Genomic DNA, 332,256 nt, shown 5'->3' with positions numbered 1-332,256 from the left:
GACTTGTTCACGGCGAAGGCGACGGGTGTTCCGGGTTAATCATTGACCTTTATAATGGCGTCGCGGTCATCCAGGCTCACTCCATCGGCATGCACCGCGAACGGGCGTTCATTACGGAGGCCCTGAAAAACGTGTACGGCAGTACGCTGAAGGCCGTTTACGACAAGAGCGCCGAAACCCTTCCCGAAAACTACGCCGCCGAAGTCCAGAACGGCTACCGGTATGGGAATACGCCCACGCCGCATCCGGTACAAGAAAACGGGCGCACGTTTCTGGTGGACTGGATTACCGGACAGAAAACCGGGTTCTTTCTGGACCAGCGCGATAACCGAAAACTGCTGGCCGACTATGCCGCCGGCAAAAAAGTGCTCAATGCCTTTTGCTATTCGGGCGGGTTTTCGGTCTATGCCCTCCAGGCCGGAGCGGCGGAGGTGCACTCGGTAGACGTGTCCCAGAAGGCCATTGACCTCACTAACCGGAATGTAGCGGCCAATTTTCCGGAATCTGTCCCGCACGAAGCCTTTGCCGAGGACGTCATGAAGTACCTGAAGGCACACGACCACCAGTACGATGTGGTCATTCTGGACCCTCCGGCTTACGCCAAAAATATGTCGGCGCGGCACCGGGCCGTACAGGGCTACAAACGGTTGAATGCCGAAGGGCTCCGGCGGGTCGCGAAGGGAGGAATTCTGTTTACCTTCTCGTGCTCCCAGGTGGTGGACCGCGAGTTGTTCTACAATACAGTTGTCGCGGCGGCCATCGAAGCGGGTCGTCAGGTGCGCGTCCTCCATCACCTGAGCCAGCCTGCCGACCATCCGGTTAGCCTCTTTCACCCGGAAGGCGGCTACCTGAAGGGGCTGGTTTTGTGGGTAGAATAAGGCGGAACGACCAAAAACAGGGTACTTAACGGCTCAAATCGTTAAGGCCCTGTTTTTGATTGCTCAGCGAAGTTGCCAGGTGGCCCGGAGTATGGCCTCTGCCGGTTTGCCCTGCGGGCTGAACTGGTCTCGTTCGCGGTTTCCGTGGCCGTCCAGCAAAAACCATTTCCAGACAAACCCGCCCGCAAACCACGGCTGGGGCCAGACCGCTTCCAGCAAGGCTTTGTAGGCATTGGCCTGCACCTGGGGGCCGCTTTCGCAGGCCGACTCGGACTCCCAGGGCTGAAAGGCCGCCCGCCGACAGGCTCTATATCCAAATTCGGTGAAAAGAATCGGTTTCTGATGCCGCCCCGACACCTCGGCCAGCGCCCGCAGGTGCCGATTCCAGCCCTTAACCAGCTCTCCCACTGACGGCTCGGGCGTTTCGGAAAGCGGGAAATAGGCATCCACTCCCACAAAGTCCAATTCGTTCCAGAACGGTATGTCGGAGAAGCGGTCCCAGTTGGCCGCGTAGGTCAGCGGGCCTTTGTAGACCGCCCGGACCTGTTTGATAAGCGATTGCCAGTATTGCGGGCGGGCCACGGCAAAGCGGTCCAGTTCTGTCGTGATGCAGTAAAGGTCCACGTTCAGCGAATCGGCCAGCCGGGCGTGATCAAGCACGTAGCGGGTGTAATCGGCTTCGAATGTCTGCCAGTCGGCTTCTGTCTCAAAAGCGAGGTCCAGATGCGAGCCGCCCTGCATCCAGACATGGGGTTTGAGCATCACTTTCAGACCGTTGCGGCGCGCCATCCGGATTGTTTCCGCAACGCCTTCCGGGGTTTCTCCCCACCATTGCCCGCCGCGCTGCTCCCGCCGGTTTCCAAAATAATAAAAGTGGGGATCGCCTTTCCGGCAAAAACCGTACGGGACAACGGCGGCCCAGTCGCCGCCGACGGCGCGGAGTTGCTCCAGACCTTCCGGTCCGGCCCGTCGAGGCGGGGCTACCAGATTGGCGCCACGTAGTTTTTGTCCGGTAAAATGAGGTGGTTCCGCCCGGCATCCCGCCAGAATCACTTGAGCCAACAGAATAATCATCAGGAGAAACGCACCCGAGCCCGCAGTAGTCATTAGATTAGTAACGGATTTTTCTTACAAGATGAAAAAACCGACTCATACTACCTATTCATGCGACAACTAGTTTGCTGGGCGACTGTCCTCACCAGCTTTATAGCAGCAGGGCTGGCGCCCCAAACGCGTTTCAGCCGGTACTTCGTGGCCGCCGAAAGCTACGAAACCGTCGGAACGGCGGACCTGAACAAAGACGGGCTGACCGATCTGATCTCCGGCGATTTCTGGTACGAGAACGACGGCAATTCGCAGGCCCGCTTCCGTCGCCGGCACCTCATCGGCAACCAGAAACGCTTCGACCAGTACTATGACGATTTTTCCACGATTCCGCTGGACGTCAATCACGACGGCCATACCGACATCGTGACCGGCGGGTGGTTCGGGCAAACGCTCCGCTGGCTCGAAAATCCCGGTCCGGGCAAGGAGCAGCTCTGGAAAATCCACGACATTGCCAAAGTCGGCAATGTCGAAACGACCCGTGCCTGGGATATCGACGGGGACGGAACGGTCGAAATCGTGCCGAACAATCCGGGGCATCCGCTGAAATACTTCAAGCTTCAGTCAGACGGCACCTTCCAGCAGTTCGATGTGGCTCCCACTCAGGGACATGGCCTGGGATTCGGCGATGTGAACGGCGACGGCAAAGGTGACTTTATCGTCAGCGACGGCTGGCTGGAACAGGAAGACAAGCAACGGTGGATACTTCACAAAGAATTCGGGTTCGGAACCGCCAGCATCCCGATTCTGGTGGCCAACGTCAACAACGACCGCCTGCCGGACCTGATCGTGGGACAGGGTCACGGATACGGCCTCCATTGGTACGAACAGCAGTTTCAGAACGGGCAGAGGAGCTGGAAAAAGCACGTTATCGACGAAAAAGCGTCCCAGTACCACGTCATGGAATGGGCGGACATCGACGGCGATAACCAACCGGATCTGATTACCGGAAAACGCTTTCGGGCGCATAACGACAAAGACGACGGTGCCTATGACCCCGTTGGCCTCTATTACTTTACCAACCAGAACGGCCGCTTTACCCGCCACGTCATCGCTTACGGCCCGCCGGGCGAAGGCAAAGGGACGGGCATTTATTTCGCGCTGGCCGACCTGCGCAAAACCGGCCGCCCCGACATTGTCGTAGCGGGAAAAGACGGTCTAGAGGTCTTTTTCAACGAAAAATAATCCTCAGCGGATTTCGCCGGGCGTCACAAACACCTCCCGCCGGAAATTTTGCCGCAGCACCGTGACGGACTGCTTTTGCCCGATCGTTTCCTCCGTCAGCAGCCGGTGCAGATCATCGACGGAGCCAACCGGCTGACCGGCAAACTCCACGATGATGTCGTCCGGACGAAGCGACTCGTTTCCGGCCAGGCCGTCGGGCTCCACACTCGTGATGAGCACGCCGGTTCGGTACGACAGCTGGTTATACTGCCGGATGCGCTCGGTGAGGTTGACAATCTGGCCGGCAATGCCCAGATACCCGCGCCGCACCCGTCCGTGCAGAATCAGTTTGCCGGCTACCCGTTCGGCCAGATTGGAGGAAACGGCAAAGCAGATTCCCTGCGCGGGCAGAATGACCGCCGTATTGACCCCGATCACCGCCCCGTTGGAGTCCACCAGCGGACCGCCTGAATTGCCGGGGTTGAGCGAGGCATCGGTCTGGATGACCTCGTCGATAAGCCGACCGGACTCCGAACGCAGGGTCCGGCCGAGGGCACTCACCACGCCCGCCGTTACGGAATACTGAAACCCGTAGGGATTTCCCACCGCAATGGCAATCTGCCCGACCTGCACCTGCCGGGAGTCCGCAAAACGGATGGCCTTCAGGCTGTCGGCGTAGATTTTGACAACGGCCAGATCGGTCGCCGGGTCCTGCCCGACCAGCGTTCCGTCGAAAGACCGGCCATCGGGCAGGGCCACTTCCAGGGATTCGGCGCCGGCCACAACGTGGTGATTGGTGATGAGGTAACCATCCGTGGAAATCAGGAAACCGGACCCGCTTCCGCCTTCGCTTCCCCGCGGGCGGGGGCTGGTCGCCGGAGCCGTTGGTTTCCTGCGGACCTTGATCTGCACGACCGACCCGCTGACTTTTTTCGCTACCTTTACTACCGTGTTGGAATAGGCATCCAGCAAAGGAGCATCCCTGGGCTCGTTATCAGACGGCATATCGTCCGGCCCGGAATCCGTTACAAATTGTAGTTTCATCGCTGTTGAGATTGCATGTACAAGAGTTAGGACAAATTAAGTGCCTGATTTTATCGGCCTTATCTTCCGGCCAAATTGGCAGACCAACCCATGAGTATGACCTTTGAACAGTACCTGATCAGTAAAAAAATTGACGCAGAAGCATTTAACCGACAGGAAGCGGACCGTTTCAATGCCTGGAAAGCGCTTTTTGAGCAAATGCATCCCGAAAGCTTCACGACCGAAAAGAAGTTTTTGATCAACGAGGTCCGCCGCCGGTACCGGATTTCGGACGTCGCTCCCCCGCATTCTGTCTAAGCAGGCGGCACTTAACAATCAGGCTGGTACTCAAGCCGTACGGGCTTAATCATGCTTCAATCCGTTATTTTACCCAAATTCCCTTTGGGCCGTTAAATAACTATACTTTCAGGAGGCTTAACAAACTCCAAATACGGGGAGTTATTGGACTAGCGAAGCACGCAGAAAGCATTCCAACGCAACACCGGATTCTTCCCGGGTTCTTTAGTTTCTTATTCCGGAATTACCAGACAAAACCGTCGACTATTGGGTTAATCGGCGCGGGATAGCGGCTTCTTTGTCGTAAATGATTATCTAATTATCATCTTTTATTGAAAGCGAGTATGGACGAACATCGGCTAAATGAAACAGGCCCACTTGCGACAGGAGCCAAAGCAGCAACAGAAACCTATCGTTCGCAGGCATCAGGATTGAACACCCAGCGTGGACGTTTAACGACCACAGTTACAGGTTCTACCCGACAGAATGCGCCCGACCTGCTTTGTTTTTCGCACCTCCGCTGGGACTTTGTTTTTCAACGCCCCCAGCATCTGCTGACCCGGGCGATGCGCCACTGGCGCGTGTTTTTTCTGGAAGAGCCAATCTGGGATGCTAACTTCCGTCTGGAAGTAACCAAAGTAGGTGATAAACTCTGGCGCGCTATTCCGTTTATTCCGGGTCACTGGACCGAGGCCGAAAAGCAGGCAGGACTTCGGAAACTGGTCGATTCGCTGGTGGCCGACCACGGTCTGCGCCGGTTTGTGTCGTGGTACTATACCCCGATGGCGCTGCCCTTCTCGGAGCATCTGACGCCCGAGGTGGTGGTGTACGACTGTATGGATGAGCTGTCGGCATTCCGGGGCGCCCCGCCGCAGCTCGTTATCCAGGAGAAGCGGCTCATGCAGATGGCTGACGTGGTGCTTACCGGCGGACAAAGCCTTTACGAAGCCAAAAAAGACAAACATCCCAACGCTCACCCGTTCCCGAGCAGCATCGACCGGTGCCATTTTGAACAGGCCCGCAAACCGCTGCCCGATCCGGCCGACCAGCGGAACATCAAAGGCCCCCGCATGGGCTTCTTCGGGGTTCTGGATGAGCGCTTCGATATCGAATTACTGGGCGAACTGGCTACCCGCCGGCCCGACTGGCAATTTGTCATGCTTGGACCGATCGTTAAGATTGACCCGGCTTCGTTACCACAACTGCCCAATATTCATTATCTTGGCATGAAATCGTACAATGAGCTTCCGTCTTACGTGGCCCATTGGGACGTTGCTCTCCTACCCTTTGCCAATAATGAATCGACACGGTTCATCAGTCCGACCAAAACACCTGAGTATCTGGCAGCCGGTCGACCGGTGGTTTCAACGCCCATCCGGGACGTTATCCGGCCCTACGGCGACAAAGGGCTGGTCTATATTGCCGAAACGGCGGCCGATTTTGAAAGAGCCATCGAAGCGTCGCTGAACATGACCCCGGCGGCCCGGCAACAGTGGCTTTCTGAAGTAGATGCATACCTGTCGACGATTTCGTGGGACCAGACCTGGTCCAAAATCTACCAGCTGGTGCACGACCAGCTATTGGTAAAAGCCTCCTGATGGCGTATAATTGAATAAAAAATATATATCTACGACGTATGCATTATGACTTTTTAATTGTGGGGGCCGGTTATGCCGGAAGTGTTCTGGCCGAACGGCTGGCGACACAGTCAGACAAGAAAGTTTTGGTGATTGACCGTCGCCCGCACATTGCCGGCAACGCCTACGATTACTACAACGAAGATGGTATTCTGATTCACCTGTACGGTCCCCACATTTTCCACACCAACTCGCCGGAAGTATTTGCTTATCTGTCACAATTCACGGAGTGGCGGCCTTATGAACACCGCGTGCTGGCCGAAGTTGATGGTCAGCTGCTGCCGATTCCCATTAACCTGGATACGGTAAACAAACTGTACAACAAGAACTTTACGGAAGAAGAACTGGCCGAATACTTCAAGACGGTCGGGGAGCCGGTGGACGTGATCAGGACTTCCGAAGACGTGGTCATCAGCCAGGTGGGCCGCGATCTGTACCAGAAGTTTTTCCAGGGTTATACCCGCAAACAGTGGGGCCTCGACCCGTCCGAACTGGATAAGTCCGTAACGTCCCGGATTCCTACCCGGACCAACCGGGACGACCGGTATTTCGGCGACGAGTTCCAGTTTATGCCCCTGCACGGGTTTACGAAGATGTTCGAAAAGATGGTCAGCCATCCGAACATTGAACTGATGCTGGGAACGGATTACAAGCAGGTGAAGGAAACGGTTTCGTACGACCAGCTGATTTTTACGGGTCCGGTGGACGAGTATTTCGACCATTGCTACGGCAAACTGCCTTACCGCTCGCTGCATTTCGAGCACAAAACGGTCGATACGGAACAGTATCAGCCGGTGGCCGTTGTCAACTATCCGCTCACCAACGAATACACCCGGATTACGGAATACAAGCACCTGACGGGCCAGGAACACCCGAAAACGAGCATTACGTTCGAATATCCGCAGTCGGAAGGTGACCCGTATTACCCGATCCCGAAGCCCGAGAACGCCGAGTTGTACCGCAAGTATAAGCAACTGGCCGACAGCACGCCGAACGTCCATTTCGTAGGCCGTCTGGGAACCTACCGGTATTACAACATGGACCAGGTGGTGGCTCAGGCGCTGACGCTGTACAAAAAACTGGTTGGAGCCGAATCGCTGGAAGAAGTGGTGAACGGCTCGGGTACCGCCGCGAAATAACGAACTGAAGCTTATTTCCATAAAAAAACCGTCGGATAGCATCCGACGGTTTTTTTATGCCTGTTCTCGTCAGGCGCCGATCAGCATCCGCAGGTCAACCTGGTCGATATACGGTTCGAGCGGATGGGGGCGGCGTATCCGCGACAGATCCTGCTTTCGAAACGTCAAGACATCCTGGAATTCGTAACCGCCCGGGTGGAGAGGTGAGGCTGTAAAGTATGCTTCCACAAAAAAATCCCCCAGAGCGTAAAGGCGCACTTCAAAAGGAGACGCCTGCCGGGTAAGCAGATACGTTCCCTCCTGCCATAACAGTTCCGCTTTCTTCGTGATTGGCAGCAAGTTGTACTCGTACTGAGTCATCATAACGTGAATAAATTTCAGGAAAGACTATCATCTCAAGGGGATAATACAGCCGGTGGTTTACGAAGAGCAATATTACAAGGAACTAATGACTGTATGATTGGTAACTATCCAACGGCCCGAAAGGTTGGCCGCAAAGCAGAAGCATCGGAGAATGAATTTCCGGTAACAAATCCGAAAAGTCAAATTAAATCTGACATTTCTTTCGTAAAATATAACTAAAACACAACTCTAGTTAAGAAATAGGCGATTACACGGTTTCCCGCTGTTTGGCGGAGCTGGGCTCGTACAGGTAGCGGGTCAGTTGCTCTTCCAGTTGGGCGAGCGTCAGGTTGGGGTACAGCTCGCCGTCGATCGCCAGGGCTATACGTCCGGTCTGCTCAGAAATGGCGATGGCCGCCGCATCCGTCAGCTCGCTGATGCCCAGCGCCGCCCGGTGACGGAAGCCGGTGGTGGTGGGCAGTTCGTCATTTTCGGAAGCGGGCAGAATGCAACGGGCAGCGCACAGGCGGCCGTCCGCCACAATCACCGCCCCGTCGCGCAGCGGGCTGTACTGGCTGAAAATGGAAACCAGCAGGCGCTTGGACAGCACCGCATCCAGCTTTTCGCCCGACTGAATGAACTTGGAAAGACTGTCATTTTTAGCCACCACGATCAGCCCGCCCGCAAATTCAGCGGCCAGGACCTTACAGGCTTCCATCACGGGTTTCATCGGCAGCGCCGTGTCGGCTGCCGTTCTGGGCCGAAGCAGTTTTCTGAACAACCGGCTGTTGGCTACGTGCGTGGATTTGCCGATGATGAGCAGAAACCGCCTTATCTCCTGTTGAAAAATAATGATCAGAGCCAGGGCGCCTACGCTGATGAAGTATTCCAGAATGGTGGTCAGCAAAGACAGCCCGGCGAGTTTTACGGTCAGGTAAAAAAGGTAAACCAGCAGATAGCCCAGAAAGACCCGGCTCGCGATACTCCCCCGCACAATGCTGTAGATCTGATACAAAAGGAAAGCAACGAGGAGAATATCAAGCACATCCGCCCAGCGAAAATCCATGGAAAGTACACGGAAGGTCAGCATCGTTTTACGTTTCGTTTTTCTGCGAACCCGGCGTATATAGGCACAGGTTACCGCAGTACTTTATAAAGCCTAAAATAGCCATTAATAGTACTAATCAGAAGTTATTTGCTAAATCTTCCCCGCGGCAATGAAGAAACAAGCGAACGGCTTCAACGGCTTCGCGCACGTCGTGAACCCGCAGAATATCGGCCCCTCCGGCCAGCGCCAGCGTGTTCATCACCGTGGTCCCGTTCAGCGCTTCCTTCGCCGTGATCCCCAGCGTTCGCCAGATGGTCGATTTCCGGGAAAGGCCCGCCAGTAGCGGCGCTTCCAGGGTTTGAAAGGCAGACAACTGGTTTAATAAGCTGAAATTCTGCCCAGATGTTTTGGCGAATCCAAAGCCGGGGTCGATGATGATGTCCGTCTGGCCCAGCGAACGCAGCACCGCCAGCCGCTGCTGCAACTCCTGAATCACGTCCGGGACCAGACTCGTATACGTCGTGAGCCCGGTCATGGTCTGCGGCGTTCCGCGCATGTGCATCAAGACATACGGCACGCCGAGCCGGGCCACCGTCGGAAACATGTCGGGGTCCAAGGTGCCGCCCGCAACGTCGTTGATGAGGCGGACACCGGCCTCCACCGCCTGCCGGGCGACCGCGGCCCGAAAGGTATCGACCGAAATAAGGGCTTCCGGAAACGCTTTCAGAATCGCTTCGATAACGGGCAGAATCCGGTCGACTTCCTCCGGGGCGGCAATGTCGGCCGCGCCGGGCCGGGTCGAATAGCCGCCGATGTCGAGGAAGGTAGCCCCGTCTGCCAGCATGTCCCCCGCCCGGTCGACGGCCTCGTTAACGGACGCCATCCGGCTGCCGGAGAAGAACGAATCGGGAGTGATATTGAGAATGCCCATTACTTTCGGCTGGCGCAGGTCCAGAACTTTTCCGCCGAGGTTGAGCGTTTTTTTTGTACTTTTAGCCATTAAAAAAGTCGTCAGTCGGACCGTCGCCAGCCTTTAAGCCGTTCTTTATCAGCTTATGACTGACGACTGCCCGACTGGCGACTGGCTACTAAACACCGTTTATGTCCCAAACAGAATCCCAATATCGGCAGGTTGTCGAACTCTGCAAAGATGTTTTTTTGAAAAAGAACAAGGATTACGGCACTGCCTGGCGGATTCTTCGCCTGCCTTCCATCACCGATCAGATTTTCATCAAAGCCCAGCGCATCCGGACGATTCAGGAGAAAGGCGAGCAACGGGTGCAGGAAGGCGTCGTGCCCGAGTTTATGGGTATCATCAATTACTGCGTCATGGCCCTGATCCAGATCGAACTGGTGAACGATGCGCGCACGGACCTGCCGCCCGACGAACTGGAAAACCTGTACGACGGCCAGATCCGGCAGGTAATGGATTTGCTGTTTGCCAAAAATCACGATTACGGCGAGGCCTGGCGGGACATGCGGGTCAGTTCGATGACCGATATTATCCTGATGAAGCTTCTGAGGACCAAGCAGATTGAAGACAATCAGGGAAAAACCTTAATTTCCGAGGGCGTAGAGGCGAATTATATGGATATGATCAATTACGCCGTTTTCTGTCTGATTAAACTTACCGATCACCAATCATGAACACGGGAACCGTTCAGACCAAAACCAGCCGACAGACTCCGTCCTGGCCCCGAATCGCTGCCCAGATTGCGCGTTATGTTGTGGGCGTGATTTTTATTTTTTCCGGATTAATCAAGATCAACGACCCGGTCGGGACGCAGATCAAACTGACGGAATATTTTGAAGTATTTGCCCAGGACGTGCCCGCAATGGCCGGCTTTTTTCATGGCCTGATTCCGTTCACGCTCCTGCTTTCGGTTGTTTTCTGCGCCTCCGAGATTGTGCTTGGGGTGGCGCTGCTGTTCTCCTACCGCATCCGGACCACCTCCTGGATTCTGCTGGCGCTGATTACCTTTTTTACGTTCCTGACCTTTTATTCGGCCTATTTCAACAAGGTGACGGACTGCGGCTGTTTTGGCGATGCCATCAAGCTAAAGCCCTGGACATCGTTCGGCAAGGACATTTTTCTGCTGGTTCTGATCGTGCTCATCCTGTGGCAGCGCAAAACGTTCCGGAGTGCCCGGACCGGGGCGCTGGTCTGGCTTTCGGCCTTTGCCTCGGTCGGCCTCGGCTGGTACGCGATTGAACACCTGCCGCCGCTGGATTTGCTGCCGTACGCGGTCGGCAAAAACATTCCGGCCCAGATGAAGCCCTCCGCGCCGCTCGAATATACCTACATCATGACCAAGGACGGACAGGACGTTACGCTGGATAAGTACCCATCGGACACGACCTACAAGTTCAAGGAAATGGTGCTGAAGAACCCGTCCGCGCTTCCGAAGATCACCGATTACCGGGTCTGGAACGAACAGGGCGACGCCACGCAGGAAACCTTCACCGGCAATAAGCTGATTCTGATTGTCAAGGATTTGGGGTCCATCAATGCGGCCAACATGCCCGCCATTCGCCGGGTAATCAACGAGGCTTCGGCCAACAACCTCACGCCCATGCTCCTTACCTCCGTGGGCGACGAAGAGATCAACAATTTCCGGCATGAGTACCAGCTGTCGGTGCCGGCCTACAAAGCCGACGCTACGGTTCTGAAGACCATTGTGCGGTCGAACCCCGGACTCTGGCTGCTGAAAGACGGCACCGTGATGGGCAAATGGCACCATAACGATACCCCGCAGGTAGCCGATGTGGTCGAAAAGCTGAAATAAACAACGAGAAAGACGGCTGTCGCAAGAACCGGCAGTCGTCTTTTTGTTTTGAGTCTATTCCATGAAAAACATCTTTCTGGTCGGGATGCCCTCCTCCGGAAAAACGACACTCGGCAAACGGCTATCCCGCGAACTGGGTTATCGTTTCGTCGATACGGACCGATTAATCGTCCGCGAGGAAGGCAAAACCATCAATGAAATCTTTCACGAACAGGGTGAGCCTTATTTCCGGCAGGCCGAAAGCCGCGTCTTGAGAACCATCAGGCCGGAAGCGGGTCTGGTCGTCGCAACCGGGGGCGGAATGCCGTGTTTCCACAACAACATGGAGTATATCCGGCAAACGGGGATCAGCGTTTTTCTGGATGTGGCGCCGGAAGTGCTGCTGGAACGGATGCAACGGCACCAGGAAGACGATCGGCCTCTTTTTCGGCAAAATGACCCTACCCTGCTCGAAGGACTGCACAAAAAAGACGCCGACCGGCGCCCGGTCTACAGCCAGGCCGATATCCACCTCCAGGGCACGACAACCGTTGAGGAACTGCTTCAGCAACTTTCCACATACTTATAAAAAGAGCCCGTGGGAATTCCAAACTTGCGGAATTCCCACGGGCTCTTTTTCATTTACCCTGAACGGCTTTTAGAAGAAAGCCCCTACCGTCAACGTGACGTTAACCAGACGGTTATCAATCTCGGCGGAGGCGTAATCGCTCGGATTAGGCAGCGAATAGGGCGTATAACCCGACTTGAATGTGTTATACGTGGCGCTGGCGTCCGCAAAGAAGCGGTCGTTGCGCACTCCCAGACCGCCGGATATCAGCAGTTTGGTCCGGTCCAGATCCTGGAAAGCCTGCTTGTACGGGTCGGGCAGGTAGGAAACACCACCCCGCAGCCGCAGCAGTCCGGTACGTACCTCGGCTCCCGCCCGGAAGTTGACCACGTTCTGATACGTGGACTGAATCTCGCTCCGAATGTCATCCCGGAAACCCGCATCCGCCTGTGAGCTGGAAACGCGCATGCCGGAGTACCCGACGTATTCCGCCGTAGCCGTTATAAAACCAACCTTTTTGGCACCCAGGAAGTACGTCGCCCCGGCCATGGCCCGAAGGGGGCTGGTCAGGTTGTACTCGAAGTTGTTGGGCGTCACGGTAATATTCTGGTTATCGGGGATAAAAAACGTGGGACGTCCGTTCTGGTCGAGCGTCGGGATGCCGATGGCGTCGGTGTTGAGCGATTCAGAGAACGTTTCCCGAACGGTGGAGAACGTAGGCGTGGTCACCGAAGCACCCAGCTGGATAAAATCGGTTGCCTTCCAGATGGTCCCGACGGCCAGGTTAATGCCGTTGCCGGTCACGGTCAGACCTTCCTCCCGGCCTACTCTCCGGAATACCGAGCCGCCAATGATGTTTTCCGAATAATCCACGTCATAATCGAACCGCAGGCGGGTGATGCCGAGCGTTACGCCCAGATACAGTTTGTCATCGTAATTGCCGCCGTAGGTAAACGACCACTGGTTCTGCCCTCCCGACGAATTGTACCGAAGCCGCTGGGTGGTCGGCCGGTCGCTGTCGTACCGGGTATACGGTGCTCCGCTGTTGTTTGGATCATTGGGCAAATCGCTGCCGTTGATCAGGTACAGCTGGTAAGCCGCCGCCGTCGGGTCCTGCGCCTCCCTGAGGTCAGGATTATACAGTCGATCCAGCTGCGCCCCTGTGATTCTGCGGTCATTGGCATCCAGAATATACTGGTCCACAAACGAACTCCGGTTGTTGCGCCCCTCGAAGGAAAGCGAATTGTTGAGATTCACCAGTCGGGCGTACGTGATGCCGAAGGAAGCCCGGCGCCAGCGGCGGGCCTCGTTCTGGGCGTTCCCGGCGATCACCAGCCCAAAGTGGCCTATGTTCGGATTGGTCTTGGTTGCACTCGTACGCTGACCGATAAAGGTAGATTCGGTCTGAAACAGTGAAAGCGTTGGACTGACGCTGATTTCGGAACGGTTGAAGAAGCCGATGCCGGCGGGGTTGCCAAACGTCGTGCTGGCGTCGCCGCCCAGCGCAGCATGATTACCGCCTACGCCCCGAAACCGGGCCGTCCCCGTCTGCTGGATTTCATTGTACCGAAACGCATCACCGGCATACTGGCCGAAGGCTGTTCCCATGCCCATCATGAGCAGCCCCAGAAGACTTATCTCTTTTTTCATAAACTTGTGCGGGTTGTTGGTAGGAAGTGCCGATTAGACAAATCCGGACCGGTTCGAGTTTAACCAGCCGGTCAATTATACAACGAAAAACCCCGCCAATTGTAACATTGAGCGGGGCTTTTTTATAACGTATCGAACGATGAAAACGGTTATGCATTAACGCGGACCGCGGGAACCGCCACCACCGCCTGAACTGCTGCCACCGGAGTAACCGCCGCTTGAGCTACCGCCGCGGCTGCCGCTGTTGTAAGACGGGGCCGGACTTGGTGAGCTATAGCTGCTGTTGGTATTCGGCTGCGAGTAGGTGCTGCGGGACGGAGATTCGTAGCTGCTGCGGCTCGGGGCCGTGAAGCCACCGCTGTTGCCCGAGTTGTAGCTCGGTGACGAACTGCGGGAATTCAACCCGCCATCCGAAGGCTGCACGTACGTTCCGCGGCTGTTCTGACGGGGCCGTGAGTAGTACGCATCGGCGGCCGAAGAACCCCGGCTGCTGTTGCCATAGCTCGGGCTGCTTGTACTCGGCGCGCTGTAGGACTCATTGCTGCGAACGCGACCCGAATTGTCGGAGTCACTGTAGTAATACGTCCCCCGGTTGTTGGCCCGGTCGCGGCTGTAACTGTCGCGCGACGGAGCATCCGGATTCCGGCTGTTCGAATAGGTCGGCGTGTTGGTTGACGGCGACAGCGTACCGCTGCGGCGACCACCGTTATCGGTCGGATTGCCGGTCCGCGGCGTATTGTTGAAGTTGCCGTTGTACCGGTCCGTGCGGCCCGTGTTGCGGGCGCCTACCGTGTAATTGTTGCGGGCCGCTCCTACTACGTTGTTGTAGTTGTTGTTGACCACAACGACCGGGCGGTTGTACCAGCCGCCGCCCCAGTACGGGTCGGCCCAGCTGTTGTAACCCCAGCGGTTAAACGAGTTGTAGCCCCAGAACGGGTCGTAGAAGCTGTTCCAGCCCCAGGGGCTGTACGCATAGCCTCCGCCCCAGAACGGATCATAGCCGCCCCAGCGGTTCCAGCCCCAGGGAGACGCTCCCAGGCCGAGGCTCAAGCCGGTCCAGAAACCGGTGTTGTTCCAGCCCCAGCGGTTCCAGCGGTTGCCGCCTGCGGCGTTAAACCCGTCGACAAAACCGTCGTTGTAGTTTTCGGTTGCCCAGCCGGGATCGGGCGAGATACCGCGCTGCACCCGACGGGCGGACAGGTCGCTGTAGTACTCGTCACTCTGGAACAGCTCCTGCTGCTCGGTTTCCGAAAGAAAATCAGGATTGGTGTTGCGGCCCCGGCGTTCGGCCTGAGCGCGGCGCGTAGGCTGCTCATCGATCAGCTGCCGCTCCTCGCGCTGCGGAGCGGCATAAACGACCGCATCGGCTGAATTGCCGTACAGGTCGTCCACCTCCCCGCCGTTCTGGGCGAGCTGGCGGCTGCTGCTACAACCCGCCAGACTGAGGGCGGCAAGGATGGCAGCATATGGTAAAGTACGAATGGCTTTCATGGAACGCTTTTTAAGTAAGGTTCGGAGAAAAGGGATTGCTATGTTAATAACACAGTTTCACCCCGTTTGATTACAAAAATAACAGAAAAACCTATCTTTGCAAGCCCATTTACAACCCTCCGACGAAATAGCCCAAAGCGGTCGGTTTGTCTGACAATGGGATGCCTTTCTGCCCTATTAGACCCATTTTCTTCCGCAAGGGTTTAAGGGCCGGAAAAATATTTTTTTACACCTGATTTTAAGTCAATTACTACAAACAGTCGATGGCAAAAGCAATTCCTTCCCGCAGCGAGAACTACTCGGAGTGGTATAATGAACTGGTGAAAAGAGCGGATCTGGCCGAAAATTCCGCCGTGCGCGGCTGTATGGTTATTAAGCCGTACGGATTTTCCATCTGGGAGAAAATGCAGCGGGCGCTGGACGATATGTTCAAGGAAACCGGACACTCTAACGCGTATTTCCCGCTCTTCATCCCCAAATCCTACCTGAGCAAAGAAGCCTCCCACGTTGAAGGGTTTGCCAAAGAATGCGCCGTCGTGACGCACTACCGCCTCAAAAACGCCGAAGACGGTTCGGGGGTGGTCGTCGATCCGGACGCCAAACTGGAGGAAGAACTGATCGTGCGCCCCACCTCCGAGACGGTCATCTGGAGCACGTATAAAAACTGGATTCAGTCGTACCGCGACCTGCCCCTGCTCATTAACCAGTGGGCCAACGTCGTGCGGTGGGAAATGCGCACCCGCCTTTTTCTGCGGACGGCCGAATTCCTCTGGCAGGAAGGACATACCGCCCATGCGACCGCTCAGGAAGCCATGGACGAAACCCGGCAGATGCTCGACGTGTACGCCCGTTTTGCCGAAGAATGGATGGCCGTGCCGGTGATCCGGGGTATCAAGACGCCGAACGAGCGCTTCGCCGGTGCCGACGAAACGTTCTGTATCGAAGCCATGATGCAGGATGGCAAAGCGCTCCAGGCGGGCACGTCACACTTCCTCGGCCAGAACTTCGCCAAAGCGTTCGACGTGACGTTCCTGAACAAACAGAACCAGTTGGAACACGTCTGGGGAACGTCCTGGGGCGTATCGACCCGTCTGATGGGCGCGCTCATCATGGCGCACTCCGACGACGACGGCCTGGTGCTGCCTCCGAAACTGGCCCCGATTCAGGTGGTGATCGTGCCGATTTTCAAGAACGACGAAGGGCTGGCGCAGATTTCTGAAAAGGTAAAGCCCATCATTCAGGAACTGCGGAAAGCGGGTGTTTCGGTGAAGTTCGACGACAGTGATGCCAACAAGCCGGGCTGGAAATTTGCCGAGTACGAACTGCGCGGCGTTCCGGTCCGTCTGGCTATGGGCATGCGCGATCTGGAAAACAACACGGTGGAAGTTGCCCGCCGCGACCTGAAAACAAAGGAAACCGTATCGCTCGACGGCATCGTGGCGCATATCCAGAATCTGCTGGCCGATATTCAGCAAACGATTTACCAGAAAGCGCTTCAGTTTCGGCAGTCGAACACGTTCCGGGTGGATACGTTCGATGCGTTTAAGGAACAGATCGAAAAAGGCGGCTTTATTTCGGCGCACTGGGACGGCACTTCGGAAACCGAGGAAGCCATCAAGGAAGCCACCAAAGCCACCATTCGCTGCATCCCGCTCGAAGCGGAGGAAGAGGACGGCGTCTGCGTCTACAGCGGCAAACCGTCGAAGCAGCGGGTGATTTTTGCCCGGGCTTATTAACACAAATCCTCCACCCGATAGCACCGGATGGAGGATTCACAGACCCGTCGGCAGCGACGGGTCTTTTTTATTTCTCAATCAGCACGTTGGTCTGGGCGTTGCTTTCAAACGTGTTGGCCGTCGTCAGGTCGGCATTGGCCGAAGCTCCGTAGCTGACAAACACGCCGTAGCCGCCGCTGCCCGAAATCCGGGTGTTTTTGATGGACATGGTGGCCCGGGTGCCATAGACAGCGATGGCGGCTTTCTTACCCGAAACGATGGCGATGCTGCCCGCGTTGTTCACCTCGGCGTTTTCCACCGCATTTTTGCTGTCCGATGAGTAGCAGATGATGCCGCGCCAGTAGGCTGCCGTGCGGTCGGCGCCGGTAAAGGTAATTTTCTCGGTGTTCGTCCCCTTAGCGATCAGGTAGCCATCCGAATTCACCCGGATAACGGCGTCGCGGTTGAGTTCGATGGTGACACCGGGGGCAATTTTCCAGCCCGTCGTGACGGCAAATTCTCCGTTGATGCGGTACGGCGTTTTATCGGCAAAGCCGGCCCACACAATTTCGCTGGTTCCTTTCAGAATGCCGGAGTTGGTGATTTCCACGACGTTCCGACCGTTTCCGCCCGTGAAGGTAGAGGCAGCATCGAGCGTGGCGACGTTGGCGGCGTCCAGCAGAATACCCGCTTCCGTGTGGTTGGTAAAGGCGTTTTTCGAAAACTCGCGCAGGATACCTCCTTCGTAGACAAACAGGCCGTAGCCGTCATTCTGGGAGAAAAGGCAATTCTTGAAAGTAACCTGAGAGCGGGCCGACATGAAGAAGGCGGATTTGGTGGTGCTGTAGATCGGGCGGCTACCGGTGTGCATAAACTCCGTGTGCTCGAACACGTTGGCGTTGCTTCCGGAATAGTTGGCAATACCCACCCAGTAGCCTTTGGTTTTCTGCACCCCGACGAATTTAATCTTATTATCGGCCTCGCCTTTGGCAATGACCAGTCCGCCGTTGTCGTTGATGTTCAGTCGTACATCCCGTTCGAAGGCAATGACCACACCCGGATTGATCGTCAATTCATGGTTTACATCAATGGACTTAGTGACAATGTAATCAGGCAGTTCGGGGTTGAGGACCCGGTCAACCAGCGTCGTTTTGACGGTAATGCTGGCATTGATCGCCAGCGGTTCGGCAACGGAAGCCGTTACGATGACTTTGTCGCTGCTTTTGCCGGTAGCACTCGAAACGGCCAGTTCAAGCTCATATTCACCGACTTCGTCCGGTCTGAAAGTTGCCTTGACGGCATTGGCGGCCGCAAGCGTAAGAGTGCTCTTTGCCGGTTTCCGGATCAGGGTCCACTGGTACGTCAGGGGCTTGCCTTTGCTGTCGGCCGAGGCACTCCCGTCCACGGTAACCGTCTGGCCCACCTGGACGTTCTGGTCGGGACCGGCATTGGCGGTTACGGCCCCGGCCGGTTCTACAGGTTCGGTTTCTTTTTTACAGCCGGTCAGCAGCGCCGCCGCGGCCGCCACAAAAAAGAGGAGTTTAATCGCCGGGGCGGTAAACGAGGACGGTAGGATCGAGAAAGCGTATGGGTTCGTTTTCATGAAGAGATGATTTGTTGTTTACGCATCAAAGCTACTTTCCGGGCGGGTCGATCTTCAATCGGAAAGCCCGCGAAACGGAAAAACGACGTCGTGAAGCAGCAAAGAGCGGGCGGTCAAACCGGACAAATTCCGGCTTCGCCATTATTTTCCCGGCGAAACGGAAAAAATAGGGCGGTCGCCAAACAATCGCCTCCATTTTCGGTAGTTTTGCCATAAACAATAAGCAGTTAGTTTATGGCGCAAGCAAAAGCCGGGGACTCGGTGCAGGTGCACTATACCGGAAGATTGACCGACGGAACGGTTTTCGATTCGTCAGAGGGCCGCGACCCGCTTCAGTTCGTGGTGGGCAGCGGGATGGTCATCAAGGGATTTGACGATGCCGTGGAAGGAATGGAAATTGGCGAGAGCAAAACGGTGCATGTTCCGGTGGAGGACGCTTACGGCTCGGCCAGCCCGGATCTGATCTTTGAATTTGACCGGCAGGTGATTCCGGACGATATTCCGCTGGAAGTGGGAACGCCCCTGAACATGCACCAGGAAGGAGAAGCGCAGGTGATTCCGGTCATTGTCCGGTCGGTTTCCGAAACGCACGTGGTTCTGGACGCCAACTCGCCACTGGCCGGACACGATCTGGTGTTTGATATCAAACTGGTCGGCGTGAATTAACCCCGGTCGTCAGTCGTCCGTACGTTCCCGTACGCTGACGACTGACGACCGATTGTTCTAGTCCACTTTTTCAGACACAACTTCTCTGGGCTGCCCGCGCACCACGATGTCGGACCCGCCGCGCGCATATTTGGAGACTTTTCGCCGGGCGTTGACTGTCGCATCGCTTGAGCCCTGCGCCCGGACCACCACCTCATCCGCTACCAGATTCCCCGCCGACAGGTCCGAGGAACCGGACATTTCCGCCTCCAGGTAATCCGCGCTTCCCGAAAGCGACACATCCGAAGCGCCCTGCGCTTTCAGGCGAATACGCCGGGCCGCTACATCCTTCATTATTAGGTCCGAAGCCCCCGAAAGCTGAATGTTTACTTCGTCCAGATTCCGGAAGCCGCTGATGTTACCGTCCGAAGCGCCCGACAGCGTAACAGCCTTCAGCGTCGGCATCGTCACGGTCAAATGCGGACTCTTCCGGGTCACCGACGACATCCATTCGCCCGCCGGGCGTTTGAAACGGGCCACCAGAACGCCGTTTTCGGTCTTTAAATCGAGGTATTTGGTTTCGCCGGAGGGCAGGTCCACCTCCACGTTAAAATTTCCCTGCCGAACCGTCACGTCGATAGAACTGCCGACGTCGATCCGGTCAAACTTGTTCACATCGAATTGTTTGGTTACGGTCTGCGCCTGGACAGAAAGACAGCTGATTGCCATCGCCAGCGAGGTCAAAAAAGGTACAGATTTCATATTTCCGGTTTCTGGGTGAAAGCGTTTGTTGCTATAGGATGCGTGGCCGAAAGGGAAGGTTGCATCAGTCCGAATTTTTCTGCCAGGGCACCGCTCCTCCCCGGCGAATGTGCTCCATCAGCAGCTTCACCAGTTCATCGCGTTTACTCTTTTCTTCGTTGACCAGATTGGTCGTTTCTTTCGGGTCATTCCGGAGGTTGTAGAGTTCATAGGGCGAAAAGGGCGTGGGCTGCAGCAGCTTCCAGTCGCCCAGTCGTACCGCCTGCACCGCCAGTCCTTTGTAGGTATCCTGCCCTTCGCGGCGTACAAAAAAGAGCGGTCGGCTTTCCAGCCCGGCAGATTCGCTTCTGGCGCTTTCCTGGCCGGTTAACACTGTTAGAAACGAACGGGCGTCCACCGGCGGCGCGGCTCTGGTCCCGGAAAGCTCCAAAAAGGTAGGCATCCAGTCCATCAGCTGAAGCCGGGTGTCCGACAGCTGATTCGGCGCAATTTTCCCCGGCCAGCAGACGCCCGCCGGAATGCGGATGCCGCCTTCGTAAAGCTGTCCCTTCACGCCACGGAACGGGCCGTTGCTGGCCTTGCCCGGCCCCCATCCCCCGTTGTCGCTCGTAAAGACGATCAGCGTATTCTGTAGCTGTCCGTTTGCCTTCAGCGTCGCCAGCACCCGCCCGATGCAGACGTCCATGTGCTCAATCAGGGCGATCAGTTTCGCCCGCTGCGGGTCTCCGTTCGGGTTGCGCTGACGAACACGTTCCAGAAAAGCCGCGGGCGGCTGAAGCGGATCGTGCGGGGCCGTGTAGGCGAGGTACAGGAAATAGGGCTTACGCGCCGATTTCCGGCCGTTGAGATACCGAATCGCTTCGTCGGTAAACACGTCCGTGGCGTGGCCGGGCGGGTCGATTGTCTGTCGGTTGTGCCGGAGGAAGTTCTGGTTATGCCGCCGCTTGGCCGTGTAATCATCCATCATCCCTTCCAGCAGGCCGTAAAATTCATCGAAGCCGCGTTCGTTGGGCAGGTTGGGGCTTTCCAGACCGAGGTGCCATTTGCCGACCAGAGCGGTATGGTAACCGGCCTTCCGGAGGTAATCCGGCAGCAGCAGGCCCGGTGCCAGATAGCCCCAGCTATCCCATACTTCGTCGCGGATGACGCCCGGCACGCCCACCCGTTCGGGCCAGCGGCCGGAAAGCAGGGCCGCCCGGCTGGGGGAGCAGACCGGACTATTCGCGTAAAAATTGGTAAACCGGATGCCCGCGTTCAGGATGCTGTCGATATGAGGCGTCTGCACATCCGCTGCGCCCCCGGAAGCCCGGTAGGCCGACACGTCGCCGTATCCCAGATCGTCCGCCATGATGAACAGGATGTTGGGGCTGGAAACGGCGGAACTCCGAAAGAGGAATGCAGACAGAAAGACGGAAACTATTAAGGCCCCGGGAACGGTTAGCCATAGACATTTTCTCATAAAACGGGCAGCGGAAAGGGTGCCCGTAAATTCCGTATCTTTGCGCAATGAACCAAGTGCTGAATCAACAAACCGAAACTGGGACCGTCACGCTGCCCGTCATGGAATCGTTCTATACGCTGCAGGGCGAAGGAGCGCATACCGGCCGGGCGGCCTACTTCATCCGCCTCGGCGGCTGCGACGTGGGCTGTCACTGGTGCGACGTAAAGGAATCCTGGGACGTCAATGCGCACCCGCATTACCCGATTGACGAAATTGTGCGGGGGGCTCTGCACTACCCCGGTCGCATGGCCGTCATTACCGGCGGCGAACCGCTCATGCACGACCTGACGAATCTGACCGCGGCCCTCCGGACGGCCGGATTCAGGACCAATATCGAAACCTCGGGCGTTTATCCGGTTACCGGGTCCTGGGACTGGATCTGTTTTTCGCCCAAGAAGTTCAAGCAGCCCAATCCGGACATTTACGCGAAAGCCGACGAGTTAAAGGTAATCATCTATAACAAATCCGACTTTGCCTTTGCCGAGTCGTTTGCCGCCCTGATGCGCCCCGACTGCCGACTCTTTTTGCAGCCGGAATGGAGCCGTTCAAACGAAATGCTGCCGCTCATCGTTGACTATGTAAAAGCACATCCGCAATGGCAGGTTTCGTTGCAAACGCACAAATACATGGATATTCCCTAACCCGCGCCCACTGGTTCTGGTCGCTGGTTATGATAGTGGGGCTGGCCGTGCCAGGCTTTGGACAGGAAGCGCTTTCCACCAGCAATAAAAAAGCCCTCGATTTCTATAACCGGGCGATGGAGAACTTTGCTCAGCGCCGGACCGAGGAGACCATCCAGCTGCTGAACAAAGCCATCGAGCAGGACACCGCCTTTACCGAGGCGCATCTGAAACTGGGTCAGGTTTACGAGTACGCCCGTCGGCCCGAGTTGGCCCTGCAAACCTACCAGCGGGCCATCCGCCAGCAGCCCGGCAAACCGGCTACGGGATTGGCCTATCAGTTCGTCGGGACGTACCTGCTGAAAAAAGGTCAGTACGGCCAGGCCCTGACGTATCTGGATAAATTCGGAACCTTCTTCACGCCCCAGTCTTCGCAGGGAAAACGCGTCGAACGGCTTCGGCAGACGGCCCTTTTCGGTCAGCAGGCCATTCAGAATCCGCTTCCGGTCAAGCCCCGGCCGCTGCCCGCCGCAGTGCAGGCGTTTCCCTCCCAGTATTTCCCGGTGCTGACGGCCGATGAGCAGACGCTGGTCTTTACGGTTCTGAAACCGGAAGGCGATGAAGACCTCATGGTGGCTACCCAGCAGGCCGAAACTTGGAGCGCCCCGAGTCCGCTTTCGGAACGGATCAACACGCCCCGGAACGAAGGAACCCCTTCCCTCTCGGCCGACGGTCGAACGCTGGTTTTCACCGCCTGCAACGAACGGAACGGCCTCGGCAGCTGCGACCTGTACATTTCCCGGAAAACCGGCACCGAATGGTCGGCCCCGCAAAACCTCGGCCCATCGGTTAATACCCGCTTTTGGGATTCCCAGCCCGCCCTGTCGGCCGACGGTCGGCGGCTCTTTTTTGTTTCCGACCGGCCGGGCGGAGTTGGCCGGCGGGATATCTGGTGCAGCCAGCTGGGCAACGACGGCCAGTGGCAAACGCCCTTTAATCTCAAAAACATCAACACCGCCTTCGACGAAGCCTCCCCGTTTATCCACGCCAACGGGCAAACGCTCTTCTTCGCTTCGGACGGGCATATCGGCATGGGCGGTTACGATCTGTTCATCGCCGACAGCACGGCCACGGGCTGGTCGAATCCGCAGAATCTGGGATATCCCATCAATACCGCCGACGACCAGGCGGCCCTATTTGTAGCCGCCAACGGGACCCGGGCGTACTACTCGCACGAAGAGTCGGGCGATGTCCAGCGCTCGAAACTGTACGTTTTTGATCTGCCCGCCTCGATTCGGGAAAAGATCAGACCGGTCAGTTACCTGAAAGGCGTCATCGCCGATGCGGGCACCAAAAAGCCGCTTGGGGCCACAATTGAACTGATCGATCTGGAGACCAACAAGGTCATCAGCCGCGTCCAGTCGGATGCCGAGACCGGGCAGTACACCGCCGTTCTGCCCTCGGGCGGAGAATATGCCCTGTACGTCAACGTTCCGGGGTATCTGTTCAAAAGCCTTTCCTTCGATTTCAAGCAGAAACGGGAAGGCGAAGGGCTGAACCTGAGCGTACCGCTGGAGCCGATCCGGTCGGCGGGTCGGGAAACGTTGAACAACATCTTTTTCGAGAGCGGCCGTTTTGGACTGGCCGAAAAGTCCCGCGTGGAACTTGACCGATTGGCACAGTTTATGGAACAGAACCCTACGGTAAAGGTCGAGATTTCGGGCCATACCGATGACCGGGGCGATGCCGCTGCCAATCTGGAATTATCCCGGAAACGGGCCCAGTCCGTGGTCTCCTTCCTGGTCAAAGCGGGCATCGGCCCCGAGCGCATCCGGTCGGCCGGTTACGGCGAAACCAAACCGCTTGTCCCGAACAGTTCGGAGGAAAACCGGCAGCAAAATCGCCGGATTGAATGGCGGATTCTCTGAATGAATACTGAATAATGCACAATGAATAACACGGCCCGAAGCATTACCTGTTGATAATGAACACCTTGAGTTTCATTATTCATTGTTCATTATTCAGTATTCATTGCGTAAGCGGGAATTTTTCCGACCTTTGTATTTGTTTTTTCTGTATACTTTTTAGTTACACAAACGATTCGTACAGGAAACAGATTTTGACACAATGACCACCGAAAACGTCAATTGCCTAATCATAGGGTCCGGCCCGGCCGGTTATACTGCCGCTATTTATGCATCCCGCGCGGGCATGAAACCCGTTCTTTATCAGGGAGCCCAGCCGGGCGGCCAGCTTACCATCACGACGGAAGTCGATAATTTCCCCGGTTATCCCGAGGGTGTTCAGGGTCCACAGATGATGATGGATTTTGAGGCTCAGGCCCGGCGTTTCGGCACGGACATCCGCTACGGCGTGGTCACGGCGGTCGACTTCTCGGGGTATCCTCACAAAGCGATCGTGGACGATCAGCACGAAATCACGGCCAACGTCGTCATCATTTCGACCGGCGCTTCGGCCAAATGGCTGGGTCTGCCGTCGGAAATGCGGTTGAACGGGCACGGCGTTTCGGCCTGCGCCGTTTGTGACGGCTTTTTCTTCCGGGGTCAGGATGTAGCCATCGTCGGAGCCGGAGATACGGCTGCCGAAGAAGCCAGCTACCTCGCCAACCTCTGCCGCAAGGTTTACATGATCGTCCGCCGCGACGAGATGCGCGCCTCCAAATTCATGCAGAACCGGGTCAAATCGCTGCCCAACGTCGAAATTCTGTGGAACACGGAAACGCAGGAGGTGCTGGGTGACAATGAAGTCGTGGGCGCCCGCGTTAAAAATGCGGTGACCGGCGAGGAGCGCATTCTCGACGTCAAAGGCTTTTTCGTGGCGATTGGACACAAGCCGAATACCGACCTGTTCAAGTCATATCTGGACATGGACGAGAGCGGCTACCTCCTTACGGAAAAAGGAAGCACCCGCACCAACATCCCCGGCGTCTTCGCCTGCGGCGACGTGCAGGACACCATCTACCGCCAGGCCGTGACGGCCGCTGGTACGGGCTGTATGGCGGCCCTCGACGCCGAACGTTTTCTGGCCATGAAAGAAATGGAACTGCACGAAGTGCAGACAGCATAAGCAGTACTTAATCGAGTAACCACCACCTGGTGTGAATTTTGAATGTTGATTTTTGAATGTTGAATGGTTCCGCCACTCTCCGTACTTGAATTGAGGCAGCGCTATATTCAACATTCATAATTCAACATTCAAAATTCATCAGGTCAAACCTAAAAAGGATGAGAAAACTGGCAGTCTGGTGGCTGTTGGCCAGCTTTGTATGTTGTGGAACCGTAACCACTGTACAGGCACAGGAACGCGGAAAGTTTAAAAACAACGTTCGCATCAAGCCCAAATCGAATCCAAATTCACCGTCGGCTGAACCGGCCCCAAAACCGGAAGAGGAGTTTGAACAGGAAACGTCCAGTCTCCGCTTCAACAGCCAGTTCGAACCGAAGAAGGAAGTGAATCCGGTGGTGGCTGAAGATACGACCGAGATCGACGAAGGCGAAGTGAGCGTAGTGGAGATCGTCGATTCGGTGCAGGTCGGCGACGACTGGGTCAAAATTGCCGATTACTACGCGGTCTGGGACTCCCGCTCGGTAGACCCCTACGGCATCGACCCGCTTGATTTTGACGAGGTTATCGATATTAAACTTTACGACGAGACCCAGAACCATTTCTGGTCCATGCCGCTGACAAAAAACGAAATCACCTCCATATTCGGGCCGCGCTGGGGCCGTTGGCACAAAGGCGTGGATTTGGATCTGGAAACCGGCGACCCGGTATACGCTACCTTTGACGGCATTGTTCGCGTGGTGGGCTGGGACGGCAACGGCTTCGGCCGGTTTGTGCTCGTACGCCACTACAACGGCCTCGAAACCGTGTACGGGCACCTGTCAAAAGCGCTCGTCGAAACCGGCCAACTGATCAAATCAGGCGACCAGATTGGGTTGGGCGGTAACACAGGACGCAGTACCGGCTCGCACCTCCACTATGAAACCCGGTACGAAGGCAACCCCTTCAGTCCCATGCATCTCTACGATTTCCCGCAGAACAGGCTTATTTCCGACCACTTCATCCTGACTTCAAATGTTTGGGATTACCTTCGTGGCCGCGGAGGCGACCTGACGGGTTTCAAGCCGAAAGTGAAGCGGACGGTTCTCCATAAAGTCCGTTCCGGCGAAACGCTGACCAGCATTGCCCGTCGCTACGGCATGACCGCCTCGACCCTGGCGAGGAAAAATCACCTCAGCACCCGCAGCCGCATCCGGCCGGGCCAGAAGCTGAGGGTACACTAAAACGACTGATTGGTAAGTCGAGCGATTGACGGGCAGGTGAGGCAGAACCCGCCGCGGCGGCAGACCGCCAATCCCGCCCGCCATCCATCGACTTATTCTTTTGCACTATGAAACTGGATATACTTGTCATTGCTGTCCACCCTGATGACGCCGAACTGGGCTGCGCCGGAACCATTCTTTCGCATGTCGCCCGGGGAAAAAAAGTAGGAATTATCGATTTAACGCGCGGCGAACTGGGTACTCGGGGAACACCGGAAATCCGCCTGCAGGAGGCCGAAGCCGCCGCCCGGGTGCTGGGTCTGTCGGCCCGGGAGAACCTGGGATTCCGGGATGCCTTTTTCCGGAATGACGAAGAGCACCAGATGGCCCTGATTGCGGCCATCCGCCGGTATCAGCCCGACATGGTGCTGGCCAACGCTCTCTTCGACCGCCACCCCGACCACGGCCGGGCGTCCGACCTGATTCGGGAGGCCTGTTTCTATTCCGGACTGCGGCAGATCAAAACCCAGGATACAGACGGCAGCGAGCAGGAAGCCTGGCGTCCGAAGCAGGTTTTCCACTTCATCCAGGACCGCTACATCAAACCCGATTTTGTGGTGGACGTGACGGACTTCTGGGAGCAGAAGCAGGAAAGCATCCGGGCGTACCGCAGCCAATTCTTCGACCCCAGCAGCCACGAGCCGCAGAGCTACATCTCCAGCGAGGATTTCTGGAAATTTCTGGAAGCCCGCTCCCGCGAATTCGGCCACATGATCGGCGTCACCCACGGCGAAGGCTACACCAGCGACCGAACGCTGGGCGTGCAGACGCTGGAAGCGTTCCTGTAGGGAATGATTAAATGTTGAATGATTGATAGGTTGATTAGGCTTCGCCTTAAATAAGAGTTGCGGAGCTAATCAACCTATCAATCATTCAATATTCAATCATTCCACCTACGGCGAAAGCCGCTCTATCCGCCAGTCGTCCCCTCCCGCCAGGCGGTACACGATGCGGTCGTGCAGGCGGCTGGGGCGACCCTGCCAGAATTCTACATAGTCCGGGTTGACCAGATAACCGCCCCAGTGCGGCGGGCGCGGCACCGTCTGGCCGTCGAACTGATTCTCCAGTTCCTGCTGGCGCCGGGCGAGCACCTCCCGGTTTTCGATGGTGCTGCTTTGCTGCGAAATCCAGGCGCCCAGCTGGCTTCCGCGCGGACGGCTCTGGAAATAGGCGTCCGATTCGTCCGGGCTTACCCTGGTAATTTTTCCTTCAATCCGCACCTGCCGTTCCAGTTCCGGCCAGAAGAACGTCAGGGCTGCCACCGGGTGGGCCGCCAGCTCAGTCCCTTTGCGGCTCAGGTAATTGGTATAGAAGCTGAACCCCCGCTGGTCGACGCCTTTGACCAGCACAATCCGGCCCGACGGGCGGCCATCCTCCCCGACCGTACTCAAATGCATGGCGTTGGGTTCGGCAACTCCGGCCTGCAAAGCTTCGTCAAACCAGCGCTGAAATTGGCGGAACGGATCGGCTAAAACATCTTTTACATCTAACCCGTTAAGGGTATACTCTTTTCGTATATCGGCTAATGAAAGGGACATGGGCCGTAAAATCGGTTGGTAAACGAATCTCCTGACGGAAATCCGCGATATTTATATAGTTTTGCAAAGGTAAACGATTACAACCATCGTATGGCGAGCGAAGAACAAGAAATCACCGAGCGTGATGACCTGACACAGGAACCTGCAGCACCCGTTGAACTGGAAATGGAAGAAGTGGTGGAGGCTTCTGAACCCACGGATTACTCCCAGTACACGAAGCAGGATTTTGTGGAACTGCTGGACAAACAATTGGCGTCTCTGAAATCAGAATCGGCCACCGCCCCGGATTACCGGCGGGCTGACGAGGTTCTCAAAGAAGTGCGTCCGCTGTTCGATCAGATCAAATCCTCGGAGCGGAACGCTGCCCTTCAGAAGTACATTGAAGACACCGGCGAAGAAGAAGGATTTGAATACAAGGCGAGTGAAGACATTCTGCGTTTCGACAGTCTTTACAAGCAGATCAAAGATACCAAAAATCAGTATTTCCAGCAGTTGGAAAAGGCCAAGGATAACAACTTTGCCGCCAAGACCGAACTGCTCCGCCGCCTGCGTGAACTGGTTGAAGCTGACGAGAATAACGCCGGTGACCCCAAGACAAGCTGGACGGAATTCAAGGCCATTCAGGACGAATGGAAGGCCGCCGGTAACGTGCCGTCCCCGCATAACGCGACGCTCTGGGCTACCTACCACGCCCTGGTGGACCGTTATTACAGCAACCGGAACATCTATTTCGAACTGAAGGAACTGGATCGTAAAAAGAACCAGACCCTGAAGACCGAACTGTGCGAGCGCGTGGAAACCCTCGTGGCCTCGACGGAAGGCAAGCCGGTAACCAAAGGTCTTATCGATGAAGCCAACGCGCTTTTCGAAGAATACAAGCACGTCGGACCGGCACCCAAAGCCGAGCAGGAAGTCCTGTGGCAGCGTTTCAAGAAGTCGCTGGACACCCTTTACGATCGCCGCCGGGAGCAGAACGAGGAGATGAAGAAAGAAGGCGCCCAGTTGTACGAACAGAAATCAAAACTGTACGAAGAACTGGTGCCGTTTACGTCGTTCAGCTCCAGCAGCATCAACGACTGGAACGACAAAACCCGCGAGGTAATGGCCCTGCAGGAGCGCTGGAATGCCCTGAAAGGACCGATGCCCCGCGAGGAAGGCAAAGAGCTCAGCAAAAAGTTCTGGGCGGCCCTGAAAACGTTCTTCCACCACAAAGGCGAATTCTTCAAGCAACTGGAGGCCAAGCGCGAACAGAACCTTCGCCTGAAAACCGAACTCTGCGAGCAGGTGGAAGCCATCCTGGAAAGCGGCGAGGAAGGCCAGGACGTTACGCAGCGGGTTATTGAGCTGCAACGGCAATGGAAAACCGTCGGTCAGGTTCCGGAGAAATTCAAGGATTCCATTTTTGAACGCTTCAAAGCCGCCTGTGACGCTTTCTTCAACAAGAAGCGGGCGAAGAATCAGGAAGTAGAGAAAGAGTTTGAGGAAAATCTGGCGCGCAAAACGGCCCTGATCGAACGCATCGAAGCGGCCGCCACGGGCGACAATCCGGACCTTTCGCAACTGAACGTCTTCAAGCAGGAATGGTCGTCGATTGGCTTTGTGCCGAAGAAGGACATGCAGTCGATTCAGAAGCGCTATATCAACGCCATTAACGCCCTCGTCGGGGCCAGCGGCAAGCTGTCGCCGAAGGAGAAAGAGCGTCTGACGATGGAGAACGAAGCCGAAATGATTCGGGAGTCGGGCCCGCCGCGGGACGCCCAGAAGAAAGAAGGCGATATCCGCCGGAAGATGACGGCGCTGGAAAACGACATTGCCGTTTACCGCAACAACATCGAGTTCTTCGCCCGGTCGAAAGGAGCCGACAAGCTGCGCGCCGAAATCGACCGTAAGATTGAAGCCGCCGAGAAGCAGCTTGGCGATCTGAAGCGCCAGTTGAAAGCCCTGCGCGAAGCGAGATAACAGTTCGGCGGGTTAGGGGAAAATGCCTTCTCTAACCCACTGAAAAGCAGCAAAAACGCGGTTTTTTGCATATTTTTCTAACAAAACGCTTGGTGCGAAAGACAAAAAAGCCTACTTTTGCATCACGTTTTCACGGAAACGCCTCCATAGCTCAGCTGGTAGAGCAACTGACTTGTAATCAGTAGGTCGTTGGTTCGATCCCGACTGGGGGCTCCAGGAAATCAATAAGTTAGCCTCGCCCGAAACGGCGAGGCTTCTTTTTTGCTCAAAAAACAGCTGAAAACCACCTGCCGCGTTCTATAAAATCGAGCGGACCAGCCCTCCTTCTGCACGGATGGCCGCCCCGTTGGTCGCCGAAGCCAGCGGACTTACCAGATAGGCAACCGTATGGGCAATTTCCTCCGGGCTGGCAAACCGCTGAATCAGGGAACTCGGCCGGAAATTCTGGAAGAAAATCTTCTCCATTTCCTCAACCTCTACCTGCTCCTGTCGGGCCAGACTTTCGATGAAATCCCCCACGCCCCGGCTTTTGGTCGGGCCGGGCAGCACGGCGTTGACCGTCACGGCGGTGCCTTTCGTCAGCTCAGCCAGTCCCCGGCTGATGGCCAGTTGCGCCGTTTTGGTCATTCCGTAATGGATCATCTCATCGGGAATAAAAATGGCTGACTCGCTGGAGATAAAAATGATCCGACCCCAGTTCCGGGAAAGCATTTTCGGCAGCAGGTGCCTCGACAAACGCACGCCGCTCATGACATTGACTTCAAAGAAACGGAACCAGTCCTCGTCCGGGATTTCCGAAAACGGTTTGGGCTCGAAAATGCCCACGTTGTTGACCAGAATATCCACCTCCGGCAGCGCTTCCATCAGGCGGGCTACGTCTTCTGCCCGGCCAAAGTCCGCGGCAATACCAGAAACCCAGGCCGCCGGATTGGCCGCTCTGAGACCTTCCACCGCCTGCTCGACGGCTTCCGGCGTACGGCCATTGAGGATTACGGTCGCGCCTTCCCGCAGCAGCACTTCGACGATGGCCAGCCCAATTCCGGCCGTCGAGCCACTGACAAAGGCGGTCTTGTCCTTTAATTGTAAATCCATAATGAGAATGATGGTTACGTTTCAATGGTCCCGGCGCCCTCTTGCGTTGTCCAAAGCAAAGGAGTTGCTGGGGAGGAAATGCAGGAGGACCGCGAAAAAGGCCACATGAATCATCTGGGATGGAAGCGCGTCCCACTGCTCGATCAGGCAACTGCCCAGAACAAGCGTCAGCATGATGGCCCCGCCCAGATACAGCCCCAGCCGCGTAAAAAGTCCCAACAGGAGCAACACCCCGCAAAGCAGTTCGGCAAATGGCAACGCGTAGCTAAAGGGCGTTACCAGCACCTCCGGCAGCATCGACTTCTCGAAGTTCTTCACCATCCCGGCGCTGAACTTGTCCAGCTTGGGCAGCCGGACCAAACCGTGACCAAACATGCTGAGGGCCACCGTAAGGCGCAGCAACAAATAACTCGCTCTGTTCATGGGTTGGTTTCTTTTGTCCCCAGACCTTTAACCACCCCCAGAGCGGTTTTGCCGCAGGTATTTACTGCCCGGTCCACCAGGGCCGAAAAATAGAAACCGGAAAGGGGCTTCCGGCGGGGGACACGGGACCATGAGCCGCTCCGCAAACCGGCATCAGGCGACCGTTTCGACCGGCGCCGGTTTCGGACGACGGAGACGGGTCAGCAAAACACCGATCAGAAAAATTGTCAGCGTGCCCACGACCATAATCATGTTCTGGTGCAGCGGGTTGCGCAGAAAGGCGTACTCCTCGGGCAATTGCGCCGAAAAAGTCATCCAGACGATGACCAGAATGCCGATCAGGGTGGCCGTCAGGGCTTCGGCATTCCGGGTGGTTCGGGAAATGATGCCGAGTAAAAACAGCCCCAGCATGCCTCCGGCAAAAATGCCCGACAGCAGCCACCAGACATCCAGCACGCTTTTGACCCCGATCATGGCAATGCCGGTCAGCATCCCCAGCAGGCCGAAAAAGGTGGTGGCGAGGTACAGAAGCCGCAAGGCCTTTTTCTCCGAAAGCGCCGGATTGATGTACCGCTGGTAAATATCCAGCGAAAACACTGTCGCCGAGGCGTTCATGCCCGAACTGATGGTGCTCATCGCCGCCGACAGAATGGCCGCCACAATCAGCCCGACCAGACCCGCCGGAACCCGCGTCACCATGAAATGCGGCATGACCTTGTCGCCGACGTCGGCCGGTTGCAGGGTAGCGGCCAGTTGCCGGATGGCGGCCGGCGACCCGTTCGGCAGTCGCTCCGTGGCGACCTGCATCCGTACCGCGTCCATTAGGTCGGGATTGGTCTGGTAATAGGCGTACAGACAGGAGCCGATCACGAAAAACACCAGCGAAACAGGCACGTACAGGTACACGCAAAGCCAGACCGAACGGGCTGCCTCCCGCTTGGAGGTCGTGGTATGGTAGCGCTGCACGTAATTCTGGTCCATGCCGAAGTTGTTCAGATTCATGAAAAACCCGTACAGCAGAATGACCCAGAACGTGGCCTGGGTGAAGTCGGGCGCAAAACTGCCCAGACTGAATTTGTTGTCGGTCCGGCCGATGGCGACAATCCGGTCCACCCCGCCCGACATTCCGTCGACCACGAGCCAGAGAATGATGAACGCGCCGGCGGTCTTGATGACTCCCTGAACCACTTCGGTCCAGATGACGGCCTCCATGCCGCCCATGACGGTATACAGAATGATGCAGGTCCCCACGATCACCATGATGGTCGCCATCGGGTAGCCCGTCAGGGCCTGAAGGCTCAGCGCAATGCCAAAGAAGATCGACCCCATCCGGGCCAGTTGCGTCAGCAGAAAACAAACCACGGCGTAGGTTCGCGCCCACGGACCAAAGCGGTGTTCGAGGTGGGTGTAGGCCGACACTTCGCCCGTCTGGCGGTAGAACGGAATAAAAAACCGGGTAGCAACCCAGGCCGCCAGAGGCATCGACAGGCTGAAGACAAACGAGTTCCAGTTGCTGCCGAACGCCTTGCCCGGTACGCCCAGAAAGGTGTTGCTGCTCAGAAACGTGGCGTAGATCGACAGGCCGATGGCCCAGCCCGGAATCCGGCCCGAGGCCGTCGTAAACTGGTCTGCATTTTTGTTTTTCCGGGAAAACCAGGCGCCCACGGCGACCATGGCCACCAGGTACAGGATAATGACGAAGAGATCAAGAATAGGCAGCGTTCTCATACAAACAGGTTTGACGGCTCGGCAGGGCGGGCAACGTCGCTACAGAATCAGGGGAATGGAATACAGATCGGCCACCGCCCGGAACGACTCCATCAGGGCGGACAGCCGGAGCTGGTCGGCATTGGGCAGGGCCTCGGCCGGAATACGGGTGTTGGTTTCGATTTTCAGCCCTCGCCGCTGCAGAAAAACCTTGGCCGCATAGGGGTAAAAATTGTGCGTCACCCGGTCCATCATCGTCAGCAGGGCGTGCAGGCGATTGAGAGACTCGGTACGGCCGTGGGTCCGGTATTCCCGGAGCAGAAAACTGTACGGCTCGGGATAAAAGTTGGCCGAAATCGGCGAAATACCCCGAAAGCCCGCCTCCAGCGAATCCAGCGCCGTGGTGGTATCGGCGTTGTAAAGCCCAAAGCGGCTGCCTTTGACGGCTTCCGCCTTCCGGACCATCGCGGGCGAGTTGCAGCTGGTGTCTTTGTGGTAAACGAACCGGCCCGTGGCGGCCATCCACTTCATCAGCGCCGGGCTGAGCAGGCGTTTGTAAGGCATCGGGCATTCGTAAACACCCAGCGGAATACCGTCCGTCTGTTCCAGAATCTGCTCCAGCCGTTCTTTCAGTATCTCCTCGCTTTCGTCCGGCTCGACCAGCATGCCGGTAATCAGAATGACGGCCTGCACTCCCGTATCGTACAGACGCTTGATGAACGCCACGTTGGCCGAGGTATCCCGGCTGAACGTGCCCGTCGCGACGACCGGGGCCGCCTCGCCGCAGACGTTGACCACGGTCCGGGTGATCAGCAGTCGTTCCGCCTCCGTCAGTTGGTACATTTCGCTGGACAGGCAGTTGGCAAAAAGGCCGCTGGACCCGGCTTCCAGATACATCGCCGTCAGCCTTTCCAGCCCCGGCAGGTCAACCTCATTGGTCGCGGTAAACGGCGTGAGCATGACGGGCCATAGTCCTTCCGGTAAAGTTTTCACAGGTGTCGTATTCGGTTAAATCGTGAACGGTTGCCTTTTATTACTCCTACTGCCTTTATTCAGGCTACTTAATTCTACAAATTATTCACTTTTGAAAGTAGCCTGAACGGCAAAAACTACCGTATTATGGGTAACTTCAGACGGAGTCTCTGCCGAATGATCCCCTTCGCTGAACGTCTGCATGATCACCGCCGGAACCCAGCCTTCCCAGACAGCCCTCCGTCAACCGTCGCCCGCCTGGCGAAAAAGTACCCTTCTGCTAGTGGGTCTGTCGCTTTCCATCGGCTGGGGCATTCGCGGCAATTTTGGCCATGAGTACGGGGCGGCGTTTGCCGGATGCCTGGCTGCCTTTACCGTCTGCCTCCTCTCGGGCCGACCCGACTGGCGGGAGCGCGTGTTCTATGTCGCCTTTCTGGGCGCCATCGGCTGGGGATTCGGCGGCTCCATTTCCTACATGCAGGTCATCTCCTTCACCGAAAGCGGCCATCTGCCCTCACAGTGGTTCGGCTATACGGGCCTGTTCCTCATCGGATTTCTGTGGGCCGCGCTGGGCGGCGCGGGTACGGCCCTGGCCGCCGTTGCCGACCGCCCGCAACTGGAGGCTCTTTTCCGGCCCCTCGTGTTCGTCTTTGCCGCCTGGGTGATTCAGGATTTCGTGGAAGACCGCATCGCCGGCGCCCTGCAGCACGGCCTTGGGTTCGACGCGACCTGGTCGCGGCACAAAAGCCCCCTGTACTGGTTCGATGCCGACTATCTGGCCGCTTTGTTTGCGCTGGCCGGAGTTTGTCTTTACGACCTGATGCAGCGAAAAGAAGCCAACACCCTCTGGCTGCCGGTTTTCGGGCTGGCCGGGGCTGTCGGCGGCTGGCTCCTGCAGCGGGGTCTGGACGCGGCGGGGCTGCTGAAACCCCTGACCACCGCCCTGACCTACCCGCTGGGCGACCCCTCCTACCTCGACCCGGCGACGGGCAAACCGGCCTTTGCGCCGGACAATTTCCTGAACAACTGGCCGCAGTGGTTCGGCGACTATCCCGAAGCGGTTGGGATCGTCCTCGGGCTGCTGGCGGGCTGTACGCTGTACTTCCTCCGGTTCGGAAAATTCCGCCACGGGGCCTCGCTGGTGGTGCATCTGGCGGTTGGCTGGTTTCTTTGTTTTCTGGCGTTTCCGGTGCTGGGCAGCCTTTTCTTTACCGAAATCGGCGGTCTGCGGATGACTCCTCCCCGCGGCGACGACTGGGCGGGCATACTGGGCGTATTCCTCGGTCTCCTGCGCTGGCTGCACAAAAACAACTACCGGGCGGTCATGCTGGCGGCGGTCGTGAGCGGCACCATTGGCGGGCTGGGCTTTTCGGGCATGCAGTGGGTCAAACAACTGGCGATGGCCCCCGGCAATCCGCGCATTCTCGTCGCCGATGGCCGAACGTCCGCGTTGGATCAGGAAATCATTAGCCGCTGGGCCAACTGGCAGCACCAGAACTGGCACAGCTTTCTGGAACAGACCTACGGCTTTGTCAACGGACTGGCGATTGCCGTGGCGCTGGGCCTGCTGGCTACCCGTCTGCCGCTGCACCCGACTTCCCCGTCCGCGAGCGAAGCCCCTCCGAAAGGGCGCTGGACGACCGCCTTTGCCGTTTTCTCTGTCCTGCTTGCCCTGCCGTACGTTAATCTGGTCAAAAATGTGAAGGAATGGAGCAGCCAGCTCGACCCCGCCGTCTGGAAGCGGATCGTTTCGGGAGCGACCGAACCTCTTCCGGCCCTGTGGGACATGCCTTTGGTGGGTCGTCTGCCGGGCGTCACCGGCCTCCACCTGACGCCGGAGGGCTGGTATACCCTGTCGTGGCTGCTGCTGGCCGGGGCGTTCGTCGCCGTGGTGCGCAGGCATTGGCGAGAGCCGCTGGCGTTTGTGCCCAAAACCGCGCTGGGCAAAGGGCAGCTGGCCCTGCTGATGCTGCTCTGGGTGATGGTGATCGGCAATTTTGAACGGGCGCTCGTAGGCTGGACGCCGGGCCGCCTGCTGACCGAATGGGTTATTTTTGCCAATGCCGTCCTGCTGACGGTTCTTCTCCTGGTTTATGCTTCAGAAAAAGATCCCACCCTTCCCATCAGTACAGAAACCGACTTTTCCGCTTTATACCGAAAAGCGTGGCTGAGGGCAGCGGGAGCGGTATTGCTGTCGGCCGTCCTGTTCCTGTTCACAAACCGCCTGATTTATCGCTATCCGGATTATGCGAAGCTGGATAAAAAAACGTATCATACGCGCTTTGGTCCGGAAGCAAGCTGGCGGGCCAAACCCAACCTAAAAAACGCCCCGCATAAATGAGTCCGCGGAGGCGTAAACAGACGAATACACCTACACACATGCCTTTTTCTGTTCGCTGGATTGCGTTGCTGTTCTGTTCGTTGCCGACCCTGGCGCAAACCCACAAACCGTACCCTCCTTCTCCGTACCCCGACCGCCTCACTCTGGGCTGGCAGGATAACCCGGCCACCTCGCAGTCCGTCAACTGGCGGACCGACTCCACCGTCACCAGGGCCGTTGGCGCCATCGCCGAAGCCGACCCCTCGCCCGAATTTGTGGGCAAAGCCACCGAAGTCCCGGCCAGCTCGGAAGCCGTCGTGATCGAGGGCAAACGGGTGCAGTATCATTCGGTGCATTTCAAAAATCTGAAACCGGCCACCCAGTACAGTTACCGGGTCGGCGACGGCACGCACTGGAGCGAATGGTTTCATTTCCGGACGGCGGAGGCTAAGCCCGCTCCGTTTTCGTTTTATTATTTCGGCGATGCCCAGAACGACATCCGTTCCCTGTGGTCGAGGGCCATCCGCGGGGCTTATTCGACACTGCCCAAAGCCCAGTTGATGATTCATGCCGGGGATTTGATTACGACCGCAAACGCCGACTGGCAATGGGGCGAATGGTTCGAGGCCGGGGGCTGGATCAACGGCATGGTGCCTACGCTGGCCTCGCCCGGTAACCATGAGTACTTTCAGGAACCGGGCGGCAAACGGCGGGTTTCGTACCACTGGCGGCCCTCGTTTGTGCTCCCGGAAAATGGCCCCGAACGGCTGAAGGAAACGGCCTACTACCTCGATTACCAGGGCGTTCGGTTCATCTCGCTCAATTCGCAGGCCGCCCTGCTCGATTCGACCATTCTGGACGAACAGGCGCGCTGGCTGACGGAGGTCCTGACCCAAAACCAGAACCGCTGGACCATCGTGGTGCACCATCACCCCATTTATTCGACCAAAAGCGGCCGGGACAACAACGAATGGCGCGCCCGGATGGAGCCGATTTACCGCAAACACGGCGTCGATCTGGTGCTGCAGGGCCACGACCATACCTACGGTCGGGGTCTGAACATGCCGCTGGGTAACAGCCGCAAACACCCCGACGGCCCGATTTACGTCGTGTCGGTGAGCGGCCCCAAAATGTACGACATCGGCCTGCAGGACTGGATGGACCGGGCGGGCTCGAACACGCAGCTTTACCAGATCATTTCGGTGGACGCCGGGACGCTGAGCTACCGCTCGTATATGGTCACCGGGCAGTTGTACGATTCGTTTGATTTACAGAAAAACGGCAAAGGCCGCAACACGCTCCTCGACCAGGCCCCGACCCTCTCGGCCGAACGCCTCGACCTGCCCACGGAGTACCGAAACCGGTACAAACCGGAGCAGATTGAAGAATATAACCGTCGATTCAAAGAATACAAAGCCCGCAAAAGGGCGGAGAAAAAGTAAAATTTCCAATCGTGAAAAAGTATTTCCTGCTTATTGCCGCGTCCCTCGTTAGCTGGACCGCGTTTTCCCAGTCGTCTCCGAAAAAAGCGGCCGCACCGGCGGCGCTGCCCCGCCCGAAGCTGGTGGTGGGCATCGTCGTCGACCAGATGCGCTACGATTATTTTTACCGGTATTACGACAAATACAGTCCCGGCGGCTTCAAACGGATGCTGAACGAGGGCTTCAACTGCCGCAACAACCATTATCCCTACGCCCTGACGGTCACGGCGGCGGGGCACGCGGCGGTGTATACCGGCTCCATCCCGTCCATCAACGGCATCGTCGGCAACGAGTGGTACGACCCCATTGTCCGGAAAAGCGTTTACTGCGTGGAAGACAGCACCGTGAAGACCGTCGGTAGTACCAACAACGCCGTGGGCAAAATGTCGCCCCGGAACCTACTGACGAGCACCGTGACGGACCAGCTTCAGATTGCGACCAATTTCCGCTCCAAAACGGTGGGCGTAGCCATCAAAGACCGGGGTTCCATCCTGCCGGCGGGCCATGCCGCGACGGGTGCCTACTGGTTCGATTCCAAAACCGGCAACTGGGTAACGAGCACGTTTTACATGCCCGACCTGCCGCAGTGGGCCAAAGACCAGAACGCCAAGCGGCTGCCTTCGGAATACGCCAAACGCGGCTGGCAGACGATGCTGCCGCCGGACCAGTACACCGAAAGCACCGCCGACGACCAGCCCTACGAAGCCAAGCTCCCCGGTGCCTCCAAACCCGTGCTGCCCTACGACGTAGCCGGACTCGCCGGTGATGCTTTCGGGGCCGTACTTTCGACGCCCTGGGGCAATACGCTCACCAAAGACATGGCCATTGCCGCCATCAAAGGGGAAAATATGGGCAAAGGGCCCGCCACGGATTTTCTGGCGGTCAGCTTCTCCACGCCCGACCGCATCGGCCACGCCTTCGGCCCCAACTCCGTCGAACAGGAAGACATCTACCTCCGCCTCGACCTTGAATTTGCCGACCTGCTCAACTTCCTCGACGGCTGGGTAGGCAAAGGCAATTACACGGTCTTCCTGACGGCCGACCACGGCGTGATGGACATTCCCGGTTTCTGGAAACAGCATAACCTGCCCGCCGGGCTCATCAACGAACGTCAGGTAGGCGCGGCCGTCAAAAAGGCGCTGAACGATGCGTTTGGGGCCGGGGATTATTTGCAGGCGAGCGAAAACTTCCAGATTTATCTGAATCACAAAGCCCTCCGGGAAAAGAAGGTAACCGTGGAAGCCGCCGCAGAGGCTATCCGGGAAGCGCTGCTGCCGATGGAAGGCATCGCCGACGTGATCAACCTCAGGACGCTCGGCAGTTCCAACCTGAATGATTACCTGCTTGGCCTGTTTAAAAACAACTACAACGCCAAACGGAGCGGCGATCTGCAAATTGTCACGCAGCCGGGCTGGTTCCCCGGCGGGGCTACCGGAACGACCCACGGGACGCCTTACAACTACGATACCCACGTGCCGTTCCTGCTTTACGGCTGGGGCGTCAACAAGGGCGAAACGCTCCGTCGGACGACCATTTCGGACATCGCCCCGACTCTTTCCGCGCTGCTGCACATTCTGCCGCCCAGCGGAAATGTCGGGAACGCGGTCGAGGAAGCGTTGAAAAAATGAGTTGTTTCTCGCAGATTTCCGCTGATTTTTCTCGCAGATTTTCGCAGAAACACGATCCATCTGCGAGAATCTGCGAAGTAAATCAGCGGAAATCTGCGAGAAAATTATTTCCGGCTAATCGCACTTTCCGTCACCGGGCCGCTGATGACGCCCAGATAGCGTCCCATCCAGTACGGCAGCAGCCAGATGTCCCCGGCGCTGTGTTCCGAAACGCCGTTGCCGCGCGTCCGGTCGAGGCTGAACATGTTGGCGTTGTGCCGCTGCACGGGCCGCTCGTCCGGAGGCAGCACTTCCTTCGTTGTCTGGTTCCGGAAGTTGGATGCCAGCATTTCGATGTCCTTGCGGTGGCTGTTCTGGATGTTCCAGTCGATGAGGTCCAGCGGGTGCTCCTGCAGATACCAGACGGCCTCGGGCAGGTCAAATTCCTTCGTACCGACCATGGCCGTAAAGATGTTCCAGGCACCCTCCTTTTCCGGCCGTTCGGCCTGCCAGTGGTCCAGAATCGCCTTTTTGTACTGCGCCTTGAGGGTTTCGTTGAAGGCGTAGCGGTAAAGACCCCAGTAGCCGACAAAGTACATTTCGTCGTCGGAGTGGTTCCAGCTTTCCGACAGGTTTTTGGCGTGGGGGTCGGCGCTGTCCGGTGCCCGGCCGATGACGCTCATGGGCCGCATCAGGTTTTCCAGGTAGCCGTGCTTGTCCATCAGTTCGAACGCCTTCTGCCTGTATTTTTCCTTTTTCGTGAAAAAATAAGCCGTCTGGAGCATGCCGATGATGTTCGACGAGTTCAGCTTGCGGTCGCCCACCGACACATCGAACCCGTTGACGTACTTCGGATTCCACTTGCCCCAGAGCGTCGGTTTGCCGTCGTAGTCGATCAGGTACAGATCGTTTCTGACGATATGGCTCATCAGCGTGTCGATGAGCGTAACGGCCTTTTTCTTCATCACCGGGTCCGGGATGAGTTCGGCGATGGCTCCGAAGGCGAAAATGTGTCCGATGGCTTCGTCGCTGCTCGTGGTCGCTTTCCAGTCCCATTCGGGGTCTTTGGCGTGCTGCCAGCGTTCGGGATCGGCCAGGGATTTGCCGAAACCGCTCCTTTCGAACGAACGCGCCGGAAAGCCGGGCACCGGGTTGATGGTGTACAGCCGCTCCATCGCGTCCAGCGACTCGCGGCAGTTTTGCAGGGCGTCGGGGTCTTTGGTCGCGGCGTAGCGGAACACTTCGCCTGCCAGGTACATGGAAGTCCAGAGGCCGTCGTTGTCCGAATCACTCATATAGCCGGTGGCAATATTTCCTTTTTCGAGGCCATCCAGCGACGCATTGAACCCGTTGCGAATGTGGCGGCTGCGCACCTGTTCCTCAAAAACCATCGCTTTGTCGTGCAGCGTCATGGATTTAAAGCAAATCTGGCCCAGCCCGCCTTTAGTCAGCACCAGCACCGACTGTTTCGGCCCTTTCTCGATCTGCACCACCTCGTTGCCGGGCAGCCAGCGTTCGCCGTTGTAATAATCGAATTTGCCGTCGGGCCGAAGCGCGAACGCCCCCGTCGGGGAGCCAAACCACAGTTTTCCGGCCACCTCCCGAACGGCCGTAATCCGGGGGTCGGGGAGCTTACGCCGGATGTCGCCGCTTTGTTTCCGAGTTGCCACGTCCACTTCCAGATAGCCGTCGCTTGTGCCAATGACCACTTTCCGGCCCTGATCCGTCAGGTCGAAGGCCGTAAAATTAGCCCCTTCGAATACCGTTGACAGCGTGTTGCCCGCCGGTTTGAACGAGTACAGCGCTTTTTTCCCCAGAATCCAGAACAGCTTACCCGCTTCGTGGTAACGCAGTTCGATCACCTCGTCGTCGGTCACCCTGCCTTTGAAAAGCGTCTGGGAATCCCGGACCAGATGCAGGCCGGAACCGTCGGAAATGAGGAACGCAAAACCGGGGCTTCCGGCCAGCATCCGGGCGCCGGGCAGTTCGTGTTTGCAGTAGAGGCTGCCCGCCCAGGCATTACTCAGAACGGCCTTGTCGTCCAAGTACACGATTTGCTGGTCGTGCAGCGCGATGGCGGCGATTTTTTTGTTTTTAAGCGTCCGGTACGAGTTATCTGTCAGCAGTTTACCGGGAAAGAGAAACTGCCCGTCGTACGGATGCATCAGCCCGTCCGAAGCCATGACTTTGACGGCGCCGTTCCGGTCGCAATAGACTTCCTGCAGGGTTGGTTTCTCGGCATAAAACTTCACGCTAAAGTCCTGCCAGAACGGTTTGTCCTGATACACGGGCTGTTGCGCCAGAAGACCGGAGCCGAACGTCAGGCACAGCAAAATCAGAAAGGGTATTGACTTGAGTGTACGCATACTTAAATCGGGTTGGAGAAGGATAGGTCATTGAATCAGGCGCTTGGGGTCTACCACCACGTATTTGATGGCTTTCCCGGTCGGGCCTTCGTGGGAAGAATAGGTCATGTGCAGCAGGCCGTCGGAGGTCTGGATCAGCGCGGGGTAGGAATAACTGCCCTTGCCCGGCGGCCCGTCTTCGAGGCGGGTTTTCCACTTCCAGGTACGGCCCTCGTCGTCCGACAGGTACAGACTCAGCCGGTAGCGTCCGTCCGAAACGTCGTTGCCCAGAAACGCCCATTTCCCGTCCTGCAGCACCAGCAGTTCGACGCTGGCCGTGTTGGGAATGTCGGTTTTCCGCGTGGCTTTCCAGCTTTCGCCCCGGTCGGCCGACTCGCTGACGTGCACCCGCGTCGGTTCGTCGCCGCTGTCGCGCATGAGGGCCAGCAGCGAGCCGTCTTTACGCTGCGCCAGCGCCGGCTGGATCGGTCCCCGGCCCACCACGGGCAGGCCCGGCCGCCACGTAGTCCCGTCGTCGTCCGAAAGGGCCATCATCGAAAAATTGAAGCCGTCGGAATACAGCGGCAGCACAATCCGGCCATTGCCGAGCAGCAACGGTTTGATGCGGGTCATCCAGCCGATGCTCCGTTTGGCCGCGTCCCGGCTGGCGCTCACGATCATCTCGTCGTATTTCGGCGCGTAACCGGCCCAGCCTATCGGATGGTCGGGCAGTTCCTTGAAGCGTTTTTCGACCTCCTCTGTGAAGCGGCTGTCGGGTTTGAGCAACATGTTGTCCTGCCAGTTCCAGACCGGGGGGCCGCTTTTCAGATAATCCGTTGCCGTCCGGACCCGGAGGATGGACTGCTCCCACAGATTGGCCTGAACGGCGATCCAGACGAGGAATAATTTGCCCTGGTGGTTCAGAAACAGCACGGGATTGCAGTCGGGCAGGCCGGGCGTGTCGGCCATCAGGAACGGTTCGCTCCAGGCCCTATCGCCCTTTTTCAGCCGGGCTCCCATGATGCGGACATCGTCGGCGGTGCGTTCGCCGCTGCCGTAAAACCAGGCCGCCAGCATATCGCCGTTGGGCAGACTCACCAGCGTGCTGCCGTGGACGTGTTTGTCCTGCTTCGGAAAAATCAGCGTTTGCCGCACGACGGGCTGCGCCCTGCCCGTTCCGGCCAGCATCGACAGCAGGCATATGGTACAAATGATCTGTCGCATTTTCTGTAAAGAATCACTCATAAGCGGAACACTCCGATATTTCCTGTAAAAGTCACTGAATCAGCTTCAGATACCGTCCCATCCAGTACGGCAGCAGCCAGAAAACGGGTTCCCGCTCCTTATGCGGGTCACCGCCCGCGGCCGTCCACGGATTTTTGTCCCACCGGATGGTCAGTCGGATGCTGGGCGGCGGCAGTTCGCTGACCTGCAGTTCGTCCAGAACCGGCTTGCGGACCAGCCGGATATCTTCCCGTTTGGTATGGTCGATGGGCCAGTCGATCAGGTCTAGCGGCGTATCCCGGAAGAACTCGGCGGAGTGGTTCAACTCCTCCGCTTTTCCCCGCGAATAAGCATACAGGAAATTGATCAGCGGATTGTGGTCGCCGCGGCGGCGTTCGAACCATTCGTCCATGTGCTTCTGGTAGAACGCAAGCCGCCGGGGGTCTTTCTCGCAGCCGAGCAGAATGGGGTAACAGTAAGCCGACAGCATGACGTCGAAATAGATGAACCAGGCTGGATTCTGCTCCGAAATTCGGGCCATGTTGTCGAGATACCCTTCTTTTTCAATGAGCCGGAGGTAATGCTGCTCGTAAGTAGCTTCGCCGGTGACGTGGTGGGCCAGTTTCATAAAAGCCAGTATTTCCATGGAATTCTGGTGCCGGTCGGGAGCCCATTCCGGATGGCGGTTGAGCTGCTCCGGCGACCAGACGGCCCAGCGTGTCGGCTTCCCGTCCACGTCCACCAGGTTGAAATCGTGCGCGATGAGGTGGTCCGCAATGCGTTTCACCTGCTGGCGAACCAGCCTTTTTTCGGCCTCGTCGGCCACAAGTTCGTAGTAAAAATAGTAGCCCATCATGTGGCCGCACAGTTCGTCGCTGCTGGTATCGCCTTTCCAGAGCCACTTTCCGTCCGCCAATTGGTGCCACCGGACCGTGACAGGTTTGAAGCGCGGCTCCTTCACCAGTTCGTCGGCCAGCTGGCGGTCGGTGTAGTGGCGGTTGCCGTCGTGTACGGTTGTCCAGCGGGCGGGAACGATGGTCCGGGCGAAGAACCCGTCGGTGCCGGTCACCTCCTGAAGAAGCTTCAGAAACCGGAACGCTCTGGCCGCTTTCTCGCGCGCATCCGGACGTTGGGTGACGGCGTAGCGGAAAGCTTCCATCGCCAGATAGTTGCCCGTATATTCCCCGTCGTTATCGTCGTCTTCGGGTTCCCACCGGGTCAGGTCGCCCGCCACGGGCAGTCGGCACTGGCCGGCGATCCACGGCTCCCGGATGTGGCGTTTCATCAGAACGTCGTAGAAAAAATCGGCCTTCTGCGCCAGCGTCATGGCCTGCCGCCGGATGGCGCTCACGCCTTTGTCGGTGGCAATCCAGGCGTTGCCGGCTTTGTCGAAGGCAATGTCCCGAACGTGGTCGTCGAGAAGCCAGCGGCGCGAAAACAGCAGGGACCGCCGACCGTCCGGGCGGTAACGCACCACCCCGGCTTCGGTGCCGACCCACATGGTGCTGTCGGGCGCGCGCTGGACGCAGGTGCCGAAAACGGTAGGCAGGCCCTGCTCGGGCGTGAGCGCCTGTTCGCGGGAAAGCCCGCCCAGGATGGAAACGCCGCCGAGTCCGCTGACCCAGAGTTTCTGGTGGCTGTCGAGCGCAAGCCCCCGGGCATAGGCGCTGAGCAGGTCCTTTTTCTCCTGTAGCTGCCGGACGCCCGCCGCTGTGCAGTGGTAAACGCCGACATCGCTGGCTACCCAGAGGCCGCCCTGCCCGTCCGAAACCGCATCCCGGACGGAGCGGGCAATGGCGTAATCTTTCTTCTGACACCCTTGATCGGTGACCAGCCAGACCCCGTTCGGCCCCAGGGCGTATACGCCTTCGGCGGCGGCGCAGAGAACCGAGATGGGCGCGGCCGGTCCGGGCACTTTCTCCAGCCGGGCGGCCCGGTAGCGGTAAAGCCCGTTCCAGGTTCCCAGCCAGACCGTCGATTGGGCGTCCGTTTCGACGGCGTAGGCCGGGCCTTTGTCCGCCGTCGGAACCTCGCTCCAGGAGGTCTGCCCGACCGGTTTCCGGAAAACGCCCCCGGCCGTTGCAATCCAGACGGCCGCCTGCCCATCGACGGCAATGCTGCGCACCTGGTTGTCGTCCGGGTTTTTTCCGACCGGCAGGGCCTCGTGCGTTTCCTGCCAGAACGCCCGGTCGGCGTAGGGAACCACCGGCGGCGCGGGCCGCTCCCCTCCCGCCGGGTCTGCCCGGAGGAACAGGAAAAAAGAAAGGCCGTAACTAAAGAGGAGTTGGCAGGTCATCGCGGAAACCGGTCTGGATGGTCACCTATGTATACGTCGTGTCGGCCCCGGAAGGCTATTCCCGGAGACTTTTCCGGGGCAACATTTTTGCCGCGGGCCCGTGTAGGCTTCCCGGTTCGTTAACAGAAAAATCATTCGCCGATAACATCCGGCGGCCGGATGTGAGTAAATTATTAAGGAACGACCGCGCTGCGCAAATTGAGGGTATAATTACGCAATTTGCGGCCTTCCGGTTCGGCAAATAATTGTACGTTAGCCATATAAGTCAACAAAAAGGCCTAGGGCATCTCCGGGAAAGTGGGGTTGACGACGCTCTTAGCTGTATTTCTTCCAACGCGTAACCACAACCATTCCAGTCGGGCGATCAGGAGCCATCGAAGAACTCTTTCGAATGAGCCTTCCGAACTGCTCTATTTAAAATGGTACAACGCTGATATTTTTTATCACTAAATACACCTATCCCACAATTCAAACCATGGCCTTTTTACTTGAACAAACTTTACAGGGAGTGATCCATGGCGATCAGGTGGCCTTTGCAGAACTGTACAACCACTACCGGACTCCGGCCCTGCGCTTCTGCACGTCGATCCTGAAGGACGAGGAAGAGGCCGAGAACATTCTTCACGAGGTTTTCATCAAAATCTGGGAACGAAGGGCGCAGATCAACCCGGAGCTTAATTTCAATTCGTACCTGTTTACCTGCCTGCGCAATCTGGCCTTCGACTACCTCCGAAAGATGGAAAAAAGCGAGTGGCTGAAGCAGCAGTACCTGGAACGGATGGAAGCGACCCGCGAGGAAGACTACGATGTGGCCGAAGCGCGGCTGGAGCACCTTCAGGCCGCCATCGGCTCCCTGTCCGAAAAACGGCGCCAGATTCTGCGGCTGACGGTGGAAAAGGAAATGTCCTACCAGGAAATCAGTGACCTGCTGCGTATCTCCAAAAACACCGTCAAGAACCAGCTGGTGAAAGCCCGGCAGTTTCTGCGGGAAAAGATGGAAGTGGCGACCCTGGCAGGGCTGGTCGTTGTCGGACTTTGGTAAGCTTTTAACCCCGCAACTGGTGTATGACTGAAAAACAAGCCGCCCCCGGACCCAACAGCCGCCGGGAGTTTCTGAAAGTATCTTCGCTGGCCGCCACCTCCTTTTTCATCGTGCCGCGCCACGTGATCGGGAAAGGATTTGTGCCGCCGAGCGACAAGCTGAACATTGCCGGGATCGGCGTCGGCGGCAAGGGCCGGAGTGATCTGGCGGCCTTCGCCAAAAGCCCTAACGTCAACATCGTGGCCCTCTGCGACGTGGACGACCGCCAGGCGGTGCAGTCCCGGACCAACTTCCCCCAGGCGACCTACTACCGCGATTTCCGGGAAATGCTGGCCAAAGAGCGCAAAAACATCGACGCCTGCTCCATCTCTACGCCCGACAACACCCACGCCGTCGCCACGCTAGCCGCCATGCAGCTGGGCAAGCACGTGTACACCCAGAAACCACTGACCCACGACATCTACGAAGCCCGGGTGCTGGCCCAGGCCGCCAAAAAATACAAGGTCGTCACGCAGATGGGCAATCAGGGCGGCTCGGGCAACGGAGTGCGCCGGATGAAGGAGATTTACGATACGGGCCTTATCGGCGACGTGCATAAGGTGCTGGCCTGGACCAACCGCCCCGTATGGCCCCAGGCCAACCCGACCGACCAGACGTTTGAACCTCCCAAAGAGCTGGATTTCAACCTCTGGCTGGGTCCGGCCAAAAAAGTGCCGTACAACCCCGCCTACCTGCCCTGGAACTGGCGCGGCTGGTGGCCCTACGGCACCGGAGCGCTGGGCGATATGGCCTGCCACATCCTCGACCCCGTTTTCCGGATTCTGCCCGTCGATTATCCGAACTCCGTCGAATGCAGCGTGGCCGGCAACTGGACGTTTACCCTTCGCCCGCAGGACGACAGCCCGGACTGGACCCCTTTCTCAACCTCCATTCACCTCAATTATCCCCGTAAAGACGGAAAAGGCGACCTTAAACTGAGCTGGTACGACGGCGGTATCCTGCCCGAACTTCCCGAGGAACTGCAACCCGGCGAAAGCTTCGGCAACTCGGACGGAGGGGTGCTGTTCATCGGGTCAAAAGGGAAACTGATGGCGGACTGCTACGGGGCCAACCCGCGTCTGCTCCCGCTGAAAGACAACCAGCTACTCAACATTCCGGAAACCATCGAGCGGGTGCCCAACGAAGACCACTACCTGCAATGGGTCAACGCCTGCATGGCGGGATATGGAAACGGCAAAACCAGTTCGCCCTTCGACTATGCGGCCCCGTTCACCGAAAGCATTCTGATCGGAAACCTGGCGATCCGGAGCTGGATGCTGCGCGATAACCCGACGGCCAAACGGGAGGCAGACCGGTACCACGGCCGCAAGAAACTGCTCTGGGATGCCGCCAACATGAAAGTCACGAACTACGACCTGGCCAACCAGTTTGTCAAACGCGACTACCGGGACGGCTGGAATCTGGCTTTGTAATGCCTTTCGAAACGGCAGGGGGCGCCCTCTGCCGTTTTATAATTTGATGAAAATCTTCTTCCGATACAGCCAGTAGGCCGGCACAAAATTGACCCCGACAAACAGCAGGCCGTACAGCATACTCACACACTTCGGGTCGAGGCCGGTGCCGGTCAGGGTTCGTTGAAAATGCCCGTTCAGCGATGCTCCGCCCACGTTCAGGCCGTAAAACAGCAGGGCCAGCAGATCCGCCAGGACGTAGACGGCAATGGCGTTGGCCCCGAAAATGATGCCGGGTCGGGTGCCCGTGGTGTGCCGCCGGGTATCGACGAGAAAGTACATCGCCCCCAGCAGCAGCGCCGCCATGCCCGAGGTGACCAGCACGAAAGAGCTGGTCCAGAGGTTTTCGTTCACCGGAAAAACCAGCCCCCAGAAATACCCCAGCGCGGCCGAAAAAAGTCCGGCGGTCATGAGGTAATTGACTTTTTCGTTGGGAGAAAAATGGCTTTGAAGCAGCCGTCCCGCCAGCAGGCCGGTGATGCCGGAAACGGCCGCCGGGAAGGTGCTCAGGATGCTCTCGGGGTCCCAGGTGCCCTGCCACATCCGCCCCGGCAGAAACTGCCGGTCGAACCAGGCGACGAGGTTAACTCCCGGTTCCAGCACCACCCTCCCCGCGCCCGGCGTCGGGATGAGCGCCAGGGCCAGCCAGTAGGCCACCAGCACCCCCGCGCCCAGCCACGCCTGCTGTTTCCAGTTCGTGTTCAGGAAGAGGATGGCGCAGAGCAGAAACACAATCGCGATGCGGTGCAGCGTCCCCGTCCAGCGGATGCTGCTGAAGTCAAAATCGGGCTGGAGGTTCAGAAACATCCCCACGGCAAAAATCTTCAGCGCCCGCACGACGATCTTTCGGTACATCCCGCGCCGGGGTTCGCCCGCCGCCAGCCGCCGCGAATAGGCAAAAACGATGGAAACCCCGATGATAAACAGGAAGAACGGGGCGACCAGATCGGTGAACGAAAGGCCGTTCCAGACCGTATGACGCAGGGTGTGGTAAACGTGGTCGCCGTCGCCCGGAAAATTGACCAGAATCATGGCGGCAATGGTGAAGCCCCGAAAGGCATCCAGCGAGATGAGCCTGGGGCCGACGGCGGCGGGGTCGGCGGGCGGCGCGCCGACGGGGTTGGCTTGCGTGATCATGGTCGGGGGGCCGGGCGGAGAATTTTTACCAAAACTCTTTAGTAAGTCAGTGGTAACTTTAGTACGTTTCGCCGTAGTATTAAGGCTATCAACGAACCCACCCCATGCTGATTTTTTTTCGGGCGGCGGCCCTTTTTCTCCTGTCTGCCCTCCTGCTCACCTGCCAGCAAACGCCGGGCAGTACGACCGGAAATTCGACGGTGGCAGTTTCCTGGGAACTGCTCACCAATTTTACGTCCGTCGAAAACGGCTTTGAAGCCCGGTTCACCCTGACCAACAAGGGCAGCGAAACCCTCAGCGACACCGGCTGGGCCCTGTTTTTCAACATGGCTCCCCGCCCGATTCTGGCCCACCCGCAATCCCAGCCGGGCAAGCTGCAGCACCTCAACGGGGATTGGTACAAACTGACGCCCAACAAAGGATTTGTGCTCAAACCCAATACGTCCGTCGAAATCCGGTACATGGGCACCGAAGGAGTCATCAAGGAAACCGACGCGCCGCTGGGCCTCTACTTTGTTTTCTACGACAAAAATGGCCAGGAAGAACGCATTGCGCAGGTGGCCGACTACCAGATTCAGCCGTTTACCCGAAAAGAGCAGCAGCTGCTCGGAAAAGAAGATCTGGAGCCCATCCAGACGCCCGAACTGCGGTACCAGCAGAACCTCAGGGCCAGCCTGATTGCCCCGGAGCAGTTGCCGCGCCTCGTTCCGTCACCGGTTCGGCTGACGGCTTCCGCGGGTTCGTTTGCGCTGACGAATACCGTTCCGATCTATTACGGCCCCGGTCTGGAAAGCGAAGCCCGGTTTCTGGCCGGGAAGCTGCAGGCCCTGACCGGAACAACCTTCAACCTCAGCAGCGGAACCCCAGCCGAAAAAGGCATCGTGCTGACTACCAGCCCGGTGCAGGTGAACGAAGTAACGAAGGAAGCGTACCGGCTGGGCATCGACAGCAACGGCATTGCCATCAACGGCACCGACGCCGCGGGAGTTTTTTACGGCATCCAGAGCCTCCTGGCCCTGATTCCGACTGAAACGTACCTGAAACCGGCGGCCACGGTCTCGCTTCCCTTCGTGCAGGTGGAAGACGCGCCCCGGTTCCCGTTCCGGGGGCTGCACATGGACGTCAGCCGGAATTTTCAGACCAAGGAAACCGTCCTCCGTTTTCTGGACCTGCTCGCTTTTTACAAAATCAATCATTTTCTGTTCTACACGACCGAGGACGAAGGCTGGCGGCTGGAAATCGACGGCCTTCCGGAGCTGACGGAGGTAGGCGCCCAGCGTCAGCACACGACCGGCCGGGATACGCCGGTGCTGCATCCGGCCTACGGCTCCGGCCCGACGCCCTACGAAAAAGGCAAACACGGCAGCGGTTTTTACACCCGGGCCGATTTTATCGAGATTCTGAAATACGCCCGGGAGCGCCACATCAAGGTCATTCCGGAAGTGAACTTTCCCGGCCACGCCCGGGCGGCCATCAAGGCGATGGAGGCCCGGTACCAGCGGCTGATGAAGGCAGGAAAAAAAGCCGAAGCGGAAGAATACCGGCTCATCGACCCCGACGACCGGTCGGTGTACCTCTCGGCGCAGGGCTACCGGGACAACGTCGTGTGCGTGGCCCGCGAATCGGCGTACCATTTCTACGAAAAAGTAGTGGACGAAATCGCGGAGATGTACCGGGAAGCCGGGGTGCCGATGGATGTCATGCACGCGGGCGGCGACGAAGTGCCCGAAGGCGCCTGGACCCGCTCCCCGATGGCCGCCCGGCTGCTGCGTGAACACCCCGAGATCGGCGATCCCAAAAACCTGCAAACCTATTTCTTCCGCCAGCTGGTGCCGCGCCTGCGGAAGCGCAATCTGACCATTCACGGCTGGGAGGAAGTGGCGCTGCTCAAAAATCCGGACGGGTCGTACCGGGCCAATCCGGAGTTTGCGGGCGGCCCGGTGGTGCCCTACATCTGGAACAACCTTTTCGACTACGACCTCGGCAATCGCCTCGCCAATGCCGGATACCCGGTCGTGCTCTGCAACGTGTCGAATTTTTACTTTGACCTGGCTTACAACAACGACCCGCAGGAGCCGGGCCTCTACTGGGCCGGGTTTGTCGATACCCGCCAAAACTGGACGTTTGCGCCCTACAACATGTTCTGGACGACCTACAAAACGGCGATGGGCAAACCGCTGGGACCGGAGTTTGCGGGCAAGGAACGGCTGAAACCCGAAGCGCGCAAAAACATCCTCGGCATTGAGGCGCAGCTCTGGAGCGAAACCATCAAAGGGCGCGACATGATCGAATATTACGCCCTGCCCAAACTCATCGCTTTTGCCGAAAGTGGCTGGGCGCCCGAGCGGCCGTGGGAATCCCTCGAAGACCGCGCCACCCGTGAACAGGCCATTGCCCAGGGCTGGAACGTCTTTGCCAACACCCTCGCCCAAAGGGAGTTGCCCCGGCTTGCCCGGCTGAACGGCGGCTACAATTACCGCCTGCCGCCGCCCGGTGCCTTCGTGGAGAACGGCAGCCTGAAGGCTAACGTGGAATACCCCGGTCTGGCCATTCGCTACACCATCGACGGCTCCGAACCCACCGGACAGTCGGCACGGTACACGAGTCCGTTACCCGCCCGGGGAACCGTAAAGCTCAAAAGTTTCGACGCCGCCGGTCGTTCCAGCCGCACCACTACCGTTGCCGTCACCACGCAGTAAACCCGACTCCATCCACGCGTTCACTCAATCCCTCAATCGCTCTTTCACTCAATCCTGATGAAGTCCAGTACCCTGATTGTCCTGCTGATCCTGCTGATATTTTTCGTTATCTCTTTTCTGACCAACATTTTAGGCCCCATCATCCCGGACCTGATCCAGAGTTTTGACCTCAGCATCGGACTGGCGGGCTTTCTGCCGTTTGCGTTTTTTGTCGCCTACGGCGTGATGTCGGTTCCGTCGGGGGTGCTGGTCGAAAAATACCGCGAGAAACGGGTGCTGCTGTGGGCCTTTCTGCTGGCCTTTGCGGGGGCGCTGCTGTTTGCGGTGATGCCCGGGTTTTCGGTGGCGCTGCTGTCGCTTTTCCTGATCGGAATCGGCATGGCGATGTTGCAGGTCGTCATCAATCCGCTGCTTCGGGTGGCGGGGGGCGAAGCGCATTTTGCGTTCAATTCAGTGCTGGCGCAGTTGTTTTTCGGCGGCGCATCGTTTCTGAGTCCGCTGCTGTACAGCTATCTGGTGCAGCACGTGCATTCGGGCGACTCCTCGCCCCTGCTTAACCTGCTGAACCGGCTCGTTCCGGCAAGCCTGAAATGGATTTCCCTGTACTGGGTCTTTGCGGTGATTGCCCTCGGGATGGTGCTGGTGATCGGGCTGGTCCGCTTTCCGGAAGTGGAGTTGAAAGAAGACGAACGAATCGATACCGGCTCGGCCTTCGGCGACCTGCTCCGGAACCGGACGGTCTGGCTTTTTTTCTTCGGCATCTTCGCGTACGTGGGCACCGAGCAGGGCATTGCCAACTGGATTTCCAAGTTTCTGCAAATCTACCACGGCGTCGATCCGGCCACGACCGGCGCGTCGGTCATTTCGTATTTCTGGGGGCTGCTCACGGTCGGGTGCCTGCTGGGACTGGGCCTGCTGAAGTTTTTCGACAGCCGGGTGGTGCTGCGGCTGTTTACGGCGGGAGCCATCGTTTCGCTGCTCGCCGCCCTGTTTGGCCCGCGGGAAGTAGCGCTGTATGCCTTCCCGGCGACGGGCTTTTTCGCTTCGGTCATGTGGTCGATTGTCGTGTCGCTGGCCCTGAACTCGGTGCCGCATCATCACGGGACGTTCTCGGGCATTCTGTGTACGGGCATTGCGGGCGGGGCGCTGGTGCCGCTCGTGATCGGGGGACTGGCCGAGCTGGTGGGGCTGCGGCTGGCGATGCTTTTTCTGCTGCTGACGCTGGGGTACATTTTCAGCATTACGGTCTGGGCCAAACCGCTGGTCACCAACGCCACGGTGAAAAGTCTGAAAGAAGTTTTTAGTTAACTTAAGGCAGCAAGCACGTCTTTACCCGTACCGAATCCGGCCCATGCACAAAATCATTCTGCTCATCGACTTTGCGGAGGAATACAGCAAGCGGCTGTTACAGGGCATCGTGAAGTACTCGCGGGAGGTCGGTCCCTGGGTTTTCTGCCGCATGCCGTTGTATTACCGCGAAACCATCGGCCTCAACGGCATTCTGGAATGGGCGCAGGAATGGGGCGCCAACGGCATCATCGGGCAGTTGTACAACGAAAAAGACGTGGCCCGGCTCGTGGAAGCGGGCATTCCGGTCATTGCGCAGGATTTTAAGGAACGGTTCAGCGAAATTCCGAACATCACCGGCGCTTACCAGGCGACCGGCGAAATGGCGGCGGAGTATTTTCTCAAAAAAGGATTCAAGCATTTTGCCTTTTACGGCTTCCGGAACATCGTCTGGTCGCGGGAACGGGGCGAAGGCTTCGAACGACGCATCCAGCAGGCGGGTTACCCGGTACACACCTTCGAGCAGCACTCCAACAAAGACGGCGATTTGTGGTTCTACATGCCCAGTTCGCTGAGCGAATGGCTGACCTCACTGCCCAAGCCCATCGCCATCATGGCCTGCGACGACCGGCTGGGCCAGCACATCACCGAAGCCTGCCGCAATTCGGGTATCCGCATCCCGGAGGACGTGGCCGTGCTGGGCGTCGATAACGACGAAATGGTGTGCACGATTTCGGACCCTCCCCTGTCCAGCATTGCGCTCGACGCCGAAAAAGGCGGCTACGATTCGGCCCGCCTGCTCGATAAGCTCATCCGGAACGGCATGGCAAACCGGTACGATGTGGTAGTGAAACCGATGCAGATCGTCACCCGCCAGTCGACGGATATTTACGCCACGCACGACCAGTACATTGCTTCCTCGCTGAAGTTCATTCACCAGAACATCGACAAAAACCTCCAGGTCGAGGACGTGGTCCAGCAGGTTCCGCTCTCGCGGCGCGCGCTCGAAAAGCGTTTTCTGGACATTACGGGCTACCCCATTTACAAGTACATCGCCAACCTGCGCATCGAAAAATTCTCGCAAAAGTTGCTGGAAACGGACCTGGCGGTCTACGAAATTGCCCTCGACATGGGCTTTACCGACCCCAAAAACATCGCCCGGCAGTTCCGGCAGGTGAAAGGCTACACGCCGCAGGAGTTCCGCAAGCAGTACCTCGCGGGCAAATAACGGTCAGCGCCGCACGGCCCGCTGAATTTTGCGAATGGCCTCCGCAAAAGCTTCCATATCGGTGCGGGTGCCCAGCATGGCGTGCTGCAAAATCCAGACAGCTTCGTCGCGGCACGCTTTTTCGGCGACGGGACAATAAACTTCCGTGTAATCGACCATTTCGGGAATGGCGTAGCACATCCAGTTCCGGTTCTGAAAAAGCGGCTGCCGGTACAGCGGATGCGGATAGCCCCGGAAACAGGGCACGCCCTCGGCCGCCAGCAGCTCCACAAACCGGGTTTTGGACAGGCCGCCGAACGCCGACGCGTCGTACCGGAAAATGTACAGGTGATAACAATGCACCGTTTCGCCATGCCCGCGGGTCAGGGGCGTAATGCCTTCGATTCCGGCCAAGAGTTCGTTCAGGTACAGGCCGTTTTCGTTCCGCCGGTGCGTCTGTTCGTCCAGCCGTTTCAGCTGTTCGGAAAGCAGAACGGCCTGCATGGGCGTCAGCCGGTAGTTGCAGCCGGGATTGAAATGGTCGTACCACTGCCCGCCTTCGAGGCGGCCCACGTTGCGGAGGGAATGCATCAGCCGATAAAGGTCGGGGTCGTTGGTGACCACCATGCCGCCTTCCCCGCCGGTAAGGTTTTTGGACGACTGAAAACTAAAGCTGCCCGCATCACCAATGGCGCCCAGTTTCCGGCCCCGGTATTCGGCTCCGTGCCCGTGGGCGGCGTCCTCGATAACCCGGAGATTATACCGGCGGGCGAGGTCCAGAATCGCGTCCATCCGGCAGGCCTGCCCGGCAAAATGAACGGGAATGATGGCCCGGGTCCGCGGCGTAATGGCCCTTTCGACGGCTTCCGGGTCCAGATTGTAGGTATCCGGTTCAATATCGGCGAAGACCGGCACACAGTTGGCCTCGATAACCGTGGAGGCGGTCGCAATGAAGGTGTAAGGCGGCACAATGACCTCGTCGCCCGGACGGACGCCGCAGGCGATCAGCGCCAGCCGGAGCGAAACCGAGCCGTTGACGCAGCTCACGGCGTAACGGGTGCCGCAATAAGCCGCAAACGCCTGTTCAAAAGCTTCCACTTCGCCGAGGCAGTCCGGATTGCCCCATTTGCCGTTCCGGATAATGTCGGCCACGGCCTCCACCTCCCGCTCGTCGTAGATGGGCCAGGGAAACTGTTTCGTTACGGCCTTATCGCCCCCCTCAATGGCCAGCCGGTCGGTGATGCGCTCCTGTATCATAAGGATAGTACGAAAACGAGCGACTTTCAGGCTACTGGCTGGCGGGAGATTTTGATGAAGGGGGTGAGAGAAAAGAGGTTAGAGAAAAGAGAAAAGAGGCATTAGAAAAGAGACGCTAGACAAAAGACGAAAGACAAGAGACAAGAAACGCTGGACGTTTGCTTTTCAAAAATGAGGCGCGGCAGCACCATGTTCCGGCCGCCTTTTGCACCCAGCGTCAAATGTGTCTTGTTCTTTTCTCATTTCTCTTGTCTCTTGTCCCTTGTCTAATGTCTCCTCTCTTTTCTCTTGTCTCTTGTCTCTTGTCTCTCAATCCATCGCCCGATAGAGCCGCTCGACGTGATCGGTCTGGATGACGTCGAGGCCGAGGCGGGCCATTTTTCGGTATTCTTCGGGCTGCTCGTATGGGCCGAGCGCGTCGGAAAAAACGCGGATTCCCCGTTCGTGAAGCTGGTCGATGAGCCGCTTGCTGAGCAACTGCCAGGGCACGTCAAAGGCATACGGAGCCAGTTTCTCCACTTTTTCGGCTATCTCCGCTTCGTTCCGGAGGGCGGGCATTCGTCTGGCGGCGGGCGCCACGTTTCGGAGCGAGAGCAGAAAGGCATCCGAACCGTAAAAAACGGCTCCGTTCAGCAAGCCGTATTGGGCCAGCATCGCTACCAGCGGCCCGGCGGCCACGTCCTTGCAATCGACGTACAAATGGGTTTGGTAGGCGTGCCGGGCGTTCCAGTCGGCCAGCAGGCGGCAGACTTCCTCCAGCGTTGGAATGCGTTCGTCGGCGAAGCGGTTGCCGAATCCTTTGCCCGCCGAAAGCTGCTTCAGCTCGTCCAGCGTCCGGTCCCGGGCCGGACCGGTTCCGGTGGTCGTTCGCTCCAGCGTGCCATCGTGCAGGATGAACAGCTGTCCGTCGCGGGAGGTCCGCACGTCGATTTCCAGGTAGTCCACCTGCCAGGGCAGGACGGTCCGGAAAGCGGCCAGCGTATTTTCGGGAGCCAGTGGGGATGTGCCCCGGTGCACAGACACTCCCAGCGCATAGCGGCTTCGCATGGCCTGCCGCAGCCCGGCCAGATCCCGACCGGCCGAATCCGCGGCAGACTGGGCTGCAACGGATTGCGGAGTCAGGAAAAAAAAGAGCAGGGCCACGGTATGCAGCCCTGCCGTCCACTTCCGAGCAATCATTGGTTATTTGAGGAACACTTCGTCATTGTCCGTCAGAAACATCCGGGTGCTTTCGGTATAAGTGCCGCCGTTGGGCGCGTTGTACTTCAGATCGACGTAAAACGCCTTGTAGCCCGCTTTCGGGAACGCTTCGACCAGTTCCACCTTCGGCTGGTTCCGGATGCCCAGGCTGCGGCTTTCCCATTTTTCATCCTGAAAGATCTTGTCCTCCGAATCGGCCGACCAGACAATGGCATCCACCAGCGCGTCGGGCGTAGTTTTGATGGACAGCTTTACGCCGTCTTTGGTTTTGACCGCGTTCCATTCGCAGACCGGGTATTTCTGTTTCAGCATCGTGGCCCCGAAGAACGCGCTCAGCCCCTCCAGCGCCTGCCGTTTGTCGCCGAGTCCGTGTCCGGCGTTCGGGACGTAATGGATCAGGTTCTGGCCCGGAATGTCGTCGTAATAGTGCTTGATGGCGTCCACGGTCCAGTATTCATCGTTGGTGCCCATAAAAATCATCTTCGGCTGGGTCAGCTTTTTCCGGTACGAATACGGGTCGATCATCTGGTTGATGGCCTTGCCGGTCGGCGAGGTCATGGCGTCGGTCAGTCCGAGTGCCACATAATCCTGAATCTGTTCGCTGTATTTGTTCCAGGACTCAATCTGGTACTTCAGGTTTTTGGGCATGTTCAGAATGTCGATGACCATCGGGGCAATGGCGACGGCCCGCGGGTCCATTGCGCCCGTCAGCCAGGTGGTCCAGCCCCGCTTGGACGCGCCGGAAACCACGAAGCGGGCCACCTTATGGCCCAGGTTCCGGTCGGCAAACTCCTGCACGGCATCCATCGCTTTCACGGCGCTTTTGGTCATCGGAAACAGCAGCGGCCACGAGTAATCGTTGTCTTTCTGAAACTGGTGCAGCGTGTACGAAATGAGGGCGTCTTCGGTCAGGTTGTCGAAAAACGGCTGGTTGGGGGTCTGCCGCAGCACGGCCACGATGGCCTTGTTTTTGGCCGCCAGCATCCCGAAAGCGAGGGCGTCGTCTTTCTTTTTGCTCCAGTTGGGCTGCTCGTCCTTGTTGGAGCCGCCCGTGATGAAGAGCAGCGCGCCGTCGTGCTGGTTTTCTTTGGGAACCAGAACCGTCAGCTGGTGCCGCCACGTAAACTGCCGCCATTTCTGCGAAGTCAGCAGCAGGTTGTAGGCCGTAATGTTGCCCAGATTCATCGTATCCTTCACCTCCCACCGGTACGACTTGTCGCCGTTATTGAGGTAGCTTTGCAGGGCATTCTCGGGCGTGATGGTGTCTTTTTTTATCTTGATAAATGCCGTCAGACAGATCGAAAAAATAAGGACCGTCAGGATCAGGAAGCGGGTGCGCATAGAGAAATCGGGTTTATGGTAAAAAAGAGGTAAGTCACTTTAAACTAATCGGTTTCGGGCTTTCGGCCAGCCATTTCAGCACCTCGGCCATGTAAATTTCTCCGGTCTGCTCTCCCAGACTCGTCCGGCTGATGTAGTCGTACCGCCGGAAGCTGTTGAAATCGACTTTGGTCAGCATGTAGCCGAAAGCCTCGTTGGTGAGGCCAAAAAGAAACGGGTAGCGGGTCTTCATGTGCCGCTTCAGATAAAACCCGATGTTGGGTAGGGCTTCGCCGGGAATGGTCACTACCTGGGCGGGACCAATGTTGAGCAGATTCACCTGGGCCTTCACCGTTCCGGCGGGCGAAAGTTCGTACTTCAGGGGCGAGTTTTTGATGATGTACCGCATCACCTCGGACTCCACCGGAAACTCCACCGACCGGGCGGCGCAGTAAAGCGCCGGGTTCTCGTCCACTTCCGCGGCACTGACAAGGCGGAGGGCTTCGTCGGCCAGCAATTCCCCGATCCGGATGCATTCGTTCCAGTCGTTGGCTTCTTTGCCGCCTTCGCGCCGGTTGTCGGCCGTGACCATTCCGCCCTGAGCCCCGTTCATGAACAGCGCCACCCCGCCGGTCTGCGCCTCGATGCGGGCGTACAGCGGGCCGCAGAGGTCCGGACTCAGGATTCCCCGGCCGGCGCCGATGACTTCGGGGTGAATGGCGTAATTGACCAGCGTCGCCAGGGGACGGCCTTTCTGCGGCCCGGTCCGGGCGATGGCCTGAATGACGCCGCAGCGGGGGTCGTACAACTGCTCGGCGTAGTAGTTATAGGCGATTTTGCCTTTCGCCTCGCCCACGGCCACTTTCAGGGAAGCCGGTTGCAGGTTTTCCACCGCTTCGTTGACGGCTTCTGCCATCTGCTTCACGCAGCGGTCCAGGTACATCAGGTCGGCATGGTGCTGTCCGCTGGCGTCCGGAAAGCCGTAGGCGTCAGGGCCGCTATGCGTGTGGGTCGCCCCGATCAGCACGTTCTCGGGCGGAATGCCGCGGATGAGCGCCCGCGTCTGGTTCCCCAGCGCCGAGGGCCAGCCCAGATTATCGACGCTCACGATGGCGACGCGGGTGGGGCCTTTTTCCAGAACCAGCGCCCGGATGTACAGCTCGCCCTTTTTTTCCTGGGCCGGTCTGGGCGTCCCGATGCCGCCCGAAACCGGGAGCAGCGGGTCCGGCGTAATGATCCGGACCGCCGCCCCGGCGCGGAAATCCTGCGCGTAGGAAGCCATGCCGAGCAGGAGACACAAACAGAATGCGATCGTCTTCATAAAAAGAGGCTTGTAAATCCTTTCGCGACGGTGCGAAAACGCCGTTTCACCACGGTTTGCCGGTTCCCTGCAACACCCACGGCTTCGACCAGGGGCTGTTTTTGCCGTCGGCTTCCGAATAAGGGGTCTGCTCCAGTTTGCTGATGGCCGCTTCGGCGTTGCTTTTGTTCAGATTCCGCTCGTCGAGCATGTAGAAAAAGCGAACGGGCAGCACCTTGCGCTTGGCCTGCGGGCCGACTTTCAGTTCCGGAAAACCCGTCCGGCGGTAGTCGAACCAGGCTTCGGTAGCGGCGGTCCAACTGGCGATCCACTTCTGTTCGATGATCTGTTTCTGCGTTCCGTTGTAGGCCGCGCTTTTCTGGGCGATGTAAGCCGGATAGGCGCTGCTCAGGCCCCAGGCATCGAAAGACGCTTTCACGCCCGCTTCGTAATGCGTTTTGGCATCTCCGGCCGCCCAGCCCCTCTGGGCGGCTTCCGCCAGCATAAACCGGACCTCTGCAGCCGATACGAGCCGGGATTTCAGCAGCGGACCTTTGGCCTGTTTGTAGATGTCGTTCAGCCAGGACACGTGCGGGTTGTTGGCCGCCTGCTCGGCCGTAGGACTCAGGTTGTAGGATGAGCCGCCCACAATGGCAACGGGCAGTCCGACGTAGTTGGGGTCCGTATTGACTTCCTTCCCGGCGACTTTATCGGGCGAAAGATACCGCTTGCCGTTCTCGATTTTGTCGGTGTTTCGGGGCAGGCTGGCGTCCACCACCAGCGGAATCTGCACTTTGTTGGCCCAGACGCCAAGGCGCGGGTCGTTGAGGGCCAGCAGGGCTTTGACGAAGGTGTCGCACATTTTGAGCCGCCGGTAATTGCTCCCGTTGGCGTCATAAACGGCATTGGCGGGCCAGGAATCCCCGGCGCTGTTGCCCGCAAACGGCATGGCGGCGTCGTCCGCCGCGGCCAGAATCAGCGGGTACTGGGCCGGACTGGCCAGCATTTTTTCGATGCCCGCTTTGGCCACCTCCGGCTTTTTGCCCGAAATACGCATTAGGTATCGCAGCGCCAGCGAGTTTGCCAGCTTCCGCCATTTGGCCGGGTCGCCGTTGTAGTACACATCGGCGGCGTCCACCGTACTGGTGTATTCCGCTTTGGGCTTCGAAAGCAGGGTGTTGGCTTTTTCCAGATCCGCCAGAATGCCCGCGTAGATGGTTTCCTGGCTGTCGAAGGCCGGGAAGGTGTTGGCCGCTCCGCCCTGTTCGCCTTTGAGGGCGCTCGTGTACGGCGCATCGCCCCAGAGGTCGGTAATGAGGCCAAACAGCATGGATTTCATGACCAGCGCCATGCCCTGCTGCAGCTCGAAGCCGAGCTGCACCGAACGGTCGTATACGTACTGGTTGTTGCGCAGAATGTCGTAATAGCCGCTCCAGCTCTGGCTTCCGCCCCAGTCGTACTCGTTATGCGTCCCGACCCAGCCGTCCTTCTGCGTGTGCTGCATGACCCCGGCCAGGTCCTGGTAGCCCAGATCGACAAAGGCTTTGCCCGTTTCGGTCAGGACCGTCGAAAGCACCAGATTGGGGTTCGCTTTCTGCGGGTCAACGCCGTTGGGATTTTGATTCAGATCGTTCAGATCCTTGCAGGAAAAGGTGAGCACCGACGCCAGCAGGACCGTCAACCAAAGGGTATGTTTCTTACTTTTCATGGCTAGAAAGATGGAAGCTTAGAAAGTTAGGTTCAGCTTGAAACCGACCGGAATGACCCAGGGCATGACGTTGTACCGTTCGATGCCCTGTTTGAACTGCGTTCCCGCCCCCTGCACCCCGGCTTCGGGCTGGAAAGCCATTTCGGGATCGACGTTGATCTTGGCCGCCGTCCACAGAATGATGTTGCGGCTGTACACCGACACACTCGCGTTCTGCAAACCCGCTTTTTTGATGAACGCCTGCGGCAGGTCGTAGGACAGCGAAACCTCCCGGAGTTTGAGGTAGGACGCGTCGTAGAGGAACGCCCGGGTAAACGACCAGGCCGTGGCGCCCGCAAAGGGCAGATACATCGTGCCGGTGCCGCCCAGGTTCTCTTTGTATCCGGTCGGATTTCCGTTCGCATCGTAGCCGGTGGCAATCACGCCGGGGATGAAGACCCCGCCGTACGGCAGCGTGTAAGGCCCGTATTTGAACGGATAACCGCCGTAATCCGGCGTCGGGCCGCCGACCAGCGGAAAGTAATTGCCATGAATCCGGATCAGTTCGTCCTGGTTGGCCACCAGGTAATTGCGCAGTGCATCGCCCGTCAGGCCGTTGGGATTGATGAGCTTGTCCAGAAAAAGCTGCGACTGTCCGTTCTCTTCGCCGTAGCGGTAGGTCTGCGACACAAAGTCGCCGCCGTTCCGCCAGTCGAAGGTCATGTTGAGGCTGAAGCCCTTGTAGGACAGGGAGGTTTGCGCCCCCATAATAAACTTCGGGTTGAAGTTGCCGATTTTGTTTTTCGTGTTGATGGCGTCGATCGACTGCCATTTGCCCGTGGCGTCCAGAATCGGGTATCCGTAGTAAGGCGAAGTTTTGTCTTTGACCGTCACGATCTGGGCGTCGTAAATATCGCCGATGTCCTCGCCCACGTACGTCCACGCGCCCCCTTTGGCGTCGGTCCAGAGGGTGTAATACGGCAGGTCATCCGACAGTTTTTCGATGCGGGTCCGGTTGCGGGTCAGGTTGGCGTTGACATCGAGCCGCCAGCCGTTGCGTTGCAGCGGGGTGCCGCCCAGCGTCAGTTCGATGCCCCGGCTCGAAAGCAGACCGGCGTTGATGTTCTTGGTGGTGTAGCCCGAAGACGGCGGCAGTTTGGTGCTCAGAATCTGGTTCCGGTTCTCGACGTGGTAGTACGTCCCGGTGAACCGCAGCCGGTCCCGGAACAGATTCAGGTCCACGCCTGCCTCAAGCGACGTCGCGATTTCCGGTTTCAGGTCGGAGATGAGCAGATTACCCGGCACCGAAAGCCGGGGCACGCCCGCCCAGGTTCCGGCGTTGTTGAGCGTACTGAGCAGCAGGTACGGGTTCGCGTCGTTGCCGACCTGCGCGTACCCGCCCCGCAGTTTGAGCAGGCTGATGGCGTTCGACGACGGGAAGGCCATTTCGTTGACCAGCACGCTGAGCGAGGCCGAGGGGTAGAAATACGAGCGGTTGGCCGCCGGAAGCGTGCTCGACCAGTCGTTGCGGGCCGTCAGGTCCAGGTAGATCATGTCCCGGAAGCCGATGTTGGCCAGTCCGTAAACGCTGTAGATGCCCCGCTGGAAACGGTAACTGCTGTAATCGAGGTTTTCGGGAAGAATGTTCTGGAGCGTGTACACGCCCGGCACAATCAGGCCCGTGCCGCTTTTGGTGGCGTTGGTGACGTTGCTGCCGTTCTGGTAACGGGCATTTCCCCCGGCCGAAAGCGACAGGCTGAAAGCGTTAATTTCCTTTTTGTACGTACCCAGAAAGTCGGCGTTGCTTTCAAAATTCGTCAGGCCGATGAGACCGTACGCGCCCCGGAGGTCGTTGGTATAGCTGTTGGCAATCCGCATTTCGCGCTGCTCCCGGTAGGTGTCGAGGGCGTAGCGGGCCATGAAGCTGAATGCGGGAGAAATCTGCCAGTCGGCTTTCAGGTTGCCAAAGACCCGGTCGCGCACAAAGCCGTTGTTGACTTCGTAGGCCAGAAAATACGGATTGTTGAATACGCCTTTGAACTGTGAACGCTGCTGCAAGCCCTCCTGACCGGGCAGCCAGTAGTTTTCCAGCGCGCGGATGTCGGTATGGGGCGACACCGCGTAGGCCCACTGCAGGGGGTTGGTGCCCCGGTTTCCGGCGGGCCGGTTGTTGGCGTTGTTGCGGCTGATGTCGAGGTTGGTGCTCAGCCGCCACTGGCTGCCGGCCTTGAAGCTGGCGTTGACGTTGAAAGTGTTGCGAAACAGGTCCGAGTTGGGAATGATGCCCTTATGGGTCATGTTGGAATACGACAGCCGGTAGGTGAAGGCGTCCGTGTTGTTGGCGACGGAAACGCCGTTAGTCGTCGTCACGCCGGTCTGGACGAAATTTCTGACGTTGTCGGGATGCGAAACCAGCGGCATCGGAATGGGTTTGCCGTTGGCGTCGAGCGGGCTGTTCCACTGCACTTCGGAGTAGCCCTTGTCGAGCGCCGCCCCGTAGGTCGCTCCCACTTCCTCCTGAACCAGTTTGCCGAACGGGTTGGACAGCGGGTTGTTGCTGACCGAAACGGGCGTGGCCGAAAACTGTCCGGAGCCGAACTGCGTCTGCCATTTCAGGAAGCGGTAGGGTTTATCGAAAACGGTGCTGGAAGTGATCGTCACGGTCGGCTTCCGGGCTTTGGCCCCGCTCTTGGTCGTGATGAGCACCACGCCGTTCCCCGCCCGCGAGCCGTAAAGGGCGGCGGCGCTGGGGCCTTTCAGAATAGAGACGTTCTCTACATCATCCGGGTTCAGATTGGAAATGGCGTTCCCGAAATCGGCCCGGTTGTCGTTGCCTACCTGACTTACGTTGTTCAGCGTATTGGCAACCGGCACCCCGTCGATGACAAACAGCGGCTGGTTGTCGCTGCTGAGCGAAGTGGCGCCCCGGATGATCATGCTCACCGACGAGCCGGTACCACCCGTCTGGCTGATCGTCACGCCCGCCACTTTGCCCGCTACGGCGTTCAGGACGTTTTCCTGCACCACGCGGGTGAACTCTTTCCCGTCCACCTTGCCGACCGCGTAGCCGAGCGAACGTTCTTCCCGTTTGATGCCCAGAGCCGTCACGACGGCTTCCTGAAGGGTTTCGGCGCTTTCGGTCAGCGCCACGTCCACCACGCTCCGGTTGCCGACGGCCACTTCCTGCGTTCCGAAACCGATGTAGGAAAAAACGATCACCGGGTTGCTGCCCGATACGTCGAGGGTGTAGCGGCCCGAGCCGTCGGTGGTGGTACCCATCTGGGTTCCTTTGATGACCACGTTCACGCCCGGCATGCCGGAACCGTCGACTCCGGAGGTTACCTTTCCGGCGATCCTGCGTGTTTGCTGGGCATAGGTAGCGACGGTACACACGCTCCAGCAGAGCAAAAATACCAGCCAACGCCAGGTCGTTTGCCGGTTCGTAAATGTCCTGTTCATCGTAGTTAGTTTGTGGTTTAGAAAAAGAAGTGTCACTCCGGCGACGGGCCAGAAGCCAGAAAGGGAGAGAGCAACCACCCTCTCCCTTCCGTCCGGCCCCTTGGGTTACCAGGGTTTATTCGTACCCCGGATGATCCACGGCTTCGACCACTGGCTGTTTTTGCCCCGGGCTCCCGAATAGGTGGTCACTTCCAGGTTACCCAACCCGGCGTCGGTATTGGCGGTATTGAAATTCAGCTCGTTGTCGCCGTACGGAAACCGGACGGGCAGCACCACGGCGGCCGAGGCCGGACCGGCTTTGAAGGCGGGAAGCCCAGTGCGGCGGTAATCGAACCAGGCTTCGGTGGCGGCGGTCCAGCCCGCGATCCACTTCTGTTCCATGATGCGTTCGAGCGTTTTGTTGTAGGCCACCAGTGGATTGGCGATGTAAGTCGCGTACCGGCTGCCGACGCCCCAGGTGTCGAGCGAGTTCTTAACCCCGCTGTTGTAGTGCATTTCGGCATCGCCCACGGCCCAGCCCTTCTGCGCGGCTTCCGCGAGGATAAACGAGACTTCCGCCGCCGACATCAGCCGTGCCCGGAGCAGACCGCCGCTGCTGCCGCGGTAGGTTTCCGAAAGCTGCGAAACGTGCTGGTTCTCCACCACCTGCCCCGGCGTGGGGTTGAAGTTGTACGAGCTGGGATCGACCAGTCCCGGCGGCACGCCGACGTATTCGCCCGTATCGAGTTTGCGGCCCAGCAAAGCGGGGTTATAGTGCCGCGTGAACTTGTTCCCGGCCTTAACTTCCGCCAGATATTTGGCATCCGTCAGCGAAACGGTCCCGGTCTGGATCACGCCGTTTTTGCGGATGAACGGGTCTACGGCCGTCGTCAGGGTCGCGTCTTCCACCCAGCGGCAGTAGACCGGCGCAAACCAGACGGTCATGCGGGGGTCGCCCGTCGCCAGCTGTTTTTCCAGCAGGGTCTGGCAGGGCTTCCGGCGGCGGTACTCCGACGGGTCGGCCTGAAAGGCCACGGCGGCGGGCCAGGAGTTTCCGGCCGTCGTTCCGATGTAATTCATGGTGGCGTCTTCGGCGGCCGTTTTCAGGTAAACGCCCGACGTGTAAATGCTTTCGATGCCCGCCTTGGCCACGTCCGGCATTTTGGCCGAAATCCGCATGTAATACCGCAGCAGCAGCGAATTGGCGAACTTCTGCCACCGCTCCGCATTGCCGTCGAAGTAGATGTCGTACCCCGTCCGGTAGCCGGTCACATCCTTCGTGGCAAACAGGGCCGAGGCCGTTTTCAGGTCTTCGATGATGCCTTTGTAAATGACCTCCTGGCTGTCGTAGGCGGGGCGCAGAAAATCGTTGGACTGCCCGCCCTTGAGGGCATTGGTGTACGGCGCGTCGCCCCACAAATCCGTCACCACGCCGAACATGAACGATTTCATGGTCAGGGCAACGCCCTGGTGGAACTTGTAGCCGAGCTGCGTCGCGCGCTGGTACAGGAAGTCGTTGTTCCGCAGCAGGTTGTACCAGCGGCTCCAGTCCTGCGGGGTCCAGTCGTAGTGGTTATGGCCGCTGTACCAGCCGTCTTTCTGGGTGTGCTGCACCACCCCGGCGATGTCGTTGTAGCCCAGGTCCACGTAACCCATCCCGGCATCGGACATGATGGTCGGCATGAGCATGTTGGGGTTGGCCGTCGCCTGGTCCACCACGTTCGGGTTTTCGTTCAATTCGGTGAGCCGGTCGTCACAGGCAGACAGCAGAAGGATGCCCGAAACGAGCGCGGCTTTGGTCAGTATCTTGAATGAGTTCATAGCGAGTGGTGGTTTAGAAGCTGAAACCTAACTTAAACCCGACCGGAATCGTCCAGGGTGTCACGTTCTGCAGCTCGATGCCCTGGCGGAAGCGGCCGTTGTCGGACTGGAAGGCCCGCTCGGGGTCGATGCCGATCTTGGAGGCGGTCCAGAGCATCAGGTTCCGGCTGAAGACCGAAATGTTGGCGTTTTGCAGCCCGAACAGCCGCGGGAAGGTGTACCCCAGCGAGATTTCGCGGAGCTTCACAAACGAGGCGTCGAAGGTGATCTGCTGGTTGTAGCTCCACGGATAGGTGTCGGTAATCGGGTATACGTTGGTGCCGCGACCGCCCAGGTGCTCGGTGTACGAACCGTCGGCGTTCTGGATCACCCCCGGAATGAAGGCCCCGTCGTATTCCAGCACGCCGTCCCCGTTGGAGTCAAACGGCATGCCGCCGGTTTCCTTCGTGTAGCCGCCCACGCGGGGGAAGTTGCCGTTCTGCGGAATGATGTACTGTTCGGGGTCCGACTTCAGCATGGCGGCCAGGTCGGCGGGCGACATCAGCCCACCCGCGATCAGGTTGTCGATCTGCCGCTGCGAACGCCAGTCCGACTCACCGTAGCGGTAGGTGTACGACTGGAAGTTGCCGCCCTGCCGCCAGTCGAAACTGGCATTCAGCGTCAGGCGCTTGTAGGACAGCGTGGCCTGTCCGCCGACCATGAATTTCGGATTGAAGTTTCCGACTTTCACCCGGGCTTTCCGGTCGTTGACGGCAATCCATTCCCCGTTTTTATCGAGAATGGGCCAGCGGTAGTACGGCGAGTTCGGGTCGGTCACCGTGGCGTACCCCCGGCTGTAGATATTGCCGATTTCTTCGCCCACGTAGGTAAAGGCCCCGCCGTTGTTGTCGTCCCACAACTGGTAGTAGTCGATGCCCGGGGCCAGTTCCTTGATGACGGTCCGGTTCCGGGTGAAGTTCAGGCTTACGTCCAGGGTCCAGCCGTTGAGGTCTTTGATCGGCGTGCCGCCCAGGGCCAGTTCCCAGCCCCGGCTCGCCAGCAGACCGGCGTTGATGAGCTTGCTCGAAAAGCCGGACGACGTGGGCGTGGTCACGCTCAGAATCTGGTTCTTGTTCTCGACATAATAGTACGTTCCTTCAAACCGCAGCCGGTTGTTGAACAGGCCCAGATCGATCCCGACTTCGGTCGAGGTGGCAATCTCCGGTTTCAGCTGCGGGTTCAAAAGCGTTCCCGACACGTTGGTCGTGATGAGGCTGCCCCAGCTTCCGGTGTTCAGCGCCTGCGCCAGCTGGTAGGGAGCGGCGTCGTTACCGACCTGCGCCCAGCCCGCCCGGACTTTGGCCATCGAAATGCTCTGCGGCAGTTTGAAGGTGTAGTTGGCGAGCCAGCTCAGGGAAGCCGAGGGGTAGAAGTACGAGCGGTTGGCCGCCGGAAGCGTGCTCGACCAGTCGTTGCGGGCCGTCAAATCCAGATACACCTGGTCTTTGAAGCCCAGCGACGCCATGCCGTAGAGGCTGTAAATGGATTTTTTGTTGGAAAAATTACTGACGCTGAGCGCCCCGATGGGCACGTTGCTGATGCGGTACAGGCCCGGAATGGTGAGCTGCGTTCCGCCCATGAACGCCTCCGCGTAGGACTGGTTCATGATGTTGCCACCGCCCGACACGCTGACGTCAAACAGGTTTACTTTCTTACGATACGTCACCAGAAAGTCGGCGTTCATTTCCTGCCGGCTGATGTCCTGCAGGTGGTAGCCGCCGTTTCGGGCCCGCGAGTAACTCCAGGGAATTTTGGTTTCCCGGTTTTCGGTGTACATGTCGGTCGATACACGGGCGAAGGCCGTCACTTCCGGCGTGATGGTGGCGTCCAGTTTCAGATTGCCGTACACCCGGTCGCGGACAAAGCCGTTGTTGATGCCGTAGGCCAGAAAATACGGGTTATCGCCGGAGGTGGACGGCGACCGCTGCTGAATCTGCTCACTGCCCGGCACCCAGTAGTTTTTCAGGGTCGTCACGTCGATGTGCGGCCAGAGATAAACGGCCTCCAGCGGGTTGGCACCCCGGTTGCTGGTCGTGGGCCGGTTGTTGGACTTGGACCGGACAAAGTTCAGGTCGGTGCTGAGCTTCAGCGCCTTGTTGAGGTCGAACGTGATCGAGGAAGACAGGCCGTTGCGGAACAGGTCCGAGTTGGGAATCATGCCCTTGTGGGTCATGTTGTTGAACGACACCCGGTAGGTCGTCCGCTCGCCCGAACCCGCCAGCGCGATGTTGTTGGTCGAGGTGATGCCCGTTTCGAGGAAGTTCTTCATGTTGTCCCTGTACGACACCAGCGGCGAGGCGATTTTTTTGCCGTCCGGCCCCACCGGGCTGCTGAACTGAACGGCCGTATTGCCCGCGTCCAGCGCCGGACCGCCCCAGTAGGCCGAGTTCTCGTCCAGCCGGTTGTTGCGGTCGCCGTTGGCGTACTTGTAGTGAAAATCCAGGTAGCGGTACGGGCGCTCAAACACGTTGCTGGTCGAGAACGTCACGCCGAGGCCCTTGCCTTTCTTGCCTTTTTTGGTCGTAATCAGAATCACCCCGTTGCCCGCCCGGGAGCCGTAGAGCGCCGCGGCGCTGGGGCCTTTCAGGATGGTCATCGTTTCGACGTCCTCGGGGTTGAGGTCGGTGATGGCGTTGCCGTAATCGACGTTGTTGCGGTCGCCCATCTGCCGGAGGTTGTTGAGGCTGTTGGCGATGGGCACCCCGTCGATGACGAACAGGGGCTGGTTATCCGTCGTCAGGGATTTGGCCCCGCGGATGATCACGCTGACCGACGACCCGACACCGCTGGTCTGGTTGATGGACACCCCGGCAACCCGACCCGAAAGCGAATTGAGCAGGTTTTCCTGCGCCACGTTGGTCAGGGCATCGCCTTTCAGCTCGGGGGCCGAATAGCCCAGCGAACGCTTTTCGCGCTTGATACCGAGGGCCGTCACGACGGCTTCCTGCAGGGTCACTTCGTTTTCGACCAGCGTCACGTCGATGACGGTGCGGCCCCCGACGGCGACTTCCTGCGAGACGTAGCCGATGTACGAGAACACCAGCACGGCCTTTCCGTCCGGCACTTCGATCGAGTAGTTGCCCCGCGTATCGGAAGTGGCCCCCGACTGCGAGCCTTTGATCACCACGTTGACGCCGGGCAGGCCCTGTCCATCGGTTTGGGAACTTACTTTACCCGTTACCCGAATGGCCTTCGGGTCTTTTGCCGAAAGCTCCGGGGAAGCAGTCGGACTGTCTTTCCCCAGAGCGCGGGGGCCGGGGTCGGCCAGCGACGGAGAGAAGCCTCCACCGGCCAGCAGCAGCAGGGCAATCAGCCGGTTGAGCTTGTGGGAGAAAGTAGACATAACAGTCATAGAATTGTGTTTAAGAATACATGGATTTTGTCCGCCGCCCTGATGCCCGTCAACGCCCGAAAGCGTGGGTCAGGTACCGGGTACGGCGTTCATACAGGTTGAATTGTATCGGTAGAGGATAAAGTCCGGAGGGTGGCATTCGGGCGGCCTGCGCCGTTTCGAGAACCGGGCCGAGCGCCTGAAAAAGAGAAAAGGAGGAGGCCAGACGCCGGCAGTTGATGTCCAGTTTTTTCAGAATGGAGAGCGGGGAGCTTTCGCCGCCGGCCGGTTTATAGTCCCGCTCGGGCTGAACCGGCCGGTCCTGCCCGTCGTGGAACCCGGCGTCATTGACCAGTTGATCGAAGTACCGCTCCAGAACCGCGGAATATTCTTCCAGCGTATCGCTCCGGCTAATACCTGCCAGAAACTCGTCCAGCTCCGCCCGGGAAAGCTGGTTGCTGATCAGACGATCGATCAAATAATCGGCTCTTGACCGTTTCATGCCGTCGCTCTTTGGTAATATGCCTATGATACGGCGCGGGCAGAGCGAAAGGCTATTGGTCGGTGTTAATTTTTTGTGAGCCCGCCGGAAAGAGTCCCGGCGGGCCCGAAAAAGAGAAGAAAAAGCTGGCAGGCAGCGAGTTAAGCCCGCGACAGCCGGGCAATCGGAGCGGGCGGAGAAGAAGGCCGTTCACCCGTTTTCTCCGAAAGACGCCCGTTCAGGGGCAGCGGGCAGGGTCAGATGCGCGCCCGGGTCGTTCCGCCTTTATCCATCGAAATATCGACCGGCCGGTTTTTCTGCCACGAACCGCGGGTGAAGTCCGGAACGTCAATCGAATTGGAGCGGTTGGCAATCGACCACGCGCTCAGCGGACCCACCGAACTCCACAGGGCGGCATCGTACACGTCCTGGTCGAGGGGCAGGCCGTTGCGCAGGCAGTCGATGGTCCGCCAGTCCATCAGGAAGTCCATCCCGCCGTGGCCGCCCACTTTTTTCGCCACTTCGCCCATTTTTTTGACGATGGGCGGCATGTATTTTTCCTCCAGCGCCTGGTATTCCTTCTCCGACATCCACTCGTGGCCGGTCGAGTAGCGGGCCGGTTCGGGGTATTTGAGGGCGATGCCTTTGGTGCCGCTGACGAGCTGGATGCGCGAATACGGCCGCGGAGACGACACATCGTACTGCACCAGAATGGTCTTGCCCTTTTTCGTCCGGATGGTCGAGTTGTTCATGTTGCCGTTGAACGACTTGCCTGCGTACGGCTTGTAAAAGTCATCTTTGGCGGCCAGGTCTTTCGCCATGCTGCCCAGCACAAAATCGTTGGTGGACATGGACGTCAGGTAGTCCATCTGGTCGCCGCGGTTGATGTTGAGCACCTGGCAGATGGGTCCCAGGCCGTGGGTCGGATACAGGTTTCCTTTCCGTTTCCACATTTCGTCCAGTTCCCACATCTGGTAAAAGTGATTTTTGGAAAAGACCAGTTCCTGAAGATTGTGGATGTAGGCCCCTTCGCAGTGGACGATTTCTCCGAAAAAACCCTGCCGCGCCATGTTGAGCGTCAGCAGTTCGGTGAAGTCGTAGCAGCAGTTTTCGACCATCATGCAGTGTTTGCGGGTCCGCTCCGAGGTTTCGACCAGTTGCCAGCATTCCTCGATGGTTTTGGCGGCGGGCACCTCCACGCAGACGTGTTTGCCGTGGTTCATCGAAAAAACGGCCATCGGCGTGTGGTAGGCCCAGGGCGTCAGGATGTAGACCAGGTCGAGGTCGGAGCGCTCGGCCAGCTTTTTCCAGATCTCCGGACTTCCCGAGTAGGTTTCGGGACGGTGGCCGGAAGCCGAAATCCGCTTTTTGGCCTCTTCCACTTTCTCGGCCCGCAGGTCGCAGAGGGCTTTGATCTCTACGCCTTCCAGTTTGTTGAGCCGCTCAACGGCCCCCATGCCCCGGTTGCCGATGCCGATCACGCCCACCCGGACGACCTCCAGCCGGGGAGCCGCGTAGCCGCTCATGTTGAAGGTCTGGGGAGGCGTCCGGCGGGCCTGTTCGGCGATTTGTTCCACCTCTTCCGGCGTCCCGGCGTACACCGCGAGCGGGCTAGCGGCCAGCATGCCCAGCCCGGTTGTTTTCAGAAAATTTCTACGACTCGTTTCCATCATTCTATTCAGATTTCAGAAGAAAGCGAATTGACAAACGAACAGGCCGCTTTCCATCAGGGCCTTCCTCTTGTTTCTTTTCTCTTTTTTCTTGCTGTCTATTCTATTATTTGAGAGTGTTCTGCCCCGCAAAAAGGGCATCGCCCAGAAAAGCAGGGGTGTAGCCTTTGTCCGTCGCCCACGCCACAGCCTTCAGAATGCGGTCGCGGTAGTCGGACTGGTACGCTTCGTAAAACGGGTAGAAGTATTGCTCGTGCACCAGCAGATCCACGTAGGGCGGCAGGCCGGAGGGCTGGCTGGCGTAGCTGTTCAGAAAGGGCACGATGTCGGGCAGTTCTTTCTTGTCCAGCACGATGCTGCTGCGAATAAAGACGATGCCCTCCCCATTGTCGCGCCAGACGAACCGCTTTTTCAGATGCCGCCGCTTTTCCACGTCGAGGTAGTACGACACGGCGGGCAGGTCGTCGTCGACGTTGAAATAGCCCAGTTGTCCGATAAAACCGGCATCCCGCAGCGCCCGCGAGCCTTCCACGGTCGCCTCGCCCCAATGCACCGTCGTGATCGGACCGATGAGTTCTTCGCCCGCAAACCGCCGGATTTCGGCCATCACAAGGTCGCAGTCCCCTTTTACCTGCGCGTATCCGGCTGTCCGGTACGGCATGTCCGGGAACTCGCCCAGCGCGTGGAAGCTGAGCCGCAGCCAGTGGGCATTCTGCCGCCATTCGGAGCGGTATTTGTCCGGAAACTGCGACAGGTTGAAGCCTTCGGTCTGGTAAAAAAGGTTGAGGTGCACCTTCGTCCCGTAGCGGTCGTGGACCTGTTTCAGAAAGCCCAGAAACGGGTTGTCGAACAGGGAAGCGTAACGGTCCTGCTGCTGAAAAATGTCGCGCAGAAACCAGATGTTATCGTCGATCGACAGGCGGTAATGGCCCGCGAAGTGCCTCAGCCAGAAGACCGTGATCTGTTTCCGCTCGCCCGTTTGGGTATCTTCCGCCTCCAGGACATTTTCAAAATCGGTCAGCCGGACGGTGGCCGTAAAAAGGCCATGCTGCCCGCGGGCCTCCACCCCGTTGATCGTCACGGCATGGTCGGCCGGGGCGGCGACCCGCACGGTGATGCGCAGGGAACGGTCGGTCAGTTCGCCATCCCGGATATGAAGCATGTCCCCGTCGATGGGACTCACAAATTGTAACCGTTCAGTATGCATGGTTTCAGGGCAACAGATTAAAAGTCAGGGCTGAACAGAACCTCAAACGCGGGCGTCGGTTCGGTTTTTTTCTGCTGAATTTTGTAATCCAGCACTTTCAGATGCAGCTTCCGCCAGAGGCCGAAATCGAGGTCGAAGCGCCCGAGGATGGTGTTGAGCCGGTACGGCAGGCATTCCGACAGCCAGGCTTCGGCGTAGGCGGCTTTCAGTTCGCCCGTTTCGTCCATGGCGTCCACCAGCAGGCTGTGACAGGGATAGGTCAGGTCGTAGTAGACGTAATCTTCCCTTTTTTTCTCGACCATCGCCTCGTTCCAGCGGTCGGCAATGGCTTTGGCCCACAGAAAGCGCATGGCCGAATAATTGACCAGCCGGGCCGTCACCAGCAGCGACTGCACAAACCCGCTGTCCGCCCCGGAGACTTTCGCCAGCGCCGTAATCAACTGCCCCTGCGCCTCTTCGGTATGCGCACGGACGGCCTCCAGATCGGCCAGGTGGTCGGCGGTGTTTTTGAGGTAATACGGCGAAAACGGATTCGACCAGCTTTCGACCAGCGTTCCGCGGGGCAGGCTCTGGGTGTTTTTTCCGCCGAGGCACTTTTCCAGATGCTGCCCCGCCACGGCGAGGTGGTCCAGCGCCCCGCGCATCTCGTCGGCGATGGCCGGGTACAGCAGGGCCGCATAAGCCCCGGTGAAGGTCGTTTTGTCGGGCACGGTCCCCTGCCACGCGCCGATGCAGCCGTAGGCCATGAACAGCCACGACGCCCGCACAAACGGCTCGACGGAATCCGTCCAGACGGACGTGATGTACCCGCGCGTCTGGTGCTTCAGACCTACTTTCAGGCAGAGGTCCATGTTGGTGTAGGTGTAGTCGGCGGAGGGATAGAGGTGGCCCCAGCCCGACACGGCGGGCTGAATGAAAAACGGTTTCCGCTCTTTCAGGACTGGATTGAGGTAATGGTAAATGGCCGTCGTATCGGGCGTATATTCCCAGATGACCGGCACCACCTCGGGCGGAAAACGGGCGATGATGTCGGGGTAAAACGAACTCATGTCCGTCCAGGCCATGAGCGTTTTGCCGTACTTTTTCAGTTCCTGACTGACGAAGGAAAGCTGTTCGAGGTATAGGTTTTCGGGGTTCAGCCCGGCCGATGGGTCCGCGGCGAGGCGTTTGGTTTCCCAGGTCTCGTCGAACCCGACGTGAATGAACGGACTGCTGAACAGGTCTGTGTACTGCCGGATCCAGTCGGTCAGCAGGGTCCGCACGGCGGGTTGGCGCGGGTCCAGTTCGTGCCCGTAGGTGCCGATGGCCAGCGAAGCGTACTTTTCGTTGCGGATCAGTTCGTGCAGGTGGCCGTAGAAATTGACAAACGGAATCACGTCCATATGCCGCTGCCGGGCGTAGGCAATGATGCTCCTCACCTCGGCTTTGGAATAACTCGCCCGGTAGTTCAGCGTCGGGTAGCCGTCCAGCTGAATGCTGACTTCATTATAGAAATAATACTGGTTCGTTTTCCAGCGGGCCAGAAAGTCAATCTGTCGTTTGATCTCCGCGACGGTCAGCAGGCCGCCGTGGGCAAAGTCCATCATGACGCCCCGGTAGGCGAGCCGGGGTCGGTCTTCAATCGTTACGGTGGGTACAAAAGCGGCGTTTCCCGTGCCCTGCATCAGTTGCCGGATGGTCTGCACGGCATAATACAGCCCCGCCGAGGTCTGGGCCGTGATGTCGATGCCTTTGGGCGTGACGGCGAGCCGGTACTGTTCGCGGAGGTTGCCGTTGGTGGCGTCGTCGGGGCCGGGCAATTCCTGCCCCGCTGTTTTCACGACCCACCGGACCGTCGCCGCGCCCGCCGACGGAGCCGCTTTGACGGGCTGGCCGCTCCGCTCGCGCATCCAGCCTTTCAGCTCCTGCAGGGCGAAAACGACGTCTTTCGGCGCGTTGGGAGCGATAAAGAGGGACACGTCCCGCAGCGGCAGCCCGCCCGTCCCGTACTGAGCGGACAGCGGCTGGGGAAGCAGTTCCGGCCGCTCGGCGGCAACGGCGGCGCTTCCCAGCCAGCTAAGCAGCCAAAGGCAGACAACCTTTTTCATGGTGTTCAGTACGTCGCCCGGCCGCCCGACAGGTCGAAGGTGAAGCCGGTAGTGAAACTGTTTTTAGGTGAGACGATATAGGCCGCCAGGTTGGCCGCTTCGTCGAGTGTGCCGCAGCGTTTCATCGGTATCTTGTCGGTCATGTACGTCACCTGCGCCTCCGGCATGGCGTCTACCAGCGGGGTGCGGATCACGGCCGGGGCCAGCGCATTGACGGTAATGCCCGTTTCGGCGTATTCCTTGCCCTGCACCTTGGTCATGCCGATGACGGCGGCCTTGGAAGCCGAATACGCCAGCATCCCCGCGTTGCCTTCCTTGCCGGCGATGGAGGCGATGTGCAGAATCCGGCCGTACCGCTGCGCCAGCATGGCGGGCAGCACGGCTTTGGAGGTGTAGAAGCTGCTCATGAAATTCACTTCGAACACCTTGTGCAGGTTCTCGCTGCTGACCTCGTGGCTGCGGATGTTGGTGAGGCCGGTGATGCCGACGCAGTTGACCAGAATGTCGATCCGGCCGTAACGGTCCAGCACCTGCGCCACGGCCTCCTGCACGCGGCTTTCGTCCGTCACGTCGACGCCCAGCAGCAGCACGCTCTCGTCGTCGGGTCCAAATTCTTTCTCCAGTCCTTCCCGGTTAAAATCCAGGAGGGCCGTCCGGGCTTCTTCGGCCAGCAGTTTGTGGGCGATGGCTAACCCGATTCCGGAAGCCGCTCCGGTGATCACGGCCACCTGTCCGCTGAATTCGCGCATGTGTTTTGTTGTCGTTAGAATGAATTACTACGAAGGACACGGAGGTCCGAAGCCGTCCGCCGGGTCCGGTTTTACGCCAGCACTTTTTCGGCGGGCCGGATGGCGTAGGTTTCGTCGCTGAGCAGTTCGAGCACCCGCTGGTTCAGTTCCCGGATGTACCGCACGCTCGACGGGTCCGGAAGGTAGGCCGCCTGGCGGGCAATGCTGTTGTTGAGGACGCCGCGGGCCATCAGCAGCTCTTTTTCGGCATAATGAAAAAGCTCCATGTTTTGCAGGGAAAAGAAGATTTGCGGCATAATCTTCTCAAACAATTCGAACGCTTTGGCATCTTCGCCGTTTTTGCGCAGCGTAAAGACCCGCTGGAGAATGTCGGCCACGGCCAGCCCCGGCATCACACCCCGGATGCCGACCGGCACCAGTTCGAGCATGTACAGCCCGCCCCAGCCTTCGAAAAGCCCGATTCGGCCTTCGGTCGCCTGGATGATGCTTTCAAATTTCGGGGCACAAAGCGGCTCTTCCAGTTTCAGGTATTTGAAGTTCGGATGGTTGTCCATCAGTTCCTGAATAAACGGAACGCTGATGGAAGACCCGCCGGGGTTGAAATCCTGAATCAGCACGGGCGTGTCGGGAATGGCTTTCAGAAACTCCGACAGGTAGACTTTCAGGGACGCTTCGGGCAGGCTGAAAATGCGCGGAACGGCCAGCGAAATCACGTCGGCCCCCGCCTCCACATTGGCCTGCGCCAGCCGGATGGCGACTTTCAGGGACGGGTGGTTCGACTGGGCGACGATCTTCATCCGCCCGGCCGCCTGCCCGACCGCCACCCGGACCACCTGAAGCTTCTCGTCGTCCGTCAGTTTGTAAAATTCACTGGCGTAGGCCGGCAGACAGGCGGCCCCGATTCCCCCGGCGATGGCAAATTCAACCAGGTGGCGCAGGGCCTCTTCGTCAATCTCCTCCTGTTCCGTAAAAGGCGTCGGAATAATGGGCACCACCCCGTACAGTTCGTTGTCTTTCGTAGTCATAACTTGGCTGGTTCTTGGTTGATATTCACCACTTTCTTTTGTTGCGCTTTCGTATCGACGATGGATAAAATCAGGGTTGAGGCCAGCACGAGCAGCCCGCCGATGATGGCCTGGGTGTTCAGGGTTTCGCCCAGCCAGAGGGCCGCGATCGGCAGCCCCATAAACGTGATGAGGTAATTCGACAGGGCGACCTGCGTGGCGTCCAGATTTTTCAACGCCCTGAAAAACAGGAGCATCGACAGGAAATTGTGGAACAGCGTCAGCGAAATCATGCCGATCCAGGTGTTGGTCGTGTAGTCCGGTATCCGGCCGAACGCCTCGGGTTCGTAATACAGCACCAGCGGCGTGAGCAGAATCGACATGACGAGGTAGGTGTAAAATACCATCTCCATTTCGGTGTACTGCGCCGCCACTTTCTTGCAGCCGACGTTGTAATAGGCGTTGCCGAGAATGGCCACAAAAATCATGAGGTTACCCACGGCGTAGCGCGAACTCAGATCGGCGTTTTTGATGTCGTCGGTCGAGCAGAGCACCACACCCACAATGGCAATGACGAAGCTGATCCACCGCGCCCGGTTCATGGTTTCTTTCAGCAGCACAAAGGCAAACACGGCCGTGATGACCGGCAGCGCCAGCACCAGAATCGCCGCGTTGCTCGCCAGCGAATACTGCGTGCCCCAGGTCATGAGCACCTGCGAGGGAAAAGCCCCCAGCGCCGCCAGCTGCACAAAAATCAGCGCATCCTTCAGCTTCTTGTTTCCTTTCCGAAAATCCCGGATCACGAAAGGCCCCAGAAACAGGGTGGCCAGCAGCATCGGCGCCCAGACCGTGAAATACGGCCCGACCTGGTCCTGCGTCAGCTTGATGCTGGTAAAATGAAAGGCCCAAATCAGGTTGCAGAAGAACAGGATGGCCCACGACATCAGGGATTTATTCATACGTGCTGGTTAAAATCTGGTTTGTTGAGTAGCGGTCGAGGGCGTCCCGGTCGAGCTCGATGCCGAGGCCTGGCCCCTGGGGCACCCGCGCCGCGCCGTCCTCAAAGTGAATGGGGTCCACCAGCAGGTCATCCGTGCGGACGAGTTCGCCGAAGAGGTCCGACGGCAGGGTGCAGCTGACGCTGGCGGCCGCAATGTGCAGGCCCATCGTTTCCGAAATGCCGAGGTCCACCTCCGACCCGCGCCAGCAGGCTTTGCCCTCCAGGTGCGCGATTTCGGCCAGCAGCACGCAGTTGTACGCCGAGCCGTTGAAGTTGTAGCCATCGACGGCATCGGCCCGGACAAAGGCGATCATGTCGCGGATATCCTGGGTGTAGGGCAGCGAAATATGGCGGTACATCGGCATCCCCAGCGTTTCGCGGAGGTATTTGTACCCCGCCACGTCGCCGTGCAGAATCGGGTCTTCCAGCCCGAGCATGATGCTTTTGTCCACGCCTTCCATCAGCCGCAGGGTCGTTTCGACATCGGTCCAGCGCTGGTTGGGGTCGAGCAGAATCCGGATGCCGTCCCCGCATTTTTCGCGGATCGCCTCGGTCCAGAGCCGCACGGGATCTTCGTCCGAACACTTGAATTTGAACGCCTTATGGCCTTTCTGCATCGCTTCCCAGGCTTTTCGGGCGGCGTCTTCGGGCGTCCGGCGGCCGGTCCAGCCGAAGCAGTCGATGCGGTCGCGGTACGCCCCGCCGAGCAGCTGGCTCACGGGCACGCCCAGCAGCTTGCCGACCACATCCAGCACGGCCGACTCAAACGCTTCGTAAATCCGCTGGTCGGTAATCGGCAGGCGACGCCAGTTCAGTTTCAGCACGTCCTGCCCGACCAGCGTGTTCATGGCTTCCCCGATCGGGGCGGCTTCGGCACTGCGGTAGGTTTCGCCGAGGCCCGTCAGGCCGTTCTGGAGCGTCAGTTCGATGATCCATTTGGGCTGGTTGGCAAACTCCGTCCAGCGTTCCCCGGTCAGAAATTTCTGGGCGAAGGCGGCGTCTTTGTCGATCACCTCCTCCGAATTGAGGCTGCCCGGCCGGGCCGGGACGATTACTTCGGTCGCTTTTATGGATGCAATGCGCGTCATTGGGGGCTTTCAGCGGGTGTCGGGGTGTATTTCTGGGCCAGTTTCCGGATGTCGTAGCTGAACTCGATGAAGCGGGTCTCCCACTCTTCGGCCGTTTCGGGCGTGTAGGGATAAAAGCCGTGGGCGTTGCCGACGCCCTTCGCGCCCGCCGCGACGAGGTCTTCCATCATCGGGGGTGTTTCGGTCGTGTTGCTGAGTTCGGGAAAGAGGTCTTTCATCACGGTGAGGTAAGCCGGGATACCCGTCAGGTCCATGAAGCGGAACGGCCCGGCGAAGGTGATCCAGTAGCCGAGGTCGTTGCGGAGCGAGCGGTCCACGTCTTCCACCGTGGCGTACCCGTTTTCGACCAGATAAAACGCTTCCCGCAGCATGGCGTACATGATGCGGTTGGTGATGAATCCGCGAATGTCTTTCCGGAGCAGGGAGGGTTCCTTGCCCCAGCTTTCGGCCAGCGCCACCATCCGCTGCGCGCAGACCGGATCGGTATCTTTTCCGCAAATGATTTCCATGAACCGGGTGATGTGCGCCGGTTCGGCCCAGTGGATGCCGAGCACGCGTTCGGGATGGTTCAGCCCGCTCTGGAGCAGGGAAACCGGAATGGCGGAAGTGTTGCTGCCGATGATGGCCGTGGGCGAAAGCACCGTTTCCAGCTGCGCATACAGCCGTTTTTTCTCGCCCACATTTTCGATGATGGATTCGATCACGACCTCCAGGCCCCGCAGGTCGGCCACCTCGTCGGTGATGCGCAGGCGGTGCAGCACCGCATCCGGCTCCTCCTCCAGCAGTTCCTCGCGCTGAAGCTGGTGCAGGTACTCCCGAATGCGGCCGCGGGCTTCGTCGGCCCCGCCGAGGTCTTTCACCAGCGCGGTTACGGGGTGCCCGGCCGCCAGCAGACAGGTCGCAATGCTGCTGCCCATCAGTCCCAGCCCGACCGTGCCGAGGCGTATTTTTTGCGTTTCGTAGGTCATGCGTTAAGGCTGTTTAGGGCGTATCCGGGCGATGGCGTCGATTTCAATTTTGATTCCGTCCGAGAGGACCGACTGCACCGTCGTCCGGGCGGGTTTGATGCCGGTAAAAAACGTGCGGTAGGCCGCGTTGTACCGGTCAAAATCCCCGATATTTTCCAGATGCACCGTGCATTTGACGATGTCGTCCACGGTTCCCCCGGCCGCTTCCACGATGGTCCGGATGTGCCGGAGCGTCAGCAGGGTTTCTTCTTCGATGGTGCCGTGAATGACCTCGCCGGTCGTCAGGTCCAGCGGTCCCTGACCGCTGACGAACAGCCAGCCGTCGACCAGCACCCCGGCTGAATACGCGCCCGTATCGACTTTTTTATCCGGATGTTTAATTTCCAACTTGCTCATGTTCAGCTACCAGCGATTGCGAAAGCGGCCATTCCCGGAATGCTTCCAAAAAGCGCACGAGCGCGGAAAGGGCCTTGTCGAACAGGTGTTTTCCTTTGTCGGCCGTACCCAGCTGCGGTTCGCCGCTGCTGCCGTTGCCGGAGATAAATTCGGTTTGTTTAAAGACCGTGACGCCCCGGTACGGCTCGTCGTCCTCCCAGCCGATGTAGCCGTTGGAAGCCGGGCGGCGGGCGCGTTCCACCCGCTCCATCCGGACTTTTTCGGGAAACAGGTGCAGCATCAGGCTCGTCTCGTATTCGCAGGCGTGGCTGAGGGCCGGACTTTCCATTGGCGCCTCTCCGGCAAACGCCTTTCCGGCCAGTTCCCAGTACGTCGCCAGCGCAATGGTCGGCTGGTGGCTCCGGTCGAACCGGTTGCCGAGCACCGCCAGCGCCTGCCGGACGGGCGTGATGTTGCCCCCGTGCCCGTTCAGCAGCACGATGCGCTGAAAGCCCGACTCCACCAGCGAAGCCACCAGATCGGTGATGACCGCCGTGTACAGTTCCGGGCCGAGGCTGATGGTTCCGCCGAAGGCCAGGTGGTGGTGGCTGGAGCCGAAGGGCAGCGTCGGGCAGAGCAGCACCGTGTCGCGCAGGGCCGCTTCGGCCGCCCGGGCCAGTTGGGTGACAATGTCGGTGTCGGTCGAAACGGAGAGGTGCGGGCCGTGCTGTTCGATGGCTCCCAGCGGCAGCACTACCACCGTATCGGTTCGCGCCCGGTTCAGTTCGGAATACGTGGAGGCGTGAAAAAGCATACTGTGTAAAAGTTGGGTTTGAAGCCGGAATAAACTCATTTTTTGCTTACACCCGTCCGGCGATTCCCGGTGAGGTCCCGGTCGCCGCCGGACGGGTGGGCATCGGCGGCTCAATACCCGGGATTCTGTTTCAGCGTCGGCGTGCCGTTGACCACGCTCAGGTCGATCTGCGCCTGCGGAATGGGATACAGTTCGGTCTTGCCTTTCTTGAAGGTCGCCCCTTTCATGTACGTAAAATCATAGCCCGGAATGGTCGTTTCGTGCTTCACGTAATCGTTCAGGACGGTGGCCATGTAGCCGGTGCCGTTGTCCCAGCGGCGGAGGTCGAAGAAGCGGTGGCCTTCCATCGCCAGTTCGAGTTTGCGCTCAAACCGGACGGCCTCGCGGGCGAAGTCCTTGCCTTTGGTCGTAAACTCGTTGGTATACAGCCCGACCTTGTAGTTGGCCGCCGGTTCGCTGGTGAAACCCCGCAGCGGGTTAGCCGGGTCGATGTATTTCTTCACCCAGCCCGCCGGGTCGGCCGCCCGGGCCCGGACGCGGTTGACGTATTCCTGCGCTTTGGCCAGACTCCCGATTTCCACTTCCGCCTCGGCGGCCCACAGGAGCACGTCGGCAAAGCGAATCATGGTGTAGTTGTTGGACGTCCAGCGGGCGCTGGAAGAGGTGGTGGCCCGGTCGGCCTGGTAATACACCGTTTTGATGGGGCTGTACGGCCCAGCCACCGCCTGCACGCGAATCCAGGCTTTGCCGGGATGCAGACCCCAGTCGAGGTACGGAATGCCGCGGCGGCCCACGGTCCAGTCGAGGCGGGAATCCAGCGTGCCTTCGTAGGGCGTAAAGGGTGTGCTGCTCTCAATGCCCTGGTCGTTTTTCACGTCCTCGTTGTTGAATGAGTCGAGCAGCGGCAGGCCCGTCCGGGGGTCGGTTTTGTACGAATTCACGAGGCTGAACGACGGCTGGTACGCCCCGCAGCAGGTCGCCGGGCCGCCCATCGGGAAGTTGAGCGCATCGCCGTAATTGCCGTTCTGGAAGCTTTCGGCTATGGACATCTGCACCGCGAAAATGGACTCAGCACTGTTTTTCTTCACCGGGTTAAAATTGTCGGCATAGTTCACCAGCGCGTATTTCCGGCCCGAAGCCGTCACGCCGTTGGCAATGATGTCTTCCAGCAACGGCTTGGCTTCCGTGTATTTGTCCTGAAACATGTACACCTTCGCCAGAAACGCCTTCGCGGCCCAGCTGTTGGCCCGCCCGACCTCCGTTTTGGTCGGCGTCAGGTTGTCGGCGGCGAATTTGAAATCGGCTTCCAGCTTCGGCCAGACCGGACTGGTATTGGCGACGTTGTAGTTGCCGCCGGCGTAGCTGACCGACTCGTCGACGTACGGCACATTCTCCCACATCTTGGCCGCTTCGAAATGATACAGGGCGCGCAGGAACGTAGCCTCGGCCTTGATCTGTTTGGCTTCTTCGGCCGAAAGCGAGGGGTCGGTCACCTTCGCCAGCACCCGCAGCACGTCGTTGGCCCGCTGCACCCCGGCATACAGCACCATCCATTTGTGGTTGAACGGAATCAGCGTCGGGTCGTAATTGTAGCTTTCGACGGCCTCCATCGGCGGCAGCGCCGACGCCTGCGTGCCCGTGTGAGCGTCGTCGGAGGTCACCCCGCCAAAAACCCAGTTGCTCACGCCGACAAAATAGTAGGTCGTGTTCGGCACGCCCCAGCCGTCGAGCAGCGAGTAGGCTCCGACGAGCAGGCCGTTGACGCCCGCCTTGTTGGCCAGCGTCGCTTCGCCCGTGGTGCCCAGCGGCCCGATTTCCAGATAATCCTTGCGGCAGGCGTTGGTCGACAGCAGCACCAGCACCAGGCTCGCCATCGAGAAAAAAGATTTTATCGTTTTCATGATCAGAAGGTCAGGCTGGTTAGAAAGACAGGTTCAGGCCGAAAATGAAGTTTTTCTGGTTGTTCGGATAGTTGGCATAATCCACCCCGAAAGCCGAACTGTTACCGCTGAGCTCGGGATCGAGGCCGCTGTATTTCGTGATAGTGAACAGGTTGGCGCCCTGGGCGTACAGCCGCAGCCTGCTCATGCCGACGCGGCGAAGCAGCGCCGGACTGACGGTGTAGCCGACGATCAGCGAGCGCAGTTTCAGGAACGAGCCGTTTTCGACGTAAAACGAGTTGGAAACCCCCGACGTACTGAACGAGCCGGTCGATTCGATCTTGGGAATGGAACTGTTCGGGTTTTCCGGTGTCCAGGCGTTGAGCAGGTCGTTGCTCTTGCCGCCGACGTAGGTGCTGAAAAAGTGCGTGAAGGACTTGATGGTGTTGTAAATCTCGGCCCCCTGCGAGCCGTACAGCACGCTCGAAAAATCGAAGTTCCGGTACGTCAGGCCCAAGTTCAGCCCGTAGGTGAAGGCCGGGTTCGGACTACCGAGGAAGGTGCGGTCGCTGGCGTCGATTTTCTTATCCCCGTTGATGTCGGCGTACTGGAACCGGCCGGGCGCCGCGCCGCTCTGGGTCGGGGCCGCCGTCACGTCGGATTCGCTCCGGAAGAGGCCGATGACTTTGTAGCCGAAAAACGAACTCACCGGCTGGCCTACCTGATTGCGGATCACCAGCCCGAGGTTCTGCGTGTTGGCCGCGTCAAAATAACCCGGCCCCGGAATGCTGACGACTTCGTTCTGGTAGGTTGTGATGTTGGCCCCGAGGCTGTAACGCAGGTCGTTGGTCACGGTGCCCCGGTACGTCAGGCTCAGATCGACGCCCTTGTTCTGAATATCGCCGATGTTGACCGTCGGGGCCGTCGCCCCGCCGACGAGCGCGGGCAGCGGCTCGGTGAACAGCAGACCGTCGATGGATTTTTTGTAGTATTCTACCGACACGTCGAGGCGGTTGTTGAGGAAAACGGCATCCAGCCCGACGTTGGTGACGATGTTCTGCTCCCAGCCCGTATTGGGGTTGCCGATGCTGGTCTGCGCAAAGCCCTGGGTCAGGCGGTTGGCCCCGCTGATGTCGTAGTATGCGTTGGCAAAAGTGCCGCCGAAGAGCGTGAAGGCGTTCTGCGGACTCACGTTGTTCTGCGACCCCAGCACGCCGTAGCTGGCCCTGATCTTCAGATCGTTGAGCCACGACACGTTTTCCATGAACTTCTCACCCGTGATGCGCCAGCCCAGCGATACCGACGGAAAAACGCCGTAGCGCTTATTGGCTCCGAAGCGCGACGAACCATCCCGGCGGACCGTCACGCCGAGCAGGTAGCGGTCGGCAAAGGAGTAGTCCAGGCGGCTGAACAGCGAGAACAGCGTATTGTGGTAGGCGCTGCTGCCGTTGGTGATGTTGATGGTGCCGTTGTTGAGGCTCAGGTAATCAAAATTGGTCGAAAACAGGGCGCTCGACGAGCCGGTCAGGAAGCGGCCGTAGTTGCGGATGGCCTCCGACCCGACGATCACCTTCAGGTTGTGCGCCCCAAACTCCTGCCCGTAGGTCACCGTGTTGGTCCACATGGTGTTGCTGTTGTAGAGCGCGCTCTCCGAAAAGGAATTCGGGTTGGTATTCCCTTCCGAATTGTTGTAGGGCGTGAAGTTGAACACCGTGTTGTACTGGTTGTCGATAAAGCCGCCGAAGCTGGTGCGGGCGGTGAAATGGTTCAGGAAATCGACCTCCGCGAACACGTTGCCCACCACATTCCAGGCGTTGTTCTTGTTGTTGACGGTGTTCATCTGCACGGCCACCGGGTTGGACGAACTGCCGAGTTCCGGCCCGGCGAAGGTGCCGCCGTAGTTGCCCCGGATGTCGTAGACGGGAATGATCGGCATGGCCCGGTACGTCCAGGCAATCGGGTTGCCGGTGCTGAGGTTGTCGAAGGCCGGATTCCGTTTGTAAAAGAAATAGGCGTTCTCCCCGATCCGGATGTTTTTCCGCACCTTGAACTGGGTGTTGATGCGGGCCGAATACCGTTGCAGGTACGTTTTGAGGAGCGTGCCCTGCTGGTCGAAATACCCCAGCGAAACGAGGTAGTTCGACTTGTCGGTGCCGCCGCTGGCTGTCAGGTTGTGGTTCATGATCGGCGCGGACTGGAACGCCTCGTGGAACCAGTCGGTGCCGGTTTTGTTGACGGCCTGAATGAGGTAGTTGTTGGCCGGGTTGTTGGCGTCGAAGTTATACCGGGCCGGGTCCACCGCCGGGTCGCCCGCATTGCCGACCCCGGTCGCGCTCCGGCCCCGGTACGTGAAGTCGGGCAGGCCGTTCTGAAACAGGCCGGTGGTCGGGTAGGCAATCTTGGTGAGGCGGGCAAAATCCTGCGAATTCAGCAGATTAAACACATTGCCCGAAGGCGGCACCTGCACGCCGTAGTAGGCATCGTAGGAAAGCGTCGGCTGGCCGGATTTCCCTTTTTTGGTCGTCACGACCAGCACCCCGTTGGAGCCGCGCACGCCGTAGATGGCCGCCGCGCCCGCGTCCTTGAGCACCTGAATCGACTCGATATCGTCGGCGCTCACGTCGTTGAGTTCGGCCTGAATCCCGTCGATGAGCACCAGCGGCTGGGTGTTGCCAAACGAACTGATGCCCCGGATGAAGATGTTGGCCGGACTACCCGGCGCGCCGGAACTGATGACGTTGACCCCGGCCGCCTGCCCCTGCAGCGCCTGCACGGCCGAGCCCGCCGGAATGGCCTTGATGGCTTTCATGTCGACGATGGACACCGAGCCGGTGATGTCCTTTTTCCGCTCCGAGGTGTAGCCCGTCACGACCACTTCACTGAGCGAGGTCGAGGCGGGCAGAAGAACGACCGAAAGGCTGGTTTGACCCCCCACGGCCACTTCCTGCGGCTGGTAGCCGATGTAGGAAACGACCAGACTGGCGCTTTGCGGAACCGAGAGCGTGAATTTCCCGTCAGCATCCGTGACGGTCCCGTTGGTGGTGCTTCCTTTTTGCAGGATGGTGGCTCCCGCGATGGGCTTCTGATCGTCGCCCCCCGTCACAACGCCCGTAACCGGACTCTGGGCGAAGGCCGCGACGGCGAATAGGGAAAGAAAAAGCAGCAGAACCTTTTCTTTTCGTGGAAGGAAAGAGTAGACCATAATTCATTGTTTATAGTTAGGGTGACAATTCTTACGCGAACTCTGTCAAACACCACCTCCAGCCACTCGTTCCGGGGAAGCCTGCCCGGTGGAGCCCTGCCCCTTTCGTTACACCGGCACCCGGTTTCATTGCCGAGTGCCTTTCCTTGAAGCACTTTAATGTTGACAAATGAAGGCAATTTTTGTAAACAAAAAAATTTTTGCCAAAAATTTTTTCAAGCTCTCGCCGGGACACTTTCGGCCCATACTTTTGCGACGGACCTAATTGTGAGGTCAACAAAAAAGGCATCCGGTTTGGGGATGCCTTGTCAGGAAGGGGGAGTCTTGGGGGAGGCGGACTTTAATCCAGTTCGAGCGCGGCGACTTCGCCCCGGATCAGGTGGCGGCTCAGGGCTTCTTCCGCTTTGGCCAGATCGTGTTCTTTCAGGGCCTGGAGGATGGTCCGGTGTTCCTGGTCGGTCTGCTCATAATCGTTCATGTGGATCTGCGTCTTGCCGAGCTTCTGGTGGAAGAGGGGAATGTTGCTGAACTCGTAAATATTCTTCAGCTTCTCATTATCAGCAATTTCGATCAGCGTTTCGTGGAATTTAACATCCGCCTCGCAGGCCCCGCCGAAGTACCCCCGCTCGACCATCGACGTAAAATCGTTGCAGATTTCCTCCAGCCGCCGCAGTTGCCCGTCGTCGATTTTCTGAATGGCCAGCCGGAGCGCCCCCAGCTCCAGAATCTCGCGCAGCTCCCGGATTTCGCGCAGGTCCTGGGCCGTCAGCGTTTTGACGAAATACCCTCCTTTCTCCCCAATGTCGATCAGGCGCTCTCCCAATAGGCGGGTCAGGGCTTCGCGCACGGCCATCCGGTTTACCTCAAGCTTTTTGGCCCAGATATCTTCCTTCAGTCGGGTACCGGACACCAGCTGGTTGGAAAGGATTTTTCGTCTCAGTTCATTATATACCTTATTGGCCAGGGAATCTATTTTCATAATTTTATCAACAAAATGTGCGGCTTTTTGTAAACATATTTTACCTTCGCATAAAGGTAGTACATTCTGGAAAACTTCAAAGGTTCGATGGGTTTTCCCTTATTCAAGCAAAGAAAAGATAGTATATTTTCCGGAATCTTCATAAGTACGTCTTTATTTTCAACCAGACAACGGCATGAACCCTACCCTCCCTGACCGACGAGTTTTTCTGCAGCGCGCCGCTCTGGCCGGAGCCGCTCTGAGCTTTCCGGCCCCCGACTGGTTTCCGTTCAGCACCGGAAAGGACGGCAAACGCGTCGGCATCATCGGCCTGGACACCTCCCACAGTACGGCCTTCGTCAAAGCCCTGAATGCGCCCGGCGCCGACCCGGCGTTTGCCGGTTACAAAGTCGTGGCAGCCTATCCGCACGGCAGCCGCGACATCGAAAGCAGCACCAAACGGATACCCGGCTACACGGAAGAAGTGAAAAAAGCGGGCGTGGCGATTTTCGATTCCATCGGCGATTTACTGAACGGGGTCGACGTCGTGCTGCTGGAAACCAACGACGGCCGCCTCCACCGCGAACAGGCCCTTCAGGTGTTGCAGGCGGGCAAGCGGATGTTCATCGACAAGCCGATGGCCGCTTCCCTAGCCGATGTCGTCGCCATTTTTGACGCGTCCCGGAAGTACAAAATCCCGGTGTTCTCGGCCTCCTCCCTGCGGCACATCAAAGGCATCGAAAGCATCCAGAAAAGCCAGGTGCTCGGGGCCGATACGTTCAGTCCGGCGGTGCTCGAAAAAACGCATCCCGACCTGTTCTGGTACGGCATTCACGGCGTCGAAACGCTCTTTACGGTCATGGGCACGGGCTGCAAACAGGTGACGCGCCTCCACACGGAGGGAACGGACATCGTCGTCGGGACCTGGGCCGACGGCCGCATCGGGACCTTCCGCGGCACCCGCACCGGCAAGCACGAGTACGGCGGCACGGTATACACCCAGAACGGGAACGTGGTCCTCGGCCCCTACGGCGGCTACGACCCGCTGCTGAAAGACATCATCCGCTATTTCGACACCGGCGAAGTGCCGGTGACGCCCGAGGAAACCATCGAAATTTTCGCCTTCATGGAAGCCGCCGACGAAAGCAAACGCCGGGGCGGCGCGCCCGTTACGCTGGAGAGTGTGCTGGCCCGGGTGAAACAGTAATTTTTGGCGAAAAGAGCCTTCCTGACGTAGCAGGCTCCGTCTCCAAGCCCTATCCTCAAGACCTTATTTCCCATGAAAAACGGACCTTTTTCCCGCCGGGAATTCATCAAACGCAACTCATTGACCGGTCTGGGCGCTGTCCTGGCCCCTTCAGTGCTGGCCAGCGTGCCGGCCCCTTCCCTCCCGACAAAGCCTTTTTCTTCTTCCCTCAATGAGCCGCTGGCGCTGCTGGGCGGCAAACCCATCCGGGCGAAGCAGTGGCCCGTCTGGCCGATCTGGAAACCGGAAACCGACGAAAAACAACTGCTGGAAGTGATTCGCTCCGGCATCTGGTCGCGGGCCGGGGTCGTAACCGAGTTCGAAGCGCAGTGGGCCGCGACCGTCGGAGCCAAACGGTGCCTTTCGGTCGTCAACGGCACCAATGCGCTGATTGCCGCCCTGGCCCAGTTCGATGTGCGCGGCGGCGACGAGGTGCTCGTTCCGGCCTATACGTTTATCGGCACCGTCGCGCCCGTACTGGCAACCGGGGCCATGCCGGTATTTGTCGACATCGACCCCGAAACGTTCCAGATGGACCCGGCCAAACTGGAAGCCCGGATCACGCCGCGCACGCGGGCCATTATTCCGGTGCACATTCTGGGCCTGCCGGTCGATATGAAAAGCATTCTGGCGATTGCCAAAAAACACAATCTGGTCGTGATCGAAGACGCCTGCCAGGCCCATCTGGCGGAAATTAACCACCAGAAAGTCGGCACGTTCGGCGACGCGGGCTGTTTCAGTTTTCAGAACTCCAAAAATCTGGCCATCGGGGAAGGCGGGGCCATCGTCAGCAACAACGACGCGTTCATGGACCGCTGCTTTTCGTACCATAATTACGGCAATCCCTATGGTACCGTATCGGGCGTGATCGGCATCGGCACGCTCATGCAGGGCACCAAGCTCCGCCTGACCGAGTACCAGGCCGCCATCGGACTGGCCTTGCTCAAGCGCCTGGACGCCGAAACGACCACCCGCAACGAAAACGCGGCGTATCTGAAAGCCAAGATCAGCCACCTACCGGGCATCGTGCCGTACAAACTCTACGACGACGTGACGCGGGCGGCCTTCCACCTGTTTCCGTTCCGTTTTCATCAGGAAAAGTTTAAAGGACTTTCGCGGGAAACGTTCGTCAAAGCCCTCACGGCCGAAGGCATTCCCTGTTCCAAAGGATACGCGCCGCTCAACAAAATGCCGTATCTCGACGACGCCTTCAAGTCGAAAAACTACCGGAAAATGTATCCGAAAGAGGCGCTGGATTTCAAGAAGTACGTCGAACGAAACGCCTGCCCGCAGAACGACCGCATCTGCAACGAAGAGGCCGTCTGGCTGACGCAGAACATGCTCCTCGGCACCCGGCAGGACATGGACGACATCGCCAATGCCATCGAAAAGATTTACGGTCAGGCGGATAAACTACTGGCTCAGAAATGAGAAAAACGGCGATTCTGACAAGTCTGCTTGTCTGCTGCCTCCTTAGCCTGTCGGCCGGGGCGCAGGGCTGGAAGGCGGGCGTGGCCCGGGTGGTCATCACGCCCACCCAACCCGTCTGGCTGGCGGGCTACGCCGTCCGGACGCGCCCCTCGGAGGGCAAACTGCACGACCTCTGGGCCAAGGCGCTGGCGCTGGAAGACGAAAAAGGCAACCGGGCGGTGCTGGTCACGACGGACCTGCTGGGCTTTCCCAAACCGCTGTCCGACCGCATCCGCCAGCGGCTTCAGCAAACGCTGGGCCTGTCGCGGGCGCAGATTCTGCTCAACAGTTCGCATACGCATTCGGGGCCGGTGCTGGGCAGGGCCCTGCCGGACATTTACCCGATTGGTCCGCCCGAGCAGGCCGCTATCGACGCCTACACGCAGGTGCTGGAAAAGCAGATTAGTCAACTGGTTGGGGATGCGTTCCATAAACTTCAGCCGGTGAGTCTGTTCAGCCAGAACGGGGTTACGCGCTTTCAGGTGAACCGCCGGAGCAACCAGGAGGCCAGTCTGCGCCAGCAAACCGAGTTGAAAGGCCCGAACGACTATGCCGTGCCGGTGCTGAAGGTGGTCGACGGGAAAGGGGGCCTGCTGGCCGTGGCCTTTGGCTATGCCTGCCACCCGACCGTGCTGGATTTACACCAGTTTTCCGGCGATTATGCGGGTTTTGCCCAGTTGGAAATCGAAAAGCAGCATCCGGGCACGACGGCCCTGTTTTTTCAGGGTGCCGCCGGAGACCAGAATCCGCTGCCCCGCCGGACCATTCCGCTGGCCCGGCAATACGGCCGCGAACTGGCTGCGGCGGTCGAGCGCGTTCTGGAAGAAGACATGCGCCCGCTGCCCGCCCGCCTCGCCACGGCCTATTCCGAAATCGATCTGAAACTCGCCCCCGCCCCGTCGGAAAGCGCCCTGAATGCGATGGTCGCCCAGAACGACGGCTACCTGAAACGCTGGGCGTCGCGGATGCTGGCCGAAACCCGGGCCGGTCAGGCGTTTATCCGGTCGTATCCGTACCCCGTACAGGTCTGGATGCTGGGAAATCAGCCGGTCTTCAGCTTCGGCGGCGAACTGGTGACGGAATACGCGCTGGCGGTGAAAAAACGGTTCGGGCTGGACGCCTTCGTGCTCGGGTACTCCAACGACGTGATGGGCTACATTCCCTCCGAAACCATCCTTCAGGAAGGCGGCTACGAAGGCAATACCTCCCAGATGGTCTACGGACTGCCGAGCCAATGGACGCCGGGTCTGCAACAACAGATTCTGGCGGAGGTGGAAAAGCTGGCCGCGCAGGCCGGAGTACCTAAAATTCAGGAAGTTAAGTAAAATAAATAGTTTCTCGGAGGACCGCGGAGTTTAGCAGAGTTTTTAAGAAGTTCTCTGCTAAACTCCGCGGTCCTCCGCTCCCCTCCGTGAAACAATCCTTTAACCCGCCATGCCTCTACTCGCTACCCCTTATTATTCCGGTTTTGAACGGGCCCACGATACCTACAACGCCATTACCGCCGCCAGTGACGGCAATATTTACTACGTCCTCAGCTCCGAATCCCCGGCGGAGGGCGGCAGGATGTACGTTTACCGACCCGAAAGCGACCGGACCGAACTGCTGGCCGATCTGACCGAGATCTGCGGAGAAAAAGACGCCGGGGCCATTGTGCAGGGCAAAAGCCACGTGCGGTTTTACGAACGGGCCGGAAAGCTGTACTTCGCCACCCATATCGGCTTTTACGAAACCATTGACGGCATGGAACGCCTGCCGGTCACGCCGCCGGACGGACGGGCCCTGTACCCCGGCGGGCATTTCCTGTCGTACGACCTCCGGACCGGCGCGTTCGAAAAGCTGGCCACGGCCCCGGAAGGCGAAGGCATCCTGACGATGACCCTCGACCGGGACCGCGGCGACCTCTACGGCATCACCTGGCCGGTCGGCTATTTCCTGCATTATCAGCCCGAAAGCGGCACGCTGAAAAACCTGGGACCCGTCTCGGCCCGGGGCGAGGCCGGAACACCGGGCCAGGATTACCGGGTTCTCTGCCGCAGCATGGTCGTTAATCCTCGCGACGGGGCTGTTTACTTTTCGACCTCCGAGGGAACGATTTTTCGGTACAACCCGGCGAACGAACAACTGCAGGCGGTCGAAGGCGTGGACCTGCGGCTGGATTATTTTGGTCAGTACGACCCGCTTTACCCCGGCAGCATGGGTTACAACTGGCGGAAAATCTTCTGGTACGCGCCCGAACAGGTGGCTTACGGCATCCACGGCAATTCGGGGTATCTATTCCGCTTCGACCCCGCCGTTCCATCCGTCGAACTGGTCGAGCGGCTGACGTCGGAGCCGTCGCGCAAAAGCGGGATGTACGACCAGTTCAGTTACGGCTACCTCGGGTTTGGGCTAGGGCCGGATAACGAAACGATTTACTACCTGACCGGCGGGCCAATTTACGAGAACGGCCAACGGGTAAAAGGCGTCGACCGGATTGCCAAAGGGGCGGCCAAAGGGCTGGAAAACCTGCATCTGGTCACGTTTCACCTTCCTTCCGGCACCTATAAAGACCACGGCCCGATCTTTTACGCCGATGGGTCGCGGCCGACGTACGTCAATTCCATCGCCATCGGCTCCGACGGGACCGTCTACACGCTGGCCCGGTTCCGGCACGAGGGGCGGGAAATTCAGGATCTGGTCCGCATTCCGATGACTCCGTGACAAAAGGCATTTTTGGCATTAAATCCTATACCTGACCGCCGGACACGGACTGAGTAGTTGTCGGTCCGGGACGGCTTCTCGACACGTAAAACCTGTACCTCCACCATGAACGATTCAACCAGCGACTCCCGCCGGAATTTCCTCAAAAAAGCGATTGTGGGCACAACGGCTCTTTCCGTTGGCGGCATCCTGCCCGGCTTTTCCCCCAAAAGTTACGGCCGCATTGCCGGGGCCAACGAAAAAGTACGCGTCGGGGTGATGGGCGTCAACAGCCGGGGCTTCGCCTTGTCAGGGAATTTTGCCCTCCAGCCCAACTGCGAAGTCGCCGCCATTTCGGATGTCGACAGCCGCGCGGCCGAAAAGTGCATTGCTGCCATCGCGGAAATTCAGAAAGCAAAACCCAAAGACTACCCGGATTTCCGGAAGGCGCTCGAAGACCGGGACGTGGATGCGCTGGTGATTGCCGCCCCCGACCACTGGCACGCGCCGGCGGCCATTCTGGCCTCGAAGGCGGGCAAGCACGTCTACCTCGAAAAACCGTGCAGCCACAACCCGCACGAAGGTGAACTGCTGGTAGAGGTGGCGAAGAAATACAAAAACGTGATTCAGATGGGTAACCAGCGCCGGTCGTGGCCCAACGTGGTTCAGGCCATGCAGGACATCAAAAACGGAGCCATCGGGCGGCCTTATTTTGCCAAAGGCTGGTACACCAACAACCGGCCCTCGATTGGCGTGGGGACGACCGAAGCCGTGCCGTCGTGGCTGGATTACGACCTCTGGCAGGGACCGGCTCCCCGGCGACCGTACCGCAGCAACGTCATCCACTACAACTGGCACTGGTTCTGGCACTGGGGCACGGGCGAGGCGCTCAACAACGGAACCCACATGCTCGACCTCATGCGCTGGGGACTCGACGTGACGTATCCGACCAAAGTAACCTCCTCGGGTGGCCGGTACCGGTACAAGGACGACTGGGAAACGCCGGATACGCAGGTCATCAATCTCGAATTTCCAAACAACACCTTCATCACCTGGGAAGGTCGAAGCTGCAACGGACGGCATGTCGAGGGCTCCGACGTGGGCGTTACGTTCTACGGCGAAAAAGGCTCCCTGCAATACGGCGGCGGCAATGCCTACAAGATTTTCGACCTCGACAACAAGCTGGTGAAGGAGGTCAAAAACGACATTGCCATTGACCCGCGCAACCGCATGAACCCTTCGCAGGCGCTGGATGCCACGCACCTCCAGAACTTCGCGCAGGCCATCCGGCAGGGTGCTCCCCTGGCCTCGGATATTGTGAGCGGTCACCAGAGCACCCTGCTTTGTCAGTTGGGAAACATCGCGCTGCGGACGGGCGGGTCGCTCGACATCGACCCCAACAACGGGCATATCAAAAACAACAAAGAGGCCCGCAAACTCTGGGGCCGGGACTACGAAAAAGGCTGGGAGCCGACAATCTGAGCCGGCAAAAAACGCATTTCACTTTCACATCCACAAGGCAGCACGCATGGAAACCAGCACGTTAACCCACGACGCACGAGGTCTGACCAGACGCGAAACCACCGTTTCCATTCTGCTCATCGGGCTGATGTTCTTTATCTTCGGCTTTATTTCCTGGGTAAACTCCATCCTCATTCCGTATTTCAAAATCGCCTGCGAGCTGACCAGTTTTCAGGCGTATCTGGTCGCGTTTGCTTTCTACATCGCCTATTTCATCATGTCGGTTCCGGCTTCGTACCTGCTGCGGGCGGTGGGTTTCAAGAAAGGCATGATGTTCGGTTTCTGGGCGATGGCGACGGGAGCGTTCATTTTTATTCCCGCCGCTCTGACGCGGACCTACGGCATCTTTCTGCTGGGGCTGTTCACCATCGGCATCGGCCTGTCGATTCTGCAAACGGCTTCCAATCCCTACATCACCATCCTGGGACCGAAAGAACGGGCGGCCCAGCGCATCAGTATGATGGGCATCTGCAACAAAGCCGCGGGCATTCTGTCACCGCTCATCTTTGCCGCCGTTATCCTCCGCCCCACCGACACCGATCTGTTCGCCCAACTGGGCAGCATGACCGACTCCCAACGCGGGGCGGCCCTCGACGAACTGGTGCGGCGGGTAATTCCGCCTTATGCCGTGCTCGGCAGTTTTCTGCTCGTGCTGGGGTACCTGGTCTACCGCTCGCCCCTGCCCGAAATCGATACCGAGCACGAAACCGGCGAGGTAGCGGCGGCCAACGCGGGCAAAACCAGCATTCTGCAGTTCCCGCACCTGATTCTGGGCGCCCTGGCGATTTTCCTGCACGTCGGCTCGCAGGTGGTGGCGATTGATTCCGTGATCGGCTACGCCAATTCGATGGGCCTCGACCTGCTGGAAGCGAAAACCTTTCCGTCGTACACCCTTTTCTGCACCATCTGCGGGTATTTTGTCGGCATCGCCGCCATTCCCCGGTTCATCAGCCAGGTCAATGCGCTGCGGGTCTGTACGGTGCTGGGCACGGTCTTTTCGCTCTGCATCCTGTTCACGTCCGGAACGGTCACGTTTCTGGGGCACACGACCGACCTGTCCATCTGGTTTGTGGTGCTACTGGGGCTGGCCAATTCGCTGATCTGGGCGGGCATCTGGCCGCTGGCGCTCGATGGACTGGGCCGGTTCACCAAAGTCGGGGCGTCGGTGCTCATCATGGGGCTTTGCGGAAACGCCATTCTGCCGCTTTTTTACGGGCATTTTGCCGACCGGTACGACGTCCGGACCGCGTATTGGGTCCTGCTGCCCTGCTACCTGTACCTGATTTTTTACGCGGCCTACGGACATACTGTCAAACGCTGGACGCTCTGATTTTTCCGCATGAAACTGGCCATCCTCAACGGCGTTCTCCTGACTCCCTTCCAGCGTCTCCGCGGTGGCATGATCGTGATTGAAAACGGCCGGATTCTGGGCATTCACGACCGGCACGAAGAGCTTCCCGAAGGCACCGTCCGCTACGACGCCGGACAGGCTTACGTCGCGCCCGGTTTCATCGACCTGCACGTTCACGGCGGCGACGGGCACGATTTCATGGATGCCACCCCGGAAGCGTTTCTAAAAATCGCCGGACTGCACGCCCGCCACGGCACCACCGCGCTGGTTCCGACCACGCTGACGGCCGAGAAAGACGACCTCTTCCGGACGCTGGATGCCTACGAAAAGGCCCGGACGGCCAATACCGGGGGCGCGCAGTTTCTGGGCATGCACCTCGAAGGCCCGTATTTTGCGCTGAACCAGCGGGGCGCGCAGGACCCACGCTACATCCGCAACCCCGACCCGGCCGAGTACGAAGAAATTCTGGCCTACTCCCCGTCCATCGCCCGCTGGAGTGCCGCGCCGGAGCTGGACGGAGCCATCCCGTTCGGGCGGCGGCTGCGCGAAAAAGGCATTCTGGCCGCCATCGCGCATACCGATGCCCTGTACGACGACGTGCGGCGGGCATACGAGGCCGGCTACTCGCTCGTCACGCACCTGTACTCATGCATGACCGGCGTGACGCGGCGCAACGGCTTCCGCCACGCGGGCGTGATCGAAAGCGCCTATCTTTTCGACGAAATGGACGTGGAACTGATCGCCGACGGGGTGCATCTGCCGCCGCCCCTGCTGCAGCTGGCCTACAAAATCAAAGGACCGGAACACGCGGCCCTCATTACCGACGCCATGCGGGCGGCGGGCCTGCCGCCCGGTCCGAGCATCCTGGGAAGCCTCAAAAACGGCACGCCGGTGATTGTGGAAGACGGGGTGGCCAAACTCCCCGACCGGCAGGCGTTTGCGGGCAGCGTCGCCACGGCCGACCGACTGCTGGAAACCGTTCTGACGACCACCGACATTCCCCTGCTCGATGCCGTGCGGATGCTGACCAGCACCCCCGCCCGCATCATGGGCGTAGCCGACCGCAAAGGAAGCCTCGCGCCCGGCATGGATGCCGACCTGGTCGTTTTCGACCGGCGGTGCCGCATGCTGCTGACGGTGATCGGCGGAAACGTCGTTTTCCGGCAGGACATTCACGAGGGTGTTCCCGAAACCTTTTTTGACTTCCCCGAATCCTCAGATTTCTCTTAACCGCTTTGCCATGACCCTTCAACCCCATCCCGACCTGCTCCTCGTTCGTCGGTTCGAAAACCGGAAACTGCTGGGCCAACAGGCCGCCGAGCTGGCCGCCGCCCGGATGCGCGCCCTGTTGGCCGGACAGGAAAGCATTTCGATGATTTTTGCCGCTGCGCCCTCGCAGGACGAATTTCTGGCGGCTCTCTGTGAACAACCCGGCATCGACTGGAGCCGGGTCATTGCCTTTCACATGGACGAGTACGTGGGTCTGCCGGAAGAGGCCCCGCAGCGGTTCGGCAATTTCCTGAAAACCCGCCTCTTCGACCGGGTGCCTTTCCGGGCGGTCCATTATCTGAACGGCAACGCCCCGGATGCCGCCGCCGAATGCCAGCGGTACAGCGGGTTGCTGCGCCGCCATCCCGCCGATATGGTCTGCATGGGCATTGGCGAAAACTGCCATATCGCCTTCAACGACCCCCACGTGGCGGACTTCCACGACCCGCACCTCGTCAAAGTGGTCGATCTGGACACCGCCTGTCGGCAGCAGCAGGTCAACGACGGCTGTTTTGCCACGTTTGAAGCCGTTCCGACCCACGCGCTGACCCTGACGATTCCAGCGCTGGTGCAGGCTCCGGCCATTTTCTGCATGGTTCCGGGTATTCACAAGGCCCCGGCAGTCTACCACACCCTGCACGACGAGATCACCGAGCGTTACCCGTCCACCATCCTGCGCCGCCATCCGAACGCCGTTTTATTCATTGATAACGACAGCGCCTCCCGGCTGACGTAGAGTCCGGTTCTACGCCACCCGCACCGCCAGCACGTTGATCAGGGCGTTGACGACCAGCGCCAGCGCAAAGGCCAGCGCCACGGAGAAAACGGGCAGCAGAAACGCCTGTAGGGCCAGAAACGTGGTGAAGCCCAGCAGCCCGAGCACCAGCCCCCGCAGCGTGGTGATGGTGCCGTTGCTGCCCTGTAAAGTATGGGAGAAAATGGCCAGAATGGAGGTCAGAATGGGGAAAGGCGTCAGGATGCCGCTCCAGGTTGGCCCCAGCACGCCCGCCAGCCCCGTAATCAGGAGGGTGAACAGCGTTGCCACCAGCATCCGGATGGGAATGTCGAACGGCAGTCGGCGGGCTTTGATGGGTTCGGGGCCCGGTTTGGGAAAATAGCGCAGCGTCAGCAGCACGCTGCCCATCACGACGCCATAGCTGACGCCCAGCGAGAGCGTCAGCGAATTGAAGAAAAGGGCCGTGAGCGTGTAGATGCCGTACGAAATCAGCAGCGTCGGCAGCCAACTCCATTTTCGGGAGAAGGTTGAATAGGAAAAACAGAAACTCAGCAGGGCCAGAATCCCCGTCATAATGCCCGGAATGGCCCGGATGCCGAACGCTTTTCCCTGCTCCAGAATAAAAAAGATCAGGATCGGTCCGGCAATCCAGGGCATGCTGCCGATTAGGCCCCCGATCTGGTTGCCCCAGCGGCGAATCGCCAGCGTCACCAGCGCAATCACCGAAGGCATGAGGGTAATCTTGAGCAGAAAAATAGTCATAATTGCATCCGGGCGGCATTTCGGCGGAAAAACCGCCTTATTTGACGGCCGCTTTTGTTCCAAATTTAGTTCCGAAAAAGTCCCCGACATTCCAGACCGGGCGCTCGTCGGCCTGGGCCGTCAGGTAGCCGATCAGAAACTGGAGCTGCACGTGCCGGGCCGCGGCGTTCCAGTCGAACGGCTGGTTCATGTCGTCCTGCGGCGTGTGGTAGGTCGTCGCCCGCCAGTCGAGGTTGAGCTTGGTCCCGTCGCGGCTGTCGCCGGTCGTCGAGCCGCTTTTGATGTAAATCGCCGGAATGCCCTGCCGGACAAAGCTGAAGTGGTCCGAGCGCATGAACACGGCCTGCTCCGGAATGGGGTCTTTGGCAATGGCCACCCCGACGAATTTGGCGGCCGCTTCCACGGCTCCTTTCATGCTGGAATGTTCCGAACCGTAGGGCACAATATCCAGCAGCGGATGGAAGAAGAACGGCATGTCGAGGCAAAGGTTAGCCACGATCTTCTCTTTGGGTACGGTCGGGTTGCTGGCGAAATAATCCGAACCGAGCAGCCCCAGTTCCTCCGCCGTCACGGCCACCAGCACGATCGACCGCCGGGGTTTCTTCGGCAGGGACGCGTACAGCCGGGCCGTTTCGAGGTTGATAGCCACCCCGGAGGCGTTGTCGTGCGCGCCGTTGTTGATAGAATCGCCTTTGACCGGACGGGTAATGCCGAGGTGGTCGAGGTGCGACACGTAAACGACGTACTCGCTTTTGAGTTTCGGGTCGGTTCCGGGCAGCATCCCGACGACGTTCTGGCCCACCAGCCCATCGGTCAGTTCGGTCTGGGTGCGGGCGCGCACCGACACGTTGAGCGGAAATGCCTGCGGTTTGCTCTGGTTGGCGGCCACGCGGGCCTCCTCGAAGGTGGTGGGCGCTTTGTCGAACAGGGCGCGGGCCGTGGAGTCGCCCAGCGAAGCCAGTACTTTCAGCTGCGGGAACGTGCGTTGCACCCCGCCTTTCGGGTCGGTCCAGCGGTAGATGGCCTGGCGGTTGCGCGGCGCGTTGGACTCGATGCGCGCCCGGACATCGGTGGGCAGGCTGAAGGTGATGAGGCCGACGGCGCCGTGGGCTGCGGCCACTTCCTGCTTGGCCGAACCCGAGTACGCCCGCTGGTTGGACGGAAACGTTGCCGGAGCGCCGTTGAAACAGGCCACAATCTTGCCTTTTACGTCGATGCCGGCATAATCGTCGTACCCCAGTTCCGGGGCCGAGACACCGAAGCCGACAAACACCACCGGCGCGGACGCTTCGCTGACGGCTTCGTTGAACTGCGGACTCAGGAAGAAATTTTTCCCGTAAACGAGCGGATACTCCCGGCCATCGCGGACCAGCGTCATCGTACTGGCGGCCTCCCGCACCTGCGCTTTTCGCAGCGGAACGGCCTGACGGTAGGTGCCGCGCTCGCCCATCGGCTGGTAGCCGAGGTTTTTCAGTTGGTCTTCGACGTAGCGGGCCGCCAGGTCGAAGCCCGGAGTGCCCGGTTTCCGGCCCGCCAGTTTATCATCGGAAAGGTACCGCATGTGCGCTTCCACGGCGGCGGGGCGAACGCTGCGGGCGGCTTTCTGGGCTTCGGACGGAATGGAAACCGGCGTTTGGGCACAGGCGCTGGCATAGGCGGACACCGCCAGCAGGAAAATTCCGGCTCTGGTTGGTAAGACTGACATGCTAAAGGGAGTTGTTGATAAAATGCCCTTTCGGGGCATCCGGCGGGAAATATACCGCTAATTCTCCTGGTTTGCACACGTCCGGGAAAGCCGCGCAGAACTGCCGGAAAGCGCTTTGTAAGTAATAAGACCTATCTGACAAGTCGGCTACGACCGTCTGAACCGAGCCGAAATTTTACCGATTGCGCCGGTAAATAAAAAGATAAGGCATTTTTTTAAAACCTGCCGAATCGCCAATAGGAGTAAATTGATAGTTTTACGGCTTAAAGTAAACTGAGTGCTTCTACTTAAGCCGCCTGTCTCTCCGGGATGGGTCTGACGTAAAGCGCTCCGTTTGCGACCCTTACCCGATCTCTTTTCCGGACATGATTACCGACTCATTACCTGCTCTCCATGAGATAGTCCACTTATCATTCGACGGGGTGGCGACTCTGCGCTGTATCCGGAATGAGCAGGGTGAGGTTACGGCTTTTCGTCTGGTCCAGCTCAACACCATCGCGACCCGGGACTGTGACCCGGCGTTTGACGACCTGCCGGGCAAAACGCTGGCGGAAATTCTTGGTTCCGGCGAAATACCGGAGCCCCCGCTCCTGCAGGAATGCTGCCTGCATGTGGTGGAAAAAAGGGTGAGCATCCGGCTGGTGAAAAGTTTCCGGTTTGCCGGCCGGGCCGAGGCCATGCACTACGACCTCGTGATTACGCCCGATGGCGACGGCGTTATTTTAACCTACAATGACATCACCGAAAGGCGCAAAGCCGAGCAGCAGCGCATCCGGTTTATCCAGAGCCTCTTCAACACGGTTTCCTGCGGACTGATCTACAGCCAGCCCATCCGCGACCGGCAGGGACAGATCATCGATTTTCAGGTCAGGGAGTGCAACGATTCGGTTTGCCAGATGGTGCGCATTCCCCGGCGGCGGATGCTGGAGGAAACGATGCTCACCAGCGACCCCCGGGGCAAGGAAAGCGGCATTTTTTATCGCTGGGTAACCGCCCTGGAAACGGGAGAGCCCCAGAACTTTCAGTTTTACTTCGAAGCGGCGGATGTCTGGTTCGAGCAGACCCTGACGCCGCTGGAAGAAGGGGTGGTCGCCTCGTACACCGACATTACGCACCTCAAAAAAGTCGAAAAAGAGCAGGCCGAAGAACAAACCCGGCTGCGGCTGATCCTGGACAACAGCTTCACGGCTTTTGGACTCTGCCGCATCATCCGGAATGACCAGAAACAGCCCGTTGACCTCCTGATCGACACCGTCAACCGGGTAGCCGAAGAACTCGTGGGCCTGCCCGCCGCCGACCTCATCGGCCGGCTGCTCAGCGAACGGTTCCCCGGCCTGATGGGGATGATTCTGTGGCCGTCGCTGCTGGAACTGGCCGCCAACGGAGAGCCGTTTCTGTGGGAAGACATCTACCTGCCTACGGTTGACCGCTGGATCAACATCGGCGGCAAACGGGAAGGCGATTTTGTCGTTCTGAACGCCGGCGAAACCACCGCGATCCGAACGGCCGAAAACCAGCGCACCCGCGAAACCAAACGACTGGAGGCCGTGGTCAACCACTCCCTGACGGCCATGTGTCATCTGGCCCCCATCCGGGACGAGAGCGGGCAGATCACCGATTTCCGGTTTACCTTTCTGAACGATCTGCATTCCAGCACGCTGGGGCGCCCGGCCGCGGAACTCATCGGGCAACCACTGCTCCGGAGTTACCCGGGTATCGTGGACAACGGCGTCTTCGACCGGCTCGTCCAAACGGTGGAGTCCGGAAAGAAACAGCGTTTTCTGATTCATTATCAGGGCGAAAACCTGAACATGTGGGCCGACACCCAGTTGATGCCGATGGACGAGGGCGTCCTGATGAGTTACATCAACGTATCTGACCTGAAAGAAGCGGAGGAAGTTTCCCAGCAGCAGGCCGTGCTCCTGAAAGGCATTCTGGAAGCCACTCCCAACGCCATCGTCGTCGCCCGGGCGACGACGGACGAAAACGGCACTATCCAGGACCTGCAATACGTCACCACCAACGGCGTCGCCCGAGACTGGATGGAGGTCGGCGACCAGCTCCTGACGGGACAAAAGACTTCGCAGGTTTTTCCTCTTGCCGATTTCCAGCAGCAGTTCGAGGCCATGACCCGGGTGCTGCAATCCGGCGAACTGCTCACGGAAGAACAGCAGTGGGGCCCCCGGACGGTTCAGGTGATGATCGGGCCGTGGAACGGCGACGGGCTGATCATGACGGCCACGGACATCACCCAGTCGTTCCAATACCGGCAGCAGCTCGAAACGGCCAACCGCGAACTGCACCTGACCAACGAAAATCTCCAGTCGTTTGCCTACATCGCCTCCCATGACCTGCAGGAGCCGCTGCGCAAAATTCAGTCGTTCGGCGATTTGCTGTCCCGAGACTACAGCCCGGCGCTGGGCGATACAGGCTCGGACCTGATCCGACGGATGCAGTCGGCCGCGGGCCGGATGTCGCTGCTGATCAGAGACATTCTTTCCTATTCCCGCCTTTCGACCCACCGGCAGACCTTCCGCGAGGTGTCGCTGCAAACCGTTATGACGCAGGTTCTCAAAGAGCTTGAGCCGGTCATCAAAACGACGCAGCCGCAGTTGACCATTGAGGAGCCGCTTCCCGTGCTGAAGGGCGACATGAGCCAGCTTCAACTGCTGTTCCTGAATCTGCTGGGCAATGCGTTGAAGTTCACCCTTCCGGACACGCCGGTTCGGGTCCACGTCGCCGCCCGGCAGGTGACGGCCGCGGAGGTACCTGATTTTACCGGCCTGAATCCCGCCGCCAGTTACTACGAAATCGCCGTTTCCGACACGGGCATCGGGTTCGATGAGAAGCACATTGTCCGCATTTTTGGACTTTTCCAGCGCCTTCACGGCAAAACCCAGTATCCGGGCACCGGCATCGGGCTGGCGCTCTGCAAGCGCATCGTGGACTTTCACGGCGGGACGATTACCGCCCGGAGCCAGCCGGGCCAGGGGGCTACTTTCCTGGTTTACCTGCCCGCCTGAACGGGAAAGAACCCGCTTTGGTCCGAAGCCGCAAAATGCCCCGGCATCCTCCAAGTAACCTTTCGGTCCCGGCGGCTTTGTGGGGATAGAACCAACCCGTTCGCTCCCCGTATGAACGTTTTCCCGCGTCCGCTTGCCGTAATCGGCCTTTTTCTGGGACTGCTTGCCCTGACCCTCCCCCCGACCGAAACCCCGCCTGTCCGGGTGACGGGAGGGCTGATTTCGGGAACGGTCAACCGGGAAGGCGACGTGCGGATTTACCGCGGCATTCCGTTTGCCGCCCCGCCGGTCGGCGAACTGCGCTGGAAAGCACCGCAGCCCGTCCGGCCCTGGACGGGCGTTCGCCGTTGTGAAGCGTTCGGGCCCAGCCCGGTGCAGGGCGTTCCGAATCCGTTTGGCCCGTGGAGCGCCGAATACCTCATTCCCAAAGAACCCATCAGCGAAGATTGTCTGTATCTGAACGTCTGGACCGCCGCGCGCCCCGTTTCCGCAAAGTCCCTGCGGCCGGTGCTGGTCTGGATTTATGGCGGCGGCTTCAGCAGCGGCGGCAGCGCCGTGCCCATCTACGACGGAGAGGCGATGGCCCGCAAAGGCGTGGTGTTCGTCAGCCTCAATTACCGGGTCGGGCCGTTCGGGTTTCTGGCCCATCCGGCGTTGTCGGCCGAATCGGGCCGGAACGTATCGGGGAATTACGGGCTGCTGGACCAGATTGCGGCGCTGCAATGGGTGAAGCAGAACATCGCCCAGCTGGGCGGCGACCCCGGTCAGGTGACCATCGCCGGGCAGTCGGCGGGTTCAACCAGCGTCAATTGCCTGGTGGCTTCACCGCTGGCGCGAAACCTCTTCAACAAGGCCATTGCCCAGAGCGGAGCCATTTTTACCCGCACACTGCCCACTCTCCGGCAGGCTGAAGAAGCCGGGATGCAGTTTATGAAAACCGTGGGCGCCTCGTCCATCGCCGAACTCAGAGCCAAACCGGCGGCGGAAATTCAGCAAAAGTCGGAGGGCGGGAACGCCCCCATTGTCGATGGGTACCTGCTGCCGGCGTCCATCGCCCGGATTTTTGCCGACCGCAAACAGAATCCGGTCGCGCTGATGACCGGCTGGAATGAAGACGAAGGACTGAACGGAACGCCCAAAAGCGCCGCCGACTTCCGGGCGCAGCTGGAAAAGCAATACGGACCGGAATCCCAAAATCTGTTGAAGCATTACCCGGCCGGAGACGACACGGAAGCCGCCCGTTCGCAGCGGAATTACGGCCGAGATTACGCCTTTGGTGTGAAGAATTACGCCTGGGCCACGCTGCAAAGCCAGCAGGGCCAGCCCGTTTACGTGTACCGCTTCACCCGAAAGCTGCCCGCCACGGGCCAGTACGCCCATTACGGCGCGTTTCATACCGGCGAAGTGGCGTATGCCTACGACAACCTCCGGTACATCGACCGGCAGCTCCGCCCGCTGAACGAAACCGATGCCGAACTGGCCCGGCAGATGTCCGCTTACTGGGCCAATTTTATCAAAACCGGCAATCCCAACGGAAAAGGGCTGCCCCCCTGGCCCGCTTACTCCGTTCAGAAAAAACAGATCGCCGAACTCGGTGACCGCACCGGCCCCCGAACCCTCCCCGACGGCGAAGCCCTCGATTTTCTGTACTCCCTGCTGAAAAGGAATGATTGAATGTTGAATGATAGAATGATTGATTGGCTCCGCAGCGCCTGAATTGGCGGAGCTAATCAATCATTCAACATTCAATCAATCAACCCTTTAGCCCAACCTGACGGACGTCATCGTCAGCGAGCCGGCTACGGCTTTGTCGTTGAAGAATACCGGCTCGTCTTCTTTTTGCTGGAGGCCGAGGGCGTACAGCAGCGGGTAATAGTGGTCCGGGGTGGGAATGGCCAGTTGGGAGGCGGGGTGCAGCCGTTCGTAGTCGATCAGGGCGGCGTGGTCGCCCGACAGGATTTTCTCTTTGAAAAGCTCGTTCATTTCCAGCGCCCAGTCGAACCCGAACTCCCGGTTGATGTCGGCCATGCTCCGGATGCTCATCATGCGGAGGTTGTGCACCATATTGCCGCTCGCCAGAATCAGGACGCCTTTCTGCCGCAGGGCCGACAGTTCCCGGACCAGTTCGTAGTGATACCGGGGCGGTTTGTAATAATCGATGCTGAGTTGGAGGGTCGGAATGCTGGCGTCAGGGTACATCTGCCGGACAATCGACCAGGCCCCGTGGTCGAGGCCCCAGTCGTGGTTCAGACCCACGTTTGTGGATTGAATCAGGGCGGCCGCCTCCCGCGCCAGCGCCGGACTACCGGGGGCCGGGTATTGCACTTCGAAAAGCTCCCGCGAAAATCCGCCGAAATCGTGAATCGTCGGTGGCTGTTCCATCGCCGTGATGTGCGTGCCTTTGGTCAGCCAGTGCGCCGAAACGATCAGCACCGCCTTGGGAACCGGAATCTCCCGGGCCATCTGCCGCCAGCGCCGGCTGAATTCGTTATCCTCGATGGCATTGGTCGGCGAACCGTGACCGACGAACAGAACCGGCATCCGCTGGTCCTGGCGGCTTAGGTCGTCCGTAAAGCGTCTGAAATCGGATAAAGTAGTCATAAAGGCATCCGTCCAAATTTAATGTACCTACATCTATTTGCCAAACGTCCGAAACCGGAAAGTCGTTCCACCGGGCTTGTATCCGAAATTATACTCAATTCATTTTGACGGCTTTAAGCGGCGCTCAAAATACATGAAATCCCTGTCCTATTTTTAATTATTCCGGGATTTGGTGTTTTGACATCGACTCAAAGCAACGTTTCGGCGACACTTTGGACCGTTTCATCGATATATGGTGCATTCTTCTCAACATTTTGGCAAATAGCAGCGTATCCCTTCATAAACGTAGCTATTCTATCCGCCATGTCTTCTACAAAGCTTCCGCTCTCGGTAGTGATAATTACCCGTAATGCCGAACGAACCCTGCTGCAAACCCTGATGTCGGTCATGGACTGGGCCGACGAGATTGTACTGGTGGATTCGGGCAGCACCGACGAGACCGTTTCCATCGCGCAGATGTTCGGCTGCCGGGTCCTGCACCGCAAATTTGACGGCTACGGCACCCAGAAAGGCTATGCCGTAGACCAGGCCACGCACGACTGGGTTCTGCTGCTGGATGCCGATGAAGTGCCCGACATGGACATGCAGAGCGCAATCCGCCGGGTGATGCAGTCGTCGCCGGACCCGCGGCAGGCCTACAGTCTTCCGCGCAGCCTTGTGTTCATGGGGCGGACCTTCCGGCACAGCGGCGAACATCGTCGGCCCGTGCTGCGGCTCTTCAACCGGTGCTACGGCCACGTCAGCGCCGATCTGGTCCACGAACAGGTGAAAATCTCCGGGACCGTCACCCCGCTCGACGGGACGCTCCTGCACTACAGTTACGCCTCCCTGCACGATTATATTGAGAAAATGAACCGCTACACGTCCCTGAGCGCCGAATCCGCGCTGGCGAAGGCCGTTCATGCGGGTTCGCCGCGGCGGGCCGTTTTCCGGGCCGACAGCCTGGTGATGGCCATGCGTTTTCTGACCCGGTTCACCAAAATCTACGTGCTCAAAAGCGGGTTTCTGGACGGCCTGCCGGGCATGGTGTGGGCGCTGCTGTCGGCCATTTATCCGGTGGTCAAGCACACTAAAGAGTACGAAAAAACGCACCACCTCGACAAGCCGCTCCGGCCCTCGGCGATTCTGGGCCTCAGGTAGAAACCGGCCTCAGGCCAGCGGAATCTTTGCCTCACCCGCCCGGCGCATGACGTAGGCGCGGGCTTCGTCGTATTCTTCGGGCGTTCGCAGATGCTCAAGCATCAGAGGCACCTCCCGGCCCAGCGAGGTCACGTTCCGGATGTAGGCGAGGTAATCCAGACTGCCCCGCCCCGGTGCGGTTTCGGCAAAATGAACGTCCTTCCCGTGTACATCCTTGGCGTGGGCCGACACGATCCAGCGGCCCAGTTTCCGGAACGTCTCGTTGATGAGCGCTGTATTGTCGTAAAAACGCTGGGGCGTGTTGATGATGTTGGCAATATCAACATGCACGCCAAAACCCGGCCGGTCGATGGCCCTGACGAACCGGAGGTACGCGTCGGGCCCGTCGGGAAGGCTCCAGCCCATCATTTCCAGCGCAAATTTTGTCCGTTTGGGCTTCACCGCGTCGATTACCTTGCGGCAGTTTTCGACGGTGGCGTCGAAGAAGTCCGTACTCAGGTTCCGCGGGTCGGGGCCGTCCCAGCGGGTGGGGTTGTAGGAGCCGGCAATGTCAACGCAGACCAGCGCGCCGAGTTCTTCGGCCAGAGCCAGCCGTCGGGTCACGTAGTCGAGGTTCTGCCGCCGTTTCGCCGCATCGGCGTCCAGCATATTCACCCAGGCACCCACTTCGGCCAGCAGCACATCCGCGGCGGCGTAGGCTTTCCGGATGGCCGTCAGCCGGGCGGCATCGTTCAGGTCGGCCTCGGGCGCGTAGGCGGCGCTGTACCCCAGTCGGCGGTGTTCGCGGGCCAGCGCCTCGGGGTCGTCGGTTTTCAGAAAAACAGGGCCGCCGAGCCGCAGCTTCGTGGCTTTCGGCTCGGCAAGGACCGGTCGGGTCAGCAGGGCGGCTCCGGCCAGAGCGGTACCGGACAGGAACGAACGGCGGGACAGGAAAGCCATTGGACGATGCGGTTGAGGATTCTTCACCTTGTCTTTTCTCCGAAAAAAGACGCTTCTGATTCCGGTTTACTGTCGGCCGGATTTGTTGCCGGACAAGGGCCAATCCGACTTTTCTTTTCAAACAATGTATTACCTTGCAATTTTCCCCAATAAAATTGATTGAATCCCTTTTATTACAGGCATGAGAACCTCTTTATTCCTTTTTTCCTGCATGACGCTCGGGCTGTCGGCGCTGGTTTACGGACAAAATGAGAAGTCGGCTCCCCGCGTCCGGACGGCCAACGGTACGGTGGAGGGCGTGGTGGAAGCCAGCGGCGTCCGTTCGTTCAAAGGCATTCCGTTTGCCGCCCCGCCCGTGGGCGAACTCCGCTGGCGGGAGCCTCAGCCCGTCCAGAACTGGACCGGCGTGCGCAAGGCCGATAAGTTCGGGCCGCGGGCCATGCAGCGGCCGGTCTTCGGCGACATGAATTTCCGCTCCAACGGCATGAGCGAGGACTGCCTTTACCTGAACGTCTGGACGCCCGCCCAAACCGGGAAAGAAAAGCTGCCCGTACTGGTGTACTTCTACGGCGGCGGTTTCATTGCCGGTGACGGCTCCGAACCGCGCTACGACGGCGAGAGCATGGCCCGCCGGGGCATCGTGGCCCTGACGGTCAATTACCGCCTGAATGTCTTTGGTTTCATGTCTCATCCTGAACTGACGAAGGAATCGCCCCACAAGGCGTCGGGCAATTACGGCCTGCTCGACCAGGCGGCGGCCCTGCGCTGGGTGCAGCAGAACATTGCGGCTTTTGGCGGCGACCCCAAACGCGTCACGATTGCGGGCGAATCGGCCGGATCGGTGTCGGTGAGTGCGCAGATGGTTTCCCCGCTGTCGAAGAACCTGATTGCCGGGGCCATCGGCGAAAGCGGCTCGCTGCTGGGAACGCTCTCCCCGACCCCGCTGAACAAGGCCGAAGAGGCCGGAACCCAGTTTGCCACGATGCTCGGCGCGAAAAGCCTCGCGGATTTGCGGGCCATCCCGGCCGACAAGCTGCTGGAAGCGACCGCCCAGCCCGCCACGCCGCGGTTCAGCACCGTTCTGGACGGCTATTTTCTGCCTAAACCGGCCCTCGCCGTGTTTGAAGCCGGTGAGCAGTCGCGCGTACCGCTGCTGGTGGGCTGGAACTCGGAAGAGTCCGGTTTCAGAAGTATTCTGGGAAAAGATGAGCCGACGCCGGAAAATTACGCCAAAGCTGTTCAGCGCGTGTATGGAGAAAACGCCGCTGAGGTCCTGAAGCTGTATCCGGCTACGACGAACGAGGAAGTGATGGACGCCGCTATGGCGCTGGCTGGTGACCGCTTCATCGGTTTCAGCACCTGGAAATGGGCCGATATGCACCGGAAGACGTCCGGAAAGCCGGTCTTCCGTTATTTCTACACCCGTCCCCGTCCGGATATGGTTCCGGAGATGGGCAACGCGTCGGCGGGGCTGGCGGGCGGCGTTGTCCGCAACAACGACCCGAACGCGCCCAAGGCTCCAAGAAGCCGGGGAGCCGTTCACTCAGCCGAAATCGAATACGCGATGGGCAATCTGGCGACCAACAAGGTCTACGCCTGGACGCCGGAAGATTACAAGGTTTCGGAACTGATGCAGAGTTATTTCGCCAACTTCGTCAAGAACGGCGCCCCCAACGGTCCGGGGCTTCCCTCCTGGCCTGCCGCCAGCGCCGGGAATGCGGTGCCGTTCATGCGCATCGACGTTCAGCCCAAACTGGAAACCGAAACAGAAAACCTCCGCGGCCGGTACCAGTTTCTGGGTAGTCAGATACTGAAATGAATGTTGAAGGTTGAATGTTGATGGGTTGAATGACTGATAGGTTGAATAATTGATAGATTGAATAGAAACTCGCCTGCGAATGCTTGATACAGTTTAAATTCTGCATCAAACGATGGCCAGACACTCCTAATCAGTCATTCAATCATTCAACCTATCAATCACCCAACCCATCAACATTCAAAATTCAACCTTCAATTTTTAGTATCCCTTGTTCTGCTCCAGGTTCGGGTTGAGGTCGATTTCGCGTTGCGGAATCGGGAACAGGTTGTGTTTTTCCTCCACGTTCGTTTTGCCTTTGGCTTTCAGTACGCTCACCAGCCGGCCCGTGCGCACCAGATCAAACCAGCGCTGGCCTTCGGCGTTGAACTCCCAGCGACGCTCGTCGTAGAGCCGCTGCCGGAAACCTTCCTTGCCCAGAGCCGCCGTGAAATCGACCGATGAGGGCGCATTCAGCGCGAAGCCGAACGCCCGCCGACGAATCGGATTCGCCGCGTTGAGGGCCTCCGCCGTGGGGCCGTTCAGTTCGTTGTCCGCTTCGGCAAACATCAGCAGCACATCGGCGTACCGGATGATCGGGAAGTTGTTGTTGGCATCGCCAAACGCCCGTGCCGACGGGTCCTGGTACTTGTTGAAGTGCTGGAAGGTGTTGACCGTTTTTCCGGCTCCGTCCACGTACGAATTGATGAACAGTTCGCGGCGCTTGTCGGTCGGGGCGAAGCTTTCGTACAGTTCGGTCGTCGGGTAGAACGAGCCGAATCCGCGGCCCGTCACGGGCGAGTTTTCCGGGGCAAAATACGTCACCATGCCGCTGCCCTGGCCGGTGCCCTGGCCGACAAACTGAATCTCGAACACCGACTCCCGACCGTTTTTGTTGGCAATGGCGAAGACATCCGCGTACCGGTCGAACAGGCCGTAGCCGTATTTGGCGGCATTGTCGATCACCTCCTTCGCCTTGGTCCGGGTGTTGGCAAAATCCCGGCGCTGGAGGTACACTTTGGCCAGCATCGCTTTCGCCGCTCCGGCGGTTGCCCGGCCCAGATCAGCGCCCGTATACCGGTCCGGCAGCGACGTCTCGGCATCGGTCAGATCCTTGATAATCTGCGCGTACACTTCATCCGCCGTCGCGCGCTTCACGTCGCGGCCGTCGTTGAGCGACTTGGTTTCGGACAGCATCAGGGGCACACCGCCGTACCAGCGAACGAGGTAGAAATAGTAGAACGCCCGCATGAATTTCGACTCACCGATGAGCCGTTTTTTCAGCGTTTCATCCATCTGTACGCCCGGAATCCGCTCGATGGCCGTGTTGGCCCGGTTGACGCCCTGGTACAGAATCTGCCACGACTGGGAGATGAGTCCGTTGGTCGGCGTCGTCTGGAAACTCCAGATCTGAATCCGGTCGGCGTTGTTGAGCAGCAGGTTCATGTCGTCGGACGGAATGTCGCCCATGATGATGAAGTTGCGGCTCTGGTCACCGACCTGGTTGGCCACGTCGTACACCGAGTTAACGGCCGCCACGGCATCGCCCGCGCTGGTATAGAAGTTCACCGGAGCAAGGGCGGAAGGCGGCGTTTCTTCCAGCGAACAGGCCGTCAGACTCAGCGCCAGCAGGGAAGAATATAAAATATGGGATGTTTTCATGAGTTGATTTTCAATTTATGGTTTAGAGTTCAGGGTTTATGGTTCGCTGCGCAGTCCGTGTCCGTTTTTCGATAGCCTCCACAAACCCTAAACGTTAAACGTTTTTACAGACCCAGCACCAGACCACCGAGGAAAATCCGGCTACCGGGGTAGCTGCCGTAGTCGGTACCCTGGCTGAGGGTGTTCTGACCGTAGCGGTTCACCTCGGGGTCGAAGCCCGTGTAGTTGGTGAACGTGAGCAGGTTCTGCGCGCTGACGTACACTTTCACGTTGTTGAGTTTCGCCCGCTTGGTCAAGGCCTGGGGCAGCGTGTACGACAGGTTTACGTTCTTCACCCGCAGGTACGAGCCGTCTTCAATCTGCCGGTCCGAAATCACGTAGGCGTTCCCCACGGCGTTGGCGCGCGGCATGGTCGTGCTCGGGTTGGTCGGCGTCCAGCGGTCCAGTACCCGGCGCGACTGGTTGCTCACGCCCGTCAGCGACTCCAGTTCAAAGCGGTTGATGTTGAAGATGCTGTTGCCGGAAGTACCCTGCATGAACACCATCAGTTCGAAGCCTTTATACGAGAACGTGTTGGTCAGACCACCGAAAAACTTCGGCTGGGCGTACCCCAGAATGACGCGGTCGCTCTGGTTGATGGCCCCGTTGCCGTCCTGGTCGATGTACCGAATGTCGCCCGGTTTGGCCGTTTTCTGGGCCGAAGCGTCCACTTCCGCCTGGTTCTGGAAAATACCGTTCGACTTCAGACCGTAGAACAGACCGATCTGCTCGCCCACGCGCACCAGTCCGGAGTTCGGCAGCTGGAGGTGACCGCTCGATTCGCCCGCCGGGAATTCGCGCTGGTTGCCCAGGTCCAGGACCTTGTTCCGGTTGCCCGCGATGTTGAACGAAGTCGTCCAGCGGAAAGCGCCCGTCGTGTTGGTCGAGTTGATGCCCAGTTCGACGCCCCGGTTGCGGATGCTGCCCAGGTTTTGCAGGGCCGAGGCATAACCCGACACGAACGGCAGCGGCACCGACAGCAGCAGGTCGGTCGTCTTCTTCTCGTACACGTCCGCTGTTACCGAAATGCGGTTGTTCCACAGGCCGACGTCAATTCCGATGTTGGCCTGGGCGGTCGTTTCCCAGCGCAGGTCCGGGTTGGCTACCCGCGTGGGTCCAATTCCGATGGCTACCGTGTTGTTGAAGTTGGCGTTCTGCGTGCCCAGCGTCGCCAGCGACTGGTACTGACCAATCTCCTGGTTACCGCTCAGACCGTAGCTCAGGCGGAGTTTCAGGTCGTTGATGACCGGGTTAGCCTTCAGGAAGCTTTCTTCCGAAATACGCCACGCGAACGAACCCGAGGGGAAGACGGCCCACTTGTTGCCCGCTCCAAACCGCGACGAGCCGTCAGCCCGGACGGTGGCCGTCACGAGGTACTTCCCGTTATAGTCGTAGTTGGCCCGGCCGATGTACGAATTCAGCTGCCAGTCCGAAGCCGACGAGGTCGGAATCAGCGGCGTCGAAGCGCCACCCAGGTTGTTGAACGTCAGGATATCGTTGGCATACCCCTGCGCCGAAGCCCGCACACTCTCGAAGCGGTTGCCCTGCATCGTGTAACCGGCCAGCAGCGTCAGGTTATGCACCGTGTTGAAGCTTTTGACGTAAGTCAGGGTGTTCTCGTTCAGCCAGTTCGACGACTGGTTGTTCTGAATGGCGCCCTGTCCGCCCAGCTGCGCACCGGAGGCCGTCAGCCGGGAGATGTAAAAGCTGTTTTTGCTGTAGTTCAGATCCGTACCGAAGCTCGTGCGGAACGACAGGCCGGGCAGGATTTTGTAATCCACAAACACGTTCCCCAGTAAACGCGTCCCCACGGTCTGGTTCGAGGTGCCCAGCGCCTGTGCCACCGGCGAACCAATCTGGATGCGGCCCGGCGTGTTGAAGACCACCAGCGAACCGTCCGGGTTGTAGACCGGCTGGGTCGGCGAGAAGTTCAGGGCGGCGTAGACCACCGAAGCCCCGTTTCCGCCGTCGGCGTCGGTCGGTACGGCGAAGGTCCGGGTGCGGACGATGTTCAGGTTCGTCCCGAGACTGACTTTGTCATTCAGTTTGTGGTCGAAATTGAACCGCAGCGAACCCCGGTCAAATTTGGAATTGATGATGATCCCCTGCTGGTCGAAGTAGTTGCCCGAAATGGCGTAGCGCGTCTTGTCGTTGCCGCCCGAGGCCGTCAGCTGGTAGTTCTGCATGGGCGCCTGGCGGAAGATCTCGTTCTGCCAGTTGGTGCCTTCGCCGAACGTCGCCAGCTGCGCATCGGTGAAGACCACCGGCCGCCCGGCATTGACCTGCGCTTCGTTCACCAGCTGGGCGTACTCCCGGGCGTTCAGCATCGGAATCTGCTTCCGGACGTTCTGGATGCCGTAATACGTTTCCAGTTCGATACGGTTCTGGCCTGATTTTCCGCGTTTGGTCGTGATAAGGACTACCCCGTTAGCACCCCGCGAACCGTAAATGGCCGTGGCGGAGGCGTCTTTCAGGATTTCCATCGACTCAATATCGTTGGGGTTCAGGTTCGGGCCGTTTTCGTTATAGACCGGAAAGCCGTCGATGACGTACAGCGGCTCGTTGCCGGCGTTGATGGAGTTACCCCCCCGCACGCGGATCGATACGCCGCCGCCCGGCGCGTTGGAAGCCTGGGTCACAAACACCCCGGCCGCCCGGCCCTGCAGCGCCTGTCCGACGCCCGTGATCGGCGTGGCCCGGATTTCCTTGGCCGATACCGACGACAGCGAGCCGGTAATATCACTCTTGCGCTGGGTGCCGTAACCGACCACCACCACTTCGTTCAGGTTCTGCTCGTCCGACACCAGTTTAACATCGAACGACTGGCGGTTGCCCACCGTGATTTCCTGATTGGCATAGCCGATATAGCTGAAAACCAGGACGGCTTCGGGTCCCGGCACCACTAGTTGGAAACGCCCGGTATTGTCGGTGGACGTTCCCCGGGTCGTGCCTTTCAGCGACACACTCACTCCCGGCAGGGCCTCCCCTTTTTCGTCGGTCACCCGGCCGCTCACCGTTTGTTCGGCCGTAGCGATCAGCACTGATTTTTCCGGGCGTGCCAGCGACAGTCCGGGCATCATCAGGGCTACCAGCAGCGCCGAGCCGCACACGAACCGGCCCAGCCCCGGTTTGGAAACACCGGAGTATTCGTTTGTACTCATGGAAGGTAAAGGTAATTGATTGAAAATAAAGTCATTAGTTCGTTCCTTGTCCGAAGGATGCCGGGCGCTGGAGGGTTGGCGCTGGAGACAGATCAGTGTCTAGTGTCTACTGTCCAGTGTCAAACGTCCCCTATCCAGCATCACCCGGGCACCTTACGATTTCAGCGCCGTTTTTTTACGCAGTCCATCGTACCGCAGCAGGGCTTCCAGGTAATAATAATCCGCGTAAATCAGCGGCGTATCGACTTCGCTTTTGGCCGGTTTGTGGCCGACGCTGTGCTTCAGGATAAAGTTGTTGTTTTCGCCCGGAGCCGCTTTGTAGGTCGGTGACGACAGGCTTTGCAGCATCTGTTCGGCCGCTTTGAAGTAAGTCTTCGACGCGCCGCCGTACGTGCTCAGTTCGAGCAGGGCCGACGCCATGATGGCTCCCGCCGAGGCATCCCGCTCTTCGCCCGGCCGGTCGAAATCCCAGTACGGAATCTTGTCGGCGGGCAGGTTTTTGTGCTTCAGGATGAAGTCCGCAATGCGGCGGGCAAAGTTCAGGTACTTTTTATCCTTCGTTTCGCGGTACATGACCACATAACCGTACAGACCCCAGGCCTGTCCGCGTGCCCAGGCCGACTCGTCGGCGGCGCCCTGGTGCGTGCGCTGGGCCAGCACCTTGCCGCCATCGCCGTAACAAACGACGTGGTAGCTGCTCATGTCGGGGCGGTAGTGGTACTTCATCGTGCTGTCGGCATGCGACAGGCAAAGGTTATAGAGCGTCTTGTCGCCGGATTCGCGGGCGGCCCAGAACAGGAACTCCAGGTTCATCATGTTGTCGATGATGACCGGGTATTCGTAGCGCTTGCCCGCCCCGTCCTTGTACCCGTCCCACGACTTAATGACGCCGTAGTCCGGGCGGAAACGGGTAGCCAGCGACTTGGCACCGGTCAGCATTATCGGACGGTAAGCCGGATTCTTGGTGAGCCGGTAGCCGTTGCCCAGCGGGCAGTAGAGCATAAAGCCGAGGTCATGCGTACGGGTGTTGGCCTGCTCTTTCTGAACAGCCATTGACCAGCGGTGGGCCGCCTCCCGGAAGCGGGCATCGCCCGTCCGTTCGAAGATATACCAGAGAGAACCGCCGAAAAATCCGCTGCACCACCAGGACGACGGCATCAGCCGGAGTTTGCCGTCGGGCAGCGTCGACTGCGGGAAGCGGGTTGTATCCGGCAGGGACCGCAGCATGGCCTCGTACTGCTTTGCCGCAGAAGCAAATTCAGCATCGACATTGATGGCCTTCTGCGCCGAAACAGCCTGGGCGACAAACAGCAGAACAAACAGGAAACCGTGTTTCATTGGGTAAGGACTTGATTAGAAAAATACAATTTGATTCAGGGGTTGCATCCTTATGTAATTTACTCCCTACAGGTACCGGACAGGACCCCGGTTGCCAATAGTTCTTTGAAGCTACAGGGCATATGCCCCCTGAGCAAGCTTTTTTTGTGCTAATTCAAGAAATAGTTCGAAAATTTTTCCGCAATCGCTACCGCAAGCGTTTGCATGAAGGTTTGTAGATTCAATAAATATTACTTTTTTTCCTATAATTGTGACAACTTCCAAAACAGGCCAGAACAACACTGACCCAGGCACAGAACTTTCACAAACGGTTCCTTTCCGGAAAAAATGAAAACAGGCTCTTACCCCTACTCATGAAAAATACTCCCGTCCGCATCAAGGATATTGCTCAGTCTCTGAACATCTCTATTTCGACCGTCTCCCGGGCGCTGCGTGGCATGCCGGAAATTCATCCGGACACGCGCAGGGCCGTCATGCAGCTGGCCGAAGAAATGGATTACCAGCCCAACCAGCTGGCTACCAGCCTGGCCAAGAGCCGGACGCGCACGATCGGGGTGATTGTTCCGAATCTGAGTTACTATTACTTCTCGGCGATGCTTAACAGCATCGAGGATGCGGCCCTTCAGGCGGGCTATAGCGTGCTGGTTTGTCAGACAAACGAATCGTCGCTGCGGGAGGTGACGCAGATTCAGAACCTGCTGCGCAGCCAGGTGGAAGGCATCATTATTTCGCTCTCGCGGGATACCGACAACTACCAGCATGTCGAGCGCCTGACCCGACGGAATTTCCCGCTGGTGCTGTTTGACCGGTATGCGGACGACATTCCGGCCTCAAAGGTGATCGTCGATAACCACGAAGCGGCCTTTAAGGCGACCGAGCACCTGATTGAACAGGGCTGCCGCCGCATTGGCTTTCTGGCCGGACCGCCGCAGCTGCTGCTCAGCAACCGCCGCATTGCCGGGTATCAGGATGCGCTGCGAAAACACGGCCTCCCGGTCGAGAATCACCATATTTTCCATTGCGATTACACGCAGGAAAACACGATCATGCAGACGCTGGCGCTGATGAGCCTCCCCCAGCCGCTGGACGGCCTGCTGACCATCAGCGACCGGATCGCCTATCCGGCTTTGTACGTAATGAAACAGAGGGGGTTACGGATTCCGGAAGATCTGGCGGTGGTGAGTTTCAACAACGAACCCGTTTCGGCCTACCTCTCCCCTTCGCTGTCCAGTGTGAGTCAGCCGATTCAGGAAATGGGGCTCGAAACCGTCCGGCTGCTGCTGGCCCACCTGGAATCCGGCGACGAAGCGGTGCCGGTGGAGACGAAAGTGATGCCGACGAAGCTGATCGTCCGCGAGTCGTCGCTGCGACGGTAAACGGTCAAAAAAAAGGGCTGTGCCGTGCACAGCCCTCCCCGATGGCCTCAGGGCAACCGGGCGCACCTTTTTCGAAGCCCGTCCAGCACCGGCACGAAGAACTTTTTGTCGGCCCCGCTGGTGCCCCGGCCTTCGTTATGCGTTTGCAGAATGAACGGCTGTTCGTCGGCGTTGATGACCCGGATGATCGTGGCGACGCTCACCACAATTCGCCCTTCATCGTAAGTGGCATCGAAAAGATACGGCCCATTGTACTGCATGTTTTCGCCCATGTTGGTCTGGTTCTGCCCTTTCGTAGCCCGGACCCGCGCCATAGCGGCATTCTCCTCGATAATCTTATACCCGTTCTGCCGCAGCAGCCGGGTACACTCCTCTACAAACTGCTCCTTGCTCAGGTTGCAGGTGAGCGTCATGGGCCGGGGACGGGTATTGATGCATCCCGAACCCAGCAGAACCAAAAACAGGGCGGTGATCAGACGAAGTTGCATGGCTCGTTTTCAGAAAAAGATAAAAAACTGGGTGATCACTTCCGACTTGCGGTCCGCCACGCGCATGCCGCCGAGCCCTTCCTGTCCGGGCACTTCGTTGGTAGCGGCCGAATAAATGGGGCGGGGCCGGTAATGAACGGTGATTTTGGCGTTGTGCCCCGCCAGCAGCCAGTTGATCCCGCCTTCCAGGAGGTTGTGAGGCTGATTCAGGCGTTCGAAATTGGCCCGGCTGTAGGACACGTACGGCTGAAACTGCCCGAACGTCTGCGTCCAGGCCCGGGGAAACATATAGCCTGCCTGGATGTGAAAGACGCGGCCGGTGCCCCAGGTCGGATAGGCATTGCCCGCCCCGTTGAACGCCTGCGGCTGTGAGCCCGGCTGGGTGGCGGCACTGGCTAGGTTCATCGTACCGGCGTTCCGGACGTAATTGGGCCCGTAGTCGAACCAGTAATGCGCGGCATACGCCGTCAGGGCCGAGCGCTGGGCGCCTTCCGGACCGAAGGGCAGGTCCAGAAAACTGTCGATGGCAAAATGGCGCATGGCCGTGCGGGCGGTATCCACGTTGGCCAGTTGCAGGGCGATCCGCTGGTTTTCGGGCAAACCGGCAAAACCCGTGATGGCCGCCGGATAACGCCCCGCCTGGAGCTCGGCCGTTTGCTGGGCATTGAGCGAAACGCTGGCAGGAATCGTCGGCGCGGCGGTCCGGGGCGTCCGGTGCCACATGGCCTCCGGCTGGATCATGAACCCGGCCCCGACGTTAAACACCTTTTTTGTGCCCAGGTACGACCCGACCATAAACGGCAGCGTCTGGCTTTCCTGTTCGAAGAAATCGTAGGTGGCGTACAACTGGTACAGCGGTTTGTTGAGCGTCCGCGAGTTGTACTGCGAAATGTTGTAGGCATTCGGCAGGGCCGTCAGTCCGGCTGCCCAGCCCGCGCCCCGCCCGGCGAGGGTGGTCATCGGCGACGCTCCGGTGCGTTGGGCCAGGGTGTAGGGCGTTGTCCAGCCCGTGGCCGCTTCCGGAATGGTAAAGGGCTTGGAGAGAATGGCCCGGTAGCTCAGCTTACCGATTTCCCCTTTGGCGTACACCCCAAACGTCCGGGCAAACTGGTCGTTGGCATCCAGCAGCGCCCAGCCATACAGCGGCGAATCAAAGGTCATGAAATTCAGCGTGGCGGCGCTGGAAAGCCGGGAAAGTCCCGACCAGGTCAGCAGTCCCGCCCCGAACGAAAAGGCCCGGCTGGCCTTGAACTCCGTCCAGGCGTCGTGGACAAACACGGCCTGCCTTTTGCCGTCCGTGACGCCGTCGGGCCCGGTGAGCAGCCCGCCCCCGCCCGTGTTGAAGGTCTGGTTGTTGGCCCCGATAATCCAGAAGACCAGGATTCGGGGAGTCAGCTGGCCGTGCATCAGGATGCGGCTCCGGCGAATTCCCACGTCCCAGGTTTCGGCCACGTTGTTGTTGCCGGCGATGCTGGTGCCGGGGTTCTGCTGCTGCCAGCGCAGCCAGATCTGCGACCACATCAGGAGGCGAATAAAGCTGGTACTGTCCTTGTTCAGGTAAAGACGTAAGCCGTTTTTGTAATTGGAACCCGCCCAATATCCCTGGGCAAAAGCCAGTTGACTACTTAAGGCGGTGGTCAGCAGGACGGTGAGTCCCAGCATACGTAGTTTGTGCTGCATAGGTACAAGACTTGGCAAGGGTTAGGTATGTATTCCACAAAAGCTGGCACAAACCTTATAAACCTACGGCATCTTGTCAAATAGATACTATCAATAATGCAAGTATTACTACCTAATTTTAACGACTTCTATAGTATTTTAGCAATTTTTATCTGTCTTAATCCGCTATTCTTCCCCAAACCTGAGTTAATTTGATCCATTCTTTCGACCTTATCGTCTCATGCTGTTGCGTCAATTGGAGTACATTGTGGCCGTGGACAACGAACGGAGCTTTACGAAAGCCGCAGACAACTGCTGCGTGACTCAGCCGACCCTAAGCCAGCAGATCCGGGTGCTGGAAGAACATCTCAGGGTAGAAATTTTCGACCGGAGCCGCACCCCCATTGAGCCGACGCAGCGGGGCCGTCTGATCATCGAAAAGGCCCGGCTGGTGGTGAGCGAAGCGCGGCAGCTGGAGCGGTTTGCCCGCGAACTGGCGGACTGCGCGTAAACAAAAAAGCGGACGGGCGATCCCGGCGTCTGAAACGCCGCGCTCACCCATCCGCCCCGGTTTGGTCTTTCCGGCAGAACGGCCTTACGCCTCGGCCATTTCGCCGGACTTGATAACGCCCAGTTCGCGGCCCACTTTGGTGAACGCCGCCACGGCGCGCTCCAGATGCTCCGGCTCGTGACCGGCCGAAATCTGCACCCGGATGCGGGCTTTGCCCTGGGGCACCACGGGATAGAAGAAGCCGATAACGTAAATGCCCTCCTGCAGCAGCCGCGCGGCAAACTCCTGCGCCAGCGGGGCGTCGTAGAGCATGATCGGCACAATCGGGTGTTCGCCCGGCAGGATGTCGAAGCCGACGGCGGTCATGGCCTCGCGGAAGTAACGGGTGTTGGCTTCCAGCTTGTCGCGCAGGGCCGTCGAGCCTTCCAGCAGGTCCAGCACTTTCAGCGACGCGCCGACGATGGCCGGAGCGAGCGTATTGGAGAACAGATACGGCCGCGAACGCTGGCGCAGCAGTTCCACAATCTCTTTCCGGGCCGCCGTGAAGCCGCCGGAGGCTCCGCCCAGCGCCTTGCCGTAGGTGCCCGTGATGATGTCGATGCGGCCGAAAACGCCCTTGTGTTCGGGCGTCCCGCGGCCTGTTTTTCCCATGAACCCGCTGGCGTGACATTCGTCCACCATCACCATCGCTTCGTAGCGGTCGGCGAGGTCACAGATTTTGTCGAGCTGGGCGATGGTGCCGTCCATCGAGAACACGCCGTCCGTCACGATCAGGATGCGGCGGCTCCCTTTGGCCGCTTCCAGCTGGGCTTCCAGATCGGCCATGTCGTTATGCTTGTAGCGGAAACGTTTGGCTTTGCAGAGCCGGATTCCGTCGATAATCGAGGCGTGGTTGAGTTCGTCGGAAATGATGGCGTCCTGCTCGTTCAGCAACGGCTCGAACACGCCCCCGTTGGCGTCGAACGCCGCGGCGTACAGAATGCAGTCTTCCGCCCCGACGAACTCCGCCGTCCGGCGTTCCAGTTCCTTATGAATGTCCTGCGTCCCGCAGATAAAGCGGACCGACGACATACCGAATCCGTGGGTGTCGAGCGTCCGGCGGGCGGCTTCCACCACCTCGGGATGCGACGACAGGCCCAGGTAATTGTTGGCGCAGAAGTTCAGCACCTCCCGGCCGTCGACAATGCCGATCACGGAGGACTGGGGAGTGACAATAATGCGCTCGGCCTTATACAGCCCGGCGTCCCTGATAGCGTCCAGTTCCTGCTGGAGTTGGTTTTTTATAGCGTACATATATCTAGGTTATAAGGTTTAAAGTTTAAGGTTTAACGTGGCTCCGCCCCATCAGATGGTTGTAGCAGGGCGAAGACACCGCAGCGGCGGAGCCACGTTAAACGTTAAACCTTAAACGTTTCAACGACTTTATCAGTGCGGCCGTACACCGCCGTCAGGTTGGCGATCATTTCGTAGGTCATCCGGTTGAGGTCGTAGGCGGGTTTCCAGCCCCAGTCCTGCCGGGCAACCGAATCATCGATTGAGCGCGGCCACGACTCCGCAATGGCCTGCCGGAAGTCGGGTTTGTAGGTGACGCTGAAATCCGGGAAATGGTGCCGGATGGCGGTCGTCAGTTCGGCAGGCGTAAAACTGAATCCGGCCAGGTTGTACGACGTCCGGACGGTCAGCTGCCCGGCCGGCGCCTCCATCAGTTCGAGGGTGGCGCGCAGGGCGTCGTCCATGTACATCATCGGCAGGCGGGTATTTTCGGCCAGAAAGCACTCGTAGTTCCGGCCCTGCACCGCTTCGTGGAAGATAGCCACGGCGTAGTCGGTGGTGCCGCCGCCGGGCAGGGCTTCGTAGCTGATGATGCCCGGATAGCGCAGCGAGCGCACATCCAGACCGTAGCGTTTGACATAATACTGTCCCCAGTTTTCGCCGGCGGCCTTGCTGATTCCGTAGACCGTGGCCGGGTCGAGGTAGGCGTTCTGCGGCGTGTCGGTCTGCGGGGCGTGTTCGCCGAAAGCGGCGATGGAACTCGGGATGAAGACCTTTTTTACGCCTTCCGTGCGGCTTACTTCCAGCACGTTCAACAGCGTCTGCATGTTCAGGTTCCAGGCCCAGAGCGGGTCGGCTTCGCCTTTGGCGGAAAGAACGGCGGCGAGGTGATAAATCTGGGTGATTCCGTGCCGGCGAACCAGCTCGGCCAGCCCCTTAGCGTCGGTGGCGTCGAGGATTTCGAAGCGACCGGTCTGCCGGGCAGGAAGCCGAAGGTCCGTCGCGATGACCGCCCCTTCGCCGTACAGGGTTTGAAGCCGGGGCAGCAGGGCCGTACCAATCTGCCCATTTGCTCCAATAACCAAAATGGTGTCTGCTTTCATAGTGGTTTTGTTGACAAAGCTTTAACCACAGGAAACGCCAGAGTTGAATACTTACTGATAGCCTCTGGTCAACTCCGTACCAACCTCAGCGCAACTCTGTGGTTAAACTGAATAACGGTACAAAGTTATATTTTAAGATAAAAAATGGAAGATGTCGGGCTAAGTCAGCAAATTTTCCGGAATTGTCGCTTACTTGCCAAAAGAATTGCGGTATCGCCTGTTTTCTAAAATCCGGTTTCAGAAAAATTTTTGGTATGGAATCTCTCGACGAAATAGACAAGAAACTGCTCCGGCTTTTGCAGCAGGACGCCAAGCTGACGACGAAAGAACTGGCGGCGGAACTGGGCCTGAGCCTTTCCCCGGTTTACGAGCGTATTCGGCGGCTGGAGAACCTCGGCGTCATCCGGCAGTACGTGGCCGTGCTGGACCGCAGCCGCCTGGGGCACCCCATCACCACTTTCTGCCAGGTGTCCATGCGGTACCACGACAAGGCGTTCATCGACAATTTTGAACAGGAAATCAAAAAGCTGGAAGAAGTGCAGGAGTGCTACCATATGGCCGGGCAGGTCGATTTTCTGCTCAAAATCCACGTCGGCAGTCTGGAAGAGTACCACGATTTTGTGAAGAACAAACTCTCGCGGATCGAGAACATCGGAACACTCAACAGCACGTTTGTGCTCAAGGAAATCAAGCACGAACTGGGGTACCGCATCCGGTAACCGGAAAATCCGGTTTCGCCATCAATAAGGGCGCCCGGCCCGTCAATCCTCCGACCGAACGCCGAACAGCCGCCGCAGCCAGCCCCGCTGTTCGGCCTCCTCCGCTTTGGCGTCTTCCTCCGACCACCGGAAGTCCGCCAGTTTCCGCAGGTCCGGCTGCCCGGCATCGACCCAGCAGGTGTACCAGAAATCGCCGACCATTTTCACCGACGCCCGCATCTGGCGTTCGACCTGCCCCCGCAGCCGTTCGTGGTAGGCGTGCGAAAACTCGGCGGAATACACTTTGACGGTCATGCCGTTGCGCTCTTCGAAGCCGTATTTCCGACGTTCTCCAAAGTCGGCGGTCAGTTCCCGTTCGAGGCGCAAAACCGAATCCAGCGCGGCATTCGCGCCAAAAACAGCCCGCCAGGCCCGCTTCTGCGGCGAATATTCGTATTCCGCCGGACCCGTCAGAAAATCGTAGTCTTCCAGAAACAGCTCGGGCAACCGCGATTCCCAGAAGCCGTGTATGCCCTGCTGCCCGGTTTTCTGGCCATTGTAGTTGCTGGTGGTGTGGAGGGGCACGTTGGCATCGGCAATGTAGTGGCCCAGATCGGCCGAAATCTTCAGAATCCGCCGGGGATCTCTCGCCCGGAGCGCCTCCGTCAGCTGGTACTTTGCCAGCTGGATATGCCAGGGAACGATGCCGTGCAGCGCCAGCGTGTCTTCGGTGTACTTCTCCGTGGCCGCTTTCCAGGACCGGGGCAATACGGCGGTCGAGGTATCCGGGTAGGCATCCAGATCAATGAAATGACGGGGCGCTTCACCCGGGACGGCATACCGCCGCCTGTCGGGGTTGACGGCATTCTCCGTCAGGTAGTCGATATGCCTTTTGTAAAAACCCAGCATCTCGGGCGGCAGCGTAAACACCGCCTGCCGGTTGATCCGCTGGTGGGCCGTAAATCCCCAGTTTGGATGGTCATATTTAAAATTTACGAAAAAAATTATAGCGAAAACTTGCAGGCAAAAAAAGCTTTGGTACTTTTGTTCTAACATTGTACTAAACGAAGTAAAGTTTATACTTTATTTATAAACGGTATGATGTAACCAAATTTTATTCTGAGAATTTCTTTAAGTCATACAGACATGCAACGCAAATCACTTGGTTACACTTTAATTATTCTGATGTTCGGCATTTTCGGCCTTATCATCTACGGCGCTTACTCACCCGCCAGAAAATCGCAAAAACAGCAAATTGTGTGTGTAAAATTCAAAAATGACGTTAAAACTGAAGTAGTTAATCAGTATATGCGCGATTTTGCGGGGCTTCGGCACGAAATTCCGCAGATTGTCTCTTATTCGGCGGGTACAACGCTGAAAGACAACGGCCAGCGCCCTGAATATGACGTCATGAACTACCTCACGTTCCAGAGCGAAGCTGATATTGAGATGTACAAACAGACCCAGGAGTATCGCCTGTTTGCAAAAAAATATGCATCAGACATCGAAAAGATGTTCGTAATCAACGCAGACATCCGCTGATTTTTGTTTTTTGGCAGCATTTAAGGTTTTTTTGAACCAGAAATCCCCGCAGAGCTCCAGCGGGGATTTTTTGTTGAATCGGATTACGTCTACTAGTACAGAAGGATTAAATCTGCGTAATCTGTGACCAGGAGTTGCTTTTTTTAGGACAATACCCTATTTTTGCAAACCTTTTGTGAGACAACTGAATTCAGTTCAATAAAAAATGGCAAACCATAAATCAGCTCTGAAGCGGATTCGCGCCAACGAAAAGAAGCGCCTGCTGAACCGCTACCAGCACAAAACGACGCGCACGATGATCAAGCGGCTGCGTCTGACGACCGACAAAGAAGCGGCTCAATCGCTTTACATCACCGTTTCTTCCCTGCTCGACAAGCTGGCGAAACGCAACATCATCCACAAGAACAAAGCTTCCAATAACAAATCGAAGCTGGCGAAATACGTGAACGGCCTTTCTGTAGCCGCCGCTTAATCGACGTTCTTACCGACATTCTGGAACCTTACCCGGCAACGGCGTAAGGTTTTTTCATGTCCGGGGTCCGTTACTTTGCCCGGCGTTTCGAGTCCAACAGAAAACAACGCCGGAGCCGTGACGTACGAAACCAAACGCAACATCCTGAGCTGGGCCGAAGAGGACCGTCCCCGCGAGAAATTAATGCTGAAAGGCCGCAGCGCCCTCACCGATGCGGAACTCATTGCGATCCTGATCGGCTCCGGAACCCGCGACCTGTCGGCGGTCGATCTGGCAAAAATCATCCTTCAGGGCAGCGGCCACAACCTGAACGAACTCGCCCGGCTCAGCGTCAAAGACTTATCGAAGTTCAAAGGAATCGGGGAAGCCAAGGCCATCAGCATCGTGGCGGCGCTGGAACTGGGGCGGCGTCGACGGGAACAGGACCGTCCGCAGCGGGCGCGCATTACGGGTTCGCGGGATGCGTACGAAGAAATCAAGCCGCATCTGCTCGACAAACCGCACGAAGAATTCTGGATTCTGCTGCTCAACCGGGCCAACGAAGTTATCCGGCCGGTGCAGATCAGCGCGGGGGGCGTTTCCGGCACGGTGGCCGATCCGAAACTGATTTTCAAATATGCCCTGGAATACCTGGCCAGCGCCCTTATTCTGGTTCACAATCACCCTTCGGGAAATCTCCAGCCCTCCCAGGCGGACAAAGACCTCACCCGCAAACTCAAAGAGGCCGGCCGCCTCCTCGACATTCCCATCCTGGACCACCTCATCTTCACCGACCGAACCTTTTTCAGTTTTGCCGACGAAGGCCTACTTTAAGAATTAAGAATTATGAGTTAAGAGTTAAGAGTTATGAGTTATGAGTTGGCTTCGCTTGAGCAGATAACCGCAATAAGCGAAGCCAACTCATAACTCTTAACTCATAACTCTTAATTCCCTTTACCTTGTGGTGATTTTTACGACGGCTTCGGGTTCGACGGGCGTCGGGGAGGTGCCGGGGAATGGGCGGACTTCGGTCAGCAGGATTTCAAACTGGGTGCCTCCGACCTCCAGCGCGGCCGTGTCCTGGCTTTTCAGGGTTGATCCGCACTGGCCCAGACACAGTTCTCCGGTCTTGGAGGCGCCGTTGTTGGTCAGCGTAAAAAAGACTTTAGCGCTTCCGTACTGGATGCAGACGACATTGGCCGGACAGCGGCTGTCTTCAATTTTGGTTACTTTCAATTCACCGGACTGCTTGACGCGCGCGGATTTGCTCATCGACACCACCACCGGATCGGACGTTTCGGCCTGGGCTTTCACAGAATCACGCTGACAGGCGCCCAGCGTCAGGGCCAGCAGCATCGCTGACAGGAATAGGGTACGTTTCATCATCGGTACTTACTATTGTTTGTTGTTCTCCTGCATGACCCGAAGCACCCGGCAAGGGTTGGCATCCCAGCAAAAAAAGCATAAAAAAAGGCTCCCGGGAGCCTAAAAGAGTTCATAGTGTAGAGTTTAGGTTATATAGTTGCTCTGCAGCGCCTAACTATCAACCCTAAACTATAAACTCTAAACTTATCAATATTTACGCTCTTTGTTTTCGAGCCAGCGGCCGGTGATGAACGAAGCGACCAGCAGTACTACAAAGAAAGCAATAGCAATGATTGTCATTAACATGGCGATACAGGCTTTATGAGAATGTTGGCACAAAAATAAGCAATTAGCGTCTGCGTCGACACGAATCGCCGGAATAACCGGATTTTTTTTCCGGTCTCCCCAGAATCAGGCGCTTACAGCACTCCTTTCGTGCTCGGCAGCGTATCCAGTTCCCGAATGTCGCGGCGGACAGCCATCCGGATCGCCTTGGCAAACGCCTTGAAAATCGCTTCGATTTTATGGTGTTCGTTCTGCCCCTCGACTTTGATGTTCAGGTTGCAGAGCGCCGTATCGGAGAAGGACTTGAAGAAATGGTAGAACATTTCGGTCGGCATCTCCCCGATTTTCTCGCGGCGAAACTCCGCCTCCCAGACCAGCCACGGGCGACCCGAAAAATCAATTCCTACCTGGGCCAGCGCTTCGTCCATGGGCAGCAGAAAACCGTAGCGGCTGATTCCCCGCTTGTCGCCCAGGGCCCGCCGGTACGCTTCGCCCAGGGCCAGCGCGGTGTCCTCGATCGTGTGGTGCTCGTCGATGTGCAGATCACCCTGCACCCGGATGGTCAGGTCGGCCCCGGAATGCTTGGCCAGCTGGTCGAGCATGTGGTCGAAAAAGCCCAGCCCGGTCCGGATGTCCGAGCGGCCGCGACCGTCGAGGTTGAGGTCGATGACGATCTGCGTTTCTTTCGTATTGCGCTCGATGGTGGCCGTGCGGGCGGGCAGCTTCAGGAATTCGTAGATTTCGTCCCAGTTGCCGGATTCGAGCGCGATGGCGGCCTGCATGGCCTCGGTCCGACCCGATACGTCGGCCAGCTGGGCGGTTTCCGTCAGGTTGGGCGGCAGGAACAGGATGGCTTTGGCGCCGAGGTTTACGGCTAATTGCACGTCCGTCAGGCGGTCACCAATCACGAAACTATTGGCCAGGTCATAGTCGCCGGTGAGGTACTGCGTCAGCAGGCCGGTGCCGGGTTTGCGGGTGGGTGCGCCTTCCCGGGCAAAAGTCCGGTCGATGTGCACGCCGCTGAAGTGAATATTTTCGCCGGCGAAAGTTTCCAACATGCGATTCTGGGCGGGCCAGAAAGTTTCTTCCGGGAACGAATCCGTACCGAGCCCGTCCTGGTTGGTGACCATCACCAGTTCATAATCCGTCTCTTCCGCAATCCGCCGCAGGGCCGATAACACTTTGGGAATGAACACCAGTTTTTCCAGCGAATCCACCTGCTGACTGGGTTGCGGCTCCAGAATCAGGGTACCGTCACGGTCAATAAATAAGACTTTTTTCATACGATAAATACCAGACTGCAAAACTAACGATTCCCATTCGCTTGACCGTCGTTTTCTACAATTCTTTCATTTGTGCGTCAAAGCGTTATTTTTGCGGTCCCGTTCTCATAAACTATTCCCTAAAGCGCATCGTTATTAGAAAACAAAGGCAGATCAACAGCATACTATCCTTTACATAAGTACTGCCGCTTCTTTTAAAAATGAAAAAATAACCATCCGATTAGTTTTTATATAAAATGCACACTGAAAAAAACAGCAAGCTTACACGTATTGCGGTATTCTATGATGGGAATTATTTTCTGCATGTAAGTAACTACTACAATTATTCTCACGAAAGACGCAGCCGGATCAGCATTTCCGGCCTCCACGAGTTTATTCGTCAGCAGGTAGCTGAAGCCGAAGATAACGACCCCCGCCTTTGCCAGATTGTGGATGCCCACTATTTCCGGGGTCGCCTCAACGCCCATGAAGCCAGCCAGCGCGGAAACCAGCTGTTCTACGACCGGCTGTTCGATGATATTCTGATGTCGGAAGGCGTGGTAACGCACTACCTTCCAGTAAAAACCTACCACGATAAGCGCCAGGAAAAAGGAATTGACGTCTGGCTCGCCCTGGAAGCGTACGAACTGGCGTTTTACAAGAACTTCGACGTGCTGGTTCTCATCACGGCCGACGGCGATTATGTTCCCCTGATCCGCAAACTGAACACCCTCGGCACCCGGGTTATGGTGCTGAGCTGGGATTTTGAATATTACAACGACGAAGGCGACCGCCAGGTAACGCGCACATCGCAGGACCTGCTGCGCGAAGTTTCGTACCCCGTAGCCATGCACGAACGCATCGAAAACGGCCTGCGTACGGGCGATTCGCTGGTGAACAACCTGTTTGTCAAACAGTCGGCCACGCGCGTACAGAACGGGGTCACCAACGGCGCGGCGGTAAGCATCACCGACGGTCTGAACTTCAGCTTTGATGGGGATGATGATGGGGCGTATGACGACGATCCGAACGAAATCAAAATCAGCACCATCCGGACGCTGAAAAACGGGTACGGCTTCATCAATTACCCGCCCAACAACCTGTTTTTCCACTACACCAGCCTAATGGGTTCGGACTTCAACGAACTGAACATCGACGACGAGGTGTCGTTCCATATCGGTAAAAACGCCGAGGGCAAGGACATTGCCGTCGAGGTGCGGCTGGTCAACAACCACTGATGAATCCATTCGGCGTGCGCGACGGCAGCAGGGAAGTGATGGACGGGCATGACCCCGAATGGCGCTGGAAAGCGCTGCGCTGGGCCTGTCACGAAGCTGTCCGCCGCCAGCAGCCTTTTACGTTTCTGAATAACAACGGCCTGTCGTATCCCGGCGGGCCGTTTCCCAATCGGCTGATGGTCGGCACCCGGCGGGACCTGCGCCCCGGTCCGGGCGACTTCCTGAACGAGGTGCAGGCGGCCTTTCGGGAGCGCCCCTCCTGCCTGGCCGGTTTTCTGACCTACGATTTCAAGAACCGGCTCGAAGCCCTCGAAAGCCGCCACTCCGACCACCTTGCGCTTCCTGACGGCTATTTCTACGAACCGGCCTACCGCTTTGATTTTGGGGCCGACCGGGTTGTCGTTGCCGGTCCCGAGCCGGAAGCCGTTCTCGACCAGATCGACCGCACGGCCGTTCCCGCTTCGGCTTCCCTTTCCCCGACGGTCTCCGTCCGCTGCCGGGTCAGCCGGGAGGAGTATCTGGCGAATGTCCGGCGCATCCGGGAGCACATTCTGGCCGGTGATGTGTATGAGTTAAACTATTGCATGGAGTTTTACGCGGAGAACGTCCGGCTGGACCCGTTCGCCCTCTATTGCCGCCTCAACGAACGGTCGCCGATGCCGTTTTCTGTTTTTCAGAAAGTGGGTGACGTGTACCTGATGGGGGCCTCGCCGGAGCGTTTTCTGAAAAAAGAAGGCACCCGTCTGGTTTCCCAGCCCATCAAAGGCACCATCCGGCGCGGACAGACGCCCGGGGAGGACGAGCAGTTGAAGGAGGCTCTCCGCAACAACGAAAAAGAACAGGCTGAGAACCTGATGATTGTGGATCTGGTGCGCAACGACCTCGCCCGCAGCGCCGAAACCGGCTCCGTGCGGGTCGAGGAACTGTTCGGCATTTACACCTTCCGGCAGGTGCATCAGATGATTTCGACCGTCTCGGCCACGCTGCGGCCCGACGTGCCGTTCACAGACGCCATCCGCCACGCCTTCCCGATGGGCAGCATGACGGGCGCGCCGAAGGTCCGGGCGATGGAACTCATCGAGCAGTACGAAGCCAGCCGGCGGGGCCTGTATTCCGGCACCGTTGGCTATATCACGCCGGAAGGCGATTTCGATTTCAACGTGGTGATCCGGAGTATGCTGTACAATGCCCGGACGGGGTATCTGTCCTTTTCGGTAGGCAGCGCCATCACCTTCGATGCCGACCCGGCGGCGGAGTACGACGAGTGTCTGCTGAAAGCGTCGGCGATGCTGGCGGTGCTGGTCTAGCGCGCCCCGACAGGACCGCGAAAGGAGGCTCGTATTGTTATCCTTATAAACCAGCCGCCCTTTTTTCACTCCTTTTTAATGTCCTTCTTAAATAATTACAGTTTTTTAGCACCAACCCCTTGCTTTCTTCAGCAAACGTTCTTACCTTTGCACCAGCAAAATTTCAAGCGGGCATCCGTCCCATCCTCTGTAGCGGGTCTTTTCCCATCGGGTATTTCTTCCAGTCACACAGGGCCAAACACGGATGTCAATCGGCAAAAGGGGTTGCACATTCGTTGTGGGGGCTTTAGCGGGCATTTCTGACTTTCAATCGCAACCGTAACGGTTTCTAGACAGTTACCTTCTCAGCAAAGGCGATACGCCGCTGTGCTCAGGTATCAAGGGTTCTGACGCGCCACTCCACCTGCCGCCGCTTGTTCAGCAAAGTTGGTTTTTAGTTTAGGGTTTAACGTTCAGTGTTGATCACTGCGCTATGCGGATCGCCGAACCCAAACCATAAACTTCAGACCGTAATCTCATTCAAACTTTTGTTTATGAACCAGGACATTCAGGAAACGCAGGAGCAGGAAGCGATCGAGCAGGCTCCCGTCCAAAATGAAAATGGCTTTGCAAAGCTGGAGCTTTCAGAGCAAATCATGCAGGCCGTCACCGAGATGGGCTTTACCAATCCCTCTCCGATTCAGGCCGAAGCTATTCCGCCGATTCTGGCGGGCCGTGACGTCATTGGTCAGGCCCAGACCGGCACCGGTAAAACCGCCGCCTTCGGGATTCCGGCCATCGAGCTTATCGATGTAGCCGAACGTCACCCGCAGGTGCTCGTCCTCTGCCCCACCCGCGAACTCGCGCTGCAGGTAGCCGACGAGGTGAAGAAACTTTCCAAATTTAAAAGAGGCATTCGCGTCGAAGCCATCTACGGCGGCGACTCCATCGAACGCCAGATTCGCTCCCTCAAGACGGGCGTGCATATCGTAATCGGTACGCCGGGCCGCGTGATGGACCACATGGAGCGCAACACGCTCAAGCTCGACAACGTCCGGATGATGATCCTCGACGAAGCCGACGAAATGCTGGACATGGGCTTCCGCGAAGACATCGAAAGCATTCTGGAAGAGATGCCCGCCGAACGGCAGACCATCCTCTTCTCGGCTACCATGTCGAAGCCCATCATGGCGATCACCAAGAAATTCCAGAACGATCCCGTGCTGGTGAAGGTGGTGAAGACGGAGCTGACGAACACGAACATCGAACAGGTGTACTTCGAAGTAAAGCCGAAAGCAAAAATCGAAGTGATGTGCCGTCTGATCGACATGCACAACCTGAAGCTGATGCTGGTGTTCTGTAACCAGAAGAAGCGGGTGGACGAACTCGTTGAATCCCTGCAGGTTCGCGGTTATTCGGCAGAAGGTCTGCACGGTGACCTGCGCCAGGCGCAGCGGAACAACGTGATGTCGAAGTTCCGTTCGGGCGTGACCAACATCCTGGTTGCGACGGACGTAGCTGCCCGCGGTATCGACGTGGACGACGTAGACGCGGTAATCAACTTCGATATTCCGCTCGACGAAGAATATTACGTACACCGGATTGGCCGGACGGGCCGCGCCGGGAAGTCAGGAAAAGCGTTCTCGCTGGTTGGCAAGGACGAAAAGTACCGCTTCCGGGAAATCCAGAACTATACGAAGGTCAAGGTTGAAAAAGGCGTGATTCCGTCGTTCGAAGACATCGTCGGCTTGCGGAAGGCCCGCTTCATCGATCAGGTGAAAGAAACCATCGAGCAGAGCCAGGACCTGAACCTGTACGAAGACCTGCTGACGGCGCTGCACCACTCCGGTTTCACGACCGAGCAGATTGTTGCCGCACTGGTAAAACGCAGCATGGGCATCGAAAAGAACGAATTCAGCGACCAGAACCTCGGTCTGGAAGACGACCGTCGGGGCGACCGTTTCGGCCGTAACGACGGACCGGACCGCGGCAGCCGTTTCGGCGACCGCGAGCGGGGAGGCCGTTTTGGCGACCGGGACAGCCGTCGGGGCGAAGGTCGTTTCGGCGACCGTACCGATAGCCGCCGGGGCGAAGGCCGCTTTGCCCGTAACGACGGACCGGACCGCGACCGGGGTGGTCGGGAAGAAGGTGGCCGCAAGGGCTTCTTCGACCGTGACAACAACCGGGCTCCGCGTGAGCGGGAAGCCAACATGGTGCGTCTGTTTGTGAGCATCGGTCGCCGCGATTACGTCCGTCCGGGCGACATCGTGGGTGCCATTGCCGGCGAAGCCAACATTCCGGGCAGCACCATCGGCCATATCGACATCTTCGACAAGCACACGCTGGTCGACGTGCCGCGCGAACACGTGAACAAAGTGCTGGACGCGATGGAAGACAATACCATCAAAGGCCGCCGCGTGAACATCGAGGTAGCGCGCTAAGGTTTGCCTGACAAGGTGAGATAACAAAAGCCCACGGTTTAAACCGTGGGCTTTTTGTGCATTTCATGCCGCCGTCCGGTCAATCGCGTTTCCCGCATTTTTCCACCCCTGAGACTCCGGATGTCAATGTTTTTTACAGTTTTTCACGCATGTTCCGCTTCCATCTCCCCTCCTTTCTCCTGGCCATTGCGCTTTTCATCACCGAAGTCCTGATTGCCGCTTACGTCCACGACCGCTTCGTCCGGCCTTATTTCGGGGATTTTCTGGTGGTCTTTCTGGTCTATTACGCGGTTAAATCAATTCTTGAAACGTCGGTTAACAAACTGGCTTTCGGGGTATTGCTGTTTGCGTTTTTCGTGGAAGCCCTGCAGTATGTCAACTTTATTGCCTGGGCGGGGCTGGAGCACAACCGCCTGGCTAAAATTGTCCTCGGCACCAACTTCGAGTGGATTGATATTCTGGCGTATAGCTTAGGCGTCGCCGCGATTCTATTGATTGAAAAGTCTTATTCCAGAAGCCGAAAAAAGACTTACGACCAAAAAATCGGTTAAAGTCCTCCGCTTTTTACCTTTACACCGTTGACAAACCATTCCCTTCCATGAACTCCACTACCCGTCGTTCCTTCCTCCGCACGGCCGCCCTGACGGGAGCCGCGCTGCCGTTTGCCTCTTCGCTCCTACAGGCCGCCCCGCCGCCGGTCCTGTCCAAAGTCCGGCTGGCGTTTATCGGCGTGGGCCTGCGCGGCCGCAATCACCTGCAACAGGCCCTCTACCGCGACGACGTGGAGGTGACGGCCATCTGCGACGTTGACCCGGACGCCATCGCCAAATCCAACGCCATGATTCAGAAAGCGGGCCGTAAAGAACCGGCAGTCTACGCCAAAGGCGATCAGGATTTCCTGAACCTCCTCAAGCGCGACGATATCGACGGGGTTGTCATCGCGACGCCCTGGGAATGGCATACGCCCATGGCCGTCGCCACCATGAAAGCGGGCAAGTACGCGGGCCTGGAAGTGTCGGCAACGGTCACGCTGAAAGAGTCGTGGGACCTGGTCAATACGTTCGAGAAAACCGGCTCGCACTGCATGCTGCTCGAAAACGTCTGCTATCGCCGCGACGTAATGGCCGTGCTCAACATGATCCGGCAGGGGATGTTCGGCGAAATGCTGTACGCCCACTGCGGCTACCAGCACGACCTGCGGGAAGTGAAGTTCAACGACGGGAAACGGGCGCATGGCGGCGGGGTGGAATTTGGCGAAAAAGCCATTTCGGAAGCCCGCTGGCGCACCCAGCACTCCGTGGACCGCAACGGCGACCTGTACCCCACGCACGGCCTCGGTCCCGTGGCGCACTGGATGAACATCAACCGGGGCAACCGCTTTACGCACCTGACCAGCACCGCCACCAAAGCCCGCAGTCTGCACAAATACGTGGTCGATAAAGGCGGCCCCGACCATCCCAACGCCAAGGTGAATTTTAAACTGGGCGACGTCGTTACGACCGTAATCCAGTGCGCCAACGGGGAAAATATTGTCATCATGCACGACACCAACTCGCCCCGCCCCTATTCGCTGGGCTTCCGGGCGCAGGGCACGCAGGGCATCTGGATGGACGATGGCGACACGATTTACCTCGAAGGCGTCAGCCAGAAAGCGCACCAGTGGGAGCCGTTTGCGGCGTATCAGGAAAAATACGATCACCCGCTCTGGAAGCAGCACGCCCAGTCGGCCGAGAACGCCGGGCATGGCGGCATTGACTTCTTTGTGCTGCGGGCGTTCATCGAATCCATCAAGGCGCAGACCGCGCCGCCCATCGACGTGTACGATGCCGCCGCCTGGAGCGTGATCAGTCCGCTGTCCGAACAAAGCATCGCCCAGGGCAGCAAACCGGTCGAAATCCCGGATTTCACCCGGGGCAAATGGAAAACCAACAAACCGATCTTCGGGTTGAATGCGATTTATTAAAAGAGTGTAAAGTTTAGGGTTTAACGTTGAAAGTGAAAAGCCTCTCGCGGTTGCTCTTGCGTTCAACCTTAAACTTTACACCTTAAACGAACTTATATGCGTACAATCCTCATCGCGGCGAGTTGCCTGGTCTTTGCCTGCCAGTCGGAGCCGGAAAGCCGGGCGTATTCTTCCGGGGTGACCCTCTTTGCCGAGAAGCCTTCTCCGGCTTCTGTGGCCCTGCCGGTAGCCGGCCGGACTCCGCCGCCGGGGATGGTTCTGGTTCCGGGCGGGCAGACCCAGATTGGGGATGAGGCCGGTATGGAGTGGGAAAAACCGCTGTTCTGGGTGCAGATCAGGCCGTTTTTTATGGACGAACACCCCGTTACGGTGGCGGACTTCCGGAAGTTTGTGGAAACGACCCATTACCGCACGCAGGCCGAAACGTTTGGCGACGGCGGCACGCTCAACGAAGAAACCGGGCAATGGGCCCTGAAAGCGGGAGCCTCCTGGCACCATCCGCAGGGCCCCGGCGAGCCCGCCGCGCCGGACAACCACCCCGTTACGCAGGTGTCCTGGAACGACGCCGTCGCCTACGCCCGCTGGGCCGGGAAACGCCTGCCCTCGGAATTTGAATGGGAACACGCCGCCCGCAACGGGGTCAACAGCCGCACCAAATACCCGTTTGGAAACGACTTGCAGGATGCCTCCGGCAACTTTCTGGCCAACACCTGGAACGGCAGGTTTCCGCAGCACGATGCCGTGGCGGACGGCTTTCACCACACCTCGCCGGTCGGGCAGTTTGGAAAAACCCCGCTGGGACTGACGGATATGTCGGGCAACGTCTGGGAATGGTGCGACGACTGGAAACAGAACTACGCGGACCTGGTGGCCGGAACACCGCCGCAGAACCCGACCGAAAAGGTACAGCGCGGCGGTTCGTTTCTCTGTGAACCGGGCTGGTGCCACGGCTACCGGGTTTCCGGACGGTCGTTTACCTCTCCGGAAACCAGCCTGATGCACGTTGGCTTTCGGTGCGTGAAGGACCTGTAACGCGGAGTGATACTCCGCGAAAAACCGCAGGATTTGGCTTTTAATTTTGGCTCTTACGGGTCTGCGCGGAGTGATACTCCGCGTTACAGGTTTTTTCGGAGTATCACTCCGCGTTACGGTTAGAACCCAACCGAGTTCCCTCCATCGACCGGCAGGGAAGCGCCTGTTACGTACTTCGCGGCGTCGGAAGCGAGGTAGACCGCCGCCCAGCCGATGTCCTCGGGTTTGCCGAATTTCCCCATCGGGGTGCGGCGCATGGCCCGGTCGCGGCGTTCGGGATCGTTGTTCATGGCCGTACGACTCATTTCGGTTTCGATAAAGCCCGGGGCAATGGCGTTGATGCGCACGTTTTTCCCGGACCATTCCGAAGCCAGCACTTTCACCATACCGGCCACGGCTGATTTGGAAGCCGCATAAGCCGCCACCCGGTCGATGCCGTAATAGGCCGCCATGGAAGTGATCATGATGATGCTGCCGCTCTGCCGTTCCACCATGCGCCGGGCGCAGGTCCGCGTAAGGGCAAAAACGGCGTTCAGGTTGGTATTGATGATCCGCCCGAAATCTTCGTCCGAAACGTCCAGAGCCGGTTTTTTCATGTTGATTCCGGCGTTGTTCACCAGAATATCAACCGGGCCGAGTTTGGCTTCGATGGCCTCCACCAGCGGCTCCAGACCCGCCAGGTCGGTGACGTCGTTGGTGAAATAATGCGCCCGTTCGCCCAGTTGGGCCACGGCGTCCTGCAGCGGCTGTTCCCGACGACCGGTGATGACCACGGTGGCCCCGGCTTCAATCATGCATTTGGCAATATCGAATCCGATACCGGTTCCTCCACCGGTGATGAGGGCGACTTTGCCTTCGAGAGAGAAAATAGTCAAAGTATGTAAAAGTTGAAAATGACAAATTAGTGGGGCGGTTCTCGCCGATTTACGCGGATTTGCGCTGATTACTACAAATCGGCGTCTGAAATCGGCGTAAATCGGCGAGAAACAACCCCTATCGCATCTGATAAATATCCACCAGTTCTTTTACCTCGGCCAGCGTCCGCTCCGGCTTAGGCAGCGGGGCCGGAATCGGCTGCTTTGAAAACTGCTGGAAATACAGCACACAGGCGTCGCGCCACCAGAGCGCTTCCTTGCGCTGAACGGCCAGTCGCCCGGCTACGTCATCAAAAATTTCGGGGTCCACCGCAGGCCGAACGGCATCCCATTCTTTCTGCATGCCCGCCACGGCCTCGGCTCCGGAATAGTACCGGGTGCAAAGTTCGTCCCAGAGCGTACGGCCCGTGCTGAGCTTTTGGGTCCAGGGCACGTGGTGAAACCAGAGCAGGTACGGCAGCGGACAGGTTTCGGGTTTGTTCCACTGTTTCTGCACCTCGGGAGCGTACAGCGCCAGGGCGTTGCTGCCCGAAGCCGTGCGGTCGAAGCCGACGCCGATCGAATCGGCGCGGTGGTAGTAGGTGTGCCGCCAGTCGGGGCGCGGGGCGCGGTCGAGCCAGGGCTCCGGTCCGTAGTGAATGCCGTAGCCCATGATGTGGTGCAGACCCAGCGGATTGGTGTAATCGACGTAGGTTTCGCGCGACCTCATCAGCAGGTTCGTGATCCGTTTTACCGCATTGGGTTCCTGGGTCAGCGTCATCCGCACCCATTCGCCGGCGATCTGTTCGGAAGGCAGCGTGTGGTCCCAGGCCAGCCGTCCATAGGCGTACCAGTTGGCCTGGCCCATGGTGTGGCCCGTCCAGTTGCGGTCGGAGCCGGTGTTGGCCACGCCCGCCATTGCCGTCAGCGGATAACCGTGCACACTGCCGTCGATGACCTTCGCCACCGTCGAGCCTTTGCCTTTCGCGTAAGTGTCCGAATCCAGCGTTTCCTTGAACAGCGGCGCTTCGAAGACCAGATGCGTGGCGAACCCAAGGTATTCCTGCGTCAGCTGAAATTCCATCGCCAGCGGCGTCTGCGGCATCGCTCCGAACAGCGGGCTGAACGGCTCCCGGACCTGAAAGTCGATCGGGCCGTTCTTCACCTGCACGATCACTTTGGGGTGAAACTTGCCGTCGAAGGGCTTAAACTCTTCGTAGGCGGCTTTGAACCGGTCGCCTTTCGGGTCGGCTTTGTAGACGAACGCCCGCCAGAGCACCACGCCCTCGTACGGTTCCAGCGCCTTGCCCAGCATATTGGCCCCGTCGGCGTGGCTGCGGCCGTAATCCTGCGGACCCGGTTCGCCTTCCGAATTGGCCTTGACCAGAAAGCCGCCGAAGTCGGGAATGAGGCCGTAGATTTCCTTCACCTTGGCGTTCCACCACTGCTGCGTCTGCGGGTCGAGCGGGTCGGCGCCCGGCAGTCTGCCGATTGTTTTCGGCGCCGGGAAATACACCGACAGGTACACCTTGATGCCGTAGGGCCGGAAAACGCCGGCCAGGGCCGCTACCTTTCTGAGGTACTCGGTCGTCATGAAGCGCGGGCTGGCATTCACGTTGTTGAGCACCGTGCCGTTGATGCCCAGCGAAGCGTTGGCGCGGGCATAATCGCGGTAGCGCGGGTCCAGCCGCTCGGGCAGTTCGTACCATTTCCAGAGACTCGAACCGGCGTACCCCCGTTCAATGGAGCCGTTGACATTGTCCCAGTGATTCAGCATCCGGATTTTCACCTTCGGACTGCTGCTCAGGGCCAGATTTGCCAGCGACTGCCCGGTCTGCAGGTGACGCAGCAGCGCAAACGTGCCGTACAGGACGCCCGCCGGTGTTTTGGCCGACACCACAATGTTGTTCTGCCGGCGGGTGATCTGGTAACCTTCCGCATTGGCCGTATTGGTATTGGCATCGACCGTCAGCAGAATGCCGCCGGTCTTCCCGCCTGCGCCCGGCGCCATCGCCACCGGCTTGCCCAGAAGACCCTGCAAACCGGCCTGAAGCTCCTGGGCCGCCGTTTGCACGACGGGGCTTTTGTCCGCCGCGGCAATGAACTGAGCTGCCCCGGCGTACTCGGCGCGGCGGGCGGCGTCTTTAATCAAATCGTATTTGAGCCAAAGCCGGTAGCCATCGTCGGCGCGGCAAAGGGTGGAAAGCAGGACAAACAGGAACAGTAGGTTTTTCATAAATTAAGGCTATTCTCAGCGTTTAACAGAGTTAAAACGAGGAAGCGGCGTTTGTGCTACACCTGACTTTCCTCCGCCATCTTCCGCGACACAACTCCGTTTTCTTCCAGCCCCCGCACGATGCCCAGTTCCAGTCCGCGGAGTTCGGCCAGCCCGCGCAGCCGCCCGATGGCCGAATAGCCGGGGTACGTTGTTTTCTTCAGATCATCGAGCATCTGGTGTCCGTGGTCCGGCCGCATCGGGATGGACGTTAGGCCCAGCCCGGCTTCTGCCCGGCGGCGCTGTTCGAGCACAAGCTCCTTCACCACAGCGTACATGTCCACATCGCCCGCCAGGTGGTCGGCTTCGAAGAAGTTGCCCTGCTCGTCGCGTTTGGTGGTCCGGAGGTGGATGAAGTGAATCCGGTCGCCGAAGCGGCGGACCATGCCCGGCAGGTCGTTGTCGGGGCGGACGCCCAGCGAGCCGGTGCAGAAGGTAATGCCGTTGGCCCTGAGGTCGCAGGCCGCCATAAGCTGTGCCAGATCGGCCTCCGTACCGACGACGCGCGGCAGACCCAACAACGGGAACGGGGGATCGTCCGGGTGAATGCACAGATTGACGCCCACCTCCTGCGCGACGGGCGCTACCTGCTGAACGAAATAATAGAGGTTCTGGCGAAGCTGCTGGTCGCCGATGGCCGCGTATTCGTCCAGCAGGCCCTGAAACGTTTCGAGCGTAAAGCTTTCTTCCGACCCCGGCAGCCCGAGCAACACCGTCGCCGAGAGGTTCTCGATCTGGGCGGGCGTCATCCGGTCAAACCGGGCTTTTGCGGAGGCCACCTGTTCGGCCGGGTAATCGGCTTCGGCACCGGGGCGTTTCAGGATGCAGACATCAAACGCGACGAAGGCTTCCTTCTCGAACCGCAGCGCCAGCGAGCCGTCGGGCATTTCGTACCGGAGATTCGTCCGCGACCAGTCCAGCACCGGCATGAAGTTGTAGCAGACCGTCCGGATACCGCAGGCGGCCAGATTCCGGAGGGATTGTTTGTAATTTTCGATGTACCGTTCCCGTTCGGGGCGGGCTTTCTTGATGTCTTCGTGGACCGGCAGGCTTTCGACCACCGCCCAGTGCAGCGGGGAATAACGATCATTGGCCGCCTCGACCAGTTTCTTCCGGGCTTCGATCTCCTCAATCGACCAGACCTCACCGACCGGAATCTGGTGCAGGGCTGTTACCACGCCGGAGCAGCCCGCCTGCCGGATATCCATCAGGGAAACCGGATCGTTGGGACCAAACCAGCGCATGGTTTGTTGCATTCTCATTCGATACTTGGTTATGGGTTGTATTCAATCTGCAAATATTGAAGACAAGCGATAAAAGACAATGAAAAAGAGAAAAGAGAAGGGAGAAAAGAGAAAGGACAAGAGAGGAGAGAAAAGAGATTAGAGAAAAGAGATTATGGACAAGAGAGGAGAGACAAGCGACACAGGACAAAGACAGGCAACCAGGCAGGGAGTGCTTGCTGAACTGTGTCAGCCTAGGGTTCTAGTCGAAGCGATGTTGTTTGATGCGTTCTTCAAAGATAATACTAAACTGGTTGACGACTTCCTTCCAGTTGTAGGTGGTCGTTTCCCATTTGATTTGCAGGTTTTGAACCGTCAAATAGACTAATTTTTGCAGGGCAACATCCGAGCTGAAAGCTCCTTTTGTTTTGGTAACCTTGCGTAACTGACGATGGTAGCCCTCTACCGTATTGGTCGTATACATTACCTTGCGAATAGCAGGCGGATAGTCGAAAAAGGGCGAGAGTAATTCCCATTTGTCGAGCCACGGTTGAACGGCTTTGGGGTACATACCGCCCCATCGCTCCTGTACCAGTAGTAAGTTTTCCATGGCCTGCTCCCGGTCTGGAGCCTGATAGACCGTCTTAAGATCTTTAGCGAAGTCTTTGAGCAACTTATCGGGTACGAAGCGGAAAGAATTGCGTAGCTGATGGACAATACAAAGCTGGACGGTGGCGGCTGGGTAAACGTTGTTGATGGCCACATCGAAGCCCTTTAGGCCGTCCACACATGTGATCAACAGGTCCTCTACACCCCGCTGTTTGAGGTCGGTGAGCACCGAAAGCCAGAACTTGGCTGACTCGGTTTCTGCTGTATAAATGCCCAACACCTGCTTTTTGCCTGACAGATTCAGGCCGATCACGCTGTAGAGCACCCGACTTACCACACGCCCCTCGTGGCGCACTTTGTAATAAATACCATCGAGCCAGACCAGGGTATATAGGCTCTCCAAAGGCCGGTTCTGCCACTCCCGCATAGCAGGAATGACTTTGTCAGTAATGGCCGTTAACTCGCTGTCGGAGAGTGCGTAGCCATACATCTCCTGCAAGTGCTGGCTGATGTCGGCATAGCTGTTACCCACGCTGTAGAGTGATAATACCTTCTGCTCAAGTTGGGGTGTGAGTACTACCTGGCGCTTGGGCACAAGCTGAGGCTGGTAGCTACCCGTACGGTCGCGGGGCGTCTGTAAGTCTAGCAAACCGGCACTGCTTTTGACGCGCTTGGTTGTCTTGCCGTTACGTCGGTTCTGTTCTACCTGCCGAGTCTGGGCGAGGTGACTATCCATTTCCCCTTCCAAAGCGGACTCTAAAAAGTGCTTCAGCAGAGGCGCAAACAAACCGTTCTCTCCCGTCAGGGGTTTACCTTCGTAAAGGCCCTTGATGGCGGCCTGTTTGAAGGCCTCAAAATCGAATTGGTCGGTCATAGTTGTGAATGTAGGCTTTTCTTTCCTTCTATTCACCCTGTGGCCTGACACAGTTCAGCGAGCAGTCTCACCAGGCAGCTTCCTCGCCATTCCCAAAAACACATCTTAGTTCTTCTGTCACTGACCACTGACCACTAGTCTCTTGTCTAATGTCTATTGTCTATTTGTCAAATCTCCCTCGTCCAATGTCCCTCATCACTTCCCTCCCTTCTCTTTCTTCTTTTCTCTAATCTCTTGTCTCTCTTACACAAAGAACGGCACGTCCTTGGTGGCGTATTTCTTCATGCCTTCCTCGTTGATTTCGACGCCGATACCGGGCTTTTCGGACAGCGGAATGAAGCCGTCTTTTACCATCGGTCCGTCGAAGGTCACAATATCCTTGAACATCGGATCGTCGTGGAAATAAATCTGCCATTCCAGAATCAGGAAGTTGGGCACCGAAGCGCACACGTGCGAAGAAGCCATTGCGCCGAGGTAGGAAGCCACCATGTGCGGCGCAAACGGAACGTAGTAGAGGTTCGACAGGTTGGCAATGCGCTGCGCCTCGCCCAGTCCGCCCGCTTTCTGCAAATCCGGCATGATGATGTCCACGGCCCCAATTTCGAGCAGCTTCCGGAAGCCGTGCGCCAGATAATGGTTTTCCCCGGCGCAGATGGGCGTGTTGGACGCTTCGCGTACCTGTCGGTAGGCCTCGGCGTTTTCGGCCGGAATGGGCTCTTCCAGAAACAGCAGATTGAGCGGCTCCATCATCTTCGCCACCCTGCGACCCGTCGTGACGTCGTAGCGGCCGTGCATGTCCACGCAGATGTCGATTTTGGGACCAACCGCCTGCCGGACGGCCGCGATCTGGTTGTACATCCGCTGCAGTTCGCCCTGGCTGGCGGTCCAGTTGTAGGCATCGTACTTGCTGGGATCGTTGCGCTCGTCGATGTCGAATTTGACGGCGTTGAAGCCCATATCCACGGCCCGCTTGGCCGACCGGGCGAAGGATTCGGGGCTGGTGTCCTTTTCCCGATAGGCTCCCGTATCGCAGTAAACCCGGATTTTATCGCGGAATTTTCCGCCCAGCAGCTGATAGACCGGCATGCCAAGGGCTTTGCCGACCAGATCCCACAGCGCCGTTTCGACCGCCGACAGGACGGAGATGTACATCCCTGCCTGCGCCCCTTCAAAAAATCCGGCGCGGCGGACATCCTCAAAAATCCGGTGGACGTTCAGCGGGCTTTTTCCCCGGATGCGGTCGCCCATCATCTTGACGAGGTGGTAGGTCCCCGGCGTAGCGTCGACGGCTTCGCCGCAGCCCCAGATGCCCTGGTTGGTATGGACTTTGACGAACAGACTGTGGCCGTTGCGGATGTAACCGCATTTGATATCGGTGATTTTCAGGTCCGACGGGGCGGAGGATTTGGGGGTCCGGTCTACGGCCGTTTCGAGACCTTCTCCGAAGGTATTGGATAAAGAACCGGCGGCCAGTGCCGTGGCAATGGCGCTTTTGGTGAGAAAGGAACGACGGGAAGTTTTCATGCTGTAGGCGGGCTTCAGCCCGGAGGTTTTGGCTTAAAATGGAGTATCCACAGGCTTCAGCCTGTGAGGGGGACGGTTCGATTTCTCTTAGCCATTCACGGGCTGAAGCCCGTGGATACACTTTGGAAGGCCGTTACCAGGTACGGGTTTTGAGGTATTCCTGAATCTGCTCTTTGGGAACGGGCAGTTTGTCGATGTAGGCGTTGAGCCACTGCGAAAAGTCCTTCTCGATGTCCGCCGACCAGCGGCTGTCGATCTGGCCCGGGGTGTATTTCTGCTCCCGGAGGCGCTGGTGCCCGAACATATCCCGCAGCCGCACGATTTCGGAGGTTTTTACCACTTTCTCGGCCAGATGCGGCGGAATGAACATGACGGCTCCATTGCGACCCAGCACCACATCGCCGGGCATGACCATCGCTCCGCCGATGCGCGTCGGGCGGTTGATTCCGACGAGCGTGGTGTTCAGGTCGCCGTCCGGGTTGTTGAGGTGGTGCGAGGGGTGGTACGACCGGAAGAAGGAGGTAAAACCGCCGATTTCCTTCAGCCCGGCCACGTCGCGGACGGCTCCTTCGTAGACGATGCCGTTGCCGGTTTTGGCGTAAATCGAGTTGCCGAGGTTGTCGCCGATGGTCGGGCCGTCCTCGTGCGCGCCAAACTGGTCGACTACGTACACATCGCCTTTCACAAGCATGTCGATCGGCCAGGAGTTCTGGGACTTCACCCGGCCGTCTTTTTCGTGGCCTTTTTTATCGATGACCCGGTGCACGTCCGGGCGACCGGGCATGAAAGTGGCCGTTACGGCGCGGCCCACCAGCACGCTGTCGGGATTGATGCACTGCCAGCCTTCGGCGTACTGGTGTTTAAAATTGTCGCCTTTCAGCACGGCCCAGGCTTCTTCGAGCGTAACGAGCTTCATGCGCTTCAGAATGGCATCCGGCACCTTGGGACGACCGTCGGGGAACCGTTCGCCTTTCCATTCGGGCGTTAAAAAAATCAGTTCTTCGCGGGAAATCTGCTGGGCCTTCGCGGTTGGCGTAAGCCCATGAAGCAACAGCGCAGCTATTGCGACCATGAAACGTTTCATACAAAATTATCGGGTTTAGGTACAATTATTTAAGTAAAAAAGGCAACTTCCGGCTCAGTTCTACCGACCGGACCCTGAAAATTCCGGAGAAGCACCGCCAGTCCCTGAGTCGCTTCGCTGACGGATAAGGCCGGTGCCGGGCAAGGCTGGAAACCTACGGGAGCTGCGGGGTTGATTTAGGGAACCCTGTCAAGGTTTGCGACCGCTGGCAGGGCGGACTAAACCCGGGCAAGTTTTGCGCCGAGAGTTTCCTTTACGCCATTGAACCACTCGTTTCGGAGGATGCTCAGAACGATGCTGTCCCGCCGCGAACCATCCGGACGGCGGCCGTGGCTCCGCAGCAGGCCCTCTTCCACGCAGCCGATGCTTTTCATGGCCCGGATGCTGCGCTGGTTGGCATTGTCGGCCCGGAACTCGACCCGCTCCATGCCCATCGTTTCGAACGCAAATTGCAGCAGCAGGTATTTGCAGTGCTTGTTCAGACCCGTTCCCTGGTGATTTTTACCGTACCAGGTGTAGCCCAGCAGCAGGGTCCGGTTCTCCAACTGGATGTCGTAAAAACGGGTACTTCCGGCAAAGACATTCTGCGATTTGTCGAAGACGATAAACGGATATTCCCGCCCGGCTTCCCGCGCTTCTACGGCCTGTCGGATGTAGTGGCGCAGGGCCTCTTCGCCGCCCGCCTGTACGAGCGAATACTGCCACAGTTCAGGTTCGTGCAGGGAGAAGTGGAGCAGGTTGGAAACGTCGTCGAGGGTCAGGGGGCGGAGGCGGACTCCGTCGTTTTCGAGGATGTAATCGGTGGAAAAATGGAATGAGTGCATGGACGGAAAGGTGTTTGTTTCTCGCAGATTATCACAAATTTCTGACGCAGATTAGCGCAGCTATTTTTGAATCTGCGCATAAAATCTGTGATAATCTGCGAGAAACAAACAACTGCTCTCTTTTTCTTCTTCCGAAAACCCGTCCGGATTTATTTCTGCTGACTGCCAAATCCTTATCCCAATCCCCCGACTTTTTTCTTTCCCCTCCGCCAAATTCTCCGTACCTTTACATCCCGTAACGACGCAAACACGGTTTCGACATGGCTATACCCGGTCAGAAAACCGCCAAGTACATTTTTGTTACGGGCGGTGTGACATCTTCTCTCGGCAAGGGCATTATTGCTTCTTCACTTGCCAAATTGCTTCAATCTCGTGGCCTTTCGGTCACGATTCAAAAATTCGACCCCTACATCAACATTGACCCCGGTACGCTGAATCCCTACGAACACGGGGAATGCTACGTGACGGACGATGGGGCCGAAACGGACCTTGATCTGGGCCACTACGAACGCTTCCTGAACATCCGGACATCGCAGGCCAACAACATCACCACGGGACGTATTTACAACAACGTTATCACCCGCGAACGGCGCGGCGATTTCCTCGGCAAAACGGTGCAGGTCGTACCGCACATCACCGACGAGATCAAACGCAACATCCGGCTGCTGGGCGAAACGGGTGAATACGACATCATCATCACCGAAATCGGTGGCTGTGTGGGCGATATCGAGTCGCTGCCGTTCATCGAAGCGGTGCGCCAGCTGAAGTTCGAGCTGGGCGAAAACGACACGCTGGTGATTCACCTGACCCTGATTCCGTACCTGGCCTCGGCGGGTGAGCTCAAAACGAAGCCCACCCAGCACTCGGTCCGGATGCTGCTCGAAACGGGCGTTCAGCCGGACATCATCGTCTGCCGCACCGAACACCCGCTACCGCCGGATATCCGCCGCAAAATCGCGCTGTTCTGCAACGTGCAGGTCAGCTCGGTCATCGAAGCCATCGACGCCGAGACGATCTACGACGTGCCTCTGCTGATGAAGAAAGAAAAACTCGACCAGCGGGCGCTGTACATGCTCGACATCTACAACGACCAGGACGCCGATCTCGACGCCTGGAAGGACTTCCTCGGCCGCCTCAAGAATCCATCGGACTCCGTGACGATTGGTCTGGTCGGGAAGTACGTGGAACTGCACGATGCGTACAAGTCCATCGCCGAGGCGTTCATCCATGCCGGAGCGGCCAACGAGTGCAAGGTCAATATCGAGTGGATTCAGTCGGAAACGCTGGCCAACCCCGAAAACCTGCACGACAAGCTGCGCGATCTGGACGGTATTCTGGTCGCCCCCGGTTTTGGCGAACGCGGCATTGAAGGCAAGATCAACACGATTCAGTACGCCCGGGAGGCCGGAATTCCGTTCTTCGGCATCTGCCTCGGGATGCAGTGCGCCGTGATCGAATTTGCCCGCAACGTACTGGGAATGAGCGACGCGCATTCGTCGGAAATGAACCCGACCACGCCGCATCCCGTTATCGACATGATGGAAAGCCAGAAGCAGGTGAAAAACCTCGGCGGCACCATGCGTCTGGGGGCGTATCCGTGTAAGATCAAGAAAGAATCGCACGCCCATGCCGTCTACGGCAAAACCCAGATCAGCGAACGGCACCGGCACCGGTACGAGTTCAACAACGAGTACCTGACCCAGTTTGAAAAGGCAGGTATGATTGCTACGGGGATTAATCCGGAGACGGGTCTGGTCGAGATCGTCGAATTAAAAAATCACCCGTGGTTCGTCGGCGTGCAGTTTCACCCGGAGCTGAAAAGCACGGTCATGAGCCCGCAGCCGCTGTTTGTGCATTTCATAAAGGCCGCACTGGCCTTCTCCCAGCAGAAACGCCTGGTGGACACCCCGGCGAATGTTGGTTAAGGCGCGGGAATGCCGTAGTTTTGCAAAAAAACGAAAACAGGTATGAGGTATGCGGTATGAAGCATGAGGTGATCGCCAACCGGTCCGTTGCCTCTTCTTTCATACCTCATACCTCATACCTAAAATAAAGAATGGATCGTAATCAAGTAGTAGGAATTGTCCTCATCCTGGCGATGCTGCTTGGGTATCAGTTGCTGATGCCAAAGCCGCAGCCGGAAAAAGAACCCCAGAAAAAATCGGCTCAGTCGCAGCCCTCCCCCAACGCGCTTCAGAAAGCCCGGCCTGACCAGCCTATCGACTCTGCCGCCGCCCGGGCCCAGTACGGCGATTTTGCCGCCGCCGCTATCGGCCAGACGCAGGATGTGGTCGTTGAAAACGCCGACGTTCGCTTCACGTTCAGCACCCAGGGCGGTCGCGTGAAAGAAGTTGTTCTTAAAAAATACCAGCCCTTCGGCCAGCCGAACCAGCCCCTCGTTCTGTTTGACGAACAGAGCAGCGAAATGGTGATGGAACTGCCCACCAACCGCGGCCGGATCAACCTCGAAAAGCTTTACTTCACGACCGACGCCCCGGCCCGTTCGACCGTTTCGGGCAGCGGCCAGAAAGTCACCTTCCGGCTGGCGCTGGCGGGCGGACAGACCGTCGAACAGACCTACACGATCCCGGCCGAAGGCTACACGGTCGAGTATGACCTCAAACTGACGGGCATGGACCGCCTCGTCACCAACGACAACGTCCGGTTCGTATGGCAGGACAAGATGCGGCAGTTTGAAAATGACCTCAACGAAAACCGCAAGGAAGCGACCATTCACTACCTGACGGGCGACGAGAACTTCGAGGAACTGCCCAAAGATGCGACCGGCAACCGCGAGCAGATCGTCGAAGAGCCGGTGCAGTGGTATTCTATCAAGCACAAGTATTTCCTGGCGAGCTTTGTTGCCAAAAATTCACCCCTGCAAAAGGCGACGTTCCGGACGCTGGTGAACCCGGCTGACAGTTCGTATGTGAAGCTCGCCGTGGCCGACGTGCAGTTGCCGATGGGCGACCTGAAAACCGGCAAGGGCAACTTCCGCTTCTTTTTCGGCCCCAACGACTACCAGATTCTGGACGAAGTGGCCCCGGAATTCGACCGCAACGTTTACCTCGGTTACGCCGTCCTGAAGCCGCTGAACAAGTTCTTCTTCGTGCCGATGTTCAACCTGCTGGAGAAGGTGTTCAGCAACTACGGTATCCTGATCGTGGTGCTGGTGCTCATCGTTAAGGCGCTGCTGACGCCGCTGACCTACAAATCGTACGTGAGCATGGCCAAGATGCGGGTCCTGACGCCGGAAATCAACGAAATCAAGGAGCGCGTCGGCGACGACATGGCCAAGATGCAGTCCGAGCAGATGAAGCTTTACCAGCAGGTCGGCGTCAGTCCGCTGAGCGGCTGTATTCCGGTGCTGGCGACGATGCCGATCCTGATGTCGCTGTTCTTCCTGTTTCCGAACCTGATCGAACTCCGGCAGAAGCCGTTCCTGTGGGCGAGTGACCTCTCGACCTACGACTCGTTTATCAACCTGCCGTTTGGTCTGCCGTTTGCCGGCGACCACATCAGCCTGTTCACCATCCTGATGACGGCCTCCAGCCTGGCGTACGCCTGGTACAACAACCAGATGACGCCCGCCCAGCCCAACAGCCCGATCAACATGAAGGCGATGGCGTACATTTTCCCGCTGATGTTCATGTTCATTCTGAACTCGTTCCCGGCGGGTCTGACCTGGTACTACTTCGTGTCCAACGTGGTGACGATTGCGCAGCAGCAGCTGATCCGCCGCTTTGTCAACGAAGACAAAATCCGGGTGGTGCTCGACGAGAACAAGAAGAAGTTCGAGCGCGGCGAAGGCAAGAAGTCCAAGTTCCAGGACATGCTGCAACGGTCGCTGCAACAGGCGGAAGAAGCCAAGAAGAAAGCCGAAGAAGCCCAGAAACGGGCCGACCAGCGGACCAAGAAAAAATAGGCGCAGACGCGGACCGATTGGGGGGCTGGCTATGATCCGAAAAATCATGGACAGCCCCTTAATCTTTGTCCCCCCCTTCGGTACGGTTGATGGATTCCGGTCGTACCTTTGCAGGAACATAACCCTACCCGCCCCAAAGCTGTTAGTACTGACATGACGCTTCGTTACCTACAGAATATTCTTTTCGCCGTTCTCTGCCTCACGGTGGGAATCGCCCGGGCCCAGGACGCGGCCGAGCGCCGCTACCGCCAGGGGGTTCAGCTCGTGCAGCAGGGACAGTACGAAAAAGCCAAAGCCGAACTGACGCCCCTGCTTCAGCGGCGGGACGGCCTCGGCCCGTATGCCCACTATTACCACGCCCTGGCCGATTTTCGCCTTAAAAATCAAACCGGCGCCCGGCTGATGCTCCGGCAGCTGCTCGACCGTTTTCCGGACTGGAACAAGGCCGACGACGCCTATTACCTGATGGCCGCGGCCAGTTTTGAAGGCGGGCTGTACGAGGAAGGGCTGACCTTTCTGTCGCGCCTTTCCGGAACTTCCCTGAAAGCCGATGTGCAGAAGCTGGAGTCCGCCCATTTTGCCCGCATCACGGAGCTGAACCGGTTGAAATCGCTGCAACGGGAATATCCCGACAACCGAAACCTGGCCCTGGCGCTCATCGACCTCATTCAGCGGACGTCCACGGACCGCTCGGACCTGGAGCTTTCCGACCGGCTGACCAACCGCTTCGGCGTTCCGACGGCTTCGGCTTCCAACCGGCCTGCGGTCACCGAGCCGGTGGCCTCCACGACGGCATCGGGCGTGAATCCGGCCCGTCCGGAGCGGAACCGCAACAAAGGTTACTTCAATGTCGGCGTGCTGTTTCCTTTCCGCCTGAACCAGTTGAACCCGGGCGGAACGGCCCGTTCGAACCAGTATGCGCTGGATTTGTACAACGGGATGAAGCTGGCCCAGGAAAAGCTGCAGCAGGAAGGCGTTACGGTCAATCTGTTTGCCTATGACGTGGAAAACGACGCGGCGAAGATGACCGAACTGCTCAACAACCCGTCGTTCATTCAGAACGACCTGCTGTTCGGGCCGCTTTACGCCGAACCCAACCGGATTGCCACTGAATTTGCCAGCCGCAACGGCCTGCCGCTGGTCAATCCCATTTCGACCAGCAGCGAACTGGTGGCCAGTCAGCCGCTGGCGTTTCTGGCCCAGCCGTCGCTCACCCAGCAAGCCCTGCAAACCCTGACTTTTGCCCGTACGCTGGGCATGGGCAAACGGGTCGCCATTTATTTTGGCAGCACGCGCAAAGACTCAACGCTGGCCGCCATCTATCAGCAGGAGGCCCGGAAAGTCGGGTTCCAGATCCTTGAATTCAAGAAACTGGCCGGCGACACCGAACAGATCACCCTGACCGAAGCCAGCCGGGCGGCCCATATTCTGCTGGTGAGCAGCGACGAAAAAACCGGACCCAAACTACTAAAAACGCTTTCGGCGCGAAAGGTAACGGCTCCCGTGATCGCTACGTCCGGGGCTTTTGATTTTACCAAAAATTCGCTTTCGGTCTTCGAGCGCAGCGAGTTATACCTGCTCTATCCAGATTTCGTGGACAACAAACGGCCGGAGGTGGAGAGCTTCAATCAGGCGTATCTGGAAACCCGCAACATCATTCCGTCCGTTTTTGCCTACCAGGGCTACGACATGCTGCTGTTCTTCGGCCGCATGCTTGCCCGCAACCGGGGCGTGCTTCCCCAGGGACCGCCGCTGAAAAGCGAGCGCGAAGACTACCTCATTGCCGGCTTCGACTACAGCCAGTCGAACGAAAACCGCCGGGTTCCAATTGTTAAATTTGAAGAAGGACAGTTTATCATTGCGAATGAGTGAATGAGCGGTCCGCCGCCGCGGTGAATAGCTCCGCTGACAAGCATTGATGTTGGACAGCGAAGCTATCCACCGCGGCGGCGGACCGCTCATTCACTCATTCACTCATTAAATTATGACAACCAGCCAGCAACTTTTCGAACAGGCCAAGACGCTCATTCCGGGGGGGGTAAACTCGCCGGTACGGGCGTTTCGGGCGGTGGGCGGCACACCGCTGTTTATTAAATCTGCCAAAGGACCGTACATCTACGACGAAGACGGCAACCGCTATATCGAACTCATCAATTCCTGGGGGCCGATGATTCTCGGTCACGCCTTCGAGCCGGTGGAGGAAGCCGTGCGCGAGGCCATCCAGCACTCGTTTTCGTTCGGCGCCCCGACCCGCAAGGAGGTGGAAATGGCCGAACTGATTACGGAGATCGTTCCGTCGGTCGAGAAAGTCCGGATGGTAAATTCCGGCACCGAAGCGACGATGGCGGCTATCCGGGTAGCCCGGGGCTTTACCGGCCGCGATAAAATCATCAAGTTCGAGGGCTGTTACCACGGTCACGGCGACTCCTTCCTGATTGCCGCCGGCAGCGGAGCGGTCACGATGGGCGTGCCCGACAGTCCCGGCGTGACGAAGGCCACGGCCCACGACACGCTCACGGCGCCCTACAACGACCTCCGGGCCGTTGAAATGCTCATCGACAACAACCACAACCAGATTGCGGCGATCATTCTGGAGCCGGTTGTTGGCAACATGGGCTGCGTCCTGCCCGAGCCGGGCTTTCTGGAAGGCATCCGCGAGCTTTGCGACAAGAACGACATTCTGCTGATTTTTGACGAGGTCATGACCGGCTTCCGGCTGGCGAAAGGCGGGGCGCAGGAGCGCTTCGGCATCCGCCCGGACCTGACGACGATGGGCAAGATCATCGGCGGCGGCATGCCCGTGGGGGCCTACGGCGGTCGCGCGGACATCATGAACGTCGTTTCGCCGGCGGGTCCGGTGTACCAGGCGGGCACGCTTTCGGGCAACCCGATCGCCATGTCGGCGGGTCTGGCCATGCTGCGGCACCTGCACGGGCATCCGGAGGTGTACACGCGTCTGGAGGAAATCGGCAGCAAAATGGTGACGGGCTTCCAGAACAGCCTCCAAAAGCTGGGGCTTCCCTTCACCATCAACCACCTGGGCTCGATGTTCACGCTGTTTATGACCGACAAGCCGGTGACGAATTTTGAGGAAGCCAAAACCTGCGACCTTCCGCTGTTCGGCCGTTATTTCCACGCCATGCTCCGGCGCGGCGTGTACCTGGCCCCCTCCCAGTTCGAAAGCCTCTTCCTGTCCACAGCCCTGACCGACGAGCTGGTGGAGGAGGTCATTGCGGCGAACGAGGAGAGCCTGAAAGAGGTTATTTAGTGCTGAAGGATGAATGTTGAATGGCTGCGCCGCTTTGTATCGAGCGAGGCCGCCTTCAGCATTCATCCTTCAAAATTCAACGATCATGCGTTTCACCGTTCTCATCCCCGTCTACAATCGCCCCGACGAACTGCGCGAGCTGCTGGATTCGCTGGCGAAACAAACCCGTATTCCCGACGAGATTCTGGTCATCGAAGACGGCTCGGTGGACAAGGCGGAGCAGGTGGCCGACTCATTCCGCGACCGGCTCCCTATCCGGTATTTCTTCAAGCCCAACAGCGGGCAGGGCTTCACGCGCAACTACGGTTTTCAGCGGGCGACGGGCGACTATTTCGTCATTTTCGACTCCGACGCCCTGGTGCCGCCGCATTATTTCGAAGCCGTTGAAAAGCGGCTTCAAACGTCCTGGCTCGACGCTTACGGCGGTCCGGACGCGGCTCACCCGGATTTCACGCCTGTTCAGAAAGCCATCAGCTATTCCATGACCTCGCCCTTCACAACGGGCGGTATCCGGGGCAGCAGCAAAAATCTGGGCGGAACGTACCACCCCCGCAGCTTCAACATGGGCCTTTCGCGGCAGGTCTACGAGAAAATCGGCGGGTACAAAATCAGCCGGATGGGCGAAGACATCGAGTTTGCTATCCGGATTATCGAAAACGGCTTCAAAACGGGTCTCATTCCGGAGGCGTTCATCTACCACAAGCGGCGCACGGACTTCCGGCAGTTTTACCGGCAACTGCGGTTCTTCGGACGGGCGCGGATCAACATTTCCCGGTTTTTTCCGGCTGAGTTAAAGCTCGTCCATACCTTTCCGGCGGTCTTTACGCTAGGGCTGGCCTCGGTGCCTTTGCTGGCGCTGATCAGTCCGGTTCTGTTCGGCCTGGCGCTCGGCTTTCTTTTGTTGTTTTCATTAGCTATCTTGATCGACGGCACCCGCAGGGAGAAAAGTCTGAAAGTGGGTCTGCTGAGCGTCATCGCCGCTTTTGTCCAGCTGACCGGCTACGGTGTCGGTTTTCTGAGCGAAGGCTGGAAAAAGCTGCGCGAGCCGAAAGGCCACCGCGAAACCGGTGAATTTATGGAGTACCCTTCCTGACTTTTTAACCGTTATCTTCCATGCAGGCGCAACGCGAGTTAAAAAACCCGTACCATCCGGATGTGCCTTTGTTTTTGATTTTAATTCCGTTTATCAGCGGTTTTAATTATTACCTGACCTACCCGAATATTCAGTTCAATGGTTTTTTATTATTGACCTTTACAATTGATACGGTGCAGGGCTATCTGGCCTGGTACGCGGTGCGTCAGTTTATCATTTACCTCGACAAAAAATGGCCCTATTACAGAGGGCCATTAAAGCGCATTCTTTTTCAGGCGCTCAGCACCACGCTGCTTGGTCTGGCCGTCATTAGTTTATTGACCGAACTGGTCAGCTGGATTGCGCTGGGAAAACCAGCTCCGCTGATTTTTTATACCCGCGACCTGTTCATCATCAGCATCTGGTTTTTTGTCATCAACGGCATTTACATCGGGCTTCATTATTACTACGAATTGCAGGATGCCGAAAACAAACGACAGGAAGAAAACCGCATTAAACAGGAAGGTTTTCCCGTCCGATTCGGCAAAAAGGAATTGTGGTTAAAATTTGACGAAATTCCCGGTTTTTACGTCGAAGGCGACTATGCCGTGGCCTGTCATCTGGCGGGCAATAAATATTACCTCGACCAGTCGCTCGACAAAGTTGAGCAGCAAATCCCGCCCGCTTTTTTCTTCCGGCTGAACCGGCAGTACATTCTGCACCGGCAGTTTATTACGGGCTTCAAACGGGCGGAAAACGGAAAGCTGCTGGTCCTGCTGCAAAAAACCGAACTGTTCCCCTCCGAAATCCCCGTCAGCCGCATCAAAGCCGCCGCATTCAAGGCCTGGTTTCGGCCCGAGTAAGTTCATTTCGTCGGGAAATCGGCTACACTTCACCGGAAAATCGGCCCGGACAGCCTCTGTACGCACTTTTTGAGCTTTACCTTGCGCAAAAAAATTGCGCATGAAAACAACAAAGCTAATCGGAACCGTACTGGGCTGTCTTCTGGCCCTCATCTCCCGCGGCCAGACGGAGGCGCCGCGGGCCTATCGAAATTTCCCGCTGGTGGTCACGCTCCAATTCCACTCCCTCTCGCTCCCCTTCCGGGATCTGAAGACCAACTTCACGAACGTCGGCCTCGGCCTGGGCACCGAAGTAAGCCTGAACGGACGGCACAACTGGGCCCAGCAATTCAATGTGGTCTGGTACCGGAACAAAGTGGTCGGCAACGGTGTGCTGGCCTACACCCAAACGGCCTGGCGACCGGCTCTTTTTTCCAATATTTATACGGAAGTCAAAGCCGGAGCCGGTTATCTGATGTCTTTTCGTCCAGTAGAATCCTACAAATCCGTTGAGGGCGAATGGGTCTCCGTCGGGCATAAAGGAAAAGGCATGCTGGCCGTTCCGGTTGGAATTTCTATTGGGTATAACAATCCCAATTCGCGCACGCCTTTTTCACCCTTTGCCAGTTACCAGATGGTGCTGGTTAACGGCTATAACCAGAGCATTCCGCTTGTGCCGCAAACGCTGATTCAGGTAGGTTCGCGTATCCATTTTCATTAATTCAAACAACAAATACTTCTGAAACGTAAAGTCATGAAATCGATTTTTTCTCTTTTTCTTTTGCTATTTTTTCTGACGAATTGCTCCGTCTACCGCGCGGATCTTCCGTCAGCCAAGTGCAATTCATCCGAAATTATAAACGCCGAATATTCCCGGGCGGCCGCCGCCGGTGCGGCGATCAAAGAGCTCGCCAAATCGGGGGTTCCGGGTGCCGTACTGGCCGTTTATTCCAAAGAAGGCTGGTGGACGACATCGGCGGGTTACGCCAAAATTGAAGACAAAACGGCGATGGAACCCTGCCACCTCCAGTATCTGCAAAGCGTGGCGAAAACTTACATGGCCGTGGCGGTCCTGAAGTTATATGAGCAGGGCAAAGTGGATCTGGATGCGCCCATGACGCGGTACCTGCCCGATCGCTACAGCCGCTACATTGCCGATGCCCAAAAAATCACGGTGCGCATGCTGCTGAACCACACCTCCGGCGTTCCGGAGTACAACAGCGAGCCGGCTTACGTCACGACGCTCCTCCAGAAGCCGGACTATCCGTTTACGCCGGAAGATTACCTGAAATACATTAATGGCAAGCCGCTGACCTTCGAGCCCGGCAGCCGGCATTCGTACCGCAACACCAACTTTGTGCTGCTGGCCCTGCTGACCGACGCCCTTACCGGCGACCACGCCCGGTTTATCACCCAGACCATTTTTGAGCCGCTGGGCCTGACGCAGACCTTCTACCGCAGCCAGCCGGGCTACCTGAACTACCCGAATCTGGTCAACGCCTACTGGGATCGCCACAGCGACGGCATTGTCGAGAATGCCTCCCGGCTCCAGCGCAACAACGTGGCTGCCCTCATCGGCGACGATGGCATCGTGGCGACGCCCGTTGATGCGGTCAAATTTCTGAAAGGGCTGATGGAGGGAAAACTGCTTTCTGCCGCAACCATGGCGCAGATGAAAACCTGGGTGAACGACCCGCAGGGCAAACCGGCCTACGGCCTGGGCCTCATTCCAACGACCATCAACGGCCACGAAGGCTGGGGCCATTCGGGCGGCGGCATCGGCGCGGGCTGCGAACTATATTATTTTCCGAAAGAGGGCGTCTACGTGTTCATCGGAGTCAATCTGGGAACCGTCACCGACAGCCCCCTGCACGTGGGACTGGAGAAAGCTCGGGATAAGGTGTACGAGGCAGTGCTGTAACGTCTTGACCGGGATTACACAGATTAAAGGATTAACTATGATTGCTTCGCCTCAATAAAAAATCAAGTGAATCCTTAAATCTGTGTAATCCCGGTTCCAGACCTCCGGTGAATCCCGGTTCAGATTTTCTTGCAGAAGTAGATAATCTCTCCCCCCGGCAGCGCGAACCGCTGCACTTCCTCTTTGGGCATCTCCATCACAAACCGGTCTTCTTTGACGGAAAAACCGCCTTTGGCGAGGCGTTCTGCGTAATCCTGTCCGTAGAGCCGGACGTGGTCGCTTTGCCAGAACAGGCGTTCCCGTTCTTTGGGGTCGGTGATGGTGGGGTCTTCAAACGTAGTCGCCCGGCTGTAGTCGATGGGTGACTGGATGATGGCCCAGCCGCCGGGTTTCAGCACGCGGTACAGTTCACTGCTCGCCCGGACATCGTCGTCCACGTGTTCCATGACGTGGTTGCAGAACGCCACGTCGAAGGTATTGTCAGCAAAAGGAATGTGGTGGATGTCCATTTTCACCTTAGCCAGCGGCGATTCGATGTCCGCGGTAATGTAATCGAGGTTTTTCTGCTTTTCGAAGCGTTTGATGAAGCAGTGCTCCGGGGCCACGTGCAGTACTTTCAGGTTGCTCTGGAAAAAGTTGGTTTTCCGTTGCAGATACAGGTACATCAGGCGGTGCCGTTCGAGCGACAGGCAATCCGGGCAAAGGGCGTTGGGGCGGGCGGGCATGCGGCCGTAAGGCACAAATTCCCGGAAATGGCTGCCGCAGACCGGACATTCCACCTTGTTTCCCCGGTAAAAAACAGCCATTCCTTTCAGGGCATAATGGCTCACGCGCTGCAACATCGGGCGCGGCACATACCGGAGAACAAAACTTATCAGCTTTTTCATGAATTATCAGACCTAAAACCACGGCAGGTTTGAGCAAAAAACGCCATTTTATAACTACTTTGGAACAAAAGTCTACAAAATGTTGCTTTGCTCATACATTTGTCAACCAATACTTTTCACCCCATGACGACACCGCCGAAACCCCACAAGCCGCCCGGCAGACGCCTGCTGAAGAACATGAGCACCCGGACCAAATGGCTCCTGCTCTCGCCCATCAGTCTGATGATGATCGGTTACGGTCTTTGTGTGTTTCATAGCGCCGCGATGCTCAAGGAACACGGAGAGCCCTTCAGCCGCTGGTTTCTGCTGGGAACGTACAGTTTGGTTGTCATCAACGCCGGTATCTCGTTATTCGGCCAGGCTATTGTGTACCGGGCCCAGATGACGATTCGCCGCGAATACCGCCGCCGCCTCAAAAAAGAGATTCGACTCCTGTTGAAAAAAGAAAACCCCGTCCGTAAGCCGTAACGAGGTTTTGTATCAATAACAGAGTTTCAGAGTGGCTACGGGATAAAGGCCGGGCGGGTCGCCTCAGAGGCTACCGGGCCGCTTCGCCCCGACGCCATCCAACTTTACTCCGCCGCCTGCTGCTTCTTCTCGGCGAAAGAGGCCTTGATGGCTTCTACGTCTACGTTTTTGATGTCCGGACGGCGCAGCAGCTGCTTAATCTTCTGCTGTTTGTTGTTGGCACGAGCCTTATTTTTGCGGTCTTTGCGCTTCAGTTCTGAAACTCCCATTGTTGTATGAATTTTATATCTGGTTCAAAATAGTTCGCAAAAGTACGAAAGAGTAGGCAAGTAAGCAAAGTCGTAAGTCATAAAGTCGCAAGTCGTAGGTGGTTTGCCGTTTTCTAGCCTGGCAGAGCTACCTGCGACTTTATGACTTACGACTTTGTTTGTACTTTTGCGCCATGCAAAAACCAAGCTTAGCTCGCGGCACCCGCGATTTTGGGCCGGAACAGATGCGCAAACGGATGTTTCTGCTGAATACCATCCGCGAAACCTTCCGGCGCTACGGGTTTCAGCCGCTCGAAACGCCCGCCCTCGAAAACCTGTCGGTCCTGATGGGAAAATACGGCGAGGAAGGCGACCAACTTCTGTTTAAAGTTCTGAATTCCGGCGAATTCGCCGATAAACTAACCGCCACCGACCTGGCTGAAGGCTCCCGGAAACTGGCCCTGAAAATCTCGGAAAAAGGTCTGCGTTATGACCTGACCGTTCCCTTTGCCCGTTACGTGGTCATGAACCGGCACGCCCTGCCGATGCCGTTCAAACGCTACCAGATTCAGCCCGTCTGGCGCGCCGACCGGCCGCAGAAAGGCCGCTACCGCGAATTTGTGCAATGCGACGCCGATGTCGTCGGGACGGATTCGCTCCTGTGCGAAGCGGAGATTGTGCTCATGCTCCACGAGGCCCTGCGCAACCTCGGCGTTCGGGATTTTACGGTGAAAATCAACAACCGCAAGATTCTGACCGGCATCTCGGAAGTCATCGGGGCACCGGGACAGGAAAGTACGCTGGCCGTAGCCATCGATAAGCTGGATAAAATCGGCAAGGAAAAAGTAATCGAGGAACTGCAGCAGCGCGGCCTGACCGACGAAGCCATCGCCCGCCTGGAGCCGATGTTTGCCTTTCCGGACGAAACTGGGGCCGCCTTTGCCCAGCTCAAAACCTGGCTGGCCGGTTCGGAAGTGGGCCTCAAAGGGCTGGCCGAACTGGAAGAAGTCTGGCAGCTGGTCCGTCAGTACGGTCTGGAAAATACGCAGATGCAGTTCGACATCACGCTGGCGCGGGGGCTCTCCTACTATACCGGGGCTATTTTTGAGGTCAAAGCGGGCAGGGTGCAGATCGGCTCGATCAGCGGCGGCGGCCGGTACGACAACCTGACGGGTACGTTCGGCATGCCGGGCCTATCGGGCGTGGGCATTTCGCTGGGCGTCGACCGGATCTACGACGTCATGGAAGAGCTGAACCTCTGGCCGGATACGCAACTGCAAACGACCCGGGTGCTGGTGGTACACATGGACCCCGAAGCCCGCGCGGTGGGCCTGCCCCTGCTGACGCGCCTCCGGGCCGCCGACATCCCGGCGGAAGCCTACCCGGATTCGGCCAAGCTAAAAAAACAGCTGGATTACGCTAACCAGAAGGAAATTCCGTACGTCGTGCTGATTGGTTCGGAGGAGATGCGGACGGGCCTTCTGGCGCTGAAAAATATGGTTACGGGGGAGCAGCAGAAGCTTTCGGCCGAAGCGATCGTTGCCGCTGTCGCCTAACTTCTTTTTTCAAAAAATAAATGCCATATCTCGCAGATATGGCATTTATTTTTTGAAAAAAGCGCGGCACAAACTGGCCGCGCTTTTCTGATTCATTTTATTCCTAAACCCTTAACTTTATTAAGTATCGTATTAAGCCTGTAATTCGGCCGTCTCTTCCTGTAGAACGTCGGCGATGCCGGTCAGCGGCAGGCCGAAAGCATCCGCTACGCCTTGGTACACCACTTTGCCGTTCACCACGTTGAGGCCTTTGCAAAGCTCTTCGTTCTGCTGGCAGGCTTTCACCCATCCTTTGTTCGCCAGTTGCAACGCGTACGGCAGGGTGGCGTTCGTCAGCGCCAGCGTTGAGGTGTAAGGCACAGCGCCCGGCATGTTGGCTACGCAGTAGTGAACCACGTCGTCGATGATGTACGTCGGGTTTTCGTGCGTCGTCGGGGTGCAGGTTTCGATGCAGCCCCCCTGGTCAACCGCCACGTCCACCAGAACGGTACCCGGACGCATGGTTTTCAGCATGTCGCGGGTAATCAGGTGCGGCGCTTTGGCACCCGGAATCAGCACCGCGCCAACGATCAGGTCGGCGCCTTTGACCTGCTCCCGAATGCTGTAGTCATTGGACATCATCGTCACCACGTTCGGCGGCATGATATCCGAGAGGTAACGCAGCCGCGGCAGGCTGACGTCCATGATCGTCACGTGAGCGCCCAGACCGGCCGCCATTTTGGCCGCCTGCGTGCCGACGATTCCGCCGCCCAGCACCAGGACATTGGCCGGCTTTACGCCCGGCACGCCGCCCAGCAGGATACCCCGCCCTTTTAGCGGTTTCTCCAGATACTTGGCTCCTTCCTGAATTGCCATCCGGCCGGCTACTTCCGACATCGGAACCAGCAGCGGCAGCGAACGGTCTGTTTTTTCTACCGTTTCGTAAGCCAGACAGACCGCTTTCCGCTCAATCATCGCCCGCGTCAGTTCTTCCGACGAGGCAAAGTGGAAATAAGTGAAAAGCAGTTGATTTTCTTTAATCAGGTTATACTCAGAAGCAATCGGCTCCTTTACCTTGATGATCATGTCGGCAATGCCGTACACTTCCTCAATCGTCGGCAAAATGGTGGCTCCGGCTTCCTTGTATTCGGCATCCACAAACCCGCTTCCCTGACCGGCGTTGGTCTGCACATAAACCGTGTGTCCGTACTTTTTCAGTTCTGCAACACCGGCGGGCGTGAGGGCAACGCGGTTCTCGTTGTTCTTAATTTCTTTGGGAACACCAATAATCATAGGGCAAGAAAAATATGAAGTGTAATCTTGACTCGCGTGAAGTGTAATCTTGACTTCACAAAAGTACAATTTCAGTGCATTAGTTCTAAGTATGAAGGAATTATTGGGAAAATGGGATTATAATCCGTATTTATGTAGGAATATATTCCAAGAAATTAATTTATCCGGGCTTTTTCAGGAAAATGTTCTACCATGACCGAACTCGATGCGATTGACCAGAAGATTCTGAAGCTTCTCCAGGAAGATGCCCGGCTGACCATCCAGGAAATCGGCCAGCAGATCAACCTGTCAAAAACGCCTGTCCATGAACGCATTAAGCGCCTCGAACGAGAGGGCGTTATCGACCGCTACGTGATGCTCGTCAACAAGAAAAAACTCGGGAATACGCTCATGGTCTACTGTCAGGTGACGCTCGACAAACAGACTCGCGACACCTTCGCCGACTTCGACCAGGCCGCCGCCAGCCTACCCGAGATCTTGGAATGCAACCGGGTTTCGGGTTCCTTCGACTACCTGCTGAAGATCATCGTCCGCGACATGGAAAGCTATAACCAGTTCTACCAGAACCGCCTTTCGGTCATCCCCGGCATCCTCCACATCAGCAGCTTTTTCGTGATGGCAGAAGTGAAAAACACGACCGTAGTGCCGGTGGGGTGAGAAAGGGGGAATTTTGAATGATTGAATTTTGAATGTTCAATGACTGAGTGACTGAATGACTGATAGATGATGGGGCCGGCGGGTTGATGGGGCCGCCGAGGCGGTTGAGTTACTCCACTTCCTTAACCCCTGCGGAGCCAACATTCAACATTCAAAATTCAACCATTCATCATTCAACCGCCCCGACAGCCCTATCAGTCATTCTGTCATTCAATCATTCAAAATTCCCCTTTCTTCACCCCACCAGCACCTTCCCGTGCGTTTGGCGCATGACTCCGTGGAGAAGGGGTTTGAAGCCGAAGACGGAGATGGCGAGTTCGGAGAGGCGGGGGGCACCGAAAAGCTTCTGCACGGTGCGGCCTACCCACAGACGACGGGCAAACTGCCGCTGCCACTCCTGCTCGTACCGGGCTTCCAGTTGCGAACGGCTGATGCGGTTTTGCAGAAATTCGGCGGATACGTCGCTGACGAGTTTGGCCCCATGAATGGCCATAGCCATGCCGTTGCCGCAGAGCGGCGTAATCAGCCCGGCGGAGTCGCCGGCCATCAGGATATGGTCTTCGACGGCCCGTTTGGGCGCAAAAGAGATTTCGTTGATGACTTCGGGCTTGTCAAAAACAAACTCGAACGTTTCGAAAACAGCCTTCAGATGCGGATTTTGGTACATCAGGGCATGTTCCATCGCCGGAATGCTGCCGTACTGCCGGACATTTTCGCGGGTAGTGAGGTAGCAGAAACAGTATTTGCCCTCCTCAATGGCCGACATTCCGCAGTAGCCGTCCTGAAAATTATGCAGGGCAATAATATCCGTAGGAAAGCCCCGGTGCGTTGGTCCCTGTCGGATGTGGTACTTGACGCCCACGTAGGGCGACGGCTTTTCCATGAACGCCCGCCCCAGTTGTTTGTCCAGCCTCGAACGCTTGCCGAAAGCACCGATCACCAGCCGGGCCGCCAGCCGCTGCCCGTCGGCAAGTTCCGCTGTGAACTGATTGCCGTCGAAGTCCACCCGGTCCACCTGCTTGCCGAGCACAAACTGCACCCCGGCGTCTTCGGCCAGTTGGTAGAGCGCGTAGTCGAGCGTGTAGCGACTGACACCGAATCCGCCCAGGTCCAGCCGCGTTTCGAGCATACGGCCCGAGGGCGAGGTAAACCGGAAGCGTTCGATGACCAACGCGCCCAGCGCCCGCAGGTCAACGCCCAGCGACTCCAGGTACGGCCGCACTTCGTTGGATACGTACTCCCCGCAGACTTTGTGAAAAGGGTACGTTTTCTTCTCAATTAACGTAATCCGAAAGCCTTTGCGGGCCAGTTCCAGCGCGCTTACAAGTCCGGCCAGTCCGCCGCCGATGATGAGTACATCCATGAAAACGGAGAATCGTTTTTGATAAAGCGATTTGTAGACCCGAAAGGTTTGTCGGACCCGCCACTTCTCTTGCCGAAAAGCAGAAAGGGTAATGCCCGAGCGCCAGAAATCCTTTGCGCCCCTGCATTACCCTTCCCTTTGTTGGACTATTGCTTATTCCGCTTCTCCGCCGTCGTAGGAGATTTTCGGAATTGCCTTGTCGATCATGTACCGGCCAACGCCTTCTTCACCGATCACGTCGAACAGTTCGACGGCGCGACGGGCTACGTACTCTTCTTCGCGCTGTTCCTTCACGAACCACATCATGAATTCTTCCGTGTTGAAGTCGTACACCCGGCGGGCGGCGTCCACAATCCGGTTGATGGAGTGCGTGACGGCAATCTCCTGCTCCAGTGCCAGTTCGAAAATGTCGCGGAAACCGGCAAAATCCTGGGGCACATTGGTCACTTCCGGCGAAACAGCCGTTCCGCCCATATCGGCCACATACTTGAAGATCTTCAGCATGTGGTTCCGTTCTTCGTTGGACTGTTTATAGAAGTAGTTGGCGCTGTAATCAAAGCCGTTGCGGTCGCACCACGAAGCCATCGACAGGTAAATCGCCGACGAGTGAGCTTCCATTTTTATCTGTTCGTTGAGAATCCGCTCAATTTCTTCCTTGAGCGAGGTCCGCATTCTGACTAAATCTTTCATCTGGTTATCAATTTTATAAAAGAGGGCTGTGCCTGTTTCTTATTTCTGGTAGTAATACTAATCAGTTTTTTGAAAAAAAGTTTGCTCAGAGGCCAGAAGAGGAGCAATTTGAAATGAGTCTAAGTACAGCGGTGCCAGGCTGACGAGGTGCAGCAAAGCAATCCGGCCCTTTCGGCGAACCGAAAAAGGCAAAGAAAAACGGTGCCACGACCGTAAGGGGCGACACCGTTCTCCGAAGTAATAATTTATCTAGTAAACCAGCGAAGTGTACAGCCGCTCGCACAGCAGCGAGTTCAGATCAAGGACAAAGCGCGTACCGTCGAGGAGGTCGCGGAGGGCAATGAGGTCACAGAGCGTCAGGACAAACAGATGGTCGGTGCGGGGCGCGCTGATGATTTCGACGTCGTAGGCATCGTCCAGATTGAAAAGCATCGTGTGAATGTCCACGGAATCCACCCGCCGCTTGAAGGTCACGAAGTCCGCCACGCGCAGGGCAATCCGGGCGTCGCCAAACTGCACAATGAGCCGGTTGGTGCGGTCACACTGGAAAGTGGCGCCTTTAGCGTTGCTGTATAACTCGGTCAGCGAAGTATGTGCAAAAAGATCAGTCGGCACTTTACGTACAAATTCAGAAAACACACCGGCCGTTCCTGGCCGCTTTCACACTGTAAAAGTACAAGGGATCTGCATAGCTGTCAAGATTCTTTGTAATAATTCTAAATTAAAACAGCCAATAGGTCTGAATCAGCCGGGCAGCCGGTGGTTTCTGCCAACTCCTTTTCCAAAAAATAGTTATTAGAGAAAACAACCAATCAACGACGTTATGAAACGACATACCTTTTTGCCCGAACGTACGGGCCTGTGGCTGGCCGCCTTTCTGGCGGTGATCGGCTGCACCAGCGGACTGGCCCAGTCTACCCCGACCGGCTCGGCGGCCCAGGGACGGGAAAGCCGCCCGACCAACGCCAACAGCGCCCTGGTTCAGCCGATGACGCAGATGGCCAGCCAGATGAAATCGGCCCGCAAGACCGGCGATCCGGACATGGATTACGCCACGCTGACGAAAATTCACCACCAGTCGGAGATCGACCTCATCCAGCAGGGCCTCAAAAGCGGCAAGAATCCGGAACTGATGACGTTCATGCGCAATCTGGTTCCGGAGAAAGAAAAAGACCTGGCCGAGCTCAATCAGCTTTCCCGCGAACTGACGGCGGCCTCGGCCAACCCCTCTTTCTCGCAGGAAATCAACCAAAAGCTGAACGCCATGGATATGGACACCCAGAAAGGCATGAACGGACGCATGACGGGCGATGCCGACAAGGACCTGATTGCCACGATGATCCAGCATCATCAGGACGGCATCGACCTGTCGCAGACGTATCTCAAATATGCCAAAAACCCGACGCTTCGCGCGCATGCCGAACGGATGGTGGCCAACAGCCAGCGCGAGATTGAGGCGATGAAACAGATCATTAAATAGCACTTGTTCCCGAAGTTCCCGCATCTTGCCGGTTCACCGCCGCGACGCAGATTTGACACGCCGATGTACGCAGCACAGCGCTGTAAAAATCCGGCCCCAAATCGGCACAGCGGCGAACCGGCCATCTGCGGGAACTTTATTTATCGTATTTTTGGCAGAAACTCACGTACGCTTATGAACCGCAACCTGTCCGACGGCCTCAATTTTTTTTCCAAAGTAACCCCCCGCCGGGCCTGGAACGCGCTGAAAGTCCTCTCCAGCTTTTACGAATCGAAATGGACGGGCAAGCCGGTTCATCGCGGGCTGCCCATCGCGCTCTCGTTTGAACCGACGACCTCCTGCAACCTCCGCTGCCCCGAGTGCCCCAGCGGCCTGCGGTCGTTTACCCGCCCGACGGGCATGCTGCCGGAAGACCTCTTCAAACGCACCATCGACGAACTGGCCGACACGCTGCTGTACCTTATTTTTTACTTTCAGGGCGAACCCTACCTGCACCCGCAGTTTCTGGACCTGGTCGGCTACGCCCACCAGAAAGGCATTTATACCGCCACTTCCACCAACGCCCACTACCTGACCGACGCGGCCGCCCGCAAAACGGTGGAATCGGGTCTCGACCGGCTCATCATCAGCATCGACGGCACCACCCAGGAAGTGTACCAGCAGTACCGCGTCGGCGGCAAGCTGCACAAGGTGATTGAGGGGACGAAGAACATTCTGAAATGGAAAAAGGAGCTTAAATCCCGGACCCCGCACGTCATTTTCCAGTTTCTGGTCGTCCGGCCCAACGAACACCAGATTGAGGACGTCCGGAAACTGGCCGAAGAACTCGGCGTGGATGAGGTCGGCCTCAAAACGGCGCAGATCTACGACTACGAAAACGGCTCGGACCTCATTCCTACGATTGACAAATACGCCCGCTACGCCCGGCAGCCCGACGGGACGTATACCACCAAAAACGGCTTCGGCGACAACTGCTGGAAAATGTGGCATTCCTGCGTCGTGACTTGGGACGGCCTCGTAGTGCCCTGCTGCTTCGACAAGGACGCGCACCACCGGATGGGCGACCTGAAAGAACAGTCCTTCCGGCAACTCTGGCAGAGCGAACCCTACCAGGCGTTCCGGCAGTCGCTGATTCGCTCGCGGTCGGAGATTGAAATGTGTCGAAACTGCACGGAAGGAATCAACGTATGGGCCTAGACCGGCACGCCTCTCACGGCGGTTCTTCGGATGCCCCTCCGGCCCGGTCGCGCTGATCGGAACGGTCCGGAAAAAAGGCCCTGCGGGGTTCTGTGGGTGACAAACAGGCCATTAGGACCGCTCGTGAAACACCCCGTGAAACAGTATAAGCTTAAAAAATACGCTTATTTTTGACAATTAAGCATATAAAAGCCATTAACTTACTGTTGTGAAACGTTTTATAATTTCCGTGAAACATTCCTTGTATTTCTAAACCCGACTCTAGATATTTGGGACTGTAACGAACAGACCCATGGGTAAAGTCATTGCAATTGCCAACCAGAAGGGCGGCGTTGGTAAAACCACCACCACGATTAACCTGGCGGCCAGTCTGGCGGCCCTTGAATTTCGGACGTTGATCGTTGACGCGGATCCGCAGGCCAACTCTACGTCGGGCCTTGGTTACAACCCGAAGGAAATCGAAAACAGCATTTACGAATGCATGGTGGAGGGCGTTCGCACCCGCGATACCATCATCCAGACCGATTTTCCTAATCTCGACCTGCTGCCTTCGCACATCGACCTGGTCGGGGCCGAAATCGAGATGATTAACCTCAAGAGCCGGGAAGAAAAAATGAAGGAAGCACTCGCCGATGTGATCGGCGACTACGACTTCATCATCATCGACTGCTCGCCTTCGCTCGGTCTGATTACGATCAACAGCCTCACCGCCGCCGATTCGGTCATTATTCCGGTGCAGTGTGAATATTTCGCCCTGGAAGGCCTCGGCAAACTGCTCAATACCATCAAAATTATCCAGTCGCGGCTCAACACCCGGCTGACCATCGAAGGCATCCTGCTGACGATGTACGACCTCCGCGTGCGCCTGTCCAATCAGGTAGTGGGCGAAGTGACGGCGCATTTTCAGCACATGGTATTCAACACCATCATCCCGCGCAACATCCGCCTGAGCGAATCGCCGAGCTTCGGCCTGCCCGTGATTGCCCAGGATGCCGACAGCAAGGGAGCCATTAGTTACCTGAATCTCGCCCGCGAAATCCTGACCAAAAACGGGATGCTGCCGCAGGACCAGGTTGCGTAGGGAGTCATAAGGCGGTTAGCCGCAAGTCGTAAGTCGGAGGGCATCAGGCAAAAGCCGCTTACAATCAACTAACCGCAGCGGCGGACCGCTTACGACTGATAAAATATCCACACGGTACTGTCTCGACGAAGTGCCTCAACGATTGGAAAGACATGGATAACAGCAACGCAAAAACCAGCGCCAATAAAAAAATGATAGGTTTGGGTCGCGGACTGGGAGCCTTACTTCAGGACAGCGATTCGGTCAACCGGCCGAGTAAGCCGTCGCCTTATGAGTCGATCTCGACCATGACCGAGATTAACCTCAATCACATTGATACCAACCCGTTCCAGCCCCGGACGCGCTTCGACCAGGAGGCGCTGCACGAACTGGCCGAGTCGATCAAGGTTCAGGGCATCATCCAGCCGATCACGGTGCGGCAGATGGGCAAGGACCATTACCAGCTGATTTCCGGCGAACGCCGTCTGCAGGCGTCCAAGATCGCGGGGCTGACGCACATTCCGGCGTATGTCCGGCAGGCCAACGACCAGCAGATGTTAGAAATGGCCCTGATCGAGAACATCCAGCGCGAAAACCTCAACTCCATCGAAATTGCCCTCAGCTACCAGCGGCTCATTACCGAATGTAGCCTGAAGCAGGAAGAACTGGGCGAGCGCGTGGGCAAGAACCGCACGACGGTGAACAACTACATTCGCCTGCTGAAACTGCCCCCCGTGATTCAGGCGGCCCTGCGCGACAACAAGATTTCGATGGGCCACGCCCGGGCGATTATCAACATCGACAACCCGGACATCCAGATCAAGCTTTTCAACAAGACGATTGAAGAAGACTGGTCGGTGCGCAAGGTGGAAGAGGCCGTCCGCAACGTGTCGAATCCCGCCGAAGTGCTGCCCGAACGCCGTTCGACACCTTACAAACAGGAAATCCGCAGCCTGCAATTCAAGCTCTCGTCCATGTTCGGCACCAAGGTTTCCATCAAAGCCGACGAAAAGCATAAGGGCGAAATCAAGATTCCGTTCACGACGCAGGAAGAACTGGACCGGATTCTGGAAGTGCTGAACTACAAGGCATAAAATTTCGGATGTCAACTCGAAAAGGCTGGTTTGGATACCGGCCTTTTTGCTTTTTTGGCAAACAATCCGTCAAAGTTCCCTTCTGCAACAGCATGGAAGAAGCCATTCAGCGCTATATCGAAGCCTACAACGCCAAAGACGTACCGGCAATGCTGGCCTTACTGGACGACGAAATCATCTTTGAAAATGTCTCCAATTCGGCCGGTATTACCCGCACCACGACCCGACAGGCGTTTGAGCAGCTTGCCCGCCAGTCCCTGCCCTATTTTTCGGAACGCAGGCAGGCGGTTCGTTTCGCCGTGTTGAGCGACAGCGCCGCGGCCGTCGAAATCGACTACCGGGCCACGGTTGCCCAGGATCTGCCCAACGGGCTTACCTCGGGCCAGTCGCTGCAACTGAGGGGCGTCAGTATTTTTGAAATGCGTAACGGCAAATTCACGCGGATCAGCGATTACAGCTGATTCAGGCCTCCAAAAGTCGTGAGGTGCGGTGTTTCCTCCTGCGTCTGCCTGTCCGACTAAGCGGTGGATTACGCGCCTGCTCCGGCCCGCCATCCTTCCCGATGTATCCGTACCGCCTTGATGCACGCACATGATACCGCTTTTTCCTTACTGGAGATTCATCATCCACACGTCATTGAGCCGTGAGGAAGCCCTGGCGCGGCTTTCGGACGCGGTGGCACCCCTGAAATTTCGTCTTTTTCGGGTCTGGGACACCAGACCGCAGCCTTTTACGGGTACCGTTTCGGAAGATGGCTTTCAAATCCGGCGGATTATTCATTACCGAAATTCCTTTTTACCCCAAATCTACGGTCGCTTCCTTCCCTCCGAAGAAGGCGTGCAGATTCGGATCGTGATGCGGCTGCATCCATTTGCGCTGGCCATAGGAGTTTTCCTCCTTTTGGGAATCGTTCCCGTGTTGACCTCCGTTTTGTATCAGGTCGTTGTTACCGGGCATTTTGAGGGTTCGTTTAAGAAACCCCTGCTTCTGATCGCTTTTCTCTATTTTATGTTCGCGGGCGGCTTTTGCTATGAAGCCGTGATTGCTCGTCGGCTGCTGAACCGCCTTTTTACTTCTCCGGCGGAAAAACCCGTTTGGTAACCCGCCCATTCCCCTGCCTGTCGGGAACAGCTTTCGGTAGCGGTTCGGCGGCGGACTGGCCGAAGGCTGTCAGGCCCGGTTTGCGCTTCCCCCTCATCTCCGGTTTCGCCGGGCAAAGTAAATCCACGACGTTCCGGACTTTCCTGCCAGAACGCCCGCGGCAGTTTCCGGGCAGAATCCCGTTTCGCAACTTTCATCCATGAAAATTGTCACCTGCTTTCTGGTAGCCGGTCTGGCGGTCGGCACCGCTGTGGCGCAGTCCCGGCAAGACGACCGCATCCGCATTGCCGTCGAGATGGAAAACTCCATCCGGAAGGAAATGCTCAATAAATGGTACCCCCAGGCCGTGGACCGGGAGTTTGGCGGCTACCTCAGCACGTTCACGTACGATTTCAAACCGACCGGTCCGCAGGACAAAATGATCGTCACGCAGGCCCGCCACACCTGGACCACCGCCAAAGCCGCCGAACGGTACCCGACCGTGGCGCATTACCGCGAAAACGCCCGGCACGGCTTCCAGTTCCTGCGCGATGTGATGTGGGATAAAGAATTCGGCGGGTTCTACACGCTCGTAGATCGGCAGGGCCGGGTGAAAGGCGAACCGAACAAGGACGCCTATGGCAACGCCTTCGGGCTCTACGCGCTGAGCGCCTATTATCACATGTCGAAAGATACGGCGGCGCTCAATCTGGCCAAAAAGTCGTTCTACTGGCTCGAACAACACAGCCACGACCCCGTTCACAAAGGCTATTTCCAGCACCTGCGCCGCGACGGCACGCCCATCCGCCGCGACGCCTCCATCGCCTCGACGGCCAACACCGGCTACAAGGACCAGAATAGTTCCATCCACCTGCTCGAAGCCCTGACCGAGCTTTATACCGTCTGGCCCGACCCGCTGGTCCGCGAACGGCTTCAGGAAATGCTCGTGCTCGTCCGCGACGTCATCACCTCGCCCAAAGGCAACCTCGTCCTGTTTTTCCAGCCCGACTGGACGCCGGTCTCCTACCGCGACTCGTCGGAAGCGGTCATTCTGAAGCACCGTTACATCGACCACGTCTCGTTCGGGCACGACGTCGAGACGGCTTACCTGATGCTGGAAGCGTCGCACGTGCTGGGACTGAAGGGCGATGCCCGAACGCTGGAAGTCGGCAAGCGGATGGTCGATCACGCCCTCCGCAACGGCTGGGACAAAAAACTCGGCGGCTTCTACGACCAGGGCTATTATTTCCGGGACAAACCCGGCATGACCATTATCCGCGAGAGCAAGAACTGGTGGTCGCAGGCCGAGGGACTGAATACGCTGCTGCTGATGGCCGACCGGTTCCCTAACGACCCGATGCGCTATTTCGACCAGTACAAAAAGCTGTGGAAATACGTGCAGACCTATATGATCGACCACCAGCACGGCGACTGGTACGAAGAAGGGCTTGACCACGACCCGCAGCGCCGCACGGCCAACAAAGGCCATATCTGGAAAGCCGCCTACCACACCTACCGTGCCCTGACGGGCTGCGTGGACCGTTCACGGCCGGGGCAGACAGCGCATAAATAAGCCCCTTTTGTCTCGCAGATTTACGCGAATTTCCGTCGCAGATTTCCGCAGGTGTTTTTTCTGCGCTGATCTGCGACCGGAAATCCGCGTAAATCTGCGAGAAACACCCCGCGCCATTCTACCTAAAAGGACTATCTTTACGCACCCGTTTGGCGGCGGGAAAACCGAAAACGCTAAAAAATGTTAACGCCATAGCCATTGGCCCTCCCGCGACGTTGGGAAGAAGCAGACCTTTTACAACCGCACACTGGCTTTGGAATTGCGAATGACTACCTTGATACGAAGTATATTGACGGGACTGATGACCGTGGCGCTGAGCATCCCGGCCGTGCAGGCACAGGTAACACCGAACGCGGCCCGACCGGACGCGGCCCGACCGGACGCGGCCCGACCGGACGCGGCCCGACCCGATACCGTGCGGGTCGGCGGGTCGGCGCTCATCTCGGGCGGCGACACGGTGCGGACGCTGCCGGCGGCAGATACCGTACGGCTCAGCGACCGGCAGACCGCCCAAATCCGAAAGATTATCCCCAAAAAAGCGACCGTTCGCTCGGCCATCCTGCCCGGTCTGGGTCAGGCGTACAACCGGCAATACTGGAAGATTCCCATCATTTACGCCGGCTTCGGGACGATCGGTTATTTCATCAATTACATGAGCGGCCGCATGAAGTTTTACCGGACGAACTGGGAAAAGGCGTACGCCAGCACCAGCAAAACGGTTCAACTCGAACTCGACGGCCGTCTGCGGACAGTGACCGAAAGCCAGCTCGAACGGGGCTACAACTCCTTCCGCCGCTACCGCGACCTTAACGTCCTGCTCGGCGTGGCGCTCTGGGGTCTCAACATCATGGATGCCAACGTCTCGGCTCACCTCAAAACCTTTGACCTCTCAGACGACCTCACCCTCCGGGTCCAGCCCTCCTTTGGCGTGGGTGGCGACATCGCTCCCCCCGTAATCGCACCGGGCATCCGGGTGGCGTTGCAGTTTAAATAGTTTTCTGTTTTGTGTTTTCTGTTTTCCGTTTGCGGTTTTCAATTGGTTGCCTTGAGTTGGTTTAGCCTCATTACGTAAACGGAAAACACAAAACACAAAACACAAAACACAAAACAGTTTGAAATGAATATCCTCCTCCTTGGCTACGGCAAAATGGGCCGTACGATTGAACAGCTTGCCCTCCAGCGGGGGCACACCATTGCCGGACGCATCGACCTGAGCAACCGCGCCGACATGGACGCCCTGGGCCGCGACGACGTGGACGCCGTCATTGAATTCAGCTCGCCGGAAGCCGCCGTTGACAATCTGAAATATTGCCTGCAGAAAGGCTGGCCGGTGGTGTGCGGCACAACGGGCTGGCTGAGCCACCAGGCCGAAATCGAAGAGCTCACGCGGCAGACAGGCGGTGCCTTTTTTTACGCCTCCAACTACAGCATCGGCGTGAATCTGTTTTTCCGGCTTAATAAGGTTTTGGCGCAGTTCATGCGCAATTACCCGTCCTACCACGTGTCGATGACGGAAGTTCATCATACCGAGAAGAAGGACGCGCCGAGCGGCACGGCTATCACCCTGGCCGAGGGAATTCTGGAAAATCTGCCGCACAAAAACCGCTGGGCGCACCAGGCCGCCGACTCGCACGGCAATGCCGCGGACGAGCTACCCATCGAATCGCTGCGGGAGGGCACCGTGCCGGGAACGCACGTTATCCGCTACGTTTCGGACGTGGACACGCTGGAAATCAGACACGAAGCCCACAGTCGGCAGGGCTTTGCGCTCGGGGCCGTGGTGGCGGCGGAATGGCTCGCCGGACGCAGCGGAATTTTCGGCATGGATGATTTGCTGGCCTGAACCGGGGAAGTGCCTGCGGTCTCAGCAAATTTTAGTAAACTTGTAGAAACTTAATGTAAAGAGCCTTTTTCCAGACTCTATTGTATGGCAATTATCAAACAGGAAAACAAAACTAAACCCGCCGTAAAAAATAAATCGGTCGTCCGCGAGTGGCTGGATTCCATCGTGTTTGCGGTCGTGGCGGCAACCCTGATCCGCTGGCTGTTCATGGAGGCGTTTACCATCCCGACGCCCTCGATGGAAAAGAGCCTCCTGGTGGGCGATTTTTTGTTTGTCAGTAAACTGCATTACGGAACCCGGACGCCCAAAACGCCCCTTCAGGTCCCGCTGACCCACCAGAAAATCTGGGGCACCGACATTCCCTCCTATTCTACGGCCATTCAGCTGCCGCAGTACCGGCTACCGGGCTTTTCGAGCGTGAAGCACGGCGACGTGGTGGTGTTCAACTACCCGCCCGAAAGCGAATACCCGACCGACCTGCGGACCAACTACATCAAACGCTGCATCGGTCTGCCGGGCGACGTGGTCGAAGTGCGCCACCGGCAAGTCTTCGTCAACGGAAAAGCCGCCGAAAACCCGACAGAAATGCAGTTCTCGTATTTCATCCGGACAAACGGCTACGAACTGGACGAGAATTTTTTCCGGAAATACAACATCGTCAACGACTTCCGCGACCCCAGCAGCCCGACGCTCAACTGGCAGCCCGTTACCGAGCAGGCCGATTCGGCGAACGCCGGTAAGCTGATCGGCTACCGCGTCGTGACGACCGACCAGACGGCCCAGCAGTTCAAACAGTTCGACTGGTGCAAGGAAGTGGTGGCCTACGAGGAAACGCCGCAGCCGGGTCAGCCGTCGATGTCGGGTCTGTACGACGGCGGCAAATACAACTGGACGGTTGACAATTTTGGTCCGCTGACGGTGCCCAAAAAAGGCGTTACCGTTCAACTCGACGCCAAAAACATCCTGTTCTACGGCCCGGTCATCCAGCGTTTTGAAGGGCACGAAAAGGTAGACCTGACCGCCAACTCGGTTTCCATCGACGGCAAGGCCATCACGTCGTACACCTTCCAGCAGGATTACTTTTTCATGATGGGGGACAACCGCCACAACTCCTACGACTCCCGTTTCTGGGGCTTCGTCCCCGAAGACCATATCGTCGGCAAAGCCGTCTTCATCTGGATGTCCGTCGATCCCAACCCGGACGGATTCCTGAACAAGATCCGGTGGAACCGGCTGTTCAATATTATTGATTGAATGACTGAATGACTGATTAGCTTCGCAAGGCTAGAATTAGCGAAGCTAATCAGTCATTCAGTCATTCAATCATTCAGTTATTACCTACCAATCAATCTCCCCCAGCCCCTTGCTCCGCAGATACTCGTTGGTTTGGCTGAAGTGCTTGTTGCCGAACCAGCCGCCCCATTGCGCGGCCATTGGAGAAGGGTGTTTGGAGGTCAGGACCAGGTGTTTGGAGCTGTCGATGATGGCTCCTTTTTTTTGCGCGTAAGCGCCCCAGAGCAGGAAAACCACATTTTCTTTTTCGTCGGAAACGTGTTTGATGGCGGCGTCCGTAAACGCTTCCCAGCCCTTGCCCTGGTGCGACCCGGCCTGGCCCGCCCGGACGGTTAGCGTGGCGTTGAGCAACAGCACGCCTTGTACGGCCCAGCGTTCTAGATTACCCGATTTGGGAACGGGCTTCCCGAGATCGTCCTGAATTTCTTTGAAGATATTCACCAGCGAAGGCGGCTTGGTGATGCCGTCGCTGACCGAAAAGGCCAGTCCGTTGGCCTGCCCCTCGCCGTGGTACGGGTCCTGGCCCAGAATCACCACCCTGACCGCGTCGAAAGGACACTGGTCGAAGGCATTGAAAATCAGCTTACCCGGTGGATAACAACGCTGGGTGGAATATTCCTGCCGGACAAACTCGGCTAATTTGGGGAAATAGGGCTTTTCGAACTCGTCGTGCAGGCGCTGCTGCCAGGAAGGCTCAATGACAACTTTCATCAATTGGTATGTTAAGAACGGAGATGCGGTCAGGCGAAACCGGACGTTCAGGGACAAAATTGCCCGGATGCTGTTTATAAGTCCAGAAAATAAAAGCGAACTTTTGGAATTATAAACTGACAAAACTAATTTTCGTTCTAACCAGAAGCGTTAACTGTTCAAAAACATGGTTTCTGCCGTTACAGAAGGTGTCAAAGTCAGTGTGGTGACCGAGTACCAGCCGGCTCACTCCAGCCCGATGCACGCGCACTACGTGTTTACCTACCGGATCACCATTGAGAACGGCAGCGAAAACACCGTGCAGTTGCTGCACCGGCACTGGACCATTTACGATTCCAACGGCGTCGTCCGGGAGGTTTCGGGCGAGGGCGTCGTAGGGCAGCAGCCGGTGCTGGAGCCGGGCGAGTCGCATACCTACGTGTCGGGCTGCAACCTGAAGACCGGCATGGGCAAAATGCAGGGTATTTACATCATGGAACGCCTCTTCGACGGCCGTCGCATCACGGTCAACATTCCCGAATTCATGCTCATCACGCCCTATCACCTCAATTGACAGCAATTATCAAATCATTTTGAACCAAAAGGTCAACGCCGCGTCGGCCGCCTTCAACGTTCACCATTCAACTTTAACCGTTTTCTTTTGATTGCCGCGTACCTCCGTTACCTGCTGAATGCCCGCGACGAGCATTCCCTTCATTCGCCGTTTCTTTACGATTTATACACCAAAACCATTCGGGTCGACGAACCGGACGAGCCGGCCTTTGCCCCCATCGAAGACCTGCGCCGCGAACTGCTGAAAAGCCGCGAAACCATCGCCATCACGGACTACGGGGCCGGTTCCAAAGTCAACGCCTCCCGCGAACGCACCATCCGCGACATTGCCCGCCACTCCCAGAAACCGACCCGGTTTGCCCGACTGCTGTACCGCCTGCTCCGCCGATTCGAGTGCCAAACGGTGTTCGACCTCGGCACCTCGCTCGGCCTGACGACCCTCTATGAAGCGGCGGCCGTTCCGCAGGGAAAACTCATCACATTTGAAGGCTGTCCTCAGACGGCAGACCGCGCCCGGAGCCATTTCGCCCGGCTCGGGTATTCCAATATCCAGACGGTGGTCGGCAATCTGGACGAAACGCTGGCCGCGCAGATCGCCGCCATCGACCGGCTCGATTTTGCCTTTTTCGACGCCAATCACCGCTACGAGCCGACGGTCCGGTACTTTGAAACCTGCCTGCCGAAGATTCACAACGACACCTGTTTTGTCTTCGACGACATTCACTGGTCGGCGGAGATGGAACAGGCCTGGGAAGCTATCAAAGCCCACCCACAGGTCGTCGTGACGGTGGACCTGTTTTACGTCGGCCTGGTCTTTTTCCGGCAGCAGCAGCCGAAGCAGCATTTTACGCTGAAGTTTTAAAAGTTTAGAGTTTAGGGTTTAGGGTTTATAGTTGCTCCGCCTCAATCAGGTGATTGTAAAGAGGCAGGGCAACTATAAACCCTAAACCCTAAACCCCAAACCTTCCCCTGCCTCAACCACTGATTAATAACAATTTAACCCCTCCGCTGGCGGGTGGCAGCCGAAATGGCGGGGTTTTTCGTTATCTTCGTAAGTCTTGCCGATTGATCCTGATTGTATGCGAAGAATATCTTCTCTATTTACGTACGGAGCCGGGTTGAGCGCGGCTTTGCTGCTGGGCACTTTGTCCTGTACCAAACCCGCCGAGGATACTCCGGACCCCACCGAAAAAGCCAGCTTTGATCTGCTTCAGGAGAAAATCCTGACGACGAACTGCGCCATGACCGGCTGTCATGCCTCCGAGTCGGACGGCTCGTTCGGACAGCATAAGCTGGTGCTGGCGTCCGGGAAGTCCTACGAAAATCTGGTCAACGTCGCCCCGGCCAATGCTTCCGCCAAAACCGATGGGCTGCTGCGCGTAAAGCCGTTCAATTCGCTGAGCAGCCTGTTCTATCACAAACTGAACACCGACGCGGCTCACCACGGCGGCAAACAGTACGGCAACCCCATGCCGCTGGGCCGACCGCCCCTCTCGGCCGGACAGATTGAGTTTGTACGGCGCTGGATTGAGGCGGGCGCTCCCAAAACGGGCAGTGTGGCGGACGCGGCCCTGCTGGACGACCAGACCGGCAGCAACGCCACCTTTACGCCGCTGGCGCCGCCGGTTACCGGACAGGGACTCCAGCTTAAAATTGACCCCTTCGACGTCAAATCGAATTTCGAACGGGAATTATTCGTCCGGCGACTGCTCAATAATTCGACGGACATTTACGTCAAACGGGTGCAGATCAAGATGCGGCCGGGCAGCCACCACTTCATCGCCTACGGCTTCGACCGGACGACCAACCTGCCCGCCGCGAACCAAGTGCGGGACCTGCGCAATCCGGACAACTCGGTCAACCTCGCCACGTTTCTGTCGATGGCCAACCACGTGTTCATGGCCGGAAGCCAGTCGCCCAACCACGATTACACCTTCCCGGAAGGCACCGCCCTGCTGCTGCCCGCCAACAGCTCGCTCGACCTGAATGTGCACTACGTCAACAAGTCCGACAAGGTGTTTCAGGGCGAAGCGTTTCTGAACCTGTTTACGGTCGATAAAGCCGAAGTCAAATACGCGGTCAAGCCGATCAACTGGAGCAACGAGAGCATTACCACCCCGCCGGGTCAGCGCCGGACGCATATCAAGAGTTTTACGTTTTCGAAGAATGTCAAGGTGCTGGCGTTAACCTCGCACATGCACAAACTGGGCGAGAAGTTTGTCATCCGGATCAAGGGTGGCTCCCGCGACGGCGAAGTGGTCTACACGACCACGGACTGGGAACACCCCGACATCATCAACTTCCCCACGCCGATTTCGCTCAAAGCGGGCGAAGGGCTGACTTCGGAAATCACCTACAACAACACGACCTCCAAAACCGTCAGCTTCGGCCTCACCAGTGAGGAGGAAATGGGAATTATTTTTGGGTACTATTATGAAGAATGATTGATTGATTGAATGACTGAATGACTGATTGAGCGGTCCGCCAACGCAGTGAGCAAGCTCCTCAAAGTTCAGTCATTCAGTCATTCAATCACTCATTCAATTAATAGCTCACAAACGGCATTTGTCCGACGAACCGGCTGTCTTCGACCTGATTCAGGATAAAATCCGCGAGGTCCGCCCGGCTGATCTGGGTGCTGGCATCGACACCTACCCAGCCGACCCGGTACTGGTTCCGCTTTTCGCCGTCGGTCAGGCGCGGGCCGCGCACGATAATCCATTCCAACCCACTCGCTTTCAGCACCTCCGCATGCCGGACCGCATCGTTCAGCACTTTGGGAACGGCAATTTTCATGATCGTCCGAATCATTTTATCGGCAAATTTGGGCTGATCCTTCTCAAACGGCAGGCCGCCGCCCGACAGGCTGATGATCCGCTTCAGACCATTGGTCTTCATGCTGGAAATGATGTTTTCCGTTCCGCGGGTCTGCAGCCACTCGGGCGACCCTTTCACGTGTCCAAACAGGCTGACCACCAGATCGGTATCCTCTACCGTCCGTTCCACATCCTGCGGGTTCAGCACATCGCCGCGGATAAGCTGGAGATTCGGCGACTGCTGGGAGATAGCCTGAGGATTGCGGACCAGCGCCTTGATCTGGTAGCCTTTTGCCAGAGCCTGATTCAGAAACTGCTGCCCGGTTTTGCCCGAAGCTCCGAATAGCGCAATTTTTTTCATGGTCGGATCGGAATAAGTTGAAGGATACGGCAAATCTATGTACTCTTGCAGGCGCTAACCAAAGTAAGGGTACACACATTTTTGTAAGTATGAAGCAGGAACCCATCTCCATTACCCCCCGCTGCCCCATCCGGACGACGCTGGAACTGATCGGCGGCAAATGGAAGCTGCTCATCATCCGGCAACTGGCCGACGGGCGGCTGCGCTTCAGTGAACTCCGCCGCCTGCTGCCCGACATCAGCGAGCGGATTCTGGTCTATGAGTTAAAGCAACTGACCGACAGCGAGTTGATTACCCGCATCAATTACGGAGAAGTACCACCCCGGGTAGAGTACGCCCTGACGGAAAAAGGAAAACGGGCGCTTCCGCTCATCGACGAAATCGCCCGTTTCGGGATTGCCTATATGGAGTCGTAAACCGGTTAGCTGAGCCGGTCTTTGAAACTTTCGTAACCGTACGTTTTGACCAGTTCAAAGCGGCCGTCTTCCTTCCAGATGCCGATGGCGGGCAGCCCCACCCCGTTGAACGTGGTCGTTTTCACCATCGTGTAATGAATCATATCGTCGAAAACGAGCTTATCGCCCACTTCCAGCGGCTGGTCAAACGAGTAATCGCCCATAAAATCACCCGCCAGACACGTCATGCCGCCGAGGCGGTAGGTTGGTTTTCCGGCCACGGGTTCGTGGTACGAATCCAGAATGCGGGGTTTGTAGGGCATTTCGAGCGTGTCGGGCATGTGCGCCGCAAACGAGGTGTCCAGCACGGCCACGTCGATGCCCTGGCTGTCCACCACGTCCAGCACCGTGGACACCAGCACGCCGGTCTGCCAGGCGATGGCCGAGCCCGGTTCGAGCGTCACGGCCACGTTGTATTTTTCCCGGAACGCCTTCAGCAACCCAATCAGGTGGTCGGTGTTATAGCCTTCGCGCGTCATCAGGTGGCCGCCGCCCATGTTCACCCACTTAGCCTGGTGCAATAGGTTGCCAAACCGGCTTTCGAGCGCTTCGAGCGTCCGTTCGAGCGTGTACGAATCGTTTTCGCAGAGCGTATGGAAGTGAATGCCTTCGAGTCCTTCGGGCAGTTCGTCGGGCAGTTTGTCGCGGGTAACGCCCAGCCGGGAGCCGGGCACGCAGGGGTTGTACATCTCCGTTGCCACTTCCGAATACTGCGGATTGACGCGGATGCCACAGCTGACCGTTGGCCCGTTTTCGGTTTTCTGTTTTTCGTTGTAGGCCGCCACCCGGCCCTTGAACCGCTCCCACTGGCTCCAGGAATTGAAGGTCAGGTGGCTGCTGCGCCGGAGCACTTCGTCAAACTCATCGTCGCGGTAAGCCGGGATATAGGTATGGGCCGGGACGCCCATGTATTCGTTGACCAGTTTGATTTCGTTCAGCGACGAGGCCGTGGCCCCGCCGAGGTACTGCCGCACCAGCGGAAAGGCGCTGTACATCGAAAACCCTTTGAGTGCCAGAATGATCTGCACGCCGGCCGACTGCTGAACGTGGTTGATCAGTTCAAGATTGCGGCGAAGTTTGGCCTCTTCCAGCACAAAGCAGGGCGAGGGAATCGAATTCAGGTTGTTTTGTAACGTATTTTCCATGAACAAAAGTAACAAAAACTCCGGGCCGGGGGTTCGGGCGGACTGGCGTGGATTTTGCGGCCTGTCGGTTGATTCGCCGTAACTGCTCATGAAAATAACGCTACCCCTCTTTTTTCTTTTCGCCGCCAGTCAGGCCACGCTGGCCCAGCAGCCGGACAGTCTTTCTGTCCCCGCTTCGTCTTTTCGGCCGGGTTCGGTCGTCACGCTGCCCGACAGCATGCTGGTTTTGTAACGTATTTTCCATGAACAAAAGTAACAAAAACTCCGGGCCGGGGGTTCGGGCGGACTGGCGTGGATTTTGCGGCCTGTCGGTTGATTCGCCGTAACTGCTCATGAAAATAACGCTACCCCTCTTTTTTCTTTTCGCCGCCAGTCAGGCCACGCTGGCCCAGCAGCCGGACAGTCTTTCTGTCCCCGCTTCGTCTTTTCGGCCGGGTTCGGTCGTCACGCTGCCCGACAGCATGCTGGTTCGGCAGCCCGTCAGCAATCCGGCCACGCTGCTGCAGGGCACCGTCGCCGGCGTTTATGTCATCGGCAACCACCAGCCGGGCGGCCTGCCGATGGTTCGGATTCGGGGATTTCGCTCAGTTACCCGCGACAACGGGCCAATCTTTACGCTGAACGGTATGCCGCTGCTTGGCAGCGACCCGGCCATCGTGCCGGTGGATGCCCTGCAGTCGGTGTCGGTTCTGAAAGACCCCGCCGCTTCGTGGCGCTTCTCGGCTTATGGCAACAACGGGGTCGTGGAGTTGTCTACCCGCCAGACCGCCCGGCCGGGGCTGCACGTTTCGGCGCATTCCTACGCCGGGATAAGTATCTTCAGTGGACGTCGGCCGGAGTTGCTCAACGCCACTGAGTGGGCTACTCTGGCTTTTTCAATGATGCGGGAAAGCCCTTACTACAACAACGGCGACTATGAGGTGCGCTACCGGGAATTGCTGGGCAACGGGCCTTCGCTGGTCATTCCGGACTATGTTGTGCCGATGGGGGCCATGCAGGGCGACCCACGAACCGGTCTCGACCGCTATTCCAACAACCCTGACGATCCGGCCTTTAACAAAACCGCTTTCAAAATTACTGCCGCCAACAAGGCAGGCACCGACTGGTTCGGGGCGATTCTCCGCAATGGCCGGGTTCAGCAGCATTACGTCAATGTCGGCTATGGTTCAAAGCACTGGAAGACCTACGCCGCCGCTCATTCTTTTGAACAGCAGGGCATTCTGCGTTTTACGGGCTACGAGCGAAACGGGCTGCTGTTCAACAACGATTTTTCCTTCTGGCATAACCGGCTGCGCCTTAGCCAGCAGGGTTTGCTGACCAAATCCATTCGTTCGGGCCTCACGGAAAATAACGGATCGGAAAACTCTAGTGTTGTTTTTCAGGCCCTGCGTGCGCTACCGCTTTTCCCGGTTTACGATGTTGCCGGCAACTACTCCCAGGCCGGACCTTACCTGATGCCCTTCAGTAATCCGGTGTATATGCTGGCCCGTCAGCAGGATCGCCGCCTTAACCAGACCGATTTTGCCGGAAGCCTTTCGCTGGAACTGGATTTGCTTTCTTCGCTGACGTTCCGGGCGTCTTACGGGCAGCAGCGGCAGAAAACCCGCCTCAACTGGCAGGCACCGCATGGGTGGGAGGTGAGCGACCCCGCTAAGCCCTATTATGCCGAAGACACAAAAGCCGAAGCCTCGCCCCGTCGGCTGGCCGCGGAACTGAATTATTCTTTGAAGCGGAAAACGCTGACCGGTGAGGTGACGCTCGGGGCCGAGCTGTTTCGCCTTCAAACCGCAGAAAGTAGCCAAACCCAGCGGCTCGACCTAGGGGACCCGATTTCTTTTGCAGGCTCTTATTCGACAGACGCCTTGTTTTCGTCGTACCTGCACCTGCGGCTTAGCGACCGCCGATGGGCGGCCGAAGCCTCGCTCCGGCGGCTGAGCCTTTCGCAGTTTCCTATCGACAACCGTTCGGGCCTGTTGCCGACTTTGTCCACCGTGTTTGCGCTACGGCCGGACCTTCGGATTCGTGCAAGCTGGGGTCAGCAAACGGCCGCTTATACGCTCGGAACCCTGACGAACCCGATGCTGGCACCGTATAGTTCGGGCGCTCAGGAAATTACGTTCGGCGACAAGCCGGAGCGCGTGCGGACCCTCTCGGCTGGAGTTGATTACCAGCCCGGTTCGCGATTGACACTATCCGCCGAGGCCTTCCAGGCGGTAACCCGCAATCTGACCGAACGTACCACTGTTTTTTGGCCCGGTAACCCTCAGACTATCGCACTCAGCGACGGGCGCATGCGCAATGTAGGGCTGGAACTGTCGGCCGGTTACCAGCTTCCGGTATTGGGGAACGGGGTGTTAACCCTCAACGGCCAGGTATCAGGCTACCGCAACCGCCGCACGCATTCGGAGTATTTCAGCCGGACCATTGGGCAGTTCGATAACAAGCCGATGGGAGCCCTGTTCGGTAACCAGACCGACGGCCTGATCCAGAACGCTCAGGAAGCTCAACAGGCCACCGCCCTGAGCCGCATGCCGGTGGCGCCCGGTCAGCTCCGGCTGGTCGATGTCAACAACGATGGTCAACTGAACCTTGATGACAGAATCTACATCGGCAATCCCCACCCCGATTTCTTTTTCGGCCTCCAAAGTAACCTTCGTTACCGGGCGTTCGAGGTGACGATCCAGTTTCAGGGTGTCGTCGGAAACAATCTCTATGACCAGTCAAGGGTTTATACCGATCTGATGATTGGCTATAGCAACGGCAGTCGCCGCGTACTTTCGGCCTGGAGTCCGACGAATTCCGGCTCCACGGTGCCGAGGCCGTCAGCAGGTTACAATTATTACTATGCCCCACCGATGTCCTACTTCGTGGAGTCCGGCAGTTACCTGCAGCTTCGGGACGTACGGGTGGCCTACCGCCTCCCGAAACTTTCGTTCGTGCAGTTCTACGTGCAGGGCCAGAACCTCTTTTACCTGACCCGCTACCTGGGCCTTACGCCGGAAGTCCGCCCGGCACAGGATGAGCAACTGGGAAGAGACGGAGGCGTCTACCCCACCGCCCGAACCATCGTCGCGGGGCTTCGTTTCGACTGGTAACTTTCGCGAAAGCTCCGGTAGTCTTACACTCCGGAGCTTTCATTTTGCTTCTTTATTTAAAATTATTCTAATTAAATTTGAAAGTAATACTTTCGCCATTAGTTTTGCGGCTTCATTGAAGGAATCTACTGGTGACAATGGTTCGACTAACTACCTTTCTGATTTTATTTTTATCGGCCTTAACGGCGACTTTTGCCAACGATACGGAAGCGGGCGGTACCCTCCGCGGCCAGGTGACCGACCCGTCGGGGGCTCCGGTAAGCGGGGCAACTATCCGGATTAAAGGAACCATCCGGGGAACGGTTACGGACGAAAAAGGACACTTTACGCTGACCAACCTGCCGAAGGGAGGCTATACCGTCCAACTGTCGGGCGTGGCCCTGACCCCCGTGGAACGCACCGTCGAAATCAAAGCCAACGAAACGCTGGCGCTCGACATAGCCGTGCGGGAAACCGTCCAACAATTGGCCGAGGTGAAAATCGTGGCCGCCCGCGGTCTGCGCGAACTGGAGCGCTTGCCGGAAGTGGACGGAACGGCCCTTTTTGCGGGGAAGAAAACGGAAGTGATCAACCTCAGCCAGCTGGATGCCAACCTGGTCACCAACAATACGCGCCAGATTTTCAGCAAAACGCCGGGCGTGATGGTCTGGGAAAACGATGGCTCGGGCATGCAGGTAGGCGTGGCGGTCCGGGGACTGAGCCCGAACCGGTCGTGGGAATTCAACGTCCGGCAGAACGGCTACGACGTCAGTCCCGACCCATTTGGCTACCCCGAAGCGTACTACAACCCGCCGATGGAAGCCGTGGAGCAGATTCAGCTGGTGCGCGGGGCGGCTTCGCTGCAATACGGCCCTCAGTTTGGCGGCCTGCTGAACTACGTCCTCAAGAAGCCCGATGCTACCCGCAAATTTGGTTTTGAAACGCAGCAGTCGGCCGGGAGCTTTGGGCTTTTTTCAACCTACAACGCCATCAGCGGCACCGTCGGCAAACTGAGCTATACCGCCTACGCCCACTACCGCCGCGCCGACGGCTGGCGGGAAAACAGCCGCTACGGCATTTTTAACGGCTACGCTTCCGTACAGTACGCGGTTTCGAACAAACTAAAACTTGGCTTCGAACTGTCGCGCCTATACAACGAAAGCCAGCAGCCGGGCGGCCTGACGGACGTACAGTTCGCCCAGAATGCCCGGCAGAGCGTTCGCGGACGGAACTGGTTCAGTACGCCCTGGACGGTGCCGGTGCTTTCGGCCGAATACGCCTTTTCCGACAAAACCCGCCTCACCTGGAAAGTCCACGGACTCGTCGGCGAACGGAACAGCATCGGCTTTGTCCGGCCTATCAACACACTGGATGTCCCGACGAACGGCGTGCTGGCCGCCCGCCAGATCGACCGCGACCACTACCGCAACTGGGGCAGCGAACTCCGCCTGCTGACGACTTATTCCCTGCTGGGCCGCGACCATACGCTGGCGACGGGGGTCAAGTATTTCAACGGCTACACCCGGCGCCGGCAGCTTGGCCGCGGCGACACGGGCAGCGATTTCAACCTGAACCTTGCCGAAGCCGCCTTTCCCCGGGACCTTGACCTGCGGGTTCAGAATGTCGCTTATTTTGCCGAGAACGTCTTCCGTCTGACGCCGCGCTGGACCGTCACGCCCGGCTTCCGCCTCGAACACCTCGCCAACGACATCAGCGGCCGTTTCAGCCTGAACGCCAACGGTACGGAAAACCGCGTTTCCCAGAACAGCGTCCGCAATTTCCTGCTGCTGGGCATCGGGACGGAATACAAACTCCTGCCCACGACCACGCTGTACGCCAATCTTTCGCAGGCCTACCGTCCGCTGCTGTTCTCGGACCTGACGCCGGGGGCGGTGACCGATTTTGTGATCGACCCGAACCTGCAGGATTCGCGCGGCGGCAACCTGGACCTCGGCCTGCGGGGCAATCTGCGCAACTTCCTGAATTTTGACGTCAGCTATTTTCGGATGCAGTACAACAACCGGGTCGGCACGCTGACGCTGCTCAACGAAGCCAGCCGCCCGTACCAGTTCCGGACCAACGTCGGCAACAGCCTGAGCCAGGGCGTCGAAGCGTACGTGGAATTTGACCCGATTGTCGCGTTTGTGGGTCGTTCGAAAGCGGGCTACCTGAGTCTGTTCACGTCGGCCAGCTATACCGATGCCCGCTATACGACGCTCCGTACGGTGGGCGTCAGCAACGGCCAGCAAACCGAAACGAGTCTGCGCGACCGCCGGGTCGAAAACGCGCCGGAGTTTATCGGCCGTTTCGGAGCCAATTACTCTCTGAAAGGCTTTACGCTCACCGCCCTGCTCAACCGCGTGGGCAAGGCTTACAGCGATGCCAACAATACCGAAACACCCGCCGCCAACGGGCAGACGGGCGTCATTCCTGCCTATCAGGTGCTCGACGTGTCGGCCACCTACCGTTTTGCCAGACGCTACAACGTCCGGGCGGGCGTCAACAACCTGACCGACGAACGCTACTTCACCCGCCGCGCCGGCGGCTACCCCGGCCCCGGCCTGCTCCCCGGCGACGGCCGAAACTGGTTTGTGTCGGTGGGATATAAGTTGTAAGTCGGCAAGTGCTTAAGGGGCCACTTACCTCCTTAAGCACTTGCCCCCTTAAGCACCCTATTCTAACGCAAACACAATCGGCAGGTTGAACCGCACCCGTACGGGCTGGCCGGACTGTTTGCCGGGTTTCCATTTGGGCATCATCCGGATCACCCGCAGGGCTTCCTCGTCGCAGCCGAAGCCGATGCCTTTGGTCACCTGGGCGTCCACGATGCTGCCGTCGGCGTTCACCACGAAGGCTACGTAGACCCGGCCGGAGATGTTGGCCCGGGCGGCTTCGGCCGGGTAGCGCAGGTTCTTCTGGAGGAAAGCCGCGAGTCCGGCCGTTCCGCCCCGGAACTCGGGCTGCTGCTCGACGACGGTAAACGGCTCGTCGGACTTGCGCTCTACCTCAATGCTTTTTTCCTCTTTCGTTGGAGCAGCAGCGGTTTCTTCGGGTGCTTCGATCACTTCGGCGTCGGTCGTGCCTTCCACCGTTTTGTCGCTGGGCGTGGCGTCCTTCAGTTCTTCCGTCGTCGGCACTTTTACCTCTTCGGGCGCTTCTTCCAGCACTTCGGGCGTCAGGTATCGCTTCTGCGCCACCTCCTGTTTGATCGGCTCCTGCTTGGGCGGCGTAATGATCGGCTCTTCTTTGGGCGGCAGCGGCTGCACCTTCGTCAGCACAACCTCCTTCATGTACGCCTCCGGCTGATCGGGTTTGATGCGGTCGAGCAGGTCGGGCAGGGCCAGTCCGGCCCCGAAGAGAGCGATGCCAATCAGCAGGGCGCGCCGGGCGTTTCGGGAATAATTCAGGCGTAGGTCGTAGGCACCATAGGATTTGTTGCGATGCTCGAAGACAATGTCTGCGAGGGTCGCGGCAGGAAGTTGGTTCATCGGAATCAGTTGTTGTTGTTCGGAAAAGGAAATAAAAGGCAATAGCGGGGCCGTTCGACCCTTTCGGATCGACTGGGGTAGTCCGGAAATTCAGGGAATTAGTGCGGTGCCGGAACGGATTCCGCCCGACACCGCTTCATCGGGTACTTACTGTAGAGCAAGAGATTGATTCGAACGGGTAATGAGTCTTTCGATGGTTTTCAGGTTGTTTGCGTCGTAGCCGGTTACTTTTTTCAACGTCCTACCCTGCCGGTCGAGCAGGAGCATGGTTGGAATCGAGCCGTCGAACTGGAATAAATCCCTGGTGTAAGGCCGCTCGGATTCGGTCATCAGCCGCTGCGGCCACGGCATCTGTTCCTTTTGCAGGGCTTTATGCCAGGCGGCGCGGTTCTCGTCCAGCGAAACAGACACCAGCCTCAGCTTTTCGTCGTTGCCCAGCCGGGCGTACAGCTTCTTCAGTTCGGGAATCTCCCGTCGGCAGGGACCGCACCACGAGGCCCAGAGCACCACCAGCTGATAGTCCGCCGACGGGTCCAGAACGGGCTGGAGCGCTCCCTGCTCGTCCGCCAGCCGGGTTGCAAACGACAGCCGGTGGCTCTTTCGGCTGGCGATGTAGTCCCGCAGCTTTCGGCCCGTCGGACTTTCCCGCACGTCCTCCTCGAAGCTGTCCAGCAGAGAGCGGAAACTTTCGTCCGAAAATCCGCCCATCCGTCGCTCCAGTTCGTAGAGGTAATAGAAGGAATACGGATGTTTCCGGATTTCGTCCCGCAGGCGGGCCACGCTCCGCAGCCGACCAAACCCGACCGAATCGCTGTAGGCCACCGCCGTTTGCCGACCCTCCACGAGCGGCCGGTCCAGTTTCACCAGTTTTACGTGGGAGTAAGGCCTGAAACCACGAAAAGACATTTCCGAGATTTTCCCGTTGAGCTGGATGCCGTCTTCCAGGTAAAAATGATCGACGCCCAGCGGATGCCCGCCGTGCAGGATGTGGGTATCAAAGCTCAACACCCGCAGCGTATCGGTGTTCTGCTCTTTGTGATTCACAAAAATACGGACGGCTTCCGGGTATTTCTCCCGCGAAAAAAGCATCCGGAACTTCCCGTTGGTCAAGGCACAGGAGTCCAGTTTGACCATTTTCCCGGTCAGATTCTCCCGGGTGAAGAAGACCATTTCGCCGTCCGGAATATTTTCCAGTTGCCCGGAAACTTCCATCGGCCGGGGCGAACGGCACGTCAGGCAGAGAAACAGGACCGCACCGCCGAGCGTCAGGCGGTCGATTGCAGCTTTCATGGGGCAAACAGAGTTAGGTGATTACTTCCGGACGACCAGACGATAGTGGCCGAGTCCCTGTTTCAGCGCGGGGTCGCTCAGGGTCGGCTTTCCGGCTTCCTTCAGCCAGGCCGGCTCCACGAACCGGATTTTGGAGGCGGCTTTCTGGCGTTCCCGCTGCACGTTCGCGTTGACGACCCAGCTCATGGCGAAGACCGCCGCCGAAAAAAGCAGGAACCCGTAGAGCAGCGCCCGTTCGGTGGCAACCGGGTAGTTCTGCCGCAGGTCGTAGGCTCCGTACAGCTTGTTCCGGTTCATGAACACGATGTCGGTCAGCGTGGCGGGTTCCGGCTCCAGCCCCAGAATATCGCAGTACTCCTCCTGGAGCTGCGAAAGGGTCTCCAGAGAAGCCTCCCGGGTCACCATTTGCAGGGCTTTCTCAAAGGGGCAGCCCTCCCAGAGCGCCTCCTCCAGATCGCAGGCGAGGTGGTCGGTCAGCTCGGGCAGCAAATCGGCCGGAACGCCGCTGCGGCGCAGGTGCCCGCGCAGGGTATCCAGTTGTTCGTTGGTCAGCAGATACATAAGACGGGCCTTTTGAGTTACTGTTTCTGAACAGAAAGTTGGGGTTGGGGCTGCATCAGCGACTGCATGGCCTCCATAAACCGCTCGAATTCCGACACCTTGACCTGGGCCGTTTCGGTGCCGGCGGCCGTCAGCGAATAGTATTTCCGCAAACGGCCGTCCACCTCCACGCTCTCGGTAATCAGGTACCCTTCGTCTTCCAGTTTGTGCAGCACCGGATACAGCGCTCCGTAGGTCAGGGTGATTTCGCCGCCGGTGCGTTCCTTCACCTGCTGGGTGATTTCGTAGCCGTACATCCGGCGGTTTTCGGCTAAAAGTTTGAGGACAATGGTGCGGAGCGTACCCCGCAGCAATTCCCGCGAATCAGACTGGTTCATTAGCGTATCAGTTATTCCTTGAGCAAATATATATAAGAAACCTATATATACAAGAGAAGGTTTGAAAAATTTAAGCCAAAAGCGCACCTTTCTTTTTCGGGCAGATTATCGCAGATTTAAGCCGCTGATCCCTTTCTGCGAAAATCTGCTTTTAATCTCCGAAAATCTGCGTGAAATCGACACTCCGTTTACTCATAATCATAGTTGTCCTGCTGCATCTGCCCCGGCTCCTGTCCGCCCAGGCCGTCTATTCCAAAAGCTTTCTGGACTCGCTGCAGCGCGACACGTTTCTTTATTTCTGGGAACTGGGCGATAATCCGCACGGCCTCATCCCGGACCGCCACCCGACGCCGTCTTTTTCCAGCATTGCCGCCACCGGTTTCGGGCTGACGGCCTATTTGGTCGGGGTCGAACGGGGTTACATCCGGCGGGACGAAGCGGCCGAACGCACGCGCCGGACACTTCGTTTTTTCGCCAATGCCCCGCAGTCGGCCGAGGCGGCGGGCGTGGCGGGCTACCGGGGCTTTTTCTACCATTTTCTGGACATGAAAACCGGCCACCGTTTCAAACAGGTGGAGCTTTCGACCATCGACACGGCGCTGCTGCTGGCGGGCGTGCTGAGCTGTCAGACTTATTTTTCGGGAAAAAGCGAAACCGAACGGGAAATCCGGACGCTGGCCGACCGCATCTACCGGCGCGTCGACTGGCGGTTCATGCAGGCCGTGCGACGGTCCGACCGCAAGCCGCTGGTGAGCATGGGCTGGCATCCCGAAAAAGGGTTTATCGAGGCCGACTGGCAAGGCTACAACGAAGCGATGATTCTGTACATTCTGGCGCTCGGCTCGCCGACTTTCCCCCTCGAACCGGAGGCGTGGACCGAGTGGACGCGCACCTACGACTGGAAGACGTTTTACGAACAGGAACATATCAATTTTGACCCGCTCTTCGGACACCAGTATTCGCACATCTGGGTCGATTTCCGCGATATCCGGGACGCCTACAACCGCCAGAAAGGCATTACTTATTTCGAAAACAGCCGCCGGGCCACCTACGCCAACCGGACGTACTGCATCGCCAACCCGATGCAATGGCGGGGCTACGGACCCGACATCTGGGGCCTGACCGCCTGCGACGGGCCCAAGGACACGACCATCAACGGCCGTTCCTTTTTCTCTTACCGCGCCCGCGGGGCCGCCGCCACGCAGATCGTAGACGACGGCACGATTGCGCCCACGGCCGCGGGCGGCTCGGTTCCGTTCGCCCCGGAAATCTGCATTCCAGCCCTCCAGCACATGAAGCGGTCGTTTGGAACCAGAATTTACGGCAAATACGGTTTTAAGGACGCCTTCAATCTTTCGTACCCGACGCGCGACGGGCAGGGCTGGTTTGACGGGGATTACCTCGGCATCGACAGCGGCCCGATCCTGCTCATGACCGAAAATTACCGCACCGGTTTCATCTGGAACCTGATGATGCAGAACCCCCACATCCGCCGGGGCCTCAACCGGGCCGGATTCCGGGGAGGCTGGCTGGGCAGATAGCAAAAAATTTCCAGCTTTCTCCCCCAATCTGATTAAGCACTTTTCCCCCATTCCATGGCATTCCGGCCCCTTGCCACCCCGCTCCCGTAAGCATTTCTCCCCCATCCTGACTAAGCAATATCCCTCATTTAAGGTGAAAGCAGAGTACCTCAATGAATTTAAATTGAGCCTGTTACAAAAAATCATCTTCTATGAGAAAGCTTTTACCCTTATTGCTGCTTTTCGGGCTACTGACGGGCGCGGGAACAGCCCGGGCGCAGGACCGAACTGTAACCGGTAAAGTGACCGGTTCGGAGGACGGGGCTCCCATCCCGGGCGTCAACGTCTCGCTCAAAGGATCGACCCGGGGCACATCAACAGACACGGAAGGAAATTACCGGCTTGCCGTTCCCGACGGCCAGTCTTTGGTGTTCAGCTTCGTGGGCATGCTGCCGCAGGAAGTGGCGGTGGGCAACCGCACGGTGGTGAACGTCGCCCTGGTGCCGGACCTGAAAATGCTGAGCGAGGTCGTGGTGACGGCCGTCGGGATTGAGCGCCAGAACCGGTCGCTGGGTTACTCGGTCGAACGGCTGTCGGCCGACCGGCTGGTGCAGAAATCGGAGCCGGACGTGCTGCGGGCCATGCAGGGCAAGATTCCGGGCGTCAACATCAACGGCTCGGGCGGTACGGCGGGCAGTTCGGCGCGCATCACCATCCGGGGAGCCAACTCGTTTCTGGGAACCAACCAGCCGCTTTTTGTGGTGGACGGCATTCCGTACGACAACAGCCTGAACGAAAACGCCAGTTTCCGGGACAACGGGGCCGCCGTGTCGAGCCGCATTGCCGACCTCGACCCCAACAACATCGCCTCCATGACGGTCCTGAAAGGAGCCGCCGCCGCCGCCCTTTATGGAACGCGCGCGGCCAACGGCGTCATCGTCATTACGACCAAATCCGGCACCAACCGGCCGTCCAAGAAAGGACTGGAAGTGACGTTCAACACCTCGTTTTCGGCCGAAAACATCGCCAGCTATCCCGACTTTCAAAACACCTACGGCTCGGGTTCGCAGGGCGTCTACGCCAACGCCAACGGCACCTGGGGACCGGCCTTCGGGCTGGGCCGGACTTATGCCGCCAACGGCAACTGGGTGGCGAATACCTCCGGCGTGGACTCTATTCCCGTCTGGGTCGGCTACAATACCTTTGCGGCCAACTACCCGGCTCTGGCGGCCCAGTACGGACTGCGCGCGAACGGGAATGTCCCCTACCGGGCCTATCCCGATAACGTCCGCAACTTCTTCCGGCAGGGAAGTCTGTTCGAAAACTCCATTTCGGTGTCGGGCGGCGGGCCGAAAGCCAGCGTGACGGCCGTCGTGTCGCGGACGGATCAGAAAAGCTACTTCCCCGGCTCCGGTTTTGAACGGACGAACGTCAGCGTCGGGGGCAACACGAACCTCGACAACGGGCTGACGGTCGGTGCCAATCTGGCTTACACCAACACGATTCAGAACAGCCCCCTGTTCGGCGCGGACGGCACCTCTCCGCTGGCCCGGATGTTCCAGCAGCCGCGCAACTGGCCGCTCGACCAGCTGCCGTACCAGGACCCGTTCGGCAACGGCGTGTTCTTCTTCCCCTTCGGGCAGGCCGATAACCCGTACTGGTCGGTCAACAACAGCATTTACACCAGCAAGGTCAACCGCATCGTGGTCAACGGAACCCTGTCGTACGACCTCACCAAGTGGTTGAACGTGACCTACAAAGGCGGCTACAATGCCTACAACGACAACAGCTTCCAGCGGATTTCGGCCGGATCGCTGTCCGGGGCGCAGGGCATCGGCAACATGCAGTTCGATGCCGTTTCGTTTGGCGAACAGGACCATAACCTGCTGCTGAACTTCGACCGGAACCTCACGCCGGACATTTCGTTCCGGGCCATTCTGGGCGGGAACTACAACCAGCGGCTCAACGACCAGACGAGTGTCAACGGCCTGGGTATCGTGGTGCGCGGCATTGACCTCATTACGAACGTGAACACCGTCACGCCCAATACCGGCAATACCTACACCCAGCAGCGGCGACTCTATGCGGGCTTTACGGATATGACCTTCGGCTACAAGGACTTTTTCTTCCTCAACCTGACGGGCCGCAACGACTGGTCGTCGACCCTGCCGCGCAACAACCGGTCGTATTTCTACTACTCGGCCAGTGGTTCGCTGGTGTTTACGGATGCCTTCAAGCTGACGTCCAACATCCTCAGCAGCGGGAAACTGCGGCTGGGCTACGCGAAGGTCGGCCGGGATGCAGCCCCGTACCAGACCGTCAACACCTACCGCGTCAATCTGGGTGAAAGTTCGAACCAGCAGGGGTCCACCCGGTACAACGACTATCCGTTCAACGGACAGGCCGGGGCCTCGGTGGCGGCCGTTGCGTTCGACCCCAACCTGAAACCGGAGTTTACGACCGAAATCGAAACGGGGGTCAATCTGGAATTTTTCCGGGGCCGCGCCAGCCTGGACTTTACGTATTACAACCGCCTCAGCACGGACATCATCGCCCGCCGGGCCCTGCCGCAGTCGACCGGGTACAGCTTTCTGCTGACCAACTTCGGTGCCATCCGCAACTCGGGGGTCGAAATTGGCCTCAGCGTGACGCCGGTGCAGCTCAGCAGCGGGTTCAAATGGGATATTTTTGCGGCCTACACCCAGAACCGCAACATCGTGGAATCGCTGGCCGACGGGGTGCAGGAGGTCATTCTGCGCAATATTTTCACCAACCAGCCGGTGCCGGTGGTGCGGCCGGGCGAATGGTTCGGCGTGTTGCGGGGCACCAAAGTGGCACGGGATGAAAACGGCAACGTGCTCATTAACCCGCTGACGGGCCTGACCATTCCGGACGTCAACCAAGGCATCATCGCCAACCCCAACCCGAAATTCACGCTGGGCCTGACCAACACCTTCAGCTACAAGGGCCTGTCTCTGAGCGCGGTGATCGACTACCGGCACGGCGGCGACCTGTATTCGTGGACAAACCAGTTTCTGTTGGGTCGGGGGGTGACGAAAGACACCGAGAACCGCGAAATTCCGCGCGTGCTGGCCGGGGTCCTCGGCGATGCCAATACGCTGAAGCCCCTGCTGGACGGCGAAGGCAAGCCCATTCCGAACACCATTCAGGTGCTGGAAAACAACGTGTATTTCCAGGCGGCGGGCGGTTCGCTGGCCATCAACGCCCCGAACGAATTTTCGGTTTGGGACGCCACGGTGATTCGCCTGCGGGAAATTTCGCTTGGCTACACCCTGCCGAAGGCCTGGCTGACCAAACTGCCGTTCGGATCGGTGAACCTGAGCCTGACGGGCCGCAACCTGTGGTTCAACGCGCCCAATTTCCCGAAAGCGGCCAACTTTGACCCGGAAGTCAACACCTTCGGCAACACCAACACCCAGGGCATCGACTTTTTCACGGCCCCTTCGGTCCGGCGTCTGGGCGTCAACCTGCGGATGACTTTCTGACCAACGCCGAAAATCCAACCAGTCACGCTGGCTTCGCCGGACAGAACCCTGCGGAATTCCAGCCCATCGAAAATCCGAACTCGTATGCGCTCCATAAAACGATTTTCCTTTCCAGCCCTGACCCTGCTCCTGCTGCTGGTCAATGCCTGTACGCTGGATGTCAACACCGACCCCAACAACCCGTCGTCGGTCACTACGGCCCAGTTGCTGACCAATGCACAGCTGGACATTGTCAACTCACTGGGCTCGGGGCCTCCGGGCCTGTCCAACGCGGCGAACGTCTTTGCCCATCAGGTAACCCAGCGGAGCACCAACGACCAGTACGCCATCACCGGGCAGGACTTCGGCCTGACGCAGGCCTGGCAGAACCTGTACCGGGCCATTCAGAACCTGAGCGTGCTCGAACAGCAGGGAACCGCCGCCAACCAGTTTGGGTACGTGGGCATCGCCCAAATTATGAAAGCGATGGCCTTCAGCTACATGGTGGACGTCTGGGGCGACATTCCGTTCACGGAAGCCAACCAGCCCGACCAGAACCCGGCCCCCAAATTTGACAAGGGCGCGGACATCTACCCCCAGCTGTTCACGCTGATCGACCAGGGCATCGCCAATCTGGCCAAACAGTCGGCCCTCAATCCGGCGGCCGATGACCTGATCTACGGCGGCAACCTGGTCCGCTGGCGGAAGTTTGCCAAGACGCTCAAGCTGAAGCTGTACAACCAGGTGCGGCTCGTGCAGGACGTCCGCACGCCGGTCACGGCCCTGATTGCCGAAAACGACTTCATCGGTCCCGGCGACGGGTTCGCGCTGCGTTACGGCACAGCCAGCGCCCCAGACAACCGCAACCCGGCTTTCCGGGAGGAATACAACATCACGACCACGGGCCGGGATAATTACATCAGTCCGTACTTCCACGACCTGCTGCTCGGCACCGGCACCTGGAACCCGCTGCTGCAGGGCATTCAGGACCCGCGGATTCCGTACTACTACTTCAACCAGTTGTCGAACGCCCGGCCCACGGCCCAGAATGCAGTGGAATACCGGAACGGAAACTTCGTGTCCATCTTCTTTTCTTCGCAGGGTCCTAACCAGGGCTTCGACCAGTCATCGTCCCAGACCATCGTGGGCCTGTATTTCGCCGGGGGGCGGTACGATGACGGCAACGGCGTGACGGCGGCGGGGGTCAGCGGGGCCTCGGCCCGGGGCGACGGGCCGCAGCGGATTCTGCCATACCATTCCTACCTGTTCATCCGGGCGGAGCTGGCGCAGGCGGGCGTGACGACCGGCAACGCCCGCGACTTTCTGGAACAGGGCATGAACGCGGCGTTTGCGGAGGTGAACGCGGCGGCCACGACCGCCAGTGCGCCGGCGCTTTCGGCGGCCGCCATCAAGTCGTACGTCGATGCCGTGCTGGCCCGATTCGATGCCGCCGGGGCCGAGGGCAAACTTGAACACATCATGACCCAGAAGTGGATTTCCAATTTCGGTTTCGGACTCGAATCGTACAACGACATCCGGCGGACGGGCTATCCGCGCGTGTTTGATCCCAACAACGACGGCCTTGCCTTTACGGCCGTCAACCGGGGCTTTCCGCAGTCGTTCCCGCTCGCGCAGACCGAGCTGAATCTCAATCCGAAAGCCCCGGCGCAACGGGTCATTGCGAATGACAAAGTTTTCTGGCAGAAATAAACACGAACCAACATGCAAAAGATACTTCATTACAGCCTGCTGCTGCTGGCGCTGACGGTCCTTTTTTCCTGCGAAGACAAAGCGAAGAATCCGTTTCCGGAGATTAAGAACGGGGTGCATTTCGTGGCCCGGCCCGATCCGCTGCCCGCCACGGTGACCGCCGCCAACGTCAACACCATTCCGGTCTCGCTGACGGGCGCGGCCACGGCCACAGCGAGCTTCACAACCCAGAGTCTGAACGCCAACGAGATCGAGCGGGTCGATGCCTACGTCAGCCACGTGCGGGGAACCACGGTAACGCCCACCGCGGCCGCCGCCCCCAATGGCGTGCTCCTGAAACCGGTAGCGGCCCTGAACGGGAAAGACCAGATCCCGCTGGTAGAAATGCTTAGTAAAGTCGGGCTGGGAGCCAGCGATCTGCGGGCCAACGACCGGCTGCGGGTGCGCTTTGTGGCCGTCATGAAAGATGGTCGCACGTTCTCGGCGACCAACTCCGGTCCGGGCATTACGCAAAACCCTATGGGAACGCCCTTTACGCCGCTGCTGGACGTTCTGATCCAGTAATTTTTGAACAGAGAAGAGCTGTGAAAACCAGTCTGTGCCCGTGGCTGGTTTTCATTTTTTGGCAGTATCCTTCCCGAAATTAAGTAGTAAATAAATTATTTTTTGTAGTAATACTTTTATTCTTGTAACTCCTTATTATATTTGCCCATCAAAGTTTTACTAAGTTAGTTTTGGTTAAGATAGCCGAAAAGCCGTAGGATGTATTCTTACGGCTTTTTTGTTTTCAAAACGAAAGATGAAGCTTGCATAAAAAATAGCATTACTTTCATCACAAGTAAGTACTAGTTTCATATATTTGGCCGTATAAATACTTAGTTCCTTTCCAAAACCTATCTATCAACAAATTACAACGCCATGAAGCAGTATTTTTTACTACTCATCTCCGTCTGCCTGTTGATGACCGGGCTGACCGCCCGGGCGCAGGAACGCGTGGTCACGGGGCGCGTTACCGGGCAGAATGACGGCAGTGCTATCCCGGGAGTGAACGTAGCCGTCAAAGGATCAACGCGGGGCTCGACCACGGACGTTTCGGGTTCTTACCGCATCAGTGTTCCGGACAATGCCGTGCTGGTCTTCAGCTTTGTCGGCATGCTGTCACGCGAAGTGCCGGTCGGAAACCAGACGGTCGTAAATGTAGAGCTGGTCAACGATACCCGCCAGCTGGAGGAAGTGGTGGTGACGGCCCTCGGGATCGAGCGTTCCAGCAAAGGACTGGGCTTTTCGCAGACCTCGCTCAAAAATACCGAGCTTACCGTTGCCCGAACGACCAACCTCGTCAACGCCCTGAACGGCAAAATTCCGGGCGTCCGGATCTCCGGTTCCAACGGGATGACGGGTTCCTCGTCGAGTATTTTCATCCGGGGCTTCACGACGTTCACGCAGAGCAACCAGCCGCTTTTCGTCGTGGACGGTATCCCCATCGACAACGGCGGCGGCACGGCGGGAACGGGCGACGCCAACCGCTTCGGCACCGGTCCGCTGTCGGTTTCCAACTCGCAGACGGGCGTTTCCAACTCCAACCGGGCCCTGGACCTTAACCAGGACGACATCGAGACCATTACGGTGCTGAAAGGACCGGCCGCGGCGGCGCTGTACGGCTCGCGGGCTGCCGGTGGGGTCATCATGGTGACAACCAAAAAAGGAAAATACAACGCCAACAAGAAAAATACGGTCAGCTATACCGGCTCGTACAACATTGTGGAGCCGAACCGCTTTCCGGATTACCAGAATGAATACGCCCGCGGCACTTCGCTGAACGCCGCCGGCAACCCGGTTCCCGGCATTTTCCAGCCCAACGCCGACCAGTCGAACTGGGGGCCGGTCATCCGGGGTCAGAACGTAGCCAGCGCCTACTCGGCTGCCGACCGGGCCCTGTTCGGTCTGCCCGATTCGGTCCGGCTGACGGCTTATCCCAACAACGTGCGCGACATGTTCCGCCAAGGCTACAACATGCAGCACAACCTGAGTTTTTCGGGAGCCAGCGAGCGCACCAACTATTACTTCTCCTACGGCATGCTGAAGGAAAAAGGGTTTATGGAGGCCAACAACCTCGACCGGCACACCTTCACGGCCAACGCCAGTTCGCAGCTCACCAACCGCCTGACGCTGGGAACCAACATCCAGTACATCTACAACACGTCCAATCGTTCGCAGATCGGCAACCAGCTGTCCAACCCGCTGTTCCGGGGCTGGTTTCTGCCGCGCGACTATGACCTGGCCAACGAACCCTGGGTACGCCCGGACGGCTCGCAGGTTTATTTCAACAACAATACCGACCATCCGTACTGGACGCTGCGCAACAACAAGTACGGCGACGAACGCAGCCGCCTGATCGGAAACGTCAACGCAACGTTCAAATTCACGGACTGGCTGAGCTACAACGGCCGGATCGGGACGGACATGTTTACCGAACGCCGGAAAACGGTCGATGCCATCGGCGCGCGCGGCCAGGCCAACCATGCCGTTCAGGGCGTGGGGGCCGTGGGCGACCGGAACATCTACCGCCAGGAAACGAGCTTCTACAACAACTTCACCGTCAACCGCCAGTTGATGGAGGGCCTGAACCTGACGGCCCTGTTTGGGAATGAAATCAACCTGCTGAGTTCCAACGACCAGATTGTGGTGGGCAACACCATGCTGACCCGCGACTTCGAGCACATTACCAACACCATCAACTACGTACCGTTTACGTGGCGCGAACAGAAACGGCTCTTTGGACTTTACGGCAGTGTTTCGCTGAATTACAAGGGCTGGGCCAACTTCGAGGCGACGGGCCGCAACGACTGGTCATCGACCTTCCGGCGCAACAACCGTTCGTATTTCTACCCCTCGTTTTCGGGCAGCCTCATTGCCACCGACGCGCTGGAGGTGCTCAGGCAGCAGAATTTCCTTACGTTTGCCAAGTTCAAAGCCGCCTGGGCCAAGGTGGGCCGCGAGGCGTCGGTGTACTCCACGGACGTTTACTTCGAACAGTCGAACCCGCAGGATGGCTGGGGCACGCAGCTGCAGTATCCGTTCCAGGGACAGCTGGGCCGCCGCCTGCAGGATGACACGGGCAACCCGCAGCTCGGCCCCGAATTCACCCGGAGCTGGGAAGTGGGCGGCGAACTGCGTTTCTGGCAGAACCGGATCGGGCTGGACCTGACGTATTTTGACCAGCGTTCGACGGACATCATTCTGCAGGTGCCGGTGGCCGGAGCGTCGGGCTTTACGTCCATTGCCAAAAACGCCGGGGAACTGAAGTCGAACGGCTGGGAATGGAGCCTCTCGTTTACGCCCATCAAGCGCAACGACCTGAAAGTGGATTTTGCCTTCAACGGCTCACGGGTGCGTAACAATGTAATTTCGCTGGCCCCGGGTGTGCAGAACGTATCGCTCGGGCCCTTCACCACGGCCCAGGGCCGCATTGAAGCCGGTCAGCCGTTCGGGGTGATTTACGCCAATACGCTGCTCCGGGATGCGCAGGGCCGCCTGGTGATCAACCCCACCACCGGCCTGCCCATCATCAACACCGCCGGGGTGCAGCGGGTCGGCGACCCCAACCCGCGCTGGACGGGCGGCGTAGTGTCCAACGTTGCCTACAAAGGACTGGCGCTGAATTTCCTGATCGAGTTCAAGCGGGGCGGCGATATCCTGAGCCGCGTCATCAACGACGTACGCCGGACGGGCAGCGCCATCGAAACGGCAGAACGTCCCCGCTTCGACGCCAGCGGCCAGCCCACCCGCGACTACGTGATTCCGGGCGTCTTGCAGGGCTCCGAAAGTCCGAACAACGTCGCCATTTCCAGCCAGCAGTACTGGAGTAACCTGTACAGCTTCAACGTGCCGGGCATGGGCGTTTTCGACGGTTCGTGGACCCGCCTGCGCGAAGCCAGCCTGACGTACACGCTGCCGAAGTCCATCCTGCAGCGGACGCCGTTCGGGACGCTCGATATCGGCATCAACGGCCGGAACCTGCTGCTGTGGACCAAAGTGCCGCACATCGACCCCGAGGTCAACGTCGGCAGCAACCAGAACGTCCAGGGTATCGAATTCAACACGCTGCCGCAGGCCCGCACCTACGGCGTCGTTTTCCGGGCTTCGTTTTAATCCATCCCCATCCAAAGACTTCATCCCATGAAACCATACAAGAAACTCATTCAGGCCCTGCCCCTCGCCGCTTTGCTGTGGAGCGCCACCGGCTGTTCGGATTTTCTGGAAACGAACGTCAATCCCAACCTCGCCACGTCGAGCACGCCGAACCTGCTGCTGACCAGCGCGGGCGGCAACATCGGCTACACGATGGGCAGCGACATTCACCGCTATACGATGCTGTTCTCGCAGCAGTTTGCCGCCCAGAACGGCCGGCAGACCGAGGCGTACGATGCCTATACCATCCAGCCGACGGAAGTCAACCAGACGTTCCGGGCCAATTTCTACGCCGGTCCGCTGGCCGACCTGGAGCAGATTCTTCGCCGCGACGCAACGGCCACGCACCCGTTCTATTTCGGTATTGCCAAAGTGCTCAAAGCATTTTCGTTTGGCGTCATTACCGACCTCTGGGGCGACGTACCCTATACCGAGGCGTTTAAGGGCACCGACAATCTGCAGCCGAAACCCGATGCGTCGAAGGATATTTACGACAACCTCATCAAACTCATCGACGAAGGCATTGCCGACCTGCGCAAGACCTCCTCGCTGACCGCCCCGGCCGGAGACGACTATTTCTACGGCGGGAACGCCCAGCGCTGGATCCGGCTCGCCAACACGCTGAAACTGCGGCTGTATCTGCACATGCTGAATGCCAACACCGTGACGCCCCAGGCGGTAGCCGCCTTTGTCCAGGCCAACGAAGCCAACTTCATGGCCTCGACCGCCGACGATTTTCAGCTTCGTTTTGAAACGGTGGCCAACAAGCAGAATCCGATTCACCAGTTCATCCTTTCCCGGACCGACGATATTGCCGTCAGCGCCACCATCGTCAACCTGATGAACGGCAAGGCCGACCCGCGGCGGGCATCGTACTTTACGCCCATGCCGTTCAGCCCGGCGAACCTCACCACGCCGCCGAGCGGCACGACGGGCTATGTCGGACTGGCGAACGGCACCGGCAACAACACGGTCCGTAACAACCTGTCCCGGCTGCACACCTACGTGCGCGGGGCCGTCACCACGACGGCCATCCCGGCCGGACCGAACCTGACCGTTTCGGGCGCAACGGGCCTGAACTACGACGGGTCGGCTCCCATCCGGATGCTGCTTTTCTCCGAATACAACTTCATCCGGGCCGAACTGGCGCTGCGGTATGGCGTCGGGACCGCGGCGGATGCCGAACGCTTCTATCAGGCGGGCATCCGGGCGTCGTTTGCCAATGCCGGGGTAGCTGCTCAGGCGGATGCCTACATCGCCCGGCAGGGCACGCTGACCGGCACCCCGGACGCCCGGCTGCGGCAGATCATTGAGGAGAAATACGTGGCTAACTACATGGTCGCGGTCGAACCCTGGAACGACTGGCGGCGGACGGGCTTCCCCGATCTGTCGAAGATTCCGACCAGCAATCCGAACCTGGGCAACAGCGGCCGGGTGCCCCGCGCCCTGCCCTACCCGCAGCAGGAAGTTGACGCCAATCCGAACCTGAAGCAGCGGGCCAACGGCAACCTGAGCGAACGCCCGGTCTTCTGGGACACGCGAACGACGGGTCCGCAGTAATCGAATCCATTAACTGTACCTATAGACGAAAGAAAATAAAGCCGTCCTGGAAATCCGGGGCGGCTTTATGGTTATGAAAGATCCTCAATCTTTCCTTTCTCAGACTCCGGACCAGCGCCTGCCCGGTCAGACCGGCGCAGGAACGTCAAGAAGGCGGCTTACCTGCATTTGCGGCGGCACATCGGTGAAGTTCGGAATGTCGCCGATCAGCTCGGGGCCGTGAGCGGCGAGGGCCTTCTGCAGATCCTCGATGGCGGGAAAATACAGCCGCCCGATCACGGCGAAACCTGCCTTTGTGTCCGGCGCGCCGCCTGCCACGCCCTCTTCCAGTTCTATCTGCACCAGCCCCAGCGGCGAGAGGCGTTTCTGCACCAGCGGAACGTGCTTCTGGAGGTAATAGGCCATATCGAAATGGCTTTCGGCGGTCTTTGGATAAAGGACAGTTAGTGAAATCATGGTTTTCGGGCTTTAAAAAAGCCTTACCCATACCCCGCTTGTCGACTTTGGCCGAAAGATATAGGTAAGGCTGCTGTGGAAAGCAGAAAAAGTGTGGATAGCGAGTCGGAAAGCGGAAGCTGGACAAAGTTTAGCCGAAACCGCCGCCAGCGCAATCCCCAATTATGGGGATTTGAGCAAACGTGCAGCCTTACACAAGCCCTTCCCGCAGGGCCCTGGCGACGGCCTCCGTCATGGAGGCGACGTGCAGTTTTTCGTAGATATGCTTGATGTGCGAGCGTACGGTTTCGTAACTGATGCCCATCCGGTCGGCAATCAGTTTGTAGCTCAGGCCGTCGACCAGATAGCGCAGGGTTTCGCGTTCCCGAAGCGTCAGGGGTTGTACAGGGGCAGAAGTCGGCCGGTTGCCGGCCAGTCGCTGAAACAGGTGTACGGTCCGGCGGGCAATGGCCGGAGACATGGGCGAGCCGCCCGCGCAGGCATCCCGCAGCGCCTCGACCAGCTGGGTCGGGGTTGACTGTTTCAGCAGATACCCCACCGCTCCGGCACAGAGCGCCTGGAAGATTTTGTCGTCTTCCTGAAAAACCGTCAGCATGACAATGTTGATTTCCGGAAAGGCCGCGTGAATGGCCCGGGTGGCCTCGATGCCGTTGAGTCCCGGCATTTCGATATCCATCAGAATCACATCCGGCCGCTCGTGCGGCAGGTGAAGCGACCACTGCCGGGGGCTGGCGTGCGCCCCCACCAGCTCAATCCCGGGCAGGCTGCTGAACAAAACCCGCAGGGAATCCCGCAGAGCGGCATCATCTTCAAATAACGTGACCCGCATTATCCGGTTTGTTAACAGGTTGCCGCCTCAGTTCCGCCATCGTGACCGGATCGTCGAGGCCCGCGACGGAGTGATTGTCTTTCGCCGGGTCGGGCGTGTACTGCACCCGCACCACGGTCCCGACGCCCGGTACGGACTTCAGATCGAGCGAAGCCCCGGCGGTTTCGGCCCGCTGCTGCATGTTGAACAGGCCGTTTCCGGACCCCGTCTGGTCTGGCTCAAAACCGCAGCCGTCGTCCTTTATTTCCATGACCAGCGAGGGTCCTTCGTAAAAAACCGCCAGCCGGATTTCGTGGGCCCCGGCGTATTTGACCGCATTGTGCAGCGCTTCCTTGCCAATCAGGTAGAGATTGCGCAGAACATTGGCGGGCAGGACCGCATCTGTATGCAGGGCCGAAAGCGGGGTTGAAACCGTAATCGTCTGATGGCCGGAAGTCGTCAGGTCGTGGGCGGTCTTCAGCAGGCGGGCCCGCAGCGATTCGGCGCTGGGCATCGGGTCCTGAATCGACCAGACGACATCGCTCATCTGCTCGATGGTCCGCCGGGCCTGAGCGGCGATTTTCTGGAGCAGTTCGTACAGCTCGCCGTAGCGGCCGCGCTGGTACAATTGCCCGGCCGCGTCGCTGTAAAAGGCCAGACTGCTCAGGACACTCCCGACATCATCGTGCAGGTCGCGGGCGATGCGGTCCCGCTCACCTTGCGACGCCAGCGCCAGTTGCAGGTTGCTTTGTTCCAGTTGCCGGGCGCGGTAATTCAGCCCCAGATTGAAAAAGGTAATTTCGAGCAGACACCCGATTTGAACGAACAAAAAAGGCGCTTCGTCCGTCGCAAACGGCCTGTCCAGTCGCGCCAGCACCAGGGCCGTCAGCGACCCGACGGTAAAACAGAGGGAACCGACGGCGAACAGACTCACCATCGGATTGCGCAGCCGGAAAACCCGGTACAGAATATACAGGCCGAAAACGCCGAGAATTTCCTTCACCCGTTCGCTGCCCCAGCGGCCGACGTCCGAAATGCCGAAGCCCCAGACCAGCACCCGGTCCAGCAGCAGATAGCCCACCAGTGCCCAGACGACCAGCCTGAGCATTCGGCTCGTCCGGGGATCGACGGTGCGGAAGAACAGAAACTCATTGGCAAACAGAAAGTAAAAAACCAGATTCGCCAGATTCAGCAGCGTACTCCACTGGTCCACGTAGAGCGGCCAGGCCGGAAAAATCGGTTCGATCAGGGGCAGGGAAGGCCGGTCGAAGAGGAAAAACAGGCAGCACGACAGCAGATAGGCGGCATAGTACCAGAGCGCGCGGTCGCGGCGAAAGACGTACTGTATGCCCGCCAGCAGAATGCTGAAAAGGAAAACCGCCGTAAAAGCGGCATTGAACAAACATACCCAGAGACTTACAGCCATTCGGTTATGGAAGTAAAGATTGGACCGGAAAGTGTAATTACTCCGGCCGCGTTAGCATCAACATCGCTCTGGGATAGCTCCTGCCCCTCCGGACTCCATGCTCAATAGAGCGTCCGGCGGCCGCTTACATTGATCGTACTTCGGATTGCAAGAAAAGCAGAATTAATTTACAAAAAGCTACATTAAAAAGCAAGGATTGATGGGTTGAATGATTGAATTAGAAGATGTTACGTCCGATCGACCGGTCCATCCATCCATCATTCAACCCATCAATCCTTGTTACGCTTCCACGCTCAGGGGCTGGTTCACCGCGTCCTGCACCGGCAACCCCTGTTTGTTCATTTGTTCGATGAACGGGTCTGGGTTCATTTCCTCGCAGTTCCAGACGCCGGGTTTCATCCACTCGCCTTTCAGCATCAGCATGGCGCCGATCATGGCCGGAACGCCGGTCGTGTAGCTGACGGCCTGCCCGCGTACCTCTTTGTAGGTTTCGGCGTGGTCGCAGTTGTTCCAGATGAAATACGTTTTTTCCTGACCGTCCTTGATGCCCTTGATCTGGCAGCCGATGGAGGTTTGGCCGGTGTAGTTCTCGCCCAGCGTATCCGGAGCGGGCAGCACGGCTTTCAGGAACTCAAGCGGTACGATATCGACGCCCTGGAATTTGATGGGTTTGATGCTCGTCATGCCGACGTTTTCCAGGACCTGCAGGTGCGTGATGTACGCCTGGCCGAAGGTCATCCAGAAGCGGGCGCGCTTCAGCGTGGGGAAATTTTTGACCAGCGACTCCAGTTCCTCGTGGTAGAGCACGTACGACTCGCGCTCGCCGATGGCCGGATAGGCAATCGGTTTGTGGATGGACATGGCCGGAATCTCGACCCATTCGCCATTCTCCCAGTAGCGGCCCGGCTGGGTAATCTCGCGGATGTTGATTTCGGGGTTGAAGTTGGTGGCGAACGCCTTTCCGTGGTTGCCCGCGTTGCAGTCCACAATGTCGAGGTAGTGCATCTCGTCGAAGTGGTGTTTGGCGGCGTAGGCCGTGAAGACCTGCGTCGCGCCGGGGTCGAAACCGCAGCCCAGCAGGGCCATGATGCCCGCCTGCTCGAAGCGCTCTTTGTAAGCCCACTGCCAGCTGTATTCAAACTTGGCCACGTCTTTCGGCTCGTAATTGGCCGTGTCGAGGTAGTGCGTCCGGGTTTCCAGGCAGGCATCCATGATGGGCAGGTCCTGGTACGGCAGGGCCACATTGATGACCAGCACCGGCTGAAAACGCTTGATAAGCATCACGACTTCGGCCACCACGTCGGCATCCACCTGGGCCGTCTGGATCGTGACGCCGTGCATTTCCTTGATTTCGGCCGCAATTTTTTCGCACTTGGCAACGGTCCGGCTGGCGAGCATGATCTCCGTGAAAACGTCGGCGTTCATGGCGCATTTGTGTGCCACGACGCTTCCTACGCCCCCGGCTCCGATAATGAGCACTTTAGACATATCTCTGTATCAGTCAGTTGATTGGAACAGGCCCCGACGAGGGCCCGAAAATACGCGCAAAGATAGAGACCGGCGGGTTGTGTGGCGCGTTCGCATTAAAAAAGATTTGCGTCCGAACTAAAAAAAAAGCCGTACGGTTTTATCCTAACCCTTCTACTAGTACATTTGACCTATAGGTTCTCCTCCGCCGCTAAGTTCCGCCGGGGCTTCTTGTAAGGGTGTCATTTCTTTACGTATAGGTACGTCCGTACGTCAGTATTCGCGGCTTTCCTTTCACCCTACCCCTAACCATCATGATACTTACTGGTCCCCGGAGCACTTTTGAGCTCAACATACTGGATTATGAATACCAGCATTCTGCCTCGAACCTCGACCGCAACTGGCTGCTGATGGGATTGCGTACCCGCTGGCAGGGGCACGAAGCGACGCTGACCGCCCCGCTCCTGCTTACCTGGGAGCTGGAACTGCTGGTTAAATGGCTCAATTTTATCGCCACCACTTCCCAGCCGCTGCCCCGGCTTCAGTTCACCGAGCCTTGTCTGAGTTTCGAATGCCTCTCCGTAAGCGCAACCGATTTTCTGCTCCAGATCAAACTCGACTGCGAAGCCTCGCCGTACTGGCATACCGATTTATCCTCAGCGTTCTGGCTTCCGGTAATCCCCTCGCGCCTCGAATTAGTTGAGGCCACCGAACAGCTGCGGGAAGAGCTCTGCGCCTTCCCCGAACGGGCTTAAAGTAACCCATCTGCCCTTTTTAATTCAATTTTAGTTAACAAAATATCAGTTATCGGTAACTTTGTCGTTTCTCATAATGACACTATTGTCACGAATATCTTGTAGGCATTAATTACCAGCGGTGTGCAAGGCACGCTTTTTGTCCGGTAATTACTTGACGTATTATGAAAAAAGTAATTAAACGAAATCGGCAGATGACGATGGAGCGCATCCTGAATGCGCTGGGTGAGGTGATTGCCGAACGGGGTGCCGAGAAAGCCGGCATCAACGCAGTTGCCGAAAAAGCAGGAGTCAACAAAGTTTTGATATATCGGTATTTCGGCGGGTATGAGGGGTTGATGGAGCGTTTTATCCAGCAGGGCCATTTCCTGTCCTTCTTCAACGAACAGTTTCTGGAATCCAATGCCGAAGGAATGACCACGGAGAACCGGAGCCGTATCTGGACCGATTACATGGTCAGTCTGCTTCGGGAGCTGAAAAGCCGCCGCTCTTCCCAGGAGCTCATCAAGTGGGAACTGGCCAACATCACCTCTGATCTGAGCAAAAAACTGGCAGACATCCGCAATGAATCGTTGCAGAAGGTAGTCGCCCAGTTTGCCCCGCACGGGTCAAAGGACCCGGCGGCCATCACGGCGGTCATGCTGGCGGGCATCACGCATCTGGGCATGCTCTCGGCATATAGTTATAAAATTCTGGACGTTGACCTGCAGTCTGAAGACGGCTGGCAGCGCATCGAACGGGCAATCCAAAGCATCTATCACGGCCTCGATCTAGCCCTCAAAGAGGAAGAAAGTCAGAAACAGTCGTAAGGCAAAAACGGTCGTAAGTCGTAAGTGGCTCCGCCAAGTCTAGGAAACGGCGGAGCCACTTACGACTTACGACTGTTTGTTGGTCATTAATTCTTCGATCTCGTCGGCTTCGATGGGGATGGTTGCCATCAGGTCGATGTTGCCGGATTCGGTGATGAGAATGTTGTTTTCCAGACGAATGCCCAGACCTTCCTCGCGGATGTAGATGCCGGGTTCGCAGGTGAAGACCATTCCCGGTTCGAAACGCCGGTATTTGTTCCCCACATCGTGCACGTCGAGTCCCAGGAAGTGGGAGGTGCCGTGCATGAAATACTTTTTATAGAGCGGGGCGGCCGGGTCCTGGGCCTCCACTTCGTGCTTTTTGAGCAGCCCCAGTCCAATCAGCTCCGACTCCATGACCTTGCCCACCTCGACGTGGTACTCATCCCAGAGGTTGCCGGACACCAGCATTTTCTTCGCCTCGTTCATCACCCGCAGCACGGCATTGTAAACGTCCTTCTGACGGGGCGTAAACCGTCCGCTGACGGGCAGGCAGCGCGTGAGGTCGGCGTTGTAGTTGGCGTATTCGGCCGCCACGTCGAGCAGGATGACGTCGCCGTCCTTGCAAGGCTGGTCGTTGGCGATGTAGTGCAGCACGCAGGCATTGGCCCCCGAGGCGATGATGGGCGTGTAGGCAAAGCCGCGCGAACGCTGGCGGACAAACTCGTGCAGCAGTTCGGCTTCGATTTCGTACTCCTGCACGCCGGGCTTTACAAAATTCAGCAGCCGCCGGAAACCCGCTTCCGTAATCCGGCAGGCTTCCCGCATCAGTTCCACCTCTTCCGGCTGTTTGATCGCCCGCAGGTTGTGCATCAGCGGCGCGAGCCGCTTCAGATGGTGCAGCGGGTATCGGTCCCGAAACTGGCGAATCTGGCGGCTCTCGCGCGACTCGACCTCCGAGGAATTCCGGGTGTGCTCGTTGCTGTTGAGATAGATCGTCTCCGCCTCAAAGACCATGTTGATGAAGACCGTCTCGAACTGGCTCGTCCAGTAAATCTGCCGGGCCGGGATGCCGGAGGTCTGCTCGGCTTCTTCCTTGGTGAGTTTATGGCCTTCCCAGATTTCGATGAGTTCGCTGGTTTCGCGCAGGAAAAGCACTTCCCGGAATTTCTCGTCCGGATGGTCCGGGCAAAGCACCAGCATGGTTTCTTCCTGATCGACGCCGGTCAGGTAAAACAGGTCGCTGTTCTGCCGGAAGCCCATTGTCCCGTCGGCGTTGGTGGGCATGATGTCGTTGGAATGCAGGATGACCAGCGAGTAGGGCTGAAGCATCGTCAGCAGCCGCTGGCGGTTTCGGATAAACAGTTGACTGGAAATGGGTTGGTAGCGCATGGAATCAATTTTACCGCTCCGGTAGCGGAACGTTGGTATTTTATCTTTAATTTAATGGGCATAAAGTTGACAGATTCGTCTCAATGAAAAAAATTCTCCTGTTGTTTTTGGGGCTGGTGTTCTGCCAGACAGGTGTCGTAAAAGCCCAATCGCGGTACTGGATTCAGCTCAAAGACAAACCCTCCTCCTTACCTCCCTCCCTTTCTCCGGCCGCCCTGGCCAGTCGCCACCAACGCGGTTTATCCGTCGATGAAACCGATCAGCCCGTTCATACCGCCTACGTGGAACAACTCGCCCGTCTGGGTATCCGCCCGGCTTTGAAATCCCGCTGGCTCAACGCCGTTTCGGCAGAACTGACGCCCGACCAGGCGACCCGCGTCCGGCAACTTCCGTTTGTGAAGGACCTCACGGCCATTGACCGCAATCTGATCATCACCAGTACCACCCCCGAGCCGGGAACGCGCGTCCAGATGGCACCCGTCATGTCCCAGATTCAGGCCGAAGCCTTTGCCGGTGCCGGACTGACCGCCCGGAACGTCTCCATCGGCGTCATCGACGCGGGCTTCCACGGAGCCGATTCTACCGGCGCCCTCCGGCATATTTTCGCCCGGAAAGGAATCCGGGAAATCCGGGACTACGTCAATCCGGCGCGCCCGCTCAACAGCTTTTTCCAGTCGCTGGAAACCATGTCCGATTTTCACGGCACGGAAGTCATGACGGCCATTGCGGGCCTCGACCCGGCGGATAACGTCCTGCAGGGACTGGCTACCGACGCCACGTTTTACCTCGCCCGCACCGACCACGGCGGACGCGAATTCCGGGGCGAAGAAGACAACTGGATTTCGGCGATGGAATGGATGGACAGCCTAGGCGTCCGGCTCATCAACACCTCGCTGGGCTACGCCAAAGGCTTTTCGGACCCGAAGGAAAATTACCAGCCAACCCAGATGGACGGCCATACGAGCCTCATCAGCAAAGCGGCCCAGCTGGCCGCCGACAAGAAAGGCATGCTGATTATCGTGTCGGCCGGCAACGAAGGCGACGACCGGACGTGGCGCATCATCTCGACGCCCGCCGACGCGCAGGGCGTGCTGGCCGTGGGGGCCACCAACGCCAAAGTCTGGAACCGCATCGGCTACAGCAGCATCGGTCCGGAGTTTCTGCCCTATCTGAAACCGAACGTTGCCTGCTTTTCGCTGTACGGCACTTCGCTTTCGGCTCCGGTCATCACCGGCTTTGCCGCCTGTCTGATGCAGGCCAATCCAAAGCTGACCAACAAAGAACTGATTTCGATCATCGAAAAATCGTCCCATCTGTACCCCTACGGCAACAACTTTGTGGGCTACGGCGTCCCGCAGGCATCGCGGGCGCTGGCGCTGGCGCAGGGCCAGTTTGTGCCGCCTACGGCCAAATCCATCAAAGTGACGGGCCGTACCTACGCCCTCAGACTCCCCGACTACCACGAACCGACCGTTTCACTTTTCCGGAAAAAAGACGAAATGCACGTGCTGGCCCAGGAGGCGGCCCGCATCCAGAACGGCAAACTGGTCCTGACCCGTCAGCACGGCGAGCGCCGCACGACGGTGGATCTGAAGCAGGAAGTGATCGAGGTGATCTGGGAATGAGTGTGAACCCGGATTAGGCAGATTTTAGGGATTAGCTAGGATAGGCTGTACCTCCGAACCACGGCCCGTGAGGACACGGGCCGTTTGTTTTGGCACTATTGCCTCTTTTAAATAAAAATGGCTGGTGTCTTCACCAGCCATTTTTTATGGGAAAACATATCGTCTGAGTTAATCCTAAAATCAGCGTAAATCCCGACGGTCCGCCGCGCGGTCAGAGGTACTCCCCCGTCGTCAGGTAGTTCCGCACGTAGTCTTCAATGCCTTCTTCCAGCGTGTGGAAAGGCTGCGAATAGCCAATCGAACGGAGCTTGCTCATGTTGGCCTGCGTGAAGTACTGGTATTTGTCGCGGATGTCGGCCGGGGTATCCACGAAGGTGATGTTGGAGTCTTTGTCCATGGCCTTGAAGGTATTGTTGGCCAGGTCGAGGAAGGTGCGGGCCTTACCGCTGCCGAGGTTGTAGATGCCGGAGTTGCGGCGGTGATGCATCAGAAACAGGCACACCTCCACCACGTCCTTGACGTACACAAAATCCCGCATCTGCTCGCCGTCCCTGAAGTCCGGGTGGTGCGAACGGAACAGCTTCATGCCGTCGTTCTGCCGAATCTGGTGGTAGGCGTGGAAAATCACCGACGCCATGCGCCCTTTGTGGTATTCGTTGGGACCGTAGACGTTGAAAAACTTCAGACCGGCCCAGAAAAACGGTTTGCATTCCTGCTCCAGCGCCCAGATGTCGAAGTCGTTCTTGGAATCGCCGTACGGGTTCAGCGGGCGGAGTTGCGGAATGAGCTGTTCGTTGTCGTCGTAGCCGAGTTCGCCGAGGCCGTAGGTGGCGGCGGAGGAGGCGTAGACCAGCGGAATCTGGTAATCGACGCACTTCTGCCAGATTTTCTGCGAATATTCGACGTTCAGGTGGTCGAAGATGCTGCGGTCAAATTCGGTGGTGTCGGTACGGGCGCCAATGTGGAAAATAAACTCAACCTCTTCGTTGTTGGCATCCAGCCAGTCGAAAAACGCCTCGCGGTCCACGCGCTCCTGGATTCGTTTCCCTTCCAGATTAGGCAGCTTTTCGGTTTTGGAGAAATCATCTACGGCGATGATAAAATTGAAGTTTTCCTGATTCAGCCGGGAAATCAGACAGCTCCCGATAAAGCCTGCGGCGCCAGTGACAATGACCATATTTTTCTCAATATTGAGCAATCTTTAAGGTTGGCTTTGTTATACTCCCAATAAATGCCGTTACCATTTCGTTAACAGCCCGTAAAAATAAGGCAAATTAATTCAACCGCCTATCCACCATTCCGCGAAATAGTTGAACATTTCCAAGTCAAAAGCACTTCTCCCGGGGCTAACCCGTTGACTCATCAGGGAATTGGCTTATTCCTGGAATTGACGGCCCGCAGATTTTTTTAAGAAGCCCGAAGGCCCTAATTTTGCAAAAAAGTCGATCCGGCATGCGTATTGCACTCCGTTCAGAACTTCCGAAGCCGAAACGGATGTTGGTTATTGTGAAGGCACAAGGCCGCATTTGATCAGGATTACGACTGTACAGCCATGATTTACGTTACCCGAAAAGAACATTTCAACGCGGCGCACCGGCTTTACAACCCGGTCTGGTCGGAGGAAAAAAATAAAGAGGTGTTTGGCCCCTGCGCCAACCTGAACTGGCACGGCCATAATTTCGAACTGATCGTCACGGTCAAAGGCGAACCGAACCCGGACACGGGCTTTGTCATTGATCTGAAGCAGCTTGGCGATATAATCAAACGGGAAGTTGTCGAGAAAGTAGACCACAAAAACCTGAATCTCGACGTCGATTTCATGCAGGGCAAGATGGCTTCCTGCGAAATATTCGTAATGGAAATCTGGAAAATTCTGGAACGCGCCCTCTCCCGCATCACCGAAGCCCGCCTCCACCACATCCGCCTCGTCGAAACCCCAAAGCAGTATGTGGATTACTACGGAGAATAATTAGGAGTTAAAAATTAAGAGTTAAGAGTTAAAAGTAAGCTACGCTTGTTCAATATCCTGAATCAGCGAAGCTTACTTTTAACTCTTAATTTTTAACTCACAATTCATAATTCTTTTTTAAAGTCCTCGAAGGACCTGAGGCTGATTTCGGGCAGTTGTTCTTTGCTCAGGCGTTCAGCGAACGTTTTGTAACGGGTGGCCTTGATAGTTTCGAACTTAGCCTGGGCGTCTTTCAGACGGGTTTCCAGGACATTCAGGTTCGCCATCTGGGCGTTCGACGGGCGACCGAAATAGCCCGCCACTTCGCTGTAGAGCGTCGCAATCTTTTCCCGAAGCTGCGGGTCAGCCGTCCCGACGTAGTTATCTCCCTTCGTAATCACCAGCGATTCTTTCAGCGCATCCAGGTCTTTCAGCAGCGGATCGGCGGCTTTTTTGAGCTTGTCGTTCTGTTTGACCCGTTCGGCGGCCCCGTCGCGCAGGGCGTCGAGCTGGTCCACCAGCCAGGCCAGCTGCTCCGACATGTTGTAGAGCTTCATCGTCACGTCGAACTGCTGTTTGCGGTCTTCGGCCGAATGAATGGAACTCGGGTCGGGTTTCAGCGCCAGGCGGGTTTCGTAGGTCTTATCCCCCTTGGTCAGCTTCACCAGATAATTGCCCTCCGGCAGCCGTGGGGCCGTAAACCCGCCGAAAGCCAGCGTTTTGGCCTTGGCGACTTTGGGCTGTTTCAGCCGGTAATTCCAGTCCACGATGTTGATGCCTTTGGCCTTGCCCGGCGTCAGGTCTGTGAGGCGTTTGCCGGTCTCGTCGAAGAGTTCGAGCGTCATTTTGCCAAACGTGTGCCGGTTTTTGAGGTAATAAATGATCTTAGCCGACCGGTTGGGGTTCTCGCCGACGTACTCCCCGGCATCGCCGCCTTCCACAAACCCCGCGTCGTCGCGCATGACGGTCGGCGCGGTCTCGAAGAAGTGCAGGTCTTTGGCTATCACCTCTTTGGTCACCTGCCGCAGCGGGCTGATGTCATCGATGATGATGATGCCGCGCCCGTGCGTGGCCAGCACCAGATCAGCCTCTTCCGGATGCAGGGCGATGTAGTGCACGGCCACCGGCGGCATGTTGTTCCGGAACTGCGACCAGTTCTGCCCGCCGTCAACCGTCACAAACAGGCCGAATTCCGTTCCCAGAAACAGCAGGTTCGGGTTCACCAGATCTTCTTTCAGATGCCGCGCAAACCCCTGAATGTCGGGTGTCACGATGGATTTCCAGGTCCTGCCCAGGTCGGTCGTTTTGTAGACGTACGGCTTCATGTCGTTCTGCGTATGGCCGTCGAAGACCACGTAGGCCGTAGCCTTATCAAAACGGCTCGGCTCCACGTGGTAGGCCCAGGTGTTTTTGGGCAGGCCCGGCACGTTGGCAATTACGTTGGTCCACGTCCTGCCGCCGTCGGTCGTTACCTGCACATTACCGTCATCCGTACCAACCCAGATCAGGGCCTCGTCCAGCGGCGATTCGGCGACCGAGAAGATCGTGCAGTGATTTTCGGCGCCGGAATTATCGGCGCTCAGGCCGCCGGACGCCTCCTGGTTCTGCTTGGCCTTATCGTTGGTGGTCAGGTCGGGCGAAATCTTGGTCCAGGTCTCGCCCATGTCGTCGGAGCGGTGCAGAAACTGGCTACCGACGTACAGCCGGTCGGGTTTGTGCGGGCTGATCTGCAGGGCGGCGTTCCAGTTGAAGCGCAGTTTGGGGTCATTGGCTTCGGCGTAGGGCTTGATGATCTTCGCCTGCCGCCGTTCGGTATCGTAGCGCCAGAGGTTCTCGGCCCCCTGCATTTCCGAATACACGATGTTGGCTTTGGTCGGATGCCGGTACACCCGGAAGCCGTCGCCCATGCCGACCGAGAACCAGTCCCGGTTTTCGATGCCGCCCGGACTGTCCGAGGGGCCGTACCACGAGCCGTTGTCCTGCAGACCGCCGTAGATTTTGTACGGCTTGCTGTTGTCGACGCTTACCTGATAAAACTGCGAAATGGGCAGTCCCTTGACCATGTCCATCACGTTGCCGCCGTCGTAGGACCGGTACACACCGCCGTCGGTCGCCGCGGTCAGCATGTTGGAGTTGTTGATGTCGAACCAGATGTCGTGAATGTCCGAGTGCATGGTCCCGAGCGTGCGGAACGTCTTGCCCCCGTCGCGACTGATGGACCCGCTCAGGCCCGCCTTGCAGAGCACTTCCGGATTTCTGGGATCTACCACGATGCGGGAAAAATAGAACGGCCGGACGGTGAGTTCAAAGTCGCCGTTGGTCCGTTTCCAGCTGGCCCCGGCATCGTCGGAGCGGTAAAGTCCTTTGGTTTCGGCGGTTTCGGATTCGATGACCGAATACAGAATGTTCGGGCTGGACGGCGCAATCGCCACCGCGATTCGGCCCAGTTTCCCGCCGGGAAAACCGTTGTGGATCTTGTTCCAGGTCTTGCCGCCGTCGGTCGATTTGTAAAGCGCACTTTTGGTTCCGCCCGAATTGAACGACCAGGCCGTACGGCGGGCCTCCCAGAACGAAGCATACAGAGTGTTCGGCGCCTTCGGGTCGATGGCCAAGTCGGCGCAGCCCGTGTTTTCGTCCACGAACAGAATCTTTTCCCAGGTTTTGCCGCCGTCGGTCGTTTTGTAAACGCCCCGTTCGGCGCTCGGCCCCCAGAGTGCACCCAGCACGCCGACGTAGACCGTAGCCGGATTGTTCGGGTCGATTTTAACGGCGCTGATCCGTTCGGATTTTTCGAGGCCCATGCGGGTCCAGTTCTGTCCGCCGTCGGTCGTTTTGTAAACGCCGTCGCCGATGGTCACGCTGTTGCGGGTCCAGCATTCGCCCGTCCCGACCCAGATCACCTGATCCGGAGCTTTCGGGTCAACGGCCACGGCGCCGATGGATTGCGCGTGTTTGTCAAAAATGGGCTTGTAGGTAACGCCTCCGTCGGTCGTTTTCCAGACACCGCCGCCCGCCGCGCCGACGTACAATACCCGGGCGTCGGTAGGGTGCCCTTCGAGGTCCGACACCCGGCCGCTCATCAGGGCCGGGCCGATGTGGCGCGCCCGCAGGGAGCCAAACAGTTCGTCGCCTTTCAGCGGAATGGCGTCCTGGGCAAGGGCCGGGAAAGTGCAGCATAAGCCCAGCACAAGGAGGTAAAGCCTTTTTTTCATACCCATAAAGTTTTGTGGAGAAAGAAAAAGGCCGGCACCGGGGCACCGGCCTGGTTGGGGCGGTTATTCGCCTTCCGGCATCCGGAACTCCTTGTCGTCGATGTCGGTGTTGATTTCGATTTTATCGGCGGTCATCGAAAAAGCCTGCTGCCCGTTCACTTTCTGAGCGGTAGTAAAGGGGAAGAACATGCCGTTCACTTCCTGATAATCGCTCATGTACGTCTCGACGGGCTGGCCTTTCTGCGGACCTTTTTTCCCGAACGAACGCACCATGATCGGCACATTGTCGGCCACGCTGAAGAAGTAGTAGCTGATATTCTCCTCTTCTTTGCCGTCCACCTTTACGGGTTTTTTGGTCAGTTTGACCTTGTAGCACTCGGTGCCTTCGATGGTTTCCTTGCCCTGAAGCTCGGCCTTGTAGCCTTTGTCCTTATAGTTCAGAAAAGGGTCCTGAACCTCCGTGTCGGCCTTCATCAGCTCACTGTCTTCGGTTTCCATCTTTTCGGGCTTCATGGTCATCATGTTGGTCACCCAGGCGGTCTGTCCGTCGAAGGCGGGCTGCACGATTTCCTTTCCCTGAAAATTGATGGTGAGCTTCATTTTGTTGGGCGCCTCCTGAAGCACCACGATGGGCAGGTCCATGCCCTGCGCCTTGGCTTTCCCGGACATTTTGATGCTTTTCAGCGCCATCCACTTGTCTTTTCCGCCCGTCTGGGCAAAGTATTTATCCAGGATTTCATCCACCGTTTGCGCCTGAACGGCCAGGGCGGCTATTACGAAGAGAGAGGATAGTAAAAAGCGTTTCATTTGGAAATTAGAAGGTTAGCGTGTAACAATAATTTTTTCGATGTTACAAACTTTCCCGAAAAGCCCCAATCACATGACGGTAGTTTTGGGAAGAACGGCGCAGGAGAATTATGAATTAAGAGTTAAGAATTATGAGTTGGCGCTGCTGATTCGGGATGGTGAACAGGCGGAGCCACCCACGGCGGCGAACCGCTCACAACTCTTAACTCATAATTCTTAATTCATAACTCCTCTTTACTTTTGCGGCATGAAGTACTACCTCATTGCCGGAGAGCGGTCCGGCGACCTGCACGGCGGGAATCTGATCCAGGCTATCCGGCGGCACGACCCGGCGGCAACATTCCGCGCCTGGGGCGGCGAACAGATGGAGGTGGCCGGGGCGGTTCTCGTGCGGCATTACCGGGAAATGGCCTTTATGGGCTTTTGGGAAGTGGTGCAGAACCTGGGCGCCATCCGCCGGAATTTCCGCGACTGCGAACGCGACCTGCTCGCCAATCGCCCGGATGTGCTGATTCTGATCGATTATGCCGGTTTCAACCTCCGCATGGCCCGTTTTGCCAAAAAACACGGCATCCGGGTGTTCTATTACATCTCGCCCAAAGTCTGGGCCTGGAACCAGAAACGCGCCCTGAAAATCAAGGCCACCGTTGACCGGCTGTTTGTCATTCTGACCTTCGAAGTCGATTTTTTCCGGCAATACGACTACCGCGTGGACTATGTCGGCAACCCGCTGATGGACGCCATTGCGGCTTTTCAACCCGACGCCACCTTTGCCGGGCGCTTTACAAAGCCGGTGGTGGCCCTGCTGCCGGGCAGCCGCAAACAGGAAGTGGAAGGCGTGCTGCCGACGATGCTGGCCGCGACGAAGGCGTTTCCGGACTACCAGTTCGTGGTGGCCGGGGTCAGCAACCTGCCGGAAATGCTTTACCAGAAGCATCTGGCCGCCTACCCGGGCATCACGGTGGTGAACGACGACGCCTACAACCTGCTGTCGGTGGCCGAGGCCGCGCTGGTCACGTCGGGAACGGCCACGCTGGAAACGGCGCTGCTGGACGTGCCGCAGGTAGTCTGCTACCGGACCGGCCGGATTTCCTACGAAATTGCCCGGCGACTGATTGCCGTTCCGTACATTTCGCTGGTCAATCTCATCGCCGACAAGCCCGCCGTGACCGAACTGATTCAGAACGACCTGACGCCCGAACGGCTGGCGGACGAACTGCGGCAAATCCTGCCCGGTGGTTCGCGCCGCGCCGCCATGCTGACCGACTACGCTGAACTGCGGGACCGCGTCGGCGGCCCCGGCGCGTCGGACCGGGCGGGCGAACTGATGGTCAGCTATCTCCGTAACGCGGAGTGATACTCCGCGCCTCTTTCCCAAGATCAACACCCCACCATCCCAAACCCCTTTAAACTGAGTAGAAATCCGCCCCCCTTTCATTTGATATACTAACCTTAACCACCGATTCCAACCGTCGGCGTTCCGGCCGCGCCCCCTGCCATGTCTCCTGCCCTGCTGCTGACTTTCAGCATTGTTGCCATCATTCTGCTCAGTTCGCGCTTCAAAATCCACACCTTCGCCGTGCTGGTCGGGCTGGCCATGCTGGTGGGATTGCTGGCCGGTATGCCGTCGGGCGAGGTGCTGAAACACCTGCGGGCGGGCTTCGGACATACGCTCGAAAAAATCGGTCTGCTGGTCATTCTGGGCACCATCCTCGGCAGTCTGCTCGACCACAGCCGCGCCACTCACAGCCTGGCCAACGCCATTCTGCGCCGGCTCGGGTCGGAACGGGCGCCGCTGGCCGTGCTGCTGATGGCCTTTCTGGTGGGGCTGCCCATCTTCTGCGACTCGGGATTTATCGTCCTCAGCGGACTGGTGCTGACGCTGGCGCGGCAACTGGCCGACCGCTTTCCGGGCCGGTCGATTCATCTGCAACTGGTGCTTTGTCTGGCGGGCGGGCTGTATGCCGTGCACTGTCTGGTGCCGCCGCATCCGGGCATTACGGCAGCGCTGGGCGTGGTCGGCGTGGACACGGGGCGGATGATTCTACTGGGCACGGCGCTGGCGGTGCCGGGCACGGTCGTCAGTTTTCTCTGGGCCCGGTACGCGTCCCGCCGCTATCCGCCGGAGGTGCCCGTTCATGCCTTCGACGACTTCAAACCGGACGAAACCACCGGACCGCTGCCTTCCGCCGCCGGGGCGCTGGCGGCCATTCTGGTGCCCATCGGCCTGATCGCGCTCAAATCCATCGTTTCCCTGTCGCCGGCGCTTTATCCGGACGTTCTGCTCAGCCTGCTGAATTTCATCGGTGACCCGGTAGCGGCGCTCGGTGTCGGCATTGTGCTGGCGCTTTTCCTATTTTCCTCGCTGAGCAAAACGCTTTTCAACGAATTACTGGAAGAAGCCATCGTGAAAGCCGGGCCGGTGCTGGTGATTGTCGGAGCCGGGGGTGCTTTTGGCGAGATCATCCGGAATCTGGGCCTCGAAAACAGCCTGAAGAGTGTCGTTCAGCAGGCCGGGCTGGGGCTGCTGATTCCGTTTGGGCTGACGGTGCTGTTCAAAACGGCGCAGGGTTCGTCGACGGTGGCGGTGCTGTCGGCGGCCACCATCCTCCAGCCGCTGCTGCCGACGCTGGGGCTGGAAAGCGAGTGGGAGAAACTGCTGGCGCTGGCCGCTATGGGAGCCGGTTCGATGACCCTCTCCCACGCCAACGACGCCTATTTCTGGGTGGTGGCCCGCTTCGGCCGGATCGACACCCCGACCATGTTCCGCACCTACAGCCTGTTGTCGTTGTGGATGGGATTAATTACGTTTGCCTGCATTTGGGTGATTTATCTGTTGCTTTAGGGTTTAAAGTTTAGGGTTAGCGTCGCCAGGCCAACTATAAACTCTAAACCATAAACTATAAACCTTAAAGCCCAAACCTTAACCTTCCATTGCCTTGATTAGACCTGCCACCGAAACCGATATTCCGCAACTCACGATGCTGGTCAATTCTGCCTACCGGGGCGATAGCTCGCGGAAGGGCTGGACAACCGAGGCCGACCTGCTCGGCGGCATCCGGACGACCGAAGAGGGCATGCGCGCCATGCTGCAAAAGCCGACCGCAACCATTCTCTGCTACCTCCAGGCGGACGACCTGATCGGCTGCGTTTACCTCGAAAAAAAAGAGGAGGACTTGTACCTCGGCATGCTGACCGTGGACCCCGAACGGCAGGCGGGCGGAATCGGCAAACAGCTGTTGAGCGCCGCCGAAGAACACGCCCGCGCGCAGGGTTGCCGGGCTATCCAGATGACCGTCATTTCGGTCCGGCACGAACTGATCGCCTATTACGAACGGCGCGGCTTCCGGGCCACCGGCGAAACCGAGCCCTTCCCCATGAACGACCCCCGCTTCGGCCTGCCCAAACAGAATCTGGAATTTATCGTACTGAAGAAGAACGTGTAAGGTTGAAGGTTTAAGGTTGAACGCGCTCCGCCTCATCCCGTGCCCCACCCCGTTCATCGTTAAACGTTCAACCTTATACCTTAAACCTTCAACTTTAAACCCTAAACCCTTCCCCCTTGCGCATCCTCGTCGCTCCTGACAAATTCAAAGGTACGCTGTCGGCGGCTCAGGCCGCTGAGGCCATTGCCGCGGGCCTGCTGCTCCACGACCCGACGCTGGCCGTCACGGTCCAGCCGCTGGCCGATGGCGGCGAAGGCACGGCCGAACTGCTCACGCAGGCCACCAACGGGCAGTTTTTCACCGCGACGGTGGCCGACCCGCTCTCGCGGTCCGTCGAGGCGCGGTATGGTCTTTCGGGCGACGGCAGCACGGCCTTTGTCGAAATGGCCGAAGCCTCCGGACTGCACCGGCTCAGCACCTTCGAGCGGAATCCGCTGCGGACCAGCACTTTCGGAACGGGCGAACTGCTCCGGGCAGTCCTTGACCGGAACGTCCGGACCATTGTCCTTTGCATCGGCGGAAGCGCCACCAACGACGGCGGAACCGGCCTCGCCGCGGCGCTGGGCTGGGAATTTCGGGACGAAGCCGGGAACGCCGTGGAACCCGTGGGCGGCAGTCTGGAACGCATCGCGTCGGTGTCCGATAAAAACGTGGACCCGCGCCTCCGGACCGTCCGGATTCTTGTGGCCTGCGATGTCGATAATCCGCTGTACGGTCCGAACGGGGCAGCGCCGGTCTACGGTCCGCAGAAAGGAGCCGATGCCGGGATGGTGGAACGTCTGGACCACGGCCTCAGGCAACTGGCGGACGTGGTGGCGGCCCATTCCGGGCAAGATCTGGCTCAGGAACCGGGCAGCGGCGCGGCGGGCGGTACGGGTTTCGGGGCCCGCGTTTTTCTGAAGGCGGAACTGCAAAGCGGAGTCGCCATCGTTTCGCAGTACCTGCAGCTTGAACAAAAAGTACGCGACGCGGATTTGATTTTAACGGGTGAAGGCAAAATCGATTCGCAAACCCTGTCCGGCAAACTGATCGGCGGCCTGACGGCGCTGGCCCGGCAGCAACAGGTGCCGGTTGCGGCGTTCTGCGGACGGCTGGCCTTGTCCGAAGCCGAGGTCAGCCAGCTTGGTCTGGTGGCGGCAACCGCCATCACCCCGGACGGCATGCGGTATGACGATGCCGTCCGGCGGGCACCGATGCTGCTTTCGGCGGCGGCTTATGCGTTTATCCGGAATTGGGTTAGTTCGTAACGGTGAGCAGCGCCCCGGCCCGAAAATCTGTTCCCCGTAACCTTGTTTTTACCCTTATTTTATGAAGAAAATCTTCACCAATCTCACGTTCTGGGTTCTCACCGCCATCACGGCCGGTGCCCTGCTGGGCCATCTGGCTCCGGAAACGGCCGTCAAAATGGAGTTTCTGGGCAAAGGCTTTATTTCGGTGGTCAAGCTGTTTATCGAGCCGATTATTTTCCTGACCATTTCGCTGGGCATCGTCGGCATGAGCGACCTCAAAAAAGTCGGGCGCGTGGGCGGCAAAGCCCTGCTGTACTTTGAAGTGGTCACGACGCTGGCCCTGCTGATCGGTCTGGTGGTCGCCAACCTCATCCGGCCCGGCGACGGCGTAACGAGCCAGGCGACCGGCGACGTGACCAAATACACAAAAGGAGCCTCGGAGTTTAGCTGGTGGCGGTTTCTGGCCGACAACGTGACGATTCAGGTGCTGCTGTTCGCCATTGTCTTCGGCATTGTGCTCGGGCGGTATTCGGGCAAGGACCGCATCATCGGCTGGCTTTCGTTCGCCTCGAAATGGGTCTTCAAGGGGCTGCACTTCGTGATGCTGTTTGCGCCCGTGGGGGCCTTCGGCGGTATGGCCTTTACCATCGGAAAATACGGTCTCAAAACGCTGGTGCCGCTGGCGAAACTGATGCTGACCGTGTACACGACCATGGGGATTTTCGTGTTTGTGGTGCTTTTTCTGATTCTGCGGCAATACCGCGTCAGTCTGTGGAAGTACCTCCGTTACATCCGCGAAGAACTGCTGATTGTGCTCGGCACCTCGTCTTCCGAAGCGGGTCTCCCCTCGCTGATGGAAAAACTCGAACGCATGGGCTGCTCCAAATCCGTGGTCGGGCTGGTGGTCCCGGCGGGTTATTCGTTCAATCTGGACGGTACGACGATCTACCTGTCGATGGCGACCATTTTTCTGGCGCAGGTTTTTGGGGTCGAACTGGGCTGGAGTGAACTGCTGACGATCATCGGCGTGCTGATGGTTACGTCCAAAGGCGCGGCGGGCGTGACCGGCAGCGGTTTTATCGTGCTGGCCAGCACCTTACAGGCCGTGCAGCACAACGGCGTGCCCCTGATTCCGGTGGAAGGGCTGGCGCTGCTGCTGGGCGTGGACCGGTTTATGTCCGAGGCGCGAAGCATCACCAACTTCATCGGCAACGGCGTCGCGACGATCTGGCTGGCCAACAACGAGCGGGAATTCGACCGGGCGAAGATGGAACGGGCCTTCCGCCGGGTGGAGGATACGGAAGATATCGGGAAGGACAATATCGAATTTCTGACCAAGCCCTGATACGAATAATAAGAAGTTGCGGTTACTGGAAGTCCGGCCGGGATGTGTCTGAAAATTCGGCGTACCTTTGCCCTCAGTACTTTACCGTAACATGCGCTTCCTTCTTTTTTTAACGCTTCTGAACGGGGCAATTCTCAGTTCAGCGGCCTCGTATGCCCAAAAGCGGGCTGAACAGGCCGAAACCTTCATCACGCCGGTCCCGACGGCGCCGTCGAGCACGGCCCTTTCCCCGGGCCATTTTTCACGAAACTTTCCACTGGTGAATATGGAAGACCTGCAACAAACGATGACGCGGGCCGAACGGATTCAGCAGATGCGATCGCTGGATGATCCGGAGGTGAACGGGCATCTGCGGGCGACCAAACGAAAACAGATGACGGGCCTTGCCCTGACGGCCATCGGAATCTGCATCTCGTTCATCCCGAAGGTGGAGTACACCACCACCGCGTACGGCTACACCCAGAAATCGGTTTCGTCCGGATTTCTGGCGCAGCCGATCAGCCTCCTGTTTCTGCTGCCCGGTCTGACGCTCCAGATTGGGTCACACAATTCCGAACACCGGGCGACGGAGCGGTACAATGAGCTGGTTCAGGAACGGCTCTACGGTCATTAAGCCGCCTCGTCCGGGGTCGGCGAACCCGGACCGGCCTCCAGGCTGTCGCGGGCGTCCACCAGAAATTTCCGGATTTCCTTCATCCGTTCCATGATCCGCCGCGCTTCGCTCTGGCGGGACGAACGGCCTTTCAGGTGCTGACGGGCTCCTTCCAGCGTAAACCCTTTTTCCTCAACCAGTTCGAAGATGTTTCGGACCAGCGCAATGTCTTCTTTGGTGTAAATCCGGTCGCCCGAACGGTTTTTGCGGGGACTGAGCATCGGAAATTCTTTTTCGTAAAAACGCAGCTTCGAGATGTTCACGCCGAACATATCGGCCACTTCCCGAATGCCGTAATACCGTTTGGTTAGCTCCTCCATACCGATTCAATGAGCGAATGAGCGAATTGTGAATGAATGAATAAACAAAGGACAGCGAAAATAACGTAAATTTGCGGGAAATTAAGTCGTAAGCGGTCCGCCGCCGCGGTCGGAAGTCCTGAGTCGTAAGTGGCCGGGACTTGCCATTGCCCGATTTTCCGGTGACGGAAACCTGCGACCGTTGCCGCGGACCGCTTACGACTTGTTGACTTACGACTGTTTTATGACCTCTTCCGAAATTCGCCGCCACTTTTTAGAGTTTTTCCGCAGCAAGGGCCACCTGATTGTGCCGTCCGCGCCGCTGGTTGCCAAAAACGACCCTACGCTGATGTTCAACAACTCGGGCATGGCGCAGTTCAAGGATTTTTTCCTCGGCAACGGCACCCCGCCCTCCCGGCGCGTGGCCGATACGCAGAAATGCCTGCGCGTGTCGGGCAAGCACAACGACCTGGAAGACGTCGGCTTCGACACGTACCACCACACCATGTTCGAAATGCTCGGCAACTGGTCCTTCGGCGATTATTTCAAGAAAGAAGCGCTCGAATGGTCGTGGGAACTGCTGACGGGAGTCTACAAGCTGCCGAAAGACCGGATTTATGTGTCGGTGTTTAAGGGCGACGAGCGGGACAACGTGCCCTTCGACCAGGAAGCCTGGGACATCTGGAAAGGCATCATCGGTGACGACAGCCGCATTATTCTCGGCAACAAAAAAGATAATTTCTGGGAAATGGGCGAAACGGGTCCCTGCGGTCCCTGCTCCGAAATCCACATCGACCTGCGCTCGCCGGACGAAGTGGCCCTCAAACCGGGTAAGGAACTCGTGAACGCCGACCACCCGCAGGTCGTCGAAATCTGGAACAACGTCTTTATGCAGTTTAACCGGAAAGCCGACGGCTCGCTGGAAGAACTGCCCGCCAGACACGTCGATACCGGCATGGGCTTCGAACGCCTCTGCATGGCGATTCAGGGCAAACAATCGAACTACGACACCGACGTTTTCACCGGCACCATTGGCGTCATTGAAGAATTGTCGGGCCGAAAATACACTGGCAGCATGGACAAGGGCGATATCGCCATGCGCGTCATCGCCGACCACATCCGGGCCGTGTCCTTCGCCATTGCCGACGGGCTGATGCCGTCCAACGCCAAGGCGGGCTACGTCATTCGCCGGATTCTGCGCCGGGCCGTCCGCTACGGGTATTCGTACCTGGGCTTTACGGACCCGTTCATGACCAAGCTCGTGCCGACGCTGGCGATGCAATTTGCCGACGTTTTCCCCGAACTGAACGCCCAGCGCGACTTTGTGGCGACGGTGATTCGGGAAGAAGAGGCCTCCTTCCTGCGGACGCTCGAAAACGGCCTGAAACTGCTGGACCGGCTCACGGCGGAACTGGCCGAGCGGGGCGAGAAGGTCATCGATGGCGAAACGGTTTTCGAACTCAACGACACCTTCGGCTTCCCCGTAGACCTCACGGCCCTGATTGCCCGCGAAAAAGGCTTTCAGCTTGATGAGGAAGGCTATCGGCAGGCGCTTCAGACGCAGAAAACCCGTTCGCGCAAAGACGCTTCGTCGTCCACGGGCGACTGGATGGAACTGACCGACGCCGACCGGATCGAATTTGTGGGCTACGACGAAGTGGAGGCCGACGCCCGCGTCGTGAAGTACCGCAAGGTGCAGAACAAGCAGGGCACGCAGTACCAGATTGTGCTGGACAAAACCCCGTTCTACGCGGAGTCCGGCGGTCAGGTGGGCGACACGGGAACGCTGGAATTAACAAGGAATAATGAACAATTGATTGTTATTCGGATTGCGGATACGAAGAAGGAAAACGACCTCATCATCCATATTTCGAATGACAAAGACATAGACGAAGCGCTGCAAACGGCGGATTCGGTGGTGGCCCGCATCGACACCGAACGCCGGGAGGCCACCGAAAACAACCACTCAGCCACCCACCTGCTGCACGCCGCCCTGCGCGAGGTGCTCGGCACGCACGTGGCCCAGAAAGGTTCGCTGGTCAGCCCGGATGTGCTGCGTTTCGACTTCTCGCACTTCTCGAAAGTGACGGACGAAGAACTGGCGCAGATCGAGCAGATTGTGAATGCCAAAATCCGGGAAAACATTCCGCTGGACGAAAAGCGCAACGTGCCCATCGAAGAAGCCAAAAACCTGGGTGCGATGGCCCTGTTCGGGGAAAAATACGGCGACTTTGTCCGGGTCATCACCTTCGACCCGAGCTACTCCGTCGAACTTTGCGGCGGGACGCACGTACCGTCTACGGGCCAGATCGGTCTGCTTAAACTGACGTCGGAAGGGTCGGTATCGACGGGCGTCCGCCGCGTGGAAGCCGTCACGGCCGGAAAGGCACTGGACCTGCTCAACGAGTATGAAGGCACCGTTTCGCAGTTGAAAGAACTCCTCAAGGCACCGAAAGACGTGGTGAAAGCCGTGCAGAGCCTTATGGAAGAAAAGAACCAGCTGCTGAAGAAAATCGAAGCGCTGGAGGCGGAGAAAGTTCAGCAGATCAAGGAGCAGTTGCTGTCGCGGGTGGAAACCACAAATGGGGGCGCCGAACCGGGGTATCATGTCCTCGTCGAGCGGGTAACCGTCCCCTCGGCCGACGCGCTCAAGCAACTGGCCTACGACCTGAAAGCAAAAGTCGGGAATCTGGCGCTGGTGCTGGGTGCCGAGATCGGCGGCAAACCGCAGCTGGCCGTGATGTTTGCCGACGAGCTGGTAAAAGCCAAAAACCTGCACGCGGGCAATGTCGTCAAGGAACTGGCGAAGGAAATCCGCGGCGGCGGCGGCGGACAGCCGTTCTTCGCCACGGCGGGCGGTTCGGACCCCGCCGGGCTGGACCGGGCGCTGGCCAAAGGCCGTGAACTGCTGCAATAAGCCCTTGCGCTGAAACCGTTTAAACGGTTTGGACAACAGCCGGCCGTCATTCGTAGCCCACGGTTTAAACCGTGGGCTATGGTTTTATTGGTGGGTTGTGGTTTGAATCGTGGGCGATGGTTTGAACCGTTGCCGATGAGACCGCCCTCCCATTCCGCGCTCAACCCATTGCGGTTATGCACATCCGTGCCCCACGGCTTAAACCGTGGGGCACGGGCAACGATTTTACGCAGCCCCTAACCGATTCATCGGTTTACGCAACGGCTATCCGCTACGGGCAGCTTACGACCTGAACGGTAGCCGCAAACGGCCTTTCCGACCCTTTCGCCTGTCTTGTAAAAGCCCGCATACTAAGTAAAATTCAATCGAAATAACGCCTTTCAACCAATTTTAGCCCAATTTTTGCATATAACCTTTTGTCTGGTATTTGCCTGTTTTCGGCAAAACTATTACCTTCACTTTGCCTCCACTAACTCAGTCAACGAATGCCGAGGTTGCTATTTGCTGTTATCGCGTTGCTGCTGTTTCCGGCTTTCCACCCACCGACCCGAGTCCAGTCCGCGGAATCGTCCGCTGATTCGATTCCGCGTCTGAACAACACGGCTATTCGCCTTTCCGCCAAGCACAACCATCCGGCAGCCTTTCAACTTCTGCAACGGGCCTCCGCCGCCCGGCCGGTCGATACGGTCGTTTACAACAAAGCGTTAGTGCTCGGCAAAATGCAGCGCTTTGCCGAGGCCGACCAGTTGCTCCAGTCGGTCAGCGGTTTTCACTTCGCCGAAGCCAACCGGGGTATTTACCGCTGCATGCAGGGCGATGTGCCTTCGGGCCTGACGATGCTCGAAAATTCTTCGGCCGGAAAAGCGCAGGCCGGTCAGCTGATTTACAACCGGGCCCTCGCCTATTACCAGCTCGACCGGCTTCCGGAAGCGCAGCGGGCCATTGAAGAAGCCCTCCGGCAGCGGGGCACCGAACCCGTGTACCGCCTTCTGAAAGGCGATATTTTTCTGAAACAGGGCAAACACCGCGAGGCGCTGGCCGTCTTCCGTTCGTTGCAAGGCGACCCGTCGATGAGCCGCTTTCTGCCCATCCGGATCGGCAACGTCATGCTCGGGCTGAAACAGTACGAGGAGGCGGCCGAACTGTTTGAAAACTACCTCCTTGCCCGCGACCGGGTTTACCACTTTTCGGCCTGTTACGGGCTGGGAAACGCCCGCTACGGACTGAAACAGTACGCCCGGGCCGTGCAGGCGTTCCGGCATGCGGTGCTACTGGAACCCCAGTCGTCGGCGGCGCATCTGGGACTGGGGCACGCGTTCACCAGCCAGCGGGATTACAAAAACGCCCGGGAGTCCTACGAGACGGTCCTGCGGTTACAGCCGGAAAACAAGTCGGCGCATCTGGGAATGGGCGTGGTGGCCTACCGGCAGGGCAAGTACGAGGAAAGCATGGAAGAGTTTGAGCTGGCCGGAGACCTGTTCAATCCGAAGGACCCGACGCTGGCCGACTGTTTCCTGAACCGGGGCCTGGCCCGGCTGGCGATGGGCCGGAACCAGCCCGCCATGAAAGACTTTTTCCAGGTCATTCAGCTGGATAAACGCAACGCGGCAGCCCACGCGGGGGTCAGCGAAGTGTACCGGAAAAACGATAATTTTCTGCAGGCCATCCGCTACATGGACCAGGCCGTCCATCTGGCGCCCAACAACGACCACCTGCTGACCAACAAAGGCAATCTGTACCTGAAAACGGGCAACATGGACGAGGCGTACCCCATGTTCGTCTGGGCGCTGAAGTACAACCCCCGCAACATCAACGCCCTGAACGGACTCGGCGCGGTGCTGGTGGAACGCGACCGCATCGAACGGGCACAGGCTATCTACGACAGTCTTATTACGCACGGTCACCACAAGTCGTTTCTGTACAACAACCGGGGCATTGTCCGCTCGTACCTCGCACTGAAGCTCGAACGGGCCAAGGATTTCAACAATTCGCGGCAGTATTATTACCGCTCGTTAAAGGATTTTGAGCGGGCCGCCAGCCTCGACTCGTCGCGCAAGCAGTATTACAACAACCGGGGCAACGTTTACAAAAACATCAAGGATTTCGGCAACGCCATCCAGAGCTATCAGGGTCACCTCGACCGGACGGCCATCAACAACATGGGCGTGCTGTACGCCAGCAATGCCGACGGCAAAGCGTCTCATTACTACCTGAATCTGGCCATCGATCTCGATTCGACCAACCAGATCTACCACTACAACCGCTACCGGCTTTTCAAGGATTATTTCAATGATTCGCTGAATACCCGGGAAGACAGGCGGCAGGCCGGATCGCTGGTGCTGACCAACTCCATCAGCGCCAAATACAGCAAGGACGGCTACATCAACATTTATCTGTACGATTACGACTTCGACAAGCTCGAATTTCCGGGCGAACACGTGTTTCCGATCAAACCCGAACTGCCCCCGCCGCCCGCCTACCGGCCGCTCGATGAACTGGTGCAGATGGACATTCGGGCCGAGAAAGCCAACAGCCGGGTGTCTCCTTCGCTGCATATTACTTCCAAAAAAATGCCCAAACCGCGACGGGCGCGCATTGCTTCCGAAACGGCCTGCCCCAAAATAAGCTGACTTGCTTTTTGCTTTGGACTTTTTTACCTTAAGCTTGTACTAAATCCACAAGCTTATGAATCTCGTACAACGCGTTGAACATTGGGGCGACACGCACCACCCCGTCTGGACGGATGGGCTGCGGATTATTCTCGGGATGATTCTCTTCATGAAGGGAGTCAGCTTTATCAGCGACACTTCGTACCTGACCAGTCTGGTCGGCGGCGTCAAATTCAGCCTGACGCCGGTGGTGCTGGTGCATTATGTGGCCTTCGCGCACCTGTTCGGAGGCTTTCTGATTATGCTGGGTTGTCTGACACGTCTGGCTGTGCTACTGCAGCTTCCGATTCTGGTCGGAGCGGTATTCTTCATCAATATTTCACAGGGCTTCTCATACCTCAACTCCGAACTCTGGCTCTCGCTGCTGGTTCTGGCCCTGCTGGTCGTCTTCCTCGTCATCGGCTCCGGCCCCTTCTCGCTGGACTCGTACATGCGCAAACACGAACACTGAATTCAGTTAAGAATTAAGAGTTAAAAGTTAAAAGTAAGGCTCCGCCGTATCAGAATCCTGAATCAGCGAAGCCCCTATTTTTAACTTTTAACTCTTAATTCTTAACTGTTTATATTCTCGGGGGCTGACCCGTTCGACGGACCGGAAGGCGCTGCTGAAGTGGGTGAGGCTGTTGAAGCCGGATTCGTAGCAGGCGTCGGTGATGGATTTGGCGGGATTGCTCAGAATCTGTTTGGCGAGCCGGATGCGTTCGTTCAGGATAAACTGGACGGGCGAAAGACCCAGTTCGTTTTTGAAAAGCCGGAAAAAATGGGACTTGGAAAGGCAGGCTTTGTTGCATAACTCATTGATCGACAGGTTCCGGGTGAGGTTCTGCCGGATGTACTCGATGACATACGCGAGCCGGTGTGTATTCAGATGCTGGCGGGTCTCGGTCAGCAGCACATTCCGGACGCGGGTTTGCATTAGCCTCAAAATCAGCTCTTTGAGGGATATATCGATAAAGATCGGCTTCAGCGAGTTATTCTCCCGGAACACCCGGATGATCTTCTCGATCAGCGAATTCAGTTCAAAATCGTTGTGCAGGTGGTAATCCACATCGTCCATCCGCCATCCGCCGGTTTCTTCCGCGCGGGGCTGGGTTTCGTTCAGGCTGCTGACCGTTTCCTGAATAAAATCGCTCGAAATAGTGAGCGCCATGCAGCGGGTCGGGTTGTGAAGGTCCGCTTCCGGAAAATCGATCTTCATCGACTTCTGGGCCGGAATCAGCAGGGACTCGCCGGGCAGATAATCAAACGGCTGCAGCGGGTCGAGGTGCATGACTTTCTTGCCGGTCAGCATGCTCGTCAGCACCGGCGCTTCAAAGGCAAGCTCGACCAGCGAGGCCCGCTGGAAGGTTTCGTACAGGTGCAACTCGGCATGGTCGTGAGCCAGCGTAAGCTTATTTTCCACCAATCGGTCAAGGCGACCACCGAGGACATTGGTCAGTTCGTTCGGGTTCACCAGGCTTCTTTTCTTCATCACGGCATCTTCGTTAGGATCGGCGCCATACCCCTCACAGGCGTAGGAAATAAAATGGGACTCTGACGTAAGAAAATGAGACTCTGACGCAATTCAACTTGCACAATTACGGCAAAATTTGTGACGAAACAAACCCCTTTGACAGTCTTCCATTTCTGTAAATCCTAAATACCAAACCATGGAAACCCTAGAAGTCCCCAGCAAGACCCTTCCCCGGCCGATCTTCAAGCAGCAGTACGAAAACTACATTGGCGGCAAATGGGTAGCTCCCGTCGACGGTGAGTACTTCAACAATACGTCTCCGGTCGACAATAGCCTTATCAGCCGCGTGCCCCGCTCCAAAGCCGCGGACATCGAAATGGCGCTGGACGCCGCCCACAAAGCCTTCGAAACCTGGTCGCGGACCTCGGCCACCGAGCGCAGCAACATCCTGCTCCGCATCGCCGATGCCATCGAACAGAACCTGGAATTTCTGGCCCGCGTCGAAACGGTGGAGAACGGGAAAGCCGTTCGCGAAACCCTGGCCGCCGACCTTCCCCTCTGCGTTGACCATTTCCGCTACTTCGCCGGCGTCATCCGCGCCGAGGAAGGCAGCATGTCCGAACTCGACGCCACGACGGTTTCGATGATTATCAAAGAGCCCATCGGCGTCGTAGGCCAGATCATTCCCTGGAACTTCCCGCTGCTGATGGCGACCTGGAAGCTCGCTCCGGCGCTGGCCGCGGGCTGCTGCGTGGTGATGAAACCCGCCGAGCAGACTCCGACCTCGATCCTGGTTCTGATGGAACTGCTGGAAGGCATCATCCCGCCGGGCGTCGTCAACATCGTCAACGGGTTTGGTCCCGAGGCCGGTAAGCCGCTGGCGCAGAGCAAGCGCGTCGCCAAGGTGGCCTTCACGGGGGAAACGACCACCGGCCGCCTGATTATGCAGTATGCCTCGGAAAACCTCATTCCGGTCACGATGGAACTGGGCGGCAAATCGCCGAACATCTTCATGCCGAGCATTGCGGATGCCGACGACGAGTTTTTCGACAAGTGCGTGGAGGGGGCGGTGATGTTCGCTTTGAACCAGGGCGAAGTATGTACCTGTCCGTCGCGTCTGCTGGTCCACGAAAGCGCGTACGACCGCTTTATGGAGCGCGTTGTCCAGCGCGCGGAAGCCATCAAACTCGGCCACCCGCTCGACCCGGAAACGATGATGGGCGCGCAGGCTTCCAACGACCAGTTCGAGAAAATCCTGTCGTACATCGACATCGGTAAGCAGGAAGGCGCCGAAGTCCTGACGGGCGGTGGTCCGGCCAAGCTGAACAACGGTCTGGAGCAGGGTTACTACATCCAGCCGACCATCCTGAAAGGCCACAACAAGATGCGGGTTTTCCAGGAAGAAATCTTCGGTCCGGTCGTTTCCGTTTCGACGTTCAAAACAACGGAAGAGGCCATTGAAATGGCCAATGATACGCTCTACGGGCTGGGTGCCGGTCTCTGGACCCGCGACGCCCACGAGCTGTACCAGATTCCGCGGGCCATTCAGGCCGGTCGCGTGTGGGTGAACTGCTACCACCACTACCCGGCCCACGCTCCGTTCGGCGGCTACAAAAAATCAGGCTTCGGTCGCGAAAACCACCTGATGATGCTGAACCACTACCGCCAGCAGAAAAACCTGCTGATCTCGTACAGCAAGAATAAGCTTGGGTTCTTTTGATAATTAGCGAATGAGTGATTGAGTGAATCGCGTTGCAGACCCACGAATTCGGGTAATTCGGGCGGAGTAATTCACCGCAGCGGCGGACCGCTCAATCAGTCATTCGCTCAATCGCTCATTGATAATGAACACCACAATCTTTTCCCGCGTCGCCGTCACGCCTGCTGCGGCGGAGGTGATTGATACGATTCGCGAACGGCATGGGGAACTGATGTTTCACCAGAGCGGCGGGTGCTGCGACGGTTCTTCGCCCATGTGTTTCGAGAAAGGCGATTTCCGCCTCGGCTCGACGGACGTGCTGCTTGGAAGCATCCACGGCTGCTCGTTCTGGATGTCGGAAGACCAGTATGAGTACTGGAAGCACACGCACCTGACCGTCGATGTGACCCCGGGCCGGGGAGCCAGTTTTTCCCTGGAAATTCCGATGGGCGTGCGGTTCATCATCCGCTCGCGGCTGCTGGACGAAGCCGAAATGGCGCACCTCCCTCCCGTTCATGTCGGACCAATTTGATGTCCATGTATCCACGGGCTTCAGCCCGTGAGGCGTCTGCGGACTAAAGCCCGTGAGCGGCTGGCTTCCCAAAACCGAAGGCAACAACTCACGGGCTGAAGCGCGTGGATGCGTGGTGCATTTTTAATAAACATCCGGTCGCCTGCGGACGTTAAGACGGTAATAATTTACCAATTGAGTAACCATTAACCGACTTAGCGTTATGTCTGACAAGGATTTGCAGGAATACTCGGAGATGATTGGCGGTGGCGAACACGGCGACAAGCAAAACAACGGACCCCAGCACGGCTCGACCGGCGGGCGGCGCGGAACGTCGAAAACCAACGGCCGCAAAGGCGGACATAGCGGCGGAGGCCGGTCCGGCGGTACTAAAGGCGGACACAGCAGTTGAAAATTAAGAGTTATGAGTTATGAGTTATGAGCGGTCCGCCGCGTTTGGGCTGCTCTTAATTCTTAACTCATAACTAAAAAGCTGGCTTTCACCGAAGTCAGCTTTTTTTTGTCTTATTTTTTCAGTAATAAAAGCAAAATACACAAACCTTTACTTGATCTATCTGTTTTGTATACATCTTTTCCATAGTGGATGAGAACCTAACAAAACCTATTCACATCATGGTTAAAATCGTGAGAATGCTGGACGCCGGCAAAGGAACGCAGGGCGGCAGCCGTGAGCAGCACCAGGAAGCGGGTCGTAAGGGTGGTCAGAACAGCACCGGGCCGAAGAAGAAAGCAGATGCGGACGATGCCCGTCACAACAATCCTGGCCGGCCGAAAGGCTCCTGATCCGACCCGCGGTTTTAAACAGGTTTAAACGTCCTGAAAGATGAAACCGATTCGTTTTTATTTTCCGAAAGGCAATACCGGCGCTACCGACAAGAGCGGGGGCCGGGGCCAGCAGAAAGCCAACGGCGGCGGAAACAACAGCCGGAGCGAAGGCCATCATGGCGGCAACCGGAGCGATAACCGCAAAAACGACGACAGCCATAACAACGAAGGCCGCATGAACCGCGACCAGGGTTAACTTTCCGGCTGATTACTCTAACCACAGAAGCATCCAAAGCCGGTCGTCAGGCCGGCTTTTTTCACTCAAAACCCAATCACGTTATGAAACTCATCCGGCAGTACTCCCCCCAGAGCGGCGGCGGAAACAGCGACAAGAACCAGAAAGAACAGAAAGGCAAGGACGGCGGCAAAATGAGCAAAGGCAACGCCAACGATAACGACAACAACAGCACCGGCCGCCAGAAAAAGAACCAGTAATTCTGAACCGGGATTACACAGATTTAAGGATTAACTATGATGCTATGCTTAATTAAGAATATCATAGTTAATCCTTAAATCTGTGTAATCCAAGTTTAGAAAATATACCGGATTTCACACCAGGGGATCTCCTCTCCCACCATCCGTTCGAACACGTCGATCATTTTGCTTTTCAGCTGGTGATCGTAGCGGATGTTCCAGCCGCCGTACTGACTGCGTTTGTTCTCCTGCAATTCCGGTACCCACAGCAGTTCTTCCGCCTTCGGATTGATTTGCAGATTGGCCTGGTGCTGCCACTGGTTATGCGTCAGAAATATCACTTCACATTTGAGCTGCGCCTTTACTTCCGGCCGCAGCGCCTCGTTCAGCTGCTGAAATAATTCGCGGTAATCGTTGCGCCATTCCTTGCCGCCATACACAATGACGGGCGAAAAATTGACGTGCACGTCATAACCGGCATCGTAAAAATCGTTGATGGCCGCAATACGCTTCTCGATGCTGTCCGTACGCACGTCCACCAGTTTGCTGACATGGCTCGGCATGAGGCTGAACCGAATCCGGACCTTGCGCTGCGGGTCGAAATCGAGCATGTCGCGTTCGACAAACTTGGTCGCGAAGGTGGCCTTGGCGCGCGGATGGTCCCGGAAAAACTCGAACACCTGACGGATGCCGTCGGACAGGCTATAATCCACCGAAATGTCGGAGTTGCAGCCAATGTCGTAGGTCCAGTACGTCGGGTCGGTCTGGTTCGGCTCCTTCGCCCACGGCAGGCCCATGACGTGCTTATCGACCGTCGCCATGATTTCCTCGACGTTGGTGAAGAGCGTGATGGGATTGACTTTCTTGTGCCGGTCAACGTAGCAATAGGCACAGCCGCCGAAACAGCCGTTGGCCAGACTCGGCGCGATGTAGTCGGAACTGCGGCCGCTCCACTTGCAGTCGAGGGTCTTCAGCTTACCCAGCACCAGCACATCCGACTTGACCTTGAAATGCCCCATACCCAGTTCGGGCAGCCGGTTATGCTGCTTCACTTCGAGCGTTTCGGCCTGCGGATATCGGTCGATCACGGCCTCTCCCCGCTCGTTCAGCGCGTCGGCAGTATACAGAATGACAGTCGGCTTGAAATCAGGCATGTATCTAGTCGAGTAGTATAGTAGAATAACTAATTTTCCAAACGAACAGTTCCCCGCAGCCTTTTATCAATACCCTGTTTATCAGCCATTTAATTAATATCTTAACGACAAAAACAGCGTTCTTTCCCCCGGCCGGACCGTCCTCCCATACCGCTTACACAATTGCCGGTTCGTGGTGAAAACAACTTGGCAGGCTGTCGGTTCTATACATCAACAGATAGTCATTTCTCTGAAATAAATAGCAAAACGGGATTACCATGAAGATTTTACAAGGAAAGGTGTGGGGAGGATTGCTGTTGTTAGCGCTGGCCATGACGGCCCCTTCCTGTCGGCAGGATACCGACGATCTGATTTTAGCGGCTTCGGAAGCGGGCCTCATTCCATCGGTTTACCAGAGCATCTCGGGCCGGTTCCCCAATGCCACCAGCATCCGCGGCCAGCGCATCGACGGGGACCGCTGGCTGGTGACGTTTTCGGAGGGCAGCACGGCGCGCATGTCGCTCCTGAACAACACGGGCGCGTACCTGGACGGGGAAACGGTGGTGCCGAACGGCTCCATGCCCGCCGTGATCAACAACGCCCTGATGACCGCTCTACCGGGCGGCGCCGTGCAGCAACTGACCGTCATTCAGCAGAATGGGCTGGTGACGGCCTGGCGCATCAACTGCCGGGATTCCAACGCCGCCGCCAAGACCATTCTGATCAGCCCGGCGGGAACCGTCCTTCAATAAAGCGGAGGATTTCTTACCAGTGAGTTTCAAACAGGCGGCCTCGGTCGCCTGTTCCAGTTTTAAGCGGCCGGGAAGTTGGCAATGCCGTTCAATACCCGTATTTTCGGCCTTTCAATCAGTCCTATTTTGGTATGACGGAAGCACCCAGAGAATCGGCCGAACGGTCGGAGCGATCCCTGAATTTTATTGAACAGATTGTAGAAGATGATCTTGCCTCCGGGAAACACGGCGGACGCGTCCACACGCGCTTTCCGCCCGAGCCGAACGGGTACCTGCACATTGGTCACGCCAAGTCCATCTGCCTGAATTTCGGGCTGGCGGATAAATACGGCGGTCAGACCAACCTGCGTTTTGACGACACCAACCCTGTCACGGAAGACACCGAGTACGTGGAGTCCATCAAGGCCGACGTGCGCTGGCTGGGCTTTGAGTGGGAAAACGAATTTTACGCGTCGGACTATTTCGACCAGTTATACGAATTTGCCGAAAAGCTGATCCGGGAAGGTCTGGCGTACGTGGACGATTCGACATCGGAGGAAATCGCCGCCCAGAAGGGCACGCCCACCGAACCGGGTCAGGAAAGCCCGTACCGGAGCCGGACGGTCGAAGAAAACCTCGACCTCTTCCGCCGCATGAAAGCGGGCGAGTTTCCGGACGGCGCGAAAGTGCTGCGGGCCCGCATCGACATGGCCTCGCCGAACATGCACTTCCGCGACCCGATTATCTACCGGATCAAGCACGCGCATCACCACCGGACGGGCGACAAATGGTGCATTTACCCGATGTACGATTTCGCGCACGGGCAGTCGGACGCCATCGAGGAAATCACGCATTCGCTCTGCACGCTGGAGTTCATTCCGCACCGGCCGCTGTACGACTGGTTCATCGATAAACTGGCCATTTTCCCTTCCCGCCAGTACGAGTTTGCCCGGCTGAACCTGACCTACACGGTCATGAGTAAACGTAAGCTGCTCCAGCTGGTCAACGAAGGCCACGTAAACGGCTGGGACGACCCGCGCATGCCGACCATCTCGGGACTGCGCCGCCGCGGGTACACGCCTTCGTCGGTGCGCGAGTTCTGCGACCGCATCGGGGTGGCCAAGCGCGAAAACCTCATCGACGTGGGGCTGCTGGAGTTCTGCATCCGCGAGGAACTGAACAAAACCGCCTCCCGCGTGATGGCCGTGCTGGACGACAAGCCGCTCAAAGTGGTGCTGACCAACTATCCGGAAGACAAGCGGGAAGTTCTGCGCATCGAAAACAACCCGGAAGATCAGTCGGCCGGGGAGCGTGAAGTGCCGTTCAGCCGCGAGGTCTGGATTGAGCGCGAGGACTTCATGGAAAATCCGCCGAAAAAGTACTTCCGGCTGTTCCCGGGCGGCATAGTGCGGCTCAAGGGCGCGTACATTATCAAGTGCGACGAGGTGGTGAAGAACGAGGCTGGTGAGGTGACCGAGCTGCGCTGCACCTACATTCCGGAGAGCCGTTCGGGTTCGGATACGTCGGGCATCAACGTCAAAGGGACCATTCACTGGGTATCGGTTGCCGACGCCGTGGAAGCGGAAGTCCGGCTGTACGACCGCCTGCTGACCGTCGAAGACCCGTCCGCTGAAGAGGGGGACTTTAAGGAGTTCATCAACCCGGCCTCGCTGCTGAAGGTGCGCGGGCTGGTAGAGCCGTCGCTGCGCAGTTCCGTTTCGGAGAAGCCCATCCAGTTTATGCGGAAAGGGTATTTCTGCATCGACCCCGACTCGACCGCCGAGCGGCTGGTGTTCAACCGGACCGTGACGCTGAAAGATAGCTGGGCGAAGGAGACGAAGAAGGCATAAGTCGTAACCCGGAATGATATTCCGGGTTATTTTTTTTTAAAACATTAGCCGCTTGCTACCGGACGAAGAAAGCAAAAAGCCGTAGTCGCCCACGTACTCGTGGCACGACTTCAAGTTGTGCCACGAGTCTTTTGGAATGCGGTTTTGCGTAGCCAGCCCGGAATGCCATTCCGGGTTACGACACCTTCCCTTTATAATCCCAATGGTCTTTCACGATCTTCCCTTCGGCATCTTTCAGCAGCCGCCGGTGAAAGCGGTCGCCGCGAATCTGGCCGTTTTCGGTTTTCTCGCCGATAAAAAGCAGGTCCGCATTCCCATCCTCATCCGTTTTCAGGACTACATCATAACGCCCAAACCGAAGTTCTACCGAATCGGAAGGAGGGTATTTTTTGCTGATTTGCTTCAGCAGTTTTTCGCCAATTTTCATCACCTGTCGTTGGTTTGGTTTTCAGAAAAGCAGATGGCGGGGCAATTGTTCACTTCTCCGGAAAGGATTTATCCTTGGGAACACGGAACAGCCAGCGCCGCCGTTTACTCAAAACTCCTTGCAAACCCGGTTTGCTTCCGCTAATTATAGGCCCACTGTGATTCCACTGTTATGCTGATTCTGTACCTTCTTTGGGCCCTGCTGAATATCTTCCTCTTTATCTACCTTCTTGGGCTCTACTACCGGGCCGTCCGGCTGGTCCGGCAGGAGTATGGGGTGTTTGCCGCCTGCGTACTGGTGTTTGGCTTTTTGTCGTTCGGAGGATGTTCGTCGGACCGGCAAAAGTCGAACCAGCCACCCGACCTGGTCAACTTTGTCCCGAAAGACAGCACGGAACAAACCGATTTACTCAGAGCGAACGTTGATCTGGAAAATGGTGGTCTTTTCCGAATCCGCCTGTGGGTTGACTACGGGCGCGATAAGAAAACGCAGCAGTCCGTGCCCATCAGCGGCGTTTCCAGTTTTAACGGTCTTTCCGCCGGCATCTGGTGGGAACCCCAGTTTATTTATGCCAGTCGGCCGGACGCCGTAGGGCACGTTCGTTACACGGTACACGGAACCCTGCACTGGCGTCTGCTGGGAGCGACCGTTTTTTCGGAGAACAAACTCTACAAAGGAACGGCTTTGGCAAAAGAACAGTAGGCCGCCCGCCCCTGTCTGCTTCTGGAACCGTAAACTTCCTGGAACCTTATGCCGACCTCTCGCCGAACCTTCCTGCAACAATCCTCCCAACTCGCCGCCGCCGGAGCTCTGCTGCCCCTCGACCTGGCGGCCAGCGCCCAACCCCGCCCGGCTTCGGCCGCCGACACGCTGAACGTCGCCCTGATTGGTGCCAACAGCATGGGCTGGGCCAATCTGTCGAGCATGCTCCGGCATCCCGGCGTCCGCTGCGCCGCGCTCTGCGATGTAGATGGGAACGTGCTCAGCAGACGCGCCGCCGAGGTCGAAAAACTCAACCCGGCGGGCAGTCCCAAAGCGACGCTGTACGGCGATTTTCGGAAATTACTGGAGAACAAAGACATTGACGCCGTTATTGTCGGCACCCCCGACCACTGGCATTGCCTGCCGACGGTGATGGCCTGCCAGGCCGGGAAAGATGTGTACGTGGAAAAGCCGATGGCCAATTCCATTGAGGAATGCAACCTGATGGTCGCCGCTGCCAAAAAACACGGGCGCATCGTGCAGGTCGGGCAATGGCAGCGCAGCGGTCCGCACTGGAAAGCGGCCATCGACTTTGTCAGATCCGGCAAACTGGGCACCCTCCGGACGGTCAAAACCTGGGCGTTTATGCCCTACGGCAAGAATTTTCCGGTGAAGCCGGACGAACCCGCTCCGCCCGGGGTGGACTACGAAATGTGGCTCGGCCCCGCTCCGAAACGGCCGTTCAACCGGAACCGTTTTCATGGCAGCTTCCGGTATTTCTGGGATTATGCCGGGGGGCTGATGACTGACTGGGGCGCGCACATGATCGACATGGCGCTCTGGGGACTGAACGTCACAGCCCCGCAGTCGGTAGCGGCGATGGGCGGCCGTTACGGCTTTCCGGACCATGCGGGCGAAACGCCGGACACCATGCAGGTGCTTTACCAGTACCCGAACGTGACGGTGCAGTGGGAACAGGCCATCGGCATTGGCCGGGGACCGTTCAACCGGGAGCATGGCGTCGCTTTTATCGGCAATCTGGGTACGCTGGTCGTTGACCGCGACGGCTGGGAACTGCTGCCGGAGGTCGATGGTGGGCAGTACCTCACACCTGCCCTGCCGCCCCAGCGCCGCAACGGCAACGACCTCGACCGCCACACGCTCAACTTCGTGGAGTGCATCCGCAGCCGTCAGCAGCCAAACGCCTCGGCGGAAATCGGCCGGAATGTAGCGGTTCACGCCCAGCTCGGCAACATGGCGTACCGGCTGGGACGCAAACTGGTCTGGAACGACGCGGCCAATACTGTGGTCGACGATGCGAAAGCGAACGAACTGGTCCGGGCCAAATACCGCGGGCCGTGGCAGTTGCCGGTGGTGTAAAAAACGGGTGGCACGACCCGACAGGCTTGCCCCGTCGCAGTCGTGCCACCCCTAAAGCGTCCAGGTCAGAAAATTCCCCAGCGTTTCTCTTTGTAGAGCTTCGGCAAATCCGTTTCAAAGAGCGTGTAGGGGTCCTGGTAGAAGCGCTGGAAATCCGGAACGCTGCTGTGGCCCGGATATGGGGCGTAGAAATGCGTCGGGCTGCGGGTATCATTGCGCCAGACCAGCACGTAGGCCAGTTTCAGGTCTTCGCGGCGGAGCGTCTTCAGCAGGGTTTCGGTCCACCAGCTTTCGGCCGGAATGGATTCGAGGCCGGTCTCGGTAAACGCGGCCAGTTTACCGGCTTTACGGGCGTAGTCCGACACGACTTTCAGCTTCTGCACGCCCGCTTCGACGTTGTAGTGCCCGTTGCGGCCAAAGTCCGCGTAATTGTCCATGCCCACCAGATCGACCCACTCGTCGCCGGGGTAGCGGTCCAGAAATTCGGCCTCCGTTTTGAACAGGCAGTCCGGGGAGAAGGCGTAAATGAAGTTGTGTACGCCGACCGTGTCGCGCAGGTAGCCCACCGTAAACCGCCAGAGCGTCACAAAATCTTCGCGGGTGCAGTGCGGACGGCCCCACCAGAACCAGCCGCCGTCGAACTCGTGGTAGGGCCGGAAAATCATCGGCACCACCTTACCGTCCTTCCCTTTCACCGAAAGCGCAAACTCGCCCACCGTCCGCAGGATTTCCTTGTATTTCTCGTGGTGCGACCCGCCCGGAATGAGGTTTTTTACGGCCGGAGCCGAGACGGAATCTTTCCAGTAAAAGCCCGTCTGCTCGGTAACCGGGTTGGTAAAATGCCAGGCTACCGTCGTGACCCCGCCGCGGTCGTAGGTTGCCGCAATGTTGTTCCGGAGCTGCGTTTTAGTCCGTTCAACCACGGGTGCCGGTCGCCCGGAAAGCCCGCTGAAATCGACGCCGATCACGGCCGGGTGCGACCCGACGACCGATTTCACATCCGAGCGGTCGGCCTCGCCGGTCCAGCCGTGGCCGTATTCGGTGGCGTGCTGGTGGCCGAACAGAATGCCTTTTCCGGACAGTTTGTGCAGGTTGCGGTACAGCGCCCGGGTTTCGGGGGTCGCCCGCGCATCAGTCAGTTTAGGCCGGGGTTTGGCAAAAGCGGCCCCGGTCAGCAAAAGGCCCGTCAGCAGGGCAAGGCGTGGTAAGGTTAATTGTATTCTCATAAGGCAAACATTCTCACAGTACCGGGCGGTTAAACCGTTGAAACGGTTCGCGGATTCCTCCCGATTGGTCGGTTGCCCACAGTTAAAACCGTGGGCAAGGTTTAACCGTGGGCAAGGTTTAATCGTGGGTGGGTTGGCAGCACCCGACCCATCACTCGGAGTTTATTCAAATTTGTTTTTCATCGTCACACCCGGCCAGTCGTCGGTGCGGAACGAATTGGCGGGCAGACCGTCCGCACTGAACAGGTTAGCTTCGTCGGGCGAGTCGGTCCAGGCGTAGCGCACCGATACCGGCTTGTCGCCTTTGGGATGGAAGACCACCACTTTGTTGCCCTGAATTTCGGCTTTGGCAAAGTGAAAGACCTTGTCGGGACCGGCGATTTCGAAACCGCGCAGGTAGCCGTATTTGTCTTTCGCCACCAGACCGCCCGCCGCATTTTTGAACGAAACGACCGCTTTTCCCGGCTCAAACTGCACCGACTCGAACATGGGCGAATACGCCTGCACATCCTGTCCGTAATCCTGCTTCAGGGCAATCAGGGCCAGGCGGTGGCCGACGGTCTGTTTGTTGGTCGGGTGAATGTCCTTCGGATTTCCGACGTCGGTAATGACCGCCATGCCCGTTTTGGGCAGCTGCAGCGTCAGGGTCTGGGCTTCGCGCAATTCCGCCCAACCGCTGCCCTGGTTGCTGGTGGGCGTACCGCCGTAGCTGGTCAGTTGCACGAAATAAAACGGAAACTCAGCGCCCCATTTCTGCCGCCAGTCCCGGATCATCAGCGGGAACGTCTGCCGGTACTGGTACGACCGTCCCGCGTTGGTTTCGCCCTGGTACCAGAGTGCCCCCCGGATACCGAACGGCACCAGAGGCGCAATCATGCCGTTGTAAAGCGCCGTGCCGAGGTTGTTCATGAAGCGGGTGTAGGTATGCGGTTCGGCGAAAGAGGGCATGATGTACCAGTCGCCCGCCAGCGAAAGCCGCCCGTCCGGGCTTTCCACGTACAGATCGGCCGCCGAACCGCTCAGACCGGGGCCAAACCAGGCCGGATTGACGCGATTGCCGAGTTTTATCATCAGCAGATTCCGGCCCGCTTTCCAGGTGTTGGCCGGAACGGCAATCTTCCGGACACCTTTCAATTCCCCGTCAAAAACGGGTTTGCCGTTGACGAAAATCTGGTTCCGGCTGTCGTCTTCGGCCAGGACCAGCGTCGTCGGCTGTCCGATCATCCCCGCCGGAACGTCGATATACCGGGCCAGAAAACCGTTGCCGCGAAAGCCGTTCATGCCTTTCCACTCCCACTGCCCGAACGGGTCCGTTTTGCGCCAGCGCGTAATGTCGAAATCGGCGGAGAGGTAGGCCTGCTCGTCGGCCGGGGTCGGGTAAAGGCGTTCGGCTCCCAGCAGTTGTTTACGGAGCTTGTAATCCACGAGGCTATCCACGGCCGACCAGCGGGACGGAATGCGCTGGGCGTAGGGCCGCAGTTCGTCGTTGCGCTCCATGCCCTCCCGGCTGATCCAGCCTTCCGCCTGCGAACCGCCCCAGGACGAATGCAGCAGCCCGACCGGCACGCCCAGTTTCTGCGTCAGTTCGCGGGCGAAGAAAAAGCCGACCGCCGTAAAATCGCCCACCGTTTCGGGTGAGCAGACTTTCCAGTCGCCGTTTTTGAGGTCCGCTTCGGGCGTCAGGGCCATTTCGTGGCTGACGAAAAAATGCCGGATTTGTGGGAAGTTTGCGTTTCCTTTTTCCACCGCAAAATTATCGGCCAGCTTCACCGGCCATTCCATGTTCGACTGACCCGAACAAAGCCAGACTTCGCCGATGAGTACATCCGAGGCCGCGGCTTTGCCCGATTTGGCCGTTACCGAAAGCGTGTGCGGCCCGCCCGCTTCGAGCGGAGCAAACCGGACGGTCCATTTGCCGTCGGTTCCGGCTTTGACCGATTGCGTCTGACCGGCAAGCGCCACGCTCACCTTTTCGCCGGGTTTGGCCCAGCCCCAGACCGGAATGGGCTGCTGCCGCTGCAAAACCACATGGTCGGAAAACACCCGGGCCAGCCGCACCTGGGCAAAAGCCGTTGTGGAGAGGAAGATTAGAAAAAGAATCGAAAAACGTTTCATGGATTCGGACGATGGAATACAGTTATCAGGGCTTTACAATCCTCAAAGTATCAGCGCCTTTCGGACTACTAACCCGAATGAAATACAGTCCCGGAGCCGATTCGAGGGGCAGTGCATACCGGGCCGATGCGCCGGTCGGCGTTACCATTCTTTCCAGAAGCGGCCGCCCCTGCCCGTCGGTCAGGCGGATGGAAAGAGGCAGTCCCTGCGCGTTGCGAATTTCGACTTCCGCCGTGCCGCCCGTCGCCGGATTACCGAGCAGGCACACTTCGTAGGGCCGTTCGACTCCCGTCACGACCGGGGCCGCCGGGATGCGCCAGTCCGGCAGTTCGTCGCGGGTGATGACGTCGGCATCCGTGAAAACCGCTTTGAGCAGGTCCAGCGGCTGTTTTTTGATCCAGTCAGGGCCGGTCCAGACGGCGAACCACGACCACCAGGTGCCGAGGCCGCGGATGTTTTCGGGCCGGGGCAGGTGGCCGATTTCCGAGAGCGTAATGAGTTTCTTGCCGTTGAACTGCGCCAGGGCGGCCTCCCAGGGTCCGCTGAGCGTAGCGGCCGGATCGGTGTAAATGTCCAGTCCGACGATGTCCACATAGGCGTCGCCAGGGTACCAGTCGGGGCTGACCGTGTCGGTGCCGGTGTAGACCCAGATCAGGTTGTGCAGCCGGTGGTGGATTGTCAGGCGGTCGTAGAGCAGTCGCCAGAGCTGCCTGAACAGCTCGGGGCCTTTGGCACCCCACCAGAACCAGCCGCCGGGGGCTTCGTGCAGCGGCCGCCAGAGTACGGGCACGTCGGCCGCCTCAAACTTTTTGAGCTGAACGGCAATAGCGTCGATGTCACGCAGCAAAAGCTGGTACCGTTCGCTGTTTTTATCGGCCAGGGCCGCCGACAGGTCGAAGGTGGTCGCGCGGGTGTAAAAGCCGCTCCACCAGAGTTTATCGGGTGCCTGGTTGATGAGGTCGGTCGGGGCGTTCCAGTGCCACATCAGGCTGATGATGCCGCGGCCGTCCCCTTTTTTTGCCCAGTCGATGCAGGCTTCGCTGCTGCGGACGGGTTTGGCGCCGTTCTGTACGCGGGTCGGCGAATAGTCGATCAGGTCAAAGGCTCCGATGGCGGGCTCTTTGCCGGTTTTTTCCAGAATGTACTCTACGTCGTCCTGCTGCCCGGAAATGACTTTGGTGCCGTACTGATCGACCAGATACGAAAACAGGTTGCGGGCGGAGGCCGTCGCGGCGGGGTCGGAAAGCGTTTTGGCCGGTTTGGCCGGGGTCTGGACCGTGGCCGAGGTCAGCAGGATGTAGTCAATGTCGAAGTAACCCCAGCCCCGGAAAATCGTCAGGGTCTGCGGGCCGTCTTTCAGCAGAAATTTGCCGAGACTGTGGCTTGAAAAGGTGCTGGTCTGGCGGAAGGTGCCGCTGCTCCGGACGTCGTTGAGCCTAAACTCGACGCCTTTTTCGCCAAAAGGAGAGCGGTAGCCGATGCTGATTTCGTAGAGTCCGGCGGGCGCGTTGAAAGCCAGTCGGAGCTGGTCCGTCTCGGCGTCGAAGCCCGTCACGTAACCGGTTCCGGAGAAACCCGTTGTGGAGGTGGCCACTTCAACGCCGGACAGCGTGCCGGTTTCAGCCTCCACGCGGATGGGCGTCGCGGCGAACGTGGTATTGAAAAAGAAGAAACTGAGAAAAAAGAGAAGGGTGCAGGAGAGGTGAGGCATACGGGAGGGCTTAAATGAATTAACCACAGAGTTGCACCGAGGTAAGCACCGAGTTTCACAGAGTGATTTTTTCGAAAACTCCGTGCCACTCTGTGCTTACCTCCGCGTAACTCTGTGGTTAAGCTCAATTTACTTCACCAACATGATGTCGTCGAAGTAGAACGTCTCGTCCTGCTTGTCCGGTCCTTTGATGCGGAAACCAACCTGTTTCAGCGTCTTGCCGGCCGACCAGAAGTCGATGTCCGACAGTTTGAGTTTGAAGTATGTCCAGGTGTTGGCCTTCACGTCGATGCGGTTCTTCTCGTCGTAGCCGCCGAAGCCGCCCTTGCTGGCATCCGTGGTCAGGTACAGCGAGTAGTCCGCCGACGCGCCTTTGATCCAGCCCGTGATGTAGGTGTAGTCAGGCGAGTAGCTGATGGCCGAAGAAGACCAGTTGGCAAAGCCGATCAGGTGCCAGTTGCCTTTCTGGAAAGTCTTCGCAACGGAAGCCGTGCCGGACTTGAACTCTTTCGTCGAGACAACCCCGCCGTCGCCCCACGAACCATCCTGATAGCCGGTTCCGTAGGCATCCGAGAAGATTTGGTACGCCTTATCGACGTTCACGAATTCCTGCCGTGTGCGCGTGCGGCCGGTGCTGTTGGTAATGGTCAGCGTGCCCCGGTCGAGGGTCGAAGCCGGCATTTTGATTACCAGCGTTTTCTTGGCTTTCGAAACAATCGTGGCCGGGTCCGAAATACCTTTCACCGAGTCGGCAAAAGCCACCGCCGTCACGTCGTCGAGGTTGTTGCCGGTGATGGTGATTTCGGTGCCTTTCGAGAAGTTGAAGTTCGAGGCGTCGCTCACCGTCGCAAAGGCCAGCACTTTGAAGTTCACCGTCACGGCCTGACCGGCGCTGTTAGTCAGCGTCACTTTTTGTACGCCACCCGCCGCTTCGCTCGGCACGCGGAACATCAGCGCGCCGTCGGTGTTCAGCGTCGACTGGAAACCAGCCGGAACGGCCTGCTTTTCGAAGACCACGGTGCGCATGTCGCCCAGGCCCGAGCCCGTAACGGTCACGAGCGAGCCGCTCGCCGCCGAATCCGGGAAAATTTTGGCGACCACCGGGTTACCCGGCTTGATCTGGGGGCTGCCGTCGGTATCCTCCGTGCAGGAAGTCAGGGTAAAACCAGCCGCCAGCGTCAGGGCAGACAGCGCGGCGATGCGGTTGAAGATATTGAATTTCATGAGTTTAGCTTTTAGACAAGAAAGAAAAGACAAGAGACAAAAGATGTTGGACAAAACCTGACCGAGCTAATGACAAGTAAGTCGCTTGTCTATTGTCTTGTGTCTGTTGTCTTTCTCTAATCAAACATCACTTATAGTACGGAACGGGTTCTTTGCCCAGTTCAGGGTCCTGGATGATTTCACCGGCCGGGATGGGCAGGAACATCTTGTCCTCCGTGAAGTTGGTGATGTAGCTCGCGGCCGTGGCCGTTCCCCGGTTCTGCTTCTCGATGATGGCCTTCGCCTTGGCAAAGCCCTGGCGCTGGATGTCGAACCAGTAATCTCCCTCGAAAGCAAACTCAACACGGCGTTCGTGCAGAATGTCATCAATGGTGATGGCGCTCTTCGCCGGCAGACCCGCCCGCGAACGTACCTGGTTAAGGGCCGCGAGCGCTTTGGCATCCGCCGTGGAAGCATTCGTTCCCAGCACCGCTTCGGCGTAGATCAGCAGAATGTCGGCGTAACGCAGGATTACCACGTTGTTGCCTGAGTTCTGGCCCATCACCGGCTCGCCACCGTAGGTTTTACCCGGTCCGGCGAAGTACTTCACGATGTTCGAACGGGTAGGGTTCAGGTTACCGCCCTCGTCGGCCGTGCGGGTCGTGTCGTAGACAAACCCGTTAGCCATGAAGGCGTTGTATTTCGGGGCATTGGCGCGCTGCGGTTTCCAGGCGGGGTTGCTCCAGCCGTGTTCCATCACCGACCAGCGGCGGCGCAGATCCCCGAACTCGTACTCTTTCAGCATGTCGATCGACGGGACGTACATCTCCCAGGCGTCGGCCTCCGATGTGCGGAGTTGGCTGGCGCCGCGGTCCGGGTTTTTCAGGTTGCCCGTTCCCCAGGGGTCCTGCGCAAACTGGTGCTGGATCGAGAACAGCGACTCGGCGTTGTTGTTCATGCTCGCTTTCGTGAACATGCCCATGTAATCGCTCACCAGGCTGTATTTGCCCGAGTTGATGACTTCTTCGGCCTTCAGTTTGGCGTTGGCGTAGTCCTTCTGGTACAGGTATAGTTTCGCCATCATGCCTTTGGCCGTGTACTTGGTCGCGCGGCCCGGCGCGTCCGATTCCGGCAGTCCGGCTTCGGCGGCTTTCAGGTCTTCGAGCGCAAACCGCAGTACGTCCTTCTGGAGGTAGCGCGGGATGTTAAAGTTACCCGACAGCGCCGTTTCGCCCGGATCGGTGATGATCGGAGCGGCGCCCCAGGTGCGGGCGATGAAGAAGTACAGCGTACCGCGGATGAAGCGGCACTCGGCAATGGCCGGGTCGAGGTAAGCTCCGCCGCCGGCTGCTTTCTTCTCCTCGAAGGTCTTCAGCATCACGTTGGAGTACCCGATGATTTTGTAAAAAGCCCCCCAGGCTGCGCCGATGCGCTCCGAGGCCGACGATACCGTGAAGTTCAGGTATTCGACATCGGTGTAGGTAAACATGTTACCGGCCATGACGTCGCCGATGGCGTCCTGCGCGCGGCTTTCGTAATTGCGCCAGGGCAGACCGCTGTAGAGCGTGCTCGTAGCGGCCCGCACTTCCTCGGCATTGTTGTAATAGTTACCGGTTGTGGTTCCCGAAAGCGAAGGCCGTTCGATGAAGTTTTCCTTACAGGAAGCCAGCAGAAGAGCTGGGGCCAGCAGGGCGGCGTATATGAAATTGCGTTTCATGTCTAAGTTTTTTATTGAGTGATTTAGTGATTGAGCAATTGAGTGAAAGTCGATTGCAATCGCCGCAGCGGTAAATCGCCCAATCACTAAATCACTCATTCACTCAATTAGAATTGTACATTCGCTCCAATCGTGAACGTCCGCGGGTTCGGGTAGTGGCCGGCGTCTACGTTCATCAGCTTGATGCTGTTGTTGTAGGAACCGATTTCCGGATCGTAACCTGAGTACTTCGTAAAGGTGTACAGGTTCTGGATCGTGCCGTAGATGCGCAGGTTCGACATTTTCACCTTGCTCAGCAGCGTGCGCGGCAGGCGGTAGCCCAGCGTTACGTTCTGAATCCGGGCGTATGAAGCGTCCTCCACGTAGCGGTCCGACATGGCCGTGTTGTTCTTGTTGGTCGCCGTGAAGCGGGGCAGTGAGCCGTTCGGGTTGGCGGCCGAGTAGCGGTCGTTCACCGTCGTCAACTGGTTGGTGTAGGCGTTGCTCAGCCCTTCGAGCTGCCAGCGCAGGAAGTTGAAGGCTTTGGCGCCCTGTGCTCCCTGGAAGAACAGCGAAAAGTCGATGTCGCCGTAGTTCAGCGTGTTGGTCAGACCCCAGGTAAACTTCGGCAGCGGGCTTCCGATGAAGGTGTAGTCGCTGGCGTCGATTTTCTTGTCGCCGTTGATGTCCTTGAAGCGGATGTCGCCAAGCCAGGTTTCGTTCTGGTTCACTTTGTAGCCGAACTGCGGTGCACTCGCGTTCAGTTCTTCCTGCGAACGGAACAGCCCGTCCGTAACCAGTCCCCAGAAGGAACCTACCGGGCGGCCCGGCGTCGTGTGCGTAATCAGGTAGTTGTTGTAGTACACCTTTCCGTCGAGGGCCGAAGCGGCGCTGGCGGCCCGGTCGTAGGTGTTCTTGAAGTGCGTCAGCACGGCGCTGGTCTTCCAGGTCAGTTTCCCGGCCTTGATGTTGGTGCTGGTGATGCTCAGGTCAATTCCCTTGTTGGTCATCTGGCCGGCGTTGCCCAGCGGCGCTTTCAGGTCATCCCACTGGTCGCCCACCCCAATCAGGTTCGGGCCGGTCAGGAAGATGATCATGTCGGACGTTACTTTTTTATACACGTCGATGGTAGCGTCGATGCGGCCGTTGAGGAAGCCGATGTCGATCCCGGCGTTGGTCGTTTTCACCGATTCCCATTTCAGGTTCGGGTTCGGAATACCGTTGATCATGTTCGACGAACCGAAACCAACCGGACCGGAGAAGAACTGCACGGCACCCACATAGGCCGGGTTCGGCGCGCCGCCGGGGAAGTTCTGGTTACCGACCGAACCGTAACCGGCCCGGACTTTCAGGAAGCTAACCACGTTGTTCACCGGCGAATTCTTCAGGAAGCTTTCGTTCGAAACCGTCCAGCCCAGCGATACGCCCGGGAAGTAACCCCAGCGGTTGTTCGGGCCGAAGTTCGATGAACCGTCGGCGCGGTAGCTGGCCGATACCGAGTACCGTTCGTCGTAGGTATAGTTGGCGCGGGCGAACCAGGATTCCATTGCCCACTGGCCTTTGCCCCCGTTCAGACCCCAGGTCGTCTGGTCGGCCAGACCCGTGTTCAGGTCAAAGATGTTGGCCTGCAGGTCTACTTTCGTGCCGGAGATGGCCTGCCAGTAGGAGTTCTGCGCCTGGTGACCGAGCGTTGCCTGAATTCCGTGCTTACCCATGTACTTGTTGTAGCTCAGGTAGTTGGTCAGCGACCAGTAGTAGCTGTCCGAGCGCGAGTCGATGAGCTTGCTGCGGAACGAGGTCGTTCCTACGTTACCGGCTTTCTGGAAAGCCACGTTGTTGTCCTGACCGAGCGAGTACGACACTTCGTTGCGCAGCGACAGGTCTTTCAGCAGCTGCACTTCGGCGTACAGGTTACCAAAGACGTTGTTGGTCGTCTTCTTGTTGCCCCGGAACTCGGAGTTACCGACGAGGTTGGAACCATAGTACTGCACCCCGCCGACCGTCTGGCCGCCGCCCCAGGTACCGTCCAGGTTTTTCACCGGCGTCAGCGGGCTCGTCGAGGCACCCCACCAGATCGTTCCTTCGGCCGCATCGGCCAGCGAAACGTTCTGAATGCTGCGCGACACGTTGGCGCTCATCCCGACTTTGATCCAGCTCTTCAATTGGTTGTCGAGGCTGAAACGGGTCGAGTAGCGTTTGAAGTCCGAACCGAGCAGGATACCCGTGTTGTCGTAATAGTTCAACGAAAGGTAAAACGTCGTTTTGTCGCGACCGCCCGAGAAGCTCAGCTGGTGGTTGTTCGTTTTGCCGTGGCGGAACATGGCTTCCTGCCAGTCGGTCCCTTCGCCCAGCAGGTCCGGGTTCTTGAACTCGTCGGCAACCGGGTTGCCGATCAGCGGCAGCACTTCGTTCTGGTAGCGGGCAAAATCCCGCAGGTTCATCAGGTCGAGGCGGCGGGCCACTTCTGAAACGCCCGTAAACATTTCGTAGTTAACCTTGCCTTCGCCGGCCTTGCCTTTCTTGGTTGTAATCAGGATAACGCCGTTGGCCGCCTGCGAACCGTAGATGGCCTGGGCAGAAGCGTCTTTCAGGACGTCGATGCTTTCGATGTCGTTCGGGTTCAGCATGGCCATCACGGAGTTACCGGTCTGGCCGTCGCTGCCGCCGAGACCGGCGTAGCCCTGGCTGTTGGAGGTGTTTCCGCCCACGAACGGGACGCCATCGATGACGAACAGCGGGTCGTTGCTGTTGATGGACGTTACCCCGCGTACTTTGACCGATACGCCGCCGCCCGGCTGACCGCCGTTGCTGGTAACGGTCACCCCGGCCGCCTTACCCTGCAGCATCTGGTCGATACCGGCAACGGGCATGTCTTTCAGCTCGGAAGCCTTCAGGGTGGTGATGGACGACGTTACGTCGGCCCGCTTGGCCGTACCGTACCCGATGACCACCACTTCGTCCAGCGACTGTTCGTTGGCCGCCAGGACGATGTTCAGGTTTGTGCGGCTGCCCACCACCACTTCCTGCGTTTTCATGCCGATGAACGACACCACAAGCGTGGTCGATCCGGCAGGCACGTTGATCGAGAAACGACCTTCGGCATCCGTGGTCGTACCGACCTGGGTGCCTTTTACCGACACCGTAGCGCCGGGCAGGGTATTTCCCTTGTCGTCGGAAACAACCCCTTTTACCAACGCTTTCACGTCGGCCGACCGGAGCGCACCGGCCGTATTTCTGGCGGGCTGTTCCACCCTGGCTGTGCCCGGTGTAGCGCCACCCGTAGGCCTGTCGCTCGCAAAAACGCTCATCCAGGCACTCAGGAGTATCGCTCCCGAAAGGATAGGTTTGATCATATTGGAAAAGAAAAAATAATTAGTAGTTAATTTGGTCAATCGGTATAGTCTACAATCAATGGTGTTTCCGGTTGGAAGCGTTACCCTTCGGCTTATACGCTGTCGTTTTTGTCCAGTTTATCCGTGGGCAGGGAAATCATGACGGAGGTTCCTTTTCCCGATTCGCTGTGCCACTCCACCTGTCCGCCGAGGTAAGCGACCCGGGAATGGATGTTGGCGATTCCGTTACCCCGGCGGTCATTGCCACGATGGTCGTTGCCGGTAAAATCGCCGCCCTGTCCGTCGTCGTCCACGCTGATCAGGATGGCTTCGTCGTTGGTCATGATCTGCACCGCTACATTCTGAGCCCTGGCGTGTTTCAGGGCATTATTCAGCAATTCCTGTACCACTCTGTAGATCATGACGGTTGCCTCGTCGTTCAGCGGAGGCAGGTCGCCGTAATGTTCGAGCGTCAGCCGGGTCTGGTTCACCAGATTGAGCTTCTGCACCAGGTCTTCCAGCGCGGGCACGAGTCCGAAACTCGACAGGGCGTAGGGCCGCAGGTTGTTGGAAATCAGGCGGGTTTCGGTACAGGCCTCGTCGAGAAACTGGTTCAGCGGGTCTTTGACCGACCGCGGCAGCTGCTCCTGATGCGCCTCCACAAACAGCTTGATTCGCGAGAGCTGAATGCCCAGTCCGTCGTGCAGGTCCCGGGCGATCCGGCTCCGTTCTCCCTCCTGCCCTTCGATCATCGCCCGCAGCGACTTCAGTTCGAGCTGGCGGATCTGCTGCTGGGCAATCACGGCCTGCTGGTGCGAAATGAGCTTTTGCTGGCGGCGCAGGTAAACCAGCCCTACGGCACAGATTACGCTGATAACGGAAATAATGATCAGGGTCACGTTGAGTACGTGCTGGTGGTAGCTCTGCTCTTCGGCCAGTTGCTTCTCCACCGCCAGCGTTTTTATCTGACTGTCCAGTTCCTGCAGCCGGATGCTCTTGGTCTGCTCCGAGTAGTAGAACTGGTTGGTAAAATCGACATTCTTCAGCGACGCTTCGTACGCCTTTTTATGGTCGCCCATCTGGGCGTAGCTGGTGGCCGAGTGCCGGGCCAGTTCGCGCAGCATGGCAATGTTGTTCTCCTGCCGGGCAAGCTGGTAGCTTTGTTCGTATTCGCGCAGGGCCGCTTCGGGCCGGTTGCGAAACTGCTCCACCAGCCCCAGGTAAAAATGATTCAGGGCGATCAGCCAGTTCACGTTCACTCCCCTGGCCAGCGCCAGGCTCCGGTGGGCGAAATAGTACGCCGAGTCCGGCCGTTTCATCTGCGAATAGGTACTGGCCAGCAGATTCTGGGCGTACGCCTGAAAATACGGCTGCCGGTACTGCTCACTTAGCCGCTCCGTTTCGCGCAGGTCGGTCAGCAGCGCCCGCGAAAACCCTTCGTTCTTCTGGGCGATATTGGCCAGTGCCAGCCGGCACTCGATGACCTTGGGCATATTCTGCTTCCGGCGGAAATACTGAAGTGCCTTGTGGAGGTACTTCCGGGCGTGCGGCTGCATGAAATAATCCTTCGAATAATAATCCCCGATGGCGAGGTGCTCGCCGTAATACCCCGTCGAATCACCGGCCAGGTTGTAGTACGTCAGCGCGTTGAAGTAGGCGTCAACCGTGTATTTATTGTACCCGTACCGCTGGTTGTACATATTGCCCAGTTCGTTGCTCAGTCCGGCCGCCTGGCTATATTTTTTTTCCAGAACCAGATTCCGAATCCGGTTTTTCAGACTGTCGATGGTTGAAATCTCCGCTACGGCCTGCACCGGCTGTCCGGCTCCCAGCACCAGCAGGGCCACGACCGTTCCGACCGCCTTCGAAAAGCGGCGGGCAACACCTGCAAACAAACCAGCGGTGAATTGTATCATTAATTGATGTATTGCATTTCCATGGCGGTCTTGATGAGCAGGGCCGTGTTCGGAACCCGGAACTTCATCAGGAGGCTGCTTCGGTGGAATTCGACAGCCTTGGTGCTTACAAACAGGGTGGCCGCCATCTGTTGGGTCGTCAGTCCCTGCGCGATCAGGGCCAGTACCTCCGTCTCGCGCGGCGTCAGGTTCGGCTTTCCGTCCGATCCGGCCGTCGATTTCCGGGTTTTGGGCTCGTCGCTCAGCAGAATATGCATGATCGCCTCGTTGAAATACTGCTTTTCGTTGTAGACCGTCCGGATGGCCTGCAGCAGCTCGGTCTTGGTGGTATTTTTCAGCAAATAGCCCCGGGCTCCTTTGCGGACGACCCGCTTGATGAGGCTGGCGTCGTCGTGCATGGTCAGGGCGATGACCTTGATGGCCGGATACGTGCGGGTGATGTATTCGCACATGCCGAGGCCGTCTTCAATCTGGGGGAACGAAATGTCCAGCAGCACGACATCGATCGGCGAACCGGCCAGTCGTTCGCGCACCGAACCGGCGTTGTAACACCGCTCCGTGACCTCAATTTCCGACGACCCTGAAATCAGCGACTCAATCCCTTCCACAAACACATTATGGTCATCTGCAATCAACACCCGTATCATGTACTCGGTCAAAAAAGTATGGCTTTGGAGCCGGGAATAGAATATTGTTTAGCAAAAATAGGACTAAACACCCACCAGTTAAAATAGTGAAAACCCAACACTTCCAAATTTTAGGGAAAACCCTAAATGGTTATTCTTTAGTTCAAAAAAAGAACGTGTCAGAGACGAAATAGGATTATTCCGCCGCTGACACGTTCCTTGTCAGGCTTTCCTGAAATTATATTATTTCCAGAATTACAGTTTTTCCAGAAACCGGTCGTAGCCCTGTAGCTCCCCTTCCTCCACCTGCACTTTTTCGACCGCCAGCCCATCGCCGGGGTCCGACTGGCACCATTCCGCAAACTGGTCGACCTGCTCCGGCTCGCCTTCCGCCTCGATGTACAATTCGTCCGTCGCTTCGTTGTGGGCAAAGCCCATCAGCCCCAGTTTTTCGGCGCGCTGCCGGGCTTTCTGCCGGAAAAGCGTCCCGAGCAGGGTTCCCGTTATCCGTACTTTCAGATTTTTCTTCATGACACCAGATGGTTGTTGGTATCTCAACCCCTGCGGCCCGAAAGGGTTTTGTCCCAGAGTAAGTGTTTGCGTTTTGCCGTGTTTTCCTGAAAAAATAGTGCTAACTTGACTAACCTGTTGTCTCTTTGATCATCAGTTTGTTATGAAGCACACCCTGACTCTTCTGCTGTTGATTGCCTGCCTGGCGGCGGCCCGCGCCAATTCGATCCTGATTCCGATGGACGACCGGCAGACCGACCATCTGAAAGCGTACGGAATCGCCTACTTCATTCTTAAAAATGACCTCGACCTCGACTGGCTCCTCAACTACCGGGGCGGCAGTTTTATGGTCAGTCATTCGGCCGCGATCGAAAAGGAATGCCGGGTGCGCGGGGTTTCGTTCGACATTATCTCCAATGCCGAAGCCCAGTCGATCCAGCAGCAGATTGCGGTACCGGAGGTGAACATGAATTCGGTGAAGCTGCACAAGGCGGCCCGCATCGTGGTCTATTCGCCCATCAAGATCAGCCCGTCGGAGTTTGAAAACAACGATGCCGTGCTGCTGGCACTAACCTACGCCGAAATTCCGTTTGAAGTAGTGTATGACGAGGAAATCCTGAAAGGCGATCTGGCCAAATACGACTGGCTGCACCTCCACCACGAAGACTTTACGGGACAGTACGGACGGAACACCCGCCGCATGTCCACCGAAGACATCCGGGCCCAGGAGGAGATTGCGCGGAAATACGGCTATTCCAAGGTGTCGCAGATGAAACTGGCCGTCGCGAAGAAGATCAAGGCTTTCTGCGCGGGCGGCGGTTACCTGTTTGCGATGTGTTCGGGGGCCGAAACGCTGGACATTGCGCTCGCGGCCGAAGGCGTTGACATTGTCGAAAGCACCTACGACGGCGACGGCGCCGACCCGGCGGCCCAGTCGAAGCTTGATTTCAACCGGACGGTGGCCTTCCAGAATTTCACGCTGGAGGCCGACGGCGGCTACCGGGGCATGGCCTTCTCGACCATCAACTCGTCGGCGGGCGGCTACGGCGGCTGGGACCAGGCGCAGAGCTTCTTCCGGCTGTTCGACTTTTCGGCCAAATGGGACATCATCCCGACCATGCTGGTGCAGAACCACGAGTCGGTAATCAAGGAATTTCACGGCCAGACGACCGCTTTCCGGAAAAGTACCGTCAAGCCCAACGTGCTCGTGATGGGCACCAGCCCCTCGGCCGACCGCTACCTGTACGGCGAGTTAGGCAACGGCCAGTGGACATTTTACGGCGGACACGACCCGGAGGGCACACGGGGCAATTTCCGAATGTCGACCGACCTGAAATTGCACCCCCATTCGCCGGGGTACCGTTTGATTTTAAACAATGTTTTGTTTCCTTCGGCCCGGAAAAAGAAACGCAAGACGTGAAAGAGGGGTTTAAAGTTTATGGTTTAGGGTTTATAGTTGCTTCGCCTTTTTAAGGCCTTCTAATTGAGGCGAAGCAACCATAAACCATAAACTATAAACCATAAACCTCAATCAATAAACCGCAAGACTCAATCCGTTGGATATCCGTGATTACATAGAAAGTGGCGTACTGGAAGCATACCTGCTGGGCATGGCAACAGCAGACGAGGAACAGGAAGTCCGGCAAATGGCGGCCACTTATCCGGAGATTGCGCTGGCGCTGACCGATCTGGAACTGGAAATCGAACAGGCGTGTCAGGAGGGTGCCGTACCGCCGCCGCCCGGAACCTGGGAAGGCCTGCAGGCGAAGCTCTCCGGCGAACTCCGCCGCTACGAGCCCCAGGGCCCGCCCCCACCCCGTCAGGAAGGCAGCGGTTATGTGCACGTGGAGGTGGACGACACCCATATCCGGGTGCATAAATACTGGCGGCCCGCCTTTATTGCCGTCTTTATTCTGTCGAAAGTATTTTTGGTACTGGCGCTTTATTATTATTTCAAAACGGACAGCCAGGAACAGGAAATTGAACGCCTGAAAATTGAACTCATCGAATCCCGAACCCGGTAATAAACCCTCACCCAACTATGCCCCTTTATAAGTTAACCATCAACGGCAAGAAATACGAAGCCAACGTCGACGCCGACACCCCGCTGCTGTGGGTGCTGCGCGATAATTTTGGACTGCTCGGCACCAAATACGGCTGCGGCATTGCCCAGTGCGGTGCCTGTACGGTGCATTTCAACGGCGAAGCGACCCGCTCCTGCGTCCTGCCCGTCTCGTCTGTCGGCACGGCCAAAATCACGACGATTGAAGGGCTTTCGGCCACGGGCACGCACCCGGTTCAGCAGGCCTGGAACGAAGTGGATGTGCCCCAGTGCGGCTACTGCCAGGCGGGCCAGATCATGACGGCCGCGGCCCTGCTGAAACGCAACCCCAAACCGACCCAAGCCGAAATCGACGCGACGATGACCGGCAACCTCTGCCGCTGCGGCACCTACCACCGGATTCGCGAAGCCGTCACCCTGGCCGCGACGAAAAGTAAATAAACCGACCCTATCATGACCTCTTTCCATACTTCCCGAAGAAACTTCCTGAAAGTGACCGCCGCGGCCGGTGGCGGACTGGTGCTGGGCTTTAACTGGTCGGCATCGGAGGCCGCCGTAGACACGGCCGCTTCCGCCGAGGCCATCGTTTCGGCCGCTCCGGGTGCCGTCGCCCCCGGTGTCAACTTCAACAGTTATCTGTCCATTTCCCCGCAGGGCGTCATCACCATTCTTTCGCCGAACCCGGAAATCGGGCAGGGCATCAAAACGGCCTTCCCGATCATTGTGGCGGAAGAACTCGACGCCGACTGGAAGAAGGTCGTCGTGGAGCAGGCCCCGCTCGACAACAAGCGGTTCGAACGGCAGGTGGCCGGCGGCAGCGGCTCCATCCCGCACTCGTGGGAACGGCTGCGCAAGGCCGGAGCCACCGCCCGGCAGATGCTTGTCGAAGCCGCCGCCAAACGCCTGAACGTGCCCGCCGCGGAACTGACAACCGACAAAGGCTTCGTGCTGCACAAGGCTTCCAACCGCAAACTGGGATACGGCGAACTGGCTACCGACGCGGGTCAGCTGGCGGTTCCGACCAACGTGAAGCTGAAAGACCCGAAGGATTTCAAGCTGATCGGAAGCACGGTCAAAAACGTCGATAATCCCGGCATTCTGACGGGCAAGCCCCTGTTCGGAATTGACTTTTACCGGGAAGGAATGCTCATTGCCATGTTGCAGCGCCCGGCGTTTGGATATAAATTAAAATCGTCCAATATGGACGCGGTGAAGAAAATGCCCGGCATCGTCGAGGTATTTTCGTTCGACAATAACGTCGCCGTAGTCGGTAAATCGACCTGGCAGGTCAAAAAAGCGAAGGACGCGCTGAAGATTGAATGGGAACGCGGCGAAGGAATCGAAAGTACCGACGACCACAACCGCCTGTTCAAGGAACTGCTCAACTCCGACAAGGCCAGCGTCCGGCGGAAGGACGGCGACGTGGAGGCGGCCTTCAAAAACGCGGCGAAGGTCGTGACGGCCGAGTACCAGTGCCCGTTCCTGCCGCACAGCCCGCTGGAGCCGATGAACTTCTTTGCGCATGTCCGCGAGGACGGCGTTGAACTTGTCGGCCCGACCCAGACGCCCGATCTGGCCAAGAACGACACGGCCAAGCTGCTCGGCATTTCGCCCGACAAAGTGACCGTCAACCTCACCCGCATGGGCGGTGGTTTCGGACGGCGGCTCAAATCGGACTACGTCGTGGAGGCTGTGCAGGTGTCCCGCCAGGTCAAAGCGCCGGTCAAGCTGATCTGGAGCCGTGAAGACGACATGACCGGCGGCAGCTACCGTCCGGCCGTGCGCTACCGGTTCGAGGCGGCGCTGGATGCCAGCGGCAACATGGTCGGCTACAAACTGCGGGGCGTGAGCATCAACGCGGGCAACCCGACCCGGGAAGACAACTTCCCCGCCGGAGCCGTGCCCAACCTGCTGATTGATTCCGTGGACCATAAATCCGCCATCACGACCGGCCCGTGGCGCGCGCCCATCACCAACTTCCTGGCCTTTGCCGAACAGTCGTTCCTCGACGAAGTGGCGCTGGCGGCGGGGAAAGACCCCGTTCAGTTCCGGCTCTCCCTGCTCGACCGGGCCAAAGCCACCCCGACCGGAGCCATCAAATACGACATCGACCGCATGCGGGGCGTCATCGAACTGGCCGCCGAAAAGTCCGGCTGGGGCAAGAAAAAAGCCGCGCAGGGCTTCAGCGTCTACTTCTCGCACCGCTCGTACGTGGCGCAGGTGGGCGAAGTAGTGATGAAAGCGGGCAAACCCGTCGTTTCCAAAATCTACGCCGCCGCCGACTGCGGAGTCGTCATCAACCAGAGCGGCGCCCAGCAGCAGATTCGGGGTGCCATTGTGGACGGCCTCGGACACGCGATGTTCGGCCAGATGACGTTTAAGGACGGCGTTCCGCAGCAGAAAAATTTCAACGACTACCGGCTGATCCGCCTGAACGAGATTCCGGAGATTGACGTGCATTTTGTGCAGAATACCATCGACCCGACGGGCCTCGGCGAACCGGCCCTGCCCCCGGCCGGAGCCGCGCTGGCCAATGCCCTCTTCAAGGCAACCGGCAAACGGTTCCGCAACCAGCCGTTTGTGGCCGAAGACGAGGCCAAGGGAATCCTGTAGGTGATCATCGCGTAGTCTTAGTTTTTGAAACGGGAGATGGTTTGAACTATCTCCCGTTTCGCTTATTTTTAAGGGTAACGGAGATTCCCCAACGCGGTATGGAAACCATTGAACTGCATTACAAGCGATTTAGACTCAACGACGACGAATTTTACGAATTCTGTCAGGAGAACGACGCCCTGACTCTGGAGCGGGACGCCAACGGGACCATTCTGATTATGTCGAATACGGGAGGAAAAACCGGCGCACGAAACGCCAAACTTATTGCCAGACTTATCAACTGGAGTGAACAGACTGGACTTGGTGAAATTTTCGATTCTTCCACGGCTTTCCGGCTGCCCTCGACCGCCGTTCGTTCGGCCGATGCGTCATTTGTGAGCCATGACCGCTGGCAGGCCCTCACCGACGAAGAGCAGGAAAAATTTCCGCCGCTCTGCCCTGATTTTGTCGTGGAGCTACTGTCATCCTCCGACCGGCTTCCCGACCTGAAAAAGAAAGTGCAGGACGACTGGATGGCCGCCGGCTGCCGACTCGCCTGGCTCATTGACCCCAAAGCCGAAACGGTCCATATCTTCCGCGCCGACGGTTCCATCCAGATTCTTCGCTCGTTTGAGCAGCCGTTGTCGGGTGAAGACGTATTGCCGGGCTTTACGCTGGATTTAGGAGCTATTCGGTAGGCTCGCGTAACGCCCTCGTCGAAAAGGCCCTGTTCAGTTCCACCAGTACCTCTTCGACCAGGGCATCCTGACAGCATGCGGACAGCATGCGGGTGGTTCCAGACGAGCCAGGAGAGTCTGAAACGGGTTACTGAATAAGTTTCATATGCCAAAAGAGCACAGGCAGCCGCCTGTGCTCTTTTGTTGCGAACCATCCCGCAGAGCCGGGGTTAAGTGACTAGCGGGCGGGCCGTGCGCCCCTGTCCGCTGTCCGAAATCCATGAAAAGCATCTCCATTCAACGGGCCAACGCCGTTCTTCTGTTTGGTATCTTAACCGTTTTCGTCCTTTACATCGGCCGCCCGTTCTGGGTGCCGCTGGCCTTTGCCCTGCTGCTCTGCATGCTGCTGGAGCCGGTCAGCCGCCGGATCGAAGGCTGGGGCGTCAGCCGCTTCTGGGCGACGATTCTCTGCATTCTGCTGATTCTGCTGTTTATCGGCGGCTTCTGCGGCGTGATTTATGCGCAGGCGGTCAGCTTCTCGAAAGACTGGCCCCAGATTCAGCCCAAACTCCAGCAGATGCTGACCACCGTCCAGCAGTGGGTGCAGCAGCAGTTCGACATGAACCCGCAGGAGCAGGTTGAATCCGCCAAAAAAGGCCTGAAACAGTTGTCCCAGTCGGCAAGTGGTTCGTTTACCAAATTTCTGAGCGGCTTCGGGACGCTGCTGACGTCTTTTGTGCTGATTCTGCTGTATTTCTTTTTTCTGATGTGGAAGCGGGAGAAATTCCGCGAGTTCCTCCTGCGGCTGTTTCCGGCCGACCGCAAGACGGAAACCCGGCACGCCCTCGGCCAGATTGCGAAGGTGTCGGCCCAGTACCTCGGCGGGCGGCTGATCTCCATGCTGTTTCTGGGGGTCGTCTACGCCATCGGCTTTACCATTTTCGGCCTCAAAAATGCGCTTCTGATGAGCGTCATTGCCGTTATTCCGACGCTCATTCCCTACGTAGGCGCGTTTATCGGGGCGGCCTTTCCGCTGTTCATGGCGCTGGTCAGCGGCTCCTCCGACGCCCTGCTGCCGACAGTCGCGGTGATCGTGGTGGCGCAGGTAATCGACAACAACATCATCGAACCGCTGGTGATGGGTTCCCGCCTCAACCTCAGCCCCATTTTCACCATCATTGCCATTGTCGTCGGCGAACTGATCTGGGGCATTCCGGGCATGATCCTCTTCGAGCCGCTGTTCGCCATTATCCGCATCGTCTGTTCCCACATCCCGGAACTGCACCCGTACGCCTTTCTGCTCGAAGACGAACTGGAAGAGCCGCAATGGGTGCAGAAGGTCAAAAAGGTATTTTCCGGAAAAAGTTGATAATCACGCCAACAGGCGGGTTACCGCAGCACCTTCGTAATCTCATTGAGCTTGTCCATTTTGGCCACAAAATCGCCTTTCAGTTTGTTGCGAATGGCCTGCAGGTTGTCCAGCGTATCCTGAAGGTTTTCCGGCAGGATTTCTTCCAGCACTTCCCGAAACCGCTTGGCGAAGGTCGGGGACTTGCCGTTGGTCGAAATGGCTACTTTCAGATCACCTTTTTTGACCACCGAACTAAGGTAAAAATCGCAGAGGTCCGGGGTATCGGCCACGTTGACCAGAATCTTCCGTGCCTTGCAGTCTTCCCGCACTTGGTGGTTAACGGCCTTGTCGTTGGTGCCCACAATGACCAGGTCCCGGCCCGTCAGGTGGCCTTCGTGGTAGCGTTCTTCCACCAGCGTGACGTTCGGGTGTTCGGCGGCCATCTGCCGGATTTCCTCCCGAATCTCGGGAGCGACCAGCGTGATGGGCGCGGCCGGGGCGTTGGACAGCAGGGCCGTCAGTTTTTCCATGCCGACGTACCCGCCGCCCACCACGAGCGTTTGCAGGTTTTCGATCTTGACAAATATGGGGAAGAGCGTGTTCATGGGTTCTGAACCGGGATTACGCAGATTAATGGATTAACTATGATGCTTCGATTTCTTTGCTCAGATTAGTATCAGTAACCGTTCAAACGGTGAAATTCCAATTCAGGTTATCATCGTTAATCCTCAAATCCGTGTAATCCCGGTTCTGATTTCGGTTTATCAGCGTTAATCCTCAAATCTGCGCAAGCCGGGTCCTGATTAGCGTTGCAAAATAATTCGTTGCATCAGCCGGTGCTTTTCGGTGACGAGGGTTGCAATATAAACACCGTCGGGCAGGGTTCCGGCATCGAAGTACACGGAATATTCCCCGGCGGGCTGGGTTTCCTGCACGAGTGTACCCGCCATCCGACCCAGCGCATCGTAAACGGCCAGCGTCACCGGCCCCGCTTCGGCGAGTCGGTAGGTGATGCGGGTTGACGTCCGGAATGGGTTGGGCACGACGGGCAGCAGTTCCGTCCGGGCAATTTCGGCCGCTGGAACGCCCGTTACAATTGCCGTGGCAAGGGCGTTGGACGGCGGGCTTTCGTTGTGCAGCCGGTCGAGGGCCGTTACGACGTAGGTGTACGAAACGCCCGGTTTCAGGCCCGTATCGGCAAAATCCAGCGTGTCGGTTGCCGTCAGGGCCAGAATCGTCCCTAAATCGGGCTGACCGTTTTCGGCGCGGTAAATGGCGTACTGCCGGATTTTCCCCAGTTCGCCCGTCTCCGCCTGCGGGCGGTTCCAGTGCAGTTCGGCCGTGTTGTTGCGCACCGTGGCAATCAGATTGAGCGGAGCGGGCGGCGGCGTGGCGTCCTTCCAGGGCATGGGAGGCAGCAGTGCGGGGCGGTTATAGAGTGTCGTCCGGAGTGAATCGCGGACGCCCAGCGGGTTTTTGTTCAGCGAGTTGGTATTGTAAAAAATGCTGCCCTGCACGTTGGCCGTCTGGCGCAGCAGGCGCATCTGGTTCGGAATCTGCGCCGGGTTCTTCCAGGCCGCATCAGCATCGTTGTTGACCCGGTACAGGCCGTGGCCGATGTACAGATGGCGACCGGGATTCAGTGCGCTCCACCACGGCAACAGTTTGGCAAAATCCGCGGCGGCGTTGCCGATATGCCAGTATAACTGCGGGGCGATGTAATCCACCCAGTTCTGCCCAAACCACTTGCGCGAATCCGCATAAATGGCGCTGTAGCTTTCCAGCCCCCGCGAATCGGAGCCGAGCGGCTGGCTCGCCGACTTGTTCTGCCAGATGCCGAAGGGCGAAATGCCGAACTTCACCCAGGGCTTGGCCGCCCGGATGCTGTCCGAAACCATTTTGACGAACAGGTCCACGTTATCGCGCCGCCAGTCGGCCCGGCCGGCGATGCCACGGGGGTACAGGGCGTAGGTTGAGTCGTCGTTGAAGGCTTTGCCCGTTTCGGGATAGGGATAGAAATAATCGTCGAAATGCACACCGTCGATGTCGTAGCGGCGCACCACGTCCATGACAACCCCGGTCACGTAAGCCCGCACTTCGGGCAGGCCGGGGTTCAGGATGCGCAGATTTCCCTGCGCCAGCAGCCAGTCGGGGTGTTTGACGACCACGTGGTTCGGGTCGAGCGTGGCGGTCTGGATGTTCGAAACGGCGCGGTAGGGATTGAACCAGGCGTGAAACTCCAGCCCGCGTTTCCGGCATTCGCCAATCATGAACTGCAATGGGTCGTACTGCGGCTGGGGTGCGCGGCCCTGCCGACCGGTCAGGACTTCGGCCCAGGGCTCGAAGGGGCTGGGATAGATGGCGTCGGCCACGCTGCGTACCTGCACGATGACGGCGTTCAGCCCCGCCTGCTTATGCTGGTTGAGGATGTTGACGAATTCTGCCCTTTGCTGCTCGGGCGTCAGGGTTTTGGAGGAAGGCCAGTCGATGTTCCCGACCGTAGCGACCCAGGCGGCCCGGAACTCGCGTTTGGGTGACGGCTGGGCGAAGGCCAGCGTGCTGATGAAGATAAGAGCGAGGAAGAGGTAATTCATATCACCGCCAAAGGTAGGGCGGTTTGGGTGAAATTTCGAGGCGTTACAAAAACGTATGCTCGCTATTAGCGATAAAAAACGCCGCGTTGGCCAATTTGCAGAACGTGTTTGGTCGCTACGCGACGTAACCCCAACGGAGCCGATGCGGGGCTACAACTATTTGGTCGCTACGCGACGGAATATTGATGAGCCGGGTTTCCATAGAGCCGACGTGTACCCTCGTCATGTATCGACCCAACGTTGGTAGCAATAAGAGTGGTGGTTATTTTTTCGTCGTGTAGCGACCTAACGTTGGTGGCGGTGAGAGTTGCCGGTATTTTCCCGTCGCGTAGCGACCTAACCTGCATAAGGGAGTAGTTCAGGTTGCCACAAAGCGATCACTTCGTCAGCTTCTGTTTTGACTGTCAGGTATCGCCACGGCTACTCGGCCACTTTTTTCACCTGCTCCCGTACCTGTTCCGCGACCGTCGGCAGGGCGGCAACTTCGCCGATGACAATAATCGCCGGGTTGTCGATAGCCGATTCCCGGACTACTTCTTCAATCGTCGAAACCGTCCCGAACACGCTCCGCTGCTCGGGCAATGTGCCGTTCTGGACAATCGCCACCGGCGTTTCCGACTTGCCATATTCGGCAAACAGCGCCGCAATCTGCCCCAGTTTGTGCATCCCCATCAGAATCACCACCGTAGCGGTCGATTGGGCGGCCAGGTGCAGATCCCGCGAGAAAGCGCCGTCTTTGGTGGTGCCGGTTACGACCCAGAACGATTCGCTCAGGCCGCGCGTCGTCAGCGGAACACCCGCCGCCGCCGGCACGGCGTAGCTGCTCGACAAGCCGGGCACCACGTCCACATCAATGCCGTGCTGCCGGGCGTAGTCGAGTTCTTCGTACCCGCGCCCGAACACGAACGAATCGCCGCCCTTCAGCCGCACGACATGGCCGTAGTTCTGCGCGTAGTGCACAATCAGCGGGTTAATTTCCTCCTGAACGCAGGAATACGCACCCCGCCGCTTGCCGACGTACACCTTCAGGGCGTCGGGACGGCAGTGTTCCAGCAAATCAGGATGCACCAGGGCGTCGTACATGACCACATCGGCCTGCGCGAGCGCCTTAATGCCTTTAACCGTTATTAGATCCGGGTCGCCGGGACCGGCGCCTACGAGGGTTAATTTCATGAATGATGAGTTATGAATTATGAATGATGAATTGGCTCTGCCTATTCAGGCCCCAACCGGGCGGAGCCAACTCATCATTCATAACTCTTAATTCTTAACTATCTTTGGCAATCTCCAGTTCCTGCAGTTCCGGCAGGCCGTCCGTGTCGATCTGCTGCTGACGGTACGCCTGTACGCTGGTCAGCAGGACCTCGGCCGCCGCCAGAAACTGACGGGCGAAGTCTTCCGAAGGCTCGTTTTTGTTGATGCTGAACACCAGCGTTTTGAACGCGCCTTCTTCGGTATGGAAGCCCGCTTCGCCGAGGAAGTGCTTATCGAAATCGCTGACGATGCCGTGCTGGGTGTTGGTCGCCACGTCGCGGCTCATCAGTCCGGCTTTGGCCGTGGTGATGAAGCTGCTGTAGGCGTGGTAGATGGCGTCGGCCCAGCGGCTTTCGGCCAGCGCCTCCCGCGACCACTCCAGCTTTTCGGCGGCTTCGGTCAGCGTCGTGGCTACCAGGTCGATCATCACCCCGGCGCACTCGCCCACCCCGATTTCGGTCACGAACTGTTCCGTGTGGTCCCAGTCGATGTAGTCGTCCTGCGTCAGCGTTTTCAGGTCGGCCAGCGGTTTCAGCAGCGTGAAGAAGTAGTTCTTCCCCTGCCGGGCGTAGTAATCGCTGAAATACTCACCTTCGAAGGCGTTGGCGTCGTAATCGTTGAGCAGCACCCGCAGCGACTCCGGACCACGTTTTGCCGGAATCTTGATGACTTTATCCGCAATCAGTCCTTCGCCTTTGCCGTTGAAGCCGCCGCCGAGCAGCACCTGCAGCGCCGGAAGCACGAAGGCCCCGTTTTTCAGCGACGAGCCGTGGTAGCCGATGTTGGCGACGGAATGCTGTCCGCAGCCGTTCATGCAGCCCGAAATCTTGATCTTAATATCGTTGTTGTAAATGATCTCCGGAAACTCCTGCTTCATCATCGTTTCCAGCGCTCGCGTGATGCCGTAGCTGCTGGAGATGGCGAGGTTACAGGTGTCGGTGCCGGGGCAGGTCGTGATGTCGGCAGTCGTGTCGAAACCCGGATCGGCCAGACCCAGCGCGGCCAGTTCTTCGTACAGCGCGGGCAGGTTTTCGGGACGCACAAACCGCAGCAGGTAGCCCTGGTTGATGGTCACCCGAATGTCGTCGGCGGCGTATTTCTTCACCACCTGCGCCAGCGCGCGGGCCGTGTCCGAGTGCATATCGCCCAACAGCACCCGCAGTTGCACGGCATACCAGCCGGGTTGTTTCTGTTCAAAGACGTTGGTTTTCAGCCACGCTTTGGATTCTTCCGAAGTCAGCGGCCAGTTGGCGGCCACTTCCTCGTACGAAATCCCGCCTTCTCCGAAGTTCTGGACGGCAAAAATCGGCGACTGGCGGCTGAAGTCCGAGAACACCTTATTTTTCAGGGCGGGCGTTTCTTCGGCCACCCGTTTCAGAAACTCCTCCAGCCCGATGTCGTTCAGGAGGTATTTCATGCGGGCTTTGTGGCGCTTGGTCCGCTCGCCGTAGCGGTCGAACACGCGGATCACGCCTTCGATGAACGGAATCACGTTTTCTTCTTCCAGAAAATCGAATGCTTCCTGCGCCGCAAACGGCTGGGCACCCAGGCCCCCGGCCACCAGAACCCGGAAGCCCCGCTTGCCGTCCCGGACGCGGGCGATCAGACCCACGTCGTGCATGTAGCCATAGGCCGAATCGCGCTCGCTGGAAGACAGCGAAATCTTGAATTTACGGCCCATTTCCTGACAGATCGGGTTCCGCAGAAAGTAATCAAAAACGGTGTAGGCGTACGGCGTGATGTCGAACGGCTCCTCCGGGTCGACGCCCGCGCGGGCCGAGCCCGTTACGTTCCGGACCGTGTTGCCGCAGGCTTCCCGCAGCGTAATGCCCGCATCTTCCAGTTCCGACCACAGGGCCGGCGAGTCGGCCAGCTTCACGAAGTGGAGCTGAATGTCCTGCCGGGTGGTGGCGTGGAGGTTGCCGGTCGCGTATTTGTCGGAAAGGTCGGCAATCCGGACCAGCTGGTCCGCCGTGATGCGGCCGTGGGGCAGTTTGATGCGAATCATCTGCACGCCCGCCTGCCGCTGGCCGTATACCCCCCTCGCCAGACGGAATTTGCGGAAATGCTCATCCGTCATCTCGCCCGACGCGAAAGCGTTGATTTTCTTCTGAAGGTCAAGAATGTCGCGTTGAGCCGCCGCGCTGACATTGGGTGAGAAGCTTATGGACATAGCTATAAGTAATATAGTCTATAGGATTAATCGAATTATTTATAGAAACAAAAAGCCGAAATGGGCGGCTCCTGTGGTTTTGTTGACAATACAAATGTACGCTTCGGGCGGGTCAATCCGGTCGTCGGGCGGACTACTTTTATTTATTGAGTATAACTTCTGGTTATCCAACCCCGTCAGCGGTCGCAGACCCTGGCGGGGGTTAACCCGGCCCCGCCCCTCAGCCAAACCCGTCGCCTCCAACAACCATTTTTGTAAAGAATAAAATTCCGCAAGGCGGGAATACTTTTCGCGGGCTAGCCCCATCCACCCCGGTAGGGTCTGGGGCCGCTGACGGGGTGAGGGCGCGACGCTATTCAAAAAATTTGTAATATGCTCCGTGAATTACAAAACCCTTCTTCATGAATCGTCTGGCTTTTTTGTTCCTGTTGCTCTTTGCTGAGATTTCCTACGCGCAACCGCTTCTCCCCCATCTCATTCCCCAACCCGTGTCCATCCAGAGCGGAAACGGGTCTTTTACGCTTAAAAAGGGGATTGCCGTTGGCTATAACAAACCGGAAGCCCGCCGGGTCGCCGACATGCTGGCCGGCAAGCTCACCACGCCGACCGGGTACACCCTGCCGGTCCGGACCGGCAAACCGGCACCCATCCAGTTCAACCTTACCGATTCCCCGGACGCCCGGCTGGGCCGCGAAGGCTACACGCTGACGAGCTCTCCGAAAGGCGTCGTCATCACGGCCAACCAGCCCGCCGGGTTGTTCTACGGGATGCAGACGCTGCTGCAACTGTTTCCGAAAGAAGTGGAAAGTCCGGCTGTCACCGCGGCGAACTGGACGGTTCCGGCCGTGACCATCACGGATTATCCGCGCTTCGGCTGGCGGGGTACGATGCTGGATGTCAGCCGGAATTTCTTCACGAAGGAAGAGGTCAAACGCTACATCGACCAGTTGGTTCGCTACAAATACAACGTCTTCCACTGGCACCTGACCGACGATAACGGCTGGCGCATCGAAATCAAATCGCTGCCCCGCCTGACGGAAGTCGGGGCCTGGCGCGTGGCCCGGGCGGGCCATTTCGGCAGCCGGGAGGCCCCCAAACCGGGCGAACCGACGCCGGTGGGCGGTTTCTACACCCAGGACGACATTCGGGAAATCGTTCGCTACGCCGAGGAACGCAACGTGATGATCGTGCCGGAAATCGACGTTCCCGGCCACAGCATGGCGGCCATTGCGGCTTATCCGGAACTGAGCTGTACCAAAAACCCGAACACGGCAGTGAATCCGGGCACGGCTTTCTCGGAATGGTACGGCAACGGCACGTTCAAGATGCTGGTGGAAAACACGCTCAACCCGTCGGACGAAAAAGTGTATGAGTTTCTGGACAAGGTCTTTACGGAAGTAGCGGCGCTGTTTCCGAGTCCGTACATCCACGTGGGCGGCGACGAGTGCTACAAGGGCTACTGGCAACAGGACCCCGGCTGTCAGGCGCTGATGAAGAAACTCAACATCCGGCATGTCGAAGACCTGCAGGGCTATTTCATGGGTCGGGTGGAAAAGATTCTGGATGCCAAAGGCAAGAAACTGCTCGGCTGGGACGAGATTCTGGAGGGCGGCATTTCGCCGAAAGCGACGGTCATGAGCTGGCGGGGCATCAAAGGCGGCATCGAAGCGGCCCAGATGGGCCACGACGTGGTGATGACGCCCACGACCTTCGCCTACCTCGACTACCAGCAGGGCGAAGCCAGCATCGAACCGCCGCTGTACGCCTCCCTCCGCCTGAAAAAAAGCTACAGCTTCGACCCCGTTCCGGAAGGCGTGGACGCCAAATACATCCTCGGCGGACAGGGCAACCTCTGGACCGAACAGATTCAGACGCTGCGGCATGCCGAATACATGACCTGGCCGCGCGGCTGGGCGCTGGCCGAAGTCTACTGGTCGCCGAAAGAAGCCAAAAACTGGGATGCCTTCATTCCCCGCGTGCAGACGCACTTCGGCCGGGCCGATGCGGCGGGCGTTACTTATTCCAAAGCCATCTACGATGCCGTTGTCCGTACCCGGATGGAGGGAGACAAACTGATGCTCGATATGGAAACCGAAGCGCCCGGTCTGGATATTTTTTACACCCTCGACGATTCGATGCCCGACAGCCGCTCCCCGAAATACAGCGGTGCGGTGCCGATTCCCGATGGTCCGGTGACGCTGCGGGTCGTGACGTACCGCAACGGCAGCCCCCTCGGCCACCTGATTACGCTCAAGCGGGAAGAGCTGCGCCGACGCGCGGGGCGTTGATTGCCCGGTATTCATAAACAGCAAAACAGCCGGGGCGACCTCCGGCTGTTTTGCTTTCGGATAAAAATCAGGCACCGGCCTGCATCGGCATCATCCCCTGCCATTTACCCCCTTGCGACTTTCGGGTAACTCAACCCATGACACCATGAAAGCCGCCATCCGTCCCCTCTTTTTTGTATTTCTTTTAGGCCAGATTGTTCTTTTGTCCTGCCGGGAAAAGCTGGAGCCCGGCCCCGCTCCGGTCGCGGCGGTTTCGGTGGAAGCCGATGCCGCCACGATGGTCGTCGGGCAAAATCTCCAGTTACGCGCGGTGCTGAAAGATGCGGCGGGCAACGTCCTGAACGGTCGCCCCATCGTCTGGAGCGTCGATAACGGGGCGCTCGCCACCGTCTCCGCGAGCGGGCTGCTAACGGCCCTCCTGCCCGGAACGGTTCAGGTCTGGGCCAGCAGTGAACAGCAGTCCGGCACGCTCCGGGTCGTCATTACCAAAGTTCCGGTGGCCTCCATCAGTCTGCCGCCCGATACCGTGCGGCTGCGGGAAGGCGCGACCGCCCAGCTCCGGGCCACGCTGAAAGACGCCACCGGGGCCGTGCTGACCGACCGCGAAGTGGTCTGGACGAGCGCCGACACCACCAAAGCCCGCGTCAGTCCGGCCGGTCTGGTGACGGCTCTGACCGGCTCGGCCGAGCCGGTCTTTATCCGGGCCACCTGCGAAGGCAAAACGGCCGAAATGCGCGTGCGGCTCGACGCGCCGGATGTGCGGGTGAGCATTTTGCCGGGCGTGCTCGAACTGGCGCAGCAGACTTCCACCTCGTTTGAAATCGACATTCGTTCGCTTTTCGGGTACAGTGGTCCCGTCACGCTCCAGTTCCGCGACCTGCCCACCAATGTCACCATCGAGCCCTACGCCAATCCGCTGACGGTTCCGGCCAACGGGAACGCGAAGGGAATGGCCGCCATCAAGGCCCGGGTGACGGGTGTGGTCACTTTGAAGGCGTTTTCGCTCGTTGCCCGGACGGCCTCCTTCGAAAAGACGTTTTCGCTGCCGCTGAACATCCTGCCGCAGACGCCGCCCCGGGTCCGCCTCATTTACCTTATTCCGACGGACAAAGAACCGAGCGAAACCGTCATCCGGGGCATCGAACGGGCCGCGTACCACCTGCAGATCTGGTACCACCGGGCGCTCGGCAACGGCCGGACGTTTGCCATCGGCGACCGGGTGGAGGTGGTCCGGATGGTGCATCCTTCGGACTGGTTCGTGAACAATATCGTGGGCAACTGGACGTACAGTTTCTGGAACAACGTCACGACCGAAGGCTTCCGCTACACGGGCGGCCGCTACAACGACCCGCAGAACGTCTGGGTATACTACATCGACGCCGACAACGGCAAGGACCAGATCGGCGGCGCGGCGGCCTCGGGCGTGGTAGTGCTGTCGGGGTACGATGTCCGCGGGGTGTCCGGAGGGCGCGGCTTTTTCGATTGGGAAGGCATCTGTCGGTACACGGGCGGGCTCGGCCACGAAATTGGTCACGCCTTCGGGCTGCCCCACCCGGCGGGCTGCGACCAGAACCAGAGCGGCTGCGACTGGAATGCCCTGCTCTGGACCGGCTACGCCAATTATCCGAACACCTACCTGACCGTTTTTGACAAGGACATCCTCAACCGCAGCCCGTTTTTCCAGACCCGCGCCGTAGCGCCGAACTACGTCGATTGTTCGACGATGGATTCCTACGTCCCCAGCGGTCGGCGGGCCGCCCCGGGAAGCTCGCCGGTCACGCCGCCGCTTTCGCCGCTCGACAACCGGGTGCCGATTCTTCCCTGACGGTTTTGGGTAAATTGTGGAGAAAAACCGCTTTTCCTGTAACAGGCAAAAACCGACAGTCTATGTCTTCCCGACGCACGTTCATCAAAACCCTTTCTACCGCCTCGGCCCTCATCGCGGGCCAGAGCGTAGCCAAGCCCTTTGCATACATTCCGAACCTGAAACGCATCAGTCCCAACGATAAAATCCGCTTTGCGACCATCGGCATGGGCATTCAGGGCAATTTCGACACGCGCGCGGCCCTGCGCAACCCCGACGTGGAACTGGTGGCGGTGGCCGATCTCTACAAAGGCCGCCTCGAAACGGCCAAAACGCTGTTCAACAATCCGGACCTGTTCACCACCCGCGACTACCGCGAGATTCTGGCCCGTCCGGACATCGACGCTGTGCTCATCGTGACGCCCGACCACTGGCACGACCGCATCACCATCGACGCCCTGAAAGCGGGCAAGAACGTGTACTGCGAAAAGCCGATGGTGCAGCAGATCAGCAAAGGAAAACCGGTGATCGACGCGTGGAAGAAATCCGGCAAAACGATGCAGGTCGGCAGCCAGCGCATCAGCAGCGCGGCCTTCAAGGAAGCCAAGCGGCTGGTGCAGGCGGGCGATATCGGGGCCATTAATTACATCGAATCCAACAACGACCGCTTCAACGCCATCGGTGCCTGGAACTACTCCATCCCGACCGACGCCTCGCCCGAGACCGTCGACTGGGACCGTTTCCTCGGCTCGGCCCCCAAGCGGCCGTTCGACGCCAAACGCTTCTTCCGCTGGCGCAACTACCGCGACTACGGCACCGGCGTGGCGGGCGACCTGTTTGTCCACCTCATCACCGGCGTTCACTTCGTGACGGACTCGTTCGGGCCGAACCGGATTTATTCGTCCGGCAACCTCGCTTACTGGAAAGACGGCCGCGACGTGCCCGACGTGATGACGAGCATCATGGATTACCCCAAAACCGACCAGCACGAGGCGTTCCAGATGGTGCTGCGGGTCAATTTTGCCAATGCCGGAAAGATTCAGAACGTGACGCGCATCATCGGCAACGAAGGCCAGATCGAGTTTTCGGAAGACAACCTGATTCTAACCAAGAAAAAACTGCCGCAGGCTCCGGGCTACGGCGGGTACGACAGCTTCTTCACGTTTACGCCGGAGGTGCAGGAAGAGTTCAAGAAGCAGTACGACAGCCAGTACCCGGCCGAAACCCGTACGGCCGAGCCGGTGAAAGAGGTTCGTTTTGAAGCGCCCAAGGACGACGACGCGCACGGCAAACATTTCGGCGATTTCTTCAAAAACGTCCGCGACGGTTCGCAGGGCACCATTGAAGACCCCGTGTTCGGCTTCCGCGCCGCCGCGCCGGTGCTGGCCTGCAACCAGAGCTATTTCGAGAACCGCACCATCTACTGGGACCCGGTCAACATGACGGAAAAGAGCCCGGCCGTGGCCAAAGCAGGCAAACCCGCCGCGGGCAGCAAAAAGCCCGTGGCCGCGGGGAAAGTGACCGCCCGGAAAAGTTAATGCCGAACGAACATAAGAAGCCCCGGTCGGCGGCGTATTCGTACATCCGCGGACCGGGGCTTTCGCTTTGGAACCCGGTTATTTTGTCCGGTAAAGGGTGCCGTTTTCAATCGTGAACAGATAGCCGTTGAGGGCCACCAGGTGCGTCATGCTATTGTAGGCGCCTTCTTCGCCAATCTGCTGGTAGTTGCCGGAGGCGTCGGTTTTGAAAAGGGTTCCGTTGCTTTCGAGGCTCCACAAATAGCCCTGCTCACCCACGAGCGCCACGGTTTCGTCCCACTCGCCTTCTTTGCCTACCTGCTTCCAGCGCAGGGTTTTCGGATCACTACGGTAGAGGGTCCCGTCTTCGACGGTCCACAACGCCCCGTTCATGGCCGCGAGCAGGGACGCATCTTTGAACGAACCTTCCTCCCCAATTTGCTTCCACTTACCATTTTTGTCGGTCTGGTACAGGGTTCCGTCCGTCTCGATGCTGTACAGATAGCCGTTGAGGGCGACGATTCCGGCCGTGTTTTTCCAGTCGTCGCCCAGCTTTACCCAGCGCAGGGATTCCAGGTCCGTTTTGTACAGTTCCCCGTCCCCTTCCAGCGTAAACAGGTAGCCGTCCAGCGCCACCATGAACTGCACATCCTGAAAACTTCCTTTTCCGGCCAGCTTTTCGTAGTTGCCTTCGTCGTCGGTTTTCCAAAGGGTTCCGTCTTTTTCGATGCTGTACAGCGACCCGTTCATCGACACGATATCGACGGTATTGCGCCAGTCGCCGGCTTTGCCCAGTTGGGTCCAGCGTCTTTTCTGCGCTTCTGCGGCAAAAACCATCAGGCAAAAACTCAGCAGCAGCAGCGTGCGCCGCGTTACTTGATTCATCTTGTTTCCTGCTTTTTAAGTGATCTTTTCAATAGACCCGTAAATATACTTAAATGAAAATAGCATACTATTAACACGTTATCAGGCGACTGCGAATCAGAAAGCTAAAAATAGAAGTGCACCTTTCGGTCAGGATGGGCTTTATGCGTACTTTAGGTCATCATTTTGCCAAAACCACCGTCATGCAGACCACCGTTCCGCCTCCGTCCGCCGAAGAGCCCCTGGTGCCGGGCCATCTGGACTTTTACCTGGAAGGGCCGAAGAACCGGCAGTCCGAGTTCCGCTTTGTCTGGCGGGTCGCCTTCCAGTTTCTCAAAGGCTTCCGGACGCTGCATTTTGTCGGCCCCTGCGTGACGGTCTTTGGGTCGGCGCGGTTTGGGGAGGGACATCCGTATTACGAGCTGGCGCGGCAGATGGGCGGGGCCATCGCCCGGCTGGGGCTGACCACCATGACCGGCGGCGGACCGGGCATCATGGAGGCGGCCAACCGGGGGGCGTTCGAAGTCGGCGGGCGCTCGGTCGGCTGCAACATCGTGCTGCCCCGCGAACAGCAGCCCAACCCGTACATGCACAGCAGCGTCAACATCGACTATTTTTTTGTTCGCAAAACGCTGCTGCTGAAATACTCCTACGCGTTTGTGGTCATGCCCGGCGGCTGGGGCACCATGGACGAACTGTTTGAAACCCTGACGCTGGTGCAGACGGGCGTGATTCAGAACTTCCCGGTCGTGCTGATGGGTCGCGACTACTACCAGCCCCTGCTGGATTACCTGAACGAGATGGTTCGGGTGGGCACCATCAGCCCCGAAGACCTTAAACTGGTCTGCCTGACCGACGACGTGGCCGAAGCCCGGCAGCATATCGAACAGTACATCCGGGCCAATTTCAAAATTCAGGTGCGCCACAAACCGCTCTGGTGGCTGCTGGAGCGACTCCGGCCCGTCAGCTCCGCCCCGCTCGCGGAAACCAACCGAAAGGAATAAGCGTTTTTCAGACAGGGCGCTTTACTTTTTCCGGTAATATTTCGTTACTTAAACGCCTGCCGGAAACCGGAACAACTGCGCTACCCGCGGGTTTGGCCCCGGGCAGTGCGCGTGGATAATTTTCGTTGAAAACAAGGCCAATTCATGATAAAACCCCAATTTGTTGCCCCGCTCACCGGGGTAATTCTGCTCTCTTCGCTATCCCTAGCTACCGCCCAGACCACACCGAAGCAATGGTTTCATCTCCAGGCGCAGGCCGATACGACGGTCGGCATCAGTACGGACCGGGCTTACACGGAGCTTTTGAAGAACCGCAAGCCGACACCCGTGGTGGTGGCGGTAATTGACGGCGGCGTCGATTCCACGCACGAGGACCTGCGCCGCGTGATGTGGAAAAATCCGCGCGAAATCGCCGGAAACGGTGTGGACGACGACAAGAACGGCTACGTGGACGATGTCTTCGGCTGGAACTTCATCGGCGGCAAGGACGGCCGCAACGTGCGCTACGAAACGGCGGAAGTGACACGCCAGTACATTCGGCTCAAACCGCTGTACGAAGGCAAAAACCGGGCGTCGCTGAAGCCGGCCCAGCAGAAGGAGTACGACAGTTACGTCAAGTACAAAAAGGAAGTCGAACAGAAACAGAGCGAATACCGCCAGCAGTTTCAGCAGATCAAGGAGTTTGCCGGACAGTTCAACGCCGTGACCGACGCCCTGAAATCGGCCCTGAAAGTAGCGAAGCTGGACACGACCCTGCTCAAAAACCCGATGACCGAGGACCCGCGCGTGAAACAGCAGGCCCGGGCGGTGTACATGATGCTCAGCGCACAGAAATACGCCGATACGCAGACGGTTGCCGACGAGCTGAAATCCGCCCTGGAGGACCTCGAAGCCCGCGCCGAATACGCCTACAACCCGAACTACGACGCCCGCTCCATCGTCGGGGACAACCCGGAGAACGTGAATGAGAAAGGTTACGGCAATGCCGACGTGATCGGACCCAACGCCCGGCACGGCACGCACGTGGCCGGCATCATCGCCGCCGACCGGACCAACAGCCTCGGCGTGATGGGTGTGGCCGACGCCGTTCAGATCATGGCCATCCGGGCCGTTCCGGACGGAGATGAGCGCGACAAGGACGTAGCCAACGCAATCCGCTACGCGGTCGATAACGGGGCGCAGATCATCAACATGAGCTTCGGAAAAGACTACTCGCCCCAGCGCAAGGCCGTTGACGACGCCATGCGGTATGCACTTTCGAAAGGGGTGCTGCTGATTCACGCCGCTGGCAACGACGGCAAGCTGCTCGACACCACGGCCAGTTACCCCGCGCCGACGTTCATCGACGGCAAGGAAATTCCGAACCTGATTACGGTCGGGGCCGTGACGCAGCGCAACGACGAAAGCCTGGTGGCTCCGTTCTCCAACTACGGCCGTAAGACGGTAGACGTATTTGCGCCGGGCATGGCGATTTACTCGACCACGCCCCAGAACGGCTACGAAAGCCTCAGCGGCACGAGCATGGCCGCCCCGGTGGTGGCGGGTATCGCCGCCGTGCTGAAATCGTACTTCCCGAAACTGACCTTTGCGGACCTGAAACGCATCATCCAGCAATCTGCGACGGTGTACAAAACGCCCGTCACCCGGCCGGAAAGCGACAAAGTGGTCAACTTCCAGGAGCTATCCAAAACCGGCGCCATCGTGAACCTCTACCAGGCCGTGAAACTGGCCCTGGACGAGGAAAGTGCAAAATAGTTTTCTGTTTTGAGTTGTCTGTTTTCCGTTGCTTCGCCGGAGATGGAATTTTACATCCGCGAAGCAACGGAAAACAGACAACTCAAAACAGAAAACAGCTTACCTTCCTCCCGGCCGTGTCGGGCGCACTTCGACTTTGCTCGGCAGCGTGCGCGGGTGCATTTTCAGGAGGTCGTAGACGATATGGCCGATGTCTTCCGGCTGGATTTTCCAGGCATCGGCTTCGGTCGGCTGGTGGTTGTTGAACTCCGTGGCGACCGAACCCGGCATGATGGTCGACACCTTGATGCCGAATTTGCGCAGGTCGAGCATGATGGCCTGTGAGAAGCCTACCACGCCGAACTTGCTGGCGTTATAAGCCCCGCCGTTTTCGAAGAAGTTGGTCCCCGCCAGGCTCGAAATCGTGATAAAATACCCTTCTGTTTTCTTTAGTTCCTCCACGCTCGCCTTGATGGAGTTGAACACGCCCGTCAGGTTAATGTCAATGGTTTCCTGCCACTGCTCCGGCGTCAGGTCCTGAATGGGGGCAAAATGGCCCACTCCGGCGTTGGCGATGACGTAGTCGAGGCGCTCCCACCGCTGCACGATGGCGTCCACGGCGCGCTGCTGCGAGGCCAGGTCCCGGACGTCGGCGGCCATGCCGATGGCGTGGTCGGGATTGAGTTCATTGAGGCGGGCAGCCGCTTCCTCCGCGGCCTCCTGCGACCGGCTGGTGACGGCCACTTTCACGCCTTTCTTGATCAGGACTTCGGCAATGCCGTATCCGATGCCTTTGGAGCCCCCCGTAATGAGGGCCGTTCTGATGTGATCAGCCATGATGGTGATTGGTAGATTTCGTGTTTGTCGCCTTCGTTAACCGGGCCGGGCGGGGTAAAGTTCGAGCCGTCCGGGGACCTGATTCAGCGGCCGCCCCCGACAAACGGCAGTAAGTCGCGGTAAATCACGTTGTTTTTCCAGAAAAGCTGAGTCACCATCGGGACGTGTTTTTTTCCCGGAAGCTCCTTCAACTGGTAACGGACACCGGCCTCCGTCAGTCGCTGGGCAAAGCGGCGGGTGCTGTTCCGGATGCTCGGATAGGTCCGTTCGCCGATGTACAGCAGCATGGGCGGCGTCTGCCTTTCGATAAAATAAAGGGGCGAAACCGTCCTCCACACTGCCGGGTCTTTCCCAAACGGGACGAGGTACTGCTGGTCGTTGGGATATTCCATTTTGGTCAGGTAATCGAACATATCCAGCCCGGCGGGGTCGTCGAGAATGGCCCCTTTGACGGGGTTGGCCGCCAGGCCGATTTTCGCAAAAAGCCGGTCGTCGGTAGCCAGCAGGCCCGCCAGTCCACCGCCCGCCGAATGGCCCATAACGTAAATCCGGCCGGGGTCGCCGCCGTAATCCGCCAGGTGCTGATGAACCCAGGCAACGGCCCGGGCGCAGTCGTCGGCCATAGCGGGGACGGCCACGTTCGGGGCCAGCCGGTAATTGATAATCACGGCCAACACGCCCTGTTTGGCCAGCCGCCGCCCGATGAAGGTGTAGATGTTCTTGCTGCCGCTGTTCCAACTGCCGCCGTGGATGAAGACCACGACCGGAAAACCGGTTGCTGATTTTTTGCGTGGCACGTAAACGTCCAGCCGGTGGCGGACCGCGTCAAAATCCGGACTTTCGGCCGGTACATAGGCTAAGTCTTTGATCCGGCGACTGCCGAGGGCCGCCGAGGCATACGCGGAAATAGCAAGCATGAAAAGCAGAAAAAGGAGACACAACAGACGGTTTGAAAAAGCAGGCATACGGGTGGGGTTTGCTCCCCGGCAAACAAATTTTTTTTGAAAAAGGTTAATACATGAAAGAATACCAAGTTAAACCATAGGCCGGACAGCCTGTCTATAGTTCGTTCTTAACTAAAACGAGAAATCATGAAAACGCTTCGCAATAGCCTCATAATCACCCTGCTGATCCTGATCGTCTTTGGACCGGCTCAGTCGCAGGAGCGCAAAAAGCGCAAGCTGAACTGGAATCCCAAGACCCGGGGATACGTCATTGGTGCCGGAACGGGTGCGGCCGCCGGAGCCATCATCCACAAGCGGAACCGTCTGGTCGGTGGTGCGGTGGGAGCCGCCGCGGGTGCGGCCGCCGGCTACGTAATCGGCAGCCAGGTCGAAAAGCGCAACCAGCGGATTGCCGCCGCCCGCGCCGCTTCGGAACAGCGCGAAATGGCCTCCAGCGAACGCAGCCGTTCCATCACGCGGAAAGCTCCGTCGCCGGCCGCCCCGGCGACCCGCAACGCGCTGGCCGCTTCCCGGACGCAACCGGCCGCTCCGATGGCCCTCCAGCCCGAAGCAGCGGCTTATACTCTGAATTCCATGTACCTGCTGAACCCGGACTACGGCGACCAGGACGCGCCCTACGGCATGTCGGAATACCGTCGGAAAAGCTGGTAAGCCGTCGATTTTTTAGTCTGTAAGTCAACAATAACCAGGGGGCAACCGGTATCCATGCCTGTTGCCCCTTTCACTAACCAATTAGATCAACACCATGAAAAAGATACTGAGTGCCCTCGTCCTGCCCCTGCTGATGCTTGCCTGCTCACCCAAAGAAGAAGCGAACGTGCAGCAGTTGAACCAGCAGTTTATCGGTGCCTGGAACAGCAAGGACCCCGAAAAAATCATCGGTTTTCTGGCCGAAGACGTGCATTTTGTACAGGGAAATGCGCACTACAGCGGCAAATCGGAGGTTTCCCAGAAATGGGTCCGCGAAACGCTGCCGACCCTGCGCGACCTGAAAACGAACGTGATCAGTTCGGTGAACGACAGCCAGGTTGCCTACGAAGCGGGTACGTTCTCGGTGGATGTGCTGCCCGAAGCGCCCAACGAACCGCGTGGCTACGGCGAAGGCAATTTTATGCTGGTCTGGAAAAAAGGCGAGGATAAAAGCTGGAAACTGAGCTATGCGCAGCTGGAGGACCTCCCGGTGCAGGTGAAACGCTAAACCGGATTGTTGCGCCGAATTGTAGACTTTTGGCGCTTGATGCCTGATTCTGAGGCGGTATGAACCGGCGATTTTTACCCTTCCCCGCCGGAACGCAGACCGTTGGTGAGTCCGGTTTCAGGCGTCAAAAGTCTTTTTTAGAACAGGCTCCCGAAGGCCAGCGGATTGCCGCGCAGGATGAAATTGTAAAGCAGCAGCGCCAGCACCAGATAGAGGAAGATGAGCCACTTTTTCTTCTGCTCGAATTCGGCCGGGTGGTGGTGGTAGTCGTAATACATGGACGTGGTGAGGCCCATGATCATCAGCACGAAAGAAAAGAAACCGCAGTTGTTGCGGTACCCCTGCACGTCTTCCATAAAACGGGCTCCCATCAGGATATACAGCAGCCAGCAGCCGAAACCCGCCCGGTAAAGGTACACACTCAGACGACGGTCGTTTTTAATGTCAAAGAGTTTGTCCGACATGATTGTCAGGGATTTATCTGGTGAATTTACACACTTGGCCGCATAACACCAACCAAACCGCCAAACATCTATTACTTTTGTACTTTCGAGCAAGCTAACAAATCCCATGAATAACGAGCAAACGGTTACCCACAAAAAAATGAAAACCATGACCGTGGAGCTGAACCGCGTCGACGATGCCTTCCATTTTGAAGCGGCGGGCGTCTCGGGCGTTCCGGTTCACCTCGACGGCTCGACGGATATCGGCGGTCATAACCTGGGTGCCCGGCCTATGGAACTGCTCCTGATGGGGCTGGCGGGCTGCAGCGCCATCGACGTGGTGCTCATCCTGCAAAAACAGCGGCAGCGGATTGACGAATTCCGGATCACCGTGGAAGGCGACCGTTCGGCCGATGCCACGCCTGCTCCGTTTGAGAGCATCCGGCTGCATTATTACCTGAAAGGCGAAATCAGCGAGGACAAGGCCCGCCGCGCCATCGACCTGTCGATGGACAAATACTGCTCGGCTACGGCACAGCTCCGGCCCTCGGCCCGAATTTCCTACGACCTGACGATTCTGTAATGTAACCCGGAGTGCCACTCCGGGCATCCTGTAAAATAAACCCGAAGCACCGCTCCGGGCTACCCCATGCAGCAATTCCACGATTTACTCCGCCATATTTTGAAAAATGGTACCCGCAAAACCGACCGCACCGGCACGGGTACCCTCAGCGTTTTTGGTCCGCAGATGCGCTTTGACCTGCGGGAAGGGTTTCCGCTGGTGACGACCAAAAAAGTCCACCTCAAATCGGTCATCCACGAACTGCTGTGGTTCATCCAGGGCGACACGAATATCAGGTATCTGAAAGACAATGGCGTGTCGATCTGGGACGAATGGGCCGACGCCAACGGCGATCTGGGCCCGGTCTACGGCAAGCAGTGGCGGAGCTGGGCTACCCCCGACGGCCGGACCATCGACCAGTTGCAGGACGTGCTCAATCAGCTGAAAAACAAACCGGATTCGCGCCGGATGATGGTTTCGGCCTGGAACCCGGCCGACGTGCCGAACATGGCTCTCCCGCCCTGCCATGCCCTTTTTCAATATTACGTTGCGGACGGCAGACTCTCCTGCCAGCTCTACCAGCGCAGCGCCGACGTGTTTCTGGGTGTGCCCTTCAACATCGCCTCCTATGCCCTGCTGACGATGATGGTGGCGCAGGAATGCGGCTACGAACCCCACGAGTTCATCTGGACGGGCGGCGATACGCACATCTACCTGAACCACCTCGAACAGGTCGAACTGCAGCTCTCCCGGGAGTTGCGCCCCCTCCCCCAAATGAAACTTAATCCGGACGTCAAGTCAGTTTTCGACTTCAAATTCGAAGACTTCACGCTCGAAAACTACAACCCCTGGCCCGCCATCAAAGCCCCGGTCGCTGTTTAGTTAAAAGTTAAAAATTAAGAGTTATGAGTTGGCTCCGCCGGTTAGCTTACTCCTCGGCGGAGACAACTCATAACTCTTAATTCTTAACTCTTAACTTTTCATATTCCCGTTCCACCAAAGTCTGCTCGTCGGTGGAGCGGTAGACGGAGAAGTAGTGCGAGGCGAGGCCGATGCCCCAGCCGAGGGTGGCCCAGAGAGGCCAGGGATAGCGGAAGCCGTTGAAGTTACCGCCAGACGTCACGAGGCTGATGACCACCCAGAGAGTCCAGAGAAAAAGGTTAACGAGCAGAAACGTGCGCAGATGCATTTTGAAGCCCGCGCGGGCTTTGGCCATTTTCCAGAGGTGAGGGTCGCGATTTTCCATGACTGAATTGATTTGTTTACAGTAAGTTAACGTTTTTTCGATGAAACAAACTTACCGTTTCAGCCGCCCGTTCTCTATTTTTTTCTGACTAACAACCGCTTCTACCCGACGAAATGGCCCAAAACGGGCGTAAATCTGTCTCCCGTACCGCAGCAGGAAACCGCCCGTCAGAAACGTGATGGCGGAAAGGCCCATCGTCACCCACCAGAAGTAATGCGCCGGAAACATCCGGTACGTCGATTCGACGAGTCCGGCGGCGTACAGGCCGGTCACCGACCAGCCCATGAGTGCTTCGTGCCAAAAACGCCAGTTTTTGGCCGGTTGCTTCAGAATGGCCATGCCCATGCCGCCTGTCAGCGTCAGCAGACTCATGACGGCGCCCCAGTGCACGACGCCGAAGTGCCCGAAGAGTTCGTAAATCCCGAAAGCCGTCCCGTTGACAACCAGCATGCTGGCAACGTACGCGTAACCCAGTTGCCGGTGCCGCCGGGTGCCTTTGGGCAACAGGACCACCGTTGTTCCGAAGAAAACCGCCAGCAGCGCCGCCGTTACGTGCAGTCCGCTGACTGGTGTGTGCAGAATCCGCTCCATACCCCTCTCCCTCCCTCTTGCTTTTCCGGGGCACGGAGGCCGCCGTTCTTTATCCGTTTTCTACAAGCTGTTCAGGACGATTGTTGAAAAAAGGTATTGTGTTGCCGGGGCAGGCCCGCCCCCCGCCCCGGCGAAGTCGCGCCGCCGGTAAGCCAACTTTGCTCCCTTTTCGATATTTTGCAGCCTGAAATCTGATGCGATCATGAGCAATACTGAAATTGTTGACATACTGGAACTGACTGCCAAACTGATGGAACTCCACAGCGCCGATCCCTTCAAGATTAAGGCGTTCAGTTCGGCGGCGTTCAACCTCGATAAAACCTCGGAAGACCTCACCCGGCTTTCGTTTCCGGAGCTGGTCAAGCTGCCGGGCGTGGGCAAAAGCGTCGCCGGGAAAATTCTCGAAATCGTGGAAACGGGCCGGCTGCAGGACCTCGACGACCTGCTCGCCCAGACTCCCGAGGGCGTTCTCGACATGTTCCGCATCAAAGGCATCGGCGCCAAGAAAATCCGGGTGCTCTGGCAGGACCTCGGCATCGACAACCTGCGGGACCTGCGGCTGGCCTGCGAAAGCGGTGAGGTCGCCAAGATCAAAGGCTTCGGCGAGAAATTGCAGCAGAACATTCTGGAATCGCTCGTTTTCCTCGAAAACCAGTCGGGCAAGCTGCGCATGGACAAGGCCGAGGCTCTGGCCGCCCAGCTGCTCGAAGAACTGGAAAAGGAATTCGGCCGCGTGGAAGTGACCGGGCAGGTGCGCCGCCGGGCCGAGGAGGTCGATACGGTCCAGTTTGTGGCGACCACCTCCAACCCCGTTGCCGCGCTCGACGCCCTGAACAACCTGCCTTTTCTTACCCAGAATGAAACCGCCTCCAGCCCGTTCATCTGGCGCGGCCAGGCCGACGGGTACGATGTCGGCGTTGAAATCCGGACGGTGCCCGAAAGCCAGTTTGAGCAGCAGGTTTTCATTCATTCCGCGGCCGAAGAGCACCTCGCCACCGTGACGCCGCTGGGCCTGACGCTGCTGCGCTACGCCCTCACCGAGCCTTTCGACGAAGAGGAACAGCTGTACCAGCGCGCCCGACTTCCCTACATCGTGCCCGAAATGCGGGAAGGCCGCGGCGAATGGGAATGGGCCGAACGCCACCGCAACGACGATCTGGTGAACTGGGACAGCCTGCGCGGCATCGTCCACAACCACAGCACCTGGTCGGATGGCAAGCACAGCCTGCAGCAGATGGCCGATTACTGCCGCGAACTGGGTTTTGAGTACTTCGGCATCGCCGACCATTCGCAGACGGCCTCCTACGCGAGCGGCCTGGAACCGTTCCGGGTGAAGCAGCAGCACGAAGAAATCGACCGCCTGAACGCCGGTTATGGCGACAGTTTCCGCATCCTGAAAGGCATCGAGTCCGATATTCTCGGCGACGGGTCGCTGGACTATCCGGACGAGATTCTGGCGCAGTTTGATTACGTCGTCGCTTCGGTTCACCAGACGCTCAACATGAGCCTCGAAAAAGCCACCACGCGGCTGCTGAAGGCGATCGAAAACCCGTACACGACCATTCTGGGCCACCCGACGGGTCGGCTGGTGCTGGCGCGGGCAGGCTACCCCCTCGACCACCGGGCCATCATCGACGCCTGCGCCGAGCACGGGGTGGTCATCGAAATCAACGCCAGTCCGTGGCGGCTCGACATGGACTGGCGCTGGATTCCCTACGCCATGGAACGGGGCGTGATGCTGAGCATCAACCCGGATGCGCACGAAATGGCCGGGTTTCACGACATGCACTACGGCATCTCCGTGGCCCGCAAAGGCGGCCTCACCCGGGCCATGACGTTCAATGCACTACCGCTGGCCGACATGCAAAATTACTTAGCCCAGCGCCGCCAGCGCAGACAGTAAAAAGCGGGACGGAGTCGCTTTTGCCCGTACCGGTTTCGACGTTTAGCCGCCCCCGTTTTGCGGTTCAACGTCGGGCACAAACCGCCCGCCCAGCACTCCGTCCCTTTATGCCCATACGTTTACTCGGTTTAATCTTTTTCCTGCTCATCTGTCGTCAGACCACCCGGGCCCAGGATAATCCGTCTTCCATTCCGTTTACCGGCTACGTGCGGGATGCGGCCAGCGGAGAGCCGATTCAGGGCGTAAACGTTTTTGTCATCGACAACCGGAAAGGGGTTATGACGGGCAAAGACGGCTTTTTTGTCATTCCGCTCGCGGCCGGAACGTACTCGGTCCGCTTTACGCATCTGGGCTACCGGCCCATCACGGTCTCCATTCCCATCAAAGAACGGGTTGTCCAGGACATTCGCCTCGAATCCGACGCCAGGGACCTCGAAGAACTGCTGGTCTCGACCGAAGCCGCCGACCGCAACGTCCGGAAAGTGGAGCTTGGCGTGACCCGGCTGAACATCAAAAGCATCCGGCAGATTCCGGCGTTTATGGGCGAAGTAGACGTGGTCCGGAGCCTGCTCCTGTTGCCCGGCGTCACCAGCGTCGGCGAAGGCGCTCCGGGCTTTAACGTGCGCGGCGGCAACACCGACCAGAACCTGATTCTGGTGGACGACGCCCCGGTGTTCAACCCGAGCCACCTGATGGGCTTTTTCTCGGCCTTTAACCCCGATGCCGTTCGGGACGTGATGCTGCACCGGGGCGGCATTGCTCCAGGATACGGCGGACGGGCCTCGTCGGTGCTGGACGTCCGGCTGAAAGAACCCGAAACGGAGCGGTGGACCCTGAACGGCGGCATCGGCCTCATTTCCAGCCGCCTGACCGTCGAAGGACCGGTGGTCAAAAACAAACTTTCGGCCCTGGCGGCCTTCCGGGGTTCGTTCAACGACTTTCTCTTCAAACTCGGGCCGAAAAACCTGCGGGATACCAAAGCCAATTTTTACGACGGCACCCTGAAAGCTAAATTTCAGCCGAACGAGCGCCAGACCTTTACCTACACGGGCTACCTCAGCCACGACGTTTTCAAACTCGCTTCCGACTCGCTGGCGAGCGTCGAGGTAAACGCTTCTTCGACGCAGTACACGTACAAAACCCTGAATCACACGCTGAAATGGAATTACTCCATCAGCGAAAAGCTGAACCTGAGTACGGCGGCCATCTGGAGCCAGTACCGTCCCGAAAGCTCTTCCCCGGATTCGTCGAACGCCTTCAGGCTGACATCCCGCGTGGAGCACCGGCAACTCCGGACCGACCTGACTTTTGTTCAGAACGAAAAGCACAGTTTGCAGGGCGGACTGAGTATCATCGACTACCGGCTCGAACCCAATTCGCTCGTCCCCGGCCCCTACTCCTCCGTACTGCCGAAGCTCCTGCCGACCGAACGGGCCTACGAGCTGGCGGCTTACGTGCAGGATGAGTGGAAACTGGCCGAAGCCGTGTCCGTTCTGGGCGGGCTGCGGTTTTCGGAGCTCATCAACCGGGGACCGGGCGACGTTCGGACGTTCGCCGAAAACCAGCCCTTTTCTCCCAACTCCATCGTGTCCGTCCGGACGTACGGGGCCGGGGAAGTCAGCCACCGGACGGGCGGGCTGGAACCCCGGCTGGCGCTGCGGTTTACGCTCTCGGAAGGGCAGTCCATCAAGGCCGGGTACAACCGGATGCGGCAGTACATCCACCAGATCACCAACACGACAGCCGCCCTGCCCATCTCGCGCTGGAAGCTGAGCGACCGCTATCTCAAACCCCAGATTGCCGACCAGTGGTCGCTGGGCTATTTCCGGAATACCGCCGACAACGCCTACGAACTGACGGCGGAGGTGTATTACAAAATCCTGCAGAATGCCATCGATTTCAAGGACGGAGCGGATGTTCTGCTGAGCGAGGTCGTGGAAGCGGAAGTGCTTCAGGGCCGCGGAACCGCCTACGGCCTCGAAACGCAGCTGCGTCGCAACAAGGGCCGCCTGACCGGCTGGGTCAGTTACACCTACTCCCGCACCCTGCTGACCCTGAACGGCCGTTTCCCGGAAGAGCGCATCAACGGCGGGCGGGCTTATCCGGCCAATTTCGACAAGCCCCACGCCATGAACGCTTCCCTGAATTACCGGCCGAATGTCCGCGTGGCGGTTTCGTTCAATTACACCTACAGCACGGGTCGGCCCATGACCCAGCCGTACGGCAAGGCCGTGGTCGGGGGCGTTCCGCTGCCCATTTTCCTCGACCGCAACCAGCAGCGCATTCCGGATTACCACCGGCTTGATTTCTCGGCCCAGTTTGACCGGGATCTTTCCATCAAAAAAACGAAACGCTGGCAGGGCAGCTGGATTTTCTCGGTTTATAACGTGTACGGCCACCGGAACGCCTATTCGGTCTTTTTCCGGCTCGATCCCCGCTCGTTCAAAGACGCCTACAAACTGTCCGTTTTCGGCGCGGCCTTTCCTTCGCTGACCTATAATTTCAAGTATTGATTCATGAAAAAGCTGAGCCGTTTTCTCTCTTCCTGCGCTACTCCCGCCCTGCTTTTTCTGCTCCTGGCCGTTTCCTGCGTCACGCCTTTCCAGCCGGAAGTAGCGACCATGCCCCGCGCGCTGGTCGTGGACGGCCAGATTACCGACCAGCCCGGTCCGCATTACGTGCGGCTGACCCGGACGGCCGATTATACCAATGCCGCCCTGAATCTGGTGGAAATCGGCGCCACACTGGTCATCACCGACAACCTCAACAACCGCCAGCCGCTGACCGAAACGGCCGATAAAGGCACCTATGCCACCCCCGCGGGCTTTCGGGGCGTGGCAGGCCGGACCTACACCCTCAGCATCCAGACGGCCGACGGCAAACGGTACGAATCGGCGCCGGAACTGCTGCGCGCGCCCGTGCCAATCAAAAAACTGTATTACGAATACCGGCAGAACCCGCTCTCCATCGCCGTCAACGACGTCCACGGCTGGGACGTGTATGCCGACCTCGACGACCCTAAGGAAACCGACAATTACTACCGCTGGAGCTGGGTTCACTACAACCAGATCTACGCCTGCCGGACGGTGTCGCCGCCGGGTCAGGACAATGTTTTTCTGGATTATCCGTGCTGCACGAACTGCTGGGAGATTGTCCGCTGCAACGGCTGCATCAACATCAATTCCGACGCGCTGATCAACGGCAATACCCTGAGTCGCCAGTCCATTGTGCGGGTGCCCTACACCAGCAGCAGCCGGTATTATCTCGAAGTGGAACAGCAGCACCTCAGCAAAGGAGCGTTCGAATTTCTGAATTCGGCCAAAAAGCTGACCCAGTCCACGGGCGGCCTCTTCGACCCGGCTCCGGCGGCTCTGCGGGGCAACGTCCGTTCGCTGGCCAGTCCGGAAGAGCTGGTGTTCGGCTACTTTGGTGCCGCCGGGGTCACGGTCATGCCGCTGTACGTCGACCGGCGGGACATCCGGGTCTCCCCGCCCGCCCAGCGGCAGGTGGATTTCGGCCAGCCCTCGCGGGCCTGCGTGGTCTGTGAGAACAACTCTTTCCGGACACCAAATCGTCCCCGCTGGTGGGAGTTCTGAGGGCGTTCGGGGCTCCGCATGCTGCCGCACCGACCAGCCCGTTGACCTTATAGTTTAAACTTCAACTTTTTTACAACCTTTTCGATTTTTTTCGCGTCTGTATCAAAGAACACCTTTCCGGCTCCTGAACTTTAAGCGGAAAGCCGTAATTTTGGAGTCTGATGCGTACCACGTCCCCCAAGTTTCTCATCATTCGGTTTTCGTCGATCGGCGACATCGTGCTGACGACGCCGGTAGTCCGCTGCCTGAAACAACAGGTGCCGGGGGCGGAAGTACATTTCTGTACCAAAGCGTCGTACCGGTCGCTGGTCGAAAACAATCCGTACATCGACCAGTGCCACTACCTCGACGGGTCGCTCAACGACCTCATCCGGCAGCTTCGGGCGGAGCGTTTCGACTACATCATCGACCTGCACAACAACCTGCGGTCGTCGCTCATCAAACTCCGGCTGGGCGTGCCGTCGCGCACCTTCGACAAACTGAATTTCCGGAAATGGCTGTACGTGCGGCTGAAAATCAACGTCATGCCGCCGGTGCATATCGTGGACCGCTACATGGCTACCGTCCGGCCGTTCAACGTGCTGAATGACGACCAGGGGCTGGATTATTTCATTCCTTACCGCGACCAGGTGGAGCCGGAATGGCTGCCCGAAACGCACCGCCACCGGTTTGTGGCGTTTGCCATCGGCGGACAGCACGCCACCAAGAAGCTGCCCCTGCCCCGCCTGATCGAACTGTGCCGGAAAATCGACTTTCCGATTGTGCTGCTCGGCGGCAAGGAAGACGCCGAAACGGGCGAAGCCATCCGGCAGGAACTGGGCGATTACCTGATTTACAACGCCTGCGGCAAATACAACCTCAACCAGTCGGCCTCACTGCTCCAGATGGCGAAGATCGTCTTCAGCCACGATACGGGCCTGATGCACATCGCCGCGGCGCTGAAGAAAAAGGTGTATTCCATCTGGGGCAATACGACGCCCTACCTGGGTATGTATCCGTACAAAACCAGTTTCGTCATTCTGGAAAACAACAACCTCGGCTGCCGGCCCTGCTCCCGCATCGGCTACGAAAAATGCCCGCTCGGCCATTTCAGGTGCATGAACGAGTTGTCGTTTGAGTTCGACATCCGCGAGCTGAAACGCAGCGCCCGCACGGGACGGCCGTGAGCGAACTTTTTTCTTCTTTTTGGTATTAGAAGGCTAGTTTCTCGCAGATTTACGGTGATTTCAGACGCAGATTTTACAGATTTTTTCTGCGATAATCTGCGTCTGAAATCACCGTAAACTGCGAGAAACAATCAACGTAAATTTTTCAATCCAGGGAATGTCCAAAAAAGTAAAAATCGGTCTGGTGCAGATGTCGTGTTCGGCCGATCAGGAAGCCAACACCGCGAAAGCGATTGAGGGAATCCGGAAGGCTGCGGCTCAGGGCGCGCAGATTGTGTGTTTGCAGGAACTCTTTCGTTCGCTGTACTTCTGCGACGTGGAAGACCACCATAATTTCTCTCTGGCCGAAGCCATTCCCGGTCCGACGACCGACCGGCTGGCCGAAGTAGCCCGGGAAACGGGGACGGTCATCATTGCCTCGCTCTTTGAAAAGCGGGCGCAGGGACTCTATCACAACACCACGGCCGTGCTGGACGCCGACGGGTCCTACCTCGGCAAGTACCGCAAAATGCACATTCCCGACGACCCAGGGTATTACGAGAAGTTCTACTTTACTCCGGGCGACGCCTCGCCCGGCGACACCGGCTACCGGGTTTTCGATACCCAATATGCCCGAATCGGCGTGTTGATCTGCTGGGACCAGTGGTACCCGGAGGCCGCCCGCATCACGGCCCTGATGGGCGCCGAAATCCTGTTCTACCCCACGGCCATCGGCTGGGACACCACCGAGCCGGACCCGAAGGTCAACGAAGAGCAGTACAGTGCCTGGCAAACCATCCAGCGCGGCCACGCCATCGCCAACGGCGTGCACGTGGTGGCCGTGAACCGGGTCGGGCAGGAAGCCGAACAGAAATTCTGGGGCGGCTCGTTTGTCGCCAATCCGCACGGCACGCTGCTGTATCTGGCCCCGCATGAGGAAGAGACTGTTCACGTTCAGGAAGTTGATCTTAATCTGACGGACAAGTACCGAACCACATGGCCCTACTTCCGCGACCGGCGGGTTGATTCGTATCAGGCAATTACCAGACGATACATTGACGAATAAAAAGCAAAAAAGCCGGCGATTATCAGCTGGCTTTTTTGCTTTTTAGCACGGTGTTTGCGTACAGCAAAGGGATTACCTTTGTCTGATAATTGAATGAATCTACTCACTTGTAAGCTTGTAAAACTTTCTTTACTGACCGGTACGCTGCTCGGCGCGCTCTCGGCGGCCAGCGGGCAGACCCCGGCTTCTGACCCCGGCTCGCGGCTGCAGAATGTCCTTCCCACCCTTTCGACCCTGACGCCGACCCCACGGGCCACGTTTACGCCCACAACGCGGAAAGGGTACTACAACATTGATGTGGTGGGCGACTTCACCCTGCCCGCGGCCAAAAGCCTGACATTCTGCGGGGCAGGCCGAAATCTGCACGTCAGCCAGGACTGGTCCAAGCTGTTCCGGCGCGGTTTTTCGTCCATCGACCAGACGCGGATGGTTCCCGAAGAAATCAACAATCCGTACATGCCCAAAACCGGCGCCTGGAAAAGCCGCCTCAAGCTCAGCCAGCGGGCCTACTGGATTCCCGGTCAGTACTTCGGCGACGCTCCGTACGGCCTGGGATGGGCCCGGAGCAGCGACCACGCCAGCACCACTTTTTACCGCCGCCCGCCCGGCGACCCCAATTACCAGAACAGCCTGTACGCGGCCGTAGAGCCCTTTCGGTACGGCTGCCAGACCTACAACGACTGCAACGGCTCGGCTCCGCTGGGTAGCTACGGCCTTATTCTGCTCGATGTGGAGAATGAATGGGCGAACAGCGAAAACCAGCAGGACCACGTCAACCTATACGTGTACCTGATGAAAACGCTGCGGGAAAAGGTCAGTTCGCAGACGCTGATCGGCTCGATCAACCCCGTGCCGCTGAACGGCTACGGCTATTCGCGTTCGTCGGATTTCCGGGCGGCGCCGCACTGGCTCTGGACGATGCCCGCCCGCCACACCCGCAGTTCACGCCAGCGGGGCATGCCCGACGATATTGAAGGAAAATCGTTCGGTTCGATGTGCGATTTTCAGATGCCGGGGGTTTATTACGTCTACCCGGACTTCGATTATACCATCGACCATTCGGGCGAAAGCGACCGCCACTGGCTGGCCGGGATGCTGCATGAACAGGAAGTGAACCTGCGTTTTGCGCCTCAGAAACGGATCGCCTGGCAGTGGATGTTCAACACCCAGAGCGGGCAGTTTCCCAACAGCAGCAAGGCCGAACACGCCGCCCCGCCCGCCATTGCCGAAGGCACCGCCATTTTCTACTGGTTTACCGGCGCGTACGGGGCCGTCCTCTGGGACGACTGGCGCGACCTCGTTCCCGACCAGGCCCCTACTCCCGACATGGTTGGCCTTGGCAACGATCGGGTGTACGCCTGCTACGAGCATTACCTCCACGGACTCTGGCGGCTGTTCAAACACCACGGCGATCTGTTCAACGGCCAGGAAGAGTACCTGAACGAACAGACGGAATGTTCCTTTGACGGCGGCAAGACCTGGGTTCGGTACTCGGCCAATCAGCTCAAAGTGAACCGATTGCCGTATGCCCGGGCCATCGTCAACGGCAACCAGATTCTGATCGCCGCCACTAAACCGTACGGCAAACCCGGCGAAGTGACCCGGATGAAAGTACGGTATCTTGACAAAGGGTACCGGTTCTACACGGACATCGCCCTGGTCGGCGACGAAATCTTCCTCGGCCGCGCGTCGATGGTGCAGGAGGATAATTTCAAAAACAAGGCCGTCAAGCGGGTGATTCAGAGCCGGACGGGGGGGAAATTTTGAATGATTGAATGGCTGAATGACTGAATGACTGAAGAATAGCTCCGCCAATCTTAGCACTGCGGAGCTATTCAGTCATTCAGTCATTCAATCATTCAATCATTTTCATTTTCAGCATCCCCCCGTCCACGATCGTTTTGTGGGGCAGCAGGTAGCCGGTGAAGGGTTTGCCGTTCAGTTGCATGGACTGGATGAAAGGCGTATCGGGGCTGTTGCCAGCCGCCTGGATGACGAACGGTTTTTTGCCGGGAGCCGGCTCAATCCGCACTTCCGCAAACGACGGGCTGCCCAGCACGTACTCCGGTTTGCCGGGACAGACCGGATAAAATCCCATCATCGAACACACCAGCCAGGCCGACATTTGCCCGGCGTCTTCGTTGCCGCTCAGGCCGCCCGGACCCGTGCCGTACTCTTCGCGGACGATGCGCCGCACCCACTCCTGCGTTTTGTGCGCCTGTCCGGCAAAGGGAAACAGATACGAAGCCTGATGGTCCGTTTCATTGCCGTGCCAGTAGTGCCCCTTATCGAAAAACGTGTTTAGCTTGTCGAGGTATTTTTCTGTTCCGCCCATCAGGCCAATCAGCCCCTCCACATTCTGCGGCACGTACCAGGTGTAATGGTAAGGGGTGCCTTCGCAGATGTACGACGCTTTTTCGTAAGGCTTGAACGGCTCCACCCAGCGACCATCCGCGTGACGGCCCCTGACAAATCCGGTTTGGGGATCAAACACGTTGCGGTAGTTTTGGGCGCGTTTCATTAATGCCTCATAATCGGCTGTTTTGCCAAGTGCTTTGGCCAGTTGTGCGAGTGCAAAATCGTCCAGCGCGTATTCGAGGGTGCGGGAAACCTGTTCGCGCTTGTGAAAGGCGTCCCAGACCGAATCTTCCAGCGGGATGTAGTTGTATTTGAGGTAGGAAGGCAGCGCGCGGCGGCCCCGGCCGTCCAGGTACTCTTCGCGGCTGGGGCTTTCGAAAGCGTTCTGGCGCATGTAGCGGTAGGCTTTTTCGGCGTCAAAACCGCGAATGCCCCGGCCGTAGGCGTCGGCAATCATGGTGCTGACGTGGTCGCCGATCATGGCCGCCGTGTAATTGTTCCAGGCCGGAAAAATCGGCATCCAGCCCCCCTGCTCCGCCTTCGCCACCAGCGACTTCACCATGTGCAGGCTCCGCTGGGGTTCCAGAATCGTCATCAGCGGGTGCAGGGCGCGGTAGGTGTCCCACATCGAAAAATCATCGTAATAGTCGAAGCCGACGGCCTTATGAACGGTCGTGTCCTGCGCAAAACCGGGGTAAGACCCGTCTACGTCGCTCACGATGCGGGGCAGCTGGTAGCAGTGGTACAGGGCCGTGTAAAATTTGACCCTCTCTTCCGGTGAGCCGCCTTTGACCTGAACCTTGCCGAGCGTCTGGTTCCAGACCGCCTCGCTCTGTCGCCGCAGGCCGTCAAAATCGGGTTCTTTGATCTCGGCTTCCAGATTTTCCCGGGCCGCTTTCAGGCTGGTGAACGAGGTGCCCACCCGGGCCTGCACCACTCCGCCTTTCGGGAAAGCGACCACCGTCTGCTGCCCGCCCGGTACCGATTGCCCCGGTTCGAAAGGCTGGTTGAAACGGATGACGAAGTAGCCGCTGAAGCCCGCCGGTTTGCCCCAGCCCTGGTAAATGCGGTGGACCGGATTGTAGCCGTAGACTTCGTTGCGGGCGGGGTCCCAGGCCACAAAGCCCTGCTTTTCGTCGCTGTTCGGATGGACGTAGACAAACCCCGGTTTCCCCGCCGGGAAGATGAACCGCAGCAGCCCCGAGCGCACCGACGCCGTAAGTTCGGCAACCACATCGAAATCATCCAGCCGGACGCGGTAGTAAGCGGGGGTGGCTTTTTCGGTCGCGTGGCTGAACCGCGACGTCGGGCGGGCGCGCATCTGCCGGAGCGTGTCGGGCTTATCGGTGGTGAACGGCATGAGCGTCACGCTGCCGTAATCCTGCGTACAACTGCCGCTCATCCAGTGACTTCCGCGAAAGCCGGTCAGCCGTTTGTCATCGTAGTAATAAGGCGAAATGCATTTCTGCTCCGTAGGCCGGGTTTCGGGCGTCCACTGGGTCATGCCGAACGGGCGGCCCACGGCGGGGAACGTCTGCCCCTTCAGTTCCGACCCCGCTTCGCTGTGTTTTCGGGCGCTTTCGGTGGTGGCGGGAGCCGTTCCGATGAGCGGGTCCACGTACTGAAGAGGTCCCTGCGCGAGCGCCACAGCCCCCGAAAGGAAGAGGAAAAAGCTGGTGGTAAACGTTCGTAGGCGAATCATAGGGCGGTAGGCAGGATGCCGTCGTCTTTTCGGGCATAAGCAGTTTGGCGGTCATCCCTACTTTCGTTTCGCCGCTTTGCCCACGCAATGTAAGGACGCAACCCGCATATTTTCGTACTTTTGCCCCGGCAAGTAGAAAACGCATGAACACTGAATTCCGGCACGAAGAAACCGACGAGATCATTCCTCCCGCCCGGCAGGGCTTTTATTTTCCCGCCGAATGGCATCCCCACGTAGCTACCTGGCTCAGCTGGCCCCATACGGAAGCCTCCTGGACCCGCGAACGGCAGGAGCTGATGTTCCCGGCTTATCTCGAATTTATCAAAACCATCGCCCGCTCGGAGCAGGTGTGCATCAACGCCCATAACGAAACGGTCATGCAGACGGCCCGCATGCGGCTGCTGATGGCCGGGGCCGACATGGAGCGCATTACGCTGCTGCCGCACGCGACCAACGACTCCTGGTGCCGCGACCACGGCCCGGCATTTCTGATCAATCCCGACCGGAAAAGCCGGATGATCGTCAACTGGGGCTATAACGCCTGGGGCGGCAAGTACCCGCCGTTCGACCGCGACGACCTCATTCCGGGGGCCATCGCCAATTACCGGGGGCTGCCCTACGTCACGCCGGGCATCATCATGGAAGGAGGCTCGGTGGAATTTAACGGCGCCGGAACCGTCTTGACCAGCCGCGCCTGCCTGCTGAATCAGAATCGAAACGCCCACCTGACGCAGGACAAAATCGAGCGGTACCTCCGCGATTTCTACGGCGTTCAGCAGGTGCTGTGGGTCGAGGAAGGCATCGTCGGCGACGATACCGACGGCCATATCGACGATACGGTCCGCTTTGTCAACGAAGATACCGTCGTGGCGGCTTACGAACCAAACAAATCCGACGACAACTACCCGTTCCTTCAGGAGATTCACCACGAGTTGAAAAGCATGCGGCTGCTCAACGGCAAGCCGCTGAACATCATCGAACTGCCCATGCCCGACCCCGTTTACAGCGAAGGGCAGCGGCTCCCGGCTTCGTACGCCAACTTCTACATCAGCAACGGCCACGTCCTTGTCCCGACGTTCCGCTGCGCCAAGGACCAGCTTGCTTTGGACATTTTGACGCAGTGTTTCCCCGGCCGCGAGGTGGTGGGCATTGATTCGACGGAAATTATCTGGGGGCTGGGCAGCTTCCACTGCCTGAGCCAGCAGGAACCGGCAGTCTGACCACCCCTGTCAGCGGTCTGCAAGACTCTGACAGGAATAGGCGGGAATCAAAGGCTAAAGAGTAAAGGAAACCTGTCAGGGTCTTGCAGACCGCGGACGGGGTGGGTCGTTTTTCATGAATGGATATGATTGAGTCTGTTTTTTTACTTTTCCGGAAAAGAACTCCGGCTTCGTTATGCCGGGTTATGGTCAGGCTGGCCTTCTGCGGAATTCCCGTTCTGGCAGGCTGCACCAAACCGCTGACGGCCGAGTTACGGCTCCGGTCCCTGAAAGCTAACAACCTGGAGGAAACCATCAGCCGGAAAGACGAGGTCATGATCGCCTACTCGCTGACGGCGTTCGACAGCAAAAACCAGATGGTCGGGGTGGTCAACAACGCCTGGGGCGTGCAGACGATGACCAAAGGCATGAGTACCACCCTCGCCAGCCAGGCGCCCGTTCAGCTCGAAATTCCGAAGGGCGGCAAAGTGGTGGCCTCGCTGGTGCTGATCGAAGTCGACAACTACGCCGAAGCCCAGTCGCTGGTGGGCCGGATTCAGCAGGTGAACAAATGGGTGCAGGTCCCGGCCGGATTTCTGGCCCTGGGAGTCGAAGCCCTGACGCCGCTGAAGTACGTCACGCTCGGGCTGACCGCCGCCGGGTTGGGTGTCCAGCTGGCCGACCGCCTCGACGACGACGACCTGCTGGGCCAGAGCAGCGTGGAGCTGAAAGATACCGAATTACAAAAAAGCCCTCAGAAACTCCTGCGGATTCCGGCCCGGTTTACAGGCGAAAACCTGCGGGATTCATTTGATTATCAGCTGGAATACGATGTCCAGCTAAAACGGATGCGATTCATGGCTAAGAAATAATCCATTCCGGTTTTCGTTAAAAAAGACAATAACCAATTCCAAAAACATCCCTTTCCGACAGGAAAGCCGCAACCAATTTTTTCCCGCGGCTGTTTTCTTTTTGTGAAGAGGCTCCCCGTTATGCGTTTATACTCACCGCGTTTAGTGACTACTCCTGCCTGTTCCGTCCTGCTGAAATCCGCCCTGGGCGGGCTCCTGCTCGGCGGTTTGCTGGCAGGCTGCAAGCCGTCGGCTCCGGCTAAAACGGTGACCCCACCGGAACCCGTCATCCTGAAGCTCGGCAACAAGGCTTTCACGACGGATGAATTTTTTCAGTCCTTTACCAAAAATCAGATTTCCGCCGATTCTGGTCGCCGGACCGACATCCGGGAATATTTTGATTTATACACCAACCTGAAACTGAAGGTGCTGGCCGCCGAAGCGGAAGGCCGGGACACCACCCTGGCCGTGCGGGAAGAACTGGCCACCTACCGTCAGCAGCTGGCGCAGAACTACCTGCACGACAAGGAACAGATCGAAGCGCTGACGGCCGAAGCCTACGAGCGCATGAAAGAGGAAGTATCCGCCTCGCACCTGCTGATTCCGGTGCCCGAAGATGCGGCCCCTGCCGATACGCTGGCGGCCTGGAACACCATTCAGGACCTGCGGAAACGGCTGACGGCCGGAGCGGATTTCGAAGCCCTGGCCCGGCAGTATTCCAAGGACCCTACCGTGGCCTCGAATGGCGGCAGCCTCGGCTATTTTTCGGTCTTTCAACTCATTTACCCGCTCGAAACGGCGGCTTACACCACTCCCGTCGGCAGTGTTTCCGGTCCGGTACGGTCCCGCTCGGGCTACCATCTGGTGAAGGTGAACGACCGGCGCGCAAGCCGCGGCAAGCTCCGGGTGGCGCACATCCGGGTGCAGGTGAGCCAGCAGGCCGACGAGCAAAGCCAGCAGGCGGCCGAAAAACGCATCAACGACGTTTATCAGAAACTGCAAAAAGGTGAGTCGTTCGAAGACCTTGCCCGCGAGTTTTCCGACGACCGCGAGTCCCGCGCGACGGGCGGCGTGCTGCCCGTGCGGGAGGTAGGGCGCTGGGTACCGGCCTTCGAAGAGGCGGCCTTTGCCCTGAGCGAACCGGGCAGTTATTCGAAGCCGTTCAAAACGCGCTACGGCTGGCACATCGTTAGGTTGCTGGAACGCATTCCGATGGAACCCTTCGAGGCCCTGGCGCCCGTCATCCGGCAGAAAGTAATGACCGATACGCGGGGCGACCTCATGCGCCGGACGCTCACCCAGCGGCTGCGCCAGCAGTACACCGTCGGCCCGAACGCCGAAAACTGGACGCGCGTGCTGGCCCTGGCCGACAGCAATCTGCTCCAGGGACGCTGGAAAGCAACGGTACCGGCCGATCTGAGCGGCAAACCGCTGGTCACCGTGCAGAACAAACCGTACACCGTAAACGAGTTTATTGATTATGTAGCCACCCGCCAGCAGCCCCGCCCGGTGGGTTCGTCGGCGCCGGTGGTGATGCAGCGCCTGTTCAACCGGTTTGTAGACGACCGGCTGATTGCAACGGAAGAGGCCAATCTGGAGTCTAAGTATCCGGAGTTCCGGACCGTGATGAGCGACATCCGCGACGGCGTGCTGCTTTCGCAGGTGATGGAAGCCAACGTCTGGGACAAATCCCTGACGGACACGACGGCCCAGCGGCGGCTTTGGGAGCAGAACCGGGAGAAATACCGCTACGACTCACGGGCCGTGGCGACGGTGCTGGTGGCGCAGGACGAAAACGTGCTGAAGCAGGCGGCCGAAATGCTGGCCAAAAAGCCGTTCGAACTGCGGCGCTCAGTGGCCGACCTGTCGTACGGGGTCAACCAGACGACCTTTACGGCCAAGATGCGGGAGAACATTTTCGATCTGCTGGTGATTCTGATCAAAAATCCGGATTACGTGGTCGAAGTGGTCGGCTCTGCCGACGCGCCGGAGCGGGATACGGTCTCGGCGGGCCGGATTCGCAACGTGGTCAATTACCTGACGATGAACGGCATTCCGCTGACCCGGATCATGGAGCGGGACTACAGCAAGTTCCGGCCTGGCGTCAAAGGGGAAGCGGCCCGGCGGGTGACGTTCCGGTTGTATTCCAATTCGCGCGTCGATGTGGCCCGGGCGCTGAACGGCAAAGCTCCCAACGCGCTGGCCCTGACGGAAGGCAATTTTACCCGGGGCCAGAATCCCTACGTGGACGCGGTGGAATGGAAGCCGGGGAACACCACCCTCCGCCGCGACGGCAAAGTGGTGATGGTGATGATCGAGCGCATCGAGCCGCCCCGTCAGAAAACGTTTGAAGAAGCGAAAGGCGCGGTGATCAACGAGTACCAGGCCATTCTGGAGAAACAACTGCTCGACCGGCTGCGGCAGCAGTTCCCCGTTCAGGTGAACGACGAGGAGGTCCGGAAACTGGTGAAATAATTTTGCAAAGGGCGCACCATTCAACAGAAAGCCGTTGTTCGGGAGCCACAGAAAAGGTATAATTGACAAATAAAGTCTTTCTAAAAAGAATGAACCGAATGAAGAACACAGTCTGGCTATGGGCAGCCCTTTTGACGCTGGTGGCCGGTCCCGCCTTTTCGCAGGGCAGAGGCATCAGCATCAATAAAATCGTAGCCAAGATCGACAACTACTACGTCCTGAAATCCGACATCGACCGGATTCGCCAGCAGTATGTCGAACAGAACCAGAAAGCCCCGGCCGACTGTCAGATTCTGGAAAGCCTCGTCGTCAACAAGATGCTGCTGGCCAAGGCCGAAATCGACTCGGTGACCGTGGAAGAGAAGATTGTGGACAGCCAGCTCGATGCCCGGATGTCGTACATGATCCAGCAGTTTGGCTCGGAGAAGAACATCGTGGAAGCCTACGGCAAAAGCCTCGACGCCCTCAAGAGCGACGTTCGCCAGGAAGTGAAGGAACAGATGCTGATGCAGCGGATGCAGCAGAAAATCACGGACGATATCAAGATTACCCCGAGTGAAGTCCGCCGCTTTTTCAACGCCATCCCGCGCGACAGTCTGCCCTACATCCCGGCCGAAGTGGAAGTAGGCCATATCGTCCGGGTGGCCCGGGCTACCAAAGAGCAGAAAGCCGAGCTTCGTGCCCGCCTGCAATCGCTGAAAGACCGCGTTCTGAAAGGCGAGGATTTTGCCAAACTGGCCACCGAGTTTTCGGAAGACGTGGGTTCGGCCCAGCGGGGCGGTGATCTGGGCTACGCCAAGCGGGGCGCGATGGTCGCCGAGTTTGAAGGGGCCGCCCTGAAACTCAAGCCCGGTGAAATGTCGGATATCGTTGAATCGGAATACGGTCTGCACCTGATCCAGCTCATCGAGACGCGCGGCGCAGAATACCACGCCCGCCACATCCTGCTGCGGCCGGATTACAACCGCCTCGACGTGTCGGAGCCGACGCGCTTTCTGGACAGCCTGCGGACCCTGATTGCCGCCGACACCCTCAAGTTTGAAAAAGCCGCCAAGGACTTTTCGGAAGACAAAGCCACGGCCGACGCGGGCGGCATCATGCGCGACCCCAACAGCAACGCCTCGCTGCAGCCGATGGACCAGTCCATGGATTACGCGCTGTTCATGACGCTGGACTCGATGAAGGTAGGCACCATCAGCCGCCCGCTGACCTTCCGGACGGAAGACGGCAAAAGCGCCATGCGGATTCTGTACTTCAAACGGAAGGTAGACCCGCACACGGCCAGCCTCAAAGACGACTACGAAAAGATTGCCAACATTGTCATGGCTAATAAAAAGAACAAAGCCATCGATGACTGGTTTAGAAAAGCAGTGGCCGATGTGTACATCAACATCGACCCCGAATTCGAAGCCTGCGGCGTCCTCAGGAACGTCCGGGCCGAAGGACAATAAGTGAGTTAAGAGTTAAGAATTAAAAATTAAAAGTAATTATCTCGGTTACTTTTAATTTTTAATTCTTAACTCTCAACTCTTAACTCTCACTTCCTAACTCCTTTCACACTGTGGTTCAGTACAATTCAGATGTTGCCGCTGCTGAGGCGCTGAATGAGGCGCACAAACGACTGACGGGCGAAATTTCGAAGGTAGTCATCGGACAGGACGAAACGGTCCGGCTGCTGCTGACCGCCATTTTCTGCCAGGGTCACTGCTTACTGGTGGGCGTTCCGGGTCTGGCCAAAACGCTTTTGATCCAGACCATCGCCGGGGCGCTGGACCTGAGCTTCAACCGGATTCAGTTTACGCCTGACCTGATGCCTTCCGATATTGTCGGCTCCGAAACCCTCGATCAGGAACGGCGCTTCAAGTTCATCAAAGGGCCCATTTTTGCCAACATCATCCTGGCGGACGAAATCAACCGGACCCCGCCCAAAACCCAGTCGGCCCTGCTGGAAGCCATGCAGGAATATTCGGTGACGATTGCCGGACAGAAATACCCGCTTGGCCGCCCGTTTTTTGTACTGGCGACGCAGAACCCGATCGAACAGGAAGGAACCTATCCCCTGCCCGAAGCCCAGCTGGACCGCTTTATGTTCAACATCTGGCTGGATTATCCCTCGTATCAGTCGGAGCTGGACATTGTGAAGAGCACGACCAGCGACGAGCGCTATCAGGTGCAGAAAGTTATTTCGGGAGAAGAAATTCAGGCGTTTCAGCACCTGGTACGGCGCGTGCCGGTGGTCGATAACGTGATCGAATACGCCGTCCGGCTAGTCCACAAAACCCGCCCCAATACCGAACTTGCCCATGCCGATACCAACCAGTACCTGGAATGGGGTGCCGGTCCGCGGGCGTCGCAGTCGCTGATTCTGGCGGCCAAGTGTAACGCCCTGCTGAACGGCAAATACTCGCCCGATATCGAAGACGTCCGGGCCGTGGCGCTGCCGATTCTGCGCCACCGGATCGTCCGGAACTTCAAGGCCGAGGCGGAAGGCATCACGGTAGACAACCTGATCAAACGACTCCTGTAATTCCGGCTAACGCCGGGGTTTATACGAAAAAAGCGGACCGAACGTCCGCTTTTTTCATTTTACCTATTCTCCCGGTTCCCGGAACGCCTTTACATCCTCCGGGGTGTCGAGGTCGATGCGACCGGCTTCAAACTCCACGATGGCGCAGTGGTCCCGGTTCTGTTCAATGAGCCAGCGCGCGCCCTTATCTCCTTCCAGCGAAAGCAGGGCCTCGATGTAATCCCGGCTGAACAACGCCGGAACACCCAGGTGCCCCGCATACCGGCAGGCCACAATCGGCTTCCCGCTTTCTGCAAAAACATGGGCCAGCTGCTTGACCAGACCGGCGTTGACGAACGGCTGGTCGGTCAGCAGAAACAGAACGCCGTCGATTTCGCGCAGGGTCAGGTAAAGCGCCGCCAGTCCGGTTTTGATGGACGTAGACAGGCCCTGTTGCCAGAACGGATTGTCGATGACCGTAATGGGCAGGCCGTCCAGTTCCGGCGTCATTTGTTCCTTGTGCGCCCCCAGCACCACCACGACCGGCCGCAGATCCGTTTCCAGAGCGGCGTCCACCGTCCGGCGCAGCAGGGTACGCCCTTCCACCTCAATCAGTTGTTTTAGCTGGCCGCCCATGCGGGTAGAGGCACCGGCCGCCAAAATCACGACTCCAATATTCATACTGCAAAGAAAGAATTCCTGCCGGACATACCGAAGGGCGTCGCTCGAATTTGGGGCCCGGCGGCGTTTAATCCAGCGGAAGGTACACCGTAAACGTGGTTTGCTCTCCGGGTCGGCTCTTTACGGTCAGGAGTCCTTTGTGGTTTTCCACAATCTTTTTGCACAAGGCCAGCCCGACGCCGGTTCCCGGGTATTTTTCGGCCCCGTGCAAACGCTGGAACATGCCGAAAATCCGTTCCAGATGGCGGTCGTCGATCCCGATGCCTTTGTCGATGAAGTCAATCTTTGCGTAGGCTTTTTCTTCGGAGGGAAAAGCTCCGGGCTCCACCACCGGCCGGTTGACCACTTCCCCGCGGATGTGCACGACCGGCGGTTTGCCCGGCTGGTGGAACTTCAGGGCGTTGTTCAGCAGGTTGTCCAGAAGCTGATAAAGCTGGCGCATGTCGCCCTTGACCCTGGGCAGTTTGTCTAGCTGCACCTCCGCTCCAGATTTCCGGATGGAGGCTGCTGCGTCGCTGATTACCTCCTCCGCTAATTTGTTCAGGTCGATGGAGCGCATGTTTGCCGGGCGGGTCGTCAGCCGGGAGTACGCCAGCAGATCGCTGACCAGCGCGTGCATCCGGGTTACGGCGTGCTGGAGGCGATTGACCAGCCCCACCCCCTCTTCATCCATCCGGTCGCCGTACTGGCTAAGCAGAATGTCGCTGAATGCCTTGATTTTGCGAAGCGGCTCCTGAAGGTCGTGGGAAGCCACCGAAGCAAACTGGTGGATGTTGTCGTTGGACATTTCCAGCGCCTGGTTCATGTTCACTAGCTGCTGCTGGTAGCGAATCGAGGCCGAAACGTCGGAGAAAGTGAGCAGCACGCCATCATCCTGTTTGACCATCAGGATATCCATCCAGATGCGCTCGTCGCCGTTCTGGTACGGCAGTGTGAAGCGCTGGCTTCGGCCCGTTTCGGTGGTTTCGACGGCGCGCTGAAACAGCCCGGTCGTGTGTACGTCGGGGAAAACGTCCGCCCACCGGCAGCCGATCATTTCCTGCGGGGTCCGGTTCACGTAGCGGGCGTTGGCCGGGTTGGTCATCAGCACCGTAAAATCCGTCACGAGGCCCGCATAATCCCGGACCGCCCGGAGCAGCAGCAGCGGCAGCAGCGACTCGGAAACAATCGTTTCCAGCAGTTGCGCCTGGCTCATGGACGGCGTGATGTCCTCCAGCACCAGCATCAGTTCGGCTTCCCGGAACGGAACCGCCACCACGCGAATCCAGGCCCGGGCCGGGTAATAGTAATGCGTTTCGAAGTAAGGTCGGCCCCGGTCGATAACGCGCTGCAGCACCGGGAGGTATTGTTCGCGGACCGGGTAGATCTCAAACAGTCTGAGGCCGACCTGAAGATTTTCCGAGCGGAAACCGGTGTATTCGAGCAGGCCCGGCGTGAAATAAATAATTTCGAAGTCTACTAATGCTTTTTCCTCATGAACCGGTTTGAAAATTACATAACCGTACGGGGACTTCTCCAGTATCTTCCGATAAAAATCAGGTCCAAATTCAAGCGATGAGGAGTCCATCTATATATCGGGTCACCAGCCGTTGTGTTTACTTAAGATTTTTACTTAGCGGCTCGTAATTAAGTTGCTAATTATCAATAAACTGAAAATAACCCAATCTTCCCTACAAACCATTAAAATTTTGCGAACTAATTAGTGAATGGTTAAACAAAGCGGCATACCCGATGTTATGTGAACTAATCCCTTTTATTCTATAATTTTTGTAGACAAACAGGCCCTGGGCTTGCCGGGAACCGTTTGCATTTTTCGTTCACACTATTCACACCTAAAGCAAAGCAAAATGAATGCATTACAGGAAGTGCTGGAGATGGTAGAGCGGCTTGAGGCCCCCCAGCATGTGGCGGAGGCAGAGGCGGAAATGACGGCGTTTATGCAAACGGCCAGCCCTACAGAACAGTTTCAGATTCAGGAGTCGGTCGGCGAAAAGGCCCGCTTACTGCTGGAGGAGCTGGATGAATTAAAGATAGTCATCAACAAATACCTCGGAATAAGTGGAATTGATACGATTTAAATCAGGTTGACAAAAAACCAGAAACGCGGCCAATCTTCTGGCCGCGTTTTTTATGTCAAAGGGAGGAGGTGGTCATGACACTTTCGCCGGTTTGGTGGATCGGCGCATTCTTGAATTTCAATGGTCGGCCCGACGCTTTGCGGAAGAAGGCCTGAATTTCGGCCACCACCGAGAGGGCGATTTCCTGCGGTGTTTCCGCGCCCAGATCAAGCCCGACGGGTCCGAAAATCCGGTCTGTATCCCCGGGTTTCAGTCCCGAAACCTCGCCCAGCAGGGCGTCGCCCCGCTTTTTGGGTCCCAGCAGACCGATGTACGGAATGTCGGTCTGCAGGAGTTTTTCCAGCACGGCCCGGTCGTATTTGTAATTATGCGAAATCAGTACGGCGGCCGAAAATTCGTCGATCGCCAGTTTCTGGGCCACTTCGTCCCGCGGAATGGCGACCATTTCGTCCGCGGCGGCGAAGCGTCTGGGCATCAGGTGCGCCACGCAGTCGTCGGTAATGACCACCCGCCAGCCGACCTGTTTGGCCAGCTGCACGAGCGGGGCGGCGTCGTACCCCGCGCCAAACACCAGCAGCTGAATATCGGGCTTCAGCGTTTCCGAAAAAACGGAGCCGTCGGGCAGCGGTGTATCCAGCGTGACGATCTGCCGTTCGCGGATGATGCGGGCCAGGGTTTCGACGCGGTTGCCGGGGTCCGTCGGGTCGATGGGTTCGAGCAGAACGTCGAGAATGCCGTTACAGCCCAGACCGATGCCGAAGTTTTCGCCTTCCGGGTCCGAGGTGTCGTATACGACTAACCGTGCCTGTCCGCTGCTCATCACCTCGCGGGCTTTCCGGAGGGCATCTCCTTCCAGACAGCCGCCGCTGATGGCTCCGATCCACTGCCCGTCGTCGGTGATGTACATGCGGGCTCCCGGCCTCCGGTAACCTGATCCGCGCAGGCCGACCACCGTCGCCAGCGCCGCCCGCCGCTGTCCAAAATCCGTCTGCCGGTAGGCGTTGATAATTTGCTGAAACTCATTAATCATACCTGTGCCCGCCAGTTGCCTGTGTACGCGGCAGGCTGGCGAAATCAAATTTGGTTATTTTTTTTCGTAAAAACCTCTTCCGGGTAACCTACTTCGACCAAAAACAATCCGTTGGCCGGGGCCGAGCGTCCGGCTTTCCGGCGGTCGCGCTCCCGAATGATCTGTTCGAATTCGGCTACCGTCATGCGCCCCTGCCCCACTTCGAGCAGCGTCCCGACCAGTGTCCGGACCATGCCGTAGAGGAAGCGGTTGGCTTTGATGTGAAAGGTAAGTTCGTCGTTTACGAGCAGCCATTCGGCCCGCTCAATCTTGCACCGGAAATGACTCACGCTTGTCCGCACCTTGCTGAAGCTCTGGAAATCCGTGTGTTGCAGCAACAAAGCACTCGCTTCGTTCATGCGGTCAATGTCGAGATCGGCCCGAAACACATAGACCAGATCCGTCAGGAACGGGCTTTTCCGCTGCCGGATTCGGTACTGGTAATACCGCGAAAAGGCCGTGTACCGGGCGTGGTCGTCGTCGCGCACCGGGAAGATGGCGTGAATGGCCACATCGGGCGGCAGCATGCAGTTGAGGGCGTGCAGAAAGGCGCCGGTCACGGTCAGCGGCTCCCCGACTTCAAAATGAGCAAACTGCTGTTCGGCATGGACCCCCGAATCGGTCCGGCCGCTGCCGACAATTTCGATGGGCTGCCGGAGGATGGTGCTGAGGGCCTTTTCCAGCACCTCCTGCACGCTGATGCCATTGCGCTGGTGCTGCCAGCCGTGGTAATTCGTGCCTTTGTAAGATAACTCAATGAAATAACGCATGTAACGGCAAAAATAAACAACGGCGCGGGTTTTAGGGCCGCGCCGTTGAGGGGTTTGTCTTTATTTCCGGATTATTCCGGCGGCGACATTTCCTCACTTTCCTGACTCAAATCAATTCCTTCGTAGATTTCCCCCAGCGTCATGCCGAAGCCGAGCCGTGAAAACTCGATGCGGTCATCCCAGTGCTCGTACACGGTGTTGATCCATTCGTCGGTTTCTTCGCGTCGGCTGAAGAGTTCGACCACGGCGGCGTACTGGTCTACCAGCACATAGTACCAGAGCGAGGGCAGTTTGCGGTACTGCCGCCACTTGAAACCCCTGTCTTTCTCGGCCGTGGAAGCCGAAAGTACCTCTACCAGAATGCGCGGCTGACGAACCATCAGGTTTGTCCCCCGCAGGTCGAACGGGTGGCAGGCCACGATAACGTCCGGGTACGGATAATACAGGCCGCGAATGACTTCGACCTTAATGTTTTCCGAAAAGACGTTGCAACCTTTTGGCCTGAAAAAAGCCTTTAACAAATCTTTTACCCGGTCTACCAGCAGATTATGCGTCACGGTCGTACCCGCCATCGCAAACACCTCACCGCTGTAAAACTCATACCGGATATCGCTTTCTTTTTCCAGTTCAAAGTATTCTTCGACGGTGTACCGCGGATGAGAAAGAGGAAGAGCGTTCATGGTTTTATTATTTGCCTGACGAAACTACCGAAAAAGAATGGTTCGGACAACGAACCTACTGCGCCAACTGCCGGGCTTCTGGTTTTGCTCTAGCATTCGCGCCGGGGTGGAAATTTCACAGGAGGCGTGCACAAGTATTTCTCGCAGATTAACGCGGATTTTAAGCGCAGATTTTCACAGAAAGTCTGCGAGAATCTGCGCTTAAAATCCGCGTTAATCTGCGAGAAACAACTCACCCTGATCACAGAAAAAGCCAGACCTGCACCCGGCAAGTCTGGCTTTTCTTAAACGGTTTGCAAACCGTCTTATTCCATAATCTTGCCCAGCGCGTTGTCGTAGAGTTCGCCCGCTTCGGCCACGGTCAGAACCGTTTCACCATCCACCACGAAGTCCGCTTCGGTCACTTCGCCGATTTTGCTGAAGGCCACGCCCGCGCTTTGCAGAGCCGCTTCGAACTCGGCGCTTCGTACCGGCGCTACGGATACCACCACCCGGCTCTGGCTCTCGCCGAACAGGTAGGCATCCTTGCGGAACGCGGAATCCGTCGTGATCGAGAAGCCCGTGCCGCCCGCCATGGCCGACTCGGCCACGGCGACGAACAGCCCGCCGTCCGATACGTCGTGGGCCGAAACGACCAGTTTTTGCGTAATCAGCGTCTTGACAGCGGCCTGCACGGCCAGTTCCTCCTCCATGTCGAAGGCCGGGGCCGGCGACGCCTTCACGCCGCGGAACGAGTACAGGTACTCCGACGAAGCAATATCGGCCTTCGGCTGACCGACCAGGTAAACGAGGTCGCCAACGCTCCGGAAGTTCAGCGTCATGCGGTTGCCGGGGTCTTCCATCAGGCCGAGCATCCCGATGGTCGGCGTCGGGAAGACCGGGCCGTCGTCGGAACTCTGGTTGTAGAAGCTGACGTTTCCGCCCGTCACCGGCGTTTCGAAGCGGCGGCAGGCCTCGCCCATGCCTTTCACGGCTTCCACGAAGTGCCAGTATACTTCCGGCACGTACGGGTTGCCGAAGTTCAGGTTGTTGGTCACGGCCAGCGGCTCGCCGCCGGAGCAGACGATGTTCCGGGCGGCTTCGGCCACGGCGATCTGCGCACCCGTGTTCGGGTTGGCGTTGACGTAGCGGCTGTTGCAATCGACTGTGATGACGATGGATTTGTTGCTCAGACCCGTTTCCGGCGTTTTGATGCGCACCACGGCGGCGTCCGACGGGGCGTTGGTGCTGCGGTTGGCCGTGCCGACCATCGAGTCGTACTGCTCGTAAATCCAGCGGCGGGAGCAGATATTCGGGTGCGCCAGCAGGTGTTTCGCCACGGACTTCAGTTCCTGAGTCTGCACATCCTGCACGCTATCGATCGAAAACTTTTCAAATTCTTTGATGTACGCCGGTTCGCGGTATTCGCGGTGGTACTGCGGCGCGCCGCCGCCCAGCACGAGGTCGTGGGCCGGAACGTCGGCCACCAGCTGACCGTAGCGGTAGAAATGCAGCCGCCCGGTATCCCCTTCCGGTGCGGCGGTCACCTCACCGATCTGTTCGCAGTGCAGGTCCCATTTCTCGAAAATGCCGTTGATGACGTCTTCCTTCCCTTTTTCGACCACCACGAGCATCCGCTCCTGCGATTCGGAAAGGAGGATTTCGAACGGCTCCATGTTCTGCTGGCGGGTCGGCACCTTGTCGAGGTCGATGATCATGCCGTGTTCGCCCTTGGCGCTCATTTCGGAGGTCGAGCAGATGATGCCCGCCGCGCCCATGTCCTGAATGCCGATGACGTAGCCCGTGGCGATGATTTCCAGCGTCGCTTCGAGCAGCAGTTTTTCCATGAACGGGTCGCCCACCTGCACGGCCGGGAGCTTCTCTTCCGACTTTTCGGAAATATCTTCGGAAGCAAACGTCGCCCCGTGGATGCCGTCCTTACCGGTCGCGGACCCAACGATGAACACCGGGTTGCCGACGCCGTACGAAGTGGCTTTAGCCACGGTACCGACCTTCACGATTCCGGCCGAGAACGCGTTGACCAGCGGGTTGGTGTTGTAACATTCGTCGAAATACACCTCGCCGCCGACGGTCGGAATGCCGAACGCGTTGCCGTAATCGCCGATGCCTTTCACCACGCCCCGCAGCAGGCGCCGCGTTTTGGGCAGGCTCAGGTCGCCGAAGCGCAGCGAGTTCAGCTGGGCGATGGGCCGGGCACCCATCGTAAAAATATCGCGGTTGATCCCGCCCACGCCCGTTGCCGCGCCCTGGTAGGGTTCGAGGGCCGAGGGGTGGTTATGGGATTCGATTTTGAAGCTACAGGCCAGGCCATCGCCGATGTCCACGAGTCCGGCGTTCTCTTCGCCCGCCTTCGCCAGCATCCGTTCGGAGTCGCGGGGCAGGGTTTTGAGCCAGACGATGGAGTTTTTGTACGAGCAGTGTTCCGACCACATGACCGAGAAAATGCTCAGTTCGGTGAAATTGGGTTTGCGGCCCAGAATGTCACAGATGCGGTCGTATTCGTCGGGAAGCAGGCCCAGTTTGCGGGCGGTTTCGACAGTGGGAATTGCTTGTTCAGGTGCTTCGGCAGCCATGCGTAATAAACAGAAGTGATTACTGGCCGCAAAGGTAGGGCTTTTCGGTGGGAAATGGCAGAAAAAAACGTCCCGGCTCGCGGGCCGGGACGTTTTCCTTACTCGTCAAACTGAATCGAACTAAGGTTAATCAGGTCGTTGAACGGTTTCTGTCGCCGCACGACCACGAAGTAAAGGTCGTGCTTTCCGCTCAGGGGCTTGTCGAATCCGGCGGTCAGTTTCTCCCGTTTGTTCCACCCGCCCGTCGGCCTGAACGGTGTCCGGCTCACCACCGGCCCGGCGTACGAATCGAGCCGGACCTCGATTTCGCCGTCCTTGTCCTGGGCCGAGTATTCGTAGGTTAGCGTTCGGATGCCCGTTAGGTCGATGTTTCTGAGCATGATGTGCGCCTTGTGACTGCCCTGGCTCAGGCTGTTGCCCCAGCGCGGAAAGCCCTTCACCTCGTCGGCATACACGGTGCTTACTTTGGCCGGGCGCAGCGTGATCAGGTCGATCCCTGTCAGCGGCTCCGCCCCTTTCGCGCCTGCATCCGTGTACGACGCCAGTAGCGTGTACTGCCCGCGCGGCTCGTTGGCCTTGTGCTCCCGGAAGGTCAGCACGCCTTCGGTCGCCAGCGTTTTCTGCGCCTGCTGTTTGTCCGTCAGCGAGAAAATGTACCGGACCATTTCCTGGGCGTCGGGCAGCGGCACCTGCGGGTGGGCGCTCATGACGTACTGTTTGCTCCAGTTGCCGCCCCCGCCGGTGATGATTTTGCGGGCAAGCATGTCCAGCGAGCCGTTTTCGGTTTTGTATCGCCGGGCAATATCGACAAACGTCGGCCCAACCGATTTTTTGTCCACCTGATGACAGGCTTTGCAGTCGCTGTTGGCCATCAGACTTTTGCCCAGCGGTTCCGGTGTCAGCACCTGGTGCCCGGCTGAGGCTTCGCGGGACGCGGCGGGCTGCGGGTTATACGCCAGGTAGACGCTGACCTTGCCGGGGTCGATGCGCGGAGTTTCCTGATCGGTCACCTTCACGGCGTACGCCAGCGGCTTGCCTTCCCAGAAAAACGAGCGGTTGCCGGGGGTCGTGATGGTCACTTCCGGACGGGCGTTGCCGACCTTGACCAGAATGGTATCCGTGCCGACCTTCCCGGCCGCGTCCGTCACCCGGAATACCGCCGGATAGGTGCCCGGCCGGGTGTAGGTAAACCGGGCCTCGGGACGGGTTGCGCCGACCGTCCGGCCATCGAAAAGCCATTCGTAAGTCAGCCGGTCGTCTTCGTCGAGGTCCGTACCCCGGCCGCTGAAACGAACCTGCAGCGGGGCCGGTCCGGCGGCTTCCCGGACCAGCGGGACGTTCTGCCGGGATTCGGAGGTGAGGTAGGCTTTGGCACTGGCCTGCGCCACGGCCGTAGAATCGAAGACGCGGGCGGAGGCCAGCGGGGCGCGGTTGCCGGTATTGTACTCGATCCGGACCAGCCGGGCGTCGTCGTTGTCAGCGCCGTAGACAGAGCCGTATTCGAGCATATACATGACGCCGTCGCGGGTAAAGGCCAGATCGATGGGGCGGCGGAAGTCGCCGTTGCCCGCCATGAACGGTTCGGAGCGGACGTAGTTTTCGTTCTGGTCGAACCGGAGCACCATCACCCAGTTGCGCATCCAGTCGAAGACGAATAGCCCGCCGTCGTAGTATTCGGGAAATTTGCCGGGCGAGGCCGAGGCCCGGTCGTAGCTATAAAACATCCCCGCCATTGCCGAACGGCCGCCCAGACCCAGTTCCGGAAATTCGGCCGAAGCGGCGTACGGATACCAGATCATGGCGGGCGTAGCGGGCGGCAGGCTGGTCAGGCCCGTGTTGTTGGGCGACTGGTTGACCGGCGCTTTCGGATCGAACGGGGGGCCGGCCGTGTTGTCGGCAAAATCCCATTTGGCGTAGGCGTAGTTGTTGCCGACGAAGTACGGCCAGCCGAAAAAGCCCGGTTTTTTGGCCTGGTTGAATTCGTCGTACCCGCGCGGCCCCTGAAGACTGTCCTTCCCGGCGTCGGGGCCGATTTCGCCCCAGTACACCACCGACGTTTTCGGGTTCACGGCGATGCGGTACGGGTTGCGGCAGCCCATCGCGTAGATTTCGGGCCGCGTTTTTTCTGTGCCTTTCGGAAACAGGTTGCCCACCGGAACCGTGTAGGTGCCGTCGGCTTCGGGATGGATGCGCAGAATTTTTCCTTTCAGATCGTTGGTGTTCCCGGCCGACCGCTGGGCGTCGAGGCTGTAATATTCCCTGCCGGGGCGCTCGTCGATGGGCGCGTAGCCGTTGGACGGGAACGGGCTGGAACTGTCGCCGGTCGAGAGGTACAGGTTTCCGTCCTTATCCCAGGCCAGCGAACCCCCGTGGTGCGCCCCGCTGTTGATTTCGACGGGCACTTTCAGCAGCACTTTTTCCGACGACAAATCCAGCGAATTGTCCGGATTCACCACAAACCGCGAGAGGTAAAAATCAAACGGTTCGCTTTCGGAAGGCGGGGCGTAATAAACGTAGATAAACGGGTTCCGGCTGAAATTCGGGTCCAGCGTCACGCCGATGAGGCCCGTGCCGCCTTTGGAGGTAATCGGGAATTTGTGCACCAGTTTGTTCTGCCCCGTTCTGGCATCGTAAACCGACAGTTTCCCTTTCAGTTCGGTATAAAAAACCCGTCCATCGTCCGCTACGGCCAGTTCCATCGGCGAGTCCAGGTCGTTGACCAGCACGGTTTTCACGAAGCGGTTCTGCTCCGGCACTTCGACCGAATACGCTTTGCGGTAGTCACGCGGCCGGTTGTTGCCCATGGCGTACTGAATGCCGCCGAGCACGTGCTGCAGGAAATCGGGCTGGCTGAAGCTCTCGTCGGTATGACCGCCGCCCGTGTACCAGGCCCGCCCGCCGTCGAACTCGTGGTACCAGGCGATGGGGTGACTGGCGCCATTGGTGCCGCCCTCGTAGGTGTTCTCGTCCAGATTCGCCAGCACCTTCAGGCCGGTGTAGAACGAGCGGTAGTTGTACCATTCGTCGGTGCGCTCCCAGCGGTCGGGCAGGTGGGCGGTCGAAGGGTGGGCCTTATCGGTCACTTCGACGGTTGCCTTCCGGACGTTCGGGTGGTTGGGGTGGCTCGAAAAATGAGCGCCCATCAGCTTGGCGTACCAGGGCCATTCGTATTCCGTGTCGGCCGCCGAATGAATCCCGACGTAGCCGCCGCCCGCCTGGATGTACCGCTCAAAAGCCGCCTGTTGCTGCGGATTGAGGACGTTTCCGGTCGTACAATTGAAAATAACGGCCGCGTAGCGTTTCAGGCTGTCGTCGGTGAAAAAGGCCGCGTTTTTGGTGGTATCGACCAGGAAGCGATGCTCCTTCCCCAGCTTCTGAATCGCCGCGATGCCAAAGGGAATGGACGTGTGCACCCAGCCTTTGGTTTTGGAAAAGACCAGCACGCGGGGCAGCGGGGCGGGCGCCGCCTGAACGGAGGTCTGAGCGGCGGCCGTTGATGGCGCCGTGGGTTTGGCACGAAGGCAGGCGTACAGGCCCAGTGAGGCGGCGACGACCCCCAGCAGGGACAGCGTCGGCCGGGCAACGGACGAAAGGCTCATGAATGAATGGCTTTAGGAATTTTAGGGGAAAGGCAGGATGCCGGGGGACTTACTGCCTGCCCCCGGCCCCTTCCGCATCCGGCGATTCATTCAAAAAATTCCGTGACCTTTCAGGGGCCTTAATTCGGGCGGAATCAGAATTTACCAGCTTAACTGAATCAGGGAAACACCCTGCCGGGGCAGGTCGAAGGTCAGCGTCGTTTTGCCGCCGGCCACCGCTTTGGACGTTGGCGGGGTCAGTTCCTGGAGCCCGCCCGCCTGTTCCAGCGCCTTGTACTGCTCGGCCGACACCTGCTGCGGACTTCCCATCGACTTCCACTTCTCGAAGGCGTTGCTGTGCCGGTCATCCACCCGGTAGTGGCGGGTCAGCACCTTCTTTTGGGATAGGCCGTTGATGGTGAGCTGGACCGGAGTGGCCGGGCCGGGCACGTCGTCATCGTGGTAATTCCACACCATCACGCAGAGCGAGCGGGCACTTTTGCTGGCGATCGCGTTCACGTCGTTCTCGGCCCGGACGCCGCTGGCGATGATGGAAGCCGCTTTGAGCCCCTTGTCGGTCTGGACCGCCAGCCGCTGGCCGCTCATTTTGCCAAACATCCGGAAAATGTTCAGCACGGGCTTATCGACGCCGTGCGTCGCCAGATCGCGGAAACCGGCAAACCACGGCTGATCCTCGAACTCGAACGACCAGCTCACGGCCCCGCGCAGGTTCACCTGGTGCTGGTCCATCAGCTCGTAGATGCGGGCAAACGAGGAGGCGGTGTAGCTGGAATACATCGTGCCGTTCCGGTAGCCGTAGCGGGGGTCGCGCGTGACGGCGCAGGCCGCACAGCCTTCGGGATCACATTCCCCGATGATGATGGGAATGTTTTTCAGTTCGGGAAACGAATTGACGGCTTCGAACGCCCGCTGGATGTCTTTCAGCTGTACGCCCATGTTCATGCGGATATGGCCGCCGACAAATTCCGGGTTGCCTTTGGCGTGGAAGCCGATGTATTGGAGCGGCGTCCCGATTTTACCCGTCGCGTAGTTCTGCCCCCGCAGGCAGTGTTCGATGAAGCGGGTCAGGTAGCTGTAGGCTTTTTCGCTGCGCGGACTGGTGGTATGCGGCCCGCCGATGGTGCATTCGGGGCAGGCCCGTTTCAGGCCGTCGGCGGCGTAATCGTACAATTTGCAGTATTCGTCGAACGTCCCCGACCAGTAGCTGATGTCCGGCTCATTCCAGACTTCCCAAAGCCAGCTTGTCACTTCCTTTTTTCCGTAGCGGTCGATGCTGTGTCTGACCCACTGATACACCAGTTCCCGCCATTTGTCGTAGTCTTTCGGCGGGTAGGTCCAGCCCGTCCAGAGGTTGCCGCCCTGGCTCCAGCGGTGTTCGTAAGGTTCGGGCTTGACCGAAAGCGCCTGGGGCATAAACCCGATTTCCATGAGCGGCTTCATGCCCCGTTTGACGTAGGTGTCCACGATGCTGTCCACCACCGTCCAGTTATAAATGGGCCGGCCGCTGGCATCTTCCCGGTAGGCATCCGTAAAGCCCCATTTCAGGTCAGGACCGGGGCTGTTGCCTTTCGAAGTCAGCAGGTTGTGCGCCCGGACGTAGACCGGCACGGGACTAAGCTGCTGCAGTTCGGTGAGCAGTTTCTGGCCGTCTTTCCGGGTGGTGTAATTGGGTTCGTCGTAGCCGAAAAACGCCCAGAACGGCTTCATGTCGCCCACCGGCCTGGCGGCATCGACCGCGATAGCGACGGGCAGTGGCTGGCCGCCAGCCACGCCACCCCAAATCAGCAGACAGAATAAAAAAATACGCTTCATGGTTCAGGAAGTCTAAGGAAATTGGGGCAGGCCGGGCCGGGTTTAGTCTTTAAGCCAGTTATTCGCTTTCATCCAGGCAAACAGCGGCTCCATCCAGCCGGGGTGGCGGAAGATGAATCCGTGATCGCCTTTGGGATAAATGTGCATCTCCACCGGGACTTTCAGGCGCCGGAGTTTTTGGAAATAGACGATGCTGTTGTCCACATCGACCAGTTTGTCGTCGGCCGCGTGGGTCAGGTAGGCGGGCGGCGTGTTGGCCCTTACCTGAAGTTCGTTGGAGAAGAGGTCCGCGTCCTGCCGCGACGGGGTTTTCCCCAGCAGATTATCCCGCGAGCCGCCATGCGTCAGGCTGTCCTGCATGCTGATTACCGGGTAGATGAGAACCTGAAAATCGGGCCGCAGGCTGGTCTGGCTGCTGTTTTCGATATACGCCTTTTCGAAATGCGTCGCGGCCGTCGAAGCCAGATGGCCGCCCGCCGAGAAGCCCATAATTCCGATTTTGGCTTTGTCGATTCCCCATTTGGCGGCGTTGTCGCGGACCAGTTTCAGGGCCTGCTGGGCATCCTGCAACGGACCGATTTTCTTGTCGGGCATGATGGCGTCGCTGGGCAGCCGGTATTTTAGCACAAAAGCCGCCACGCCTTTTTCCGCCAGCGCCTTCGCCGTTGCCACGCCTTCGCCCTGGTACACGACCACGCCGTAGCCGCCGCCGGGAATGACGATCACCGCCGCCCCGGACGCCCGGCCGGGAGCGGGTTTAAAAAATTCCAGCGTGGGCCGGGTAATGCCTTTCAGCACGCCCGACGCCGCCCCCGACTCCTGGAGGTCGGAGGCTTTGGAGTTCGGCACGGCTGGCGAATACAGCGGAATGATCTCCTGCGCCGTGGCCGTTAGCGGGCAAGCCAGCAGCCAGCCGGCCACCGCCAGTTTGCCTGTATACTGCTTTCCTGCGGTCAGCCACGTTATTCTGAAGCGCTTCATGTTGGTAAGGTTTAACGGGTAGTTAGTTTCATTCAGCATCCGCCGCGTTTTGGTCAAAGGCGTTGGGCCTTACCTGCCCGCCGTGGGTTTATAGCCCAGCAAGGTCAGCATGGTGGCCGCGTACCGTTTTCCCAGTTCACGGTATCCGGCGGCATTGAAATGCAGGTTATCCGCCGCGTCGGGGCAGCCCGCCGAGGAGATCACGTGCGCATTCCGGATCGTTTGCGGAAGCGTGGCAATGATTTTGTTCATGCTCGCGCAAACGCCCCCCTGGTCGGCGTTGACCGTTTCGCCCGCCAGCAACGGCACTTTTCTGGGCTTTAGATCCAGGTCCTTCATCAGGTTGTCGTACACGACCTTCACCTTTTTTGTCCAGAGTGAATCGTTGGTGTTCGACTCGCCCTGATGCAGCAGAATGCCCTTGATGACCCCGTCTTTCTGCGCCCGTTTCGCCATCTCGACCAGCCGGGCGTAGGGGTTTCCGTCGTACTCTTTAAGCATGTTCTTCATCCAGCCCGGCACATTCGCGGTGTACGACTCGTAATGATCTTTGTCGAACAGCTCGATTTTACAGCCACCGACGGCCACATTGATGACCCCTATCCGGACGTTTTCGGGAAGATTCGCCACCAGTTCCCGGCCAAAATAATCGGCGGGCGTCAGGCCGGTCCGGCAGCGGCACAGGGGCGGGACGGCGGTGTACCAATTGCCTTTTGTTCGGTTAATCGCCGGGCAGTCAACGGCTTCCATGACCTGAAACCGGCTGCTGACGTTGACGGTATCCTGCGGTTCAATGCGGGCGTTGCCCTCCATGTTGGATTGCCCGAAACAGAGGAAGATGTAAAAGTTCTTGTCCTGGGCCTGCACGGACTTCCCGACGAGGCAAAACAGAAACACAAGGAGTAAGGGTAGGTTAATCTTTCTCATAGCGGTCATCCGAAAACCAATGGGTTAATTATTGATAATCAAAGTCGTTACGCTGTTGCCGGGGAAGTCGAAGGTGACCGCTTTGGCCGCAACGGTCAGCTCTTTTTTCACCAGGGTTGCTGTTTCAGAAGTAGTGTAAGCCGTGGCCGATTTGGGTGTCAAACCGTTGAACTGCACGTTTTTTACCGTCGATGAGGCCGTATTGAGCACGACCAGAACGGTTTGCGGGCCGTTCTGGTAGGCCGTTATTTTCAGGAAATAATTCCCGTCGGCCTGTGTGTCAATTCGCACGAAGCCCGGCCGTACGAATTTTGAAAAATGCGAAAAAGCCGAGCCCCGCCTGAGCACTTCGCCGTTGGTGGTTCCTTCTTCCCCATCGCCGATAAACGAGTAATACCGCTGCAAATACCACCAGATGTAGGCATTCCAGTTGCTGGTCATGGCGTCGTGGACCGAGGTGAGCATCTTCATGGTTTCGGTCCATTTTGCGGTTTCCGAATACGTACTCCATTTCGGGGCACCCGCGTTTCCGGTGTCGAGATTCAGGAGGTACTCGGTCATCCAGATTTCCTTCTTCTGTTGCTCAGCCAGCGGAAACCTGCCGATACCTCCGCCATACAGGTGTCCGGCTATGATGTCGAACTTCCTGGCGGCCTCAGGATCAGACAGCAGCGCGTTGGTCATTTGCTGGTTGAAGTTCAGCGATTCGGGAGCGGCCAGCTTCGCGCCCACAATCTGACCGGGTGCCTTCAGGAAGTTAATCATGTCGGTGGCCGTCCAGTCGCAGGACTCGTAAGTGGGTTTCCAGTCGGGTTCGTTCTGGATGGACACCACATCGATTTTGGCCCCGTTGCTGGTCATAAAGGCCAGAAACTCGTTGATGTAGTCTTTGAACGCCTTATAGTTTTCGGGCAGCAGGGTTCCCCGCACATCGCTGTTGTTGCTCTTCAGCGCGGGCGGTGGAGACCAGGGCGAAGCCAGTACCTTCACGTTTCGTTTGTTGGCTTCCTTAACCGCTTCGACAATGATCGGCCATTCATTTTTATTGGAAGACAAGCGGACCCTAAAGATACTTAACCCCAGTTCGTTATCGCCTGTCCCAAACGCTTTGGCTGCTTCGGCGGGTTTGAGGGAGGCTGTTCCCCACATGCGGTTCGCTCCACCGAAACCCGTGATGGTCTGGAAGGTGGTCTGCGGGGCAACGTTGACCTTCAGGTAATTGACCGCGGGCTCATCGGCTGGTTTCTTACAGCCGATGGCAGTCAGGATACCGAATAGGGCAATTGTCTTTACAACTTTTTTCATTTCAGGTAAAGATCAAGAGGTAGGACGATGTCATTTTTCATTGAGATCGAGCCTTTTAAAGAAAGCTGACCATCGAACGTCGGACCTTTACTTTACAAGTAGAACTGCACCATTGGTAGGAATGACCAATTCAGTTTTCTGATTTTTGGGGAATGTTTCGGTGGTTACCTTCCCCGCTAACTGAGCGTCGTCGCTGTATTTTTTGTAGGTGGCCCCGGCCGCGATCATGGGCAGTTTCACAGTCAGTTTCAGCGGTTCTTTTTGCGCATTTACGCCAGCCACATACCAGGTACTACCATGCCGACGTGCCAGCACAACGTACTTGCCCGGATACCCATCAATGTAGCGAACTTCGTCCCAGGTTGTAGGCACCGTTTTCATGAAGCTAATAGCCCAGTCCGGTGCATCCGTCAGGTTGTTGGGTGCTAATGCAAAATGCTGAACGCCACTCTGAAACAATACTGCCGTTGCCAGCGCGTACACGTCAGACGTGACCCGTTTCGATCCTTTGTTCGGCGTGTTATTCGCGTTATAGAATTTGTTCAGGGCGCTGCCGCCAAAATCCATGCTGCCCACCGTGTTGCGGACAAACGGGTGAATGGTGGCGTTAAACGCTTCCATGTCGCAGCTCCGTTGTGAGAAAGCCAGGTTTTCGCTGGCCAGAACGGCTTCGCTGGCGGCATAGTTGGGGTACATCCGCTCCCATCCACGGGGCAGGGTCGACCCGTGAAAAATGCACAGGATACCGTAGTCGTTTGCGTCGTACAGAATGTCTTCGTACAGCTTCATCGTCTCCTGTTTGTCGCCCCCGAAGAAGTCAACTTTGATGCCTTTTACGCCTATCTTCTTCATCCAGGCCATTTCTTTCCGGCGGGCAATGGTGTTGTCCATGATCCCCCGCGGTCCCTGTGGGGCGTCGTTCCAATAGCCGTTAGAGTTGTACCACAAATACAGGCTAACCCCTTTTTTGGCCCCGTATTTGGCCAGTTCGGCTATTTTGTCTCGGCCGATCTGCGTATCCCAAAGGGCATCAATCAATACGGTCTGATAGCCCATGGCTGCGCTGAAATCGATATAGCGAATCTGTTCGTCGTACACCGTTCGGCTGTCCATACCAATAATCCAGCTCCATGAGCCTTTGGTATACTGGTATTTCTGGGAAGCCTCATACCGGGGCTCGACCAGATCGAAAGGCACGGTTGTCTCCACAATCGGGGCCAGCGATTCGCCGACCGTAATCGTGCGCCAGGGCGTTTCGCCCGGCAAAGGGATACCCGGTGCCGAGGTGCCGATGCCGTTGTTCTCATCGGGCATCGGATAACCAATGGTGTACAAGCCACCGGGACGGCCCAGCAGGCGGCTCGCGCAGTAACGGCTGTCGACACCCGTTTCCGAAATCAACACCCAGCCGTTGGTATTGACCTTGAACAGGCAGGGAAAGGTGTAGCCATTGCCCCGGCCGTTCTTGCCCAGCGTATCATCGACCGTGTACGGAATCTCGTAGCTGGGCATGGTTCGGGCAAAACCCACCATCGCTTTGCTTTGCGCCGACAGAAACGTGGTTGTACCGGCGGGTAACACAAAGCCAGACAGTTCCTCATTAACCACGCAGGATCGGGACGCTTTTTGCGGATAGACCTTGTACTTAAAGGCCACATCGTTATTGCTCACCCGGAACGTAATGTCGATGGCAGGCACATTGGTTTTTGTCAGTGAAATGACCGCTTCGTTGGCAACGTAATGAACCTTACTGGTTTTGATGGTTGGCAATTCGTACGAGTTGTCGATCCGGTTCACGACCGCCGGTTTTCCAGCGGCAAGCCCCTCCGAAAAATCGCCCACATTGGTTTTCAAACCCAATGGTGATTTGGTCAAAAACGGTTTCTGGTTCAACGAGACATTGTAAACCGGCTTGCCCTCTTCCAGCGAGACCACCACCACCAGCTTTCCGTCCGGGCTGGTGACCGTAGTTGTCGGGGTTTGGGCATTCGCCCAGAAGACGGTAAACAACAAAAGATAAAATGCGTACTTCATATTGAATTGATGAAAAGAAAAGGTCTTATTTCCCGGTGATCGTGTCACTAATACGGAAGTAATCAAAGTCGGCAAAACCGCCCGTTTGCGCGGTGGCGTAGTTGAACAGCCCGAAGCGGTAGCCCATAAAATGCGGAATCGTGTAGGGCATTTTCAGCGGCTCGCCAATGGGGGTCCAGGTTTTGCCGTCGAGGCTGTACAAGAAACGGGCGGTATCTTTCCGGTCGCGGAAATCGCAGTCAGCTTTCAGGTAAACCGTTTTCTGGCCCAGCGGCACGCGTTGCACCTCCACCGGCTTGCCTGATGAAGCGCTGACCATCACCACCGAGCGGTTTCCGTTTTCCATCTTCACGCCGACCAGCCCGTAATTTTTCTGCAACAGGCTCAACCCGGCAAAGTCGCCGTCTTTCAGGTTCGATGCATCAAGCAACGTGGAACCTGCACTTTCAGGGCCGATGGTACGTTGCGTCAGCGTATTGCGAGCCATCACGAACGAAGTATCGGTACGGCCGGTTTTCAGCCGCAGATACCCCTTCCGCTCCGTCACCGACCACAGGCTATTGTCGGGGTTGTGATTCCACTGCCACACCAGCGGCAGGGCGGCCTCCCCTTTTTTGCGGCTGAATTCGTCGGAGTTTACCAGCCCCGGAATCAGCCCTTTGCTGGCAGGCAGTTCGAGGGTTTCGGGCACTTTGCCGTTTTCGCCCAGCACCGGCCAACCATCCTCCCACTTCACCGGAACCAGATACGGAATGCGTCCCACCCCGCCAAAATCGCGGAAGAGGTACGCAAACCAGCGTCCGTCGGGCGTGTCGATCAGCCCGCCCTGGGCCACACCCTTATCCTGCAACGCCACGCGACCCTCCCAGGGGCCGGTGATCTTATCCGCCCGGTGAATGATTACCGTCCGCATGCCGCCCCGTGGCCAACTGATGTTGAAGAGGTAATATTTCCCCTTCACCTTGAACAGTTGCGAGCCTTCAGCCGGTAGCCCCGGGCCCGTACCAGATGGCGTACTGGCGTTTTCAATCAGAACCTGTTCGGTGGTGCCGGGCTTTATGCCCGAGGCATCGGCATTCAGTTCGACGATATTGAGCTTGCCCGCACCGTAGATAAGGTACGTCCGGCCGTCATCGTCAAAAAACAGGCTATGATCGTGGTAAGACGGCTTAAACGATACTTCTTTCCACGGGCCTTTCTCGATATTCCTGGTCGTGTAAATGTGCGTTCGGCCGCTGGTTTGGGCAAAGGTGGTGGCGTAGTACAGGCCGTTGTGATAACGCAGGCTACTGGCCCACGAACCGCGTCCGTAGGTGCTCTTGCCGTTGCGCAGGCTCATGGCGTCCACGGTCGTCAGCGTGTCGTAGGCATACCCCACCAACTGCCAGTTGACCAGGTCTTTCGACTTCATAATCGGCAGCCCCGGACTCAGGTGCATGGTGGTGCTGCTCATGTAGTACGTATCGCCCACCCGAATCATGGCCATGTCGGGCACATCGGCGTAGATAATGGGGTTCGGTGCGACCGGGCTCCCGGCGGTTTGCGCAACCGCGGCCCCGTAGCCCAGCAGTAGCCCAATGGTCAGAAAAATCTGTTTGATTGCTTTCGTTGTCATGAAGCAAAAAAAGAAGAAGTCAGGGTCTATTGAAGCGGGCCAATGAGTTCGATAAAGGTGCCGTCGGGGTCCTGCACCAGCACGAAATGGGCCTTATCGTTCAGGGGTGTGGGCGTGCTGCCCAGAAACGGAACCTTCATGCGGCTCAGCCGGTCGATGATGGGCTGCAGGGCTTTCACCTGGAGGGTGATGTACTGCATTCCCGTATCGTCCTGAATGTGTTTGGGTTTGGGGTGCGCCGCTTTGCTGCCGAAGCTCATCAGCTTCCAGTCGGTAGCTTCCGGGCTATTTTCCAGTTTGAGGATGGTGACCGCCGCCGATGCACCACCGGTCAGGCCGGAGCGTTTGCCAAACTCTTCGGTAATGGTGAAACTTCCCGTTTTGACCATGCCGATGCCATTCACGTAAAAGTCCAGCGAGCGGTTGATATCGGCCACCACCACCCCGATCCCGATGGTTTTGCTGGCGAAGGTGGACTGGGCGTGGGAGAGCATCCCCCAGGCACAGCCAAATAGTGTCATAATGACGCATTTGAGGGCAACACGAAACTGCTTAAGCATGTCGAAAACGATGGTTAATGGGTTAAGACTCTGATCTGGTTGATGCGGGGGGTTGGCTTTCCGTTCTGGGCCGAGATGGTCAGCGTGACCACCTTTTTGTCCCTGACTTTCAATCGAATCGTTTTTCCCTCTCTTGCGATTACTTCGGCGGGGGCGTCATCGATTGAAAAGGTTACATTGTCGGGTTGTATATCGTCTAAAGCCACGATCAAAATGGTTTTACCTGCCAATTCCTTATTCTGGAGCTGGTAGGAAAAATATCTGCGGGTACGCCGCCAAAACTGCTCGTCGTCATAGCCCGAATCGCTTTTTTCGCCCTGGTAGGCGTGGTCTACTTCGGGCTGTTGTTCTCCGCAATTTACCTTATCGACCGTAATGGCTTCCAGGGCCAGGGCTTCGGTTTCCTGCTGTTTCAGGCGAGCCTGCTGCTCTGCAAAAGCCGCCGGGGTAAAGGTTTGGAAATACATCTGGTAACGGGCGTCGTGCACCTCGTAGAAGGGTTGCAGCGTCAGCGTGTCCAATCGGAACCGCAGCCTGCCCATCGGTTTCAGTTGGGTCAGATACGAGGCCGGCTCCCCCACAAGCGCGTAGGCATTGGTGAGTGGAATGAGTTTCCCTTTCGTCTCGTGGCCCATCCGGCTATCGTCGGCAAAAAGACCTTTCAGGTCAGCGGTGGACGTTTTAGCGGCCAGCACAATCGGGCCATGCACAAAGGCAGACCAGTTAGAGCCATCGGGTAGCTGCTCCAGGCGGGTAGCGGTTTTAAAACGAACCATCACCTTGTCGCCCGATTTCCATTTCCGCGAAATAGCCACGTAACCAGCGGGCTTACCACTAATGGCCTGCACTTTCCCATTGACCAATACCTCCAGGCTTTCGGCCCATTTCGGGTAGCGGATGTTGAGGGCAAATTCCTGTGGTTTTGTTGTTTCTAAAAGTAGTTCAGACGCATTCTGGTACGGAAACCCGGTGCGTTGTGTCAGTTTGAGGCCGGTTGCTTTCCAATCAAGGGTGGAGGGCACAAAGAGATTTACAAACAGGTCTTTCGCCGAATGACTGTAAATCAATTCGCCGTATTTGGTGTGATTCTCCAGCCCCGACCCTACGCAACACCACATGCTCGTTTCGGGCTGCGAATACACGCGGTAGTGGTTCGGACGGATGGGCGTGAAATACACGAAGCCGCCTTTTTCGGGATGCTGGCTCGACAGAATATGGTTGTACAGCGTGCGCTCGTAGAAGTCCAGAAAACTTACGTCGTTCTTGTCCAGAAACAGGGCTTTGCTCAGCCGGAGCATGTTGAACGAGTTGCAGGTTTCGGGGCCCTGATTCGACCGCAGCAATTGGCTGAAATCGGTTGTGGGGTTGAAGTGTTCCCGAACGCTGTTGCCGCCGAAGGCCACCGAACGGGTTTGCGAGACGTTCTGCCAAAAGTACGTCGCGGCCTCCGACCAGTCGGCCCTACCGGTCAGCCTGGCGATTTTTTCGTAGCCGATCACCTTCGGAATCTGGGTGTTGGCGTGCAGACCGGTCAGTTTATCCTGCTTTTCGAGCAACGGATTCAGCAGCGCCCGGTGCGACAGCCGTTGGGCCGTTTCCAGATACTTTTTATCCCTGGTCAGAATGTACAAATCGGCAAACGTCTCGTTGATGCCGCCGTGTTCGGTGCGGAGAATCTGCTGAACCTGCTCGTCGGACAGGGGTTTCAGTAGCTCAATGAACCAATCGCCCAGGCCAACCAGCACCTGTTTAGCCTGTTGATTGCCGGCGTATTCGTAGGCGTCGCGCAGTCCCGCAAACAGTTTGTGAATATTGTAGAGCGGCACCCAGGTGTTGTTCAGCCCAAAACCACTACCGTCGATATCGCCTTTGTGAATCCGTTCCCAGAACACCTTCCCCTGCGGAATACCTCCGACGTAGCCGTTGCCGTTTTGGGCCTGACAGCGAGCCAGTTCGGCCACCATGTAATCCAGTCGTTTTTTCAGTTCGGGCTCGCCGGTAGAGGCGTACATCATGGCCAGCGCCGACAGGTAATGCCCGCCGATATGCCCATCCAGGCCGACGCTTTCCCAGTTGCCGTACCGCTGCGCTTTGAGGGGTAAGCCCGCGTCGATGAGGTACGGAGCCAGGAGTTTGTCCGGGTTCAGGGCCAGGATATAGGTCAGGTCAACGTCCTGGGCCTGCTTAAACGGCCCTCCCGTCAGCCGGACCTCCTGCAAGGTAAACGGCTGCATCTGCCCCAGTGCCGTAAGGCTGAGGGAAAGCAGGAGGGCGATATGGGATAGGGTCGTTTTCATAGGTTTTTCAATTACTTATACATCGGGTCGTCGCCTTTGTATTTCAGGTACTTGAATGAAGCCGTATTCTCGGACTTTTCGCCAGATGAGGTAGCATACAGGCCATACACGCAGCCAATGAAGCTGTTGGCCGCTTTGGTGCTCAAAAACTTGCCGTCAACCTGGTCTTTCAACAGGTTCCAGTTTTTCCCATTGGTCGAGTAGAAGAAGCTATACAAGGGACCTGCAGACTGTATTTTGAAACTCACTTTCGCAACAGATGAAGGTAAAGGCACTTCAGTCACCATTTCCAGGGTTTTGTCTTTGCTCTTGAACAACTGAACTACGTCTTTGCCATCGGTTTTCGATTTGGCCGCGAAGTAGAAATGGCGTTCGTCCTGAAAAATCACCAATCCCGCTTTTTCCTTATCCGATTTTGGCGAAAAGCTCACTTCGGTTTCGGCGGTGCTGTACAGGTGTTGCTGACGCTTACCCACAAACGAAGGGTTTCCCATTTCAGAAATCGTTTCCGGTTTCAGCTTGAGGGTCAGTCCATTGGCCTTGGATGTTTTAAACGAACTGCTATCCACCGTTCTCAAAAAAAGCATCGACAGATCAAGCCCTTTGTCGAAGGTCATTGTATATCCGAAGTTGCCATTTTGCGGTAAAGCCCCTTTCTGTTTAACTTCTTTGATGGCCGTTTTGTACTGGTATTCAATGGCTTTTTCACCGTGTTCGATCATCGGCCAATCGTTTACCCACGTCAGCGGAGCAATGAACATTTCGCGGCCTGTGTTATAATAATCGCCTTCGTAGGGACGTACCGCGAGGAAAATCGAATACCAGTTACCATCGGGACCTTCGATAAACTGCGCGTGTCCGGCCGACGTAATGGGGTCTTTGCGGTCGGCAGGCAGGTCCCGCTGCGTCAGGATGGGGTTTCCTTCAAAGGGAACGTAGGGGCCCCAAACGTCCTTACTCCGCAACACTACCTCCGAGTGATTAACCGACGTACCGCCCTCGGCCGCGTAGAGATAATACCAGCCGTTACGCTTCAGAATGTGCGGCCCTTCAATCCAAACCGGCTTTTTCGAGAGATCTACGCCCCCGTTCACCAGTTGCTTTTCTTCGCCCACCACCTTCAAATTCTTGTAGTCAAACTCGTACATCCGAATGGTCCGGTGACCCGAATACAGCGGCTTGCGGTCGGGGGCGTCGCTGTTGTAGATGATGTATGCTTTGTCGGTCTCTTCGTCGAAATAAATTGATGGGTCAATCCCACGTACCTGCGGAATTTTTACGGGATCGCTGTATGGCCCCGCCGGATTTTTAGACGTTACCACAAAATTTCCATCATGGTCAATATCCGTACACGTTACGTAGTACGTCCCTTTGTAATAACTGATGGCTGGAGCAAATAGCCCGCGCGTCATGCGTTCGCCCATGAAATCCATCTGCGAAGGGCGGTTGATTACATTGCCGATTTGCTTCCAGTTTTTCAGGTCACGGCTGTGCATGATCGGCAAACCCGGGAAATAGGAAAAAGTAGAATGTACTGAATAATAATCAGCCCCCACCCGCACAATGCTTGGATCTGGATAAAAGCCGGTCAGGATGGGATTGACCAGCGTCGTCTGGGCAACGCTGGCGTGGCTCAGCGCAAAACAGCACAGGCCCAGGGCGAAAGAGATAAGTTGTTTTTTCATTTGAGAGACCTCACCCCAACTCCTCTCCTTCACAAGGAGAGGGGCTGTTAGGGCTTTTTTGAATTTAGAGTTTTTAAAGCTCACTATCGTGCCACCAGTGTATATACCTTACCGGCCTGCGTAGGCAGGTCATACAAATAGGTCTGTTGCAAGGTCGGGCCGGCGGTTGATGCCTTTTCCGAAACAATCGGGGTTGGCGTTGGCTCAAGCTGATAGAACGGATTCGGGTTGGTGCCGGTTGCCGTTTTCAGAGTCAGGCCATTGCTGCCGTTAAGGGCGTTGGGCGTCCGTACCCGCAGGTTGCCGCCGAGGTTCGATTTAATAACCACTTTGGTCAACTTCGAACCGCTCCACTGCATGCTCACCACTTCGAATCCGCCGATAGCCCGTAAGCCGCTGATGCTGCCCTGCGGCCAGGCGTCGGGCAGCGCGGGCAGCAGGTGAATCGCCCCGTCGGCGCTCTGCATCAGCATTTCGGTGATGCCCGAGGTGCAGCCGAAGTTGCCGTCGATCTGGAACGGTGGATGCGCATCGAAGAGGTTGTTGTAAGTGCCGCCGCCGTCTTTGTTCACCCCCAGCGGAGTCAGCTGGTTCTGGATGAGCGTATAGGCGTGGTTGCCGTCCTGCAAACGGGCCCACCAGTTCACTTTCCAGCCCATACTCCACCCGGTCGAAACATCACCCCGGTGGATGAGGGAAGTCCGGGCGGCACTGTAGAGTTCGGGCGTCCGGTATGGCGAAAGCTGGTTGGACGGAAACAGCCCGTACAGGTGCGAAATGTGCCGGTGCTTGTCGTTCGGGTCGTCGATGTCCTCCAGCCATTCCTGCAACTGCCCATGTTGCCCAATGTGCATGGGTGGCAGCTTGCTCCGCATCTGCCGAAGCGTATCGACAAACGAGGCATCTTTTTTCAGCAGTTGGGCCGCCCGGATAGCCGTCGTGAAAACATCAAACGCAATCTGGTTGTCCATCGTCGTACCGGCATCCAGCGAGGAGCCGCCATGCGCTTTGGGCGCGTTTTCGGGCGATGTCCCCGGCGTGACGACCAGCCAGCGGTACTTGGGGTGTTCGACCAGGTAATCCACGTAAAACTGGGCGGCCCCTTTCAGAATCGGGTACACAGACGCCAGGTACGCCTTATCGCCATTGTACAGGTAATGTTCCCAAAGGTGCTGGCTGGTCCAGCCGCCTCCGGCCACCCACATGCCCCAGGTAGCGCCGTCGATGGCCCCGGTGGCCCGCCAGATGTCGGTGTTGTGGTGAGCCATCCAGCCCCGCGCGCCGTACATGACCCGTGCCGTTTCCCGGCCCGTTTCGGACAAATCCCGGACCATGTGCAGAAACGGTTCGTGGAGTTCGGCCAGATTCGTTTTTTCGGCGGGCCAGTAGTTCATCTGGGCGTTGATGTTGATGGTGTACTTGCTGTCCCAGGGTGGCCGCATCCGGTGATTCCAGATTCCCTGTAGGTTGGCGGGCTGCCCACCGGGCCGGGAGGACGAGATCAGCAGGTAGCGGCCATACTGGTAGTAAAGCGTCACCAGCTGCGGGTCCTGAGCGGTCCGGAAGTTCTTCAGCCGTTCGTCGGTAGGCAGCGCGGCGGCCTCGGTCCTGCCCAGGTCCAGTCTGACCCGGTTGAAATACTGCTGATACGCCGCCATGTGCGCGGCGGCCAGAGCGGCGTAAGATTTGGGGTAGGCTTTGTTCAGAAACGCCGCCGCCCGGGCGTTTTCGTCGCCGCTAACGTCCTGATAGGAATTGAAGTTGGTGGCGATGGAAACGTAGAGGGTGGCGGCGCTGGCCCCCTGAACGGTCAGGGTGGTGTCGCCGGCGGTCAGGGAGCCGCCTTCCGTTTTGATGCGGGCGATGCCTTTGAACCGCACCAGCCCTTTCACCCCTTCATGGTCGCTGGTGGTGCCCGCAATCACCAGTTCCTTTGCCGCCGTTGTTTTGATTTCGGACGTGGGCTGGGGAGTTGTGTAGGACGCTTTGAAGGAAAGGCGGCCGGGCTGGCTGGCCGTCAGCCGCACCACCAGCACCTGATCGGGAAACGAGGCCAGAACTTCCCGGACATAGGTTACACCGCCGACCACATACGAGGTTCGGGCAACGGCCTTCTCGATATCCAGATCCCGGTAATAATCGGTGTAGTTTTCGTGCCCGTCGAACGTCAGGTGCAGACTGCCGACCGGCTGGAACATCTGCCCGTGCGACTTTTTGGTAATGATGGCTTTGTTGGCGAGCCGCTCCGCTTCTTTCTGTTTGCCCTCGAAAATCAGGCGGCGCACTTCCGGCAGGGCGGCCAGCGCGTCCGGGTTATCGTTGCGGTTGGGGCCTCCGCTCCAGACGGTATGTTCGTTGAGTTGCAGGGTTTCCCGGGGCACGTTGCCGTACACCATCACCCCCAGTCGGCCGTTCCCGACGGGCAGGGCGTTTTCCCAGGTCTGGCCCGAAGGCTTGTTGTACCAGAGTTTCAGTGAGGTATTCTGCGAAAAAGCTTTCCCCGAAACAAAAACCAAAAGAAAGTAAATAAGATACCGTGTCGGACGCATGAATGTTGTTTCGATAGACCTGCTTTTTTCTGTATACCCGTTCAGAACGTCTTGTAAACCGCCGCCGGGTGCCTGCGCCGGAAACCTGCGTTGACTCCGCCGCTTTTTAGCACCGCTTAAGCAGTTAGATTCTCAATAGTGTAAAAATGACACATTCCCGGATGGTGTAAAAGTGACACATTATTGAAAAAATGTCAAATGAACCCACGAGAATTTGTGAAAATTTTGCTGAAAACTTGGATAGGACCAATTCACACAAGCCCCTTACCCCTCCTGTCCGCCCGGAAGCCGCGCCAGCGGGCCGAAAGCCGCTCCGTTCGGGCATTGGTTGGGCGACTGCTACGGCCTGTGAAGCACCTGTTCGGCCGGGTCAGGTTACAGCCACACGCTCTGCCGGTAGGTGGTCGGGGTGCGTTTGTAGTGGCGCTTGAACAGCTTGTTGAGGTGGCATACGTCCGTAAAACCAAACTCGTCGGCCACCTGCGAAACGGTCAGCGAGGTCTGCCGGAGCCGCCGGGCCACGAGGTTGAGCTTGTGCCGGATGATGTAATGCTGGATGGAATCGCCGGCCTGCTCCTTGAACAGCGCGCTCAGGTGTCCGGGAGAATAATTGAATGCGTCGGCCAGGGTCTCCAGGCGCAGCCGGTGCGGCTCGCCGATATGCCGCGTGATGTAGGCAATCACCCGCCGGGTGAGGTCCACCGAATGGGTGAGCCGCGTCGACGGGGCCAGGGCCGTCCGGGTGAGCAGCCGACCGACCAGACTCAAAATGACCGTCAACAACGATTCCACGACGAAATTGTCCGTGCACGGGCGAAGACCGGGCTCCTCCGCCAGCAGCATCCCGACCAGCGCCCGCAGCTTTTCCTGATCGGCCGCGTCGGTGGCAATCGGCCCCAGACAGGGCGAGGCGCCGCCATCGAGATACCCCCACGCATGCCGGGCGGGTAAGCTGTCGACGAAGAACGGGGAAAACGAAAGACGGCAGAAGCTGGTCCGCTGCGCGATGGCGAAGCTGTACTGGTCCTGAGCGCCGAGGAAGAAAACATCACCCGAACGATACGCAAAGGGGTTTCCGTTGACGGCATGGCAGCCTTCGCCGGTCTGCACCAGAATCAGTTCGGGCCAGTCGGCCCACCGTTTCGGCGGAATCCACTGGTCCTGTTCAACCTGTTCGATGAAAAAAGGCGCTGGCGGTGAAAGGGGTTGCATGAGTAGAGAGGTTGGATGAAACAGTTCGTCACTACACCCAAACCAACACAGTGCCATGCCGCCCGGACACAACCCTTTTCAGTATAAAATGTTGATTATCAGTCACTTACTTTCCTAAAATCAAAAACATTTTCCTCCATTATGTTAGAGACTCCAAAATAGTGGAGGTGCTGGCTGGAGTCGTTTTGGAGGTTTATCTTTACGGGTCGTCAACGTTACCAAGACCTTATGTTGCCTGTCAGCGAGCCCCCGGTGCTGCCTTCCCTGCTTATTGTGGAAGACGAATTTCTGATTGCCAACGATCTGCGGCGGATGCTCACCAAGGCGGGCTACCGGGTCGAAGGCATTGCCGGGTCCGTGGCGGAAGCCAAAGAACTGCTGGGCAACCGGCAAACCGACATTGTGCTGCTGGACATTTTTCTGGACGGCCACGAAACGGGCATCGACCTGGCCCACTGGCTGAACCGGCAGGCCATCCCGTTCGTGTTTCTGTCGGCCAACCTGACCGACAGCCTCCTCGAATCGGCCAAAGTCACCCAGCCGTTCGGGTTTCTGACCAAACCGTTCCGGGAAAAAGACGTCCTCTCGACGCTGGAGATTGCCCGGTACCGCCACGCCCACAGCGAAGAAGCCCGGCTGCGCCAGCAGCAAAGCATCCAGATTGCCGTCAACAACGCGAGCATCAACCTCCAGAACCGCGAACAGTTCTGTCTGGCCATCGCGGAGCAGATCAACCGATTTGTCCCGTTCTCGTTTCTCACCTTCCGGATCAGTCTGCCCGACGACTCGTCGTTTTACTGGTTGATGCTGGAAAAAACGGGCGGCCATTCGTTCAGGCCGGTCAATCTGGCGAAACTGCTGGAGGACGAAACCGATGCCTCGCGCCTCGAACGAATGGAGCAGGAAGCGCCGGACCGGCTGGATGAACAAACCGGCGTTTTCAGCGGCGAAGCGTACGAGCAGCTTTGCGGGCGGTACATCACGGCGCGGGCCGCCCGGAATCGGTTCGGCGTCCGGTCGCTGGCCGTGTTTCCGATTCCGCTTAAGCGCAACTCCGTAACCACGATCATGCTGTCGAGTACCCTTGCCGACGGGTTTACGGACCGCGACTACCAGATTATCAGTCTCGTCTGCCCGCAGATTGCCCTGACCCTGGACAATCTGCTCGCTTACGAAGAGCTGGATACGCGGCGGCAGGTCAAGGCTATCGAACTGGCCATTGCCAATGCGTTCCGCAGTGGCGTGAGCATGACTGCCGTCCTGACGCAGGTGGCCGGGTCGGTCAACGAGCTGCTGCCCGTCGATGTTCTGGCGCTTTACCGGGCTCCCCACCGGGAGGCTCCCGCAACGGGCGCTCTCCAGATGGTGCAGAAAGTCCGGGGCCGCTTCGAGCCGCTGGAAGTGCAGTCGCTTCCGCTCTACTCCACCATCAGTCCGGCGGCCTGGGCCGACGGGCTGGCCTCGCTGCAAACCTGCCTGACCAAACCCACGCTCCACGTCGGCTTTCAGTTTTCCGATCAGGCTCCCGGCAACGTGATTGGCGAGCTTTTCCGGAAGGCGCTGGGACTGGAATCCATTCTGTACGTCCCCGTTTTCGTCAGCGAACCGCCCGCCGCCTCGCTCATTCTGGCCAGCAAAGCCCCCTACGCCTTTACGTACCGGGACCTGCACACCCTGCAGGATATCAGCGTTCAGATGGCGCTGGCCCTCGACAATGTACTTGCCTTTGAGCGGATCAACCAGCTGAGCGAGCGGCTGGAGCAGGAGAAAACCTACCTGACCGAAGAAATCAGGACCAGCCACAATTTCGGCGAAATCATCGGCCAGAGTCCGGCGATGCAGGCGCTGTTTACCAACATCCGTCAGGTAGCTCCCACCGATGCCACCGTGCTGATTCTGGGCGAAACCGGGACGGGCAAGGAACTGGTCGCCCGCGCGGTCCACACCCTTTCTCCCCGGCAGGGCCGCGCCATTGTCAAGATCAACTGCGCCGCCCTGCCCGCCCAACTGATCGAATCGGAGCTGTTTGGCCACGAACGGGGCAGTTTTACGGGAGCCACCGAAAAGCGGATCGGCAAGTTTGAACTGGCCGACGGCGGGACGCTTTTTCTGGACGAAATCGGGGAGCTGCCCCTGGAGCTTCAGGCCAAACTCCTCCGGGCCATTCAGGAAAAGGAAATCGAACGCATTGGTGGAAAGGGCCCTATCCGCATCGACGTCCGGATCATCGCCGCCACCAACCGGGATTTGCAGCGGGAAGTGACCGGGGGGCGGTTCCGGTCGGACCTTTACTACCGGCTGAACGTGTTTCCGATCCTGGTGCCGCCGCTGCGGGAACGGACGGACGACATTCAGCCGCTGGCGCTGCACTTTCTGAGACGCCTCAGTAAGAAACTGGGAAAGCCGCTGACCGGCATTGCCAACGAGGCGCTGCAGCAGATTCAGGCCTACGCCTGGCCGGGCAACATCCGGGAGCTGGAACATGTGCTGGAACGGGCGGCGATCCTGTCGCGGTCCACGACGCTGGAACTGGCCGAGCCGCTGCGGGCGATGCCTGCCTCCGGCGAACCCGCGTTGGCCGAACCGCGGAACGAGTCCGTACAACCCATTAACGATACCATGCGGGCGGCGATTCTGGCGGCCCTGGTCCAGTCGGGCGGGCGCATCCGGGGGCAGGGCGGTGCCGCCGAACTGCTGCACCTCAAACCGACAACGCTGGAAGCCCGGATGAAAAAGCTGCGCATCAGCCTCCCGCCCCGCCCGAGCGGCCACTGACCCATCGGGCGGGGTGCTGGCGCCGGTTCGACGGTTCGACGGTTCGCCGGTTCGACCGAAACGTTGCTATTTTTTTGCCGGGTTAAAATCCAGCTGTATCCCCACGCCCGACTCCTGAAAAATCCGGAGCTGGCCCCCGATCTGGCGGCTCAGGCCCTGAATCATGGTCAGACCCAGGGTACGGCTCCGGGCCGGATCGAAGCCCTCGGGCAGGCCCACGCCATCATCCCGGATCACGAGCCGGTACGTCTGTCCGGTCAGCGGCAGCAGCGTGACCCGAATTACGCCCGGCCGCCGGGTGCCGTTGGCGCAGACCGGAAAGGCGTATTTAAGCGAATTGGTGACGGTTTCGTTGATGATCAGCCCCAGCGGCGTGGCCAGATTCACATCGAGCCGGACGGGGGCCACGTCCACTTCGGCCCGGACGGCGGGCTGCACGCTGAACGTCTCCAGAAGGTAATCGACCACTTCGCCGATGTAGCCCGCCATATCTACCTTCGACAGCTGATCGGATTCGTACAGCCGCTGGTGAATCAGGGCCATCGTCTGCACCCGGCTCTGGCTTTCGCGGATGGCGGCCAGCGCCACCGGATCGTCCAGATAATCCGACTGGGAGTTCAGCAGGCTGGTGATGACCTGCAGGTTGTTTTTGACCCGGTGGTGAATTTCTTTCAGCATCCATTCCTTTTCGACGAGCAGCCCTTCTTTTTCGGCGACGATCTGTTCGAGCGACTGGTTTTTCTGGTCGATCTCCCGTTGTTTGGCTTCCAGCAGTCGGTTGCTCCGCTGTTTGAGCCGGTAGCGGTTGTAGCTGACCCCCAGCAGACCCGCCAGCAGAACGGCCCCAAACATCATGGCCGTCTGGGTGGTCCGGGCCCGTTTCAGGGCCGACTGCTGGAGTTCGCTCTGCTTGGTCAGCAGCGCAATGTTCTGCTCTTTGGTCCGCGTATCGTACTGAATCTGCAGCTGCGCCAGCTGTTTGCTTTTCGC

Annotated in this window: 259 protein-coding genes and 1 tRNA gene (2 of these 260 only partly in view); 134 read left to right on the top strand and 126 right to left on the bottom strand. The window is 58.1% G+C overall.

The window, feature by feature from the left end:
- Positions 1-878: the 3' portion of a class I SAM-dependent rRNA methyltransferase gene (locus ORG26_RS22555; protein ID WP_266365899.1), read on the top strand. 301 nt of this gene lie to the left of the window's left edge; the window shows 878 of its 1,179 coding nt (coding positions 302-1,179); its start codon lies beyond the left edge, outside the window; it ends in the stop codon at positions 876-878.
- A 63-nt stretch (positions 879-941) separates the two neighbouring features.
- On the opposite strand, the gene ORG26_RS22550 is transcribed toward ORG26_RS22555, so the two are convergent.
- Positions 942-1,985 carry a glycoside hydrolase family 113 gene (locus tag ORG26_RS22550; RefSeq protein ID WP_266365897.1) on the bottom strand — a complete coding sequence of 348 codons (1,044 nt, stop codon included), beginning with the start codon at positions 1,983-1,985 and terminating at the stop codon, positions 942-944.
- Between the two features lie 57 nt (positions 1,986-2,042).
- Between ORG26_RS22550 and ORG26_RS22545 the strand changes: the two genes are divergently transcribed.
- Entirely contained in the window at positions 2,043-3,167 is a 1,125-nt protein-coding gene (locus tag ORG26_RS22545; protein ID WP_266365895.1) for an FG-GAP repeat domain-containing protein, read from the top strand.
- Positions 3,168-3,170: 3 nt separating this feature from the next.
- Here the strand turns inward: ORG26_RS22545 and ORG26_RS22540 are convergent, their stop codons facing one another.
- Positions 3,171-4,190: a S1C family serine protease gene (locus ORG26_RS22540; RefSeq protein WP_266365893.1), complete on the bottom strand. Its 1,020-nt coding sequence runs from the start codon at positions 4,188-4,190 to the stop codon at positions 3,171-3,173.
- Positions 4,191-4,280: 90 nt separating this feature from the next.
- Between ORG26_RS22540 and ORG26_RS22535 the strand changes: the two genes are divergently transcribed.
- The 3 genes from ORG26_RS22535 to glf all read left to right on the top strand — a co-directional run bounded on the left by ORG26_RS22535 (position 4,281) and on the right by glf (position 7,242).
- Positions 4,281-4,487 carry a hypothetical protein gene (locus ORG26_RS22535; RefSeq protein ID WP_323134319.1) on the top strand — a complete coding sequence of 69 codons (207 nt, stop codon included), beginning with the start codon at positions 4,281-4,283 and terminating at the stop codon, positions 4,485-4,487.
- Positions 4,488-4,897: 410 nt separating this feature from the next.
- Entirely contained in the window at positions 4,898-6,064 is a 1,167-nt protein-coding gene (locus ORG26_RS22530; protein ID WP_266365891.1) for a glycosyltransferase family 1 protein, read from the top strand.
- Positions 6,065-6,102: 38 nt separating this feature from the next.
- Positions 6,103-7,242, top strand: a complete 1,140-nt coding sequence (glf, locus tag ORG26_RS22525) for a UDP-galactopyranose mutase (protein WP_266365889.1) — start codon at positions 6,103-6,105, stop codon at positions 7,240-7,242.
- Positions 7,243-7,311: 69 nt separating this feature from the next.
- On the opposite strand, the gene ORG26_RS22520 is transcribed toward glf, so the two are convergent.
- The 3 genes from ORG26_RS22520 to folP all read right to left on the bottom strand — a co-directional run bounded on the left by ORG26_RS22520 (position 7,312) and on the right by folP (position 9,632).
- The gene (locus ORG26_RS22520) at positions 7,312-7,605 is read right to left on the bottom strand and encodes a hypothetical protein (RefSeq protein WP_266365887.1); all 294 of its coding nucleotides are present in this window, start codon (positions 7,603-7,605) and stop codon (positions 7,312-7,314) included.
- Positions 7,606-7,852: 247 nt separating this feature from the next.
- Positions 7,853-8,674, bottom strand: a complete 822-nt coding sequence (cdaA, locus tag ORG26_RS22515; protein ID WP_266365885.1) for a diadenylate cyclase CdaA — start codon at positions 8,672-8,674, stop codon at positions 7,853-7,855.
- Between the two features lie 94 nt (positions 8,675-8,768).
- Complete coding sequence (gene folP, locus ORG26_RS22510; protein WP_266365883.1) at positions 8,769-9,632, bottom strand: dihydropteroate synthase; 864 nt, start codon at positions 9,630-9,632, stop codon at positions 8,769-8,771.
- 101 nt (positions 9,633-9,733) lie between these two features.
- Here folP and ORG26_RS22505 point away from each other — a divergent pair, with 101 nt between their 5' ends.
- The 3 genes from ORG26_RS22505 (at position 9,734) to ORG26_RS22495 (ending at position 11,986) form a co-directional block, all read left to right on the top strand.
- Positions 9,734-10,279 carry a DUF1599 domain-containing protein gene (locus ORG26_RS22505; RefSeq protein WP_266365881.1) on the top strand — a complete coding sequence of 182 codons (546 nt, stop codon included), beginning with the start codon at positions 9,734-9,736 and terminating at the stop codon, positions 10,277-10,279.
- On the top strand, positions 10,276-11,418 hold the full coding sequence (locus ORG26_RS22500; RefSeq protein ID WP_266365879.1) for a BT_3928 family protein: 1,143 nt from the start codon (positions 10,276-10,278) through the stop codon (positions 11,416-11,418). Before ORG26_RS22505 ends, ORG26_RS22500 begins: the two co-directional genes overlap by 4 nt.
- Positions 11,419-11,479: 61 nt before the next feature.
- A complete protein-coding gene (locus ORG26_RS22495) occupies positions 11,480-11,986 on the top strand; it encodes a shikimate kinase (protein ID WP_266365877.1) in 507 nt (168 codons plus the stop codon).
- A 69-nt stretch (positions 11,987-12,055) separates the two neighbouring features.
- Here ORG26_RS22495 and ORG26_RS22490 read toward each other — a convergent pair whose 3' ends face one another.
- Both ORG26_RS22490 and ORG26_RS22485 read right to left on the bottom strand, forming a co-directional pair.
- Positions 12,056-13,615 carry a hypothetical protein gene (locus ORG26_RS22490; protein ID WP_266365875.1) on the bottom strand — a complete coding sequence of 520 codons (1,560 nt, stop codon included), beginning with the start codon at positions 13,613-13,615 and terminating at the stop codon, positions 12,056-12,058.
- Between the two features lie 156 nt (positions 13,616-13,771).
- On the bottom strand, positions 13,772-15,106 hold the full coding sequence (locus ORG26_RS22485) for a pilus assembly protein (RefSeq protein ID WP_266365873.1): 1,335 nt from the start codon (positions 15,104-15,106) through the stop codon (positions 13,772-13,774).
- Positions 15,107-15,369: 263 nt separating this feature from the next.
- On the opposite strand from ORG26_RS22485, the gene proS reads away from it, so the two are divergent.
- Positions 15,370-16,842 (top strand): proline--tRNA ligase, encoded by a 1,473-nt coding sequence (gene proS / locus ORG26_RS22480; protein WP_266365871.1) that lies wholly within the window; start codon positions 15,370-15,372, stop codon positions 16,840-16,842.
- A gap of 67 nt (positions 16,843-16,909) precedes the next feature.
- Here proS and ORG26_RS22475 read toward each other — a convergent pair whose 3' ends face one another.
- Positions 16,910-18,424, bottom strand: coding sequence for a right-handed parallel beta-helix repeat-containing protein (locus ORG26_RS22475; RefSeq protein ID WP_266365869.1), 1,515 nt, complete (start codon positions 18,422-18,424; stop codon positions 16,910-16,912).
- A 234-nt stretch (positions 18,425-18,658) separates the two neighbouring features.
- Between ORG26_RS22475 and ORG26_RS22470 the strand changes: the two genes are divergently transcribed.
- On the top strand, positions 18,659-19,090 hold the full coding sequence (locus ORG26_RS22470) for an FKBP-type peptidyl-prolyl cis-trans isomerase (RefSeq protein WP_266365867.1): 432 nt from the start codon (positions 18,659-18,661) through the stop codon (positions 19,088-19,090).
- Between the two features lie 57 nt (positions 19,091-19,147).
- Here the strand turns inward: ORG26_RS22470 and ORG26_RS22465 are convergent, their stop codons facing one another.
- Positions 19,148-19,831 (bottom strand): head GIN domain-containing protein, encoded by a 684-nt coding sequence (locus ORG26_RS22465; RefSeq protein ID WP_266365865.1) that lies wholly within the window; start codon positions 19,829-19,831, stop codon positions 19,148-19,150.
- A gap of 64 nt (positions 19,832-19,895) precedes the next feature.
- Positions 19,896-21,290, bottom strand: coding sequence for a sulfatase family protein (locus tag ORG26_RS22460; RefSeq protein WP_323134318.1), 1,395 nt, complete (start codon positions 21,288-21,290; stop codon positions 19,896-19,898).
- Positions 21,291-21,337: 47 nt separating this feature from the next.
- On the opposite strand from ORG26_RS22460, the gene ORG26_RS22455 reads away from it, so the two are divergent.
- The 5 genes from ORG26_RS22455 (at position 21,338) to bshB1 (ending at position 27,086) form a co-directional block, all read left to right on the top strand.
- Positions 21,338-21,973 (top strand): 7-carboxy-7-deazaguanine synthase QueE, encoded by a 636-nt coding sequence (locus ORG26_RS22455; protein WP_266365861.1) that lies wholly within the window; start codon positions 21,338-21,340, stop codon positions 21,971-21,973.
- Between the two features lie 29 nt (positions 21,974-22,002).
- A complete protein-coding gene (locus ORG26_RS22450; RefSeq protein ID WP_266365859.1) occupies positions 22,003-23,880 on the top strand; it encodes an OmpA family protein in 1,878 nt (625 codons plus the stop codon).
- 199 nt (positions 23,881-24,079) lie between these two features.
- Positions 24,080-25,039: a thioredoxin-disulfide reductase gene (trxB, locus tag ORG26_RS22445; protein ID WP_266365857.1), complete on the top strand. Its 960-nt coding sequence runs from the start codon at positions 24,080-24,082 to the stop codon at positions 25,037-25,039.
- Between the two features lie 158 nt (positions 25,040-25,197).
- Positions 25,198-26,259, top strand: coding sequence for a peptidoglycan DD-metalloendopeptidase family protein (locus ORG26_RS22440; RefSeq protein ID WP_266365855.1), 1,062 nt, complete (start codon positions 25,198-25,200; stop codon positions 26,257-26,259).
- Positions 26,260-26,366: 107 nt separating this feature from the next.
- A complete protein-coding gene (gene bshB1 / locus ORG26_RS22435; RefSeq protein ID WP_266365853.1) occupies positions 26,367-27,086 on the top strand; it encodes a bacillithiol biosynthesis deacetylase BshB1 in 720 nt (239 codons plus the stop codon).
- Between the two features lie 105 nt (positions 27,087-27,191).
- Here the strand turns inward: bshB1 and pdxH are convergent, their stop codons facing one another.
- On the bottom strand, positions 27,192-27,836 hold the full coding sequence (gene pdxH / locus ORG26_RS22430; protein ID WP_266365851.1) for a pyridoxamine 5'-phosphate oxidase: 645 nt from the start codon (positions 27,834-27,836) through the stop codon (positions 27,192-27,194).
- Between the two features lie 90 nt (positions 27,837-27,926).
- Here pdxH and ORG26_RS22425 point away from each other — a divergent pair, with 90 nt between their 5' ends.
- Entirely contained in the window at positions 27,927-29,795 is a 1,869-nt protein-coding gene (locus tag ORG26_RS22425) for a DUF349 domain-containing protein (protein ID WP_266365849.1), read from the top strand.
- Positions 29,796-29,935: 140 nt separating this feature from the next.
- A tRNA-Thr gene (locus tag ORG26_RS22420) sits at positions 29,936-30,011 on the top strand.
- A gap of 81 nt (positions 30,012-30,092) precedes the next feature.
- Here the strand turns inward: ORG26_RS22420 and ORG26_RS22415 are convergent.
- The 4 genes from ORG26_RS22415 to ORG26_RS22400 all read right to left on the bottom strand — a co-directional run bounded on the left by ORG26_RS22415 (position 30,093) and on the right by ORG26_RS22400 (position 34,010).
- The gene (locus ORG26_RS22415; protein WP_266365847.1) at positions 30,093-30,887 is read right to left on the bottom strand and encodes an SDR family NAD(P)-dependent oxidoreductase; all 795 of its coding nucleotides are present in this window, start codon (positions 30,885-30,887) and stop codon (positions 30,093-30,095) included.
- A 21-nt stretch (positions 30,888-30,908) separates the two neighbouring features.
- Positions 30,909-31,310 (bottom strand): DoxX family membrane protein, encoded by a 402-nt coding sequence (locus ORG26_RS22410; protein ID WP_266365846.1) that lies wholly within the window; start codon positions 31,308-31,310, stop codon positions 30,909-30,911.
- A gap of 153 nt (positions 31,311-31,463) precedes the next feature.
- Positions 31,464-33,038, bottom strand: coding sequence for a sodium:solute symporter family protein (locus ORG26_RS22405; RefSeq protein WP_266365844.1), 1,575 nt, complete (start codon positions 33,036-33,038; stop codon positions 31,464-31,466).
- A gap of 39 nt (positions 33,039-33,077) precedes the next feature.
- Positions 33,078-34,010: a dihydrodipicolinate synthase family protein gene (locus ORG26_RS22400; RefSeq protein WP_266365842.1), complete on the bottom strand. Its 933-nt coding sequence runs from the start codon at positions 34,008-34,010 to the stop codon at positions 33,078-33,080.
- 181 nt (positions 34,011-34,191) lie between these two features.
- Between ORG26_RS22400 and ORG26_RS22395 the strand changes: the two genes are divergently transcribed.
- Genes ORG26_RS22395 through pafA form a run of 3 tightly spaced genes read left to right on the top strand, consistent with a single transcriptional unit; the run spans position 34,192 to position 39,418 of the window.
- The gene (locus ORG26_RS22395) at positions 34,192-36,330 is read left to right on the top strand and encodes a hypothetical protein (RefSeq protein ID WP_266365840.1); all 2,139 of its coding nucleotides are present in this window, start codon (positions 34,192-34,194) and stop codon (positions 36,328-36,330) included.
- A gap of 38 nt (positions 36,331-36,368) precedes the next feature.
- Positions 36,369-37,751: a purple acid phosphatase family protein gene (locus ORG26_RS22390; RefSeq protein ID WP_266365838.1), complete on the top strand. Its 1,383-nt coding sequence runs from the start codon at positions 36,369-36,371 to the stop codon at positions 37,749-37,751.
- Between the two features lie 11 nt (positions 37,752-37,762).
- Positions 37,763-39,418 (top strand): alkaline phosphatase PafA, encoded by a 1,656-nt coding sequence (gene pafA / locus ORG26_RS22385; RefSeq protein ID WP_323134317.1) that lies wholly within the window; start codon positions 37,763-37,765, stop codon positions 39,416-39,418.
- 104 nt (positions 39,419-39,522) lie between these two features.
- On the opposite strand, the gene ORG26_RS22380 is transcribed toward pafA, so the two are convergent.
- The 3 genes from ORG26_RS22380 to ORG26_RS22370 all read right to left on the bottom strand — a co-directional run bounded on the left by ORG26_RS22380 (position 39,523) and on the right by ORG26_RS22370 (position 45,262).
- On the bottom strand, positions 39,523-41,763 hold the full coding sequence (locus ORG26_RS22380) for a ligand-binding sensor domain-containing protein (protein WP_266365836.1): 2,241 nt from the start codon (positions 41,761-41,763) through the stop codon (positions 39,523-39,525).
- A 27-nt stretch (positions 41,764-41,790) separates the two neighbouring features.
- On the bottom strand, positions 41,791-42,930 hold the full coding sequence (locus ORG26_RS22375) for a sialidase family protein (RefSeq protein WP_407704836.1): 1,140 nt from the start codon (positions 42,928-42,930) through the stop codon (positions 41,791-41,793).
- Positions 42,931-43,018: 88 nt separating this feature from the next.
- Positions 43,019-45,262 carry a ligand-binding sensor domain-containing protein gene (locus tag ORG26_RS22370; RefSeq protein ID WP_266365832.1) on the bottom strand — a complete coding sequence of 748 codons (2,244 nt, stop codon included), beginning with the start codon at positions 45,260-45,262 and terminating at the stop codon, positions 43,019-43,021.
- A gap of 475 nt (positions 45,263-45,737) precedes the next feature.
- On the opposite strand from ORG26_RS22370, the gene ORG26_RS22365 reads away from it, so the two are divergent.
- Together ORG26_RS22365 and ORG26_RS22360 are read left to right on the top strand one after the other, a co-directional pair.
- Positions 45,738-46,304 carry an RNA polymerase sigma factor gene (locus ORG26_RS22365; protein ID WP_266365830.1) on the top strand — a complete coding sequence of 189 codons (567 nt, stop codon included), beginning with the start codon at positions 45,738-45,740 and terminating at the stop codon, positions 46,302-46,304.
- A gap of 23 nt (positions 46,305-46,327) precedes the next feature.
- On the top strand, positions 46,328-47,776 hold the full coding sequence (locus tag ORG26_RS22360) for a Gfo/Idh/MocA family protein (RefSeq protein WP_266365829.1): 1,449 nt from the start codon (positions 46,328-46,330) through the stop codon (positions 47,774-47,776).
- A gap of 36 nt (positions 47,777-47,812) precedes the next feature.
- Here ORG26_RS22360 and ORG26_RS22355 read toward each other — a convergent pair whose 3' ends face one another.
- Entirely contained in the window at positions 47,813-48,952 is a 1,140-nt protein-coding gene (locus ORG26_RS22355) for an acyltransferase family protein (protein WP_266365827.1), read from the bottom strand.
- A 104-nt stretch (positions 48,953-49,056) separates the two neighbouring features.
- On the opposite strand from ORG26_RS22355, the gene ORG26_RS22350 reads away from it, so the two are divergent.
- From ORG26_RS22350 to ORG26_RS22340, 3 genes are read left to right on the top strand one after another with little or no spacing between them, the layout of a single operon-like run.
- Complete coding sequence (locus tag ORG26_RS22350; protein ID WP_266365825.1) at positions 49,057-51,651, top strand: family 20 glycosylhydrolase; 2,595 nt, start codon at positions 49,057-49,059, stop codon at positions 51,649-51,651.
- A gap of 57 nt (positions 51,652-51,708) precedes the next feature.
- Positions 51,709-52,959 carry an MFS transporter gene (locus tag ORG26_RS22345; RefSeq protein WP_266365823.1) on the top strand — a complete coding sequence of 417 codons (1,251 nt, stop codon included), beginning with the start codon at positions 51,709-51,711 and terminating at the stop codon, positions 52,957-52,959.
- 43 nt (positions 52,960-53,002) lie between these two features.
- Positions 53,003-54,166: a DNA-binding transcriptional regulator gene (locus ORG26_RS22340; protein WP_266365821.1), complete on the top strand. Its 1,164-nt coding sequence runs from the start codon at positions 53,003-53,005 to the stop codon at positions 54,164-54,166.
- Between the two features lie 3 nt (positions 54,167-54,169).
- Here ORG26_RS22340 and ORG26_RS22335 read toward each other — a convergent pair whose 3' ends face one another.
- The 22 genes from ORG26_RS22335 to ORG26_RS22230 all read right to left on the bottom strand — a co-directional run bounded on the left by ORG26_RS22335 (position 54,170) and on the right by ORG26_RS22230 (position 87,042).
- Complete coding sequence (locus tag ORG26_RS22335) at positions 54,170-55,402, bottom strand: DegT/DnrJ/EryC1/StrS family aminotransferase (RefSeq protein ID WP_266365819.1); 1,233 nt, start codon at positions 55,400-55,402, stop codon at positions 54,170-54,172.
- 309 nt (positions 55,403-55,711) lie between these two features.
- A complete protein-coding gene (locus ORG26_RS22330; protein WP_266365817.1) occupies positions 55,712-56,581 on the bottom strand; it encodes a glycerophosphodiester phosphodiesterase family protein in 870 nt (289 codons plus the stop codon).
- A gap of 3 nt (positions 56,582-56,584) precedes the next feature.
- Positions 56,585-57,943: a PhoPQ-activated pathogenicity-related family protein gene (locus ORG26_RS22325; protein WP_266365815.1), complete on the bottom strand. Its 1,359-nt coding sequence runs from the start codon at positions 57,941-57,943 to the stop codon at positions 56,585-56,587.
- 34 nt (positions 57,944-57,977) lie between these two features.
- Entirely contained in the window at positions 57,978-59,243 is a 1,266-nt protein-coding gene (locus ORG26_RS22320) for a hypothetical protein (RefSeq protein ID WP_266365813.1), read from the bottom strand.
- A 46-nt stretch (positions 59,244-59,289) separates the two neighbouring features.
- Positions 59,290-60,930: a SusD/RagB family nutrient-binding outer membrane lipoprotein gene (locus ORG26_RS22315; protein WP_266365811.1), complete on the bottom strand. Its 1,641-nt coding sequence runs from the start codon at positions 60,928-60,930 to the stop codon at positions 59,290-59,292.
- 18 nt (positions 60,931-60,948) lie between these two features.
- On the bottom strand, positions 60,949-64,368 hold the full coding sequence (locus ORG26_RS22310; RefSeq protein WP_266365809.1) for a SusC/RagA family TonB-linked outer membrane protein: 3,420 nt from the start codon (positions 64,366-64,368) through the stop codon (positions 60,949-60,951).
- Positions 64,369-64,473: 105 nt separating this feature from the next.
- Positions 64,474-66,168, bottom strand: a complete 1,695-nt coding sequence (locus ORG26_RS22305) for a SusD/RagB family nutrient-binding outer membrane lipoprotein (RefSeq protein WP_266365807.1) — start codon at positions 66,166-66,168, stop codon at positions 64,474-64,476.
- Between the two features lie 13 nt (positions 66,169-66,181).
- Entirely contained in the window at positions 66,182-69,550 is a 3,369-nt protein-coding gene (locus tag ORG26_RS22300; RefSeq protein WP_266365805.1) for a SusC/RagA family TonB-linked outer membrane protein, read from the bottom strand.
- Positions 69,551-69,608: 58 nt separating this feature from the next.
- Positions 69,609-70,040 (bottom strand): hypothetical protein, encoded by a 432-nt coding sequence (locus ORG26_RS22295; RefSeq protein WP_266365803.1) that lies wholly within the window; start codon positions 70,038-70,040, stop codon positions 69,609-69,611.
- Between the two features lie 236 nt (positions 70,041-70,276).
- Positions 70,277-71,689 (bottom strand): Gfo/Idh/MocA family protein, encoded by a 1,413-nt coding sequence (locus ORG26_RS22290; protein ID WP_266369460.1) that lies wholly within the window; start codon positions 71,687-71,689, stop codon positions 70,277-70,279.
- 106 nt (positions 71,690-71,795) lie between these two features.
- Entirely contained in the window at positions 71,796-72,896 is a 1,101-nt protein-coding gene (locus tag ORG26_RS22285; RefSeq protein WP_266365801.1) for a hypothetical protein, read from the bottom strand.
- Between the two features lie 17 nt (positions 72,897-72,913).
- Positions 72,914-74,983 carry a glycoside hydrolase family 20 zincin-like fold domain-containing protein gene (locus ORG26_RS22280; protein WP_266365799.1) on the bottom strand — a complete coding sequence of 690 codons (2,070 nt, stop codon included), beginning with the start codon at positions 74,981-74,983 and terminating at the stop codon, positions 72,914-72,916.
- Between the two features lie 5 nt (positions 74,984-74,988).
- A complete protein-coding gene (locus ORG26_RS22275; protein ID WP_266365797.1) occupies positions 74,989-75,732 on the bottom strand; it encodes an SDR family NAD(P)-dependent oxidoreductase in 744 nt (247 codons plus the stop codon).
- Between the two features lie 71 nt (positions 75,733-75,803).
- Positions 75,804-76,757: a dihydrodipicolinate synthase family protein gene (locus ORG26_RS22270; protein WP_266365795.1), complete on the bottom strand. Its 954-nt coding sequence runs from the start codon at positions 76,755-76,757 to the stop codon at positions 75,804-75,806.
- Entirely contained in the window at positions 76,754-77,695 is a 942-nt protein-coding gene (locus tag ORG26_RS22265; RefSeq protein ID WP_266365793.1) for a DMT family transporter, read from the bottom strand. Before ORG26_RS22265 ends, ORG26_RS22270 begins: the two co-directional genes overlap by 4 nt.
- Entirely contained in the window at positions 77,688-78,824 is a 1,137-nt protein-coding gene (locus tag ORG26_RS22260) for a mandelate racemase/muconate lactonizing enzyme family protein (RefSeq protein ID WP_266365791.1), read from the bottom strand. Before ORG26_RS22260 ends, ORG26_RS22265 begins: the two co-directional genes overlap by 8 nt.
- Positions 78,821-79,792 carry a 3-hydroxyacyl-CoA dehydrogenase family protein gene (locus ORG26_RS22255; protein WP_266365789.1) on the bottom strand — a complete coding sequence of 324 codons (972 nt, stop codon included), beginning with the start codon at positions 79,790-79,792 and terminating at the stop codon, positions 78,821-78,823. Before ORG26_RS22255 ends, ORG26_RS22260 begins: the two co-directional genes overlap by 4 nt.
- Positions 79,793-79,795: 3 nt before the next feature.
- Positions 79,796-80,188, bottom strand: coding sequence for a RidA family protein (locus tag ORG26_RS22250; RefSeq protein ID WP_266365787.1), 393 nt, complete (start codon positions 80,186-80,188; stop codon positions 79,796-79,798).
- Positions 80,169-80,981: a creatininase family protein gene (locus ORG26_RS22245; protein WP_266365785.1), complete on the bottom strand. Its 813-nt coding sequence runs from the start codon at positions 80,979-80,981 to the stop codon at positions 80,169-80,171. The genes ORG26_RS22250 and ORG26_RS22245 overlap by 20 nt, the downstream gene beginning before the upstream one ends.
- A gap of 110 nt (positions 80,982-81,091) precedes the next feature.
- Positions 81,092-82,882: a RagB/SusD family nutrient uptake outer membrane protein gene (locus ORG26_RS22240; RefSeq protein WP_266365783.1), complete on the bottom strand. Its 1,791-nt coding sequence runs from the start codon at positions 82,880-82,882 to the stop codon at positions 81,092-81,094.
- A 19-nt stretch (positions 82,883-82,901) separates the two neighbouring features.
- Positions 82,902-86,063, bottom strand: coding sequence for a SusC/RagA family TonB-linked outer membrane protein (locus ORG26_RS22235; protein ID WP_266365781.1), 3,162 nt, complete (start codon positions 86,061-86,063; stop codon positions 82,902-82,904).
- Between the two features lie 340 nt (positions 86,064-86,403).
- Positions 86,404-87,042: a GntR family transcriptional regulator gene (locus tag ORG26_RS22230; protein WP_266365779.1), complete on the bottom strand. Its 639-nt coding sequence runs from the start codon at positions 87,040-87,042 to the stop codon at positions 86,404-86,406.
- A 175-nt stretch (positions 87,043-87,217) separates the two neighbouring features.
- Between ORG26_RS22230 and ORG26_RS22225 the strand changes: the two genes are divergently transcribed.
- The 8 genes from ORG26_RS22225 (at position 87,218) to ORG26_RS22190 (ending at position 97,296) form a co-directional block, all read left to right on the top strand.
- The gene (locus ORG26_RS22225) at positions 87,218-88,228 is read left to right on the top strand and encodes a Gfo/Idh/MocA family protein (protein ID WP_266365777.1); all 1,011 of its coding nucleotides are present in this window, start codon (positions 87,218-87,220) and stop codon (positions 88,226-88,228) included.
- A gap of 72 nt (positions 88,229-88,300) precedes the next feature.
- Positions 88,301-89,698, top strand: a complete 1,398-nt coding sequence (locus tag ORG26_RS22220) for a DegT/DnrJ/EryC1/StrS family aminotransferase (RefSeq protein ID WP_266365775.1) — start codon at positions 88,301-88,303, stop codon at positions 89,696-89,698.
- Positions 89,695-91,062, top strand: coding sequence for a neutral/alkaline non-lysosomal ceramidase N-terminal domain-containing protein (locus ORG26_RS22215; protein WP_266365773.1), 1,368 nt, complete (start codon positions 89,695-89,697; stop codon positions 91,060-91,062). The genes ORG26_RS22220 and ORG26_RS22215 overlap by 4 nt, the downstream gene beginning before the upstream one ends.
- 109 nt (positions 91,063-91,171) lie before the next feature.
- Positions 91,172-92,440, top strand: coding sequence for an NHL repeat-containing protein (locus ORG26_RS22210; protein WP_266365771.1), 1,269 nt, complete (start codon positions 91,172-91,174; stop codon positions 92,438-92,440).
- A 105-nt stretch (positions 92,441-92,545) separates the two neighbouring features.
- The gene (locus tag ORG26_RS22205) at positions 92,546-93,901 is read left to right on the top strand and encodes a Gfo/Idh/MocA family protein (RefSeq protein WP_266365769.1); all 1,356 of its coding nucleotides are present in this window, start codon (positions 92,546-92,548) and stop codon (positions 93,899-93,901) included.
- 46 nt (positions 93,902-93,947) lie between these two features.
- Positions 93,948-95,270: a sugar MFS transporter gene (locus ORG26_RS22200; protein WP_266365768.1), complete on the top strand. Its 1,323-nt coding sequence runs from the start codon at positions 93,948-93,950 to the stop codon at positions 95,268-95,270.
- Positions 95,271-95,279: 9 nt separating this feature from the next.
- A complete protein-coding gene (gene nagA, locus ORG26_RS22195; protein ID WP_266365766.1) occupies positions 95,280-96,521 on the top strand; it encodes an N-acetylglucosamine-6-phosphate deacetylase in 1,242 nt (413 codons plus the stop codon).
- 10 nt (positions 96,522-96,531) lie between these two features.
- The gene (locus tag ORG26_RS22190; protein ID WP_266365764.1) at positions 96,532-97,296 is read left to right on the top strand and encodes a glucosamine-6-phosphate deaminase; all 765 of its coding nucleotides are present in this window, start codon (positions 96,532-96,534) and stop codon (positions 97,294-97,296) included.
- Between the two features lie 9 nt (positions 97,297-97,305).
- On the opposite strand, the gene ORG26_RS22185 is transcribed toward ORG26_RS22190, so the two are convergent.
- Both ORG26_RS22185 and ORG26_RS22180 read right to left on the bottom strand, forming a co-directional pair.
- Positions 97,306-98,058 (bottom strand): hypothetical protein, encoded by a 753-nt coding sequence (locus tag ORG26_RS22185; RefSeq protein ID WP_266365763.1) that lies wholly within the window; start codon positions 98,056-98,058, stop codon positions 97,306-97,308.
- A 37-nt stretch (positions 98,059-98,095) separates the two neighbouring features.
- Positions 98,096-99,763 (bottom strand): M28 family metallopeptidase, encoded by a 1,668-nt coding sequence (locus ORG26_RS22180; protein ID WP_266365761.1) that lies wholly within the window; start codon positions 99,761-99,763, stop codon positions 98,096-98,098.
- A gap of 365 nt (positions 99,764-100,128) precedes the next feature.
- Here ORG26_RS22180 and ORG26_RS22175 point away from each other — a divergent pair, with 365 nt between their 5' ends.
- Together ORG26_RS22175 and ORG26_RS22170 are read left to right on the top strand one after the other, a co-directional pair.
- Positions 100,129-102,786, top strand: a complete 2,658-nt coding sequence (locus ORG26_RS22175) for a PAS domain-containing sensor histidine kinase (protein WP_266365759.1) — start codon at positions 100,129-100,131, stop codon at positions 102,784-102,786.
- A 111-nt stretch (positions 102,787-102,897) separates the two neighbouring features.
- Complete coding sequence (locus ORG26_RS22170) at positions 102,898-104,460, top strand: carboxylesterase/lipase family protein (RefSeq protein WP_266365757.1); 1,563 nt, start codon at positions 102,898-102,900, stop codon at positions 104,458-104,460.
- An 87-nt stretch (positions 104,461-104,547) separates the two neighbouring features.
- Here ORG26_RS22170 and ygiD read toward each other — a convergent pair whose 3' ends face one another.
- Entirely contained in the window at positions 104,548-105,387 is an 840-nt protein-coding gene (gene ygiD / locus ORG26_RS22165; RefSeq protein WP_266365755.1) for a 4,5-DOPA-extradiol-dioxygenase, read from the bottom strand.
- 303 nt (positions 105,388-105,690) lie between these two features.
- Between ygiD and ORG26_RS22160 the strand changes: the two genes are divergently transcribed.
- The gene (locus ORG26_RS22160) at positions 105,691-106,527 is read left to right on the top strand and encodes a glycosyltransferase family 2 protein (protein WP_266365753.1); all 837 of its coding nucleotides are present in this window, start codon (positions 105,691-105,693) and stop codon (positions 106,525-106,527) included.
- A gap of 9 nt (positions 106,528-106,536) precedes the next feature.
- Here ORG26_RS22160 and ORG26_RS22155 read toward each other — a convergent pair whose 3' ends face one another.
- Positions 106,537-107,466 carry a sugar phosphate isomerase/epimerase family protein gene (locus ORG26_RS22155; RefSeq protein WP_266365752.1) on the bottom strand — a complete coding sequence of 310 codons (930 nt, stop codon included), beginning with the start codon at positions 107,464-107,466 and terminating at the stop codon, positions 106,537-106,539.
- Between the two features lie 211 nt (positions 107,467-107,677).
- On the opposite strand from ORG26_RS22155, the gene ORG26_RS22150 reads away from it, so the two are divergent.
- Positions 107,678-109,285, top strand: coding sequence for a carboxylesterase/lipase family protein (locus ORG26_RS22150; protein ID WP_407704835.1), 1,608 nt, complete (start codon positions 107,678-107,680; stop codon positions 109,283-109,285).
- Positions 109,286-109,483: 198 nt separating this feature from the next.
- Here the strand turns inward: ORG26_RS22150 and ORG26_RS22145 are convergent, their stop codons facing one another.
- The 3 genes from ORG26_RS22145 to ORG26_RS22135 all read right to left on the bottom strand — a co-directional run bounded on the left by ORG26_RS22145 (position 109,484) and on the right by ORG26_RS22135 (position 115,461).
- Positions 109,484-110,923, bottom strand: a complete 1,440-nt coding sequence (locus ORG26_RS22145) for a RagB/SusD family nutrient uptake outer membrane protein (protein ID WP_266365748.1) — start codon at positions 110,921-110,923, stop codon at positions 109,484-109,486.
- Between the two features lie 104 nt (positions 110,924-111,027).
- The gene (locus ORG26_RS22140; RefSeq protein ID WP_266365747.1) at positions 111,028-114,123 is read right to left on the bottom strand and encodes a SusC/RagA family TonB-linked outer membrane protein; all 3,096 of its coding nucleotides are present in this window, start codon (positions 114,121-114,123) and stop codon (positions 111,028-111,030) included.
- Positions 114,124-114,276: 153 nt separating this feature from the next.
- Positions 114,277-115,461, bottom strand: a complete 1,185-nt coding sequence (locus tag ORG26_RS22135; protein ID WP_266365745.1) for a glycoside hydrolase family 88 protein — start codon at positions 115,459-115,461, stop codon at positions 114,277-114,279.
- A gap of 353 nt (positions 115,462-115,814) precedes the next feature.
- On the opposite strand from ORG26_RS22135, the gene ORG26_RS22130 reads away from it, so the two are divergent.
- Complete coding sequence (locus ORG26_RS22130; protein ID WP_266365743.1) at positions 115,815-116,837, top strand: LacI family DNA-binding transcriptional regulator; 1,023 nt, start codon at positions 115,815-115,817, stop codon at positions 116,835-116,837.
- 47 nt (positions 116,838-116,884) lie between these two features.
- Here the strand turns inward: ORG26_RS22130 and ORG26_RS22125 are convergent, their stop codons facing one another.
- Both ORG26_RS22125 and ORG26_RS22120 read right to left on the bottom strand, forming a co-directional pair.
- A complete protein-coding gene (locus ORG26_RS22125) occupies positions 116,885-117,325 on the bottom strand; it encodes a hypothetical protein (protein ID WP_266365741.1) in 441 nt (146 codons plus the stop codon).
- A 9-nt stretch (positions 117,326-117,334) separates the two neighbouring features.
- Positions 117,335-119,005 carry a hypothetical protein gene (locus ORG26_RS22120; protein WP_266365739.1) on the bottom strand — a complete coding sequence of 557 codons (1,671 nt, stop codon included), beginning with the start codon at positions 119,003-119,005 and terminating at the stop codon, positions 117,335-117,337.
- Between the two features lie 220 nt (positions 119,006-119,225).
- On the opposite strand from ORG26_RS22120, the gene ORG26_RS22115 reads away from it, so the two are divergent.
- Complete coding sequence (locus ORG26_RS22115) at positions 119,226-119,495, top strand: LysR family transcriptional regulator (protein ID WP_266365737.1); 270 nt, start codon at positions 119,226-119,228, stop codon at positions 119,493-119,495.
- 84 nt (positions 119,496-119,579) lie between these two features.
- Here the strand turns inward: ORG26_RS22115 and kbl are convergent, their stop codons facing one another.
- Both kbl and ORG26_RS22105 read right to left on the bottom strand, forming a co-directional pair.
- The gene (gene kbl, locus ORG26_RS22110; protein WP_266365735.1) at positions 119,580-120,788 is read right to left on the bottom strand and encodes a glycine C-acetyltransferase; all 1,209 of its coding nucleotides are present in this window, start codon (positions 120,786-120,788) and stop codon (positions 119,580-119,582) included.
- 104 nt (positions 120,789-120,892) lie between these two features.
- Positions 120,893-121,870 (bottom strand): NAD-dependent epimerase/dehydratase family protein, encoded by a 978-nt coding sequence (locus ORG26_RS22105; RefSeq protein ID WP_266365733.1) that lies wholly within the window; start codon positions 121,868-121,870, stop codon positions 120,893-120,895.
- A gap of 254 nt (positions 121,871-122,124) precedes the next feature.
- Between ORG26_RS22105 and ORG26_RS22100 the strand changes: the two genes are divergently transcribed.
- Positions 122,125-122,589, top strand: a complete 465-nt coding sequence (locus ORG26_RS22100; protein WP_266365732.1) for an Lrp/AsnC family transcriptional regulator — start codon at positions 122,125-122,127, stop codon at positions 122,587-122,589.
- Between the two features lie 42 nt (positions 122,590-122,631).
- On the opposite strand, the gene ORG26_RS22095 is transcribed toward ORG26_RS22100, so the two are convergent.
- Positions 122,632-123,624 carry a zinc dependent phospholipase C family protein gene (locus ORG26_RS22095; RefSeq protein WP_266365730.1) on the bottom strand — a complete coding sequence of 331 codons (993 nt, stop codon included), beginning with the start codon at positions 123,622-123,624 and terminating at the stop codon, positions 122,632-122,634.
- A gap of 90 nt (positions 123,625-123,714) precedes the next feature.
- Here ORG26_RS22095 and ORG26_RS22090 point away from each other — a divergent pair, with 90 nt between their 5' ends.
- The 3 genes from ORG26_RS22090 (at position 123,715) to radC (ending at position 125,395) form a co-directional block, all read left to right on the top strand.
- Positions 123,715-124,110 (top strand): Dabb family protein, encoded by a 396-nt coding sequence (locus ORG26_RS22090; RefSeq protein ID WP_266365728.1) that lies wholly within the window; start codon positions 123,715-123,717, stop codon positions 124,108-124,110.
- A gap of 205 nt (positions 124,111-124,315) precedes the next feature.
- Positions 124,316-124,582, top strand: coding sequence for a 30S ribosomal protein S20 (rpsT, locus tag ORG26_RS22085; RefSeq protein WP_266365726.1), 267 nt, complete (start codon positions 124,316-124,318; stop codon positions 124,580-124,582).
- A 117-nt stretch (positions 124,583-124,699) separates the two neighbouring features.
- The gene (gene radC / locus ORG26_RS22080; RefSeq protein WP_266365725.1) at positions 124,700-125,395 is read left to right on the top strand and encodes a RadC family protein; all 696 of its coding nucleotides are present in this window, start codon (positions 124,700-124,702) and stop codon (positions 125,393-125,395) included.
- Positions 125,396-125,515: 120 nt separating this feature from the next.
- On the opposite strand, the gene ORG26_RS22075 is transcribed toward radC, so the two are convergent.
- Together ORG26_RS22075 and hisB are read right to left on the bottom strand one after the other, a co-directional pair.
- Positions 125,516-125,944: a hypothetical protein gene (locus ORG26_RS22075; protein WP_266365723.1), complete on the bottom strand. Its 429-nt coding sequence runs from the start codon at positions 125,942-125,944 to the stop codon at positions 125,516-125,518.
- A 401-nt stretch (positions 125,945-126,345) separates the two neighbouring features.
- Complete coding sequence (hisB, locus tag ORG26_RS22070) at positions 126,346-127,494, bottom strand: bifunctional histidinol-phosphatase/imidazoleglycerol-phosphate dehydratase HisB (protein ID WP_266365721.1); 1,149 nt, start codon at positions 127,492-127,494, stop codon at positions 126,346-126,348.
- 236 nt (positions 127,495-127,730) lie between these two features.
- Here hisB and ORG26_RS22065 point away from each other — a divergent pair, with 236 nt between their 5' ends.
- From ORG26_RS22065 to ORG26_RS22040, 6 genes are all read left to right on the top strand, one after another.
- On the top strand, positions 127,731-128,711 hold the full coding sequence (locus ORG26_RS22065) for an NYN domain-containing protein (RefSeq protein WP_266365720.1): 981 nt from the start codon (positions 127,731-127,733) through the stop codon (positions 128,709-128,711).
- Positions 128,711-130,018 (top strand): aminodeoxychorismate synthase component I, encoded by a 1,308-nt coding sequence (gene pabB, locus ORG26_RS22060; protein WP_266365718.1) that lies wholly within the window; start codon positions 128,711-128,713, stop codon positions 130,016-130,018. Before ORG26_RS22065 ends, pabB begins: the two co-directional genes overlap by 1 nt.
- Positions 130,019-130,551: 533 nt before the next feature.
- Entirely contained in the window at positions 130,552-132,438 is a 1,887-nt protein-coding gene (locus ORG26_RS22055; protein WP_323134314.1) for a DEAD/DEAH box helicase, read from the top strand.
- A gap of 149 nt (positions 132,439-132,587) precedes the next feature.
- On the top strand, positions 132,588-132,989 hold the full coding sequence (locus tag ORG26_RS22050; RefSeq protein ID WP_266365716.1) for a ribosomal maturation YjgA family protein: 402 nt from the start codon (positions 132,588-132,590) through the stop codon (positions 132,987-132,989).
- A gap of 47 nt (positions 132,990-133,036) precedes the next feature.
- Positions 133,037-134,401 carry a Gfo/Idh/MocA family protein gene (locus ORG26_RS22045; RefSeq protein WP_266365714.1) on the top strand — a complete coding sequence of 455 codons (1,365 nt, stop codon included), beginning with the start codon at positions 133,037-133,039 and terminating at the stop codon, positions 134,399-134,401.
- A 96-nt stretch (positions 134,402-134,497) separates the two neighbouring features.
- On the top strand, positions 134,498-135,433 hold the full coding sequence (locus ORG26_RS22040) for a formylglycine-generating enzyme family protein (protein ID WP_266365712.1): 936 nt from the start codon (positions 134,498-134,500) through the stop codon (positions 135,431-135,433).
- A 119-nt stretch (positions 135,434-135,552) separates the two neighbouring features.
- Here ORG26_RS22040 and ORG26_RS22035 read toward each other — a convergent pair whose 3' ends face one another.
- The 7 genes from ORG26_RS22035 to ORG26_RS22005 form a co-directional block, all read right to left on the bottom strand.
- On the bottom strand, positions 135,553-136,308 hold the full coding sequence (locus ORG26_RS22035) for an SDR family NAD(P)-dependent oxidoreductase (RefSeq protein ID WP_266365710.1): 756 nt from the start codon (positions 136,306-136,308) through the stop codon (positions 135,553-135,555).
- 118 nt (positions 136,309-136,426) lie between these two features.
- Positions 136,427-138,523: an alpha-glucuronidase family glycosyl hydrolase gene (locus ORG26_RS22030; protein WP_266365708.1), complete on the bottom strand. Its 2,097-nt coding sequence runs from the start codon at positions 138,521-138,523 to the stop codon at positions 136,427-136,429.
- Between the two features lie 56 nt (positions 138,524-138,579).
- Positions 138,580-139,824 carry a mannonate dehydratase gene (gene uxuA / locus ORG26_RS22025; RefSeq protein WP_266365706.1) on the bottom strand — a complete coding sequence of 415 codons (1,245 nt, stop codon included), beginning with the start codon at positions 139,822-139,824 and terminating at the stop codon, positions 138,580-138,582.
- 223 nt (positions 139,825-140,047) lie between these two features.
- Entirely contained in the window at positions 140,048-141,268 is a 1,221-nt protein-coding gene (locus tag ORG26_RS22020; RefSeq protein WP_266362045.1) for an IS256 family transposase, read from the bottom strand.
- A 243-nt stretch (positions 141,269-141,511) separates the two neighbouring features.
- Positions 141,512-142,792 (bottom strand): mandelate racemase/muconate lactonizing enzyme family protein, encoded by a 1,281-nt coding sequence (locus ORG26_RS22015; RefSeq protein WP_266365704.1) that lies wholly within the window; start codon positions 142,790-142,792, stop codon positions 141,512-141,514.
- Positions 142,793-142,925: 133 nt separating this feature from the next.
- On the bottom strand, positions 142,926-143,864 hold the full coding sequence (locus ORG26_RS22010; RefSeq protein WP_407704834.1) for an RraA family protein: 939 nt from the start codon (positions 143,862-143,864) through the stop codon (positions 142,926-142,928).
- A gap of 230 nt (positions 143,865-144,094) precedes the next feature.
- On the bottom strand, positions 144,095-144,700 hold the full coding sequence (locus tag ORG26_RS22005) for a GNAT family N-acetyltransferase (RefSeq protein ID WP_266365700.1): 606 nt from the start codon (positions 144,698-144,700) through the stop codon (positions 144,095-144,097).
- Positions 144,701-144,960: 260 nt separating this feature from the next.
- Between ORG26_RS22005 and ORG26_RS22000 the strand changes: the two genes are divergently transcribed.
- From ORG26_RS22000 to ORG26_RS21965, 8 genes are all read left to right on the top strand, one after another.
- The gene (locus tag ORG26_RS22000; protein WP_266365698.1) at positions 144,961-146,625 is read left to right on the top strand and encodes a CTP synthase; all 1,665 of its coding nucleotides are present in this window, start codon (positions 144,961-144,963) and stop codon (positions 146,623-146,625) included.
- A gap of 131 nt (positions 146,626-146,756) precedes the next feature.
- Positions 146,757-148,625: a membrane protein insertase YidC gene (yidC, locus tag ORG26_RS21995; RefSeq protein WP_266365696.1), complete on the top strand. Its 1,869-nt coding sequence runs from the start codon at positions 146,757-146,759 to the stop codon at positions 148,623-148,625.
- Between the two features lie 153 nt (positions 148,626-148,778).
- Positions 148,779-150,497 carry an ABC transporter substrate-binding protein gene (locus ORG26_RS21990; RefSeq protein ID WP_266365694.1) on the top strand — a complete coding sequence of 573 codons (1,719 nt, stop codon included), beginning with the start codon at positions 148,779-148,781 and terminating at the stop codon, positions 150,495-150,497.
- Between the two features lie 112 nt (positions 150,498-150,609).
- Positions 150,610-151,893 carry a glutamate-1-semialdehyde 2,1-aminomutase gene (hemL, locus tag ORG26_RS21985; protein WP_266365692.1) on the top strand — a complete coding sequence of 428 codons (1,284 nt, stop codon included), beginning with the start codon at positions 150,610-150,612 and terminating at the stop codon, positions 151,891-151,893.
- An 85-nt stretch (positions 151,894-151,978) separates the two neighbouring features.
- Complete coding sequence (locus ORG26_RS21980) at positions 151,979-152,986, top strand: glycosyltransferase family 2 protein (RefSeq protein WP_266365690.1); 1,008 nt, start codon at positions 151,979-151,981, stop codon at positions 152,984-152,986.
- A gap of 20 nt (positions 152,987-153,006) precedes the next feature.
- Positions 153,007-153,828: a LytR/AlgR family response regulator transcription factor gene (locus tag ORG26_RS21975; RefSeq protein WP_266365688.1), complete on the top strand. Its 822-nt coding sequence runs from the start codon at positions 153,007-153,009 to the stop codon at positions 153,826-153,828.
- Between the two features lie 100 nt (positions 153,829-153,928).
- Positions 153,929-154,528, top strand: coding sequence for a hypothetical protein (locus tag ORG26_RS21970; protein ID WP_266365686.1), 600 nt, complete (start codon positions 153,929-153,931; stop codon positions 154,526-154,528).
- Positions 154,529-154,561: 33 nt separating this feature from the next.
- Positions 154,562-155,728: a serine hydrolase domain-containing protein gene (locus ORG26_RS21965; protein ID WP_266365684.1), complete on the top strand. Its 1,167-nt coding sequence runs from the start codon at positions 154,562-154,564 to the stop codon at positions 155,726-155,728.
- A gap of 119 nt (positions 155,729-155,847) precedes the next feature.
- On the opposite strand, the gene ORG26_RS21960 is transcribed toward ORG26_RS21965, so the two are convergent.
- Positions 155,848-156,615: a class I SAM-dependent methyltransferase gene (locus ORG26_RS21960; protein ID WP_266365682.1), complete on the bottom strand. Its 768-nt coding sequence runs from the start codon at positions 156,613-156,615 to the stop codon at positions 155,848-155,850.
- 123 nt (positions 156,616-156,738) lie between these two features.
- On the opposite strand from ORG26_RS21960, the gene ORG26_RS21955 reads away from it, so the two are divergent.
- Positions 156,739-157,083 (top strand): hypothetical protein, encoded by a 345-nt coding sequence (locus tag ORG26_RS21955; RefSeq protein WP_266365680.1) that lies wholly within the window; start codon positions 156,739-156,741, stop codon positions 157,081-157,083.
- A 104-nt stretch (positions 157,084-157,187) separates the two neighbouring features.
- Here ORG26_RS21955 and ORG26_RS21950 read toward each other — a convergent pair whose 3' ends face one another.
- A complete protein-coding gene (locus ORG26_RS21950) occupies positions 157,188-157,352 on the bottom strand; it encodes a hypothetical protein (RefSeq protein ID WP_266365678.1) in 165 nt (54 codons plus the stop codon).
- Between the two features lie 173 nt (positions 157,353-157,525).
- Here ORG26_RS21950 and hisS point away from each other — a divergent pair, with 173 nt between their 5' ends.
- Positions 157,526-158,887, top strand: coding sequence for a histidine--tRNA ligase (hisS, locus tag ORG26_RS21945; RefSeq protein ID WP_266365676.1), 1,362 nt, complete (start codon positions 157,526-157,528; stop codon positions 158,885-158,887).
- 132 nt (positions 158,888-159,019) lie between these two features.
- On the opposite strand, the gene ald is transcribed toward hisS, so the two are convergent.
- Complete coding sequence (gene ald / locus ORG26_RS21940) at positions 159,020-160,159, bottom strand: alanine dehydrogenase (RefSeq protein ID WP_266365674.1); 1,140 nt, start codon at positions 160,157-160,159, stop codon at positions 159,020-159,022.
- Between the two features lie 192 nt (positions 160,160-160,351).
- Here ald and ORG26_RS21935 point away from each other — a divergent pair, with 192 nt between their 5' ends.
- Positions 160,352-160,816, top strand: a complete 465-nt coding sequence (locus ORG26_RS21935) for an Lrp/AsnC family transcriptional regulator (RefSeq protein ID WP_266365672.1) — start codon at positions 160,352-160,354, stop codon at positions 160,814-160,816.
- A 235-nt stretch (positions 160,817-161,051) separates the two neighbouring features.
- Here the strand turns inward: ORG26_RS21935 and ORG26_RS21930 are convergent, their stop codons facing one another.
- From ORG26_RS21930 to ORG26_RS21920, 3 genes are all read right to left on the bottom strand, one after another.
- A complete protein-coding gene (locus tag ORG26_RS21930) occupies positions 161,052-162,179 on the bottom strand; it encodes an NAD(P)/FAD-dependent oxidoreductase (RefSeq protein ID WP_266365670.1) in 1,128 nt (375 codons plus the stop codon).
- Positions 162,180-162,332: 153 nt separating this feature from the next.
- Positions 162,333-162,869, bottom strand: a complete 537-nt coding sequence (locus ORG26_RS21925; protein WP_266365668.1) for a ferritin — start codon at positions 162,867-162,869, stop codon at positions 162,333-162,335.
- 249 nt (positions 162,870-163,118) lie between these two features.
- Positions 163,119-163,484: a hypothetical protein gene (locus ORG26_RS21920; protein ID WP_266365666.1), complete on the bottom strand. Its 366-nt coding sequence runs from the start codon at positions 163,482-163,484 to the stop codon at positions 163,119-163,121.
- Between the two features lie 208 nt (positions 163,485-163,692).
- Between ORG26_RS21920 and ORG26_RS21915 the strand changes: the two genes are divergently transcribed.
- The 10 genes from ORG26_RS21915 to lepB all read left to right on the top strand — a co-directional run bounded on the left by ORG26_RS21915 (position 163,693) and on the right by lepB (position 173,450).
- Positions 163,693-164,349 carry a DUF305 domain-containing protein gene (locus ORG26_RS21915; RefSeq protein WP_266365664.1) on the top strand — a complete coding sequence of 219 codons (657 nt, stop codon included), beginning with the start codon at positions 163,693-163,695 and terminating at the stop codon, positions 164,347-164,349.
- A gap of 174 nt (positions 164,350-164,523) precedes the next feature.
- Positions 164,524-165,546 (top strand): SPASM domain-containing protein, encoded by a 1,023-nt coding sequence (locus ORG26_RS21910; RefSeq protein ID WP_266365662.1) that lies wholly within the window; start codon positions 164,524-164,526, stop codon positions 165,544-165,546.
- 292 nt (positions 165,547-165,838) lie between these two features.
- Complete coding sequence (locus ORG26_RS21905) at positions 165,839-166,627, top strand: ParA family protein (protein WP_266365660.1); 789 nt, start codon at positions 165,839-165,841, stop codon at positions 166,625-166,627.
- 152 nt (positions 166,628-166,779) lie between these two features.
- Positions 166,780-167,700, top strand: coding sequence for a ParB/RepB/Spo0J family partition protein (locus ORG26_RS21900; protein WP_266365658.1), 921 nt, complete (start codon positions 166,780-166,782; stop codon positions 167,698-167,700).
- 92 nt (positions 167,701-167,792) lie between these two features.
- The gene (locus tag ORG26_RS21895; protein WP_266365656.1) at positions 167,793-168,161 is read left to right on the top strand and encodes a nuclear transport factor 2 family protein; all 369 of its coding nucleotides are present in this window, start codon (positions 167,793-167,795) and stop codon (positions 168,159-168,161) included.
- A 376-nt stretch (positions 168,162-168,537) separates the two neighbouring features.
- Complete coding sequence (locus ORG26_RS21890; protein ID WP_266365654.1) at positions 168,538-168,801, top strand: hypothetical protein; 264 nt, start codon at positions 168,538-168,540, stop codon at positions 168,799-168,801.
- Positions 168,802-169,000: 199 nt separating this feature from the next.
- The gene (locus ORG26_RS21885) at positions 169,001-170,353 is read left to right on the top strand and encodes an AGE family epimerase/isomerase (protein WP_266365653.1); all 1,353 of its coding nucleotides are present in this window, start codon (positions 169,001-169,003) and stop codon (positions 170,351-170,353) included.
- A gap of 265 nt (positions 170,354-170,618) precedes the next feature.
- Positions 170,619-171,347, top strand: a complete 729-nt coding sequence (locus tag ORG26_RS21880) for a DUF5683 domain-containing protein (protein ID WP_266365651.1) — start codon at positions 170,619-170,621, stop codon at positions 171,345-171,347.
- A gap of 123 nt (positions 171,348-171,470) precedes the next feature.
- Positions 171,471-172,196 (top strand): 4-hydroxy-tetrahydrodipicolinate reductase, encoded by a 726-nt coding sequence (gene dapB, locus ORG26_RS21875; protein WP_266365649.1) that lies wholly within the window; start codon positions 171,471-171,473, stop codon positions 172,194-172,196.
- An 84-nt stretch (positions 172,197-172,280) separates the two neighbouring features.
- Entirely contained in the window at positions 172,281-173,450 is a 1,170-nt protein-coding gene (gene lepB, locus ORG26_RS21870) for a signal peptidase I (RefSeq protein ID WP_266365647.1), read from the top strand.
- Positions 173,451-173,534: 84 nt separating this feature from the next.
- Here the strand turns inward: lepB and ung are convergent, their stop codons facing one another.
- Positions 173,535-174,200: a uracil-DNA glycosylase gene (gene ung, locus ORG26_RS21865; protein WP_266365645.1), complete on the bottom strand. Its 666-nt coding sequence runs from the start codon at positions 174,198-174,200 to the stop codon at positions 173,535-173,537.
- Between the two features lie 166 nt (positions 174,201-174,366).
- Between ung and apaG the strand changes: the two genes are divergently transcribed.
- The 3 genes from apaG to ORG26_RS21850 all read left to right on the top strand — a co-directional run bounded on the left by apaG (position 174,367) and on the right by ORG26_RS21850 (position 177,196).
- Positions 174,367-174,753, top strand: a complete 387-nt coding sequence (gene apaG / locus ORG26_RS21860; protein WP_266365643.1) for a Co2+/Mg2+ efflux protein ApaG — start codon at positions 174,367-174,369, stop codon at positions 174,751-174,753.
- Positions 174,754-174,840: 87 nt separating this feature from the next.
- Positions 174,841-175,614 carry an O-methyltransferase gene (locus ORG26_RS21855; RefSeq protein ID WP_266365641.1) on the top strand — a complete coding sequence of 258 codons (774 nt, stop codon included), beginning with the start codon at positions 174,841-174,843 and terminating at the stop codon, positions 175,612-175,614.
- A 217-nt stretch (positions 175,615-175,831) separates the two neighbouring features.
- Positions 175,832-177,196 (top strand): monooxygenase, encoded by a 1,365-nt coding sequence (locus tag ORG26_RS21850; protein ID WP_266365640.1) that lies wholly within the window; start codon positions 175,832-175,834, stop codon positions 177,194-177,196.
- A gap of 100 nt (positions 177,197-177,296) precedes the next feature.
- Here the strand turns inward: ORG26_RS21850 and ORG26_RS21845 are convergent, their stop codons facing one another.
- Positions 177,297-177,929: an NAD(P)-dependent oxidoreductase gene (locus tag ORG26_RS21845; protein WP_266365638.1), complete on the bottom strand. Its 633-nt coding sequence runs from the start codon at positions 177,927-177,929 to the stop codon at positions 177,297-177,299.
- A gap of 89 nt (positions 177,930-178,018) precedes the next feature.
- On the opposite strand from ORG26_RS21845, the gene ORG26_RS21840 reads away from it, so the two are divergent.
- Entirely contained in the window at positions 178,019-178,345 is a 327-nt protein-coding gene (locus ORG26_RS21840) for a winged helix-turn-helix transcriptional regulator (protein ID WP_266365636.1), read from the top strand.
- 5 nt (positions 178,346-178,350) lie between these two features.
- Here ORG26_RS21840 and nspC read toward each other — a convergent pair whose 3' ends face one another.
- Positions 178,351-179,529: a carboxynorspermidine decarboxylase gene (gene nspC, locus ORG26_RS21835; RefSeq protein WP_266365634.1), complete on the bottom strand. Its 1,179-nt coding sequence runs from the start codon at positions 179,527-179,529 to the stop codon at positions 178,351-178,353.
- Positions 179,530-179,617: 88 nt separating this feature from the next.
- Between nspC and ORG26_RS21830 the strand changes: the two genes are divergently transcribed.
- The 3 genes from ORG26_RS21830 to ORG26_RS21820 all read left to right on the top strand — a co-directional run bounded on the left by ORG26_RS21830 (position 179,618) and on the right by ORG26_RS21820 (position 185,218).
- Complete coding sequence (locus ORG26_RS21830) at positions 179,618-179,761, top strand: hypothetical protein (protein WP_266365632.1); 144 nt, start codon at positions 179,618-179,620, stop codon at positions 179,759-179,761.
- 100 nt (positions 179,762-179,861) lie between these two features.
- Positions 179,862-182,624, top strand: coding sequence for a TonB-dependent receptor plug domain-containing protein (locus ORG26_RS21825; protein ID WP_266365630.1), 2,763 nt, complete (start codon positions 179,862-179,864; stop codon positions 182,622-182,624).
- 137 nt (positions 182,625-182,761) lie between these two features.
- On the top strand, positions 182,762-185,218 hold the full coding sequence (locus ORG26_RS21820) for a TonB-dependent receptor domain-containing protein (RefSeq protein ID WP_266365628.1): 2,457 nt from the start codon (positions 182,762-182,764) through the stop codon (positions 185,216-185,218).
- A 57-nt stretch (positions 185,219-185,275) separates the two neighbouring features.
- On the opposite strand, the gene ORG26_RS21815 is transcribed toward ORG26_RS21820, so the two are convergent.
- From ORG26_RS21815 to ORG26_RS21800, 4 genes are all read right to left on the bottom strand, one after another.
- A complete protein-coding gene (locus ORG26_RS21815; protein ID WP_266365626.1) occupies positions 185,276-186,091 on the bottom strand; it encodes an energy transducer TonB in 816 nt (271 codons plus the stop codon).
- Between the two features lie 147 nt (positions 186,092-186,238).
- Entirely contained in the window at positions 186,239-187,381 is a 1,143-nt protein-coding gene (locus tag ORG26_RS21810; RefSeq protein ID WP_266365624.1) for a thioredoxin-like domain-containing protein, read from the bottom strand.
- A 21-nt stretch (positions 187,382-187,402) separates the two neighbouring features.
- Positions 187,403-187,942: a hypothetical protein gene (locus ORG26_RS21805; RefSeq protein ID WP_266365622.1), complete on the bottom strand. Its 540-nt coding sequence runs from the start codon at positions 187,940-187,942 to the stop codon at positions 187,403-187,405.
- A gap of 17 nt (positions 187,943-187,959) precedes the next feature.
- Entirely contained in the window at positions 187,960-188,319 is a 360-nt protein-coding gene (locus ORG26_RS21800; protein ID WP_266365620.1) for a PadR family transcriptional regulator, read from the bottom strand.
- A gap of 170 nt (positions 188,320-188,489) precedes the next feature.
- Between ORG26_RS21800 and ORG26_RS21795 the strand changes: the two genes are divergently transcribed.
- From ORG26_RS21795 to ORG26_RS21770, 6 genes are all read left to right on the top strand, one after another.
- Complete coding sequence (locus ORG26_RS21795) at positions 188,490-189,860, top strand: glucoamylase family protein (RefSeq protein WP_266365618.1); 1,371 nt, start codon at positions 188,490-188,492, stop codon at positions 189,858-189,860.
- A 191-nt stretch (positions 189,861-190,051) separates the two neighbouring features.
- Positions 190,052-193,345: a SusC/RagA family TonB-linked outer membrane protein gene (locus ORG26_RS21790; RefSeq protein ID WP_266365616.1), complete on the top strand. Its 3,294-nt coding sequence runs from the start codon at positions 190,052-190,054 to the stop codon at positions 193,343-193,345.
- A gap of 84 nt (positions 193,346-193,429) precedes the next feature.
- Complete coding sequence (locus ORG26_RS21785) at positions 193,430-195,034, top strand: SusD/RagB family nutrient-binding outer membrane lipoprotein (RefSeq protein ID WP_266365614.1); 1,605 nt, start codon at positions 193,430-193,432, stop codon at positions 195,032-195,034.
- 12 nt (positions 195,035-195,046) lie between these two features.
- Entirely contained in the window at positions 195,047-195,598 is a 552-nt protein-coding gene (locus ORG26_RS21780; protein ID WP_266365612.1) for a hypothetical protein, read from the top strand.
- Between the two features lie 354 nt (positions 195,599-195,952).
- Positions 195,953-199,186 (top strand): SusC/RagA family TonB-linked outer membrane protein, encoded by a 3,234-nt coding sequence (locus ORG26_RS21775; RefSeq protein WP_266365610.1) that lies wholly within the window; start codon positions 195,953-195,955, stop codon positions 199,184-199,186.
- A 27-nt stretch (positions 199,187-199,213) separates the two neighbouring features.
- Positions 199,214-200,785, top strand: coding sequence for a SusD/RagB family nutrient-binding outer membrane lipoprotein (locus tag ORG26_RS21770; protein ID WP_266365608.1), 1,572 nt, complete (start codon positions 199,214-199,216; stop codon positions 200,783-200,785).
- A 126-nt stretch (positions 200,786-200,911) separates the two neighbouring features.
- Here the strand turns inward: ORG26_RS21770 and ORG26_RS21765 are convergent, their stop codons facing one another.
- The 4 genes from ORG26_RS21765 to ORG26_RS21750 all read right to left on the bottom strand — a co-directional run bounded on the left by ORG26_RS21765 (position 200,912) and on the right by ORG26_RS21750 (position 204,963).
- Positions 200,912-201,241, bottom strand: a complete 330-nt coding sequence (locus ORG26_RS21765; RefSeq protein WP_266365606.1) for an EthD family reductase — start codon at positions 201,239-201,241, stop codon at positions 200,912-200,914.
- Between the two features lie 190 nt (positions 201,242-201,431).
- Positions 201,432-202,070 carry a response regulator gene (locus ORG26_RS21760; RefSeq protein WP_266365604.1) on the bottom strand — a complete coding sequence of 213 codons (639 nt, stop codon included), beginning with the start codon at positions 202,068-202,070 and terminating at the stop codon, positions 201,432-201,434.
- Positions 202,051-203,475, bottom strand: a complete 1,425-nt coding sequence (locus ORG26_RS21755) for a sensor histidine kinase (protein ID WP_266365602.1) — start codon at positions 203,473-203,475, stop codon at positions 202,051-202,053. The genes ORG26_RS21760 and ORG26_RS21755 overlap by 20 nt, the downstream gene beginning before the upstream one ends.
- 279 nt (positions 203,476-203,754) lie before the next feature.
- Positions 203,755-204,963, bottom strand: a complete 1,209-nt coding sequence (locus tag ORG26_RS21750) for a saccharopine dehydrogenase family protein (protein WP_266365600.1) — start codon at positions 204,961-204,963, stop codon at positions 203,755-203,757.
- 293 nt (positions 204,964-205,256) lie between these two features.
- Here ORG26_RS21750 and ORG26_RS21745 point away from each other — a divergent pair, with 293 nt between their 5' ends.
- Both ORG26_RS21745 and ORG26_RS21740 read left to right on the top strand, forming a co-directional pair.
- Complete coding sequence (locus tag ORG26_RS21745) at positions 205,257-205,697, top strand: WapI family immunity protein (RefSeq protein WP_266365598.1); 441 nt, start codon at positions 205,257-205,259, stop codon at positions 205,695-205,697.
- Positions 205,698-205,861: 164 nt separating this feature from the next.
- Positions 205,862-206,506, top strand: coding sequence for a TetR/AcrR family transcriptional regulator (locus ORG26_RS21740; RefSeq protein ID WP_266365596.1), 645 nt, complete (start codon positions 205,862-205,864; stop codon positions 206,504-206,506).
- 66 nt (positions 206,507-206,572) lie between these two features.
- Here ORG26_RS21740 and ORG26_RS21735 read toward each other — a convergent pair whose 3' ends face one another.
- Entirely contained in the window at positions 206,573-207,877 is a 1,305-nt protein-coding gene (locus ORG26_RS21735) for an aminopeptidase P N-terminal domain-containing protein (protein WP_266365594.1), read from the bottom strand.
- Between the two features lie 83 nt (positions 207,878-207,960).
- Here ORG26_RS21735 and ORG26_RS21730 point away from each other — a divergent pair, with 83 nt between their 5' ends.
- Entirely contained in the window at positions 207,961-209,502 is a 1,542-nt protein-coding gene (locus ORG26_RS21730; RefSeq protein ID WP_266365592.1) for a S8 family serine peptidase, read from the top strand.
- Between the two features lie 211 nt (positions 209,503-209,713).
- On the opposite strand, the gene rfaD is transcribed toward ORG26_RS21730, so the two are convergent.
- A complete protein-coding gene (gene rfaD, locus ORG26_RS21725; protein ID WP_266365590.1) occupies positions 209,714-210,679 on the bottom strand; it encodes an ADP-glyceromanno-heptose 6-epimerase in 966 nt (321 codons plus the stop codon).
- Positions 210,680-211,054: 375 nt separating this feature from the next.
- On the opposite strand from rfaD, the gene ORG26_RS21720 reads away from it, so the two are divergent.
- Positions 211,055-211,471: a 6-pyruvoyl trahydropterin synthase family protein gene (locus ORG26_RS21720; RefSeq protein ID WP_266365588.1), complete on the top strand. Its 417-nt coding sequence runs from the start codon at positions 211,055-211,057 to the stop codon at positions 211,469-211,471.
- A gap of 104 nt (positions 211,472-211,575) precedes the next feature.
- Here the strand turns inward: ORG26_RS21720 and ORG26_RS21715 are convergent, their stop codons facing one another.
- Both ORG26_RS21715 and ORG26_RS21710 read right to left on the bottom strand, forming a co-directional pair.
- Positions 211,576-214,662, bottom strand: a complete 3,087-nt coding sequence (locus tag ORG26_RS21715; RefSeq protein ID WP_266365586.1) for a VPS10 domain-containing protein — start codon at positions 214,660-214,662, stop codon at positions 211,576-211,578.
- A gap of 63 nt (positions 214,663-214,725) precedes the next feature.
- On the bottom strand, positions 214,726-215,469 hold the full coding sequence (locus ORG26_RS21710; RefSeq protein ID WP_266365584.1) for a LolA-like protein: 744 nt from the start codon (positions 215,467-215,469) through the stop codon (positions 214,726-214,728).
- A 247-nt stretch (positions 215,470-215,716) separates the two neighbouring features.
- On the opposite strand from ORG26_RS21710, the gene lpxB reads away from it, so the two are divergent.
- From lpxB to ORG26_RS21680, 6 genes are all read left to right on the top strand, one after another.
- Complete coding sequence (gene lpxB / locus ORG26_RS21705; RefSeq protein ID WP_266365582.1) at positions 215,717-216,826, top strand: lipid-A-disaccharide synthase; 1,110 nt, start codon at positions 215,717-215,719, stop codon at positions 216,824-216,826.
- Between the two features lie 141 nt (positions 216,827-216,967).
- Positions 216,968-218,314: a GntP family permease gene (locus ORG26_RS21700; RefSeq protein WP_266365580.1), complete on the top strand. Its 1,347-nt coding sequence runs from the start codon at positions 216,968-216,970 to the stop codon at positions 218,312-218,314.
- Between the two features lie 136 nt (positions 218,315-218,450).
- Entirely contained in the window at positions 218,451-218,915 is a 465-nt protein-coding gene (locus tag ORG26_RS21695; RefSeq protein ID WP_407704833.1) for a GNAT family N-acetyltransferase, read from the top strand.
- A 116-nt stretch (positions 218,916-219,031) separates the two neighbouring features.
- On the top strand, positions 219,032-220,162 hold the full coding sequence (locus ORG26_RS21690) for a glycerate kinase (RefSeq protein WP_266365578.1): 1,131 nt from the start codon (positions 219,032-219,034) through the stop codon (positions 220,160-220,162).
- Between the two features lie 61 nt (positions 220,163-220,223).
- The gene (locus tag ORG26_RS21685) at positions 220,224-221,489 is read left to right on the top strand and encodes a cation:dicarboxylate symporter family transporter (RefSeq protein WP_266365576.1); all 1,266 of its coding nucleotides are present in this window, start codon (positions 220,224-220,226) and stop codon (positions 221,487-221,489) included.
- Between the two features lie 91 nt (positions 221,490-221,580).
- Positions 221,581-222,102 (top strand): hypothetical protein, encoded by a 522-nt coding sequence (locus tag ORG26_RS21680; protein ID WP_266365574.1) that lies wholly within the window; start codon positions 221,581-221,583, stop codon positions 222,100-222,102.
- Here the strand turns inward: ORG26_RS21680 and ORG26_RS21675 are convergent.
- Positions 222,099-222,461, bottom strand: a complete 363-nt coding sequence (locus tag ORG26_RS21675; RefSeq protein ID WP_266365572.1) for a MerR family transcriptional regulator — start codon at positions 222,459-222,461, stop codon at positions 222,099-222,101. The two genes, ORG26_RS21680 and ORG26_RS21675, sit on opposite strands and share 4 nt — an antisense overlap.
- Before the next feature lie 223 nt (positions 222,462-222,684).
- Here ORG26_RS21675 and alaS point away from each other — a divergent pair, with 223 nt between their 5' ends.
- The 3 genes from alaS to ORG26_RS21660 all read left to right on the top strand — a co-directional run bounded on the left by alaS (position 222,685) and on the right by ORG26_RS21660 (position 228,477).
- Positions 222,685-225,357 carry an alanine--tRNA ligase gene (gene alaS, locus ORG26_RS21670; RefSeq protein WP_266365570.1) on the top strand — a complete coding sequence of 891 codons (2,673 nt, stop codon included), beginning with the start codon at positions 222,685-222,687 and terminating at the stop codon, positions 225,355-225,357.
- A 485-nt stretch (positions 225,358-225,842) separates the two neighbouring features.
- Positions 225,843-227,987 (top strand): tetratricopeptide repeat protein, encoded by a 2,145-nt coding sequence (locus ORG26_RS21665; RefSeq protein WP_266365568.1) that lies wholly within the window; start codon positions 225,843-225,845, stop codon positions 227,985-227,987.
- A gap of 55 nt (positions 227,988-228,042) precedes the next feature.
- A complete protein-coding gene (locus tag ORG26_RS21660; RefSeq protein WP_266365566.1) occupies positions 228,043-228,477 on the top strand; it encodes a DoxX family protein in 435 nt (144 codons plus the stop codon).
- 87 nt (positions 228,478-228,564) lie between these two features.
- Here the strand turns inward: ORG26_RS21660 and ORG26_RS21655 are convergent, their stop codons facing one another.
- The gene (locus ORG26_RS21655; protein ID WP_266365564.1) at positions 228,565-229,497 is read right to left on the bottom strand and encodes an AraC family transcriptional regulator; all 933 of its coding nucleotides are present in this window, start codon (positions 229,495-229,497) and stop codon (positions 228,565-228,567) included.
- A gap of 178 nt (positions 229,498-229,675) precedes the next feature.
- On the opposite strand from ORG26_RS21655, the gene ORG26_RS21650 reads away from it, so the two are divergent.
- The 6 genes from ORG26_RS21650 (at position 229,676) to ORG26_RS21625 (ending at position 232,970) form a co-directional block, all read left to right on the top strand.
- Positions 229,676-231,199, top strand: coding sequence for an aldehyde dehydrogenase family protein (locus tag ORG26_RS21650; protein WP_266365562.1), 1,524 nt, complete (start codon positions 229,676-229,678; stop codon positions 231,197-231,199).
- Between the two features lie 124 nt (positions 231,200-231,323).
- Positions 231,324-231,710 carry a DUF779 domain-containing protein gene (locus ORG26_RS21645; RefSeq protein ID WP_266365560.1) on the top strand — a complete coding sequence of 129 codons (387 nt, stop codon included), beginning with the start codon at positions 231,324-231,326 and terminating at the stop codon, positions 231,708-231,710.
- A 202-nt stretch (positions 231,711-231,912) separates the two neighbouring features.
- Positions 231,913-232,101 carry a hypothetical protein gene (locus ORG26_RS21640; protein WP_266365558.1) on the top strand — a complete coding sequence of 63 codons (189 nt, stop codon included), beginning with the start codon at positions 231,913-231,915 and terminating at the stop codon, positions 232,099-232,101.
- Between the two features lie 221 nt (positions 232,102-232,322).
- The gene (locus tag ORG26_RS21635) at positions 232,323-232,493 is read left to right on the top strand and encodes a hypothetical protein (protein ID WP_266365556.1); all 171 of its coding nucleotides are present in this window, start codon (positions 232,323-232,325) and stop codon (positions 232,491-232,493) included.
- 40 nt (positions 232,494-232,533) lie between these two features.
- On the top strand, positions 232,534-232,731 hold the full coding sequence (locus ORG26_RS21630) for a hypothetical protein (protein ID WP_266365555.1): 198 nt from the start codon (positions 232,534-232,536) through the stop codon (positions 232,729-232,731).
- Between the two features lie 83 nt (positions 232,732-232,814).
- Positions 232,815-232,970: a hypothetical protein gene (locus ORG26_RS21625; protein ID WP_266365553.1), complete on the top strand. Its 156-nt coding sequence runs from the start codon at positions 232,815-232,817 to the stop codon at positions 232,968-232,970.
- A gap of 95 nt (positions 232,971-233,065) precedes the next feature.
- Here ORG26_RS21625 and ORG26_RS21620 read toward each other — a convergent pair whose 3' ends face one another.
- Positions 233,066-234,103 carry a spore photoproduct lyase family protein gene (locus ORG26_RS21620; protein WP_266365551.1) on the bottom strand — a complete coding sequence of 346 codons (1,038 nt, stop codon included), beginning with the start codon at positions 234,101-234,103 and terminating at the stop codon, positions 233,066-233,068.
- A gap of 257 nt (positions 234,104-234,360) precedes the next feature.
- On the opposite strand from ORG26_RS21620, the gene ORG26_RS21615 reads away from it, so the two are divergent.
- Together ORG26_RS21615 and ORG26_RS21610 are read left to right on the top strand one after the other, a co-directional pair.
- The gene (locus tag ORG26_RS21615) at positions 234,361-234,834 is read left to right on the top strand and encodes a hypothetical protein (RefSeq protein WP_266365549.1); all 474 of its coding nucleotides are present in this window, start codon (positions 234,361-234,363) and stop codon (positions 234,832-234,834) included.
- Between the two features lie 131 nt (positions 234,835-234,965).
- A complete protein-coding gene (locus ORG26_RS21610) occupies positions 234,966-236,663 on the top strand; it encodes a glutamine--tRNA ligase/YqeY domain fusion protein (RefSeq protein ID WP_266365547.1) in 1,698 nt (565 codons plus the stop codon).
- A gap of 175 nt (positions 236,664-236,838) precedes the next feature.
- Here the strand turns inward: ORG26_RS21610 and ORG26_RS21605 are convergent, their stop codons facing one another.
- Positions 236,839-237,090 (bottom strand): hypothetical protein, encoded by a 252-nt coding sequence (locus ORG26_RS21605; RefSeq protein WP_266365545.1) that lies wholly within the window; start codon positions 237,088-237,090, stop codon positions 236,839-236,841.
- Between the two features lie 171 nt (positions 237,091-237,261).
- Here ORG26_RS21605 and ORG26_RS21600 point away from each other — a divergent pair, with 171 nt between their 5' ends.
- Both ORG26_RS21600 and ORG26_RS21595 read left to right on the top strand, forming a co-directional pair.
- Positions 237,262-237,792, top strand: coding sequence for a hypothetical protein (locus tag ORG26_RS21600; protein WP_266365544.1), 531 nt, complete (start codon positions 237,262-237,264; stop codon positions 237,790-237,792).
- 48 nt (positions 237,793-237,840) lie between these two features.
- Positions 237,841-239,172 (top strand): Gfo/Idh/MocA family protein, encoded by a 1,332-nt coding sequence (locus tag ORG26_RS21595; protein WP_266365542.1) that lies wholly within the window; start codon positions 237,841-237,843, stop codon positions 239,170-239,172.
- Between the two features lie 65 nt (positions 239,173-239,237).
- Here the strand turns inward: ORG26_RS21595 and ORG26_RS21590 are convergent, their stop codons facing one another.
- The 9 genes from ORG26_RS21590 to ORG26_RS21550 all read right to left on the bottom strand — a co-directional run bounded on the left by ORG26_RS21590 (position 239,238) and on the right by ORG26_RS21550 (position 253,528).
- The gene (locus ORG26_RS21590) at positions 239,238-240,398 is read right to left on the bottom strand and encodes a glycoside hydrolase family 26 protein (protein ID WP_266365540.1); all 1,161 of its coding nucleotides are present in this window, start codon (positions 240,396-240,398) and stop codon (positions 239,238-239,240) included.
- A 162-nt stretch (positions 240,399-240,560) separates the two neighbouring features.
- Positions 240,561-242,513 (bottom strand): sialate O-acetylesterase, encoded by a 1,953-nt coding sequence (locus ORG26_RS21585; protein WP_266365538.1) that lies wholly within the window; start codon positions 242,511-242,513, stop codon positions 240,561-240,563.
- Positions 242,514-242,538: 25 nt separating this feature from the next.
- The gene (locus ORG26_RS21580; RefSeq protein ID WP_266365536.1) at positions 242,539-244,224 is read right to left on the bottom strand and encodes a glycosyl hydrolase; all 1,686 of its coding nucleotides are present in this window, start codon (positions 244,222-244,224) and stop codon (positions 242,539-242,541) included.
- Positions 244,225-244,353: 129 nt separating this feature from the next.
- The gene (locus tag ORG26_RS21575) at positions 244,354-245,448 is read right to left on the bottom strand and encodes an IPT/TIG domain-containing protein (RefSeq protein ID WP_266365534.1); all 1,095 of its coding nucleotides are present in this window, start codon (positions 245,446-245,448) and stop codon (positions 244,354-244,356) included.
- 127 nt (positions 245,449-245,575) lie between these two features.
- Positions 245,576-247,144 carry a RagB/SusD family nutrient uptake outer membrane protein gene (locus ORG26_RS21570; RefSeq protein ID WP_266365532.1) on the bottom strand — a complete coding sequence of 523 codons (1,569 nt, stop codon included), beginning with the start codon at positions 247,142-247,144 and terminating at the stop codon, positions 245,576-245,578.
- 107 nt (positions 247,145-247,251) lie between these two features.
- Positions 247,252-250,476 (bottom strand): SusC/RagA family TonB-linked outer membrane protein, encoded by a 3,225-nt coding sequence (locus tag ORG26_RS21565; protein WP_266365530.1) that lies wholly within the window; start codon positions 250,474-250,476, stop codon positions 247,252-247,254.
- A gap of 92 nt (positions 250,477-250,568) precedes the next feature.
- Positions 250,569-252,371: an ATP-binding protein gene (locus ORG26_RS21560; RefSeq protein WP_266365528.1), complete on the bottom strand. Its 1,803-nt coding sequence runs from the start codon at positions 252,369-252,371 to the stop codon at positions 250,569-250,571.
- On the bottom strand, positions 252,371-253,018 hold the full coding sequence (locus ORG26_RS21555) for a response regulator transcription factor (RefSeq protein WP_266369456.1): 648 nt from the start codon (positions 253,016-253,018) through the stop codon (positions 252,371-252,373). The genes ORG26_RS21560 and ORG26_RS21555 overlap by 1 nt, the downstream gene beginning before the upstream one ends.
- 234 nt (positions 253,019-253,252) lie before the next feature.
- Complete coding sequence (locus ORG26_RS21550; protein ID WP_266365526.1) at positions 253,253-253,528, bottom strand: acylphosphatase; 276 nt, start codon at positions 253,526-253,528, stop codon at positions 253,253-253,255.
- 142 nt (positions 253,529-253,670) lie between these two features.
- Here ORG26_RS21550 and ORG26_RS21545 point away from each other — a divergent pair, with 142 nt between their 5' ends.
- The 6 genes from ORG26_RS21545 to ORG26_RS21520 all read left to right on the top strand — a co-directional run bounded on the left by ORG26_RS21545 (position 253,671) and on the right by ORG26_RS21520 (position 260,207).
- Positions 253,671-254,927 carry an asparagine synthetase B gene (locus tag ORG26_RS21545; protein ID WP_266365524.1) on the top strand — a complete coding sequence of 419 codons (1,257 nt, stop codon included), beginning with the start codon at positions 253,671-253,673 and terminating at the stop codon, positions 254,925-254,927.
- A gap of 190 nt (positions 254,928-255,117) precedes the next feature.
- Entirely contained in the window at positions 255,118-255,531 is a 414-nt protein-coding gene (locus ORG26_RS21540; RefSeq protein WP_266365522.1) for a hypothetical protein, read from the top strand.
- 17 nt (positions 255,532-255,548) lie between these two features.
- On the top strand, positions 255,549-256,010 hold the full coding sequence (locus ORG26_RS21535; protein ID WP_266365520.1) for a (2Fe-2S)-binding protein: 462 nt from the start codon (positions 255,549-255,551) through the stop codon (positions 256,008-256,010).
- 12 nt (positions 256,011-256,022) lie between these two features.
- On the top strand, positions 256,023-258,182 hold the full coding sequence (locus tag ORG26_RS21530) for a xanthine dehydrogenase family protein molybdopterin-binding subunit (protein WP_266365518.1): 2,160 nt from the start codon (positions 256,023-256,025) through the stop codon (positions 258,180-258,182).
- A 98-nt stretch (positions 258,183-258,280) separates the two neighbouring features.
- Positions 258,281-258,859, top strand: a complete 579-nt coding sequence (locus tag ORG26_RS21525) for a Uma2 family endonuclease (RefSeq protein ID WP_266365516.1) — start codon at positions 258,281-258,283, stop codon at positions 258,857-258,859.
- A 259-nt stretch (positions 258,860-259,118) separates the two neighbouring features.
- A complete protein-coding gene (locus ORG26_RS21520; RefSeq protein WP_266365514.1) occupies positions 259,119-260,207 on the top strand; it encodes an AI-2E family transporter in 1,089 nt (362 codons plus the stop codon).
- Between the two features lie 20 nt (positions 260,208-260,227).
- On the opposite strand, the gene ORG26_RS21515 is transcribed toward ORG26_RS21520, so the two are convergent.
- The 4 genes from ORG26_RS21515 to ORG26_RS21500 all read right to left on the bottom strand — a co-directional run bounded on the left by ORG26_RS21515 (position 260,228) and on the right by ORG26_RS21500 (position 266,210).
- Complete coding sequence (locus ORG26_RS21515) at positions 260,228-260,794, bottom strand: precorrin-2 dehydrogenase/sirohydrochlorin ferrochelatase family protein (protein WP_266365512.1); 567 nt, start codon at positions 260,792-260,794, stop codon at positions 260,228-260,230.
- A 198-nt stretch (positions 260,795-260,992) separates the two neighbouring features.
- Positions 260,993-262,783 carry a family 10 glycosylhydrolase gene (locus ORG26_RS21510; RefSeq protein WP_266365510.1) on the bottom strand — a complete coding sequence of 597 codons (1,791 nt, stop codon included), beginning with the start codon at positions 262,781-262,783 and terminating at the stop codon, positions 260,993-260,995.
- A 420-nt stretch (positions 262,784-263,203) separates the two neighbouring features.
- Positions 263,204-263,956 carry a uroporphyrinogen-III C-methyltransferase gene (cobA, locus tag ORG26_RS21505; protein WP_266365508.1) on the bottom strand — a complete coding sequence of 251 codons (753 nt, stop codon included), beginning with the start codon at positions 263,954-263,956 and terminating at the stop codon, positions 263,204-263,206.
- 94 nt (positions 263,957-264,050) lie between these two features.
- Positions 264,051-266,210 (bottom strand): nitrite/sulfite reductase, encoded by a 2,160-nt coding sequence (locus ORG26_RS21500; RefSeq protein ID WP_266365506.1) that lies wholly within the window; start codon positions 266,208-266,210, stop codon positions 264,051-264,053.
- A 401-nt stretch (positions 266,211-266,611) separates the two neighbouring features.
- Here ORG26_RS21500 and ORG26_RS21495 point away from each other — a divergent pair, with 401 nt between their 5' ends.
- The 3 genes from ORG26_RS21495 to ORG26_RS21485 all read left to right on the top strand — a co-directional run bounded on the left by ORG26_RS21495 (position 266,612) and on the right by ORG26_RS21485 (position 271,840).
- On the top strand, positions 266,612-268,498 hold the full coding sequence (locus tag ORG26_RS21495) for a beta-N-acetylhexosaminidase (RefSeq protein WP_266365504.1): 1,887 nt from the start codon (positions 266,612-266,614) through the stop codon (positions 268,496-268,498).
- 145 nt (positions 268,499-268,643) lie between these two features.
- A complete protein-coding gene (locus ORG26_RS21490; RefSeq protein ID WP_266365502.1) occupies positions 268,644-270,323 on the top strand; it encodes an Ig-like domain-containing protein in 1,680 nt (559 codons plus the stop codon).
- 62 nt (positions 270,324-270,385) lie between these two features.
- Positions 270,386-271,840 (top strand): Gfo/Idh/MocA family protein, encoded by a 1,455-nt coding sequence (locus tag ORG26_RS21485; RefSeq protein ID WP_266365500.1) that lies wholly within the window; start codon positions 270,386-270,388, stop codon positions 271,838-271,840.
- A gap of 78 nt (positions 271,841-271,918) precedes the next feature.
- Here ORG26_RS21485 and ORG26_RS21480 read toward each other — a convergent pair whose 3' ends face one another.
- Positions 271,919-272,704, bottom strand: coding sequence for a hypothetical protein (locus tag ORG26_RS21480; protein WP_266365498.1), 786 nt, complete (start codon positions 272,702-272,704; stop codon positions 271,919-271,921).
- A gap of 182 nt (positions 272,705-272,886) precedes the next feature.
- Between ORG26_RS21480 and ORG26_RS21475 the strand changes: the two genes are divergently transcribed.
- Together ORG26_RS21475 and ORG26_RS21470 are read left to right on the top strand one after the other, a co-directional pair.
- Complete coding sequence (locus tag ORG26_RS21475) at positions 272,887-273,687, top strand: LOG family protein (protein WP_266365496.1); 801 nt, start codon at positions 272,887-272,889, stop codon at positions 273,685-273,687.
- Positions 273,688-273,831: 144 nt separating this feature from the next.
- A complete protein-coding gene (locus ORG26_RS21470) occupies positions 273,832-275,442 on the top strand; it encodes a S8 family peptidase (protein WP_266365494.1) in 1,611 nt (536 codons plus the stop codon).
- A 99-nt stretch (positions 275,443-275,541) separates the two neighbouring features.
- Here ORG26_RS21470 and ORG26_RS21465 read toward each other — a convergent pair whose 3' ends face one another.
- Complete coding sequence (locus ORG26_RS21465) at positions 275,542-276,258, bottom strand: SDR family oxidoreductase (protein ID WP_266365492.1); 717 nt, start codon at positions 276,256-276,258, stop codon at positions 275,542-275,544.
- A gap of 83 nt (positions 276,259-276,341) precedes the next feature.
- Positions 276,342-277,175 (bottom strand): alpha/beta hydrolase, encoded by an 834-nt coding sequence (locus ORG26_RS21460; protein ID WP_266365490.1) that lies wholly within the window; start codon positions 277,173-277,175, stop codon positions 276,342-276,344.
- A gap of 174 nt (positions 277,176-277,349) precedes the next feature.
- Here ORG26_RS21460 and ORG26_RS21455 point away from each other — a divergent pair, with 174 nt between their 5' ends.
- Both ORG26_RS21455 and ORG26_RS21450 read left to right on the top strand, forming a co-directional pair.
- Entirely contained in the window at positions 277,350-277,874 is a 525-nt protein-coding gene (locus ORG26_RS21455; RefSeq protein WP_266365488.1) for a YMGG-like glycine zipper-containing protein, read from the top strand.
- Between the two features lie 94 nt (positions 277,875-277,968).
- Positions 277,969-278,421 carry a nuclear transport factor 2 family protein gene (locus ORG26_RS21450; RefSeq protein WP_266365486.1) on the top strand — a complete coding sequence of 151 codons (453 nt, stop codon included), beginning with the start codon at positions 277,969-277,971 and terminating at the stop codon, positions 278,419-278,421.
- A 137-nt stretch (positions 278,422-278,558) separates the two neighbouring features.
- On the opposite strand, the gene ORG26_RS21445 is transcribed toward ORG26_RS21450, so the two are convergent.
- Positions 278,559-278,885 carry a hypothetical protein gene (locus ORG26_RS21445; RefSeq protein WP_266365484.1) on the bottom strand — a complete coding sequence of 109 codons (327 nt, stop codon included), beginning with the start codon at positions 278,883-278,885 and terminating at the stop codon, positions 278,559-278,561.
- 106 nt (positions 278,886-278,991) lie between these two features.
- Here ORG26_RS21445 and ORG26_RS21440 point away from each other — a divergent pair, with 106 nt between their 5' ends.
- Complete coding sequence (locus ORG26_RS21440; protein WP_266365482.1) at positions 278,992-279,447, top strand: OsmC family protein; 456 nt, start codon at positions 278,992-278,994, stop codon at positions 279,445-279,447.
- A 66-nt stretch (positions 279,448-279,513) separates the two neighbouring features.
- On the top strand, positions 279,514-280,308 hold the full coding sequence (locus ORG26_RS21435; protein WP_266365481.1) for a thymidylate synthase: 795 nt from the start codon (positions 279,514-279,516) through the stop codon (positions 280,306-280,308).
- 76 nt (positions 280,309-280,384) lie between these two features.
- Here ORG26_RS21435 and ORG26_RS21430 read toward each other — a convergent pair whose 3' ends face one another.
- Positions 280,385-280,672 carry a 2TM domain-containing protein gene (locus ORG26_RS21430; protein WP_266365479.1) on the bottom strand — a complete coding sequence of 96 codons (288 nt, stop codon included), beginning with the start codon at positions 280,670-280,672 and terminating at the stop codon, positions 280,385-280,387.
- Positions 280,673-280,723: 51 nt separating this feature from the next.
- The gene (locus tag ORG26_RS21425) at positions 280,724-281,263 is read right to left on the bottom strand and encodes a DUF2306 domain-containing protein (RefSeq protein ID WP_266365477.1); all 540 of its coding nucleotides are present in this window, start codon (positions 281,261-281,263) and stop codon (positions 280,724-280,726) included.
- A 202-nt stretch (positions 281,264-281,465) separates the two neighbouring features.
- On the opposite strand from ORG26_RS21425, the gene ORG26_RS21420 reads away from it, so the two are divergent.
- The 6 genes from ORG26_RS21420 (at position 281,466) to ORG26_RS21395 (ending at position 290,740) form a co-directional block, all read left to right on the top strand.
- Positions 281,466-283,166 carry a helix-hairpin-helix domain-containing protein gene (locus ORG26_RS21420; RefSeq protein ID WP_266365475.1) on the top strand — a complete coding sequence of 567 codons (1,701 nt, stop codon included), beginning with the start codon at positions 281,466-281,468 and terminating at the stop codon, positions 283,164-283,166.
- 107 nt (positions 283,167-283,273) lie between these two features.
- Positions 283,274-285,679, top strand: coding sequence for a TonB-dependent receptor (locus tag ORG26_RS21415; protein ID WP_266365473.1), 2,406 nt, complete (start codon positions 283,274-283,276; stop codon positions 285,677-285,679).
- A 3-nt stretch (positions 285,680-285,682) separates the two neighbouring features.
- A complete protein-coding gene (locus tag ORG26_RS21410) occupies positions 285,683-286,762 on the top strand; it encodes a DUF4249 domain-containing protein (protein ID WP_266365471.1) in 1,080 nt (359 codons plus the stop codon).
- Positions 286,763-286,923: 161 nt separating this feature from the next.
- Positions 286,924-287,928 carry a glycosyltransferase family 9 protein gene (locus ORG26_RS21405; protein WP_266365469.1) on the top strand — a complete coding sequence of 335 codons (1,005 nt, stop codon included), beginning with the start codon at positions 286,924-286,926 and terminating at the stop codon, positions 287,926-287,928.
- A 157-nt stretch (positions 287,929-288,085) separates the two neighbouring features.
- Positions 288,086-288,973 carry a carbon-nitrogen hydrolase gene (locus ORG26_RS21400; RefSeq protein WP_266365467.1) on the top strand — a complete coding sequence of 296 codons (888 nt, stop codon included), beginning with the start codon at positions 288,086-288,088 and terminating at the stop codon, positions 288,971-288,973.
- 93 nt (positions 288,974-289,066) lie between these two features.
- Positions 289,067-290,740, top strand: coding sequence for a hypothetical protein (locus ORG26_RS21395; protein ID WP_266365466.1), 1,674 nt, complete (start codon positions 289,067-289,069; stop codon positions 290,738-290,740).
- A gap of 88 nt (positions 290,741-290,828) precedes the next feature.
- Here the strand turns inward: ORG26_RS21395 and ORG26_RS21390 are convergent, their stop codons facing one another.
- A complete protein-coding gene (locus ORG26_RS21390; RefSeq protein ID WP_266365464.1) occupies positions 290,829-293,033 on the bottom strand; it encodes a GH92 family glycosyl hydrolase in 2,205 nt (734 codons plus the stop codon).
- Positions 293,034-293,176: 143 nt separating this feature from the next.
- On the opposite strand from ORG26_RS21390, the gene ORG26_RS21385 reads away from it, so the two are divergent.
- The 5 genes from ORG26_RS21385 to ORG26_RS21365 all read left to right on the top strand — a co-directional run bounded on the left by ORG26_RS21385 (position 293,177) and on the right by ORG26_RS21365 (position 300,085).
- Positions 293,177-294,253, top strand: a complete 1,077-nt coding sequence (locus tag ORG26_RS21385) for an agmatine deiminase family protein (protein ID WP_266365462.1) — start codon at positions 293,177-293,179, stop codon at positions 294,251-294,253.
- Positions 294,254-294,438: 185 nt separating this feature from the next.
- Complete coding sequence (locus ORG26_RS21380) at positions 294,439-295,104, top strand: hypothetical protein (RefSeq protein ID WP_266365460.1); 666 nt, start codon at positions 294,439-294,441, stop codon at positions 295,102-295,104.
- Positions 295,105-295,224: 120 nt separating this feature from the next.
- The gene (locus tag ORG26_RS21375; RefSeq protein WP_266365458.1) at positions 295,225-297,558 is read left to right on the top strand and encodes a peptidylprolyl isomerase; all 2,334 of its coding nucleotides are present in this window, start codon (positions 295,225-295,227) and stop codon (positions 297,556-297,558) included.
- A 98-nt stretch (positions 297,559-297,656) separates the two neighbouring features.
- A complete protein-coding gene (locus ORG26_RS21370; RefSeq protein WP_266365456.1) occupies positions 297,657-299,009 on the top strand; it encodes a peptidylprolyl isomerase in 1,353 nt (450 codons plus the stop codon).
- Between the two features lie 110 nt (positions 299,010-299,119).
- On the top strand, positions 299,120-300,085 hold the full coding sequence (locus tag ORG26_RS21365; protein ID WP_266365454.1) for an AAA family ATPase: 966 nt from the start codon (positions 299,120-299,122) through the stop codon (positions 300,083-300,085).
- Between the two features lie 63 nt (positions 300,086-300,148).
- On the opposite strand, the gene ORG26_RS21360 is transcribed toward ORG26_RS21365, so the two are convergent.
- Both ORG26_RS21360 and ORG26_RS21355 read right to left on the bottom strand, forming a co-directional pair.
- On the bottom strand, positions 300,149-300,745 hold the full coding sequence (locus tag ORG26_RS21360) for a nucleotidyltransferase family protein (RefSeq protein WP_266365452.1): 597 nt from the start codon (positions 300,743-300,745) through the stop codon (positions 300,149-300,151).
- Between the two features lie 67 nt (positions 300,746-300,812).
- Positions 300,813-302,312 carry a sensor histidine kinase gene (locus ORG26_RS21355; protein WP_266365450.1) on the bottom strand — a complete coding sequence of 500 codons (1,500 nt, stop codon included), beginning with the start codon at positions 302,310-302,312 and terminating at the stop codon, positions 300,813-300,815.
- Positions 302,313-302,592: 280 nt separating this feature from the next.
- Here ORG26_RS21355 and ORG26_RS21350 point away from each other — a divergent pair, with 280 nt between their 5' ends.
- Positions 302,593-302,823 carry a hypothetical protein gene (locus tag ORG26_RS21350; RefSeq protein WP_266365448.1) on the top strand — a complete coding sequence of 77 codons (231 nt, stop codon included), beginning with the start codon at positions 302,593-302,595 and terminating at the stop codon, positions 302,821-302,823.
- A 55-nt stretch (positions 302,824-302,878) separates the two neighbouring features.
- Here ORG26_RS21350 and ORG26_RS21345 read toward each other — a convergent pair whose 3' ends face one another.
- From ORG26_RS21345 to ORG26_RS21270, 16 genes are all read right to left on the bottom strand, one after another.
- Positions 302,879-303,853, bottom strand: a complete 975-nt coding sequence (locus ORG26_RS21345) for an XdhC family protein (RefSeq protein ID WP_266365446.1) — start codon at positions 303,851-303,853, stop codon at positions 302,879-302,881.
- 44 nt (positions 303,854-303,897) lie between these two features.
- A complete protein-coding gene (gene truA / locus ORG26_RS21340) occupies positions 303,898-304,662 on the bottom strand; it encodes a tRNA pseudouridine(38-40) synthase TruA (RefSeq protein ID WP_266365444.1) in 765 nt (254 codons plus the stop codon).
- A 71-nt stretch (positions 304,663-304,733) separates the two neighbouring features.
- The gene (locus tag ORG26_RS21335) at positions 304,734-305,342 is read right to left on the bottom strand and encodes a Uma2 family endonuclease (RefSeq protein ID WP_266365443.1); all 609 of its coding nucleotides are present in this window, start codon (positions 305,340-305,342) and stop codon (positions 304,734-304,736) included.
- 305 nt (positions 305,343-305,647) lie between these two features.
- Positions 305,648-307,915: a phosphoribosylformylglycinamidine synthase subunit PurL gene (purL, locus tag ORG26_RS21330; protein WP_266365441.1), complete on the bottom strand. Its 2,268-nt coding sequence runs from the start codon at positions 307,913-307,915 to the stop codon at positions 305,648-305,650.
- A 98-nt stretch (positions 307,916-308,013) separates the two neighbouring features.
- Positions 308,014-311,514: a ThuA domain-containing protein gene (locus ORG26_RS21325; RefSeq protein ID WP_266365438.1), complete on the bottom strand. Its 3,501-nt coding sequence runs from the start codon at positions 311,512-311,514 to the stop codon at positions 308,014-308,016.
- Positions 311,515-311,655: 141 nt separating this feature from the next.
- Entirely contained in the window at positions 311,656-313,326 is a 1,671-nt protein-coding gene (locus ORG26_RS21320) for a GH39 family glycosyl hydrolase (RefSeq protein ID WP_266365436.1), read from the bottom strand.
- Between the two features lie 42 nt (positions 313,327-313,368).
- Positions 313,369-314,307 carry an alpha/beta hydrolase gene (locus tag ORG26_RS21315; protein WP_266365434.1) on the bottom strand — a complete coding sequence of 313 codons (939 nt, stop codon included), beginning with the start codon at positions 314,305-314,307 and terminating at the stop codon, positions 313,369-313,371.
- A gap of 69 nt (positions 314,308-314,376) precedes the next feature.
- A complete protein-coding gene (locus tag ORG26_RS21310) occupies positions 314,377-315,234 on the bottom strand; it encodes a sialate O-acetylesterase (protein ID WP_266365432.1) in 858 nt (285 codons plus the stop codon).
- A gap of 24 nt (positions 315,235-315,258) precedes the next feature.
- Positions 315,259-316,539 (bottom strand): glycoside hydrolase, encoded by a 1,281-nt coding sequence (locus ORG26_RS21305; protein WP_266365430.1) that lies wholly within the window; start codon positions 316,537-316,539, stop codon positions 315,259-315,261.
- A gap of 87 nt (positions 316,540-316,626) precedes the next feature.
- Positions 316,627-318,573 carry a glycoside hydrolase family 97 protein gene (locus tag ORG26_RS21300; RefSeq protein ID WP_266365428.1) on the bottom strand — a complete coding sequence of 649 codons (1,947 nt, stop codon included), beginning with the start codon at positions 318,571-318,573 and terminating at the stop codon, positions 316,627-316,629.
- A gap of 25 nt (positions 318,574-318,598) precedes the next feature.
- On the bottom strand, positions 318,599-320,188 hold the full coding sequence (locus tag ORG26_RS21295; RefSeq protein WP_266365426.1) for a glycoside hydrolase family 43 protein: 1,590 nt from the start codon (positions 320,186-320,188) through the stop codon (positions 318,599-318,601).
- 26 nt (positions 320,189-320,214) lie between these two features.
- Complete coding sequence (locus ORG26_RS21290) at positions 320,215-320,709, bottom strand: VOC family protein (RefSeq protein ID WP_407704832.1); 495 nt, start codon at positions 320,707-320,709, stop codon at positions 320,215-320,217.
- A gap of 53 nt (positions 320,710-320,762) precedes the next feature.
- Positions 320,763-323,045 carry a glycoside hydrolase family 127 protein gene (locus tag ORG26_RS21285; RefSeq protein ID WP_266365422.1) on the bottom strand — a complete coding sequence of 761 codons (2,283 nt, stop codon included), beginning with the start codon at positions 323,043-323,045 and terminating at the stop codon, positions 320,763-320,765.
- Between the two features lie 11 nt (positions 323,046-323,056).
- A complete protein-coding gene (locus ORG26_RS21280) occupies positions 323,057-324,730 on the bottom strand; it encodes a glycoside hydrolase family 43 protein (protein ID WP_266369454.1) in 1,674 nt (557 codons plus the stop codon).
- A gap of 83 nt (positions 324,731-324,813) precedes the next feature.
- Positions 324,814-327,279, bottom strand: a complete 2,466-nt coding sequence (locus ORG26_RS21275) for a glycoside hydrolase family 95 protein (protein WP_266365420.1) — start codon at positions 327,277-327,279, stop codon at positions 324,814-324,816.
- 375 nt (positions 327,280-327,654) lie between these two features.
- Positions 327,655-328,491, bottom strand: a complete 837-nt coding sequence (locus ORG26_RS21270) for a helix-turn-helix domain-containing protein (RefSeq protein WP_266365418.1) — start codon at positions 328,489-328,491, stop codon at positions 327,655-327,657.
- 228 nt (positions 328,492-328,719) lie between these two features.
- On the opposite strand from ORG26_RS21270, the gene ORG26_RS21265 reads away from it, so the two are divergent.
- Entirely contained in the window at positions 328,720-331,266 is a 2,547-nt protein-coding gene (locus ORG26_RS21265) for a sigma 54-interacting transcriptional regulator (RefSeq protein WP_266365416.1), read from the top strand.
- Positions 331,267-331,332: 66 nt separating this feature from the next.
- Here ORG26_RS21265 and ORG26_RS21260 read toward each other — a convergent pair whose 3' ends face one another.
- Positions 331,333-332,256: the end of a histidine kinase dimerization/phosphoacceptor domain -containing protein gene (locus ORG26_RS21260; protein WP_266365414.1), read on the bottom strand. 1,413 nt of this gene lie beyond the right edge of the window; only the last 924 of its 2,337 coding nucleotides appear in the window; its start codon lies off the right edge, out of view; it ends in the stop codon at positions 331,333-331,335.

The organism is Tellurirhabdus rosea (genome assembly GCF_026278345.1).
Lineage (GTDB): Bacteria > Bacteroidota > Bacteroidia > Cytophagales > Spirosomataceae > Tellurirhabdus > Tellurirhabdus rosea.
The sequence above is the reverse complement of the archived record's forward strand: the minus strand, read 5'-3'. Positions and strand labels throughout refer to the sequence as shown.

Bases quoted from the DNA above. Each gene is read 5' to 3' on its own strand.
- ORG26_RS21675 (WP_266365572.1), bottom strand. From the start codon at position 222,461: ATGGAGGAGCTAACCAAACGGTATTACGGCATTCGGGAAGTGGCCGAT.
- ORG26_RS21305 (WP_266365430.1), bottom strand. From the start codon at position 316,539: ATGAAAAAAGTTGTAAAGACAATTGCCCTATTCGGTATCCTGACTGCC.
- ORG26_RS22045 (WP_266365714.1), top strand. From the start codon at position 133,037: ATGAACTCCACTACCCGTCGTTCCTTCCTCCGCACGGCCGCCCTGACG.
- yidC (WP_266365696.1), top strand. From the start codon at position 146,757: ATGGATCGTAATCAAGTAGTAGGAATTGTCCTCATCCTGGCGATGCTG.
- ORG26_RS22100 (WP_266365732.1), top strand. From the start codon at position 122,125: ATGGAATCTCTCGACGAAATAGACAAGAAACTGCTCCGGCTTTTGCAG.
- ORG26_RS21315 (WP_266365434.1), bottom strand. From the start codon at position 314,307: ATGAAGCGCTTCAGAATAACGTGGCTGACCGCAGGAAAGCAGTATACA.
- ORG26_RS22075 (WP_266365723.1), bottom strand. From the start codon at position 125,944: ATGAAACGTACCCTATTCCTGTCAGCGATGCTGCTGGCCCTGACGCTG.
- ORG26_RS21845 (WP_266365638.1), bottom strand. From the start codon at position 177,929: ATGAAAAAAATTGCGCTATTCGGAGCTTCGGGCAAAACCGGGCAGCAG.
- ORG26_RS22305 (WP_266365807.1), bottom strand. From the start codon at position 66,168: ATGAACTCATTCAAGATACTGACCAAAGCCGCGCTCGTTTCGGGCATC.
- ORG26_RS21435 (WP_266365481.1), top strand. From the start codon at position 279,514: ATGCAGCAATTCCACGATTTACTCCGCCATATTTTGAAAAATGGTACC.
- ORG26_RS21745 (WP_266365598.1), top strand. From the start codon at position 205,257: ATGATACTTACTGGTCCCCGGAGCACTTTTGAGCTCAACATACTGGAT.
- ORG26_RS22265 (WP_266365793.1), bottom strand. From the start codon at position 77,695: ATGAATAAATCCCTGATGTCGTGGGCCATCCTGTTCTTCTGCAACCTG.
- trxB (WP_266365857.1), top strand. From the start codon at position 24,080: ATGACCACCGAAAACGTCAATTGCCTAATCATAGGGTCCGGCCCGGCC.
- ORG26_RS21485 (WP_266365500.1), top strand. From the start codon at position 270,386: ATGTCTTCCCGACGCACGTTCATCAAAACCCTTTCTACCGCCTCGGCC.
- ORG26_RS21775 (WP_266365610.1), top strand. From the start codon at position 195,953: ATGAAGCAGTATTTTTTACTACTCATCTCCGTCTGCCTGTTGATGACC.
- ORG26_RS22245 (WP_266365785.1), bottom strand. From the start codon at position 80,981: ATGCTTTTTCACGCCTCCACGTATTCCGAACTGAACCGGGCGCGAACC.
- ORG26_RS22370 (WP_266365832.1), bottom strand. From the start codon at position 45,262: ATGACCTGCCAACTCCTCTTTAGTTACGGCCTTTCTTTTTTCCTGTTC.
- ORG26_RS21830 (WP_266365632.1), top strand. From the start codon at position 179,618: ATGAAAATAACGCTACCCCTCTTTTTTCTTTTCGCCGCCAGTCAGGCC.
- ORG26_RS21545 (WP_266365524.1), top strand. From the start codon at position 253,671: ATGAAGCACACCCTGACTCTTCTGCTGTTGATTGCCTGCCTGGCGGCG.
- ORG26_RS21565 (WP_266365530.1), bottom strand. From the start codon at position 250,476: ATGATCAAACCTATCCTTTCGGGAGCGATACTCCTGAGTGCCTGGATG.
- ORG26_RS22375 (WP_407704836.1), bottom strand. From the start codon at position 42,930: ATGCTGGCCGGAACGGGCAGGGCGCAGCCCGTCGTGCGGCAAACGCTG.
- ORG26_RS21640 (WP_266365558.1), top strand. From the start codon at position 231,913: ATGTCTGACAAGGATTTGCAGGAATACTCGGAGATGATTGGCGGTGGC.
- ORG26_RS22125 (WP_266365741.1), bottom strand. From the start codon at position 117,325: ATGCAACTTCGTCTGATCACCGCCCTGTTTTTGGTTCTGCTGGGTTCG.
- ORG26_RS21510 (WP_266365510.1), bottom strand. From the start codon at position 262,783: ATGAATTACCTCTTCCTCGCTCTTATCTTCATCAGCACGCTGGCCTTC.
- ORG26_RS22275 (WP_266365797.1), bottom strand. From the start codon at position 75,732: ATGCGCGAATTCAGCGGACAGGTGGCCGTGATCACCGGAGCGGCTTCC.
- ORG26_RS21720 (WP_266365588.1), top strand. From the start codon at position 211,055: ATGATTTACGTTACCCGAAAAGAACATTTCAACGCGGCGCACCGGCTT.
- ORG26_RS22470 (WP_266365867.1), top strand. From the start codon at position 18,659: ATGGCGCAAGCAAAAGCCGGGGACTCGGTGCAGGTGCACTATACCGGA.
- uxuA (WP_266365706.1), bottom strand. From the start codon at position 139,824: ATGAGAATGCAACAAACCATGCGCTGGTTTGGTCCCAACGATCCGGTT.
- ORG26_RS22380 (WP_266365836.1), bottom strand. From the start codon at position 41,763: ATGCGTACACTCAAGTCAATACCCTTTCTGATTTTGCTGTGCCTGACG.
- ORG26_RS22065 (WP_266365720.1), top strand. From the start codon at position 127,731: ATGCACACTGAAAAAAACAGCAAGCTTACACGTATTGCGGTATTCTAT.
- ORG26_RS22200 (WP_266365768.1), top strand. From the start codon at position 93,948: ATGGAAACCAGCACGTTAACCCACGACGCACGAGGTCTGACCAGACGC.
- ORG26_RS22185 (WP_266365763.1), bottom strand. From the start codon at position 98,058: ATGACTATTTTTCTGCTCAAGATTACCCTCATGCCTTCGGTGATTGCG.
- ORG26_RS21560 (WP_266365528.1), bottom strand. From the start codon at position 252,371: ATGATACAATTCACCGCTGGTTTGTTTGCAGGTGTTGCCCGCCGCTTT.
- ORG26_RS21495 (WP_266365504.1), top strand. From the start codon at position 266,612: ATGAATCGTCTGGCTTTTTTGTTCCTGTTGCTCTTTGCTGAGATTTCC.
- ORG26_RS22090 (WP_266365728.1), top strand. From the start codon at position 123,715: ATGCAACGCAAATCACTTGGTTACACTTTAATTATTCTGATGTTCGGC.
- ORG26_RS21395 (WP_266365466.1), top strand. From the start codon at position 289,067: ATGAATCTACTCACTTGTAAGCTTGTAAAACTTTCTTTACTGACCGGT.
- ORG26_RS21700 (WP_266365580.1), top strand. From the start codon at position 216,968: ATGTCTCCTGCCCTGCTGCTGACTTTCAGCATTGTTGCCATCATTCTG.
- ORG26_RS21475 (WP_266365496.1), top strand. From the start codon at position 272,887: ATGCAGACCACCGTTCCGCCTCCGTCCGCCGAAGAGCCCCTGGTGCCG.
- ORG26_RS21810 (WP_266365624.1), bottom strand. From the start codon at position 187,381: ATGAAAGCTGCAATCGACCGCCTGACGCTCGGCGGTGCGGTCCTGTTT.
- ORG26_RS21425 (WP_266365477.1), bottom strand. From the start codon at position 281,263: ATGGAGCGGATTCTGCACACACCAGTCAGCGGACTGCACGTAACGGCG.
- ORG26_RS21310 (WP_266365432.1), bottom strand. From the start codon at position 315,234: ATGAGAAAGATTAACCTACCCTTACTCCTTGTGTTTCTGTTTTGCCTC.
- ORG26_RS21805 (WP_266365622.1), bottom strand. From the start codon at position 187,942: ATGTATCTGCTGACCAACGAACAACTGGATACCCTGCGCGGGCACCTG.
- ORG26_RS22180 (WP_266365761.1), bottom strand. From the start codon at position 99,763: ATGTCAGTCTTACCAACCAGAGCCGGAATTTTCCTGCTGGCGGTGTCC.
- ORG26_RS22215 (WP_266365773.1), top strand. From the start codon at position 89,695: ATGAGAAAAACGGCGATTCTGACAAGTCTGCTTGTCTGCTGCCTCCTT.
- ORG26_RS21765 (WP_266365606.1), bottom strand. From the start codon at position 201,241: ATGATTTCACTAACTGTCCTTTATCCAAAGACCGCCGAAAGCCATTTC.
- ORG26_RS21555 (WP_266369456.1), bottom strand. From the start codon at position 253,018: ATGATACGGGTGTTGATTGCAGATGACCATAATGTGTTTGTGGAAGGG.
- ORG26_RS21275 (WP_266365420.1), bottom strand. From the start codon at position 327,279: ATGCGTCCGACACGGTATCTTATTTACTTTCTTTTGGTTTTTGTTTCG.
- kbl (WP_266365735.1), bottom strand. From the start codon at position 120,788: ATGTACGCTATAAAAAACCAACTCCAGCAGGAACTGGACGCTATCAGG.
- ORG26_RS22135 (WP_266365745.1), bottom strand. From the start codon at position 115,461: ATGAAACACGGTTTCCTGTTTGTTCTGCTGTTTGTCGCCCAGGCTGTT.
- ORG26_RS21405 (WP_266365469.1), top strand. From the start codon at position 286,924: ATGCGTACCACGTCCCCCAAGTTTCTCATCATTCGGTTTTCGTCGATC.
- pabB (WP_266365718.1), top strand. From the start codon at position 128,711: ATGAATCCATTCGGCGTGCGCGACGGCAGCAGGGAAGTGATGGACGGG.
- rpsT (WP_266365726.1), top strand. From the start codon at position 124,316: ATGGCAAACCATAAATCAGCTCTGAAGCGGATTCGCGCCAACGAAAAG.
- ORG26_RS22325 (WP_266365815.1), bottom strand. From the start codon at position 57,943: ATGCGCACCCGCTTCCTGATCCTGACGGTCCTTATTTTTTCGATCTGT.
- ORG26_RS21535 (WP_266365520.1), top strand. From the start codon at position 255,549: ATGCCCCTTTATAAGTTAACCATCAACGGCAAGAAATACGAAGCCAAC.
- ORG26_RS22010 (WP_407704834.1), bottom strand. From the start codon at position 143,864: ATGGTCGCAATAGCTGCGCTGTTGCTTCATGGGCTTACGCCAACCGCG.
- ORG26_RS21625 (WP_266365553.1), top strand. From the start codon at position 232,815: ATGAAACTCATCCGGCAGTACTCCCCCCAGAGCGGCGGCGGAAACAGC.
- ORG26_RS22335 (WP_266365819.1), bottom strand. From the start codon at position 55,402: ATGATACAGGAGCGCATCACCGACCGGCTGGCCATTGAGGGGGGCGAT.
- ORG26_RS21520 (WP_266365514.1), top strand. From the start codon at position 259,119: ATGAAAAGCATCTCCATTCAACGGGCCAACGCCGTTCTTCTGTTTGGT.
- ORG26_RS21385 (WP_266365462.1), top strand. From the start codon at position 293,177: ATGAACACTGAATTCCGGCACGAAGAAACCGACGAGATCATTCCTCCC.
- ORG26_RS22395 (WP_266365840.1), top strand. From the start codon at position 34,192: ATGATCACCGCCGGAACCCAGCCTTCCCAGACAGCCCTCCGTCAACCG.
- pdxH (WP_266365851.1), bottom strand. From the start codon at position 27,836: ATGTCCCTTTCATTAGCCGATATACGAAAAGAGTATACCCTTAACGGG.
- ORG26_RS22030 (WP_266365708.1), bottom strand. From the start codon at position 138,523: ATGAAAAACCTACTGTTCCTGTTTGTCCTGCTTTCCACCCTTTGCCGC.
- ORG26_RS22465 (WP_266365865.1), bottom strand. From the start codon at position 19,831: ATGAAATCTGTACCTTTTTTGACCTCGCTGGCGATGGCAATCAGCTGT.
- ORG26_RS21850 (WP_266365640.1), top strand. From the start codon at position 175,832: ATGCGAAGAATATCTTCTCTATTTACGTACGGAGCCGGGTTGAGCGCG.
- ORG26_RS21325 (WP_266365438.1), bottom strand. From the start codon at position 311,514: ATGAGCCTTTCGTCCGTTGCCCGGCCGACGCTGTCCCTGCTGGGGGTC.
- ORG26_RS21270 (WP_266365418.1), bottom strand. From the start codon at position 328,491: ATGCAACCCCTTTCACCGCCAGCGCCTTTTTTCATCGAACAGGTTGAA.
- ORG26_RS21840 (WP_266365636.1), top strand. From the start codon at position 178,019: ATGAAGCAGGAACCCATCTCCATTACCCCCCGCTGCCCCATCCGGACG.
- ORG26_RS21820 (WP_266365628.1), top strand. From the start codon at position 182,762: ATGGTTCGACTAACTACCTTTCTGATTTTATTTTTATCGGCCTTAACG.
- ORG26_RS22500 (WP_266365879.1), top strand. From the start codon at position 10,276: ATGAACACGGGAACCGTTCAGACCAAAACCAGCCGACAGACTCCGTCC.
- ORG26_RS21975 (WP_266365688.1), top strand. From the start codon at position 153,007: ATGCAGGCGCAACGCGAGTTAAAAAACCCGTACCATCCGGATGTGCCT.
- lpxB (WP_266365582.1), top strand. From the start codon at position 215,717: ATGAAGTACTACCTCATTGCCGGAGAGCGGTCCGGCGACCTGCACGGC.
- ORG26_RS22450 (WP_266365859.1), top strand. From the start codon at position 22,003: ATGATAGTGGGGCTGGCCGTGCCAGGCTTTGGACAGGAAGCGCTTTCC.
- ORG26_RS21515 (WP_266365512.1), bottom strand. From the start codon at position 260,794: ATGAACACGCTCTTCCCCATATTTGTCAAGATCGAAAACCTGCAAACG.
- ORG26_RS22425 (WP_266365849.1), top strand. From the start codon at position 27,927: ATGGCGAGCGAAGAACAAGAAATCACCGAGCGTGATGACCTGACACAG.
- ORG26_RS22095 (WP_266365730.1), bottom strand. From the start codon at position 123,624: ATGTTAGAACAAAAGTACCAAAGCTTTTTTTGCCTGCAAGTTTTCGCT.
- ORG26_RS21790 (WP_266365616.1), top strand. From the start codon at position 190,052: ATGAGAAAGCTTTTACCCTTATTGCTGCTTTTCGGGCTACTGACGGGC.
- ORG26_RS21500 (WP_266365506.1), bottom strand. From the start codon at position 266,210: ATGTCCATAAGCTTCTCACCCAATGTCAGCGCGGCGGCTCAACGCGAC.
- ORG26_RS21825 (WP_266365630.1), top strand. From the start codon at position 179,862: ATGAAAATAACGCTACCCCTCTTTTTTCTTTTCGCCGCCAGTCAGGCC.
- ORG26_RS21420 (WP_266365475.1), top strand. From the start codon at position 281,466: ATGAGCAATACTGAAATTGTTGACATACTGGAACTGACTGCCAAACTG.
- ORG26_RS22295 (WP_266365803.1), bottom strand. From the start codon at position 70,040: ATGAAACGGTCAAGAGCCGATTATTTGATCGATCGTCTGATCAGCAAC.
- ORG26_RS22260 (WP_266365791.1), bottom strand. From the start codon at position 78,824: ATGACGCGCATTGCATCCATAAAAGCGACCGAAGTAATCGTCCCGGCC.
- ORG26_RS22455 (WP_266365861.1), top strand. From the start codon at position 21,338: ATGAACCAAGTGCTGAATCAACAAACCGAAACTGGGACCGTCACGCTG.
- ORG26_RS21575 (WP_266365534.1), bottom strand. From the start codon at position 245,448: ATGAAATTCAATATCTTCAACCGCATCGCCGCGCTGTCTGCCCTGACG.
- dapB (WP_266365649.1), top strand. From the start codon at position 171,471: ATGAATATCCTCCTCCTTGGCTACGGCAAAATGGGCCGTACGATTGAA.
- ORG26_RS21620 (WP_266365551.1), bottom strand. From the start codon at position 234,103: ATGCCTGATTTCAAGCCGACTGTCATTCTGTATACTGCCGACGCGCTG.
- ORG26_RS21265 (WP_266365416.1), top strand. From the start codon at position 328,720: ATGTTGCCTGTCAGCGAGCCCCCGGTGCTGCCTTCCCTGCTTATTGTG.
- ORG26_RS21390 (WP_266365464.1), bottom strand. From the start codon at position 293,033: ATGATTCGCCTACGAACGTTTACCACCAGCTTTTTCCTCTTCCTTTCG.
- proS (WP_266365871.1), top strand. From the start codon at position 15,370: ATGGCAAAAGCAATTCCTTCCCGCAGCGAGAACTACTCGGAGTGGTAT.
- ORG26_RS21530 (WP_266365518.1), top strand. From the start codon at position 256,023: ATGACCTCTTTCCATACTTCCCGAAGAAACTTCCTGAAAGTGACCGCC.
- ORG26_RS21600 (WP_266365544.1), top strand. From the start codon at position 237,262: ATGCTGATTCTGTACCTTCTTTGGGCCCTGCTGAATATCTTCCTCTTT.
- ORG26_RS22520 (WP_266365887.1), bottom strand. From the start codon at position 7,605: ATGATGACTCAGTACGAGTACAACTTGCTGCCAATCACGAAGAAAGCG.
- ORG26_RS21685 (WP_266365576.1), top strand. From the start codon at position 220,224: ATGAAGAAAATCTTCACCAATCTCACGTTCTGGGTTCTCACCGCCATC.
- ORG26_RS22300 (WP_266365805.1), bottom strand. From the start codon at position 69,550: ATGTCTACTTTCTCCCACAAGCTCAACCGGCTGATTGCCCTGCTGCTG.
- ORG26_RS22310 (WP_266365809.1), bottom strand. From the start codon at position 64,368: ATGAACAGGACATTTACGAACCGGCAAACGACCTGGCGTTGGCTGGTA.
- ORG26_RS21605 (WP_266365545.1), bottom strand. From the start codon at position 237,090: ATGAAAATTGGCGAAAAACTGCTGAAGCAAATCAGCAAAAAATACCCT.
- ORG26_RS21615 (WP_266365549.1), top strand. From the start codon at position 234,361: ATGAAGATTTTACAAGGAAAGGTGTGGGGAGGATTGCTGTTGTTAGCG.
- ORG26_RS21470 (WP_266365494.1), top strand. From the start codon at position 273,832: ATGATAAAACCCCAATTTGTTGCCCCGCTCACCGGGGTAATTCTGCTC.
- ORG26_RS21960 (WP_266365682.1), bottom strand. From the start codon at position 156,615: ATGAAAAAGCTGATAAGTTTTGTTCTCCGGTATGTGCCGCGCCCGATG.
- ygiD (WP_266365755.1), bottom strand. From the start codon at position 105,387: ATGACTACTTTATCCGATTTCAGACGCTTTACGGACGACCTAAGCCGC.
- glf (WP_266365889.1), top strand. From the start codon at position 6,103: ATGCATTATGACTTTTTAATTGTGGGGGCCGGTTATGCCGGAAGTGTT.
- ORG26_RS21610 (WP_266365547.1), top strand. From the start codon at position 234,966: ATGACGGAAGCACCCAGAGAATCGGCCGAACGGTCGGAGCGATCCCTG.
- ORG26_RS21730 (WP_266365592.1), top strand. From the start codon at position 207,961: ATGAAAAAAATTCTCCTGTTGTTTTTGGGGCTGGTGTTCTGCCAGACA.
- ORG26_RS21290 (WP_407704832.1), bottom strand. From the start codon at position 320,709: ATGACACTATTTGGCTGTGCCTGGGGGATGCTCTCCCACGCCCAGTCC.
- ORG26_RS22105 (WP_266365733.1), bottom strand. From the start codon at position 121,870: ATGAAAGCAGACACCATTTTGGTTATTGGAGCAAATGGGCAGATTGGT.
- nspC (WP_266365634.1), bottom strand. From the start codon at position 179,529: ATGGAAAATACGTTACAAAACAACCTGAATTCGATTCCCTCGCCCTGC.
- ORG26_RS22485 (WP_266365873.1), bottom strand. From the start codon at position 15,106: ATGAAAGCCATTCGTACTTTACCATATGCTGCCATCCTTGCCGCCCTC.
- lepB (WP_266365647.1), top strand. From the start codon at position 172,281: ATGGCAATTATCAAACAGGAAAACAAAACTAAACCCGCCGTAAAAAAT.
- ORG26_RS22410 (WP_266365846.1), bottom strand. From the start codon at position 31,310: ATGAACAGAGCGAGTTATTTGTTGCTGCGCCTTACGGTGGCCCTCAGC.
- ORG26_RS22255 (WP_266365789.1), bottom strand. From the start codon at position 79,792: ATGACCTACGAAACGCAAAAAATACGCCTCGGCACGGTCGGGCTGGGA.
- ORG26_RS22350 (WP_266365825.1), top strand. From the start codon at position 49,057: ATGCTGATTTTTTTTCGGGCGGCGGCCCTTTTTCTCCTGTCTGCCCTC.
- ORG26_RS22120 (WP_266365739.1), bottom strand. From the start codon at position 119,005: ATGCAGCACAAACTACGTATGCTGGGACTCACCGTCCTGCTGACCACC.
- ORG26_RS21740 (WP_266365596.1), top strand. From the start codon at position 205,862: ATGAAAAAAGTAATTAAACGAAATCGGCAGATGACGATGGAGCGCATC.
- ORG26_RS21910 (WP_266365662.1), top strand. From the start codon at position 164,524: ATGAACCGCAACCTGTCCGACGGCCTCAATTTTTTTTCCAAAGTAACC.
- ORG26_RS21460 (WP_266365490.1), bottom strand. From the start codon at position 277,175: ATGCTTGCTATTTCCGCGTATGCCTCGGCGGCCCTCGGCAGTCGCCGG.
- ORG26_RS21645 (WP_266365560.1), top strand. From the start codon at position 231,324: ATGAACACCACAATCTTTTCCCGCGTCGCCGTCACGCCTGCTGCGGCG.
- ORG26_RS22015 (WP_266365704.1), bottom strand. From the start codon at position 142,792: ATGAAAACTTCCCGTCGTTCCTTTCTCACCAAAAGCGCCATTGCCACG.
- ORG26_RS22495 (WP_266365877.1), top strand. From the start codon at position 11,480: ATGAAAAACATCTTTCTGGTCGGGATGCCCTCCTCCGGAAAAACGACA.
- ORG26_RS21660 (WP_266365566.1), top strand. From the start codon at position 228,043: ATGAATCTCGTACAACGCGTTGAACATTGGGGCGACACGCACCACCCC.
- ORG26_RS21925 (WP_266365668.1), bottom strand. From the start codon at position 162,869: ATGAAAGATTTAGTCAGAATGCGGACCTCGCTCAAGGAAGAAATTGAG.
- ORG26_RS22225 (WP_266365777.1), top strand. From the start codon at position 87,218: ATGAACCCTACCCTCCCTGACCGACGAGTTTTTCTGCAGCGCGCCGCT.
- ORG26_RS21650 (WP_266365562.1), top strand. From the start codon at position 229,676: ATGGAAACCCTAGAAGTCCCCAGCAAGACCCTTCCCCGGCCGATCTTC.
- ORG26_RS21760 (WP_266365604.1), bottom strand. From the start codon at position 202,070: ATGCGGGTCACGTTATTTGAAGATGATGCCGCTCTGCGGGATTCCCTG.
- ald (WP_266365674.1), bottom strand. From the start codon at position 160,159: ATGATTATTGGTGTTCCCAAAGAAATTAAGAACAACGAGAACCGCGTT.
- ORG26_RS21430 (WP_266365479.1), bottom strand. From the start codon at position 280,672: ATGGAAAATCGCGACCCTCACCTCTGGAAAATGGCCAAAGCCCGCGCG.
- ORG26_RS22340 (WP_266365821.1), top strand. From the start codon at position 53,003: ATGCACAAAATCATTCTGCTCATCGACTTTGCGGAGGAATACAGCAAG.
- ORG26_RS22050 (WP_266365716.1), top strand. From the start codon at position 132,588: ATGTTCCGCTTCCATCTCCCCTCCTTTCTCCTGGCCATTGCGCTTTTC.
- ORG26_RS21715 (WP_266365586.1), bottom strand. From the start codon at position 214,662: ATGAAAAAAAGGCTTTACCTCCTTGTGCTGGGCTTATGCTGCACTTTC.
- ORG26_RS21885 (WP_266365653.1), top strand. From the start codon at position 169,001: ATGAAAATTGTCACCTGCTTTCTGGTAGCCGGTCTGGCGGTCGGCACC.
- ORG26_RS22415 (WP_266365847.1), bottom strand. From the start codon at position 30,887: ATGGATTTACAATTAAAGGACAAGACCGCCTTTGTCAGTGGCTCGACG.
- ORG26_RS22240 (WP_266365783.1), bottom strand. From the start codon at position 82,882: ATGAAAACGATAAAATCTTTTTTCTCGATGGCGAGCCTGGTGCTGGTG.
- ORG26_RS21550 (WP_266365526.1), bottom strand. From the start codon at position 253,528: ATGAAGAAAAATCTGAAAGTACGGATAACGGGAACCCTGCTCGGGACG.
- ORG26_RS21540 (WP_266365522.1), top strand. From the start codon at position 255,118: ATGGCAACAGCAGACGAGGAACAGGAAGTCCGGCAAATGGCGGCCACT.
- ORG26_RS21345 (WP_266365446.1), bottom strand. From the start codon at position 303,853: ATGATTAATGAGTTTCAGCAAATTATCAACGCCTACCGGCAGACGGAT.
- ORG26_RS22005 (WP_266365700.1), bottom strand. From the start codon at position 144,700: ATGCACTCATTCCATTTTTCCACCGATTACATCCTCGAAAACGACGGA.
- ORG26_RS21980 (WP_266365690.1), top strand. From the start codon at position 151,979: ATGCGTTTCACCGTTCTCATCCCCGTCTACAATCGCCCCGACGAACTG.
- ORG26_RS22250 (WP_266365787.1), bottom strand. From the start codon at position 80,188: ATGAGCAAGTTGGAAATTAAACATCCGGATAAAAAAGTCGATACGGGC.
- ORG26_RS21490 (WP_266365502.1), top strand. From the start codon at position 268,644: ATGAAAGCCGCCATCCGTCCCCTCTTTTTTGTATTTCTTTTAGGCCAG.
- ORG26_RS22175 (WP_266365759.1), top strand. From the start codon at position 100,129: ATGATTACCGACTCATTACCTGCTCTCCATGAGATAGTCCACTTATCA.
- ORG26_RS22205 (WP_266365769.1), top strand. From the start codon at position 92,546: ATGAACGATTCAACCAGCGACTCCCGCCGGAATTTCCTCAAAAAAGCG.
- ORG26_RS22230 (WP_266365779.1), bottom strand. From the start codon at position 87,042: ATGAAAATAGATTCCCTGGCCAATAAGGTATATAATGAACTGAGACGA.
- ORG26_RS22345 (WP_266365823.1), top strand. From the start codon at position 51,709: ATGAAGTCCAGTACCCTGATTGTCCTGCTGATCCTGCTGATATTTTTC.
- ORG26_RS21770 (WP_266365608.1), top strand. From the start codon at position 199,214: ATGAAACCATACAAGAAACTCATTCAGGCCCTGCCCCTCGCCGCTTTG.
- ORG26_RS22040 (WP_266365712.1), top strand. From the start codon at position 134,498: ATGCGTACAATCCTCATCGCGGCGAGTTGCCTGGTCTTTGCCTGCCAG.
- ORG26_RS21780 (WP_266365612.1), top strand. From the start codon at position 195,047: ATGCAAAAGATACTTCATTACAGCCTGCTGCTGCTGGCGCTGACGGTC.
- hisB (WP_266365721.1), bottom strand. From the start codon at position 127,494: ATGAAAAAAGTCTTATTTATTGACCGTGACGGTACCCTGATTCTGGAG.
- ORG26_RS21895 (WP_266365656.1), top strand. From the start codon at position 167,793: ATGGAAGAAGCCATTCAGCGCTATATCGAAGCCTACAACGCCAAAGAC.
- ORG26_RS22270 (WP_266365795.1), bottom strand. From the start codon at position 76,757: ATGACTACGAAAGACAACGAACTGTACGGGGTGGTGCCCATTATTCCG.
- ORG26_RS21355 (WP_266365450.1), bottom strand. From the start codon at position 302,312: ATGGACTCCTCATCGCTTGAATTTGGACCTGATTTTTATCGGAAGATA.
- ORG26_RS21595 (WP_266365542.1), top strand. From the start codon at position 237,841: ATGCCGACCTCTCGCCGAACCTTCCTGCAACAATCCTCCCAACTCGCC.
- ORG26_RS21785 (WP_266365614.1), top strand. From the start codon at position 193,430: ATGCGCTCCATAAAACGATTTTCCTTTCCAGCCCTGACCCTGCTCCTG.
- ORG26_RS21585 (WP_266365538.1), bottom strand. From the start codon at position 242,513: ATGAAACGTTTTTCGATTCTTTTTCTAATCTTCCTCTCCACAACGGCT.
- ORG26_RS21710 (WP_266365584.1), bottom strand. From the start codon at position 215,469: ATGAAACGCTTTTTACTATCCTCTCTCTTCGTAATAGCCGCCCTGGCC.
- ORG26_RS21955 (WP_266365680.1), top strand. From the start codon at position 156,739: ATGACGACACCGCCGAAACCCCACAAGCCGCCCGGCAGACGCCTGCTG.
- ORG26_RS21665 (WP_266365568.1), top strand. From the start codon at position 225,843: ATGCCGAGGTTGCTATTTGCTGTTATCGCGTTGCTGCTGTTTCCGGCT.
- ORG26_RS21445 (WP_266365484.1), bottom strand. From the start codon at position 278,885: ATGTCGGACAAACTCTTTGACATTAAAAACGACCGTCGTCTGAGTGTG.
- ORG26_RS21415 (WP_266365473.1), top strand. From the start codon at position 283,274: ATGCCCATACGTTTACTCGGTTTAATCTTTTTCCTGCTCATCTGTCGT.
- ORG26_RS22140 (WP_266365747.1), bottom strand. From the start codon at position 114,123: ATGAGTACAAACGAATACTCCGGTGTTTCCAAACCGGGGCTGGGCCGG.
- ORG26_RS21370 (WP_266365456.1), top strand. From the start codon at position 297,657: ATGAAGAACACAGTCTGGCTATGGGCAGCCCTTTTGACGCTGGTGGCC.
- ORG26_RS22130 (WP_266365743.1), top strand. From the start codon at position 115,815: ATGAAAAATACTCCCGTCCGCATCAAGGATATTGCTCAGTCTCTGAAC.
- nagA (WP_266365766.1), top strand. From the start codon at position 95,280: ATGAAACTGGCCATCCTCAACGGCGTTCTCCTGACTCCCTTCCAGCGT.
- ORG26_RS21905 (WP_266365660.1), top strand. From the start codon at position 165,839: ATGGGTAAAGTCATTGCAATTGCCAACCAGAAGGGCGGCGTTGGTAAA.
- ORG26_RS21465 (WP_266365492.1), bottom strand. From the start codon at position 276,258: ATGGCTGATCACATCAGAACGGCCCTCATTACGGGGGGCTCCAAAGGC.
- ORG26_RS21320 (WP_266365436.1), bottom strand. From the start codon at position 313,326: ATGAAGCGTATTTTTTTATTCTGTCTGCTGATTTGGGGTGGCGTGGCT.
- ORG26_RS21930 (WP_266365670.1), bottom strand. From the start codon at position 162,179: ATGGATGTACTCATCATCGGCGGCGGACTGGCCGGACTTGTAAGCGCG.
- cobA (WP_266365508.1), bottom strand. From the start codon at position 263,956: ATGAAATTAACCCTCGTAGGCGCCGGTCCCGGCGACCCGGATCTAATA.
- ORG26_RS22160 (WP_266365753.1), top strand. From the start codon at position 105,691: ATGTCTTCTACAAAGCTTCCGCTCTCGGTAGTGATAATTACCCGTAAT.
- ORG26_RS22020 (WP_266362045.1), bottom strand. From the start codon at position 141,268: ATGACCGACCAATTCGATTTTGAGGCCTTCAAACAGGCCGCCATCAAG.
- ORG26_RS21815 (WP_266365626.1), bottom strand. From the start codon at position 186,091: ATGAACCAACTTCCTGCCGCGACCCTCGCAGACATTGTCTTCGAGCAT.
- ORG26_RS21935 (WP_266365672.1), top strand. From the start codon at position 160,352: ATGACCGAACTCGATGCGATTGACCAGAAGATTCTGAAGCTTCTCCAG.
- ORG26_RS21570 (WP_266365532.1), bottom strand. From the start codon at position 247,144: ATGAAACGCAATTTCATATACGCCGCCCTGCTGGCCCCAGCTCTTCTG.
- ORG26_RS22000 (WP_266365698.1), top strand. From the start codon at position 144,961: ATGGCTATACCCGGTCAGAAAACCGCCAAGTACATTTTTGTTACGGGC.
- ORG26_RS21410 (WP_266365471.1), top strand. From the start codon at position 285,683: ATGAAAAAGCTGAGCCGTTTTCTCTCTTCCTGCGCTACTCCCGCCCTG.
- ORG26_RS21285 (WP_266365422.1), bottom strand. From the start codon at position 323,045: ATGAAAACGACCCTATCCCATATCGCCCTCCTGCTTTCCCTCAGCCTT.
- ORG26_RS21280 (WP_266369454.1), bottom strand. From the start codon at position 324,730: ATGAAAAAACAACTTATCTCTTTCGCCCTGGGCCTGTGCTGTTTTGCG.
- hemL (WP_266365692.1), top strand. From the start codon at position 150,610: ATGACAACCAGCCAGCAACTTTTCGAACAGGCCAAGACGCTCATTCCG.
- ORG26_RS22235 (WP_266365781.1), bottom strand. From the start codon at position 86,063: ATGGTCTACTCTTTCCTTCCACGAAAAGAAAAGGTTCTGCTGCTTTTT.
- ORG26_RS22150 (WP_407704835.1), top strand. From the start codon at position 107,678: ATGACGCTCGGGCTGTCGGCGCTGGTTTACGGACAAAATGAGAAGTCG.
- ORG26_RS21360 (WP_266365452.1), bottom strand. From the start codon at position 300,745: ATGAATATTGGAGTCGTGATTTTGGCGGCCGGTGCCTCTACCCGCATG.
- ORG26_RS21300 (WP_266365428.1), bottom strand. From the start codon at position 318,573: ATGAAGTACGCATTTTATCTTTTGTTGTTTACCGTCTTCTGGGCGAAT.
- ORG26_RS21635 (WP_266365556.1), top strand. From the start codon at position 232,323: ATGGTTAAAATCGTGAGAATGCTGGACGCCGGCAAAGGAACGCAGGGC.
- ORG26_RS22390 (WP_266365838.1), top strand. From the start codon at position 36,369: ATGCCTTTTTCTGTTCGCTGGATTGCGTTGCTGTTCTGTTCGTTGCCG.
- ORG26_RS21655 (WP_266365564.1), bottom strand. From the start codon at position 229,497: ATGAAGAAAAGAAGCCTGGTGAACCCGAACGAACTGACCAATGTCCTC.
- ORG26_RS22475 (WP_266365869.1), bottom strand. From the start codon at position 18,424: ATGAAAACGAACCCATACGCTTTCTCGATCCTACCGTCCTCGTTTACC.
- ORG26_RS22550 (WP_266365897.1), bottom strand. From the start codon at position 1,985: ATGACTACTGCGGGCTCGGGTGCGTTTCTCCTGATGATTATTCTGTTG.
- ORG26_RS21335 (WP_266365443.1), bottom strand. From the start codon at position 305,342: ATGAACGCTCTTCCTCTTTCTCATCCGCGGTACACCGTCGAAGAATAC.
- alaS (WP_266365570.1), top strand. From the start codon at position 222,685: ATGACCTCTTCCGAAATTCGCCGCCACTTTTTAGAGTTTTTCCGCAGC.
- ORG26_RS22115 (WP_266365737.1), top strand. From the start codon at position 119,226: ATGCTGTTGCGTCAATTGGAGTACATTGTGGCCGTGGACAACGAACGG.
- ORG26_RS22145 (WP_266365748.1), bottom strand. From the start codon at position 110,923: ATGAAAACATCCCATATTTTATATTCTTCCCTGCTGGCGCTGAGTCTG.
- ORG26_RS21630 (WP_266365555.1), top strand. From the start codon at position 232,534: ATGAAACCGATTCGTTTTTATTTTCCGAAAGGCAATACCGGCGCTACC.
- ORG26_RS21990 (WP_266365694.1), top strand. From the start codon at position 148,779: ATGACGCTTCGTTACCTACAGAATATTCTTTTCGCCGTTCTCTGCCTC.
- ORG26_RS21915 (WP_266365664.1), top strand. From the start codon at position 163,693: ATGAAACGACATACCTTTTTGCCCGAACGTACGGGCCTGTGGCTGGCC.
- hisS (WP_266365676.1), top strand. From the start codon at position 157,526: ATGCAAAAACCAAGCTTAGCTCGCGGCACCCGCGATTTTGGGCCGGAA.
- ORG26_RS21750 (WP_266365600.1), bottom strand. From the start codon at position 204,963: ATGTCTAAAGTGCTCATTATCGGAGCCGGGGGCGTAGGAAGCGTCGTG.
- ORG26_RS21295 (WP_266365426.1), bottom strand. From the start codon at position 320,188: ATGACAACGAAAGCAATCAAACAGATTTTTCTGACCATTGGGCTACTG.
- ORG26_RS21755 (WP_266365602.1), bottom strand. From the start codon at position 203,475: ATGGCTGTAAGTCTCTGGGTATGTTTGTTCAATGCCGCTTTTACGGCG.
- ORG26_RS22355 (WP_266365827.1), bottom strand. From the start codon at position 48,952: ATGATCACGCAAGCCAACCCCGTCGGCGCGCCGCCCGCCGACCCCGCC.
- ORG26_RS22210 (WP_266365771.1), top strand. From the start codon at position 91,172: ATGCCTCTACTCGCTACCCCTTATTATTCCGGTTTTGAACGGGCCCAC.
- ORG26_RS21450 (WP_266365486.1), top strand. From the start codon at position 277,969: ATGAAAAAGATACTGAGTGCCCTCGTCCTGCCCCTGCTGATGCTTGCC.
- rfaD (WP_266365590.1), bottom strand. From the start codon at position 210,679: ATGGTCATTGTCACTGGCGCCGCAGGCTTTATCGGGAGCTGTCTGATT.
- ORG26_RS22330 (WP_266365817.1), bottom strand. From the start codon at position 56,581: ATGATTGCTCGGAAGTGGACGGCAGGGCTGCATACCGTGGCCCTGCTC.
- purL (WP_266365441.1), bottom strand. From the start codon at position 307,915: ATGGCTGCCGAAGCACCTGAACAAGCAATTCCCACTGTCGAAACCGCC.
- ORG26_RS22155 (WP_266365752.1), bottom strand. From the start codon at position 107,466: ATGGCTTTCCTGTCCCGCCGTTCGTTCCTGTCCGGTACCGCTCTGGCC.
- ORG26_RS21380 (WP_266365460.1), top strand. From the start codon at position 294,439: ATGGTCAGGCTGGCCTTCTGCGGAATTCCCGTTCTGGCAGGCTGCACC.
- ORG26_RS21525 (WP_266365516.1), top strand. From the start codon at position 258,281: ATGGAAACCATTGAACTGCATTACAAGCGATTTAGACTCAACGACGAC.
- ORG26_RS21800 (WP_266365620.1), bottom strand. From the start codon at position 188,319: ATGAACCAGTCTGATTCGCGGGAATTGCTGCGGGGTACGCTCCGCACC.
- ORG26_RS22220 (WP_266365775.1), top strand. From the start codon at position 88,301: ATGAAAAACGGACCTTTTTCCCGCCGGGAATTCATCAAACGCAACTCA.
- ORG26_RS21455 (WP_266365488.1), top strand. From the start codon at position 277,350: ATGAAAACGCTTCGCAATAGCCTCATAATCACCCTGCTGATCCTGATC.
- truA (WP_266365444.1), bottom strand. From the start codon at position 304,662: ATGCGTTATTTCATTGAGTTATCTTACAAAGGCACGAATTACCACGGC.
- ORG26_RS22055 (WP_323134314.1), top strand. From the start codon at position 130,552: ATGAACCAGGACATTCAGGAAACGCAGGAGCAGGAAGCGATCGAGCAG.
- ORG26_RS21590 (WP_266365540.1), bottom strand. From the start codon at position 240,398: ATGAGAATACAATTAACCTTACCACGCCTTGCCCTGCTGACGGGCCTT.
- apaG (WP_266365643.1), top strand. From the start codon at position 174,367: ATGGTTTCTGCCGTTACAGAAGGTGTCAAAGTCAGTGTGGTGACCGAG.
- ORG26_RS22440 (WP_266365855.1), top strand. From the start codon at position 25,198: ATGAGAAAACTGGCAGTCTGGTGGCTGTTGGCCAGCTTTGTATGTTGT.
- ORG26_RS22315 (WP_266365811.1), bottom strand. From the start codon at position 60,930: ATGAAAAGTAAGAAACATACCCTTTGGTTGACGGTCCTGCTGGCGTCG.
- ORG26_RS22460 (WP_323134318.1), bottom strand. From the start codon at position 21,290: ATGAGAAAATGTCTATGGCTAACCGTTCCCGGGGCCTTAATAGTTTCC.
- ORG26_RS22290 (WP_266369460.1), bottom strand. From the start codon at position 71,689: ATGGAAACGAGTCGTAGAAATTTTCTGAAAACAACCGGGCTGGGCATG.
- ORG26_RS21965 (WP_266365684.1), top strand. From the start codon at position 154,562: ATGAAATCGATTTTTTCTCTTTTTCTTTTGCTATTTTTTCTGACGAAT.
- ORG26_RS21970 (WP_266365686.1), top strand. From the start codon at position 153,929: ATGAAAACAACAAAGCTAATCGGAACCGTACTGGGCTGTCTTCTGGCC.
- ORG26_RS22280 (WP_266365799.1), bottom strand. From the start codon at position 74,983: ATGAAAAAGGTTGTCTGCCTTTGGCTGCTTAGCTGGCTGGGAAGCGCC.
- ORG26_RS22190 (WP_266365764.1), top strand. From the start codon at position 96,532: ATGACCCTTCAACCCCATCCCGACCTGCTCCTCGTTCGTCGGTTCGAA.
- ORG26_RS22540 (WP_266365893.1), bottom strand. From the start codon at position 4,190: ATGAAACTACAATTTGTAACGGATTCCGGGCCGGACGATATGCCGTCT.
- ORG26_RS22505 (WP_266365881.1), top strand. From the start codon at position 9,734: ATGTCCCAAACAGAATCCCAATATCGGCAGGTTGTCGAACTCTGCAAA.
- ORG26_RS22285 (WP_266365801.1), bottom strand. From the start codon at position 72,896: ATGCATACTGAACGGTTACAATTTGTGAGTCCCATCGACGGGGACATG.
- ung (WP_266365645.1), bottom strand. From the start codon at position 174,200: ATGAAAGTTGTCATTGAGCCTTCCTGGCAGCAGCGCCTGCACGACGAG.
- ORG26_RS21900 (WP_266365658.1), top strand. From the start codon at position 166,780: ATGGATAACAGCAACGCAAAAACCAGCGCCAATAAAAAAATGATAGGT.
- ORG26_RS21580 (WP_266365536.1), bottom strand. From the start codon at position 244,224: ATGCCTCACCTCTCCTGCACCCTTCTCTTTTTTCTCAGTTTCTTCTTT.
- ORG26_RS21480 (WP_266365498.1), bottom strand. From the start codon at position 272,704: ATGAATCAAGTAACGCGGCGCACGCTGCTGCTGCTGAGTTTTTGCCTG.
- ORG26_RS22170 (WP_266365757.1), top strand. From the start codon at position 102,898: ATGAACGTTTTCCCGCGTCCGCTTGCCGTAATCGGCCTTTTTCTGGGA.
- ORG26_RS21680 (WP_266365574.1), top strand. From the start codon at position 221,581: ATGCGCTTCCTTCTTTTTTTAACGCTTCTGAACGGGGCAATTCTCAGT.
- ORG26_RS21375 (WP_266365458.1), top strand. From the start codon at position 295,225: ATGCGTTTATACTCACCGCGTTTAGTGACTACTCCTGCCTGTTCCGTC.
- ORG26_RS22405 (WP_266365844.1), bottom strand. From the start codon at position 33,038: ATGAGAACGCTGCCTATTCTTGATCTCTTCGTCATTATCCTGTACCTG.
- ORG26_RS21695 (WP_407704833.1), top strand. From the start codon at position 218,451: ATGCTGGTCAATTCTGCCTACCGGGGCGATAGCTCGCGGAAGGGCTGG.
- ORG26_RS21350 (WP_266365448.1), top strand. From the start codon at position 302,593: ATGAATGCATTACAGGAAGTGCTGGAGATGGTAGAGCGGCTTGAGGCC.
- folP (WP_266365883.1), bottom strand. From the start codon at position 9,632: ATGGCTAAAAGTACAAAAAAAACGCTCAACCTCGGCGGAAAAGTTCTG.
- cdaA (WP_266365885.1), bottom strand. From the start codon at position 8,674: ATGCTGACCTTCCGTGTACTTTCCATGGATTTTCGCTGGGCGGATGTG.
- ORG26_RS21880 (WP_266365651.1), top strand. From the start codon at position 170,619: ATGACTACCTTGATACGAAGTATATTGACGGGACTGATGACCGTGGCG.
- ORG26_RS22320 (WP_266365813.1), bottom strand. From the start codon at position 59,243: ATGAAGACGATCGCATTCTGTTTGTGTCTCCTGCTCGGCATGGCTTCC.
- ORG26_RS22490 (WP_266365875.1), bottom strand. From the start codon at position 13,615: ATGAAAAAAGAGATAAGTCTTCTGGGGCTGCTCATGATGGGCATGGGA.
- ORG26_RS22545 (WP_266365895.1), top strand. From the start codon at position 2,043: ATGCGACAACTAGTTTGCTGGGCGACTGTCCTCACCAGCTTTATAGCA.
- ORG26_RS21735 (WP_266365594.1), bottom strand. From the start codon at position 207,877: ATGCGCTACCAACCCATTTCCAGTCAACTGTTTATCCGAAACCGCCAG.
- ORG26_RS22365 (WP_266365830.1), top strand. From the start codon at position 45,738: ATGGCCTTTTTACTTGAACAAACTTTACAGGGAGTGATCCATGGCGAT.
- ORG26_RS21950 (WP_266365678.1), bottom strand. From the start codon at position 157,352: ATGGGAGTTTCAGAACTGAAGCGCAAAGACCGCAAAAATAAGGCTCGT.
- bshB1 (WP_266365853.1), top strand. From the start codon at position 26,367: ATGAAACTGGATATACTTGTCATTGCTGTCCACCCTGATGACGCCGAA.
- ORG26_RS22535 (WP_323134319.1), top strand. From the start codon at position 4,281: ATGAGTATGACCTTTGAACAGTACCTGATCAGTAAAAAAATTGACGCA.
- ORG26_RS22360 (WP_266365829.1), top strand. From the start codon at position 46,328: ATGACTGAAAAACAAGCCGCCCCCGGACCCAACAGCCGCCGGGAGTTT.
- ORG26_RS21440 (WP_266365482.1), top strand. From the start codon at position 278,992: ATGAATAACGAGCAAACGGTTACCCACAAAAAAATGAAAACCATGACC.
- ORG26_RS21400 (WP_266365467.1), top strand. From the start codon at position 288,086: ATGTCCAAAAAAGTAAAAATCGGTCTGGTGCAGATGTCGTGTTCGGCC.